At 51.6% G+C, this 461,373-nt stretch carries 365 protein-coding genes, 3 tRNA genes, 1 other RNA gene and 3 pseudogenes (2 of these 372 cut by a window edge); 178 read left to right on the top strand and 194 right to left on the bottom strand.

The window, feature by feature from the left end; all coding sequences use genetic code 11:
* Window positions 1-214 carry the 5' portion of a YiiX family permuted papain-like enzyme gene (locus tag HF324_RS17005; protein ID WP_168860324.1) on the bottom strand. Its footprint begins 446 nt before the window's first position, so only the first 214 of its 660 coding nucleotides appear in the window; its start codon is at window positions 212-214; its stop codon lies beyond the left edge, outside the window.
* A gap of 79 nt (window positions 215-293) precedes the next feature.
* On the opposite strand from HF324_RS17005, the gene HF324_RS17000 reads away from it, so the two are divergent.
* Window positions 294-683 (top strand): ribosomal maturation YjgA family protein, encoded by a 390-nt coding sequence (locus tag HF324_RS17000; RefSeq protein ID WP_168803611.1) that lies wholly within the window; start codon window positions 294-296, stop codon window positions 681-683.
* A 90-nt stretch (window positions 684-773) separates the two neighbouring features.
* On the opposite strand, the gene HF324_RS16995 is transcribed toward HF324_RS17000, so the two are convergent.
* Together HF324_RS16995 and HF324_RS16990 are read right to left on the bottom strand one after the other, a co-directional pair.
* Complete coding sequence (locus tag HF324_RS16995) at window positions 774-1,226, bottom strand: NanQ anomerase/TabA/YiaL family protein (protein ID WP_168803610.1); 453 nt, start codon at window positions 1,224-1,226, stop codon at window positions 774-776.
* A 58-nt stretch (window positions 1,227-1,284) separates the two neighbouring features.
* Window positions 1,285-2,055: a DeoR/GlpR family DNA-binding transcription regulator gene (locus HF324_RS16990; protein ID WP_309475679.1), complete on the bottom strand. Its 771-nt coding sequence runs from the start codon at window positions 2,053-2,055 to the stop codon at window positions 1,285-1,287.
* Between the two features lie 456 nt (window positions 2,056-2,511).
* Here HF324_RS16990 and HF324_RS16985 point away from each other — a divergent pair, with 456 nt between their 5' ends.
* From HF324_RS16985 to pafA, 7 genes are all read left to right on the top strand, one after another.
* Window positions 2,512-4,077 carry a glycerol-3-phosphate dehydrogenase/oxidase gene (locus tag HF324_RS16985; RefSeq protein ID WP_258539543.1) on the top strand — a complete coding sequence of 522 codons (1,566 nt, stop codon included), beginning with the start codon at window positions 2,512-2,514 and terminating at the stop codon, window positions 4,075-4,077.
* A 63-nt stretch (window positions 4,078-4,140) separates the two neighbouring features.
* Window positions 4,141-5,634, top strand: coding sequence for a glycerol kinase GlpK (gene glpK, locus HF324_RS16980; protein ID WP_168860322.1), 1,494 nt, complete (start codon window positions 4,141-4,143; stop codon window positions 5,632-5,634).
* Window positions 5,635-5,672: 38 nt separating this feature from the next.
* Window positions 5,673-6,401 carry an MIP/aquaporin family protein gene (locus HF324_RS16975; RefSeq protein WP_168803607.1) on the top strand — a complete coding sequence of 243 codons (729 nt, stop codon included), beginning with the start codon at window positions 5,673-5,675 and terminating at the stop codon, window positions 6,399-6,401.
* Window positions 6,402-6,484: 83 nt separating this feature from the next.
* A complete protein-coding gene (locus tag HF324_RS16970) occupies window positions 6,485-7,423 on the top strand; it encodes a glycerophosphodiester phosphodiesterase family protein (RefSeq protein WP_220100767.1) in 939 nt (312 codons plus the stop codon).
* Window positions 7,424-7,450: 27 nt separating this feature from the next.
* Entirely contained in the window at window positions 7,451-10,519 is a 3,069-nt protein-coding gene (locus HF324_RS16965; protein ID WP_168860321.1) for a SusC/RagA family TonB-linked outer membrane protein, read from the top strand.
* Between the two features lie 21 nt (window positions 10,520-10,540).
* The gene (locus tag HF324_RS16960) at window positions 10,541-12,118 is read left to right on the top strand and encodes a RagB/SusD family nutrient uptake outer membrane protein (protein WP_220100766.1); all 1,578 of its coding nucleotides are present in this window, start codon (window positions 10,541-10,543) and stop codon (window positions 12,116-12,118) included.
* Between the two features lie 133 nt (window positions 12,119-12,251).
* Window positions 12,252-13,895: an alkaline phosphatase PafA gene (gene pafA / locus HF324_RS16955; protein ID WP_168860320.1), complete on the top strand. Its 1,644-nt coding sequence runs from the start codon at window positions 12,252-12,254 to the stop codon at window positions 13,893-13,895.
* Window positions 13,896-13,989: 94 nt separating this feature from the next.
* Here pafA and HF324_RS16950 read toward each other — a convergent pair whose 3' ends face one another.
* Both HF324_RS16950 and HF324_RS16945 read right to left on the bottom strand, forming a co-directional pair.
* Window positions 13,990-16,173: an ATP-binding response regulator gene (locus tag HF324_RS16950; RefSeq protein WP_168803604.1), complete on the bottom strand. Its 2,184-nt coding sequence runs from the start codon at window positions 16,171-16,173 to the stop codon at window positions 13,990-13,992.
* Between the two features lie 244 nt (window positions 16,174-16,417).
* Entirely contained in the window at window positions 16,418-17,398 is a 981-nt protein-coding gene (locus HF324_RS16945; RefSeq protein WP_168860319.1) for an ABC transporter ATP-binding protein, read from the bottom strand.
* 210 nt (window positions 17,399-17,608) lie between these two features.
* Here HF324_RS16945 and HF324_RS16940 point away from each other — a divergent pair, with 210 nt between their 5' ends.
* Window positions 17,609-18,589, top strand: coding sequence for a GlxA family transcriptional regulator (locus tag HF324_RS16940; RefSeq protein ID WP_168860318.1), 981 nt, complete (start codon window positions 17,609-17,611; stop codon window positions 18,587-18,589).
* Window positions 18,590-18,685: 96 nt separating this feature from the next.
* Here HF324_RS16940 and HF324_RS16935 read toward each other — a convergent pair whose 3' ends face one another.
* Complete coding sequence (locus tag HF324_RS16935) at window positions 18,686-19,087, bottom strand: VOC family protein (RefSeq protein WP_168803601.1); 402 nt, start codon at window positions 19,085-19,087, stop codon at window positions 18,686-18,688.
* 151 nt (window positions 19,088-19,238) lie between these two features.
* On the opposite strand from HF324_RS16935, the gene HF324_RS16930 reads away from it, so the two are divergent.
* The 5 genes from HF324_RS16930 to HF324_RS16910 all read left to right on the top strand — a co-directional run bounded on the left by HF324_RS16930 (window position 19,239) and on the right by HF324_RS16910 (window position 23,710).
* A complete protein-coding gene (locus HF324_RS16930) occupies window positions 19,239-20,648 on the top strand; it encodes an aminotransferase-like domain-containing protein (RefSeq protein ID WP_258539542.1) in 1,410 nt (469 codons plus the stop codon).
* A 94-nt stretch (window positions 20,649-20,742) separates the two neighbouring features.
* The gene (locus HF324_RS16925; RefSeq protein ID WP_168860317.1) at window positions 20,743-21,264 is read left to right on the top strand and encodes an N-acetyltransferase; all 522 of its coding nucleotides are present in this window, start codon (window positions 20,743-20,745) and stop codon (window positions 21,262-21,264) included.
* A gap of 88 nt (window positions 21,265-21,352) precedes the next feature.
* On the top strand, window positions 21,353-22,618 hold the full coding sequence (locus tag HF324_RS16920; protein WP_168860316.1) for an erythromycin esterase family protein: 1,266 nt from the start codon (window positions 21,353-21,355) through the stop codon (window positions 22,616-22,618).
* Window positions 22,619-22,768: 150 nt separating this feature from the next.
* Window positions 22,769-23,086, top strand: a complete 318-nt coding sequence (locus tag HF324_RS16915; RefSeq protein ID WP_168803598.1) for a hypothetical protein — start codon at window positions 22,769-22,771, stop codon at window positions 23,084-23,086.
* Window positions 23,087-23,320: 234 nt separating this feature from the next.
* The gene (locus tag HF324_RS16910; RefSeq protein ID WP_168803597.1) at window positions 23,321-23,710 is read left to right on the top strand and encodes a DoxX family protein; all 390 of its coding nucleotides are present in this window, start codon (window positions 23,321-23,323) and stop codon (window positions 23,708-23,710) included.
* A gap of 61 nt (window positions 23,711-23,771) precedes the next feature.
* Here the strand turns inward: HF324_RS16910 and HF324_RS16905 are convergent, their stop codons facing one another.
* Window positions 23,772-24,239: a GNAT family N-acetyltransferase gene (locus HF324_RS16905; protein ID WP_168803596.1), complete on the bottom strand. Its 468-nt coding sequence runs from the start codon at window positions 24,237-24,239 to the stop codon at window positions 23,772-23,774.
* An 87-nt stretch (window positions 24,240-24,326) separates the two neighbouring features.
* Between HF324_RS16905 and HF324_RS16900 the strand changes: the two genes are divergently transcribed.
* Window positions 24,327-25,739 (top strand): aminotransferase-like domain-containing protein, encoded by a 1,413-nt coding sequence (locus HF324_RS16900; protein WP_168860315.1) that lies wholly within the window; start codon window positions 24,327-24,329, stop codon window positions 25,737-25,739.
* Here HF324_RS16900 and HF324_RS16895 read toward each other — a convergent pair.
* Window positions 25,734-26,387 carry a hypothetical protein gene (locus HF324_RS16895; protein ID WP_168803594.1) on the bottom strand — a complete coding sequence of 218 codons (654 nt, stop codon included), beginning with the start codon at window positions 26,385-26,387 and terminating at the stop codon, window positions 25,734-25,736. The two genes, HF324_RS16900 and HF324_RS16895, sit on opposite strands and share 6 nt — an antisense overlap.
* Window positions 26,388-26,518: 131 nt before the next feature.
* Between HF324_RS16895 and HF324_RS16890 the strand changes: the two genes are divergently transcribed.
* From HF324_RS16890 to HF324_RS16830, 14 genes are all read left to right on the top strand, one after another.
* Window positions 26,519-27,202 (top strand): NAD-dependent epimerase/dehydratase family protein, encoded by a 684-nt coding sequence (locus tag HF324_RS16890; RefSeq protein ID WP_168803593.1) that lies wholly within the window; start codon window positions 26,519-26,521, stop codon window positions 27,200-27,202.
* Window positions 27,203-27,232: 30 nt separating this feature from the next.
* Window positions 27,233-27,844, top strand: a complete 612-nt coding sequence (locus tag HF324_RS16885; protein WP_168803592.1) for a Crp/Fnr family transcriptional regulator — start codon at window positions 27,233-27,235, stop codon at window positions 27,842-27,844.
* Between the two features lie 62 nt (window positions 27,845-27,906).
* The gene (locus HF324_RS16880) at window positions 27,907-28,593 is read left to right on the top strand and encodes an alpha/beta fold hydrolase (RefSeq protein WP_246269567.1); all 687 of its coding nucleotides are present in this window, start codon (window positions 27,907-27,909) and stop codon (window positions 28,591-28,593) included.
* An 88-nt stretch (window positions 28,594-28,681) separates the two neighbouring features.
* Window positions 28,682-29,257, top strand: a complete 576-nt coding sequence (locus HF324_RS16875; protein ID WP_168803590.1) for an RNA polymerase sigma factor — start codon at window positions 28,682-28,684, stop codon at window positions 29,255-29,257.
* A 42-nt stretch (window positions 29,258-29,299) separates the two neighbouring features.
* Complete coding sequence (locus HF324_RS16870) at window positions 29,300-30,283, top strand: FecR family protein (RefSeq protein ID WP_168803589.1); 984 nt, start codon at window positions 29,300-29,302, stop codon at window positions 30,281-30,283.
* Between the two features lie 190 nt (window positions 30,284-30,473).
* A complete protein-coding gene (locus HF324_RS16865) occupies window positions 30,474-33,983 on the top strand; it encodes a SusC/RagA family TonB-linked outer membrane protein (RefSeq protein ID WP_258539541.1) in 3,510 nt (1,169 codons plus the stop codon).
* 20 nt (window positions 33,984-34,003) lie between these two features.
* Window positions 34,004-35,638, top strand: coding sequence for a RagB/SusD family nutrient uptake outer membrane protein (locus tag HF324_RS16860; protein WP_168860314.1), 1,635 nt, complete (start codon window positions 34,004-34,006; stop codon window positions 35,636-35,638).
* 3 nt (window positions 35,639-35,641) lie between these two features.
* Window positions 35,642-37,171 (top strand): heparinase II/III family protein, encoded by a 1,530-nt coding sequence (locus HF324_RS16855; RefSeq protein ID WP_220101326.1) that lies wholly within the window; start codon window positions 35,642-35,644, stop codon window positions 37,169-37,171.
* Window positions 37,084-37,593 carry a heparinase II/III domain-containing protein gene (locus HF324_RS33415; protein ID WP_220101325.1) on the top strand — a complete coding sequence of 170 codons (510 nt, stop codon included), beginning with the start codon at window positions 37,084-37,086 and terminating at the stop codon, window positions 37,591-37,593. The genes HF324_RS16855 and HF324_RS33415 overlap by 88 nt, the downstream gene beginning before the upstream one ends.
* A 9-nt stretch (window positions 37,594-37,602) precedes the next feature.
* Window positions 37,603-39,234: a sulfatase family protein gene (locus HF324_RS16850; RefSeq protein WP_168860313.1), complete on the top strand. Its 1,632-nt coding sequence runs from the start codon at window positions 37,603-37,605 to the stop codon at window positions 39,232-39,234.
* Complete coding sequence (locus HF324_RS16845; RefSeq protein WP_168803585.1) at window positions 39,231-40,613, top strand: sulfatase family protein; 1,383 nt, start codon at window positions 39,231-39,233, stop codon at window positions 40,611-40,613. Before HF324_RS16850 ends, HF324_RS16845 begins: the two co-directional genes overlap by 4 nt.
* A 1-nt stretch (window position 40,614) precedes the next feature.
* Complete coding sequence (locus tag HF324_RS16840) at window positions 40,615-43,170, top strand: DUF4962 domain-containing protein (protein ID WP_168860312.1); 2,556 nt, start codon at window positions 40,615-40,617, stop codon at window positions 43,168-43,170.
* Window position 43,171: 1 nt separating this feature from the next.
* Window positions 43,172-44,659, top strand: coding sequence for a sulfatase family protein (locus HF324_RS16835; RefSeq protein WP_168803583.1), 1,488 nt, complete (start codon window positions 43,172-43,174; stop codon window positions 44,657-44,659).
* 7 nt (window positions 44,660-44,666) lie between these two features.
* Entirely contained in the window at window positions 44,667-45,875 is a 1,209-nt protein-coding gene (locus HF324_RS16830) for a glycoside hydrolase family 88 protein (RefSeq protein WP_168803582.1), read from the top strand.
* Window positions 45,876-45,931: 56 nt separating this feature from the next.
* On the opposite strand, the gene HF324_RS16825 is transcribed toward HF324_RS16830, so the two are convergent.
* Window positions 45,932-46,306, bottom strand: coding sequence for a VOC family protein (locus HF324_RS16825; RefSeq protein WP_168803581.1), 375 nt, complete (start codon window positions 46,304-46,306; stop codon window positions 45,932-45,934).
* A gap of 18 nt (window positions 46,307-46,324) precedes the next feature.
* Window positions 46,325-46,672, bottom strand: a complete 348-nt coding sequence (locus HF324_RS16820; RefSeq protein ID WP_168803580.1) for a winged helix-turn-helix transcriptional regulator — start codon at window positions 46,670-46,672, stop codon at window positions 46,325-46,327.
* Window positions 46,673-46,810: 138 nt separating this feature from the next.
* Here HF324_RS16820 and HF324_RS16815 point away from each other — a divergent pair, with 138 nt between their 5' ends.
* The 6 genes from HF324_RS16815 to HF324_RS16790 all read left to right on the top strand — a co-directional run bounded on the left by HF324_RS16815 (window position 46,811) and on the right by HF324_RS16790 (window position 52,400).
* A complete protein-coding gene (locus HF324_RS16815; protein WP_168803579.1) occupies window positions 46,811-47,413 on the top strand; it encodes an FMN-dependent NADH-azoreductase in 603 nt (200 codons plus the stop codon).
* 87 nt (window positions 47,414-47,500) lie between these two features.
* Window positions 47,501-47,965 carry a GbsR/MarR family transcriptional regulator gene (locus tag HF324_RS16810; RefSeq protein WP_168803578.1) on the top strand — a complete coding sequence of 155 codons (465 nt, stop codon included), beginning with the start codon at window positions 47,501-47,503 and terminating at the stop codon, window positions 47,963-47,965.
* A gap of 64 nt (window positions 47,966-48,029) precedes the next feature.
* Window positions 48,030-49,361: a TolC family protein gene (locus HF324_RS16805; protein ID WP_168860311.1), complete on the top strand. Its 1,332-nt coding sequence runs from the start codon at window positions 48,030-48,032 to the stop codon at window positions 49,359-49,361.
* Between the two features lie 8 nt (window positions 49,362-49,369).
* Entirely contained in the window at window positions 49,370-50,467 is a 1,098-nt protein-coding gene (locus HF324_RS16800) for an efflux RND transporter periplasmic adaptor subunit (RefSeq protein ID WP_168803576.1), read from the top strand.
* On the top strand, window positions 50,464-51,726 hold the full coding sequence (locus HF324_RS16795; protein WP_220100765.1) for an ABC transporter permease: 1,263 nt from the start codon (window positions 50,464-50,466) through the stop codon (window positions 51,724-51,726). Before HF324_RS16800 ends, HF324_RS16795 begins: the two co-directional genes overlap by 4 nt.
* Before the next feature lie 2 nt (window positions 51,727-51,728).
* Window positions 51,729-52,400: an ABC transporter ATP-binding protein gene (locus HF324_RS16790; protein ID WP_246269565.1), complete on the top strand. Its 672-nt coding sequence runs from the start codon at window positions 51,729-51,731 to the stop codon at window positions 52,398-52,400.
* A gap of 6 nt (window positions 52,401-52,406) precedes the next feature.
* Here the strand turns inward: HF324_RS16790 and HF324_RS16785 are convergent, their stop codons facing one another.
* On the bottom strand, window positions 52,407-53,582 hold the full coding sequence (locus tag HF324_RS16785; RefSeq protein ID WP_168860310.1) for an acyltransferase family protein: 1,176 nt from the start codon (window positions 53,580-53,582) through the stop codon (window positions 52,407-52,409).
* A 144-nt stretch (window positions 53,583-53,726) separates the two neighbouring features.
* On the opposite strand from HF324_RS16785, the gene HF324_RS16780 reads away from it, so the two are divergent.
* Together HF324_RS16780 and HF324_RS16775 are read left to right on the top strand one after the other, a co-directional pair.
* Window positions 53,727-54,626, top strand: coding sequence for a LysR substrate-binding domain-containing protein (locus HF324_RS16780; RefSeq protein ID WP_168803573.1), 900 nt, complete (start codon window positions 53,727-53,729; stop codon window positions 54,624-54,626).
* 61 nt (window positions 54,627-54,687) lie between these two features.
* Complete coding sequence (locus HF324_RS16775; protein ID WP_168860309.1) at window positions 54,688-55,845, top strand: threonine synthase; 1,158 nt, start codon at window positions 54,688-54,690, stop codon at window positions 55,843-55,845.
* A 32-nt stretch (window positions 55,846-55,877) separates the two neighbouring features.
* Here the strand turns inward: HF324_RS16775 and HF324_RS16770 are convergent, their stop codons facing one another.
* Window positions 55,878-56,405 carry a hypothetical protein gene (locus HF324_RS16770; protein ID WP_168803571.1) on the bottom strand — a complete coding sequence of 176 codons (528 nt, stop codon included), beginning with the start codon at window positions 56,403-56,405 and terminating at the stop codon, window positions 55,878-55,880.
* 165 nt (window positions 56,406-56,570) lie between these two features.
* Between HF324_RS16770 and HF324_RS16765 the strand changes: the two genes are divergently transcribed.
* Together HF324_RS16765 and HF324_RS16760 are read left to right on the top strand one after the other, a co-directional pair.
* The gene (locus tag HF324_RS16765) at window positions 56,571-57,092 is read left to right on the top strand and encodes a VOC family protein (RefSeq protein ID WP_168803570.1); all 522 of its coding nucleotides are present in this window, start codon (window positions 56,571-56,573) and stop codon (window positions 57,090-57,092) included.
* A 105-nt stretch (window positions 57,093-57,197) separates the two neighbouring features.
* On the top strand, window positions 57,198-58,019 hold the full coding sequence (locus HF324_RS16760; protein WP_168860308.1) for a tetratricopeptide repeat protein: 822 nt from the start codon (window positions 57,198-57,200) through the stop codon (window positions 58,017-58,019).
* On the opposite strand, the gene HF324_RS16755 is transcribed toward HF324_RS16760, so the two are convergent.
* The 5 genes from HF324_RS16755 to HF324_RS16735 form a co-directional block, all read right to left on the bottom strand.
* Window positions 58,020-58,712 (bottom strand): GNAT family N-acetyltransferase, encoded by a 693-nt coding sequence (locus tag HF324_RS16755; RefSeq protein ID WP_168803568.1) that lies wholly within the window; start codon window positions 58,710-58,712, stop codon window positions 58,020-58,022.
* 90 nt (window positions 58,713-58,802) lie between these two features.
* Window positions 58,803-60,383 (bottom strand): S41 family peptidase, encoded by a 1,581-nt coding sequence (locus HF324_RS16750; protein ID WP_168860307.1) that lies wholly within the window; start codon window positions 60,381-60,383, stop codon window positions 58,803-58,805.
* A gap of 10 nt (window positions 60,384-60,393) precedes the next feature.
* Window positions 60,394-62,013 (bottom strand): thiol-activated cytolysin family protein, encoded by a 1,620-nt coding sequence (locus HF324_RS16745; RefSeq protein WP_168803566.1) that lies wholly within the window; start codon window positions 62,011-62,013, stop codon window positions 60,394-60,396.
* 5 nt (window positions 62,014-62,018) lie between these two features.
* The gene (locus tag HF324_RS16740) at window positions 62,019-63,146 is read right to left on the bottom strand and encodes a thiol-activated cytolysin family protein (protein ID WP_168803565.1); all 1,128 of its coding nucleotides are present in this window, start codon (window positions 63,144-63,146) and stop codon (window positions 62,019-62,021) included.
* A gap of 316 nt (window positions 63,147-63,462) precedes the next feature.
* Entirely contained in the window at window positions 63,463-66,624 is a 3,162-nt protein-coding gene (locus tag HF324_RS16735; protein WP_168860306.1) for a TonB-dependent receptor, read from the bottom strand.
* Window positions 66,625-67,031: 407 nt separating this feature from the next.
* Between HF324_RS16735 and HF324_RS16730 the strand changes: the two genes are divergently transcribed.
* The 3 genes from HF324_RS16730 to HF324_RS16720 all read left to right on the top strand — a co-directional run bounded on the left by HF324_RS16730 (window position 67,032) and on the right by HF324_RS16720 (window position 70,667).
* Window positions 67,032-68,792 carry an ATP-binding response regulator gene (locus HF324_RS16730; protein WP_168803563.1) on the top strand — a complete coding sequence of 587 codons (1,761 nt, stop codon included), beginning with the start codon at window positions 67,032-67,034 and terminating at the stop codon, window positions 68,790-68,792.
* 153 nt (window positions 68,793-68,945) lie between these two features.
* Window positions 68,946-70,274: a PQQ-dependent sugar dehydrogenase gene (locus tag HF324_RS16725; RefSeq protein WP_258539540.1), complete on the top strand. Its 1,329-nt coding sequence runs from the start codon at window positions 68,946-68,948 to the stop codon at window positions 70,272-70,274.
* Window positions 70,275-70,409: 135 nt separating this feature from the next.
* Window positions 70,410-70,667, top strand: coding sequence for a transglutaminase-like domain-containing protein (locus tag HF324_RS16720; protein ID WP_168803562.1), 258 nt, complete (start codon window positions 70,410-70,412; stop codon window positions 70,665-70,667).
* A 23-nt stretch (window positions 70,668-70,690) separates the two neighbouring features.
* Here the strand turns inward: HF324_RS16720 and HF324_RS16715 are convergent, their stop codons facing one another.
* The 3 genes from HF324_RS16715 to HF324_RS16705 all read right to left on the bottom strand — a co-directional run bounded on the left by HF324_RS16715 (window position 70,691) and on the right by HF324_RS16705 (window position 73,231).
* Window positions 70,691-71,671, bottom strand: a complete 981-nt coding sequence (locus HF324_RS16715; protein ID WP_168803561.1) for a hypothetical protein — start codon at window positions 71,669-71,671, stop codon at window positions 70,691-70,693.
* 52 nt (window positions 71,672-71,723) lie between these two features.
* Window positions 71,724-72,290, bottom strand: a complete 567-nt coding sequence (locus tag HF324_RS16710) for a DUF417 family protein (protein ID WP_168860305.1) — start codon at window positions 72,288-72,290, stop codon at window positions 71,724-71,726.
* Between the two features lie 80 nt (window positions 72,291-72,370).
* On the bottom strand, window positions 72,371-73,231 hold the full coding sequence (locus HF324_RS16705; RefSeq protein ID WP_168860304.1) for a helix-turn-helix domain-containing protein: 861 nt from the start codon (window positions 73,229-73,231) through the stop codon (window positions 72,371-72,373).
* 152 nt (window positions 73,232-73,383) lie between these two features.
* Here HF324_RS16705 and HF324_RS16700 point away from each other — a divergent pair, with 152 nt between their 5' ends.
* A complete protein-coding gene (locus tag HF324_RS16700) occupies window positions 73,384-73,833 on the top strand; it encodes a carboxymuconolactone decarboxylase family protein (protein WP_168803558.1) in 450 nt (149 codons plus the stop codon).
* 73 nt (window positions 73,834-73,906) lie between these two features.
* Here HF324_RS16700 and HF324_RS16695 read toward each other — a convergent pair whose 3' ends face one another.
* Together HF324_RS16695 and HF324_RS16690 are read right to left on the bottom strand one after the other, a co-directional pair.
* Entirely contained in the window at window positions 73,907-74,263 is a 357-nt protein-coding gene (locus tag HF324_RS16695) for a hypothetical protein (protein WP_168860303.1), read from the bottom strand.
* Between the two features lie 11 nt (window positions 74,264-74,274).
* On the bottom strand, window positions 74,275-74,475 hold the full coding sequence (locus HF324_RS16690; RefSeq protein WP_168860302.1) for a hypothetical protein: 201 nt from the start codon (window positions 74,473-74,475) through the stop codon (window positions 74,275-74,277).
* A gap of 205 nt (window positions 74,476-74,680) precedes the next feature.
* On the opposite strand from HF324_RS16690, the gene HF324_RS16685 reads away from it, so the two are divergent.
* Genes HF324_RS16685 through HF324_RS16675 form a run of 3 tightly spaced genes read left to right on the top strand, consistent with a single transcriptional unit; the run spans window position 74,681 to window position 78,583 of the window.
* A complete protein-coding gene (locus tag HF324_RS16685) occupies window positions 74,681-76,981 on the top strand; it encodes a hypothetical protein (RefSeq protein ID WP_168860301.1) in 2,301 nt (766 codons plus the stop codon).
* Between the two features lie 22 nt (window positions 76,982-77,003).
* Window positions 77,004-77,714, top strand: coding sequence for a GNAT family N-acetyltransferase (locus tag HF324_RS16680; RefSeq protein ID WP_168860300.1), 711 nt, complete (start codon window positions 77,004-77,006; stop codon window positions 77,712-77,714).
* Between the two features lie 38 nt (window positions 77,715-77,752).
* Complete coding sequence (locus tag HF324_RS16675; protein ID WP_168803552.1) at window positions 77,753-78,583, top strand: ion transporter; 831 nt, start codon at window positions 77,753-77,755, stop codon at window positions 78,581-78,583.
* A gap of 1 nt (window position 78,584) precedes the next feature.
* Here the strand turns inward: HF324_RS16675 and HF324_RS16670 are convergent, their stop codons facing one another.
* A complete protein-coding gene (locus tag HF324_RS16670) occupies window positions 78,585-78,980 on the bottom strand; it encodes a PH domain-containing protein (protein WP_168803551.1) in 396 nt (131 codons plus the stop codon).
* A gap of 65 nt (window positions 78,981-79,045) precedes the next feature.
* Here HF324_RS16670 and pncB point away from each other — a divergent pair, with 65 nt between their 5' ends.
* Window positions 79,046-80,212 (top strand): nicotinate phosphoribosyltransferase, encoded by a 1,167-nt coding sequence (gene pncB, locus HF324_RS16665; protein ID WP_168803550.1) that lies wholly within the window; start codon window positions 79,046-79,048, stop codon window positions 80,210-80,212.
* A 111-nt stretch (window positions 80,213-80,323) separates the two neighbouring features.
* On the opposite strand, the gene ypfJ is transcribed toward pncB, so the two are convergent.
* The gene (ypfJ, locus tag HF324_RS16660; RefSeq protein ID WP_168803549.1) at window positions 80,324-81,187 is read right to left on the bottom strand and encodes a KPN_02809 family neutral zinc metallopeptidase; all 864 of its coding nucleotides are present in this window, start codon (window positions 81,185-81,187) and stop codon (window positions 80,324-80,326) included.
* 140 nt (window positions 81,188-81,327) lie between these two features.
* Between ypfJ and HF324_RS16655 the strand changes: the two genes are divergently transcribed.
* The 4 genes from HF324_RS16655 to HF324_RS16640 all read left to right on the top strand — a co-directional run bounded on the left by HF324_RS16655 (window position 81,328) and on the right by HF324_RS16640 (window position 86,152).
* Window positions 81,328-82,338, top strand: coding sequence for an NADP-dependent oxidoreductase (locus HF324_RS16655; RefSeq protein WP_168803548.1), 1,011 nt, complete (start codon window positions 81,328-81,330; stop codon window positions 82,336-82,338).
* Window positions 82,339-82,346: 8 nt separating this feature from the next.
* Window positions 82,347-83,147, top strand: a complete 801-nt coding sequence (gene fdhD, locus HF324_RS16650) for a formate dehydrogenase accessory sulfurtransferase FdhD (RefSeq protein WP_168860299.1) — start codon at window positions 82,347-82,349, stop codon at window positions 83,145-83,147.
* A 143-nt stretch (window positions 83,148-83,290) separates the two neighbouring features.
* Complete coding sequence (locus HF324_RS16645) at window positions 83,291-85,600, top strand: FdhF/YdeP family oxidoreductase (RefSeq protein WP_168860298.1); 2,310 nt, start codon at window positions 83,291-83,293, stop codon at window positions 85,598-85,600.
* A 3-nt stretch (window positions 85,601-85,603) separates the two neighbouring features.
* Complete coding sequence (locus HF324_RS16640) at window positions 85,604-86,152, top strand: putative glycolipid-binding domain-containing protein (RefSeq protein ID WP_168803545.1); 549 nt, start codon at window positions 85,604-85,606, stop codon at window positions 86,150-86,152.
* Here HF324_RS16640 and HF324_RS16635 read toward each other — a convergent pair.
* Together HF324_RS16635 and HF324_RS16630 are read right to left on the bottom strand one after the other, a co-directional pair.
* Window positions 86,149-87,222: an NAD(P)H-dependent flavin oxidoreductase gene (locus HF324_RS16635; protein ID WP_168803544.1), complete on the bottom strand. Its 1,074-nt coding sequence runs from the start codon at window positions 87,220-87,222 to the stop codon at window positions 86,149-86,151. The genes HF324_RS16640 and HF324_RS16635 overlap by 4 nt on opposite strands.
* Before the next feature lie 29 nt (window positions 87,223-87,251).
* On the bottom strand, window positions 87,252-89,165 hold the full coding sequence (locus tag HF324_RS16630; protein WP_168860297.1) for a BamA/TamA family outer membrane protein: 1,914 nt from the start codon (window positions 89,163-89,165) through the stop codon (window positions 87,252-87,254).
* 155 nt (window positions 89,166-89,320) lie between these two features.
* Here HF324_RS16630 and HF324_RS16625 point away from each other — a divergent pair, with 155 nt between their 5' ends.
* Window positions 89,321-89,482 (top strand): DUF1328 family protein, encoded by a 162-nt coding sequence (locus HF324_RS16625; RefSeq protein ID WP_078672524.1) that lies wholly within the window; start codon window positions 89,321-89,323, stop codon window positions 89,480-89,482.
* A 35-nt stretch (window positions 89,483-89,517) separates the two neighbouring features.
* On the opposite strand, the gene HF324_RS16620 is transcribed toward HF324_RS16625, so the two are convergent.
* Entirely contained in the window at window positions 89,518-90,276 is a 759-nt protein-coding gene (locus tag HF324_RS16620; protein WP_168803542.1) for a DUF695 domain-containing protein, read from the bottom strand.
* 473 nt (window positions 90,277-90,749) lie between these two features.
* Here HF324_RS16620 and HF324_RS16615 point away from each other — a divergent pair, with 473 nt between their 5' ends.
* Complete coding sequence (locus tag HF324_RS16615; RefSeq protein WP_168803541.1) at window positions 90,750-93,245, top strand: TonB-dependent receptor; 2,496 nt, start codon at window positions 90,750-90,752, stop codon at window positions 93,243-93,245.
* A gap of 190 nt (window positions 93,246-93,435) precedes the next feature.
* Window positions 93,436-93,909, top strand: coding sequence for an acyl-CoA thioesterase (locus tag HF324_RS16610; protein ID WP_078672521.1), 474 nt, complete (start codon window positions 93,436-93,438; stop codon window positions 93,907-93,909).
* A gap of 57 nt (window positions 93,910-93,966) precedes the next feature.
* On the opposite strand, the gene HF324_RS16605 is transcribed toward HF324_RS16610, so the two are convergent.
* The 3 genes from HF324_RS16605 to HF324_RS16595 form a co-directional block, all read right to left on the bottom strand.
* A complete protein-coding gene (locus tag HF324_RS16605) occupies window positions 93,967-95,748 on the bottom strand; it encodes an ABC transporter ATP-binding protein (RefSeq protein WP_168803540.1) in 1,782 nt (593 codons plus the stop codon).
* Between the two features lie 119 nt (window positions 95,749-95,867).
* Window positions 95,868-96,125, bottom strand: a complete 258-nt coding sequence (locus tag HF324_RS16600; protein WP_168803539.1) for a hypothetical protein — start codon at window positions 96,123-96,125, stop codon at window positions 95,868-95,870.
* Window positions 96,126-96,195: 70 nt separating this feature from the next.
* A complete protein-coding gene (locus HF324_RS16595; RefSeq protein ID WP_168803538.1) occupies window positions 96,196-96,393 on the bottom strand; it encodes a hypothetical protein in 198 nt (65 codons plus the stop codon).
* A gap of 91 nt (window positions 96,394-96,484) precedes the next feature.
* Between HF324_RS16595 and HF324_RS16590 the strand changes: the two genes are divergently transcribed.
* The 4 genes and pseudogenes from HF324_RS16590 (at window position 96,485) to HF324_RS33870 (ending at window position 99,069) form a co-directional block, all read left to right on the top strand.
* On the top strand, window positions 96,485-97,150 hold the full coding sequence (locus tag HF324_RS16590) for an MgtC/SapB family protein (protein WP_168803537.1): 666 nt from the start codon (window positions 96,485-96,487) through the stop codon (window positions 97,148-97,150).
* 7 nt (window positions 97,151-97,157) lie between these two features.
* Window positions 97,158-98,357 (top strand): DUF763 domain-containing protein, encoded by a 1,200-nt coding sequence (locus tag HF324_RS16585; protein ID WP_168860296.1) that lies wholly within the window; start codon window positions 97,158-97,160, stop codon window positions 98,355-98,357.
* A gap of 17 nt (window positions 98,358-98,374) precedes the next feature.
* Window positions 98,375-98,926, top strand: a pseudogene (locus tag HF324_RS16580) (endonuclease V); the annotation flags it as partial.
* A gap of 5 nt (window positions 98,927-98,931) precedes the next feature.
* The gene (locus HF324_RS33870; RefSeq protein ID WP_373997305.1) at window positions 98,932-99,069 is read left to right on the top strand and encodes an endonuclease V; all 138 of its coding nucleotides are present in this window, start codon (window positions 98,932-98,934) and stop codon (window positions 99,067-99,069) included.
* Here HF324_RS33870 and HF324_RS16575 read toward each other — a convergent pair.
* Entirely contained in the window at window positions 99,066-100,694 is a 1,629-nt protein-coding gene (locus HF324_RS16575) for a hypothetical protein (protein ID WP_168860295.1), read from the bottom strand. The two genes, HF324_RS33870 and HF324_RS16575, sit on opposite strands and share 4 nt — an antisense overlap.
* 106 nt (window positions 100,695-100,800) lie before the next feature.
* On the opposite strand from HF324_RS16575, the gene HF324_RS16570 reads away from it, so the two are divergent.
* The gene (locus HF324_RS16570) at window positions 100,801-101,784 is read left to right on the top strand and encodes a phosphotransferase enzyme family protein (protein WP_168803533.1); all 984 of its coding nucleotides are present in this window, start codon (window positions 100,801-100,803) and stop codon (window positions 101,782-101,784) included.
* On the opposite strand, the gene HF324_RS16565 is transcribed toward HF324_RS16570, so the two are convergent.
* Complete coding sequence (locus HF324_RS16565; protein ID WP_168803532.1) at window positions 101,785-102,246, bottom strand: DUF6265 family protein; 462 nt, start codon at window positions 102,244-102,246, stop codon at window positions 101,785-101,787.
* 110 nt (window positions 102,247-102,356) lie between these two features.
* On the opposite strand from HF324_RS16565, the gene HF324_RS16560 reads away from it, so the two are divergent.
* From HF324_RS16560 to HF324_RS16550, 3 genes are all read left to right on the top strand, one after another.
* Window positions 102,357-103,052, top strand: a complete 696-nt coding sequence (locus HF324_RS16560; RefSeq protein WP_168803531.1) for a LytR/AlgR family response regulator transcription factor — start codon at window positions 102,357-102,359, stop codon at window positions 103,050-103,052.
* Window positions 103,053-103,174: 122 nt separating this feature from the next.
* Window positions 103,175-105,373 carry a response regulator gene (locus HF324_RS16555; protein WP_168860294.1) on the top strand — a complete coding sequence of 733 codons (2,199 nt, stop codon included), beginning with the start codon at window positions 103,175-103,177 and terminating at the stop codon, window positions 105,371-105,373.
* Window positions 105,374-105,528: 155 nt separating this feature from the next.
* Window positions 105,529-105,732 (top strand): acid-shock protein, encoded by a 204-nt coding sequence (locus HF324_RS16550; RefSeq protein WP_168803529.1) that lies wholly within the window; start codon window positions 105,529-105,531, stop codon window positions 105,730-105,732.
* A 161-nt stretch (window positions 105,733-105,893) separates the two neighbouring features.
* Here the strand turns inward: HF324_RS16550 and HF324_RS16545 are convergent, their stop codons facing one another.
* Both HF324_RS16545 and gyrA read right to left on the bottom strand, forming a co-directional pair.
* Window positions 105,894-107,147 (bottom strand): tetratricopeptide repeat protein, encoded by a 1,254-nt coding sequence (locus tag HF324_RS16545; RefSeq protein ID WP_168803528.1) that lies wholly within the window; start codon window positions 107,145-107,147, stop codon window positions 105,894-105,896.
* A gap of 180 nt (window positions 107,148-107,327) precedes the next feature.
* Window positions 107,328-109,916, bottom strand: a complete 2,589-nt coding sequence (gene gyrA, locus HF324_RS16540) for a DNA gyrase subunit A (protein WP_168803527.1) — start codon at window positions 109,914-109,916, stop codon at window positions 107,328-107,330.
* Between the two features lie 421 nt (window positions 109,917-110,337).
* Between gyrA and HF324_RS16535 the strand changes: the two genes are divergently transcribed.
* Window positions 110,338-111,666: a saccharopine dehydrogenase C-terminal domain-containing protein gene (locus HF324_RS16535; RefSeq protein WP_168860293.1), complete on the top strand. Its 1,329-nt coding sequence runs from the start codon at window positions 110,338-110,340 to the stop codon at window positions 111,664-111,666.
* An 87-nt stretch (window positions 111,667-111,753) separates the two neighbouring features.
* Here the strand turns inward: HF324_RS16535 and HF324_RS16530 are convergent, their stop codons facing one another.
* The 7 genes from HF324_RS16530 to pdhA form a co-directional block, all read right to left on the bottom strand.
* Complete coding sequence (locus HF324_RS16530) at window positions 111,754-112,431, bottom strand: SIR2 family NAD-dependent protein deacylase (RefSeq protein WP_168803525.1); 678 nt, start codon at window positions 112,429-112,431, stop codon at window positions 111,754-111,756.
* A gap of 22 nt (window positions 112,432-112,453) precedes the next feature.
* Window positions 112,454-113,362, bottom strand: coding sequence for a DUF4349 domain-containing protein (locus HF324_RS16525; protein ID WP_168860292.1), 909 nt, complete (start codon window positions 113,360-113,362; stop codon window positions 112,454-112,456).
* Between the two features lie 106 nt (window positions 113,363-113,468).
* Window positions 113,469-113,879, bottom strand: a complete 411-nt coding sequence (locus HF324_RS16520) for an EVE domain-containing protein (protein ID WP_078672504.1) — start codon at window positions 113,877-113,879, stop codon at window positions 113,469-113,471.
* Window positions 113,880-113,895: 16 nt separating this feature from the next.
* Window positions 113,896-114,615 carry a (Fe-S)-binding protein gene (locus HF324_RS16515; RefSeq protein ID WP_168803523.1) on the bottom strand — a complete coding sequence of 240 codons (720 nt, stop codon included), beginning with the start codon at window positions 114,613-114,615 and terminating at the stop codon, window positions 113,896-113,898.
* Window positions 114,616-114,701: 86 nt separating this feature from the next.
* Window positions 114,702-115,205: a 6,7-dimethyl-8-ribityllumazine synthase gene (gene ribH / locus HF324_RS16510; protein ID WP_168803522.1), complete on the bottom strand. Its 504-nt coding sequence runs from the start codon at window positions 115,203-115,205 to the stop codon at window positions 114,702-114,704.
* Window positions 115,206-115,337: 132 nt separating this feature from the next.
* A complete protein-coding gene (locus HF324_RS16505) occupies window positions 115,338-116,036 on the bottom strand; it encodes a tetratricopeptide repeat protein (protein WP_168803521.1) in 699 nt (232 codons plus the stop codon).
* Between the two features lie 116 nt (window positions 116,037-116,152).
* Window positions 116,153-117,163 (bottom strand): pyruvate dehydrogenase (acetyl-transferring) E1 component subunit alpha, encoded by a 1,011-nt coding sequence (pdhA, locus tag HF324_RS16500; protein ID WP_235021656.1) that lies wholly within the window; start codon window positions 117,161-117,163, stop codon window positions 116,153-116,155.
* A gap of 210 nt (window positions 117,164-117,373) precedes the next feature.
* On the opposite strand from pdhA, the gene recF reads away from it, so the two are divergent.
* Complete coding sequence (gene recF, locus HF324_RS16495) at window positions 117,374-118,453, top strand: DNA replication/repair protein RecF (protein ID WP_168803520.1); 1,080 nt, start codon at window positions 117,374-117,376, stop codon at window positions 118,451-118,453.
* Window positions 118,454-118,593: 140 nt separating this feature from the next.
* On the top strand, window positions 118,594-118,881 hold the full coding sequence (locus HF324_RS16490; RefSeq protein ID WP_168803519.1) for a DciA family protein: 288 nt from the start codon (window positions 118,594-118,596) through the stop codon (window positions 118,879-118,881).
* A 7-nt stretch (window positions 118,882-118,888) separates the two neighbouring features.
* Here HF324_RS16490 and HF324_RS16485 read toward each other — a convergent pair whose 3' ends face one another.
* From HF324_RS16485 to HF324_RS16455, 7 genes are all read right to left on the bottom strand, one after another.
* A complete protein-coding gene (locus HF324_RS16485) occupies window positions 118,889-119,398 on the bottom strand; it encodes a DUF4252 domain-containing protein (RefSeq protein WP_168803518.1) in 510 nt (169 codons plus the stop codon).
* 17 nt (window positions 119,399-119,415) lie between these two features.
* On the bottom strand, window positions 119,416-119,931 hold the full coding sequence (locus HF324_RS16480; RefSeq protein WP_168803517.1) for a DUF4252 domain-containing protein: 516 nt from the start codon (window positions 119,929-119,931) through the stop codon (window positions 119,416-119,418).
* Window positions 119,932-119,971: 40 nt separating this feature from the next.
* Complete coding sequence (locus tag HF324_RS16475) at window positions 119,972-120,481, bottom strand: PG0215 family putative anti-sigma factor (protein WP_168803516.1); 510 nt, start codon at window positions 120,479-120,481, stop codon at window positions 119,972-119,974.
* On the bottom strand, window positions 120,471-120,983 hold the full coding sequence (locus HF324_RS16470) for a GFO_1088 family ECF-type sigma factor (RefSeq protein ID WP_168803515.1): 513 nt from the start codon (window positions 120,981-120,983) through the stop codon (window positions 120,471-120,473). The genes HF324_RS16475 and HF324_RS16470 overlap by 11 nt, the downstream gene beginning before the upstream one ends.
* Before the next feature lie 129 nt (window positions 120,984-121,112).
* Window positions 121,113-122,165 (bottom strand): ABC transporter permease, encoded by a 1,053-nt coding sequence (locus HF324_RS16465; RefSeq protein WP_168803514.1) that lies wholly within the window; start codon window positions 122,163-122,165, stop codon window positions 121,113-121,115.
* Window positions 122,166-122,171: 6 nt separating this feature from the next.
* A complete protein-coding gene (locus tag HF324_RS16460) occupies window positions 122,172-123,254 on the bottom strand; it encodes a BT_3928 family protein (protein ID WP_168803513.1) in 1,083 nt (360 codons plus the stop codon).
* A 42-nt stretch (window positions 123,255-123,296) separates the two neighbouring features.
* On the bottom strand, window positions 123,297-123,866 hold the full coding sequence (locus HF324_RS16455; RefSeq protein WP_168803512.1) for a DUF1599 domain-containing protein: 570 nt from the start codon (window positions 123,864-123,866) through the stop codon (window positions 123,297-123,299).
* Between the two features lie 188 nt (window positions 123,867-124,054).
* Between HF324_RS16455 and folP the strand changes: the two genes are divergently transcribed.
* From folP to HF324_RS16440, 3 genes are read left to right on the top strand one after another with little or no spacing between them, the layout of a single operon-like run.
* Window positions 124,055-124,918 carry a dihydropteroate synthase gene (gene folP / locus HF324_RS16450; protein WP_220101323.1) on the top strand — a complete coding sequence of 288 codons (864 nt, stop codon included), beginning with the start codon at window positions 124,055-124,057 and terminating at the stop codon, window positions 124,916-124,918.
* Between the two features lie 20 nt (window positions 124,919-124,938).
* A complete protein-coding gene (locus HF324_RS16445; RefSeq protein ID WP_168803511.1) occupies window positions 124,939-125,751 on the top strand; it encodes a diadenylate cyclase in 813 nt (270 codons plus the stop codon).
* A 34-nt stretch (window positions 125,752-125,785) separates the two neighbouring features.
* A complete protein-coding gene (locus HF324_RS16440; RefSeq protein ID WP_168803510.1) occupies window positions 125,786-126,178 on the top strand; it encodes a thiol-disulfide oxidoreductase DCC family protein in 393 nt (130 codons plus the stop codon).
* A 78-nt stretch (window positions 126,179-126,256) separates the two neighbouring features.
* On the opposite strand, the gene HF324_RS16435 is transcribed toward HF324_RS16440, so the two are convergent.
* Window positions 126,257-127,135 (bottom strand): FKBP-type peptidyl-prolyl cis-trans isomerase, encoded by an 879-nt coding sequence (locus tag HF324_RS16435; RefSeq protein ID WP_168803509.1) that lies wholly within the window; start codon window positions 127,133-127,135, stop codon window positions 126,257-126,259.
* A gap of 43 nt (window positions 127,136-127,178) precedes the next feature.
* Window positions 127,179-128,183, bottom strand: coding sequence for a DHH family phosphoesterase (locus HF324_RS16430; RefSeq protein WP_168860291.1), 1,005 nt, complete (start codon window positions 128,181-128,183; stop codon window positions 127,179-127,181).
* Between the two features lie 165 nt (window positions 128,184-128,348).
* Here HF324_RS16430 and HF324_RS16425 point away from each other — a divergent pair, with 165 nt between their 5' ends.
* The gene (locus tag HF324_RS16425; protein WP_078672485.1) at window positions 128,349-128,765 is read left to right on the top strand and encodes a nucleoside-diphosphate kinase; all 417 of its coding nucleotides are present in this window, start codon (window positions 128,349-128,351) and stop codon (window positions 128,763-128,765) included.
* 315 nt (window positions 128,766-129,080) lie between these two features.
* Here HF324_RS16425 and HF324_RS16420 read toward each other — a convergent pair whose 3' ends face one another.
* On the bottom strand, window positions 129,081-132,536 hold the full coding sequence (locus HF324_RS16420; RefSeq protein WP_168860290.1) for a pyruvate carboxylase: 3,456 nt from the start codon (window positions 132,534-132,536) through the stop codon (window positions 129,081-129,083).
* A gap of 87 nt (window positions 132,537-132,623) precedes the next feature.
* On the opposite strand from HF324_RS16420, the gene xerD reads away from it, so the two are divergent.
* Complete coding sequence (xerD, locus tag HF324_RS16415) at window positions 132,624-133,523, top strand: site-specific tyrosine recombinase XerD (RefSeq protein ID WP_168860289.1); 900 nt, start codon at window positions 132,624-132,626, stop codon at window positions 133,521-133,523.
* Between the two features lie 70 nt (window positions 133,524-133,593).
* Here the strand turns inward: xerD and HF324_RS16410 are convergent, their stop codons facing one another.
* Window positions 133,594-134,487 (bottom strand): hypothetical protein, encoded by an 894-nt coding sequence (locus tag HF324_RS16410; protein ID WP_168803505.1) that lies wholly within the window; start codon window positions 134,485-134,487, stop codon window positions 133,594-133,596.
* A gap of 395 nt (window positions 134,488-134,882) precedes the next feature.
* Between HF324_RS16410 and HF324_RS16405 the strand changes: the two genes are divergently transcribed.
* The 5 genes from HF324_RS16405 (at window position 134,883) to HF324_RS16385 (ending at window position 138,469) form a co-directional block, all read left to right on the top strand.
* On the top strand, window positions 134,883-135,302 hold the full coding sequence (locus tag HF324_RS16405; protein WP_168860288.1) for a hypothetical protein: 420 nt from the start codon (window positions 134,883-134,885) through the stop codon (window positions 135,300-135,302).
* Between the two features lie 45 nt (window positions 135,303-135,347).
* A complete protein-coding gene (locus tag HF324_RS16400; RefSeq protein WP_143313191.1) occupies window positions 135,348-136,004 on the top strand; it encodes a hypothetical protein in 657 nt (218 codons plus the stop codon).
* Window positions 135,991-136,785: a sensor histidine kinase gene (locus HF324_RS16395; protein ID WP_078672479.1), complete on the top strand. Its 795-nt coding sequence runs from the start codon at window positions 135,991-135,993 to the stop codon at window positions 136,783-136,785. Before HF324_RS16400 ends, HF324_RS16395 begins: the two co-directional genes overlap by 14 nt.
* A 133-nt stretch (window positions 136,786-136,918) precedes the next feature.
* Window positions 136,919-137,575 (top strand): response regulator transcription factor, encoded by a 657-nt coding sequence (locus HF324_RS16390; RefSeq protein WP_078672478.1) that lies wholly within the window; start codon window positions 136,919-136,921, stop codon window positions 137,573-137,575.
* Window positions 137,576-137,614: 39 nt separating this feature from the next.
* On the top strand, window positions 137,615-138,469 hold the full coding sequence (locus HF324_RS16385; RefSeq protein WP_168803502.1) for a DUF2911 domain-containing protein: 855 nt from the start codon (window positions 137,615-137,617) through the stop codon (window positions 138,467-138,469).
* 96 nt (window positions 138,470-138,565) lie between these two features.
* On the opposite strand, the gene HF324_RS16380 is transcribed toward HF324_RS16385, so the two are convergent.
* From HF324_RS16380 to HF324_RS16325, 14 genes and pseudogenes are all read right to left on the bottom strand, one after another.
* On the bottom strand, window positions 138,566-140,263 hold the full coding sequence (locus HF324_RS16380) for a sodium:solute symporter family protein (protein ID WP_168860287.1): 1,698 nt from the start codon (window positions 140,261-140,263) through the stop codon (window positions 138,566-138,568).
* Complete coding sequence (locus HF324_RS33630) at window positions 140,260-140,388, bottom strand: hypothetical protein (protein WP_258539539.1); 129 nt, start codon at window positions 140,386-140,388, stop codon at window positions 140,260-140,262. The genes HF324_RS16380 and HF324_RS33630 overlap by 4 nt, the downstream gene beginning before the upstream one ends.
* 35 nt (window positions 140,389-140,423) lie before the next feature.
* Window positions 140,424-140,597 carry a hypothetical protein gene (locus HF324_RS16375; RefSeq protein WP_168803500.1) on the bottom strand — a complete coding sequence of 58 codons (174 nt, stop codon included), beginning with the start codon at window positions 140,595-140,597 and terminating at the stop codon, window positions 140,424-140,426.
* 4 nt (window positions 140,598-140,601) lie between these two features.
* Window positions 140,602-143,085 (bottom strand): PIG-L family deacetylase, encoded by a 2,484-nt coding sequence (locus HF324_RS16370; RefSeq protein WP_168860286.1) that lies wholly within the window; start codon window positions 143,083-143,085, stop codon window positions 140,602-140,604.
* A 190-nt stretch (window positions 143,086-143,275) separates the two neighbouring features.
* Window positions 143,276-144,688 carry a RagB/SusD family nutrient uptake outer membrane protein gene (locus tag HF324_RS16365; protein WP_168803498.1) on the bottom strand — a complete coding sequence of 471 codons (1,413 nt, stop codon included), beginning with the start codon at window positions 144,686-144,688 and terminating at the stop codon, window positions 143,276-143,278.
* Between the two features lie 38 nt (window positions 144,689-144,726).
* Window positions 144,727-147,843: a SusC/RagA family TonB-linked outer membrane protein gene (locus HF324_RS16360; RefSeq protein ID WP_168860285.1), complete on the bottom strand. Its 3,117-nt coding sequence runs from the start codon at window positions 147,841-147,843 to the stop codon at window positions 144,727-144,729.
* A gap of 343 nt (window positions 147,844-148,186) precedes the next feature.
* Window positions 148,187-148,357, bottom strand: coding sequence for a DUF4974 domain-containing protein (locus HF324_RS33865; protein ID WP_258539552.1), 171 nt, complete (start codon window positions 148,355-148,357; stop codon window positions 148,187-148,189).
* Window positions 148,358-148,633: 276 nt separating this feature from the next.
* Window positions 148,634-148,869: pseudogene (locus HF324_RS33860) on the bottom strand (FecR family protein); the annotation flags it as partial.
* Window positions 148,870-149,330: 461 nt separating this feature from the next.
* Window positions 149,331-149,891 (bottom strand): RNA polymerase sigma-70 factor, encoded by a 561-nt coding sequence (locus HF324_RS16350; protein ID WP_246269563.1) that lies wholly within the window; start codon window positions 149,889-149,891, stop codon window positions 149,331-149,333.
* Between the two features lie 73 nt (window positions 149,892-149,964).
* Window positions 149,965-150,294 carry a DMT family protein gene (locus HF324_RS16345; RefSeq protein ID WP_168803494.1) on the bottom strand — a complete coding sequence of 110 codons (330 nt, stop codon included), beginning with the start codon at window positions 150,292-150,294 and terminating at the stop codon, window positions 149,965-149,967.
* Window positions 150,295-150,297: 3 nt separating this feature from the next.
* Window positions 150,298-150,753: a hypothetical protein gene (locus tag HF324_RS16340; protein WP_168803493.1), complete on the bottom strand. Its 456-nt coding sequence runs from the start codon at window positions 150,751-150,753 to the stop codon at window positions 150,298-150,300.
* A gap of 104 nt (window positions 150,754-150,857) precedes the next feature.
* Window positions 150,858-151,250, bottom strand: coding sequence for a helix-turn-helix domain-containing protein (locus HF324_RS16335; protein ID WP_220100763.1), 393 nt, complete (start codon window positions 151,248-151,250; stop codon window positions 150,858-150,860).
* A 138-nt stretch (window positions 151,251-151,388) separates the two neighbouring features.
* Window positions 151,389-151,871 carry a hypothetical protein gene (locus tag HF324_RS16330; protein WP_168803492.1) on the bottom strand — a complete coding sequence of 161 codons (483 nt, stop codon included), beginning with the start codon at window positions 151,869-151,871 and terminating at the stop codon, window positions 151,389-151,391.
* 441 nt (window positions 151,872-152,312) lie between these two features.
* Window positions 152,313-152,981 (bottom strand): carboxypeptidase-like regulatory domain-containing protein, encoded by a 669-nt coding sequence (locus tag HF324_RS16325; RefSeq protein ID WP_168803491.1) that lies wholly within the window; start codon window positions 152,979-152,981, stop codon window positions 152,313-152,315.
* Between the two features lie 231 nt (window positions 152,982-153,212).
* On the opposite strand from HF324_RS16325, the gene HF324_RS16320 reads away from it, so the two are divergent.
* The 3 genes from HF324_RS16320 to HF324_RS16310 all read left to right on the top strand — a co-directional run bounded on the left by HF324_RS16320 (window position 153,213) and on the right by HF324_RS16310 (window position 158,239).
* Complete coding sequence (locus HF324_RS16320; RefSeq protein ID WP_168803490.1) at window positions 153,213-153,755, top strand: RNA polymerase sigma-70 factor; 543 nt, start codon at window positions 153,213-153,215, stop codon at window positions 153,753-153,755.
* 70 nt (window positions 153,756-153,825) lie between these two features.
* Window positions 153,826-154,827 (top strand): FecR family protein, encoded by a 1,002-nt coding sequence (locus HF324_RS16315; RefSeq protein WP_168803489.1) that lies wholly within the window; start codon window positions 153,826-153,828, stop codon window positions 154,825-154,827.
* Between the two features lie 73 nt (window positions 154,828-154,900).
* The gene (locus HF324_RS16310; RefSeq protein ID WP_168860283.1) at window positions 154,901-158,239 is read left to right on the top strand and encodes a SusC/RagA family TonB-linked outer membrane protein; all 3,339 of its coding nucleotides are present in this window, start codon (window positions 154,901-154,903) and stop codon (window positions 158,237-158,239) included.
* 63 nt (window positions 158,240-158,302) lie between these two features.
* On the opposite strand, the gene HF324_RS16305 is transcribed toward HF324_RS16310, so the two are convergent.
* Both HF324_RS16305 and pyrR read right to left on the bottom strand, forming a co-directional pair.
* Window positions 158,303-159,238 (bottom strand): aspartate carbamoyltransferase catalytic subunit, encoded by a 936-nt coding sequence (locus HF324_RS16305; RefSeq protein WP_168803487.1) that lies wholly within the window; start codon window positions 159,236-159,238, stop codon window positions 158,303-158,305.
* A 50-nt stretch (window positions 159,239-159,288) separates the two neighbouring features.
* Window positions 159,289-159,819, bottom strand: a complete 531-nt coding sequence (pyrR, locus tag HF324_RS16300; RefSeq protein WP_078672462.1) for a bifunctional pyr operon transcriptional regulator/uracil phosphoribosyltransferase PyrR — start codon at window positions 159,817-159,819, stop codon at window positions 159,289-159,291.
* 155 nt (window positions 159,820-159,974) lie between these two features.
* Here pyrR and HF324_RS16295 point away from each other — a divergent pair, with 155 nt between their 5' ends.
* The gene (locus HF324_RS16295) at window positions 159,975-160,610 is read left to right on the top strand and encodes an outer membrane protein (RefSeq protein WP_168803486.1); all 636 of its coding nucleotides are present in this window, start codon (window positions 159,975-159,977) and stop codon (window positions 160,608-160,610) included.
* A 74-nt stretch (window positions 160,611-160,684) separates the two neighbouring features.
* The gene (locus HF324_RS16290; RefSeq protein ID WP_246269562.1) at window positions 160,685-161,200 is read left to right on the top strand and encodes a peroxiredoxin; all 516 of its coding nucleotides are present in this window, start codon (window positions 160,685-160,687) and stop codon (window positions 161,198-161,200) included.
* Between the two features lie 3 nt (window positions 161,201-161,203).
* Here HF324_RS16290 and HF324_RS16285 read toward each other — a convergent pair whose 3' ends face one another.
* The 3 genes from HF324_RS16285 to prfB form a co-directional block, all read right to left on the bottom strand.
* Window positions 161,204-161,593: a hypothetical protein gene (locus tag HF324_RS16285; RefSeq protein WP_168803485.1), complete on the bottom strand. Its 390-nt coding sequence runs from the start codon at window positions 161,591-161,593 to the stop codon at window positions 161,204-161,206.
* Window positions 161,594-161,680: 87 nt separating this feature from the next.
* Window positions 161,681-163,312: an L-glutamate gamma-semialdehyde dehydrogenase gene (gene pruA / locus HF324_RS16280; protein ID WP_168803484.1), complete on the bottom strand. Its 1,632-nt coding sequence runs from the start codon at window positions 163,310-163,312 to the stop codon at window positions 161,681-161,683.
* A 102-nt stretch (window positions 163,313-163,414) separates the two neighbouring features.
* Window positions 163,415-164,510 (bottom strand): peptide chain release factor 2 gene (gene prfB, locus HF324_RS16275; protein ID WP_168803483.1). Its coding sequence is split into 2 segments (ribosomal slippage): window positions 163,415-164,449 and window positions 164,451-164,510, totalling 1,095 coding nucleotides; the frame shifts between segments, so codons are not numbered across the junction.
* 164 nt (window positions 164,511-164,674) lie between these two features.
* On the opposite strand from prfB, the gene HF324_RS16270 reads away from it, so the two are divergent.
* Both HF324_RS16270 and pgi read left to right on the top strand, forming a co-directional pair.
* Window positions 164,675-165,481, top strand: coding sequence for a TspO-related membrane protein (locus HF324_RS16270; protein ID WP_168860282.1), 807 nt, complete (start codon window positions 164,675-164,677; stop codon window positions 165,479-165,481).
* Window positions 165,482-165,526: 45 nt separating this feature from the next.
* Window positions 165,527-167,182 carry a glucose-6-phosphate isomerase gene (pgi, locus tag HF324_RS16265; protein ID WP_168803481.1) on the top strand — a complete coding sequence of 552 codons (1,656 nt, stop codon included), beginning with the start codon at window positions 165,527-165,529 and terminating at the stop codon, window positions 167,180-167,182.
* Between the two features lie 120 nt (window positions 167,183-167,302).
* On the opposite strand, the gene HF324_RS16260 is transcribed toward pgi, so the two are convergent.
* The 8 genes from HF324_RS16260 to HF324_RS16225 all read right to left on the bottom strand — a co-directional run bounded on the left by HF324_RS16260 (window position 167,303) and on the right by HF324_RS16225 (window position 177,003).
* Window positions 167,303-167,734: a DUF3276 family protein gene (locus tag HF324_RS16260; protein WP_168803480.1), complete on the bottom strand. Its 432-nt coding sequence runs from the start codon at window positions 167,732-167,734 to the stop codon at window positions 167,303-167,305.
* Between the two features lie 157 nt (window positions 167,735-167,891).
* Complete coding sequence (locus HF324_RS16255) at window positions 167,892-169,688, bottom strand: ABC transporter ATP-binding protein (RefSeq protein ID WP_168803479.1); 1,797 nt, start codon at window positions 169,686-169,688, stop codon at window positions 167,892-167,894.
* A 138-nt stretch (window positions 169,689-169,826) separates the two neighbouring features.
* The gene (locus tag HF324_RS16250; RefSeq protein ID WP_168860281.1) at window positions 169,827-170,756 is read right to left on the bottom strand and encodes a phosphoribosylaminoimidazolesuccinocarboxamide synthase; all 930 of its coding nucleotides are present in this window, start codon (window positions 170,754-170,756) and stop codon (window positions 169,827-169,829) included.
* Window positions 170,757-170,841: 85 nt separating this feature from the next.
* On the bottom strand, window positions 170,842-172,212 hold the full coding sequence (locus HF324_RS16245) for an exonuclease domain-containing protein (RefSeq protein ID WP_168860280.1): 1,371 nt from the start codon (window positions 172,210-172,212) through the stop codon (window positions 170,842-170,844).
* Between the two features lies 1 nt (window position 172,213).
* Complete coding sequence (locus tag HF324_RS16240; protein ID WP_168860279.1) at window positions 172,214-173,386, bottom strand: ABC transporter permease; 1,173 nt, start codon at window positions 173,384-173,386, stop codon at window positions 172,214-172,216.
* Window positions 173,379-174,548, bottom strand: a complete 1,170-nt coding sequence (locus tag HF324_RS16235) for an ABC transporter permease (RefSeq protein ID WP_168860278.1) — start codon at window positions 174,546-174,548, stop codon at window positions 173,379-173,381. The genes HF324_RS16240 and HF324_RS16235 overlap by 8 nt, the downstream gene beginning before the upstream one ends.
* Window positions 174,545-175,534 (bottom strand): HlyD family secretion protein, encoded by a 990-nt coding sequence (locus tag HF324_RS16230; RefSeq protein ID WP_168860277.1) that lies wholly within the window; start codon window positions 175,532-175,534, stop codon window positions 174,545-174,547. The genes HF324_RS16235 and HF324_RS16230 overlap by 4 nt, the downstream gene beginning before the upstream one ends.
* Before the next feature lie 14 nt (window positions 175,535-175,548).
* Window positions 175,549-177,003, bottom strand: coding sequence for a TolC family protein (locus HF324_RS16225; protein ID WP_220100761.1), 1,455 nt, complete (start codon window positions 177,001-177,003; stop codon window positions 175,549-175,551).
* A gap of 255 nt (window positions 177,004-177,258) precedes the next feature.
* On the opposite strand from HF324_RS16225, the gene HF324_RS16220 reads away from it, so the two are divergent.
* The 6 genes from HF324_RS16220 (at window position 177,259) to HF324_RS16195 (ending at window position 180,589) form a co-directional block, all read left to right on the top strand.
* Window positions 177,259-177,795, top strand: coding sequence for a YceI family protein (locus HF324_RS16220; RefSeq protein ID WP_168803473.1), 537 nt, complete (start codon window positions 177,259-177,261; stop codon window positions 177,793-177,795).
* Window positions 177,796-177,911: 116 nt separating this feature from the next.
* Window positions 177,912-178,838: a ring-cleaving dioxygenase gene (locus tag HF324_RS16215; RefSeq protein WP_168803472.1), complete on the top strand. Its 927-nt coding sequence runs from the start codon at window positions 177,912-177,914 to the stop codon at window positions 178,836-178,838.
* Window position 178,839: 1 nt separating this feature from the next.
* Window positions 178,840-179,469 carry an alpha/beta hydrolase gene (locus tag HF324_RS16210; protein WP_220101322.1) on the top strand — a complete coding sequence of 210 codons (630 nt, stop codon included), beginning with the start codon at window positions 178,840-178,842 and terminating at the stop codon, window positions 179,467-179,469.
* A gap of 10 nt (window positions 179,470-179,479) precedes the next feature.
* On the top strand, window positions 179,480-179,881 hold the full coding sequence (locus HF324_RS16205; protein WP_168803471.1) for an OsmC family protein: 402 nt from the start codon (window positions 179,480-179,482) through the stop codon (window positions 179,879-179,881).
* Window position 179,882: 1 nt separating this feature from the next.
* On the top strand, window positions 179,883-180,314 hold the full coding sequence (locus HF324_RS16200) for a (4Fe-4S)-binding protein (RefSeq protein WP_168803470.1): 432 nt from the start codon (window positions 179,883-179,885) through the stop codon (window positions 180,312-180,314).
* Window positions 180,315-180,316: 2 nt separating this feature from the next.
* Window positions 180,317-180,589, top strand: a complete 273-nt coding sequence (locus HF324_RS16195; RefSeq protein ID WP_168803469.1) for a GNAT family N-acetyltransferase — start codon at window positions 180,317-180,319, stop codon at window positions 180,587-180,589.
* 65 nt (window positions 180,590-180,654) lie between these two features.
* Here HF324_RS16195 and HF324_RS16190 read toward each other — a convergent pair whose 3' ends face one another.
* The 11 genes from HF324_RS16190 to HF324_RS16140 all read right to left on the bottom strand — a co-directional run bounded on the left by HF324_RS16190 (window position 180,655) and on the right by HF324_RS16140 (window position 193,784).
* Window positions 180,655-181,224, bottom strand: coding sequence for a DUF4142 domain-containing protein (locus HF324_RS16190; RefSeq protein ID WP_168803468.1), 570 nt, complete (start codon window positions 181,222-181,224; stop codon window positions 180,655-180,657).
* Between the two features lie 269 nt (window positions 181,225-181,493).
* Window positions 181,494-182,066, bottom strand: a complete 573-nt coding sequence (locus HF324_RS16185; protein WP_168803467.1) for a DUF4142 domain-containing protein — start codon at window positions 182,064-182,066, stop codon at window positions 181,494-181,496.
* 213 nt (window positions 182,067-182,279) lie between these two features.
* Window positions 182,280-183,407 carry a TFIIB-type zinc ribbon-containing protein gene (locus HF324_RS16180; protein WP_168803466.1) on the bottom strand — a complete coding sequence of 376 codons (1,128 nt, stop codon included), beginning with the start codon at window positions 183,405-183,407 and terminating at the stop codon, window positions 182,280-182,282.
* Window positions 183,408-183,585: 178 nt separating this feature from the next.
* On the bottom strand, window positions 183,586-184,704 hold the full coding sequence (locus HF324_RS16175; RefSeq protein ID WP_168803465.1) for an SPFH domain-containing protein: 1,119 nt from the start codon (window positions 184,702-184,704) through the stop codon (window positions 183,586-183,588).
* A gap of 71 nt (window positions 184,705-184,775) precedes the next feature.
* Window positions 184,776-186,872, bottom strand: coding sequence for a copper-translocating P-type ATPase (locus HF324_RS16170; protein WP_168860276.1), 2,097 nt, complete (start codon window positions 186,870-186,872; stop codon window positions 184,776-184,778).
* Between the two features lie 104 nt (window positions 186,873-186,976).
* The gene (locus HF324_RS16165; RefSeq protein WP_168803463.1) at window positions 186,977-187,828 is read right to left on the bottom strand and encodes an alpha/beta hydrolase; all 852 of its coding nucleotides are present in this window, start codon (window positions 187,826-187,828) and stop codon (window positions 186,977-186,979) included.
* 122 nt (window positions 187,829-187,950) lie between these two features.
* Window positions 187,951-188,448, bottom strand: coding sequence for a hypothetical protein (locus HF324_RS16160; RefSeq protein WP_168803462.1), 498 nt, complete (start codon window positions 188,446-188,448; stop codon window positions 187,951-187,953).
* A 132-nt stretch (window positions 188,449-188,580) separates the two neighbouring features.
* Window positions 188,581-189,336 (bottom strand): SGNH/GDSL hydrolase family protein, encoded by a 756-nt coding sequence (locus HF324_RS16155; protein ID WP_168860275.1) that lies wholly within the window; start codon window positions 189,334-189,336, stop codon window positions 188,581-188,583.
* A 75-nt stretch (window positions 189,337-189,411) separates the two neighbouring features.
* Window positions 189,412-190,770 (bottom strand): acyl-CoA dehydrogenase family protein, encoded by a 1,359-nt coding sequence (locus HF324_RS16150; protein ID WP_168803460.1) that lies wholly within the window; start codon window positions 190,768-190,770, stop codon window positions 189,412-189,414.
* 100 nt (window positions 190,771-190,870) lie between these two features.
* Window positions 190,871-192,295, bottom strand: a complete 1,425-nt coding sequence (locus HF324_RS16145) for a hypothetical protein (protein WP_168803459.1) — start codon at window positions 192,293-192,295, stop codon at window positions 190,871-190,873.
* 7 nt (window positions 192,296-192,302) lie between these two features.
* Window positions 192,303-193,784 (bottom strand): hypothetical protein, encoded by a 1,482-nt coding sequence (locus tag HF324_RS16140; protein ID WP_168860274.1) that lies wholly within the window; start codon window positions 193,782-193,784, stop codon window positions 192,303-192,305.
* Between the two features lie 495 nt (window positions 193,785-194,279).
* Between HF324_RS16140 and HF324_RS16135 the strand changes: the two genes are divergently transcribed.
* The 7 genes from HF324_RS16135 (at window position 194,280) to HF324_RS16105 (ending at window position 201,528) form a co-directional block, all read left to right on the top strand.
* Window positions 194,280-194,840, top strand: a complete 561-nt coding sequence (locus HF324_RS16135; protein ID WP_168803457.1) for an RNA polymerase sigma-70 factor — start codon at window positions 194,280-194,282, stop codon at window positions 194,838-194,840.
* A 54-nt stretch (window positions 194,841-194,894) separates the two neighbouring features.
* Window positions 194,895-195,869, top strand: coding sequence for a FecR family protein (locus HF324_RS16130; RefSeq protein WP_168860273.1), 975 nt, complete (start codon window positions 194,895-194,897; stop codon window positions 195,867-195,869).
* A 37-nt stretch (window positions 195,870-195,906) separates the two neighbouring features.
* A complete protein-coding gene (locus HF324_RS16125) occupies window positions 195,907-197,691 on the top strand; it encodes a TonB-dependent receptor (protein ID WP_168860272.1) in 1,785 nt (594 codons plus the stop codon).
* The gene (locus tag HF324_RS16120) at window positions 197,688-198,509 is read left to right on the top strand and encodes a TonB-dependent receptor (RefSeq protein WP_168860271.1); all 822 of its coding nucleotides are present in this window, start codon (window positions 197,688-197,690) and stop codon (window positions 198,507-198,509) included. Before HF324_RS16125 ends, HF324_RS16120 begins: the two co-directional genes overlap by 4 nt.
* A 2-nt stretch (window positions 198,510-198,511) precedes the next feature.
* Window positions 198,512-199,543, top strand: a complete 1,032-nt coding sequence (locus tag HF324_RS16115; protein ID WP_168803454.1) for a DUF4249 domain-containing protein — start codon at window positions 198,512-198,514, stop codon at window positions 199,541-199,543.
* 95 nt (window positions 199,544-199,638) lie between these two features.
* Window positions 199,639-200,877 carry an ornithine--oxo-acid transaminase gene (rocD, locus tag HF324_RS16110; RefSeq protein ID WP_168803453.1) on the top strand — a complete coding sequence of 413 codons (1,239 nt, stop codon included), beginning with the start codon at window positions 199,639-199,641 and terminating at the stop codon, window positions 200,875-200,877.
* A 9-nt stretch (window positions 200,878-200,886) separates the two neighbouring features.
* Complete coding sequence (locus HF324_RS16105; RefSeq protein ID WP_168803452.1) at window positions 200,887-201,528, top strand: VIT1/CCC1 transporter family protein; 642 nt, start codon at window positions 200,887-200,889, stop codon at window positions 201,526-201,528.
* Between the two features lie 15 nt (window positions 201,529-201,543).
* Here HF324_RS16105 and HF324_RS16100 read toward each other — a convergent pair whose 3' ends face one another.
* Both HF324_RS16100 and HF324_RS16095 read right to left on the bottom strand, forming a co-directional pair.
* Entirely contained in the window at window positions 201,544-201,933 is a 390-nt protein-coding gene (locus HF324_RS16100; RefSeq protein ID WP_168803451.1) for a hypothetical protein, read from the bottom strand.
* 135 nt (window positions 201,934-202,068) lie between these two features.
* Window positions 202,069-204,246 carry a S9 family peptidase gene (locus HF324_RS16095; protein WP_168803450.1) on the bottom strand — a complete coding sequence of 726 codons (2,178 nt, stop codon included), beginning with the start codon at window positions 204,244-204,246 and terminating at the stop codon, window positions 202,069-202,071.
* A gap of 281 nt (window positions 204,247-204,527) precedes the next feature.
* Here HF324_RS16095 and HF324_RS16090 point away from each other — a divergent pair, with 281 nt between their 5' ends.
* From HF324_RS16090 to HF324_RS16080, 3 genes are all read left to right on the top strand, one after another.
* Window positions 204,528-204,785, top strand: coding sequence for a hypothetical protein (locus HF324_RS16090; RefSeq protein WP_168803449.1), 258 nt, complete (start codon window positions 204,528-204,530; stop codon window positions 204,783-204,785).
* A gap of 68 nt (window positions 204,786-204,853) precedes the next feature.
* A complete protein-coding gene (locus HF324_RS16085) occupies window positions 204,854-205,468 on the top strand; it encodes a trimeric intracellular cation channel family protein (protein WP_168803448.1) in 615 nt (204 codons plus the stop codon).
* Between the two features lie 65 nt (window positions 205,469-205,533).
* A complete protein-coding gene (locus tag HF324_RS16080) occupies window positions 205,534-206,178 on the top strand; it encodes a MarC family protein (RefSeq protein WP_220100759.1) in 645 nt (214 codons plus the stop codon).
* A 426-nt stretch (window positions 206,179-206,604) separates the two neighbouring features.
* Here the strand turns inward: HF324_RS16080 and HF324_RS16075 are convergent, their stop codons facing one another.
* From HF324_RS16075 to HF324_RS16055, 5 genes are all read right to left on the bottom strand, one after another.
* A complete protein-coding gene (locus HF324_RS16075; RefSeq protein WP_168860270.1) occupies window positions 206,605-207,693 on the bottom strand; it encodes an efflux RND transporter periplasmic adaptor subunit in 1,089 nt (362 codons plus the stop codon).
* A 21-nt stretch (window positions 207,694-207,714) separates the two neighbouring features.
* Window positions 207,715-210,918, bottom strand: coding sequence for an efflux RND transporter permease subunit (locus HF324_RS16070; RefSeq protein ID WP_168860269.1), 3,204 nt, complete (start codon window positions 210,916-210,918; stop codon window positions 207,715-207,717).
* Window positions 210,919-210,952: 34 nt separating this feature from the next.
* Entirely contained in the window at window positions 210,953-212,335 is a 1,383-nt protein-coding gene (locus HF324_RS16065; RefSeq protein ID WP_168860268.1) for a TolC family protein, read from the bottom strand.
* Window positions 212,336-212,478: 143 nt separating this feature from the next.
* Window positions 212,479-212,841: a hypothetical protein gene (locus HF324_RS16060; protein ID WP_168860267.1), complete on the bottom strand. Its 363-nt coding sequence runs from the start codon at window positions 212,839-212,841 to the stop codon at window positions 212,479-212,481.
* 94 nt (window positions 212,842-212,935) lie between these two features.
* Window positions 212,936-213,751 carry a DUF6630 family protein gene (locus HF324_RS16055; protein ID WP_168803443.1) on the bottom strand — a complete coding sequence of 272 codons (816 nt, stop codon included), beginning with the start codon at window positions 213,749-213,751 and terminating at the stop codon, window positions 212,936-212,938.
* Window positions 213,752-213,861: 110 nt separating this feature from the next.
* On the opposite strand from HF324_RS16055, the gene HF324_RS16050 reads away from it, so the two are divergent.
* Window positions 213,862-214,815, top strand: coding sequence for an aldo/keto reductase (locus HF324_RS16050; protein WP_168860266.1), 954 nt, complete (start codon window positions 213,862-213,864; stop codon window positions 214,813-214,815).
* Between the two features lie 344 nt (window positions 214,816-215,159).
* On the opposite strand, the gene HF324_RS16045 is transcribed toward HF324_RS16050, so the two are convergent.
* The 3 genes from HF324_RS16045 to HF324_RS16035 all read right to left on the bottom strand — a co-directional run bounded on the left by HF324_RS16045 (window position 215,160) and on the right by HF324_RS16035 (window position 217,848).
* A complete protein-coding gene (locus HF324_RS16045) occupies window positions 215,160-216,185 on the bottom strand; it encodes an outer membrane beta-barrel protein (protein ID WP_168803441.1) in 1,026 nt (341 codons plus the stop codon).
* 84 nt (window positions 216,186-216,269) lie between these two features.
* Window positions 216,270-217,448, bottom strand: coding sequence for a BamA/TamA family outer membrane protein (locus HF324_RS16040; RefSeq protein WP_168860265.1), 1,179 nt, complete (start codon window positions 217,446-217,448; stop codon window positions 216,270-216,272).
* 124 nt (window positions 217,449-217,572) lie between these two features.
* The gene (locus tag HF324_RS16035; protein WP_168803439.1) at window positions 217,573-217,848 is read right to left on the bottom strand and encodes an Rdx family protein; all 276 of its coding nucleotides are present in this window, start codon (window positions 217,846-217,848) and stop codon (window positions 217,573-217,575) included.
* A gap of 275 nt (window positions 217,849-218,123) precedes the next feature.
* Between HF324_RS16035 and HF324_RS16030 the strand changes: the two genes are divergently transcribed.
* A complete protein-coding gene (locus HF324_RS16030; RefSeq protein ID WP_168803438.1) occupies window positions 218,124-220,127 on the top strand; it encodes a tetratricopeptide repeat-containing sensor histidine kinase in 2,004 nt (667 codons plus the stop codon).
* On the opposite strand, the gene HF324_RS16025 is transcribed toward HF324_RS16030, so the two are convergent.
* Window positions 220,128-220,592 carry an Lrp/AsnC family transcriptional regulator gene (locus HF324_RS16025; RefSeq protein WP_168803437.1) on the bottom strand — a complete coding sequence of 155 codons (465 nt, stop codon included), beginning with the start codon at window positions 220,590-220,592 and terminating at the stop codon, window positions 220,128-220,130. It lies immediately after the preceding gene.
* A 166-nt stretch (window positions 220,593-220,758) separates the two neighbouring features.
* Between HF324_RS16025 and HF324_RS16020 the strand changes: the two genes are divergently transcribed.
* Entirely contained in the window at window positions 220,759-221,889 is a 1,131-nt protein-coding gene (locus HF324_RS16020; protein ID WP_220101321.1) for a histidine decarboxylase, read from the top strand.
* On the opposite strand, the gene HF324_RS16015 is transcribed toward HF324_RS16020, so the two are convergent.
* The 3 genes from HF324_RS16015 to HF324_RS16005 all read right to left on the bottom strand — a co-directional run bounded on the left by HF324_RS16015 (window position 221,886) and on the right by HF324_RS16005 (window position 223,661).
* Window positions 221,886-222,773 carry a mechanosensitive ion channel family protein gene (locus HF324_RS16015; protein ID WP_168803436.1) on the bottom strand — a complete coding sequence of 296 codons (888 nt, stop codon included), beginning with the start codon at window positions 222,771-222,773 and terminating at the stop codon, window positions 221,886-221,888. The two genes, HF324_RS16020 and HF324_RS16015, sit on opposite strands and share 4 nt — an antisense overlap.
* A gap of 72 nt (window positions 222,774-222,845) precedes the next feature.
* On the bottom strand, window positions 222,846-223,106 hold the full coding sequence (locus HF324_RS16010; protein ID WP_168803435.1) for a hypothetical protein: 261 nt from the start codon (window positions 223,104-223,106) through the stop codon (window positions 222,846-222,848).
* Window positions 223,107-223,223: 117 nt separating this feature from the next.
* Window positions 223,224-223,661, bottom strand: a complete 438-nt coding sequence (locus tag HF324_RS16005; protein WP_168860264.1) for a DUF6496 domain-containing protein — start codon at window positions 223,659-223,661, stop codon at window positions 223,224-223,226.
* A gap of 268 nt (window positions 223,662-223,929) precedes the next feature.
* Between HF324_RS16005 and HF324_RS16000 the strand changes: the two genes are divergently transcribed.
* The 3 genes from HF324_RS16000 (at window position 223,930) to HF324_RS15990 (ending at window position 225,149) form a co-directional block, all read left to right on the top strand.
* Entirely contained in the window at window positions 223,930-224,253 is a 324-nt protein-coding gene (locus tag HF324_RS16000; RefSeq protein ID WP_078672819.1) for a KGG domain-containing protein, read from the top strand.
* 113 nt (window positions 224,254-224,366) lie between these two features.
* The gene (locus HF324_RS15995; protein ID WP_168803434.1) at window positions 224,367-224,729 is read left to right on the top strand and encodes a DUF1304 domain-containing protein; all 363 of its coding nucleotides are present in this window, start codon (window positions 224,367-224,369) and stop codon (window positions 224,727-224,729) included.
* Between the two features lie 12 nt (window positions 224,730-224,741).
* The gene (locus HF324_RS15990) at window positions 224,742-225,149 is read left to right on the top strand and encodes a hypothetical protein (protein ID WP_168860263.1); all 408 of its coding nucleotides are present in this window, start codon (window positions 224,742-224,744) and stop codon (window positions 225,147-225,149) included.
* Here HF324_RS15990 and HF324_RS15985 read toward each other — a convergent pair.
* The gene (locus tag HF324_RS15985) at window positions 225,138-226,040 is read right to left on the bottom strand and encodes a diacylglycerol/lipid kinase family protein (RefSeq protein WP_168860262.1); all 903 of its coding nucleotides are present in this window, start codon (window positions 226,038-226,040) and stop codon (window positions 225,138-225,140) included. The genes HF324_RS15990 and HF324_RS15985 overlap by 12 nt on opposite strands.
* Before the next feature lie 14 nt (window positions 226,041-226,054).
* Between HF324_RS15985 and HF324_RS15980 the strand changes: the two genes are divergently transcribed.
* On the top strand, window positions 226,055-227,119 hold the full coding sequence (locus tag HF324_RS15980) for an App1 family protein phosphatidate phosphatase (protein WP_168803431.1): 1,065 nt from the start codon (window positions 226,055-226,057) through the stop codon (window positions 227,117-227,119).
* Window positions 227,120-227,278: 159 nt separating this feature from the next.
* On the opposite strand, the gene HF324_RS15975 is transcribed toward HF324_RS15980, so the two are convergent.
* The 10 genes from HF324_RS15975 to HF324_RS15930 all read right to left on the bottom strand — a co-directional run bounded on the left by HF324_RS15975 (window position 227,279) and on the right by HF324_RS15930 (window position 244,275).
* Window positions 227,279-229,033 (bottom strand): ABC transporter ATP-binding protein, encoded by a 1,755-nt coding sequence (locus HF324_RS15975; RefSeq protein WP_168860261.1) that lies wholly within the window; start codon window positions 229,031-229,033, stop codon window positions 227,279-227,281.
* A complete protein-coding gene (locus HF324_RS15970; RefSeq protein WP_168860260.1) occupies window positions 229,017-230,759 on the bottom strand; it encodes an ABC transporter ATP-binding protein in 1,743 nt (580 codons plus the stop codon). Before HF324_RS15970 ends, HF324_RS15975 begins: the two co-directional genes overlap by 17 nt.
* A 194-nt stretch (window positions 230,760-230,953) precedes the next feature.
* Window positions 230,954-233,638, bottom strand: coding sequence for a malto-oligosyltrehalose synthase (gene treY / locus HF324_RS15965; protein WP_168860259.1), 2,685 nt, complete (start codon window positions 233,636-233,638; stop codon window positions 230,954-230,956).
* On the bottom strand, window positions 233,628-235,388 hold the full coding sequence (locus tag HF324_RS15960) for an alpha-amylase family glycosyl hydrolase (RefSeq protein WP_168860258.1): 1,761 nt from the start codon (window positions 235,386-235,388) through the stop codon (window positions 233,628-233,630). The genes treY and HF324_RS15960 overlap by 11 nt, the downstream gene beginning before the upstream one ends.
* Window positions 235,389-235,455: 67 nt before the next feature.
* Window positions 235,456-235,899: a response regulator gene (locus HF324_RS15955; RefSeq protein ID WP_168860257.1), complete on the bottom strand. Its 444-nt coding sequence runs from the start codon at window positions 235,897-235,899 to the stop codon at window positions 235,456-235,458.
* Between the two features lie 250 nt (window positions 235,900-236,149).
* Window positions 236,150-236,353 carry a hypothetical protein gene (locus tag HF324_RS15950; protein WP_168803425.1) on the bottom strand — a complete coding sequence of 68 codons (204 nt, stop codon included), beginning with the start codon at window positions 236,351-236,353 and terminating at the stop codon, window positions 236,150-236,152.
* Window positions 236,354-236,454: 101 nt separating this feature from the next.
* On the bottom strand, window positions 236,455-238,263 hold the full coding sequence (locus HF324_RS15945; protein WP_168860256.1) for an alpha-L-fucosidase: 1,809 nt from the start codon (window positions 238,261-238,263) through the stop codon (window positions 236,455-236,457).
* A 29-nt stretch (window positions 238,264-238,292) separates the two neighbouring features.
* On the bottom strand, window positions 238,293-239,897 hold the full coding sequence (locus HF324_RS15940; protein WP_168803423.1) for a RagB/SusD family nutrient uptake outer membrane protein: 1,605 nt from the start codon (window positions 239,895-239,897) through the stop codon (window positions 238,293-238,295).
* A gap of 16 nt (window positions 239,898-239,913) precedes the next feature.
* A complete protein-coding gene (locus HF324_RS15935) occupies window positions 239,914-243,105 on the bottom strand; it encodes a TonB-dependent receptor (protein WP_168860255.1) in 3,192 nt (1,063 codons plus the stop codon).
* 225 nt (window positions 243,106-243,330) lie between these two features.
* Complete coding sequence (locus tag HF324_RS15930) at window positions 243,331-244,275, bottom strand: FecR family protein (RefSeq protein ID WP_168860254.1); 945 nt, start codon at window positions 244,273-244,275, stop codon at window positions 243,331-243,333.
* Window positions 244,276-244,395: 120 nt separating this feature from the next.
* Here HF324_RS15930 and HF324_RS15925 point away from each other — a divergent pair, with 120 nt between their 5' ends.
* The 3 genes from HF324_RS15925 (at window position 244,396) to HF324_RS15915 (ending at window position 246,092) form a co-directional block, all read left to right on the top strand.
* Window positions 244,396-245,016, top strand: coding sequence for an RNA polymerase sigma-70 factor (locus tag HF324_RS15925; RefSeq protein ID WP_168803420.1), 621 nt, complete (start codon window positions 244,396-244,398; stop codon window positions 245,014-245,016).
* Between the two features lie 207 nt (window positions 245,017-245,223).
* Window positions 245,224-245,631 carry a hypothetical protein gene (locus HF324_RS15920; RefSeq protein ID WP_168803419.1) on the top strand — a complete coding sequence of 136 codons (408 nt, stop codon included), beginning with the start codon at window positions 245,224-245,226 and terminating at the stop codon, window positions 245,629-245,631.
* A 62-nt stretch (window positions 245,632-245,693) separates the two neighbouring features.
* Complete coding sequence (locus tag HF324_RS15915) at window positions 245,694-246,092, top strand: tetratricopeptide repeat protein (protein ID WP_168803418.1); 399 nt, start codon at window positions 245,694-245,696, stop codon at window positions 246,090-246,092.
* Between the two features lie 7 nt (window positions 246,093-246,099).
* Here HF324_RS15915 and HF324_RS15910 read toward each other — a convergent pair whose 3' ends face one another.
* The 3 genes from HF324_RS15910 to HF324_RS15900 are packed head-to-tail and all read right to left on the bottom strand — an operon-like array spanning window position 246,100 to window position 249,102.
* The gene (locus tag HF324_RS15910; protein WP_168860253.1) at window positions 246,100-246,852 is read right to left on the bottom strand and encodes a LytR/AlgR family response regulator transcription factor; all 753 of its coding nucleotides are present in this window, start codon (window positions 246,850-246,852) and stop codon (window positions 246,100-246,102) included.
* Window positions 246,849-248,672, bottom strand: coding sequence for a tetratricopeptide repeat-containing sensor histidine kinase (locus tag HF324_RS15905; protein ID WP_168803416.1), 1,824 nt, complete (start codon window positions 248,670-248,672; stop codon window positions 246,849-246,851). The genes HF324_RS15910 and HF324_RS15905 overlap by 4 nt, the downstream gene beginning before the upstream one ends.
* 7 nt (window positions 248,673-248,679) lie before the next feature.
* Window positions 248,680-249,102 (bottom strand): hypothetical protein, encoded by a 423-nt coding sequence (locus tag HF324_RS15900; RefSeq protein WP_168803415.1) that lies wholly within the window; start codon window positions 249,100-249,102, stop codon window positions 248,680-248,682.
* Between the two features lie 248 nt (window positions 249,103-249,350).
* On the opposite strand from HF324_RS15900, the gene HF324_RS15895 reads away from it, so the two are divergent.
* From HF324_RS15895 to HF324_RS15880, 4 genes are all read left to right on the top strand, one after another.
* The gene (locus tag HF324_RS15895; RefSeq protein ID WP_168803414.1) at window positions 249,351-249,971 is read left to right on the top strand and encodes a hypothetical protein; all 621 of its coding nucleotides are present in this window, start codon (window positions 249,351-249,353) and stop codon (window positions 249,969-249,971) included.
* A gap of 83 nt (window positions 249,972-250,054) precedes the next feature.
* Window positions 250,055-252,781: a hypothetical protein gene (locus HF324_RS15890; RefSeq protein ID WP_168860252.1), complete on the top strand. Its 2,727-nt coding sequence runs from the start codon at window positions 250,055-250,057 to the stop codon at window positions 252,779-252,781.
* 5 nt (window positions 252,782-252,786) lie between these two features.
* Window positions 252,787-253,371, top strand: a complete 585-nt coding sequence (locus HF324_RS15885) for a phage tail protein (protein WP_168860251.1) — start codon at window positions 252,787-252,789, stop codon at window positions 253,369-253,371.
* Window positions 253,372-253,389: 18 nt separating this feature from the next.
* Complete coding sequence (locus HF324_RS15880) at window positions 253,390-254,088, top strand: T3SS effector IpaJ family cysteine protease (RefSeq protein ID WP_168860250.1); 699 nt, start codon at window positions 253,390-253,392, stop codon at window positions 254,086-254,088.
* A gap of 63 nt (window positions 254,089-254,151) precedes the next feature.
* Here HF324_RS15880 and HF324_RS15875 read toward each other — a convergent pair whose 3' ends face one another.
* The 8 genes from HF324_RS15875 to HF324_RS15840 all read right to left on the bottom strand — a co-directional run bounded on the left by HF324_RS15875 (window position 254,152) and on the right by HF324_RS15840 (window position 268,387).
* On the bottom strand, window positions 254,152-255,957 hold the full coding sequence (locus tag HF324_RS15875) for a glycoside hydrolase family 35 protein (RefSeq protein WP_168860249.1): 1,806 nt from the start codon (window positions 255,955-255,957) through the stop codon (window positions 254,152-254,154).
* A gap of 3 nt (window positions 255,958-255,960) precedes the next feature.
* Window positions 255,961-257,484 carry a glycoside hydrolase family 30 protein gene (locus HF324_RS15870; protein ID WP_168860248.1) on the bottom strand — a complete coding sequence of 508 codons (1,524 nt, stop codon included), beginning with the start codon at window positions 257,482-257,484 and terminating at the stop codon, window positions 255,961-255,963.
* Window positions 257,485-257,658: 174 nt separating this feature from the next.
* Window positions 257,659-259,335, bottom strand: coding sequence for a RagB/SusD family nutrient uptake outer membrane protein (locus tag HF324_RS15865; RefSeq protein WP_168803408.1), 1,677 nt, complete (start codon window positions 259,333-259,335; stop codon window positions 257,659-257,661).
* Window positions 259,336-259,352: 17 nt separating this feature from the next.
* The gene (locus tag HF324_RS15860; RefSeq protein ID WP_168860247.1) at window positions 259,353-262,472 is read right to left on the bottom strand and encodes a SusC/RagA family TonB-linked outer membrane protein; all 3,120 of its coding nucleotides are present in this window, start codon (window positions 262,470-262,472) and stop codon (window positions 259,353-259,355) included.
* A 221-nt stretch (window positions 262,473-262,693) separates the two neighbouring features.
* The gene (locus HF324_RS15855) at window positions 262,694-266,755 is read right to left on the bottom strand and encodes a hybrid sensor histidine kinase/response regulator (protein WP_168860246.1); all 4,062 of its coding nucleotides are present in this window, start codon (window positions 266,753-266,755) and stop codon (window positions 262,694-262,696) included.
* Between the two features lie 201 nt (window positions 266,756-266,956).
* Window positions 266,957-267,030, bottom strand: a tRNA-Arg gene (locus tag HF324_RS15850).
* A 146-nt stretch (window positions 267,031-267,176) separates the two neighbouring features.
* Window positions 267,177-267,250, bottom strand: a tRNA-Arg gene (locus tag HF324_RS15845).
* Between the two features lie 150 nt (window positions 267,251-267,400).
* A complete protein-coding gene (locus tag HF324_RS15840; protein ID WP_168803405.1) occupies window positions 267,401-268,387 on the bottom strand; it encodes an NAD-dependent epimerase/dehydratase family protein in 987 nt (328 codons plus the stop codon).
* 122 nt (window positions 268,388-268,509) lie between these two features.
* Between HF324_RS15840 and HF324_RS15835 the strand changes: the two genes are divergently transcribed.
* Both HF324_RS15835 and HF324_RS15830 read left to right on the top strand, forming a co-directional pair.
* Window positions 268,510-269,460, top strand: coding sequence for a helix-turn-helix transcriptional regulator (locus tag HF324_RS15835; protein ID WP_168803404.1), 951 nt, complete (start codon window positions 268,510-268,512; stop codon window positions 269,458-269,460).
* A 23-nt stretch (window positions 269,461-269,483) separates the two neighbouring features.
* Entirely contained in the window at window positions 269,484-269,648 is a 165-nt protein-coding gene (locus HF324_RS15830) for a hypothetical protein (protein WP_168803403.1), read from the top strand.
* Here the strand turns inward: HF324_RS15830 and HF324_RS15825 are convergent.
* The 4 genes from HF324_RS15825 to HF324_RS15810 are packed head-to-tail and all read right to left on the bottom strand — an operon-like array spanning window position 269,645 to window position 275,737.
* Window positions 269,645-270,277 carry an alpha-ketoglutarate-dependent dioxygenase AlkB family protein gene (locus tag HF324_RS15825; RefSeq protein ID WP_168860245.1) on the bottom strand — a complete coding sequence of 211 codons (633 nt, stop codon included), beginning with the start codon at window positions 270,275-270,277 and terminating at the stop codon, window positions 269,645-269,647. The two genes, HF324_RS15830 and HF324_RS15825, sit on opposite strands and share 4 nt — an antisense overlap.
* A gap of 6 nt (window positions 270,278-270,283) precedes the next feature.
* Entirely contained in the window at window positions 270,284-273,493 is a 3,210-nt protein-coding gene (locus tag HF324_RS15820; protein WP_168860244.1) for an error-prone DNA polymerase, read from the bottom strand.
* A gap of 11 nt (window positions 273,494-273,504) precedes the next feature.
* Window positions 273,505-274,998 carry a Y-family DNA polymerase gene (locus HF324_RS15815; RefSeq protein WP_168860243.1) on the bottom strand — a complete coding sequence of 498 codons (1,494 nt, stop codon included), beginning with the start codon at window positions 274,996-274,998 and terminating at the stop codon, window positions 273,505-273,507.
* 4 nt (window positions 274,999-275,002) lie between these two features.
* Complete coding sequence (locus HF324_RS15810; protein WP_168860242.1) at window positions 275,003-275,737, bottom strand: ImuA family protein; 735 nt, start codon at window positions 275,735-275,737, stop codon at window positions 275,003-275,005.
* Between the two features lie 70 nt (window positions 275,738-275,807).
* Between HF324_RS15810 and HF324_RS15805 the strand changes: the two genes are divergently transcribed.
* Window positions 275,808-276,620 carry an XRE family transcriptional regulator gene (locus HF324_RS15805; RefSeq protein ID WP_168860241.1) on the top strand — a complete coding sequence of 271 codons (813 nt, stop codon included), beginning with the start codon at window positions 275,808-275,810 and terminating at the stop codon, window positions 276,618-276,620.
* 16 nt (window positions 276,621-276,636) lie between these two features.
* Here HF324_RS15805 and HF324_RS15800 read toward each other — a convergent pair whose 3' ends face one another.
* Window positions 276,637-279,300 (bottom strand): hybrid sensor histidine kinase/response regulator transcription factor, encoded by a 2,664-nt coding sequence (locus HF324_RS15800; RefSeq protein WP_168860240.1) that lies wholly within the window; start codon window positions 279,298-279,300, stop codon window positions 276,637-276,639.
* Between the two features lie 38 nt (window positions 279,301-279,338).
* Window positions 279,339-280,721 (bottom strand): ligand-binding sensor domain-containing protein, encoded by a 1,383-nt coding sequence (locus tag HF324_RS15795; protein ID WP_168860239.1) that lies wholly within the window; start codon window positions 280,719-280,721, stop codon window positions 279,339-279,341.
* Between the two features lie 215 nt (window positions 280,722-280,936).
* Here HF324_RS15795 and HF324_RS15790 point away from each other — a divergent pair, with 215 nt between their 5' ends.
* From HF324_RS15790 to HF324_RS15770, 5 genes are all read left to right on the top strand, one after another.
* Window positions 280,937-283,945 carry a SusC/RagA family TonB-linked outer membrane protein gene (locus tag HF324_RS15790; protein ID WP_168860238.1) on the top strand — a complete coding sequence of 1,003 codons (3,009 nt, stop codon included), beginning with the start codon at window positions 280,937-280,939 and terminating at the stop codon, window positions 283,943-283,945.
* A gap of 16 nt (window positions 283,946-283,961) precedes the next feature.
* Window positions 283,962-285,422: a RagB/SusD family nutrient uptake outer membrane protein gene (locus HF324_RS15785; protein ID WP_168803395.1), complete on the top strand. Its 1,461-nt coding sequence runs from the start codon at window positions 283,962-283,964 to the stop codon at window positions 285,420-285,422.
* 45 nt (window positions 285,423-285,467) lie between these two features.
* A complete protein-coding gene (locus HF324_RS15780) occupies window positions 285,468-287,534 on the top strand; it encodes a CBM96 family carbohydrate-binding protein (RefSeq protein ID WP_168860237.1) in 2,067 nt (688 codons plus the stop codon).
* Between the two features lie 80 nt (window positions 287,535-287,614).
* A complete protein-coding gene (locus tag HF324_RS15775) occupies window positions 287,615-289,696 on the top strand; it encodes a glycoside hydrolase family 2 protein (protein ID WP_168860236.1) in 2,082 nt (693 codons plus the stop codon).
* Window positions 289,697-289,715: 19 nt separating this feature from the next.
* A complete protein-coding gene (locus HF324_RS15770; protein ID WP_168860235.1) occupies window positions 289,716-290,555 on the top strand; it encodes a glycoside hydrolase family 16 protein in 840 nt (279 codons plus the stop codon).
* A 147-nt stretch (window positions 290,556-290,702) separates the two neighbouring features.
* Here HF324_RS15770 and HF324_RS33615 read toward each other — a convergent pair whose 3' ends face one another.
* On the bottom strand, window positions 290,703-290,816 hold the full coding sequence (locus HF324_RS33615; protein WP_168803391.1) for an iron ABC transporter permease: 114 nt from the start codon (window positions 290,814-290,816) through the stop codon (window positions 290,703-290,705).
* Between the two features lie 408 nt (window positions 290,817-291,224).
* On the opposite strand from HF324_RS33615, the gene HF324_RS15765 reads away from it, so the two are divergent.
* From HF324_RS15765 to HF324_RS15745, 5 genes are all read left to right on the top strand, one after another.
* Window positions 291,225-292,103: an AraC family transcriptional regulator gene (locus tag HF324_RS15765; RefSeq protein ID WP_168860234.1), complete on the top strand. Its 879-nt coding sequence runs from the start codon at window positions 291,225-291,227 to the stop codon at window positions 292,101-292,103.
* A gap of 494 nt (window positions 292,104-292,597) precedes the next feature.
* A complete protein-coding gene (locus HF324_RS15760; protein ID WP_258539538.1) occupies window positions 292,598-295,876 on the top strand; it encodes a SusC/RagA family TonB-linked outer membrane protein in 3,279 nt (1,092 codons plus the stop codon).
* Window positions 295,877-295,888: 12 nt separating this feature from the next.
* On the top strand, window positions 295,889-297,814 hold the full coding sequence (locus HF324_RS15755; RefSeq protein WP_168860233.1) for a RagB/SusD family nutrient uptake outer membrane protein: 1,926 nt from the start codon (window positions 295,889-295,891) through the stop codon (window positions 297,812-297,814).
* Between the two features lie 20 nt (window positions 297,815-297,834).
* Window positions 297,835-299,070, top strand: coding sequence for a DUF5000 domain-containing lipoprotein (locus HF324_RS15750; RefSeq protein WP_168860232.1), 1,236 nt, complete (start codon window positions 297,835-297,837; stop codon window positions 299,068-299,070).
* A gap of 6 nt (window positions 299,071-299,076) precedes the next feature.
* On the top strand, window positions 299,077-299,769 hold the full coding sequence (locus tag HF324_RS15745; protein ID WP_168803387.1) for a DUF4998 domain-containing protein: 693 nt from the start codon (window positions 299,077-299,079) through the stop codon (window positions 299,767-299,769).
* Between the two features lie 60 nt (window positions 299,770-299,829).
* Here the strand turns inward: HF324_RS15745 and HF324_RS15740 are convergent, their stop codons facing one another.
* Window positions 299,830-302,961 carry a non-ribosomal peptide synthetase family protein gene (locus HF324_RS15740; protein ID WP_168860231.1) on the bottom strand — a complete coding sequence of 1,044 codons (3,132 nt, stop codon included), beginning with the start codon at window positions 302,959-302,961 and terminating at the stop codon, window positions 299,830-299,832.
* 27 nt (window positions 302,962-302,988) lie between these two features.
* Window positions 302,989-304,290 (bottom strand): aminotransferase class I/II-fold pyridoxal phosphate-dependent enzyme, encoded by a 1,302-nt coding sequence (locus HF324_RS15735; RefSeq protein WP_168860230.1) that lies wholly within the window; start codon window positions 304,288-304,290, stop codon window positions 302,989-302,991.
* A gap of 283 nt (window positions 304,291-304,573) precedes the next feature.
* Between HF324_RS15735 and HF324_RS15730 the strand changes: the two genes are divergently transcribed.
* Complete coding sequence (locus HF324_RS15730; RefSeq protein WP_168803384.1) at window positions 304,574-306,829, top strand: ATP-binding cassette domain-containing protein; 2,256 nt, start codon at window positions 304,574-304,576, stop codon at window positions 306,827-306,829.
* Between the two features lie 83 nt (window positions 306,830-306,912).
* Here HF324_RS15730 and HF324_RS15725 read toward each other — a convergent pair whose 3' ends face one another.
* Window positions 306,913-307,119 (bottom strand): class I lanthipeptide, encoded by a 207-nt coding sequence (locus tag HF324_RS15725; protein ID WP_168803383.1) that lies wholly within the window; start codon window positions 307,117-307,119, stop codon window positions 306,913-306,915.
* 40 nt (window positions 307,120-307,159) lie between these two features.
* Entirely contained in the window at window positions 307,160-307,378 is a 219-nt protein-coding gene (locus HF324_RS15720; protein ID WP_168803382.1) for a class I lanthipeptide, read from the bottom strand.
* Window positions 307,379-307,685: 307 nt separating this feature from the next.
* On the opposite strand from HF324_RS15720, the gene HF324_RS15715 reads away from it, so the two are divergent.
* Window positions 307,686-307,868 (top strand): class I lanthipeptide, encoded by a 183-nt coding sequence (locus HF324_RS15715; RefSeq protein ID WP_168860229.1) that lies wholly within the window; start codon window positions 307,686-307,688, stop codon window positions 307,866-307,868.
* Window positions 307,869-307,894: 26 nt separating this feature from the next.
* Here HF324_RS15715 and HF324_RS15710 read toward each other — a convergent pair whose 3' ends face one another.
* The 3 genes from HF324_RS15710 to HF324_RS15700 form a co-directional block, all read right to left on the bottom strand.
* Window positions 307,895-308,647 (bottom strand): SDR family NAD(P)-dependent oxidoreductase, encoded by a 753-nt coding sequence (locus HF324_RS15710; RefSeq protein WP_168860228.1) that lies wholly within the window; start codon window positions 308,645-308,647, stop codon window positions 307,895-307,897.
* Window positions 308,648-308,655: 8 nt separating this feature from the next.
* A complete protein-coding gene (locus HF324_RS15705) occupies window positions 308,656-309,855 on the bottom strand; it encodes a beta-ketoacyl-[acyl-carrier-protein] synthase family protein (RefSeq protein ID WP_168860227.1) in 1,200 nt (399 codons plus the stop codon).
* Between the two features lie 191 nt (window positions 309,856-310,046).
* A tRNA-Arg gene (locus HF324_RS15700) sits at window positions 310,047-310,120 on the bottom strand.
* A 122-nt stretch (window positions 310,121-310,242) separates the two neighbouring features.
* Here HF324_RS15700 and HF324_RS15695 point away from each other — a divergent pair.
* Both HF324_RS15695 and HF324_RS15690 read left to right on the top strand, forming a co-directional pair.
* Window positions 310,243-310,716, top strand: a complete 474-nt coding sequence (locus HF324_RS15695; RefSeq protein WP_168803378.1) for a 23S rRNA (pseudouridine(1915)-N(3))-methyltransferase RlmH — start codon at window positions 310,243-310,245, stop codon at window positions 310,714-310,716.
* Window positions 310,717-310,745: 29 nt separating this feature from the next.
* Entirely contained in the window at window positions 310,746-311,354 is a 609-nt protein-coding gene (locus HF324_RS15690) for a rhomboid family intramembrane serine protease (protein WP_168803377.1), read from the top strand.
* Between the two features lie 56 nt (window positions 311,355-311,410).
* Here HF324_RS15690 and tilS read toward each other — a convergent pair whose 3' ends face one another.
* Together tilS and HF324_RS15680 are read right to left on the bottom strand one after the other, a co-directional pair.
* A complete protein-coding gene (gene tilS, locus HF324_RS15685) occupies window positions 311,411-312,754 on the bottom strand; it encodes a tRNA lysidine(34) synthetase TilS (protein WP_168803376.1) in 1,344 nt (447 codons plus the stop codon).
* Between the two features lie 18 nt (window positions 312,755-312,772).
* On the bottom strand, window positions 312,773-313,084 hold the full coding sequence (locus tag HF324_RS15680; protein ID WP_078673345.1) for a hypothetical protein: 312 nt from the start codon (window positions 313,082-313,084) through the stop codon (window positions 312,773-312,775).
* A 158-nt stretch (window positions 313,085-313,242) separates the two neighbouring features.
* Here HF324_RS15680 and HF324_RS15675 point away from each other — a divergent pair, with 158 nt between their 5' ends.
* The 4 genes from HF324_RS15675 to ispE all read left to right on the top strand — a co-directional run bounded on the left by HF324_RS15675 (window position 313,243) and on the right by ispE (window position 316,726).
* Entirely contained in the window at window positions 313,243-313,983 is a 741-nt protein-coding gene (locus HF324_RS15675; RefSeq protein WP_168860226.1) for an electron transfer flavoprotein subunit beta/FixA family protein, read from the top strand.
* Window positions 313,984-314,028: 45 nt separating this feature from the next.
* Window positions 314,029-315,000: an electron transfer flavoprotein subunit alpha/FixB family protein gene (locus HF324_RS15670; protein ID WP_168803374.1), complete on the top strand. Its 972-nt coding sequence runs from the start codon at window positions 314,029-314,031 to the stop codon at window positions 314,998-315,000.
* Window positions 315,001-315,241: 241 nt separating this feature from the next.
* The gene (locus tag HF324_RS15665; protein WP_168803373.1) at window positions 315,242-315,841 is read left to right on the top strand and encodes a bifunctional nuclease family protein; all 600 of its coding nucleotides are present in this window, start codon (window positions 315,242-315,244) and stop codon (window positions 315,839-315,841) included.
* Between the two features lie 75 nt (window positions 315,842-315,916).
* Complete coding sequence (gene ispE, locus HF324_RS15660; protein ID WP_168860225.1) at window positions 315,917-316,726, top strand: 4-(cytidine 5'-diphospho)-2-C-methyl-D-erythritol kinase; 810 nt, start codon at window positions 315,917-315,919, stop codon at window positions 316,724-316,726.
* Window positions 316,727-316,729: 3 nt separating this feature from the next.
* Here the strand turns inward: ispE and rplT are convergent, their stop codons facing one another.
* Both rplT and rpmI read right to left on the bottom strand, forming a co-directional pair.
* Entirely contained in the window at window positions 316,730-317,074 is a 345-nt protein-coding gene (rplT, locus tag HF324_RS15655) for a 50S ribosomal protein L20 (RefSeq protein WP_078673350.1), read from the bottom strand.
* Window positions 317,075-317,122: 48 nt separating this feature from the next.
* Complete coding sequence (gene rpmI / locus HF324_RS15650; protein WP_078673351.1) at window positions 317,123-317,320, bottom strand: 50S ribosomal protein L35; 198 nt, start codon at window positions 317,318-317,320, stop codon at window positions 317,123-317,125.
* 431 nt (window positions 317,321-317,751) lie between these two features.
* Between rpmI and HF324_RS15645 the strand changes: the two genes are divergently transcribed.
* On the top strand, window positions 317,752-333,312 hold the full coding sequence (locus tag HF324_RS15645; protein ID WP_168860224.1) for a T9SS type B sorting domain-containing protein: 15,561 nt from the start codon (window positions 317,752-317,754) through the stop codon (window positions 333,310-333,312).
* Window positions 333,313-333,444: 132 nt separating this feature from the next.
* Window positions 333,445-335,676 (top strand): glycoside hydrolase family 20 protein, encoded by a 2,232-nt coding sequence (locus HF324_RS15640; protein ID WP_168860223.1) that lies wholly within the window; start codon window positions 333,445-333,447, stop codon window positions 335,674-335,676.
* Between the two features lie 69 nt (window positions 335,677-335,745).
* On the opposite strand, the gene HF324_RS15635 is transcribed toward HF324_RS15640, so the two are convergent.
* From HF324_RS15635 to serA, 3 genes are all read right to left on the bottom strand, one after another.
* Window positions 335,746-337,320, bottom strand: coding sequence for a S41 family peptidase (locus HF324_RS15635; protein ID WP_168803369.1), 1,575 nt, complete (start codon window positions 337,318-337,320; stop codon window positions 335,746-335,748).
* A gap of 26 nt (window positions 337,321-337,346) precedes the next feature.
* Window positions 337,347-338,135 (bottom strand): hypothetical protein, encoded by a 789-nt coding sequence (locus tag HF324_RS15630; protein WP_168803368.1) that lies wholly within the window; start codon window positions 338,133-338,135, stop codon window positions 337,347-337,349.
* 254 nt (window positions 338,136-338,389) lie between these two features.
* Window positions 338,390-339,625, bottom strand: coding sequence for a phosphoglycerate dehydrogenase (gene serA / locus HF324_RS15625; RefSeq protein WP_168803367.1), 1,236 nt, complete (start codon window positions 339,623-339,625; stop codon window positions 338,390-338,392).
* Between the two features lie 320 nt (window positions 339,626-339,945).
* Here serA and HF324_RS15620 point away from each other — a divergent pair, with 320 nt between their 5' ends.
* Window positions 339,946-341,157: a serine hydrolase domain-containing protein gene (locus HF324_RS15620; RefSeq protein WP_246269555.1), complete on the top strand. Its 1,212-nt coding sequence runs from the start codon at window positions 339,946-339,948 to the stop codon at window positions 341,155-341,157.
* 175 nt (window positions 341,158-341,332) lie between these two features.
* On the opposite strand, the gene HF324_RS15615 is transcribed toward HF324_RS15620, so the two are convergent.
* Window positions 341,333-342,310, bottom strand: a complete 978-nt coding sequence (locus HF324_RS15615; RefSeq protein ID WP_168860222.1) for a cation diffusion facilitator family transporter — start codon at window positions 342,308-342,310, stop codon at window positions 341,333-341,335.
* A 165-nt stretch (window positions 342,311-342,475) separates the two neighbouring features.
* Between HF324_RS15615 and HF324_RS15610 the strand changes: the two genes are divergently transcribed.
* The gene (locus tag HF324_RS15610; RefSeq protein WP_168803365.1) at window positions 342,476-343,063 is read left to right on the top strand and encodes an HD domain-containing protein; all 588 of its coding nucleotides are present in this window, start codon (window positions 342,476-342,478) and stop codon (window positions 343,061-343,063) included.
* 18 nt (window positions 343,064-343,081) lie between these two features.
* Entirely contained in the window at window positions 343,082-343,597 is a 516-nt protein-coding gene (locus tag HF324_RS15605; protein WP_168860221.1) for a HEAT-like fold family protein, read from the top strand.
* Window positions 343,598-343,754: 157 nt separating this feature from the next.
* On the opposite strand, the gene infC is transcribed toward HF324_RS15605, so the two are convergent.
* On the bottom strand, window positions 343,755-344,327 hold the full coding sequence (gene infC / locus HF324_RS15600; protein WP_235021686.1) for a translation initiation factor IF-3: 573 nt from the start codon (window positions 344,325-344,327) through the stop codon (window positions 343,755-343,757).
* A 264-nt stretch (window positions 344,328-344,591) separates the two neighbouring features.
* On the bottom strand, window positions 344,592-346,532 hold the full coding sequence (gene thrS, locus HF324_RS15595; RefSeq protein ID WP_168860220.1) for a threonine--tRNA ligase: 1,941 nt from the start codon (window positions 346,530-346,532) through the stop codon (window positions 344,592-344,594).
* A gap of 841 nt (window positions 346,533-347,373) precedes the next feature.
* Between thrS and HF324_RS15590 the strand changes: the two genes are divergently transcribed.
* Together HF324_RS15590 and HF324_RS15585 are read left to right on the top strand one after the other, a co-directional pair.
* A complete protein-coding gene (locus HF324_RS15590; RefSeq protein WP_168803362.1) occupies window positions 347,374-347,718 on the top strand; it encodes a hypothetical protein in 345 nt (114 codons plus the stop codon).
* 86 nt (window positions 347,719-347,804) lie between these two features.
* Window positions 347,805-348,176 carry a hypothetical protein gene (locus tag HF324_RS15585; RefSeq protein ID WP_168803361.1) on the top strand — a complete coding sequence of 124 codons (372 nt, stop codon included), beginning with the start codon at window positions 347,805-347,807 and terminating at the stop codon, window positions 348,174-348,176.
* A 3-nt stretch (window positions 348,177-348,179) separates the two neighbouring features.
* Here the strand turns inward: HF324_RS15585 and HF324_RS15580 are convergent, their stop codons facing one another.
* Both HF324_RS15580 and HF324_RS15575 read right to left on the bottom strand, forming a co-directional pair.
* Window positions 348,180-350,543: a TonB-dependent receptor gene (locus HF324_RS15580; protein WP_258539536.1), complete on the bottom strand. Its 2,364-nt coding sequence runs from the start codon at window positions 350,541-350,543 to the stop codon at window positions 348,180-348,182.
* A 43-nt stretch (window positions 350,544-350,586) separates the two neighbouring features.
* On the bottom strand, window positions 350,587-351,174 hold the full coding sequence (locus HF324_RS15575) for a DUF3347 domain-containing protein (protein WP_168860219.1): 588 nt from the start codon (window positions 351,172-351,174) through the stop codon (window positions 350,587-350,589).
* A 198-nt stretch (window positions 351,175-351,372) separates the two neighbouring features.
* Between HF324_RS15575 and HF324_RS15570 the strand changes: the two genes are divergently transcribed.
* The 6 genes from HF324_RS15570 (at window position 351,373) to HF324_RS15545 (ending at window position 361,151) form a co-directional block, all read left to right on the top strand.
* Window positions 351,373-353,337, top strand: a complete 1,965-nt coding sequence (locus HF324_RS15570) for an ABC-F family ATP-binding cassette domain-containing protein (protein WP_168803359.1) — start codon at window positions 351,373-351,375, stop codon at window positions 353,335-353,337.
* Between the two features lie 123 nt (window positions 353,338-353,460).
* Window positions 353,461-354,147 (top strand): response regulator transcription factor, encoded by a 687-nt coding sequence (locus HF324_RS15565; RefSeq protein WP_168803358.1) that lies wholly within the window; start codon window positions 353,461-353,463, stop codon window positions 354,145-354,147.
* 6 nt (window positions 354,148-354,153) lie between these two features.
* Window positions 354,154-355,524: a sensor histidine kinase gene (locus HF324_RS15560; protein WP_168803357.1), complete on the top strand. Its 1,371-nt coding sequence runs from the start codon at window positions 354,154-354,156 to the stop codon at window positions 355,522-355,524.
* A 115-nt stretch (window positions 355,525-355,639) separates the two neighbouring features.
* Window positions 355,640-356,917 carry a TolC family protein gene (locus HF324_RS15555; RefSeq protein WP_168860218.1) on the top strand — a complete coding sequence of 426 codons (1,278 nt, stop codon included), beginning with the start codon at window positions 355,640-355,642 and terminating at the stop codon, window positions 356,915-356,917.
* Between the two features lie 4 nt (window positions 356,918-356,921).
* On the top strand, window positions 356,922-358,013 hold the full coding sequence (locus HF324_RS15550) for an efflux RND transporter periplasmic adaptor subunit (protein WP_168860217.1): 1,092 nt from the start codon (window positions 356,922-356,924) through the stop codon (window positions 358,011-358,013).
* Window positions 358,014-358,052: 39 nt separating this feature from the next.
* Window positions 358,053-361,151, top strand: coding sequence for an efflux RND transporter permease subunit (locus HF324_RS15545; RefSeq protein ID WP_168803354.1), 3,099 nt, complete (start codon window positions 358,053-358,055; stop codon window positions 361,149-361,151).
* Between the two features lie 172 nt (window positions 361,152-361,323).
* Here HF324_RS15545 and trhO read toward each other — a convergent pair whose 3' ends face one another.
* Both trhO and HF324_RS15535 read right to left on the bottom strand, forming a co-directional pair.
* Window positions 361,324-362,340 carry an oxygen-dependent tRNA uridine(34) hydroxylase TrhO gene (gene trhO / locus HF324_RS15540; RefSeq protein WP_168803353.1) on the bottom strand — a complete coding sequence of 339 codons (1,017 nt, stop codon included), beginning with the start codon at window positions 362,338-362,340 and terminating at the stop codon, window positions 361,324-361,326.
* 210 nt (window positions 362,341-362,550) lie between these two features.
* Window positions 362,551-362,802, bottom strand: a complete 252-nt coding sequence (locus HF324_RS15535; RefSeq protein WP_168803352.1) for a helix-turn-helix domain-containing protein — start codon at window positions 362,800-362,802, stop codon at window positions 362,551-362,553.
* A 261-nt stretch (window positions 362,803-363,063) separates the two neighbouring features.
* On the opposite strand from HF324_RS15535, the gene HF324_RS15530 reads away from it, so the two are divergent.
* Window positions 363,064-363,447, top strand: a complete 384-nt coding sequence (locus HF324_RS15530; protein ID WP_168803351.1) for a response regulator — start codon at window positions 363,064-363,066, stop codon at window positions 363,445-363,447.
* Window positions 363,448-363,561: 114 nt separating this feature from the next.
* Here HF324_RS15530 and HF324_RS15525 read toward each other — a convergent pair whose 3' ends face one another.
* The 5 genes from HF324_RS15525 to HF324_RS15505 form a co-directional block, all read right to left on the bottom strand.
* A complete protein-coding gene (locus HF324_RS15525; RefSeq protein WP_168803350.1) occupies window positions 363,562-363,768 on the bottom strand; it encodes a hypothetical protein in 207 nt (68 codons plus the stop codon).
* A gap of 475 nt (window positions 363,769-364,243) precedes the next feature.
* Complete coding sequence (locus HF324_RS15520) at window positions 364,244-366,757, bottom strand: DUF5686 and carboxypeptidase regulatory-like domain-containing protein (RefSeq protein ID WP_168860216.1); 2,514 nt, start codon at window positions 366,755-366,757, stop codon at window positions 364,244-364,246.
* 80 nt (window positions 366,758-366,837) lie between these two features.
* A complete protein-coding gene (locus tag HF324_RS15515; protein WP_168803348.1) occupies window positions 366,838-367,194 on the bottom strand; it encodes a hypothetical protein in 357 nt (118 codons plus the stop codon).
* Between the two features lie 115 nt (window positions 367,195-367,309).
* A complete protein-coding gene (locus tag HF324_RS15510) occupies window positions 367,310-368,497 on the bottom strand; it encodes an O-succinylhomoserine sulfhydrylase (protein WP_168803347.1) in 1,188 nt (395 codons plus the stop codon).
* A 21-nt stretch (window positions 368,498-368,518) separates the two neighbouring features.
* Complete coding sequence (locus tag HF324_RS15505) at window positions 368,519-368,938, bottom strand: OsmC family protein (protein WP_168803346.1); 420 nt, start codon at window positions 368,936-368,938, stop codon at window positions 368,519-368,521.
* A 184-nt stretch (window positions 368,939-369,122) separates the two neighbouring features.
* On the opposite strand from HF324_RS15505, the gene metX reads away from it, so the two are divergent.
* Window positions 369,123-370,136: a homoserine O-acetyltransferase MetX gene (metX, locus tag HF324_RS15500; protein ID WP_168860215.1), complete on the top strand. Its 1,014-nt coding sequence runs from the start codon at window positions 369,123-369,125 to the stop codon at window positions 370,134-370,136.
* 96 nt (window positions 370,137-370,232) lie between these two features.
* Complete coding sequence (locus HF324_RS15495) at window positions 370,233-373,103, top strand: TonB-dependent receptor (RefSeq protein WP_168860214.1); 2,871 nt, start codon at window positions 370,233-370,235, stop codon at window positions 373,101-373,103.
* A 157-nt stretch (window positions 373,104-373,260) separates the two neighbouring features.
* Here HF324_RS15495 and HF324_RS15490 read toward each other — a convergent pair whose 3' ends face one another.
* The 4 genes from HF324_RS15490 to ychF form a co-directional block, all read right to left on the bottom strand.
* Entirely contained in the window at window positions 373,261-374,841 is a 1,581-nt protein-coding gene (locus tag HF324_RS15490; RefSeq protein WP_168860213.1) for a reverse transcriptase family protein, read from the bottom strand.
* A gap of 405 nt (window positions 374,842-375,246) precedes the next feature.
* Window positions 375,247-376,899, bottom strand: coding sequence for an SWIM zinc finger family protein (locus HF324_RS15485; protein WP_168803342.1), 1,653 nt, complete (start codon window positions 376,897-376,899; stop codon window positions 375,247-375,249).
* Between the two features lie 85 nt (window positions 376,900-376,984).
* Complete coding sequence (locus HF324_RS15480; RefSeq protein WP_168860212.1) at window positions 376,985-380,320, bottom strand: HEAT repeat domain-containing protein; 3,336 nt, start codon at window positions 380,318-380,320, stop codon at window positions 376,985-376,987.
* 292 nt (window positions 380,321-380,612) lie between these two features.
* Window positions 380,613-381,716: a redox-regulated ATPase YchF gene (gene ychF / locus HF324_RS15475; protein ID WP_168803340.1), complete on the bottom strand. Its 1,104-nt coding sequence runs from the start codon at window positions 381,714-381,716 to the stop codon at window positions 380,613-380,615.
* 67 nt (window positions 381,717-381,783) lie between these two features.
* On the opposite strand from ychF, the gene HF324_RS15470 reads away from it, so the two are divergent.
* Together HF324_RS15470 and HF324_RS15465 are read left to right on the top strand one after the other, a co-directional pair.
* Window positions 381,784-383,016 (top strand): spore maturation protein, encoded by a 1,233-nt coding sequence (locus HF324_RS15470; protein ID WP_168803339.1) that lies wholly within the window; start codon window positions 381,784-381,786, stop codon window positions 383,014-383,016.
* Window positions 383,017-383,046: 30 nt separating this feature from the next.
* Window positions 383,047-384,291 carry a YeiH family protein gene (locus HF324_RS15465; RefSeq protein ID WP_168860211.1) on the top strand — a complete coding sequence of 415 codons (1,245 nt, stop codon included), beginning with the start codon at window positions 383,047-383,049 and terminating at the stop codon, window positions 384,289-384,291.
* A 27-nt stretch (window positions 384,292-384,318) separates the two neighbouring features.
* On the opposite strand, the gene HF324_RS15460 is transcribed toward HF324_RS15465, so the two are convergent.
* The 7 genes from HF324_RS15460 to HF324_RS15430 form a co-directional block, all read right to left on the bottom strand.
* On the bottom strand, window positions 384,319-384,849 hold the full coding sequence (locus HF324_RS15460; RefSeq protein ID WP_168860210.1) for a hypothetical protein: 531 nt from the start codon (window positions 384,847-384,849) through the stop codon (window positions 384,319-384,321).
* 108 nt (window positions 384,850-384,957) lie between these two features.
* On the bottom strand, window positions 384,958-386,361 hold the full coding sequence (locus tag HF324_RS15455) for a SusD/RagB family nutrient-binding outer membrane lipoprotein (protein WP_168860209.1): 1,404 nt from the start codon (window positions 386,359-386,361) through the stop codon (window positions 384,958-384,960).
* 12 nt (window positions 386,362-386,373) lie between these two features.
* Window positions 386,374-389,517, bottom strand: a complete 3,144-nt coding sequence (locus HF324_RS15450) for a SusC/RagA family TonB-linked outer membrane protein (protein WP_168803335.1) — start codon at window positions 389,515-389,517, stop codon at window positions 386,374-386,376.
* 403 nt (window positions 389,518-389,920) lie between these two features.
* The gene (locus HF324_RS15445) at window positions 389,921-390,241 is read right to left on the bottom strand and encodes a putative quinol monooxygenase (protein ID WP_168803334.1); all 321 of its coding nucleotides are present in this window, start codon (window positions 390,239-390,241) and stop codon (window positions 389,921-389,923) included.
* Window positions 390,242-390,326: 85 nt separating this feature from the next.
* Complete coding sequence (locus HF324_RS15440; protein ID WP_168803333.1) at window positions 390,327-390,824, bottom strand: PH domain-containing protein; 498 nt, start codon at window positions 390,822-390,824, stop codon at window positions 390,327-390,329.
* A gap of 47 nt (window positions 390,825-390,871) precedes the next feature.
* Window positions 390,872-391,168: a thiamine-binding protein gene (locus HF324_RS15435; protein WP_078673005.1), complete on the bottom strand. Its 297-nt coding sequence runs from the start codon at window positions 391,166-391,168 to the stop codon at window positions 390,872-390,874.
* Window positions 391,169-391,410: 242 nt separating this feature from the next.
* Window positions 391,411-392,925, bottom strand: coding sequence for a GNAT family N-acetyltransferase (locus HF324_RS15430; RefSeq protein WP_168803332.1), 1,515 nt, complete (start codon window positions 392,923-392,925; stop codon window positions 391,411-391,413).
* Between the two features lie 152 nt (window positions 392,926-393,077).
* Here HF324_RS15430 and HF324_RS15425 point away from each other — a divergent pair, with 152 nt between their 5' ends.
* A complete protein-coding gene (locus HF324_RS15425) occupies window positions 393,078-394,283 on the top strand; it encodes a glycosyltransferase (RefSeq protein ID WP_168860208.1) in 1,206 nt (401 codons plus the stop codon).
* On the opposite strand, the gene HF324_RS15420 is transcribed toward HF324_RS15425, so the two are convergent.
* Window positions 394,278-398,138 (bottom strand): PKD domain-containing protein, encoded by a 3,861-nt coding sequence (locus tag HF324_RS15420; RefSeq protein WP_168860207.1) that lies wholly within the window; start codon window positions 398,136-398,138, stop codon window positions 394,278-394,280. The genes HF324_RS15425 and HF324_RS15420 overlap by 6 nt on opposite strands.
* Before the next feature lie 364 nt (window positions 398,139-398,502).
* On the opposite strand from HF324_RS15420, the gene HF324_RS15415 reads away from it, so the two are divergent.
* Window positions 398,503-399,840 carry a lipopolysaccharide biosynthesis protein gene (locus HF324_RS15415; protein WP_168803329.1) on the top strand — a complete coding sequence of 446 codons (1,338 nt, stop codon included), beginning with the start codon at window positions 398,503-398,505 and terminating at the stop codon, window positions 399,838-399,840.
* Window positions 399,841-399,846: 6 nt separating this feature from the next.
* On the top strand, window positions 399,847-400,701 hold the full coding sequence (locus HF324_RS15410; RefSeq protein ID WP_168803328.1) for a beta-1,6-N-acetylglucosaminyltransferase: 855 nt from the start codon (window positions 399,847-399,849) through the stop codon (window positions 400,699-400,701).
* Between the two features lie 69 nt (window positions 400,702-400,770).
* On the opposite strand, the gene HF324_RS15405 is transcribed toward HF324_RS15410, so the two are convergent.
* The 7 genes and pseudogenes from HF324_RS15405 to HF324_RS15375 all read right to left on the bottom strand — a co-directional run bounded on the left by HF324_RS15405 (window position 400,771) and on the right by HF324_RS15375 (window position 408,303).
* On the bottom strand, window positions 400,771-401,544 hold the full coding sequence (locus HF324_RS15405) for a class I SAM-dependent methyltransferase (RefSeq protein WP_168803327.1): 774 nt from the start codon (window positions 401,542-401,544) through the stop codon (window positions 400,771-400,773).
* Window positions 401,545-401,551: 7 nt separating this feature from the next.
* Window positions 401,552-402,679 carry a glycosyltransferase family 4 protein gene (locus HF324_RS15400; protein WP_168803326.1) on the bottom strand — a complete coding sequence of 376 codons (1,128 nt, stop codon included), beginning with the start codon at window positions 402,677-402,679 and terminating at the stop codon, window positions 401,552-401,554.
* A gap of 18 nt (window positions 402,680-402,697) precedes the next feature.
* The gene (gene asnB / locus HF324_RS15395) at window positions 402,698-404,599 is read right to left on the bottom strand and encodes an asparagine synthase (glutamine-hydrolyzing) (protein ID WP_168860206.1); all 1,902 of its coding nucleotides are present in this window, start codon (window positions 404,597-404,599) and stop codon (window positions 402,698-402,700) included.
* On the bottom strand, window positions 404,587-405,513 hold the full coding sequence (locus HF324_RS15390) for a glycosyltransferase family 2 protein (RefSeq protein ID WP_168803324.1): 927 nt from the start codon (window positions 405,511-405,513) through the stop codon (window positions 404,587-404,589). The genes asnB and HF324_RS15390 overlap by 13 nt, the downstream gene beginning before the upstream one ends.
* Window positions 405,497-406,711: a glycosyltransferase family 2 protein gene (locus HF324_RS15385; RefSeq protein WP_168803323.1), complete on the bottom strand. Its 1,215-nt coding sequence runs from the start codon at window positions 406,709-406,711 to the stop codon at window positions 405,497-405,499. Before HF324_RS15385 ends, HF324_RS15390 begins: the two co-directional genes overlap by 17 nt.
* Window positions 406,711-407,396, bottom strand: a pseudogene (locus HF324_RS33610) (sugar transferase). The gene HF324_RS15385 and the pseudogene HF324_RS33610 overlap by 1 nt, the downstream one beginning before the upstream one ends.
* 511 nt (window positions 407,397-407,907) lie before the next feature.
* Window positions 407,908-408,303, bottom strand: a complete 396-nt coding sequence (locus HF324_RS15375; RefSeq protein ID WP_078672994.1) for a response regulator — start codon at window positions 408,301-408,303, stop codon at window positions 407,908-407,910.
* Window positions 408,304-409,117: 814 nt separating this feature from the next.
* Between HF324_RS15375 and HF324_RS15370 the strand changes: the two genes are divergently transcribed.
* The 11 genes from HF324_RS15370 (at window position 409,118) to HF324_RS15320 (ending at window position 427,355) form a co-directional block, all read left to right on the top strand.
* The gene (locus HF324_RS15370) at window positions 409,118-411,304 is read left to right on the top strand and encodes an exopolysaccharide transport family protein (RefSeq protein ID WP_168860205.1); all 2,187 of its coding nucleotides are present in this window, start codon (window positions 409,118-409,120) and stop codon (window positions 411,302-411,304) included.
* Between the two features lie 24 nt (window positions 411,305-411,328).
* Window positions 411,329-412,405 carry an acyltransferase family protein gene (locus HF324_RS15365; RefSeq protein WP_168860204.1) on the top strand — a complete coding sequence of 359 codons (1,077 nt, stop codon included), beginning with the start codon at window positions 411,329-411,331 and terminating at the stop codon, window positions 412,403-412,405.
* Window positions 412,406-412,523: 118 nt separating this feature from the next.
* Window positions 412,524-413,966, top strand: a complete 1,443-nt coding sequence (locus HF324_RS15360) for an O-antigen ligase family protein (protein WP_168803320.1) — start codon at window positions 412,524-412,526, stop codon at window positions 413,964-413,966.
* Entirely contained in the window at window positions 413,963-414,688 is a 726-nt protein-coding gene (locus HF324_RS15355) for a TolC family protein (RefSeq protein ID WP_168803319.1), read from the top strand. Before HF324_RS15360 ends, HF324_RS15355 begins: the two co-directional genes overlap by 4 nt.
* Window positions 414,689-414,715: 27 nt before the next feature.
* On the top strand, window positions 414,716-415,075 hold the full coding sequence (locus tag HF324_RS15350; RefSeq protein ID WP_168860203.1) for an alpha/beta hydrolase: 360 nt from the start codon (window positions 414,716-414,718) through the stop codon (window positions 415,073-415,075).
* The gene (locus tag HF324_RS15345) at window positions 415,072-415,518 is read left to right on the top strand and encodes a hypothetical protein (protein WP_168860202.1); all 447 of its coding nucleotides are present in this window, start codon (window positions 415,072-415,074) and stop codon (window positions 415,516-415,518) included. Before HF324_RS15350 ends, HF324_RS15345 begins: the two co-directional genes overlap by 4 nt.
* 7 nt (window positions 415,519-415,525) lie before the next feature.
* Window positions 415,526-416,101 (top strand): gluconate 2-dehydrogenase subunit 3 family protein, encoded by a 576-nt coding sequence (locus tag HF324_RS15340; RefSeq protein WP_168803317.1) that lies wholly within the window; start codon window positions 415,526-415,528, stop codon window positions 416,099-416,101.
* A 20-nt stretch (window positions 416,102-416,121) separates the two neighbouring features.
* The gene (locus HF324_RS15335; RefSeq protein ID WP_168860201.1) at window positions 416,122-417,303 is read left to right on the top strand and encodes a glycosyltransferase family 2 protein; all 1,182 of its coding nucleotides are present in this window, start codon (window positions 416,122-416,124) and stop codon (window positions 417,301-417,303) included.
* Between the two features lie 16 nt (window positions 417,304-417,319).
* Window positions 417,320-418,369: an acyltransferase family protein gene (locus HF324_RS15330; protein WP_168803315.1), complete on the top strand. Its 1,050-nt coding sequence runs from the start codon at window positions 417,320-417,322 to the stop codon at window positions 418,367-418,369.
* 395 nt (window positions 418,370-418,764) lie between these two features.
* Window positions 418,765-425,514 (top strand): fibronectin type III domain-containing protein, encoded by a 6,750-nt coding sequence (locus tag HF324_RS15325; RefSeq protein WP_168860200.1) that lies wholly within the window; start codon window positions 418,765-418,767, stop codon window positions 425,512-425,514.
* 140 nt (window positions 425,515-425,654) lie between these two features.
* On the top strand, window positions 425,655-427,355 hold the full coding sequence (locus tag HF324_RS15320) for a GMC oxidoreductase (RefSeq protein WP_168860199.1): 1,701 nt from the start codon (window positions 425,655-425,657) through the stop codon (window positions 427,353-427,355).
* 71 nt (window positions 427,356-427,426) lie between these two features.
* On the opposite strand, the gene HF324_RS15315 is transcribed toward HF324_RS15320, so the two are convergent.
* The 4 genes from HF324_RS15315 to HF324_RS15300 form a co-directional block, all read right to left on the bottom strand.
* Complete coding sequence (locus tag HF324_RS15315) at window positions 427,427-428,848, bottom strand: right-handed parallel beta-helix repeat-containing protein (RefSeq protein ID WP_258539535.1); 1,422 nt, start codon at window positions 428,846-428,848, stop codon at window positions 427,427-427,429.
* Window positions 428,849-429,430: 582 nt separating this feature from the next.
* Window positions 429,431-430,687: a methionine adenosyltransferase gene (metK, locus tag HF324_RS15310; RefSeq protein ID WP_168803311.1), complete on the bottom strand. Its 1,257-nt coding sequence runs from the start codon at window positions 430,685-430,687 to the stop codon at window positions 429,431-429,433.
* A gap of 20 nt (window positions 430,688-430,707) precedes the next feature.
* The gene (locus HF324_RS15305; protein WP_168803310.1) at window positions 430,708-432,069 is read right to left on the bottom strand and encodes a DUF4270 family protein; all 1,362 of its coding nucleotides are present in this window, start codon (window positions 432,067-432,069) and stop codon (window positions 430,708-430,710) included.
* Window positions 432,070-432,136: 67 nt separating this feature from the next.
* The gene (locus HF324_RS15300) at window positions 432,137-432,955 is read right to left on the bottom strand and encodes a glycogen/starch synthase (protein ID WP_168803309.1); all 819 of its coding nucleotides are present in this window, start codon (window positions 432,953-432,955) and stop codon (window positions 432,137-432,139) included.
* Window positions 432,956-433,065: 110 nt separating this feature from the next.
* Between HF324_RS15300 and panC the strand changes: the two genes are divergently transcribed.
* From panC to amaB, 9 genes are all read left to right on the top strand, one after another.
* Window positions 433,066-433,929, top strand: a complete 864-nt coding sequence (gene panC, locus HF324_RS15295; protein WP_168860198.1) for a pantoate--beta-alanine ligase — start codon at window positions 433,066-433,068, stop codon at window positions 433,927-433,929.
* Window positions 433,930-434,162: 233 nt separating this feature from the next.
* Window positions 434,163-434,507, top strand: a complete 345-nt coding sequence (panD, locus tag HF324_RS15290) for an aspartate 1-decarboxylase (RefSeq protein WP_078672978.1) — start codon at window positions 434,163-434,165, stop codon at window positions 434,505-434,507.
* A gap of 44 nt (window positions 434,508-434,551) precedes the next feature.
* Window positions 434,552-435,574 carry a lysylphosphatidylglycerol synthase transmembrane domain-containing protein gene (locus tag HF324_RS15285; RefSeq protein ID WP_168803307.1) on the top strand — a complete coding sequence of 341 codons (1,023 nt, stop codon included), beginning with the start codon at window positions 434,552-434,554 and terminating at the stop codon, window positions 435,572-435,574.
* Between the two features lie 280 nt (window positions 435,575-435,854).
* Window positions 435,855-438,011 carry a polyphosphate kinase 1 gene (gene ppk1 / locus HF324_RS15280; protein ID WP_246269549.1) on the top strand — a complete coding sequence of 719 codons (2,157 nt, stop codon included), beginning with the start codon at window positions 435,855-435,857 and terminating at the stop codon, window positions 438,009-438,011.
* 146 nt (window positions 438,012-438,157) lie between these two features.
* Window positions 438,158-439,057 (top strand): Ppx/GppA phosphatase family protein, encoded by a 900-nt coding sequence (locus tag HF324_RS15275; RefSeq protein WP_168803305.1) that lies wholly within the window; start codon window positions 438,158-438,160, stop codon window positions 439,055-439,057.
* 77 nt (window positions 439,058-439,134) lie between these two features.
* Window positions 439,135-439,950 carry a 3-methyl-2-oxobutanoate hydroxymethyltransferase gene (panB, locus tag HF324_RS15270; protein WP_078672974.1) on the top strand — a complete coding sequence of 272 codons (816 nt, stop codon included), beginning with the start codon at window positions 439,135-439,137 and terminating at the stop codon, window positions 439,948-439,950.
* 536 nt (window positions 439,951-440,486) lie between these two features.
* Entirely contained in the window at window positions 440,487-441,557 is a 1,071-nt protein-coding gene (locus tag HF324_RS15265; protein WP_168803304.1) for a saccharopine dehydrogenase family protein, read from the top strand.
* Window positions 441,558-441,599: 42 nt separating this feature from the next.
* Window positions 441,600-442,490 carry a DUF1338 domain-containing protein gene (locus HF324_RS15260; RefSeq protein ID WP_168803303.1) on the top strand — a complete coding sequence of 297 codons (891 nt, stop codon included), beginning with the start codon at window positions 441,600-441,602 and terminating at the stop codon, window positions 442,488-442,490.
* A gap of 23 nt (window positions 442,491-442,513) precedes the next feature.
* Entirely contained in the window at window positions 442,514-444,043 is a 1,530-nt protein-coding gene (gene amaB, locus HF324_RS15255; protein WP_168860197.1) for an L-piperidine-6-carboxylate dehydrogenase, read from the top strand.
* An 871-nt stretch (window positions 444,044-444,914) separates the two neighbouring features.
* On the opposite strand, the gene HF324_RS15250 is transcribed toward amaB, so the two are convergent.
* Window positions 444,915-445,058, bottom strand: coding sequence for a hypothetical protein (locus HF324_RS15250; protein ID WP_168860196.1), 144 nt, complete (start codon window positions 445,056-445,058; stop codon window positions 444,915-444,917).
* Window positions 445,059-445,159: 101 nt separating this feature from the next.
* Window positions 445,160-445,372: a histidine phosphatase family protein gene (locus HF324_RS15245; RefSeq protein ID WP_168860195.1), complete on the bottom strand. Its 213-nt coding sequence runs from the start codon at window positions 445,370-445,372 to the stop codon at window positions 445,160-445,162.
* A gap of 398 nt (window positions 445,373-445,770) precedes the next feature.
* On the opposite strand from HF324_RS15245, the gene HF324_RS15240 reads away from it, so the two are divergent.
* On the top strand, window positions 445,771-447,468 hold the full coding sequence (locus HF324_RS15240; RefSeq protein WP_168860194.1) for a S8 family peptidase: 1,698 nt from the start codon (window positions 445,771-445,773) through the stop codon (window positions 447,466-447,468).
* A gap of 182 nt (window positions 447,469-447,650) precedes the next feature.
* On the opposite strand, the gene HF324_RS15235 is transcribed toward HF324_RS15240, so the two are convergent.
* The 10 genes from HF324_RS15235 to bioD all read right to left on the bottom strand — a co-directional run bounded on the left by HF324_RS15235 (window position 447,651) and on the right by bioD (window position 458,373).
* Window positions 447,651-448,064 carry a DUF4870 domain-containing protein gene (locus HF324_RS15235; protein WP_168803299.1) on the bottom strand — a complete coding sequence of 138 codons (414 nt, stop codon included), beginning with the start codon at window positions 448,062-448,064 and terminating at the stop codon, window positions 447,651-447,653.
* Window positions 448,065-448,140: 76 nt separating this feature from the next.
* An RNA gene (gene rnpB / locus HF324_RS15230) (RNase P RNA component class A) lies at window positions 448,141-448,508 on the bottom strand.
* 106 nt (window positions 448,509-448,614) lie between these two features.
* Entirely contained in the window at window positions 448,615-449,670 is a 1,056-nt protein-coding gene (locus HF324_RS15225) for a Smr/MutS family protein (RefSeq protein ID WP_168803298.1), read from the bottom strand.
* Window positions 449,671-449,816: 146 nt separating this feature from the next.
* A complete protein-coding gene (locus tag HF324_RS15220) occupies window positions 449,817-450,284 on the bottom strand; it encodes a DoxX family protein (RefSeq protein WP_168803297.1) in 468 nt (155 codons plus the stop codon).
* A 49-nt stretch (window positions 450,285-450,333) separates the two neighbouring features.
* On the bottom strand, window positions 450,334-451,965 hold the full coding sequence (locus HF324_RS15215; RefSeq protein WP_168860193.1) for an amino acid permease: 1,632 nt from the start codon (window positions 451,963-451,965) through the stop codon (window positions 450,334-450,336).
* 176 nt (window positions 451,966-452,141) lie between these two features.
* A complete protein-coding gene (locus tag HF324_RS15210) occupies window positions 452,142-453,113 on the bottom strand; it encodes a polyprenyl synthetase family protein (RefSeq protein ID WP_168803295.1) in 972 nt (323 codons plus the stop codon).
* A gap of 25 nt (window positions 453,114-453,138) precedes the next feature.
* Entirely contained in the window at window positions 453,139-456,054 is a 2,916-nt protein-coding gene (gene rnr / locus HF324_RS15205; RefSeq protein WP_220101320.1) for a ribonuclease R, read from the bottom strand.
* A gap of 11 nt (window positions 456,055-456,065) precedes the next feature.
* Window positions 456,066-457,145 carry a tetraacyldisaccharide 4'-kinase gene (gene lpxK, locus HF324_RS15200; RefSeq protein WP_246269547.1) on the bottom strand — a complete coding sequence of 360 codons (1,080 nt, stop codon included), beginning with the start codon at window positions 457,143-457,145 and terminating at the stop codon, window positions 456,066-456,068.
* A gap of 2 nt (window positions 457,146-457,147) precedes the next feature.
* A complete protein-coding gene (locus HF324_RS15195; protein ID WP_168803294.1) occupies window positions 457,148-457,735 on the bottom strand; it encodes a 5-formyltetrahydrofolate cyclo-ligase in 588 nt (195 codons plus the stop codon).
* Window positions 457,732-458,373, bottom strand: a complete 642-nt coding sequence (gene bioD, locus HF324_RS15190; RefSeq protein WP_168860192.1) for a dethiobiotin synthase — start codon at window positions 458,371-458,373, stop codon at window positions 457,732-457,734. The genes HF324_RS15195 and bioD overlap by 4 nt, the downstream gene beginning before the upstream one ends.
* Window positions 458,374-458,678: 305 nt before the next feature.
* On the opposite strand from bioD, the gene HF324_RS15185 reads away from it, so the two are divergent.
* From HF324_RS15185 to HF324_RS15175, 3 genes are all read left to right on the top strand, one after another.
* Window positions 458,679-460,037 (top strand): pyridoxal-phosphate dependent enzyme, encoded by a 1,359-nt coding sequence (locus HF324_RS15185; protein WP_168803292.1) that lies wholly within the window; start codon window positions 458,679-458,681, stop codon window positions 460,035-460,037.
* Window positions 460,038-460,041: 4 nt separating this feature from the next.
* The gene (locus HF324_RS15180) at window positions 460,042-460,827 is read left to right on the top strand and encodes a helical backbone metal receptor (RefSeq protein ID WP_168860191.1); all 786 of its coding nucleotides are present in this window, start codon (window positions 460,042-460,044) and stop codon (window positions 460,825-460,827) included.
* Between the two features lie 257 nt (window positions 460,828-461,084).
* Window positions 461,085-461,373 carry the 5' portion of a QcrA and Rieske domain-containing protein gene (locus tag HF324_RS15175; RefSeq protein WP_168803290.1) on the top strand. Its footprint extends 155 nt past the window's final position, so the window shows 289 of its 444 coding nt (coding positions 1-289); its start codon is at window positions 461,085-461,087; its stop codon lies off the right edge, out of view.

Raw genomic sequence — 461,373 nt, 5'->3', positions numbered from 1 at the left:
TACCGCAATGGCTGTACTTTGAGTGCGTGGCCTCTTTAATGGCCGTACTGAGGTCTGACATAGATTCCTGAAAGATCACGTCGCCGGCGCGTGCAGCAACCGGGGGGTGTTGCGGTGCTTTTTTTACCGGTGTGCCGGTGAGGCACAAAGCCCCGCCAATAAGCGCCGTCAGCGGCAGGGCGGTAAACAATGTTATTTTTTTCCAGCTGGCCATACATTTGGGATTAGAAATGAGCGTATTATTTTGTAATGATAAAACTTTTATACAATATTTGTCCCTCTATTTTTAGCCCATGAAAGCAAAGAAACGCTGGCTGTATTTTGTACTGATCATGTTGAACATACCCCTTGGACTAGCCACCAGATGGGCCCCGCAGTACTTCCCTTCCCTTGTCCGTATCTATGGAGGCGACGTTTTTTCGGCCACCTGTATTTTTTTCGGCTTCCGTTTTTTATATCCGGTGAAGTCTATCGTTAAAGTTTCCCTGATCAGTTACCTGGTGTGTATCGCCATTGAACTGCAACAGCTATACCAGGCGGAATGGGCAGTGAAGCTGCGGAACACGCCGCTGGGCATATTACTGGGACATGGATTTCTCTGGAGTGATTGTGTATGCTATCTTGTGGGGACGGTGATCGCCGCAGCACTGGGGTTTGTACTAGAGCGCCTCTTCCATTTGTAGATTTTTTGATTTACGATTTTTTGATTTGGCTGACAAGGCCTGTTATTTTCCCAAAATCAAAAAATCGTAAATCAAAAAATCACGAAATAATTAAACTGCCAGTTTGATCACCACTTTCTTTACCGCTGCTGGCTGGTCAATCCGGAGATTAGGCATGTGCAGGTCTGTCGGAAAAAAGATGGCGAAGTGATGCTGATCGAGGCGGGTGAAGAAAGCAGGTTTTTCAGCGAACAGCATGTAATCTTCTGTTTCGCTGTATGCTTTGGAAGGTGTTTGTTGCTGCAGAAAATCATGACCGATCAGCTCTGCTCCTTTCACGATATATTGTATATCGATGTATTTTTTATGTGATTCCATTTGTTCACCGGAAGGATCTACGGTATCGTATTCATTGACGATGGCGAAGAGGTTGTCGCCATCTATTGCATACTTCCCTTTTTCCAGTGCATGGAAATCTGTAGTGGCGAGGTACTCAAAAGCCTTTACAAAACGGGGGCCCAGGCCGTAATAAAGATGGGCGTTGCTGATCGTATCGAGAACCATGTGATAGATTAGAATAAGACAGATGAAGCTGTAAAGATATTTAAAAACGGGAAAGTGTTTATACAATTGTCACTTTGATACCCATATCTTCCATGGCTTTCACCAGGTGGGGAGAAATGCCGGTGTCGGTGATCACTTCATCCACGTCTTCCAGGCCACAGATGCGTCCGAAGCCTCTTTTACCAAATTTAGTGGAGTCTGCCAGCACGATGATTTTCTGTACGGTGGCAATCATTTTCTGGTTCAGGTGCGCTTCCATAATATTGGAAGTAGTGAGTCCGAACCCGAGGTCGATGCCGTCCACGCCGAGGAATAATTTACTGCAGGAGAAGTCTTCCAGTATTTTTTCCGCATAGGGTCCGGTGACGGACGACGAGCTGGTGCGGAGCTGACCGCCGAGTTGTATTACTTCCACGTCGGGGATGCGGATCAGTTCCAGCGCCACGTTGAGCGCGCCGGTAATCACCGTCAGATGCCCCTTGGGATGAATATTTTTAGCCAGCGCCAGTACAGATGTGCCGGACGCGATGATAATGGCATCGTTGGGCGCAATGAGCGCGGCCGCCGCCTGACCGATACTGTTCTTTTCCTCGCTGCGCAGCTTCTCCTTTTCGTTCACCGGTTTATCGTTGGTGTAAGGATTGTTGACAGAAGCGCCGCCATGCGAGCGGAACAGCAGGGCTTTATCTTCCAGCAGTTTCAGGTCCTTTCGTATAGTCACGCCGGACACATCAAGCTCTTTACAGAGCTCCACAACGTTTACGTATCCTTTTTCAGCCAGCTTATCCAGTATATACTTGTGGCGTTCAGCAATATTGATCATAGACATATCACATAAAAATAACGTATTAAAACCTATCGGCAAGTTTTTTCACTCGCAAAGGAGCTAAGGTGCAAAGAGCGCAAAGAAACAATTTTCGCTCGCAAAGCAGCAAAGAGAGCAAAGAGAGCAAAGAAACAGTTTTCGCTCGCAAAGCAGGTTCTCCGCTCTCTTTGCGCTCTTTGCTCCTTTGCTCCTTTGCGAGTTTATTTCAAACTGTTTTGTATTATTATATTTTTATCGAGTATTTTCTTTCATTTGGAAGAGCCCGAAATGTCCCGCCATTGCTCACCGTCAATTTCCTTTCATCCAAAAAATATTTCACTTTCTCGTTTATTTTTCTATTTTGGTTTCGAATTGTTTTATTTTCTTTTATTTTACACTCAAATATAACAATTTGAAAGTAATTAAAAGGAATACCGTAATAATATGAATCGACCGGAATCAATCAAAAGTCTGCGATCCATGCCAGCCCGTACCTGGGACATGATCATTATAGGAGGAGGCGCCACAGGCCTGGGGATAGCGATGGATGCTGCTACCAGAGGATACAAGACACTGTTGCTGGAACAGGCCGACTTTGCCAAAGGCACGTCCAGCCGCGCCACCAAACTGGTGCACGGCGGCGTGAGATACCTGGCACAGGGCGACGTGGCGCTGGTGAAAGAAGCACTGTATGAAAGAGGGTTGTTACTGAACAACGCCCCCCACCTGGCGCACAACCAGCAGTTTATCATTCCTCACTACTCCTGGTGGCAGGGCCCTTTTTATACGATCGGTCTGAAAATATATGACCTGCTTTCCGGCCGCCTTAGCCTGGGCAAGTCCAAACATATCAGTAAAAATGAAGTCACCCACCGTCTGCCCAACATACAGGCAGATGGCCTCAAAGGGGGTATCGTTTATCACGACGGCCAGTTTGACGATGCCCGCCTGGCGGTCAACATAGCTCAGACAGCCGCAGAAAGCGGCGCCGTGCTGCTCAACTACTGCAAAGTAGACGGGCTGCTGAAAGAAAACGGGAAAGTCAGCGGCGTCACCGCCACCGACCTGGAAAGCGGCGAATCCTTCCGTCTGGCTGCCCGCACGGTCATCAACGCCACCGGCGTATTTGTGGATGAGATCCTGCAGCTGGACAATCCCGGCGCGCGGCCGATGGTACGCCCCAGCCAGGGCGTGCACCTCGTGCTCGACGCTTCCTTCCTGCAAAGCAGCAGCGCCATCATGATCCCGAAAACATCCGACGGCCGCGTGCTCTTCGCCGTACCCTGGCACAACAAAGTACTGCTGGGCACTACCGACACACCGCTGGAAGCACACAGCATGGAGCCGGTAGCGCTGGAACAGGAAATTGACTTTATCCTCGCCACCGCCGCCCAGTATCTCACGCGCACGCCTACACGCGCAGATGTCCTCAGCGTATTCGCAGGCCTGCGGCCGCTGGCAGCACCGCAGAAAGATACCGGCAGCACCAAGGAAATATCCCGCAGCCATAAGATCATGGTCGCCCCTTCCGGCCTGATCACCATCACCGGCGGCAAATGGACCACCTTCCGTAAAATGGCGGAAGACACGGTGGACGAAGCGATCCGCCAGGGTACCATCACCCCGGCCAAATGCAACACGAAAGGACTGCGTATCCACGGTTATCAGAAGCAGCCTATGGCGCAGGCGCCGCTGGACGTATACGGCAGCGACGCAGCACAGGTGCAGGCCCTCGCCTCCAAACAACCGGAACTGGCTAAACCGCTGCACCCGAGACTGCCTTATATCAAAGCACAGGTGATCTGGGCGGTAAGACAGGAGATGGCGCGCACGGTGGAAGACACCCTCGCCAGAAGAACAAGGGCACTCTTCCTCGATGCACAGGCAGCCATCGACATGGCGCCGGAAGTAGCCGCGCTGATGGCCGCCGAACTGGGCAAAGACGAAGCCTGGCAACAACAACAGGTTAAAGCGTTCAACGCGGTGGCAGCGAACTACCTGCTGAAAAACGTCCGCACACGGGAACAGTTACCTGTAGGCGCTTAACAACCATCGTAATTCCACTGTCAACTATAGCGAATTAAATTATCCACGCAGAAAAAGAAAAACATGACCAAATACGTAATGGCGCTGGATCAGGGCACTACCAGCTCAAGAGCCATCATCTTTGACAAAACAGGAGCCATTATTTCTGTAGCGCAAAAGGAATTCACACAGCTGTTTCCCGCACCGGGATGGGTAGAACATGACCCGGCGGAAATATGGAGCAGCCAGATAGGCGTAGCCACCGAAGCTATGGCCAAAGTAGGTCTTGAAGGCGGCAACATCGCCGCCATCGGTATCACCAACCAGCGGGAAACCACCATCGTATGGGACCGGGAAACCGGCAAGCCGGTGCACAACGCCATTGTATGGCAGGACCGCCGTACAGCTGCTTTCTGTGACACGCTCAAAGCCAGCGGCAAGGAGGAACTGATCCGGGCCAAAACCGGTCTCGTGATAGACGCCTATTTCTCCGGTACCAAAGTAAAATGGATACTGGACAACGTCAGCGGCGCCCGTGAAAGAGCTGCCGCAGGCAAACTCGCTTTCGGCACCGTAGACGCCTGGCTGGTATGGAACCTTACCCATGGCGCCGTTCACGCTACCGATATCACCAACGCCTCGCGCACCATGCTGTTCAACATCCACACACAACAGTGGGACGAAGAACTGCTGGCACTGCTGGACATTCCCGTTTCCATGCTGCCGGAAGTGAAAGAGTCCAGCGAAGTATGCGGTCATACCGCTCCCGGCGTTTTCGCAGAACAAATACCCATCTCCGGTATGGCCGGCGACCAGCATGCCGCCTTGTTCGGGCAGATGTGCACCGAACCGGGCATGGTAAAAAACACCTATGGCACCGGCTGTTTTATGCTGATGAACATCGGGCCCAAACCCATCCTCAGCAAAAACAACCTGCTGACCACCGTGGCCTGGAAAGTGAATGGCCAGACACATTATGCCCTCGAAGGCAGCATCTTCATTGCCGGCGCCATCGTGCAGTGGCTGCGTGACGGCCTGGGCATCATCCGCTCTTCTTCTGAAGTGGAAGCGCTGGCTGCCAGAGCTGCGCAGAACGACGGCGTATACCTGGTGCCTGCCTTCGCCGGACTGGGCGCTCCTTACTGGGACCAGCACGCCCGTGGCACGCTCGTAGGCATGACCCGCGGCACCAACGCCTCCCACATTGCCCGCGCTGCACTGGAAAGCATCGCTTACCAGACCATGGACGTACTCAAAGCCATGGAAGCCGACGCAGGTATCAGCATCCAGGAGCTGCGCGTAGACGGCGGCGCCACCGGCAACAACCTTCTTATGCAGTTCCAGGCAGATATCCTGCAGGCCAGGGTAGTACGGCCAGGCATCACCGAAACCACCGCGCTCGGCGCCGCCTACCTCGCAGGACTGGCCACCGGTTACTGGCGGAATATCGAAGAGATCCGCAGCCAGTGGCAGATGGAAAAAACATTCGTTCCCAACCTGGAGCAACAACATCGTGAAACATGGATCAGTGGCTGGCATAAGGCCGTCGACGCCGCCAGGCACTGGGCTCAGCAATAATTATCAACCAACAGCCATCAACAAAATCATCAATCTCTATGTCTCCGATTTTAGCTGAATTTATAGGCACCGCATTACTGCTCCTCCTGGGCAATGGCGTAGTCGCCAATGTAGTGCTGAACAAAACAAAGGGCAACAGCGGCGGATGGATCGTTATTACCACCGGATGGGCGCTCGGCGTGTATGTAGGCGTGGTAGTAGCAGGTCCTTACAGCGGCGCGCATCTCAACCCCGCTGTGAGTGTGGCGCTGGCCGCTGCCGGCAAGTTCAACTGGGCAGACGTGCCCATGTTTGCACTCGCCCAGTTCGCAGGCGCCATGCTGGGCACGTCCCTCGTATGGTACAATTACAAAGACCACCTGGACGCTACGCCCGACAACGGACTGCAACGCGCCTGCTTCTGCACGGAGCCGGCTATCCGTAAACCGCTGCGCAATTTTATCTGCGAAGTGACCGGAACGTTCGTGCTGTTGTTTACCATCTTCTACTTTACCGGCGCTGAAATCGGCACCGATAAAACGCCCGTGGGACTCGGTTCGCTCGGAGCTGTACCGGTAGCGTTCCTCGTGTGGGCCATCGGCCTCTCCCTTGGCGGCACCACCGGTTACGCCATCAACCCGGCCAGGGACCTGGGCCCACGTATTATGCACGCCATCCTGCCGATGAACGGCAAAGGACACAGCGACTGGAGCTACGCCTGGATACCGGTAGCCGGCCCGCTGGCTGGCGGCGTACTGGCTGCAGCGTTATACCTGCTGTTGAAATAAAAAGACTTTAGTAACCATAAGGGATATACGTATATAGCCCACGTTTGATCAGAATGCTTACACCTGTAACAATTTACCAAACAATGAAAAAACAAATGAATGTCCGGCTGATGGCCTGTGCCATGGCAGCTGCCGCCACTGTTTTTACAGCCTGTAAAACATCGAAGTCCACTACCGCTGCACAGCACAAGGACCTGCCTTCTTTCTTTAAAGTGGGGCACCGCGGCACACGGGGACTGATGCCGGAAAACACCATTCCGGCCATGTACAAAGGTTTGGAGACCGGCTCCAACACCATCGAGTTTGATGTACATATCACCAAAGACGGACAGGTGGTCGTATATCACGACGCCTCCTTTACACCGTCCTATACCACCATGCCGGATGGAAAAGACATCCCTGCCGCGGAACGCAGCAAGTATACCTTCTACCAGATGAACTACGCCGACATCCGCCGTTTTATCATCGGAGAAAAACCGTACGCCGCTTTCCCGGAACAGGAAAGGCTCCGCTCCTATGCGCCGCTGCTGGGAGAAATGATCGACTCCGTGGAGCACTATACGAAAAAACACCACCTGCCGCCGGCATATTACCTGCTGGAAGTGAAATCTTCCGAAAAAACAGACGGCACCGAACAACCGTCACCGGAAGAATACATGAAGATCATGATGGCGGTGAAACAACTGAAACCACTGGGCCATCGCCTGCTGATCCAGTCGTTTGACATGCGTCCGCTGCAGGTGCTGCATAAAACGCATCCGCACATCAGACTCGGCTTCCTCACCGGCGACAAAAACGTCACCTTCGAACAGAACATGCAGCAGCTGGGCTTCACACCCACCTTCTACAATCCGCACTATCAGCTGGTGACACCGGAGCTGATCAAAAAATGTCATGATAAAAATATGCTGATTGTGCCCTGGACAGTACAGGAACCACAGGAAATGAAACAATTAAAAGCCATGGGCGTAGACGGTATCATTACAGATTATCCCAACAGGCTGGAACAAGCGATCAAATAATATCAACCAAAAAAAACAACACAAACTATGAAATTGCGAACACGATTCCGGGCATTACGTCCGGCTGGTATGCTTATGCTATGCCTCGGAATCATCCTTACCTCCTTTACATCGCTGTATGCGCAGGATGTAAACATCACCGGTAAAATTACCGGGACCGGCGGAACGCCACTCCCCGGTGTCAGCATCCAGGTGGCAGGCACCAGCAAAGGCGCCAGTACCGGCGCAGACGGACAGTTCAAACTGAGCGCTCCCACAGGTTCTACGTTAAAAATTTCTTTCATTGGTTATCTCACGAAAGAGATCAAGGTAACCAATGCCAACCCGCTGACCATCACCCTCGAAGAAGACGTCCAAAAACTCAACGACGTAGTGGTGGTAGGTTATGGCACTCAGAAAAAAGCCACGCTGACCGGCGCCATCACTACCGTATCTATGGCACAACAGGAAGGCCGTCCGCTGACCAACGCCAGTAATGCATTACAGGGCGTTCCCGGCGTATTCACCAACCTCGGCAGCAGCCAGCCCGGCGTTGACCGCAGCACCATCCGCATCCGCGGCGTCGGTACGCTGAGCAGCAACGACCCGCTGGTACTGGTAGACGGGATTGAATACTCCATGGACGAACTGAACCCGAACGACATCGAGTCCATTACCGTGCTGAAAGACGCTGCCGCCGCCATCTACGGCTCCCGTGCAGCCAGCGGCGTTATCCTTGTGACCACCAAAAAAGGCAAAGGCGCGTCCAAAATCAACTACAGCTACTATCGTGGCGTGCAGAAAGCGACCTACCTGCCGGACATCATCGATGATCCTATCGCGTACATGAAACTGAAGAACCAGGCCAACCGCAATGAAGGGACCACCAAAGTCGACTATTCAGATGCACAGATCGCCGAATACGAAAAAGGGATGCTGACCGATCCGATCACCTACCCTTCCAACAACTGGTATAAAATCGCGCTTAAAAACGGAGTTATTCAGAAGCATGATCTGAGCGTGGCAGGTAGCACCGATAAATACCAATACCGACTGTCACTGGGTTACCTCGACAGGGATGGTATCCTCTTCGGCCCCGGCAACCATGAGAAAAAATATTCCGTAGGCCTTAACGCCTCCATGCAGGTAACCCAAAAGCTGAAAGCCGGTATAACCCTCGACGGCTACTACCGTAACTATACACAGCCTTTCTACGCCTCTACCTGGGAATACCTGGCCCGTGCCCTGCCGATCCTGACCGATACCCTGGCAGACGGCCGCTATGGCAATTCCTGGATGAGAACTTCCGGCCGCAACAACTGGGAAAACCCACGCATGCTGGCTTACAACGGTCTGCAAACGAAAGTGGTGCAACGTTTCCTTGCGACCGTTTTCGCAGAATACAAACTGCCTTTTGATATCAACTACAATATCAAATTCGGCGTAGACAAATATGATGGTATACTGAGCCAGTTCACTCCCCGGATGCAGACATTCGATCCTAAAACCAACGCCCCCATCAACTGGAACAATCCTAATACAGCGCCGCGTGCGGTGAAAACGGACTACAATGACATGAACATCCACTTTTACAATACGCTGGACTGGAAAAAAACCTTTGCCACCAAACATAACCTTGGTGTAATGCTGGGCGCCAGCTACGACAACTTTGAAAAAGATTTCTTCGAGGCCAGCATGTACGGGTACCTGGACGCCACGCTGGATGCACTTAACGCCGGCGTATACTGGAACGCCACGTCCGGCACTCCCAACCGCGACGTATTGGAGTCTTACTTTGGCCGCGCCAACTACGACTACGACGGCAAGTACCTGTTTGAAGCCGCGTTCCGTTATGACGGTTCTTCCCGCTTTGCGCCCGGAAAACGCTGGGGCTTCTACCCTTCCGCTTCTGCCGGATGGCGCATCGATAAAGAATCGTTCTTTGAGTCCAGCCTGATCGACGTACTGAAACTCCGTGCCTCCGCAGGCCAGCTGGGTACCCAGGCCGTAGCGCTGTACAGCTACACCCCCTCTGTGAGCATGGGTGAAGACTACAGCTTCGGCGGTTCCAGTCCTGTACTCGGATCCGGCGCTGCAGTGACAGCCGCTGTTGACCCCGATATTAAATGGGAGGTCACCACCACCTATAACGCCGGGGTGGACATGAACCTGTTCAAAAGCCGTTTAGCCGTTACCGTTGATGTTTATAAGAAAATCACCGACGGCATCCTTCGGCCGGTAGCCATTCCATCACAGGTAGGTAACCTCGCCGGTCCTAAAAGAAACATAGGCCGGGTAGACAATACCGGTATAGAGCTGGTGCTGCAATACAAAAACAACATCGGCAACTTCGACTACAATGTATACGGCAATGCTTCCTACAATAAAAACGAAGTGGTAGACCTGAGAGGAGAAAGAGTCATCAGCGGTAACACTATTACACAGGCAGGTCATCCGATAGATGCTTACTATGTGTTGTTATCAGACGGTATTTTCCAGTCCGACGAAGAGGTGAGCAAAAGTGCTTACCAGAGCGGAAAGACCAAGGCAGGATACATCAAATACAAGGATATCAACGGCGATGGCATCATCAACGGCGACGACCGTGTGATACTGGATGCCTCTTCCTCCGTTCCCAAATGGACGTTTGGTTTCGGATTCAATCTCGGTTACAAAGGCATTACGCTGAATGCCTCTTTCCAGGGTATTGCCGGCGTAAAAGCTTACCCACAGGGCAACCTGGCCCTGCCTTTCGTGAATGGCGCCAATGCTACGAAAGAATGGCTGACCGACGCCTGGACGCCTACCAACACCAACGCACGCCTGCCGATTGTGACCACCGGTGTCGCTAACGTGGACAACTTCCGGGGTTCCGATTTCTGGCTGCGTAACAACTCTTATGTAAGAATGCGCAACCTGCAGCTGGGTTATTCCCTGCCTGACAGATGGTTGTCTAAAGTAAAAATCAGCAAAGTGAACCTGTTTGTGAACGGCGAAAACCTGCTGACGTTCTCCCGTTACAAAGACTTTGATCCGGAAGCTGTCCTGGACCAGAGCAACCTGTATCGTTATCCGATGCTGAAGACTTTTAACGGCGGCCTGAACGTCACTTTTTAATCTTATTCAATCATGATCCAAATGAACAAAATACATATAGCGATCGTAGCCATGGGCCTGCTGGCATCTGCCTGCAACAAAAGCCTGCTGGACACACAACCGCACGACAAATACACAGAAGAGACCTTCTGGAAAACACCGGAAGCTGCCAACGCTGCGCTCACGGGCTGTTATTCTGTATTGCGTAATGACGGCATTTACGGTGGTAAAGGGTCCAACAACGCCACCGCGCTCTGGGAAGAAACGATGTCTCCCAATGCTTACTACAAAACCAACGGGATGGCCTATAATTCCATCGCTTCCGGTCAGCAGATGCCCAGCAGCGGTGGTATTATCAGCTCCCGCTATGCCGACTGTTACGGCGGTATCGGGCGTTGCAATACGTTCCTGAAAAAGGTGGACGAAGTGCCCGGCATGGACGAAAAGCAGAAGAAAATCATGAAAGGACAAGCGTTGTTCCTGCGTGGTCTTTACTATTTCACCATTCAAAACTATTATGGTGGCGTCCCCCTGATCCTGGACCCGCCGGATATGAACACCCAGAGCAAACTGCCGCGCAACAAACGCGAAGAAGTGGTGGCACAGGTGATCAAAGACCTGGACGAAGCAGCAGCAGCGTTGCCGCTGAGCTACGGCGCTGCCGACAGAGGCAGGGCTACCAAGGGCGCTGCCATGGCGCTAAAAGCAAGAGTACTGCTGTATGAAGCCAGCCCGCTGCTGAACCCTGGCAACAATACCGCAAAATGGGCAGCTGCCGCTGCCGCTGCCAAAGCAGTAATGGACCTGGGCGGCACCGGCTACGGACTGTTTGCCAACTACCGTAACCTGTTCCTCAAAGTAAATGAAAACAATAAGGAAGTTATATTTGACGTGCAGTACATGTTCCCCAACCAGGGCAATTCTTTCGACCTGATCTGCGCTCAGTATAACTCCAATGCTCCGTTGCTGGGCCTTGCGCAGGCGTATTACATGAAGAATGGATTGCCTGTCACCGATCCGGCTTCCGGTTACGATCCGCGGCACCCTTATCTGAACCGCGATCCCCGCTTACAAGGTACCATTACATTTCCTACTGATACCTTCCAGGGAAAATTTGTGGATTCCAGCCGCTTTGCCATCACCGGTTACGGTGTGAAAAAATTCAGTGTGTATGATACCCTGGCGCCATCACAAGCCGAGAAAGACCTGAAAGGCGGACAGTCTGAAATCAACTTCATCGTGCTGCGTTATGCAGACATCCTGATGATGTATGCAGAAGCACAGAATGAAGCCGTTGGCCCGGACGCCACTGTATACGCAGCGCTCAACCAGATCCGCGACCGTATAGGCATGCCGCATTTTGCGCCCGGCCTGTCCAAAGAAGACATGCGTAAAGAGATACGCCACGAAAGACGCGTGGAGTTCGCCGGTGAAGGCTTGTATTACAGTGATATCCGTCGCTGGAAAACGGCGGAGACCGAACTGAACACCGAGATCTACGACTTCGCCGGCAATGTGCTGGAAAAACGGACCTTCAATCCCAAACGCGATTACTGGTGGCCTATCCCACAGACAGAGAAGGACCTCAATCCTAATCTGGAACAGAATCCTGGGTACTAGTATTCATCCAGCTATTTGTCCGTTCATACAAAAAAAAGCAGCATTATTGCTGAAACGGAATAAACTTAGCGGTTCTGGCCGGAGGGACCAGGACCGCTAAGTATTTACAGCTATATAGAAATCTAAAAAAAACATGACCAGACTAAAACTCTCCGCCCTGCTGATAGTGGGCGCCTTTGCCTTAGGGCAGGCACCGTCGGCAATGGCTCAAGCTCCGGAAAGACCCAAACTAGTAGTGGGCATTGTAGTTGACCAGATGCGCTGGGATTACCTGTACCGTTATGCCGACCGTTACGAATCCGGCGGCCTCAGAAGAATGCTGAACGAAGGTTTCTCCTGCGAGAACACTACCATCAGCCATCTCCCGTCCTTTACCGCTGTAGGACACAGCACCGTATATACCGGGTCAGTGCCTGCCATCCACGGCATTACGGGCAATGACTGGACCGATCAGCTGACAGGCAGAAAATGGTATTGCACCGAAGATACCGTGGCAAAGGCAGTCGGCAGCACTTCCAAAGCCGGACAGATGTCGCCACGCAACCTGCTGGCGTCTACCATCACGGATGAACTGCGTTTCGCCACGAATTTCCGCTCTAAAGTAGTAGGCGTTTCCCTGAAAGACCGCGCCTCTATCCTGCCCGCAGGCCATACGCCCAACGGCGCCTTCTGGCTCGATGACGCCAACGGCAGCTTTATCACCAGCACCTACTACATGAAAGACCTCCCTGAATGGGTAAAACGTTTCAACGCCCGCAAACTGCCGGAGCAGCTGATGTCCAAACCATGGGAGCCACTGTATCCGCTCAGCAGCTACGTCCAAAGCACCGCTGACGACGTGGCCTGGGAAGGCACCTTTGGCGGCGAAAAAGCCCCCGTGTTCCCGCATAACATGAAAGAGATTTACAAAAAAGATCCTGGCAGCCTGCGCACCACACCTTCCGGCAACACCCTCACCCTGGAATTCGCCATGGCAGCCGTAGAAGGTTACAACCTCGGCAACGGCGAAGCCACCGACTTCCTCACCATCAACTGCGCCTCTACCGACTACGTAGGCCACAAATACGGTCCTAATTCCATTGAAGTGGAAGATACCTATCTCCGCCTCGATAAGGACCTGGCCGGCTTCTTCAGCTACCTCGACAAAAAAGTAGGTAAAGGCAACTACCTGGTATTCCTCACCGCAGACCATGGCGCCGCCCACTCTGTAGGTTTCATGAACGAATACAACGTGCCGGCCGGCTTCGTAAAAGACAAGCCTATGATGGCCAGCCTCGACAGCCTGCTGGCTGCGCGCTTCGGTGTGAAAGGCCTCGTACGCTCCGGCATGAACTATCACGTGAACTACGACGTGGCTAAAATAGAAGCCAACAAACTGGACTATGACGCCATCAAAAAAGAAACCGTGAAGTTCCTCCAGCGCCAGCCGGGTATCCAGTTCGCCGCCGATATCGACAATCTCGGTAACAGCCCGATACCCCAACCCATCAAAAACATGATCGCCAACGGCTACAATCCCAAACGCACCGGCTCCGTAATGATCATCCCTGAACCGGGTTGGTACCAGGGCTTCGAAAAAGGCACTACCCACGGTAACTGGAACCTGTACGACATCCACATCCCGCTCGTATTTATGGGATGGCACGTACAACATGGCGCCACCAATGAAATTACCCATATGACAGACATCGCCGCTACCCTCGCTGCCATGCTGCATGTGCAAATGCCGAACGGCTGCGTAGGCCGTCCGATCGAAAGCGTTATCAAGGGAAAATAAATCCCGGAGAAGATATTTGTATCCCGTGTTGTTCCCGGCGGAAAAACGTCTCATGGTTTTTCACCGGCCCTGCAACACGGGATTGCTATTATGATCAATTTTGTTCCGGCACCACTTTTTCACCAAGGCGCAGGTTTTTACGGATTACCCGGTAAATGTCCATTTCCTTGAAAGGCTTCATCAGCCAGTCGTTGAAACCCGCCCGCCGGAAATCGCGTACATCCTGCTCCGTGATATCCGCCGTGAGCGCCAGCACCACCACGCCTGCTTTCTGCGGGTCCGCATTTTTCCGGATGCGCTCCACCACTTCCAGTCCGCTGAATTTAGGCATATGCAGGTCCAGCAGCACCAGGTCGTAACGATGCTGGTCCAGCAGCCGCAGCGCCGTTTCCCCGTCCCGCGCCATATCGAAACGGCATTTCCAGCGGGTAAGCATCATCTTCATCAGCAGGAGGTTCATCTCCTGGTCTTCCGCCACCAGGACATAACGGCCTTCCATAAACGCACCCACCGGTTGTTCTGTCTCCGGCATGGCTACCGCTGTGTGCCTTTCGCCGCTGGCCAGTTCATAGGGTATCCGGCAAACAAATTCACTGCCCTGCCCTGGCTCGCTGGTAAAGGAAATATTACCGCCGTGCATCTCCACCAGTTTTTTGGTGATGGCCAGGCCCAGACCGGTGCCTTTGACGGTTACGCGGGCGGGGGCCGCCTGGTAGAAGCGTTCGAACAGGTTGGCCTGCGCCTCTTTGCTGATACCTTCCCCGGTATCTTTTACCCTGAAAGTAAACAGTCCCCGTGTGTCTGATTGTATTTCCAGTATGCCCGTTACCGTTACACTGCCGCTGGGCGTGTATTTAACAGCGTTACTGATCAGGTTGAGCAGGATCTGTTTCAGGCGGAAGGCGTCTCCGTTGACTTCGCGATGGTCCCCGTCAAAATCGGCCTTAAACTCCAGGTTCTTCTGTACAGCAAGAATACGGGTCGTATTAATCACGTCTTCAAATGTATCATACAGGGAGAAAGGTTCGTGCAGAATAGAAATGTACTCTTTTTCCAGCTTGGAGAAGTCCAGTACATCGTTGACCACCTGCATCAGCATATCCGCCGATGTTTCAACGGAACGCAGCAGGTCCCGCTGACCGGACGTCAGGTTGGAATACGACAGTTGTTCACTGAAGCCTACCACGGCATTGAGCGGTGTCCGTATCTCGTGGCTCATGTTGGCCAGGAATTCCGTCCGCACCCTTGCCTGTTCCCGCGCTGCTGTTTCACTGGCTTTCAGCTGCATTTCCTTTTTATGTAACAGCCAGTATGTGCCCAACGCCATGGCGATGGCCAGCACCAGTGAAATGAATCCCCATACCGCGATGTTGCGCATGGTGCTGGTATCTGCGTATACCGTACGTTTGGCCTGCTGTTTCTGCTGCGCCAATGCTACAGTGGCACTCTCCCTCAGCGCCACGATCAGCGTGTCCAGTTCTCCTAACATGGAGATGTTGGTGCCTGCCAGGGACTGTTCATCCGCATCGATCTTCATCCGGTTGGACAACTGTGTACGCAACACTTTTTTATAATATCCGTTGACGTCCGTGATGATATCTTTCATCCGCTGGGCATCGTACGTTTCCTTGTCAATCACTTTCCCGCTCCTGGTTTTCACCATCACGGCCATCTGGGCCTTTACCGTATCACCTTTGTTTTTATTGGAGATAGCATTTCCCAGCCGCTTAAAGAAACCTTTCTTTTTCTCCGGCGCCGCCTGCACGTTGCTGACGGTATCCATAGTCACCTCGTCTTTTTTGATCTGGCTAACCTTGTAACCGGGAATACTGCTCAGCAGTTTGTCAATACGATCATCAGTAAGGGAAGTCGACAACATGGAGTCTGTTGCTTTTTTCATCTGGGCGATCCGTTCCGAGACTTCGGTCTTTTTGTTGACAAGTCCTTCGAACTGCTGGTGATCAGCGGCTTTCGCGAGCATGCCCGCCACCAGGTCAACCGACGACAGCACTTCTCCCAATTGCACCGAGAACTGCTGCAAATAGTTGCGCTTGTAAGTAATGGTGAACATGCGGAAATTATTTTCTGCGCGGCTGAGGGTCAACAACGCGTTGTCCATGATGCGTATACCAGGATGTTCGCGGGCCAGCGTATCTGCCGATGCGAGCAGTTTTCCCGCACTACGCTGGTGCACATCATATCCGAAGATGAACAGCACGCCGATAGAAAAGGCGGCCAGGGCTAAAACAAAAAAGAAGACGGTAAGTGAGCGACGCATGTTAACGTATAGTTGGTTGTGTGAATAAACAAACAGGGGTACGGTAAAAGAGGTCTTTACGTACAAATGGTTACTGATACGATTAAAACGATACGATTAAACTGATACGATTATTAAGGACGACGATGGATATGGCCAGCGCTTTCAGCGGCCTCGGGATGGGAAGTTAAAGAAAAAACGGGAATTAACAGCCGGGACCGTCAGATTTAACACCTGGCGGCCCCGGTATATCGATTTACCAGAATCAGAAATACCAGACTTCGTCCGGATGGGTGGAGAGAAACACCGTATCGCCCTTTTTAACCCGGGATTTGGCCGTTCTTACCAGGACAGTGTCCTTTGCGAGGCTGACCGCCGTCTCATAAAAGCTGCCATAGAAATGCACATGTTTCACTTTTCCTTTCACGGGCGTTTCGTCTTCAGACAGCAGCAGGCTCTCGGGGCGCAGGAACAGGTTTTTGCTGCTGGCTTCTATACCCGGCAGGCCGGCCAGCTTCTTCGCTTTGGCGGGGCTGAAAAGGTTATAGGCGCCCATTAAACCCGCCACATACTCGTTGACCGGCTGACCGTACACCTGCTGCGGCGTACCTTTCTGGACAATTTCGCCGTCTTTCATGATCAGCACCTCGTCGGCCCAGGAGAGGATGTCCAGCGGGTCGTGGGATATCAGCATACAGGTGATATCGAGGTTCTCTGAAATATCGTGGATGACTTCCTTGAGTTTATCTTTGTGGATCAGGTCCAGGTTGGAATAAGGCTCGTCCAGCAGCAACAGGCGGGGCGCGGTAACCAGCAGCCGTGCCAGCGCGATCCTTTGTTTTTCCCCGCCGGACAGCTGGTCTGTTTTTCTCTTCAGCAGGTGGGAGATCTGGCACAGCTCATACAGCTCGGTGGCTGATTCTTCCGTGAGCTTATTGTTATAAGAGAGGATTTCCTCCACACGATAGTTGTTGCGCAGCTCAAAATGCTGTGACAGGTAGGCGATGCCGGGTTGCCCGGGGATCAGCACCTCCAGCGGTCCTTCCACCCGTACATCCTCAAAAGACACCTTACCTGCATCGGGCTGCGCGAAACCGCCGATGATCTTCAGCAGCGTGCTTTTACCGGAACCTGTTTCCCCGGCGATGGCCACTTTTTGAAATTTTTCCACCGTGAAGCTGATGTCCTTCACAACCGGTGCGCCCAGTTGGTTTTTGCTGATGTTGGAGACCGTTAAAAAGCTCATAATTCCTGTTTATAGTGATAGCCGGAGGCGCGCAAATATAGCAGAAAAAGGGCAAAGGGCAACCCCGGGAGGGGCATATTCCTCACCTGTTCGTTGCTGGCAGCGACTTGCGCCCACGTAAAAAAAATAGTTAATACATCATCCCCAGGGGGTGTATTTACGCCAAACGGAGGGGTTGATCCCGACAAATACCCCGTTTACCTTTACTTTATGAAACACATATCTATCCTGGTTCCCAGAGGAGCCGTACTAGGCAGTATTGAAGGACCTCGTCAGGTGTTTACGGAAGTAAACAAGATGTTGAAAAACAATGGCGACGCCCCAATGTTTAAGGTGCAGCTGGTAGGGCTGACCCAAGAAGTTCCCGCTTGCGGGGGTATGTACACGGTATACGCGGACGCCACCATCCAGGAGGTCCCCAAAACCGACCTTATCATTATCCCGGCGCTGGACGGAGATATGCCCAAAATCGTTGAACAGAACCGGGAGTTTCTTCCCTGGATCGTGCAGCAGTACAAAGCCGGTGCGGAAGTGGGCAGCCTCTGTGTAGGCGCTTTCCTGCTGGCCGCCACCGGTCTTGTGAACGGGCGTAAATGCGCCACCCACTGGATGGCTGCCAACGAGTTCCGGAAAATGTATCCGCAGGTGGACCTGGTGGAAGATAAAATCCTCACCGACGAACATGGGATTTACTCCAGCGGCGGCGCCTTCTCCTACCTCAATCTCATTCTTTATCTGATCGAAAAATATTGCGACCGCCAGATCGCTGTCTTCTGCTCCAAAGCGTTCCAGATAGACATTCAGCGTGACAGCCAGTCGCCCTTTATGGTGTTCCGCGGACAGAAAGACCACGAAGACGAGCCTATCCGCAAAGCGCAGGAGTTCATCGAAAAAAATTTCACCGAAAAGATCACGGTCGACCAGCTGGCAGGCATGTTCACCCTCGGCCGCAGGAACCTGGAGCGGCGGTTTAAGAAAGCTACTTCCAATACCGTGGTCGAATATATTCAACGGGTAAAAATAGAGGCTGCCAAAAAGAGCCTTGAATCATCCCGCGAAAATGTGAATGAGGTGATGTACAATGTAGGTTACACCGACCCCAAAGCATTCCGGATCACCTTCAAGAAAATTACCGGCATGTCACCGGTGCAATACCGGAACCGGTATAATAAAGAAATAGAAGTCGAGTAGACAATTACGAATTACGAATTGAGGGCTTTCTTATAGAGTGGTTCATTAATAACCTTTCCATAAGAAAGCCCTCAATTCGTAATTCGTAATTCGTAATTAATTCCCGGCGTTAGGCTCCATATATACGTACTCCCAGTGATGCCCATCGAGGTCCAGGAACGAGTGACCATACATAAAGCCGTGGTCCTGCGGCGGTTTGGGCGTAGTGGCGCCGGCCGCTACCGCTTTGGCCACGATGCTGTTTACCTCGTCCCTGCTGTTGGCAGAAAGACAGTTGATACATTCGGTATGTTTGCCGGTATCACAGATGCCATTGTTGGTAAAGGTCTTGAAGAAGGGTTCAGTGAGCAGCATCACATAGATGGTATCGGAGATCACCATGCACCCCGCTTTATCATCGGTGAACTGGGGGTTAAAGGTGTATCCCAGTTGCGTAAAAAACTCGATGCTTTTCTGAAGGTCCTTTACCGGCAGGTTGACAAAGATAGCTGTAGCCATAGTTAGAATTTTTTTGTTTGATGTTGATGCAAATTTATACCGAATTCCCCGTTCCTATAGCGTGTAAAAACGACAATATAGATGGTAAAATACGACCGTGTGGCACATTCCGGTACAGATTGTATATTTATGAAAAATAAACAGTACAGATTTGGCCATCAAAACATACCGCCACGAAATATTCACCCGTGACATAGAGAAAAATATCCGGGAGGGCCTTTGGCTGCCGGGCTACAAACTGCCATCCGTAAGGGCGCTGAAAGAAAAATATGGCGCCAGTGTAAGCACCATTCAGCGGGGTTATGAAGACCTGCTGATGCGAGGCCTGGTGGAGAGCCTGCCGCGCTCCGGCTACTTTGTGAGCCGGCAGCCGGAGATGGAGAAACCGGAAAAAATAAACCGGCAGCCCGTGGTGAGAGACGCCGTTTTCCAGACGGGGCTGACGCATACCACTGCTCAGCCGGGCAACCGCCACTCGCTGTCCTCATTCCACGTGGCGGCGCCCGGCGATCTGATGATACCGCAGAAACTATTGCTGCGTACCCTTCAACAGGTGGTACGTGCAGAGGGAGCCGGTTTACTGCGCTACTACCCTGCCAGCGGTTCACCGGCATTGAAACAGCAAATCATACAACGTGCGGCAGCTTACGGCGCCCGGTTCCGGGAAGAGGAACTGCTGGTAACCGATGGCGCATTACAGTCGTTATACATCGCATTATCGGCGGTATGCGTGCCGGGCGACGTAGTGGCGGTGGAAAGCCCGTGTGTGTTCTCCGTGCTGGAAGTGCTGGCCGTACTGCGGCTGCGGGTAGTGGAAATTCCCGTGGCCCGTGACGGCTTTGATGTGGACGTGCTCCGCAAAGTGGCCGTCCGTACCAAAGTGCGCGCCATTGTGGTAACACCGCATTTTCATAATCCAACAGGCAGCAGCATGCCGCCGGACCAGCAGCGTGCTTTGGTGGCAGTGGCGCAGCGATATGATATTCCCATCATAGAAAACGATATCTACGGTGATCTCTACTTCAGCGGCGCCCGGCCCGCCCCGCTGAAAGCGCTGGACGACAGCGGCCTGGTGATGACCTGCTCCTCCTATGCCAAAACACTGGCGCCGGGCATCCGGCTGGGATGGCTGTCGACCGGCCGCTACCTGCCAAAAGCAGAACAGGTAAGGTTTGCCCTTGGCAGTACGGTATCCCCCGTTTTCCAGGAAACGGTGACACAGTTGCTGCGCACCAACAGCTATGACCGGCATCTGCGTTCGTTCCGTACCCAGCTGGCTAAAAATGCATGGTTGACCCTTCATCTTGTCAGCAGCTCCTTTCCGGAAGGTACCTCTATGGCCCGCCCCGCCGGCGGGTATAACTGCTGGGTGCAACTGCCTGTCCAAACAGACATGGACGCCTTTTACCAGGCTTGCGAGCGGATCGGGGCACGGTTTACCCCCGGCAGCGTTTTTTCCTTTTCCGGTTCCTTCCGGCATTGTTTCCGCCTTGTTTTTGCCGATACGTATACCGCTGCCAGAAAAAGGGCCATCAAAAAAGCCGGCGCTGTGTTGCTCTAACCGCAGACAACTGTACCGCTTCTTTTTACAGGATGTGTATCGCAGGGCCCAGCCGCTGCAGGGCTACCTTTACGGCTTAACAACGATGAAAGCAATGGAAACTGCACAGACTATTACCACCCGCTTTGTAGTGGTGAACGAAGCCAATATACAGGCCCTGTTCTCCCTGATCACCGCGCTGGGCAACGAGCAATACGGACACCTGCTGACCGGCAAACAGCTGGATGCTTATCTTGCAACGTTTACACCACAGCAACTGGCATCCGACATCAACAATTTCTCCAACCAATGGCTGATGGTTTATGCCGGCAACGAGCCGGCAGGTTATGCCCTGATCACTTCTGCCGGTAGACGGCCCGATGATCTCACCGATAAAAAAATAAAACGGCTGGCAGGCTTCGGCGTATTGCAACAATATGCCGCCACCGGCTGTAAAGAAGCACTGATAAAAAAATGCCTGCAGATCAGTCAATCCTACGACGCTTTGTGGATGCACGAATATGCAGGCAATCCGCTACTGCCCTTCTTCAGGGAAAACAATTTCCTGCCGACAGGCCAGCAGGCAACACTGGATAATCTTCCGTTACCTGGCGTATACCTGATCAGGCGAAAATGACTAAATTACCGGGAGGTTGGTCAGATTCATAGTACCTTCAGGCAGACAGACCGACTTCCCTGTGTCATCATATTTCGCACTAACAGCTATGCTTACACGCAAATCCTTCATGCCCTTACTACTGGCCCTTGCCCTAGGCAGCCAGACAGCCGCCGCACAGGCGCCCAATATTCCCAACGCTAAAGAGATCCGCTCCATCGATCCGTCGGACGACCGTTATGCCGACCTGGAGCCTTTACGCGCCGCTATCGGCCGCTCCAGGATTGTTATGCTCGGGGAACAGACACATGGAGAAGGGACCACGTTCCTCGCCAAAACGCGGCTCATTAAATTCCTCCATGAAAAGATGGGATTTGAAGTACTGGCTTTTGAAAGCGGCCTCTATGACTGCGCCCGTATCTGGGATAATACTGTCAAAGGGGGCGACTATTCCAAAGAAGTCATTGGCAGCCTGTTTTTTATGTGGGCGACCGGTAAACAGATGCAGCCACTGCATGACTATGTGCAGGCGAATGTAAAAAGCGCCAGGCCGCTGGTGATCACCGGTTTTGAAAGTCAGCATTCCGGGGAGTTTGCTAAAAAACAACTGTTCACCGACTTCGGGCTGTTCCTCCGGCAAAAACATCTTTCCCTGCCCGACAGCAGCTGGGAGCTGTTCCACCGCGTATCGGTTGCCACCTTTGCATCCAACGCTTACCGGCCCACCGCTGCAGAACAGGAGACCTTCTTTAAGGTGCTGCACCAGCTGAAAACCGTATTGTCCAAACAGCCTGACAAGCCCGCCCATTTCGCCGCCTCTCCCGGTTTCTGGCTGAAGGTTACGGAAAGCATAGAATCACAAACGCTGCGCTACTGGGGACTGGTCAGCGGCAATGAACTGAGTGTTAGAGATAAACAGATGGCAGAAAACCTGATCTGGCTGGCAGAGAAAATGTTTCCCGGTAAAAAAATTATCGTGTGGGCGCATAACATCCACATTGCGAAAAATACCAGCCGGCTGAACGATGTCAATGACAAACCCGTACCATTTCTGCAGACGTATGTACCCATGGGCACCACCATCAGTAAACGTTTTGGCAAGGCTGCTTACGCCATCGGCTTCTCTGGCTCAACCGGTACCTATACCGACTTTACAAATAATCAGACAGCCGACGTACCGCCGGTAGTACCGGGCAGCGTGGAGGGGCAACTCGATGCCACCGGCTATGCGCAGGCCTTTACCGACTACCGCACCGCCAAAGGCTGGCTGCTGCAAAAGCAACAAGCCACCCTGTTTGACTTCGTCCCGCAGAAAGGGATCTGGCCGAATGTTTTTGACGGTCTGTTTTATATACACACCTCCAGGAACATTTAGAAATTTGAAAATTTTGGAATTTTGGGATTTTGGGATTTTAAGCAACCTGAACATCCCCAAAATCAAAAAATCCGTAAATCCCTAAATCCCCAAATTATTATTATCTTAGTATAATTCCGCGTCGCAGCAACCAATAATCAATTTAACCATATGACCACGTCCATACAGTTCGAGAACGTATCCGCCATCCTTGCAGAAAATCCTGGTATATTCAGCAAACCCGCCGCAGAAGAACTGTCTCGTCTTACTTTCGGAGACACGGTTTGCCTGTTTTTTGTTTATGGTTTCAGCAGTACTTCCGGCCGCAAAGCGGAGCGGCTGATGGCCAGGGTCACGGCCGTGGAAGCCCACCAGTATAAAGGAGTTTTGCTCTCTCCCACCCGGCATATACAAAACATACAGCCGGGCGATGAAATCACTTTCTCCGGAGAGCATATCGCCGCGGTACTGGCAGCCAGCCACTGTTAAACGTTTTTCCCCTTTATCTTTTGTGTGATGCAGCAGCAGACAGCCTGCTGCTGCATGTTTTTGAAACTTCGCCGCAAACACCCCCTCAGAATGTCGGATTCACACAACATCCGTTATTGCAATTGACAGTACTTTTGTATCAGTCAATCAGCGCAGCGTTTTCCGGAAGCATTGCGATGACACAGACAAAAAATGATTCACTATCTATAAAACCTAAACCAAAAACTTACACACATGGCAACGATAACTGCACCTTCCAAATCTGTTCGCATTACCGGCAAAGTCATCAGCATCCTGGTGATCCTGTTCGCCCTGTTCGATGCAATCATGAAAATCATCGGCAACAAATATTCCAACGAAGGTTCTGAAGCCCTCGGGTGGCCTATCTCCCAGGTACCCTTCATTGGTTATGTGCTGCTGATCGGTACCATACTTTACGCCATTCCGCGCACCGCCGTGCTGGGCGCTATTCTGATCACCGCTTACCTTGGCGGCGCCGTAGCCGTCATGCTGCGCGTGGGAGAACCTTTCTGGTTTCCCGTGCTCTTTGGCATCCTCACCTGGGCAGGACTGTATCTGCAGGACAACAGTGTCCGCAACCTGATACCGCTGCGTAAAGACTAATCACACACTGATTATATGCTATCCGGGGAAGCAGACCAATGGTCTGCTTCCCCGGCTTTTTTCAGGATGCCGTGTATTCTTCGCCGGTAAAAAACTGTGCAGATTTAAGATGCACGTCCGGCCGGTATACCTCCATGAGCAACGCTGCGTTATTGGGCGCTGTAAAACCATAGCTCCTGTACAACTCGTGTGCGTCCAGCGTATTCAGCATCAGGCGGCGCAACCTGCCTACCCATTGCTGATCTGTCAGGAACCGCATCATACTTTTGGAAACGCCCTGACCGCGGTAAGCCGGTAGTACAAATACGTCGGCCAGCCAGCCAAACGTGTTGTAGTCAGTGATAACGCGGGCAAACCCTATCTGTTTGTTATCCAGAAACGCCCCCATGCAATAAGAATTTTCCAGCGACGCTTTCACTAATTCATAAGAGATCCCTTTTGCCCAGTAGGAATCGTTCTTCAGGAACTGGTGGATGGCGGTAAGGTCCATATTCTCCAAACCTGTCTTAATCTCCAATTGATTGATCATCTGAAAAAATTTTCAGCAAAAATGGAGAAAATCAGCACATGGATACAGTTACAATATTTGTATTTTTGATGGATACAGTTTAGATCCATGAAGAAGGATTTCCTATATAGCCAGATAGCACAGAATATTGCAGCGTTAATCCGCAGCGGTGTATTAAAACCGGGCGACAAGCTGCCATCTATCCGGACCATCTGCCAGGAACAGGGTATCAGTATGAATACGGCCAAACGTGTTTATCTTGAACTGGAAAGCAAAGCGCTGGTCATCTCGCGGCCGCAATCCGGTTATTTCGTCACCGAAGGCGCCTACCGGCAGCTTCCTCTCCCTGCGGCCAGCAAACCTTCCGAAAAAGACAGCCGTTCCATACCGGACCAGCTGATCAGCAAAATATACGGAGGCCCGGCACGCAAAGGCATCACCTTGCTTTCTATTGGCGTGCCTGCGCCCGGACTGTTGCCGGTAGCCAAACTCAATAAGTGCCTCCTGAAAGCTTCACGCGAATTAAAAGACAGCAGCATCGGCTATGAACCGCTGGCAGGCAGTGAGCGGCTGCGGCAGGCGATAGCAAAACGCAGCTTTATGTGGGGAGGCAGGCTGTCGTCCGACGACATCGTTACCACCAATGGCGGCCTGAATGCCATCAGCCTGTGCATGCAGGCGCTCACCAAAAGCGGCGATACCATCGCCACGGAAAGCCCGCTGTTTTCCGGTATCCTCCAACTGGCGCAAAGCTTGGGGCTCCGGGTGCTGGAGCTTCCCACGCACCCGCAAACGGGCGTGGACATTAAAGCCCTGAAGTCCGTCGTTAAAAACATTAACCTGTGTTTGCTGGTGTCCAATTTCAGCACACCGCTGGGCTGCTGCATGCCGGATGAACATAAAAAGGAAGTGGTAACATTGCTGGAACAGCACCATGTTCCGCTGATAGAAGATGACCTGTACAGCGATTTGTACTTTGGCCCTTCACGGCCGGTTTCCTGTAAGACGTTCGACAAAACCGGCAACGTATTATGGTGCGGCTCCGTTTCCAAAACACTGGCGCCGGGGTACCGTGTGGGATGGGTGGCGCCGGGCCGCTACAAAGAACAGGTGCTCCGGCTGAAATATGTACATATGCTGGCCAATCCCACGCTGACGCAGGAAGCTACCGCCCTGTTCCTGGAGAGCGGCGGTTATGATCTCCATCTGCGCAAACTAAGGGACACGCTTTATACTAACTACCTTCACTATACGAATACCATTGCGGCCCATTTCCCGGAAGGCACGCGGATATCAAGGCCGCAGGGCGGGCTGTCGCTCTGGGTGGAACTGCGCAAGGGTATTGATACGGTGGAGCTGTACGAACAGGCCATTCGGCAAAAGATCAGTATTGCACCGGGACGGATGTTTACCCTGCAGCCACAGTTTGACAACTGTCTGCGGTTATCGTTTGGCCTGCCCTGGTCGGAACAGCTGCAACGGAAGTTGCAACAGCTGGGCAGGATCGCGTGTAACTTATAGTTCTTTAAACAGGTAACGGTCCTCCATGTCGGCGAAGGCTTCTTCCGTGCGGCTGCTGGCAAACAAGGTTTCGCTGACGCCTCCGTCCTTATCGGGGAAGTACCATATCAGCGTATCCTGGTGCCAGTAGATGATCAGGTTGCCCGGTTGATCGACCACCTTCTCCCACTGCTCCGCGTCTTTCAATACCGCGGCGATGTCTTCATCATCCATGCCCGGATAAAGAGCGCCCAGCCACTCGTAACCGCCCTGTGCAAACTGGTAGTACAGTGCCATTTCGAGGAAATCGGCCAGGGGGTAATCTTCCGCATACCATTGATCATCCGGGTACGGGCACTGGTACACCGCAGCCCGATCGTTGTCCGTTTCATTCAATGCAAGCCCCCATACACAAGCGCCCTGGTTTTCTTCCAGGAAAACCAGTTTATCATGTTCTACGGAGAGGTCTTCCACCGGGGTAAAATGCTGGAAGACATCCATTACTGTTTCTTCTTTTCCGGCGCACTGGTAAAGTGATTTCAATACCGGCGCCAGCCGGATGCCCAGTCTTTCTTCCGCTGCCGTTACTTCCGCTGCACTGAGGCCGTCTTCCGGCTGAAGGTTTCTGCCCAGCAATCGTTCTATAATAAACCTGATCTTGTTTTCCATGCCCGCAAAAAAGAAAGAAAAACGGACAGTAAAAAATGTTTTTTTGACGGACAGCCTCACCGGGTATGGGTTACGGTCTGATTTGGGCAACTGGTCAAAAGCAGTTAACTTACCATGTATAAAACATCACCATGAACGAACTCCGGCAACTGAAAGTGATTGTTACCGGTGCCAGCGGTATGGTGGGTGAAGGAGTGCTTCATGAATGCCTGCATCACCCGCAGGTAGGGCGCGTGCTGATCATCAGCCGCAAGCCATGCGGCATCAGCCATCCCAAACTGACAGAACTGATCCATCAGGACTTCCTGGAGCTGTCTCCCATTGCAGCGCAGCTGCGGGGTTACGATGCCTGTTATTTCTGTCTCGGCGTATCTTCTCTGGGCGTCAGCCACGAGGCTTATTACCATCTTACCTACACCCTCACCATGCGGGTGGCCGGCGTGCTGAGCGAGCAGAACAGCGATATGATTTTCTGTTATGTATCCGGCGCGGGTACAGACAACACTGAAAAAGGACCACGTGCCTGGGCCCGCGTAAAAGGCAAAACCGAAAACGATCTGATGAAGCTGCCGTTCGCGAAGGTGTATGCTTTCCGGCCGGGATTTATCAGGCCAACCAAAGGATTAAAAAATACCCATACTTTTTACCGGTTCATCAACTGGTTGTACCCCATCGGCCGCATGGTGCGGCCTAATTACTTCTGCACGCTGCGCGAGCTGGGACGGGCCATGGTGCATGTCACCCTGCAGGGCTATCCCCGGCAGATCATCGATGGCAAAGACATCATCCGGCTGGCCCGAAGCGGGGGTGAATAATTCCCGCAATTTTCCATTAATTTTGCGCGCATGACAACTCATGAGCTTCCTTCTATATATCAGCGGCTGATGAAAAAATATCCGGTAGTCACCCCGGAAGAATGGCAGCTGCTGGACAGTATCGCCGTAGTAAAACATATCCGTAAAGGAGAGTCTTTTCTGCGGTATGGTAAAGTGGCCCGCTATTCCGCTTTTGTGCTCTCGGGCATGTTCAAATTCTCTATCCTCGACGATGAAGGCAACGAAAAAATTGTCCGCTTTGGTTTTGCCGACGATTTCCTGGCCAACTGCGAAAGCTATAATAAAAAGGCGCCGTCGGCCGTCAGCATTACCGCCATCGAAGACGCCGTGATCTTACGGATCAATATTAAGAAGTTACAGCCATTGTACGACCTCCATATGAACCTGCTGCATGTGAACCTTCAGCTCTTCCAGGAGATGACAGAACAACAGTCGGAGCATCAGTATATCCTGTCCCTTAAAACACCGCTGCAACGGTACCGGTTCCTGCTGGAAAGGCGCCCCGCCATTATCCAGAAAATATCGCTGACCAACATCGCCCGTTACCTCTACACCAGCCGGGAAGCCTTGAGCAGAGCGCGTTTATACCTGCTGGACCAGTCCCGCAACTTTTGTGATTGAGATCACAGACGTAAAAAGAACGAACCGCTAGTTTTGCTTTAAAAAAATATATGAAGCAAAGCATGATTTTATTACACGGACTTTTCGGCGGGCTTAGCAACTGGGAAGGTGTTACACAGCATTTTGAATCACGCTATGACATTCACATTCCGTTACTTCCTATTTTCGATTACCATCTCCAGGACAATCTTGAATACCTCGTTCGCTTCCTGGAACAATACGTGCAGCAGCATGGGCTGGAAAATTCCGTTGTCATCGGCAATTCCCTCGGCGGCCATGTAGCCATCCTTTTTACACACCGTCATCCGGATAAAGTCTCCCGGCTTGTGCTGACCGGCAGCTCCGGCCTGTATGAAAATAATAACCTGGGCAGTTATCCCAAACGGGGCAACTATGAATACATCCGGGAGCGGGTGGCCTATACCTTCTACGATCCGGCTATTGCCACCGACGCTTTGGTCAACGAAGTATTCCAGACCACACAGAACAGGATAAAATGCCTGCGCATTGTGCAAACCGCCAAATCAGCGCAACGTAATTATGTGGCTCCCATTTTACCGGAGATACAGACCCCCACCCTGTTGATCTGGGGAGAGGAAGACCGTATCGCTCCGCCCGACGTGGCCCGTGAATTTCATCAATTGCTCCCCCATGCCACGCTGGTGATGCTGCCGGCCTGCGGTCATGCCCCTATGATGGAGCGCCCGCAGGAATTCAACCACATACTGGAAGACTTTCTGGGAAAGTAATTCAAACGTTTGCATAATGAACCGGTTTTTCTTACATTAGAGCATTCATCAACCAATCTTGCTTCTATAGGGGAGATGTTCAACGCGTATGAAAGAGCTGGGGGATTCCGTATTACTCGACAAACTAAAACAGAACGATGAAGCTGCCTTTACCGAGTTATATAACCGGTACTGGGACAAGATGTACGTCATTGCGCTCAACCGGCTGAACAATCCGGCGGAAGCGGAAGAAGCCGTGCAGGAAGTCTTTTATAATATCTGGAAGCGAAGGGCGGAGATCTCCGTCACCCTTTCGCTTCCGGCTTACCTGGCCACTGCGGTGAAGTACGAAGTCCTGAACACGCTGGCGCGCCAGAAGCGTTTCCTCCGGTATGAAAAATACACGGTCTACACCGGGACTGCTGCCGATGAATCGGCCGGGGAACAGTTGCAGGTGGCCGACCTGCAGCGGCAGCTGCAACAGACTATCAGGGCCCTGCCGGAACAATGCCGCCTGGTGTACCGGCTGAGCCGCGAAGGCGGTTATTCCCGTAAAGAAATTGCCACTACGCTCGCTATCTCAGAAAAAACCGTCGCCAACCATCTCACCCGGGCGTTAAAAAGCCTCAGAGGCACCTTCACAGAGATTTTCAGAATAATTATATTTTTTTTGCTGACCCGCTAGGACATCTTTCTTTCTTATTTGTCATTATAGATAAATCCACCAATGCAACATCCACCACCAAGGATCCGTGAGTTGGCGCAGAAATGGCTGCAAGGCAATATTTCTGCAGCGGAACTCGCCGAATTCAACGACTGGTACAACCAGTTCGATGATGAAAAACTGATACTACCGGCAGACAGCGATACGCCGGCCGTTATACGGGAACGCATCCTGCAGCAGCTTACAGCGCGGATACAGGAGGAGCAGCCTCAGGCAACGGCTGCGCCTAAACGCAACAGATGGTATGCCGTGGCCGCAGCAGCCTGCCTCGGCGGCCTTGTAATACTGGCAGGGCAACATTATCACTGGTGGTCATCCGCACCCGTTATTCACCAGGTGAACAGCGGCATGGCCACACAGAAAGTCATCCTGCCCGACAGCAGCATCGTATGGCTGAAACCCGGCAGTCAACTGCAGTACCCGGACCATTTCGGGCAGGACATCCGGCAGGTACAGCTCACCGGCGAAGCACTGTTTGAAGTCACCCAGAGGCCGCAACAACCTTTCGTAGTGGAAGCCGGCAGCTACACCGCCAAAGTACTGGGCACAAGCTTTAACCTGCGGGTGCTCCCGGCCACCAATGGGATGGAACTGAGTGTGCTCACGGGTAAAGTTGCTGTAGCCGGTGGCAGGGAAGGTCAACCAAAACAAACCGCTGTACTGGCGGCAAGACAAAAACTGGTGGCAGACAGCAGCCAGTTTACCGTGAAAGCTGTTGTGCCCCGGGAGCAGTCGCTCCTCGAAGCTGGCACCCAGTACAACATGAATTTTCACCGTATGGCCTTTGCGGAAGTCATTCAGCGGCTGGAAAAGAAATTTAATGTCCACTGTCAGATAGAAGGTGAAGGACTGCAACACTGCAGCCTCACTGTAGACCTGACAGACCAGTCCCTCCAGCAGTCACTGGAACTCATTGCAGCCACCAGCAATGGCAGATACCAGCTGCAGGACGGCAACATTACCTGGAGCGGAGAAGGCTGCCGGTAAAAAACCAATCATCAACCTGACATATAAAACCGATCATCAACCTAACATATAATCAGCGTCAGCATGTAACAAACAAAAACAGGGATGCGCCAACATCCCTGCAAATGGCTTAGTCACTACATTTTATTAACCAAACCACTACGAAGTTATGCAATTAAATGATTGTATAAGTAAGCTATTGCTTATAATTATGCGAACTACCATTCTACCTTTACTTATCGTGATGCTGGGGGCGGGCCTGTTGTATGGCAGGGACGCCCGCGCGCAGAAATCGCTGAATGCACGTATCACCATCTCGCTTCATCATGAGCCGGTAGAACAGGCGCTGGAGCATATCACCGACCTTACGGGCCTTCGTTTTTCCTATACGACCAATCTTTTTCTATCTTACCCGGAGCTGAACGGCACTTTCGTCAACGAGAAACTCAGTACCGTGCTGGAGAAAGTCCTCGCCCCTGCCGGCGTGATCTTTGAACCCCTCGGTAAACAATACATCATTCTGAAAGCCAAACCCAGGAGCAGCGGGCTCGAATACCTGGCTGCCGGTGAACTGGAAGCGCTTTCCAAAGACATCCCGCTGGCGATAGATACCGGTATCACCGTTACCGGCAAAATCACTGATGCCGCCGGCAACCCGCTTCCGGGCGTGGCGGTGCACATACAGGGTACCTCCAAAGGCGTTTCCTCCGCCGCCAGCGGCCAGTTTAAAATAGTAGCTCCCAAAGGGGAAGTCCTGGTGTTTTCGTTGATGGGTTACCGTAAGATGCACCTTACCGTGAGCGACAATGCCCCGGTGAAGATGACACTGCAGGAAGATGTAAAAGGGCTGGATGAAGTAGTAGTGGTAGGCTACGGCACTGTTAAACGCCGCGACCTTACCGGCTCCATCGCCTCCGTTAAAGGCAGCGACCTGGCCAAAGTGCCGGTACAGAACGTGGCGCAGGCCCTCGCAGGCCGCGCCGCAGGTGTGCAGGTATCCGCGGCAGAAGGTTCCCCGGGCGCAGGCATCTCCATTAAAATAAGAGGTGGCGGCTCCATCACCCAAAGTAATGAGCCCCTTTATGTGATCGACGGATTCCCGCAAACAGACGGCCTCAGCTTCCTCGATCCCACCGACATCGAAAATATTGAAGTCCTGAAAGACGCCTCCGCTACTGCCATCTACGGCGCCCGCGGCGCCAACGGCGTAGTGCTGGTGACCACCAAAAAAGGCGTCAGCGGCCGCACACAGGTATCCTACGATATGTACTACGGCGGCAAACAGGTGACCAGCAAGATCGATATGATGACGCCCTACGATTACGTGCTGATGGACTATGAAAGAAGCATGGGCGACCCCGACCTCCTGCAGAAATTCACCACCCGCTACGGCGCCTTCAGCGAGCTGAAAACACTGTACGAAGGCAGACCGGGCATCGACTGGCAGCAACAGATGTATGGCGGCAATGCCACCACACAGTACCATAAAATCGGCGCCAGCGGCGGCAATAAAAACACCCGCTTCAACCTGTTCTACTCCTTCAATAATGAACAGGGCATCATGGTCAACAGCGGCGCCAAAAAGAACGTTGCCAAACTGAGCATCGACCACAGCGACAACAACCGGCTGAAAGTATCCGCCAGCGTGACTTATACCACCCAGAACATCTATGGCAGCGGCACCTCCGAAGGCGAAAACCGGTTCAACAAACTGATGAACATCCTGCAATACCGTCCCACTATCGGTAAAAGCGGCAATGACATCGATCTCGTAAATGTTGACGAAGATCCCGCTCTCCAGGACGACAACGGCAACGTGATGCAAAATCCGCGTACCAACGCCTTCGCAGAATACCGCAGCACCGACCTGAAAGCCCTGTACCTCAACGGCGCGCTGGAATACAAGCTGCTCAAAAATCTGACTTATAAAGGCGTCGTGGGACTGAAAGCCAACAACCGCGATGCGAATTTATTCAACGGCGACCGGTCCGTTAACGCCCGCCGCACCGGTGGCCCCAACGGCTCCATCGGCCTTACACAGGGCAGCAGCTGGAACTACTCCAATACACTGACTTTCGACAAAACCTTCCATAAAAAACATAAACTGAACCTACTGATCGGCCAGGAGCAGCTTTATGCCACCTCCCGCTTCGTGGAAGCCAGCGCCGCTAAATTTCCAAATGGCGACATTGGCCTCGACGATCTCTCACAGGGCGCACTGGCAGGCATCCCCCGCTCCTTCCGTGACGACGAGAAACTGATCTCTTTCTTCGGCAGGGCCAACTACAGCTACAAAGACCGCTACCTTGTAACGGCCAGTATGCGCGCCGACGGCTCTTCCAAATTCGGCTCGGGCAACAAATTCGGCTACTTCCCCTCTGTAGCGCTGGCATGGCGTGCTATTGAGGAGAACTTCATGAAACAGCAACACCTGCTGTCCGACCTGAAGTTCCGCCTGAGCTATGGCCAGTCGGGTAACAACCGTATCAATAACTATCTATCCCTGTCCCTCCTGGGCACCAACTATTACCCGCTGAACGATCAACCGGTCATCGGCGTAGGCTCCACTACCCTGCCCAATCCCAACCTGAAATGGGAAACCACCGTCTCCCAGAACATCGGTGCAGACATCGGTTTCCTCGACCAGCGGATACAACTGACAGCGGACTATTACCGCAATAATACCCGCGACCTCCTCCTGAATGCACAGGTGCCCTATCTCTCCGGTTACACCGCTGTGTTGAAAAATATCGGCGAAACCAGTAACCAGGGGTTAGAGCTGACCCTGAACACTGTCAACATCAGCAAAAAACAGTTTGAGTGGCGGACAATCTTCAACATCTCCTTTAACAAAAACAAAGTGAAAGCGCTGGCCGGCCCCAGTTTCTTCTACGGCGAATCCGGCTACGGCGCGCTGAAAGAAGGCGATTACCTGGTGCAGGTAGGCTCGCCTGTAGGGCTCATGTACGGTTATAAATCCGACGGCGTGTACCAGGTCAGCGATTTCGATTATGACCCGGCTACTCAGAAATATACTTTAAAGCCCGGCATCCCTTATAACCCCAACGACTATCCCAAACCCGGCTACCTGAAACTGCAGGACGTTTCCGGTCCGGGTGGCAAAACAGACGGCCTGATTACCTCAGACGACCGCACGGTGATTGGCGACGCCACCCCCAAACATTATGGCGGCATCACCAATACTTTCTCCTATAAAGGTTTTGACCTGAGCGTCTTCATCAACTGGATGTACGGCAATAAAATTTACAACGCCAACAAACTGGTGAACAGCCAGACTTACCTGGCCTACCGTAACGCCTACGCCTATATCAAAGACCGCTGGAGTACTATTGACGGGAACGGCAATAAGATCACCGATCCGGCGCAGCTGGCGGAGGTCAATAATGGAAAGACCATTCCGTCGCTCGAAGGCAGCGGCCGCGATCTCAAGTTCTACGACCAGATGGTGGAAGACGGTTCCTTCCTGCGGATCAACAATATCAGCCTGGGATACAATCTTCCCAAAAGCCTGCTGGGCCGCGTGAAGGTTAACAGCTGCCGGCTTTACTTCACTGCGTACAACATTCATACGTTCACATCTTACAGCGGTTATGATCCGGAAGTAAGCACCCGCAACCAGGGCGGCATCACGCCGGGCGTAGATTTCGGGGCCTACCCCAGAAGCCGCTCCTACACTGTGGGCGCTAATGTTGCATTTTAAAACTATTAAACACTCCTCCGATGACTTACCATAAACTGACTGCCTTTGGTAGTGCCATATGCCGGAAGCTAACGCCGTTTGCGGCCGCCGGGCTGATGATGATGTCCGTTGCCTCCTGTGAGAAGCAACTGGAAGAAGATCCATACTCCTATTATGCTTCCAATACCTTCTTCAAAAACGTAAACCAGGCCACCATGGCCACCATGGGCGTGTATGACGTTTTAGGGGAACAAAGCACCTACGGTTTTTACCTGTCGCTGGCCTACGCCATCGATACCGACATCGCACAGGTACAGGGCAACGTGCTGAATGATGAAAAACGGATCCTGGCCCACTATGGCGTGTCTCCCACCCATCCGTGGCTGCGGGAAACATGGCGCATGTTGTATATCGGCATCGACCGTGCCAACCTGGTGATCCAGCGAATCCCGGAGATGGAACTCTATAAAAACGGAACGGAAGACCAGAAAAAAACACTGGCCCGCCTGCTGGGCGAAGCCCAATTTCTGCGCGCATTGTACTACTTCGACCTGGTAAGATTATGGGGAGACGTACCCCTGAAAACCACCCCCACCCAGTCACCCACCGAGCAATTACAGCTGCCCCGGACAGACCGGGAAAAGGTATACGACCAGATCATTACCGATCTGAAAGCCGCTGCTGCCACCGTGCCCTGGAATTCGGCCAAAGGACAGGACGAACGGGTAAGCAAAGGCGCAGTAAAAGGTATCCTGGCACGCGTGTACCTCTATCGTGGCGGTTACTCCCTCCGCCAGGACGGTACCATGAAACGTCCCGACAACTACCGCCAGTATTACGACAGCGCGCTCACACAGACCAAAGCTGTTATCGCCTCCGGCGAACATTCCCTGAACACCAGCTATGAGCAGGTGTTCCGTAACTATTGTTCGCTGAAGCTGGAACCCAAAGAGAGCATGTTCGAAGCAGCGCTTTTCAACCCGCTGGGACAAGCCTCCAACAGCGGCGTGATCGGCACCTGGAACAGCCCGTTGTGCGACGCTGCCAGCCCCTACGGCCGCGCCAATTCCTTCTACGTCACTCATCCGCTGTTTCAGAAAACCTTTGAAAAAGACGATCTCCGTAGAGACGTAGCCGTGGCGACCTTCCAGATCGACAAAAACGGCAATACCGTACCGCTGACCGGTACCGCCGATGCCAAATGGGCTCCCGGGAAGTGGCGGCGCAACTGGCAGGGTACTTCTCCCAAAGATCCCAACAACACAGATATTAACTGGGTGCTGCTGCGTTATGCCGATGTGCTGCTGATGCAGGCCGAAGCAGAAAATGAAGTGAACGGCCCCACACAGTTGGCCTACAGCGCCGTCAATGAAGTACGCCACAGGGCCGGCCTGCCGGATTTAACGCCCGGCCTGGCACAAGCGGCTTTCTTTAACGCACTCGTGGATGAAAGAGCGCATGAGCTGTGCTTCGAAGGTTTCCGCAAATGGGACCTGATCCGCTGGAACATGCTGGGCGCTAAAATCCGTGCTACGCAGACCGCCCTGAAAGCCTACCGCGCCAATTTCCCCTACGTGGCAGGCGACAACTTCCAGGATGGTAAACACGAACTTTTCCCCATCCCGCAACGCGAGCGCGACGAAAACCCAACCCTCACCCAAAACCCAAAATACTGATCCATGGCACGTTTCATAAAGGCTCTCCTTCCGCTGCTGTCTGTCCTGCTCCTGGCAGGGCAGCAGCGTCTGACGGCCCAGTCAGACACCAGCGTATTCTCCCGGCTGGACCTTGACCGGAAAGGACTGGAAAAAGTAAAAGCCAGCTGGCTGAAAAAAGACTACCGCAACGCAGCGGTACAGCTGTTAGCGTACTACCGTCAACGTAAGGACGTACATCATCCGGAAGTGGAAGCCACCGGGCCCGTACCGATGCCCAATGCCGAAGAACGGAAGAAAGCGGAAGACGGGCTGAAACATATCTTCTTTGCCCATAAAGGTTATAAACCCTATTTCTACGGCGATGACATCAACTGGCAGCTGTGGCCGGTGAAAGACAATGAACTGCGCTGGCAGTTACACCGGATGTACTGGTGGGAACCTATGGGCCAAATGTACCGCGCCACCGGCGACGAGCAATATGCCAAAGCATGGGCCAGTCAGTATCTTGACTGGATGGCTAAAAACCCTCAGGGGCTCTCTCCTGAAAATGACCGCTTTGCATGGCGTCCCCTGGAGATCAGTCACCGGGTGGCAAGCCAAACGGCCCAGTTCCAGTACTTCCTGCACTCGCCGGCGTTCACGCCTGAATTCCTGCTGGCTTTCCTGCATAACTACTATGTCCATGCCGACTACATCGTGCATCACTATTCAGAAAAGGGCAACCACCTGCTGTTTGAAGCGCAGCGTATCATCACCGCCGGCACTTTCTTCCCGGAATACCGCGACGCCGCCGCATGGCGGGCTTCCGGCACCGGCATCCTCAATAAGGAAATAGGCGTGCAGGTATATCCTGACGGACTGCAGTTTGAGCTGTCATTCAACTATCACATTGCCGCCATACAGATTTTCTGCCGGGCGCTGGAAATATTGCAGATCAATGGCATTGCGGACCAGTTCCCCGCCTCCTACAAGGCTACCGTGGAGAATATGATCATGGCCGTAGCGGAATTCACCTTTCCCGACTATACCTATCCCATGTTCAGCGATGCCAAGCTGGAAAAGAAATCGGGCCTGCTGAGAGATTTTAAAGGCTGGGCAAAAGTATTTCCTGACAATGAAGTGATCCGTTATTTCGCCACCGACTTCAAAAAAGGAACACCGCCCGCGCACCTGTCAAATGCCTTAAAAGACGGCGGCATCTATATCTTCCGCAACGGCTGGACGCCGGATGCCACCATGATGGTGCTCAAAGCCAGTCCGCCGGCTTTCTGGCACAGCCAGCCGGACAACGGTACTTTTGAACTGTACATCCATGGCCGCAATTTCTTCCCGGACGCAGGTTGTTATGTTTATGGCGGCGACGAAGCCGTGATGAAGGAACGCAACTGGTTCCGCCAGACGAGGGTACACAATACCCTGACCCTGGACAACGCCGATATGGAAGTCAACGCAAAGCGCCTACAATGGAACACTTCCCCCGGCTGGACCAGCTGGTATATGAAAACCCAAGCTACAAAGGGCTCACCCATCGCCGTTCCGTTTACTTTGTAGAGAAACGTTTTTTTGTGATCATCGATGAAGCCATCGGAGACGCCACCGGGGAGGTAGCCCTGCACTATGGTTTCAAAGAAGGCCCAACGACCGCAGACCATAAAGCGTTAACAGTAACGACCAACTTCAATGACCATAACAATGTGCTGTTGCAGTGTTTTCCCGCGCAGCCAGCTACTATGGCCAAAGAAGACAGCTATGTATCGTATGCCTACCGGCAGAAAGAACAGCGGGACGCGTATGCTTTTCAGTCCGCCAAACAGGACGGGAAGACACAGCGTTTCATTACCGTCATATACCCGGTGAGCGGAAAGACGCCCGTTATCCGGGCTGCTGTGAAGGCGGCTGACGAAAACCGTGTAAGCGCCACCGTTACTATTGACCAACAATCCTACGAACTCGGATATAACCTGAAACCATAAACGAAACATATGCGATCAACGCTCCTTCGCAACGCCCTTGGCTGTTGTGCCGGGCTTGCCATGCTATGCAGTTGTCAGCCCAAAAAGCCGGAGAAACGGCCCAACATCATTTTCATCATGACAGACGACCATACCACAAGGGCGATGAGCTGTTATGATACCTCGCTGGTCCGGACGCCCCACCTGGACCGGCTGGCCAGTGAGGGAATGCTGTTCCGGAACTGCTTCGTGACCAATGCCGTTTGCGGTCCTTCCCGTGCCACTATCCTCACCGGAAAGTACAACCATATCAACGGGCTGACTGACAACGCCAAAACCTTCGATAGCAGCCAGGTAATCTATCCGCAGCTGCTGCACCAGGCAGGTTACCAGACAGCAATGATCGGCAAATGGCACCTGGGCTCCCTTCCGGTAGGATTTGACTACTACAGCATCCTGCCGAACCAGGGAGAGTACTATCAACCTGATTTTATAGAGAACGGCGATACCATCCGGGAGCAGGGTTATGTGACAGATGTGATCACCGACAAGGCGATACGTTTCCTGGAACATCGTGATAAAAGCAAGCCCTATCTGCTCATCTACCAGCATAAAGCACCGCATCGAAACTGGATGCCGGCTGTTCGCGACCTGGGCACCTTCGACAGTATCACGTTTCCCGAGCCACCCAATCTGCTGGACGATTTCCGCGACCGTGGAAGGGCCGCCAGAGAGCAGCTGATGAACATCAGCACCGATATGTGGGATGCCTGGGACCTCAAAGTGGCCGCAGCAGACACGTTGCGCGCCATGGAGCAACGCCCTGCACGCCGCGCCTTCAAAGACTCCAAAGGCGACGACTACAAACAGGCCAACAACAAGGCCGAAGACCTGCATCGTTTTTTCCAGGTGTACAACCGCCTGACGCCGGCAGAGAAAGTACAGTGGAATAAAGCCTATGCCGGCCGTGTAGCCGAATACAACCGGCTGAAGCCCCGGGGCGCGGACCTCGTGCGCTGGAAATACCAGCAATACATGCGGGATTACCTTTCCTGTGTAAAAGCAGTAGACGACAATGTAGGTCGCCTGTTGAAGCATCTTGAAGCCACCGGGGAACTGGACAACACTATCATCGTGTATACGTCTGACCAGGGTTTCTTTCTGGGCGAACATGGCTTCTTCGATAAGCGGATGATGTATGAAGAATGTTACCGTATGCCACTGCTGATACGTTACCCGCCGGGCATCCGTCCGGGCAGCAGCAGCGACGCCTTCGCCATGAACGTGGACTTTGCACCTACCCTGCTGGACTATGCAGGCGCGCATATCCCGGCAGACATGCAGGGGAAGTCATTAAAACCTGTACTGGCCAACAACGGCCGGGCGCCCGCCGGCTGGCGTACCGCCACTTACTATCACTATTACGAATACCCGTCGTGGCATATGGTCAAACGGCACTACGGCATCCGTACGGCGCGTTACAAGCTGATTCATTTCTACAACGACATCGACGAATGGGAACTGTATGACTTACAACAGGACCCGCACGAAATGAAAAACCAGTACGGCAACCCGGCCTATGCCCCGGTGACCGACAGCCTGAAACAACAACTGCTGGCCTTACAGCGGCAATACAAAGACACTAATCCCTCAGAAAAATGAACAGGATCTTTCAACAATGGTTATGGTGCGTGGGAGTCTTCTGGAGCCTGCATGCCACCGCACAAACGGTCACGCCTGCACGGCCCAATATCCTGTGGATCATCACCGACCAGCAAACCGCGCAAGCCATGAGTATTGCGGGCAACAGGGAGCTGCATACGCCGGCGATGGACCGCCTTGCCGCCAGAGGCGTGCGTTTCACCCGCGCTTATTGTGCGCAGCCGCTTTGCACACCTTCGCGCATTAGTATGTTCAGCGGCCGTATGCCACACCAGATGCGGATCACCACCAACGCTTCCGACAAAGAAAACCGTTGGCCCGACACCGTGATGATGGCCGGCCGCCTGATGAAAGCTGCCGGTTACCGCACCGGTTACGTCGGCAAGTGGCATATCCCGCTACTGACGGCCGACAGCGCGCGGCACGGTTTTCAGTACATGAAAAACACCCGGATGCGCGACTGGATGGATGCCTCCACGCCTGCCGACTGCGCCGCCTTTATCAGGCAGGACAGCCGCCAGCCTTTCTTTCTTGTAGCCTCTTTCGTGAATCCGCATGACATCTGTGAATGGGCGCGGGGCGACGATATGAAAATGGACCTGTTGCCTCCCCTGCCTGACAGCAGCCACTGGCCGGCATTGCCAGCCAACTTCGGCATCCCGGCGCAGGAGCCGCCTGTTGTACGGGAACAGCAGCATTCCAACTACCGCACCTATCCCACCCTGCAATGGCAGCCGGAACAATGGCGGGCGTACCGCTGGGCTTACAACCGATTGACGGAGCAGGTAGACCAGTACGTGGGCATGGTGCTGGAAACCCTCCGTAAGTACAAGCTGGAAGACAATACCATCGTGATTTTCACCAGCGACCACGGGGACGGCTATGCGGCGCACCGCTGGAACCAGAAGCAGGTGCTGTACGAAGAATCTGCCAGCGTGCCGCTGATCATCGCCGGCCCGGGTATCCGTGGCGGCACCACCAGCGATCAGCTGGTATGCAACGGAACCGATATCATCCCGACCCTTTGCGATTATGCCGGCGCGGTCCCGCCCGCCTACCTGGCAGGCCGCAGCCTGCAGCCACTGCTCAGCGGCCGGCAGCAGTCGCTCCGCGATACGCTGGTCATCGCCACCACCTTCGCCGATAACGAGAAGTCGCTCGATATAGACGGCAGAGCCGTTATCACCGCCCGTTACAAATACATCGTGTATGACAAAGGCCCTGTCAGGGAACAGCTGTTTGACTTACGGCAGGACCCCGGAGAGATGCACAGTCTTTCTGCGGACAAACGTTTCCTGCAGATGCAGGAACGGTTCCGCCGTTACCTCCGCCAGTGGTGCCTGGCTACCGATGATCCTTTCACTCCTTTAAAACCATAAGATGCCTCCTTCTTTTCGCTGGCCGGCCTGTCTCGCAGTGATGCTCTCCCTGGGCGCCACCGCGCAGCAGTTGCCCGATGCCAATCAACATATTACCGCGCCTTTCCTGCATAAACGGGAGCGCAGCTGGCCGTTTCCGGCTAACGGCGCCACCGATCCGCAGGCGTTACTATGGCCTGCCGTAGCCGGCAAAAACACCCGCTATGTGGTCCGTTACAGCCAGGACAGCCTTTTTCCTGCCGCGCGCACCCTGCAAAGCGATACCCTTCCCTGGGCCATGTACGCGTTGCATACGCCACTGCCTACCGGCAAATGGTACTGGCAATATGCCTCCCGTGCGCAGGAAAAAGAGGAATGGCGCTGGTCACCGCGACAGTACTTTTATGTGTCGGCTCCCACGGCAACGCCTACACTACCGCAGATGATGGAGAAAGCCCGCAAGCCGCATCCCCGTTTGTGGAACATGCAGGCGCAGCTGACCGGTTTCCGGGAAGCCAACCGCAACGACGCGGAAGCTATCGCCCTGCTGCGCTCCGCAGATAAGCTGCTCAACGCTCCGCTCCCGGAGGAAAAGCCCACGCGGCCACGCGACACCACCGGCATGACCGCCCAACAGCAGGAGAAAATGACAGAGTTTATGTATCACGGCTTCGGCGAAAAAGTGGCGCACCCCATCCGCCAGCTCTGCATAGCCTACTGGCTCAGCGGCGATGCCCGCTACGCCACAGAGGCCGTTCGCCGCGCCATGCACCTGGCCAGTCTCGATCCTGCCGGCTACGGTACCCGCGACGATTTCAACAACGGCAACGTCATGGAAGGCATGGCGTGGGCCTACGACATGGCATACGACCGCCTCACCGCCGCACAGCGGGCTACGCTGCAACAAGCGATCCTCCGTCGCGGCAGCGGCATCTGCCGCAACATGATCAATCGTTTCGAGTTACAGCTGTGCGATAACCATATATGGCAACATATCCTGCGTAACTTCACGATCTCGGCCATCGCGCTGGCACATGACGCGCCCCCGGCTGATCAGTGGCTGCAATACGCCTACGAGGTATGGAGCGCCCGCTTTCCCGTGCTGGGCACCACAGATGGCGGATGGCACGAAGGCAACGGCTACTTCCGGGTTAATTTCGTATCGCTCGCCTACCTGTCCCTCCTGTTCGGCGACCTGAGCGGGGTGGATTATTTCACCGCCCCCTGGATGCAGAACCTGCCCTATTACCTGCTGTATTCCTATCCGCCGGCATCAGCTTCCGTAGCCATGGGCGACATGCACGAGAACCTGTCGACCACCGCCCGCACACCGGCGGTATTTGCTGAAGCACTGGCCCGCAAAGTACATAACCCCTATTTTAACTGGTACGTACATACGATACAGCAACAGTTCCCCGACTATTTCCGCAGGGACAAAGACTTTGTGCTCTTCCGCCTGCTGGTGAAAAACACACCGCGCCCGGAAATCATCTCTCCTGCCGCATTACCGGCCTCCCGTACTTTCCCGGACATTGGGCTGACCATGATGCACTCCCATATAGACGACACCCGTAAAGACCTGATGGCCTCCCTGAGCGCCAATCCGTTCGGGTCTTCCGGCCATGGCCATGCCAGCCAGAATGCTTTCAACGTCAACTACGGCGGTAAACTGGTCTTTGGCGGCAGCGGCTTTTACAGCAACTTCAGCGACGCACATAACCTGCTGCACTACCGCAATACCCGCGCTTATTGTACCATACTGGCCGACAGCCTCGGCCAACGTATCGGGGAAAACGGCTATGGCTGGATGCCCCGGCACATCGCCGGCAAACGGATACAATACACGCTGGGCGATGCCTCCAACGCGTACGGCCCGGTGACGGCACCGTTCTGGCTGGGGCATTTCGAACTCAATCACCTGCAACCCACCCGGGAGAACGGATTCGGCGATGCCGGCGTAACCCGCTACCGCCGCCATATGCTGATGCTCGACAGCAACATTATCGTACTGTATGATGAACTGGCGGCCAGAGCACCCGTTAAATGGACCTGGCAGGCCCATAGCCCTTACACCATCCGGCAGGGCGACGGTAACACCTTCTCTGTCAACGAACCAAATGTAAAAGCCGGCGTACACGTTTACGCCCATACGAAAACCAATACGGTCGTGCATCAGCGTTTTAACGCACCAGCCATCAACTGGAAAGGCAAAACAGACGACGAAGGCAACATCGTTCCCTTTACCGAACAATGGCATTGCGGCGTTACAACAGCGCCGGGCCGGCAGGCCCGCCTGCTGACGGTCATGCAGGTAGGCGCTCCCAACGCAGCTACTCTTCCCGTCACACAACAAAACGGCGAATGGCGCATCGGAACATGGCATATCGTAGCGGAACTGGACGACAACAAAGCGCCGCTGCTCTACATTTTCAGCGACGATCAAACCACCGCCCTGCATTATGGCAGAGGGCATTTCCAACAGGGACAGCACCGGTACCAGCACAGTACCGTGCTCACCGAAAACGGGCAGTCTACCGAAGCCATCGACGTACTGCCGGCCATCATTAAAACCCGATAACATGACGATAAAAACAATCCGCAACCTGGCTGCCTGCCTGCTGTTATGTTTGCTTGGCGCCGCCTGCGCACCAAAGAAAAAGAGGCCCAACATTCTCATGATCATGTCTGACAACCAGTCATGGAACCATGCCGGTTGTTATGGCGACAAAACCGTAAGAACACCCAACATGGACCTGATAGCCCGCCAGGGCGTGAGGTTCACCAACGCCTTCTGCAGCTCCCCTTCCTGTTCACCGGCCAGGGCAGCTATGCTCACGGGCCAGGACATCTGGCGCATCGAAGAAGGCGCTAACCTGTGGGGCATTCTTCCCGCAAAACTGAAACTCTACACAGATCTGCTGGAAGCATCCGGCTATGAACTCGGCTTTCAGGGCAAAGGCTGGGGGCCGGGCAGTTTTACCGCCAACCAGCGCAAACGGAATCCCGCCGGCAACGAGTTCAAAAACTTCGGCGACTTCCTCTCCGCCCGTAAAGGCGCCCCCTGGTGTTATTGGGTGAGCAGCCACGAACCGCACCGTCCCTACGAAGTAGGCAGCGGTGAACGGGCAGGCATACACGCTGACAGCGTACAGGTGCCCGGTTATCTCCCGGACCGCAAAGACGTACGTACGGATATTGCGGACTACTATGCCGCCGTGGAAACCTTCGACCGAGAACTGGGCACCATCCTGCAACAGCTCCGGGAAAGCGGCGACCTGGAAAATACCGTTATCATCGTGTGCAGTGACAACGGCTGGCAGATGCCACGCGGACTGGCCAACCTGTATGACTTTGGCACACACGTGCCGCTGATCATTTCCTGGCCCGGAAAATTCAGGGAGAACGAAACTACCGACCACCTGGTGACGCTGAACGACCTCGCGCCTACCTTCCTGGAGCTGGGACAGGTGGCCGTTCCCAAAGAGATGACCGGCAAAAGCCTGTTGCCCATAGTTGCCAAAGGACAGACAGCTCCCGCGCGGGACTTTGTGGTGCTTGGCAGGGAACGTCATGCCTTCGTGCGCCAGCATGGGCTGGGCTATCCCGGCAGGGCTATCCGTACGCCCGACTACCTCTACATCCGCAACTACGAACCGGACAGGTGGCCCGCCGGCGATCCGCCGCTGTATGGAGACATCGATCCTTACATGCTGCACTACCCCGGACTGGCCAAATGTTATATCATGGCCCATAAAGACAGCGCAGCCATCAAACCTTTCTTTGAACTGGGTTTCGCTAAACGACCGGCAGAAGAATTATTCGACATTAAGAACGATCCGGATGAGCTGCACAACCTCGCAGCCGACCAACGGTATGCAAAACTGAAAGATTCACTCTCCGCTAAGATGCAGGCGCATCTTGTTGCCACCGGCGATCCGCGCGTTACCGGCGGACGGCTGATCTGGGACGGCACCGATTATTTCTCGGAGATTGACAAAACACCGCGCCCCAGCCAGGAATCACAACGACAATTTAAACTGGATTCTGTCTACAACTACCTGAAATAACAACGATATGAAAATAGGAAAATGGAGTTGGTGCATAGTGATTTGTTGCCTCACCATGACTTATAACGGCAAGGCCCAAACGAAAACGCGGAACATGTCGCCCGCGATGAAGCAAACCGTGGAATCGGCATTGTCCTTCTCAGTGCGACAGTACAAACACATGATGGCGGCGCTGCCGGATGGCAGGCTTCCCCGCACCACCGCTAAAGACGGCACGCTGATGACCGCCGAATCCCGCTGGTGGACCAGCGGCTTCTACCCCGGCACGCTGTGGTATCTCTATGAATACAGCAAAGATCCGCAGATACTGGCTGAGGCCAACAAACGCCTGCAGTTGCTGGAAAAAGAGCAACACAACCGGCAGACCCACGACCTCGGGTTCATGATGTTCAACAGCTATGGCAACGCCCTGCGCATTGCGCCGCAGGCGGCCTACCGGGACATCCTGCTGAACAGCGCCCGATCGCTGGCATCCCGCTTTAATAACAACGTGAATTGTATCCGGTCATGGGACCATGGCAACTGGCAGTTTCCCGTAATCATCGATAACATGATGAACCTGGAATTGCTGACCTGGGCCACCCGTGAGACCGGCGACTCTACATATTACAACATCGCTGTAAAGCACGCCAATACCACGCTGCTGCATCATTTCCGTAAGGATTTCAGTACCTGGCACGTCATCGACTACGACACCCTCACAGGGAAGCCTGTGGCCAAAAAGACTTTCCAGGGCGCGGCGGATTCATCGGCCTGGGCCAGGGGACAAACCTGGGCACTGTACGGTTATACGATGATGTACCGCGAAACCCGCAACCCGCGGTATCTACAGCAGGCAGTGGCCGTAGCGTCTTTTCTGTTGCACCATCCGGCGCTGCCGAAAGACAAAATCCCTTACTGGGATTTTGACGCGGCGGATATCCCGCACGCTTACCGCGACGCTTCCGCAGCCGCCGTCATGGCTTCCGCCCTGCTGGAACTGAGCACGCTGGTCAAGGGCAAACAATCAGACACCTATTGGAAAACAGCAGAGCAGATCATCGCCGGCCTCTCGTCCGGTACCTACCGTGCTAAAGAAGGAGGGAACAATAATTTTATCCTGATGAAAAGCGTCGGTTCATTACCACATGGCGTGGAAATCAACGTACCCTTGTCGTACGCCGACTATTACTACGTAGAGGCGTTAATGAGATACCGCAAATATAGCGGCAGTTAAAATATAGTGGTGAGAAAAAGGCCCGGAACGTTTGTTCCGGGCCTTTCAGTAAGTTATCAGTCCGTTACAGACACATAATATCCGTCCGGGTCCCTGAGGGAGAACTCATTTCTGTGGGAGTTGGCATTGATATGCGGCGGCTCTTCCACGATGGCTTTCAGTTGCTGCGCTTTTTTCCAGGCCGCATCAAGGTCCGTCACCCGGAAAAAGAGGATCAATCCGTTGCCTGCTGCCGGCGCCGGGTCCAGCATTGTAGGATGTTCATGGGCGCCCCATCTGTGCAGGCATAACACCACGGTGTCGTCTTCCGGATCGGCCAGTATTTCGAAAGTACCGCCGCCATGGCGGCTTTCACAGCCCAACAGCTGCTGATACCAGGCAGAGCTTTTTTCCACGTCCTTTACCGCGATAATAATTTCGGGTCTGATCATTTGTATCGTTTTAGCCGGTCAGATTTCCCTGTTCCGTATTTTTTCCTTGTGTCCTATTCCCCACTGCACCAGTTCGTGCATCACATTGCGCAGCGAGTCCGCATAGTCGTTACGGACATACAGGATCGTGCCATTGTCCAGCACTTTCCGGCTGACAAGGCCATTCAGTTCCAGGTCTTTCAATTCATTGGACAACACCCTGGCCGAGATGCCTGGCAATGCCCGTTGCAGTTCGTTAAAACGTTTGTCACCCGTGGCCAGCGTAATGATGATCCGTACTTTCCATTTACCGGCAATGATATATAAGGCGTCTTCCGCCGCCGGCATCACCTGATTACATTTTTCTGTACATGTTACTGTTTCCATATCTCTGAATTACTAACCCATAGGTTAGTGCTAACCTGTAGGTTACATTGATAGTATAGCGCTTAAAGGCAGGTACATTTGTACCGTCAAAAAAATTCTTTCTACAGAATTAAACAAAAATATTCAAAAAAACAGATCATGGGAAACATCTTGCATATCATATCGAGTGCGCGCGGGGAATCATCCAATAGTATACTGCTGGGCAACCGGATTGTAGAAAGACTGCAGCAACGGTATCCGGATAAGGAAGTGGTTGTTAACGACGTAGCCGGCCAGTCATGGGAATGGTTACATACCGACCTGGTAAACGCCTACAGAACGCCGCCCGATGCGCTCACCGGCGAACAGCTGGCCCTGCTGGAGACTTCTGACGCAGCAGTAGCACAGATACAGGAAGCCGACATGATCGTCATCGGGGTGCCGCTTTATAACTTTAACATTCCTGCCCCGCTCAAAGCATGGATAGATCATGTGGTAAGACCAGCCAAAACCGTCACCTATAAAGACGGGCGGCCTGCGGGAATGCTTTCGGGGAAAAAAGCCTATCTCGCCATCGCCTCCAACGGTATTTATTCCGAAGGGCCTATGGCTGCTTTTGATTTTGCGGAGCCTTACCTGCGGTATATGCTGGAGTTTTTAGGCATCACGGACGTTACCACCTACCGGATAGAGGGCGCCGGTATGACCGCCACCAAAGAAACCGCCGTGGAGAAAGGACTAGCCAGCGTGGAAAGCCTTTGATTTCATCTTCCAAAAAAATAAAGTTGGTTCTTTATTTGGAGAACCAACTTTATTTTTTCAATTTTGTGATGACAAAAGACGTCGGCATTGGAAAATTACAGAGACAGGATAGAGAAACTGAGCACGGCTATGGAAGGCCTTGGCCTTACGCCGGTAGCTGCACGGGTATATATATACCTGCTGCTGTGTGAGGGCCATCAAGCAACGTTTGAACAGATCGTGGAATACTTCGGGGTGAGCAAAAGCGCAGTATCCAATGGCATTAAGATGCTGGAATCAGCAAAAATGATTTCTGCCAAAACCATGGGTGGGCAACGGAAACGTTATTTCTCCGCGAATGTCACCAGTATGTTCAACGAAGACACCCTCACGGCGAAGATTAAAATGTTTTTTCACATACTGGACGAAATCAGGTCCATCCGTCAAACGAATGATGAGCTTAACCAGGAACTGGAAGAGGTATCCATGCTTTATAAAATGATGCTGGTGGAAATGCCGCTGATACTGGAAAGGTGGAGGCGGACCATCGCGCTTAACAAGGCCCACTCCTAGCGGCTTTTTTTTGCCGCGTCTGGTTCTTTAAGTTCAGAACTAAAAGAATTATAATCAATTAATAATGAAAACAGGTATCCTTTTACTGTTGCTGGCCACTCATATCCGGGTGGCAGACGGACAGACCATGCCTGAAAAAGACACCGGTCAACCTACGACTACCCTGAGTCTGCAACAGTGCCTCGACTATGCCGGCACCCATCATCAGGAACTTCTGGCCAAAGCTCAATCCGCCGCGGCCGCAGTGCAGGACCGCAAAGCCGCCGCGGCCAAACTGCTCCCCGACATTACCGTCACCGCTGCGGTGAACAACTACTGGAAGATCCCCGTGCAGATATTTCCCGGGGAACTGGCAGGTCAGCCGGCCGGCACTTTCGTACCGGTACGCATGGGTACCCCATGGATGGGCAACTATGGCGCAGAAGCTACGCTCCCGCTGGTAGACGTAAAAACATGGCAGCAGATCAAACTGGCGAGGCTGCAGCAGCAGTCCGGCGCCAGCGAATATCAGTCCCTGCAACGGTCGCTGCGGAAAAACGTACGCATGGCTTATTACAGCGCGCAGCTGCAGCAGGACTATCTCACCGTAGCCCAACAGCTGTACCGCAATTACCAGCAGATCCATGACCTCATCAAACTACAGTTTGAAAAAGGCCTGACAGACAAAATCGCATTTAATCAGTCCGCCACCCTGCTAAAAAACAGGCAGCAGGCTGTACAACAGGCCGGTGTATCCTTACAGGAGGCATATCTCGATCTTAAGTTCTGGATGGGTTTTCCGCTGGACAGCCAGCTGGCCACACAGGCTGCCGACCCGTTGCCTCCGCTGGAAATCAGCCAGTACAACAGTTCACAGCTGCCGGACTATGAAACGGAGCAACTGAAAGTGGCCGTCGCTGCGCAACAATACCAGCATACAAAAGCAGCTTACTATCCCAGCCTGCATCTTAAAGGTTCTTACCAGCAACTGGGCTTTGGCGACCAGCTGAATTTTATCACCCGCTCTCCGTGGTTTACAGTCGGCTACGCCGGTGTGGAATTGCGTTTCCCGCTGTCCTGGTCTAACTTTTCCGCTAAGCCACGCAGCGCAAAAGCGCAGTGGCAGGCAGCTTCCAGCCGGTTCAAACAATACGAGTCCGAACAGGAAAGAAAATACCGCCAGGAAAAACTGCTGCTGGAAAAAGCGTCCGCCGACATACAGTTGCAAAAGGAAAACATCCTGCTGGCGCAGGAGAATGAAACCCTGAGCACGCAAAAGATCAACAAAGGCATCATTGATATGGTCCAGCTGAAAGAGATACAACAGGACCTTTACGACGCGCAGGTCAAACTCAACGATGCCCGCACTGACTTTTACAAACACTACACTGAACTCAACTATCTGCAACATCAATAAAGATCTGCATGAAAACATTGCTCTCCATCGCAGGAATGACGCTGCTGCTCATTGCCTGCAAATCCAAAACCGCTACCTACACGGTGCAGTCGCGCACACTGAACGAAGCAGTATATGCTTCCGGAGAAATCATGCCTGAAGCTTATTACTTCCTGAAAGCCAATTCCGCCGACCTGCTGCTGAACGTTCTGGTGAAAGAAGGCGACACTGTCCGCCAAAATGAAGTCCTGGCCGTGCTGGGCACGCCCGGCCAGCTGGAACAGGCAAACATCCTGCAACAGCAGGTAGCACTGGCCGGCAGCAATGCACAGGAACACTCCGCCGCGCTCACTGAACTGCAAAGCCGCATCGCACTGGCTAAAACAAAAAAGGAGCAGGACGCCCTTAACGCCGACAGATATACGGAGCTGGCACAAAGCAAAGCCGTGTCCGAAAAGGACGCGGAACAGGCCCGCGTGCAGGCCGCTACCAGCGCCACGGAATACAAAACGTTGCAGGACCGGTACCAGACCCTGCAAAAAGACCTGTCCGGCAAACTGCTGGAAGCCAAACAGCAGCTGGCAGCCAACACACAAGGCCGCGAAGGGAAAGTACTGAAAAGCCCTGTCAACGGGCTGGTGTATAAAGTATACCTGAAAACCGGCGAGCTGGCGCAGCTCAATGACCCGGTAGTGATGGTCGGGCTGCCCGGACAGTTCAAACTGGAGCTGCTGGTAGACGAACGCGATATCAGTAAGATAAAAACCGGGCAGAAAGTATATTTCGAAACCGATGTTTACAAAGGCAAACAATTTTCCGCTACCATCAATAAAATCATTCCGCTGCTGCAAAAGGAAAGCCGCAGTTTCCAGGTAGAAGCGGCCGTGCAGGACACTGCCCGCTTTTATCCGCAATCATCGGTAGAAGCGAATATCCTCATACGGGAACGTATCAACGCATTGGTAGTGCCCTCCGATTACCTGATGAAAGGTGACAGCGTATACCTGCAACAAGGCAGTGACCTTCGCAAAAGCGCTGTTGTTACCGGTATCCGCAGTGGCGACTGGGTAGAAATAAAATCCGGTCTGAAAGCAGGCGATGTGATCGCCATAAAAGAAGGACGATGAAAATATTCACCAATATCAAACTGGCAGCTACCATAGCCTTCACGCATATGCGTGCCCGGTTGAAACAAACGGTGATCGCCACCGCAGGCGTCACCTTTGGTATCACGGTGTTCATCTTCATGGTCAGCTTTATACAGGGCTCCAACGATTTCGTACAGGCGGTAGCGTTTGAACAGTCGCCGCACCTGCGCCTGTACAACGAGATACAGACAGCCTCTTCCAATATCCTGGACAGGGCTGAACCCGGCGCCGTTAATGTGGTCAGTCACGTAAAGCCCAAAGATATCCTGCTCAGCCTGAAGGACGGCCCGCAGATTGTACAGGCCCTGCAAAAAGACCCGCGGGTGGCCGCTATCTCCGGCTCCGTCAGCTCGCAGGTATTTTACCGGCTTGGCTCCAGCAGTATCAACGGCACCATCAACGGTATCCGTTTTGAGCAGGAGAATGCGCTGTTCAACTTACAGGCTAAACTGGTGGACGGCAGCTTCAGAGAGCTTTCCACGCTGCCCAACAGCATCGTGGTAGGCGTAGGCCTGGCCAGACGGCTCAACGTCAAAACCGGCGACCGGCTGGAGGTGACTACCGAAAAAGGCAACAATTTCTCCGTAAAGGTGGTCGGTATCTTCAAAACCGGCCTTACCGATATCGACAAACAGCAGAGTTACGCCAGCCTCAATACCGTGCAGCGCTTTCTGGAAGTGCCGGCATCCTATATCACCGACATCAAAATAAAACTGCACGATATGGAACAGGCGCCGGCCATGTCCAGGGAACTGCAGGCCAAATACGGCTTTCACGGCTCCGACTGGAAGCAGGACAACTCCGCCCTGCTGGAGGGCGACGCGCTCCGTAAAATGATCGTGTATGGCGTTGCCGTTACCATCCTGCTGGTAGCCGGGTTCGGTATCTTCAACATCCTCACCATGATGATCTACGAAAAGATGAAAGACATCGCCATCCTGAAAGCGATGGGCTTTTCCGATACCGATATCCGCTGGATATTTTTGGTGCAGGCGCTGATCATCGGGCTGACCGGCGCGCTGATGGGACTGGTGTTCGGTTTCCTGGCAGCATATGGCATTTCCAAAATGCCCTATAAAAGCGATGTAATGATCACACTGGACCATTTACCCGTGAGCTTCAGCGCCGTGTACTACGTGACCGGTTTCACCTTCGGTATTCTCACCACTACGCTGGCCGGCTACCTGCCATCCCGCAAAGCCGCCCGTGTAGATCCTATTACGATTTTAAGAGGATGACCATGAACCTGATAGAAGTAAGGAATATCAACAAATATTTTGACCAGCCCACCCGGATGCAGGTGCTGACAGACGTGAGCCTCGACATAGAAAAAGGCCATTTCGTTTCCATTACCGGTAAATCCGGCAGTGGCAAATCCACGCTGCTGTACCTGTTATCTACTATGGACACGGCTTTTGAGGGCAGCATCCGCATCAACGGCGAAGAGATGCAGGGCAAGCGTAACCGGTGGCTGGCGGACTTCCGCAATCATCACATCGGCTTCGTGTTCCAGTTTCACTACCTGTTGCCCGAATTCAGTGTGCTCCGCAATGTGATGCTGCCGGCGCTGAAACTGGCACGCTATTCTCCCGCCGAGATCGAACAGAAAGCCATAGACCTTTTAAAACTATTAGGGGTAGATGCGCAAGCCACCAAACGGGCGTCCCTCCTCTCCGGCGGACAGCAGCAGCGGGTGGCCATTGCCCGCGCATTGATCAACGAACCGCTGATCATTATGGGCGATGAGCCTACCGGCAACCTGGACAGCCAGAATGCCGCCATTGTGTTCGATCTTTTCCGTCAGCTCTCTTCAGAGCGGGGACAAACCATCCTGACCGTCACGCATGATGATGATTTCGCCCGCCGTTCCGATAAGGTGATCCACCTGGTAGATGGCAGGATTGCCGGGTAATATACGTCATGCTGCCTGCTGCTGAGAAACGGGCGGGCGTACAGCTCCGCCACTGCGGGATAACACACGGTCCCGTATTCTCAGCGCCGGCTTTTCTACCAGCAGTCGGATCAGCCACGCTGCCAGGATGCAGGTCAACGTGCAGCAAAGCATCATCCAGCCGCTGTTTTTAGCCAGGCCAAGGCCTCCCAGCAGGTCCTGCGTTACATGTATCACGCCTTTATGGCTCAGATAAATAGCATAGGAAAGCGCTGCAATCAGCGCTGTGACACGGGAGTGAACACGGTACAGCCAGCAGCGGGGACATACCGCCGCTGCCACGATCGCGCCGTAGCCGGCGGACACTAACGGGAAACCATATACGGTGGACACCGGGGAAAAACTGTTTTCCGTTACAAACCACGCTGCCGTGAGCAAAGCCAATCCCACAGCAAATAAACCATTGGCGTATCTGTTGACCCACTCTTTCGCCAACGGCCTGAACTGAAACAGCGCGGCGATCGCTACGCCGGCAAGCAGCCCATCCAGCCGGTTGTATACCGGGTAATAGATGGCGCGGTACCAGATCACCCAGAAGTTAGGGTCGTCGCCCGCGGGCGCCACCAGCACGTTATATATCCACCAGCGGCAGGCAAGCCCGCCGGCGAAAAGCACCGGTATCAGCCAGAAAGCTTTACGACCGGCCTTTACATACAGCAGCAGGGCCAGCAGGCAGGGAAACAGGAGGTAAAACTGCTCCTCCACACAAAGCGACCACGCGTGAGAGAACGTACCATGTGTTTTGAGGTTTAGTCCGAAGTTCTGTGTGAAGGTGAGAAATTTCCACAAGGGCGGCAGCATTTCTTTCTCCCGGAAAACCGGTAGAAAAAAGTATAAAGCCAGCACCAGCAGGTACGGCGGGACAATGCGGAAAAAGCGTTTGATATAAAACGGTTTCAGTTTAACCGTTCCCGTATCTGCCACTTCTTTGAACAGCTGGCCTGCAATAAGGTAACCGCTAAGGACAAAAAACAGGTCTACCCCTGTCCACCCGAAACGCGCAGGCGTGTCCAGCCATTCCGGGTGCGGGAAAATGCGATAGTGGTAATAGAAGACAAAGAAAATAGCGAATGCACGCAGATGATCGAGCGCGGCGATCTTCTGTGGCAACGCGTGAACAGCGTTCCTGGAGCGGGTGGACATAAAGAATGTTGGGAAATTTTTTTGTGTATCTCAAATGTAACAAACGTTTTATTTCTTTTTATTTTTTTTCTGCGGCAACTAATCCTGTAAATTACATAGACGCGCCTCCGGTCGTAATTCGTAATTCGTAATTCGTAATTTATCATGCTTTCTACCCACCATCAGGTTTTTATTGAAGTGGCCCGGGAGAAAAGTTTCTCCAAGGCCAGCCAGACCCTGTTTATCTCGCAGCCGGCCATCAGCAAACATGTGAAGTACCTGGAAGAATATTACAGAACGCGTTTGTTTGAGCGCAAGGGCATCCAGATATCACTGACAGATGCCGGCAGTTTTTTACTGAAGCGTTTATTGCAGGTAGCGAACATACAGGCTGACACGGAGTTTGAGATGGCCGCTTTCAGCGACAAGCACCAGGCCAAGGGGTTGCTGAAGCTGGGCGCCAGTACTACCGTGGCGCTGTATATATTGCCGAAGGTGCTGTCTGCCTTTCAGCAAGAGTATCCGCAGGTAGAGATCAACCTGCTGAACCGCAACGCTGAAATTGTGCTGGAGGCGTTGTTAAACCAGGAGATCAACCTGGGTATTATAGAAGGCCGCGGCAAGCTGACCAACGTGGTGTATCACCCTTTTATCAACGACCAGGTGATTGCCGTTTGCGGCAGGAAGAGCGGGTTCTCCAAAACGAGGCACTATCCATTGAAAGAGGTATTGCGAATGCCCGTTGCACTGCGGGAACGTGGCAGCGGCACCCTGGAAGCGCTGAAAGATGCGTTGCAGAAACACAAGACCGGCATCGATGAGTTACAGATCAAAGCGCGGTTAGGCGGCACTGAGGCGCTGAAGAACTTCCTGATAGAGTCGGGCTGTATTGGCTTTCTGCCCAAACGCTCTGTGTTCAAGGAACTGAAGCAGGGTGACCTGACGGAGATTTCCTTTGAGGGACTTCATATAGAAAGAAGTTTTTACTTCATTCAGCGGAAAGGCGAAACCAGTGAGCTGAATAAAAAACTGATCCGCTACGCCAGAAGCATATATAACCAATAGTTATAGGTTATAACAAAATAGACCATCTGTTTGTTATAGGTCATTCCTACATTTACAAGGAATGACACTTACAAAAAAGAACATATCGCGCCTCACCGCTTTGCAGTGCCCCCGCTGCGGAAAGCTATACGATGCCACCGTATTGCAGTCGTACGCCACCTGCTGCCAGCAACCGCTGACAGCCGTCTATACCTGCGACCTGCCTGCACCTGATTTTCTCAAAGAACGGGACCACAGTATCTGGCGGTACCGTGAAATGTTGCCGGTAGCGGATCCCCGTCATATAGTGAGCCTGGGAGAAGGCGGCACGCCGCTGACCACCCTGCACACGCTCAGTGCGCGCACGGGCGTACAGATATTACTGAAAGATGAAAGTGTAAATCCCACCGGTTCCTTCAAAGCCCGGGGTATCAGCGTGGCGGTATCCAAAGCGCAGGAACTGGGCGTCACACATTGCATCATCCCCTCTGCCGGTAACGCAGGCGGCGCCTTAAGCGCCTATTGCGCCAAAGCAGGGATGAAAGCGACAGTGATCATGCCACGGCATACGCCGGCGACGCTGCAGGAAGAATGCCGCCTGTACGGGGCGGAACTGCTGCTCACCGACGGGCTGATAGACAGCTGCGGCCGCAGGGCGCGTCAGCTGGTGCAGGAAACCGGCGGTTTGGACATGTCCACCTTAAAAGAACCATACCGCCTGGAAGGCAAAAAAACGATGGGCTATGAAATCGCCGAACAGCTGCACTGGCAGTTGCCCGATGTGATTATTTACCCCACCGGCGGCGGCACCGGCCTGATAGGCATGTGGAAAGCCTTCCGCGAAATGCAGCAGCTGGGCTGGGTCACCGGCAAGCTGCCCAGAATGATTATTATTCAATCTCAAAATTGTGCTCCCATGGTACAGTACATCGAAAACGGAAATCTACCTGATGACTTCAGCGGTTATCCGTCCATCGCTTATGGACTGGCTGTTCCACAGCCTTTTGCAAAAGACATGATGCAGGAAGTAATCCGGCAAAGCGACGGTAAAGCGCTGACCGTCACCGAAGAAGAAATGGAAGCCGGTATCTCCGAAATTGCCGAAGCAGAGGGTATCCTGCTATCGCCTGAAGGAAGCGCCACCTATATGGGGCTGAAAAAGCTGATTGAAAAGGATTGGGTACAGGAAGATGAACAGGCTTTGCTGTTCAACACCGGCTCCTGGTACAAATACCGTTGATCATGGAAGCCTTAGGGCTTTCCTGATCAACCTCAGGCCTTGCCTTCTTCCCACCCCTGAAGGAGGTCGCGCAGGAACTTTTTGGATTTGTTGACTTCATATTGGAAACTCAGCCTCACCAACAGGTAACCAAATATCAACATCGGGAAAGGCACCAGCAAAAAGGGATCGAATTTATCTCCCGCACGGGACCCGTTGATGATCGCTCCTACGCACAGCACCAGGCCCGCCACCACAGCCCCAAACCAGAACAACATAAATACCCGCACAAACCACGACACCTGCATGTCGATCTTAACAGCAGTATGCACTATCTCATGGCTGACTTCTCCCCTGATCTCCGGCAGAAAGGAGTTACGGTAATTGATAATACGGCTGATGTAAAAACCATTTGTGCTGACCGCCCCCTGATAAGGCTTGGTGGTCCTGGGTTTAGACCATCCGATCCGGACCTGCAGCCTGGTGCTTTTGGGCTCTACGTTCGCCTCCAGGCGCGCTTTTATTTCTTCCCGGGAAAGTTTGGTTAACAACGTATAACGTTCTATCGGTAAAAATTTCATGGATGATTACTTCAGGTTCATCCGTCTAAAATAAGATATTCATACCGATGTCGCAAATACCCCTTTACAAAGTCGCCTCCTCCCCCCAGTAGAACGGCAGGTCCGTTTTACCTTTGGGATGTCATCAAACCTCTTCATTCCTTAGTTGTTAAAAAAATAAACACTATGGCAAGCAGCATCATTTCCCAGCGAATTTCACCACATCTGTGGTTTGAGAACCAGGCCGAAGAAGCGGCCAGGTTCTATACTTCCATCTTTAAAAATTCTTCTGTCGGCAACATTACCCATTACACCGAGGCCGGTCACGATATACACGGGATGCCGGCCGGTTCTGTGCTGACCGTTGACTTTACACTCGATGGTCAACACTTTGTGGCGCTCAATGGCGGCCCGTACTTTAAGTTCAACGAGGCTGTTTCTTTCATGGTGAACTGTGCATCACAGGAAGAAATAGACTACTACTGGGAAAAACTGCGTGCCGGTGGCGATCCCAAAGCCGACCAATGCGGCTGGCTGAAAGATAAATTCGGTCTGTCCTGGCAGGTGGTGCCGGTACAACTGGGCGAAATGCTCATGGATAAAGACAAAGAACGCCTCAGCCGTGTGATGAACGCTATCTTCAAAATGAAAAAGCTGGACCTGAAAACGATCGAAGAAGCCTATGGCGCACCGGTTAGCGCCCGGTAACGATCTACTTCGATATATCAAAAGCCTGCCGGCGTAAAAGCCCCCGGCAGGCTTTTTTAAATGGCGGTAATGCGATAACTTCCCTGTCACTATTGAAGTAACCTCATGAAATACACCGTTTGCCTCTTTATCGCCCTATGGCTCCTTCCACACGGTAGCCATGCACAACCACCGGTATTTACCGCGAAGCAGCAGGACTCCATCTCGCAGCACTATGTTGAAGCCGCCGCCCGGTACCATTATTTTGCGCCGGAATGGGGCCGGTGCCTGGACAGCGGGCTGGCACTGCTACCGCGCAATGCACAGTTATGGCAGCTGAAAGCCATGCCGCTGTTTAAACAGCGTAAGTATGAAGCCGGCATGGCCTATCTGGACAAGGCGGTGGCCTATGATCCGTCCGAATACCTCGACTACCGTGCTTTCATCAAATGTATTTTCCAGAAATCATATGTGTCGGCGATCGCCGATTTCAGAGAGGCGAAGCGGATAAGCGGTCACTACGGCGTAATGGACCATCCTTATGATTTTTACCTGGGCCTTTGCTACCTTCAGCTGAACCAATATGACAGCGCCCGGACTTACTTCCGGCAGTGTGTGGAGCGCTGGGAGCAATCCGGTACCGAAGCGCCCTTGCACAGCCTCTATCCTTTTTACCTGGGTATTGTAGATTTCGAGCAGGGAAAATACGCCGAAGCGCTGGACCGCTTTACCTACAGCCTGTTGCTATACGGGCAATTTTCCGATGCGGGCTATTACAAAGCGCAATGCCTGATGCGTCTGCAACGCGACGCAGAAGCCCGGGAGGTTATGCAGAAAGCTTATGATGATTTCAAACAGGGTTACACGTTTACAGAAGACAATAAAATGTACGAGCCCTATCCGTACCAGGTCAGTGCGTGGATGTACCCTGCAAGGTTTAAAAAGTGATTACCCCGTGACGATTTTTCTGAAAACGATTTCGCGGCGGGTCACAAAGCCCATATGCTCATACAGCCGGATGGCCCGCTCATTGGCCACGGACACATGCAGCATGGAGGTGGCGCCGTCAGCTGCATGCTGCTGGCACAAACGGGTGATCAACTGTTGCGCAAACCCTCTGCCGGTAAAGGCCGGATCGGTGACGATGGCGCTCAGCTCCGTAAACCCCTGCATACGCATCCTTTCGCCCGCCATGGCTACCAGGCGGCCTTCCTGCCGGATACCGTAATAGGTGCCCAGCAACGGTGTGCCAGGATTGTAATAACCCGGCTGCACCCGGTTGACCAGGTCATACATGTCGCCTCCATCCGCAGCGGTCATTACAGCGATCTCCACCGGCGTCTTTGCTGGTATTTCATTCATGCGCTGCAGGACCATCTGCGCACACGGCAATTCGTGCACCACCTGCCAGTTGGCCGGCAGCGGCGGCAACGTCCCTATCAGGTAAAACGATTCCCCTTCGTGTATCCATGGCTGTAATTCTTCCAGCGAATGGCCTGCCGCATGATCGCAGGCGACAAAAGAGAGAACTTCTCTCCTGTATCTCTTGCAGTGAGCGGTACCTTCCGCCAATGGAGCCTGCACCGTTGTGAGCGCGCTCCAGGCAGGGTTGTCCAGTAATTGTTCGTCTGTCGTTTCCAAAGCTGTATGTATTGATTCATTGTAAATTTAAACATTTAGCCCGGACAGCCGGCAACAATACTTCATCCATTTTTACAGCCTTTGGTGCCCCTATCGGTCAACACGAATACTGGTACCATCTTTCAGCATGATCGTCGACTTTTGCATGCCGGGTGGATGTTCCTGCACGTTCAAATCCCTCCAGGAAGCTGCGGCGCCACGTATCAGCTCCGTTGCAGGATGTTGCGCGCGTTGGCCGGAGATCAGGGCCAGTGCGGCTTCCAGGCCAGCTTCTCCCCTGCTGCCAAAATCAAACTGCGGATCATCATACACGCTGATATCGGCTTGCAGCCCGTCATAATAGTCACCCTTTCCGTTGGCATTCACGTTCCTGAACAAGGAATAATAAACGCTCATGTTGCCGATCACCAGCGGAAAGAAGCCAACGGGTTTCCCGTACGTTCTGACAGCCGTAAGGTTCCCGGCAGCTGCGCTCACTCCTATGATTTTTATCTTCAGGTAAGGCTGGAGGCAGCTGACCAACAACTCGGCAGCCGAAGCGGTATGCTCGCTTACGATGACGTACAGGTCTTTGAGCGTGCCTATTCCTGCCGTTTTGTTAAAGTAGACCGTATTTTTTTCTTCCGTGTAATCGACATCCCCATAGGTGATTACCCTCCCGTTGTAATAAATCGGTAAGCCGTCAGCGCCGAAAATTGGTTGTTTTGAAAGCAGCGTGGCCTTTCCGGACTTCACCAGGTCATTGTATTGTTCTCTTCGCATTACCTTTCCATCGGCGGCAAATGGCGCCAGCAGGTTCGCCAGGCGGTCCAGTTCCGTAAGATTGCCGCCGCCGTTGTAACGAAGGTCAATGATCACGTCAGATACGTCGCTGGCGGCAAAGCCGCCGGTAACACGATCGAGGTCTTTATAGACATGCCGGACATCGGTAAACCGGAGATAAGCCAGATAACCGGCCTTGCGGCCATCCGGCAGCGACAGGACCGTATCTTTCAGGATAGGCTCAAAGTAGTTGTTTCTTTTGTAGGCGAGGCTATACCGGCGGTCCACGTTGTGGTCCCTGCAAAGAAGGTCCAGTTGTGTCCCTTCATTGAAAATCTTCATGATCGTCGCAATGTAGGCAGCCGTTATCTCAACGGGGCGCCCGTTGATGCTGACGATCCGCATCCCTCTTCTGATACCGGCCCTCTCCGCATCGCTTCCCTTTACAACGTATTTAACATATAACGCCTGCTCCTGGACCACTACGATGCTGACGCCGAACCTGTCTGACACCTCTGCCGTTACCATCTCAGGGCCATTGTCGGACGCGCCGAAAATAGCGCTGTATTTCGGTATGGAAGGTATCAACCGGTTAAACTCGTAGGGGTTGCCGGTCTGGCTATTAATGGCCATCTGGCTGATATCGAACAACTCCTTTTTGTAGTGTAGCTGGCCTTCGGACGAAACATATCTGCGCGGGTTAAAATCTTTTATGGCCGGCAGCTGCTCATTCCACAGGTAAACCTGGCTCGCGTACAGAAAGACAGAATCCGCCCAAAGTGGCTCCTTTGCAGTAACATCGGGCACCTTAGGAACGTCATCATTCTTTTTACACGCCGCTAAAACGCTGTAAATAAGGAATACGGGAAGAAGAAATTTCTTCCCGTATTGATGGTTTATCAAAATCATTATCACTTATTTATCGTCTGACAGGTGTCAGCACCTTATAAAAATCACCCGGCAACAACACATACGTATACTCATCCGAGGTGGAGGTGGTCTCAGTAAGGGTCATCGTGTCCTCCTGGTAAGTCCTGTTACGTTCCGTTCGATCTTCCAGCAGTGCAGGATCTGCCAGCGGATACTGCGTGATCCGGAACACATTGTAACAAAAACCTTTTTCCTCCGTGGTCTTTTCTTCATATGGGAAGCTGCCCCCCGGCATTCCATATACAGCAAAGACATTTCTCTTTACTACCTTGTAGTTAAATCTCACGAACAACGGCGGATTGGTGGGCTTCGTAGCCTGTACATCCGAATAAAAACGGACAAATACGCGTCCTTTCGTTTTCGTCAGATCTTCCCACTGATCACCATACCAGTTCCGGGCCGTTTCAGTCTTTACGCCTTCCGTTTCCATCCTGGCATACACCGGATCAGTGTACACGCTTACCCTGAACGTTTGTTTCACCAGGCTGTGGTCTGACAGGTTGCTCAGTGAGAAATAGATAGGAACGCCCGGCTTGTCGGCGGAAAACTGCTGTCCTTCCTGCGCCACCTTCAGAAACGCATCAAATCCGAGCACGGATTTAACGGTAGCCTCCCCATCGGTACCTACGAGGAACAAACGCATGTCCGCGTGATCAATGATTCTCTTCTCGCTTTCAGTAAGATAGCTCGAACCGCTCACAAACAGTGCTTTGTAAGCTTTGTTGAACGCCTCATACGTGGCTTCATAAGAAGAGTCCGATTCAATCGACATGATGCCCATTCTGCCATAGGTGATAGAGCTAACGTAGGTAGGGCTCATCCCGGCCAGGTCGGCCGGATTGACAGAAGGGTCCATCAGGTTGCCGCCATCCGGCAGGTCCACGTCGATGGTGAAGTTCCGTTGCACGAAACGCACATAAATACCGGATCTTTTGGTAATACGGTGTTCCTCACCGGAAGAAGAGCTGGAGCTTTTGTAGAACAGCGCTCTGGTATTAACGTTGGAACCAAAGGCAGTTTTAATCTCGTCATATGATGTAAACCGCTCCATGCTGTAGCCATAGGAAGCGTACTGGTTGCCCAGCTGGTTGTTGTACATGATATCGGAGATGAATGACCTGGTGCCGGACAGGCTCACATTGCTGATCACGCCGCTCACACGTTTTGCGGGGAACGAAACAGATACTTTCAACGGCTTCACCTTGCTTTGATAGGTCGCTATGGGCTTAAGGGTCAGGTCATTGATCGAATTACCCTGTATCAGCGATCCGGCAAAAGCGCGCTGTAAATGTGTGGTTTGCGAAATACTGATCTCATCTGAAACGCCGATCACGGTCTTGCCAAAACCATCGGTCCAGATACTATCGCGTAGCTCCACCGTATTGGTCTTTACTTCATTGGCTGCAGTATTAGGGTCCATTTCGCCGAACTTCACCACACCGATTCCACCGGGGAGATAGTTATGGGCTTTCAGCTCAATAGTGGGCAGGGATACTTTGGATAGCCCCTGCATGCTGTTAGTGCCTGCGACGTCGTTATGTTTTTTGCATCCCGACAGAATGAGCAAAAGTAACGCGGCAGCGCCGGTTATCCTTTTAATATAGGTCATAGGAATTATTGATTGGGGATGTTTACATTGAAGATGGTGCTGAACACAGAATGGTCGCTAACGTGGCTCAATGTGAAATACAGCGGGAAACCAGGCGCCTGTGCGGTATAATTTCCGCCGGATTCAATATATTTTCTGAATTCGTCGTAACCAACAATGGTCTTGGTCACTTCGCTGCCTTCGCCGCCAATGGTCCTTACCATGATGCTTGATTCGTCGATGATCTTTTTCGTCTGGGCGTCAACGGTAACACCACCGCCAACAGTGGACACTTTAAACGCCAGGTTGAAAGCGACTTTCAGCACATCATAGGAATAATTGGACTCTACCTTGATAATACCCATTCTTCCATAGGTGATGGAGCTTACATACACCGGAGAATACGGCGCCAGCATCGCAGGAGTAACAGTGGAATCGAACAGATTGCCTTCTGACGGCAGGTCCATGTCCAGGGTGAAGTTCTTCTGGATAAATTTAGCAATGAGGCCGGTGGTTTTTTCCACTTTTTCTTTGCCGAAAGAAGCGCCTACAGAGAACATGGAGCCGATGTTTACATTGGCGCCGATAGCCAGCTTCAGCTCTTCATAATAGGTAAACTGGCTCATGTCAAACTGAAAGCCTACCAGCTCATTACCCACCTGGCTGCCAAAAACATTGCTGATGAAGGACCTTGTGGCGGAAAGGCTGGGCTTTGGAATATCGGCAGTAATGTACTTGCCTGGCGCTGAAACAGAAACAGTGATCGGCTTCACTTTACCCTGGAGCTGTGCAAGCGGCACATACTGCAGGTTGGCGATGCCGGAAGATTGCAGTACTGATCCGGGATACACGAGCCTTAACTGGTTCTCGGGAGCGATCTGCTCATCAGAAGAAAAGATCATGGTCTTCCCGGTCCCATTGGCCCACGCGCTGTCCCGGAGAAATGACAGAATGCTCTGTTTGTTGTTGTTCAATACATCCTGCAGGCTGATGTTTCCTGCCTTAACGTTGACTACGGCATTGGGAACTTTTTGCAGGTCTTTAAAACTTTTAACGGTCTGTGGGCTTTCAACGTCGGGTTGAACATCTTTTTTACAGGAACTAACAATAAAGGTCAGGATAGCTGCTGCTAACAGTAATTGATTTTTTTTCATAATGTATATGTTAGGTTAATAAACGCGCGGGTCACAGAATTTTGGTCATTTTGAAATAAAAACAGGGCTACTTCTCAGGGGGCTACAGCACGGTATTGATCATGGGTTCAGGGCTCTCGCTGGCATAAATCAACGGGAATAAAGATAAGCCATAAGTAAATTCACCGCGTTCGTCCAATATTAATTTAAGGTTAAGGTCCTGGTTAAACAGTCTGATTGCATCAAAAATGCCGATCAGGACAATTTAACCAGGACCCTGGCGGGATGTCGGTAAGGCTTCCGAACAGCCCTTTCATTCAACAATATTTGGAGCAGGCTAGAAACTGTATCTGCAGCCGATCTGGAACTGGAAGGGGTTACCGGTAGGTTCCACGGAGCCATCCGTGTTTACGCCGTAGTTGAATCGTTGGTTAACCACGTCAAAGCCTTCTCTTTTATAAAGGCCCTGGTTGCCCAGGTTTTTATACGTTCCCCATTTTTTATTGAAGACGTTGGCTACGTTAAACAGGTCAGCGGAAACTTCAAAGCCCTGCGTTTTAGTTTTTCCGAAAGAGAACTTCTTACTTACGCGCAGATCGAACGTACCATAGAAACCATTGATACCGCCGTTTCTTTCAGCCATTCTGCCGGCATATCTGCGGATATAATCCTTGATACTGGGACTGGCTTTGGGGTTATTCAATACCGCCTGCAGGCCGTCACGCACGTTCTTGGGCACGGCGCTGTTATTGGGGTCGAAGATATAGGCGAGGTCATTGGTACCGTTAACAAAGTCCCCGTTGCTGTTCACGCCGGACAACAGGCTGTAACGTGTACCGCCTATACCGGAATAACGGATGCCCAGGTTAAACCCTTTCCAGGTGGGAGACACGGCGTAGAACACTACTTTGTGCCTGAACTGATTATCAGAATAGGTGACATTGCTCAGGTTCCGCGGGTCGTCTTTCACCGGCAGGGAAAGCGTTGCGGAGTTGGCCACGTTGCCATTAAATGAAGTATTGTCTTTCGTATCATTCCAGGTGTAACTGAGAGATAACTCACCGTCTTTATGATAGTTATAGGACACGTCTACCACCACCGCCATCTGGTTTACTTTTCCATCGCTGTTCAGCTCCAGCACGCGGCCCAGGTTCTTGCTGATACGGCCGTCTTTCCAGTTAGGAATGCCGTCTTTCGTCATCGTATTAAGCGGAACGAACACCCCGCGGTTATCTTCGTCCTTCAGCGTGAAGAAAGGTGTTTGCGCCATATTGCGGTCGACATAGAAGTAGTTGTTCCTGGCCAGCGTGAGATACCCGGTAATGCCGGCTCTCAGCCTTTCGGTAATAAAGCGGGTATAGGATATGTTGGCTTTATATACTACCGGCACTTTTGCATCGGGGCCGTTCGTATTGATGGTAGGCAGCTGGAATTGCGCCAGTGTGGGTTTGGATGAAGGGTTGTTGCGGAAGCCGATGAAATCCGCCGCCGGAACGTCTGCGCCTCTTACATCCACGGTGCCGAAATGTTTGCCGTCGAAGGTGAGATTGTTGATCACCACATAGTTGTTAATGTCTGAAGCGAATACGCCGGCGCCCACACGAATATAGTCGCGGTGTTTTTCCTGCACATCCCAGGTCAGCTGGAAGCGTGGCTGGATAATAAACGAGCGGAGCTTATGGTCTGTGCGCACGCCCAGCTCATCAAACACCAGCTGGTTGAACGGCGAGGTGGGATAATGTGCGTAATCTCCACGGAGACCGGCTGTAATTTCCATGCCAGTAGCGATTTTCGTCTGCAGTTGTCCGTAAAAGCCGATGTTGAAGATATTGGACACTACGCTGGGATCGTCCATCAGCGGCACTTCGCGGTAGAAGTTGTAGGGTTTGTTGGCCAGTAACCCGGAGATGGTATTATAATGAAAACGGCCGTTCACTTCGCTGCCGTAGAGGGACCTGGCGTGGGTGTACATGAAGTCAACTCCAAACGTGTAGCGGATGTTGTTGGTATTATAATAGAGGTTATTCACCAGCTGAAAAACGTTGTTTCTGAAGAACTCCTGCGCGAAGCGGTGGCCTCCGAATTCAACATTCGTGGAGCGGTTACCGGTAGCGGTAACGGAAGGAATATTTTCAACGATGGCCCTGGGAATGTTGGACGCAGGCAGTTGGTTGCCTGGCTCGCTGCTCTGGTAGGTATACAGGTGCTGTACCTTCAGTTCGTTCGTTATTTTAGGATTAATGGAAGAACGAAGCGTTACCAGGAAACTGTTGTCGAAGTTGAAATCGTTCCCTGTCGACTCATAAAGGTTGATGGGGGTGTTATCCACGAGCCCCAGCTTGTTATTATCGTTGGTGAGGTTGTTGCGGATCGTCAGCAGGTTGTTTTTGTTGATCTGCCAGTCGAGACGCAGAAATACTGCATCGGATATACGTTTTTTATCGAAAGAGCCGTATTGTGCCTGTGTGGGTGATATGCCATACTTTTCGCGTCCTATCTGTACCACTGAATCGAGTTTCGCCCGGGTGATCTTGAAAAAGTCCTCGTCAGCCGCGGTCTGTATGTCGGCTATTACCAGGGAGCGCTTGTCTACCTGGCGGTCCCAGGTAACGAAGAAGTGCAGCTTATCTTTAATGAGCGGGCCGCCCAGCGAGAAGCCAAACTGATAGGTGGAGTAGTCGTTGGCGCGTTTGTTGCCTTTGATGTCGTATTTACTGGTAAGCCAGTTAGCCCTGCCAAAGCCAAAAACGGAACCGGTGAGCGTATTGGTACCGGACTTGGTCACGGCACTTACCGTACCGCCGCCGCTGCGGCCGTAGGTCACGTCGTACTGGTTGGTCACTACTTTGAACTCGCGCACCGCCTCGATGGAAATGGAATAAGGCGCGCCGCTGCGGCTCGTCGTGGCGCCGGCGGACGTGGGGTTCTTGGCCGTCATACCATCGATGGAGAAGTTGGTGGAAGAACCCAGCTGACCGGAAATATTGCCGCCCCTGCTCAACGGGGAAAGGTCCATCAGGTTGGCGAAATTCCGGCCGTTAACCGGCATCTTGTTCATCAGCTTGGGAGACACGGCCGTGGCGGCGCCGAGGTTTTCTACTTTTCCTTTTGCATTGGCATTGCCGGTCACTGTAATGCCTGCTATTTGCTGTACGCTGGAGCCGAGCGCAAAATTAACGCCGACCACATCGCCCTGGTTAAGGTTATAACCGGTCTTTTTCTGCTCTTCAAAACCCATGTACCGTGCCACAATTGAATAAGGGCCACCCAGCGGAAGTTCCTTGAACACAAAATAACCTTTGGCATTGGAGACGGTCCGGCTGGTAAACCCGGTTGACTCGTTACGAATCATCACCGAAGCGCCGGGCACCGGCTGCTTACCATCGTCCGTAATCGTGCCTTGTATAGACGCCTGCGTGGTTTGGGCCGCTGACGGCTGCAGGAAAAGGCAACATGTCAATAAAGACAATAGAAAAAGAAAGTGACAGATAGGTTTCATATGGTTTTAAACTTTTTCAGGTGGACGAAAATATAGCTGGTATAATGAAAATCATATGCTTACGCTGATTCATAACGTAAAGTTCACATTGCGCCCCTGTCTTCGGCTTTTCAATTTTGGTTGAATACGGTCAGAAAAATAAGAAATAAAAACCTAAAAAGAAAACAAATAAAACAAATCGAAACAAACTGATCATTATTTTTTTTTACAAAAATGATAGCTGCCTGCTGTTTTACCTCTCTCCTGCTTTCCTAATTTTAAGTGGATTTGTAGTTTACCTGAAGCTTATGACAAGAGATTTTTAAACCAAAGCCTTGCTAAAACATGCTTACAGGCGTAATAGCGCTGTTACAACAAACACAGAACACCCTCAAAAAACTATTGAAAATCTTATTTAATGCTGTCACATGTACACGCCCACCCAACCCCGCATTACTACCCTTTTAAAGGCGCCCCTGCTGGCCGGTACCGCCGGCCTCGCCAGCGATGAGGAAAAACGCCCTGTGGTCCTCTCCAATTCCCTGGCACTTATTGTTACCCTGATGGTACTGAGCATCGGCTCTTACTTTTATGTATTGCATCCCACGCCGTTTATCCTCGTACCGGTGGTAACAGAAGCCGCCGGCTTTATGATAGTCGTCCTGCTGAATCACTACCGTCAGTATTTCAGGGCCAGCCTGATCATGTTACTGATACACGGCATCTTTGCCGTGTACTGGAGCTGCCTGCTGGAAGACGCCATTCCCAACGACCTGGTGATCGCCTTCCTGGCCGTCATCGTCTTCCATCTTTGCAGTACCTTTTTCCTGAACAGGGAGCGCAAGGTACTGCTGTCCACATTGGTGATCACCCTGTTCCTGATAGCGCTGGTGCACGTCAACCGCCGGCATCCGGTGATTGTGCCGCTGCAGCTGAACGACAACGCCGTCTATATGATGCACCTGCTGACATCGGCAGGCTTCGTGACCATGATGGTGCTGGTCATGTCGTTTTATATCGGTAAAATCCACGCCCTGCTGCAGTCAGAGAGAAAGGCCAAGGAAGCTTCCATCGCCAAAAGCACGTTCCTGCGGGAAACTTACCACGAACTGCGTACACCCCTCAACGCTATTTATGGTATCGCCCAGTTGCTGCAGCTGCGTAAAAGCGATCAGCAGAATACCGAAGAGCGGCGCGAGATAGATGATCTGTATTCCGCCTGTTATATCGCACGCAACATCATCAACAATGTGCTGGACATGTCGCGCATCGACGCAGGAAGGTTTAACACTGTTACCCGGGAATCACTGGATCTGAAAGAGTGTGTGGGACATTGTGCGGCTATCAGCCGTTACATAGCGCACTCGCGGGGTATTGTCATTCGCGAAAGCTTCGACCGGCAACTACCGGCCATTATCAGCAGCGATAAAATTATCCTAACCAAAATCATCAACAACCTCCTGTCCAACGCGGTGAAGTTCGCCACCGGCAACAGCATTGTATCTGTTACCTGCGAACGCCACCAACAGGAGATCCTCTTCCGGGTCATCAACGAGGGCATCATTCATCCTGAAAAAGCCCGGCATATCTTCGAGGCATTTGTGTCGGAGCGTAACCAGATCACCGAGGCTACCGGGCTGGGACTGTCCATCACCAAGCACCTCGTCACACTGCTGGGTGGCCGGATTTACCTGGAACCGGATGAGATGGGCACCCATACCATCATCGCTTTCACGCTGCCACTGGAAGCAGCGCGGGAAAACAGCCATACGCCCATCAAGCAGCATTACCGCCGGAATGTATTTCCGGGTGCAACAGCGCTGGTGATAGAAGACGATCCTGTCAGCAGCGCACTGCTCACCAGGATACTAGCTCACATGGGCATCATTCCCTCCCTTTGTGATGATGGCGAAGACGCGCTGCACCGGATACAGCTGGAGCGGCCGGACATTGTTATCACCGACCTGCACATGTCCGGCATGAATGGCCGGGAATTGCTGCGGCACCTGCAACGCGACAGTTTCCTGAAAGACATACCGGTGCTGATGGTGTCGGGAGACGCTTTTGTTTCAGTAAAGGAAGAGCTGCTGCTGGCCGGCGCCAGTGCCTATATTTCGAAGCCGGTGCATTTCAACGAACTCTATCAGGCTTTGTCCGCGCACCTGCCCCGTTTTCAGACCCCTGCCTGACGATACCGTTGTACACATCTCCATCTGCTGCTTACGGAGCCTGCTCCGTGTGTCATATTTTTTTCTGCATCTTCTATTAATTTCGTACTTTTTATGGTCGTCAACGGTTACGGACATAGGAAAATGAAATTTTTTAGCACTAAACACAATACTATGAAAACAGGATTATGGCCCATGCGGTCAGACAAGCGGGTTTTCAGGACGGTAGCCCTGGGCCTTTTATTACCGTCTGCCATGCTGGTGCTGCACAGCTGTAACAACAACCCTGTCAAAGAAACGCCCAAAGAGCCGGCCGCCGATACCGGCAATGCAGGACTGGAACTGCCGCAAGGCTTTGGCGCGCTTCGTTTTGCCGATAGTACCGGCAACGCCCGGCACCTGACCGTCAGCCAGAACGGGGTCGTATATGTAAAACTGGAAAACCCGGTCAACGGCAACGCCATCGTGGTGCTGAAAGATAAAAACGGTGACGGCCGCGCAGATGAACGCTCCGCATTTGCGCCTTTCGGCGGTACCGGCATAGCCATCAAAGACGGCTACCTGTACGCCTCTTCCAACACCAGCGTGTTCCGCTACAAACTGAACGATCAGCAGGAAGTGGCCGACCCGCAGCATCCGGACACGCTTGTCAGCGGCCTGATAGACCGCGGCCAGCACAATTCAAAATCCATTGCCCTGGATAATAACGGTAACCTCTATGTGAATATAGGGGCGCCGTCCAACGCCTGCCAGGAGAAAGACCGCACTAAAGGCTCTCCGGGCATGCAGCCCTGTCCCCTGCTGGATTCCGCTGGCGGCATCTGGATATTCAAAGCCAATGAACTGAACCAGGGATACCATAACGGTAAACGGTATGCCACCGGTCTGCGTAACGTAGTAGGCCTCGACTGGAACAACCAGGCCAACGCCCTGTTTGTCATGCAGCACGGCCGCGATAACCTGCACGATTTCTTCCCGGAACTGTATGACGCCAAACAATCCGCCGAACTGCCTGCCGAAACCATGTACAAACTGCATGAAGGCTTCAACGGAGGCTGGCCTTATATCTACTACGACCAGGTGCAGCAGAAAAAAATCGTTTGCCCTGAATATGGCGGCGATGGCAAGAAAGCAGTCACTGACAAATATGACGACCCGGTAGCCACCTTCCCCGGCCACCTGGCGCCGAATGCCCTCCTGTTCTATACCGGCAGCATGTTCCCCGAACGTTACAAAAACGGCGCGTTCATTGCTTTCCACGGATCCTGGAACAGGGCGCCCGAACCGCAACAGGGCTTCTTCGTGGCCTTTGTGCCGTTTAAAGACGGCGCTCCCTCCGGCAAATGGGAAGTATTTGCCAAAGGTTTCGCCGGCAAAGAGAACATCGCCGCCCCCGGCGATGCCGCACACCGCCCCTGTGGCCTCGCACAGGGCCCCGATGGTTCCCTGTACGTATCGGATGATAAGATGGGCACCATCTACCGCATCGTTTACAAACCATAACCATCCGCGTAGTGATTATATAAAAGAGCAGCTTCAAAAGAAGCTGCTCTTTTTATTGTCTCTACCGCTATCCAAATCCATATCTTGCAGGGGTTATCAAAAGGCTACTTCGTGTAACCGATAAACGTTATACCTATGTTCGGTCGATCGCTGTTTCCCTTGCTGCTGTTACCCTGCCTCTCCATTGCGCAGGCCACCTTACCCGTAAAAGACTTTACCACTACCGACAGTGTGGCCCGGACCGTCTCCTGCCATGGAGACCTTCGCCGGCTTACCCATGAACTGACGGACCGGTATCAGGACCCTCTGTCAAAAACAAGGGCCCTTTTTGTATGGGTGGCACACAACATTGCCTATGATTATAAGGGGTACAACCGGACTGGCATAAGATAGTCATTGACCGGTCGCTACGTCCGTCAGCGGGTCAATAGCCCTACTTTCCGGTCTTTCGTTACTACCGCGATCATGTTCCGTGCGTGGTGACAGGCGATCTGCGGCGCCTCGATGTGGTGGATAATGGACGACACCTGTGCGCTCACCGGGAATTCTGGCAGCTGGTCCACTATTTCACCGGTGCGGTAGTTGATGATACGGGGAAATCCCGCGAGGTCCCAGGTATAGGTATCATCTATCGGAAAAATATTGCCAAAAATACCTTTGATAGTTACGGAGGCTGACAACTGATCTGTTTCCAGGTCCCAGATGGCCAGTTGACCCGGCCGCAGGGCTTCCGCGTTTTCCGCTTCATCATCCATCAGTTCTCCCTCGCCGATGGCTCCCACCAATACTTCATGATTGCTGATAAAGCCAGCCACACCTACTTCCGCGTTTACGTCGGGATTTTTCCGGGCGTTGTCCAGCAGTAAAGGGTTTTGTATACAGGCTTCGATATTGAATGCTGCCACCATGTCCCAGGGATGCCATACCCAGCCTTTGCTGATCAGCCATTGGTTGTCGGCGCTGACTTCCAGGCGGGAGTAAAAATAATCGTCCGGATGGCGGCCTTCCACACGCGTGATCACCTCCCCTGTTTCCACATCCTCAAAATCCAGCTGGCAGTAAGCTTCCGGGCAATGGGCAAGGTACGTCCTGCCGTTGGACGCGACAAAGAAGACAGCGGGATATTCGTATACCCCTGCCTGATAGTAAGAGCGGTTCACTTCGCGAAGCATCCGGCCGTTCTTCAGCAACAGGCCCTTGGTGCCCTGCTTTGCAAAAATCAAGGCGTATTGTCCATCAGCGGAAGTGATGGCGGCGTCGAAGTCGTAGGCATAATGTAGCCGCTGCAGCGGCCATTCACCGTCGCCATAAATCTTTTCTCCCGAAGCCCAGTCCACCAGGTCGTTCCGGCGCCAGGATATCGTTTCCGCATATACGTCAATTATCTGGAGTTGCATAGCTGGCTGCTTTAGGGCAGCCAGCAAAGATATCAAAAAACCGTACGAGAAACTACCGTAAGCCTTTACGCTTCAGGTAAATGCCCGCAGATTCGCTCATGGTGATCAACGCGCCTCCCATGATCACCGCATCTTTCAGCACCATTCTGCCGCGGCCGGACAGGTAGGGGAATCCCCAGTGATGGTCGGTGAGATGTGGCACCCATGTTTCCGGCGTGGTGATCAAAAATGATAACGTGCCCAACGACATGATGAATACCAGCGCGCTGCCAATAATACCGGCCAGCGGCGATACGCGGTATATGGCCAGCAGAACGCCCAGGAAGATCAGGAAGATCCCGAGGCCGTACGAAAATCCATAAGTGTTGTTGTTTTCATGCCAGGTATGATTGGCTTCAATCAGTTCGCCTTCCTTGTTCATATGGTTCCTGTAGTCACCGGGCGTGCTGTAAAAGAAAGACATAAAAGGGCTGTTGGCTACAAAAGGAACGATACCATCCGCTTCATAGGTCACAAATTTTAAGGCGCCTATCCAGATAAAGACGATCACAATACCCCAGCGTACTATTTTTTTCCCCGCCTGATCGAGACGGGCGATGGCAAGCAACATTTTGTCCATGGTTTTCATTTGTTCGTTGAAAAATATATAACGACGCAAATGTAAACCGGGCGCTGGCGGCAGACCATGGAAGGAAAACGCTATTGCATGGACAAATCTGCCACAATGGAAATGCCCGTCCGGCGACGGAAAGTCTGAGGCGATACGCCGGTATGTTTTTTAAAGAAGCGGCTGAAATAAAACTCATCGTCAAACCGCAGCGCATAGGCGATTTCCTTGACGCTTTTACGGGTGAGGTGCAATTGTTTTTTAGCTTCCAGCACCAACCGGTCCTGGATCAGGCGGGAAGGTGATTTCCCGAAATAGCGGTTACATTTTTTAGTGAAGTGGTTAGGAGATACAGCCAGCAGTTCAGCATAATCTGCCGGTTTATGTAAGGTAAGATAGTGCTGGTCCAGCAATTGCCGGAACTGCTCCATCTGCTCATCCGCCGGCGGGCCATCCTCGCCGGCTGCCAGTGTTTTCAGCTTGATAGCGCTGGATTTGGCCAGTAGTAACTGCAGGTAGGCTTTGAGGACAATACCTGAAGGCTCCGGTTGTTTAAATTCCGTCTGTAACTGGGCTATCAGCTGCGAGAAGTCAGCCGCTTCTCCTGGCGCAAGCTGTACGAAGGGCTGCTGATAAATGTTGTTAAACAGCAGTCCGTTACAGGCTACTTCCGCACGGTGATGCTCTATGCAATAAAAATCGCCGTGAAAGCGCAGCAATGATAAAGGCACTTCGGCTTTAGTCTCGAGGCGCAACAACTGGAACGGTGTAGCAAACAACAGCACAGGCCCACTGAAGGCAAAGGTGGTAAAGTCCGCATGATATACCCCTTTTCCTGCGGGAATAAACATTACTACATACTCCGCCAACTGCAACGGTTGCGAAAAAGCAGCCGACGGCGCTTCCGTTACGCTGAAAAGCAACTCCCTTGTATCTGCATGTACCGCTTTCATTCTCCTTTTTTTGATGATCAACATTATCTAAATAACACAAAATCAATCTATTTAAAATAAAATAAAAAAATATCTAAAATTCATGTCCTAAATGAAAATACCAGGTTGTCATCTTATCAAAACAATATTATTCAAAATTAAAACGATAAAAAATGGAAGCAAGAATTTCTTTCGAAGACGTAAATAAAGGATTTATGGACGGGCTGTTTAAAACCGGCGCCTATCTCCGTCAGGGAGTTGACGCGAAGTTGCACGAACTGATCAATACCCGCATGTCCCAGATCAACGGCTGTGCTTATTGCCTGGACATGCATTATAAAGATGCCGTTCATCACGGAGAAGACCCACAAAGGCTGTATTCTCTGCCGGCATGGCGCGAATGCCCTTATTATACTGAGGCAGAAAGAGCGGCATTAGCTTTTGCAGAAGCACTGAATGCCAATCATATGAATGAGAAGATTTATAACGACCTGGCGCAGCATTTCAGCAAATCACAGATTGCCGATATCGCGCTGTCAGTAGCCATGATCGGCACGTGGAACAAACTGAACATCGCTTTCCACACGGTACCGGGCGGTTACACCGTGGGCCAGCATGGTTGATCCAAAGATCGCGCTGTTCCTTGTTCAACGGGCCGGACAAGGAACAGCGTTGATTTACATATATCCCACACCGTTATCCTGCCGGCATTGTGGCCGGCCAGCGCTGCCAGCCGTAATAACCCGCAGCGCCCGCGAAATAAGCGGCTACATCCAGCCAGTCGCCGGTGTAGCGGGGAGAAAAACGGGGCATCACCCCTTCGAATACCACCGATACATACACTGCAATAAACAGTACATATCCTAACGGCAGGTGATAGTTATCCTGCTGCACCATCCAACGCTGCACTACTACCAGGCACACCTGCGCTATTAAAGGCACCACGATCAGGTCCGTCAGATGCCCGTTGAGGTAAGGCAGCGGTTGCCCGTACCATCGCGCCAGGTGCACCAGCAACCACAAAAAAGCGCTGATACCGGATATGTACAACAACCGTTTCATTTTTACAGGGCAAATGATACCGCTATCGCCAGCAGGGCTGTTACCACGCCTGCTACGCCCAAAAAAAACCCAAAGCCGATCTGTTTCATCACTTTCGTCAAACCGGAATCTTCCGGTTTAATCGGCAACACACTGTCTCTCAGGCGTTGAATAAAGGACTTCTTATCATCTTCCTCTTCGTTCATAGTAGTGTAGTCGTTCATCGTTCCAAAATTTAGGTCAAATGTACTATTTTTTATAATAACTACCATAAACGGGGGATGATATTTCCGGCCGGCACCGGGATTTTTCCCATAGTTTGTAATCTCCGGCTGTTTTCCATTGTCATCCACTCAAAATACCTTTACTTTAAGTATCGTCCCTTTAACTGTCTCTTCAAACAACTATCTGTGAACTACAACCCAAATTATGAAGGGACTATTCATTATTGCCATTACATTTACCATTTTTACCGGACGCTTATTTGCCTACAACTACGGAGAGCATAAACTGATCGGCGACGCAGCCTTCCTGCGCTTTCTCCGGTCACTGCCCGAAAGCGGCAAAGCTCAGTTGCTACGTTACCTGGACATCCGTACAGACGACAAGGGCCGCAGTTACTTCGGCGCTTTTTCCGGGCCGGGCCAGAGCAACATCTCCTACGGCGTACTGAACGGCCTCAGCGGCGATCACGAACGCAACCCTTTGTTACTCGAAGAACAGCTGCATTACCAGCATTCGGTAATGGAGCAGATCATCCGGCTGCACGATCAATACATTGAAATGGGTTATACAGCCGCGCCCGACGCCAAACTCTCCAAACTGGACTTCAGCTACGCCTTGAAAGCTGCCGTTAACCTTTCTCATTTTTATGAATACCGTAAAAGTTTTCCTGAACAGTTGCGGCATTTCAGCAAAGCATCTATCCGCCTCTGCGAAAAGCCGGCACTGGTAGACAGCATCTTTAAACGACTGGGGCGCACCAATGCGATCAACATGTACGTTACCTTACACGTACTGGCCATCGACCTGGCGGAACAAAGCGGGCTCCTGTCCCGGCAAAACGAGGCCGCCGCCCGGCAACTGCTGTTTTATGCCATGCTCTTCAACGCCTTCGCCGACCACTTCCTGGAAGACGCTTTCTCCGCAGGGCATCTGGTCGTAAACCGCACCGTCTTCGAGTCCATCACCAACAACAAATCACTGCACGATTTCTACAGCGCCAACGGCGCCACGGTCGTAAACCGCAAAGGAGAAATCTGGCATGCCTATGGTGATGGCCAGTTCAACAATCCTCATCACAGCTGGCAGAAAGATACTACGCTGACGGATATACGTTATGCCACCTTTACCCCTGAAGCGGAACGCATCATTCATGCGGTATCATTATCCCTGCAAGACCTCAGCGAAGCTTTTCAGCGGGGCGCAGCGGGAACGGCCTTTATCCCTTTCCTGGAGAAAATCCCTGACAACCACGCCAATCAGCCCTTGTACCTGATCCACCATATTCCCAGCCTCATGTGGGTACCCATTCCCTACCGTTCCCATATGGACCCGCTGTTCGATGATCCCGGCACCATCACATCCGCCATGCGACAGGCGAACGCACCGCTGCGCTACCGCGATTTCGTTCGCAGCAGGGTGGGCAACTCCTTTGTGATAGGCCTTACCAGCGGCCCTGCCTTCGTTGGCCATTATATACAGGGCCCGGAGATAAGGATCAACGCCGGCAACTTCCTCAAACACTTTGACTATAACAGTGACGGTGGTAAAAAAGGACTGATGGACTACTGGCTCGGCTATACGGTGTCCGGCAGCTTCGCCAGCCTCAAAGACAGAAACGCGGAAAAGTCCACGACAACGGCGCAGCAGGTAAGAGCAGGCATTAAAGGCAACTTCGACTATTGGGTGAGCAACAAACGGTTCATCGGCTTGTACAGCTATGTGGAGGCCGGCGCACAGTTCACCTCCAGCCGCACCACCTTTGTTTTTGTGCCCTCTCTCGGCATACAATTATCATCGCTGTTAAACATTAACGTGGAAAATATGAAAAGCTGGGCCCGTATTCCGCTGCAATTTATCCTCCCGTTGAAACTACGGTACGGCGTAGTAATTTCCGGGCATGAAGTCCCCGGTATTTCACTTCAGCAGACATCGACATCCTGCTGTAAACTACCGCGCCACCTTGCGGGCCAGCAAACGCCTGCAGGTGGCTGCTTCCTGCGGCCATATCTTCGCTGCGTCCAGGGAATCGTTTTCAAAACGGTTATGCCCCAACGTGGTATAATCAATCATCTTTTTACCGGAAAAATAATAGCGCCCTTCGAAGTTCCGCACAAGGGAGTCCGTCCGGAGCATTCCTTTCCTTTCGTCATAGAAGAAAAGGTCAGATTGCTCATAGACAAACAGCAGTTTATTGTCTTTAAAATAGAACTCCACGATTTCCACACCGCTGGAGTAGCCTATCCAGCGGACTGCTTTCACCAGTGTTTTGTTTTTATAATAGCCGGTCAGGCTGCCACCCCCGTCCGACATCTCCGTCATCCACTCTTCATTATTAAGCGTCACCTGCTTCAGCGTGGAATCGCGGTTGATCTGTTGCACCGTCCGTCTGATCTCCGGATGACCGGTTGGCCTGCTTTGGGCCGTTATAACATCAGCTGCGAGCAATATGCCCGCCAGGAGGCTCTTTATTCTATGCATAGCCCGACACAATTTTCCGGAAGATAAATAATTAGGATAACTTGCGGTGATGAATTCCCTGCATAACCCGACAACGGAAACGCTGATGCAGCTACATGCCGATGTGCTGTTCACCTATAACGCCGCCGGCCGGATGTTACAGGCCAATGAGCCCTGGGCCGACCGTGGGCCTGCTCCCCGGTTCTTTTTGGGTCTTCCTGTAACCGGCACGCCTGTCCGCAGATACCGGGACGATGTGCCGGAAGCGCTGGTACAGGCCCTGGAAGCTGTGGTAGTCCCGGAAGCAGCTGCGGAAGTCCCTAACGGCGCGCCGCCACAGGTTATGCAGTACCGGCAGTTACTGCAAAGTGCCCGGTGGGAAGCCGGACCTTCTTTTCTTGTCCCCGAAACACTCATCGCTACCGCACCTGCCATTCACCTGACAACGGAACAGATAGCGATGATAGGCCCTGAATTTCCGTGGCTGGCGCAGGAACTGGATATTGTCCAACCCTGTGCCGCCGTCGTGCAAAACGGACAGGTAGTCTCCGTATGCCGCAGCGTGCGTATTACCGCAACCGCTCACGAAGCCGGCATCGACACGCTGGCGCCTTTCCGGGGTAAAGGCTACGCTGCCGCTGCACTGGCCCTTTGGGCTGCCAGGGTACGTGATATGGGAGCGCTACCACTCTATAGCACTTCATGGAACAACTATGCCTCACGCAGCCTGGCCCGTAAAGCCGGCCTTATTTGTTACGGCAGCACCCTGTCCGTCAGCTGAGGAGGAACTTTCGTATTTTAGCAATACAATATCACCGCATGGCAAAACAAGACAGGAGAACACTCTCCCCTTTTCAGCAGCGCTGGCATAACATCATCTTTGAAGCGGACACGCCTGCCGGCCGGGCGTTTGACGTAGCGCTGCTGGCGATGATCCTGCTGAGCGTAGCCGTGGTGATGCTGGAAAGTGTGGTCAGCGTACAACAACGGTTCGAACGGCTGTTTACGGTGCTGGAATGGGTGTTCACTATTCTCTTCACCCTGGAATACCTGTTCAGGATATGGTGCAGCTACCGCCCCAAAGCCTATATCACCAGCTTTTACGGGCTGATAGACCTGCTTTGTATTTTGCCTACTTACGTGGAGTTTCTTTTCGGCGGCGCCCATTTCCTGCTCACCATCCGGATATTGCGGCTGATGCGGATCTTCCGGATCTTCAAGCTGGTACCTTTCCTCAATGAAAGCAGGCAGCTGGCGCTGGCGCTGGAACACAGCCGCCGCAAGATTGCCGTCTTCCTTTTCTTCATCCTCCTGCTGACAGTCGTACTCGGCTCCCTGATGTATGTCATTGAATCGGGGCATAACTCGGGTTTCACCAGTATCCCCGTCAGCGTTTACTGGGCAGTGGTGACCCTCACTACGGTGGGTTATGGCGATATAGCGCCCATTACCCCTATGGGGCAGGCATTTTCGGCCCTGATCATGATCATGGGCTATGCAATCATTGCGGTACCTACGGGAATTGTAACGGTGGAAATGAGCCGGCTGCGGGATAAGAATGAGGTGGACCAACGCATATGTCCGCACTGCATGCGTGAAGGCCACGATGCGAATGCGGACTACTGTAAATTTTGTGGGACTAAATTGTAAATCAGTTTATGGAGAACAGTGGCTTTACATCCAGCATCGCTTTGTGGTAGGCCGCTTCAAAAACTTCCCATTTACCGGTGATGGCCATACGTACCGTAGAACCATCCAGCAGTTCAAACACCGCTACCTTTTTGTTGAAGCCTTGTTTACCTCTGCTGAAGTTGGTAATATCTGTCAGCGGAAATTCTTTAAGAATTTTTTTCCGGGTCAACAACCATCCGATGACGCCAAACAATAAAAATGCGGTCATCGATTTGCCTTCTACAACAATCCTTTCGTTGGTTAGGCACAGGGCTCCTGGTTTTGCCTGCCATTTGTTTTTGAGGAACGAGCCGTTTACTTTGAACAAAACGGTTTCTTGCGGGTTAAGTGCAAACTTTACTTTAATCTGTTTCATTATTATTAATTGGATATGATGATGAGTGCAAAAATATGGTATAATTGTCAATTAAACGGCAGACTATGAAGCTGAATTCCATCCTGGACAATGATTTCTACAAGTTCACCATGCAGCACTGCGTGATCAAATTGTTTCCGAAGGCGCGTGCCCGTTATAAATTCATCAACCGGGGCCAACATGCTTACCCGCCGGGCTTCGACAAGCTGCTGCGGCGGGCAGTGGACGAGATGCAGTACCTGCAACTCAGCCAGGAGGAAAAAGACTTCCTCGCTGTTACCTGCCCCTACCTCGACCCTACCTACCTCGATTTTCTGCAGGGCTACCGCTACAATCCTTCTGAAATACATATCACCCAGCACGGCGACCAGCTGGAGGTACATGCCGACGGTTACTGGTACCGTACCATTCTCTGGGAGGTGCCGCTGATGTCGCTCATCTGTGAGCTTTACTACGAAGCTACCGGGCAACAGCGGGTACCGGACGAAGAAGTCATCGCTATCACCCGCGCCAAAATAGAGCGATATAAAGAGCTGAACATTACCATCGCCGATTTCGGCACCCGGCGCAGGCATTCCCTGGCCGTGCAGAAACTGGTGGTGCAGACGCTCCGCGAGTACGGCGGCCATACCTTTATCGGTACCAGCAACGTCCATCTGGCCATGCGCAACGGGGTAAAACCGGTAGGTACCCACGCCCATGAGTGGTTTATGTTCCATGCCGCCAAATACGGCTTTAAAATGGCCAATATGCTGGGGCTGGAGCACTGGGTACATGTATACCGCGGCGATCTGGGCATCGCCCTGTCCGACACCTATACCACCCCTGTTTTCTTCGAGCAGTTCGATAAAAAATTCGCCAAACTGTTTGACGGCGTTCGCCACGACAGTGGCGACCCGCTCCGGTTTGCCGATGAAACCATTCTCCACTACCAGGGAAAAGGCATCAACCCGCTCTCCAAAACCATTATCTTCTCCGATGGCCTCAACTACGAAAAAGTAGCCGCCATAGCAGCTCACTGCCGGGGAAAGATAGGAATGTCGTTTGGTATCGGCACCAACTTTACCAATGATGTGGGACTGACGCCGCTGAATATTGTGGTGAAGATGTATGAGGCCCGGCCGGAGGATGCTCCCCGCTGGACGCCGGTGGTCAAGCTGTCAGATGAGAAAGGCAAATATACCGGCGATGAACACATGATCGCGCTGGCGAAGGAGATGCTGGAACTGTAAGATTTGGTTATTTAGCTATTTGGTTATTGGGGTATTGAGTTATTTGGATATTTTGACATCAAACGGCTTCATTAAATATCAAAATACCCAAATAACAAAATATCTAAATCATCATCGTCCTGCCTGTCCTAATCCGATACCGGTATCTCCCTGGGACAGGTCGCCCGAATCGAATCCTTTTTTAAACCAGAACATCCTTTGCTGGGAAGTGCCATGCGTAAAGGCATCGGGCACTACGCGGCCGGTGGAGGCCTCCTGCAGTTTGTCGTCGCCTACGGCGCTGGCTGCGTTCAGACCGGATTCAATATCGCCGGCCTCCAGGATGTTACGCATCTGCTGCGCATGGTTGGCCCATAATCCTGCCAGAAAATCGGCCTGCAGCTCCAGCTTTACGGACAGTTTGTTGTATTCCGTTTCGCTCAGCCTGCTACGCATTGCCTGTACCTGGCGGCTGATGCCCAACAGGTTCTGCACATGGTGGCCTACCTCATGTGCGATCACATAAGCTTTGGCGAAATCGCCTTTTACGCCGAAGCGGTCTTCCAGTTCTTTAAAGAAGGTGGCGTCGAGGTATACCATCCGGTCAGCCGGGCAATAGAATGGGCCCATGGCTGATTCGGCAGCTCCGCAACCGGAGGTGGTGGCATCTTCGAACAGCACCATTTTAGGACGCTCATATTCCATATTGAGCCGTCTGAATTCAGCGGCCCACACGTCTTCTGTGCTGGCCAGAACTTTGGAGGAAAACAATTCAATGGCAGATGCATTCTCTTTGCTGAGCTGTTCCACCTTTTCAGTGCCGCCCGGGCCCTGCACCTGTTGCAGTACCTGGTTTACCTGGTTGGGGTCCTGTTTAAACAACAGTGCGAGCACAATGACGATGACGCCGCCGATACCGCCGCCAATCAATGTACGCTTTCCGCCTCCGGAACGCTTCTCGACATTGTCACTTAATCTTTCATCATCCAAACGCATAGACAGTTAGGGTTTAGTGGTTAATTACGGCCCTAAAATACATTATTACCCGATAATTCCCATCAGAAGGGCTATATTGAAAATAGCTTAAACAAAAGTTGTTTTTGCCCGTTAAGAAAGATATACCGTCAATCCATTTTATGAAAATACAACAGATCCTTTTGAATGAGCGGCCCGAAGGCTTACCCGCTGCCGATACCTTTAAAACCGTTGATGTGGAACTTCCCGGCCTGAATGACGGCGAGGTGCTGCTCCAGCCACTTTATTTTTCGGTAGATCCCTACATGCGCGGCCGTATGAGCGACGCCCGCTCCTATATCCCTCCTTTTAAGGTACAGGAACCGATAGAAAGCGGCGGCGTGGCCACCGTGACGGAAAGCAAAGACGCACGGTTCGCCCCCGGCGACCTGGTCATGCCCGGCGGCGGTAAAAATTTCTTCCCCTGGGCCACCGGGTTCGTTTTCTCCGGCGACCACCTCCGTAAAATAGACGCCAGCATCCCGCCAAGCTACTACCTGGGCGTGCTCGGCATGCCCGGCCTCACCGCTTACTTCGGCCTGATGGACATCGGTAAACCCAAAGCCGGCGAAACCGTGGTGATTTCAGGGGCTGCCGGCGCTGTAGGACTGGTAGCCGGACAGATCGCTAAAATACAGGGATGCCGGGTGGTGGGCATCGCCGGCGGCGAAGAAAAAGTGAAACTGCTGACCAGCGACTTTAACTTCGACGCCGCCATCAACTACAAGGGCAATACACACCTGGGAGCTGCCGTGGCCGCCGCCTGTCCCAATGGCGTCGATATCTACTTCGACAACGTAGGCGGCGAAATTTCCGACGCCGTCATGGAGCACCTGAATTTTTTCGCCCGGATACCCGTATGCGGACAAATAGCCCTGTACAACAGCACCGAAGTCCCCATCGGGCCACGGGTGCAGCCCACACTTATCAAATTCAGCGTCCTGATGCAGGGCTTCACCATCGGTAACTATGCCCATCGCTACCTCGAAGGCATTCAACAGCTGGGAGAATGGATACGCGCCGGCAAAATAAAGTACACCGAAACCATTATCGAAGGATTTGATCAGCTGCCCGCCGCACTGCTGGGATTATTTTCCGGGCAAAACAGCGGTAAGATGATCGTGAAAGTGTAATTTTAACTATGACAAATGCTGTTGTTCATACCCGTATTAAAAAAATCACTGCCACAGGAGTAACCGATACCGAAGATGTCCTGGCAGCAGAAGAACCATTGGAAATAAGACTGGAGCATGGGCCCACCCACAACCGCCGCCAGCAAAATATAGCGGTGACCATGCGCACCCCGGGTCAGGACGAAGAACTGGCCGCCGGCTTCCTGTTTACCGAAGGTATTATTCCCGGTACGGCCGCTATCAGGCAGGTGACGCTGGCGGAAACACCAGGCGGCAGCATCGCTACCGTTGCCCTGAAAGAACAGGTGGTGCCTTTTCTTGACAAAAGCCAGCGCCATTTTCAGGCCACTGCCGCCTGTGGTATGTGCGGAAAATCTTCTATCGAAAATATTCATACAGGCGTTAACGTTAGTCATTCCGACCGGCGCGCTCCCGGACAGTGGCTCTCACAGTTACCCGAACAGCTGCGGGCCCGGCAGGCGCTCTTTGCGCACACCGGCGGCCTCCATGCCGCAGCGCTGGTGGATGAACAAGGCCGGATACAACTGCTGCGGGAAGACATCGGCCGGCATAATGCCGTCGACAAAGTCATCGGTGCTGCACTTGCGCAACAGTTCCCCCTGCCACAAAGCCTGCTGCTGCTCAGCGGCAGAGCAGGATTTGAACTGATACAAAAAGCCGCTATGGCAGGTATTCCGGTCATCGCCGCTATCGGCGCCCCTTCCAGTATGGCCGTTAAAATGGCGGCGGCGTGGAATATCACGCTGATCGGGTTCCTGAAAGAAGACAGGTATAATCAGTACACTTAACGGTGATTACATGATTACTGCTGATTTTTTCGATGCCGGGAGAAATACGTAGCTTGCCAGGAAAACAAAACAATAATTGACATTCCAACTAACTGATTGCTTTACAAACACAAAAATCCAAATCAGAGAAATCAGCAATAATCATGTCTATCAAGGGGTTACATACGGAGTTCACACCGGTGAAGTTCACCGGCCTTAAACTCACCAAACCGGCTACGGTAGCTGCCGGCATCCCGGCGGTCGTTTCCAGTATGAAACATATGCTGGAAGCCATGAATGCCTTCAGGGCCATGAAAGCCCTGCTGGAACTGAACCAGAAAGACGGCTTTGATTGCCCCGGTTGCGCATGGCCTGACCCTGACGATGAAAGGTCCCCCATTGCGGAATACTGTGAAAACGGCGCCAAAGCCATCGCCGAGGAAGCCACTACCCGTAAGCTGGACCCCGCCTTTTTTGCGGCCAACAGCATCGATTCCCTCGGAGCACTTTCCGACTACGAGATCGGCAAAAAAGGAAGGATCGCGCAGCCCATGTACCTCGCTCCCGGCGCCACGCATTATACGCCCATATCCTGGAACGACGCTTACCATAAAATTGCAGCACACCTGCAGCAGCTGGATACACCCGACGAGGCTGTATTTTATACCTCCGGCCGGACCAGCAACGAAGCCGCTTTCCTTTACCAGCTGATGGTCAGGGAATATGGCACCAACAACCTGCCGGACTGCTCCAATATGTGCCACGAGTCCAGCGGCGTTGCCCTCGGCGAAGCAGTAGGCATTGGTAAAGGGTCGGTCACCCTGGAAGATGTACATCAGGCGGAAGTGATCATCATCCTCGGCCAGAACCCGGGCACCAATCACCCGCGTATGCTCACGGCGCTGCAGAAAGCCAAAGCCAACGGCGCTGTTATCATCGCCGTCAACCCCCTGAAGGAAACGGGACTGCTCAATTTTCTCAACCCGCAAACCGTGAAAGGTATCCTCCAGGTGCAAACACATCTCACCGATATCTTCCTGCAAATTAAAATCAATGGCGACATGGCTCTGCTGAAAGCACTGGCGCTGTTGCTGCTGGAAGAAGAAGATAAACATCCGGGCACCGTATTCGATCAGTCATTTATCAGCAACAACACCAGCGGGTATAATGAATACATAGCCCACCTGCGGCAACAGCGTCTGCCCGATCTTGCCGCCGCCTGCGGTATCAGCGAAGCGCAACTGCGGGAAGCCGCTGCGGCGCTGATGCACAAACAAAAGATCGTTGCCTGCTGGGCCATGGGACTTACCCAGCATAAAAACTCCGTGGATACCATCCGGGAGGTCGTTAACCTGCTGCTGCTCAAAGGCAGCATCGGCAAACCCGGCGCAGGTACCTGCCCGGTGCGCGGCCACAGTAACGTACAGGGCGACAGGACCATGGGCATCTATGAAAAACCGGCCGACGCCCTCCTCCAAAAACTGGAGGCGGTATATGGCTTTAAACCACCGTATAAACACGGCCATGATGTAGTGCATGCCATCCATGCCATGCACCGCGGTGATGCCAAAGTGTTCATCGCCATGGGCGGCAACTTCCTCTCTGCCACGCCCGACACGGCCTACACGGCAAAAGCCCTGCGCAATTGCCGCCTTACCGTACACGTATCTACGAAACTGAACAGAAGCCATCTCGTACATGGCAGGGAAGCCATCATACTCCCCTGCCTCGGCCGCAGCGATAAAGACATACAACAACAGCAGGCGCAGTTCGTCACCTGCGAAAATTCCATGGGCGTAGTGCAGATGTCTAAAGGCAACCTGCATCCCATATCCGCAGAACTCAAAAGCGAACCGGTGATCGTCTGCGAAATGGCCAGGGCCATACTCGGACCACAGAGCAAAGTGCCCTGGGAACAATACACACAGCATTATGATCATATCCGGGATGCGATAGAAAAAGTGATCCCCGGATTTGACGATTATAACAAACGGGTACGCCACCCCGGCGGCTTTTACCTGCCCAACGGCTCCAGGACCGGCCAGTTCAATACCGGCACCGGCAAAGCCAATTTTAACGTGGCCCCCGTCACTACCACGCCGCTGAGCCGGGAAGAATACCTGATGATGACCATCCGCAGCCACGACCAGTTCAACACCACTATCTACGGGCTGGATGACCGCTATCGTGGCGTGCACCATGAGCGGCGCGTTATCTTCATGAACCCGCAGGACATTGCCAGCGGCGGCTTTACAGCAGGCCAGGTAGTAGACCTGTATAACTATCACGGGCAAACGGAGAGAATAGCTCCCGGCTTTATCATCGTGGAATACGATATCCCGGCGGGATGCACCGCTACCTATTTCCCGGAAACCAATGTGCTGGTGCCGGTGAACACGGTCGCAGACAAAAGCAATACGCCCGCCTCCAAAAGCGTAATCATCCAAATTAAATCATCCACCATAAAAAGATAAATCATGGGACCAGTAGTATGGCAGGCCACCCTGTGGCCGGCGACGGAATTTTTGACAGTGACCAAACAGGAACACAACAACCTCGTCAAAGGAATTATCAACGGTTGCACGGACGCAGACCCGTTTTCCATTCAATACGAAATTGAAGTGACACCGGAATGGAAAGTGTCTTCCTTCCACATCCGGCGGGACGGCCTTCAGCCCACGGCGCTGAAACTGACCTCCGATCTGAACGGCCACTGGTTTGACAAAGACGGTAACCATATCGAGGCGTTTGACGATTGTACTGACATCGATATTTCACTGACCCCTTTTACCAATACCTTACCGATACGCCGGCTGACGTTTGAACAGGGAGAGAGAAAACTATTGCAGATGCTGTATATCAAACTACCGGAGTTTGAACTGCAGAAATTGTCACAATATTACACCAAAATGGAGGACCGGCTGTACCTCTATGAAAACGGCGACAGCGGCTTCAGGGCAGAATTACCGATTGACGAAAACGGTATTGTGAAAGATTACCCGGGCCTTTTCACGCGTATTTATTAAGGTTGCCCGGACAATATTTTTTCAGCGCTTGTTCTGATCTCTTCCATAAGCGTTGCAGCCGGAAGCGGCTTTGCCAGCTGCGCCGCCTGTCCGGCATACATAACGATGAAATCCGGGTTGTCCAGTTCCTTCGCCACCTTACGGACGGCCTGCGTCAGTGCATCCTGCACCGGATAGACATTCAGCGGCAGTCCTGACGCTTCTATCCCGTCCATCAGCACATTAGCGATTCCTCTCGCCCACCGGCCGGAAAAGGCCCGTGTAATCCGTGTGCCCGTATCCGTGACCGCTCCCACCTTATCTTTATGATGCGGCGTTGCTGCGCTCTCCGGGCTCCTTAGCAGTACGCTGCCGCATTGTACGCCACTGGCGCCCAGGCAGAAAGCCGCCGCCGCACCGCGCCCGTCGGCGATACCGCCGGCGGCGATAACGGGGACGGCTACCCGGTCAGTTATCTGCGGCACCAGCGCCATGGTAGCTACCTGTGGCAGCGGTCCCGGTAAAAACGAACCCCGGTGGCCACCGGCCTCTATCCCCTGCGCCACAATAGCATCGCAGCCCGCTGCCTGCAGCGCCACAGCCTCTTTCACCGATGTGGCGGTACCCAGCAGCACACATCCGCCGGCTTTCAGCAGGGCTATGCTGGCCTCGTCCGGTATGCCGAAAGTAAAACTCACCAGGGAAATACCGGCCTCCAGTAATACAGGCAACTGCTCCTGGTAAGCATGCGTTTTCACGGTGTCAAAAGCGACTGCCGGTACTGTCAGCCCGTTTGTTTTATACAGTTGCTGCAGGTACTGCTGCATCTGCTCAAATTGTTCCGGCTGGTCTGCCTGCGGTACTTCATAAGTAAACAGGTTCACCGCAAAAGGCCTCCGGGTGAGCGCCTTCACTTCTGCTATCAGCGCAGCCACCCGCGCAGGCGGCAGCCCGCCCACCGGCAACGATCCCAGCCCGCCGCCGTTACTCACGGCCGCTACCATCGCCGGGGTGGTGATGCCCAGCATGGGCGCCTGTATAAAAGGATAATCAATACCCAGCAATGACGTCAGCCTGTTTTGCCATTCCATATATCTTCCTTTTTTCAGTTAAACATTCATCAGAAAAAACTCAGGAAAGCGGGAGCTTTCAAAGCGGAGATATCAAACCTGAAATCCACAATGGTGGTGATCTCCAACAAACTCTTCGGCTGCAGCGGAGGTGCATTCGGGAAATAATAGCCCGACACCTTGATGGTGTTGAGTGAAAGGTTTTCGTTCTTCACCCGGAAACCGCCGCCAATACCCATGTAGATAGGGTTGCTGAACAGGTTGTCATTTTTGGCGGTGACCATAGAAGCCTGCAGGGAAGCAAAGAAGTTGAACTTAAAACCGAGGAACCGGAGCGGACTGTAATAAACGGTTTCAGAACCGAAATTCAGGCGCTGGTAACCATTCAGCCTGGTATATCTGTATCCCCAGATACCGTTGTCGTTGTTGATATTAAGCGGTTTGTAGAAAAATGGGTTGGGGCTTTCCAGGTAGTCTAAATTGAGGAACTGGCGGAACCGGGCTTTTCTGATAGAGAACAGCCGGCTGTAATATTCCGCCCGGGCATGAATAACGGCATCTTCCAGTTTACCTTCCTGCCAGAAAGTACTGACACCGGCCGAGGTATTGAACAGTCCTTGTCTTCTGGTAGTCCAGTATTTCTGGGCTTCCAGGCCGGTATAGAGCCGGCGGCGGTCTTTCCAGGTCTCCCAGCCCGTAGCCGCCTTCAGGTTATATCCCAGCGGAATATCCTCTGTCCGGCCAAAACCAAAGAACTGGCGCGTCTTAAAATAGTCCAGCCGGTATACCTGGAATTCCAGCAGGTAATAACGATGGTCGTTGTATACCGGGTCCTCTTTAAACTGCATCTGGTCAGGCGTCCTGGAGAAGTTAAGGTTAAAATGCCGGAACAGCACTGCGAAATTGGGCTTATGGCCGATGGTGCCGTTATGTTCGTAATTGTTGATGAAGTTGTAGCCTGCCCACCCGTCGATAACGGTATAGCGGTAATCGCGGTACAGCAGACTGTCAATCGTCTGCTTCTCCCTGCCGAGGATGTTGATTGACCAGTTGTTGGCCAGTGTCAGCCCTCCTACCCATTTAGCCGCATTACGGTACAGCGGCCGGTTAAAGGTAACGTAGATCGTGCCTTCATACACATTGGTATCCAGCGGCGTGGTATTGTTCAGGGTGGAATAACCGACGCCTACGTCCACGAAAGAACCGAAGACGTTGTATTTAGTGTAACGGGCTTCGGTATTCCAGGTAGGCGTGTAGTCGCTGCGCCACTGAAAACCCACCTGCAGTCCCTGCCCGGCACCCAGCAGGTTATTGTTCGACACCCGGGTTTTGATGTTGGTAGCACTGAACTGCGACAGGTCCACACCGTATTCAAATACATCCTTGGTAATCACCTCCACGTCTACCGAATCGGAATCCGGGTTGGCATTCCGCACGTGAATACGGGCATCGGAGAAAAAGGGCCGGTTACGCAGGTAACGTTCGTTATCGGCCAGTTCGAAGGGGTCCAGGCGGGATCCCTCCCGGAAAAACAGCGACTGGCGGATGACCCATTCCCGGGAATCGAAATGCAGCCGGTTAGCCAGGTGAATCAGCTTCATGCTGGTGGTGAACGTGGTATCGTTAATATTGCGGGGACCGAACACCTTCACCTTCCGGTAATAGATATTCCTGATGACTTTTCCCACAAAGGGGGTAAAATATGCCTCACTTTTGGTGATGACACTGTCCAGATTCTCGTCGGGCGTCTCCACATCCTGCCTGGTAATACGGCGGATAAAAGACTGACGGTACTCTTTATTCCGCAGCGAATCCCGGTATTCCCCGATCTTTTTCATCAGGCCGTTTCCCCGCTTCGGGACCGTGTCAGCCACAGGCTTATCCTGGGCAAACGTCAGCTGGCACCAGCAAAGGAGCCAGCAGGTAACAGAAATAGCAGCTAATATTTTTAATTCCGTCCTCAAAGGTTACTCGAAGGTGACAAGTATATTAAAAAAAAATGGGATTGCGTGTAATGCAATTATTGTACTGGACCGGAATAATAATTGAATGAAGCAGAACAGATAAGAAAGCTTATTGCAACCAGTATTATATATTGTTCACCTTAAAACCTTCTGCTATGTTACGTTGGGCATTAATATTCTTCATTGTCGCTATTGTGGCAGCCATCTTCGGCTTTGGCGGCATCGCCGCAGGCGCGGCCTCTATAGCCAAAATACTGTTTTTTATTTTCCTGGTGCTGTTCCTCATTTCCCTGTTGTCAGGGTTGCTCAGGAAATAAACAAAAAAGCAGGGATCTTGTGATCCCTGCTTTGGCTATTTTACGATGCTGGTCTCCCAGCCGTCATATTCTGCGTTGACCTGTTGGGCCAGTTCCCAAAGGGTCATGACCACACTGTCTATAGTGGCTTCGCTGGCTTTGTCTGACCGCGACACACACAGTTTAAACGGAAATTCAGGATTGTCATTCTTCATGTCATGTGCAATCTCGAAACCGTTCTCACGGATATGCTCCCAATAGGCCGTCTTGTCTTCCTCCGTCCGGAAATGGATCCAGTGCTCAATAGGGCGCTCCCGTTCAGACATGTCACCATGCTGCCGCAACATCCGCAGCACTTTCCTGTTCTGGATACGCTGAAACTCATATACGTCGGGAAACAGGAAGTCGAAGTAAAGCTCCCAGTTATTATCTTCCTTCACACCGTAATCATAACGGTAGTCCGGGAACTTAATCATTGCATCCGCAATGAATTTATCATGCAGCAACAGGTTGCCTGTATAAAAATAAAAGTCTCGTACACCATTGGAAAAAGTACGGCCCACAAAATGTGCGTCCAGATTGGTTGTTAGCTGTTCTACCAGGCTGTCCTCTATCTCGCCCATGATGGCGAATTCATCGTTCTGCGGAAATCCGTCTTCCCGTGGATTGTTCAGGTATACCGTAATATATATCGCATTCGGCTTCTCCTTCAATGGTGCAAATCGTCTCAGGTCAAGGTCAAGGCCTATTACTGCTGGACTTTCTTCAATATGACACGTGTAAATATCCCAGTCCGGTCGGTAATCCTTATGCATATAAAAAAATTAAAATAACGCAACAGCTGGCTGTAAAGATACGTAGCTATCTGTTACCATTGAAATCATTTTCTCGCAAAGATGAATATAAGGCCTGTGTTTTTTTGGCAAGAACGCAAAGAACCGAAGGTTACCATTGAGATCATTTTCCCGCAAAGAGGAATATAAGACCTGTGTTTTTTGGTAAGAACGCAAAGAACCGGAGACCGCTTGTTATATTCTTTGCTTTCTTACCAAAAAAACACTGGCCTTATGCTTCTTTGCGAGAGCTTAACACTATTTAACACTCGTGGATTTTCAGGCACACCCTTTGTAAAACCATTACCTGTAAAGTATTCTGTAAGATTCCGAAGTTGGAACATGTTACTGTGAAGGGTTCTGACACACCTTTCATCCTAAAAAAACGATTTTCTTCCGCCATTACAACTAAATTTACCGCCGCTATAAATTGTTGGACGCTAGTAAAAGAAATTATGAGAAAAGTTGTATTGCTATTGACAGGATGGATGTTCTTGTTTAACCTGGCATTAACGGCACAACAGCACGGTAACAAACCACCTGCTGGCAATGCCGGAAATATCTACGGAAAACTGCTCGACGCACAGACGGGGAAACCGGTAGAATATGCTTCTGTGGCCGTGCTGCGCCCGGATTCTTCCGTACTCACCGGCATGCTTTCCAAACCCAACGGTGATTTTAACTTCGAAAACCTCACACCCGGAAAATATATCCTTAAAGTAAACTTCATCGGCTATGAAGCTGTCTTCAAGCCGGTACAGCTTACCGCCAAAAGCACCAGTCTCGATGCCGGCAATATTAAACTTCGCGCTAATGTAAAGTCACTGGCCGCTGTTAACGTAGTCGGTGAGAAACCAGCCTTTACCATGGCTATCGACAAACGGGTGTTCAACGTGGAAAAGAACCTCGCCAGCATAGGCGGCACGGCTACGGACGTACTGAAACAGGTGCCTTCTGTGAGTGTAGACATAGACGGTAACGTGAGCGTACGCAACGGCGCCCCCACCATTTTCGTGGACGGACGACCCACCACCCTCACGCTCGACCAGATCCCCGCAGACGCCATCGCCAACATCGAAGTGGTCACCAACCCTTCCGCTAAATACGATGCAGAAGGAATGAGCGGTATCTTAAACATCGTCCTGAAAAAAAATAAAAAAGCAGGGATCAACGGGCAGCTTAGCGCGGGCGTATCCTCCCTGGGAAGCACCAATACCGGCATCGATTTTAACCTGCGCCAGGAGAAGTTCAACTTCTTCATCAACTATGGCACGCGTAACCGTAAATCACCCATGACCAGCCGCATCTCCCGGAAAAATATCCTGTCAGACACCACCACCTACACCGATCAGCTGCAGGACGGAGATTTCTACCGCAATTTCCAGAACGGCCGCATCGGCGTGGACTGGTTCATGGACAACCGGAACACCCTCACCATCTCCCAGGGCATCACCGGCGGTAATTTCAACCGCTACAACGATCAGATCCAGAACGAATTTGACATTCACCGGGAACTGGTCCGCTACGGCACCGGTATCAACAACAGCAAAAACGGGTTCCGCAACTACTCCACCCAGCTGGGCTATAAACATACATTCGCACGCGAAGGCGAAGAACTGACGGCTGATTTTACCTATAACTACGCCACCGGCGACAACAGCTCCGAGTATTCACTGCAATACTATAACCTGAAAGGCGATACCATCAACAGCCCGGTAAAACCGCAATACCGCTATGGCAGCGGGGAAGGAAAAACGACTTATATCACCGGGCAGGTAGACTATGTACGCCCGTTTTCTGATAAATCGAAGATCGAAATGGGCCTCCGTACCAACACCCGTAAGTTCGACAACTTCACCAACACCTTCGGACAGAACTACCCCAGCGGTACGTTCACCCTCGACTCGGCGCTGTCCAACAACTACCACTACCAGGAACAGATCAACGCAGGATATGTCAGCTATAGCGGCGCCCATGGCAACTTCGGCTACCAGGCCGGCCTGAGAGCGGAGCAGTCCAACTACACCGGCGAAACCCGTTTCGGCGAGAAGGCTTCCTATAAGATCAACTACCCGATCAGCCTTTTTCCCAGCGTGTTCCTGTCCCAGAAATTCAAAGGCGATCATGAGCTGCAGCTCAACTACAGCCGCCGTATACGCCGCCCCTGGTTCCGGGACCTGCTGCCCACCATCGAGTACAGCGGGCAGAATGCCAGCCGCGGCAACCCGGACCTGCGCCCGGAATTCACCAATTCCTTTGAGCTGTCTTACCTGAAAGACATCGCACATAAACACAATGTACTGGTATCATTGTACTACCGCAACACCGATAACGCCATCACTGATTTTTATGTAGACACCACCCTTAACCTGAACGGACAAACGCAAAGGGTACTGCTATCCTACCCGATCAACGCCAGCACCCGCAACTCCTTTGGTGCGGAGTTCACCGTAAGAAGCCAGATCACCAAAGACTGGGACCTTACCGCTAACGTGAACCTGGCGCAGACAAAAATCAGTGCCGCCAACCAGGGAGATAACCTCAGCAACTCAGGCTTTACCTGGTTCGGTAAGCTCAACAGCAATACCAAACTGCCCTGGAACCTTACCCTGCAGATCACCGGCGAATACGAATCCCGCCAGATCCTGCCGCAGGGCGAGAGAAAGCCGGTGTACTCCATCGATGCCGGTCTCAAAAAGGACATGCTGAAAAATAAAGCACTGTCCATTTCCCTGACGCTGAACGACATCTTTAATTCAGACCGTAACCTCAGCTATACCAGCACGGCCTTCTCTGAAACGGAAAACTACCGTAAACGCCTCACCCGCGAGCTTCGTCTCAACGCAACCTGGCGCTTCGGAAAGATGGATTACAACCTGTTCAAACGGAAAAACAATAAGTCCGGCAAAGACAATAACAACGAGATGGGCGGCGGCGATAAGGGCGAGTAGCTCACGCAAAGAAACACTTAAGGCCTGCGTTATTTTGTAAGAACGCAAAGAGCGAAGATTACATTTGAGAATATTGTATTATTGTACCCGGTATAATATATTGTATAATCAAATCGCGATCTTCGCTCTTTGCGTTCTTACAAAATAACGCAGGCCTTAAGTGTTTCTTTGCGTGAAAAAAATCAACTACATGGACTCTATTTATCATACTATTACCCTGCGCTTTCTCGCCGAACCTTCTGACGTCAACTTTGGCGGCAAAGTACACGGCGGCTCCGTGATGAAATGGATAGACCAGGCGGGTTATACCTGCGCGGCCAACTGGAGCGGGCAATATGCGGTCACCGTATATGTAGGCGGCATCCGCTTTTTCAAACCGATTGCCATCGGCGACCTGGTGGAAATTACCGCTACCATCATCTACACCGGTAATACCAGTATGCATATCTCCATTGATGTTTTTGCCGGCAATCCGCGGCAGCAGCACAAACAGAAAACCACGCACTGCGTGATGGTGTTTGCGGCGGTAGACGACAACGGTAAAACCATACCGGTGCCCAAATGGACACCGCGTACGGCTAATGAGATCAGTATGGAGAGTTATGCCAAAAAGCTGATGGACCTCCGGAAAGATATCGACGAAGAGATGAAGCCCTATATGTAGTTTAAATCTTCAGACTCCTGTTTTCCTCTGTGTCCCGGGCTTCAGCCCGGGAACATATTAGTGGCTGAACTGCATTTCGCTCAGCATGCGGTACAGTCCTCCGTCTACGCCAATCAGTTCCGCATGCGTGCCTTGTTCCACGATGTGGCCTTTGTCGAGCACAATAATTTTATCTGCCTGGCGGATGGTGGACAGGCGATGCGCAATCACGATGGAGGTACGGCCTTCCATCAGTTTATCCAGCGCGTCCTGCACCAGTCTTTCTGATTCGGAGTCCAGTGCGGATGTCGCTTCGTCGAGGATCAGGATACGCGGATTTTTAAGTACCGCCCTTGCGATGGCGATGCGCTGACGCTGGCCGCCGGACAGCTGAATGCCGCGCTCCCCCACGATGGTCTCCAGGCCGAGCGGGAAATGTTTGATAAATTCCCATGCGTTGGCCTGACGGGCGGCCGATTCAATTTCCGCTTCTGTCGCATCCGGCTTGCCATAAGCGATATTCTCACGGATCGTGCCTCCGAACAAAAACACGTCCTGCGGCACTACCGCCATCTGGGAACGAAGCACCGACAGCGGGATGGAAGTACCCGGCTTACCGTCATATAATATGCGGCCTTCTACGGGATCGTAAAGACGCAGCAACAGCGATACGATGGTGCTCTTTCCTGCACCGCTGGGCCCCACCAGGGCCACTTTCTGGTCTTCCTCCGCTTCAAAGGAAATGTTTTCAAGAATGGTGAGGTCCGGCCGGGAAGGATAATGGAAAGAGATGTTGCGGAAAGAAATCTGTCCGCCCAATTGTTCTCCCGGCGCTATCTGCGCCACCTCCGTAATGGCTTCTTCCGGCTCGTCCAGTATTTCGAGAAGATTTTCCGTGGCGCCGATGCTTTTCTGCAGGCTGGTGTATATCTCCGCCAACCCGGCGATAGAACCGCCGATAAATACGGAATACAGGATGAATGACAGCAGTTGGGGCGTGCTCATGCCCATAGACACCCCTCTCCAGATCACCGCCACCAGGGCGCCGAAAATACCGAGGATGATAAAAGAAGAAAAAGCCCCGCGGTACTTACCGCTTTTCATGCCGATACGGGCCGCTTCATTGGTACGCTGCCGGTAGCGGGCTATTTCAAAAAATTCATTGGCAAAAGCCTTCACGTTTACGATCCCCTGCAGCGTTTCTTCCACCACCGTGTTGGCCGCGGCCACCTGCGTCTGTACCTGTTTGGAGAACTGGCGGATGAACTTACCGAAGAAAACGGCTGCCACCATCATGACCGGAAGAATGGCCAGCATGAAGGCGGTCAGCTGCCAGGAGGTGACCAGCAGGATGATCACGCCGCCGATGATGATCACCATCTGACGGATGAACTCAGCCAGCGTGGTGGTAAAAGTGTCCTGCAACAGGGTGATATCGGAAGAAATACGGCTGCTCAGCTCTCCCACCCTTCTTTCGAGGAAAAACCGCATGGGCAGCCGGATCATATGGCTGTACACATGCTGCCGCAGCGCGGCCAGCGTTTTTTCAGTGACGTTTACAAACAGGATGGTACGGAAAAAAGAGAAGATGGCCTGTCCTATCAGAACAGCCACCAACAACAGTCCCGCTTTGTTGAAACCATGAAGGAGGTCATTGACGCTTTTGGGGTCGACCAGGTCGCCCAGCAGACGGGGAAATGCCAGGCCGGCAAGGCTGGATATCAGCAGAAAAACGAACCCGAGGGCAAATTCGACCCAATAAGGTTTTACATAACGGAATAAACGAAAGGTCTTTTTAAGGGACGTCCATTTCAAGCCAGGTTTGGGAGCCGGGACGGCGGCAGTGGTTTCATTTTGCATGTAGGATTTATACTTTGTTAATGGGGACGATATACCAGCAAATATATTGTATAAAGGAATGCCTTACTTCGGATAAAAACAATTTTTATTCCGTAGTAAGGCATCGTTAGGGCTACAAGCTATTGCGATTTGTGCCCCGGATTTCTGGAGGAATCTCCGGCGCCGGTACCGAAGCGGGCTGAATCTTCGCCCGGATTAATAGCTCCCGGAGGTGTTTGTGCGGCTGGCGCAGTGTCCGGAAGGATAGCGGCTGTGTCTGTAGTACCGCTGTTGTTCAGGTTCATCGAATCCTGGTTGTTGTTTTGTGCGCCGTTGCCGCAGGCCGTCAACATAGCAGCTGAAATGCCGGCAGCTAACAGCAGGTGAGATACTTTCATGATCCAGTGTTTAAAGGGTGAAATAAACAGTTACATGGTATAAACAAACTTCATCCCCTTTAAAATGTTTTTACTGGCGCGTAGTATCTGGTTTGGTCGCGGTGGTGTCCACCGGTATTACACTGGTACTGTCGACCCGGGGAACGGTCGCCGCAGCTGAATCTGCTTCGCGGGACGCTTCCCTGCTGCTGTTACAGGCAAACAAAAGGATACAGAGAATTCCTGTAACGCAGGCTACCATAAAAAATTTATATACGAAAGGCTTCATATGGCAGGTATTTATTGTTCTTAATTAAGTAGATGCAGGAAAGAATTGTGCCAACCCTTACATTTGTAAGCGTACATTTCCACCTTTCGATATGAAACATCTGCTACAAACAATAGAGGAAGACCAGATCCTGAAAGTATGCATCGCCCTGCTGATAGGCGCTATCCTGGGGCTGGAGCGGGAATACAAAAGGAAGGCGGCAGGGATGCGTACTATGACGCTTATCTGCCTCAGCAGTACCATCTTCACGATCCTGTCTGCTGAACTGGGGTATCCCAACAGCTCTGACCGCGTAGCTTCCAACATCCTCACCGGCGTGGGTTTCATTGGCGCAGGCGTGATTTTCAAAAATGATTTTACCATCGACGGTATTACCACGGCGGCCTCCATCTGGATCGCCGCGGCCCTGGGCATGGCGATCGGCATGAGCCAGTACGTACTGGCCATAGGCGGACTGGCAGGCGCTTTGATCGTGCTTATCCTGATGGAGTTCACGGAAAAAAGTATTGCTGAAATCAATGACAAACGTTACTATACCATCTATTTTCATGAGGATAAGTTCCCGCAGGTAGATGTGGAGCATATTCTCAATACTTTCGGGTTAAAATTCAAGCGGATGCAAACCGTTCGCAAAGAAGACCTGATCGAGGTCAATTACACAGTCCGTGGAAAACGTAGCAAAATGGAACGATTAGATGAATTTTTGCTACAGAACAAACACATATCACAATTTCAGGTACAACTAAATCCACTGTAACCATACCATGCCCTCTTATGCAGACATGCCGCTACACTATGGTCACGTACCACCCTGGCTGGCCAAACGGATGGCCCTTCTGGGTGGCGCTATTGTAGAGGCTATTGTGACGGATTACGGAAAAAGCGAAGTGATAAGGCGGCTCAGCGATCCCTGCTGGTTTCAGGCGCTGGGATGTGTGCTGGGAATGGACTGGCACTCTTCCGGCATCACCACCAGCGTGATGGGCGCGCTGAAAAAGGCTGTCAACCCGCGTTCCCAGGAACTCGGCATCTATATCTGCGGCGGCAAAGGCCGGCACAGCCGTGAAACACCGGCCGAACTGATGCGCATTGCCGATAAAACCGGCCTCCCGGGCGATCAGCTCGTACACAGCAGCAAACTCACCGCTAAGGTGGATAATACTGCCATCCAGGACGGCTTCCAGCTGTACCTGCATTCTTTTGTTTTGTCGACCGAAGGCGACTGGGCCGTAGTGCAGCAGGGCATGAACGACGCCAGCAGCATGGCACGCCGTTACCATTGGCATTCCTCTGCCTTTACGTCTTATACCGAAGCGCCGCACACTTTCATTTATGGCCGCAACCAGGGCATGATCCTCAATCTCACCGATACGCAGGCCGCTGCTACCAAAACCGGTATCCTGCAGTTGCTGGAGGAAAAACCTGCACACCTGTTGCCCGAAATACGCAACCTGGTGATGCCCTCCCATCATGAGGTGCGCGCGGAAAACGTCAACCTGAAACGCCTCGGCAGCGTGCTGGCACTGGCGCACGACATACATCCCGCCAACTTCGAATCCCTGCTGATGCTGGAAGGCGTGGGCCCCCGCACCCTGCAGTCCCTCACCCTGGTCAGTGAAGTAATACACGGTACCCCCTCCCGCTTTGAAGACCCGGCACGGTTTTCTTTTGCGCATGGCGGAAAAGACGGACACCCGTTTCCCGTCCCCACCCGGATCTACGATGAAACGATCGAAACGCTGCGGGACGCGCTGAACAAAGCGAAAATAGGCCATACCGATAAACAGGAGGCCATCCGCAAGCTATCAACGTTAGCGCAGCGCATGGAGCAGGATTTTGAGCCTAACGCCAATTTCGAAAAGGTGATAGAACGGGAAAAGCAGGACTCGTGGAAGTATGGCGGCCGTACCGTGTTCGGGAAAGCTGCCCCGCCGAAAGACGGCGAACAATTATCATTATTCTGAAGCAACAGCGGATATCCATGAAAGACTACAACACCCTCTCCGTACCCGAAGCTACCCTGCTGCAGCAGGAGCTGCGCCACCAGGTGGTCACGGCGCCCTTTAAAGGGAAAATACAACTGATTGCCGGGGCAGACATCTCTTTTAATAAGTTCAGCACCACCGTATATGCGGGTATTGTACTGATGCGGTTCCCCAGCCTGGAACCGGTGGGCTACAGCCTCGTCGTTAAAGAAGTTACTTTCCCGTATGTGCCCGGCTTCCTGGCTTTCCGCGAAGTACCGGCACTGCTGGACGCCTGGCAGCAACTGCCGCAGAAACCGGACGTGCTGGTGGTGGACGGCCATGGAATTGCTCATCCCCGGCGCATGGGCATCGCCTCCCATTTCGGGGTACTGGCCGGCCAGGTGACCGTAGGCAGCGCCAAGAAAAAGCTGTACGGCACCTATAAAGAACCCGGGGAAGAGAAAGGCGCCCACACACCGCTGACCGATAAACAAGGCGTCGTTATCGGCACTGTGCTGCGCAGCAAACAAAAAGTAAAGCCCATCTTCGTCTCCCCGGCCATCTCATCGATGTGGAAGGCAGCCTGTCACTGGTGGAACAATGTGTGCGGAAATACCGGCTGCCCGAACCTACCCGGCTGGCGCATAATGCGGTCAACCAGTTCCGGCTGGGCGCCCTGCCTGCAGGATATAGACCGGCAGACCTTTAAAACTGTATCCACGCTACAGCCGCTTTTTTCTCTGTGCCTTTGCGGCTGATCATCACGGTAGCGTATACACGCTGCACGGCATCGTAGCTGGAAGCGCCCATCATACAGTAATACCCTTTCGTTACCTCCGGCGCGCCGAACAGGAAAAGCCGCTCCATCTTACCGTTATAAAAACGGTAACATACAACGTTGGCATCTGCAGCATACTTCAACGGTTTCTTCACTTTATCCTGTCCGCCGGTTTCCAGGTATTGCAGGTAATCGTTGAACAAAATAAAAGTGGCGTTAGGAATATTGACATAGTCGTAAGACAGGTAGGTGTTGGTATTCAGCGCGGCGATCTTATTACGGAACACCCATTCGCTCTTCATCCTGCGATGCAGTGAAAAAGGCTCACAGACGCCGGTGATGGACTGGTATTTGGAAACCGCCAGCGTTTCATTCTCGCGACCGCTGCTGTCCAGCAAGGCCACGCCGATGTCCCCCATGTTGGTATGCAGCTTGTTGATCTGTGTGTTGCCCTGTTTGTAGCGGGTAAGCGCTTCCAGCAATAACGTCCCGCTGCCGTCAGCATGCCAGTATACCCGCTGTGGCACGCCTTTATAATCTTCCTTATAGCCAAGGTTGATCTGAACGTTTTTGCCCAGCTCGGGGAAAGACAACTGCTGATGTTTTCTCAGTTTGCCTGAAGCCAGCAGCGTATTCAGGAAGATGCCGCTGCTGCCTTCCGCACGTTGTCCGGGCGCATACAACATCAGCTTCACTTCGTTCCGTGCCGGCAGGAACTGCTGATATCCGCTCACATCGCGAAAGTTGGCCGTATAGTCGAGAACGTGATGCGCAAATGTCGCGGAGTCGGGCGACAGCGCTGAAAACAACACCTTCGACCAGGGCTCGTTCCCCTTTCTTTTGGCATTGAACCCTACGGTGCTCATATACACCTTTTCTTTGCCGTGCACCGAGAGGCTGATATAACTGAAATAGTTATACGCCGTATCCGGCAGGTAATAGAGCCCGGTATTGATCAGCTCATGGGCGGGCGAGAAATGCATCACGCGGATACGTTCCCGCATGCTGTCATTACGCTGTATTTCAGCGCCGTTGAAAAAGGCGACGGCATAGTAGTCGCTGTCAGGATCTTTTTCCACGTAACAGTCATGCGATGCCAGGTTTTCCTGTACATATACGCTGCGGTGCTGTACAGTGGGCAGTTCGCCCAGTTTGTCCTCCCGCAGCAGTTTACCCGTCTGCGGGTCCAGTACCAACCTGAAAAAAACGGGGACGTATTTCACCAGCTGTTGCAGGAAGATCACCGGTTGACCGTTGATTTCGTAAATGCCGTCGATTTCGGTCGATTCCAGGTCTGCCGCGTTCCACAGGCTGCCGGCCACGGAATCAGTTGCAACCTGCTCCCGCCGGGCATTGTATACCGTTACCCGCAGCCCTTCCTTTTTGGAAAAATGCAACCAGAAGGTATGCCCGTTTTTTAGCTGCATCAGTTTGTCCCATCCGTCCAATGGCTCCTCTACAGCGGGACCCAGCGTCACCACAGGCACCTGCGCCCACAAACCGGCAGGGATAAAAAATAAGCATAAACAAACAACTGATCTGATATAGGACATCATCTTATTAATTATATATTTCAAATATATGTAATTATATATAATTATTTATTTATCAAATATGTTATCTGTTAAAAAAACACTCGGGGAAGATGAATATCTTTACGGGATGAAAACTGTTTTTCCCGCCACTTATTCCACCCTCTGCCCCTCCGCTTTATCCGCCTTCCTCTCCGAAAAATACGCGCTGGAAGATGTACAGTGCCAGCTGCTGGTCCGCGGCGTCGGCGATACTTACCTGGCCCGGACATCCGCAGACCGCTTTATACTCCGGGTGTACCGCTCCACGCACCGCAGCCTGCCGCAGATACAGGAAGAAGTAGCCCTGCTGCAGGCGCTGAAAGCCGCGGAGGTATCGGTATCCTACCCACTGCAGGACATAGCCGGAGAAACCATTCAGCAGCTGAACGCCGTGGAGGGCGAAAGATGCGCGGTGTTGTTCAGCTATGCACCCGGGCACCCGGTGAGATTACTGAACGATCAGCAGTGCCAGCTGCTGGGCAGGGAAATGGCACGTTTTCACCAGGTTTCCGCCGCTTTCAGTCCCGTAAAAGCCAGGTGGGAATTTAATGAAGAGAGTATGTTCGTCCGGCCGCTTACCCTGCTGCAGCCCTTCTTCGCCAATAACGCTGAAGATTACACGTGGCTGCAACAGGCTGCCGCCACGGCCGCGGCGAGACTGTCAGCCATGAAAGAATTGCCGATGGGATATTGCCACTTCGACTTCCTTCCGAAAAACATGCACTTCGATGCAAACAGTATCACGCTGTTTGACTTCGACTTTATGGGATATGGCTGGCTGGTGAATGATATTGCTTCCTTCTGGCAGTACCTCTCGCTGGAGGTATACACCAAAAGGATGACACAGGACGAAGCCGACCGGCAGTATCAGCTGCTGCTGGATGCTTACCGCGAACATCGGCCCCTTGATGAAGCAGCACTGGAAGCAATACCCTTCATCTCGCTCGGATGGTGGCTGTTTTATATGGGTTTTCATACCACCCACGACCAGTTTCATGCCTTCGTACAACCGGGACACCTAAAGCTGTTCACCGGGCTGCTACGGCACCTGGCCAATACATACTGGAAATAGTCACGGCTTCTTCTCAAAGAAAAAATCGATAGACTTGCCATCGCCGGAAATCGTCACTTTCAGTTGATCGTCCGTCTTTTGATACACGATCTTTTGGGGAAAATCGTGCGCGGGGTTTTCGCAGGTAAAGCCATCAGCAGTGATGGCCGTGATTTTAAACCAGACCAGCCCTTTGTTTTCAGCTACGTCGGCCACATAATACAATGCATGCGCTTTCGCCTGCAATTGCAGCCCTTCTTTAAAGAGGGTATCCTTCTCCTTCATCGTGACACCGATGCCCTTCATCGCAGTACCGGATAACCGCTCCCACTGCTCAAACCCCGTCCTGCCGGGCCTGGACGCCTTCTTTGTCCACGTGCCTTCCAGCCAGTGCAACTTCGGAAAATCTGCCGCTGTGGGGGTTTGTGCATTCCCGGCAGTCACGAGCAACATCAGCAGACCGGATAAGAGAAAAGCTTTCATGATAACAGGGGAATTTGTTCCGGAATATACAACAAAAGCCGGCGAAAAAAACTGCGCTCCCGTAGCGGTGCAGATGATTTTATATTATCATTTGTTCCTAAATTAGCCGCATGAACTGCCTGATAGTAGACGATAACAAACTCGCACGCACAGCCATGAAGCAACTGGCCAGCCATGTGGAACAACTGCATGTGACCGGCGAATGCAGCAGCGCCATGGAAGCCTATAACCTGATCCGGAAGGAAAAGATAGACCTGCTGCTGCTCGATATCGAAATGCCGGGCATGAGCGGCCTCGAACTGACCCGCAACCTGGGTAAGCAAAGGCCTCTCATCATTTTTACGACGGTCAACAAAGACTATGCTGTAGAGGCTTTCGAGCTGAATGTAGCAGATTACCTCATCAAACCGGTCAGCCCGGCACGCTTTATCCAGGCCATTGAAAAAGCCCGCGAAATCATTGACAGCAACCACCGCGAAATACAGGTGTCCGATACGGAGTTTGTCTTTATCCGCGACAACGGCGTCCTCAAAAAAATAAGGACGGAAGACATCCTCTTCCTCGAAGCCATGGGCGATTATGTAAAGCTATTCACCGCACAGAAATTCCACGCCATCCATACCACCCTCAAAGCGCTGGAAGAAAAATTACCGGCCAGTAAGTTCATGCGCGTACATCGCTCCTACATGGTGGCGCTGGACAAAATAGAAAGCATCGAAGACGGTAATATCATCATTCAAAAAAATGTCATTCCGGTGGCAGACACCTACAAAGCGGCCCTCAACAATAAATTAAACTTTCTTTAACAGTTGAACGACCATTTCCCCGTTTTGACCGATACCTATCGCCCGTTGAACAATAAATTAAATACGCCGACCTTTATTATCGTATTTTGAACCGCCTTTCCTTCATTAGCGTTAATAATGTCATGCAGCCGAAAAGAATAAAATATTACCTGCTGGGCCTGTTCATCACAGGGATGATTTTGTTCGTGGTATTGCAGTTCAATTCGGCCAAAAACATCCGGAAGCTTATTTCCGGTAATGAACAGCTGCTGCAGGAACTCAACGTCAAAAACGAAATCCAGAAGCTGCAAACCTCTCTTGCCAAAACAGACAGCAAAGTGCGCGGCGCCGTTATCTCCCGCGACACTACGCATATCACCGGCATTGAGGTGGAAATCGCCGTCATCAAATCCGACCTGAAAGAAATCAATAAAATCGTTAAAAACGACAGCACCGAAAAACTGCTCACCCAGCTCAATTACCTCGTGGACGAGAAAAACAGTTTCAACCTGCTGATACTGGATACCTTCTACAGCAGCGGGAAAAGCGCCGCTGAAAAAATGATCAACAACCAGCGGGGCAAAAGACTGGGAGAAGCCATCACCAATATCCTCCACCAGCTGGACACCACGCGGCAAACAGAAGTGAACCGCACCACCCGCCTCATTGATACCAGCGGACAGAAAGCACAGAGCTGGGGCACCGTGCTGGTGCTTTTTGCCTGCCTCACCAGCCTGCTGGCCTTTCTTTATATCACCAGCCGCATCCACCGGCAGGAGCAACTTATAGAAGCGCTGGATGAATCGCAGCGCCAGGAGAAAAACCTGGCCGCCGTGAAGGACCAGTTCCTGGCCAATATGAGCCATGAGATCCGTACCCCCATGAATGCCGTGCTCGGCTTCACACACCTGCTGCAGGCCCAGCCCCTGAACGACAAATCAAGAGAATACGTCAACGCTATCTCCGGCGCCGGCCGTAACCTCCTCGAAATCATCAACGACATCCTGGACATCTCCAAAATAGAGTCCGGCATGATGCGTATTGAAGCCACTTCTTTCAGCCTCCGCGGCGTACTGCACTCCATCGACACCCTCTTCCGCGCCAAAGCGGAAGAAAAAGCGCTGCAGCTCAATATCAGCATAGCGGACGAGGTGCCCGACATTCTCTATGGCGATGTGATGCGCCTCACCCAGGTGCTGGTCAACCTGACCAGCAACGCCATCAAATTCACCGCTGAAGGGGAAGTGGACATCCATGTGACAAGGACATGGTCGGAAGACAAAAATGTTCGTATACTCTTCACCGTGAGAGACACCGGCATTGGCATCGAGGCAGCGCAGCTGGACAGTATCTTCGACCGGTTTAACCAGGCCGAAGCCTCTACCACCCGCAAGTACGGCGGAACAGGCCTCGGGCTTACCATCGTCAAACAACTGATAGAACTGCAGAACGGTTTCATCTCTGTAGAAAGTACGCCCGGCAGCGGCACGGCCTTCAAAGTGGAACTGCCTTACATGCTGGGGGAAATGATGCCGGAGAATACCGATACCTTATATACAGAAAAAGACCCGCTGCCTATACACCCTAACGTATGGTTACTGGTGGCGGAAGACAACCGTATGAACCAGAACCTGCTGCGGCATTTGCTCGGCAACTGGCAACTGCAGTACCGGATCGTCAACAATGGCAGGGAAGCGCTTCAGGCGCTGGAAAAACAGGCCTTCGACCTGGTGCTGATGGATATACAAATGCCGGAGATGGATGGCTATTCCGCCATTGCCCACATCCGCAAAGAGATGCATTCCAACATTCCCGTCATCGCCATGACGGCGCATGCTATGGAAGGAGAAAGGGAGAAATGTTTGCAGATGGGCATGAACGATTATATCTCCAAGCCGATCGATGAGAATACGCTGTATCGCATGGTCCAGGTGTATACCGGCAAGTTCTCTTCCCGCGAAATGCCGCCCGCCGGCGCCTATGTGCCGGAAAACGGACATACCCGCCTGCTGAATATGCAATACCTGCGGGACCTTTCCAAAGGCGATAAGTCCTTTGAAAAAAACATGCTGCAGCAGTTTATCACACAGCTGCCGGAAGACCTGGCCATGCTGAAAAATGCGATCGCTATCAGCGACCCGGTGAGCATCCGCGCTACTGCGCACAACCTGAAAACGACCGTGTCTTTTACGGGGCTGGAAACGCACCTCTACCCTATCCTGGAGCAGCTGGAGCAGACCGATGAAAATAACTACAACGCCGATACGGCCAACGAACTGTTCTATACCCTGAAACAGCTGTGTTTACAGGCCATACAGGAAGCGATAGACATCACGATTTAAGGCGGTCATCTCCCGGTACGACCGTTCATTTTTCCTTTTTCAACGACAGTAATACCCGGTTCACCGAAACGCGCCCTTCCTGCGTCGTTACCGGCATTATTTTTACATCACAATACTGAACAAAACATCATTAATCATTTAAAAAGACAATCATCATGAAAAAAATTATCGCTGCCGCACTGGTACTGAGCATTTCTGCTGCTGCTTTTGCACAGGCTCCTGCTGCTAAACCTGCAAAGAAAGAAAAAGCTAAAACTGAAGCGAAAGCTGAAGCTAAACCAGCTGCTGACTCTACCAAGAAAGCACATCACGAGCACAAAAAAGCAGAAGCTAAGCCTGCTGCTAAGAAAGCCGCTTAATTTACCATTATACAGCGTTTGAGTTAAAGAATAGCTCCGGGGCTACCCGGAGCTATTCTTTTTTTGCACGGGCTTCAGCGCCGGTATTCCGGTATGTACGGACAAAAAAAATCCGCCGTTGCCGGCGGACTTTTTCTCAATTATAATGTATATGCTATTTACTATTTCAGTGCGTCCAGTTTCTTTTTCACTTCTTCCACTTTCGCAGTCTGGTTTTTGATAGCGTAGATTTTCTGCAGCGCGTACAGGCAGCTTTCGTAAGTCTGTTTGTCACCTGCATCGAGGCTGCTGGCTTTAGCAGTGAAGCTGGCGTCAGCTTTCTCGAAGAAAGGCAATGCCTGGTTCATCAGACCTTCTACTTTACCCTGCAGTTCTTTAGCTTTAGGAGAAGTCTGTTGTTTGCTGTCCAGTTCATTCAGCTGTTTGTTGAACACAACGGCTTTGTTGAAGTACAGTGCGCCCAGCTGGAAATTGGCAGTGGCGTCGTTAGCGTTCAGCTCCAGTACTTTTTTATAGGCAGCTTCTGCTTTACCGATCAGCTCTTCGTAGTTAGCCGGTTTCGGAGCGTCGTTACCTTTTTCGTCGCGGGGATTGGCGAGGTTGTCTACACGGATAGCGTAGTCCAGTACAGCTGCTTCGTCGTTAGGATTATCGGCCATTTTCTTTTCCAGCATGGACAGTAATTCGTTGGTTTTACCGGTTTTGCTGTAGAAAGCCATTTCCATATCGTTGAAGCGTTTATCCTTAGGGAATAAAGCTTTACCCTGTTCGATGGTTTTGAGCCAGTTGGCCTGGTCGCCTTTTTCTTCATACAGCTGGCCCAGTACTACGTACAGTGCAGGTTCGCCTTTGAACTGCAGGTCAGCGGCTTTTTTCAGGTAAGTGAAGGCATCATCTTTCTTGTTAGCCTGGTTAGCAGCGTAACCGGTGTAGAAAGTCAGTGCGGTATCGGTAGGGATAGTGGTGCCCAGGTTTTTGCTGTTGTAGAATTCAGCGATTTCAAAGGCGTGTTTGAAATCCACCAGGGAGGAATCCCATTTCTGTTCGTTGAGGAAACCGTAACCGGCGTTGGCTACAGTAGCGTATACGTTGAACATTGGTCCGCTCATCTCCAGGATGGCTTCTTTCATTTTAGGATCAATTTCCAGTGCTTTTTTGAAAGAAGCATAGGCTTCGAGGGCGAGGTTTGCGCTTTTTTGTTTGGTGCCCATTGCTTCCAGGATCTTGCCGTTTACCAGCCATGTCTTTGCATCGTTTTTGGTTTTTTCATGCTGTAACGCTGCATCGATATCTGCTTTGGCTTTCTCCAGGTCTTGTTTCTTCAGGTTCTCATCTGCGCTGCTTACTTTTGCTCTCTGGGCCATCACCGATACGCCGGCCGTACAAAAGAGAAGAGATACCAATAATTTTTTCATGTCTCTAGTTTTTAGTTGCTGATTACAATAAGAGTATGGTGCTCCCAATAATCCAATACAATCGGACTCATCGTTACCACTAAAGCCGGCCGTACTTTTTTTATCAGTTTAGGCAGGAGACACCTTTTGAGGGGCACCTCCTGCCATGAGCGGGTTAAATTTTTCCGTCTGTTGTGAATACTATTCCTGCGGAGTTTCAGGTTCTTCCGCTACAGTATCCTGTTCGGTGCCAGTGTCGGTGGCGGAAGTGCTGTCGTTGGCTACAGTGCTTTCTTCTCCTTCCACTCCTTCTGTAGGTTCTTCTTCCTGTTCGTCCAGACGGGCTACTGCTGCAATTTCATCAGCGTCGTCCAGGCGGATCAGGCGAACACCCTGTGTGGCGCGTCCTGCTTCGCGGATATCGGCCACGGCCATGCGGATGGTGATGCCGGACTTACAGGTGATCATCAGGTCGTGCTTCTCCGTTACGTCGAGGATGGCGATCAGGTTACCGGTTTTTTCGGTGATATTGATGGTTTTCACGCCTTTACCGCCCCTGTTGGTGATACGGTATTCTTCAATATTGGTCCGTTTACCGAAGCCTTTTTCAGAAACCACGAGCACTGTCCGAGATTCGTCGTCTTTGTTAACACAAATCATACCAACTACCTCGTCTTTCTCGCTGTCCACTTCAATACCTCTTACGCCGATGGCGCCGCGACCGGTGTCACGCACGGTATTTTCGGGGAAGCGGATGGCGCGGCCGCTCTGGATGGCCATCATGATCTGGCTGTCGCCGGTGGTCAGTTTGGCTTCCAGGAGCTGGTCCCCTTCGTTGATGGTGATAGCGTTTACACCGTTCTGGCGTGGACGGGAGAATTCTTCCAGCAGCGTTTTTTTGATGATACCTTTTTTGGTACAGAGAACGATATAGTGGTTGTTGATAAAGTCTTTGTCACCCAGGTCCTTGATGTCGATGATGGCGCGGATCTTATCGTCGCCGGGCAGCTGGATCATGTTCTGGATAGCGCGTCCTTTGCCGCTCTTCTCGCCTTCCGGTATTTCATATACTTTCAGCCAGTAGCAGCGTCCTTTTTCGGTGAAGAACAGCATGGTGTGGTGCGTAGAGGCCACGAACAGGTGTTCGATATAGTCCTCGTCACGGGTCCTGCCGCCGATGGCGCCGCGGCCGCCGCGTTTCTGCTGACGGTAGTCATAGGCAGAAGTGCGTTTGATATAGCCGAGGTGGGAGATGGTGATCACCACGTCTTCTTCCGCGATGATATCTTCGATCCTCATTTCGCTGGCCAGGTACTGTATTTCGGTTTTACGTTCGTCACCGAATTTCTTTTTCACCTCTTCCAGTTCTTCCTTGATGATCTTCATACGGAGACCTTCGTCATTGAGAACGTCTTTCAACCAGGCGATGAGTTTCATCACCTCGTCGTATTCCGCGCGGATCTTATCGCGTTCCATGCCGGTCAACCGCTGGAGGCGGAGTTCCAGGATGGCTTTGGCCTGTATCTCGGAAAGGCCGAACTGGCTCATCAGGCCGTCTCTCGCTACGTCCGGCGTATTGGAGGCGCGGATCAGGGCGATGACTTCGTCCAGGTGGTCCAGTGCGATCAGGTAGCCGGCGAGGATGTGCGCTTTCTCTTCTGCTTTGCGGAGGTCGAAGCGGGTCCTTCTTACCACCACTTCGTGGCGGAAGTCGATAAATTCGGCCAGCATCTCCTTCAGGTTGAGGATACGCGGACGGCCTTTCACCAGGGCCACGTTGTTGATACCGTAGGAAGTCTGGAGTTCGGAATATTTATACAGCTGGTTGATGATCACGTTGGAAATAGCTTCCTTCTTCAGATCGATCACCAGGCGCATCCCTTCGCGGTCACTTTCGTCCCTTACGTCGGTAATGCCTTCAATGATTTTATCGTTGACCAGCTGTGCGATTTTCTGGTGCAATACCGCTTTGTTGATCTGGTAGGGCAGTTCATAGATCACCAGTCTTTCGCGGCCGTTTTTAGCCGTTTCCGCGGTGATTTTACCTCTCACCACTACTCTGCCCCTTCCGGTCTCGAAGCCCTGTTTAACGCCTTCAAAACCATATATAGTGCCACCGGTGGGGAAGTCGGGGGCTTTCACATGTTTAATCAGTTCTTCAATGGTGATTTCCCGGTTGTCGATGTAGGCAACGGCGCCGTCCACCACCTCGGCGAGGTTATGGGGCATAATGTTGGTAGCCATCCCTACCGCGATACCGGAAGCGCCGTTTACCAGCAGGTTCGGAATGCGGGTAGGCAACACCGTGGGTTCTTCCAGGGTGTCGTCGAAGTTGTTGGTAAAATCCACCGTTTCCTTTTCGATGTCTTCCAGCATTGCTTCCGCAATACGCTGAAGACGGATCTCGGTGTAACGCATCGCAGCGGGCATGTCACCGTCTACGGAACCGAAGTTACCCTGACCGTCCACCATGGGATAACGCATGCTCCAGGGCTGGGCCAGACGTACAATGGTGTCATAGATAGAGGCGTCACCATGCGGGTGGTACTTACCCATTACCTCACCCACCACACGCGCTGACTTCTTGTAGGGCTTGTTGCTGTGGTTGCCCAACTCGTTCATTCCAAATAAAACGCGGCGGTGTACAGGCTTTAAACCATCTCTCACATCGGGCAAGGCACGACCCACGATTACAGACATCGAGTAATCGATGTAGGCCGTCTTCATTTGTTCCTCGATATTAATCTGGACAATTCTCCCTTCCTGCTGATTTTCCGTGTGCTCTGTCATTTTGTGTGTTGATTTACAGTTTTTTCTGCTGAAAACAGATAAGGGCAAATATAGCCATTTCGGCCCTTATTATGGCCTAAAATCGAAGAAATGTGAATAAAAACATCATTGCGTTAATCAATTATATAGCGTATTGCATATATGACTGATTTTTTCCATAAAGAACAACCATTTTTTGCTTTTCTGCGTTAGTATGTGTAATGGTTTAATTTTACTTTATCTAAAATATGTATAAATAGGGAAATATATCGAAATTTAAATATTGGCAAAGTATTTGTTTTTAATCGACTGATAATCAATAGATCGAATCACCCAAAGTTATCTATTGGGCGGAATATGCACCGAAATTTACTGTCTGTTCGAACATAAACATCAAAAATGCTGTTATTCCCCTGATTCTTAACCTTTTCTTAAAGAAACTATGAAGAATATTCTGTTGTTTGGGGCCGGAAAATCGGCGACCAGCCTGATAGATTATCTGCTGGCGAACGCTCCTAGACAAAAATGGCATATCACGGTAGCAGACCATGACCTGATGCTTATTAAATCAAAAACCGGCAAATCATATTACGCCACACCGGCCGCCATCGACATCAAAGACCAGACTGCCCGGCAGCAGCTGATACAGGAAACAGACCTGGTCATCTCCCTGCTCCCTCCCCACCTGCATATCACCGTGGCTAAAGACTGCCTCCAGTTTCGAAAAAATCTCCTCACCGCTTCCTATATAGACCCCGAAGTACGCAAGCTCGAAAAAGACATTGAAAAAGCCGGCCTCCTGTTCATGTATGAAATGGGCCTCGATCCCGGCATCGATCATATGTCTGCCATGAAACTGATCCACTCCATCGAGAAAAAAGGCGGACAGATTTTTTCGTTTAAATCCTACTGCGGCGGACTGATATCCCCGGAAAGCCTGGACAACCCATGGCAGTACAAGATATCCTGGAACGCCCGCAATGTAGTGATGGCCGGGGCTTCCGGCGCCGTCTACCGCGATAAGGGCAAAACCCGCGAGGTTAACTACGAACAGCTCTTTGATCACAATAAAACCATCCAGGTGCCCGGGCTGGGCAAACTGGCCTACTACCCCAACCGCGATTCCCTCGGCTACATGGAATCTTACCGGCTGGAAAACATCGCCACCTTCATGCGCGCCACCCTGCGCTATCCCGACTTCTGTGAAGGATGGAACGCTCTGATCAAACTCGGCCTCACCGGCGAAGACGGTAAAATACAGACCGACCACCTCTCCTGCTTCGACTGGGCCACCCGGCATATTGAAGGGGCCGACAAACAGGCCGGCCACGAAGAAGTGATGGCGCGCTTCCTCGGCGTCAGCACCAAGTCAAAAGTCATCCGGCAACTGAAGTTCCTCGGCCTCCTCAACGGCGATCAGCTCAATCTCGGCGAGAAAACGGACGCTGAAGTGCTGCAGCACCTGGTGGAAGATAAACTGAAGATGGAACCGTCCGATAAAGACATGATCGTGATGATGCATGAAATAGAATTCGAGCGCCGTAATATGGCTACCCGTATACACAGCTACATGATCACACAGGGCGAAGACAATGTCCGCACCGCTATGGCCAAAACCGTAGGCCTGCCGCTGGGCATCCTCGCCAAACTGCTGTTACAGGAAAAAATAACGCTTACCGGCCTGCGTATCCCGGTAATGCCGGAAGTATATAATCCGGTGTTAAAAGAACTGGAAGAATTTGATATCCGTTTTGAAGAAAGCTTTGAGTAGTACGATATGGTTATCCTGTGATAAACACTAACGGAGAAGAAAGGACTGGTGAGAGCTCCCCGGCAAATGCGGGGAGCTTTTATTTTTTTACAACAGCGTCAGTAATTCCGCCACACCGGCCGTAGCCGGTTTTTCGATACAGATCAGGTTCTCATACCCTTCTACCGGCGGCAGCTTTTTATCGATCACGTAAACGCTGGCCTGCGGCCGGATGTAGTTCAGCAGACTGGCTGCCGGATATACCTGCAACGAGGTGCCGATCACCACGAAAATATCGGCCCACATCACCTCCCGTACGGCCTGTTCGATCATCGGCACCGCCTCGCCAAACCACACGATGTGCGGGCGCAGCTGGCCGCCGTCTTCCGCCAGGTCGCCCAGGCGGATATCGTCCTGTATATCGAAGATGCTCTCTTCGTTTTTCACACTGCGCATCTTGAATATTTCACCATGCAGGTGCAGCACCCGGGAAGAGCCGCCGCGTTCATGCAGGTCGTCGATATTTTGCGTAATGACGCGCACATCGTACTTTTCTTCCAGTTGCGCCAGCCCGGTGTGGGCGGCATTCGGCCGTGCATTCTTTACATCACGGCGACGGCTGTTATAAAAGTCCAGCACCAGCCCGGGGTTCTTCTGCCAGCCTTGGGGCGACGCCACTTCGTAGACATCATAACCTTCCCACAACCCGTCGGTGTCACGGAAAGTCCGGAGGCCACTTTCAGCGCTGATGCCGGCTCCGGTCAGCACCACTAATCTTGGTTTCATATATTTGTAGTATTTAAATGAATCAGGCTGTTGCGAGAGACCGATTCCTTTTTCTCCAACGCCTTCTGATAAATATAAAAAGAAAAACGCCAACCGCCATCAGCGGCCACCAGCCCATCAGGTTTATCAGGAGCCCCAGTACATTGTTCCAGCCGTTACGCAGCGCCAGCCAGGCCCGGGGGAAGAACCCCGGCGCTTCCGGCATGGAAAGGGCCAGCACCTGGTAGTATTCGAGATGAATGGTGCTGTAGCTCACCTGGCGGTCCATGTACAGCAACCGGCCTTTGGCCGCCTCTATTTCCTCCCGGATAGATTTCAGCTGCGCTTCCACTTCCAGCACGTCTTTCACCGTACGCGCCTGTTTCAGGATCTCCAGGTAACGCTGTTCCGTGGCCACCCGTGTGGTCATGCGGGCGTTCAGGTCCACATATTCGGCGGTGACGTCCTGTGCGTTAATGCTTTTTTCATCGAGCCGCGCTACGCCGCCGGTAAGCCTGTCCACACAACTGTCGAAAGCGGCTGCAGGTACTTTGATATCCAGCTGGTTGCGCTTTTCCGTACCATCACCATGTTGTGATTCCGCTAAAATGTACCCGCCGGACTTACTAACAATGCCGGCTACACGTTTTTTGGCTGCCGCAAAATCATCTACGGAATAAATAATACGGGCGGTTTTAATGATCTTCTGTTCGGGGGACAGCAGGCCGGAGGAGGTGGCGTCTGTATACAGCGCTGCCTTTTCGTCGGCGGGCGCATCCGGTGCGGCGGGAGCGGGTTCGGTGGCAGCAACGGCGGGGGGCGCATAGGCCGCGGCGGCTTCGGGCTCAGGTTGATGGCTGCAGGCTGTCAGTAGCCAGAAAGCGGAGACAAGGGTAACATGCTTCATGGTGATGAAATTTCCGGTATGATGCGGACATTTTGGAAACTCCATAACCATTTTGGGATTTTTTGATTTTGAGATTTTTTGATTTTGGGATTTGTGACCAGGTTAGGAAATACCAAAATCAAAAAATCTCAAAATCAAAAAATCCCAAAATCTATTTCATCCCGCCCATTTCCAGGATCACGTTGAATTGATCTTTGGTGACATCGCATACCGACAGGCGGCCCTGGCGGATCAGCGAGAGGTCGGCGAGCCTTTTTTCAGCTTTCATTTCTGCGAGGGTAACGGGCACCTTCAGGGCTTTGACGGGTTTCAGGTCTACCACCACCCAGTTAGGGTCGGGCGTGGTGGGGTCCTGGTAGTGTTCTTTGGCTACTTCGGCAATGCCTACCACGGCGAGGCCTTCATTGCTGTGATAGAACAGTACCTGGTCTCCTTTTTTCATGGCTTTCAGGTTGTTGCGGGCCTGGTAGTTGCGAACGCCGTCCCAGAAAGTCTTTTTATCTTTTACGAACTGTTCCCATGAATATTTGAAAGGTTCCGATTTAACAAGCCAGTAGTTCATGTGTAACGTTTTTAGTTTACCATCCACTCGCCAGTACATCGGCGATGTGCATCACTTTAATAGGAGTACCGTGTTTACGGATATAGCCATCGAGGTGCATGAGGCAGGACAGGTCGGTGGAAATGAGGTAATCCGCGCCGCTGTTGACAGCGTTATGTACTTTCTGCTCGCCCATTCCCACGGAGATGGGTTCAAACTTCACCGAGAAGGTGCCGCCGAATCCGCAGCAAACTTCGCAGTCGTTCATTTCCTTCAGCTCAAGGCCTTTTACTTTCTCCAGCAGTTTGCGTGGTCCTTCCTTGATACCACATTCACGCAGGGCGCCGCAGGCGTCGTGGTAGGTGCCTACCCCGTTGAGGGTGGCGCCGAGATCTGTCACATGCAATACCTCCGTCAGGAATTCGGTGAATTCGTAGAGGTTTTTGCGCAGCAGTTTCACGTCGTTATGGGCAGCGGAATTATCAAACAGTTTGCTGTAGTAGTTGCGGACAAATCCTGTACAGGAGCCGCTGGGGGCCACAATGTAATCGAAAGTCTTAAAATCTTTGACAAATTTGGTGGCGACTGTTCTGCATTCATCCTGATAACCGGCATTATAGGCAGGCTGGCCACAGCAGGTCTGCTCCGGGTTATACATCACGTTACATCCAAGCTTCTCCAGTACTTTCACCATATTGAAAGCGGTTTCGGGGAACAGCTGGTCTACGAAACATGGTATAAATAACTGTACATTCATCTTAAAATCTTTTAGCGGTGGACCGTTGGTTGTGCAGAGGGCCGGTTACGCCGGGGCCTGGATAAATGACAACCATTGGTATGGTGCTAAATTCCTCTCGCCAGGTCTCTTTGTAACGCGATCATCTTCAAAGCGGTGATAGCGGCTTCTTCTCCTTTATGCCCATGTGCGCCGCCGAGCCTGTCGAGCGCCTGCTGTTCGTTGTCTACCGTCAGTATACCGAATATAACGGGAACGGGTAACTGAAGGTTCAGCTGCAGGATACCTTCCGTCACAGCTTTACACACATAGTCAAAATGCGGGGTTTCGCCACGGATCACGCAACCGAAAGCAATAATAGCGCCAGGCTGCTGACCGGTGCCTTTGGTGTTCTCCCAATACTGTTTACAGGCGTAGGGCAGTTCAAACGCGCCCGGCACGATGATTTTATTGGTTTTGGACACTTTATACTGTTGCAGTGACTTTTCGCAACCGGCTACCAGTTCATTCACAATGGCATCATTCCATTCGGTATATACCATAACAACACTGGCATCCTCCAGGTTGAGAATGCCAGCATCATTTAACAAGCTTTTATTGTGCTCAGACATACGTTCAATTTGGAATTACGAATTACGAATTACGAATTACGAATTGAGGGTTCTTTTACAGAAGGTTACTAAGTACACGTTCGATAATAGAACCCTCAATTCGTAATTCGTAATTCGTAATTCGTAATTGATTTAGTTCTTTACATCTCCCAGTCTCGCCAGGTATTTGTCCATTTCGCGGCCTTCGTTGGTGAGGGGGAATTTCTCTTTAATTTCTTTATAGATGGAAACGGCTTCCTGGGGTTTGCCTGCTTTTTCCAGGGCCATACCGGCACGGAACAGGTAAACGGGGGAAGTCAGTTCATTATCATTGTAGTGACCTGCTTTTTTATAAGCTTCGATACCTTCAGCGGTTTTGTTGAGTTCCATGTAAGCGTCGCCGATCAGGCCGAGTGCAGTAGGCTGCAGCAGCAGATCGTCTGAGCTGAAGGATTTCAGCATATCGATACCTTTCTGATATTCGCCCAGGCGGATATAGCATACGCCGGCGCTGTATTTTGCCAGGTTACCGGCCTTGGTGCCGCCGTATTTGTTCACCACCTGTAAGAAACCGTAGTTGTTACCATCGCCGTTGAGCGCCAGTTTGAAGGAATCCACCGCAAAGTAGTTCTGGGCATGGAAAACCATTTCCTGGGCTTTGTTTTCGTTGGGTTGTTTAACGAAACGGTTATAGGCGAAGAAACCGCCTACCCCTACTACTACTGCCAGAACGGCGATAGTAATGACATTTTTATTTTTAACGAAAAAGTCTTCCGCTCTGTGCATGGACTGTTCCAGGTCAAAATTAGTTGCAGGTTGCGGCGTGGTGGCTTTATCTTTAGTTTCTGCCATTTTAAAAGGTAATTGTGATTGCTTGGTTATTTAATAGGTATCAATGAGCAACAGTTAGCTTTCAGCCTTTCATTCAGATAAAAGGTCAAAAGCTAACTGCTGCGTACTATTAAGCTTTAGTCAACGATGAACGGATAATCCTGCTGCACATAAACGTCTTTCAGCAGCTCATCGTCAGACGGCCAGGGAGATTCTTCAGCGAACTGAACACATTCTTCCACTTCCGCTTTTACGCGGTCGTTGATAGCTTCAATCTCAGCTTCCGTAGCCCATTTGTTTTTCTGAATAACAGCCAACACCTGGTTGATCGGATCTTTCTGTTTGTACTCTTCCAGCTCCTCTTTGGTACGGTATTTAGCCGGATCACTCATGGAGTGGCCGCGGTAGCGGTAAGTTTTGATTTCCAGCAGGGTCGGCCCACCGTTTTCACGGGCGCGTTTTACTGCTCTTTCCACCCCTTCGTGCACTGCTTCGCAGCTCATACCGTCAATCGAGTCGGCCGGCATTTCGTAAGCGTCAGCGAGCTTATAGATATCCAGTACGTTGGAGGTACGTTCTACAGAAGTACCCATCGCGTACATATTGTTTTCACAAATAAAGATTACCGGCAGCTTCCAGGTCATCGCCATGTTAAAGGTTTCATGGAGCATACCCTGACGGGCAGCGCCATCACCGAAGAAACACAGCACCACGTTGTCAGTGCCCTGGTACTGCTCCGCCAGCGCCAGGCCCGCACCGGTACCAATCTGGGCACCTACGATACCATGGCCGCCAAAGAAGTTGTGCTCTTTGGAGAAGAAGTGCATACTACCTCCCTTGCCTTTTGAACATCCGGTTGCTTTACCATACATCTCAGCCATACAAGCCTTGGCAGAAATCCCTTTGGCGATAGCCAATGCGTGGTCACGGTACGCAGTGATGAATTTATCTTCCGGTTTCGTCGCAGTCATCGCACCAGCAGCAATTGCCTCCTGTCCGATGTACAGGTGACAAAAGCCACGGATTTTTTGCATTCCGTACAATTGGCCTGTCTTCTCTTCAAAGCGGCGCAGCAAAAGCATCAATTCATACCAGTACAGATATGTCTCTTTGGTGAATTTCGTCTTCACGTCTGTTTTAGTTTGCACTCTTTCTAAATTTGTTGGCAAATATAACAGGAAAATCCTAAAATGTAAATATCAAATCCAATTAGTATTAAATTATGCAAATTCATCAATTTCAAACAGTTTTGCATTTAATTGCAGTTTATTGGCAGATAAAGGCCCACTGACACGGATCTTTATCAGTTATAAATATTGCAGAATTTGCATATTTTTTTATACACATAATTATTTTCTTTGCTACATATCAGGAAAATATCGCTCACACAGTTTAAAAATTATACCCGGCAGGACTTCCGGTTCGACCACCGGGTGATAGGCATCACCGGCAGAAACGGCTCCGGCAAGACCAATCTGCTCGACGCCATCTACTACCTCTGCTTCACCCGCAGCTATTTTACCAGCAATGAAAGCCAGAACACCCGGTACCTGACCAACGGCTTCCGGCTGGAAGGCTATTTTGAGAAACAGGGACAGCCGGCTAAAATCGTGTGCACGGTCAAAGACGGCAAAAAGGAAGTGGCCCTCAACGACGAGAAATACGACCGCTTCTCCCGGCATATCGGGCAGTTCCCCGCGGTGATCATCGCCCCGGACGATGCCGAAATCATCCTTGGCGGCAGCGAAGAACGCCGCAAATGGCTGGACACCCTCCTGTCGCAGCTCTACCCCGACTATCTCGAGCACCTGATCGCCTACCAGAAAATACTCGTGCAGCGCAATACACTGCTGAAAAACATTACCGGCACCGGCCAGGAACAACATAGCCTGCTGGATGTGTTTGACGAACAACTGGTCCGCCACGGCATCCCCGTCTTCGAACAACGCAAAGCCTTTCTCACTGATTTCATTCCGCAGGTACAACAACGGTACGATTACCTCTCCGGCACCCATGAAGTGGTCAATATCCGCTATCAGTGCACGCTGCAGGAGGAAGACTATGCGGCTCAGCTGCATGCGGCCCGCTTTAAGGACCTCCAGCTGCAACGGACCTCCACCGGCATCCACCGCGACGATCTCCAGTTCCTCCTCAATGACTATCCCATGAAAAGCAGCGCATCGCAGGGACAGCGCAAAAGCTTTCTCTTCGCCCTGAAGCTGGCACAGTTTGAAGTGATCAAACAGTTCAAACAATTTGCACCACTGCTGCTGCTCGACGATGTGTTTGAAAAACTGGACCAGGAACGCGTCACCCGCCTGATTGCGCTGGTGGCCGGTCCCTCCTACGGCCAGGTGTTTATCACCGATACACATGCCGAACGGCTGCAGCACAGCTTCGAAGGAACAGGTCAGACCATACAGCTTATAAATATTTAGGGATTTTTTGATTTACGGATTTTTTGATTTCCGGGACAGGAAAAAATGTGGTTTTAAAATTTGGACTACGCTCATTTATATTCCCGAAATCAAAAAATCCGTAAATCAAAAAATCCCTAAATATTCGTAGCTTTGGCCCCATGCGCCACGGAACTACCAGTATCGGAGATGCTCTCCGGGAATTTATGAACAAAAGCCGCCTCAAACCCCGTCTTACTGAAGTCCGTATTCAGGAGAACTGGGAGAAAATTATGGGCAAAACCATTGCGCGTTACACACAGGGCATCCAGCTGATTGAGCATAAGCTCATCATTACAACTTCTGTAGCACCGTTAAAACAGGAATTAACTTATTCCAAAGACAAGATCATCAAACTGGTGAATGAAATGCTGGGGGAAAATGTGGTAAAGGAAGTGATGATCCGTTAGTAAAGTATCAGTTGGAGGCAAACTGATTGATCAGCCGGTTGATATCAGCAATTTTAAGATTCGTTTCCAGGTTCACCATGGTAAACTCATTGGTATCCTGTATCAGCATCACCACATGGCCCAATTCGTCGTCTTTCCCTTTATTCAGAATATGTACCAGGCTGCCTTTGTCCCGTACTTCCATCAGGGTTTCAAAATGATCTTTGTCCTGTAGCCTGCGCATGAGCGTAGCCACGTCATCGTTGCTGATGCTGGCGCCATGCAGGTTTTCAATAGTATGCACCTTTACTTTCCGGATATCCTTCAGCAAAGCGCGCACATTTTTGACGTCTTCATCTTCTTTGTCAAAAGACATAACCCATCCGGCCAGGCGCAAAGACATACCGCCTAACTTAATACTGGCTGTTTCAGCACATCCTTTGTATTTCTGCCGGAATTCCCGCAGTGATTTTTCCTGTGCGACAACGGTGGAAACACTGGCCAGCAGTAAACAACCACCTAACAATAGTTTTTTCATGTGTGCAGATTTTCGGGTTACTTCTTTTTAAGGTTTTTGAGCTTATCCATCCCCTGGATGTTGACGGAACTGGCAATCTGTGAGATTTCATTCAGATCGATGTCCCCCACCAGGCTCATGGCCATAAAGTCATTGGTGCCGCCAACGAGCATGATCAGCTCATTGATGTTTCCCCTCGCATTTTCTTTTACCATAAACTTCAGGTCGCTGTCCTTGTCCCTGACGGTCATCAGCTCTTCGAAGTCTGAAGTCAGGAGCACGGCGGCTTCCTTGTACAGCCTTTGACCGTCTTTCGTGTTGTCTTTGGCCAGGATACGCAATCCTTTCAGCTTCTGTACCACCCTCATCAGGTTTTTGGCATCGGGATCGTTCATATCCAGTTTGGAAAACATGGAAAACATCTTGGGCGTAATACTGACCAGGGTAAAATTCCGGTCATTTTCGTACTTCTGGAAAAAGCGGTCAATGCTACTCTGCGCAAAGAGGTGCATACTGGCAAAAACCGCGACCAGCAATAAAAGTGAACGTTTCATCTTCTCTCGATTTTTATATCAGGTTTTAAAATGGGCCTTATTAATTGGTGCCGGCAATGATACCGGTCGCTTCGTTGAAATAAGAAAGCTTCTGCATTTTCTCTGTGCCCTTGTTCAGGTTCTTAGCCAGCAGCTGCAATGCTTTCTTCGTTTCCAGGTAAGCCATCCTTGTCTCCTCTTCCATTTTCTTCTGCTGCACCTCGGCTATACGGGCTTTGGTTGCTGTTTGCCGGAATTGTTTCATGGCATACCCCATGCCCACGGCCATCAGCAGCACTGCAGCATATTTCATCCAGTGGCGGAACGGCGACAGCGGCACTACTTTGGTAACAGGACCGGCTTCCGCCGGTACCGGCAGCTTTTCTCCCAGCGCCTCTTCTCTTTCCATTTCTTCCCGGAAGAAGCCAAACAAAGGGGCTGCTTCCTGCAAGGGCTCCGGCATATCAGGATGGGACTCGCTGAAAAACCGGCGTAACAACGCCTCTTCCTCCAGGGTGGTTTCCCCTTCCCAATACCGGTCCAGTAACGCGATGATGTGATTATAATCCATATACCTGTATATTTTGAAGTTTCTCCCGCACTGCTTTACGTGCCCTGTGCAGGTTGACTTTTACATCGTTCATCTCCAGTTCGAGGATGTCGGCAATTTCCTGGTAGGAATAGCCGTCCATGTCTCTCAGCTGAATGATCGTCCGGTATTTCTCCGGCAGTTCGTTGATAATGCGCCTTACTTTTACCATTACATCGTTCTTCTCTGCCATGGCGTGCGGGTTCTGCTGCGTCGCCGGTACTTCCCCTGCCCTGTCCAGCTCATCGGCGAGGCGGTACTTCCGCGACTTGATTTTGTCCAGCGCCAGGTTGCGGGTGATCCGCATACACCAGGCCTCCATATTCTGCAGCTCCGGCATTTTCTCCTGCTGGCTCCACACTTTCATCAGGGCATCCTGCGTAATATCCTGCGCGTCTTCCTCGTTGCCCAGCAGACGGTATGCAAAGCGGAACAGCTTTTGCCTGACGGGAACGACCTGGTTGAGAAATAAGTCCAATGACATGCGGGATATTGCGTTTTTATAATGAGAAGACGACTCACTAAAGACGATGTTACAACATTTCTAAAAAAAAATTCCCAGGGCGACGGCCCTGGGGGAAGATATTATTACAGATACCTGGTTTTAAGCGGATTACAGCTTTATTCGCGGGTCTACCACCGCATACAACATATCGGCCAGGATGTTGACCAGTACAAAGATGCCCGCGGTAAACAGGATGGCGCCCATTACTACCGGGAAATCAAATTTGTCCAGCGCATCTACCGTGACCTTCCCGATGCCTTTCCAGCCGAAGATATATTCCACAAAGAAAGCGCCGGCGAGCAGTTCGGCGAACCAGCCGGTGATGGCGGTGATCACCGGGTTAAGCGCATTCCGCAACGCATGGCGCCAGATCACTACACGGCGGGACAGGCCTTTCGCATAGGCGGTGCGGATAAAGTCCTGGTGCAGCACATCCAGCATGGCGCTGCGGGTAAGCTGCACGATAATGGCCAGGGGCCGTATGCCCAGCGTCAGTGCCGGCAGCACCAGGTTACGCAGGTTCAGCACCCTTCCGCGGAACGGGTCTATGTCAAACAGGCTGCCGGTCATGTGCAGCCCTGTGTAACTGCTGAATACAAATCCCAGTAAATAAGCCAGCACGATACCCGCAAAAAAGGAAGGCGCCGAAATACCGACCACACTGGCGAATACCGCACTGGTATCCATCCAGGTGTTTTGTTTCACGGCAGACAGTACGCCCAGCGCGATGCCGGCCACGGTAGCGAAGAGCATGGCGGCAACCGCCAGCAGCAAGGTACCGGGCAGCGCTTCCGTCAGTATCTCCCATACCGGCTTCTTGCCCTGGTAGGAACGGCGCAGATAGGGCGTTTTAAGCACCAGCACTTTTTCTCCCGACAGCGGGGCCAGGGTCACATAGTGCAGGTTCTCCCGCGCTTCAGACAGCGGGTGTATGCCAACAGGCGAGAGATCGTTGACATAAAGCAGGAACTGCACCCCTACCGGCTGGTCAAGGTGCAGTTCTTTACGGACGTTTTCCAGGGAAGACACATCTGCCCGCTGGCCGAGCGTCAGCCGGGCCGGATCGCCGGGCAGCACGTTGAACAGGAAAAACACCAGTACTACCACGCCCAGCAGTACCAGCAACCCATATCCTGTTTTCCTGAAAAGAAAGCGCAACATAGTGTCTTACGGAATATCGTTATAATGCCATTTACCTTTGATGGTACCCTGTTTCAGTTCTATCAGGCATGGATTGCTTCTGCCGGCGGTTTTAATCGCCACGCCATCCATCTGCACGAAAGGAAATTCCAGTCCATGCTGCTGCTTGAATGCAGCGATCTGGTCTTTAGTGGAAGCAGAAACACCATATATTAATATTTCCTGGTTCTTCCATTTCTGCTGCAGGGCTTTCATTTTGTTGTCCCAGCCCTCGCCGGCCTTCTCCACGTTCTGTACCAGGAAAAGGAACACTGGTTTGGTTTCACTGAGGATCGCCTCCGTTTGGTTCACCCCATCCAGATCTGTAAGGATGAAGTCTTTGATAGCCGGTTCAGCATTTCCTTTTTTGACCAGTTTATCCTTGCGGTCTACAAACACCCAGGTACTGTCTGACCAGGGGTAGTTATCGGCGGTGAACTCTTTTTTCTCCCCGTTTTTCTCATAGATGAAGATCATCTCGTATACGTCCGGCGTAGCGCCGGGAGGCAGCTTCATTTTCTCCGGTATATTATTACCCACTTTGTAAGGCAGGCAATCGATAAACGGCAGATGGCGGAGCGTATACCATTGCACGCCAAACGAAGCGATGGCCGCAACGAGCAGTACCAGTCCCGCTCCTTTAAACAGGGGCTGTACCCGGTTACGGTAAACATATATCACGAGGATCATCACCAGCAGGGCCACATCTTTCCAGAAGGTCTGTTCCGCGGTGAGTTTGATGCAATCGCCGAAGCAGCCGCATTCCCGGATGGTGCCACTGAAAAGGGCGTAACCGGTAAGGAAGGTAAAGAACAGGATCAGCAGCAGCAACAGTACGGAGAAGATACGCATCCGGTACCCGATCAGCACGGCCACGCCGGCAATGATCTCAAAAGCGTTCATGATCACCGAGAAGGCAAGGGAATATGGCGACAGAAAAGTGAGGTGGAGCACCTCAAAGAACTCTTCCATCTTATAACTAAGGCCCAGTGGATCATTGGCTTTGATCAGGCCTGAAAAAATAAACAGTACGCCAACAATAATCCGCAATAGGTTCAGGACAACTTTCATAAAATAGTTTAATGGTTAAGCAATGAATTCGGGATTCTCCATTCAGATGCCGGGCCCGCGGTCCAAAGGCCCGGAGCTGCCTTCACCGATCCTGATCAGCGCAAACAGTGCATAGTTAATGATATCAGTATAGTTAGCATCGATCCCTTCCGAGATAAGGGTTTTACCCTGATTGCGGAGGATCTGTTTGATACGCAGCAATTTTGTCAGGATGAGGTCTACAAAAGACTCCTGGCTCATATCCCTCCAGGCTTCGCCATAATCGTGGTTTTTGGCCTCCATGACAGATTTCACCTGCCCGATGTAATGTTCATAAAGCCGTTCCACTTCTTCCACCGGCAAATCCGTATAGGGGTTGCCGTGCTGTTCCATCTGTATAAGCCCGATCACGCCATAGTTAACGATCCCTTTGAACTCCCCTTCTATATTGTCTTCCACTTTCTGTACGCCTATCTCCTGCAGGTTGCGGATACGCTGCGCTTTGATAAAGATCTGATCTACCACTGAAATGGGACGTAATACCCTCCAGGAAGTGCCGTAATCTTTCGTTTTTTTGATGAAAATGTCTCTGCAGCCTGCCAGCGCGGCATCGTATTGTGCTAATGTATTCATGGTCCTATAACGTAACAGTTCATTACACCCGAAGGAGCAATCCGATAAAGATCGTAAACAAAACGTATAAATCAAAGTCTGCGATCTTTAGCCATTTTGCTGCTTTACATGTGTAATTCCTTTATTTTGCATTACTTAAATTTGTGAAGAGCGATTCAGGAGGCAAAATAAAGAATAAAAACCATTAAATGAGATCACACCATATCGATACCACAGGGGGACCATCCATCAATTGCCGGGGACAGCTGTTATCGCTGGCCACACCGGTGGTGATGGGTATTATCAATGTGACGGATGATTCTTTCTATGAAGGCAGCCGGATGCACGGGCTGCACCAGGTCGTGGAGAAGGCCGGGCAGCACCTGCAGGAAGGCGCCGCCATACTGGACCTGGGGGCGCAAAGCAGCCGTCCGGGGGCTACCATGCTGGGCCCGGAAGAAGAACTGAACCGGCTGCTGCCGGCGGTCCATGCTATTCTGAACCACTATCCTGAAGCCATCATTTCGGTTGACACCTGGTACGCCGCCGTGGCGGAAAAAACAGTCCACGCCGGCGCCGCCATTATTAATGATATCAGTGCCGGGGAGCTCGACCAGGAGATGATCCCCGTAGCGGGGCGGCTGCAGGTGCCCTACATTGCCATGCATATGCAGGGGAAGCCGGCCACCATGCAGCATAAACCGCAGTATGAAGACGTGGTGCGGGAAGTCCTTGATTATATGGTAGCTAAACTGGCCGCCTGCCGCGCCGCCGGTATCCGTGATTTCATTGCAGATCCCGGATTCGGTTTCGGAAAAACGCTGGAACATAACTATGCGCTGATGAAAGACCTGTCGCTTTTCCGCGACATACTGGGGGCTCCGTTGCTGACAGGCATCTCCCGCAAGAGCATGATTTATAAACTATTGGACATCACCCCGGCGGAGGCGCTGAATGGCACCACCGTCCTCAATACCATAGCGCTGCTGCATGGCACCCACATCCTGCGGGTACATGATGTAAAAGCAGCCGTGGAAGCAGTCAGGATCACAGAGAAAATGAAAGGCAATTAAATCTTAGTATTTTTACAACTATGAAGGAAGTAATACAATTTTATGGATATGAGTTTCGCTGGCTGAATGTTTTGGATCTGCTGATCGTCGTTTTTCTGATTATACAGCTATACCGGTTGCTGAAGGGCAGCCTGGCCTTCAATATTTTCGTGGGCCTGCTGATGGTATATGCTGCCTACTTCCTGGTACGCGCCCTGCAAATGCCCATCCTTACCAGTATCCTGCAAAACTTTATCAATGTCGGCATCATCGCTATCATTATTATCTTCCAGCCGGAGATAAGAAAGTTCCTGCTGGTGCTGGGGAAAAAAACACCGCTAAGCAAAGACAGCTTTCTTTCCAAGCTGTTCCTGCCCGATAAATTCAAAAGCTATAAGGACGAAGAAAACATTATCAATGAAGTGATTGTGGCAGTGAGTCACATGCAGGCCACCTTTACCGGTGCACTGATTGTGATTGCCACCACCTACCGCCTGAAGTTCGATACCGCTTCCAGCATCACCATCGACGGGAACGTGAGCGCCAAACTGATTGAGAGTATTTTCGACAAACACAGCCCGCTGCACGATGGTGCGCTGATCATTGTGGGAAATAAGATACTGGCGGCCAAAGTGATCCTGCCGGTTTCCGAGAACCCCAACCTGCCCACCCGGGTGGGACTGCGGCACCGTTCAGCCGTGGGCATCACCGAGCATAGCGACAACCTTGCCATCATTGTTTCGGAGGAAAGGGGCACCATTTCCTATGCACAGGACGGCAACCTGGTGACCGACGTGTCGCTGGAAGACCTTAAAGTTAAAATGTATGAGGTGCTGATCGATGGTTATGCGTGAGGCAGTTAACGTAAACGGCACAACGATTTGACTGATGGATATTATACTATTTGATGGGGTCTGTAACTTCTGCAATGCCAGCATCAACTTTGTGATACGGCATGACCGGCAGGGCCATTTCCGCTTTGCCCCGCTGCAGTCGGCCACTGCCGCCTCCCTGGGGGCGGCGCATCAGATAGATACCAGCCGGCTTTCATCCTTTATCCTGGTACAGCACGGAAAAGCGTATACGAAAAGTACCGCCGCGCTGAAGGTGGCCCGGCAGCTGCCCTTTCCCTGGAGACTGCTGTATGCCGGCATCATTCTTCCCCGTTTTATCCGGGACGGCGTTTATGACATCATTGCGCGTAACCGTTACCGCTGGTTCGGCAGAAAAGACAGTTGTATGATTCCCACACCGGACATCCGGAGCAGGTTTCTTGAATAATATATTACAGGCAACCATTGCCATAAAAAAAGCCTCCCGAAACGGGAGGCTTTATAATTTACTGCCGGGGCAGGATGATTATTTAGCAGGAGCCGGGGTTGCAGGAGCTGCAGGAGCCGGAACACCGGATTTAATGTCTACCAACTGTACATCAAAAACCAGGATAGAGTTACCAGGAATTGCCGGAGGGCTGCCCTGTAAACCGTAAGCAAGTGTGGACGGAATCAGCAGTGTAGCTTTGGTGCCTTTTTTCAGGTCTTTCAGACCGGAATCCCATCCTTTAATGACGAAGCCCATACCGATCGGGAATTTGATAGGATCTAAAGGCATACCCGGACGCAGGGTGGAATCCTGGCTGGAATCAAATACTTTACCGGAAGTCAGTTTACCGGTGTAGTGAACCACTACAGTATCGCCGGCGTTAGGAGTCGGACCGGTACCTTCCTGCTGGATGGCGATGTAAACACCGTCAGCATTTTTGGTAGCCTTGATTTTGTTTTTGTCCATGTATTCCTTGATAGCTTTCTCATCTTTTTCTTTCTGGGAAGAAGTTGAGAATTTGTTTTCTACTGCGAAGGTGATTTTCAGCTTATCGCCTTTTTTACCGAAAGGAGGACGTTCGTTAGCAGGTAATGAATCCCAGGGAATTACGAAAGTAGCACTGTCACCTTCGTGCAGCAGCGCAAGCCCTTCCATCAGGTCGAACTTATTCTGTGGTTTGGAAATCAGAACAGGGAGAGCAGCACCAACGATTTTGCGGGATTCACCCAGAATGGAATCATTGATACGCTGCGTCACATTCATCAGGGCAGTATCTCCCAGCTTCAGTTGTGCTCCGCTGCCGGATTTGTGAACGATATATTCAATACCGCCTGGTGTCTTTTTAACGCCACCCGTTCCGCAGCTGGCTATCAATAAGCCGAACGCTGCAACTAATAACTGATTGTTTCTTTTCATTTGATTGTATTAGTAGTTGATATACTTCTTGGTAACAGTTGTCCTATTGTAAAAGTGTCTCGTTTTCTTCCATGGCTTTGATGAACCGGTTCACGGTTTTCTCCAGGGAGTCTGTGCTTCTGCCGCCGGATGCGTTGAAGTGTCCTCCTCCCTCGAAATACCTGCGGGCGAAGGTGTTAACGTCGAAGTTGCCTTTGGAGCGGAACGACAGTTTCACCTCGGAGTTCCGGTCTATGATCAGTGCGGCCATCTTGATCCCCTGGATAGACAACAGGAAATTGACCAGCCCTTCCGTGTCGCCGGTCTGCAGGTCGAAGCGCTTCAGATCGGAGTATGGAATGGCAAGCATGGCCGTATTATATTCATAGAATACTTCCATCCGGTTCAGCAGGCTATGCCCGAGGAAGCGGAGGCGGTTTTCGAGGAAATTGTCATAGATCTCCTGGTGGATGATCTCATGGCGCAGTCCCCTGTCCATCAGGTCGGCCACCATCCGGTGTACCCGGGCGGTAGTAGACGCGAAACGGAATGAACCGGTATCGGTTACCGTACCGGCATATATACACTGGGCAATGTCCAGGTTAATGAGTTGCTCGTCGCCCAGCTTATAGATGGTTTCATACACCAGTTGCGCTGTAGAGCTGGCAGATGTATCACTCACCCCGTAATCGAAACTGGGTTGTGGCTCCAGGTGGTGATCAATCAATATTTTAGTGCAATCGAGGGCTTCCAGATACGGCGCCATGTTCTTGGTGCGGTATAATGCGTTGAAATCGAGGCAGAAAAGCAGTTCGATACCTTTCAGCGCTTCCAGCGCTTTGTCTGTAGAAGATTCAAAATCAATCACGCCCTCCGCTCCTGGCATCCACTTTAAAAAGTCCGGGAAATTAGTAGGAGAAATGACCGTCACCAGATGACCTTTCTGAATCAGATAGTGATATAATGCCAGTGAGGATCCCATCGCATCTGCATCGGGTTTCTGATGCATCGTAATGACTGCTCTCTTAGGCGTGTCCAGTAAAGGTTTAATTTCCTCGATCGGCTTCATTCAAAAACTGTAATGTTAAAACTAGCATTCTGGTCGCAACCAATAAATTGCGGCAGAAAATGAAGTGCGAAGATCTTTATTTGAGCCAGAATTTCAAAATTTTTTACCACTAAAGAAAATGTAATTATTTTTGCGGCCTAATCTGTAATTCGGAATAAAACAAATATGAGCAACAGAACATTTACAATGATCAAGCCTGATGCGGTAGCAAACGGGCATATTGGAGGCATCCTGAACATGATCAATGCCGCAGGTTTCCGCATCGTAGCCATGAAAATGACGCAGCTGTCTGCAGCCAAAGCAGGCGAATTTTATGCGGTGCATAAAGAAAGGCCTTTCTACGGCGAACTGGTAGAATTCATGAGCAGCGGCCACATTGTAGCAGCTATCCTGGAAAAAGAGAATGCAGTGGAAGATTTCCGTAAACTGATCGGTGCTACCAACCCTGCCAACGCAGAAGAAGGTACCATCCGGAAAAAATACGCAGAGTCTATCGGCCGTAACGCCGTTCACGGTTCCGACTCTGATGAGAATGCTGTTATCGAAGGCGACTTCTTCTTCAGCGGCCTCGAAAAATTCTAGTCTCCGTTCATCGGAAAGCAGAAAATAGCCTGGCAAATGCCAGGCTATTTTTTTGTCCCGGAAATTCGATATTTTTTAAATACAATTTATTGATATTCATTAAATTAAATCATTTCACTTAAATCCTATATTTAGATAATCGGACTTTTGACGCCACCTACACGACAAAACGGAAAAACAGCTTGATTTTCAAGCCCCGAAATGCCGTATACCAGGCACGGAAAGTATACTTTGATTCGAAAAAACACAAATTACAATTAATTGATTTTAAAATATTTGTACAAACTAACTTAAACCAAGTCAGTAAACAGAAGCCTATTTTTCCATTTCTACCACCACATCATCCTGCTGGACCATATTTCCCTCCCCTAACAATACCGCCTTTACCTTTCCGTTTCGGGTAGCCGTTACCGTGGTCTCCATCTTCATTGCCTCGATAATAAACAACGGCATGTTCGGCGTTACCGTCATCCCTGCGCTCACCAACACCCGGGACAAACGACCAGGCAAAGGCGCCCCGATCTCCACCGCCGGGTCCACCACCTTCCGGTTCACCACCGCCACACTCTTCACCGCATAGTCCCGCACCTGCACCCGCCGTGCATACCCGTTCAGTTCAAACACCACCGTCCGCATCCCGTGCTCATCAGGCGGTAATACATACAACAGCTTCACAATGATGGTCTTCCCCTTGCTCAGGGTGATCAGTATCTCTTCTCCCTGCTTCAACCCATAGAAAAAGGCCGGCGTCGGAATAGCCTCTACGTTGCCAAACACCATGGCATGCTGATAGTACTCGTCAAACACCTTCGGGAACATCTGGAAGCTCAGGTAGTCGAGGAACTCCGCATGAGGGTACTTCTGCCGGAACGCCGCAAAGTCCGCCTCAAAATCCACCGGCGGCAGTTGTGCGTTGGGACTCCCTTCTATCTGCTTGTCTCCTTTCAGCACAATCCGTTGCAGCTCAGCAGGAAAGCCGCCGTAAGGCACTCCCAGCTCTCCCCGGAAAAAACCTTTCACCGAAGCGGGGAACGCCAGGTTGCGCGACCCGTCCAGCACATCTTCCGCAGTCAGCTGGTTGCTGGTCATGAACAATGCCATGTCGCCCACCACCTTGGAGCTTGGCGTCACCTTCACAATATCGCCGAAGAGCTGGTTGACCACGGCATAGTTCCGTTTGATCTGCTCCAGCTTATCTCCCAGCCCCAGCGATTCTGCCTGCTGCCGCAGGTTGGAATACTGTCCGCCGGGAATCTCGTTCTCATAGATCTGTGCGGTGCCCGCCTTCATATCCGACTCAAAAGGATAATAATATTCCCGAACATCCTCCCAATAGTTGCTGTGCTGGTTCAGCGACGCGAGGTTCATCTGCTGGCCACGCGGGTGCCCGTCCATAATGGCAATCAGCGAGTTAAGGTTGGGCTGCGACGTAAGTCCGCTCAGCGAGGCGATGGCCGTGTCCACCACGTTCACCCCGGCCTCGATGGCTTTGAGGTAGGTGGCCGACTGCACCCCTGCCGTATCGTGCGTATGCAACACCACCGGCAGCCGCACCGCTTCCCGGAGCGCCCCGATCAATACCGCCGCGGCTTCCGGCTTCAGCAGCCCCGCCATATCCTTCACGGCCAGCATATGGGCGCCGGCATCTTCAAGGCGACGGGCCAGGTCCGTATAATATTGCAGCGTATATTTATTATTGCCCGGCCGCAGTACATCGCCGGTATAGCTGATGGCCGCCTGGGCAATAGCGTTGGTACGTTCCCGTACGAAACGGATACTCGGCGCCATAGCCTCCACCCAGTTGAGCGAATCAAAAATGCGGAACACATCGATGCCGTTCTCAGCAGCCTTTTCTATAAAGATGGCTATCAGGTTTTCGGGATAGGCCGAGTAGCCGACCGCGTTAGACCCGCGGAAAAGCATCTGCAGCAGCATGTTAGGCATGGCTTTGCGCAGCAACTGCAGCCGCCGCCACGGGCATTCATGCAAAAAGCGCATGGCCACGTCAAAGGTAGCCCCGCCCCATACCTCCATGGAAAATATCTCCGGGTTGGTTTTGGCGTACGCTTCGGCTACGGCCAGCAGGTCCTTCGTACGGACCCGGGTGGCCAGCAGGCTCTGATGTGCATCCCGGAAAGTAGTATCTGTAAAATAGACGGGCTTCTCATCGCGCAACCACTGCACAAACTGTTCCCTTCCCATTTGCTGCAGCCGGTCTTTCATACCGGCAGGATACGGCTGCAGCGGTTCGCTGACCGGGACCACCGGCGTACGGAACACCTTGTTCTCCGCTTTGTCTTTTATATCAGGGTGACCGTTCACCGTTACATCCGCCAGGTACATGAGCGTCTTGGTGCCGCGGTCCCGTATCTGCGACAGTTTAAACAGCTCCGGATGATGGTCAATAAAACCGACGGTACAATTCCCCCTCCTGAACACATCATTGGTGATCACATTCTCCAGGAAACGGATATTGGTCTTCACCCCTCTGATGCGAAACTCCCGCAGCGTACGGTGCAATCGGCTGGAGGCGCCTGACAGCGTGCGGCCCCAGGCTGTCACCTTTACCAGCATGGAGTCAAAGAACGGAGAAATCTTTACCCCGGAATAAGTGCTGCCTTCATCCAGCCGTATGCCGAAACCACCGGCATTGCGGTAGGCGATCACCGTTCCGTAATCAGGCTTGAAATTGTTCTCCGGATCTTCTGTGGTAATACGGCACTGGATAGCGAAGCCATTGAGCCTTACATCGTTCTGCCCTTTGAGGAATATCTCCGGGTCGGACAGCCGGTGTCCCTGCGCTATCAATATCTGTGAACGCACGATGTCGATACCGGTTACCTCTTCGGTAACGGTATGCTCTACCTGGATGCGTGGGTTGACTTCTATAAAATAAATACGGTGCGCTTTATCTACCAGGAACTCTACGGTACCGACATTGTTAAACCCAACCTTATGGGCGAGGCGTAAGGCGTACTCATACAGTTTGTCGCGCGTATGTTGCGGCAGATTGGGCGAGGGCGCTATCTCCACCACTTTCTGGAACCGCCGCTGCACGGAGCAGTCCCTTTCGTAGAGGTGTATAATATTGCCGTGCTGGTCACCCATCAGCTGTACTTCAATATGTTTGGGATCTTCGATGAATTTCTCGATGAAGATGGTGTCGTCGCCGAAAGCTTTGGCGGCTTCGCTGCGCGCTTCCAGGAAAGCTCTTTCCAGCGCCGGTTCTTCCGTCACCATACGCATCCCGCGGCCGCCACCGCCGGCGGCTGCCTTCAGCATCACCGGAAAGCCTATACGCCGTGCCTCCTGTAAAACAACGGCCACGTCTGTTAGCGGCACCTGGCTGTCAGCGATCAGGGGCACCTCCGCTTCGCGGGCAATGACCTTGGCCGCTACTTTATCTCCCAGCTGCGCCATTATTTCCGGCGAAGGGCCGACGAAGATGATCCCTTCCTCCCGGCAGCGGCGGGCGAACTGCACATTTTCACTGAGGAAGCCGTAGCCGGGATGGATAGCGTCCACCTGTTGCGTTTTTGCCAGGTTGATGATCGCCTCAATATCGAGATAAGGCTTCAGCGGCTCATCATCGCGACCAATCTGGTAGGCCTCGTCTGCCTTGTAACGATGCAGCGAATAACGGTCTTCATACGTGAACACGGCGATCGTCCTGATACGCAGTTCAGCCGCGGCCCTGAGCACCCGCACGGCAATTTCGCCACGGTTGGCCACAAGCAGTTTGTTTATTTTTCTGAAAGCGGGGGCAGACATAACAAGATTTGGTTGTGATAAATGACTGGGTGTGAATAAAGACTGGTATCATTAAAAATAGGATAAAACTTTTAACTTGCCTCAATTATGTGGGAATCATTCCGGAAACTATTTAAAGGATATATGAAGCTGGAGCGGTCACTGTCGGATAATTCCATAGAGGCCTATCTGCGCGACGTAGAGAAACTGGAGCAATACCTCCAGGCGCATGGCGGGGAGAAACTCCGCCCGCAGGACATCACCCTGGCAGACTTACAGGGCTGTGTACAATGGGTGTCCAAACTGGGTATGACCCCTGCCTCCCAGGCGAGGACCATCTCCGGTATCAAGGCCTTTTATAAGTTTTTGCTGCTGGAAGACATGACCAATGAAGATCCCACCCAGTTGCTGGAAGCCCCTAAACTGCAGCGTAAGCTGCCCGACGTACTGAGCTTTGAGGAGATCGAAAAAATTATCGCGCAGGTAGACCTCAGCACCCCCGAAGGGCACCGTAACAAGGCCATCCTGGAAACCATGTACAGCTGCGGCTTGCGTGTCAGCGAAGTCATTAACCTGCAGATCACCCAGCTGCATATGGACGTAGGCTTTATCCGTGTGGTGGGCAAAGGCAACAAGGAAAGGATGGTGCCCATCGGCCGCGATGCAATGCGGCATATCGAGACCTACCGCCGGCATGTTCGTATACTCCTGCCCGTTAAATACGGGGAAGAAGATACGCTGTTCCTCAACCGCCGCGGCGGCCCCCTTAGCCGTGTGATGATCTTCCTGGTCATCAAGGAGCTGACCAGGCTGGCAGGTATTGAGAAGAACGTGTCTCCCCATACGTTCCGCCACTCTTTTGCCACCCACCTGGTGGAAGGCGGTGCTGACCTGCGGGCGGTGCAACAGATGCTGGGGCACGAAAGCATTTCTACCACAGAGATCTATACCCATCTCGACAGGGAGTACCTGCGTGACACCCTTTCCCGCTATCACCCCCGGTTTTAAAACAAACAGCCGCCCGAAGGCGGCTGGTACACGATAAAAAAGGGGTCAAACAAAATATGTTGAAGGAGCATCAAACCAATGCGTTGCTCAGATGCCACTGTTCGCGTTTCTTCCGGCTTTTACCGGAAAGCATTTTCATATCCTGGAGCCATCCCTGTATCTGGCCGGACGCCCATTTCATCATGGAAGACCGGTAAACCAGGTTGACACAGCTACAGGGTGGAAGGTCCTGCCTGTCCGGCGCCGTAGCATGCGTTTCGTTTTCTGCCAGCACTATCCTGTCATGATGATATATGCGGAAATAGACGTCTGGCCCCATATGCCGGCGGCCTTGCCTGACAGGCTGCAGTGCGCCGTGGTACAGGTCTTTCCGCGAAAAGCGCAAAGTATAACGACCATACTCATTGGTAAAGGCGGTCCCTATCATTTTGCCGGAGAGGGCATTATACGCTTCCACCCGGAGGCTGGGCGACGGCTCCTGCCCTGTTTCCCGGTGTTGTTTGACAGTACCCGTAATCACCCAGGCGCCGGCTTCGCCACGGATAACGTTCCATATGTCGGATGGCACCACGTAAGCGTATGCGCCGATGTAACCGGTTGTGCTGCGTTTCCAGTGCAATACCGCTTTACAAAGGTGAAAATTGCGGGGCAACCGGATGCCGGTTTTGCCAGGGAGCGTATCGAGGCAGAGGTCCAGCTCGAGGGGTTCTGTAAAAAGATGTTCCTGTTTCCAGGACAGGGTGAAATTACCCTGGTCGTCCAGCGCAGCTTCCGCCAGCAGGCGGTCTGCTTTCATCAGTACTTCTTTGGCAGACAATGGTTGCAGGTCACTGAAAATTCCTTGGGAGTTGGCGACCGGGTAACGGGGGTCCGGCAGGTAAACACGTATCCGTGCATTTGCGAGGGGCTCAATGCAATCGTCACAGATAAGTGCAGAGATGTTTCCAATTAACAGGTAACTCATGTTTTTTTGTTTTAATGGGGTGGTGACAGAAACCCGCTGCATACTATACTTAAAAACAAACATGGTAGAAAGGCCCTATAGTGCTGACAGATCCGGGGCGTATAACGCCCGTGCTGATTGTTCGATCCGGTTGCTGGTGCAAAGATTAACAACATCAGGATGGTAGTCAAGCGTTGTAAACCTGAAAAAACGGAATGCGTATTTATACGCATTTTTTAGTGGCTGTTACGTTATTTCAGTGTTAGCCGTTAACCTCTGTTCAGCCTCAGTCCACGCCCCTGCTGCTTTTTGTATTCCGGCCCCGTTTGAGGGGTGAAAACCCTGTTGCTCAAACGATCTTGCAAACGTGTAATATTGTAATAATTTTACCCCAAAACCTTAAACTACCCACAATTATGAGCGATTCTACAAAGAGACCAGTTCCTGCCGATGCAGGAGGCTTCATTTCCAGGGCGGAGATGGAGGAATTATGTAAGAACCATGACGACGAGCATGCCCAGCAGAAATCGATGGGCACTCACGTAAAGGCCATGTGTTTTGGTAAAGACAAAGTACTGGAACTGCTGAATCAGCCGGACTGCACTGCACTGAGAATTTACTACGGTCTGAAGATCGACACTGACGGTGACGGTATCAAAGAAAAGAAAATGGTGCTGGTGGCCGTTGACAGTGAAGGTAACGACATCCTTCCGCCGGCACGAGATCCTGCCACCGGTTCCGTTGCCAAAAGCATGTCCAGCGCCCTCATTCTTGACCAGGGCCTTCCCTGCCCTAACTACTGCTCCGGCGGCGGTACTAAACCACCCACTCAATAAAGGAACATCGTGAATCTGAATATATTCCTTGGTATATTTTACACTATGATGGGGATCGAAGCATTAATTTTGATCCCCTTCCTGTTAAAATTCAAGACGTTGGACGCTCCCGGCAGATGGATGTGCTACTATATCATCAGTAGCGTGTTTTTCGCCCTGGCCTCGTCCATAATGGCAAACCTCAAGATAAACAACATGTGGTTGTTCAGTGTGATGAACTTCGTACAGTTCGTCATTCTGTCCTTCTTTTACTGGACGATCATTAAACACCCTACCGTCAAACTAATCATTACCTGGCTCCCTATTCTGGTACTGGGACTTTGTATCGCCGATATCCTGAAATTTGAAGGCTTCAAGTCCTACAACTCTATCAGCGCCGGACTGAAATCCGGTATCATCATCGCCTACGGCGTTATCTTCTTTCTGCAGCTGCTGACAGACAAGGAAATCATGGAGAATGCAGTGTATATCAATACCCTGTCGGTATTCTGGTATAATTCCGGCATCTTCATTTATTTCTGCAGTTCCTTCCTCTTCTCCATCAGCTATAACCTCATCCAGGCACAGGAGGCGGAAGCAGCTATCAAACAGAGCATGGTACTTACGCTGATCAGTATCAATTATGTTGTTGCTATAATTAACATGTTTCTGCTGTATATTGGCCTCACAAAAACTAAAAGGTTAGGGTATGCAGACAATTGATATTATTGTAATCGGTACTACAGTAATGTTAATCCTTGGGGTGATCGTGATATTGCTCGTGATGTTTCAGCAAAAACAGGTCATACAACATAAACTGCTGATCAGGGACAAGGACCTCCAACTGCAACGGGAACGGCTGGTGGCCGTATTACAGGGCCAGGAGCAGGAACGCAAAAGAATTGCAGAAGACCTGCATGATGAAGTAGGCGCGCAGTTGTCTGTGCTGAAACTGAGCATCGGCGGTCTGATGCCCCTGCTGAAAACCGGCAACGGCGAAGCGGAAAGGCTGAAGGAAACCAAAGACTTCACTGACATTATCATACAACAGCTCCGGTTCATCTCCCAAAGCCTGCACCCCCAGGCGCTGGAAAACCTCGGTCTGGCCCATGCGCTGGATTCGTTCTGCAGCCTGATGAACAAAAACAAAGCGGTAAAAATCCATTTCCGGGTAGCCGAAAACCATCACCCCGTGGAAATGGAAAAAGCGCTCAACGTATACCGCGTGGTACAGGAACTGATCAACAATATCCTCAAACATGCGGCAGCGACAGAGGTCACCATCACTTACCAGACCACCCCTTCCCTGCTGACCATCACTGTAGCAGACAACGGCAACGGCCTGCTGCTGCCATCTCTGGACGCCAACAAAAAGAAAACCGGAAGCCTCGGCCTTAAAAACATCGAAAGCCGCCTTAATATAATCGGCGGAAAGATTAACTTCGCCGCGGGCGATCCTAAAGGTACGCTCGCCACTATTACCGTAGAAAATTATCAGGCTTAAGTACAGAATAGTGAATGGATATGTTGTTTTATTACTAAATTGCCATCCGGTTTTGTTGTACCCATATGTAACAACATGACTTACAGTAATTTATTAACAAAAAAATAATTTATTTCTCTATAAACTGTTCACTATGGCACACATTAAGGTGGCTATTGCTGACGATCACAAGATCTTCCGCAGTGGGGTGATCAACACACTGGTACCGTATGACAATATCCGTTTCGTATTTGAGGCGGACGATGGCCTGCATCTGCTGCAGCATATGGAACAACATCAACCGGATGTGATACTGATGGACCTGAAGATGCCTAACATGGACGGCATTGAGGCCACCATTAAAGTAAAAGAGAAGTATCCCGACGTGAAAGTGATCATCCTCACCATGTACGAAGATGACAATTTCATCGTTCACCTTGTGGAGAACGGCGCCAATGCCTATTTGCTGAAAAATGCAGATCCGGAAGAAATCTATGAAGCCATTTGCACCACTTATGAGAAAGGCTTCTATTTTAATGAAAATGTAAACCTGGCTTTATTAAAGAAAGTCCTGCACAAGAATAAGCAACAGTTTAAACCGACACTCAAAAACGAAATACAGCTCAACGACCGCGAACAGGAGGTGCTGAAGCTGATCTGCCAGGAACTCACCACACAGGAGATATCCGAACAGATATTCCTCAGCCCTCGCACGGTAGAAGGCATCCGCCAGAAACTGCTGGAAAAGCTGAACGTAAAAAACAGTGTGGGCCTTGTGTTATACGCATTCCGCAGCGGATTAATCGAATAATGCCATCCCTTTTCCTTTGCCACCAATTATACACTACATATGAAAACTGTCAGAAACCTTACGGCATCAGCCGCTGTCATGCTGCTGTTATATGCCGGCACCTCTGTAGCGCAAGGTATTAAAATGCCTGCACCCAGCCCGGGCCAGACTGTAAAACAAGACTTCGCCCTCTCCAGCGTGGAACTGAACTATTCCCGCCCGGTAAAAAAAGGCAGGGTGATCATGGGCGATATCGTTCCCTACAACAAAGTATGGAGAACCGGCGCTAACTCCCCCACCATTATCACTTTCGGGGAAGACGTAAACTTCGGCGGCAAACCGGTAAAAGCCGGCAAATACGGCCTGCTGACCATTCCCGGTGCACAGCAGTGGACAGTTATCCTGACCAGCAGCCTCGATGTAAGCAGCCCCGCCGCCTACAAACCAGAAAACGACATTGCCCGCGTACAGGTAAAACCCGTAACACTGGCGGCGCCACAGGAAAGCTTCACCATCGGCTTTGAAGATGTGAAAGAATCCGCCATGAACCTGGTGATCAGCTGGGATAAAGTAAAAGTACCGGTGGCGATCACCGCCGACATCCAGGATAAAATCCTCGGCCAGATCGACGCTGCCATGGCTGCTCCCGGCGAGAAAAAACCATACTTCCAGTCTGCCGTTTATTATCTCGAGCACAATCTCGACATCAACAAAGCCAAAACATGGATAGACGCTGCTGCAGCACAAAGCCCCGAAGCATTCTGGGTTTGGCATCAGAAAGCAAAAATCTATGCGAAAGCCAAAGACAAAAGCGGCGCTAAAGAAGCTGCCCTGAAGTCCATCGAACTGGCAAAAGCTGCGAAGAATGACGACTACGTAGCACTGAACAACAAACTGCTGGCCACACTCAAATAATTTTGACTCCGGCTAACAATATGCGACTTATAAAAAATGCCCCGGGTATCTTACCCGGGGCATTTTTTATCGTCTGATAACAGGAATGGTCCGCGCCTATCCGGCGATAGTTTTTTGTTTCACGAACGGTTGTATCATCAAAGCGAATATCACTACCAGCACACAGCCGATGGCATTGAGCCAGAGGAAGGACACCTGCTCGGTCCCGTACATCGCCAGCACTACCGCTTCTGCTGCAATAGCCGCCCAGAAAGTGGCGGTACCGCCCACCCGCTTCAGGTAGAAGGCCACCATAAAGATACCGAGCGTAACGCCATAAAACCAGGAGCCCAGCACGTTCACCACTTCTATCAGGCTCCCCAGCCCGCTGGCAAACTGCGCTACCACAATACAGAACACGCCCCATATCAGCGTCCATAATTTGGACACCCGCAGATAGTGCTCCGGAGAGGCGTGACCGTTATACAGCCGCTGATAAATATCGATCACCGTTGTAGAGGCGAGTGAGTTGAGGGCCGCGGCAATACTTCCCCACGCCGCCAGGAAGATAATCGCGATCAGCAGGCCCACCAAACCTTTGGGCAGATTATTCACCACGAAATGCAGGAAGATGTAATTGGTATCGTTGGTATCTGCTGCCGGATCGGCTTTTTTCATTAACGACAGCGCGGCTGATCTCACAGACTGCGCCTGTTCATCCGTCTGTTGCAATACTTTTTTGGCTGTCGCCGCCGCTGCGGCGTCTTCCTGTTCCAGCGCCGCTGCCAGCTGTTTTACCTGCTGCTGTTTCTGTGTGGCCAGCTGGTTGTACCTGCTTTCCAGCTGCTCCAGCGCCGGCCCATGCGCCGTGCCCCTTACCCGCGCCAGTTGCGCTTCATTAAAGAATATCGGCGCACGGAAATACAGGTAAAATACAAACACCATGGCGCCGATCAGCAGGATGAGAAACTGCATCGGCACTTTCACCAGCCCGTTCATCAGCAGGCCCATACGGCTTTCCTTTACGGACCGTGCGGTAAGATAACGTCCTACCTGCGACTGGTCCGTTCCGAAGTACGACAGCGCCAGGAAAAAGCCGCCTATCACCCCGCTCCAGATATTGTATTTGTCGTTCCAGTCAAATTTGGTAACGATGACATTCAGCTTTTCCATTTTACCGGACACCTGTAACGCCTGTTTAAAGCCGATGTCCGCAGGCAGCAGGTGAACCACCATCCAGCCGGCGAGGAACATACCGCCGAAGATAATGGCCAGCTGCAGTGTTTGCGTATAGGCTACCGCACGGGTGCCGCCCGCTACGGTATAGATGATCAGCAACCCGCCCATGATCATATTGGTCCAGTACAGGTTCCAGCCCAACAGCGAAGACAGGATAATAGAGGGCGCACAGATACTGATACCGGTAGACAGCCCCCTTTGTATCAGGAAAAGGGAGGATGTCAGCGTCCTGGTCTTGAGATCAAAACGTTTCTCCAGGAACTCGTAGGCCGTATATACTTTCAGCTTGTGAAAAATCGGGACAAAGGTGATACAAAGCACCACCATGGCCAGAGGCAGCCCGAAGTAGTACTGTACAAAGCGCATCCCGTCAGTATAAGCCTGACCGGGCGCGGAAATAAAAGTAATGGCACTGGCCTGCGTGCCAATGATAGACAACAGTACGATGTACCAGGGCATGGACTGGTTGCCGAGAAAGTAGCTTTCCATATTCTGCTGTCCCCGGCTCTTCCAGACCCCGTATAATATAATGATGGCGAGTGTGGCAATCAATACCACCCAGTCTAATGAACTCATGAATATGTTTTGGTGAATAGATAGAAGAGGATGATCAGTAAAGCCAGCCAGGCGATCACCAATGCGTACCAATATCCCCAGGTGGGAAACAGTGGCGGTTTCTCTTCTTCCGGACCTGTAGCCATTTAAGAATTTTAAAGGTTTAAAATTTTAAAAAGAATCACTTGTCTGAGCTCCTGGACCACAGGCTGCCGGTCAGCAATCCCAGGCCGATGCCAATCAACAGTCCAACGTGGACCCTTTTTATTCCAAATCCAATGAACAGCCCCAGCAGGATACAGAGGATCGCTGCTATTCTCATCCGGGGGCGGTTCTGTTCGTGTTTACCAGCCATTAGTTTAGTGTTTCACAGAAATGAGGTTCACGAACAAACGATAAGCGCCCGGCACGCCGGCAGGCAGCTCGCGGAAAAACGCCAGCCCGGTGTATACATACCTGCCTTTGCCATACTGCGCCACAATTGTGGAGCCGTCCATCGGCGATTCGCCTTTATCGTTCATCGCAAATAATTTCTCGTATGCTTTGTCAATGTTTGTGGGGAAATATAAACCTCTCTCCTGTACCCAGCCGCTGAAATCCTCGCTGGTGATCTTATTGGGATAATGCATCACCGCGTTGTCAGGACGCAGAAAGGTCACCGCCGCGTTTTCGTCTGTCACGCGGTCACGGGAAAGGCTAAACGGAAATGGTCCCAGGTTTGTCGTCACCAGCGGATTGTTCACATTATACTGTACCAGCAGGGTGCCTCCCTGGTGAACATAGTCCATCAGCTGGCTTTGCCAGTACTTCATGCGGGGGTTGGTGTTGTACGCTCTCACACCTACGATAATAGCGTCGTATTGCGACAGCTGGTTGCCCATAATTTCCTTTTCGCCCAGTTCTGTTACATCATAGCCCACCTGACGGAGCGAAGCTGCCACCAGATCGCCGGCGCCGGGAATGTACCCCAGTTTGTTGCCGTTGTGCTTCAGGTCTACTGTCACCAGTCTCGCGGAAGCCTCGGGGAACAGGGTGATCAGTGGAATATGATCGTAGCGGATATGCTGGATGCTTTGCGTGTATTCCTTACCGTTACAGCTAACCACTACCGTGAATGTATCTACGTGGTTGGTGGTAGCTGCTGCCACCGGGTGAATGGTAAAACGCAGTTCCTGCTCGTCGCCTTTCCTTTCCAGCCGGAACGTCTGGTTGCCTTCTTTCACGGCAAAGCCGGAGGGCAGCCGCAGGCGCACATTACCGGTAACGCCGTCGGCGGAAGCGGCGAGTTTCACCGGTACAGTTTGCGGCTGGTTGTTGGTGAAGATGTACACCTGGTTGTTCAGGTTGGCTACCACCGGCGGCGTTATCACCAGCGGTTCATACAGCTCCCCTTTTACGGGATCGGTGTATTTATATTGCAGGGGACGTTCTATCAGGAATTCCTGTCCGCCTATTTGCAGGTAAATACGTGCTGTTAGCGGCTGCGTATTTTCCGGGTTGCCTACCTGCTGCGGGTCGGGGATGGCATAAGTGCCCAGCGGATGGTTTTCTGCCAGCCAGTAGGGCTGTGAGATTTTTGCGTCAGCAGGAACGGTCAGTGACTGGGAAATGCTGTTGAATTTGTTGTAAGAAAGCTCCCTGGCGCCGGCGGCATCCGGTTTACCGGGCAGGTCTATTTTACGGAGCTGTACCGGGAAATGTCCGCGGTTGATCAGCTGTACCGTGGCTTCCATATTGTATCCCGGCACTACGGTGGGCGTGGCGCTGTAAGCTTCCGCCCATAATCCGGCACAGGCGTAAATCAGTTGTTCTGTTTCTTTCAGCTTCAGGTTGCGCCAGTAGCCTTCCGGCAGCGCCTGGATGGCTTTGCGGATACTGAGCAGCACCGGCACGGAGGCGGCGGGATCTTCCAGGTTATAATCACGGATGGCCTTATCTACCATAGCGCCGATGGCTTCGCCCCCGGCAACGCGCGACCAGGAGGTATTAACGCAGTCAAGCAACTGTTGACGGGGGGCATCTCCCTTGATGGTCATGAAATATTCCATGCTGGAGCCTCTGCCGGCGGGTACGCCGAAGCCCTGGCTCTTATGCTGGGAGCGGCTTTCTGCTGCTATTTCGCCATAACCTTTACCCAGCAGGTAGTTATAGGCGCCAACGTCTATTTTGAACTGGTCTTCCGAAATGGTGTTAGCGGAACCGAAATTAAAGGTGTTCCACAACAGGCGTGTCGTTTTCCAGGGTTTTACGTATGGCAGTTGTTCAGGGTATTGTTTAGGGTCCGCGGCGGCGGCGAAGGCTTCCGCGGCCAGCATGGCGGAGGCGGTGTGATGCCCGTGCCCGGCGCGGCTGTCGGCCGGAAAGCGGCAGATGATCACATCCGGCTGGAATTTGCGGATCATCCATACCACGTCGCCAAGGATTTTTTTCTTGTCCCAGATGGTGAAAGTTTCAGCGGGATTTTTGGAGAAGCCGAAATCCTGCGCCCGGGTGAAGAACTGTTCGGCGCCGTCGGTACGGCGGGCAGCCAGCAGCTCCTGAGTGCGGATAAGGCCCAGCAGTTCGGACTGCTCATTACCGACGAGGTTCTGGCCGCCATCACCGCGGGTGAGTGACAGGTAACCGGTACGGTACAGTTTTTCCTTGGCCAGGTAGGCCAGCAAACGGGTGTTTTCATCATCAGGATGAGCTGCGAGGTACAACACGCTGCCCAGCGTGTCCAGCTTTTTGAGTTGAAGCTTAATGTCGGCGGCATTCCAGACGGGCGACGGCTGCGCCATGGCAGGGACGCCGGCTGTCAGTGCGATCAGTAAAGCCAGTGCGGTGCGGATTTTTAGAAACATGTAGTCAAACGTGATTTACAGGTCGCCAAAAATAGCAATAAATTCACGCGAAGGAAGATATTAATGGTTGAACGGCGAATAATACACCAAACAAATAAACAAATAAAAAAGGTCCCGGTGTGTAACCGGGACCCTACAAGCAAAAACCAACCAGCTTGCAAAAACCAATTGTCAACAAAGGCGGTTTAGATTAGTTGTATCCTTCGTTTTGCTGGTGGCGTATATTCGGATTGGCATCCAGCTCCCTTTGAGGGATGGGTAAGATTATTTTTGGTCCGGGCAAAGCCACGGAGATGGTTCTGTCACTAGCCAGGTATTTTACAAAGGGTGTCCCGGTGCGGGCAAGGTCAAAAAGCCGGTGTCCTTCAAAGGCAAGCTCCTTGCGCCGTTCCAGTGCGATGGCATCCTGCAGCGCTTTTCCGCTGGCGGTTACCGGTGCTGTTCCCGGATTGGCCCGCAAAACAATATCGTTGAGCGCCTGCCGCGCCTCTGCATCCCTGCCGAGGCGGCCGAGGGCTTCTGCCCGGATCAGGTACAACTCCGCCAGCCGCATCACCTTAATGCTTTCCGCAAAAGTGGTGACGTCTTTATACTTGGTGATGATATTGGCGGGATTTTCTCCCCCATTGCCTGCCCGTTTATCGCGTTTGATAAATCCGAGCCGGACATCTTTCTCGTTGTATACGTTCCGCAAGTTATCGGTCGCCAGCACGTCTCCGTAGGCCGACTGGTTGAACATCGCACTCAGCGCGTCTGTGCTGCGGTTGTCTACGGATGTGTTGATCACTTCAAAGATCGTTTCGCTGTTGCCCGCCTGGTTAAAATCGCTCACCGCTTTGTCTGTCGGCAGCAACTCGTATTTGCGGCTGCTGACTACCTGGCCGGCGGCGGCTTCGGCCCCTTCCCAGTCGCCCTTATAGAGCAGCACCCTGGCCAGCAGGGCTTTGGCGCTGTAACTGTTGATCCGTCCCGAACTGAAAGCGGTGCTTCTGCTGTCATTAAACAGGCGGATGGACTGATGGAGGTCCCGGATGATCTGCGCATAAGTATCTTTTACACTGCTGCGGGACGGGGACTGTACCACTTCCACGTCCGTGAAGGTGGCCAGCGGTATGCCCATATGCGATGCATCGGGCGTATAATTGTACGCCTGGGCATACAGCCGGGCGATATCGAAGAACACCAGTCCGCGCAGTGCGTAAGCTTCCGCTACGATCTGCATGGCTTCTGTACTGTCGGCTGCAGAAGGCGCCAGCGCTACGGCCGGTCCTTTCTGTATGATCATGTTGGCGTTAGCTACTACGGCGTAGAGCTGGTTCCAGGTATCCGTGATGTACGTATCGTTCGCCGTCACAATGTACTGGTCCAGATTACGGTACCTGTTACTGTTGAGAACACTGATGTATTCATTGTCTCCCCGCAGGTCGGGCAACAGTAACATGGTGCGTCCGTAATAGTTTTCATTTTGCATCAGTGAATACACCCCGTTGATGGCGGCGCGAAGGCCTGCCAGGTCTTTGATAGCATGGCGTGTTTCCGTTGCTGCCGCAGGGTCCTGGTGAAGGAAGTCCTTACTGCAACCGGTAACCAGTGCAGTGACCAAAACCCAGGCAATATGTTTATATCGTTGCAACATGCGTGTTAAAAGTTAACGTCTACTCCAACGAGGAAGGTTTTAAAAATCGGTGGCCGCTGGTCGTAGTCCCCGGTGACGGGCACTTCCGGGTCCATCGTCAGCTGTCCGTCTTTTACGAAAGTCCATAGATTATTACCTCTGAAGTATACGCGTGCTTCGCTGAGCCTGGCTTTGGACAGCCATCCTTTCGGCAGGTTGTAAGCCAGCAGCAGGTCTCTCAGGCGGACAAAGCTGCCATCGTAAAGGAAGCGGGAAGAAGCCTGGTTGCTGAGGCCTGTCTGTGTGCCGCCATATACGACTTTCGGGATGCTGGTCACGTCTCCCGGTTGCTGCCAGCGGTGTTCATATATCCGCCGCGAGAGTTTGGAGGTAGCGCCAAAACCGCCGCTGCCGTCCGATTCTGTAAAAGAGCCCCAGTTGTCGTACACCAGGTTGCCCCAGTTATAAAAGAACTGAAAGCTGAGTTCAAACCCTTTGTAGGCGAAGTAGTTGGTAACGCCTCCGTAGAATTTAGGGAGGGCGCTTCCCTGGTTAAAGCGCTGCGCTTCGCCGTATACTTTTGTGGTGGCGGTTTTGCTGGCGTTGGTATACCATAGCGCCTCTCCTGTTTGCGGATCGGCGCCGGCATAACCTACCAGGAAAAACTGGTAGAAATCGCCGCCGACTTCCCGTTTATAGATGCTGGTCATCGGGTTGTCCAGCCGGGTGATAGTGTTCTTTAAGGTAGAGAAGTTAAAGTCCGTGCGCCATGAAAATGATTCCGGGTTGTCCGGCAGTATGTTGCGCGTACTGAGCGACACTTCCCATCCGCTGTTACGCATCTCGCCGTTATTACGGAATACCGTGGTGATCCCGTTGGTGGACGACACCGGTACGTTCAGCAGCAGCCGGGAAGTAACCCGGTTATAATATTCAACGGTGCCGGATATACGATTTTTCAGTACCGCAAAATCGACGCCTGCGTTGAAGGGTTTGTTCTGCTCCCATGTAAGATAGGGATTGGGGTATTGTCCTAACACATACCCCGGTTTCCCTTCATAATCATTAGCCGGATTGTACAGCGACAAAGAGGCGTAATTATCAATAGCCTGGTTCCCGTTGCTGCCGTAGCTAGCACGTAACTTTAATTCGTTGATACCGGGAACATCATGCAGGAAGCTTTCCTTATAGATATTCCAGGCGATGCCGACGGACCAGAAATTGGCGCCGCGTTTCTGCGCGCCAAAGCGGGAGGATGCATCCCTTCTGATGGAGCCGGAGAGGTAATATTTTTGCTGATAGTCGTATCCTGCGTTGAGGAATACGCCTGTCAGGGAATTGGCGACGTTGACCGAACTAATGGATTCGGGCTTGGAGGCATCGGCGAGTTCGCTTTTGCCGGGCAGGAAGTTGGTGGCGGAAGCGCTGTTGCCGGTATTACCGGTGCGTTGCGCCTCAAATCCTGCAAAAGTGTTCAGGCCATGCTGGCCCCAGCGGTGCTGGTACCGCAGGATACTGGTGGATACCCAGTTGTTCCACAGGCTATTGTTGACATAAGCCCTGCCATTGGTATTTCTGCCGTCGCCAAAGGCGGGCGGATAGAAGGAATTGCTGCGGGCATAATTCAGATCGAGGCTGATCTTGGACTCGAGCGACAGGTCGCCGGTGATATTGTATTTGGCGCCTGCACCGGCCAGCAGTCCGTAAATGGAGCCGGTCCGGGTTACTTCCGTGAGTACCGCGATCGGGTTGAAACTATTGTTGTAACTGAAGTCGTACGAGCCGTCCGGGTTATATACTTTCAGCCAGGGTTGCATGCGGGCGAGGGAACGGACCGGGTTGGCCAGTAGTCCCACATCCCCTACTGCATTGGCTTTCTGGTATACCAGCGACAGGTTGACATTAAAAGAGAGCCTGTCGGTAGCCTGGTTGCTCAGATTAAGTTTGCCGGTCATCCGCTGGTAGTCGACCCCGCGGAGGGCGGATTTGGAGTCATAGAAGCCGCCGGACACATAAAAGCGGGTTTTGTCTGTTCCGCCGGCGGCGGAAAGATTCGCCTGCGTATAGCCGCCGGAGCGTGTCAATAACTTTGTCCAGTCGGTATTGACGGTGCTGTCGATGCCACGGGCCTGTAGTTCCCGTATAAAACCGGCTTCCCCGGTGCCATCGTTTTTGTTGTACCATCCTTCCCGCAGTAGTTCCATCATCTCGCGGTTGTTGAGCGGATAATTGCTTTTGGGGATGGTAAGGGTGTTTACCCCCTGTTGTGCGCTGAGGCTGATCCGCGTGCGTCCGGGACTGCCTGTTTTGGTGGTGATGAGGATCACCCCGTTGGCAGCGCGGGAGCCGTATATAGAGGCTGCCGCGGCGTCTTTGAGCACGGAGATGGAAGCGATATCAGCGCTGTTGATACCGGCTAATGAATTCACATTAAAGTCGGTGAGGTCGTCTGTCACTACCGGTACACCGTCCACTACGTATAGCGGAGTGCTGCCGGCAGTGATAGAGCCTATGCCACGGATACGGATGCTGGGCACCGATCCGGGCTGACCGGAACCATTCAAGGATTGAAGTCCCGGGACATTTCCCTGTAAACTTTCCTGGAAGCTGCTACGGGGGGCTTTGTCATACAAGGCCGAACTAACCATAACAGCTGAACCTGTCAAAGAACCTTTTGTTTGAACGCCATAAGCCACTACTACTACTTCATTCAGTCCTCTGGCGTCGTCCTTCAGGACGATATTCAACATCGATCTGTGACCGATCGCTATTTTCTGTTCTTCATAACCGATAAAAGAGCAAACCAGTGTTCCCGTTGGAGGGGCCATCATCCGGAACTGCCCGTCAGTGCCGGTGGTTGCGCCTTTATTGACGCCGGCAATCCGGATGCTTACCCCTGGCAGCGGGTGGCCGGTATTGTCGGTCACCTGACCGCTGACGACGATATCCGGGATAGCTGCCTGCGCACCGGGTACGATGGCTATAAGGCCATCGGTCAGCGGTTTGTAAGTGAGCCCTGTTCCCTGCAATATGCGCCGGAGGGCTTCCTCTGCTGGTTCCTCTTTCAAGTCGATAGTAACCCGTACATGTGCGGGTATCAGATCGTTACGATATACGAAACGATAACTACTTTTTTTCTCCATCAATTTTAACAGGCGTGTCAGCGGCATTTGATCTGCTTTCACCGATATCCGCTCACTTTGACCAAACACGCGGCCTGTTATATGCAAAGAGGTAATCAGAATAATAAAGGACACCAGTTTCATTAGCAGTACAACATTTTCCTTATGTATGTGCAAAAGGATGACAAAATGTATGTTTTTTTTGCATACATTTAGGTTGTTAAAGGTCAATAAAACGACGACAGTACTACATTGCCAAGTGAAGCTACCTGCCGTTGGATCTGAACAAAAGGGTAAATGTTTGCAGCATTTGCCCTTTTTTTATGCCAATGGTACCTTTTCTCTTTTGTCAGACATAATTGTGCTACTGGTTGATAAATACCTCGTTGCCTTTTATCTCGCAACGGAAAGATGATGTAACCTTCAGCGCCTCCAGAATCTGAGGCAACGATTCATTTTTAAAGGTACCGGTAAACCGGTATGCCTTCAGTTTTTTATCCGCCAGATAAACTTTCACTCCGAACCAGCGTTCCATTTTCAGTGCCACGGACGCGAAGCTTTCGTTGTCAAAGACCAGGACGTTGTCACACCAGGCGGTTTCGTTGATCAGGTCGTTCTGCCCGTTCATTTTCACCTGTTCCACGCTGTAACCCAGTGTGGGTTGAGCATTGCCATCCTGTGTATGTCTGATAATAAATTTCTGATTGGGTTGTAGCTGTATGCGGCGTTCCTGGTCGTTGGCCGGCACTACTTCCACCGATCCGGAGATCAGGGATGTTTCCGTCTGTTCCTCATTGGGATACGCTTTGACATTAAAAGCGGTGCCCAGCACGTTGACCGCCATGCGGTCGGTTTTTACCACGAACGGGTTTTCAGCATCTTTAGCGACGTTGAAGTAAGCTTCCCCGAGAGGTACACTTCCCTTTTCTGCTGCGTGTTCATATCGCGCTGATAGGTGATGCGGCTGCCGCCGTTGAGCCATACTTCCGTGCCGTCCGGCAGGGTAGCGCGGGACCGGGAACCGTTCCGGGTCTGAATCTCCGCCATTTCCGCCGGCGCTTTAGGCGTTGTCTTGCTGTTGAGCAGAAAAAGACAATACCCGCCCAACAATACCACCAGTGACGACAAGGCTACCAGTATTCCTGCCCTGCCTTTACGGTGACGTACGTTGCTCTCTGCCGGCTGTTCCGCCGCGGCCAGGTCGTTACCGAGCCGGAGCAGGTGTTTTTCCAGCGCCAGTTCCGTTTTTTCTGCCCATGCCGGTGTTGTTTCCGGTACAGGCATGTTGCTGAGCACCGACACCTGGTACCGTAACTCCGGATATTGCACCAACAGCTCCTCCAGCTCGCGCAATTCAGCCATAGAGGCTTCGCCCGATACCTTTCTTCCCAGCAATAACCAAATTCTTTCCTGTTCCATGTCGTTGATGCAAAAGCATGATTGTAATAGAAGGACATGCAGATTTTCAAAATCTACTATTCCCTCCTGAAATTTTTTTTAACTTTTTTTTAGCGGGAGAAATGAAGGTGGACGACTTCACTGATTTTTTTCAGCGCCTGCGCCATATGCACATCGATGGTGTTCACTGAAATGTCCAGTATCTGCGCCACTTCCTTGTACCTGAGGCCGTCCTCCCGGATCAGTTTAAAGATCATTTTCCGTTTGGGGGGAAGCTGATTGATGGCTGCCTCTATCTTTTTGACCATTTCCCCGGAGATAAATATCTGTTCCGGCGTGGCGTAACCGCCGCTGATATCCACTTCCAGTTCGTCGAGACTGAAATGCTGGGTCCTGGAAGCGCGGGAGAGGTAATTCAGGGAGATGTTTTTGGCCGAGACGTACAGGTAGACTTTAATATTCTGGACCTGCAGCAGCCGTTCCCGGTTTCTCCATATGTTCATGAATACGTCGGAGGCTACTTCTTCGGCCGATTCCCATGACTTGACGATGGAGAAGGCAAACTGGCTGAGTGGTTTATAGAACAAGCGGAACAGGGCCTTGTAGGCCTGTTCGTCGCCCAGCGACGCAATGCGTTCCACCAGCAATTGTATATTCGCTTCCTCCCTCAATTTGGATGGCCGGTTATTTTCAGGTTGATTGAGATACAATGGCTAAAGATAATCAGGAATCGTCAAAATCCCGCTACTTTTTAAACATAAAATACACGGCTCCGATAAGAAAGGCAAAAGAAACCAGGTAATTCCAGCGGAGCGGTTCCTTCAGAAAGAACACGGCAAAAACGCTGAAAACAGTGAGGGTGACCACTTCCTGAATGGTTTTAAGCTGGAAGCCGCTGAAACCTTCCTGGGCGCCCAACCGGTTGGCCGGCACCATAAAACAATATTCAAAGAAAGCGATGCCCCAGCTGATCAGTATCACCTTCCACAGGGCCGTATCCTGATGTTTGAGATGTCCATACCAGGCGAAAGTCATAAAGGTGTTGGAAATAAGAAGCAGGATGACCGTGCGCATAAACTAGCTGTTAATTTTTTTTTCTTCTGTAAGGGAGCCCGGTGTGATCAGTGGTAACACCGCATGATGCAGGAAAGTACCTCTGAAAGTGGCGAACATGACGCCTCTCGCGGTGGAGAGTGCTGTACTATGAAGTGTTTCTACGAGATCATCCGGCATGTCCGGCTGACCGGCCGCATTGAGCCTGACCACCTCCGCAAAGTTACTCATGGTAAAAGTGCAGTTGATGGTGATGCTGCCCAGCGGACTGGCAATATTTTCATGGTGCACACCGATGGTCACTGTTACCAGTACCTGGCTTTTTTCATCGTCTGCCTTACTGGTGATGTGCACATCGAAATGAAAGCTTTCGAACGGCGGGTGGTCTCCCGGATAATGCAGGGAGCTGTCCAGCAGGTCTATCGATAGCAGGACCAGGTGCTGCGGTCCTGTTTTTGCCGGTGAAGATCGTTTAGTCATGAGCGTAAATTGGCAATAAATTCGGATAATGCCATTCTTCCGTTTCAGGTGGTTCCGTTAAAATGGTACTGCATGGCAGCAAACATCAGCAACGATCGGCCTTATCAGCGAATGTTTGTCACCGGTGAAAATGAAATACTGTCTGCCGGGATATTCCCGGAGCGGACGGTCAGCCGCACATCCCTGACAACGCGGGGTTGTGCCGGCGAAAAGAAAGTAGCCACCGGTACTTCCAGCGCTATGGCTATTTCAGACAGTGTATCGATGGTAAAATTATGGGTGCCGCTCAGCCAGCGCGAGATCTCAGACGGGTTTTTGCCCATCCGGGCGGCCAGCTCCTTATTGGACATATGCCGGCTGTCCATGATACCGGCTATACGGCCCGCCAGCACAAAGCGGGTTTCCACCTGCAGACTTTCCAGCGGTGTGATGCTGGCCATCACATCGGCAATAATTTTACTGCTGTATTTCCTGGCGCCCTGATGATTGTTTTCCATTTGTTCTAATTATTTTCCATCTGTTCCAAATGATGAAGATGTAGCCGGACAGCGGCTGCCTGCTTTTGCTCCTGTCGTTTTCCGCTGTCCGCAACGATGATGAAGTTTCCCGCGGGTAGCGGCTGCTTACCACGGCGCCTATCCTTTCTCCTCTGCCCTGAACACCAGGTTTCCCTGTAGCCGGGCTTCCTGCGCCGACCAGTAGATATCTCCCGTGCGGATTTTACGGCGGATATCCTGTGATATACGGGCCAGCATTTTTTCCGGCACTCCCTCCCCGCCTCTTCTGCCTGGCCTGGGCATGCCGCCGCCTACGATCAGGGCCGCAGTGCCCACCCGGTAACAATACAGCCGGAGCTTTTTCTCCGGGTGATCAAACAACACACAAACCCCGTCCCGGGGCATACCCCGGTCCACTTTAAAGAACCTGTTCTGCATCCCGTACCTGTTTCCAATATAAGAAAGATACTGGGTAATGCTCCTTATTTCCATGGCATGGTCCCTTACATGCGCCTTCACAAAATGTTCAAACAACGTCAGATTGTCGTCCGCAATCATAACAGAATAAATACCAGCGCGCTTCCCGGAGAATTGCTGCATCTCGATGATTTCGTAATTCACTTAGATCAGTTGGGTTTAACGATGTCAGATAATGGTTGATTGATGTGACAGCTATTATATATGACAGCTATGATGTAACCTTTTTAGATAACGTTTATGTGTCTTTTTCCCATTCCGTCAAAACCAGGGCTTTGGAAGAAAGAGCCGTTTCCGGCTCTTTTTCTGGGGCTTTAACAAACGGACATGGATAAAATAAAAAATTCACTCAGATGCGAATACAGTAACAAATGTAGGGAACTTTTTCAAACTGAAAAAATATTTATTGCCTTATAACTCATTTTTTCAATAAAATATTTTCATTTAAATATTGAAAATATACTTATAAAGCAACTTCATTCACATACAGGCATAAAAAAAGGGGGGCCGAAAAAGCTCCCCTGAGATCAAACCAAAATGGGTTTCCATTTTAGGATGCTATTGAATTGTTGGATGCTATACAGATTATTGTTCCAGCTTGATTTCGCCAAGATCGGTAGCTTTACCATCCTCTACTTTAACATCCTTGATAACGGCGCTTTTATAAGGCGCTTTACCTACGATGGTGATGGTATAAGTACCAGCTTTGGCAGCCGGAATAGCGAAAGCGCCCTGTGCAACGGCACCTTTCAGTTTTTCAGTACCGTTGTCCGCTTCTACTTCAGCAGCGCCGTCGGCAGGTGTAACTTTACCGCTGATGGAACCGCCTTCAACAGTACGGAGAGAATCCATACCTTTTACGGAGTCCATACGCAGGGAATCGTTACGGAAAAGAGAGTCCATCCTGGACACAGAATCAACACGGGAGAAGGAATCTACGCGGGTGAAAGAATCGATGCGGGCAACAGAATCAATACCGGCGATGGAATCGATGCCGGAGATAGAGTCAATGCCAGCGATGGAGTCGATACCAGCGATGGAGTCGATACCAGCGATGGAATCCAGACCCATCAGCGAATCTATCCCGGTGGAGAGAGAATCAAAACGTGCCACTGAGTCAACAGACATCAGCGAGTCCATTTTAACTGAAGCGCTATCCAAAGACCTTACAGTCGTTGCATCAGCACTTTTAAACGAAGACATCCCTACTACCATAGCGGCTAAAGCGAGCATTCCTGTGATTGTTTTTTTCATGGCATTCAATTTTTTGTATGGTTAAAATAATGATGACAACTGTGCAACCGGCTGGTTGTGCATGATTTTTGCGATACTGCACCAATTCATTAACCGGCTGTATACTAACAATACATTCGACAATGCGCTTACCATTAGTGAAAGAAATGTTAAAGACAAAAAATTCCGGAAATACTGAATGCGAAGTGATTAAAATTTATCTTCGCACTGGCGGAAACAAAAGATCAAAGCATGTTGCAACTAAGTAACGACGAAATAGTAAAAGGCATCAGAAGCAGGAATAAAGCGGTGTTTGAAGCAGTCTTCAAGCAGTTCGCTCCTTCCATGTATAATATTGCCTTTCGCTATGTAAAAGATGAAGATGATGCCAACGACATGGTGCAGGATGTATTCCTCAATTTGTGGAAAGGTGCGGAAAACCTGGATGAAAGGGCCCCCATCAATCATTACCTGGCCCGTGCTACTGTCAACACCTGTCTGAACCGCATCAAAAAAGAACAACGGAAAGAAGTATACGCAAAGGAACAGTTACTCACAGCCGCTCCTGCGGAGACCTCTCATTCCATGCTGGAACACAAGGAACTGGAAGCCCAGTACCGGTCGGCCCTCGATAAGCTGCCGGACCAATGCCGCCGCGTCTTTGAAATGAGCCGCCTCAAAGGCCTGTCCCCTGCGGAAATCGCAGAACAGCTGAACATCTCTATTAATACGGTATATGCCCACCTTACTACCGCACTGAAAAAATTGCGGGTGGTACTGATCAACAAAGAATAAAACAACCAGGATTTTTTTTGGGTTCCACTAATGGTAACACATTTTCCGATTGTATAGTTAATAAGTAGCCATGAATAAGAAAACTGATATAGATATAGTGATCCGTTACCTGGAAGATCCGGACAACGAGCAGCATAAACAGCAGCTCAATGACTGGATACAGCAGGACACCGCTAATCTGGATATTTTTCTGGATATGAAAGCGATGTGGCAGGGAGATCCGCTCCCGGCAGCATCTGCCTTCGACACCCAGGGCCAGTGGCTACAACTGAATGCAACCCTCGACGCCCTGCCATCCACCACTACCGACAACACCGCTGCACCTGCCGCCCCCCGCAGTACCCGCGTCTTTCAGATGAAAGGCCGTTACTGGTGGGCCGCCGCTGCCGTACTCGCCGTCGGCCTTACCTGGACCTGGTTCGGCCCCGGCAGCTATAAAACCATCACCACCGCACAGAACCTTGACAGCCTCCACTTGCCGGACGGCTCTATGGTATATATCAATGCACACAGTACTGTACGCTACTCCCGCACCTTTGGCAAAAACAACCGCCACATCAAAATAGACAAGGGAGAAGCTTTCTTTGACGTCGTGAAAAACGATGCCCTCCCCTTCACCGTAGACGCGCCTGACGTAGAAGTAGAGGTACTGGGCACCGCCTTCAACGTAAAAGCAGCCGGCTCCGGCGTGAAAGTGTTCGTACAGTCCGGGAAAGTAAGCGCCGCCTATAAAGGCAAGGGCACCGATAAAAAAGTGATCCTGACACCCGGTCAGGAAGCGTCTCTCGCCCGCCATGGCAGCACCATCGACACCCGGTTTTATAAGAAAAACAATAACATCCTGGCCTGGAGAACAAGGACCCTCACCTTCGATGACGCTCCGCTCACCGAAGTAGCTGCTGCCTTGTCCGACTTCTACCATGTACAGGTAGACATCAGCAACCAGCAGCTGAATGACAAAAAACTGCTGGCCACCTTCCCCAATATGCCGCTGGAGGAAGTGCTGGACATTATGCGGAAAACACTTCAAATCAATATCACCCGTAAAGACAACCTGGTAGAAATCTACTAACCGGCGCCCGACCCTCTTGCTTATGCAGCATGCTATGCTACAGGCGCCGCGCTCTTATACCAGGTCTAGGTGCGTGCCTGTCTTCCTTTTATATTTTGTTATCCTGGTTTTTACCGGCTCCCCCGCAGCCGCTCAAACCCCTGATGCCCAACCGAAAAGAATTTCCCTGCAATATGCCAATGCCAGCCTGAAGACAGTTATCCGTGACATCGAAAAACAAACCCGCTACACCTTCGCCATCTCCACCGATGAACTGGAAACCCGCAAAGGCGTCAGCATTCATGTACACCATGCACTCCTCCAGGATGTGCTGCGTCAGCTCTTCCCCACTGCCCGCTATAAAGTGGAAATCAGAGACGGACAAATCATCGTCATCCCACAGAATGCAGTACACGCCGAAGTGCCCGTTACCAGCGAGCGGCCGGCCAACAGCAACCGCTGGCTCGTGACAGGCGTCGTGACGGACGGACTGGAACCGCTCAGCGGCGTATCCCTGCGGGAAAAAGGCACCTCCAACGGTACCGCTACCAGTGAAAACGGCAGCTTCAAAGTGGAACTCGCTTCCGGGCAAGCCGTCCTCTCCGTGTCGCTGATCGGCTTCGAAACCAAAGAAATCGCCGTGCGCGACCGGCATAATATCTCCGTCACCCTGCAACCCGATCTTAAAAAACTCAACGAACTCGTCGTACTCGGATATGGCCTGCAAAAACGCGCCAACATCACCGGCGCCATTGCACAGGTAGACGGTGCCCGGCTCAAAAGCAGGCCGGTACCCAATGTAATGGCTGCCCTGCAAGGCACCGCCACCGGCCTGGTGGTGACCCGCAGCAACGGCCAGCCCGGTAAAGAAGGTTTTAACCTACAGGTTCGCGGCGTCAACTCCGGCAGCAATAATACCCCCGTCATCATCGATGGCGTCCCCGGCTCGCTGGCCGTCCTGAACCCCGATGATATTGAATCCGTTTCCATCCTCAAAGACGCTTCCGCCGCCTCCATCTATGGCGCGCGCGGCGCCGGCGGCGTAGTGCTGGTGACCACCCGCACCGGCAAACCCGGTAAACTGGCTGTCGACTTCAATACCCTGGCTGGCTTTGAAACTCCCATCCGCATCCCCCACCGCCTCTCCTCCGCCCAACAGGCGCGCATGGAGAATGAAGCCACCGTCAACGCCGGCGGATTTGCGCCATGGCAACCCGGTGAAATAGCGCTGATGGAAAAAGGGAACTATTACGCAGAAGACTATACGAAACCCGGCTATTATCGTTACTACTATAACTTCGACCAGCTGTCACTGCTTTCCAAAAAGAAAACCAGCGTACAGAACTATAACCTCTCCGTTAAAGGCGGCGATTCGCTGAACCAGTTTTCCGCCTCCTTCGGCTATTTCGGCCGGCAGGGACTCTTCGTGGAAGGCCCCGACAGGACCCGCCGTTTGAATGCCCGTTTCAATCTCAACAACCGCTTCAGCAAACATATCAGTCTCGAAACACGCCTGTCCTACGCGCAAACCAATACCTTCTCCCCATCTCAACCGGTGGAAGGGCCACAAGGCTTGCTGGCAGGACTTTACCGCGGACCAGGCAACGTCCCTGTTTTTGTGCCCGGCACAGCGCACTTCGCTTTCGGCGGCGCACCCATCTATGCTATGCTGCACGACGGCGGTATCCGCGAGGAAAAAAACAACTACATCGACGCTGTTTTCACCCTGCGGGCCGACAGCCTGCTGGCCAAAGGTCTCACCCTGCGGCTGGTATACAGTCCCCAACAACACACCCTCCACGACAACCTCGGGCGCAACAGTATCCCACTATGGAACCAGCTGGCCCCGGTGGCAGCGCTCCAGGAGCACAGCCTGCTGCAGAAAAGCAAACTGCAGGGCAAAGGCGGCAACCTCCAGTTGCTGGCTGATTATGACACCAGGCTTGACAAGCACAACATTCATATACTTGGCGGCTATACGCAGGAGACCTATAACACCGACCAATATACGGCGGCCTCTTACGACCTTCCTCCGGATAACGTCAACGCCTATAATTTTAACGGGGCGCCGCAATACAGCATGACCCGCTTTACCAACGGCACACTGCTGTCATTGTTCGGCAAATTCAACTACAACTACGACAACCGCTACCTGCTGGAGGCCAACCTGATCGGCGGCCGCCTGTCACAGCGCAGCAGCGCCTTCCCGGCGATGGAACAATGGCAGGCCTTCCCCTCCTTCTCTGCCGGATGGCGGCTCAACAATGAGGAGTGGTTTTACCGCACCTTCCATTTTTTCAATGAATTCAAACTTCGCTGGTCCTGGGGAAGACTGGGTAATGTCAACAGCTGGAACAACATTGACAACGACGAACGGCTGAGCACTTTCACCTTTGGGTACAACCGTCCCTTTACGCCTTTTGTCTATAAAAACCCTGTTCCGCAGGCATCCGGCTGGGAAAATATCTCGACTTACAACTACGGCTGGGACGCCACCCTGTTCCGCGGCAGGCTCACCCTCTCCGCAGATTATTTTGTGAAACACAACCGCGATATGCGCATACCGGTGCAACTGTCCTCCACGGAGGGCGCATGGCCGCTGCGTTTCAACTCCGGGGAAATGAGGGCGTGGGGCTGGGAAGTGAATGCAGGCTGGCGGAGCAGTCACGGGCCTTTCACCTGGTACCTGAACGCCAACCTGTTTAACAATCAGACGAAAGTACTGGCCAACGACGGCGTAACACCACAAGCCGGCTGGAATGTGGGCATCCCCGGTTATCCTTACGCTTCGCTGTTTGGTTACATGGCAGACGGCTATTTCCAGACGCCCGGCGATGTACAGCAGCACGCTTTCCAAAGCGCCCGCACAGCACCCGGCGATATCAAATACCGGGATATCAATGGCGACCACCAGATCGATAACCGCGACCTGGTGTACCTCGGCAGCACCGACCCCCAGCTGGCCTACGGCATCGATGCCGGTTTCTCCTGGAAAGGCCTGGAGTTCTCTATCTTTTTCCAGGGCGTCAGCAACCGCAAGGTCATGCCTGATCCCCGTTACAGTATTCCGTTTACCGATGGCTGGCAGCAGCCCTGGGACATCAACCAGGACTACTGGACGCCGGAGCGCCCGTATGCGTTGTTTCCACGCCTCTATCTGCATGATGAACAAAACACGGTCCCCTCCAGTCACTGGGTGATGAACGGCGCTTATATCCGGCTGAAGAACCTGCAGTTGGGTTACAATTTGCCGGCGGCATGGCTGAAACGCGTCCCCGTCAAGAACCTCCGCTTTTATTTCTCCGGGCAGGACCTATGGGAAAGTACCAGGATGAAGATCCGTTACTATGATCCGGAACAGGCCGGTGGCTATAACGGTAACGTATATCCGTTCTTCCGTTCTTATACTATCGGGCTGAATGCCTCCTTCTGATAACGAAACAGGCCGTCTCAAATGAGACGGCCTGTTTCGTTCAGTCAGTATCGTTTGTGCGCTTTATTGAAGGTCTTGTTTTTTACCTGCCAGCAGGTATAAAGCAGCCATTCTCACTGCTACGCCGTTTTCTACCTGGTCCAGGATGATGGACTGACCGGAGTCAGCCACATCAGAGTTCAGTTCCACGCCACGGTTGATAGGTCCGGGGTGCATGATCAGGATCTCTTTATTGAGGCTGTCCAGCAGCTGGCGATTGACGCCATACGCCAGTGAGTATTCCCGCAGGGAAGAAAACAGCGGCGTATTTTGTCTTTCCAGCTGGATACGCAGCACGTTGGCCACGTCGCACCATTGCAACGCTTCCCGGATATTGTAGCTGACATTGACGCCCAGGGCGGCGGCGATGTGTTTGGGAATAAGCGTAGGCGGACCTACCACAGTTACTTCTGCGCCCAGTTTCTTCAGGCAGTAGATATTGGAAAGGGCCACACGGGAGTGCATGATATCACCACAGATGGCGACTTTCTTTCCTTCCACGCTGCCGAGTTTTTCCCGGATAGAGAAAGCATCAAGCAACGCTTGTGTGGGATGTTCGTTGATACCGTCGCCTGCATTCAGAATGGGCACCTGTATATGGCGCGACAGGAAATGCGGCGCACCGCTGGCTGAGTGACGCATCACCACCACGTCCACTTTCATGGACAGGATGTTGTTGACCGTATCGATCAGCGTCTCTCCTTTTGACACGGAGGAACCGGAAGCAGAGAAATTGATGGTATCTGCGCCCAGCCTTTTTTCCGCCAGTTCAAAAGAAATGCGGGTACGGGTAGAGTTCTCAAAAAATAAATTAACGATGGTAGTATCGCGCAGCGTGGGAACTTTTTTAATCGGCCTTTGTAAAACCTCCTTAAACTGGTCGGCTGTTTGAAAAATAAGTTCTATATCCTGGCGCTGCAGATCGCGAATTCCGAGTAAGTGTTTTACAGAAAGTGACATTAATGTGCAAATATAAAGGGTGAAATCTGAATTGAAAAATCCGGTTTATGTTAATCAACCAGAATGACTTCATCTTTCCCATCCCTTTGCTCCCATAATACCCTTACTTTCTGGGAAATAAGAGCATCGATGGTGCGCCCGGTATAATCGGGCTGAATGGGCAGCTGGCGGCTGAACCGGCGGTCTATCAACGCCAGCAGTTCCACCGAGGCCGGCCTGCCGAAGTCGAGCATGGCATCCAGCGCCGAACGGATCGTTCGTCCTGTGTACAATACGTCGTCTATCAGCACCACCTTTTTATTTTCTATGGAGAAATTAATGTTGGTTTCACTGGGCACATGGAGTGTTTTGCCCTTATTGTAATCGTCTCTGTAAAATGTGATGTCCAGTTTGCCATAATGGATAGCAGTACCCGGCAGCAGTTTTTTCAATGTTTCATAAATCCTGTCTCCCAGGTAGATGCCACGTGGCTGCAAGCCTATCAGCACCGTATTCTCAAACTGCAAATGATTCTCGATCAGCTGATGGCAAAGCCTGTCTATCGTAATAGCCAGTTGTTTGCCGTTTAGTATGGTCTTCAAAACTATACGCTTTTAGTCGCCAAAAATACGGATTAATGCTACACTTAAAAAGATGAATATCAGAAAGCCGCAAGATAAATATCAGGATCTTTCATTTTTCTGCGTGAAAGATTTCGATTATATAGCAACAAATTTATATTCAATCATCCCGTTTTATGAAAAAAATTGTCATTCCCGTACTGGCAGCTGCCGCTTTCCTTGGCAGCGGTCAGTTGTTTGCCCAACAAAAGAAGAATTTTATCAGTGTCGGCGCCGGATATGCCGACCGTAATGATATTTACGAAACAGGCACCGGTGCTATCGGCAAAAATTCGTCCCACTACGTAAATATTTCGCTGGCCTACGGTTATTACTTTAAAGAGCGCTGGGCCATCGGCATTCTGGGAGGATACAGCTCCAATACAAGCGACAACACTATTCCGTCTAAAAACAGCGGCTGGAATGTGGGCCCATTTGTCCGGTACGAGCAGCCTATCTGGAACAGCCGCCTGTCTGTATACGCAGACGGTGCTGCCCTCGCAAATTTCGGCAGGGTTGACGCCGATACAGAGCCGGTTACAGGTCTTCACTACAGAGAACAAAAGACCTCCGGTTACAATCTCTCGATAACCCCCGGCCTGCTGTTTCATTTAACGCCGTCCTTTTCGCTGACGGCGAACATGGGATCTGTCTTTGCCGCAGGGGTACGTACGACCAAAGTGGGCAGCACAAAATCCACCTCTTCAGAGGCCGGGCTGTTTAAAGACTTCAGGTTAAACAATGTTATGCTCGGGATCAACTTCCACTTCTAAAAAACAACAGCGGGAAATTAGTTACACTGATTTCCCGCTATCTGTCGTACTTTAGGCGTACCAAATAATTTGGTATGAAAACACTCAAGCTAATCATTGCCATGGCCGCTTTTTTGCAATTCTGGGGTCCATCTGCCGAAGGACAGATCAAAACCGGGGATAAAGTCCCGGTATTCAGTCTGCAGGACCAAAACGGGAAAACATTTGATATCAGCACCGTATTGGGCAAGCAGCCCCTCGTCATCTATTTCTATCCGAAAGATGAAACCAGCGTATGTACGAAAGAAGCGTGTTCTTTCCGGGACTCCTACCAGGATTTTCAGCGTTATGGCGCCATGGTGATCGGTATCAGCGCAGATAATGTGGCTTCTCACAGAAGCTTTGCCACCCACCATAACCTCCCCTTCACTTTACTCAGTGATACCAAAAACGAAGTCCGCAAACTGTTTGGCGTGCCCAAAACATTTGTGATCCCCGGACGCGTCACCTATATCGTCGATAAAAACGGTACGGTAGTGCATACGTTCAATAGTCTCCGCGACGGCGAAAAACATGTGGAAGAAGCGCTGGCAGCGTTAAAAAAGATGTGAGGATCAGAGCTTGCGCAGGTCCCTGAAAGAAGAGATTTCTTCTTTGAGCTGGAACAGGTGTATGCTCCAGATAAGTCCCTGTACAAGGGTATAGGCGGTGAGTGCGAGGAAGACGGAAAGCTCTTTCACGTTCCCCATTTTATCTGCCATCATGAGTATTCTTACCAGGAAAACCGCCGCTAATACCAGGAATATCAGCACCTTGGTGCCTTTTTTCTTCAGCTGCTGACGGAAATAGGCGTCATAAGCCAGGCCTGCTTGTTGCGCCGCTTCCTGCGGGGCATAACCGCCTGCGATGATGCGTTGTTCCAGGTCGGCCACCCGCCACTGTTTATGCGGTTCTCCGAAGTATTGTTGTGCGATCGTGCTGACGGCTTCTTTTCCTGTCTCCATGTCCGGGCGTTTGTTTCATTTACAAAATAAGTAAAAGGCGATGAATAAACATTCATCGCCTTTGTTTATCATGAACATTTGAAGTTTTTATGCTTCTTTCAGGAACGGGTACCGGTAGTCGGTAGCCGGAACGAAAGTTTCTTTGATGCTTCTGGCGCTCAGCCAACGGTACAGGTTCAGCATGGAACCGGCTTTGTCGTTGGTGCCGGAAGCGCGGGCGCCGCCGAAGGGCTGCTGGCCTACTACTGCGCCGGTAGGTTTGTCATTGATATAGAAGTTGCCTGCGCTGTTCACCAGTTTCCGGGTGGCCAGTTCCACGGCGTAGCGGTCCTGCGCGATGATAGCGCCGGTGAGGGCGTATTCGGAGGTGCTGTCTACCGTCTGCAGGACGTCTTCAAATTTTTCACCGTCATAAACATAGATCGTTAATACGGGGCCGAAGATCTCTTCGCACATGGTCACGTAGTTAGGATCGGTGGTTTCGATGACAGTAGGTTCAACGAAGTAACCTTCAGATTTGTTGTAGTTGCCGCCGGCGATGATTTTCGCTTTGGGATCATTTTTAGCGTTGTCGATGTACTGAGCGATCTTATCGAAAGAGCGTTCATCGATGACGGCGTTGATGAAGTTGCTGAAGTCTTCTGTGGTGCCCATTTTCATGGTTTTCAGTTCAGCAACCAGTTTGGATTTTATCTGGTCGGCAAGATTGCTTGGTATGTATGCACGGGAGGCGGCAGAGCATTTCTGGCCCTGGTATTCGAAGGCGCCGCGGGCGAGTGCGGTCACGGAGGTGTCCACATCGGCAGATTTGTGTATCACCACGAAGTCTTTACCGCCTGTTTCACCCACGATGCGCGGATAGGTTTTGTACTTGTGGATGTTTTCGCCGATGGTTTTCCACATGGTCTGGAACACGCCGGTGGAACCGGTGAAGTGGATGCCGGCAAAGTGAGGATCGGCAAAGCAGATATCGCCGATCAGCGGGCCGCCGGCGTAAACGAGGTTGATCACGCCTTCAGGCAGACCGGCCTCGATCATGATTTTCATGAACATATTCGCTGCAAACACCTGTGTATTGGCAGGTTTCCATACCACTACGTTACCGCACATGGCAGCGGAGGTAGGCAGGTTGCCGGCGATGGCGCTGAAGTTGAAAGGCGTTACTGCCAGTACGAAACCTTCGAGCGGACGGTACTCCACACGGTTGTGGGTCAGCGGGGCGCTCACCGGCTGTTGACGGTATATTTCGCTCAGGAAGTGTACATTGTAACGGAGGAAATCGATCAGTTCGCAGGCGCTGTCGATCTCAGCCTGGTAGGCGTTCTTACTCTGACCGAGCATGGTGGCCGCGTTCATGTGGAAACGGTATTTGGTAGCGATCAGGTCGGCAGCGCGCAGGAAGATGCCGGCACGTGTTTCCCAGTCCATATTCGCCCATTTCTCACGTGCTTCCAGTGCGGCAGCGATGGCTGCTTTCACGTGGGAAGCGTCTCCCTGATGAAAATGACCCAACTTGTGCTTGATTTCATGCGGCGGGCGCAGGTCTACCGTGTTGCCGGTACGGACTTCCTTACCACCGATATACATCGGGATATCTGCCACTTCAGCTTTAAATGCTGCCAATTGCTTTTTCAGCGCAGCTCTTTCCGGGGAACCGGGTGCATAACTCAACACGGGCTCATTAGCAGGTGCAGCGTATTGAAAATATCCTGTATTCATTTCCTCAGATTTTGTTGGTGTATCTATTAACAAAAAAAGTTTCCGCTGCAAATTTACGGTCAAATTTGCAGCAGAAACCTATTAATTATTTACCTATCATTATCAATTATTGTCCTCTTCCTTCTGCATCATCAGGTAAGCCTTGATAAAACCGTTCAGCTCACCGTCCATGACCGGTCCCACGTTACCCACTTCAAAGTCGGTACGGTGGTCTTTGATCATTTTGTAAGGATGGAACACATAAGACCTTATCTGGGAGCCCCATTCGATCTTACGTTTGTTGGCATTGGCGGCGTTTTTCAGCTCTTCGCGTTTCCTGAGTTCCTCTTCGTACAGGCGTGATTTCAGCATGGTGAGCGCTTTTTCGCGGTTCTCTCCCTGCGTACGTGCCTGCTGGCATTCGATGATAATGCCGGAAGGGATGTGTTTCAGGCGCACGGCTGTTTCCACCTTGTTCACGTTCTGTCCGCCTTTACCGCCCGACCGGTAGAATTCCCATTCCAGGTCGGCAGGGTTAACGGCGATCTCGATCGTGTCGTTCACTAACGGGTACACATACACGGAAGCGAAAGAGGTGTGCCTGCGGGCGTTTGAGTCGAAGGGCGAAATACGTACCAGCCGGTGTACACCGCTTTCCGCTTTCAGGTGTCCGTAGGCAAAATCGCCGTCGAACTCCAGGGTGGCGGATTTGATGCCGGCGCCATCGCCGTATTGCGTGTCGATTTCTGATACTTTCCATCCCTGTTTTTCACCGTACATGCGGTACATGCGCAGCAGCATTTCAGCCCAGTCCTGGCTTTCAGTACCACCGGCGCCCGAGTTGATGGTCAATACCGCCGGCATCTCGTCTTCCGGCTGGTTCAGGGTGGATTTGAACTCAAGGTCTTCCAAAGCGGTCAACGCAGTGCTGTAGGCCTGCTCTACCTCTTCTTCCGTTGCCTCTCCTTCTTTAAAGAAATCATTGAGCACGCTGCTGTCTTCAATGGCGGTATGCACATTGTCGTACAGGTCTACCCAATATTTGTTTACCTTAATTTCCTTCAGGATAGAAGTCGCCCTGGCGTTATCATCCCAGAATCCGGGGGCCAGGCTCAGTTGTTTGTCGTTTTCGATTTTAGCTATGCGGTCAGGGACGTTAAAGAAAACCTCCCAGGACATAAAGACGGTCCCTCATAGCTTTAAGTTGCTCTGCTGTCATAGCGGGCAAATGTATGTAAAAATGTGCAATTCTGCTAATGTATTCACAATTCTACGGAACGCTGCTGCGATCCTTTAACATACCTTTAGCATAATTTTTGCAGCAGGAGCGGGAAACCACATCGGTAATATTTTCAAATAATATTAAAAAAAGTTCCTATTACAATGATGGTAGCCCATGAAACCCTTCACTATAAAAACAAATCGGTATTCAACACCCTCGCTTTTGTGCTTATGATAGCCACCAATGCGCTGTCATGGTTGCTGCCCATCAACGGTAAAAATACCGGGGAAATATCCGATGAATACCCCAATCTCTTTGCACCGGCGGGTTTCACCTTTTCTATCTGGAGCCTTATTTACCTTTCATTGTCGTGCTTTGTGATTTATCAGCTATGGCTGGCTTTCTCAGGCAAACGTCCCGCCACGCTGGCACGCCTGATGGGCGCCATGAAGGAATGGTTCCTGATCAGCTGCGTGGTAAACGCTACCTGGCTTTTCGCCTGGCATTACGAACTGATACCGGTCACCGTAGGGCTCATCCTGATTCTGCTTGCAGCGCTTTTTATCATTCATGTGAACTTCGGCATTGGCCGCAGTAATCCCGGCATGGCGGAGAAGTTGTTTATCCATGTGCCCTTCAGTATTTATCTCGGATGGATCAGCATCGCCACGCTTGCCAACATCACTACCCTGCTGGTGTATGCGGGGTGGACCGGCAGCGTCACCTTCCAGGTATGGTGGACCATCAGCATGATCGCGCTGGGCACGCTGATCAGCATAGGGATGATATTCCGGCGTAACAATATCCTGCATGCGCTGGTAGCGGTATGGGCGTTCTACGGTATCGTTGTGAAAAGACGGGAAGCCGGTATCCCCGAACAACAACCCATCATCCACAGTTGCATCATAGCTATAGGTATTATCGCCATCGCAATTTCCTGGCATTTATACAGGAAACCCAGATCTTAAAAAGTAAAAGATTATTTTTGATGCGCAATTAACTAAAGCTATTATATGTTTCCATCTACCAGTCCAGTAGCCACCAAAGCGTGGCAGGCATTGTTGAAACATGCCGACGAAATGAAAAAGGTACAGATGCGTGCCTTGTTTATGGAAGACCAGGAACGTTTCAAAACGTTTTCGCTTCAACTGGAAGACACCCTGTTCGACTATTCCAAAAACCTGATCACAGAAGATACGCGCGCCCTGCTCTTGTCGCTGGCCGATGAATGCGGCGTAAATAGCGCCATCCAGGCGATGTTCGGTGCGGAGAAGATCAACTTCACGGAAAACCGCGCCGTGCTGCATACCGCGCTGCGCAACTTCTCCGGCAAACCGGTAATGCTCGACGGCCGCGACGTAATGCCGGACGTACTGGGCGTGCTCAACAAGATGGACCATATCTGCCGGCAGGTACACTCCGGAGAATGGAAAGGTTATACGGGCAAGCCTATACGTTATATTGTCAACATCGGCATCGGTGGCTCCGACCTGGGCCCGGTGATGGTGACCGAAGCGCTGAAGCCCTACTGGAAGCCGGGCATACAGCCCCACTTCGTGTCCAATGTGGACGGTACGCATATCGTGGAAACACTGAAGCAGGTAACACCTGACGAAACCCTCTTCCTCATCGCGTCCAAAACATTCACCACGCAGGAAACCATGACCAACGCACATACCGCGCGTAACTGGTTCCTCGAACATGCCAAAGACGAAAAATTTGTCGCCAAACATTTTGTGGCGTTGTCCACCAATGAAAAAGCCGTGACGGCTTTCGGCATCGATCCCAATAACATGTTTGAATTCTGGGATTGGGTTGGCGGCCGCTACTCCCTGTGGTCCGCTATCGGCCTGTCTATTGCGCTGACCATCGGTTATGAAAACTTCACGGAACTGCTCAACGGTGCACATGCGGCAGACAACCACTTCACCCGGACGCCGCTGGACCGCAACATCCCCGCCATCATGGCGCTGGTAGGCCTCTGGAACGGCAACTTCCTCGGCGCCGCCACAGAAGCCATCCTGCCTTATGATCAGTACATGCACCGCTTCGCGGCTTACTTCCAGCAAGGCAATATGGAAAGCAACGGTAAACATGTGGACCGCAACGGCACCCCCGTACAGTACGAAACCGGTCCGATCGTATGGGGCGAGCCCGGTACCAACGGCCAGCATGCGTTCTACCAGCTGATCCACCAGGGCACCCGGCTCATTCCATGCGATTTTATCGCACCGGCCATCAGCCACAACCCTATCGGTGACCATCATGTAAAGCTGCTGTCTAACTTCTTCGCACAAACGGAGGCGCTCATGAACGGCAAAACCGAAGCAGAAGTGTTAGCGGAACTGCAGAAAGCCAACACTTCCGAAGAAGAGATCAAACGGGTGCTGCCATATAAAGTGTTTACCGGCAACCGTCCGTCCAACTCTTTCCTGCTGAAACAGATCACGCCGCGTTCCCTGGGTATGCTGATCGCATTCTATGAGCACAAAATTTTTGTACAGGGTGTTATCTGGAATATCTACAGCTTCGATCAATGGGGCGTGGAACTGGGCAAACAACTGGCCGGCAAAATTCTTCCGGAGCTGCAGAATGAGGATTACATCGCTAACCACGACGCCAGCACGAATGGCCTGATCAATGCCTACAAGGCGCTGAGAAAACAATAGTGCAAGGCCATACATAAAAGAGCATCGCCCACTGAAAGTTCAGTGGGCGATGCTCTTTTATAACTTAATACGACGGTGACTCCTTCATCATGTAATCAGCGGAAATCAGGGGAATCACAGTTACCATTTGTCTACCTCGTCAGCGCTATGTGAAGCCTGGGCGGACGCCGCAATCGGAGCTGCAGCGGCAACTACTTCAGCGGTACGGGTTACCTCGCTGTCGCCTTCTGTTTCGTCCTGGTCTTCCTGCACATAATCGTGATTGTAGGCATCAAAATCAAAATCGGGCATCAACTCAGTTTTAACGTAGTTGATGGTTTCGGTCAGCGCGTTCAGGAACTTGTTAAAGTCTTCCTTGTACAGGAATACTTTGTGCCTGTCATAACCGTTGTCATTAAAACGTTTTTTACTTTCTGTGATGGTCAGAAAGTAATCGTTTCCCCGAGTGGTCTTTACATCAAAGAAGTATGTCCTTCTTTTGCCCGCTTTCAATCGTTTAGAAAAGATGCTATCATTGTTTCTTTCCTGTTGATTGGTGTTTTCGTACGCCACAGTTGATAGATTTAAGTGTTAACGAATCAAATCCTGTTACAATAAGGAACAAATATACTATTGTTTTACAAATATCAAAATATTTTTAAATGATTTTGAAAAATCATAAAACCGGGCTGTAACAGGCCGTGGCAGAGACTATACAAGAGTGTGATTGTTATTCAGTTACACTTTCTTCGTCACCGGATTGCTGTCTTGCGTACAGTTCAGCATAGTAACCATTCAATGATAATAATTCTTCATGTGTTCCTTCTTCCACGATGCTGCCTTCATCCAGTACGATGATCTTATCAAACTCAAACAGGGAGAAGATCCTGTGGGTAATGATGACCGCTGTTTTATTTTTCAGATAGGCATAAAGGTTGCCGATGATCTCTTTCTCCGTACGGGCGTCCACGGCAGAGAGACAGTCATCAAAGATCATGATGTCCGGGTCCTTGACCAGCGCCCGGGCGATGGAAATACGTTGTTTCTGGCCACCGCTGAGGGTTACGCCCCGCTCTCCTATCGCAGTATCAAACCCTTCGCTGAAGCCGAGAATATCCTTCTCCACCGAAGCCTGCCGGGCCGCCTGTTGCACTGCCTGCAAATTGGCCGCAGGATCACCGAAGCGGATATTATTGGCAACGGAGTCTGAGAAAAGGAACACATCCTGGGGCACATAACTGATCTGGTTGCGCAGCTGCTCCAGGTGCATATACCGGATATCGTGCGTATCCAGCATTACCCGGCCCTGCTGCGGGTCGTACATGCGTATCAGCAGCTGTGCCAGCGTACTCTTACCGGACCCGGTACGGCCAATCACAGCCACCTTCTGGCCCGGCGCTATCTGCAGATGGATGTTTTTTAACGCGGTAATACCGGTATGCGGATAAGTGAACGTAACATTCTCCAGCCGCACCGCTCCCTCCAGCTGCACTGTACGGGCTGTGGGCTCGTCTTTGATATCCGGCTCGATTTTTAAAAATTCGTTTATCCGTTGTTGTGAGGCGGCGGCACGCTGTGTCATCGTTGCCACCAGCCCGATAGACAGGAAAGGGAACATGAGCATGTTCACATAGATCACAAACTCAGCAAGGTTGCCAACGGTGATATTCCCCTCGATAACCTGGTAGCCCCCGATAAAAATAGTAAGTATCACGCTCAGACCTATCATCAGGGCCATGATAGGCTGAAACAACGCGTCCGTTTTGGCAAGGCTGATAGAACTGAGCTTATAGGCTTCGCTGGCACTTTCAAAATGCCGGCCGCTGGCCTCCTCCTGCACATAGGATTTGATTACCCGGATACCGGAATACGACTCCTGTGCGATGGATGTAATGTTCGACAACTCCGCCTGTATTCTCTCGCTTTTACGATGAACGATTTTATTCACATAGTAGATCGTCAGCGCCAGGAAAGGCAGCGGCGACAAGGTATACAGCGTGAGGAGCGGATTTACTTCCAGCATCAGGTAAACGATGATGACAATCAAAAACAGGGTGCGGGAGGCATACATAATCGCCGGGCCAACGTACATGCGTACACGGGAAACATCCTCCGTGATACGGCTCATCAGGTCCCCCGTACGGTGCATCTTGAAAAAGTTGAGGTCCAGCTTCTGGTAGTGCTGATAGATTTCGTTCTTCAGGTCGTATTCGATATGCCGGCTCATCACAATGAGCGTTTGCCGCTGGAGAAACAGGAAAAAGCCGCTCAGCAGGGCGAAGATCAATATGCTCACCCCGTAAAAAGCAAGGATGTGGGAGAAATTGGACCTGAAAGCGCTCTTCAGACCGGTATCGCTGAGCAGCCGGTACTCGTCCAGGTTGTGCGACAGCAGGTCAAAGATCTGGCGCACCATGATAGGCTGAAAAACGCTGAAGACAATGGATATCGCCGTAAACAGCAACCCAAGGATCAGGCGCCATTTGTTGGCCAGGAAATATTTATTAAGCGCAGCTAGATGTTTCAATCGGAAAGTTTTGCCACAAAAATAGCATTCAATTACGAATTACGGATTACGAATTACGAATTGAGGGCTCCCCCATAGCTCGGTTATTAACTAACCTGACTACAAGAAAGCCCTCAATTCGTAATTCGTAATTCGTAATTACAACTGTTTCAGCGCTTCGATGATTTTCGCTTCTGCTGCTTCCGGCGTTACATCTTCTTTCACGAATTTGCGGCCGGTAATGTTTTCAAACAGCTCGATATAACGTTCGCTCACGCTGTTGATGAACTCGTCGGTCATTTCAGGCACCTGTTGGCCGTCTTTGCCCTGGAATCCGTTTTCCATCAGCCATTCGCGCACAAACTCCTTGCTCAGTTGTTTCTGCTGCTTGCCGGCTTTCTGGTTTTCTTCGTACCCTTCTGCATAGAAATAGCGGGAAGAGTCCGGTGTATGGATTTCGTCGATCACGTAGATAGTATCGCCGATTTTTCCGAATTCGTATTTGGTATCTACCAGGATCAGGCCGCGTTCTGCCGCCATCTCTTTACCTCTCGCAAACAGGGCGAGGGTGTACTTTTCCAGTTGCTCGTAGTCTTCTTTGCTCACCAGGCCCTGCGCGATGATTTCCTCACGGGAAATGTCCTCGTCATGACCTTCGTGCGCTTTGGTGGTAGGTGTAATGATCGGCTGGGGGAAGAAATCATTTTCTTTCATCCCTTCCGGCATGGTAACGCCGCAGAGTACACGCTGACCGGTTTTATAGGTCCTCCAGGCATGGCCGGTAAGGTTGCCACGTACCACCATCTCCACGGGGAACGTTTCGCATTTCAAACCTATTGTTACATTCGGCAGCGGGGTGGACTTCACCCAGTTAGGCACGATATCTTTGGTAGCTTCCAGCATGATAGCGGCTACCTGGTTCAGTACCTGCCCCTTGTAAGGAATAGGGCGGGGCAGAACGACGTCGAACGCAGAGATGCGGTCGCTTACGGCCATTACCATCAGTCTGTCTTCGATGGTGTATACATCACGTACTTTCCCTTTGTAGAAGGCGGTCTGACCCGGAAATTTGAAATTTGAATCTAACATGAATTATGAAATTAAAAATGAGTTATCACTGATTTGCGTGCAAAAGTAAACCATGGATCGCATGATTTCAATTTTTTTCCGTCCTTCATTTTTGGGAAGATGCCAACTGTTGCCCCGCACCGGCATACGGTCTCAATAAACTGATGATGATTTCATTTTCGGGGTACTGTGTCAGGTGCGGCCTTAATAGTTCGGCATCCGTTGTTTGCAGGTGAACAGGCACGTAACCCATGCCATAGAACCGGCCTTTCTCCATGAGGATACAACTTTGTTCGCCGGTGTTGCGGCCTTTGTCCAGTATCACCACGGAAGGCTGTTGTTCCTGCAGGAAGGCTATCGCCGCTTTTACCCGTTCATTATAAGCCTCCGGCGCTTCCAGCTTCTCGCAGGCGCCATGGCAGGTGGCAGCTGCTTTTCCGGCGCAGGTGCCCCCTCCTTTCTGCAGAAAACAGAGCCTGGGGCACAGCTCAAACTGCCGGATCAACGCCCGCAGGAGCCGGTGACCGTCTATCAGCAGGTTAAAGGCATGCACCGGGTGGCTGAACTTGCGCTTCTTCTCGATGACGAGGCGCAGATATCCTTCCTGGTCTTCAAAAAGATAAAAACCATAACGGAACTCCACCCGCTTCTGTGCCGCATTAAAAGCCGGCCACAGTCGCTTGATCTCCACCGATTCGAGGATACAGGCCATCAGGTCTGTACCGGTTTCCTGGTAAGTGATATTACAGACGGTACGCAGGAAATTCTGCCGCTGACGGCTGGCGCTATGCCCTGTAAAGTGGCTGTTGACGCGCTTTTTCAGATCTTTGGCTTTCCCCACGTACACCACCTTTCCTTTGAGGTCATGGAAATAATAGACGCCCGGCACTTCGGGCAACTGCTTCACCACTTCCGGCTGCAGGTTGGGCGGCAGGAACTGTTCTTTCGAGCCCGCTTTCAGCGCGCCGGCGATAGCTTTTTCCTTGTCATGCTGCAACAACAGGGAGAAAAGCTTTGTCGTAGCCTCCGCATCCCCGCCCGCGCGGTGACGGCCGTTGATCGGTATCTCCAGATGGCGGCAGAGATTGCCAAGACTATAGGACGGTAGTCCCGGGAAGATCTTCCTCCCCAGCCTGACGGTACACAGCTTTTTACACTGAAGGTCCAGCCCGGCGGCCGCCAGGTGGTGCTTCACAAACGAATAATCAAAGTTGACGTTGTGCGCCACGAAAATTTTATCGTGCAGCAGTTCATGGATCAGCGGCGCCACTGCTTCAAACGGTGGTGCTTCGGCCACCATGCTGTTGGTGATACCCGTCAGCGACTCTATGTAATAAGGAATGGGCACTCCAGGATTAACCAGCGTCTGGTAATGCTGTGTGACTTCCCGGCCATCAAACAGGTAGATGGCGATTTCGGTGATGCCGTTGGCGCTGGCATGGCCCCCGGTAGTTTCTATATCGACAATTGCGTACACCTTACAAAGATATAGGTTGTTGCTTTTTATTCAATCGTTTTAATCCCCATAATGCCATTAAAAGGTAAAACACCCACAGCAGCACCAGGTGTATCACCGATCCGGTGTGGTCCTGCAGCGTGCCCCCGGTCTGAACGACCGACGTGTATACTTTCACAAAAGGCGTCAGCGGCAGCAGGGACGCCAGCCCCTGCAACAGCGGCGGCATCGATTCAAAAGGCCAGGCATAGCCGCATATAAGAAAAAATGGATATGTAGAAAAGGCCATCAACTGGGCAGCCAGCAGCTGACTCTTAAACAGCGTCCCTATCCATACGGCCATAGGAATGAGGGTCACGATAAACAGGAACAGCAGCACCGCGAGGTCCCGGTAACTGCCCCGGAAAGGCAGATGCAGCACCTGGTAGTTGACCGTCATAAAAAACGCAGCGTAAGCCAGGTACAGCAGCAGGTAGAAAGCAGCTTTGCCGTACAGCATGCCCGACAATCCCCCGCCCATCTTCACCAGCCGGCCGATCTCCCCGTTCTCCCGCTCCAGGGCCATACTACCGGAGAGGCCCAACAGCAGCGTCTGCTGGAGGATCAGCACGAGTAACACCGGCAGCAGGAAACCACCGTAGCTGGCCTGGGGATTGTAGAGCGGACGGTAGTCTATGTTGACCGGCATCGCTTCCTGCAAGGCCATAGCGGAGTTCAGGCCCATCTTCTCCTGGTACTGCAACCGCACCCCTGCGCCGATCGTGAGGCCCAGCTGGGTAATGGCGCCTGTCAGTTCGCTCGACGGCAGGAAACGTGCACCGTTCACGGCCAGCACCACATCCGCCTGTTGCAGGGAGAGCACCTTGCTTTGCATGCCTTTGGGAATGTAAAAATACCCCTGCGCTTCCCCCCTGTACATCCGCTCCTGTGCGGCTTCCAGCGAAGAAGCCCGCAGCACGGACACCACCTGCATATTGTTCATCTGCTCCACAAACATACGCGACATCTCGCTACGGTCGTCATCGGCAACGGCCAGTATCACTTTCTCTTCTACTTTGTAACTGTAGATAGTGCCGTAGAAAAACACGTAGAACAGCGGTGCCAGCAGCAGTGTAAGCAGGAGGCTGTGATTGCCGGCCACCAGTTTTATTTCCCGGAGGAACAGCTGTCCTATGTTGTTGTTCCTGTCAGGCATGTTGTACAGTTGAAGGTTGAAGGGTACGCTGGAAAAGCAGGATGGCCACCGGCAGCCCTACCACGGTGAACAGCAGCATATGTGCCATTTCCGGCCTGACATAACGCAACGGCAGGTCCATAAAATATACTTTGAAGAACGCATCTACAAAAGGTGTCAGCGGCATGATCATCGCGTAATACTGATCGTACCAGGGCATGCCCCAGCGCGGAAACGTAAAACCACTGAACACAAAAGCCGGCGAAGTATAGAAGATGCCTACATCGCAGGCCAGCAACAGGTCCTTGAAGATGGCAGACACCATCATGCCTACGCTGATACAGGCCAGCATCAGCAGGGTAAAGATGGTAAACAGCGCCCAGCTGAACAACTGCGCACCCGAGGCGAACAAAGGATAAATGATCAGCGTGATGATGATATAATCCAACCACGCTACGCCGAGATAAGCAAGCGCTTTCCCGATAACGGCATTCGAAGCCGATCCGTTGCTGGCTTCGTATAATGTTCCCAGTGACCCGGTTTTATGTTCATAATTCAGCGCCAGCGCTACCACCATGATCATCATCATCTGCATGGCCACCGCTATCACGCCCGGCACGAGGTACTGCTGATAATCGTATCGCGGGTTGTATAAAGTAAACGACTGCAGCTGCACGGGCATCACCAATGCCATGGCTTTTCCTGCAGGCATACCCGTCTTCATCAGCTTCTGCAGCTGTACGCCGGCGGCGGCGGTGAGCAGCACCTGCGCTGCATCTTTATATAACAGTTTCGCCGGCACCAGGTAGGATACATTGGTATAGATGGTGATATACACCGGCTGCCGGCTTTTGATATGCTCGTCCATCCGGCGGGGAAAATGAACAGCGCCCATCACGGTACCGTTGTGCAGCATTGCCTGCAGCTCCCCTTCGCTCTGTACCTGCTGCGTGATGTGAATGCTCTCCGTTTGTTCCAGCATAAAGGTGAACTGCCGTGACAGCGGCGAGTTAGCTTCATCCCAGATGGCCACCGGCAGGTCTTCCGCGAAATGTTTATTATAGATGCCGGCATACAGCAAACACAACACCGGCGGCAGCGCCAGCATGGCGATGTAATACACCGGGAACGTGACGATGCGTTTCCATTCCCTTATCATAACCTTGACGATGGCCTGTATCATGGCATTTGCAGGGAGGCCGTCATGCCGGGGCGCAATCCCTGCACGTCGGACGGGTTAACAGGTTTAAGGTCAACAGTAAAGGTGCGCAGTTCGAATTTGCCTTTTTCCTTTACCGGTATCCAGTTTGCGAAAGTCAGCGACGGCGCCGTTTTATAGACGACCGCCTCAAATTTTTCCGGGCTGCAGCCCGGCACCTCCAAGCGCGCTTTGGCGCCTACCGGCAGCCTGTTCATCTCATCCTGCCGGATATTGAACCGTACATGGTACGTATTGGGCTTCTGCAGGGTCATCAGCGGGTAGCCGATAGACACGATCTCTCCTTCTTCGATGACCATAGAAGAGATAATGCCGTCGGAGGGTGCGTGGAGGTAGGTATTATCAGATAAGGCTTTGGTAAGGTTGTAACCTTCCTGTGCCTGTTTGAGGATGGCCGATGCCGCCTGCAGCATCTCGGGGCGGGTGCCTTGTTTCAGCATGTCCATGTTCAGTTTGGCCGTTTCCATTTCCTTTTTGGCCGCCTGCAGTTTAAAGTACACCAGGTCTTTTTCCTGCCCGGATATCACTTCATCGTTGAAGAGATTTTCCATGCGCTGATAGGTTTTCTGCATCAGCCTATACTGTTCCTGTGTGATGTTATAAAGGTTGTCGGCCGCTTTGATGGCTTCCGGGCGGGCGCCTTTTTCCAGCAGCTGCAGCTGGCTTTGCGCCGCTTCGATGGCTGCCAGCGCCTGGTTGCGGATGGCATTGATTTCGGTAGACCGCAGCACGCCCAATAGCTGCCCTTTCTTCACCGTATCTCCCTGTTGCACCAGCAGGCTGTCCAGCCGGCCGGGGAATTCCGCGGCCACGTCCACATAATCTGCGTCCACCATGCCGATCACCGTGCTATCCGCTGCGGCCGGCTTCTTCAGGAAAAAAATCAGTGCAATGATCAGTACTACCAGGGGTATCAGCAGTGCCCAGTAATTTTTTAGTACGGCTTTCATGTATATGACCGGTTTTAGTTGTTAACGTATGTAGCGAAATACTCCGGTGTGCCCACGATGTTCCAGTATTCGGCCAGTGCCAGATAGTAGCCCAGTACGGCCGTGTAGTATATTTTATGCATCTCCTCCTCCAGCAGCAATGCATCGTTTACATCCTTCACGGACGAGAGCTGGTTTTCCATGCGGTCGGTCACCAGCGTGGTGGTAAGGCGCGCCTGTTGCCGGGCGCTGTCCAGCGAAGCCACGTCATGCTGCAGCGCCTTTACCTTGTTGGAGGCCACACGCAGCTGCAGCTCCAGGGACGTCCTGGTATTTTCAGCGGCCATCATTGCCTCCTCTACCAGCAGTTTACTGGCTTTGGTACGTTTGTTACGCTGGAAGCCGTCGAACAGGGTCCATTGCAGCTCCACGCCTATCAGCCACGGCGGCACCGTCACCGGCAGGTCTTTCTGGTAGAGCGACACATTGCCGATGGCGAACAGGTTGGGAAGCGACAGGGAGCGTGTAGCCTTCACCGCTACTCTGGCCAGGTCTGTCTTGCTTTCCAGCAGGCGGTACGACGGATTGTTGTGCCAGAAGGCGTTCTCTTCCCCTGTAGTGACGTTGGCCTGCTCGTACCGCAGCGTATCGCTGATGACGATGGCGGTATCTATAGGCCTGCCCAGCAGCTGGTTCATTTCCAACAGGGCATTTTCTTTCTCCAGCTCCAGGTTGCTGTATCGGTTCGTTGCCTGTGTATAGGACACCTTCGCCCAGTTGAGCAGGTAAGGCGGCAGTATCTGATTGTCTTTCAGCGACGCGGCGTAATCCCTGTTTTTCCGGAAAGCCTCCACCACTACCGCTTCGTGGGCCAGGATGGTATTGAGGTACATGATACGCAGGTACTGGGCGCTGATCAGGAAATACAGGTTTTTCTCCACCACCTGTTTATTGAACTGGCCGGCTGTTACCTGTGAGCGGGCGAGGTCCTGGGCAGCGGATATTTTTCCGCCCAGAAAGATCGGCTGGCGTACCCCGACGCCTGCCACGAAATACGATTGTTTCGCCAGCTGCGGGTTATAGTTGGGATAAAATGCGTTGATCAGTCCTTTTGTGGCATTGGAGATGGCGTCCTGCACATTTTGTGGCAAAGGTTGCCCGGTGATCTGCTGGAAGACGGTGTTGGCCGTATTGACGCTTTGCGCCGCCGATCCGTTCACCACCCCGTCCTTTACCTGTTGCAGATTGATTTCAAGCGGTTTTCCGAGGTAGTTGTAACCGGCCAGCAGGTCTACTTTGGGGAACCAGGCACGATTCTCGGCCTGCAGGGAATATTCTCTCGCCTGCAGCGAGCGTTCCGCCTGTTTTACCAGCGCATTACGTTGCCGGGCGAGTTCATAACAATCTTTTAAAGTCAGCTGTTGTCCTTTCTCCTGCGCCGGGGCAAACATCGGCGGCAGGATGAGCGTTAATAACAGGAGATGTCTCATAAGATATCTTTTCGTCCGGGTTTCCTTAATACCAACACACCTAAACAATTTTTCATGCATAATGTTTATATTATTCAAAAAAAATCGTACATAATCTGAAAATGAGTAAATCCCGGGGGCAATCGTTATCTTCAGAGAGAATAAAAAAAGTACATCGTTATATTTATTTAATCCATTTTTGCCCCCTGTTCTTTAACGGACATTTGCACCAGCAAACAACATTACCAATTCATAAAAAATAAAACATCTTTATTTATGGCAAAACAAAAATGGGTCTCCGACGCCGCGCACAGCGAACTTACTTTTAAGATCAGACACCTGATGATCACCAATGTTACCGGGCGGTTCAACACCTTCCAGGTAGAAGCGGAAACAGACGGGGATAACTTCCTCAACGCCAGCGCCACAGCTACCGTAGACGTAGACTCCATCTCTACTGCCAACAGCCAGCGCGACGAGCACCTGCGCTCTCCGGATTTCTTCGACGTGAACAAATTCCGCAACATCACCTTCAAAGCCACTAAAACGGAAAACGTGGACAACGATGGCTCCTATACGCTGTATGGCGATCTGACCATCCGCGACGTGACTAAAAACATCAAACTGGATGTGGAGTTCGGCGGCGTGGTAGCAGATCCATGGGGCAATACCAAAGCGGGCTTCACCATCCATGGTAAAATCAACCGTAAGGATTTTGGCCTGAACTGGAACGCTGTAACCGAAGCTGGCGGTGTAATGGTGAGTGACGAAGTAAAAATTCAGTGTGAAGTACAACTGCTGAAACAACAATAAACATTTGGGGATTTTCGATTTTTTGATGTTGGAATTTAAAATGCAGCGGAGATCATATATTCTTCGCTCATCTTCATCCCAAAAAATCGAAAATCCCTCAATCAAAAAATCTAAAAATGATAACAGGGCTGCATCATGTTACCGCTATTTCCGGTAACGCTAAGAAGAATTTTGACTTTTACACGAAGACGATGGGATTACGGTTTGTAAAAAAGACTGTAAACTTTGACGATCCGCATACCTATCATTTTTATTACGGCGACCAAACCGGTACACCCGGAACGATCCTCACGTTCTTTCCGTGGCAGGATATTATGGCCGGCCGCAGGGGCACGCATATGGCTACGGAAGTGGGCTATTCCGTTCCGGAAGGCAGCCTGGATTTCTGGCTCAAGCGACTGGATGCCGCCAATATGATTTACAATAAACCGTCCGCCAAGTTCGGGGAGATCTACCTCACCTTCCTGGACCCTGACGGCATGAAAGTGGAACTGACCGTTCCCGAGACGCCGGACAACAGGACACCCTGGGAAACGGCCGAAGTGAGTGCAGCCAATGCCCTGCGGGGATTTCACCACGTAACGCTGACCCTGGAAGATATTCAGCCTACTGCTGATCTGCTGGTATCCGTTTTTGGTTACCAGCTTGAAAAAAACCTCGCCAACCGTTACCGCTTCAAGGCGCCTGCCGGCGATACCGCCAATTACATCGACCTGGTGGAAGCCAAAGGAGAACAGCGAGGGCATGTTGCCGGCGGCAGTATTCACCACATCGCCTTTCGCATGAAAGACGATGCGGAGCAGGAATACTACCGCGGGAAAATCGAAGCGTTAGGCCTGCATGCCACACAGCAGCTGGACCGCAAGTATTTCCGCTCCGTCTATTTCAGGGAGCCCGGCGGCGTACTGTTTGAACTGGCCACAGACACTCCCGGCTTTACCGTGGATGAACCGGTGGACCAGCTGGGCACGCACCTGATGCTGCCCTCCCAGTTTGAGCCGCAACGGGCAGAGATAGAACAGAAACTGATAAAACTGGATTAAAATGGATTTTAAGCCCCTGAAATATGTCTACCAGCCGGCAGCTAACAAGGACGCCTACACGTTGTTGTTGCTGCATGGCACCGGTGGCGACGAACAGGACATGCTGCCGCTGGCGCCTGCGCTGACGAGGAATTTTCATGTCCTCAGCCTTCGCGGCAATGTGCTGGAACACGGTATGCCCCGCTTCTTCCGCCGCCTGGGCATGGGCGTATTTGACGAGCCGGACGTGCATTTCAGGACGCATGAAATGGTGCACTTCCTGAAGGAACTGTCCGCACAGGAGGGCTTCGACCTGCAGAAGCTGGTCGCCGCCGGTTATTCCAACGGCGCCAATATTGCCGGCGCGGTACTGATGCTGTACCCTGAGCTGCTGGCCGGCGCCATGCTCTTCCGGCCGATGCAGCCGTTGCATGGCATTGAGGACCCATTCGAAACCAACCGCCAGCAGCCTGTTTTCATGAGCTCCGGCAAAATGGACAGCACCGTAGACCCGGCCGCAACAGCCGCCTATGCTACCCTGCTGAGCGCTAATGGTTTTAACGTCAGCAGCCACAACATCAACACAGGACATAATTTAACACAACAGGATATCGACCTGGCCGCAGGCTGGGTGAAAGAAAATTTCAGGTAATCACCGCATCATGGACGAAGAAGTAAAAGTAAGTATCGAAGGAATACCGTACCAGGTTTCTATTTCCGCAAGAGATCACCGCTGGCTGGCAGACGAACCGACCGACATTAACGGCGGGGATACCGGACCTAATCCCGGAGAACTGCTGCTGAGCAGCCTCGGCTCCTGTACCGCCATCACCCTGACGATGTATGCCGCACGAAAAAAATGGGCGGTGGAGAAAATAGATATCGACCTGCGGTTCGACAGTGCCGCCAAGCCGGACCCGGCTACCACCGTGATCGAATGCCTCGTACGCATCAGCGGCAACCTGGACGAAGCACAACGGAAAAGGCTCATGGAAATAGCCCATGCATGCCCCATTCATAAGCTGCTTACCAACCCCGTTATTATCAATACCAAAGAAGATTGATATGAAAGACATTACTAAAAAATACAGCAACGGAGAAGTCACCATCGTATGGAAGCCGGAAGTGTGCAAACACTCCGAAATATGTTTCCATGGCCTTCCCGAAGTATTCGATCCTAAGGCCAAGCCCTGGATCAACGCTGACGGCAGTACGACCGACCGGATTATCCGGCAGGTAAAGAAATGTCCTTCCGGCGCACTCACTTTTTACCTGAACAATGAAGCGGATAAAGCGGCAGAAATAACCGCCAGCAGCCTCTCGGAAACAGTGCCCAACGGCCCGCGCCTCATATATGGCAACGTGCTGATCAAAAATACCGCCGGCGAAGAAACGCCCTTTCACATGGTAACCGCCATGTGCAGATGCGGCAGTTCTTCCAACATGCCGTACTGCGACGGCACCCACATCACTAACGGTTATAAAGACAATGAATAATTATGGAACTTACCATTCAGCAAAACACCGAAAAACACCAGTTTGAAACCACTGTCGACGGGCACACCGCTTTTATCGTGTACAAGCTGTTTCCCGGCGGCATCGCTTACATTCACACGGAAGTGCCGCCTGAACTGGAAGGCAAAGGCATCGCCTCCCAAATGGCCAAATACGTGCTGGAATACGCCAGGGAAAACCAATTAAAGGTAAAACCGCTGTGCCCATACGTACACGCTTATATGAAAAGGCATCCGGAATACAACGACCTTCTCTGAAAGGATAAATGACGAATCCGAGCGCCATAACAGACACTCAGATTCGTCATTCATTATCACTTGATTTATTTAAGGGCGGATTTGATCGCTTTCGCAGAATCCTGGTGGGTCCTGAGCGTGGGCAAGGTCTTGCTGGCCCATGTTTTTAAATCCGCATCTTCCAGGTTGTTGGCTGCCTTATCGAATTCGTTCACGTCTTTGTCATGGTCGTCTACCATCATGTCCATATAATCTTTGTCGAAGTCCTTCCCTGTTTTCTTCGCCAGTTTGTCCATGTGTTCTTTCGATTCAGTGGAGAGCTCCGCAGGCAGTGCGATATTCTTTTTGCCGGCTAACTCTTTCAGTTCGTCATTTGCTTTAGTGTGATCGCTGACCATCATTGCAGCAAAAGCTTTCACCCTCGGGTTCTGTGCTTTCTCCTGTGCCAGTTTGCCCATTTCCACCTCCATCATACCACCGTTGGCCGCCTTTACAGCGAATTCAGAGGAATTGTTGTCAACAGGCTTTACCGCCTCGTTTACATCCTGTGCAGAATCTACTGGTTTTTCACTTTGCGGATTGTTTGCATTGTTGTTGCACGAAGACAGCATCCATGCGCCCAGCACGGCCGTAGCCAATAAGATTGTTTTCTTCATAGTTGATGAGATTTATTGGGTTTAATGTTTGATTTCAGCTAATCATCCGGCAAAAAAAATACCATGCGGACGCATGGTATGGATAAAGCAACAGGACAGCCGGTTTACACGGAAGAGATCACCTTAACGGATAAACGGCCGCGAATGCTTTGCCGTAGAGGCTTTTCCCCATAATGTAAAAAAACAAACCGGGTGTCGTTTCATACGTAAACGTATATACGAAAAGACACCCGGAACCGGTGGGTTTCCTGTAGGATGAAGACGGTGCACTATTGTGCGTTCTTGATAGCCCTTGCTGAATCCAGGTGTACCATCAATACCGGCAGCGCTTTCCTGGCCCATTCCCGCAGGCTCACATTGCCCAGGTTGTTTGCTGCATAGTTGAAATCTTTCAGGTCCTGGTCGTGGCTGTCCACCATTTCACCGATGTATTCTTTTTCAAAACGTTTTCCGCTTTTTTTAGAGAGCCGCTCAAGATGTTTCTGCGAGGCTGTGGCCAGCGTTGAAGGCAGTGCGATCTTCCATTTTTCCGCAATTAATTTAAGCCGTTCGTTTCCCCTGGTACGATCGTTTACCGACATTGCGGCAAAGGCTTTCACCCGCGGGTCTATGGCCTTCTCCATCGCCAGTTTTCCCAGCGCTACCTCCATCATGCCGTCATCGGCTGCGTTTACCGCAAAGGAAGCAGACAATGAGTCCACCGTTTTTTCCGCGTTATTAATGGCTTCCGCCGAATCTGCCGGAGTCGCCTGCCGGGCATTACTTCGCATGTTGTTATTACCACAGGACAGGAGCAACCACATGCCAGGCAGCACCACAGCAAAAAAGGTTGTTTTTTTCATAACCCTAGAAGTTTAACGGGTTTAAATACAGATTAGCCACAAATGAACTGACAAAAATTTTCAGGCAGGCACATGCGTTTTAACACCGCCCTGTGGCCGGGCAAAAAGGAAGAGCTCTTTAAGAAGGGAATAACGGAGCAGCTTTGGTGTAGAGGGTTTTCCCCAGTATGTAAAAGATGACTGCCGGAAGTTTTTCCCGGCAGTTTTCATCATTTATTCAGGTTGAGCGAAGCACACATACAAAACCCATACAATGGCGATGATCAGCACAATCAGCCCGACGATCTTGGTCCAGCTATAGGGCCTGTCCCCGGTGACTTCCCCGGTATTGGCATTTACGACAAAATGATAGAGTTTGTTGTTATAGCGGTAGGCGCTCAGCCAGACCGGCAACAGGATATACTTTAGCCCGAGCTGGTTGTAGGCCACCTTGTAGCTGTCGATCGACTGTTCATCGCCGCCGATATCGCTGCATATTTCGTCCCGGATGATGGGGTCCATCCGCTTTTTGGCGATGGCCAGTCCCTGTTCTGCGTCCGTCTGGTACAGTTCTGCCCGGAAGCCGCTCAGATAGCGGCCATCGTAGGCTTTGAGCTGGTCCAGGTGCCAGGGTTCGAGAATTTCGGCCATCTTGCGGGGCAAGGAAGGGCTGGCGGAAACCAGTACGTCCCGGAAGGTATTGTCTACCACCCCGGAAGTGTCGTACCAGGCCGTATGACGCACCTGGCGGGTACGCGTTTCTGTTCTGCCATTAACTTCTTCCGTATAGGTTTCAGTAGTATAATAGTATTCACCGCGTTGCCCGCTGTAGGAAGTCACGGTGTCCGTATCATAGCTCCAATGCGGAATGTAAATGCCTTTCAGCTGATGATAGGACCTGTCTTTCACTTTCTTTACCAGGTCGGACGGAGCAAACCACAATTTACTCATCCACTGCTGGAAGAACTTACCGGCTTGTTTATCATCCACTGCAAAGGGCAGCACATAATGCGGCTGGAGGATGGCCGTAGCGGCGCCCTGCTGCACCACCAGCGGCGATGCACAGAACGGGCAGGCATCTGCCGTCACGTTGGGCAACATGGTCGTAGAAGCGCCGCAACTGGTACATTTCACCACGACTGCCTGTTCGGTATGTTCTGTATGGCGCTGCAGGTCTGCGATGAAAGCATCATAATCGAAAGCCCGGATGCCTTGCGGAGAGGCTTCTGCTTCAATGGTGTTAACGGTACCGCAGTACTCACATTTCAGGCTGTTGGTGCCGGGCGCATAATGCAGGATGGCGCCACAGTTCTGACATTTCAGCGAGGATACCGTCTCTTTGGTTTTTTCCTCAAAAGACATAGGAATATTTGTGAAAAATTACGAATTACGAATTACGAATTACGAATTACGAATTACGAATTGGGAGTTCTTTAGCAGCATGGAGCTGTTAGTAAGCTATAAATTCGTAATTCGTAATTCGTAATTCGTAATTCGTAATTCGTAATTCGTAATTCGTAATTCGTAATTCGTAATTAATTTACGGTAATGGTGGCGGTACAGTGGCCAGTACGGGCGCCAGTTCAGGCACTGCGGAAGCGGCGGTCCAGGCGGCCATGCCTGTTTTCCAGACCAGGGTCTGGTGCTGGAGACTACCGGAAGCGGCCAGCTGACGCAGCTGGTCCATGTTGTAAGGGCCGGACTGTTTACCTTCCACAGCCACGAAGAAAGGCTCTGTGCCCGGCAGCGGCGGCGGAACACCCGGGCCACCGGCGGCAGGCTGTTGATTAGCCTGGTTATTCTGGAATACGTTACCTACCTGGCCCATCATGGCAGCCCCCATACCGGCGCCGAGACCGGCAGCAGCCAGTCCCCCGCCGGAGGGGTTTTCTGCAGCTTTTTCCATGGCATTGGCGGCCTGGAACTGTGCATAGGCGCCGAGGTTGCCTACGATACCCATGCTGCTGCGTTTGTCCAGCGCTTCTTCCACCTCGGGCGGCAGGGAAATATTTTCAATCAGGAATTTCGTCAGGTCGAGGCCCAGCTCATTAAACTCAGGCCGTATTTTTTCGGTGATCAGCTGGGATACCTCATCGTACCTGGCAGCCAGGTCGAGCACCGGGATTTTTGCTTCGGCAATGGCATCCATACCGCGGGAAACGGCCAGGTTGCGCAGTTGTTCGTTGATACCGTCAACCGTATATTCAGGATTGGTAGCGGCGATTTCTTTCAGGAACTGCGCAGCGTCTTTCACGCGGAAAGCGTAGCTGCCGAAAGCGCGCAGCCGCAGCGGGCCGAATTCGGCATCGCGCAGCATGACAGGGTTTTTGGTGCCCCATTTCTGGTTGGTGAACTGCCGCATGCTGATGAAAAACACATCTGCCTTAAAGGGGCTGTTAAAACCATATTTCCATCCCTGTAACGTAGTCAGAATAGGCATGTTCTGCGTTGTCAGCGTATACATGCCGGGCTGAAAAACATCCGCTATCTTACCTTCGTTCATAAAAACTGCCACCTGCGATTCTCTTACCGTCAGCTTGGCGTTCATTTTTATTTCATTCTGGTAGCGGGGAAACTTCCACACAATGGTGTCGGCGGACGGGTCTGTCCACTCAATAATGTCAATAAATTCATTCCGGAGTTTATCAAATATTCCCATAGTAACAGGTTTTAAGAAACATCTGCACCAAATGTATAGAAATATTTACTGGAAATGCTAATAATGAAAAGTTATAATTTCAGCAATCTGGCGTTGATAGCTACTATGACGGTGCTCACTGTCATCAGTACCGCACCGGCGGCGGGACTTAACAGTACGCCCCAGTGATACAGCACGCCTGCTGCCAGCGGCATGGTGATGACGTTGTAACCGGTGGCCCAGGCCAGGTTCTGGATCATTTTCCGGTAGGTGGCCTTGCCGAAACGTACCAGGCTGACGATGTCCTGCGGGTTGCTGTTGACCAGCACGATGCCCGCTGTTTCTGCAGCGATGTCAGAACCGGAGCCGATGGCGATGCCGATATCCGCCTGGGCTAATGCCGGCGCGTCGTTGATGCCGTCGCCAGTCATCGCTACGTACTGGCCTGCTTCCTGCAATCTTTTGATTTCTTCCAGTTTCTGGTGCGGCAGCACTTCCGCGATATAGTTATCTAGCTGCAGTTGTTGCGCCACAGCGGCCGCCACTTTTTTGTTATCGCCGGTGAGCAGTACGCTGGCGATGTGTTCTTTTTTCAACGCCTGGATAGCAGGCAGTGATTCCGGCCTGATTTCATCCGCCAATACGATATAGCCTGCCGGCAGACCATCCACGATCACAAAAGACAGGGTGCCGGTATCTGTTTGCCCTATTGCCGCCTGTTGCGGGAACTGTTCTTTCATATAAGCGGGACTTACCACCTGTACTTTTTTCCCGTTGACAGTAGCGCTGATACCTTTGCCGGTCATGGCCTGCATATCGCTGGCGGCAGGTATCTGTACTCCTTCGTTACGGGCCTTGTCCACAATGCCGGTGGCGATGGGATGCTCCGACTGTTGTTCCACGGCGGCTGCCAGCATCAGTATTTCCTGTTGACTGTAGCGGTTGTCCAGCGTTTCCAGCTGCACCACCTGGAACTTGCCTACCGTAAGCGTACCGGTTTTATCGAATACCAGCGTGGTGATTTTACGGGCGTTTTCGAAGGCGGTCCTGTTTTTGATCAGCAGGCCGTTTTTGGCGGCCACGGTGGTGGAGCGGGCTACCACCAGCGGTACCGCGAGGCCCAAGGCGTGCGGGCAGCAGATAACGATGACCGTTACCATCCGTTCCATGGCGAAAGAGATGGACTGGCCGTCGATGCGCCAGTAGGCGAAAGTGGCGATACCTGCCACAATGGCGATGATCGTCAGCCAGCGGGCAGCCTTGTCGGCCAGCAGTTGCGTATTCGATTTGGCCTGCTGCGCATCGTTGACCAGCCTGATCACCTGTGACAGGTAGGAAGAGGCCGCGTTGTGGGACACCTTGATATGCAGCGCCTGATTGCCATTGATAGATCCGGCGATCACCCTGTCGCCTTTGCTTTTTTTCACCGGTTTGGACTCTCCCGTCAGCATGGATTCATTGAGATAGCTGCTGCCTTCCGTTACAACGCCGTCTGCCGCTACTTTTTCCCCGGGTTTTATCAGCACCATGTTGCCGGGCTGCAGGCTGTCGGTTTTTACTTCGCGGATATTGCCGCCTTCCACCAGGTGAGCTTCCGCCGGCATGAGTTGTACCAGCAGTTCCAGTTCACGCGAAGCGCCCGCCACCGACTTCATTTCAATCCAGTGTCCCAGCAGCATAATCAGGATCAGCGTTGCCAGTTCCCAGAAAAAGTCCATGCCCTGCAGTCCGAACAGCGTGGCCACGCTATATACAAAAGCTACGCTGATGGCGAAGCCGATCAGCGTCATCATGCCGGGATTGCGCGTCCGCATTTCAGACCACCAGCCGGAAAGGAAAGGCCAGCCGCCATAGAAGAAAATGACGGCAGACAGCGCACACAGGAGGTAGTTATCGCCCGGGAAACTAATGTCCAGCCCCAGCCAGTGCTGGATCATTTTCGACAACAGCATGACCGGTATGGTGAGTATCAGCACTACGTAAAACCGTTGCCGGAAATCGCGGATCATGGCCTGGTGGTCATGTCCGGCGTGACCTCCATGGCCGGCATGCGCGGCATGGCCAGGCTGAGGGGAATGTTGGGAATGGTCCGTATGGTCATGCACGTGACCGGCGTTTGCGTCGGCCTCCGGCTCCCGATCGTGATGATCGTGGTCCATGTGCATATGCATGTGCTGATGTTTGTCCATAGCGATATCCGGTTTTTAATATTACAACTGTGTGTTTTAATTGTTGTAAAGTTGCCGAATATATCGCCGGAAGATTTATATAATCCGGAAAGAGATTTACAGGATTATCGGGCGCCCAGGTGCTCCATCCATTTGGCGGCCAGCGCCGGCCATACTTCAGCGGCGCTGTTGCCCGGGCGAAGGCCGTAACCATGGCCGCCTTTGGCGTAAAAATGCAGCTCTGCCGGTATGCCGGCATCACGCAGGGCGCCGGCCATCACGAGCGCGCTGTTGCCATAGGTATCATCGGCGGTAGCAAAAAGGAACATAGGAGGCGTTTGTTTGTCAATCCGCAGTTCCGGCGTCAGCGTACGCCCTTCTCCCCTGTCGAGATAAGCAGGATATATCAGCATACCAAAAGCCGGGCGGGCAGACAGAGAATCGGCCTTATCCACCGGCGTATATGCTTTTACGTTATACTGCGTTGCTAATCTGGCGGTAAGGCTTCCACCGGCTGAAAAGCCCATCATGCCTATTCTTTCGGGGTCCAGCTTCCATTCTTTGGCGCGGCTGCGTACGATACGCATAGCGCGCTGGGCGTCCTGCAAGGCGCCGGCTTCTTTTTTGGGCACCCTGTATTGCAGCACAAAGGCGGTATAGCCCAACTGATTGAGCCACTGTGCGATTTCATAGCCCTCCAGGTTGATGGCGAGGATATTGTAGCCGCCGCCGGGACATATGACCACGCCCACATTTTTAGCGTGTGCCGGGTTCGCCGGATATACCTCCAGTATGGGATCGGTCACATCGGTGAGGCGTACCACGCCGCGACTGGTATCGGACGCAGTCACGGCCGCATGGCGCGCAGCGGTTTCACCTGGCACGGCGTCCGGCCATAAATGGATGGTTTCCTTGTGTTGCGCGTGTGTTGAAGCGTATGGTGCAAGCATCAGCATGAAGATAATAAATGGTTTCATAACGGGAATTTCGGGTGTCGGCAAATGTAATAAACGTTTCCCGCAAATAAAAGGGACAGTCTTCCTTCGAAGACTGTCCCGCCATCTGATCACCGCTGGACCTCTTTCTTTATCCGGTCTGTTTAAACAGCTTTAAACGTAAGCACTACGGTACGCGGCGTCGGATCATCGTTAAAATGCCCGGTGCCGGTGATCCTGTAACTGGTGTTGCTGATTTTTTCGGCACGGTAGGTACCGGTAAAATCATCGTCGTCCCCGCGGCCTTCCAGCGTCCCGTCTGCCTTGAGGTCCCAGTTGAAGGTGTGCCGTTGCGGGCTGGCAGGGGAACATTTTGCAGGGCCTTCATCTTCAGCAGCTGTTCCATCTGCGAAATACTCCGTGAAATCGTCTTTGACGCAGGCGGGGAGTACAGCATAGATGTCTGTGACCACCTGCCCTTCACCATCGTCTATACCCGGATTGGCGGTATAGGCGGTCAGCTGCCATTTTTTACCGATCAGGAATTCTTTGAAGGAAGGATCTTTGGGGCTATCCTTTTTGTCTTTTTTGCATTGGGTAAACATGAGCATCCCGGAAACGGCACATAACGCCATCACTGATTGGGGGAACCATTTTTTCATGACTAAGTGTTTGTTTTATTCTGATGCAAACCTACGACGGACGGGCTGCCGGGGTTTCAGTAGAAACACTTAATTGAAAAAACAGGGAGTTTATGCAGGCAGCGTACCACTACCCTGCCTGCCGTATTTTTTTTATTTAACGCACCGGAGCCAGGCTTCCGCCATGAGTTGTGCACCGGCCACGCTGGGATGTACGCCATCGGGCGTCCAGTAGGCCGCCGGCGCCGCCTGCAATGCTTTGTCATAGATGGCCTGGTAAGGAATGAAGACCGCCTTGTATTTGTCCGCCAGCTCCCGGGCGGCGGCGCGATATTCGTTGAACGTCGGATACCACCTGTCGTCCACTGCTTTCACGCCTTTAACGGCGTAGGGTTCCCCGATGATCAGCTGAACGTCCGGCAAAGCCTGTTTAGTGCGGTCCAGCAGCTTGTCATAGTCGTCGTGGTATACTTTGGAAGTGCCGTTATAATTGCCATTGAGCGTATGCCAGAAGTCATTCACTCCCACAAGAATGCTCAGCACATCAGGCTTCAGTTGCAGGCAGTCCGCCTCCCAGCGGTCGGCCAGCTGGAACACTTTATTGCCGCTGATGCCTTTATTATAAAACTTCAGGTTGTCGGCCGGCCGTTTCAGTAACAGATGAGCGGCGGCGAGATGCGGATAACCGCCACCCAGGGCGGAGCCGTTATTGGCGTCCATGGCATCGCGCTTGCGGCCCACATCAGTGATGGAGTCGCCCTGGAAGAGGATGACGCCTTCTTTTTTCAGTGTCACCTTTTTGCCTTTGTCAGCAGACACGGCGGCGGACACGATATTGGGAATACTAATGGCAGCGAGGCTTCCCAGTGATACGTTTTTCAGGAAATTTCGACGGTTCGATGAATTCATAACGGATTTTTAAAATAGTAAAGGGCTCCGCCCATAACGGGGGAGCCCTTAAATCTATAAAAAGATTCTGATTTTTTATACAAAGGCGCTGGACCCGGTAATGGCCCTGCCTACGATCAGCGAATTGATTTCTTTGGTGCCTTCGTAGGAATAAATAGCTTCCGCATCGGCGACAAAGCGGGCTACGTTGTATTCCAGCAGGATACCGTTGCCGCCCATCACTTCACGGGCGCCGCGTACCACGTCCCGCGTGCGCAGGGTACAAAATACTTTGGCCAGCGAGGCGTGTTCGTCTTTCAACCCTCCCTCGTCCTGTATCTCCGACAGCCGGTAGACCATGGTCTGCATAGCGGTGAGATTGGACAGCATTTCCACCAGGTGGCCCTGTATCAGCTGGAAGGAAGCGATAGGTTTTCCGAACTGCTCACGGGTACGGGTATACGCCAGTGCATTTTCGTAGGCGCCGCGCGCGCATCCTACTGCTTCCCAGGCTACACCGGCACGTGTCATGCGGAGCACCCGGCTGGTATCGCGGAAGTTGTTGGCCCGCTGCAACCTGTCGGATTCCGCCACGCGGCAGTCTTTCAGGGTGATCAGCCCGTTCTGCACGATACGCAGCGCCATCTTATCATGCATCTTTTCTACGGACAGGCCCGGAGTGCCTTTCCGTACCAGGAAACCTTTTACCTGATTATCGTCCACATCCCTCGCCCAGATGACCGTCACGTCCGCAAAAGTGGCGTTGCCGATCCATTTTTTCCGGCCGTTCAGCACCCAGGTATCTCCTTCGCGTTTAGCCGTGGTCGTAAGACCGCCGGCAGCGCCGGAGCCCACTTCCGGTTCGGTCAGGCCGAAAGCGCCTATAATATTGAGCTGCTGCATGCCCGGCAGCCATTCATCTTTCTGCGATTCAGATCCCAGCATGTAGATAGATCCCATGGCAAGACCGCTCTGCACGCCGAAAAAAGTGGCGATGGAAGCGTCTACGCGCGCCATCTCCATGGCGATGATGCCTTCCATGAGGTAACTGCGGTTCGGGCAACCGTAACCATCGTACGTAACGCCGCAGATATTCAGCTCCCTGAATTTGGGGATGATCTCGAACGGGAACTCCGCTTTAAGCCAGTATTCGTTGACAATAGGTTGTATCTCTTTTTCCATAAAGGCCCGCACCTTCAGCTGCAGCGCCCGGTCTTCCGCATTTAACCGGCTGCTGATATCATAAAAATCACCATCTATCGGCGGCAGCTTCTTTTTGGAGCCTCTGCTGGTCAGCATTTTCATCAGTCCATTCAGCTGGTTGTCATCCATTTTGGCTACCGAGGCCATCACCTGCGACAGGTCTACCTTCTCCGACAGTTTGGCCAGCATTTTAAAATCGATGCTCTTCAACAGATGATAGGCGTTCTTCAGTTTTGTGAAAGTTCCGGACATACTACATGGTTTTATGTGAAAATACGAATTGCGGGGCAAAGCAGGAACGATACAAGTATCATTCCCGCTTTGCCCCGCTGCCGAATGGTGTTATATCATTTTATGGCTTGACGAACTTTCCTTCCGGTGTAAGCTGTAAGGTAGTTTCTGCCAGCTGGATTGTAACCGGCCCGGTTAAGTTGGTAACGGGATATGCCTTGTTTTGCGATGCATCCATCGGAATTGCTACTCCACGGTAGTCAGCAGTTTCCGGATAATTGTATAATACATAGCGGTCCAGTATCCCACCTGCATCGTTCATCGCAACCAGTTCCGCCAATTGATGCTCACCGTGCTGGTAAAAGTGCACCCACACCAAAATACCGAACGGCATCCTGTCCTGTATACCGAATAACATTTCTTTATGATGTCCTCCTTCCGGTGTACCAAAACGATCTTTGTTTTGTTCAAATACTTCCTTAAGGGTATTTACAGTATAAGCAGGAACGGTATAGGTGATACGACGGACTTCCGACAGGAACTTCCCGGCAGCATCCAAGCGATAAGTCATGTGCCTGGCCTCCGTGCTGCCTAATTGCCATAACGCCATATCTGCGTCATTTACAATGGATTCCTCCAGCGTAACGCTGCCGTCTTCATGAATAACGGCATTTCTCCAACGATGCTCCACTCCTTCTCCGAAAAGTTTTCCGTACAGATCTTTCTGATCAGTAACAGTTCCGTCAGGTTTGCAGGCCACCAGCTGCACCGCACTGTCGAGTACGGCGCCCTCATCGTTGGCAGGGCCGTAGGCGTATAATAGTAACAGTGGTTTTCCCGGAAGTATAATTTTACCATAGTGATAGATGTCCAGCTTATCATACCCTATTATATCCTGGTAAGAAAACCAGGGGGTGAGCGGAGACACCCGTTTTAGTTTCGGGATAGCCGCACTGCTGATGGCCAATGGTAGCTGCAAACCAGGGAAACGGGAGGCGTACTCATCAAACGGGCTTTTTTCCGGCGGGACCGGGCGGATGGCGCCATCCGCAGCCAGCACCATGCGCCGTATCTGCGATTTACCCTGTGGCCGTTCCTCTCTGACTTCAATAGTGGTATCATTAATATACACAGGCCAGCTGCGCAACTCCTGCGTCCCTTCAACTGTCAGGCGAAGCGTACCGATTTCCTGCCGGGCTATTTCATTTCCATCAGGCGTATACGTTACCAGGAGCTGTGATGATGACACCGGTGTATTTAGCTCAAACTCACAGGCAGCCAGTACCGCAACATACTTTCTTTTGCCGGGCAGCTTTGCGGCGGAGAAACGATGATAGCCGCGGTCGCCGAAAGGACCGGGGTCCACGTCTTCGCTTACATTGAGGAAGTGTTTACTGGTGTCTGCCTCCGGCAACTTCTCCAACCATAATTTAACCGCTTCGTTATTGGTGTGGCTACTGTCAGTTCCTGCTTGCCGGTTCGCAGCTTCGGGGCTGGCGCAGGCAAACAGGAACAACGGTGCTAACCAAAATGGTAAATATCTCATAGATGGATTATTGCGCCTGGAACTTTCCTTCCGGCGTAATCTGCAATACTTTATCTTTCAGGGTAACGGTAACAGGCCCGTTCACAGGCAGTTTACGAACGGTATCGTCTTTTTCGATTTCACCGTCCACGGAAACATTATCCCGCGCCGACACTTTCTCGTAAGGCGTCTTCTTCAGATTGTTGTACACCACGTAACGGTCCAGTACCCGCAGATCAGTGCCTACAGTATAAATTTCTACCAGCTGTTCGCTGCCGTTGTCATAAACGTGCATCCGCACATATATGGTTTCATCCCGCAGCACGCTGAAGAGCGCCTGTTCAAATTCAGTATCCAGCGAAGCAGCATCATAACTACTTCTCCTGGTGGCCAGCAGTTCTTTCATGTCGGCCGGATTAAATTCAGCGCTGTAAAAGTTTTTCCCTACCAGCTGGCGCTTGAATTTTGCACCATTTTCCGGTGTGTATACCACCAGCTCTTCTGATTTGAAGAGGAAACCGACTTCACCGCCAACACCGTCTTCATCATTGGACTCTTCCGTCACCCGGATAGTACCGTCCGCAGCTACGGTAGCGTTTTTAGAGGCGCTGTAATATCCTTCAGAGCCGATATATCCGTTCAGCCGGATACTGCTGCTTTCCTTTCCGTCCGGGGTGTGGTATACCAGCTGTATAGTGGAATCCATCATGGATTCCCCCCCCTCCAGGGCGCCGACGGCATACAACAGATAAGTTCCTTTGCCCGGAACCGGGATTTTACCATAATGGAACAATTTGATCTGCTCGAAATAAATCAGGTCACTGAAATCAAAGTAGGGTGTCAGCAGCGATACCGGCTGCAGGCCGGCCAATGTATAATTAACGGTAAAGGGCGTTGTGAGTGTTTTAAAACGTCCTGCATAGGTGTCGAAAGGGACTGTTTCCTGGGGAACAGCGCTGATCTGCCCCTGGTAGTTAATACGGTATTGTTTGATGCGCGCCTTGCTTTCCCCGTTAGCTACGCCTTTTTTGTAAGTGTACCAGGTTTCCTTTACCCAAAACGTACTGTCATTAATAAATTCCGGCCATTTGTGAATGGAGTTGCTTTCATCTCCTTTTGATTCTTCTTTGCTCATTCCTACTTCCTGCCGGCCGATTTCTTTTCCATCGGGGCTATAGACCAGCAGCAGCATTACGGAGGAGTCGCTGTCTTTTTTATAAAAACCCTGTGCGGCAATGGCCAGGTAATTTTTCTGCCGGGCCACAATACCTGCTGACACGCTGGCAAAACCACTTTGGGCAAAAGGGCCCAGCGCGCTGTCGATGTTTTCCAGGTCATAGCCATGTACCGGGTGCGGGATCGTTTTCAGGTGTTTCAACCAGCCCTGAAAATCAAAAGCTACGGTTTTTACGCTGTCTGCAGCGGGCTCTTTGGCGGCGCTGCTGTTATTGTTACATGAAAAGAAGGCCATCGCTGGCAACAGGATTAACAAGCTCGCTAATCTTCTCATAGGGAGTTTTTTTGGGGGGCCAAGATAGTAAAATATGTGATATGTCCGCCTAACGGAAAACCATGGTCGAAAGATGACCGTTTACGGGGACCGCCGGCCGATCGGGATGGGCAGGTAAATGTTCGTATATGCCGGCCGGCGGTATGACCGGCGGGAATCACCAGCGCTTTATTTCAGGCGACAGCGCACAAATGGGCCGAAAGAATGCAGAGCCCGGTTGCGAATAATACCGAAGATTGCACAGTACCAGGATGATGGAAAACTCAAAAAAAACGGTTGCATAGAGAATATGCAACCGGTGGTAACTAAAAAACACAAACTAAAAACTAAAAAGGACATTACAGCATATAGATTAAAGGACGATAACGCATATAGGCTTAGGCGTTATATAAGGATATGACGCAATTTTTCTCATATCCCCCTATTGACAGGAAAATAAAAAATTGCCTTACATTAGCGGCGATCATTTCATTACTTAAACGCTATGAAGGCTAAATGATAACATCACCTTCTTATCAAGCCTATAATGAGCTTTTCCATTCTCTGTACAGTGAGCTGTGTAACTATGCCAGCAGTTTCCTGAATGATGATGCGGCCGCCGAAGATGTGGTACAGGAAACTTTTATACGCTTATGGCAGAAGCACCGGGAGCTGATTGAGATACCCAATATTAAAGCCTATTTGTACAGGGCAGTGCGTAATAATTCTATTTCAGCGCTGCGCAGGCGTACCGCCGAGGAAGCGGGCAACAAGGGTTTTGAATGGGTAGCCGACGTCAGTGAAGATCCCGATGCACGGGAAATATCGGAGGCCAAACCTTTTTACGAGCAGCTGATTTACGAAGCTATTGCCAACCTTCCGCCGCAATGCCGGGAAGTGTTTACCTGTTGCCGGCTCCAGGGAATGACCCACCAGCAGACCGCCGAAAAGCTGGGCCTGTCAGCCAAAACCGTGGAAAACTACATGGGGAGGGCACTCAAGCTGCTACGGAAGTACCTGGGCCAATACGGTTTGCCGGTATTTTTATTTTTTCTGTTAAATTTTTTTAACAATTAATAGAGGGCACAAGCGATTCTTTACGTTTTAATATCAGAGCACACACTGTACAACATGGACACCTACATATATGAAATAATTGCGAAGCAACTGTCATCTGTCTCTACGCCCGAGGAGGACACCATCCTCCGGGAATGGCGGGAAGCTTCTCCTGACAACGAAGCCGCTTACATTAAGGCCAGGCAGGTATGGCAGGACGCTCCCCGGAGCCTTCCCCTCTCCCGGCAAAAACAGTTCAATGCCGCTGCAGCCTGGAGCAAGGTGGACCAGGTACTGCAACAAGAAGCGCCTCCCGCCAAAACGGTGCGGATGCCTGTTTTCAAAATCGCTGCAGCGGCGGTATTGCTCATTACGCTCAGCGCCGGCGCCTGGTGGCTGGCCAGCCGCCCGTCCCTGAAAGTACAGGAACTGGCTGCCAACGAGGGCAAAATCAAAAGCCTCGAATTATCCGATAAATCAGTGATCACACTGCGCCCCGGCGCCAAAATCAAATATTCCGAAGGCGCAGAACGGGTGGTCACCCTGGAAGGTGAAGCTTTCTTTGAAGTGGCTGCAGACCCGCGCCATCCTTTCCTGGTAAAAACGCCTAACCAGTCAGTGGTGGAAGTGCTGGGCACTTCTTTTACCGTAAAAACGGCCGATGCCCATACCACCGTCGTCGTTTCCACCGGTAAGGTGAGACTGGGCAGAGCCAACGACACCACCTCCGTTATCCTTACCAGTGGCCAGAAAGGCGTCTGGGGAAATGGCCAGCTGAGCGCCGACGACAACGACGATCCTAACTTCATGGCATGGAAAACAGGAATTTTCCAATTTAATGATCAATCACTTCTTGAAATATTGCCACAATTAGCCGATTTTTACGGCAAAGTCATCAGGATTGAGGATGGCTATCAGGCTACTGCAGCACAGCAAAAAGCTACGATCAGCTTCCAGGACCAGTCTTGCGACGAGGTTTTGCATGAATTACAACTTTTGCTTGGTTTCCATTACAAACAAGAGGGCGATACGATCGTCATCGGCAGGTAGACGGGTAAACTACTTTTTTACAGGCTTATTTTTCTGCTTGCTGGCGCTCGCGCCGGCAACGGTTTTATATGCACAGTCCAAAGAGGATACTATTCTCCAGGCTTCTTATGCCCCTCCCTCCCGGGGAGGCTCTATCCTCTTCTTTATCCAGGATATCCAGCGGCAGACCGGCATCTCTGTTTCCTATAGTTCCAGCTTCCTGCATCTCAACAAAAAGGTGCAGCTGACCGGCAGCGAGCGCAGTACCGGCCAGGTATTGAACACCATCCTGCAGGGCACGGGCATACAGGCGGCAGCCATCAACGGGAAAATATTCCTGCTGCGGGAATCCTCCCAGACCCAGTATTACACCATCAGTGGATTTATCAAGGAAGAAAACAGCAAGGAAGTCATCATCGGCGCCTCCGTATATGACCCTGTCACCCGGCGCGGCGCCATCAGCAACCCATACGGTTTCTTTAGCGTACAGGTGCCGGACAGCTGCACCAGCCTGGTATTTTCGCATGTGGGTTATGAAACGGTCGTCCAGCCGCTTCCTCTGCCGGACGACCGTCAGCTTGAAATCCACATGCAGCCGCGTAACCCGTTGCAAACCGTAGTGGTGACCGGCGACCAGGACTCTGTCACCCTCCAGGCCGGCTATGTTAAAATGCCGGTAGGTTATTTGTCAAACTTCCCTGCCCTGCTGGGAGAAAAAGATGTGCTTAAATCGCTGCAGCTGTACCCGGGCACCGGCAGCTCGCTGGAAAGCAGCAGCAACCTGCTGATCCGCGGCGGCGGCGCCGACCAGAACCTCTACCTGCTGGACGGGGTCCCCCTCTATCATACCGGCCATCTTTTCGGCCTGTTCTCTGTTTTTAACGGAGACGCCGTCAAAGATGTATCGCTGTATAAAGACGCCTTCCCCGCCCGCTATGGCGGCCGGCTTTCCTCTGTAGTAGATATCCGCACGCGCGACGGCAATATGAAAGCATGGCATGGCAAGGTCACTCTCAGCCCCGTATCTGCCAGCACTGAGCTGGAAGGACCACTCGTGAAAGATAAAAGCGCCATGTTCCTCTCCTTCCGGCGGTCGCTGATCGACGGTATCTATGGTAAACGGTTCAACCAGCAATACGGTAAATATGCGCTCTACGATGTAAATTTCAAGCTCAACCAGATCATCGACAATAAAAACAGGGTCTACATCAGCTTCTACAAAGGGCAGGACAACATGTTCATTCCCAAAGACAACTCCCCCTTCCCGCTGTTGGACGATTATAAGTTCGCCTGGAGCAATATCACCGCAGCGCTGAAATGGACCCGTGTCATCTCTCCTAAAGTTTTTACCAATACTACCGCCACCTACAGCCGGTTCTATAATTTCTTTTCCCAGAGTTCCGATTTCAAACTGTCGGCTATCGCGCCCGTTTCGCTCAATGGCAAAGGCGTATCCCGTGTCAGGGATATCGCCCTGCATAACGAAACGGAGTTCACCATCAGCAACGTCCAAAAGCTCTCTTTCGGCGGCGGCTATACCTATCACAACTTCGCCCCTACCGCCTACAGCAGCAATGTGGACGGCGGCGACGCTATAAAGCGGCCCGCCCCCAAATATTACATGTCAGAGTTCACCCTCTATGGCGAAGATGAACTGCGCCTGTTCGACAACCGTTTGACACTGCGCCCCGGCGCACATTTCGGTGCACTGGCCCAGCGCGGCTCCTTTTATGCCAGCCTTCAGCCCAGGCTTATGGTCCGCTGGGACCTGCCCAACCAGCAATATGTACAGGCTTCCTTTGCGCAGATGACGCAGTTCATGCACCAGCTGACCACCCCGTGATCAATCTTCCCACGGACCTCTGGGTGCCCAGTACAGAAAATATCAAACCGGAAAAAGCCTTCTCCTATAGCCTGTCTTATCAAAAACAATGGGAGAGCGACTGGCGGTTTAATATCAACCTGTATTATAAATTGCTGAAAGATATTGTGACCACCAATACGGTCCTTAACATTTTCGATAACTCCGATCTTTGGGAGAAAAAAGTGATCAACGGCAAGGGATATAACTATGGGAGCGAATTGCTGCTGGAAAAAAACACCGGCAGGCTCACCGGTGTTTTGAGTTATACGCTGGCATGGGCCTGGCGGGAGTTTGGGGGGATCAATGGCAGTAAAATGTTTCCTTATAAAGAAGACCGCCGGCATAATATATCCCTGGCGCTTAAATACCGCATGAAACCGGGCTGGAGCCTTTCTGCTTCCTGGAAGTTCTCCAGTGGCGCGCCTTTCACGCTGCCTACGCAGATCTTCCCCGACTATGACTGGGGCCGTAACATCAACGGTAAGCTGGACGAACGCTATTCTCCGTTCGCCAATAACCAGATCAACTATCTGCCTTTTATTACAAGGCTCAATAACTTCCGGCTCAAACCTGTACACCATCTCGATCTCGGCACCACTGTTTACCTGGGCGCCACGCGGTCTATCCATCATGTACTGACAGCCGGCATCTATAACGTATATTCCCGCAGCAATCCCTTCATTGTCAGCTATGACCAGTTTGTGACCATGTCTTACGATGAAATTTATCCGCTGCAGTTATATCAGTACAGCCTGTTCCGAACGTTACCTTATATCAGTTATACGCTTAAATTTTAGTGATGAAGTATTTGTTTCATATAGGATGTATTTTCTGCGTGGCTGCATTGACAGGATGTATACACGAGCTCCCGGTGCCTCCTTCCAGCGGTAAACCCAGGGCAGTCGTATACAGTGAACTGGTTGCCGGCAAAAAGGTGGAGATGCGGGTAGGCAAAAGCAAACCGGTAGGTCCGGACATCAACAACTTCTTTGAACCGGTGACCAATGCGACGGCGCAGCTGCTGAGCGCCGACAGCCAGCTGCTGGAACAGCTGCATTACGTGAAAGACACTTCTTCCAATATGGCCTTCTATAGAGGCAATACCCGGATCGAGTCCAACAAAAGCTATATTATACAGGTGAAAGTGCCTGATACCAAGGACGTGACGGCCAAAACCACCATTCCGCTTCCCATTAAAGTAGACCTGCTGGACACGGTGCGCACCACGCTGAACGGGCGGCCGGTATTGCGGTTTCACTTCAATGTTCAACCACCGCCTGCCAACGCGCGGCAGTTTGTGGTGATGGAAGCGCTGAAACAACTGATACAACTGGATACTATCTTCATCTACCGGAACGTGCGCTACCGGGTGCGAAATAACCGCGAGTTGTATGAGCAGGTAAAAAACAACCCCGACATCAAAACGTATAAAGACACGGTGTACCTCAACAGCTATCTGCGTATTCCGGTGTACACGCAGGATGAGGATGCCGACAACAACCAGGTAGGGGGACTGAATGAAAACTACAACAGTATTCTTTTCACGCAGCGTGCCAACAAACCGCTGAACACCCGGTTGTATATCAACGCCACCGCGCTGACCGCCGGCAGCATCGAAGTAGAAGTACCTATCGGCCGCGTGCTGGTGTTTGTGAAATCTGTCACGCCGGAATACTATGCTTTCCTGCTTACCTATGAAAAGGTGCGGCGTAACCCCGGCCTGAACAGCCTGATACAGGCCATCCAGATACGCAGTAACGCTTTCGGCGGGCTGGGCGTGGTAGGCGGCTGCAGTCAGGTTGCATACTACCTGTATTACGACGAATTATAATCACGCAAAGGAGCAAAGCAGCCAGAATTCCTTGTATTCTTCGCGTTCTTTGCTCACTTTGCTCCTTTGCGAGAACAATTTCGTATTTTTGGGCTATGATACCAGCATTTACGATAAGCGAAAGAACGCAGCATTTTCTCGGATTGGAAGAACAGTATGGTGCTCACAACTATCATCCGTTACCGGTGGTGTTGGAGCGTGGCGAAGGTGTTTTTTTATGGGATGTAGATGGTAAACGTTATTACGATTTTCTTTCCGGATACTCCGCCGTTAACCAGGGGCACTGCCATCCCCGGATTATTGCGTCACTGATAGAACAGGCGCAGAAGCTCACGCTGACCTCCCGGGCATTTCACAGTGACCTGCTGGGAGAATACACGCAGTATATCACCGGTTATTTCGGTTACGATAAAGTATTGCCCATGAATACCGGCGTGGAAGCGGTGGAAACAGCGCTGAAGCTTTGCCGGCACTGGGCATATATGGTAAAAGGCATTCCGGAAAACAAGGCGAAGATCATTGTCTGCGCCAACAACTTCCACGGCCGTACCCTTAATGTTATATCCTTCAGCACCGACCCGGTGGCCCGGAATAATTTCGGACCGTTTATGGCGGGCTATGAAGTGATCCCCTATAACGATCTCGCTGCGCTGGAGCAGGCGTTGCAAGATAAGACCGTGGCAGGCTTCCTGGTAGAACCCATCCAGGGCGAAGCCGGCGTGGTAGTACCGGACGACGGCTACCTGTCTAAAGCGCGCGCCTACTGCCAGGATGCCAACGTACTGTTTATTGCAGATGAAATCCAGACAGGACTGGCCCGTACCGGCCGCATGCTGGCCTGCGACCACGAAAATGTGCGGCCCGACATCCTGATACTGGGCAAAGCCCTCTCCGGCGGTGTACTGCCGGTGAGCGCCGTTCTTGCCGACGACGAGATCATGCTGACCATCAAACCCGGAGAACACGGCTCTACCTACGGCGGCAACCCCCTGGCCTGTAAAGTGGCTATCACCGCGCTGGAGGTACTGAAGGACGAGAAAATGACGGAAAATGCAGCCGCTATGGGACAGCTGCTGCGCAAGGGACTGCAGGACCTGCAATCGCCTTATATCAAAACCGTGCGCGGAAAAGGCCTGCTGAATGCCATCGTGATCAGCCATCCAGATCCGGAAGCAGCCTGGGACCTCTGCCTGACTTTAAAAGAAAACGGACTGCTCGCCAAGCCCACTCATGGCGACAAGATCCGGTTCGCACCACCACTGATCATGAACGCCACCCAGGTTTCTGAGTGCGTACAGATCATCCGCAAAAGCATCGAAAAAGCGTTTAGCTAACAGCAACGTATGACAGCACCACATAAGGCCATCCGCAGTTCCGGATGGAAAACCGACTTCCTGATCGGCTTTCCGGACGGATTATTCCTGTTGTTTTTTGCCACTCAGGTCATGCAGACCTTCCCGCTGGAAGTGCAGACCTTCTACAATATCCAGCTCTGCATCCTGCTGGCAGGCAGCCTGCTGGTGATGTACAGCGCTTACCAGGCCAATAAGGGCGATGCCCAGCATGACAGCGCCCTGCTCTCTGACGACGAACGCCGGAAGCTGGAACACCTCGACATTAACGACCATACCATCGCCCATATCGCCGATGAAATGCAGAAAGATGCCGCGATGTGGGAAACAACACTGCAACAGGAACAGGTAATGGAAACAACGTTTAGCCGTTCCCGTGCTATCCGCAGTGCGCTGTTCACCGCCTTCTTTTTCTTATTGGGAGGTATATTGTCGGTAGGTCCTTATTTATCGAATGAGAATTTTACAGCGGCTTCTCAAACCAGCATGCTGCTGGTCTTCCTGGGGTTGACCGTATTCAGTTTTATAAAAGCGAGAGTAACCAACCAGCGCCCATTACCCATTGTCATCCGGTATTGGCTGATGGGCGCCGGTGTATGGTGCGGGGCCTGGGTACTACATAGAGTATTTTGAAATTTTAGAATTTAGTTATTTTTTTACGACCGGGTTACGGGTAAGCAATACACAGACGAAAACCACCACAGCCGCCGCCACAGAAATATACAGTGCGATACCTGTCTGCGGGCAGATGCCTGCTTCACAACGGGAAAACAGCAGCATATTGCGGAAAGACCATGCCAGCAGGAAACCTGATACAAAAAGGTTCATCCGCATGACCCATTTATTCTTCACCAGGAAAATAATTATGGCCAGTGCCGCCAGGAAAATATTCAGTTTGCCCGGTTCTCCGAAACGGGAGCCCGTTGTATTCAATCCCGTAAATACCAGCTGCCGGCTTTCGATCACCGCCCACGGAAAAAATGTACAAACAATCGCTACCACCGCGGCAATAATTCCGATAACAGAAGTCTTAGACATGTAATTCAGTTTATTAAGAAAGCGCAAGTTAGAGATTTTTTGATTTTCGATTTTTTGATTTTGGAATTTGGGAGATGATCGAAGTACCGTCCCTATCCCCCAAATCAAAAAATCGAAAATCAAAAAATTCCGAAATTATTTTCCTCCCGGTTCGCAATGCTCCCGCAGGTATTTAGTATACAGGGTAGACAGATGGGTGAAAGTACCGTCTCCTTCTGAAATGCTGTGGGTGCGGTTGGGATAGGCCATAAACTGGATTTGTTTATTATACCTGATCAGTTCATTGAGCAGCATCTCTGCGTTCTGGTAATGCACGTTATCATCCCCGGTCCCGTGAATATACAGCAGGTTGCCCTGCAGATTTTGAGCATAGGTCACAGGGGAACCTTTTATGAAATCTTCCCTGTTTTCTTCCGGCAGTCCCATGTAACGTTCCTGATAGATATTGTCGTAGGTCAGCTGATTGCCCACGGCAGCAATGGCGATACCTGTTTTGTAGATCTCCGGGTACTGGAACATCAGGTTGAGCGTCATGGAGCCGCCGCCGCTCCAGCCCCATACGGCGGTACGGGCGGGATCGATGAATGCATACTTTTTCATGAGCGCCTGTGCAGCCTGCGCCTGGTCGCGGGCGTTGAGCACCCCTACTTTGCGGTAGATGCTTTTGCGCCAGTAGCGGCCTTTGGGCAGCGGTGTGCCCCTGTTGTCGAGGGAAGCATAAATATAACCGTCTGCCGCCATGTCGCCGTCGTAGAGGTAGTTACGGCCGGCGCCGGCTACATCGCGGGTGGTAGCGCCGGCAGGTTCGCCATATACATAAAATACGATCGGGTACTTTTTGTTGGGGTCGAAGTTTTTAGGCTTGCGCATCCAGCCGCCGATGCTGATCCCGTCGGCCGTTTGCACTTCGAAATAGTCGAGGCATTTTCCGCCGTCAACGGATTGTCTGAGCGCCTGTGCCACTTCCGCGCTGCTTTTATGGGCCGGCAGCTCCACGTTTTCGCTCACGGGGTACATGCAGGCATTGCTGAAAGAATGAACGGCCCAGTTGCTATACGGGGAAATGCTGTACTCATGCGACCCTGGCTGGTCTGCCGGTGTGATGCGGGTAGCTTTGCCGCCGGTCAGCGGCACCCTGTAAAGGTACTCCTGTACCGGGTTATCGGGCGAAGCGGTGAACCAGATCTGGCCGCCGGCTTCATCTATTTTGGAGATGGTGATCACGTCATAGTCGCCGGGCGTCAGCAGGGTGGCTTTGCCGGTTTCCATGGAGATGCTGTACAGGTGGCGCCATCCGTCCTGTTCGCTCACCCAGATAAACTCTTTACCGTTGCGAAGGAAATCCCACCCGGCGATATTGTCGTCATCCCAGCGGGATTTTACATCTATCCAGGCGCTGTCTTTTTCTTCGTACAGCGTGTGTACTTTACCGTTAGTAGCGTCGCAGAGCATGATTTTACTTTGGTTCTGCTTACGGTTGAGCTGCTGGATAATCAGTTGTTTTTTCCCGGGCACCCATTCCATGCGGGGGATGTAGTGCTGTTGCTGATCACCGGGGACGTCCATCCAGCGGGTATTGCCGGTGGCGATGTCCACCACGCCGATGCGGCAGGCGGAAGGGCTCTCCCCTGCTACCGGGTATTCTACCGGCACGTTGAAGGAATAGATGGAGTCGGTATTATTGATCATGAGGAAGTCGCGGATTTTGGTGGCGTCTATCTGCCAGTACGCGATGCTTTTGCCATCGGGGCTCCAGCGGAAACCGTCGCGGCAGCCGAATTCTTCCTCATAGGCCCAGTCAAAGGTACCGTTGATAAAACGGCGGGTACCGTTGGTGGTCAGTGCTTTGGCGGCGCCGGTGGCCAAGTCTTCCACGTAGAGGTTGTGGTCGCTCACGTAAGCCACTTTACTGCCGTCCGGCGACAGTTTGGCGAACATGAGGGAAGAAGCGGCACGCGCTTTGCCTATCTCCTGCAGTTTACCGGTGGTAAGGTCCAGCAGCCAGTAGTTGCCGCGGGTTTCATAGCGCCATACTTTCTTTGCGTCGGTGTAGAGCAGCAGTTTTTTTTCATCTGCCGAGAAAGAGAAATCCCGGATTTCCAGTGCTTTGCCGGCGCCGCGGAGCGTATATTTTTCCGAAGGCACGATCACGGCAGGCTCGGCGCCGGATAGCGGAACAGCGGTAATGCCCATCGGCTCCGCCTTTAATATGGCCCGACCATCGCGCGACCATTTGATTTTTTTGCCTGGTTGTGCGAATACGGTGAAGCAACTCACCGCCAACAAGGCGACCAATAGTGTTATTTTCTTCATTGTGGATATATAAAACACAATGGTAACCAAATTTTTAAAAGTAGAAAGGAAGATTATGGCCAGCGGAGCAGGGGAAATATCGGGTGGTCAACTTTTGAAGATATAACCTTTTTTAATCTTTTTTGACCAATGTGGATAAAAAACATCACATATAGGGAAAAAACTATTTCTTTTTTTCTATTTTTATGCAAATATTAATAATTAATTAATGATTATCAGTTGGTTAGTACGCTTATCAACAACATTAAAAACTATCACAAATCCTGGAAAAACCATTTGTTATGATTGAAGTTACCTTATCTTATAAAAACCGTGAATTTTTTCATTTTGAGGATACTTTTCTGGCCCAGATAGCAGAGAATACCCGGAAACTGCTTTACGCCCTGCTGGAAGACATATACGACCTCCTGGCGCTTGAAAAAGGTCGGTTCCGTATCAACCTTGATCATCAGCCCAAAATCGAGGTAGAAGGCTTCAGCAACGATCTCCGTAACCAGATAGAGCGTACGCTGCGCGGCGAATACGACTACGATTACTGATTGCCGCCTGACGGCAGCACGGATATTCCTGCAGACTGATTATCTTAGCGCGAAAATCAGACAGGGGCATGTCATTGACCTTTATACAGGGGCTGGAACTATCCGGCACTTTTGCTTTTGCCGTCTCCGGCGCAACGGCAGCCATCAATAAATCCTATGATGTCATCGGCCTCCTGGCCCTGGCTTTCATTACCGCTATCGGCGGCGGTACCATCCGTGATCTGCTGATTGGTGCTACCCCGGTAGCCTGGATGACGGATGAACTCAGCAACACCGCCATCATTGTAGCAGCTGTTATTGCAGCCCTCTTCTTCTCCTACGTAAAAATACTCCAACGCTGGCTGAACATCTTTGATGCTATCGGCCTCGGCATGTTTACCATCACCGGTATCAACAAAGGTATCGCTGCGGGGCTGCCCATTCCCGTATGCGTGGCGCTCGGCGTTATTACCGGCGCTTTCGGCGGCCTGCTCCGCGATGTGATCACTGGCGAACAACCCGTGCTCTTCACCCGGGAAATATACGCGGTGGCTTCCATTGCCGGCGGCTCCCTATTTGTACTGGCCGGCTTCTTCACCCATCTGCCGGCAGATCTCATCCAGAGTATATCCGTTACCGTTATAGTAGGCATACGGTTGTTAAGCCTGCGTTACAACTGGCAGCTACCCCGCATCCGGCAGTAAAAAATAATCTTCCGGGAAACTGTACTTTGGGAAATTACGAATTAATAAATTTCCTATATTGAGGTATGATGTCTCTGTTCGATAACTACTTTGCATTTGCCACCACCGTGTTCATGGGATTGCTGGCGATCGTGAACCCCATTTCCGCGATACCGGTTTTCATGGAGCTGACTTCCTACATGGACAAAAAAGCCAAACGCAACATCGCCACCAAATCGGTGCTGGTAGCCTTTTGTATTATTCTTGTCTTCAGTGTGGCCGGCAAACTGATCTTCCACGTATTCGGCATTACGCTGGCGGCGCTGCGGGTTACCGGCGGCATACTGGTATTTGTTATCGGTTATGAAATGGTCAGAAGCAAGGAAGAAAGCGCACAGGCGCAGAAACTGGGCGATCAGCCGGTGAAGGCGGACCAGGGCATCAGCGTGGCTATCACGCCGCTGGCCATGCCCCTGCTGGCAGGACCCGGCGCCATCACCACTTCCATGAGCTACTCCGCCGCCAAAGACCTGACCCATCTCGCCATTGTTATGGGCGTATACGCCATTATATGTTACATCACCTATCTGCTCTTCATCGCCGGCGAGCGTATTGTCCGGGTCATCGGCACCAACGTCATGATGGTGGTGACCAAAATGATGGGGCTCATCCTCGCGGTGATCGGCGTTCAAATGCTGGCCCTCGGCATCAAAGAACTGTTCAATCTGTAATTTTTATTTCTTGTCAACAATTTCAAAACGTTTCGTGTTATTTAAACAATGACGCAGGTGAGACAGTTTTGTAGTTATTCTGTGATTTGATAAACAGCTATTGGCGTTGACCACTTTGAGTTCATCCATACTTATCATCCAGGGGATTGTTGACCCGGTGTGAAAAAATTTTAGTTATTGCAGGGCAGTCTGACTTAACCACTCCTCCATTATTTCAGTTATACAACGATTCCATGCTGAAAGGCATGTCAGGATATTCATGTACATTTTTTAGTTGAACAACAGGTAAATATCCGTTATTGATTACTAGGTGGATGTTACCGTTCCCTTTTTTCAATAGGAACAGAAGAAATCAATATAGACGGAACAGTTAGCAAAAAGCCGTCCCGAATCATCGGGACGGCATGTTTTTTAAACGGAGCACCATCAGTGAATGGCAATACCCTCCCTGATTTCATCGGTTGCCTGTACCACTACTTCATCCCCCGCCTTCAGATTACCGAATACTTCTGTAGAATCGTTATGATGATTCCCTTCCTGTACATCTACCCACTGCGTGCGGTGATCTTTCACGACGATGACATATTTTCTTTCCGTAGACATTACCACCGCAGATGCGGGGACCACCAGCGCCGATGCGGAGCCGTTGACCGGCATCGTAATCTCCGCATACATACCCGGCTTCAGTTCACGGGACGTATTCTGCACGTCTACCTCCACTGCTTCGGAGCGGTACCGGGCATTCAGTGTGCCTGCCTCACGGGACACAGCGCCTTTGAACACCTTGCCCGGCATGGCGTTAACATTGAAGTCTACCACTGACTGCCCCATCAGCTGACCGCTGTAAATTTCCGGTACCTGCAGCACCAGCCTCAGTTTATCTTCCTGCTCCAGCATCAGCATGGGCTTGTCTCCCACTTTGGTATCAGGCCCTACCAGGGCGCCGGGATGAATATTACGTTCCGTGATCACGCCATCGAAAGGGGCCGTTACGGTGAGATAGTCCCGCATTACTCCGCGGGCGCGGAAGTTGGCCTGTTCACTGTTCATCAGTGCGCTATCGCCCAGCATACGGGCTTTGGACAGCTCGAGGTCATGCGCCGAAATAGTGCCCGGCGTTTCGGCGGCGGTCGCCACCGTCCGCTCATAGTTGTCTTTACTGGCAGCATACATGGCTGCCGCCTGTATATATTTGGACTGCGCCGCATAAAACTGTTGGGTGATCTCCGGTGCTTCCAGCACCAGCAGCACCTGTCCTTTTTTTACACGGGAACCACGGTCAACCATTATACGGCTTACAAAACCGTTTATCCGCGGGTAGATGCTCACTTTTTGAAACGCTTCCAGTGTGCCCGGCAGGCGGATACTGCCTGACAGCGGTTGTTGTACCACTTTGGCCAACTGATACTGCCGCTCATGCGCCGTCGCTTTATATTCGGGTGCAGCCGCCGAATGACAGGCTGCCAGCCCTGCCAGCAGTCCCAACATCATCCAATTAGCAGTCATATTTTTCATATATATCGTTTTTATTTTGAATTAAAGATCTTCAGGCATTAAAGAAGGAGATACAAGCGTCGCTTTCTTTTGCATTCGCGCGTATACCAGCGGCAATATCAACAGGGCCGCCAATGTGGAAGCGATGAGCCCTCCTATCACGGCGCGGCCCAATGGCGCTGTCTGATCGCCGGCTTCACCGAGACCGGTAGCCATCGGTATCATCCCGGCTATCATGGCGAGGCTAGTCATCAGGATAGGCCGTAAACGGATGCCTGCGCTTACCACCGCCGCTTTACCGGCATCGTTGTAAGACAACCGCAGCTTCTCCGCATTGGTGACAATCAGGATGGCGTTAGCCACCGATACGCCGGTAGACATGATCATGCCCATATAAGACTGCAGGTTGAGCGTAGCGCCTGTCATCAGTAAAGCCAGCAGCGCGCCGGCGATCACCGCGGGCACCGTCACCAGCACCACGAGCGACAGTTTGAAGGACTGGTAATTGGCCGCCAGCAGCAGGAAAATAACGACTACCGCCATAGCCAGCCCGCGTTCAAGGCTTTCCAGCGTATCTACCAGCAGGCTCGATGCTCCTTTCAGCTCCACCACCAGTCCTTTGGGCGGCGTACCCGCTTCGCGTACCACTTGCTGCACTGCGGCGGTAGCTGCGCCCAGATCTTTACCGGTGATATTGGCACTAACGGTAACGAACCTACGCGGACCGGCGCGGTCATATTCTCCCGGCATTTCCGTGGTCCGGAAAGATGCCACATCGGCCAGCACCGGCCGCGGCTGACCAGGCACCAGCGGGATCTCTTTCAGGTCGTTGATGGCCGTCATGCTGTATTCCGGCACCTGCACCTGCACCTGGTAGGTATAGGCGACCTTCTCATCCAGCCACTGGTTTTTTTCCGTAAAACGGCTGGAAGATGTGGAAGCTGTCACCGAGCGCGCCACCTGGTAGATGTTCAGCCCCATCTGCGCCAGCTTGAGCCGGTCTATCTCAATACTGATCACCGGAAAATGCAGCGGCTGCGCAATCTGCACGTCGCGCAGAAAAGAAATCTGCTTCAACCGCGACACCAGCCCTTCGGCATATCCCGCAATCTGCTTCATGTCCTTACCCGCCACCCGCAGCTCTATCGGCGTGGAAGCCCCCTGCGCCATGATCTTCTCCGTGAGGTCTATCGGTTCAAAAGACAGGCGCATCTCCGGTATCTTCGCCATAATATTGGACCGCAGCTGGTCCTTCAGTTTTTCTATATCTGTTTTGTAATCTTCGTCGAGGTTCACCTGCAGCACCGCTTCGTGCGTGCCGCTGTTGAAAATGTAGAGGTTACTGGTACCGTAGCTGCTGGGGATCAGGCCTACATAAGCGGAACTGATGGCCACATGGCCGCCGACGGTACTGTCAATGATATTCAGCACCTCATGCAGGCCCGCCTCGGTACGTTCCAGCCGGGTGCCGTCGGGCATGCGCAGGCGCAACTGAAACTGCCCCGCATTCACATGCGGCATCAGGTCCTTCCCTATCCACCAATAGCAGCCGCCTGCCAGCAGTAACGACCCTATGACGTACACTCCGACGATCAGGCCGGAACGTTTCATGGCATTTTCCAGCACGCGGACAAAGCCACCCTTGAAGCGTTCGAAGCCTTCTTTCCTGGCCTCCGGCACCGAGGTCTCCTGCTGCAGATGTTCATTGACCTCCTTCACCTCCGCATTATCGAGCGCCAGTCCCACATGGCTATGGCCATGGCTGAATTTCTCCGCTTTCAGCCACCAGTTGGCCACCACGGGCACCAGCGATTGTGCGGCAAAGAAAGAAGCGATCATCGCGAAACCGATGGACAATGACAGCGGCAGGAACATGGCCCTGGGCACGCCGGTCATAATAAAAGACGGTGCAAAAACAGCAAGGATACACAACAGGATCAGCACCAGCGGAAAGGCTATCTCCTCGCAGGCATCGTAAATAGCGCGCCTGACAGGTTTGCCCATTTCGAGGTGCTGGTGTATGTTCTCTATCGTTACGGTGGCCTGGTCCACCAGGATACCGATGGCCAGCGCCAGGCCGCTCAGCGTCATCAGGTTGATCGTCTGCCCTGCCAGTCGCAGCCCCAGCACAGCACACAGCACAGCGATCGGAATGGTGATCACCACTACCAGGCAGCTGCGCAGGTCGCGCAGGAACAGCAGCACCATCAGACCGGTGAGCAGCGCGCCGAGCAACCCTTCTGTGATAAGGCTTTTCACAGCATTGATCACAAATACCGACTGATCAAATTCGTAAGAGACTTTTACGTCGTCGGGCAGGAGGCTTTGCATCTCCGGAAGTTTGGACTTCAGCGTTTTCACTACGTCCCAGGTGGAGGCGTCTGCGGTTTTTACCACAGGAATGTATACGGACCGTTTGCCGTTGATCAGCGCATAGTCCACAGTCACGTCTGTAGCATCTGCCACGCGGGCCACGTCTTTGACAAATACGGTAGCGTTGCCGTTAGTCACAATCGGGATCTCCCCGAAATCGGTCACTTCTTTTTCGAGGGAGTTAATGGTTGTGACATACATGGTATTATTGATACGGATGTTGCCGGACGGCGTCATCACGTTGTTTTTCGCGATCGCCTCCACCACCTGGTCGGCCGACAGGTTGAAGGCGCGCAGGCGCTGCGGGTCCACATTCACCACGACCGAACGGGAATTGGCGCCAAAAGGCGGTGGTGCGGACAGCCCGGGCACCGAAGCAAACATGGGCCGGATACGGGTGGCCGCCAGGTCATAGATCTCTTTGAGCGATTTATTGGGGCTGCTGAAAACCAGTTCCCCTACCGGCAGCGACGATGCGTCGAAGCGCAGCACCTGTGGCGGCAGCGCGCCCGGCGGGAAAAACTTCATGGCCCTGTTCACCTGCAAAGCCACCTGGGCAGAGGCTTCCGCCATATCGGTATTTTCGTAAAAAGTGAGTTTCAACAACGTCAACCCCTGTATGTTTTTGGTGGAGATATTTTTTACGCCGTTCACATACAGGAACTGGTCCTGCAGACGCGTGGCGAAAAAGCCTTCCATCTGTTTGGGCGACATGCCGCCGTAAGGCTCTATCACGTAAATGGTCGGCAGGTTTAGTTTGGGAAAGATATCGATGGGTATGCTGAACATAGCCAGTAATGAAAACAGCAGCAGACCGGCAGTGAGCACCACTACCGTGACCGGCTTTTTCAGGGCTGAAGAGACTAAAGACATAAGCGTTACTTTAAAATGAAAACCGGTATCCTGCTCAGAGGCTGCTGATCAGCTGTCCGAGGTTATTGTCGGCATAGGCTGCACGAAACAATGCTTTCCAGGCTTCGTCGTGGGCCTGTACCAGGTCTGTTTCCGCCCTGTTGAGCACAAACAACGCGTTGGTGACTTCGATGATGCTGGTGAGGCCATGTTTATACAGGGCCATTTTCTGTTTGGCTGCAGCCTGCGCGGCCATCAGCTGCAGGGGCAGCTCTTTTAGTTTGGCCTGCGCCGTTAGTATATCGGCCTGCGCCTGCTGATACAGGCTTTGCAGGTTGGTCCGCGAGGTTTCCAGTTCCTGCGCCGCGGCGGCAGATTTCTGCTTTTGTACCGCCATCCTGTCGCGCGTGTGTTTCAGGTCGGCCACATTCCAGGTGATGCCCAGTCCGAGCAGGTAATTGTAGCGGCTGTAGCCGAGACCACTGAAAAGGTTTTTATCATACACGTCGTTGAAGGTGCCGCTGGAGCCGCGCATCCATCCGGCTGCCATCAGGTTTACCTTCGGCAGTTGTTGTTTGCGGACCACCTGTTCCTGCGCCTGCTGGCGCTGGTACAGCGCGTGATAGTATTCCAGCAGCGGGTGGCTGTCTGCCGGCCGCAACGAATCCGGCTCCAGCAGTTGCGGCAGCGTGGCGCCGCTGCCGAATACGGGCAGCACCTGCGCGGTGTCCAGGCCAGTAAAAGCCGCCAGTTGTATACGGACCTGGTTGTACCGGTTAGCTACCTCGAGAAGACCGAGGCGTGCTTTGGACAGTTCTGCGGCCGCGATGGCGCTGTCCACTCCGGGTTTCAGGCCATGCAACACAATGGCTGTCACGGCGCGGGCCATTTCGGCGTTACGCCGGATATTGTCCGTTTGTATTTGCCGTAGTTCGTTTAGCCGCAACAGTTCCAGGTAGTCCCGGATGACCGATACGGTGAGCTGGTTGGTGGTATTGTTAAGATCCGCCTCGTTCACATGCAAATCCTGGCGGGCGGCCTCTTTTTGCGTGCCGTAGGCGCCGAAGTTGTAGATCTCCCACTGCATGGAGGCCATGGCGATATTACCGCTCATGAGGGCGGCGTTATTGTCTGCCCGGATACCGCCGGAGGTAGACGGGATCATGCCCATAGTGAAATAGGAACCATAGATACTGTTATCGGTACCTGCATCCACCTGTTCATGTAAACGGAGCGCAGGGTACCAGTTGTGTTTGACATCGGTGATGTTGGCCTGTCCTGCTTTCACAAGCGCCTGTTTCGCCTTCACGGCAGGATAATGGGTCAGGGCCAGGTCTACGGCCTGCCTGAGTGAAAGGCTGTCCGCGACCGGGCCGGCGAACAAAGAGGTGCAAGGCAGCAGACATAGCAATAGCCCATACCTCTTTTTCGCGGTCATATGATTACGCATAACTCGCTGAAAAGATTAGTAAAAAGATTTATGAATTTTGTGATTTACGGATTTTGTGATTTCGGGAAGACGAGCAAGAAGATCCTTTATTAATCTTCGTTTGCTAATCCACGACATCAAAAAATCGAAAATCAACAAATCCCAAAATAAAAGTTACGTGTGGTTGGCGGGCCTCGCCAGCTACGAAGGGGGACGGGAACACTGAGATAGGGATTGCAGTGATATCCTGTGCGGGTATCATCTACATAAATAAAATAAGGGGGAAGGGAAGCGCAGTAGATGGAACATACCTGGCTATGACTATCGTTAATGCCTACCGGCCGGCGCTTCAACTTTTTGATGGTCGTTTTGTACCGGGGGGTATGTTTCAGCACATACTGCGTGATGTTGAAAGTATGCTGTTGTTGGGAGCGCACATAACTATCGTGCTGCTCCACTTGGGGGAGCACGCAGACAGTAATGAGTACAAGGAATAGCAGCCTTAATATTTTCACATCCAACCAACTTAGTGCCCACTAAGATATTGAATGCGACCGGCTTTTGCCAGACCACTCGTCATATTTTAATCACTTTTTAATTCCTGTAAAATCAGAAAAAGCAGACCAGGCATAATTCTTCCATCTTCAGCATTGCGTTGGCAAGCCGGAAGTCCTGCATGGGGAAACAGGAAAAAGACTGGTATTCATCCAGCGCAGGCCCGATGGCGACAATCTTCAGGTCGAAGGCTTCGAGCTGCTCGTTAAAATAGTCCAGCAGCGCTTTGGCAAAATCTTCTGCGGCCAGCATCGCTTCATAGTCTTCCGGCGAGGGCGCTTCCAGGATGGCGCCGGTACGTACCAGGGGAGACAGTTCATTGAGGGCAAACACCCCTTCATCAGACAAAGACCTCCATTCAAAATCCGTGAGATTGCCCGTTTGCTGTAACGCCACCTGCAGTTCTTCCCAGATGGCCATTACGTTGGCAGGTACATTTTCCGGCAGGTTGTTGATCTGTTCTTCCGCTTCGTCTTCTTCAAAAATATCGAGGTAAAGCTGGGATAACAACTCGCGCGCGTTACCCTGCGCCTGTAGTTTATCAAACATTTTCAGTTCGCGCAGCATGGCGTTCCAACGCAATGTCAGCTCTTCCACATCTTCTGCGTCCAGTTCATCCGCTATCATGTGCGCAGCATCTCCCAGTTTATAATTGTCCAGCCGGCTTTTCTTCACCGTCAGCGCCGCTCCTTCGAAAGACAGCTCATAGGTGGCGCAGTTCAGAAAGCGCGTACCGATGACTACTTTGTCCGGAAATATTTCGTGTATAACATCTTCTTCCGTGTCGATATGGGAGTTACCGCCCTGTTGGCCGAACTTATTGGTCAGCCAGTTAAAATCCGCCTGTGATATACCTGTTGGCATCATCATATAATGAAATTGATCACCAAATGTAGTGAAATTAGCTGAGGACACGCAGGTCGATAAAAGTCGTTAAATTTAGAGAAGGAATTATTACAAGCGCTTCAAAATTAATCATCATGGAAAAACGGAAACTTGGAAAATCCGGGCTGGAAGCAGCCCCCTTCGCTTTTGGCGGCAACGTGTTTGGCTGGTCCGCCGACGAAAAAACTTCCTTTCAACTGCTGGATGCCTTTACGGGCAACGGGTTCAACCTTATTGACACCGCCGATGTTTATTCCCGCTGGGTCCCCGGCAACAAGGGTGGAGAATCCGAAACCATTATCGGGAAATGGCTGAAACAAAGCGGCAGGCGCGCCAACGTGCTGATCGCCACCAAAGTGGGCGCTGATATGGGCCAGGGTGTTAATACCAGCAAAGCATACATCATCCGGTCGGTGGAAGATTCCCTTCAGCGGCTGCAGACCGACTATATCGATCTTTACCAGACCCACTATGACAACACCGACACGCCGGTGGAAGAAACGCTGGAGGCCTATGCCACGCTGATTAAAGCCGGCAAGGTACGAGCTGTTGGCGCCTCCAACATGAGCGCAGCAAGGCTGGAAGAAAGCCTGAAAGCCGGCGGCCACAACGGGATGGCACGATACGATACCTTCCAGCCGGAATACAATCTCTACGACCGCGCCGGTTTCGAAAAAACGTATATGCCTCTCTGTGAGCAGTACGGATTAGGTGTTATCAGCTATTACTCGCTGGCCAGCGGCTTTCTCAGCGGCAAATACCGCAGCGAGGCTGACATCGCCAAAAGCAGCGCCCGCGGCCAGACAGCACTCGGCTACCTGAATGACAGGGGTCGGCGTATCCTTGCCGCTCTCGACGCCGTGGCCGTGCGGTATAACAGTACACCCGCAGGTATTTCGCTCGCCTGGCTCCTCACCCGCCCTACCATCGCAGCACCTATCGCCAGCGCCACCAGCGTGGCACAACTGCAGGATATTATCAACGGAATACAACTGCAGCTGGACGCCGATGCGGTGAAGACGCTGAATGAGGCTTCTGCGGAGGGATAGGCATCTTCCAGGGGAATCAAATTAAAATTCCAGATAATTCAAAATATCAGAATATCAAAATATCTCAATATTTCAATATCAAAATATCAAAATATCCCAATATCCCAGGGCTCACGCCCTGGGCGACGATGTTATTCAGGCCCTTTAAATGAGGAGGCCGGCTATGTAAGCCGGCTTCTATGTTTATGATTGGGATGTCGGAGCGTTATATTGATCTTAGTGTAAATGGTGTACCTGGTGTACCTGGTGTGCCACCAGGATGACAAAGATGACCAAAGGTCACAAGGACCAAACGAATCAGGCGAATCGCGTATCAGGCGAATCAGCAACAATCAGGCTGGCCATCATAGTTTTATTTTGATGCCGGCGTTGGCGCCTAATCCGCCGATATTGATATATGATTTGAGATCGTTGGACGGTTCGTTGTCGTTGCGGTAAAACACTTTACTGCCGATCTGGTTGACCGGTGTGTTGGAGTTTTTATCCAGCGTGGTCACATATTTGGTGTTTTTTTCCGCCACGCTCAGGTCGCCGAGGCTGCGGGTAGGCTGTGTGGGCAGTGGCGCCACTACCGCGCCGGTGGAGGCGTTGACGATATTATTGGTTTGCTCGAAGGCAGTGACTTCTTTTTCTTTACTTCTTACCGGTACGTTGCGGTATTCCCCTTCCACGAAGATGTCTATACGCGGACTCACGTAGAAGGATACACCGATCGCGCCCTGAAAGCCGATGGTGATATTGGGCTTGACTTCCTCCTTGCGGTGGATAACGGTGTGCACCATGGTACCGGGCGGAATGCCGGCAGGGCTGGTCAGCTGGTCCACATCGGTATCAATGTACAGGCGGCCCCATAGCGGCAGTACCATTCCTACACGAACATAGGGGTTCACCTTTTCAAAACCGGGATTCAGCACGAGGGCCGGCGCGAAGTCCACCGCGTTTACATATCCGCGTGACTCCACACTGGTCAGCTGTTTGCCACTGCCCGCCATCGTGGTGAGATTTTTTGTCATCAGGTTTTTACGGCTGCGGTAGTAATTAAACGAAGCTTCCACGGCCATGTATTTATTGATATTATACCCTACTGCGATCCCGCCCCTCGCACCTTCACCGTATGAGCCTGTAAGCACTTTACGGCTGATGGTGTCCAGCGGATTGGGACGCGTGGGATTGTATTCGGTATGCAGGTCCTGCGGTGGAAATGGGCCAACATTCGGGAACTGTCCCGGGAAAACGCTAAAGAAGTAACCACCCGTTACTTTGAGATAAAATTTTGATGGAGAAGCAGCACTGGAATGGTCCTGGGCCCGGACGTTTCCTGCGAGTGCCAACGCCAGCATAGTGGCTGAAAACAGGTGCACTTTTTTCATAAACAGTGGTTTTGGTGAGATGGTTTCGTCGTTACCGGAAGTTAACGATTTGTTATCAAATAACAATCAGCTCACCCACTTGTTTTAGAAAGCTTCTGCCAGCGACAGGTACAATCCCTTTTGCCTGCTTTCACCGCTGCGTTGCTCGCCAACGGCATAGTCTATACGAATTGTCAGCCTGGCATTTTCGTCGTAGAAGTAACGGATACCACCGCCAAAGCTGGGTTTAAAACCATTGAGTGCAAAATTATGGTTGTTGAACACGGAGCCTGCGCCGGCAAAGGCAGCGAGTGCAAATTTAGGCCGGATGTCCACAAACCATATTTTGATATGCATTTTGGGATCGATGAGGTAACGGTATTCCGCCTGTCCCGCCAGGTAGTTCTGATCACGGTAGCGGCCGGTGTAGTAGCCGCGCATGATGTTGTCATTTCCCATTTCGGGCAACAGGTAAAATGGCAGCCGGTCGCCCTGCAGGCTGTTAAACACGCCATTCAGGCCTATAGTGCTTTTGGGTGACAGGGAAATAAAGTGGGAGCCCTGCGCTTCCAGCTTAAATAACGGCTCCGAGCTGAGGAAACCCGGCGCATAGGCTGCATTTAACCGCAGCCACCAGCCTTTGCGGGTATAGTTCTGGTTGTCGCGGTTGTCGAAAATGCCGGTGAGGCCGATAAACGTGACATGACCACCCTCCTTGCCTACCAAAGACATGGTGTTGTAAATACCTTTATCATCCTTGCTGCTGTATGAATCATTCTGGTACAACAGGGAAGCGCCGGCGTAGAAATGGCCGCTAATGCGGCGCTCCGCTTCCAGCTGCGCCTTATAGCGGGTATTGTTTAACAGGGAGCGGTCGTCGTGACGGGTTTCATTACCGATACCGAAGAAATACAGCGGGAAATTGTGATAACGCAGATTGCCTTTATAATGCCAGGTATTGCTACGGGTCCATATATTGGCCTTCAGATCAATTTTAAACTGGCTTTCGGTGGTAACGGCCGGTATCAGGTTGAGCGTAGAATTACGCGTGGTGATGTCCGGATTCTTATTGTCTGTATAAAAAGAATACAACATGGCGGCGCCTATCTCCAGTCCTTTTTCCTGGGAATATCCCAGTACCGGCAGCGGGAAAAAGCTGCGCTTCCGGAAGGCAAGGCTGTCTTCCTGTGGAGGGGTATTACCGTTAGCAAGTGTGTCCTGCTGCGCCTGGGTACCTATGGCCAATGAAATGAACAACGCCGTGATAGTAAGTGCTTTATACATGGGCGCAAAGGTACTAATCAATTACGAATTACGAATTACGAATTACGAATTGAGGGCTCCCGGGCAGCGCGGTTACTTGAGTAACCTGCTGTAAGTGGGTCTTCAATTCGTAATTCGTAATTGATTACCGGTCGGAATGTCCGAGTTGTTTACCAGGAGCTACCAGGTCCCGCACCAGTTGCTTCAGCCATTTTATTTCAGGGAAATGACCTGCTTCTTTCCGGTCAAAGACCTGTTGTTCGTTCAGAAAGATGGTATAGGTGCCGGCCGTTTCGCTGGGCCTCAATGTTACCCCTCCCAGTTCAGCCGTAAAGGTGGTCAGCAACTCCTGGGCCATATAAGCTGCGCGGAGGAGCCAGCCGCACTTCGGGCAATATTCGATAGTGATGACAGGTTTCATGCTAATTAGCTGATGTTTAAGATTTTAAGCGGCGTAACCGACTCGACAAGTTTATCCGTCGCCGGTAGTTGCCCTTCTCCCCGGAAAGATACAACTGTATTCGGATTTCAGGGAACATAACACAAAAATCACACGTCCGCCACCACAATTTATTGCCGGTTCTTTTGAATCGTCCGGCTTTATCTTTATTTTTATGGCATAATTAAAGCGTACGTCCCCGAATCGCTCTACTATGTCACAGCCAACAACAATACCTTATGCTGCCGGCCATACCTTTGAAAAAATGTATTTTTATTCCGCTATGTTTATTGCTGCTGTCTCCTTCCACCAGAGCGCAACAAAGCGGAATAGACAGCCTGCAGCTCAACCTTAATGCGCACCCGCAGCAGGACACTGTGCGGGTGGACCTGTTAAACCAACTGTCACGCCTATACTTTACCAAAGACGCGGGCGTAGCGGAACGTATGGGTGAAGAAGCCCTCAACATCAGCAACAAGCTGGGTTATGTAAAAGGGAAGATATGGGCTACCCGCAACCTCGCCCTCGTGGAAAATACCAAAGGCAACCTGGACAAACAACTGCAACTTACGCTGAACGCACTGAAACTGGCAGAAGCACAGGGAGAACCGCGTACCCTCGGCATCCTGAACAATGATGTGGGCAACATCTTCACGGAGCAGAACAGCCCGCGGGACGCATTGATCTATCTGCAGAAATCCCTCCAGATAAAAGAACAGCTCAACGAAATCCCCGAAATCAGCAAAACCCTTAATAATATAGGCTCTGCCTACATAGCCCTGAAACAAACCGATTCCGCCTTACTATATTTAACCAGGTCCGAGAAGCTTAAATTATCACTGCGCGATGAGCGCGGTCTGGCCTATACCTATGAGAACATGGGCATCGTGGCCATGCTGGAGAACCGGTATAAGACAGCGCTGCGCTATCACCAGCTGTCGGCCCAATACTACAAGAACACCGACAACCTGCCTGGTATCACCAAAGCCAGCCTGAACCTGGCAGAGGTGCAGACGATGCTGGGAGATCTGAAAAGCGCGGAGAAGAACCTGGACACCGCCAGGGCCATTAACGAAAAGCTGGGCAACGTCAAAAACGAGATGATCTACTATAAGATCCGCTCCAAGCTGGACTCCGCGCGGCACGACTATGCTTCCGCGCTGAAACATTACCAGGCTTTCAGCGAACGTAACATCGACTACTTCAACCTCGAGAAGAGCCGGCAGATCAACCGCTCCGCCACCAAATACGAAGCAGAGAAAAAACAGCGGGAAAATGTAATGCTCAAAAAGGAGCAACAGCTGCATCTGGCCACCATCCAGCAACAGCGGGTACTGGTATTGTCCGGCGCCGCCCTCTTCCTAGCCCTGCTGCTGATCACCGCCATGGTGTACCGGCTGTACAAACATCAGCAGGAGCTGTACCAGCAGCTGAACGCCAAAAACCAGGAAGTATCCCTGCAAAACCGCATCATCCTTGAACAGAACGCCACCCTGGAAAATCTCAACCAGGTAAAAGATAAAATATTCTCCGTGATATCCCATGACCTGCGGTCGCCGCTGGCCATCCTCGAAGGGCTGCTGTTTTTGCTGAAAGATGATAAGATAGACGCCCGGCAGTTCAGCTTCTATACCGATGAACTGTGGCGCGATGTGAAAAACACCGCCTATATGATGGACAACATGCTGCAGTGGGCCAGCAACCAGATGAAGGGCATCAGTGTCAAAGCAGATGATTTTGATCTCACGCTGCTGCTCAACCAGGAGTTTGAGCTGTTGCAGACCATGGCCCGGCAGAAGGATGTGAAGCTCTCCCATGAACTGAAAAGCGCTATCCTGGTATATGCCGATCCCGACATGATCCGGCTGGTATTGCGCAACCTGATCAACAACGCCATCAAATTTACGCCCGGCGGCGGGGAAATTGTACTCCTGGCGCAGCTGGAAAAGGGAGAAGCGCGGGTGTCCGTAAAAGACAACGGCACCGGCATCCCCACAGAAGACCAGCATCGTATTTTCTCCAACATCTATTATTCCACCACCGGCACCCGGAACGAAAAGGGCTGCGGGCTTGGGCTGCACCTGTCCAAGGACTTTGTAGAGCGCAACCATGGCCACATCTGGTTCGAAAGCACCCCCGGAGAAGGCAGCTGCTTTAGTTTTACCGTTCCCCTTTCCGACGAGCAGGATGTTAACGCCCGCGGCTATACGGTCGTATTGCAGGACAACCCTGTCAGCGGCATGAGCGTGCTGCGGCGGTAATTACACCAGTCCGAAAGCCGTTGTGTGCTTGATCTCCGTCATAACGAAGGAACTGTGCACCTGCGCAATGTTTTCGATGGCCGCCAGTTTGTTGGTCAGAAACTGCTGGTAGCTGCGCATATCGTCCACCACTACTTTCAGCATATAATCGAATGTGCCCGCCACGTGGTAACATTCCATCACCTCTTCCATCCTGCTGATGGCCACCTCGAATTTTTTCAGCAGCGGCTGCGAATGCAGCTGCAGTGTAACGCTACAGAATGCCACCAGCGTTTTGCCGATTTTCTCCGGGTGCAGCAGGGTGACATAATTCCTGATGACGCCCATTTTCTCTATCTTCTTCAGCCGCTCGTAGGTTGGAGTAACGCTCAGGCCTATACGGTGCGCAATTTCCTTGGTATTGAGACGGGCGTTTTCCTGGAGTACTTCCAGGATGCGGCGGTCTGTTTTATCGAGTGTATCCATGGCAGACAATTTTATCTGAAAAAGCGGGCGCTGGCGACCGTTTTCAGTTCAATTAAACTATAAACAAGTCTAAAATAGTATATATTTTCTGGCTTTACAGTATTTACGGTTCAATTCAATTGCATTTCCATAGCTTCGCAGCATCATACACCTGTAATTGCCGATTATGAAAGATCACCCGTTACCTGCCGCCGATGCGGCCATGCTGGAGCGTTTGCTGACCGAAGTAGACGACCACACCCGGCATTTCCTGGGATACCCGGTATCCAAAGATTTTGACTACAGTCCGCTTTTCCCTTTTTTACAATATCCGCTTAACAATCTGGGGGATCCTTTTGTGGATTCCACCTACACCGTTGGTTCCCGGGAGATGGAAAAATATGTGGTGGAGTTTTTTGCCCGGCTGTTCCGTGCCCCGGCCAACGACTGGTGGGGGTACGTGACCAACGGCGGCTCGGAGGGCAACCTCTACGGGCTGTACCTCGCACGGGAGCTGTACCCCAAGGCAATGGTCTATTATTCCGAGGCCACCCATTACAGCGTACAGAAGAACCTGCACCTGCTGAACATGCCCAGCATAATGATAAGAACGTTGCCCAACGGGGAAATTGATTATGATGACCTGGAGCAGACGATGGGAATGAACAGGCATATGCCCGTGATCATGCTGGCCAACATCGGTACTACCATGACCGAAGCGCGGGACGACATACGACGTATCAAAGACATCCTGAAGCGGCTGGCTATCCGGCATCATTATATACATGCCGACGGCGCACTGTCGGGCAGCTATTGCGCCTTTTTAGACCCAAGGCCCGCTTTCGATTTCGCTGACGGGGCAGACAGCATCGCTATCAGCGGACATAAGTTTATAGGTTCGCCTATCCCCTGTGGCGTAGTGGTAGCCAAAAAATCTTACCGTGACAGGATTGCCCGTTCTGTCGCCTATATCGGCAGTATGGACACCACCATCACCGGTTCAAGAAACGGCCACAGTCCGTTGTTTTTATGGTACGCGCTGAAAAGCCTCGGCCTTGCCGGCCTTGAGCAAAGGGCCCGGCACAGCCTGTCCGTAGCCGCATATGCAGTTGACCGTTTCAGGGAAAACGGTATCAATGCCTGGCGCAACCCCGATTCCATCACGGTGGTATTTCCGGAGCCGCCCGGAAATATCCGCCGGAAGTGGCAGCTGGCCTCCGAAAACGGATGGTCGCATATTATCTGTATGCCGAATGTGGAGACCTCCCAGGTAGACGCATTGCTGGCGGAGATGACTGCTGCTTCCGTGTTGGTTTAACTTTTACCGCCTTCTGCAATAGCGATGATTTCCGTATTGAGCGCCCGTTTGATGAGGCGCTCTTTTTCTTTGTCGGGATGCGGCACCAGCAGCTGCAGTTTAAACTGCACAAAGTCCTTTTTGATTTCGAGGGTTTTGAGCGAGAAACTCTCTTCGCGGTAGTAGCGCTGGTAAGCCTCTATTGACCTGCGCAGGCGCGCATCCAGCTCTTCCACGGTGAACTTGTGTTTATGGTCCAGTTCAAACTCAAGCGTCAGTTTTTTGATGTTCTGTTTGGACTGGTTGACAATAATACTGGTAAACACCACAGAGTTAGGAATGATGACGATATCGTCGTCATCGTTCTGCAGTACAAGATTGATCAGGGTGATATCCATGATTTTGCCCCTGAACTCTCCTATCCTTACCTGGTCGCCCAGGGAGAGCTGATCGGAAAACATGACGATCAACCCGTTGATCATATTGGAGATATAATCTTTGGTCAACAGGGCGATGGCAGCCGCCACGATGGTGATGCTGGTAATGAGCTGCATCAGGTCTTTCCCGAAAAAGATGGGGATTGCCAGCAGGAAAAAGAGGGTATTTAACACAGAAGTGATGCGGTTAATCCCCAATATGAAGTTATCTTTCTCCAGTGGTTTTGTACGGTGGCGGCGGGTATACCAGGAGAGTATCACGAGCCAGGCAACGGAAATGAGAATATTGGCGCCCAGGAAAAAAGACAGGGCGTTGGTGATTTTAAACAACCAGGGGAAGTTGTCATAAAATGCCGGATGTTCGAGGTTAAAGTATACGATGCCGGAGTATATCAGCAGTTTAACAACAAATATGATCCGCTCCCGGCGGTTAGTGTTTTTATAGGTTTTATCGGTTACCATCATCATAGTTATCCCACACGCTTTTCCGCAAAAGTACAAAAGGCGTGCGGCTAAAAAAAGGGGCTCACGGGAGGAGGCTTACAGATCTTCCATTTTATTGAGTATTTCTGTCCAGATGATGCGGGCAATTTGTTCACTTTCCACAATACGCAGATTTCCTTCAGGGGTATCTGTATGATCGATCATAAAGGTTTGGGAATGGGGTTGAAAATCGTCCAGCACATGTTCGCGGACATCGGGGACCACTTCATAAATCGTTTCATAAGCGACCCTGTTGATGCTAATGGTCAGGCCGTATGGTTTTCCTTTAATCATCACCGTTATACTATGCTTTTCCATACAAACTGGTTTTGATCCATTATTAAAACTGCAAGGCCTGTGCCACATAAAAAAGACCGGTGACACGTGGTTACCGGTCTTTTTTTATATATAAATGGAAGGATAAAACGGCCAGTATCAGGCAGTAGCCATGGCGCGGCGTCTGGTAGTTTTCTTACGGGCGGCAGCGCCTTTTTTAGCGGTAGATTTTTTAACAGATGTTTTACGTTGCGTCGTCTTTTTTGCCGCGGTTGCTCTTTTGGCAGTTGTCTTTTTGGCAGTTGACTTCTTAGCCGTAGCGCGTTTTGCCGTCGTTTTTTTCGCTGTTGATTTTTTGGCGGCTGCTTTTTTCGGCGCTGATTTTTTAGCGGTTGTTTTTTTGGAAGATGATTTTTTAGCCGCCGCTTTTTTGGGGACTTTCGCCCCTTCTTTCCTGGCTTCAGACAATCCGATGGCGATGGCTTGTTTGGGGTTCGTTACTTTTTTACCGCTACGGCCACTTTTAAGTTTGCCTTCGTGCATCTCATGCATGGATTTTTCCACTTTCTCCTGAGACTTCCTGGAATACTTTGCCATGATTTGAAGATTTAAATGGGTTAAAAAAAGAAGTAACAGGTGTAAGAAAAACAAATTACACGCCAGCTGACAACAGGCAAAATCGGTCTGAAATATGGGGAAACAGGGCTGGAACTGTGTTAAAAATTCTATGTATTGTGGAACGAATTGCCCCATCAACAGGTGGGGACAAAGCACAAAACGCCTGTACACGGCAATTCGGGCGGTGGCATGTATATTGATCGACTTCTACACAATATTGTTCACTAAACTATTAAAATCCAGGATTATGGAACACATCAGGTATCAACAACTCGCACCGAGTGCCGAGAACCACGAGAAGAGTCCTACAGACAAACCCAAACACAGTAAACGGGGCTTTGCATCCATGGACCCTGAACAACAACGTGCTATTTCGAGGGAAGGCGGCAGGGCTGCCCATCAGCAGGGCGTTGCCCACAAATTCACCTCCGAAGAAGCCCGCGCGGCCGGTAAAAAAGGTGGCGAGGCTGTTAGCCGCAACCGCGAACACATGGCGGCAATAGGCAGAAAAGGTGGCACCAACCGCGGTAAAAAGAAGAATAATGCGACCACTGAAGAAAATAACTTCTAAGGAATTGGGGGATGGCGGAAGGTGAATGAGATTCTCAGCTCAAAATTCGCTTTCGTCATCCGCAATTCGTCATAATTCTTCTTATATTTAGCATATCCATCAAATTCAAGGTTATGCTAGTACTGGCCAAGTTCCTGATCGCATTCGTCATGCTGGAACACCTCTACATTATGTGGTTCGAAATGTTTGCCTGGACCACCAAAGGGCCTAAGATTTTTCAGAAATTCCCCAAAGCACTATTCCCTGCCACCAAACCACTTGCTGCCAACCAGGGGCTATACAACGGCTTTCTGGCGGCAGGATTGTTTTGGTCATTGCTCATTTCAGACGCGGAATGGGCACGGCACACAGCGGTCTTTTTTCTCGGCTGCGTGGCGGTAGCCGGTACCTACGGTGCACTGACAGCCGAGAAAAAGATCTTCCTGGTACAGGCATTGCCTGCACTGGTTGCCCTGTTATTGCTTTACCTGGCGTAAATTGTGACCCAAATGATCGACGAAGCAGATATCAGGATTGGCAATTATGTGTCTTATTTTGACTACAACATGGAAGAATCAGTCTTCGTAGTGGAAGGTATCCTGGATGGCTACATCTATAACTCCGGGCTTCCCCGGAGCAAAATTCCCTGTGAAAAAGCCAATCCCGTCCTCCTTGACCTCTATCAACTGGTCAGATTTGACTTTATCAGGGGCGTACCTGAAGAAGGAGAAGATGAAAATATCTACTCCCTGAAGTACAACCGGCTTAACAGCCTGCATATCCGCTATGAAAAAGGCTGTTTCCAGCCGGTCACCGAATCACCGGCCGGATTTGTCCCCTACGGGCGCCCGCTGGTGCATGTCCATCAACTGCAAAACCTGTTTCATGCCCTCAGCCGCGACGAACTAACCCTCTGACCGCTGCGCCGGCACAAATACCGCCAGGGCGCGGGGCATTACTTCTGCCACCACTTCATTTACCTTGCCCATATACTCCCCGTCGATCTGAAATTCGGCCTTTTTGGGGGTGTAGATATGTACCTTCCGCGCCCGGATGATCTCCGTCTTATGCGGGTTAAAAGGGCGGCGGATAAACAACATCTTCAGCGTTTCCAGCAGGGAAAGCTCTTTTATCAGCACCACCTCAAAAATACCGTCACTCAGGTCGCTGACAGGGTTGATACAAGCTCCTGTTCCGTATTTGCCGGCATTGGCCAGCACAATCATAAACGCCTCCCGCGACAATTGGTCAGCTCCATTGTCTATCTCCACTGCAAACCGCTGCCGGTACCAGAAAGTCTTCAGCACCATCCGGGCATACCCGGTCATACCCCTTACTCCCGACCGCTGGAAATACTTTACCAGCAAAGCATTCAGCCCAATATCACTCAGGTGGATGGAAATATCCCGGCCATTGATGCGTATCACATCTATCTTACGGACATGCGCCTGCATCACCAGCTCCAGGGCATCCTCCCAGGACTCGGGAATACACAGGTCGCGCGCCATGCCGTTGGCCGATCCTGCCGGCAAAATGCCCAGCGGGACCTCCTTATTTAATAAACAGGTGGCCACCATTTTTACCGTACCGTCACCACCGGCGGCGACTACCCCGCTCCACCCTCCTTCCTGCAGCAGCTCCTGCAAACGGGCTTCATTGCCGGCAAAATCGCCGGTCAGCAGCAGCAACTCCCCATTGACATCCGGATGACGGGCGAGAAAACGTTGGACTGCTTCTTGCGGAGCAACTTTCCGGGCAGCACCCGAAGCAGGGTTGATGACAAATAATAATCTTAATTTCTTATCCATTTCAGTAATATGATATGCATCCTTCCGGCAAACGCAAATATGACGCCGCAAAAGAAAGCCGCTCCCGACGATGGTGGGCGCGCATCGGCATCAATACCGGCACTGTTGTAAAAGTCTATCACGGATACGGGCATACCGGCGAGTTACAGGTATTCGGACATGTGCTCGTACGAAGCCCCGTACCCGAAGTACGTTTCCGTTACCGCCTACCGGGCAATATCTGGTCCATGCTTCGTCGCTTTCTGGTACAACCCAAACCGCTGGCGCCCGTCCAATTACAGTGGCAGGGGCAGACGATCCATACGAAAACAACAGATGACGGTTTTTTCCACTTTCAATGGAAACCGCAATATCCCAGCCCCGCAGGCTGGCATCCGGTAACGGTAACGCATATACAAAACGATAACACGATGGCGGAGGGAAATGGTGTGATATATATCCCGCACCATACACAATTTGGCTGTATTTCAGATATTGACGACACTTTTCTGATCTCCCACTCTGAACGCTTGTTAAAAAAACTGGTGGTAATGCTTACCAATAATCCCCGCAACAGAAAGCCATTCGAAGGAGCTGTGCATCATTACCAATTGCTCAGTCACGGCCATACCCCGCCGGCTATCCCCAATCCATTCTTCTACGTGTCCAGCAGCGAATGGAACCTGTATGACTACATCCGCGAATTTGCGGATGAATGGCAGCTGCCACAAGGCGTATACCTGCTCAGTCAGCTGAAGCGATTTTCCCAACTATTAAAGACCGGAGGCGGAAAACATCACACCAAATTCACCCGCATCGCCCGTATCCTGGAAAGCTATCCCCATATGCCTTTTGTGCTGCTGGGAGATGACACCCAGCAAGACCCCTATATCTACGAAGCTATCGCCCGCCATTTTCCCCAACGGATCATCAGCGTGTACCTGCGGCATCTCTCCGATGAAAAGAAACCGGCCGTGCTGGCGGTCGTCCGTAAACTGGAAGCATTGGGCATCGCCTGTTGTTATTTCAGGCACAGTGAAGAAGCGATTGCCCATTCGCGGCGGCTGGGGCTTATCGCCCGCCTGCCGGCATCTTCCTGACCACGGTGCAGGAGAAGTGCGCAGTCGCAGGGATGCCGGAGATTATAAACTTATCAGGAGACGGATAAGGGCGAAAATCATATTACAAACATATCACAAAAAAAGCAGTCAGGCCCCTGGCCTGACTGCTGAAACGATAAACGGTAAAGTATATACGAATCAATGTTTGCTGCCGTGCATCAGCTGATCTACCACCTGGTGGAAAGACCCTGCGCTGGTAACGGCGCCGTCATTTACGAAAAAGATCTCATCGGCGTTTTCGATGGTGTTCAACCGGTGCGCAATGATCACGCGGGTAGTGGTGACGGGCAGCTTGTCGAGTATTTCGCCCAGCAGCTTTTCCGTCACGGTGTCGATATTGGCCGTGGCCTCGTCCAGTATCAGCAGGTCGGGCTTACGCAGTACTGCCCGCATAAAGGCGATCAGCTGTTTCTGTCCCAGGCTGACGCCCTCTCCGGCTGACTGCACCGGGGTTTCCAGTCCTTTTTCAAACAGGTCCAGAAGCTTTTCCAGGCTGGCAGCACGGAGCACTTCCTCCAGCTGTTCGTTGGTGTAATTTTCGTATTCCTCGTTGCCATACAGGATATTTTCCCTGACCGTGCCGGTGAACAGGATGGGGTCCTGCAGGATGAAACCGATGCGGCGCGTACGTTCCGCGGCGTTATAGGAGCGGATATCTTTTCCGTCCAGCAGTACGCTGCCTTTCACCGGATCGTAAAGGCGGGCGATGAGCGACGCGGTAGTGGTTTTACCGCCGCCGGTAGGCCCTACCAGTGCATAGGTTTTACCCTGTTCCAGGCGAAGGTTGATGTTATGAAGGATTTCGCGGTCTTCGGTGTACCCGAAATGCACCTGCTTCATTTCCAGCAGCGGTGCGCCTTCCTGTCTTGCGTGCGCTTCGATGGTGCCCATATTGCTTTCCAGCACCAGTATTTCCGAAATACGCTCCCACCCTGCCATTGCCGTCTGGAAGTTGGCCCATAACGCCGCCAGCTGGCGCAGGGGGCTATAGAAGTAATTCGCATAAGCGATGTAGCTGACCAGCAGTCCTATCGTGAATGAACCGGTGCTGATCAGGTATACGCCATAGGCCAGTATCATCAGTTGCGCGAGGCTGGCCATCAGGCTGTAAAACGGCATGAATACGTTGTTGGCGATGCCCATGGCCGTTGCCGATGTATAGTTTTTCTGATTGGCTTCATTGAAACGCTGCATGAAATAATCCCGTCTGCCGAAAGCCACTACTACTTTGAAGTTGCTGAGGCTTTCCTGGATTTCCGCACTCAGTCCGCCGACCGTTTTCAGGTTCGCTGCATTTTTCTTTTTTACCCACGGCGACAACAACCGCGTGAATATCAACGACAGCAAAGCGGGTATCAGCGCCACCGCTCCCAGTTTTACGTTCAGGGAGAACAGGAAAATGCCGGCGCCGGTCATGGAGATGATGCTTCCGACAAACTGCATCAGCGATTGGGAGAAGAACTGGTTGAGTTTGTCCGTGTCGTTGTTAACGCGGGATATCAGATCTCCGGCTTTGTTCTGGTTAAAGAAAGCCACCGGCAGCTGTTGCAGTTTGTGGAAGACAGCATTGCGCAGGGTATAAAGCGTCCGTTGCCCTACCGTGCCCATGAGCTTTGTCTGCAGGTAGTTAATGCCAAAGGACGCCAGGTACACGGCCAGCAGGATGCCGGAGTATACCAGCACGCCGTGATACTGTTTGTGCATCACATAAGTATCGATCGCATAGGCCGTGAGCAGGGGCCCCAGCAGGTTCAGGCCCGAGGTGCCGATGGTTGCCAGTAAAGCTACCGCAAGCCTGCTTTTTTCGTGCGAAATGAGCCGCAACAAGCCTTTGAAAGCCACGTAGTTGGACACGCCTTTGGCCGTAGCGGGTTTATTAAGATTGTAATTCATAATTGCTGGTGCTTTGCTGGGAGTTAAAAATCTGTACATAGTCCGGGCTCTTTTCCATGAGTTCTTCATGGGTGCCCGCCGCAATCATTTCGCCCTGCATCAGCAGGATGATCTGATCATAATGGGTAACGGCGCCTATTTTCTGGGTTACAGACACCAGCGTCAGGTCCGGGTAATTGCGGTGCACATTGGCCAGGATTTTTCGTTCCGTGCGGGTGTCCACACGGGCGGTGAAATCGTCCAGCAGCAATATTTTAGGGTTCAGCGCCAGGGCGCGGGCCAGCATAAGGCGCTGTTTCTGGCCACCAGAGAGGCTGGTGCCCCGTTCGGAAACGGTAGTGCTGAGTTTTTCCGGCAGCTGGTCGGTGAACTCTTTCACCTCCGCGGTGGTAATAGCTTTTTCCAGTGAGGCATCAGTAACGACGTCGCTGAATGCGATATTTTCGCGGACGCTCATGTTGAAGACTACGCTGTCCTGGAATACGAAGCCTACCTGCTGGTGAAAGGATTCGCTTTCATAGGCGGCTATGTCTTCTCCGTCTATCCTGATGGCGCCTTCATCGGGTTTGATCAGGCGCATCAGCAGGTAGAGCAGCTGTGTTTTGCCGGCGGCCGTAGGACCGATGATCGCTGTTTTGGACCCTGCTTTCACGGAGAAGGAAATATCTTTCAGGACAGGTTTTTCGCCGTAGCTGAGCGATACATGCTCGCAGGTGATGTCGCCTTCCAGATTTTTAACGAGGGTACCTGTTTCCAGCATGTCCGGGGAATGCAGCACGCCGCTGATACGCTGGTAGGAAGCCGTTGCCTGCGCAATAACGTTGCTCATAAACCCGATGACGAGGATAGGAAATATCAGCAGCGTCAGGTAGCTGTTGAACGCCGCGAAGTCACCGATGGTCATGCTGCCGTCGATCACGAAACGGCCGCCCAGGGCGAGTATCGCCAGCCCGGTCATATTGGCCGTAAAAACGATCACCGGGATCAGGCCGGCGAACAGCTTCAGGATAGACAGGCCAAAATCCAGCGCTTTCCCGTTGGCATCGAGGAATTTTTCGTACTCCCGTTGCTGTGCGTTCACTACATTGATGAGTGCTGCGCCCAGGATGCTTTCGTTGATCACTTTATTGAGACGGTCCATGATTTCACGGCTTTTCATGAACAACGTTCTTACTTTCTTCAGCACGAAGAAAAATGCGGTGCCCATGATGGGGATGGCAGCGATCACCACCAATGCCAGCTTCCAGTCGATAGTCAGCAGCAGGATACTGGCGCCGATAATGATGAAGACAGACGAGACCAGCGATACGATTGCCTGCGACACGAACAGTTTAATGGAGTCCACATCTGCCGTGAGGTTGGTCAACAGGCGGGATGGGTTGGACTGTTCCATCCAGGCATAACTCTGGCGGGATATTTTTTCCGCCAGTTGTTCGCGCAGGTTTTTAGCCACCTTTTCAGACGCGTACGTCTGAATGATGTTTTGCAGATAGGTGAAGATGAAGATCAGTAAGGCGGCCAGCCCAAACTTAACGATCAGGGGCTCATAGACGAAGTGGCCGTGGGAGAAATCGTCGATCCCCTGCCCTATAATTTTAGGCAGCCACAGATTCAGGCTGTTGCCCATGAGGGCAAACAACACCAGCAGGGTTATCAAACCTTTGTATGGCCGTAACAATCCAAAGATACCTGAGGGTTTTTTCTCCTTTCCGGAAGGTTGTTTCATATAATTGGGCGGTGATTAAAGTATGAGGTGCATGGTCAGCGATCATACAAACTTAAAAACTTAAACATATAAAGTCAATACTAAAGTAAGACGAACTGCCTCCCGAAATATTGCAGCCGTCCGTTAATTTTTTGATGGCACAAAAATATTGAACACTGTTCAAATTTTAAAACAATATTAAAAAAATATTCCCTTCAGCGGTGAAACTTATGATCGGGCGCCGGGGAAAGCAGTACCACCGGGCAATGTTGTGTATTTGGCAAGGGCAATTGTCCGTTTTGCGCGGTCAGGAGTTCACCGGTAAAAACATTTTTCCATTTGAGGGGCGCACCGGCCGGCAGCGTCAACGGTGTCAGATCGTGTTTGCCGGATTGAGCGGACAGCAAAGGCGCCACTACAATGCACCAGTCCTGCCGGTATTTACGGGCATAAGCGATCTGGTTGTTCCGTTCGCCACTGGTCAATGGAATATATTCCCCGTGGATAAAGAGGGAGGCGTGGGCATTCCGGAGTTGTAACGCCTTACTGACCAGGTACAGTTTTTCTTTTCCTATGCCTGCTTTGCCGCCGGTATGTTCTTTCGGCCATCCGGGGGCATGGCCGTCTTCCTGCCAGGCAGCCAGCAGCTTCCGGCGCAGCGCGTAGTTAACAAGGTGCTGCCCGTCGTTGTTACCCGCGCTGAAATCCCACAGTTCGCATCCCTGATAAATATCCGGTATACCGGGGGCTGTTATCTTAATCAGCGTTTGCGCCAGGGAAAAGATATGAGCCTGTGCTCCCTGTTTTTCCGCCAGGTGATGCATCCCCTCGAGAAAAGTGCTGCCGGACTCCAGTATTTTTTCGATGAACTGCAGGCAGGCCAGCTCATAGGCCGTATCCGGCAGTTGCCACGAGCTGTGGACTTTGGCTTCCCGCACCGTCTTCAGGAAAGTGGCGGTCATTTGGTTGGAAAAACCGCTGCCAGCTTCCCAGGCGGCGGGCAGGCAGGCGAAAACCGCCTGGTAAATAAAATATTCGTCGTTAAGGTCGGGCGCCGGTTTTTCATCGATCAGCGTGATGAGGTGGTGGTTGGCGGTATGCCAGGCCTGCACCTGTTGTATCCACAGGTCCGGAATAATGGTCAGTGTATTGAGCCGGATACGGGCGTCTTCTCCCCAGCGGGTATCGTGGGTGGCGGTGGTATTAAGCGAGAAAGGCGACAGGTACTGCCGTACTGCCATGCGTTCGTGGAAACCGTCAGGCGTGCATTTATTTTGCACAGGCGAATCGCCGGCCTCGTTGTGCGACAGCAATGCATTATATACGTAGAAAAGGGTCTCTGCTACCCCTTCCCGGTACAGTTGCCCTGCGAACTGAGTAATTTTTTTCAGCAACAGCAGCGCAGCCGTGCCCTGCTGCTGTTTTTTATCGGGGTCCCAGAAAGACCGGATCAGCTCCAGTGCGGTACCGGTAGCGGGATTGCGCAATATGGCGTCTTCTATGGCCTGGTCCAGCTGCCGCGTATCTGTTACCGGCAGGGGCCATCCGTCCGGATAGATACGGTTGGCCGGCAGGCATACCATAAAATCACCCAGGGCCATTTTCAGCCGGATCTTATCTGTCTCCGGCAGCACCAGCTTCAGGCGAAAGGCTTCTCTCACCAGGTTGTCCCATTCGCCGTTCATATGTTTTTCCAGCACCAGTTGTTTTTTGCTGCGGGCCAGTTCCGGATATTGCGCCAGGCCCGGAAAATGCGTGCGGTAAAAGCGGCCCAGCTTCTCCATACCTTCTCCGTCTGTCAGCAACTGGCTTACGCCGGCCAGGAAATCATAGCCGGTACTCCCCTGCAGCGCCCACCGTTCCGGCAGTGTTTCATGGCCGGCCAGTATCTTTTCGGCGATGATGTAGCAATTATTGCCAAACAGTTCCCGCAGATGGTAAATGTATTGGGCCGGGTCCAGCAGTCCGTCTATCTGGTCAATGCGCAACCCCTGGATAATACCTTCCTGGTACAGGCGATGCAGGAAACCATGGTATTCTTCGAACACCGCTTTGTCTTCCATGCGCAGCGCGATGTGCTCGTTGACGCCAAGAAAGCGGCGGTAGTTGATCCGAAAGTCGGCTTCACTCCTCGCCGCAAAAGTATAATGCTGTATGTCCAGCAGTTCCTGCAGGAGTGCCGTATCGCTGTTTACCAGGTCCAGCAGTGGCAGGAAAGCGTGCTTACGGGGCGGTTTCAGCAGGCTCCTCATGGCTTCCCAATCTGACAGTGAGCGGCGCTGTAAGATATTCCCCTTCATCTCTGTGAGCCAGTCTTTCACCGGGCCCATGCCCGGCGGCAGCACGTTCAGCAGCCATTTATAACTTTTGGCGGACAGCGGGTAGGACTGTCCGCCGGTGACGATGCTCAGTCCCAGGGTACTGTAGCTGAGACGGATACCGCCATCTGCGATGGTTTCCCGGAGATTTTTTTTCAGGAAAGGCGCCATCAGTTTTCCGTGGAGATCAGGATCAGGGTGATGCCAGTCGATATCGAAATAGTTGTAATACGGCGAAGCCGTGCCTCTCTCCAGGGCGTCCATCAGCCGTGCATTGCGGCAATGGAACGCCATGTAGTTGGGCACGATGTCCTGCACCCAGCTCATGCCCAGGGAGCGGAGTTTCACATGCAGCTGTCGCATATGGGCCAGGGAACCGATGGTATTGTTGATTTCGCGCGGATTGGTGACGTCGTAACCGTGGCGGCTTCCGGGCATAGTCTCAAAAACCGGCGAGGCATAGATGGTAGTGATACCCAGCTGGTGCAGGTAATCAAGCTGTTTTTCGAGGTCCGTAAAGGTAAAATCCCTGTTAAACTGAATACGGTAGGTGGCTACCGGCGTAAAGAACTCATTCCTCATGATGCGCCATTTCATATACGACAGCCGAGAGGGGCTGCAGCAAAATCGGTTCATTTTCCAGTATCTCATCAGCGGCTTTTACACCCGGACCGTTCCACATTTCATGCGCGGAGTCAAATATTTTTTTTAATGGTGTTGGGGCCACATGATGATAAGTTTGTATTCCCTTATCAAAATTCAATAGTATCAACACCGTATCCTGCCCGCTGGTTCGTTTTATGGCGAGTAATGGCAGTTGACCGACAGGATGTATCTCTAACGCGTCTTTCGCAGTAACGCGCATAGCGGGCCTGTGTTTACGGAAAGCGATCAGAAAACGGTAGCAGGCGAGCAAAGCAGCATTAGGCGCTGTTGTGATGTCCCATCGCAGGCGGCTGCGCCGGAAAGCGCCGGCGTCGCTCATCGCGGTAAAGGACAAAAAAGGGGATGTCTCCCCGTATTCTTCTCCCATAAACAACAACGGGATAAAAGGGGAAAGCATAACTGTAGAGGCTGCCAGCTTCAGCGCCTCAAAAGACACCAATGTGCCCAGCCGCTCGCCTTTTTTCCGGCGCCCTGTCTGTTCATGGTTCTGGGCGAAGACGACAAAATGCCGGGCATCGCTGTCGACTAACTGGCGGCCGAACTTCCGCCTGCGGAACGGGGAGTATTGTCCTGTATAAACAAACGCGTTGGTGAAGGCGCGCACCAGGTGGGACAGCTCGCCGAAGTCTCCGTAACACCCTTCCGTTTCACCGGTCAGCAGGCTATGCAGCGCATGATGAAATTCATCCGCCCATTGGGCGGTACATCCATAACCACCGATGGACACCGGGTTGGTGTAACGGGGATCGTTCAAATCTGTGGAAGCGATGAGCAGTTTACGGTTACCTGTCTGCTGTTCCAGCTCCCCTACTGCTTCCGACAGTTCCCATACAAAGTGCTGCGCGCTGTTATCCTGGCAGCCGTGCAGCGTATCCATCCGCAACCCATCGATATGGAACTCGTCGAGCCACATAAGCGCATTCTGTATATAAAAATCCCGTACGGGATCGCACCAGGCATCGTCTAAATTGACGCCCGGCGCTCCTTTGGCAGTATATTTCTGTGTAAAATAGGGGCCGAAGTCGGACTGATAGTTTCCTTCCGTATTACTGCCGCAGAAAGCCACATCGAGGATGACGGCCATTCCCAGGTGATGCGCGGTATTTATCAGCGCCTTAAAATCATCCGCCGTGCCGTAGCGGTTGTGTAACGCGAACGGGTATACGCCATCGTATCCCCAGTTCATGTCGCCGGCGAACTGGCAGACGGGCATCAGTTCGATGGCGGTAATACCGAGGGCTTCCAGGGCAGGCAGCCGCTCCCGGGCAGCCCGGAAAGTGCCTTCCGGTGTAAAGGTGCCGATATGTATTTCATAAATGATCAGGTCTTCCGGGGAGATGCCCTTCCACTGCTGATCTGTAAAAGTAAAGCTGGCGGGGTCTGTTATGCAGGAAGCATGGTGTACCGTACTTTCCTGGCGGCGGGAAGCGGGGTCCGGCCGTTGCAGGTGTTCATCCAGCAGGTAATAATAATGCATGCCATCGGTAACGCCCTGCAGGGTAGTGCTCCAGTAGCCGCTGTCTTTTTCCGCCGTCAGCGGATAGGCCACCTCTTCCCCACCCAGCAGGAGCAGCGTAACACTTTTCCTGAACGGCGCCCATACGCGGAAAACACATTCCCCGTTTGCTTTCAGCAATGCTCCTTGTTGTTGATAACGTGTCATCATCTCGCTGGTATTTAAGACAAGGAAATTGTTTCACGCCAACCCCGTAGGAAGCACGGCTACCGATACGTTATACCAACACCGCAGCAGGTTGCGCTTCCCGAAGCGACACAGGCAGTTTTCCGCTGACCGTTTCAAAAATCAGCTTCAGCCCGTCGCGCAGCGCATGCAGGTTGGATGGTTTTACCATCCAGTCGGTAGCGCCCATAAATTTCATCCGGGTCATATCTTCCGGGTTAAAGGAGGCCGCGTAGAAGATCACCGGAACATCCGCCAGCAGCGGAGACTGCAGGAGCTCTTCCAGTTGGCGGACACCATCTATGCCCGGCTGACGGGTATGCAGGAAAATATAGTCCGGTTTGTATGCCTGTTGGGCAGCGTAGGATAAAGCATGGGGGGCATTATCAAAACAAATACAGGCCCGGGTCGCCTGTAACAGATCGAGTGCAAGGAAAAACTGGTTTCTGTTGTCACGGACCTCATCAATCAAAAAGCAGGAAAACTTCTGTTTCATTGTAACGGATAGTTTATTCACATGGTAAACAAAAATGGTTAACAACCGGCAGGTCTCAAAAGAAATGCCGGCGCAAAATTACGGCATAATCACTATGTTATTTTCTTTCCTGTAGATAAAAATCCCGTTTCGTGTAACGTGCGTGTAAAATCATCGCGACGGGCTTCCGGCCGGAGGCCGCCAGCACAGGAAAATAAAAAACCGGCAGTCATTTTTTGATGACCCCGGTCATGTGCTGCAATCAAATCCGTTAACCCATTGCGCTGCTGTAGATATCTTCCTGCTGCACGGGATGGTGGTTCTGCCCGAATAACTTTTCTTTCGTATGTGTATCATCTTCCATAACACCGGCAGAGCGGTCAATCATCTTTGTCTTTCCTTTTCTGACCAGATAGAGGATTAAACCTGCCGCAGCAGTTCCTACAATGGTGGACGCTAACAATATCTTTTTCATGGTGATGAGTTTTAATGCTGTTAGTGTTCCGCCAAGAGTTGTGCCATGAAACCGCGGTGCGGCAGATTTAACATTTTGCTGGCAAACGGGAGCGTTGCTGCTTATTTTCCTGCCGGTATCAGCCGGATGCGTTGCAGGTTCATGACACCCAGCCCCGGTTTCGTCAGCGCTTTCACCAGTACTTGGTCCACGCCTTTTTTCGACAAAGTGACGGTGCCCAGGTCCCAATCCCGGTAAGCGCTCCAGCTATTGTCCGTGCCTTTCACCACGCCGGTCAGCGTTGTTTTCCCGGCGCTTACGGCCACCTTCGAGCCGGCCGAGGCATCCGTACAGGCAAAACGCAATATCATCCTGTACCGGCCCGGCTGTTTCACCTGGATGTTCCAGGCAGCCGTACCGTCTACAGACATCCAGTTGTAGATGGCCGCCTGCTCGCCTACCGACAGCCCTACCCCATTGGTAAGGACCGCATCGCCCGCCATCAGCTGGTAGCTGCCATCTGCTTCCGGGAAAACGCCCTGTGACACCAGCGACGTGCCGGTAACATCCAGCTCCACCACCGTAGCGGCGCTATTTTTAAACGCCCTGTTGCTGACATCGATAAACAGTCCGCGTTCATCTGCCGCTATTGTCAGCGGCGCATGCGTCGTGTCAGCCAGGAAAAAGGCCCCGGGCGTTACGCCGGCGTCGGGCAACAGCGGCACATGCAGACGGTTATCTTCCGGCCAGTTGAAAATATGCAGGAAAAATTTCCCCGGCGCAGTGGTGATACGTCCCCAGTTGACCTTTCCGATGGTATTGGCGCGCGTACCATAGATGGATTCGCCATTGGCCCGCATCCAGTCGCCGATACCCTTCATCAGCGCCACGCTCTTTTCCGGAACGGTGCCGTCTCCCATGGGGCCTACGTTCAGCAGGTAGTTCCCTCCCTTGGAAACAATATCGATCATATTGCGGACCAGCTCTTCCCTGGTGTGCCATTTCTGATTGCTCCTGCTATAGCCCCAGGTGCCGTTCATCGTCATACAGGATTCCCAGTCCATACCCTTGAAACCGGTCTCCGGGATGAACTGTTCCGGTGTCACCAGGTCGCCATGCGCACGGGTGTATTCGCTGTTATGATCAAACGCGTACAACCGGTTGTTCATGATAATATTGGGATGATGCTTTTTCACCATCGCCACCAGCGCATTAGCCCCCCATTTTTCGCCCTGTATCTCTTTGGAGCTGTAATCCCACCATACCACGTCGATAGGCCCGTAATTGGAAAACATTTCTTCCGCCTGCTGATGCATATAGGCAACATACTTCGCATTGTCGCGGCCCTCGTTTTTCACGCCGCCGGGCGTAGGCATGCCGTGTTCCACATAAGCGTCCGGATGATGCCAGTCCAGCAGCGAAAAGTAGACTCCTATCCGCAACCCCTGCTCATGAAGGGCGTTGACGATCTCGCGGAACAGGTCCCGGCCGGTCACGTCCATCCCGTCGAAGGTGGTGGTTTTACTGTCGTGCAGCGCAAACCCTTCGTGATGCCTGCTGGTGAAGATCACGTAGCGGCAGCCGGCGTCTTTGGCCATTTTAGCCCATTCACGGGCGAAGCCTTTTTTGGGTTTAAACAGCGGCGTCAGTTTGGCGGCATATTCCGCTGACGGCACGTTGGCCATGTTCTGTATCCATTCGACACAGCCATCATAGTCTTTCCCGTTCCATTCTCCGGCGGCGGCGCTGTACAATCCCCAGTGGACAAACATGCCAAAATGTGCATCGCGGAACCAGCGCATGCGTGCGTCGCGCAGGGCTTCGGGCTCACTGGCGTTGGCTACCAGTCCGGCATCTTGTTGTGCGCAGGCGGTGGCGGCTGAAAACAGTAACGCGCCGGAAAAACATATCTCTAAAAATCTTCTTTTCATTTGTTCAAACGATTAATGTTGCTATCGGTTTACCAGTTCGGATTTTGTACCATGTTGGGATTGGTGTTCATTTCAATCAGCGGGATAGGCCATACGTAGTCGCGGCGGGGGTTGAACTTCCGTTGTTCCACGATAACCGCTTTGCCGGTGGCGGGGTCCACGGCGCCTTTCGCGGCCTGGTTCAGCAACACTTCCGCGGTTTTCCATCTCCGGATATCAAACAACCGCTGTCCTTCGAATGCCAGTTCCACCTGCCGCTCCCGGCGTATCAACGCACGGAGCGCCGCCTGCGAATTGTACCGGCTTACGTCCACGTCCGGCATGCCTGCACGGCGCCGCACCTGGTTGAGATAGCGGACCACATCGGGGTGCTGCCATTCATTTTTTTCCACCAGCGCCTCCACGTAATCCAGCAATATTTCCGCATAGCGGATGATCATAAAATGAAGGGAGCCGCTCCATGGCGCGCCGGCGTCCTGGACGTCCACGTATTTCCTGGTCCAGAAACCTGTCTGGGTGGACTGCGTAAGCCCTATCTGGTCGGCATTGCCGGCGGTGAACGGCTCCAGCTTGCGGTTGACGAACGTTTCGCCCGGAACGATCACGCTGGCCGCTAAACGAGGATCGCGGTTATTGTTATACCGCGGGTTGGCCTGGTAAATGGCCATACTGTCCGGCCCCAGCTCTTCCAGCGTTTTTCCCTGCAGCGTTTCATAAGTGTTGACCATTGCAGCGGTAGGATTGGTGGTAGCTTGTCCGCCGAGGCTTTTAGGCGCATTGCGGAAAAAACCTTCGTTTTGTCCGCCCCTGCGGAACAGGATACGTTCTTTATTGATCATACCGCTGTAGGAGAACAGCGAAGCGTAGCTGGACACACCGGGTTGTGCGCTGTGATAGAGTTCATATACATTGAGGTCAATTACTTTTTTGGCTGCTTCCGCGCATTTGGCATAGTCGCCCACATTCAGGTAAAGCACCGTTTGCATGGCGTAACAGGCGCCCTTGCTCATACGGTATACGTCGCTTTCCGGATAAGTGGCTGGTAATTCTGCTGCGGCAGAATCCAGCTGAGCGGCAATGAAACTGACCACTTCTTCTTTGGTATTGCGCTTCACGAATTGTTCTTCCGGCGATAGCGAGTGGTTGACAATGGGAACCGGTCCATATAACAGGAAAAGGTCCAGGTGGTACCAGGCGCGCAGGGCGCGCGCTTCACCGGCATACCGTGCTTTACGGGCGGCGTCTTCCACATAAGCGCGGTGGTAATTTTCCAGGAAACGGCTGGCGCTGCGGATATAGGAATAATGTTTTCTGTATATCTCTGTAACGGAATTCGTCTGGCTGGTGGCCAGTCCTACGGGAAAAGTCTGCCAGTCGCCATAGTTCCCGCGGAATACTGCCTCGTCGGTGGTACCGGCCAGGTGCATCCTGCAATTGGACATAAAGCCGTAATCACTCAGGGTACCGGACGGCAGTCCGCCGTATATGTCCCCTAATGCACTTTGCAGATCGGATTCTAGGTTCCACCATTTTTCATCGGTGGTGGCGGTGGGATTATCCCGTACCAGGAAATTTTTCTTGCAGGCCGTAAAGCCCAGCAGCAGGCCGGCCGCAATGATACAATATTTCTTCATCGTCATGTTTTTAGGATCAGAAACTGATATTTAAGCCGGCGGTATACATTTTCATGATGGGGTATTTTGTTTCATCTCCCCGGGTTTCCGGATCACTGACTTCCATCTCCGTGATGGTCAGCGGGTTCTGCGCATTGAGGTATACCCGTATGCCTTTCAGCCTGAGACGTCCGGTTGGCGATACCGGTAACTGATAACCGATCTGGATATATTTTACACGCGCATAAGCCCCGTTCACGCTCCAGAAATCAGACACTTTTTCGTTCGGCCCCGGTGATGGCAGCAGCCGCGGGAAGCGGGCGCCCGGGTTTTCCGGCGTCCAGTAATCCATGTGCCAGGTAAGCGGCGTCCCTCCTTCGCTGGCGGCGTTGAATGGAATCGCTATGCGTCCGTTGTAGAAATTAACCACCTGCCCGATGCCGGTGACCATCGTTTCGAAATCGAAACGTTTCCATTTGACAGAGATACTGCCGAAGTAAGTGCTGTAGGGTTCCGTGGCGCCTAACTTTACCTTATCGTTGTCATCGATTACTCCATTGTTGTCGGTATCGGCGTAACGGATATCACCCGCCGCCTGCCCGGGGATGATGGCAATTCCTTTTTCTATGTCACCCTGCTGTATCAGTCCCAGGCTCTTATATCCGTAGTATTCAGCAAAGGCGCCGTTTACTTCACGGATAGTATTGCCCTCGATCAGCGGCAGGGTTTGCGCCAGTTTCAGTAATGTGGACTTGTTGCGGGAATAGCCTGCATTGAAAGCGATATTTACATCCTTACCCACATTGGTATTGTAGGATAGTTTCACCTCCCAGCCTACGTTTTTCATGGTACCGATGTTAACAGGCGTAAGCCCGATAGCGGAAGTAAGACTGGGTTGCGGCCGGAGTATCAGGTCGCTGGTCTTTTTGTTGTACCAGTCAAACGTAACATCCACTTTGTTTTTAAAGAAGCTCAGGTCGGCTCCGATATCGAGGATCGCTACTTTTTCCCAGGTGATATTGGGGTTACCGAAAGTATTTTCTTTACCATTGCCCGGGTCTACGGTCGACTGGTACATGTAAGGGTCGATCGCATTGTTGCCCAGCCGTCCGTAAGAGCCGCGCAGCTTGAACTGATCGAGGAAAGTCAGTGGCTTCATAAAGGCTTCGTTGCCCAGGTTCCAGCCTACGGCGACGGAAGGGAAATTGCCCCACTTTTTGCCGGGGGCGAAAATGGAGGAGCCGTCGCGCCGCATCCCTGCTTCCAGCAGGTACCTGTCGGCATAGCTGTAGTACACTTTTCCGAAAACCGATGCGAGCGTGATTTTCTTCCATGGGTCGGGGTTGTTCATTTCTTTTGAATAGCCCAGTACTGCGTTTACACGATGTTTACCGAATGATTTGTTATAATCGAGATTGCCGCCTGTATAGTAATAACTGGAACGGTTGCTGGGGCCGGCTGATTTTATATCCGTGAAATCGCGGCCTGTTTTCTGGTTGGTGAAGTAATCGAAAAAGATATAGGCGTCGCGGTTAATTTTGTCTGCGCCGGAAGATACGCGATAGCTGAACTGTCCTTTCAGGGTGAGGCCGGGAATGATTTCCCATTTAGGGCGCAGGTTGATCAGTATTTCATCCCTGACCCTGTTGGAAACGCCTCCTCTTTCCGTATTGGCCACAGGGTTCCAGCTTTCGCCGTAGGTGCCGTAATAGGTATATCCCGGCCGTTCCGGTTTATCCGGGTACTTCGCGGCGATGTTGGGGGGAGCGGCATAGGCCCATCCCAATATACCGGCCGCCCCTCTTCCGAGTGCGTAGGGCTGGTTTTGTTCCTCGCGGGAGGCGAAAAGGTCCATAAACACCACGATATTTTTACTGAGGTCTACGCTGGTATTCGCCCTTACATTTCCTTTGTTGAAAGATGAGTTTTTCACCATCCCCTGCTGGCTCAGGTAACTGGCGGTCAGGGCGAACCTTGCGGCGCTGTTACCACCGGATACCGACATGGAGTGTTGCTGTATCCGGGACTGCTGGTGTATCACCTCGTCTTTCCAGTTGGTGGAAGGGTATTTTACGGGATCGGATTTGTCGGCCGTTTGCCGGATCACTTCTTCCGGATACAACGGATCACCGCCGTTGTTCCGGATGGCTTCATTGGTCATCCGCATATAGGTGGCCGCGTCTACGAACTCCGGCGAGTACACAGGTGTCTGCGTACCGGCGTAACCGTTATATTGCACGTTGACCACTCCCGGCACCCCTCTTTTGGTGGTGATGATGATGACACCGTTGCCGGCACGGGCGCCGTACAGGGAGGCAGCCGCTGCGTCTTTTAACACGGAAATGCTCTCGATGGTATTGGGGTCCAGTTTATTCATATCAAAGGGCACGCCGTCTACCAGCACCAGCGGGTCTGAACTGAGAAAAGTGCCCACGCCCCTGATCTTGATGGCCGCGGCATCGCCGCCGGGCAGCCCTGATCCCTGGTTGACGTTGATTCCCGTGACGCCGCCCTGCAGCGCCTGTGACAGTTGCGTGATGGGTTTATTGTTCACATTCGACAGGTTCACCGTGGCGACGGAACTGGCCATGTGCTTAACCTTTTGCTCGGAGAAGCCGGTCACCACCAGTTCATTCAGGCCGCTGACATTTTCCTGCAGGGATATCACGAGGTTCCGCTGATTCCGCTGCACCGTGTATTCTTTCGGTTTATAGCCGATGACGCTGAACACCAGCACTTCATTGGCTTCGGCTTTCACTTCGAAAAAGCCGTCAGGGTCGGTGATCACCCCTTTAGTGGTACCTTTTACGGCCACGGTAGTACCGGGTATAGGCTGCGGCGGCTCTCCCTGTGTGAGGACCCTGCCTCTGAGCACAAAGGAATCGACAGCCGTTTTTGGGGCCGTTCCGGTACTCACCGAGATCATGATGTTATTCCCTCTTTCTTTCCAGGCATAACTACGCGGCGCCAGCAGTGTATTGAGCACGTCTTCCATCGGCGTGTCGTTAAAGGCGGCGTTCACCAGCTGGTTGCCATTGACCTGCGTGGCATTGTAGGCAAAACGTAAGGGCGTGGCCTGTTCTATTTTGCGCAGTACCTGTATCAGGGGTTCGTTCCTCGCCAGCATGGTGAGTTTTAACGCCTTTAGTCGCTGGGCGGCAGCCTCCTCTGCCTTCAACGCAGATACGGCGACGGTCAGTAACGCCAGTAATAGAGATGAGATTCGCATGACGACAACTAGATTTTGGCTGATAGCACGGTGCGGCAGGGCATTCCGGCCATAGGGCGGCCGTGCTATTTCATTTACGTGAAATTGCATTAGATTTGTGGTGGGTTTTATGTTACGCAAATAGAACTCCGTACAAGCCGCCCTGTCTGATCACAGGACGGCTTTTTTTGTTGTTTGTTTTCTCTTCTGTTGTTCGCTGTTTATTTAGAATTTGATTGATATCGTTTACTTCCTGGTTAATACAATCCGTTTGTTCTTCTTATCTACCTCATAGTTGATATGGTTCACTTCACACAGTATGGTCAGCATTTCCTCCATTGTTTCGTTGCGGTTTAGACTGCCGGTATAGCGCTCCTGCAGGATGGTGGTGTCATTGGCCTGAATAGTATAACCGTACCATTGCTCCAGCAGGGCCATGATTTCCTGCAGGGTTTGGTTGTTGCATTGTATTTCCTGGTTTTGGATATGATATTGCGCCACAGCGCCGGTGGGGATGTTATACACCAGCCGGTCGTCCGCTCCCAGTGTCCCTATGATATGCCGTTGTTTGCTCACCTGTACCTTCCCCTCCAGCACCGTGATGCTGATACTGTCTGTGCCCGGGTAAGCCAGGATGGTAAAGACGGTACCCAGCACACGGGTGGAGAGCTGCGCGCTGGTAACGACAAACGGATGGGTATGTGTGGTAACGTCAAACTGTGCACCACCCTCGAGGAACACCTCCCGTTGATTGCCCCTGAATTTCTTCTCATAGCGGATACTGCTGCCCTCCTGTAACCGCGCTACAGAGCCGTCCGGTAAAGTCACCGTTCTGGGGACGGCCCCGGCAACAATGATTTCCATCACGCCGGCCGGCATCAGTAGCCGGTACAGCAGCGCGCTGCTTCCCAGCAGCATCACGATGGCCGCTGCCCATAACAGGCGCCGTTTCCGCCGCAGCAAAAACACCTGTTTATTCACCGCCCTTAGCTGTGCCGCACCCGCCAGCCTGCCGTGTAACGATTGTTTCAGTTCCGCTGTTATTTCCGCCGCCGCTGCGGTGCCTTCCCGGAGCCAGTCGGCGCTGTTGTCAAAGGAAGCATACCAGTTCTCCAACCACTTTTTTTCCGCCGCCGTAGCTTCGCCGTTTAAATATTTTTCGATGAGGATCAACAGGTGATCATTATCCATATAGCAGCCCTTTCTCTGATTAACGAACAACTTGCCTGTTACCGCCATCCTGTTTTAAAATTGTTAATATTCACCCATTCCGGGTGAATATAATATTATCCGGCAGCGCTTTAAATGGTTATGTTTGAGTACTTTAAAACCTTCACTATCAGCAAACAACCACTACACGACCAGGACACGCTCTTCCGCTTACTGCTGGAAGGCCGGGAAGAAGCTTTCGATGCTATCTACGATGAATATGCCATCCCGCTGCTGAATGCCGCTTACAAACGGCTGAGGTCAAAGGAGGAAGCAAAAGAGGTGGTGCAGGAAGTATTTATCAGCCTGTACCTGAAAAAAAACGACATCAGGCATGCAGGCAATCTCGCAGGGTATCTTTTTACGGCGTTGAGAAACCGTATACTGGATATTATCCGGGCAGACCTTCTTCATACCACTCACCACCATCAAATGGGGTTATTACAGGAGAAGCACGCAGACATAGAAAACCAGTTGGAACAAAAAGAGCTGGAAACCATGCTTCACAAAGCGATCGGGCTACTGCCGGATAAGTGCCGGGAAGCATTTTTGCTTAGTCGTTACGAAGGGCTGTCTCATAAAGAAGTGGCGCAACAGCTCAACATTTCAGTCAATACTGTTGAAAAGCACATCGGGAAAGCATTACGGCTGTTAAGGTTACAGCTGGGAGGAAACGGGATGCTGCTGTTACTGCTGTTGCTGGGGCTCAGACAAGGATTTTAATGTTATTGAACAATGATAAAACTGAGGCCGTCTCCATTTATTGAGGCGGCCTCTTGCCATCCGCCATGCGTGAATTCATCGGGCTGTATTTCGATTTTTTTCCAGGAAGATGAGCAGGCGGGGTACCGGCTGCGGGCTTTGCATTCATGATAAAATGATGCTTGTTTGGTAAATATAGGGTAAATTGACAGGGATATATAACCCAACATGATGGAATACACAGACCTCACCTCCTCCTTACAGGCGGCCGCTACAAAAGCAGAGAACATTGCCATTGAACAGATTCAATCGCAGCGCGATTTTGAGCCATTCATTCTTTCGGGGGATTCTCTCGATGTTATGCAACGGATAAAGACCCGGGACATGGACGAAATACTGGACATAGCGGAAGAACTGCTGTCTGCATCCGACGACAGTGAAACCGCCGTACTGGCCTATAAAGACAGCATTACCCTCAACGATGGCACTTTCGACGCCATCGTCTGCCAGATTTATAACGTGGAAGAAGACAACGGGTATAGTTTTGGACTGTTGTACCAGATTGTCAACGATAATATCCGCTTTTTGAACAAACATGTGTTTCTCGGGAAAGTCCGCAACCTGCTGATTTTTTGATTTCCGGAGAAGATTATGGTTGCATTTTTGTGGTTGATTTTTTACACCAAACCGTTACTGCCATGGTACGAGAATCCCATAAAAGCCTGATTGAAAAAGGCCACCAGCTGGAAAAGGAAGGTGCGTTGGACAAGGCCATACAGCTTTACCTGACGGCGGTAAAGAAAGACCCTTTAAACGCCGCACCTTATAACCGGCTGATGATCCTTTACCGCAGGAAAAAGGAACCACGCAAAGAAATGGCAATCATCAATGAGGCTATCAGGGCTTATGAAGACAACGTAAAAGCGGAACAGTCGTCCTGGGCAAAAAAGAACAGGAAAGCAGCGGGCATCAGCCGGGAACTCGTGAAAGCGCTTGGGCTGACAGATAAAAAGGGGATTCCTGTTAACCAGCCCGCGCAGATTGTCACCTGGAAAAAACGAAAAGAAAATCTGAGCCACAAGTTATCCCATCGATAAACAATTTTTACCGCAGCACATCAAACGCCCGCATGAAGTCGTCGAAGTAACGGCGGCTGAAAAGCAGCGATCGTCCATCTTCCAGCACAATTTCATTGTCTGTCAGGTTTACTTTTGCCACTTCGCGGATATTGACGATATAATTGCGGTGTATCCTGACGAAACGAATACCCGGCAGCCTGTCGAGGATGAGTTTCAGCGGCTGTTGTACCAGGTATTTGTCTTTGCTGCAAACTATCTTACTGTACTTCCCTTCTACTTCGATATACTGTATATCATCCAGTGATATTTTGGCCAGCACGTTTCCTCTTTTGACAAAAAAGATATCCTTCAGCATGACGGTGCTCTTTTCCTCCATGGCGAACATGCCGGCGGGCGCGCCGGTAAACTTCTCCACTGCCAGTTCAATGGCGTACTGGAGTTCCAGTTCATTGAAGGGCTTCAGCAGATAGCTGAACGGAGCGGTGAGCTTGGCCGCCTCAAAGGTGTTGCGGTCAGCCGCGCTGGTGAGGAAAATAAAGGGCTTACGGCTATCTTCGTCGCCGCTGATCTGTTCCGCGAAGGCGATCCCGTCTTTTCTGCCATGCAAAAAAATATCGATGATCACCAGGTCGGGCTGCAGCATGTGAAAGAGCTGCAATGCTTCCGGCAGCGAGGTAGCGATGCCGCCCACCTCGTAGCCATGGTCCAGCAACATCCCTTTCAGCAGGCCGGCATCCTGCCGGTCGTCTTCGATGATCAGTATTTTCACTCCTTTCATGATGCTTCCGTTTGAAGAAAAATCGTTACGGTGGTGCCTATCCCCTGTTGGGCAGCCATCAGCAATTGTGCGCCGTTTCTTTCTGCCAGTGTTTTACAGAGCCAGAGGCCCAGCCCGGTGCTTTGTCTTCCGTCGGTATCCGTTTGGTTTCTTACGTGGTTGTCTGTCATGATTGCGTGCAGCAGCTGCTGGTCCATCCCGATGCCGGTATCGCTGATCACCAGCTGGCAGCCGTTGTTTTGCATTGCTGCGGAGATAGTGACAGCACCTCCTGCCGGCGTGTATTTGATAGCGTTATCCAGGATATTACGTACCATTATCCGGAAAGTGTTCAGATCGGCGATGAAAAAAGCCTGCTCCGGAACAGACAGGTGGACCATGATATTTTTATCTTCCGCTACCGGCAGCAGATCATAGCAGACCTGGTTGATCACGGTCAGTAGATGCAGTTTCTCTTTACGGAAGAACAGCTGGCCGGTCTGGCTGAGCGCCCAGTGCAACAGGTTGTCGAGCAGCGCATAGGTACTGCCGGCGATCTTTTCATTGCCGGAGGCCAGTATCTCTGCTTCTTCGCTCCGGGACTGCCGTATGGCTTTTCTCAGTCTTCCGAGGCTGATTTTCATCCTGTATACCGGCGACCGCAGATCGTGCGCCACAATGGAAAACAGGCGGTCTTTTGTTTCATTCAGCACATGCAGTGTTTGCCGCTGTTCTGCCACGATGCGTGTATTTTTTTTCTGTTGCCGGTAGGCGTATCCCGCCAGCGCAGACAGGCACATCAGCGCTGCCACCGCTACCAGCAGGGTATTCCGTTGCCAGCGCTGGGCAGATAATGCCGCCGACTGCAGGCCTGCCTGTTGTTCCAGCACCCGGATCGCCAGCTCTCTTTTTTCCACGGCCAGCTTTTTCTCCAGTTTGGCCATCTCCCAGATATGGTCGCGGTTCCAGATACTGTCCTGCAATGTTTCATAGTGCTTGCGGTACTGCAATGCTTCGTAGTGCCTTTTCCTGTTTTCCTCCACCACCGCCATGTTGCGATAGGCATTTCGGCGCACGGCCAGGTCGCCCGACTGCTGGGCAAAGCGCAGCCCCGCTTCAAAATAGGGGATCGCCTTGCTGTCGAGATACTGTTCATAATACAAATTGCCGATGTCCATACTGGAAATAGCCAGGCCGGTAGTGTCTTTCAGCTGCCTCTCCATCTCCTGGCTTTGCAACAGGTATTTTTCCGCTTCCCTGAACATCCCCATATGGAAAAAACAAAGCCCTTTATTATGGCAGACGCTTTTCCTTACCTGCAGGTCTGCCAGCGGCATAAAGCGGCTTTCCCATTTGTTGAAATACTGCAGCGCCGTGTTGAAGTGCCGCAATTCGAGGCTGATCTCTGCTATATTGATATAGCAGGCTGCCAGCAGCCGCGGGTCCAGTCCTTTGGTGCCGCTGAGCCGGAGAAAATCCTGCAAAGCTTCTTTGTATAGTTGTCTGTTATACTGTATGCCGGCACGTAGAAAAAAAGCGTAAGGGTAAAGAGGATGTGTTGGCGCGTTGTCAATGTCTTCCAGTGTTTTCAGGATATACCGGTAGGCATTGTCCGGGTCTCTGTTCCGCAACGATACGTGGCTGTTGTGAAAGTGGACCAGGTAAGGCGCCGGGTACTGGCTATATAAAATCAGGCTGGCGGAATCGGCGGGCTTATGCGAGCAAATACTGCATCGCTGTCGCAGCAGGCTATATATCGGACCCGGTACAGGGCCGGGCGATGCCAGCAACTGTGTCGCCCAGAGAAGGGCAACAACAGGAACAGCAAAGAACCGTTTCATGTAACACCTATGCGGGTCTCTTGACGGTAGTAACGGTCCCCCTGGAAGTTTCCGGGTCCCCGATCCGGTACATCACGCGGATAGCCTGGGCCTGATCACCTTTTACCGCGTAGTTGATAATGACCTTCCATAGTGACCAGGTATGGTCTGCCGCCTCGCTTTTCTGATAATCTATAATAATCTGCCGTACCAGCAACCGTCCGGCTTCCGTCTCCTCATCTCTCATATCATCGAAATTTTCATTGATCACCGGCTCCTGCCCGTCCGGGATATACAGGCTCATTACCAGGCGGTACATATTGGGAAATTCCGCATCCGGATAAACCGCCACCAACGGTTCCACAGACAGCCTTTCGGCCAGCCCGGTCCCAAACAGCTTCTTTTCCTGGCTTTTAATGGTAACGAAAGAGAGAGGAGCAATCTGGCTCATAGAGGATAGTTTGAAAAAGATGAATGGTAATTGAGTTTCGTAAAGATTATGGCAATTGAGTTGAACAAATATAAGACTAATCTTCATTCCTTTTTTCGCTTATACCTTAAATCCCGCCACTTATTCCCTTCAACATCACGCTTATGCCATGCGCGCCAAACCGGGGCCATGACCGTCCTACCTTTACTTCACATCACCGGTGATACACTTCAGACAACCCTTTTCAATTATCCTTAAAACGCTTATTTATGGCAGACATCAGGTTAAATCTTATCAACCGGTCTAATGACCGCAACAACTCCAGCATCGTTATTTTCCAGCGCAACGAAGCCACTTCTTTCAACGAGCTGTGTGTTGCCTGGCAGGTAGTTAAAAACCTCGGACAGGGCTGGAACCATCCGTTCTCTTATCCTATGGCCATGTCAGTTTCCGCCAGTGACAGCTGGGGCAACTACAGCCCGCTGAAGACAGCGGAAAACGGTCAGCAGTTCCAGGTGGTAAGAGATCCTTCCGGCGACATCCTGAAATACGCCGGCCAGTCCAGCAGCCAGAATGAGGTGGAAGTGCTGAACGCGCTGGACCAGGGCGCCGTGAATGCCAACGTATACCGCGATGGTAAACTGCTGGCCACCAAAACATCGATTGCACCCGGCCAGAAAGCGACCTTCCAGTTCAGGCCTACTATCTGGATAGGCGTGGTTTCACAGGTAGTGGAAGGTCAGCTGATCAACAGCGCCATCCTCCAGCAGATCAACACGGAACTGTCGCTGTTTGGCATCGCCAGCGCAGACATCGTGATGAGCGGCGGCGGGCCCGGCCCCACCTCCACTCCTTTTGAGTTCACCCTGCAGAATATCCTGTATGCATAACCGTTACGCCCCATTCCCGTTTCCAAAGCCAACGGCCGGGTGAAACGGGGTGGGGCTTCCTTTCACCTTTCAATCTGTAAGCGATGGTTGAGACAACTATTATCAACAACACGTTCAAGGTGGTGTCTGAGCTGCTTGCTTCAGATAGCGAGCTTTCCCTCAAAGGAGTACCGGTGGTAAAATACGATTTTCACTACCCCGTGGATGCGCCTGTACCGGTGATCACCGGATATATCGGCGCCCGGCAACAGCGGGACGTGCAGTACTCCGCACCAGACGCGTTCCGGATAAAAGGCCAGCTGATGCTGACAGTGAAAGAAAAGGAAGTCATTCTCAACGGCAACCTGTACTACGGATACAATGAAAATCCGGCACTGCAACATCATTTCGACGGCACCCTTGCCTTGTTCCGGCATCTGCCGCCGGTGCCTCCCCCGCCGCCCCCGGACAACGACGACGACACGAACGATTTGCCGCCACAGACCGCTATAGACGCTCCGCTTTTCCCTTATATCAACATACAACCATGGCCGGACGAGGCCCCGGCAAACAGCTGGCTGCATTTCTTTTCCTACAATCCGGCGCATACCGGCGCCGATTCGCTCTACAGCCAGCTGGTGGCCACAACGCCGCAGAAAGACCGTAAAGCCATGGAACAGCTGTGCATACAGTTCCTCCAGAACGACGCCCCTTTTGCCGGTCAGTATTACGGCAGCCTGCAACAGGTACCCGCGCCGTTCAACAGCTTTCCGGACCTGTATGACGAATGGGTAAAAATGGCAGACTACTGCGAAGGCGACGACGATATCAGCGCAGGCATGGACACCACCTCCTGGCTGCCCATCATTGACCAGCTATGGCAGAATTATTTTGCGCTCGCCATCATCACGGGCTTCAACGAATCTTTCGCCGTGGCGGTCAATAAAATACTGCTGATCTGTAACCTGCTGGAAACGCAATACAGCACACAACCGGCGCGGGAACTCAGCAGGGCGGACATCAGCCGCCTGCTGCACGCCACCGTGGTACTGCCAGCGGACATATTTCCGCTGCCGCCCTATCCCACCGCTGTACCGCTTAAAGACGACAGCTGGATAGCGCCTTATGCCATCGGGCAACTTAAAATGTCCCGCTACCGTTTGCTGCGCTACCAGCCAGGAGAAATTGCCGGTATCCGGAATGTGATGAAGGGCGAACAGAAAAAAATCATGCAGCGGCAGCTGAGCAGCGACCAGGAAAAAGTCAGCGAACGTTCTTCAGAGAACACCAGCAATATCAGCAGATACCAGCAGGTAAGCAACGATCTGCTGCTGGAGGCGAAGAAAACACTGGCCGGCTTCACCCAGAGCACCAGCTACGACAATTTCACGACCACCTATGGCCCACCTACGCAGGCGGTGCTCAACGGCAAATGGTCGTCCACCCTGAAGCCCGACAGCGACAGCATACAGTCGGACAGCGGGTTTGTGAGCCGGATCCTGAACAGCACCCTAAACCGTATCAGCGAAAGCGTCAGCAGGACCAGGTCGTTCAGCAAGTACAACGAGCAGGAATCCGTGACCAGCAGCCTGTTTGATAACCGCCACGGCGACGGGCATTTCAGGGGTATTTACCGGTGGCTGAATAAAATATACCGTGTATCAGTAGAAAACTACGGGCATCGTTTTTTGCTGGAGCTCAGCATAGCACAACCGGCGCGGGACTATATCCGGTCGCAGCAGTCGCTGAACGCGACAGACCTGCAGAAGCCGTTGTCGCCGGCGGAAATGGGCATCACTACCTACACGGACATCACTACCGCCAATTATGCGCAGTTGCTCAGCTATTACCAGGTAGACATTATCCGGCAGCCGCCGGAACCCTATACCTATGCTGCCGTCATACTGAGCCCGGGAGAAACGGAGAAATACGCCGCCATACCCGACAACTATTTTGCGGTACAGGCTACTGTGACCGGCATCATCGCCGGCGGAGCGCCGGTAAGGTCTATCAGCGGTATTGCCGGCAGCGCCCTTTTTGAACTGACCGACAGCACCCGCACGCAGACGCTGGACATGGACGGCGAGAAAGGCCAGCTGCCGGTGTCCGTTATCGGGCCGAATACGCCGGACACCCCGCCTTACAAGCCCAACGACTTTACGCTTAACGTCCGCATCAAATGCAGCGTTACCGAAGAGAAAATGAATGAATGGAAAGCTCAGGTGTACCGCCAGATCAGCGAAGCGTGGCAAAAACGTATATCCGTTTACATTAGTACGCTGAGCAGGCTTGCCGGCGAAGGCGAACAGGGTAACCCGGAGCTGTTGCGCAATACCGAAAGGTCTGCGCTTCAACGCCGCTGTGCCGCCCTGCTGATGCAGGTGTTCGACGCCAAAGTGGGTGACCCCGCTACCTTTCAGATCAACGAACCCCGTTATTACCAGTTTCTTCGCGAAGCGCTGGAATGGGATGAGATGACGTGGTTCTTTGACGACAGCCCTTCCGTTTTCAGTTACGCACTGCAGGGCCGCGACGATTCACTGAGGCCCTTCCTGCAGGCGCAGCGGGCGCGGGTACTGCTGCCGGTGCGGCCATCCTTCAATTTCCAGCTGCTGTACTACCTGTCGTCCGGCATTATATGGCCTGCGCCTTATCCTTTTGTGCCGGTCAACTCCGCAGACACCCGCATAGCCGCACACCTGAAATCGGTCTATAACGATAACGATTATACGGAGATAGAACATACCTGGGAGATATCCTTGCCTACTGCGATGCAGGTGGTACAGGAAAGCAGCGAGCTCCCCGAATTCACTTCACAGCCTCATCCTTAACAGTTATGATACCAGCGCCTTTGTATGCCGGCCATTTGCCGGTAATGCCTTCCTGTGTCCCACCCGGAGCCGTCATGGCCTTTGCGGGAAAGATAACGGAACAATATTCCCGGCCGGCAGATTTCGAGAGCATGGTCAATACCTGCGGCTGGATGCTTTGCGACGGGAGGACCTTATCCCAACTGGAATATCCCATCCTGTATCATGTGTTGGGCAAACAGTACAACACCGGTAAAGAAAAAGACGATGAGTTTTCCGTTCCGGACTACCGGGGATATTTCTTTCGTATGACAGACATGGGCAGCGGCCGCGATCCTGACGCCGGCAGCAGGAAGCTGGCCAACGGCGACACCAGCAGTGAAGTAGGTTCCCTACAGGAAGATGCCCTGCAGTTACATCAGCATATCTACAAAGAACCAGGGCAACCATCCGGGCCTGTCGGCAGCAGCGGTACGGGAAGTCCCATCACCGCCGGCGATAACCTCACAGGCAACCCTTCCGACAGCATGGCCCCTCCCGGGAATGTACGCACCAGCACGGAAACAAGAGCTAAAAATGTCTACGTGTACTATATCATCAAATTTCTCTAACAACTAAAACCTTATCTTATGGCTTTTAATGCTTACCAGGGCGTACAGCAAACCACTACCAACAGCTGTGGCGCCTTCGCACTCGCTGCTGCCTTAACCCATCTGGGCAGCGCTACGCTCCCCGACATTCTGAACACCGGTAACGTCGCGCAGCGTTATACCGCGCCCGGGCCTGCCGCTTTTGCCCAGCGTATTTACCAGATAACCGGTAATCTGCTGCTCAACCTGCTGGCTCCCACGCCCACTGCCACCTATCGGTACCAGGCGCCGGTAAATGACTACAACCCGCCGTCAGCGCTGGCTTTTGTGGCCAGGCAGTTCGGACTGGCAGTTCAGAACATTATTGTCTACTACAATAACAGCGCCGCCGGTATCCTGCAACACATCCAGGTGACCAACGTGGGCGCAGGCACAGACCTGCTGGCGACAGAGATCGACCTGATCACCACACAACCGGCGTACGGGCTTGTCAACGGGCCTGTCAACTACACTCAAAAGCCTGGTCCCAAAGAAGCGCACCTGGTAGTGGTGGAAAATCTGAACCATACCATTGCGCTTAATGAGACGGAACTGTATGACTCTGCCTACGGCTATGTGGGGCCTTATACCCTTAACAACAACGGCCCTCTTCCCCTGACGCAGATCAGTTTCACGCTCCCGAGCGGACCGACTGTCAACTACCAGTTCAGCGGTGTATGGATCAAATTAAGTGTATAAAAACGAAAGAGGTTGATTCGCTCATCGAACCAACCTCTTTATGTTGCTATCGTTATGAATGTTCTATTGTAACACGTCCAGTATCGGATGGTCCAGCCCCTGTACCTGGTTTTCGCCAGGTTTGATCAGTTCCAGCACGGTAATTTTATTGCCGCCCGTTTTCAGCCATTCCGCCGGCACATACAGCGTTTGCTGCGGGCCTACCTGCCAGTAACGCCCCAGGTGATGGCCATTGATCCACACCACGCCTTTCCCCCATTTGCTCATGTCCAGGTAGGTATCTCCTTTGGCGCTCAGCGTAAAATGGCCCTCCTTCAATACCGGCGCGTCTGCTCCCACCGCTGCCGGTTTGATGGCCGGTTGCTGTTCATACGGCAGCCTGAACTGCTGCCACTGCTGAATAGCCTGTCCGTTAAACAGCACCTCTCCGTCTATTCCTTTCCTGTTTTTCAGGAGGTAAGGACCGAAGTTGATGCGTCCGAGGTTTTCAACCAGGATCTCCAGCGTCACCTTGCCCGCAGGGAGTGTGATGGCAGTGCTGTCCTGCTTCAGGCGCCTGTCGAGAACAGCCACTCTTTTGCCGTTGACGAACACCAGTCCGTAATCGCGGAGGTCTTTGATTTTCAATGTGCCGCTGACACCGCCTTTAATCGTGGTACGGTATAACACAAAACCATAAGCCTGTTTCAGGTCTTCAAACGTTAACGGATGTACGCTTTTTACCGCGGCAGGCAGTTGGCTGAACATCGGGCAGCTGCGCTCAAAAGTAATGACAGGTGTTGTTATCGCCGGTTTTTTAGCCGGCACTTCCGACAAGGTCGCTCCCGTCGCCAGATGCCGGGCGATTATTTTTCTGAACTCCATGAATTTAGGCGTGGCGTTGCCGGCTTCGTCCAGCGGAGCATCGTAGTCGTAACTGCTGATCTGTGGCGAGTAAGGGGCAGCCTCGCTGTAGTTGGCGCCATTCATATAACCACGGGTGGTACCGCCATGAAACATGTACATGTTGATGGAAATGCCCGCTGCCAATACACGGTCCAAACGGGTAAGGAAGTCTTTGTAGGGAACGGTATGGTGCTTCTCACCCCAGGAGTCGAACCAGGCGGGATACCATTCTGCGATATAGAAAGGGCCTTTGCCGTTGTGATTTTCTCTGACCAGTTGTTTCACTTTTTCGGGGTCGTCTACACCGTTCACTGCCGGCAGTAAGCCTGGCAAATGGCCTTTGGCTACGTCCGCCGCGGGATCGCAGGTATACAGCAGGCCGTCGAAGCCTGCATCCACGAACATTTTGCGATTGATCTCAAGATAAGACTTGTCGTTGGAATAGGAGCCATATTCGTTTTCCACCTGCACCATCAGGATGTTGCCTCCATGATTAATCTGCAGGGGCGCGAGTTGTTTCCCTACCGCTTTAATATAGTTATTATAAGCCTTCAGGTACTGCGGCTCTTTGCTTCTTACTTCCAGCCCTTTTATTTCCTGCAGCCAATAGGGGTAACCGCCAAATTCCCATTCAGCGCAGGCATAGGGGCTGGGACGTAAAATCACCCACATCCCTTCTTCCTGGCATATTTTCACAAAGGCGGCCACATCGTTGTTACCGGAGAAATTATACTGCCCCTGTTCCGGCTCATGCATATTCCAGAAGACGTAGGTGCCGATGGTATTCAATCCCATGGCTTTGGCCATCCTCACCCTGTCCCGCCATGATTCACGGGGCACACGCAGGTAATGGATTTCCCCTGAGATCATCTGAAACGGTTTCCCGTCCAGCAAAAAGGTGGAGTCCCCTAACTGAAACGAGTGTTGTGCACTGAGCTGTACGCAGTATAATATCATACATATGATAACGCTGATTTTCTTCATTGGTTACTGTTTATGGATATTTAATTGTTGCGTTATTGTTACGACAGACCGTGCCGGCGCCACCAGCGTACGGCCGTTTACGTTAGCCGGCAGCAGGTTACCTTTGTCGCTGGTGGTATAGCTGCGTCTGTTGCCGCGGGGTATCCCTTTGCCATCCACCTCAATGGTAACATCGGCGGCGCTGCTGTTGACGATCACCACGGCGAGCGTATTGTCTTTATTCCGGTAGGCCGACACGAGGATGTCGCGGGTAGTGTTTTCCTCTTTCCACTGCACGGCTACCCGTTGCGCTCCGGGCCGTATAAAGCGGCTGTAGTTACCCAATACCCATAACATTTTAGTATCGTGTATTTGCCCGTCGGTCTTGTTTTTATCGATATAGATCAGTCCATCTTTATAGTCATAAGGCGATATCGCCAGCCACCATTGCCAGGACGCAGCGTTGGCAACGGTAAGGTCTGTATGGACCACCCTTGCTACGTACAGCGCGGCATCCATGCCCAGGTCCACCTTACTGCCGTTCATTTCCCCCGCATTATCGCCCAGTATGCAATATTCCGACTGCCAGAAGGGAATGCCCTTCAGTGCGGTATGTAACCGTTTGCGTATAGCCACTGCCGTGTCCTGCGGGGAGGTGGTAAAGTAGCTATGCCCGGCAACAGCTTTGTATATGTGAGCACAATCGCCCAGGTAGGCAGGGCTGTGCGGATCAAAGAAAGCGGCCACCTGTGTTCCTTTGGCAGGCTTATCTTCCCCGGCGTAGAGGTAATTGAGTTTACCCGCTTCGGGTATTAAAATCCGCGTGGGCAGCTGATGCCGGCCAAAGGTTTGGTCGATCGCTTTTACAAGGCCGTAAATCTGTTCGTTGTTATAAGGGCATCCTTCCTGGCCGCCGTCGCTCCAGTCCCATTGAGGCTCGTTTACAGGACTCACAAAACCGAAGGTAATCCCGGTCAACCGCTTCACTCCCAGCACTACATCTTTCAGGAAACCGGCAACAGCCGGATATTGCTCAGGCGACAGGTTACATTGTCCTTTATCGGCAAATGCTTTACCGTTGCGTGTAAACGCCACGGGCGGGCTGTTCAGGAAGCCGAGGAACTGCTGTACGCCCCTTGCTTTGGCGGCATTCAGGAACCATATCTGCCCGGCAGCCTTTTGCCAGTCGTAGTGGTTGTCGGCACCCAGGAAACAGTCAGCACGGCGCCATTCGTCGCGGATACCGCTGCTATCGCCTTGCCCGGCGCTGCCGGCGCCGATATTAAACCGCCACATGGACAATCCAATGCCTTTGGGCTGGCCATCTGCCGTAGTATCGCGGCTGAACAGCCAGTCGGCCAGCTGGTTTCTTTTATTATCCGGCCAGGTACCGGTAAACTGGCAGGACCACGCATCCGATGCTGCGAAATTGTGAATGGTCTGCGCTTTCGCGGCCAGGTCTATATTTACCCGTATCGGCGGTTGATGCTGGGACATGCCCTGCTGCAGGACCATACAGCCCAGCAGGGCGCCTGTTATTTTTTTCATGTTCATCATAGGCGGTTGCACGCAAAGCCGCATGGTATGCAAGGCTTCTTTTGATTAAGAAGGAAGGTTGCAAGCCTGTAAAGTAGTAAAATAGTGGCTGATTATTTTCCAAATCCCGCGCAACGATCTTACTACCTTACAACAGGCTTGTCCCCGTTGGATATATGCCGGAGCTTAATAACCCGGGTTCTGTTTCAGGGTAGCATTGGATGCCAGGATATCTGCTCTCGGAACAGGCAACCAGTAATTGGCTTCCTTAAACAGGCGGTTATCCAGTGCTACTTTGCGGGCATAAGTGAAGCTGCCGTTGTTGTTACGTGTAATATCGATGCCGTAGGCCGGTATATTTTCGGTAACATTGGCCACTTTCCATCTGCGGACATCATAGAATCGATGCTCTTCAAATGCCAGCTCCACCTGTCTTTCTCTTCTGATGGCGTCGCGCATCTGGTCTTTGGTCAGGCCGGGTGTTAATGCCGGCTGATGAACGCTGGCGCGCTGCCGTACCTGGTTAACAGCATTGTACACGCTCGCGTCCGGGCCTGCTGCTTCGTTTTGCGCTTCGGCATAGTTCAGCAGTACTTCGGCGTAGCGGATATAGATCCATGGCTGCAAGCCGGCCACATCCCAGGGATTATCGATCGGGTTTTTATCGTCCATGAATTTGCGCAGGTAATACCCTGTTTTGGAAGCGTTCCAGTTGGAAGGTCCGTCCTTACTGTCCTTACCACCGGGGGTAAAGGTTTGTATCACCGATCCCCTGTAGGAGGCGCCGTTATAGAGAATAGTCGCATAGAAACGGGGATCCCTGTTCACATACGGATTTTGCGGATCGTAGCCTGAAGCGGGGTCTGTGATAGGTTTGCCGTTGTTCATTTCATAGGCATCCACCATATTCTGCAGCGGTGTATTACCGGCCCATCCGCCGTACCCGTTGGGACCGTTGGAAATTTCGAGGCATACATGGCGGGCGCCGATGGTGAACTGCCGTGCGAAAATGATTTCGTTGTTGTTACTGTTCAGGAACAGCTGCGTATAGTCGGGCGCGATATTGTATTTAGAGAGTGACATCACCGCTTTCGCAGCATCCGCCGCCGCCTGCCAGGTGCCAGCATTGTAGAGCGGACTGGCAGCATATAACAGCAGGCGGGCTTTCAGCGCCAGCGCAGCTCCCTGGGTAGCCCTGCCGGGCAGCCAGTCGGTGCTGTTGTTGTCAGCCGGAAGGTCTGCCGCAGCTGCTGTCAGCTCGGAGACAGCATAATCCATCGACTGCTGCAAAGTAGCCCTGTTGAATAAAGCAGGGTCGTTGAGATTGTCCTGTAAACTGTATTCCCGGTCACCCATCATGATAACGCCGCCATAGTTGCGGATCAGGTCATGATAGCGGTAGGCGCGGATAAAACGCAGCTCTGCCTTCAACCGCTTGCGATGCGCGGTACTCATGGCTACGCTGTCGATATTGTTGAGCCCATAGTTGCATTCCCGGATGCTGCGGTAACTTCTTCCCCAGATGGTACCGGTGATGCCCATATTTTCAGGCGCCAGCTGTCCCTGTTGCACTACCCACGTATTATCATCATTGTTGTAGATAGACTCGTCTGTGATGGAGCTCCACAAGCCATATTCAAATCCTCTTCCGAATCCCGGATTACTGCCCTCTCCTTCTTTATCCTGCAGCCGGATGCTCAGGTAACGGTTAATGACGTAGTTTTCAAACAAAGCCGAATCCGCCAGTATAGCGTCTCCCAGTATCTTGTCAGTAGGCGTTACATTGAGAAAATCTTTCTGGCAGGCGGAAAACAATCCCGCCGCCACCAACGCCGCTCCGTATAATATCTTTTTCGTTTTCATGATTTGATTTTTGTGTTTTAGAACTTAACATTTACACCCAGGTTCACAATGCGCTGTTGCGGGTAAAACTGTCCGCTGTTGCTGAATCCTTCCGGATCGTAGTCTTTTACTTTGGTGATGGTGAAAAGGTTAAAGGCGTTGGCATATACGCGAAGTCCCGCTATCCTGGCGCGTGACAGGACAGCCGACTGAATGGTATAACCGAGGGAGATGTTTTTCAAACGGAGGAAAGCGGCATTGTTCAACCAGAAGGTATTGGGCCGGAGACCACCGTTAACAGAAGAAGAGGCACGTTCATCTACCCGTGGGTAAGAACCATCAGGGTTGGAAGGGCTCCAGCGGTTATCTGCCCAGCTGCTGTAGAAGTTGCCGATAGTACCTGATTCAGGAAGTACGTACTGGCTGACATGTGTTTGCCCCGCAAACAGCACTGACAGGTCAAATCCTTTGTAGTCGGCTGCCAGGTTAATACCGTAAGTGATTTCAGGAATGTTGCCATATTTTGTTCTCACCATATCATCAGCGGTGATCTGCTTATCCCCGTTATAGTCTTCATAAATCAGGTCGCCGGGCTTGGCATTGGGCAGATGCGGATATTTGGCCAGGTCGTCTGCGTTTCTGAAAATACCGATCGCGTTATACAGCAGGTAAGTGTTCATAGGGCCGCCTGTTTCCCGCTGGTAGGGCAAAGTACCCACTGCTTCGTCTTTGAAGATGATTTTATTTTTGGCATAGGTTACGTTACCGGACACATTATAATGGAAACCGCCGCCGGTGGTATTATCGTACCCCAGCGTAGCTTCAATACCCTGGCTGTTGACCTTCCCGATGTTTTCCGCGGGCACCAGCGGATTGTTTTTGTCAAAGGGATTCACGATACCGGAGGTCTGTGTCAGGGAAGTGCGCGGGGTTAATATTTTCGTACGGTGCTGCTGGAAATAGATAAACTCCAGGGAAAAGTGCTCAAAGAGGGTGGCATTTAGTCCCAGGTCCATTTTCCGGGCCACTTCCCAGGTGATATTGGGATTGGCCAGTTTTACCAGGTCGATGCCGCTCTGCATTTGTCCGTTGAACACATACTGGTTATAAAAAGAATAGTTGTCGAAATACTGGAACAATCCCACGTTATCGTTACCCAGCGTACCATAGGAGCCGCGGAGCTTCAGGTTATTGATGAAGGTCACCGGCTCAAACCAGGACTCTTTGGATACGACCCATCCTGCAGACACCGAAGGGAAGAAACCATATTGTTTGCCTTCCGGGAAAGTGGAGGACCCATCTACCCGGGCCTGTACTTCCAGCAGGTATTTTTCCAGGTAGTTATACGCGATCCTTCCGAAATAGCTTTTACGGGTGAAGTTGTAGCTGCTGCCGAAGTTGGTCCTGTCGGTCGCCGCGGCGCCGCCCTGGGACAATTCCGGGGTGAGCGGCGAAGGGAAATTGATACGGCCGGCGCTGAACGTGTCTACCATGTTCCGGCTTTGCTCATATCCGACCATTGCATTGATATCGTGAGCGCCAAAACGGCGGGCGTAATTCAGCCTGATGTTGGTCGTAAGCAGGGACATATTCCGCTGTTGCTGCACCAGCGACGCTTTCCCGTTGGAGCCGCCTACTATCTTCGGCGTATAGGTATTGGTAGCGGCGTCAAAGGTATATTCTTTATAAGGGGTGGCGAAGGTCTTGGCAAAGTTCCACGCTTTATCGGCAGAGAGGAAACCGTCCAGTGACAGCCCTTCTATGCCGGGGACCGCGTAGGACCCTTTCAGGATGCCGTTAAACACCTGGACGGGGTTGCGGGAGAGACCACCGGCGTCGGTGACCTGCATCACCGGGTTGTTGTTTTCGATACCGGTGGTAGGCAGGCCGTTGGGGTACCTGTCCAGCACTGTGGGGTAAGCCCTGTAAATGCCGCGGAAGATATCTCCTGCAGAGGTGGTGGGATACTGACGGTCTTCCTGGCGGCCGGACAGGTACAGGCTTACTTTCAGCCGTTTGGTCACGTCGGCGTCGATGTTTGACCTGAAGTTGTACTGGTGGTACTGGGTAGCGCCGTTTTTATACAGGCCGTTTTGCCCGATCATCCCCAGGGAGACATAATACCTTACGTTTTCCCCTCCGCCATTCACAGACAGGCTGTGTTGCTGCTGGGTGGTTGTTTTTCTCAGGGTAGCTTTCTGCCAGTCGGTGTTAGGGTAATTGACAGGGTCGGAGCCATCCCTGAACTTCTGTAATTGTTCTTCGGTGTAGAACTGGTTCATGCCCCCGGCACTATTATTATAATACCGTATTTCATTCATGATCTGACCATAGGTATAGGCATCTGCCATTTCAGGCAGCCTGGTGGGGGAAGAAAACCCCTGGTTGAAGCCGTAGTTGATAACCGGCTTCCCTGTTTTGCCCCGCTTGGTGGTGATGAGCATCACACCATTGGCCGCCCTGCTGCCATAGACCGCAGCGGAGGCGTCTTTCAGGACGGAGATGCTTTCGATGTCGTTCGGGTCGAGGCGTTCAAGCCCGCCGATCTGTCCGGGCACCCCGTCTACCACGATCAATACGTCGTTGTTGCCGGTGGTGGCCAGGCCACGGATGGTAACGGTGGAGCCGTCGTAGCCGGGCTCGCCGGAGCGGTTGTTGGCGATAACGCCCGAGAAACGGCCGGTCAGCGCATTGGACACGTTGGGCTGCGGGCTTTGCACAATGTCAGCGCCCTTCACTACGGAAATGGAGCCGGTGAGGGTAGCTTTCTTCTGGGTGCCGTATCCTACCACCACCACTTCGTTCACCGTTTTACTCAGGGCAGTCAGTACGATCCGCAGGGGCGATGCTCCTTTTACGGCTATACGCTGCTCGTTATAAGACATATGATTAAATAACAGGGTATCTCCGACGGCAGCGCTGATGCTGAATTTCCCGTCGCCGTCGGTCAATGCTCCCCCTGTTCTGTTCTTTACGCGGATGGTGACCCCGGGAACGGGGGTGTTATCGGCCGATACTGTGCCCGTTACCACGGCCTGCTGCGCCTGAGCGGCTCCGGCCAGTAACAGCAGCGGGAGAAAAAGTAAACAGATAAAAACTGGTTGGCTCCGTAAAGGGACAAATAATCCACGGTCCGTTCCGGATGGAAGTTTTTTCATAACGTAGCATTTAAATGAGTAAATCGGAATGCCGGCGAAACAATTTTGGTTGAATGGACTGTTTCATTTCCAGCCCCTTATGATGACCGCAATGTAAGATGAGGCACACAGATGCCAGAGGGGGTAAATCATTTAAAAAGAGGGGTAAAATCGTAAATTATCACAGGGGGCAATAATTACCCCCTGTGATCAAAGTGAGTATGGTGGCGGATAAAGGGGCATTACACCTCTTCCTGGCCTTCCGTGATGTTAAAGTCGCTGTTAAACGAGTGCCGGTATTTTTTGACATAGCTGGAGGGGTTCATGCCAAACAATTTCACGAACTGTTCACGAAAATATTTAATATCTCCTATGCCTACCTGCATGGCCGCCTGGGTAATGGAGTAGTTTTCTTTGAGCAGGAGCACTGCCGCTTTCCGGAGCCGGATAGACCGGATAAAGGAGTTGATGGTTTGTCCGGAGATGGATTTTACTTTCTTGTATAAACTGGAGTGGCTCATCCCTATTTCCAGGGTGAACTTTTTAATGGAAAAGGTCTCGTCTTCCAGGTTGGCTTCTATGATCTCGTTACAGCGTTTCAGGAAGTCCTGGTATTCCGCCGGCACCCGGATATTGGTGTTTTTGAGGGTAATCCGGTCAAAAAAGTACTGCTGCAGCAGGTTCCTGTTCCTGATAATGTTATTGACCTTCGCCATCAGGATATCATTGTCAAACGGCTTGGTGATGTAATCATCGGCCCCGCTTTCCAGTCCCCGGAGGCGGGTATCTGCTGCGGAAGAACCGGTCAGCAGGATCACGGGGATATGGCTGATGGTGTCTGTCTGTTTGATCTTCACGCATAATGCCACCCCGTCCATGCCCTCCATCTGGATGTCGCTGATCACGAGGTCGGGCATATAGCGTTCCACTGCGGAAAAGCCACTGACGCCGTTATCGGCTTCATACACCACAAACTTGTCTTTGAACAGCTGCCGGAGGTACTGCCTGATTTCAGCATGATCATCGATCAACAGGATGGATTTCTTTTCAGTGATAGTAGTGGCTGGAAGCTCTGCATCCATGGCGGGAGCATCCTGAGGCCCAAGGTCCACCTCCGCACTGAGTTCTTTCAGGAAGGCCGATTTATGTCCGCTGTTTTCCAGTAACGGGGTCCCGGCAAAATGGGCGCTTCCTTTTTTCAGCGAAAGCCGGAAAGCGGTACCTTCCTTTACCCTGCTTTCGTAGCGGATACTTCCATGATGTTTTTCAACAAAGTGTTTTACGAGGTAGAGGCCGATCCCAAATCCCGTTTGTAATGATTCTTTACGGTCCTGTGCCTGCCGGAACTTTTCAAAGATCCGGTCGCCTGCTTCGCTTTCAATGCCGCAGCCGCTGTCTTTGATCACGATGGTCACCGTGTCTGCGTCTTCGTTTACCTCAAATATAATGGTGCCATTGTCGGGGGTAAATTTAAAAGCGTTTGACAGCAGGTTGAAAATGGCAATTTCCAGTTTCTCGCTGTCTCCGTATATCCCGATCGCCGGTGAAGTAGCCCGGAAGTCATATTGAATATTTTTAGTTTTTGCCTGCTGGGAGAAACAGAGATATACCTCCTGGCACAGGTTTACTATGTCCAGGGGGGCGATCTTCAGCTGGTCGCCTCCCTGGTCGGCCTTGCGGAACAGCAGGAGCTGATCGACCAGGCTAAGCAGCCGTCTGGCGTTGCGGTACACGATTCCCAGGTCCCGGTCGTTTTTATGCAGCAACTCCTTCAGCGGATTGATGATGAGCGTGAGGGGCGTGCGGAACTCATGGGAGATATTGGTAAAGAAAGACAGTTTCTTCTCATTGAGTTCTTTTTCTTTCTCCTTTTCCAGGTGTGCCAGTTTGATGTCATATTTCAGCCGCTCTTCGCGGGCTTTGTACCGGGTATACAGGTAAATAGCCGCCAGCGTAACGCTGATGTACAACAGCCAGGCCCACCGTGTGCGGTACCAGGGAGGCAATACGATCAGGGAGACCGTGCGTATTTCCGGGCTCCAGAACCCGTCGGCATTGCTGGCCTTTATCTCGAACGTGTAATGTCCTTCCTGCAGGTGCGTATAGTTGGCCGTCCTGGTTTGACCTACATAGTTCCAGTTGTTGTCCCATCCCCGCAGCCTGTAGGCATAACTGATTTTATCGGGCAGCGTATATTCCAGCGCCACAAAATCGAAAGCGATAGTGGCTTTATCGTAGGGCACGGTCATTTCCTGCACCTCTCCTTCCGGTGTTCTGCCGGATACGTAGTTGTCCAGCTCCGTCACCGGCGTATTGTTGATGTTGATGCTGGTTAACCATACCGGCGGGATGCCGGTGGTCGCATACACGCTATCGGGATAAAAGATATTAAAGCCTTTGATACCGCCGAAGGCAAACTCGCCGGAACGCAATGCCAGTGCCGCATTAAAGCCAAACTGATTGCTTTGTAAACCGTCGGATGCGGAGAAATTGCGAAACGTTTTCTTCTGCGGGTCAAATTTGGAAAGGCCGTTGAAAGTGCTGATCCAGATATTGCCGCTGTTGTCTTCCAGCATCCGGAGAATGGAATTGCTGGGCAGGCCTTCTGTCATCGTATACCGGGTATAGGCGCCGGTTTGCCGGTTAAAATGAAGTAAGCCGCCTCCGTCGGTGCCCACCCAGAAATTACCTTTTTTATCATGGTAGACAGATCGCACGGTATAACCGATATCAAAACGGCGGTGACGCCGGTGATCTTTATCTATCCGGATGAGCGCCGTATAACTGCCTCCCCATAGCTGGCCTTCGCGGTCTTCCGCCAGGCACTGTATGTTGACCAGGCTGCTGTCGAAAAGGCCGAAGCGGTTTTCGCGGGGATCAAAACGATACAGGGTGCCATTATTCGTGGTGCTGGCCCAAAGTTGTTGTTGCCGGTCTTCATACACCAGCCATACATTGTTTTCTGCCGTACGGGTATATGGATTAAAACACACGTAGTGCTCAAATTTCCCGGTGGCGGTACGGTAACGGTTAACGCCGCCAAACCAGGTAGAGATCCATAAGTCACGGTGCACATCATGAATAATGGACGTAATAAAGTTACTGCTGATGCCCTCCGGCCGATGTGCATCATAATGAAAAGAAGTAAGGACGCCGGTTTCCCGGTTCCAGCGTTTCAGTCCTCCTCCATCGGTGCCGATCCAGATATTTTTTTCATCTTCTTCACAAAAAGAAAAAATAAAATTATCGATGGCCCTGGCGTCGGGGCTGCGGTTCAGTACATTCAGCTCAAACGGGTTACGCCTGGGTTCCAGGATATTAATACCGCCGCGCAAGGTACCTATCCATTTGCGGCCTTCCCGGTCTTCATAAATGGAATAAACGGCATTACTGCTTAGCTGCGTCCTGCTGCCCGGAGCAGTAAACGAACGTGCCGGAACATCCGTACCTGTCACCAGGTAAAGGCCGTTTCCATCGGAAGCGCACCAGGTGGTCCCTGCTTTGTCGGTGTATATATGAACGATCTTGCTGTTTTCGGGCAAGACGTTACCGGAAAATTTGTTGGTGGCGGCGATATACCGGAACACGCCGGTATCCGTTCCCAGCAACAGGTTGCCTGCCTTATCGAGGTTAAGGCAGTTGGCCTGCGGGATCTCCGCAGAAATAACCGATAAAGTTTGCTGACCGCTTTCATATCTGCACAGGCCAATATCCTGCACAAATATCCAGGCGGATGTTCCGGTAAACCGGATACCGGTCACCTCGTAGTCGGTGATGGTTTTTCCTTTTTGATGTATAGCCATCTGCCGGCCATTGTAAAGGCTGTTGTCGAAGACAAGCAGGCCGTTCTTTTCCGTACCCACCAGGACGAGTCCCTTTTCATCCGTCTTGATAATATGTATATTTTCATTGACCTTTCGAAGCGCACGGCTATTCACCGGCCTGTATACCGGCATAGCGAATTTTTCGCTGGCAGGATTAAACACGCTCACCCCCCGCCGGCCGCCTACCCACAGCTGGTGATGGCTGTCATCCGCTATGGTGTAAACGCCATTATCCGCCAGGGAGGTGCTGTCACCTATTTTGTTTCTGTAAATTTTAAACCTGTAACCATCATACCGGTTCAGGCCATCGTAGGTACCTATCCACATAAAGCCTTTGTGGTCCTGATATACCGAGGTAACGGCATTGTTGGATAATCCGTCTTCTATACCGAGATAGCGTATAGGATAACCGAGAGCAAACGTGGTGGTAGCGATCACCGTCAGCCAGAAAATAAAACAACATATCCTCACAACGTGCATAGGCTTGTATTAGCAGCCATAAATCTATTGAAAAAGATAAAACGTTGATGTTGTTTATTTTTCTGCCGGTCATTTATTTTTTCAGGCATTCCGCTATTCATGAAAGCTGTGGGAGTAACAGGCTGAGTAAGCTTGTTGAACGGAGAGGAAAATAAAAAAGGTCGCATTTAACATGCGACCTTTTCATTCATTGATAATCTGTGACCGCGTCAGGATTCAAACCTGAAACCTTCTGATCCGTAGTCAGATGCTCTATTCAGTTGAGCTACGCAGCCATTTCCCGTTTCGGGATTGCAAAGATAAACATTTTATTTTATCTTAACAAATTATTTTTCAACCCTTTACATCTGCTACTTTTTAACAGTATGTTTCTATTGAGCTAAAAAAAACTGCAAAACATGCTGCAGCTTTTTTCATTTTGTGACCGCGTCAGGATTCAAACCTGAAACCTTCTGATTCGTAGTCAGATGCTCTATTCAGTTGAGCTACGCAGCCATTTCCCCGTTTGGGATTGCAAATGTAGGATTAGTTTTTATTTAAACAAATTTTTTTAAAAATATTTTTTGAGACACTACCGTCAACCACTATACGCAGTCGATGCATGGCCTGCTAAAACATGCTCCCACAAAGCAATTACCGCGACGGCTATTTATCAACCGGATAAGGTCCATCCGTAAAAACAGTGCTATGATAACCTTTAGAGCCGACCACCTGCGCCAGCGGACTGAAGACATCGCGCTCTTCTTTCAGCGCCGCCAGCGCCTGTCCGAAATCGTATGCCGGCCGCCAGCCCAGCGCCTTTCGCGCTTTTGAATTATCATAGACACGGTCCATCACCGGCTGCATCTTCCAATGCAGGCGGTCGTACACTTCCTCGAAACCGGGAAAATAACGGCGCACCACCGCCGTCGCATCCTGTTGCAGCGCCTGCATATCCGCTGTAACAAATGGTGTGGTGGCACTGATCACATAACGGTCGAACCCGATGATGGCCGCTTTCTCCGCGGCCGCCAGATGCGCAGACACCACGTCTGCCAGGTCTACCCTGCCAAACAACAGTTCATTTACTTTCAGGTTCAGGTCTGCATACGCCGCCCGTTTTTCGCGGTCATCGTCTATCTCCGGAAAGAACCGTGAAGTGCGCAGCACCACACAGGGCAGCCCGCGCTTGCGGTAAAACAGCCGGCAGAGATCTTCCGCAGCCACCTTGGTGATACCATAAATATTTTTTGGCGCCGGCGGCAGCTCCGGTGTCACCCATACCGCCGGTCCGCCCGGCGCCGGTTCCATCGCCTCCCCGAACACACTGGTGGTGCTGGTAAACACAAAACGCTCTACGCCGGCCGCCACAGCCGCTTCCAGCAACGTCAGCGTTCCTGTGATATTTGTGTCAACGAACTGCTGCACGGAATGAGTGACCACATGCGGCTTGTGTAAAGTAGCTGCGTGGAACACCACCGCTACGTCCTTCATACATTCCCTGATAAAATCTGCATCGGTAATGGAACCGACAGCCGACGTAAAAGCACCGGCCACCCTGTCCACACCGATCACTTCATAATGCAACTCCTGCAGCCTGCGCACCAACGCTTCGCCCAGATGCCCGGAACTACCGGTAACTAAAACACGCATATCATTTTGAAATTTTATTATTTTGAAATTTTGTTATTGCTCTATGCTTTATCCGTTAAAGGTAGTAATGATAGCCGGCAACGGGTATTGATTTACGACGTAAAAATGGTGATCTTTGCGGTATGGCTTATACGATCAGCGGAGACGCCTATAAAGAGATTGCAGCCCGGAGGTTTTCCGGCGACCGTCGCTTCGATCAGTTCGAGCACAACACCACCGCCATACCACACGTACGGCACCAGGTGTCGCATGCCTTTAACCAGGACTTCGGGATCATACAGTTCAAAGCTGATTTCGGACAGGACATCAAAGTGCAAAAAGTAAAAGATGTTCCGCATGTCAGCCTTCACTTCCAGCTGAAAGGCAGCTCCTGCGCCGATTTTAAAGGCCTTGTTCCACAACCGCTGCAGGCCGGGGAATTTAACCTGTACGCGTCCGACAATTTCCAGTCGGACCTGCACTTCAAAGCACAACAGGGATTCGAATATCTTGCCATCACTTTCCGGCAGTCTTTTCTGCAGAACGTGCTGGCGCAGTTTTCCACCCCGACGCCGGAAGTCGCCCGGAAGCTGTCTGCCGGCGCCACCTTCACACTCTCCCCTTCCGCCATGCGGATTTCACCGGAAATACAGCTCGCTTTACGTTCGTTGTTACACCCGCCGGTATCCGATAACTTATTGCCGGTATACCGTCACAGCAAAATAACAGAAATCATCACCCTGCTGTTTTCCGAGGTTTACCCGGAGCCCCGCCCGGTATGGCAGCAGGAGATGCAGGACATCTATCACTATATCCTGGAGCACTTCCTTCAGCTTCAATCCCTGGCTGATGTGGCCCGGCATTTTCCCCTGACGGAACACCAGATCAAACAGCAACTGCGCCTGCAGTACAACACCTCCTTTTATGAACTGGTACAGGAACGCAAAATGGCCCATGCCATGCAGCTGTTTCAGCAGACAGACATGCACGTCAACGAGGTAGCCTGGCTGACCGGCTACGGCAACGCCAGCAATTTTATCCATGCTTTCAAGCGGAGGTTTGGCATCACGCCGGGACAAGTCCGGAACCGCTAGTAGAACCGCGGTTTTCCGGCGTCATGATCTTACAAAAAAACAAAGATGGATTTTCCGGCATCCGGATACACCCCAATGGTGTGACGCAGAAAAAAGTCATTCTGAAGAAAAAACATCTTCCCAAAGCGGATGCAGAACAATACGAAGAAGCTATGGACAAAACATTCTACGACTATAACGGTTGTTAGCGGGGAACCGCTTCCCCCTGGTACGGGAGCGCCGCAGTTCCGCCTACTTTCCTGAAAGTTAGATTGATCCGCGCTTTCATGGGTTTGGCAGATTTGGCGATGCGGTGCTCCCAGTATTTTTGCAGGTCGCCTTTCATTAATAACAGCGATCCATGTTCCAGTTTGATGGTATAACGACGGCGGTGATTGTCTTTGCTGCGGAAATCGAAATTACGCTCCTCTCCCAGGCTCACAGAAGCAATTTCTGTTTTTAATCCCGGTACAGTGTCCTTGTCCGAATGCCAGGCCACCGAATCATTGTTATCCCGGTAGTAGTTCAATAAAACACCATCGAACGATATGCCTGTATGCGCTTCTACTTTCGCTTTTAAAGCCAGCAGTTCCGGTGGCCAGGGCAATACCGCGCGCTGGTCCCCGCTCCGGATAGGCTCACTTCCAAACCAGGCCGACAGCCGCGGCGTCAGCACTTCCTTCTCATACATGATCACTTTGCTTTGCTGCCAGGGAACGGCACTCAGCAGTTGCTGCAGTAACTGATCACTTTCTTCCCTGCCCAGAAAAGACGGGTAGTACTCTAACAGGTCTTCCGGCAGCATCAGCGGGCTATCTTCAAATAATTTCAGTTGCATGATTCTCTATTTAAAATTTCTGCCTTTCGGGAATAGTTCCGCCTGTATCATTTTAGGCGCGGTCTTTTTAGCGACAGGCGGCGTACTGTCGCTGTAAGGCACATTCATCAGGTGCTCTTCATCGGTGGGCAATGACAGCTGGTTCAGCAGCGCATTGCAGTTATAACACTTCTGAATGATGACATGCGTCACACTCCCTTCCCGCTGCAATTTTCCTTCCACCATCAGCAAGCGGGACGAAACGATTTCCTTCCGGAAACGATCAAATATTTTCTCAAAAGCGACCAGGTTGGCGCTGCCTGTTTCATCTTCTATCGTGATAAAACAGATACCGCTGGCCGTTCCCGGCCGCTGCCGCACCAGTACCAGTCCGGCTACTCTCAGCAGGGTGCCATCAGGCCACTGATCCAGCTCCCGGACGGACAAGACACTGCGTTTAAACAGTTGCTGCCGTACAAAGCTCACCGGGTGGGCTTTGAGCGACAAAGCCATGGTGGCATAGTCCTGCACCACATGTTCGGAAGGCGTCATCAAAGGCAGCGTTACCGGCGCTTCGCTGGCGCTCTCTGACGCCTGCCCTTCAAAAAGCGCATGTGGCCGGTCTGCCAGGGCCGACACTTCCCATAATGCCCGGCGACGGTCCATACCCATAGACCGGAAAGCGTCTGCATCTGCCAGCCGCTCCAAAGCGCTCAGGCCGACACCGGCATCCATCATGGAATGGATATTTTTATATGGCGCTGTACGCCCTGTTATCAGCCGCTCCATCTCTTCCTGCCCCAGCCCTTTTATCTGGCGGAAGCCCAGCCGCAACGCACGGTACTTACCGGCATGTTCTTCCAGCGTATTGTCCCAGTTGGAATGGTTCACATCCACCGGACGAACGATGACCCCATGTTTGCGGGCATCGGACACCAGCTGCGACGGGGCATAAAAACCCATGGGCTGACTGTTAAGCAATGCACAGGCGAATACGTCCGGGTAATAACATTTGATCCAGCAGGAAACATACACCAGCAACGCGAAGCTGGCGGCGTGGCTTTCAGGGAAACCATAGGAGCCGAAGCCTTCCAGCTGCTTGAAGATGCGCTCGGCAAAGGCACGGTCATAGCCCTTCTTCACCATACCCGTCACCAGTTTCTCATGCCACTTCGAAATCTGTCCGTGTGCCTTGAAGGTGGCCATACTGCGACGAAGACCATCTGCCTCCGCAGCGGTAAAATTCGCTGCCACCATGGCTATCTCCATAGCCTGCTCCTGGAACAAAGGCACGCCTTTGGTACGTTTAAGAATCGCTCTTAGTTCCTCTGAAGGATAATCTTCCGGCTCTTCGCCATTGCGCCTGCGCAAATACGGATGCACCATGTCGCCCTGGATAGGGCCGGGCCTTACAATAGCGACTTCGATTACCAAGTCATAAAAGTTGCGGGGCTTTAACCTGGGCAGCATCGACATCTGCGCCCGGCTCTCGATCTGGAACACGCCGATGGTATCTGCTTTACAGATCATATCATAAACAGCATCATCTTCTTCAGGAATAGTTGCCAGCGTGTAATGCTCGTCATAATGTTGCCGCAGCAGATCAAATGCTTTACGGATGCAGGTCAGCATCCCCAGCGCCAGCACATCCACTTTGAGGAACCCCAGCGCTTCGATGTCGTCCTTGTTCCATTCAATATTGGTCCGCCCTTCCATCCTGGCATTGAGGATAGGGCAAAGATCGGACAACTGATGCTGTGTGATCACGAAACCACCTGTATGCTGACCGAGTTGCCGCGGAAAGCCGATGTACTGTTCCGTGAGTTCCAGCACTTTTATCAACAACGGATCTTTCGCGCTAAACCCTTCACTGGAAACGGTTTCGCCCGCCTTCCATTCTTCCCTGAATTCATACCCTGATTTCGCCAGGTGATCTACCGCATCCATCGACAAGCCCATGGCTTTCCCTACGTCACGCACTGCGCCTTTCCAATGCACCTGTGTCACCGTAGCCACGATGCCGGCCCTGTCACGCCCGTATTTTGAATAGACATACTGGATCACTTCTTCCCGGCGTTCGTGCTCAAAGTCCACGTCAATATCAGGCGCTTCATCCCTGGCGTCTGACATGAAACGGGCAAACAGGAGATTCACCGTTTGCGGATTAATGGAAGTAATCCCCAAACAATAACATACCACGGAATTGGCCGCAGAGCCGCGTCCCTGGCATAATATCTCCTGGCTCCGGGCGAAGCGCACCAGGTCGTATACCGTCAGGAAATAAGCCGCGTAATTTTTCCGGGCCATAAAAGAAAGTTCTTCCCGGATGGTGTTCTCCACTTTTTCCGGGATACCATCGGGGAACCGCTCATGAGCGCCCCGCCAGGTCAGCATTTCCAGCTCTTCCTGTGGCGTACGGCCTTCTGTGGTGATCTCTTCCGGGTATACATACTCCAGGCTGTCCAGCGAAAACCGGCAGGCATCCGCTATTTCCTGTGCACGCGCCAGGGCGGCAGGATAACGCCGGAACAAACGCTGCATTTCCGCGACCGGTTTCAGGTAACGTTCCGCGTTCTGGTATAACCGAAAGCCTGCGTTGTGGATCGTGCATTTCTCCCGCACGCAGGTCACAATGTCCTGCAGCTCCCGCCGTTCCGGGTGATGGTAATACACGTCATTCGTGGCCACCATCCCGATATGCAGCTCTTCGCATAACTGTGCAATGCGGTACAGTTTTTTACCATCATCACCGCGGTAAGACCAGCATGCCGCCATGTATAGCTCCGATCTGAAATACCGGCGGTACTCCCTCGCTGCTTTTTTAAAATCCGTATCGAAGTCAAACTCCCCGTTCAGCGCCGCCGGCGGTATCATCACGAATTTGATACCGGCCGCATATTGATAGACATCTCTTTTATACAGTTCACATTTACCTTTCTCCGTACGGAGGTTACCGGTAGAAAGCAGGGCCGACAGGCGGCCATACGCGGCCCTGTCCGTCGGATAAGCCAGTAATGGCGGACCATCCTGCAGGTCCAGCCGGCAGGCGGGGATAATACGGATATCTTTTCCTCTCGCCGCGGCATGCGCCCGCACGATACCGGCCAGCGTATTATGGTCAGTAACAGCAATAGCCTTGTAGCCCAGGCTGGCCGCCTGTTCCACCAGTTCCTCCGGGTGCGATGCGCCCCGTAAAAAGCTGAAGTTCGTTGTGATTTGCAATTCCGTATATCCCATACCGTTACTGTTCACGCAAAGTATCCGTGAATAAACCATTCCGGCTTATGTTCCCCATAATGCCCGGAGCGAAACAACCAATACCTGCCTCCTTCCTCATCTTCCACCTGGTAATAATCTCTTTGTAAGCCTTTCTCGATCCACCATTCCCGTTCAATCCTTTCCGGCCCGTCGGCCCTGACCACCTTATGTATTTTCCCTTTATGGATAAAGAGCATGGGCGGATAATCCGGGATCGGGGCAGACACCTCGATGCGCACCGGCGCGCCCAGCAGGCTTACCGGTCTTACCAGGTGTTCGGGCCAGGGTGTTGCCGCCGCTTCCTGTATATCGCTGGCAGTGCGCACCGAACGCTCCGGCCAGTGGTGCTCTTCCGGCAGGTACCGGTGGATGGCCGCAGCACCGATACGGCTCTCCAGGCGGTCCAGCAATTTGGTCACCGCATCCTTTTTGCCGCAGGTGTCCAGGTCCCACAACCGTTCCTGTTGGGTCGTCAAGCCCTCTACTACCGGCGCTTCCAGCACGAACAGTTCAATGCCCAGGTCCGGTTCGATGGTATCGATCTTTAATTCAAAAAGCCGGAACAGGTGCTCCAGGTTACGCACGGGACTGTTGGTGCCGATCTCCACCAGCTGTTGCCCGCCATCGGTGCGATAGCAGACGAGCCTTGCTTTGCGGAGTCCTTTCTCTTCCTGTTGCAACCGCTGACAAATGGTTTCCAGCAGCCTGCGGATGGCCAGTTCAATACCGGGCGCCGTCCGGATCGGATCGAGGCAGGGAAGCCGCTCCACATAAGGTTCCGGCGGCTGTACCGGTACCAGCAGTTCGGGTAAGGTGCCCAGCACTTTGCCGATCCGCTCCAGCACCTGCTGACCGAAGCGCCGCCGCAGTACTGCTGGCGGCATGTCCATAAACATCCCTGTTTGTGTAAACCCCAGCTTGCGCAAACGCTCTGTCACCAATGGTTCCAGCCGGAGGGCTTCCGGCGGCAGGTCACGCATCGCCGCAGCCTGGCCTCCCGGAGCAATCACCGGATGGGTGGTCCCGTAACGGGCCACCGCCCACGCGGCGGCCATAGTATCGGCAATCGCTGCACGCACATGATAGCCGCCCGCCTGCAGGCGGGTGACAATATTTTCAAAGTAACCTTCTTCCCCGCCCCATAAGTGCGTACAGCCGCTGATGTCCAGCACCAGCCCATCCGGCCCGTCCACGCCGGCAACCGGCGTAAAGCGGTAACACCATATGGCCAGGGATTCCAGCAGCTTATCCTGCGAAGGGTCCTCATCATAAAATAACAGGTCCGGATATACGGCCCTGGCATCCGCCAGCACCGTACCCGGCAGTATGCCCAGCGCGCCGGCTTCCCGGCTGACGGCACGGATGATGACCCGCCCCCTTTCCGGCGCCACCAGCACAAAAGGCTGCTGACGGAGCCCCGGGAAACGAAGCGCCAGCCGGTCAGCCGCCAGATGGCGAAACCACACTGCCATATAACGTTTCATACGATTAACCCGCTTTGATATAAACATTTTCTTCCCCGGTCTTTTCTGTATAGCCATGCTGAAACTGCTGCCCATCCCATGTTATCTGCCAGCTGCCCGGCTTGCCGTTGCGGACTTTCAGCAACGCTACCTGCCATTGCGGGTAACCTACGCCCGGTAAATCATCTTCCATCAAACTGGCCATGGGCGAGATCATCCAGCGGGTGGTACACACGGTGTTCTCCACACTCCGCGGCCGGTGCCGGTGCAACAGGCAGGGCACCCCGCTTTTTTCTATCGCCAGTTGCAGCCGGCGCAGCGCAATGGGATGAATATCCGGGACCTCTCCCACCACCGCCGCCAGCGCATTACATTTCAGACACTCTTCCACCACCCAGAGCAACTCTTTCTCCGATACCAGGTCAATAAAAATGATCCTGTCCGGCACCACGCAAAAAGCCTTCAGGCCGGGCGGAAACAGCGTCCGGTGGGCGCCCACCCATACAGCCATCTCCGGCCCTTTCATTAAACGGCTCAGCAGTCCGGCCATAAATCCCAGCGTGGCTGCCGCCGTTTCACTGGTATGACTGATAAATTCATGGGTGCCCCTGAAAGGAAAACAATCCCCCGGAAATGCCCTGTTCAACGGGCCGAGGTCGGGATGCTCATTGGAATGGGATGAATACACAGTACTCCCTGAAGAAAGAATTTCCCCTCTCAGCCTGGCGATCACCTCATTTCTTTCAGCTGACTGTTTCATATTTCAAAAAGTTGACTTATATTTGGCATTAATAATGCCAATACCACGGCAGTAATAATGCCAAAAAAATATGAAAGAACAAAATAATTTTTGGGCGCATAACCTGAAATTTCTCCGCAACCGGAAAAAAATGACACAGGACGACCTCGCCGCCGCCCTGCAGTTTACCCGCACCAAGCTGAAAGCGCTGGAAACCGGCGCCACCCGCAATCCGCCGCTGGAAGACCAGGTGCTGATCTCTGATTTTTTTAAGGTAGACATTGACACGTTCGTACGGCTCGACCTGTCCCAGCTGGGAGAACTGCACCTGCGGGAACTGGAAGCCGGCGACATGAGTTACGTAACCGGGAAAAAAATGCGGGTATTGGCCACCACCATCACCCCGGACAATAAAGAACAGGTGGAGATGGTTTCCCACAGCGTACAGGCCGGGTATACCGCCGGTTATGCGGACCCTGATTATATTTCCAGCCTGCCGGTATTTCATATGCCGCAGCTGCCGGCCGACCGTAAATTCAGAATGTTCCCCGTGAAGGGCGAGTCCATGCTGCCTGTGCCGGAAGGGGCTTATGTGATCGTGGAATATATACAGGACTGGTCCACCCTCAAAGACGGCACGCCCTGCGTGGTGATCACCAAAAATGAAGGCATCGTTTTTAAAATAGTATATAACCGGATCCAACAGCACGGGCAACTGCATCTTGTTTCCCTGAACCCCTTATTCAAACCTTATGATCTTCCGGTAAGCGAAGTGCTGGAAATGTGGAAATACAACAGCTACTGGACAAACACGGAGTTGTCGCCACAGGCTGATATGGAAGCCATTTTACAGGCGCTGGGAAAACTGGACACAAAAGTAGACCTGTTACTCCGCGAAGAATAATTGACTTAAAGGCAGCCTAGCTGCCTTTCTGCTTCCAGTCCCTCGGCGATTTTCCGAAATGTTTTTTAAACTCGCGGCTGAAATATTTAGGATCACTGTACCCTACCTTATAGGCGACCTCACTGATATTGTATTCGGCACTATCCAGGTACAGGGTCGCTTTTTTCATGCGTATGGCCCTGATAAAATCATTTACGGTAAGCCCTGTCAGCATATGCAGTTTTTTATACAAAACCGGACGGCTGATCGCCAGCTTCCGCGAAATGGTATCTACATTAAAAGCCGGTTCATCCATGTTCTCTTCAATCACCGCTATCACCTTTAACAGGAACGGATCTTCGATGACGGCGGCCGCTTCGTCCGGCTCCTGACCATCGCCATCCGGCTGCCCCGCTGATGGGAAAGCCAGTTGCTTCACCAGGCGTTGGTGGATTTTTTCACGCAGGCTCAACAGGTTACTGATATGTAATGTCAATACCTGTATACTGAAAGGTTTGGTAAGATATACATCGGCTCCCTTCTGCAACCCGCTTAACTGCTGGGAAGACGACGACATTGCCGTCAGCAGGATGACCGGTATATGATTGGTCCGTTCGTCACTTTTGAGCTGGCTGCATAATGTATAACCATCCATACCGGGCATCATTACATCGCTGACAATGATATCAGGGATCAGTTCCACCGCTGTCTTCCACCCTTCCGAACCATTTGTGCCGGTAACAACATGATAATCTCTCTCCAGCACTTCACGATTAAACGCCAGAATTTCTTCATTGTCTTCTATCAGCAGAATCGTATATTTTTTCTGAGCAGTGCCCGGCTTTGTATTATCCGGCATCATCAACAAATCTTCCTGCTGCCGGGCAGCAGGCGGTGTATTAGCCTTGTTCCCGCCGCCAGCGGCCGGTTTGGCCATCCTTACCGTAGCATTGAAATGGACGTTACCCTTTCGCAAAGTAACTGTAAAGACCGTTGTATTTCCCTCGTCAGTGCGGGTACTGTCTACCGCAATAGTTCCTCCGTGCAACTCAATAATGCTTTTGGCCAGCGCCAGGCCTATACCATATCCTTTATTGTCGCTGCCATCATCATCTTCCTGGAAATAGTTTGTAAATAATTTAGGCAGATTTTCAGGAGCTACTCCCCTGCCATTGTCTTTTATGGTAATGACAACCGCCCGCTCCTCCTCCTCAACGGCGGTCTCTATCCTGCCGCCTGATGGCGTAAACTTACAGGCATTATAAAACAGGTTATAGAACACTTTCTCCAGTTGGATCCTGTCGAAATATAACCAGACCGGGACATCCGGGCTATTAAACCCATACTGGATGTTCATCGACAGAATCTGGTCTTCAAAGGCATAGAAGACCTCTCGCAGAAAAGAGACAATATCTTGTTCTGCCACCTGCAATGGCAGGTTGCCTGATTCAGCTTTTCTGAAATCCATCAGTTCCGTCAGCAGGTGCAACAGGCTTTCCGAGTTTTTCCTGATGATCTTTAATTGCCTGGAGTTTTCATAATCTTCCCGGTTGATTAACAACAATCTTTCTGCAGGCCCGATGATCAACGAGAGCCTTGACCGCATTTCATGGGAGATATTCGTAAAAAAATCCAGCTTTAACTGCGTGAGCTCATGGTCCCGCCGGATCAATGACCGCAACACAAAAAAGCGTACAACAAAAAACACAACGGCTGCCGCAAAAAGAACATATAACCCGTAAGCCCAGATCGTTTTCCAGATGGGCGGCAACACGGTGATGCGTAATTGCGCCGGCTTCCCCCAAACACCATCATTATTGGTACCCTTCGCAAAAAAAGTATAGCTGCCCGGCGGCAGGTTCATATAGGTGGCGGCAGGATTGGATGTATAGTTCCAGTCGCTGTCAAATCCTTCCAGCTTAAAGGCATAGTTGTTCTTTTCCGGTTGTACATAATTCAGAGAAGCAAATTCCAGTGTAAACACATTTTGCAGATGGGTGAAACGAATAGCGCTGGTAAGACTTATCTCCTTTTCCAACAGCCCGTCCGACTGCCCGATCGTTACCGGATGATCAAACAGTTTCACGCCTGTCAGGAAAGTAACCGGGGCAAACGGGTTTTCCCTGATGTCGTCCGGCCGGAAAAAGGTAAGTCCTTTATATCCTCCGAATAACATCTCTCCTGAACTGCTATTATAACAGGAATTGATATTAAAAATATTACCGGCCAGCCCATCGCTTTTATTGTAGTTTTTAAAGCTCCTGTTCTTTACGTCCAGCTTGGACAACCCGTTGCCGGTACTAATCCACAGGTTGTTATGTTTATCTTCCAGGATGGCGGTGACGTTATCGTCCGGCAGTCCGTTTTCCTTCGTATAAATGGTAAACTTCTTTGTTCCCCCGGGTGTATACAGCGCCAGTCCGCCAAAGGCACAGCCAATCCATATGTTTCCGTTCCTGTCTTCATGAATACAATTGATATTATTCTTCGGCAGGTCTTCCTTCGTCGAAAACCGGTATACAGTGTCGCTGTTATGCCGCATCAGCAAAAGGTCTCCGGAGGTGCCTACCCAGAGATCCCCATTGGCTGACTGCAGGACCGACTTTACGGACCTGGCGCTCACTGCCCGCACAAGCCGGTTATCAGGCAACAGGTGTAAGGCCGTACCCGTTCTTTTAAACGCCCGTAAACCGGTTTGCATGCCTACCCAGAATATGCCCTCGCGGCTTTCCAGCATCGTCAGTATCTCAGCGGTGCGGACGGTGGGATCGTTTTCCCTGTAAAAATAACGCGTGAAATTTCCGGCTGCAGGATTGTACAGGTTAAGCCCCCGCCATGCGTTCCGATCCAGATATGCCCATCCCTGTCCCGGTAAATCACTTTCACCAGGTCAGAGCCGAGTGACGCTTCCTCTTGCGGATGATGCCGAAACCAGGTGATCCTGCCGGTGGCCCTGTTAATATAATTCAGTCCACTTCCCTCCGTGCCTGCCCACAGGTTCCCCGCTGCGTCTTCCGAGAGCGCACTTACCACACTATTGTTGATCCCCTCGCCGTAAGTACTGCTTTTATAAACGTGAAAAGGGGTATTGTCTGCCGAAACGCTGTTCACCCCGCCCCAATAAGTACCAATCCATACAGTGGCGCAGCTGTCCATAAAAATGCTGTATACCGAATTATGGCTCAGGGTCTGGATATTATCGGGGTAGGACTGGTAATTATCAAACCGGCCGCTTGCCGGATCATAAACACTGATGCCTCCCTGCGTGCCTATCCACAACATTCCGCGGGCATCCATCTTAATGTCGCGGATATTATTGTTCACCAGCCCATTGGGCCCGCCGGCCCGGTAATGTTTAAAACTATCTGACCGGCGATCATAAAGATTGACCCCGCCCTGCTGGGTGCCTACCCACAGGCGGCCGGCTTTGTCTTCAAAGATCACGGTAACGTAGTTATCGCTTAACCCGGATTCGTTGCGGCCATCATGCCGGAAACAGCGGAAACGCCACTTCCCGTTTTCGGGCGTCATCTGTGTAAGTCCACAGGAAGACCCGATCCAGTAGGTGCCCTGATGGTCCTGAAAAATAGTGCGGATATTGTTATTGACCGACAGCCCTGCGACAGAATCAGGGATGCTGACCGGGTTAAAACGACCACTTTCCCTATCGTCCAGCCGGAACAACCCTTCCGAAGACCACACCCAAAGCGTATGCTGCCTGTCTTCATAAATACAGCTGATGCTCAGGAAGCCTTCTCCCTGCTTTTTTCCAAGCGGCACCGGATCGAGGCGGTCCATCACCGGATCATACCTGTTCAGGCCATTACGGGTGCCCACCCACAGCACCTTGTGCGAGTCTACCAGTAAACGGGTGATATAGTTTTCCGGGACATCGTTGCCGGGAGCGTCCTGGCTTTTATAAATTTTAAACCGGCGCGTATCAAACCGGTCCAGCCCATTTTGTGTCCCGAACCACAGGAACCCATTCCCATCCTGTGCAATACTCAATACCGCTCCGGGCGCCAACCCCTCTTCCGAAGTTAGCCTGTTGAACAACAGGCCCTGACTACACAGGCGCAGGGAACAAAATAATAAGAGTGCCAGGAAACCGTTTTTCAGCATAGCCGAAACAAATGTGCTTTATTAAAATAGTTCGCTCAACATTATTTGCAGGATGGGGATGTCATCATATCAATTGCAGGATAGCAAAAAAATACTGATTTTCATCCCTTTCTTCACAGAATTTACAATTTTACCCCATCTTTTTTCTGATTTTACCCCATACCCGGACATAACAGAAGATACCTTGCTGTCAGTAAATTCCAAACACATACGTTATGTTTCCACGATTAATGATGCTGAGTATCCTGTTACTCCCGCTATGGGTATGGGCACAAAACAGGAAGGTGACCGGAACGGTCCTTGACGAAAACGGCCAGCCGATCCAGAGTATCAGTGTCCAGGTAAAGGGAAGGCCCGGGGGCACCCTCACCGGTAAGTCCGGCAGCTTCGAAGTAGAAGCCGGCGACCATGAAACGCTTGTCTTTACTGCCGTCAATTATGTTACAAAGGAAGTACCCCTTGCCGGCGCTGGTCTGCCGTTAAAAGTAGTATTGGCTTCCAAAGTAACCGCTATCACCGACGTGGTGGTAGTGGGATACGGCACCCAGAAAAAGCGGGACCTGACCGGCTCCATTGCTTCTGTCTCCACCAGGGATTTTAAAGAGCAGCCCGTAGTAAATGTGCAACAGATCCTCCAGGGCAGGGCTGCCGGCGTTCAGGTGATGTCCAATGCAGGCGCTCCGGGAGGAGCAGTATCGGTACGGATACGGGGAAACAATTCCATCAAAGGCGATAACAACCCATTGTATGTGATTGATGGCTTCGTTGGCGCCGACCCTTCCACGGTGAATCCCGGGGATATAGAAACAATGGACGTGCTGAAAGACGCCTCCTCTACCGCTATCTATGGCAGCCGGGGCGCCAACGGCGTCATTGTCATCACCACCAGGAAAGGGAAGCCCGGTAAAACCAGTATCGAACTGATGGGACAGTTTTCCAGCGCCCGCGTATTAAAGAAAATGGACCTGCTGAACGCCGCTGATTTTGCCGCCACCGCCAATGAAAACGCTATCGCTAACGGTGGATCGCCCATCTTTACGCCGCAGCAGCTCGAGCGTTTCAAAAGCCAGGGGGGCACCGACTGGCAGGACGAAATCTTCAGAACGGCCCCTACTCAGGAGTATCAACTGAGTATTTCCGGCGGGAGTGACAAAACCAGGTATTATACCAGCGGAAACTTTCTGAACCAGCAGGGAATCATCCTTAATTCAGGCCTGAAACGATATTCCGTAAGGGCGGGCCTTAATGCACAGCTGTACAAAAAACTGTCGCTTCACGTAAACGCCTACGCAGTAAGAAATGAAACGCGCAACACCGGCATCGTGGGCAGGGACGCGCCGGTCACCCAGGCTATCGCGTGGGCGCCCACCGTACCAGTACGCGACAGTACAGGGAAATTCACGCTCAACGACCCCATTGGCTCCATTTCCAATAACCCGGTAGCCATTGCTACCGATCAGAACAGTATTACGCATAATTCAACATTTGCCACCATCGCAGGGCTGAAATACGAATTTGTTCCGGGCCTTACCTTCGATGTGTCCGGCGCCGTCAACTACAGCAATATTCAGACGCTGAACTATACAGGGCCTACGGTGACATCCTCCAGACTGGCGAACGCCGGACGCGGCTCAGGTGAAAATATCGGCATCCAAAATACCAATAACCTTACCTACAGTCATTTATTCAACAACACCCATCAACTCACCATAACAGGTGTGTTGGAATATCAGTCGTTCAGCACCAGCGGTTTTAACGCCAATGCCAACAGCCTGACCTTTCCCAACCTCGGCTTCTATAACCTGTCACTGGCGCAGACCTACGGTATCGGTACCAACTATTCCGACTATAAGCTGCTTTCCTACCTCGGAAGAGTCAACTACGATTATAAAGGCCGTTATTACATCACTGCCGGCGTAAGACGGGACGGCTCCTCCAAATTCCAGGGAGGGCACCAGTACAGTACCTTCCCTTCCGTAGGGGTGGCCTGGAAGCTCTCTGAAATGGATTTTATGAAGAATGCCTCCTTTGTTAACAACCTTAAAATCAGGGCAGGGTATGGCGTTACCGGCAACCAGGCCATCAATCCCTACCAGACACTGACTGCCTATCAGAACGTCAACACCACTTTGATCCCCGGCAGCATCACCCCTGGTATCATCCTTGGCAACCCGGGGAACCCGGACCTGAAGTGGGAAACCACCAAGCAGTGGGATATCGGGCTGGACGCAGACCTGTTTGACAACCGCTTGTCGCTCACTGCGGATTATTATAATAAAAACACCAGCAACCTGCTGCTTTCCGTTCCTATCCCCAACTACCTGGGCGGCGGCAGCGTACTGTCCAATGTCGGCAAAGTAAACAACAAAGGAATTGAGCTCTCTTTGTCAGGCGATATTATCCGTCGCAACGCCCTCACTTGGAACAGCGCTTTCAACATCTCCTTTCTCCGTAACAGGGTGGAGTCGCTTTACTCCGACAAAAACATCCCTTCCGGCACCAACGTGGGCGCGGGCCTTTCACCCCAGCCGGAGTTCATGATCATTCCCGGGCAACCGCTTGGCACCTATTGGGGACTTACCTATGAAGGAACCTGGAAACCCGGAGAAAAAGCAGCTGCCGCAGCCTATGGCAATGTGCCCGGAGATGCTAAATACCGGGACCTCGACGGTAACGGGGTTATCGACGGCGGTGATTACCACATTATCGGGCACGGGCTGCCACGGTATTCGTGGGGCTGGAACAATACCTTTACCTGGAAAGGTTTCACGCTGAATGTTTTCGTACAGTCGTTGGGGGGATATGATAAACTGAATTACACCTATGCCGCCGGCATTACCGCCAACTCCGATATGCGGCAGGCCACCATTGCTGACATCAAAAACAGGTATATCCCCGGGGTCAACGAAACTTCAGATATTCCCGCATTCAGCAAAACCAATAAGAACTATATGGTCAGCACCCGGTTCCTGGAAGACGGCACCTTCATCCGGTTTAAGAACATCAGCCTTAGCTATCAGTTACCCGGGTCGATGGTGAAGCAGGCGAAGATCACGCTGTATGTACGGGCGGTCAATCTCTTTACGATCACGCAGTATAAAGGGCTGGACCCGGAAACCAACAGCGTTGCCACCGGCGCCGGCAGCGACGTTAATCAAAGCATTGACTATGGCTCGTATCCCAATGCAAAAACCATCACAGGAGGCGTAAAAATCGGTTTCTAACTTCAAACTCCGGCACATGAAAAAGATAATATACTGTTTACTGCTTGTATCCGCCATATCAGCCTGTAACAAAGAATTGAATGAAACGCCCAACGGACAGCTTGTTGGCGATGACGCCCTGCGCACCATCGAAGGCCTGCAGACCGCCCTGGCCGGCGCATACCAGCCTTTAAAAAACGGCTATACGTCGGGCTTTGCCACAGCAGCGGTAGATGCCGTACTAATGGGCTCCGACGATCTCACCACCCATTCCGCCAGTAACAAACAGGAACTAAGGGAGATGGACCAGTTTGCCGTTAACTCCACCAACGGCCGTATTAACGTTATCTGGCTCGGATGTTACAAGACCATCCAGAATGCCAATAACATCATCGCCAATTACGAAAAGGCGGGTACTTCCGCCAACATCCGGCAGATTGGCGGTGAAGCTTATTTTTTAAGGGCCTTCTCCTATTTCTGGCTGGTACGGTTATGGGGCAACATCCCGCTGATCACCACATCGAAATACAGCCCGGACCTGCTCTCCATACAAAAGAGCAGCCCCGCGCAGGTGTACGCGCTGATCGAAGCAGACCTGAAAAAAGCAGAAACCCTGATGGGCAATACCAAGCCCGTCGCAGGCAGAGCCAGCGCAGGCACCGCCAAAGCATTGCTTGCGGAAGTATACCTTACCGAAGGAGGATACCCGCTGAAAGATGCCTCCAAATACGCGCTCGCCGCCGCTAAAGCCAAAGAGGTGATCGACGGCAAAGCGGTCTATGGCTTTGACCTGGTACCGGACTTCGGCAGCTTATGGACCGGAACACCTTCCAGCAACAATACCCCGGAAGATGTGTTTGCATTGCAGTTCTGCAACAGCTGCGGCAATCCCAGTACCCTGTATGGAAAATCAAGCATGCCGGGAGATGAAGCAGGATGGGACGATTACTTCTGCGAAGTCACTTTCTTCAACAATTTTCCCGAAGGCAAAAGAAAAGACGTAACGTTTCACACGACATTCAAAACCAGCGCGGGCGACGTCAGCTGGCAAAACGGTCAGACCAAACATCCTTATTACAACAAGTTCAGGGTAAACACCCCCACCCCCGGCTTCCTGACGTCCGGTAGTGATCTTTCCGTGAAACTGTTGCGTTATGCGCAGGTGCTGCTCACCTATGCAGAAGCGCAGGCACGTTCCACCGGGGCGCCGTCTGCAGAAGCCTACAATGCCGTCAACCTCATCCGGAAGCGCGCCGGCCTCGACGATCTGCCGCAGGGCCTTTCCGGCGCAGCATTCGCCAATGCCGTAGCCGACGAACGGGCCTGGGAATTTGCCGGGGAATATACCCGCTGGTTCGATCTGCAGCGTCTCGAACTGGTGGAAACCGCCAACTCCCGTAAAGCGGCAGACGATCTGAAACCACTGAATACAATCACCAAAGCCAGATACTGGTTACCCATTCCTTACAACGACCAGCAGATCAACAATGGCTTGTAATAAATACGACGGCCCTACATCCATTTTCACCTTAAAACCCACAATATGAAAAAGCATACCGCTCTTTTTTTTGCTGCCAGCCTGTGTTTCCTCGCCTGCTCCAAATCGCAGGAACTACAGAAACTGGACGGCCTGAAATCTTCACTGGCCACTGCAACAGCCACCGGCACAGTATATTATGTAGACCCCGATGGTAACGACAGCAACGCCGGCACCAGCGACAGCAACGCATGGAAAACAATCGCTAAGGTCAACACCATGACATTCTCCCCAGGTGATCAGATCCTATTTAAAAGCGGCGGCGTATGGAACGACACCCTGCGTCCCAAAGGCTCAGGAAGCGCGGGCCAGCCCATCATCATCGACAAGTACGGCGGCGAAGCCCGACCGGTTATCAATGGCGGCGGAAAAGTGAACAACTCCAAAACGCTGTTGCTGAACAGGGTATCCTTTTGGGAGGTGAATAACCTCGAAATAACCAACACGGTACCTGCCGGCACTACCTATGCAGCCACCGGAATAATGGTCGATGGCGGAAATGAAGCCACCCCTTCCAGCAACATCACCATAAAAAACTGTTATGTGCACGATGTTAATGCAGCCAAAGATTTCCAGACCAACTTCGTGAAAGGGACCGGCGGCATTATCATTGCCGGCAAAACAGACGACGTGCTGGTTCAAAGCTGCCATATAAAAAACTGTGCTGTAGAAGGTATGCGGACCGTAGGCACGGGGAAAAACATTGTGTTTGACAATAACCTGCTGGAATACATATACGGAGATGGTATCGTGATGGCAGGAGCTACCGGCGGGTGTAAAGTCACGCACAACACCGTGTACAAAGCCTGTATGAACACCAACAGCTACAACTATGCAGGTATATGGACAGTAAAAAGCAAGAATACACTTGTGGCTTACAACGAAGTGTATGGAATGACAGGCGGTGGCGGCAATGACGGGATGGCGTTTGATGCAGACGGATACGACGCCAATTCCCCCACTGATGGTGATATTTTTGAGTACAATTACTCACACGACAACAATGGCGGGTTCATGCTGTTCATGTATAACTCCCACAACATCACTGTACGCTACAACGTAAGCGTAAATGACATAGGCACCACCGGGAAGAAAAAACTTTTTCTTTTTAACGGGAGCACCAATAACAATCACCAGATTTATAACAATGTTTTCTACATCATAAATCCGGGAGGCACTATTTTCCACAGCGCTCCATATGGTACCTATTCCAACAATATCATTTATGCCGCCTCCACCGCCACAGGCCTGACCCTGTGCAGAGGAGACAATGGCCAGTCTATTCCGCTGACAACCCAGTCCAGGTTCTACAACAACGATTTATACCCGGGCAGTGTATTTACCGCATTCAACTGGGGCACTGCTACCCGCAGCAATAATTTTTATGACGATCCCCGTTTTGTAAACCCGGGCACCGGTATTGGTTTCCCCGTAGCCAACGGCTATAATATCGGCGATACTTCCCGTTGCCGTAACGCCGGCATTTTCATCGCCAATAACGGTGGTATAGACTTCGCCGGCAATTCCCTGCCCACCTCCGGCAATCCCGACGTCGGCGCTTTTCAGCACGCCGTAATATCCCAGGCGGGCAGCTCGCTGGCCGATGCCTATGTACGCGACGGCAGTTATGCCGGTACTAACTATGGCGCCGACTCCCTGTTGGTGGTGAAATCGGATGCCACCTCCTATGCACGCAGGTCTTATCTGAAATTCAATTTTAACCAGGTGGGCACAGCCAGCGTAAATGCAGCCAATCTCAGCATCTATTGTGCAGGCACCGGCATGACCAATACCGTGAAGATTTACAGTACTGCCGGTAAAACCTGGGCTGAAAATGCCATCACCTGGAACAATGCGCCGAAAGACACCACCCTCGTGGGCCAGGTAACCGTCAACGCCGCAGGCTGGTATAACATGGACGTTACCAGCGCCGTCAACAGGGAACTGCAGGCCGGCAGTAAAACCGTTTCACTGCTGCTCATGAACACCGGACCGTTTAACTCCAACGGCTATATGACGTTCTACAGCAAAGAAGCGCCTGGCAACAAACCCGTTCTGCAACTGACCTATTAATCTTCCCGGCAGCACAGTAGCAATATGCACCGGAATAGCCAATAGCCACAATCAACGACTTTTGATCTGTAATACTCACCATGAAAAGAACATACATTATCACCATCGCCGCCTGCTTTATAACGCTACTGAGCTATGCCGGCGGGGGCGCTCCAAGGACCTGCCTGAATCTGAACAACGACTGGAATTTCCACTTTTCGTACGACGTCCGCAGGAACGCCCCTCTCCAACAGGTTACCCTGCCGCATACCTGGAATGACAAAGATGTTTTCAACGGCCAGCTCCACTACTACCGGGGCACTGGCATTTATACCCGGCAACTTGCCTTCCGGCCTGAATGGAAAGACAAAAGAATATTCCTTTATTTTGAAGGCGCCAACTCGGTAGCCGATGTACTGGTGAACAATAAATTCGTCACAGAACATAAAGGCGGTTATACCGCCTTTTGCGCAGAGGTTACGGCCTTCCTGCAGGCTGGGACCAGCAATACCATCACCGTGCAGGTCAGCAATGCCGAACGGATGGACGTACTGCCCCTCTCCGGTGATTTTAATGTATTCGGCGGCCTGCATCGCCCGGTATGGCTGATCGTCACAGATAAGAACTGTATCACCCCGCTGGATTACGCGTCGCCGGGCGTGTATATCCGCCAGGATAAAATCACCCCGGCCGAAGCCATGGTAAACGTATTGACGAAATTGTCACTGGCCGGCGCCACCCGGAACCTGGAAGCACGTACCGTTATCAAAGACGCCCGGCAGCAGGAAGTGGCGAGCAAACAGGCGAGCATCGGTACCGGTGATTCGCTCCTCCTGCAATCCCTCGCCATTCCCCGCCCTCATCTGTGGAATGGCAGAACAGACCCATATCTTTACGAGGTAACGGTGCAGTTGTTCCAGGACCATCAACTGATCGATGAAGTGACCCAGCCGTTGGGACTGCGTTCTTTTAAAGTAGATGCAGGCTCAGGGTTTATGCTCAACGGTCGTCATTACGATCTCTATGGCTTCGGGCTGCATGAAGATGTGGCCGGACGCGGTTCCGCCCTGAACAACAACGATCATGCAAAAGACATGTCACTGATCGTGGAATCCGGCGCCACCGCCATGCGGCTCACACATTATCCGCATCTGGATTATTTCTATCATCTCGCGGACAAGAACGGTATCGTTCTGTGGACAGAAATACCGCTCGTGGGCCCTGGCGGCTATACAGGCACCGGCTTCACTGACAACCCGGCATTAAAAGCACACGCCAGGCAACTGCTGACTGAAATGATCCGTCAGCGGTACAATCATCCCGCTGTTGTTTTCTGGGGTTTGTTCAACGAATTAAAACTGGATTACGACGATCCTGTGCCTTTTCTTCACGAGCTTCAGCAACTGGCCCAAAAAGAAGATCCGTCGAGGATCATCACCTGCGCCACCTTCCTGGACTCCGGTCATTTCAACACCGTCAGCGACGTCATTGCCTGGAATAAATACTATGGATGGTATGGCGGTGACTTTAAAGACATGGGCGCCTGGGCAGACAACATGCATCAGCAATTTCCGGACAAACCCATTGGCGTCAGCGAATTCGGGGCCGGCGCCAATATCCTTCACCATCAGGAAGAACTGAAAAAGCCCGTGGCGGATGGCAACTTTCACCCGGAAGAATGGCAAACAGCCTATCATGAGGCTTCCTGGGCCACACTGGCAGCGCGGCCCTTTATCTGGGGGAAGTTCGTCTGGGCACTGGCCGATTTCAGTTCTGCCATCCGGAGCGAAGGCGGCGTCAACGGCCTCAATGATAAAGGCCTGGTTACCTACGACCGCAAAGTAAAAAAGGATGCGTTCTATTTCTACCAGGCCAACTGGAGCCGCGAACCCATGCTGCACCTGGCAGAGAAACGTGCCGTCAGCCGGAAAAACAAAACAACTACCGTTAAAGCCTATACGAACCAGAATAACGCAACGCTGTATGTCAACGGAAAAAACATGGGGACTGGCAAACGCGATACCCTTGGGCGGGTCATCTGGGAGCAGGTGGTTTTGCAATCCGGCAAAAATGCGATTGTGATAAAAGCTGCGCACCAATTACAGGACAGTTGCGTGTGGAACCTGGAGAACACAGTATCCAACCGGTTTAAACAGAGAGAATCAACATCACCAATTTTCTAACTATCTAAAATCAAACGTTATGAAAAAAGCGAAACTGTTATGGCTTTCTGCCGGTATCGTTATACTGGCTGCCGCATGCCAGAAAAACACGCCGCCGTCCGAATTGCAGGGCATACCTGCAAACACTATTTCAGCCGCCGGTAAAAAAGGCGGGATAACAGACGTCGAGAAACTGCTGGCCAATTATCACCTGGTATGGAATGACGAATTTAACGGCACACAAATGGACACCAGCAAATGGAGCTACAGGGCCAACGGGACCGTCCGGCAGTATGCTACCGTAGACGGGGCCAGGACCATTTCCCTGGACGGGAACGGCAATATGGTTATCCGGGTGGTAAAAGACAGCAGCACGTACTATGTAGGGCAGACCGCTACCGACGGGCATTTCAACCCTAAATACGGGTATTACGAATGCCGTGCTAAAATGAATAAAAGCATTGGTCCGCATGTGGCCTTCTGGCTGCAATCTCCCACCATGGGCAACACGCCCTATAATAATCCTGCGGTGAACGGCGCGGAAGTAGACATATTCGAATACCACCGCAAAAGCCCCGGGCAAGTGTGGCAGACCATTCATATCAACGGCTATGGCACCGCCCATCAATCACAGGGAATACAGGTGCCCTACCCCGCTGTAGACACAGGCTATCATACCTTTGGATTGTTATGGACCGACTCAACTTATAAATTCTATATTGATGGCAGGAAAACATGGGAAACCACTTTCGGGCTGTCTCAACGCACCCAGTATATGATTTTAAGCACGGAACTCACGGGCTTTGGCGGCACTCCTTCCTTAGGGACTTATCCCGATAGCGTGGTTTTCGATTATGTGCGCGTATACCAGCCTAACTAACGAAATACGTCGGGCTCTCCGATGGCCGGCTTTCCGGGCCGGCCATTTCTTCCCCGTTGTCAGTACTATTTTCAATCCATCACCATTTGCTGCTCTCCTCCGACAGCCCCAGCCGGACGAGCACCTGTTCCTCCATAGCGCGATCTTTCACCGTAGGTCCACACCGGCCGCTTTGGCCGCATCGTCGCCCGGCGACAATACGTTCAGCCGCCACCGGTAGATAAAAACCACTATCAGGCCGGGTATCACAGGAACGAACACACGCTTCAGCTCCTGTCATGAGGCAGCATGCAAGTTGCCCATTGTACAATCGCCTGCAGTTTATTGGGATTGCTGATATGCCCTTCATACCCTTCACGTTTAATATTTTGATTACTGTTATCGCCCTCGTTTATTAAAAAAGACACTCAAAATTGGCAACAGGTGCAGCCGAAAGAAAAAAATTTTTTTAAATTTTTTCTTTGTCATCAATCAACTAGTCAGTATATAAATAGTGTATTTTTATCGGATGAAGACATTGCCCAACTATCATCCCGCATGATTCCCCAGGCGCAGGTAATATATATTGCCTGTCTAATACCCTCAAAATATGTTTACTGCTAAACACCCGGCATTCCGGCATTTACATGGGAGGCGACATTTTTCACTTTTACTTTATTAGAAATCAAAATGAAACCAATTTTAGCGACACTAAGTCCCCATCTGATATCAGACCAGCTCTTTCTGATAAAAGAGATCAGTCTTCCTGCGTTTTCGACAGAATTTCATTTTCACAAGGAGTGTCAGCTGGTACATGTGGTGGAGAGCACCGGCCGGCGGATTATAGGAGACAATGTGGAATACTTTGAAAGCGGAGAGCTCATCTTTGTTGGTTCAAATGTACCGCATGTGTGGTACAATGAGGCCAGTTATTTCGGAAACGAAAATCAGCTGCAGGCGCACTCTATGGTAATTAATATAGAACCGTCCCTGCTGAAAGAATGTGTAGCATTGTTCGGAAGCACCTCACAGCTGGAATCATGGATGCATACGGCACAGCGGGGTATCCAGTTTTATGGCGCCTGTAAAGACAATATTGTCGCACTAATGAAGCGTATGCTTACCGAATATGGGCTGCGGCAGATCAGCTCCTTTATGGAGCTGATCGTCTGTTTAACAGAAGCAAAAGAATACCGGTTATTAACCAGCGTTGATTATGAGAATCCGTTTAGGGATAAGGAGCAAACAAGGATGGAAGCTATTTTTAAACATATATTCAGCAACTTTCGCCGGGAAATCCCCCTCACGGAAATTGCAGCGGTCGCTTCCATGAACACCTACTCATTTTGCCGCTTTTTTAAAAGCAGGACCCAACAGTCTTTCGTTGACTTTGTAAATGACCTCCGTATCAGCTATGCCTGCCGCCTCATGCAAGAGAAAGAAATGAACATGGCCGAACTGGCATCCAGGGCAGGTTTCAATCACACGACCCACTTTAACAGGTTATTCAAAAGAAAAAAAGGATTAACACCTAAAGAATACCGAAAGAGCTTGCAACTCCGTTTCTGATTAACAACATTCCCGGCAGCACACCCAAAAAAAAGGCAATATTGTGCCGAAATAAGTCAAATTTACCTGTAAATCAATTCTGCCTTATTGATAATTTTGATGACGGCATATTGCTATTGAGACAAATTTATACTGATAGGACGAACACCCCCATCAACACTTGACGATAAAGACCACGAAAGCGAAAAACAGTAGTGCCGGGGCACTACCAGGCAGTTCTTTTCTGCAGAAATACGGTGAGCAATGACAGTGCACGAACGCACGCGCAGCACAGGGTTATTTCCGGAAAACTCATATAAAAACAGTAACGACCAAAATCATTCAGAAAAAATTCAAAAGACAGTAGCGATTCTTTAACACATTATTAAGTATTAAACAGCATTCACGTTGTAACGCAACGCAGGACCAGCGTATGCGCTATTATTAACCAAAATATTTGTTTGTCATAAAGACGGACAGGGAACGTCTTTTTCTTACCCATAACTTCAAATTACATGAGGAAATTCCACACACCATTCCGGAGATGGTATTGCCACCCCATGCTCCTCCTTTTCCTGCTGCTGTCGCAGCAAGTCTTTGCACAGCAAAAGCTCCCCGCCACGGGTACCGTCACCGATACCAGCGGAAGGCCGCTTCCCGGCGTCACCATTATGGCGGCGAATAATAAATCACTCGGCACTGCGACAGACAACAACGGCAGATTTACTATCAGCGTCCCCCCCGGCACCGCGCTCCTGTTCAAGTTTGTAGGCTTCAAAGGAGACACCATTGTTGTAACGGAGAAAACACACACCTTCTCCATTCAGCTCAAGCCGCTGGAGACGGTGCTGACAGACGTTGTGGTAACAGCCTTCGGCAGGAAGCAGATAAAGGAATCTGTTGTTGGCTCCGTATCTACCATTACGGCCGACAATCTCCGGACCTCGGGGAGTAACCTCACGAACGCACTGGCAGGCCAGGTAGCCGGCATCATCGGCTTCCAGCAAAGCGGGCAGCCCGGCCTTGACAACTCCAACTTTTTCATCCGCGGCGTTACTACATTCGGGTACCGGCAGAACCCACTGATATTAATAGATAACGTTGAACTGACCACCAACGACCTGGCACGCCTCCAGGTAAACGATATTGCCAGCTTCTCCATACTGAAAGACGCCAGCGCCACCGCGCTATACGGCGCCAGGGGCGCCAACGGCGTTATTCTCGTTACCACCAAGGAAGGCAAGGAAGGGAAGACCAGGCTCAATCTCATCCTGGAAAATGCGATCTCCACCCCTACCCAGCGTATCAAACTGGCCGATCCCATCACCTACATGAAGCTGTACAATGAGGCCGGCACCACCCGCGATCCGCTGCAGCCCATCGTTTTTGATGCGGATAAAATATATAATACACAACAGACCATCGACAAAGCGCCCGGCCACAATCCCTATGTATACCCGGCAGTAGACTGGCTGGACCTGATGTTTAAAAAATATGCCAGCACCCAGCGGGCCAATCTGAATGTGAGCGGTGGCGGAGATATCGCCCGTTTCCTGGTATCCGGCTCTTTCAGCAACGACAATGGCATGCTGAAAAGAAGTTCTGCCAACAACTTCAACAACAACGTAAATTACAAGAACTACCAGTTACGCTCCAACGTTAATGTGAAGCTTACTAAAACCACGGAGATGGTACTGAGGCTGTGGGGCAACTTTAACGACTATAACGGTCCGCTCACCAACGACGCGTCGTTTTCCTCCGATCTCTACAGCGCTGCTGTACATACAAGCCCCGTCCTGTTTCCTGCATATTATGCCCCCGATTCAGCCAACAGGCTTGTCCAGCATATCCTGTTCGGCAACTCCAGCCAGAGCGGCGGGACCTCCAGTACAGGCACCGGCGTAGGATATTCCAATCCTTATGCTCAGATGCTGAGAGGATACAAACGTTTCTCTGAATCGCGGATGTCGGCCACCCTGGAATTACATCAGGACTTCAGCTTTATCACCCCGGGCCTGAAGTTTCATGGATTCTTCAACACCAACCGCTATTCCTATTTCGACAATACCATGGCCTATAACCCGTTCTACTATACGGTACAGCCACAGGATTACAACAAAGCCACCGGCGAATACCGGCTCACATGGCTCAATTCACTTCCCGGCGGCACTTTCCTCGGCAGCCTCGGCTCCGGCAACAACGGCGCCGCCACCGAATACCTGGTCTACTCACCAGGGAATAAGGATGCCAATACTTTCCTGCAGTTCCAGGGACAGCTTGAATATCATAAACAGTTGGGCGAACACGATATTTCCACGTCATTGATCGGCGTGCGGCAACAACGGCTGGTGGCCAACGGCACCGACCCTGTTACCAAACAGCCCAGCCTGCAATACTCCCTGCCCTACAGGAACCTTAACCTGGCGGGCCGCCTCAGCTACAACTATGCTACCCGTTATTTCCTGGAATTCAACTTCGGATACAACGGATCAGAAAGGTTTTCAAAGAACAACCGCTTTGGCTTCTTTCCCACCGTTGGCGCATCATGGATGGTGTCAAGGGAAAAATTCTGGAGCGAGGGCCTGACAAACGTGATCACTTCACTGAAGCTCAGGGCCAGCTATGGCTTGAGCGGCAACGACGATATCGGGCAGCAACGTTTCTTCTACCTCTCCGACGTAAACCTCAATGCCAGTAATGGCGCCTACTTCGGCTTACAGAACATCTATAACCGCAACGGCGTAAAGATCAACAACTACGAGAACACCAACGTCACCTGGGAAACCGCTGAAATCCTCAATACGGGCATGGAGTTCTCCCTCTTTAAAAATTTCGACTTCATCGCGGAATACTGGAAGCAAGACCGCCGCAATATCCTGATGTCTCGTAATATCCCCTCCAGCATGGGGCTGGAAGCGGGTATCCTGACCAATGTAGGCACCGTTAAAGTGAGTGGCCTCGACCTTACCGCCAACTACAACCAGGTGTTCTCCAAAAACCTCAGGATCCAATACATGTCCAACTTCACTTATTCGAAAGGGACTTACGGCACTTATGAAGAGCCACAGTATGCAGAGCCCTGGCGTTACGTGTCCGGCACGATGCTGAACCAGAAGTTCGGCTATATCGCCGAAAGGCTTTTTGTGGACGACAAAGAGGCGATGGCATCTCCCTCCCAGACATTTGGCGGTAATCCTCCCCGTGGCGGCGACATCAAATACCGCGACCTGAATGGAGACGGTCGCCTTACCGTGGCCGACATGGTCCCGCTGGGATTTCCTACCGTACCGCAGATCATGTACGGCTTCGGCTTTTCGATCAACTACAAAGGCTTTGAACTGAATGCCCGTTTCCAGGGGCAAGCCAGGGTAAGCTTCTTTATGGACCCCAGGTCGGTGAGCCCCTTTGTTATCCCTCCTTCTCCGCAGATCCAAAGCCAGTCACAGGTGCTGCAGGCGTTTGCTGACGACCACTGGTCGGAGGAAAACCAAAACCTGTATGCCCTCTATCCCCGGCTGGGCACCAGCGCGCAGGCCATCGAAAACAACCTGCAGCAAAGCTCCTGGTGGATGCGCGACGGCAGCTTCCTGCGGCTGAAAACAGCAGAAATAGGATATGTGCTGCCGGCTTCCCTAATGGAGCGGATCGGCGTAAGGTACTGCCGCATCTATGTCAACGGCCTGAATCTCTTCAATATTACAAAGTTCAAACTGTGGGACCCCGAGCTGGGAAACAATGGTTTCAACTACCCGATACAGAGAGCCTACAACATCGGCCTTAATGTTAACTTATAAACACACCGCAACATGAAATATATAGTTGACCGGATATTGTTCGCAGTCACCTGCTGCTTTACCCTGGGCTTCCTGCAGGGATGCAAAAAATATCTCGATGTAACGCCGGAGAACGTAGGAACAATCGATTATGCCTTCCGCAACAGGAATGAAGCGGAGAACTACCTTTTCACCTGCTACGGTACCCTTCAGAACATGAGCGATGTAGTGACCGATCCAGGGTTTACCACATCCGGCGAGATCGTTTACCCTGACGACCTTTCAGAGAGGCCGATCTCCGATGCCGGCTTTCAGCTGATACGGGGCACCGTGCAAAATATTTCCAACCCGGTGCTGAACTACTGGGACGGCAACAACGGCGCAGGCTCCATCTTCCAGGCCATCCGCCGCTGCAATATCATGCTGGAAAACATCGACAAACCCATCGATCTCAGTCCGGAAGAGAAAGCCCGCTGGATAGCGGAAACAAAATTCCTGAAAGCTTACTATCATTATTTCCTTACCAGGATGTACGGCCCTATTCCCATTTACCGGGTTAACCAGAGCATTACCGCTCCCATTGAAGAGATCCGCGTAAAACGGCAACCGGTGGATACCGTGTTCAACTATGTTGTGCAGCTGCTGGATGAAGCCATCCCTGATCTGCCGCAGCAGATCGGCAACCTGCAACAGGAACTGGGAAGGATCACCAGGGTGACAGCATTGGCAGTGAAAGCAGAAGTACTGGCCATGCAGGCCAGCCCGTTGTTCAATGGCAACGCAGATTATGCACAGTTTAAAAACAGGGACGGCCAGGCGCTTTTCCCGGCTTCCGCAGATCCCGCCAAATGGAAACGGGCCGCAGACGCCTGCAAAGCAGCCATCGACGAGGCCACCACGCTGAATATGCGGCTTTACACGTTTATACAGCCGGCCAATCTGCCTACCCTCAATGATTCCCTCCGTAAAGTGCTGACCATACAAAATGCCGTTACAGAAAAATGGGACCTTAATGCAGAAGTGATATGGGCGCTGAACCCCAATTTCGGATACCAGTCCTTCTGTATACCGAGGCTTACCAGCAAAGCCGTGGAAAATTCCACCTCAGCGGCAGGCAGCTTCACCGTGCCGATGTTCACCACAGATCTTTTTTACACCAGCAACGGTGTTCCCATTAACGAGGACAAGAACTGGGACTACCCCCACCGCTTTGATTTGCAAACCGGCGACGATGCCAACAAATACTATATCAAAAGCGGCTATGTAACAGTAAAAAATAACTTCGGCAGAGAATCCAGGTATTATGCCAATATCGGTTTCGATGGCGGCATCTGGTTTGGCAACGGTGTTACAGATCCCAATAACGCCCTCTATATCGAAGCAAAAGGCCCCGCATCAAAAGCCGGCCCAAAAGACAGGGTAAGGATCAATGTACTGGCTGCATGGCCTAAAAAGCTCGTTAATTATCTTACTGTATTTAACGAAGGCGTGCAGCAAACTTCGTACAGGCTGCCCCGTATCAGGCTGGCAGATCTTTATCTGCTGTATGCAGAGTGCCTGAATGAAGTTTCCGGCCCCAATGCGGAGAGCTACCGGTACATTGACATGGTACGCGAACGTGCGGGCCTCAAAGGCGTGGTCGCATCCTGGTCGCAATACAGCAAGCTCCCCTCCAAACCGGCCAGCAAAGAAGGCCTGCGGGAAATCATTCACCAGGAACGGCGGATTGAATTGTGCTTCGAAGGCAAAAGCGGATGGGACCTCCGGCGCTGGAAGAAAATGCTGACCGTGCTGTCCAACCCCATTCAGGGCTGGAGCATCTTCCAAAGCAGCAACAGCGGCTTCTATACATTACAGACACTATTCATTCCCGGCGTTACCGTGAAGGACTACTTCTGGCCGCTGTCAGACGGGGCCATGTCCAACAATCCCAATCTTGTTCAGACGCTTTACTGGTAACCACAAAAACTCAAGACGTTATGCATCAGACATCCCGTTTTCTGAAAATCACACTACCGGCATTGATTGCCTTCGTATATCTTCATTTCTCGTGCAGTAAAGAAGTGGATTATAACACCCCTGTTTCTTCCGATAAAACGAAGCCCGGCGTTGTGTCCAATGTCAAAGTGACCAACTTCAAAGGAGGCGCCTTTATTACGTACCAGCTGCCCAAAACAGGAAATGTACTCTATGTAAAAGCATCTTACATCATCAATGATGCGACAGGGAAATCAAGGGAGACAAAATCCAGCTACTACAGTGACACCATTACTGTTGAAGGGTTTGCCCAAAAGAAAGAATATGAAGTAAAACTCACCGCTGTTTCCCGCGCCGACGTGTCATCAGATGTGGTGACCGTAAAGGTGAACCCTGATACGCCCGTTTATCAGCTCGTGGCAAAAACCATTAAAATGCAGGCCGATTTTGGTGGCGTAAATGTGCAAACGGCCAATCCCTACAAAAAACCTGTTGGCGCTATTTTGCTCTACAAAGCCGCAGGTGATCCCAAATACGGGATCTACCAGCAAAACTTCAGTGACTTTACGCTCATCAATTTTTCGGCGAGGGGATTTGACACGCTGCCCAAAGCATTTGCCACCTACGTCACCGACCAATGGGGCAACAATTCAGACACTGTTTATCAAACGATCCGGCCACTGTTCGAAAAGGAACTCGACAAAAGCAAATTCTTTGAAAACCGGTTGTCCAGTGATACTAAAATAGGGTTTGGCTGGTCGCTAAGTAATCTCTGGAATGGCAACAGCGGCGGAACAGGCTGGCATACCGTGCAGGAAAATGTCCCCTTGCCCATCATAGCTACTTTTGGCTTGGGCGTTTCCGCGAAGCTGAGCCGGTTTATCCTTTACGGAAGGTCCGGGTATGAATACGGCCACGGCAATCCCAAAGTGTTCTCCATCTGGGGCTCCGATAATCCCGCGCCGGCAGATGCGGTATTACCGGTATTTGCAGAAGTCGGCACCGTCCTCGGCGACTGGGTCAACATGGGAAATTTTGCATGGCCCGGCCCTCCCTCCGGCGCTCCTCCTACCGCCGCCACTGCCGCCGACAAAGCTTTTTTTAACAAAGGGAGCGAGTTTACCTTTCCTTTCACGGCCCCCAGGGCCCGCTTCCTGAGACTGGCTGTTGCTGAATCCTGGTCGGGCGCCACCTTTGCCCATGCCATGGAGATAACCGTTTTTGGAAATACAAAATAAACGAACATGAAAGCATTTGCATTTTTAATGTCAGCCTTATGCCTTTGTACAGTAGCCTGTACCAAAGAGGCGACGAAATATAAAGACCTGCTGAACGATGCCGAAATTATCTATCCCGGGCCGGTCAGCAGCCTGAACGCCAGGCCGGGCCACCTCCGGGCAATGCTGCAGTGGCAGCCAAGCCCGGACCCCAGTATCACGGAATACATCATATACTGGAACAACAATACCGATTCCATGAAACTGCCGGCTAAAGGCACCACAAAAGATACCATCCGGACGCTGATTACCGGCATGGACGAATATGTACAGAATTTTGTTTTGTACACAACCGACGGTAAGGGAAACAAATCTGTAGGACAGTCGCTTTCCGGTGTAAGGATATACGGTCCCTTGTATATTTCCTCGCTTGTTAATCGTCAGCTCAACAGTTCAAAGCCCCCGGAGGCCCTGCCAGGAAATGCGTACAAACTTTTTTTCTCGGCAACAGACACCGCGCTGAATACCAACACACGCCTCACCTTCTATAATGCCAACAACCAACTGCAGACAGTTGATCTTCCGTCCCGCAGTGATTCGGTGGTTTTAAATGCGGTCAACGCAGGTACAAAGGTGGCCGTTCTCTCTTCGTACATCCCGGAGCTGAAAGCACTGGATACTTTCCATGTGGCCTATAGCGACACCATAACGGTACAATAACCGGCCTTTATAAAAAAGAGGGTGTCTTATGACACCCTCTTTTTATTTTAATGCCCGGGGCTATACAGCAGCCTTTCCGGGAACAGGAATGCCCAGGAAACGCAGATAGGCCTCCATCACTTCATTCGTTATTTTAGACGGCGCAATACCGCTGCCTTTTAAAAATGCCAGGGTGTTATCACAATGAAAATGATAGCTGTTCTGATATACTTCCACCAGCGAGCGTCCGCCGTGTACTTCATCGGTAAACAGGCTCAGGTAAGGATAGAATATATCGTCCTCATTGTTTTCCCACAACTCCATCCATTCCCGGTAACGCAACGCTTTTAGATCAAAGCCGAAGTTTTCTTTCAGGCGGGTAAAAAATTCGATCCAATCCACATCGTCTTCCACGCGCGGGGTAAGATGGAACTTTTTACCAATGGCGTTGGGTTGTTTGGTGATGTGGACCATAGCCCTGCAAACATAATCGACCGTCACCAGCTCTTCTTTTATGCCAACGATCAGCGGGTAGGCTTTATTCGCAATACAGTTACGGACCAGCATGGACCACATCTGATCCAGCCCGTTGGCGCCCGTCTGGCTGTGGCTCATCACGAAGCCAAGCCTGAAAAGCACAGTTGGCAAGCCCTTGGCCGCAGCCAGCGCCAGTATTTGTTCCATCACCCATTTGGTTTTGGCATAACCGATGTCTTTCTTTAAATATTTTAATCCCTGCATCGTGTTGTCATCTTCCGCTTTGAAATACTGTTGCGTATCGTAGGATTCCCACGCAAATACGGCTACGGTAGACAACAGCGCAAGGCATTTTAGTTTCCGGGCGGAAGCCAGCCGGATAATTTCATTCAGCCCGCCTATGTTTGATCCTTTCATGTAATTATACGGCTCAATATAGCTGACCGAACTACCCGAATGGTAAACTACATCGATAATATCACAGAGCATGTCAAACTGTTCATCGGCGATACCCAGCTGGTATTGTGTCAGGTCTCCGGTGACGGGTTTGATCCTGCTTTCCGAAAACTGTTCATCCGGAATGCGGTTGTCTTTAAAAACACGCCGTATCCTTTCCAGCGCAGCGTCTTCATCAGCAGCGCGGACAAGACAATAAATATCGGCAGTCGTGGAAGTCAGCAGCTCTGCCAGCAGGTGGCATCCCACAAAGCCGGTAGCGCCGGTGAGGAAAATATTTTTGGGATTGCTGACCGATTCCGGATCTATCGTGCCTTCGATCTCTATATCAGGAGAAAGATAAACGTCTTTCAGCAGGTAATTTTCATCCGCTTCGCTCCTCATCAGCTCCTGGTCGCCGGTCAAACCAGCCCTGATCTTTGCCGCCAGCGCCTCTATGGTCACATAGTCAAAAAGGTCAGGCAGCGTAACTTTAGCCCTGAAAATAGCGGGCAGCCTTTTATACACCTGTGTGATCAGGATAGAGTGCCCGCCGAGGTCAAAAAAGTTATCCGTGACGTTGATATCCTTCTGCTGAAGCACCTCGCTCCAGATGGCTTTAATCACCTGTTCACATTCATGAAAACCCACCCCATCGGGAAAAACAGCCTCTATCACCTCCCGCGAGCCAAGATGTAGCGCCTGTTTATTAATTTTCCCGTGCGCGTTTACCGGCAATTTTTCCAGGAAAAGAAAAGCGGAAGGTATCATCTGAGCAGGCAATTCCAGCTGAAGGGCTTTTCTAACTTCCTGGGTCACTTGTTGCAACCGCTCTCCCCTCAGTTTGCCTTCTTCATGTACAACACAGGCCAGCAGCGTCCGTTCGTCATATCTGTCTTCATGAACGATCACCACCGCCTGTACGATCCCCGGAAGGCCGCACAGTACATTTTCCACTTCACCCAGTTCTATCCGGACGCCCCTGATCTTTACCTGCGTATCGTTTCTGCCGATGAACTCCACATTACCGTCGGGCAGATAGCGGGCCAGGTCGCCCGATTGATACATCCGTTTCCAGTTGTTTTTTACCTCCTCTTCAGTCGCAAAGGGATTGGCCATAAATTTTTGCTGCGTCAGTTCCGGTTGCCCCCAATAGCCACGTGCCACCTGCGCGCCGCCAATATAGAGTTCACCTGTTTCCCCAATGGGCACCACCTGCATATTGGCATCAAGGATATAAAAACTGCAGTTCGCATTAGGACGACCGATAGTGGCGGCGGGATGCGCGTCGTCATAAACAAAACAGCTTACCAGGATGGTGGCTTCGGTGGGACCATAACCATTCACCAGCCGCACCCTGTCTTTCCATTTTTTCACCAGCGGCTCCGGACAGGCTTCTCCTCCCACGCAAATAGTCTGCAGCTTGCCGGTGTTCTCCGTTGCCGGCAGCGTCGCTAATACAGACGGTGATATGAACGGAAGCGCTGTTATTTCATGTTCTTTGATAAACCGCCATAACTCCTCTCCCGTGATGCGGCTGTCCGGATAGAGGAACAATGCCGCACCTGCTACCAGCGGCAGCCACAGGTCGGCAGCCGATGCATCGAAGCCGGTCGACGTATACTGCAATGCCTTTGTGGTAGCATCTATTTGCAGGTAATCGCCATAGCACTGCATGAAGTTGGTCACCTGCTCATGCTCTACCATCACACCTTTGGGCTTGCCGGTAGTACCCGAGGTATAAATCACGTACATCAGGCTGCCGGGCGTAATGGGCGGCAGGGTGAAATCCCGTGGCAGGCCGCGCAGGGCGGCTACTGTTGCATCGTCATCCACCAGCAGTATTCGTCCGTTATAGGCGGCAAAAGTGGTTTTCAACCGGACGGAAGTGATCAGTACCGGCGCTTGCGCGTCTTTCAACATATATTCCAGCCGGGCCTGGGGCAAATTTGTATCCAGTGGCACATAGGCGGCGCCGGCTTTAAGAATAGCCAGCATACAAACAATTTTCTCCATAGATGGCGGCAGACAGAAAGCCACCAGGCTGTCCGTTCCTACACCGGCCTGTTGCAGCAAACACGCCCACTGGTTGCTCTGCTCATCGAGCTGCCGGTAGGTAAGGCTTTCCTGCTGAAAGACAAGCGCGACGCTCTCCGGCGCCATCCGGACGCGCTGTTGTATAAGATGCACCAGTGAAAGATCTTTGTCGAAAGGCGTTAAAGTGTTGTTGAAATCACGGAGAATTTTTTTACGCTCCGCACTGGTGAGCATAAAGGAAGTACCTTCATTGGAGGGTTTCATACGTTTGGGTTTAAAAGGGTATAACAATTATTTTTTCCGGACCTCATCGAGCACTTCACAGATGTGGTCCACTGCATGGTTTATCTGCCCGATGGTATGGGTAGACATCAGCTGCAACCGGATTCTCGCTTCAGATAAGGGAACCACGGGATACTCCACGATCATGGCCGCAATGTTCTTTTTCATGAGCAGGCTATGGGACAGCCTGGCATGGCGTTCACCGCCTACAGGCACCAACACAATGGGGGCCGCTATACCCAGGCACGGCTGGTTGTTGGAAGCAAAACGCGCTCTCATATGAAGCGTATTCCCCAACGACAATTTTCTCAGGCCAGCTCCTTCCGGAGCGGTGATAATACGGCTGGCCTGCAGCGCCGCAGCGGTTTGCACGGGAGAAACGGCATTGGAAAACAAGTAGGGCCCCGCATACATTTTCAGGTATTCCTTCACCGCCGCCGAATGCGTAGCAATGAAACCTCCATTGGCCGCAAACGTTTTGGAGAAGCTTCCCATGACCAGGTCCACCCTCCCTTTCATGCCCTGTATGCCCAACTGGCCGCTGCCTTCAGGACCTGTGGCCCCCAGATCATGCGCCACGTCCATCAGCAACCGGGCACCAAATTCATGGCAGATCTCCTGTAACCGCCTGATATCCGGCGTGTCGGCATTCATGGAGAATAAGCCTTCGGATACAACCAGTATGCCATTTGCGGCGTCCTTCGCCCTGATGGACGCCAGTATTTTGCGGGCGTCTTCATGATCAAGATGATCGAACTTAAATACGTTGGCCGTTGCTGCATAAGCGCCCTGCCGGAGACAGGCATGGGCCAGCCGGTCCATGACGATGTAGTCGTTTTTACGTACCAGCCCTGTCAGGCTGCTGAATCCTGCCGCCCAGCCGGTAGGAAAAATCAGCACATGTTCCATACCGGTTAGCTCCTGTAGTTTTTCTTCCAGCTGCGGCACCAGGTCTGTCTGCCCCATAAACATCGGAGAACCGGCGCTATGCGGGCCGTAGCGGAGCAGCGCTTCCTGTGCGGCTTTCAGCACGTCTGGATGGGCACTCAATCCAAGATAATCCTGCGAAGCAAAATTAACGCCTTCCATTTGCCTGCCGCCGGCGTCCGTCGCCGTTATCACCGGGCCCGGCCTGCTTGTCTGGGTCCTGGAATACTGCCAGGTGTTGGTCCGCACCCTGCTTTTCACCCAGGAATAGTAGGCGTCCATCCGGGACAGTACATCACGCCCGTCCGGTACGTAAAAATCCGCCGTTGATTTCGACAGCGCATTTTCAAGCGCAGGGTTTTTCTCTCCATAAGACTCACTCATAGATTTGAATTTTTAGGTCAACAAATAAAAATGCATTAGTACGCCGGGCAACAGCTACCGGCCAGGCAAACAAGTATGGGTCAGATGCGGGTATTTATGGCACTATGGCCTTCGGAGAATAAAGGGTTTTACAGGTTTAGTATTCTTTCTAAAAATGGTTAACAGTAACAATGGCAAACCTAAACCAACTGACTGTAAATTGTCATCAGGCAGCAACTGCAAAAAGCAGCTGTTAATCCGGTTATTTTTTTTACTTTACATCTCCTCAAAATTTTATGCCTGCATGATACCAGAATTTATTGAAATCCGCGGGGCCAGGGAGAACAACCTGAAAAATGTTGACCTGCGCCTTCCTAAACGAAAGATCACCATCTTTACAGGTGTATCGGGGTCCGGTAAATCTTCGATAGTGTTTGACACTATTGCCACGGAAGCCCAACGCCAGCTGTACGAGAATTTCAGTATGTTCATCCGTTCGCTGTTGCCTAAATTCCCCCAGCCGGACGCTGATTCTATTGACAGGCTGAGCATGGCCATTGTGGTAGATCAGAAGCGCCTGGGCGGAGGATCTCATTCTACCATGGGTACCATCACGGATATATCTCCTGTATTGCGGGTACTTTTCTCCCGCATCGGCAAACCGTATGTTGGTTATGCCAACGCTTTTTCTTTCAACGATCCCCAGGGCATGTGTCCGCAATGCGGTGGCAGGGGACGCAAACTCGGATTCGATGCTTCGAAATTCATAGATCGCAGCAAATCACTGAAAGAAGGCGCCATACAGGCACCCGGACTGGCAACCTGGGAGAAAGACATGTACGCGCACAGCGGCTTTTTCGATGTGGACAAAAAGCTGGCGGACTATTCCGAAGAAGAAATGGAGCTGCTGCTGTACAGCCAGCCCCGGAAGTTCAAACTCCGTCTCGGCGAAGGGAACATGAATGCCACCTATATGGGGGTGATAGAAAAGTTCGAAAGGGCCTATATCCGCCGTGACATTAAAACACTGTCCGACCGGACACAGAAAATGATCCGGCCTTATCTGCAGGAAGGCCCCTGCCCTTCCTGCAAAGGCGCCCGCCTCAATGAGGCCGCATTGTCGTGCAGGATCAAAGGATATAATATCGCTGAACTTTCTGCGATGGAGGCAGGTGAACTGATTACCTTTCTAAAGGAAATTGACGACGCGGTGGCAGCACCGATGGTCCGGACGCTGACAGAACGGTTACAACACCTGGTGGACATGGGATTGGAATACCTGACGCTGAACAGGGAGACAGATACGCTCTCCGGCGGAGAATCGCAAAGGGTGAAGATGGTAAAACATCTCAGCAGCAGTCTCACTGACGTGCTGTATATCTTTGATGAGCCCAGCGTAGGACTGCATCCGAGAGATGTATACCGGCTGAATGGACTGCTCCAAAAGCTCCGTGATAAAGGTAATACCGTGATTGTGGTGGAACATGATCCCGATGTGATCCGCATCGCTGATCATATTGTAGACGTGGGTCCCCATGCAGGCACCCAGGGCGGGCGGATCATGTACGAAGGCGAACTGGAGGGGTTACTGCATTCCGATACGCTGACCGGAAAATATCTGAAGCACAGCCTCCCGCTGAAAACGGCATGCCGGTCGCCAAGAGGCCAGTTTCCAATTACTAACGCCAACGCCAACAATCTTCATAACGTCAGCGTCAATATACCCGAAGGCGTATTGACAGTAGTGACAGGCGTTGCCGGCTCAGGCAAAAGCTCGCTTATCCATCATGCGTTTCTGAGTACTTATCCGCAGGCGGTAGTGATTGACCAATCGCCCGTAGGTACGTCTACCAGGTCCAATCCGGCTACCTATACCGGTACCATGGATTTGATCCGGAAAGCATTTGCCACCGCCAACAAGGTCGATGCCTCCCTGTTCTCCTTTAATTCCAAAGGAGCCTGCGAAAACTGCCAGGGAAGCGGCGTAATCTATACAGACCTGGCTTTCCTGGAAGGTGTGAAAACACCGTGCGAGGTCTGTGAAGGCAAACGTTACAAAGAAGAAGTACTGGCCTACCATTTCAATGGAAAATCCATCTCCGACGTACTGGCCATGACGGTCAGTGAAGCCCGGAGCTTTTTTACTGCCAAAGACATTTGCCGCAAACTGGATAGTATGATCGAAGTAGGCCTGGAATACCTGACGCTCGGCCAGCCGCTAAGTACTTTGTCCGGCGGAGAATGCCAGCGGATCAAACTCGCCAGCGAACTGCATAAAAAAGGCAGTATATATGTAATGGATGAACCTACCACCGGTCTGCATCTTTCGGATGTGGGAAGGCTGGTGCAGCTGATAGACGGACTGGTAGAAAAAGGCAATACCGTTGTGGTGATAGAACACAACCTGGAGGTGATCAAACAGGCCGACTGGATCATCGACATGGGCCCTGAAGGCGGGCATAAAGGCGGGAAAGTTTTATTTGAAGGCACGCCGGAAGCCCTGACAGCACGGCCGGATTCCTACACAGGTGTGCATTTGCGCGGATCAGTGCTGTCGTAACAAGAAGAGGGTGTCTCAAAATAACTGTTGAGACACCCGCTTTAAGCTCACGCTACTGATCAGATTTCGCAGACATGCAGTTTTTATTTGCAGGCTGTTACCGGGCAGGAAACGTCCAGCGTCACGCAGTTAAGACAGGTGACAAAACAGGTGATGCAGGATTGAAAGCACGACCGGCGACAGGTGTTCTCCAATACCGTTGCTCCGCCCATTATTTTATCCTGGGACAACTGGCCGATGACTTCTTTGTTCAATGAAAGTTTGGGAAGGTTCAGTTTTTTCTTTTTCATAGTGTAAGATTTGGGTTAATCATTGAGGTTGTACTTCATATCAGGGGCATATCACCGTAGTGTTGCAGCCTGTCTCACAGGAATTCTGAAACTGGGAAATCTCAGTGCAAAAGCAACTGTCCAGGCAGGTTTGCAGACAAGTACGCAGACAGGTAAGCCGCGGAGAAGAGATACCGCCGGTTATCTTTTCCTGGGATAAATTACCGATTACTTCTTTGTTCAGGGTGAGTTTGGAAAGATTCACTTTTTTCTTTTTCATAACGAAGGGTTTTAGGTGAGATATTATCAACATACTGTTTGTCATACAGGTAAGAACACAGGTAATACCATAGGGCCGCGGAAAGCTTTCAGGTGAAATATAAATATCGCCTTTGTACCTGCAGGAGGTATGCAGTAGTCCCGCGCTTCCATACATTATTCTAAATATCTTTCTGTTTTTCGCAGCAGAAATATTTATCCCTGTCGCCGCTGCAACATTCCGTAATTATCCTGTGTACGCCTCCTTTCACACTGAAGGAAACCCGCAGCAACAGCTTTTACCTTAGCGGTTCATCAACTCATGCGTTATGAAAAAAGTAAAAGCCGGCTCCGTAAAAAAATTGTTGCTGGGAAAAATCAGTATCGCTGCTTTAAGCAATGAAAAGCAGGCAGGGATAGTTGGCGGCGCTACACTGCCGAGCGACTGTATGTGTGCCACGCAGGCTATCATCTGTAATACCAGGACCACCTGTCAGACTGCCAGATGTTAAACGGCCTTCCGGACATTGAACCTGATCTATTGCGCCGTGTAGCCACCGTCCACCGGGATAAACGCCCCTGTAACAAAGGATGCATAGTCCGAGGCTAACCACAATGCCAGCCCCGCAACTTCTTCGGGCAGTCCATACCGTTTCACCGGATAGACTTTCCGGAACTGCGCATATTTGTCCGGGCTCGTATAGGACCGCGCCATAGGCGTATCAATGGTGCCCGGTCCTATAGCGTTGATGCGGATACCATTTTCGGCGTACTCTAATGCAGCAGTTTTGGTGAGTCCCAGCAGGCCGTGTTTCGCTGCCGCATAGGCGCCCAGGTTTTTAAACCCTACCTGGGAAGCGATAGAGCCAATATTGATAATCACCCCGCTGTTATGAGGCAACATGCTGTTGATTTCGTAATGCATACAGTAAAACACGCCGTGCAGGTTAACATCCATAACATGCCTCCAATCATCAGCAGATAAACGGCCCACGGGTTTTGCAGGTCCCATAGTACCGGCGTTGTTACAGGCGATATCCAGTCGCCCGTAAAGACGAACGGTTTCTTTGATCAGCCTTTCGCAGTCTCTTTCGTTGCTTACATCTGTTTTTATAAATACGGCGTCCCCGCCCGCCGCAAGGATCTCACCGGCTACTACCCTCCCGTTGTCTTCATTCCTTGATGCCAGCACCACCGTAGCGCCTTCGCCGGCGTATAAAACAGCGATGGCCCTTCCGATTCCGCTGCTGGCGCCTGTTACAACGGCTACTTTTCCGGTAAGTAATGGCATAGAGATCATTATAAAGCAGTGAGACAAACATAACCTGAAAGCATTTTACTATAACCTTCGCCGACAGACGCCATCACCACTTTATCGTCCACCTCCTTTCCTTCAGCACGCAGCCTCAGGAATTCCCTGTTCACTATATCCAGCAACAGGAAGGAAGACACCCCCGCTAACGTGCCGATTTCCGCGCAGGTAGAGGGTATCATCTCATGAGGGATGCCCGCTCCGTCGGCGACCCTGATCAGTAAGCCGGGGTTGGACTCATGCAGGCATATCCGGAATATATGGTCGAGGCCTCCGCTCAGCTGAACGGCAGCTGCCAGCGCTTTTGTTATGCCCAGATAGTAGGTATCCGGTACTTCACGGGCGCGCACATGCATATAGGTGTCTGCGCGTTCCGCGCTGTAAACATATTTCAACCGCCAGTCTTCCAGCAACACGTTTTCCCGGAGGGCGGTCACTTCCCAGCCTGACGGCCCGCTGCATTCCGGAACATCATCGCCTGCCTGCTGATCGCTCACCAGGCAGGCAGCCACAGCTTCCCCGAAAATAGATGAGTAGATCCATTCGTTGATGTTTTCCCGTTTAGCTTTTCCCGGCGCCAATGTATGTGTATTAGAGATCATATTGTTCTCAGCGGTTATCAATATGTGCGCTCCCGGTACAATGTTTCCCTTTAATAAGGTTTCACTCAGGCGCAATGCAGTGAGGAGTGAAGTACAACCCTGCTGTATCACAATAGTGTTACAGGTCTGCGTAAGCCTGATGCCCGACTTTTCCCGCACGCGGAAGAGCGCATCTTCAATAAAGGGATGCATGATGCCTGTCAAGTGAATATGATGCGAAATATGCATTGTACCGTCAGGCGTGTGCTTTTGCTTCATCTGGTCAAGGCAGTCGTCTATGGCCACAGCCAGCATATCGTAGAGCACCCTGTTAAACTGGTGCTGGCTAAAGGCGAAGGCTTGTGCCGGTGTCCAGTCTGACCGGTGGTCCCACAATACCTTCATACATTCAATAGTGTCGCTGGTCAGCGCCACATGATGAATACCAATTTTTTCCCTGATAAATGCAGTATCAAAAATATCCAGCGCCTGCTCATCTGCGTTGCCAATGTGTTTAAGGATGGTATCAGTGGCGACCAGTGCGCCAAACGGTTTCCCGTTCCCGCGATATCCGGGCACTATGGAGGAAATGGTCTTGATTATCATAGGTTGTAAAGGTTAACATCTGCGTTTAATACGAAAATAAGTGACCGCGCTGAAATATGGCTGCCGGTCGCCTGTCGGCAACCTGGTAAAGAGATGCCGGATAACCGGGCAGAAAAAGCAATTGATCTTCGTTTTGTTTATTTCGGGGGGGAAATAAAAAAGGTCACTTCGATGAAGTGACCTTTTCTCTGTGACCGCGTCAGGATTCAAACCTGAAACCTTCTGATCCGTAGTCAGATGCTCTATTCAGTTGAGCTACGCAGCCATTTGTGTGATGGGATTGCAAAGGTATGCCTTTTTTCGAAAATACCAAATTCTTCCTATTTTTTTTCTGCAATTTTCTGATTTACACTTACTTTTACAACTGTTGTTTAATGATTATTACAAGTGAAAATTCAACTCTGGAGCATCGGAAAGGAGCATGACCCCTACATTCGGGAGGGCATGGCCGTCTTCCAAAAAAGGTTACAGCATTACGTGGATTTTGAGGTGAAGCTGATCCCTACGGTCAAACAGGCCGCCAGTTTATCGGTACCTGAACTGAAAAAGCAGGAGGCTAAAATCATCCTCGACCTGTTGCAACCGACCGACTATCTGCTGGCGCTGGATGAACGCGGGAAAATGATGACGACCGTACAGTTTTCAGAATTCCTGCAGCAGCGCACCAATGCCGGCACGCGGCAACTGATCATCCTGATAGGCGGCGCCTTCGGCATCGACCAGTCCGTGCTGCAACGGTCGCAGCTGCAGCTGTCCCTGTCGCCGCTCACCTTTCCGCATCAGCTGGTGCGGCTCATTTTTACCGAACAACTGTATCGTGCCTATACGGTATTAAACAGGGAAAAATATCATCATCAATAGTTACATTTATAGTCTAACATTCTGAGCTTATGTCCGTCAGTATTATTATTATCATTGTTACCTGCCTGATTTCCTACACCGCATTGAACAATTATGACCAGCTGGATAAGCTGACGATGCAACCATACATGGTAAAAAACCGTAACGAGTATTACCGGTTTATTACCTCCGGGTTCGTACATGCCGATTATACGCACCTGATTTTCAATATGCTGACCCTCTTTTTCTTTGGGCCTTATGTGGAAGATGTTTTCAGGGCTTTGTTTGGCTTTAAGCTGATGTATCCGTTGTATTATTTGTTGGGCATTATCGTATCCGATATTCCTTCTTTTCTCAAACACCGCAACAACTCCTACTATGCTTCGCTGGGCGCTTCAGGAGCTATTTCCGCGGTGCTTTTCACCTTTATCATGGTAGAGCCGTGGGCGCAGATCGGCGTATTCTTTTTCATTAAGATGCCGGCTGTTCTTTACGGGGTGCTGTTCCTGGCCCTTTCCGCATACCTTTCCAGGAAAGGGGGCGGCAACATCAACCATGACGCGCACTTCTGGGGAGCTGTTTTCGGCCTTGTGTTTCCGCTGATTTTCCACCCGGAGCTGGGCGCCCGCTTCATAGACCTCCTGCTGCACCGGCCGTAATGATATTTCAGTTGCGGGAAATGATCTCCCGCGCCATAGAATTAAAAACCCGGGCGCTAGTCCCGGGTTTTTAATTCTATGGCAATGATGTTTTCCGTTCCTGTGGTGATCTTGACGCGATCGTCGATACGCATGCCTACCACCCAGATGATTCTTTTGGCAGACTCTATCACCCACACTTTTTCCTTGTCAGGCAGCGACAGTTTCTGATCTATCAGGAAGCGGCTGATCTTTTTCTTTTTAGGCATTCCGAGCGGATAAAAATAATCCCCCTGTTTCCATTTACGCAAAATCAGCGGGAAGCTTACTTTGGCAGCGTCCAGCCAGGCTGTTTCCGGCGCCGTAGGAATGCTTGCCTGTCCCCGCTCCTGCTGACGGACGTGCAGTTGTCCGTTATCGTAGGTGACGTGGGCGGGAGTGCCGTCCAGCACATGAATGGAAGCATCCGTTTGTGCTACCGGCGTAATGAGCAACCAGCTGCGGTTGCGGATGATGCGGTGCGTGGACGTTTCCACATACCGTCCGGATTCACTGTGGAGCAGTTGCAGCACCTGTTGCAGTTGCGCTACAGAACAACCGAAGTCTTTCAGCAGTTCCCAGGCTACCGTCTGCAGCGGTACTGTCTTTAGCAGCTTCAGCACAGGGATCATAAAGGTGTTGTCTTTCTGAAAAAGCAGGCGCTTACGGTGACGCGCTACGGATTCCTGGTAAAGTATTTCCGCCTCGCGCATCCGCTGGATGGAATTGTCCATGTTCTTCACCGCAGCGGGATACACTTCCTGCATACGGGGAATAACCTGGTGGCGGAAAAAATTACGTGTATACTTATCCGTTATATTGGAACTGTCTTCCACAAAATCGATGCGGTGCAGGGCGGCATAAGCAATCAGGATGTCTTTATCGGCAAACAGCAGCGGGCGGATAATCCGTTCCTGTTTGGGCAGGATACCGTGCAGGCCGGCAATACCGGTGCCCTTGCAGAAATTCATGAGTGCGGTTTCCACGCTGTCCTGCATATGGTGGGCCGTGGCGATGTAACTGTAGCCTTCCCGTTGGCGGACCTCCTCCAGCCACTGGTAGCGCAGGTCCCGGGCGGCGACCTGTATGCTGACGTTATGTCTTGCAGTGTAAGCGTTGGTATCAAAACGGGTGGTGTACAGGGGAAGGTCCAGGGCAGCAGCCAGTTGCTGCACAAACTGCTCGTCGCGCACCGACTCTTCTCCCCTCAGCTGGAAGTTACAATGGGCCATACCCGCTTGCAGTCCCGCCTGCCTGAACAGATGGGCCATCACTACGGAGTCTACCCCGCCGCTTACCGCCAGCAGGATGCGCTGGGCGGGGTCAAACAAACGTTGCCCGGCGATGTGGGCCAAAAAATTAGTCAGTAAATGTTGCGGCATGGATGTGTGTTGAATGAATTAATAGACCAGCTCTTCGTAGGCCGACTGCAGTTCGTTATAGGTATGCCTTTCGTTGGCAGCTTTGGCCATCGCCATCCCTTTTTCGTATACCGCAATGGCGGCTTCCTTCTCCTCCTGCCTTTCCAGCAGTTTACCAAGGTGGTAGTAAGAGCCGGTGTATCCCGGTTCATATGCCAGCAGTTCTTCAAACAGCTGCCGGGCCGCAGTGTCATTGTTTAATTTAATATATTCCAGTGCCAGGGCGTGTTTGAGGAAACTGTCATTCGGGCTTGTTTCCAGCATTTGTTTGATCTGTGCGATTCTGTCCATGTCTTTGCTGTGCTTTTTACCGGTATCAACAAATTATAATTTTCATTCATACTTCTGTTGTTTATACTGATTAAAATCATAATATAGCCTTGCGGTTGGCTTACATAAATAAGATATATTTGCTCTTACCGCATTTTTAAACCAAACAGTTTAAGGCCATGAAGATTTTAGTTTGTATCAGTAAAACTCCGGACACGACTGCAAAAATAGCTTTCACGGACAATAACACGAAATTCAATGAGGCTGGTGTCCAGTTTATTATTAACCCCTATGATGAATGGTACGCACTGGTAAGAGCGCTGGAGCTGAAGGAAACGATTGGTGCCGATGTTCATCTGATCACCGTAGGCGGAGCTGACTGCGATGCTATCATCCGGAAAGCGCTGGCACTGGGCGGTGACGAGGCGTTCCGTATCAATGCTGACAGTGCGGACAGTTATTACATCGCTGCACAGATTGCGGCACATGCAAAAGAAAAACAATATGACATTATATTCACCGGTAAAGAGACCATCGACTATAACGGTTCCGGTATAGGCGGTATGGTAGCCGAACTGCTGGACCTGCCCTACGTGTCTATCGCAGCTAAGTTTGAGCTGAACGGCACGGTGGCTACTATCAACCGGGAGATCGAAGGCGGCGAAGAGATCTGTGAAGTATCCCTGCCGGTAGTCGTTTCCTGTCAGAAAGGAATGGCAGAAGCCCGTATCCCGAATATGCGCGGTATTATGGCGGCACGTACCAAGCCGTTGGCCGTAGTAGAGCCTGTTGCCACCGATACGCTGACCAGCGTGGTGAGCTTTGAGCTGCCGCCGGCCAAAGCGGGCGTGAAGCTGATCAACCCCGACAATGTAGGGGAACTGGTAAAATTGCTGCATGAAGAAGCCAAAGTGATCTAACCAGGGCAGCGGGTATCTATTGTTTCATTTCTAATTAACGTATTCATGTCTATTTTAATATTTGCCGATCAGGCACACGGAAAAATCAAGAAAGCAGCACTGGAAGCAGTTCAATACGGATCAAAGGTAGCCGCCCAGCTGGGCACCACCGCTACGGCGCTGGTACTCGGTCCTGCGGACAACGCGGAACTGGCCGCCCTGGGCAACTATGGCGCTGCCAAAGTGTTGCATGTGGCCGATGCGCGGCTGCAGGAAGTGGAGAGCACCGTTTATACTAAAATCATTGCGGAAGCAGCCGATAAAGAAGGCGCAGCCGTGATCGTATTCCCGCACAACTTCGATGGCAAAGCGGTAGCACCCCGTGTGGCTGCCCGCCTGAAAGCCGGCCTGGTGGCTGGCGCCGTATCCTACCCGGACACAGCCAACGGCTTTGTGGTGAAAAAAACCGTATTCTCCGGTAAGGCTTTCGCCAACGTAAATATCACCTCCGAACGCAAAGTGATCGCACTGACGCCCAACACCTTCCCTGCCGTGGCCGGCTCCGGCACTGCTGCTGTGGAAGCTTTCGCGCCTGCCATCAATGATGCGGATTTTAAAGTAAAAGTCATTAAAACGGAAACCGTCAGCGGCGATATTCCGCTCACAGAAGCTGAGATCATCGTCAGCGGCGGCCGGGGCCTGAAAGGACCCGAAAACTGGGGTATCCTGGAAGACCTTGCCAAAGCGCTGGGTGCAGCCACGGCCAGCTCCCGCCCGGTAGCCGACGCCGGCTGGCGCCCGCATCATGAACACGTGGGCCAGACCGGTTTGACCGTACGCCCGAACCTGTACGTAGCGATCGGTATTTCCGGCGCCATACAGCACCTGGCAGGTGTGAACGGCAGCAAGGTGATCGTGGTGATCAACAAAGACCCTGAGGCACCTTTTTTCAAGGCCGCAGATTATGGCATAGTTGGTGATGCATTTGAAGTGGTACCGAAACTGACAGCCGCAGTCAAAGAATTCAAAGGTCAATAAATCAATTACGAATTACGAATTACGAATTACGAAACAGGAGCTGTTTCGTTGAAGGTTCGTAAATAACCGCCCGGCAAAAGGCTCTTTTGTTAAGCGGTTCATAAATGAATGTTCAACATAAAGATTCTCAACTCGTAATTCGTAATTCGTAATTCGTAATTGATTAAGATTTTTTTTAGATAAGGAATATTTTTCTAACTTCACGGTCTTACAAAATATTCAGCGACAACGCAAGACAGATATGAGAAAAATAGAACTGGAAATAGTTGCTTTATCGCACAGCATTACGCAGACTCATTCATATGCCGTGGTATTGGGAGAGGTAAATGGGTTACGCCGTTTACCCATCGTGATCGGGGGCTTTGAGGCGCAAGCGATCGCCGTAGCGTTAGAAAAAATGCAACCCAGCCGCCCCCTCACACATGACCTGATGAAAAACTTCATGACCGCTTTTAACATAGAGCTCCATGAGGTGGTCATCAGTAATCTCCAGGAGGGCATCTTTTACTCCAAACTTATCTGTTCCAGCAACGACGAAACCATTGAGATAGACTCCCGCACTTCCGATGCCCTTGCATTGGCCGTTCGTTTCGGTTGTCCGATCTACACTTTCGAAAATATCCTCAACAGCGCCGGTATCCTGCTGGATGATCCGGCAGGTAAAAAAAGCGCCAAGCCTGTTACGCCCACGATTTCCGAACACGAGAGAGGCGCCGAGGACGATCTCAAGGCCTTGAGCCTGGACGAGCTTACACAACTCCTACAGGAAGTGCTGGAACAGGAAGATTATATCCGCGCCATCGCTATTCGCGATGAAATCAACAGCAGAAAAAGTAAATAATTGTTTTTCAGAAAGGACAGCTGCTGCCGGTAGGAATCCCCTGCCGCTGCGGTTTTGCTGTGTAATGCCATAACCATGATCGTCTTTCCCAACTGTAAAATAAACCTGGGCCTTCATATCATCGGCAAGCGGTCAGACGGCTTCCATGACCTGGAGACCGTTTTCTTTCCCCTGCCCGTGACAGATGCGCTGGAAGTAATTGCCCCCGGCAGCCTGCAGTTCACCAGCAGCGGCATTCCCGTCCCCGGCGATGCGGCGGACAACCTGTGCCTCCGGGCTTTTCACCTGTTGCAACAGGACTTTCCCCAATTACAGCCGGTCAACATCCACCTGCATAAACATATTCCTATTGGCGCCGGCCTTGGTGGCGGCTCCGCTGATGCTGCCTTTATGCTGCAGTTGCTCAATAAGAAATTTCAGCTGGAACTCACGCAGGCGCAGCTGATCAACTATGCAGCTGTGCTGGGCAGCGATTGCCCTTTCTTTATACTGAATCAGCCTTGTTACGCTACCGGCCGCGGAGAGATCATGGAACCGCTGTCACTGGACCTTTCGGGCTACTCTTTTTTACTGGTGCACCCGGGCATTCATGTCAATACCGGTTGGGCTTTCCGTCAAATCACGCCACAGGCGCCGGCCCGGGCGTTAAAAGAAATGATACAGTCGCCGGTGACCGCCTGGCGGCAGGTCATCAGCAACGATTTTGAAGCGCCGGTATTTGCAGCGCATCCGGAACTGGCAGCGATAAAAGCGGCGATGTATGAAGGCGGGGCGGTATATGCCACGATGAGCGGCAGCGGGTCGGCCGTGGTGGGCCTCTTCCCTAAAAATAAAATAGCTGACATCCGGTGGGATGCCAGCTACCTGGTATTTAAAGTTAATTAGCGCTTACTTTACGGAAGCAACCAGTGCTTTAAAGGTTTCTGGTTCGTTCATGGCCAGGTCAGCAAGCACCTTTCTGTTCAGATCGATGTTCTTACCAGCTAATTTGTTCATGAACACAGAGTAGGTCAGACCTTCTGCTCTTACCGCAGCGTTGATACGGGCGATCCACAGCTGACGATAGTTTCTTTTCTTTAATTTACGACCTACGTAGCTATAGGTGAGTCCTTTCTCGAGGACGTTCTTCGCTACGGTGTAAACATTTTTCCTTTTACCGTAAAAGCCTTTGGCTTGCTTTAAGATCCTTTTTCTCCGGGCTCTTGAAGCTACGGCGTTAACTGAACGAGGCATTGTCTTTGTTTTTTCTCAGGTTATAAAATTCGATTGTTTGGACGGATACTAGCGGAGGCCGAGCATTCTCTTAACCAGGTTAAGATTCGCTTCGTGAACCAGTGTACTTCCTCTCAGGCTACGTTTTCTTTTAGTAGCTTTCTTAGTCAGTAAGTGGCTTTTGAAGGCTTTAAACCGCTTAATCTGTCCGTTCCCGCCAACCTTGAAGGTCTTCTTGGCCCGGGAATGTGTTCTTACTTTGGGCATCTTACATCAAATTTGGTCTGCAAAGGTAGGGAAATAACTTCATAAAACACAGCACCAGATAAATAAATCCCAATAGCCGCCGGATGTGGATAACTTTTTCAATGCTTTTTTAACCTCCTTTAACCGATTGAGAATCAATTTTCGTTAACCCTCCCCTTCTTCCTATCTAGTGTGTATTTCATATTATGAAAATCATTACTTTTTTTATTTCTCTATATTATTTTTAATTTTAATTTTAAAATAGTCGCATATTTTAGCCATATAACGTTTAAACACCTGACGCCTATGAAAACATTCTACACCTTCCCTCACCCGGACCGGAACCGGTTTTCCGGGTCCACACACCCTTGTAAGCGGTTGGAAAACAACAGTTACTGAACAGGCGAAAGCCCTCAGAACTGATACTTTTTTCACTTAACTGTTTTACACCTATGAAACGACTTTTAACCTTTTTACTACTGTTAACGGGTTTTGTGCTACCGTCTGCAAAGACGATGGCACAAAGGGCGTTTATCAACGCACCCGACAGTATCTGCGCAGGTAGTTTTGCCACCCTGAACGGCCTGTTGTGGAACTCCGACTTTACGGTAGATCACATGGACTGGAGCGTCTCTCCTGCCCTGGCCGCCGATGAGTACGAGTTCCTCTTCACCGAAAACGGGCTGCCATCGGCCGCCGACAAATGGGTAGGCCGGACACCCGGCTCCTATGCAGGCGTCACAGCGATGACCATCCGGCTTAACAAGGTAGGCGAGTATACCTTTACCGTTAAGATCTATGAAAAGAACGGCAGCAGAACAGCTACCATCTCCAGAAAGATCAAAGTAAAGGACTGTACCATTACCCAGTGCGCCGGAACCATCAGTACCATGGCCGGCTTCAAAGAAGACTTCGGCATTTTTAACGCCGGAGACCGGCCCCGCAAAAACCGGGTCATCGACTCCCTCTATACTAACCTGGGAGCTGCTTCTACCTATAGGTTCCCTACCAATATTACCAGTCTTAACATTGCAGACAATGAATACGTAGAATATTACCATACACAGGCAAAACCGGAATGGGTAAAAGCCTACGATCGTACCGGCAACGGCGATAATGTTAACACATTCGGTGGCATGCTGGTGATCAACTCAGCGATCGAAAAAAAATCCTTCTATCAACGAACAATTAAAAACCTATGCCCGGGTTCCATCTATAACTTCTCCGCCTGGTTCATGAACGTGAACGGCATGGAAGTATTTGATCAGACCTGCGCCCGCGCGTCCGATACCAAACCGGACGGTTATCACTATGCGGGTGTGACATTTATCCTTACCGACCCTACCACCGGCGCTGTTTTGCAAAGGTTCAATACGAATGACGTATCCATGAACCTCAGAAAACCTGAATGGCAACAATATGGCGGCAGTTTCAAAATACCGCCTAACTTAACATCGGTAAAACTCACCATTCTCAACAATAACTTCGGTGGTTGCGGTAACGACATCGCTATTGACGATATCCAGTTTACCTATTGCAGCCCCGATCTTTTCGCGTATGTAGACGGTCTGAAAGATGAAAAAAGAATAAAAGACCAGATCTGCGGTGGCGCTCCGTTAAGCCTCACAGCCTACCTGGAGCCCATTACTTATTTCCAGGACCCGGTATACCAATGGCAGATCAGTACCGATGGCGTTACCTACACCGATATGGTGGACGGTCCCATGAACGCCGGTACTGTAACCGGCAGTAAAACACCCATCCTGAACTTCACCGCCGGCGCCCTGAAGGGAGATCCATCCGTCGCCAAACTCTATTATTTCAGGGTAGGCATCACTGAAAAAGACAACGTCAAACTCGGGAACTGCGCCGCTCCTTCCCGACCGGTAGAAATCACCATCTTACCACAACCACAGATTTCGGTTACCGGTAATGAAATATGTAACGGCCAGAACGCCCACCTGGAAGTAACCGGCGGCTACACCTCTTATACATGGAAGGTAAACCCGCTCGTTACCGGCACCACGCTGGACGTCAGCCCGAACGTTACCACCACCTATGAAGTGGTGGGTGAAAAATCCTACGGGGATAATAAAGTCTGCCGCGATAGTAACCGCGCAGAAATTCTCGTTTATCAGAAACCCATCGTTAATGTTAAACTGCTGACGCCTCCGAGCATCTGCGAAGGAGAAATCGCCAAGCTGGAGATCCAGCCGGAAAACAGCGTGTATGATATTACCTGGGATTACAATGGCACCGTGATAGCCGGCGCCAAAGGCACGTCTATCACCCACACTCCCACCAAAGTCACCAATCCCGCGGCTGTACCGCCCGCGAAAAATATCTATACCGTTACGGTGACCAACGGTAAGTGTATCATATCGGACCAGGCGGAAGTCATTGTGAACTCAATGCCTAAACCCAATGCCGGCACCGATATTAAACTGTGTAACACCACCTCCTTCACACTCGCCGGCAGCCAGCCATTGGCCGACCAGACCGGTATGTGGAGCTTCAAGGGCGGTATCAACGAAGGCGCAACGCTGAACAATCCTACCAGTTACAACGCCACTGTCACGAACCTGGCAGCCGGTAAATCAGTAACCCTGGTATGGACCATCACCAATAAAAACCTGTCTAAATGCGCGGCCAGCGACGAAGTGGTGCTGATCAACATGCCCCTCCCCGTTTCTGCTGCCACCATAGACATCACGCAGTGCGCCAACAAAGTGTTTAACATTTCCGGAACAGCACCTGCTGCCTGGGAAACCGGTCAATGGAGCGGAACCGGCGTTACTTTCGGTGACCCGAATTCACCGTTGACCACCGCTACACTGACAGGCACTGCTACCACACAGGACATCACTGTTACCTGGACACTTCGCAACGGCAAATGTGCGGACGGCCTGTCAAAGGTCAACCTGCACCTGCGCCCCGCTCCGGCAGTAACCGTTACAGTCCCTGCTGTTTGCCAGACTGCCAAACAGTTTACCATTAATTTCTCTGCGCTGAGCGGCACTGTTACCAAATACACCGTAAAACAGGGCATCGGCACACCGCTGGCTGCCTTCACGAATGTAACCGGCACCTGGCCCGCTACCGGCAGTGCGATTAGTGTAAACCTGCCAGCGAACACTCCTGCGGGTACCTATGATTTTATCCTGACCATCCAGGACGGTAACAACCAGGGATGTACCTACGACGCTCCTTTTAAATTAAGGGTAGACGCCCAGCCGGATGCCACCATCAGCGGCCCGACAGATATCTGTCTGGGCACCAGCGTTACGCTGAGCGTTGCAGCTTCCAACAGCGGCTATACCAAATTATGGACCATCGATGGTGTCACCCAGACAGGCAGCACCCAAAGCATTACCCACACGCCCACATCAGCCGGTACACATAACTACAGTGTCAAAGTAACCAACCTGACCTGTTCCGATACCAAAACACTGGCGGTGGAAGTAAGGGCCGTGCCGGTAGCCGATCCGGGTACAGCCAGCCCTCAATGTAATGTGGGCAACTTTACCATGAACGCTCCTGCCCTGCCTGTTGATCAGGAAGGTGTGTGGACTATCAGCGGCTCCGCCAACGGCGCTGTTATTACCGACCCGACCAATCCGAAAACAACAGTCACCGGATTACAGGCCGGAAAATCAGTTGTACTGACCTGGACAGTTAATAATAAATATAATAAGACTTGTAAGGCCAGCTCCAACATCACCTTAACGAATACCGAACCGCTTACCGTCAGCAAAGCTGGTGTTGATATCACCCAATGCGGTAACAATCAGTTCAAGCTCAGCGCCAACGCGCCGAAACCTACTGAAACAGGTACATGGTCCGGCACCGGCGTGACCTTCAGCAACCCTAACGATCCTGCAGCTGTCGCTACGCTGACCTCTACCAGCACACCGCAGACCGTTACCGTTACCTGGACCATCAGCAACGGCGTATGTACCAACAGTACTTCTTCCGTGAAGCTGACACTGAATGCCGCACCGACCGTAACGGTAGCAACTGTACCTGCTGTATGTAACGCCGATGCGTTCTTCAACCTGGTACTGTCCAACCCGACCGGTATCATTACCAAATATTCCATCAAACCAGCGGCTACCAACGCGCTGCCTTCCTTCACGCCAATCGTGGATGCTGCGTGGACAGGCGCCGGCACCATCAAGGTGAACTACCCTGCCGCTACCCCGGCCGGCACTTACAATTTTGTGCTGACCATCCAGGATGGCACCAACGCCGGTTGCGCCGCCAACTATCCGTTCTCCGTCACCATCGACGCCAAACCAACGGTAAATGTTGTAGCCAGCCCGACAGAGATCTGCGAAGGTGAAACCACCACCCTCAGCATCGCTGCCGGCAATGCCGGCTACACCATCCGCTGGACGCTGAATGGTACTGCCATCGCAGGTACCGATAACAAAACAACCTTTACCCACACGCCAACAGGCACCGGCAATAAAGTATATGCCGTATCCGTGAAAAACGGTGCTTGTACCGTTACTGATGATGCTACCGTAATTGTGAGGTCCATGCCGACTGCTGATGCAGGCAAGCCTGAAATCAAACAGTGCGACACCAAAGACTTCACCGTAACCGGTAACCAGCCTGCTGCCGACCAGAAAGGTGTGTGGAGCTTCGTAGGCGCCAACCTCGGAGCACAGATCACCAATCCGAACAATTACACCACTACCGTAACAGGCGTACCTGCCGGTAGCTCCGTAACACTGCAGTGGACGGTGACCAACAACTTCAAGGCTTCCTGCGTAGCTTCCGATCAGATCACCCTGACCAATACACTGGCGCTCACTGTCAGCAAAGCCGGTATTGATATCACCCAGTGCGGTAACAATCAGTTCAAGCTCAGCGCCAACGCGCCGAAACCTACTGAAACAGGTACATGGTCCGGCACCGGCGTGACCTTCAGCAACCCTAACGATCCTGCAGCTGTCGCTACGCTGACCTCTACCAGCACACCGCAGACCGTTACCGTTACCTGGACCATCAGCAACGGCGTATGTACCAACAGTACTTCTTCCGTGAAGCTGACACTGAATGCCGCACCGACCGTAACGGTAGCAACTGTACCTGCTGTATGTAACGCCGATGCGTTCTTCAACCTGGTACTGTCCAACCCAACCGGTATCATTACCAAATATTCCATCAAACCAGCGGCTACCAACGCGCTGCCTTCCTTCACGCCAATCGTGGACGCTGCGTGGACAGGCGCCGGCACCATTAAGGTGAACTACCCTGCCGCTACCCCGGCCGGCACTTACAATTTTGTGCTGACCATCCAGGACGGCACCAACGCCGGTTGCGTAGCCAACTATCCGTTCTCCGTCACCATCGACGCCAAACCAACGGTAAATGTTGTAGCCAGCCCGACAGAGATCTGCGAAGGTGAAACCACCACCCTCAGCATCGCCGCCGGCAATGCCGGTTACACCATCCGCTGGACACTAAACAACGCTCCTATCGCCGGTACCGACAACAAAACAACCTTTACCCACACGCCAACAGGCACCGGTAATAAAGTATATGCGGTATCCGTGAAAAACGGCGCTTGTACCGTTACTGATGATGCTACCGTAATTGTGAGGTCCATGCCGACTGCAGATGCAGGTAACCCTGAAATCAAACAGTGCGACACCAAAGACTTCACCGTAACCGGCAACAAGCCGGCCGCTGACCAGAAAGGTGTGTGGAGCTTCGTAGGCGCCAACCTGGGAGCACAGATCACCAATCCGAACAATTACACCACTACCGTAACAGGCGTACCTGCCGGTAGCTCCGTAACACTGCAGTGGACGGTGACCAACACCTTCAAGGCTTCCTGCGTAGCTTCCGATCAGATCACCCTGACCAATACACTGGCGCTCACTGTCAGCAAAGCCGGTATTGATATCACCCAATGCGGTAACAATCAGTTCAAGCTCAGCGCCAATGCGCCGAAACCTACAGAAACAGGTACCTGGTCCGGCACCGGCGTGACCTTCAGCAACCCTAACGATCCTGCAGCTGTCGCTACGCTGACCTCCGCCAGCGCACCGCAGACCGTTACCGTTACCTGGACCATCAGCAACGGCGGCGTATGTACCAACAGCTCCTCCAGCATCAAGCTGACACTCAATGCCGCACCGACTGTGGCTGTAGCAACGGTACCTACCGTATGTAGCGCTGATGCGTTCTTCAACCTGGTACTGTCCAACCCGACAGGCAACATCACCAAATACTCCATCAAACCAGCGGCTACCAATGCGCTGCCGTCCTTCACGCCAATCGTGGATGCTCCATGGACCGGCGCAGGTACTATCAAGGTAAACTATCCGGCCACTACTCCGGGCGGTACATACGACTTTGTACTGACCGTTCAGGACGACAACAACGCAGGTTGTGTGTTTACCAGGACCTTCTCCGTGAAGATCGACCAAAACCCGGCCGTGAAGATCACTGCACTGCCTTATGTAGTATGTGAAGGTACCGCTGCCACACTCAGCATCGATAACAGCAACGCCGGCTACACGATCCGCTGGACACTGAATGGCACTCCTATCCCGGAAGGCGACAACAAAGTGTCTATCGTTCACACACCTACTAAAATTGGTGACAACGTATATGCGGTAACCGTGACCAACGGTGTTTGTACCGCTACCGACAACGTGACCATCAAGGTGAGGTCCATGCCGAACGCCAATATCGACAGGCATGAGATCAAACAATGTAACAACCCTGATTTCTCTGTTGAAGGCAGAGAGCCTCTGGGTGATCAGAAAGGGATGTGGAGCTTTGCCAGCGCCGACCTGGGTGCGAAAATCACCGATCCTACCAACTACAAAACAACTGTTACCGGCGTACCGGTTGGCCAGTCCGTAACACTGAGATGGACGGTGTCCAACATCTATCACGCCGCCTGCGTTGCTTCTGCTTACGTAGTACTCACCAATGTGGAAGCACTGACAGAAAGCAATGCCGGTACCGATATTACCCAGTGCGGTGACAACAAGTTCCAGCTCAATGCCAATGCGCCGAAACCTACTGAAACAGGTACATGGTCCGGCACAGGCGTAACTTTCAGCAACCCTAACGATCCGAAAGCGATCGCTACGCTGAACACCAGTACGCCACAAACCGTTACCGTTACCTGGACCATCAGCAACGGCGTATGTACCAATAGTACATCCAGCATTAAGCTGATCCTCAATGCCGCACCGACAGTAGCTGTCGCTGCTATCCCTGCGGTATGTAACGCCGACGGCGCTTTCAACCTCGTGTTGTCTAACCCGACTGGCGCTATTACCCTCTATTCCGTGAAAGCTGTCACTCCTAATAAGATGGCCGGCTTCACAGATATCATCAACCAGAAATGGAACGGCGCCGGTACTTATAAAGTAACCTACCCCGCCGCCACTCCTGCCGGCACTTATAACTTCGTGCTGACAATCCAGGATGGCGCCAACGCCGGTTGTGTTACCAATTATCCGTTCACCGTCACCGTAGACGCTAAACCAACCGTAGACGTAGTCGCTACTCCGGCTGAGATCTGTAAAGGTGAAACCACCACCCTCAGCATCGGAAGCAGCAACGCTGGCAACACCATCCGCTGGACACTCGACGGTGTTGCTATCCCTGCCGCCAACGATAAAGTATCGTTCACACAAACACCCGGTAAAATCGGCAACAACGTATATGCTGTAACCGTTACCAACGGCGCTTGTACCGTTACCGACAATGTAACCGTGGTGGTGCGGTCTATGCCGACTGCTGATGCAGGTGTTCCTGAAATCAAACAGTGCGACACCAAAGACTTCACCGTGACCGGTAACCAGCCACTGGCCGACCAGAAAGGCGTATGGAGCTTTGTGGGCAACAGCCTCGGTGCACAGATCACCAATCCGAACAATTACACCACTACCGTTACAGGCGTGCCTGCAGGTAGCTCCGTGACATTGCTCTGGACTGTGACCAATAACTTCAAGGCTTCCTGTACCGCTTCCGATCAGATTATCCTGACCAACACACTGGCGCTCACTGTCAGCAAAGCCGGTACCGATATTACCCAATGCGGTGACAACAAGTTCCAGCTCAATGCCAATACACCGAAACCTACTGAAAAAGGTACATGGTCCGGCACCGGCGTGACCTTCAGCAACCCTAACGATCCGAAAGCGATCGCTACGCTGAACACCAGCACGCCACAAACCGTTACCGTTACCTGGACCATCAGCAACGGCGTATGTACCAATAGCACTTCCAGCATTAAGCTGATCCTCAATGCCGCACCGACGGTAGCTGTCGCTGCTATCCCTGCGGTATGTAACGCCGACGGCGCTTTCAACCTCGTGTTGTCTAACCCGACTGGCGCTATTACCCTCTATTCTGTGAAAGCTGTCACCCCTAATAAGATGGCCGGCTTCACAGATATCATCAACCAGAAATGGAACGGCGCCGGTACCTATAAAGTAACCTACCCCGCTGCCACTCCTGCCGGCACTTATAACTTCGTGCTGACAATCCAGGATGGCGCCAACGCCGGTTGTGTTACCAATTATCCGTTCACCGTCACCGTAGACGCTAAACCAACCGTAGATGTAGTCGCTACTCCGGCTGAGATCTGTAAAGGTGAAACCACCACCCTCAGCATCGGCAGCAGCAACGCTGGCTATACCATCCGCTGGACACTCGACGGTGTTGCTATCCCTGCCGCCAACGATAAAGTATCGTTCACACAGACACCCGGTAAAATCGGCAACAACGTATATGCTGTAACCGTTACCAACGGCGCTTGTACCGTTACCGACAATGTAACCGTGGTGGTGCGGTCTATGCCGGCTGCTGATGCAGGTGTTCCTGAAATCAAACAGTGCGACACCAAAGACTTCACCGTGACCGGTAACCAGCCACTGGCCGACCAGAAAGGCGTATGGAGCTTTGTGGGCAACAGCCTCGGTGCACAGATCACCAATCCGAACAATTACACCACTACCGTTACAGGCGTGCCTGCAGGTAGCTCCGTGACATTGCTCTGGACTGTGACCAATAACTTCAAGGCTTCCTGTACCGCTTCCGATCAGATTATCCTGACCAACACACTGGCGCTCACTGTCAGCAAAGCCGGTACCGATATTACCCAATGCGGTGACAACAAGTTCCAGCTCAATGCCAATACACCGAAACCTACTGAAAAAGGTACATGGTCCGGCACCGGCGTGACCTTCAGCAACCCTAACGATCCGAAAGCGATCGCTACGCTGAACACCAGCACGCCACAAACCGTTACCGTTACCTGGACCATCAGCAACGGCGTATGTACCAATAGCACTTCCAGCATTAAGCTGATCCTCAATGCCGCACCGACGGTAGCTGTCGCTGCTATCCCTGCGGTATGTAACGCCGACGGCGCTTTCAACCTCGTGTTGTCTAACCCGACTGGCGCTATTACCCTCTATTCTGTGAAAGCTGTCACCCCTAATAAGATGGCCGGCTTCACAGATATCATCAACCAGAAATGGAACGGCGCCGGTACTTATAAAGTAACCTACCCCGCCGCCACTCCTGCCGGCACTTATAACTTCGTGCTGACAATCCAGGATGGCGCCAACGCCGGTTGTGTTACCAATTATCCGTTCACCGTCACCGTAGACGCTAAACCAACCGTAGATGTAGTCGCTACTCCGGCTGAGATCTGTAAAGGTGAAACCACCACCCTCAGCATCGGCAGCAGCAACGCTGGCTACACCATCCGCTGGACGCTCGACGGTATTGCTATTCCCGGCACAGACAACAAAGTATCTTTCTCCCACACACCGATCAAAATTGGGGATAACGTGTACGCTGTGTCCGTGAAAAACGGCGCTTGTACCGTCACCGATAACGTGATCGTGCAAGTGAGATCTATGCCAACCGCCGACGCAGGTGTTGCTGAAATCAAACAATGTAACAACAGCAGCTTCACCGTTACCGGCAATCAGCCACTGGCCGACCAGAAAGGTGTATGGAGCTTTGTGGGCAACAGCCTTGGGGCAAAAATCACCACTCCGAACAATTACACCACTACCATTACAGGCGTGCCTGCAGGTAGCTCCGTGACATTGCTCTGGACCGTTACCAATAACTTCAAAGCTTCCTGTACCGCTTCTGATCAGATTATCCTGACCAATACAGAAGCACTCACAGAAAGCAAAGCTGGTTTTGATATTACCCAGTGCGGTGACAACAAGTTCCAGCTCAATGCCAATACACCGAAACCTACTGAAACAGGTACATGGTCCGGCACAGGCGTAACCTTCAGCAACCCTAACGATCCGAAAGCGATCGCTACGCTGAACACCAGCACGCCACAAACCGTTACCGTTACCTGGACCATCAGCAACGGCGTATGTACCAATAGCACTTCCAGCATTAAGCTGATCCTCAATGCAGCACCGACGGTAGGTGTAGCTGCCGTAACTCCTGTGTGCAACACAGACGGCTCTTTCAACATGGTAGTGTCTAACCCGACAGGCATCATCACCCTCTATTCTGTGAAAGCCACCACACCTAATAAAATGGCCGGCTTTACAGATATCATCAACCAGAAATGGAATGGCGCAGGCACTTACAAAGTGACCTTCCCCACCTCCGCTCCTGCCGGTACTTACGACTTCGTGCTGACTGTCCAGGATGGAACCAACGCTGGTTGTACGAGAGATGTACACTTCACCGTGAAAATCATGAAGCCTTCCACACCGGCCACCGGCCTGACTGTGAATGCCGCTGAAATCTGCGACAAAGGCGACGTGGTACTCACTATCCAGGGCGGCAGCCTGGGCACAGATGAAAACGGCGCTACCAACGCCACCTGGAAATGGTATATCAACGGTTGCCCCGGAACTACCGGCAGCACCGCGGTAACACCAGACGTCATCAGTGCCGACGGCAGGACCGCCACCTTTAAAAATGTATCTAAAACCACTACCTGGTTCGTACGCGCTGAAAGCACAGGCCCTTGCGGTAACGCCGCCACCTGCGCTTCCGCTAAAGTAACCGTGTACGAGCTCCCTGCCAAAGCCGATGCAGGACAAAACAAATCGTTCTGTAACGTTAAAACGGACCTGAAGCTGGAAGGTAACGATCCGAAAGCTGCCGGCGCTACCGGTAAATGGACGACCAACAACCCGAAAGCCATCATCCGCAACCCGGACCAGCCGGTAACCGGCGTATACCTGCCGGTGGGAGAAACCGCCACCTTTACCTGGACGATCACCAACGGCGTGTGCGCAGTAACCAGCGACGATGTGGTGCTGACCAACTACGAAACACCTGTTGTGGCCAATGCCGGTGAAGACCAGGAACAATGCGACAACGAAAACTTCACCCTGAACGGTAACGCACCTACGCAGTTTGGCGCCGCCGGCAAATGGACTGCCTCTACTATGACCGGCGTGACCATTGCCGACCCTGCCAATGCTAAAACCAGGGTGACCGTGAAAGCCGGTACGACCGTTACCTTCACCTGGACCATCACCAACGGTACCTGCGCCGCTACTTCAGACAACGTAGTCATCACCAACTACGCCGTGGCAGCAGCCGCCAATGCCGGTCCTGACCAGGAAGCGTGCAACCAGGCCAGCGACTTCATGATGAAAGCCAACGTACCCAGCGTTCCGACCGCAACCGGAAAATGGAAAGACGTTAGCCGTATACCAGGAAGAGCGGTGATTAAACAACCTACCAACCCGCTGACCGCTGTCACCGTTCCTGTGGGTGATACCGTCGTACTGGAATGGACCATCACCAACGGTGCATGTAAAGCCACCTCCAGCAGGGTAACCATTATCAACTACAAAGCAGCAGCTGTTGCCAATGCCGGCCCTGACCAGGAAAAATGTAACACCACCGGCGACTTTGTGATGGACGCCAACCAACCTGGCGCCTCCAGCGCCACCGGTACCTGGACAGACATCAGCCGCGTGCCTGGCAGAGCCACTATTTATGAGCCTAACAATCCGGCCACGAAAGTGAAAGTACCTGTTGGCGATACCGTTGTTCTCAAATGGACCATCACCAACGGCAAATGCGCCAGCACTTCCAGCCAGGTGACCCTGATCAACTATGCGAAAGCACTCGACGCCAACGCCGGTCCTGACCAGGAAGCCTGTAACCAGCTGACCGACTTCACCCTTGCCGCCGATAAACCAAGCGTGTCCAGCGCGACAGGCTTCTGGTCTATCATCAAAGGCACTGCCGTGATCCGGTCTATCAACAGCCCTGTCTCCAAAGTGAAGGTGAACCCGGGCGATACCGTTACTCTGCGCTGGACCATCACCAACGGTGTATGTAGCTCCACCTGGGACGATGTCACCCTGATCAACTACCTGACACCGGTAGCCGCCAATGCTGGCCCTAACCAGGAACATTGCGACAACGCTACCTTTAATATGAACGCCAGCGATCCGGGCGTACCAGGTGCTAAAGGTGTATGGGTAGTTACCAGCAACAATGCGGCCCTGATCACCATCAGCAACGCTACCGACAGGAAAGCAACGATTACCGTGCCCGCCGGTGAAACAGCACAGCTGACATGGGTGGTAAGCAACGGTAAATGTGCCGCTACCAGCTCCAGCGTAACGCTGATCAACCGCAAACCGATTCTGGGCAACAGCATCCAGGCCGACCAGACCGTATGTACCACTGAAACGCCAACGGCTATACGTGGCAACGTACTCTCCGGTGGTAACGGTACCTACACCTATGTATGGCAGCAAAGCACTGCCGGTGCAGCCGGACCGTTCACCAACATCCCCGGCGCCACCACCGATACCTATCAGCCAGGCCTGCTGACCGCAGATATCTGGTACAGAAGAATAGTAGCTTCCGGTGCATGTATCAATAACATCAGCAACGTAGTGAAAATCACAGTGGTCAACAAAGCGCCGATCGTAGTGTCACAACCGGCGGCCATCACCACCGAATGCGTACAGGGTAAAGACTACACTACCCTCTTCGGTAAACCGGTATTCAGCCACGCGCCTTATGATGACGTGTCCCTGAATGTGACCTATAATGACGTAACCACCGTCACTTCACCATGTCTCACTACCATCACCCGTACATGGACCGCTACCGACAGATGCGGCCTGTTCGTCACCGCTTCCCAGACGATCACCGTGGTAGATACCAAAGCACCGGTGTTCACCACCCCTGCTCCAGCCAACATCACTGTTGACTGTGACAAGGTGCCTGCCAGAGTAGATCTGATCGCGAAAGACGACTGCGCCGGCGACATCACCATTCCGGTGGTGGAAGTGCGGAAAGATATACCGGGCGCCTGCGGCAACAACTATCAGCTGATCCGCACCTGGACAGCCAAAGATGCCTGCAACACCGGTGTAACACTGACACAGATCATCACCGTGAAAGACATGACCGCTCCTGTCTTCACGCTGCAGCCACCTGCTGACACCACCGTGAACTGCGACAAAGTACCGGCGGGCATCAACCTGACCGCTACCGACAACTGTACTCCGGGTATCATCACCGTTACCTCCAGAGACTCCATTGTCCGCAAATCCGGTATATGTGCCAGCAACTATACCATCTACCGCAAATGGACAGCGCTGGATGAATGTGGCAACGGCAAAACCGTACAGCAGATACTCCGCGTACAGGATACCACCAGACCGGTATTCTCTCTGCCAACGCCGAAAGACACACTGGTAGACTGCGATAAAGTACCCGCATGGCCGGTGATTACCGCTACCGACAACTGTTCCGGTAACATCCAGGTATTCACCAGCTCCAAAACACAGAAAATACCAGGCGCTTGTGCCGGCAATTATCTGGAAATCCGTACCTGGACAGCCACAGACGATTGCGGTAACAAAGCCACCATGCAGCAGACCATCCGCGTACAGGATACCACCAAACCGGTATTCACCGTAGTACCTCCAGGAGACACCACGGTGAACTGCGACGCCATCCCGGCCCCTGCTACCAATGTAACCGCTACAGACAACTGCAGCACCACCGGCAACGGTCTGACAGTGACCCGTCAAACCATCACCGAAACCATTCCTGGCGCCTGCGGCAACAACTACCGCATCATCAGGACCTGGACTGCAAAAGATGCATGCGGCAACATCGCTACCATGAAACAGATCGTTACCGTACAGGACACCACCAGACCAGTGATCATGCCTGCTCCGGCAGACGTGACCGTATACTGCCAGGACCCGATCCCGGCGCCGGTGACACTGACCGCCACAGACAACTGTGATCCTTCCTTCCCGAAAAAAGCGGTGTACAGCGAAGATCCGTTTGTGAAAGACATCTGTAAAGGCTATACCATCGTAAGAAGATGGAGCATCACAGACGCCTGCGGCAACAAAGCCAACGATGTGATCCAACGCATCATTATCCAACCTTGTCCGAAACCGCAGCTCAGCGCTACCCTGCCGGCCAACTGCTCCGATAACCCGAGAGTAGCCCTGCAACCGGTAGGTGACGTGAACCTGCCCACCTTTACCCTTGTGGCGGTAACACCTGCCAACGCTGTAACAGGCCTGCCATTAACACAACGCAGCAACCAGTTCAACCTGAACGGCGCTACTTCAGCCTCCTTCATCATGACAGATGGTAAAACAGGCTGCTCTTCCGATACCATGACTTACCAGCTGAACTACATTCAGAAACCGGTAGTCAACCTCGGACAGGACACCACCATCTGCGGCGGCAACAGCCTCGTACTGGATGCAGGCGCTTCCAACTTCGCCTACACCATCAAATGGTCTACCGGCGAAACCACACAGCGGATCAAGATCACACAGGCCGGCATCTACTGGGTGAACATCAGCAACGGCCAGTGCGAAACCAGCGACACCATTAAAGTAGGGCTCATCCCCACTCCGCTGGTAAGCATCCCGGACACTACCATCTGCCGTGGTCAGTCCGTGAAACTGGATGCCTATGTGGACGGCGCTACCTATCTCTGGAGCACTGGTGCCACTACCGCCTCTATCCTCGTCAGCACACAGGAACAATTCTGGGTGAAAGTGATGAAGAGCGCTTGTATCACCATCGACACCGTGAAAGTAAGCGTGAATCCTCCACCGGATATTACCCTGAGCCGCGACACAGCCATCTGCCCTGATCAGTCTATCATGCTCACCGTTAATTCCAACGGCGGCCGCATCAGATGGCAGACAGGCGAAACCAGCAACTCCATTATCGTCAACAAACCGGGCGGTTACTGGGTGGCTGTCAGCAGAGACAACTGCGTGGTAAGAGATACCGTTAACGTAAGAATGAAACCGGGCATACAGGTAGACCTCGGCCCGGACAGGAACATCTGCCCTGATGGCACCGTTACTTTCAACGGCACCAATACAGACGCAATATCCTACCTCTGGAACGATGGCGACACCAACCCGATCAAACAGGTAAGCCAGGCCGGCAAATACAAACTGGCCGTGATGGACAGGTTCTGCCAGAGAGTATACCTCGACAGCGTGAACGTTAACATCACCGGTGTACCGAAAATCAACCTGGGCAATGATACCGTGATGTGTATAGGCGAAACCCTGACACTCCGCGCTGAGGGCAACGGCATCACCAGCGTACGCTGGGATAACGGCAGCACCTCGCCCACCCTGCAGGTTACCAACGGTGGCACTTACACAGTGACCGTGTTCAATGATTGCGGCAGCGCAACAGACGACATCCGGGTCAACTTCACCCAGTGCGAACCGAAACCGCAGTTCCCGAACGCCTTCTCACCAAACGGCGACGGACGGAACGATGTGTTCAGACCAATTGTACGCGGACCTATGTTCGACTACGAACTGCGGATCTTCAACCGTTGGGGCGAACTGATCTTCATCTCCTCCGATAGTCACAAAGGATGGGACGGTAAGTTCAAGGGCAGCCCGGTAGATATCGGCACCTACGTATGGTGGCTCACCTACAAGAAAGTAGCCGGCGGCGCTTCCAATGTTATCAAAGGCGAAGTGACCGTGGTTAGATAAAAGTGAGAAACGAATACTCCTGTTGCAGAAAGCATAAAGCCTCCGGGCTTTATGCTTTCTGCTTTTTCAGCACTCCCTGTTCCCTTTTTTGTAATTCTTTCCCTATCATTGTCCTTTAATTTTACCAGGCTTATGTTTAAGTATTGTGTTGGTATGCTGTTGCTGACAGCATGCTGTGTGCTGCCAGGAAAAGCGCAGTATACCGGTAACCTCGACCTGATCCCGCGTCCTTCGCAGATCACCGCCGGAACCGGTTATTTTCATCTCAATGGCCAGGGACTCCTTTTCCCCGGAAAAGATTTTCGCCAGGCCACCGGGCTGCTGAAAGAAATGGGCCACTTTCCGGCCACCGGAAAAAACCGCTCCACGATTATCTTCAGAAAGGCGAATGCCTCCACTATACCACACCCCGACGGATACCGCATCCGCATTACGCCGGCGGCGGTGACCATCGACGCCCGCAGCGATGCCGGCGCCATCAACGCCGCACTGGCCATCGTGCAGCTCAGCTGGCTGCAACCTGACCGCTCGCTGCTCCCCTGCGCAGACATCGCCGATCAGCCACGCTTCAATTACCGCGGCGTACACCTCGACGTGTCCCGCAACTTCTTTCCGGCGTCCTACATCAAACGGTTTATCGACCTGATGGCGCTGTACCGCATGAACACCTTCCACTGGCACCTGACCGACGGCGCCGGCTGGAGACTGGAAATCAAAAAATATCCGGCACTCACGCAACAGGCCGCATGGCGCACTACCGCCAACTGGAAAGAATGGTGGAAGAGCGGACGCCGTTATTCGCACGAGGGCGACCCGAACGCCTACGGCGGATACTATACCCGGCAGGAAGCCAAAGAAATTGTGGCCTATGCAGCCACCAGAGGCATCACCGTAATACCCGAAATAGAAATGCCAGGCCACTCGGAAGAAGTGCTGGCCATGTACCCGGCGCTCTCCTGCTCCGGTATACCTTACAAAAATTCAGAGTTCTGCCTCGGCAACGACTCCACTTTTTATTTCCTCGAAAACGTGCTCGACGAAGTGATGGCCATCTTCCCTTCCCGGTACATTCATATCGGCGGCGATGAGGCTTCCACCAAAGCATGGAAACAATGTCCCAAATGCCAGCAGCGCATCCGCACCGAAAAGCTCAACGATGAAAAAGAGTTGCAGAGCTACGCCATCCGCCGCATGGAAAAATTCCTGATCTCCCGCCACCGCAAACTGCTGGGATGGGACGAAATACTGGAAGGCGGCCTGGCGCCGGAAGCTACCGTGATGTCCTGGCGCGGTGAAAGCGGCGGCATCGCTGCAGCCAAAGCCGGTCACGATGTGGTGATGACGCCCGGCGCCTACTGTTACTTCGACAGCTACCAGGCAGACCCTGTCACCCAGCCGGAAGCCATCGGCGGTTACCTTCCGCTGGAAAAAGTGTACAGCTACGAACCGGTCCCCCGCGAACTGGACAGCACCGCAGCTAAACATGTGCTGGGCGCTCAGGCCAATATATGGACGGAGTACATCCCTAACTCCTACCACCTGGAATACATGACCTACCCGCGGGTGATAGCGCTGTCAGAGGTAGTATGGTCGGACACGCTGCGCAAAAAATGGGATGACTTCCATCAGCGGATGCAGTCGCACTATCGATTACTGCAACGCCTAAACGTAAATTATTACCGTCCTTCCTATGCGGTGAGCATCCATCCGGAAATTAATACCACACAGCATGAAGCGGCTATTACGTTTACCTCGGAACAGTATCGCCCACAGATTCGTTACACCACAGACGGCTCCGCTCCCACGCCGCAGTCGATGTTATACAACGGACGTTTTACGGTGAAAGGATCGGCGGTTGTTACGGCAGCTATCTTCCGGGACACTGTGCTGGAGGGCAAACCGGCGGTGCTGGCAGTGGACGATCATATGGCCCTCGGGAAAAAAGTAATTTACAACAGACCTTATAATGAGAAGTATGCAGCGCAGCGCGAAGCAACGCTGGTGAACGGATACCGTGGATCGCTGACATACGGGGACGGCCAGTGGCAGGGATTTCTGGGAGATATGGATATTACGGTAGACCTGGAAAAGGTGACGGAGCTGCAGCGTTTGTCCATCAATTTTATGCAGCTGACCGGTCCAGGTGTCTACATCCCGGCAGCAGTGGAAGTACAGTTATCAGATGACGGACAACACTTCCGCACCGTGCAAACCGTCAGCAACGATGTGCCGGTTAGCCTGTCCACGCTGGCTTTCAAGGATTTTAAATTTGATCTGCGTCAGCAAAAGGCGCGTTATGTGCGTGTCATTGCGAAGAACGGGCAACGTGGGTTTATGTTTACCGACGAGGTGATTATTTACTGATGAAAAATCCCCGCAAAGCGTCGCAGACGGCTTTGCGGGGATCAATATTGTTTGTAAGCTTCTTAGTAACTAGTGACCGGCGCTGATAATGCGGCTGCGTTCATAGTCCACCATGCCGTTAAAACCGTTCACCGGCTTCAGTGACGGGATCGCCTGCCGCAGATTACTCATTTCGGTCGATGCGGCCCGGGCGTTGCCGGTGTATTTTCCGGTGGTAAGATAATTGACAATCGCTTTCAGGTTGTCATCATTCCGGGTATCTCCCCAGGGTACGTTTACATAATCATATGCAGTTGCGTCCACATCAATCCCTGTAAAATACCCGCCCACGCCATTGGCGTTCTTCGTCTCAAAGTTAATGGCATACAGGTCTGCCAGATATTTCCGGTTGTGGTTCTGATCGAAAACAGCGATGTTGAAATCGATGAAACCGACTGGTTTACCATAGGTCTTAGCGCCCACCAGTTTCACGGTCATATACGGTTTCAGGTTATTCAGCGTCAGTTCGCTGGCAGATGCCGTATTGCCGGTAGTGATGAAAAACACATCGTCGAGGCGAAGTTTGCTGGTGGCTGCCGCAAATTTGGTGGTGGTCGTCAGTCCCACCTGGGAGGCATGCGCCATCAGCTTATCGTTGAAGACGGTGCTGTACATCAGTTTACCTGCTGCCCCGGCCGGAGCAATGGCATTGTCCAGGTATTCGGCCGTAGACACCGCGCCGCCGCCGTTGTAGCGGAAATCCACGATCAGGCTGGTGATCCCCTGTGCGGCAAACTTATTGAACAGCTGGTCCAGCGCGGTTTTGGTATAGGTGTCCTGACCGCTGCTATTGATGATGCTGGAGAAGGTGTACATGGAGAAATAGCCTACCTTTTTGCCGCTTCCAGCCAGTGTAAACACGGTATCAAAAACAACCGGGTTGATGTTATAGCTGGCGGTGGTCAGGGTTTGGGTGATGGTGGTGCCATCCGGCCTTCTGAAGCCCAGCGTTACCGAAGGGCTGTTGAAGATGGCGTTGTACACCGACGTCAGGAAGGCCTGGCTGGTGGAGATGTTGCTGTTACCATTGACCGAGATGATCTCCCATCCGCGGGTAACGCCGATTTTGCCGGCGGGACCGTTTTTATCCGCATACAACACAAAAATGTGGGCGTTGCCGCCGCCGTCCTGCGCTATGCCGTAGTCCAGTCCCAGGTCGCCATTGGTGGCGGCAAAAGCCTGGGAGGAAATGCCGTTCATCAGTTTGTTGGTCAGTACCCCGTTGCGGTCCAGGAAACTGTAATGGTCATACGGCCGGGTGGTGGTCTGATTAATGGCGTATGTCTTCATTACAGACAGCAGGCTGTCGGCGTTGGCGTATTTTGCGTCAAACGGGTTGAGGGCCGGCACCTGGGAATACCAGTAGTAGGTTGGTAGTCCGCTGGCCGGGGTACGGCCGCCATCGGCGTAGGTGACTTGCATGATCTGGTACATCAGGTATTTCAGGGAGTCCTCGTCCGACGAGGCCGTTACCTTGGTGGTATCTGTGCGGGGCGCCGGGTCCGGCGACGTTTTGTTGTCTTTGCGGCAGGCCGTCCATAAAAGTACACAGGTGATGCCGGCGAGGGCAATCCTGGCTCCTGAGGTAAACAGATTTGTATGCATAATAACGGTTAAGACTATTTGAAAAATTACGGGTGCGCCGCCAACGTCTGTCTCGTCCAGAATTCCGTTGAAAAGAACAGCATCATTTTCATCCGGGTCTCTTCATCCGGCATGGCGGGTGCTCCCCCGTCCTTGCTGGCCTTGGCTTGTTTTTCCCGCAGGATTTTCTCCTGTTCCCGGCGTTCTGCCGCGCTCAGGGAGTTTACCTTAAAACGGTAAGCGACCGGCTTATCGTATGCGGCAGGGATGCCTGCCACTGCAATGGGTACGGCCAATTCGCAAACCAGGTTGCCTGCTGCGTCAAAAGCGGCGGCGGTGCGGATGCCATTGGGATTACTAACGGGTATATTCCCGTCCGTTACGCCGGTCAATCCTTCCACTTTGATCTCCTTCACGTTGGCGAGGGCCTGTCTTCTCCATTCGTCGGCCAGTTTCTGGCGGGACTCCTGCGGTACGTCCGGGGCTGCATTGATTTCCCCTACCAGCGGAAAGGTGATCATCGCGCCGCCTTTCTTTTTTCCGGTGGGGTTGATGGATATGCTCAACCCGGAACGCATGATACGCTGCTGGCTGATTTTATCAGGCACGCTGGCAATCACGAACAGGGTATCCTTATTATTGGCGATCGTATAAAAGAGTTTGGTATCGTTGTTATAAAACTGCAGTGGCTTTGGCCATTCTGTTGCCTGGCCGTCGATGTTGATCTGTTCAGGGGCCCATTTATTAGGCTCGCTGTCCTGCGCGTTTACATTTACCTGCCCTAGCAGTGCGGTCATTAATGCTACCCCTGCTATGCGTACGTTGATACTGTTCATGCTTCTGTTTTGATGGCTGTTTACGCTTGCAAGGATAACAAACAAATCTGAAACAATTTACAAATTGATGGGGGATTTTCGAATTTACGGATTTTTCAATTTACGGATTTTGGGATTTTGGGATTGGAGGATTTCGGGGAACCGGATTTTTGATCTGAGATTTTGAGATGTTGAGATTTTGTTATTTATAGATTGCTTTAAAACACCCTATAAACCCCAAAATCCCCAAATCCCAAAATCTCTAAATCTCTAAATTAATAAAGCAGTCGTGCCTTGATAGTATGTTTCACCTCTTTCAGCAGGGCCAGGGCTTCCTGGGACAGCTGGCGGTCCACGTCGAGCACCACATAACCAATCTGGTCGTTGGTTTTCAGGTACTGTCCGAGGATATTGATTTTATTTTCAGACAGGGCGGTGTTGATAGCGGACAATACGCCCGGCACGTTCTGGTGTACGTGCAGGATACGGTGTGTATTTTCGATAGGCGGCACGCTGATGGCCGGTACGGTATGGGAACCGAAGCTGGCGCCTTTTTCGAGGTAGTTGAGCAGTTTGGCGCTCACGTCGAGGCCGATGTTATGCTGCGCCTCTTCGGTGCTGCCACCGATATGCGGCGTCAGGATCACGTTGGACAGCTTCTGCAGCGGTGTGCTGAAAGCGGCGCCGTTCTTTTCCGGTTCTACCGGGAACACGTCTACCGCGGCACCAGACAACTGACCGCTTTCCAGGGCCTCTTTCAGCGCTTCCAGGTCAACCACCTCTCCCCTGGCATAGTTCAGGAAGATGGCTCCTTTCTTCACGTAGGACAGGGTTTCCCGGTTGATCATCATTTCCGTGGACCTGTTGGAAGGCACATGCAGGGAGATGATGTCCGCCTGTTCAAACAGTTCTTTGAGGGACCTTTGCTGTACGGCGTTGCCCAGCGGCAGTTTGGTTTCGGCATCGTAATACATCACGTTCATGCCCATGTTTTCCGCCAGCACGCTCACCTGGCTGCCGATATTGCCGTAACCGACGATACCCAGTGTTTTACCGCGCAGCTCATAGCTGCCTTTGGCTTCTTTCATCCAGACACCGTTGTGGGCGGCCGCGTTCTTGTCCACGATACGGCGAATCAGAACAATAGACAGTCCGATCACCAGCTCCGCTACAGAACGGGTGTTGGAATAAGGCGCGTTGAAAACAGCCACACCATGTTCGGTGGCCGCTTTCAGGTCCACCTGGTTGGTGCCGATACAGAAACAACCGATGGCCTGCAGTTTTTTGGCAGCCTCCAGCACTTTACGGGTGACCTGTGTTTTGGAACGGATACCTAATAAATGAACATCCTTGATCTCGCTGATCAGATCTGCTTCGCTGAGCGCACCAGTCAGTTTGCGAACCGAATAGCCTGCCGTGGTGAATTCTGCCACAGCGGCGTCACTGATATTCTCCAACAATAAAATGCTGATCTTTTCCTTCGGATAACTTGTAGACTTTACCTGTTCCATAATATTATAAAGAATTATATGTAATTTTTTCGGTCGCAATTGGCTTAATAATTGCGGTTACGCGGGGCAAAAACAAGGCACAAACCTACTTTATGTTGGGGAATAATCAAATACTATCATAGTCAAATTCGATTTTTATCAAAAAACAGGCTTTCTACCCTGTTTTTTTTGATATTTTAATAATCAATGGGCTTAAAAATGCATTAAAAGCGGGTTGGATGCCTGAGAATATTTGGTATGCATTGTCAATGAGTATAATTTTAACGCCTTGAAAATTTACAGAGAGAATCAGCATTAAGTAAGTCAGTGAATCACCTCTAATGAAGCGATTGAAAGCAGTAAGCATCATCTTATCTATCACGGGAATTGCCATCATCTCCAGCTGCCAGGGCAATGCAGCACGCAGGGAAGCAAAAAGGAAAAAGGCCATATCAGACAGTAGCCTGTATACGCTCAACTTAACGGAGGCACAACGCGAAGCCATTCTCAAAGCACCGCGCACAGTGCAGCTGCAACGGGAACTGAATGCATTTTATACCGGGAAACTATTGCGCAGCGGCTTTAACGGCGCTATCCTGGTAGCTAAAAAAGGCGTTATCATCTTCGAACAATATCATGGTTTGGAAAACTACCGGACTAAAATACCGTTGGTGGACAGCTCCGCCTTTCAGCTGGCTTCCGTCTCCAAAACCTTCACCGGCACGGCTGTGCTGTGGCTGGCAGAAAAAAAACAGCTGAGCCTGGAAGACTCCGTACAGAAATTCTTCCCGGAGTTTCCCTACAAAGGCATCAGTGTTCGCATGCTGCTCAATCACCGCAGCGGCCTGCCCAACTACCTCTATTTCTGCGACAGTCTCTGGAAAGACAGGGCAGCGTTCATCACCAATGAACAGGTGATCCGCCTGATGGAGCAACATAAACCGCGCATCCAGCATCTCCCCGATACCCACTTCCAATACTGCAACACCAACTATCTCCTGCTGGCCTCCATCATTGAAAAGGCCACCGGGCAGAAATACGCCGACTTCATGCAGCAAACGTTCTTCAAACCGCTGCATATGGTCAACACCTTTGTATACGATCCCGCTTCCACGCCCCGGCCACACCAGACGCAGAGCCATAAATACAACGGCCAGGCAGAACCGGACACCTATTTCGACGGCGTGATGGGCGACAAAGGCATCTACAGTACCGCCCGCGATATGCTCAAATGGGACCAGGCGCTGTATTCCGGCCAACTGCTGGACTCAGCCACACTGAAAGCCGCCTATACGCCTTACAGCCATGAAAAACCCGGTATCCGCAATTACGGGCTGGGATGGCGTTTGATGGTGTATCCCGACAGCACCAAAAATATTGTGTACCACAATGGCTGGTGGCATGGCAACAACACCGTGTTTTACCGTTTTGTGCAGGACTCCACCACCCTGATCATCCTGGGCAATAAATACAACCGCGGCATCTATCAGGCAGTGAAGCCTATCCGCGAGATAATGGGCCATGGAGATGGCGAAGAGGCAGGCGCGGAGTAGTCTCGCAAAGCAGCAAAGCAGCAAAGCACGCAAAGATCATATAAGCGGGCAGAGAAAGCAAAGGAGCGAAGATCAAAATCTGATCTTCGCTCCTTTGCTTTCTTATTAAAACTCAAAAAATCTTTGCGTGCTTTGCTGCTTTGCTGCTTTGCGTGAACCCGCGAGCCTGCGAGCGCTATCCGTGCTTTCTGTTCGGCAACACATTCTCCCTCGTCCACATGATCTCCCCCGTGAGAGCCTCTTTTCTCACCGGGCAGGCATCTTTCAGGCAGTAGTGGCAACAGGAAGGGATGCACGGGTCCATATGAATAAAAAATTCTACTTCGCTCCCCTCAAACCCTTTATTGACCAGCACTTCCACCCTTTTCATTTCATCGTGCGCTTCTGTGAGCGACAGGTAATAAGGCATGGTGATGTGGCAATCGATATGATAGTTGTTACCGTATTGCTGCACCCGCATGTTGTGAATGTCTATCCAGTTGGGCACGCGCTCGGCGGAAAGCAGCGCTATCACTTTGTCTACCACCTGCATGTCTGTTTCATCCATCAGGCCTGAAATAGAGCGGCGCATGAGCTGATATCCCTTCGTAAGGATGAGGATGCCCATGAGCAGGGAAACGGCCGGGTCCAGCCAGTTCCAGCCGGTAAAATGAATGACGCCCAGCGCGATGATCAGGCCCACGCTGCTGTATACGTCGGTCATGATATGCTGACCGTTGCCGCTCAGCGTGATAGAACCCAGCGTACGGCCGGAGCGGATCAGGTAAAGGCCCAGCAGCAGGTTGGCCAGCGTGGTGGAGCCCAGCAGCCACAAGCCGCTGCTCATTTCATGCAGTTCCCTCGGTGATATAAAATACTGTACGGCTTTAAAAAGGATAAGCATACCGGCGAAAAAGATCATGGCACCTTCGAAGCCGATGGAGAAAAATTCTACTTTGCCATGCCCGTAAGGGTGGTTGGCGTCTTTCGGCTTGCCCGACAGGTAGATGCTGTAACTTGCAAAGCCGCCCGCCACCACGTTGATAATAGACTCCATCGCGTCAGAAAGGATCGCCACGGAATGGGTCAGATAGTAGGCCACAAATTTGGCCACGGTGAGGATAAAACTAACAGCAAGCGACACCAGGATGACGCGTAATTCTCTTCTTAGCAAGTAGATCAGATTGTATGGGTGCGAAAGTACAAAGGTACGGTTATTACCGTATTGCTCCCACTGCAGCGGCCGTGAAAATTAATATTCCCGTAACACCCGCACGGTAAAATTGTGCGATATTAAGAGGCTGAATAAACGCTATCTAACGTAAACCTATAAACGAAAATGAACAGTAGAGAAATCCGGGCCAACGCTGTAGTAGACGAACTTTTCGGTTTGTATGAGCAATATGGCCATCATGCCTATGGTGAACAGGTGACCATGCTGATGCACATGATGCAGTCCGCCCTCATCGCCGAACAAACGGGTTTCGACGATGAAATGATACTGGCGGCCTTCCTGCACGACATCGGCCATTTCTTTGAAGGCCGCGGACAGATGGACATCTACGGCGCCCAGGCCCACGACACCATCGGCTACCGTTACCTCACCTCCTGCGGATTTCCGGCCAGGATGGGGCAACTGGTGGCCAGCCACGTAGCCGCCAAAAGATACCTCACGTGGACAGACAGCGCCTATTACGATACCCTTTCGGAAGCCAGTAAGGAAACTTTGCGTTACCAGGGCGGCCCCATGACAGCGGCGGAAGCCAAAATATTCCGCGCCGATCCGCTGTTTGAACAGTACATCCAGCTGAGGATCTGGGACGATATGGGGAAAGATCCGCACACGCCGGTGCGTCACGCCGACCTGGAAAGGATGCGGGAACGTATGTTCCGTTACCTGCTCGCATATGGTCAACTGGGAGATTAAGTTTAAATTGCCGGTAGTATGGAACTAAGAAAAGAAATACTGGCGGCCAGTTACAAGGAACAGATCCTTTCCGTCGTCGGCTGGATAGGCAGCGACCCCAAACGTTTCGCCCGGCTGATGCAGCTTTTCCTGGAAGATGAATACCGGGTGGTGCAGCGCAGCGCCTGGATCATCAGCCTGGTGGCCGAGAAGCATCCGGAACTGATGACCCCTCACCTGCCGGAAATGGTGGCCCGTATGGAAACCGGTGGACTTCCCTCTGCGGTGAAAAGAAATGTGCTGCGTGTGCTACAGGATATGACGCTGCCACCGGACCTGCACGGCCCTGTGATGAACGCCTGCTTTCAATACCTGGAAGACCCCAGGGAGATGATTGCCATCAAGGCCTTTGCCATGACCATATTATCCAACCTGGCCGTCGCTTATCCCGACATTAAAAATGAAATCCGGATCCTGCTGGAAGACCTGCTGGAGCATGATCCTTCGCCGGGCATCCGCTCGCGGGCCCAAAAGGTGATGAAAAGCATCGGGTAATACAAGAACAACGACGCCCGTATAATGCCTGCCATCGCTGTCAGCCATAACTTACCGGTGGCGGCTGCCTTTCAGCCGCAGTATGATCTGCTGAACAAAAAAGCGGCACAGCAGGTGATGTGATACCTGCTGGTGCCGCTGTATAAGCTGGAGCCAATTAAGCCTGGTCTTCCGGTTTGCTTTCAGCAACGCGGGGTTCTTTCGGCTCTTTTGGTTCTTTAGGTTCTTTGGGTTCCTTTTCTTTTTTCTTGGCAGCTTTCGGTGCGAAGATGGCGATCATGCGCTTACCTTCCATGGTAGGCATGCTTTCCAGGCCGCCCACTTCCGCCAGCCTCTCGGCGAACTTCAGCAGGATCAGCTCTCCGCGCTCCTTAAACATGATAGCACGTCCCTTGAACTGTACGTAGGTTTTCACCTTGTTACCTTCTTTCAGGAAGTTCTCCGCATGTTTCGCTTTGAAGTCAAAGTCATGATCGTCGGTGTTAGGCGTAAAGCGGATTTCTTTCACCTCGCTTTTGTGCGCCTTTGCCTTCATTTCCTTTTCCTTCTTCTTCTTTTCGTAAAGGAATTTATTGTAGTCGATGATACGGCATACAGGGGGTGCGGCATTAGGGGATATTTCCACGAGGTCGAGGCCTTGCTCTTCAGCCATACGCAGGGCTTCCTCGGTCCGGTATACGCCCACTTCCACGTTTTCACCTACCAGTCTTACCTCAGGGACACGGATCATTCTGTTGGTCCGGTGTTCTTGTTGTTGTTCCCTGCGGAAATTCGGGTTTCTTCCCCGATTATTACCACCAAAATTTGGTCTGGGTTTTTGTTGCATTAAAAAAATTAAGATTTATTAATTATTGTTCATAGTCCATGGTCCATATCCCACACATGGACCAAAAACAACTTATACAAAAATAAGGGGAAAATTCCGTGCAATTAACATACCTGTTTTCCGGAATGTTCATTGTTTTATATACTTCTTTTCCACATTTAAGTATGTTTACTCGATTGGCCTGCGGTTGGCCACCTCTTCATTGACCAGCGTGGTAAACTGTTCCAGGGTCATGGTTCCGAGGTCGCCTTTGGCTTGCCGGCGTACTGCCACGATATTGTCGGCCGCTTCTTTTTCGCCGAGCACCAGCATATATGGCACTTTGGCGAGTTCCGTATCGCGGATTTTCTTACCGATTTTCTCGCTTCTGTCGTCGATCTCAGCGCGAATTTCCGCTTTTTTCAGCAATTCTGCCACTTTTTCTGCATAGGCCTGGGTTTTCTCACTGATTGGCAGGATTTTCACCTGGGTAGGTGCCAGCCACAGCGGGAATTTACCGGCGCAGTGCTCGATCAGTACGGCGATGAAACGTTCCAGGGAGCCAAACGGCGCACGGTGGATCATTACCGGGCGGTGACGTTGGTTGTCGGCCCCGATGTACTCCAGCTCAAAACGTTCCGGCAGGTTGTAGTCCACCTGGATGGTGCCCAGCTGCCATTTACGGCCGAGGGCGTCTTTCACCATGAAGTCCAGTTTAGGGCCGTAGAAGGCGGCTTCACCGTATTCGATCACGGTATTGAGGCCTTTCTCGGCGGCAGACTCAATGATGGCCTGTTCGGCGAGGTTCCAGTTCTCTTCTGTACCAATATACTTGCTGCGGTCTTCCTTGTCGCGCAAAGAGATCTGGGCCGTATATTCAGTAAAGCTGAGGCTGTTAAACACATACATCACCAGGTCGATCACTTTCTGAAACTCTTCTTTTACCTGGTCAGGGCGGCAGAACAGGTGGGCGTCATCCTGGGTAAATCCTCTTACGCGGGTGAGGCCGTGCAGTTCACCATGCTGCTCGTAGCGGTATACGGTACCGAATTCCGCGAAACGCACCGGCAGGTCTTTGTACGACTTGGGAGAGCCTTTGTACAGTTCACAGTGGTGCGGACAGTTCATCGGTTTCAGCATGAATTCCTCTCCTTCTTCCGGCGTATGGATCGGCTGGAAGCTGTCTTTACCATATTTTTCGTAGTGGCCGGAAGTCACGTACAGGTTTTTGTTACCGATATGCGGCGTTACTACCGGCAGGTAGCCGCTGGCCAGCTGGGCTTCCTGGAGGAAGCGTTGCAGGCGTTCGCGCAGCATGGCGCCTTTGGGCAGCCACATCGGAAGGCCCAGTCCTACTTTTTCAGAGAACATGAACAGTTCCAGTTCCTTGCCCAGTTTGCGGTGGTCGCGTTTTTTCGCTTCTTCGATCAGCGTCAGGTATTCATCCAGCTCTTTCTGGTTGGGGAAAGTGATACCATAGATGCGGGTAAGCATCTTGTTTTTCTCGTTACCCCGCCAGTAAGCGCCGGCGATGCTGGTCAGCTTAATGGATTTGATGAAGCTGGTGTTCGGAATGTGCGGGCCACGGCACAGGTCTGTAAAACCGCCCTGTGTATAGAAGGTAATGCTTCCGTCAGGCAGCTCATTGATGGTTTCCACTTTGTAGGGGTCGCCTTTCTCCGTGAAATAAGCCAGTGCGTCGGCTTTGCTCACGTCTTTGCGAATGTATTCGCTGTTCTTTTTGGACAGCTCTACCATCTTCGCCTCAATCGCCTTCAGGTCCTCTTCGGAGATGGTGCGGTCGCCCAGGTCTATATCGTAATAAAAACCGGCTTCAATAGCGGGACCGTAACCCAGTTTCACACCGGGATACAGGGCTTCCAGGGCTTCGGCCATCAGGTGCGCGGAAGAGTGCCACATGGTGGATTTACCATCTGTATCCGTCCACGTCAGGAGCTGCAGCGTAGCATCCGTTGTAACCGGGCGTGTAGCGTCCACTACCTGCCCATTAACTTTTGCAGCCAATACTTTACGTGCCAATCCTTCGCTGATGGATTTGGCAATGTCCAATGCAGTTACTCCTGGTTCATACTGACGAACTGCGCCATCCGGAAAAGTGATATTTATCATACGTTTTACTGTTAGCGTCATACTTTTTCATATGCGCTATATTTCCTTTATAAAATGTTTGCGAAGTTAAGAAATAGTTTGTTAGCTTTTTGCTTAGTCCGCCAGCGAAATTCCAGGGAATTTAAAAATAATGGATCACGCGGCGGTGGGTATCAGTCCGGAAAGTCAACAAAGCCTGTAAATATAAGAAAATAACGCCACTTTACAAAGTTGTTGATCCGCCGGGAATCAGAAAGTTGACAAAATCGTTATTGCGGATAAGGGGACCATGAGAATGGTGGTATCAACGGGCGCTCCTGCCCTGCCCACGGACAAAATGCTTTAAAGATAGCCACTATGGCTCCATACACATACCCAACCAACCCCGGCACGTACCTTTCCCTCCCCGTTTTTCATCTCCCGAAAGAAGATTTTTTAAAAATTGTTGTGCAAAAAATTGGGAGGACAGACGAGGGAAAGTAATTTTGATTTTATAATTCAAAAACATTCATTTTGAGTAATTAATCAATAAATTATGGGGTATATTTCAAAACCGGGACGCAGGCCCACTTTCAGTGACGAACATCGTATTTCTTCCATTTTAAGGGATGAACTGAAAATGCAACCATCCAACTGTTATTGACAATGGACAACATACTAAACGACCGATTACAGGAAATAATACAATATGGCGATACAATACGCGAAAATAACGATCGTCTTGAACGCCGGATAGACCAAATGGATCGTATCCTCTTCTGGGTTGTTTGTTTAGGCATCCCTGGCCTTGTAGTGCTGTTTGCAGTCGTAGCAAGGCAGTAACAATGGAACATATTTTTCTCTTATTTAACACAACATCACTATGATTGCAACCAATAACGTTATCTATAACATTTTGAGAAAAGATCTACACCTTAGTGAAGAACAAACCAGAAAGTTGGTTTCTTCTATGGATTTCGCCATTAGCGAGGCTCAGGCGGACAAATTCGCTACAAAAACTGAAATAGGAAAAATTTCTACCCAATTAGAACATGTTGAAACAGGCCTCAAAGAAGTAAAGGCAGAGGTTACTGAAATACGAAATGATCTGAAAGGACTTATTGGAACGGTTTGTCTAAGGATAGGGTACTTTATAGCTGGCGCTGTTGGCATTTTGACAATTTTGAACATCACTTTGGGATTTGTTGTAGCTGCATTCAAAAAATGACTCCGAACGGGAATGTAAATACAACGGCAGGTATCACTCTGTATTAAACCCAGGCCCCTTTATTCTATCACCAAACTACTTGAATTATGTCTGCAAACCATATCAAAATCTACGATATTTTCAGAAAGGACCTCCACCTGGAAGATGCCAAAGCACAAGAACTTCTCTCCGAAATGGATGCAGCCTATAGCAAAGACCTGCTTAAAACGGATATACAACAACTTTCCACCAAACTCGTGGCGGTAGATACCAAGCTGGATAAAATTAAAGAAGATCTCGATGAATTCAAAGAAGACCTTAACACCTGTCATACAAAATTGGACAAAGTGCAGCTTCAAATACAAACGGACTTTAAAGAGATTTGTTCAAAAATGAGCAATACAGGGCTGTTACAATACGTGACCATTACAGGCACTATCCTGGGTATTATCTGGACCTACTTTAAGTTCTTTAAATGATCGCTAAAACCTAAAATTATACGTCACCGCGGGAATAATCGGAAACAACGACACCTGCCTGGCCGTGACTTTCAGTGACCCATCCACCGCCTTTCCCTCCTGGTCAAAATAAATGAAATAGGGATTTTTCCTGCTGTACACGTTATAAATCGAGAATGCCCAGCTTCCCTGGAACCGCTTGTTCTCTCTTTTCGGCCTGGGTGTATAAATAGCAGATAAATCCAGCCGGTTGTACGGCGCCATGCGATATGAATTGATCTTACCATATCCCTGTACCAGCGCGCCTTCCATGAAATAGAACTGTTCAGGCATCGTAGTGGTGTTGCCCGTGCCATAGATAAACACACCCGAAAAAGTCCACCGTTTATTTAATTCATACGTAGCCACCGCCACGAAATCGTGCCGCCGGTCGTACTTTGCCGGGTACCACTCCCCGTTGTTCAGCTGGGGAAACTTCCGCCACGTCCACGCCAGCGTATATCCCAGCCAGCCTGTCAGCGCACCTTTTTTCTTGTTCACAAACACTTCCACCCCGTAAGCTTTCCCCTTTCCGAAAACAAAATCCAGCTCGGGATCAGACAACGAGGGCGTGTATCCTTCGCGGTATTCTATCTGGTGGTACATCTCCTTATAATAGGCTTCTACAGAGGCTTCGTAGGTATTGTTTTTAAAATTGCGGAAGTAGCCGGCGGAATATTGCCACGACTGCTGCGGCTGCACCCGGTAGGTGCTGGGCACCCACACATCGGTCGGCAAAGTGGTGCCTGCATTGGACACCAGGTGAATGAACTGGTAATTACGCGTAAAAGCAGCCTTGATGGCATTATCATTATTCCAGGAGTACCGCAGGATCAGGCGCGGCTCAAAGCCTCCATAGCTCACCACCGGCCGCCAGCGGCCATATCGCACACTGTCGGTTTTCTGGCCGGCATCATTGCGGATATAACGGGTATAAGGCCCTATCTGCATAAAACCGCTGAAACGCACGCCCGCATTGAGCTGCAAATGCGGCGATATCTCCCAGTCGTCCATCAGATAGGCCCCTACTTCATGCGCATACTTCTTGTAGGCGTTTTCCGGAGGAGAAAATACGGTGGAATCCTGCCCCCCGCTGACGGTGCTGGGCGTGAACACATGGTAAATATAATTACCGCCAAACTTAATATGATGGCGGGGATTGGGGTAAAAATCAAAATCCAGTTTCCCGTTGGCGTCGCTGATACCGGAAGACAGGCGGAGGTTAAAACTGTTCTGCAGCGCGCTGAACTGGAACTTGTAGTCATTGTAAATCAGCGACAGGTTGGCGAACAGCTTACTGCTGAAAACGTGGTTCCAGCGCAGGGTAGCCGTACTGTTGCCCCAGGGGATCTTCACCAGGAACTTCCGGTTGTTGCTGGAAAAACTGAACACATCCCTGCCGAGATAACCACTGAGGTACAGCCGGTCCTTGTCAGACAGGATATAGTTCACCTTCATGTTCAGGTCATAAAAGTAATAGCCGGTACCTTTGTACTCCGAGTTGTTGACAAAAGGTTTGGAGAGCAGATCGATGTAAGTGCGCCTCCCTGAAACGATGAAGGAAGCTTTGTCTTTTTTCAGCGGCCCCTGCAGGGAAAGCCGGGACGCGATCAGTCCTATGCCGCCCTCGCCCTGGAACGTTTTGTTGTTGCCTTCTTTCATATTCACGTCCACCACGGAAGACAGGCGCCCGCCGTAATTGGCCGGCATGCCTCCTTTAATAAGAGTAGTGTTTTTAATGGCATCGGCATTAAAAACGGAAAAGAAGCCGAACAGGTGGCCGGTATTGTATACCGGCGCTTCGTCCAGCAGGATCAGGTTCTGATCGGGACCGCCGCCCCGCACATAAAAACCGGCATTGCCTTCTCCCGCGGCCTGTACGCCAGGCATGAGCTGCAGCGCCTTCAGCACGTCCGTCTCCCCCATCAGCGCCGGCAACTTCTTCACCTGCTGGGAAGAGAGCTCCACGCGGCCCATGTCTGTGCTCTTCACATGCGCATGCTGCTGCCGGGCCGTTACCACGACTTCCTTCGCCTGGTAAGACCGGGGCAACAGTTCCATATAACGTATAGTATTACCTGTTAGGTTTAATTCCAGCGATTTGCTTTCATAACCTACAAAAGAATAAATGATGGTGTAAGTGCCGGGAGACAGGGTGAGGGAATAAAATCCATAGGTGTTGGTCTGGATGCCGGTGCCGGTGCCCTGCACCTGTACCGTGGCGCCCGGGAGAGACTCGCCGTTGGTACTGTCGCGTACATACCCGCTAACGGTGTAACGCTGTGCCTTTGCAGCCACACACAGGGTCAGGATCATCAGGAAAGTAACTACATATCTAAAGCTTTGCATATTACTGTCTATTGTGCTCCGGCAATAGACAGTAATTTACAATTTACTGGTAACTTAAAGTATCTTTTGTTTCTCCGCAATGCAACATTTTATCTCCGAAGTAAGGATTCAGGATCTCCGGTTTTTCGCTCAGCCAGTAAGCGCCTTTGTCATCGAAGGCCATCGGGCAATATTGATGATAAAGGGTTTTACCTTTGAGGCCGGTATTCTTGACGAGATCGAATAACATGTCAGACACCATCTGGAAAGACGACCGTTTGCCTTCGAGGTCTTTTTCGCCTTCAAAACCCGCCAGTTCAGCGCTGATGCTGCCGGTGGTGCCGGTGATGATATTAAGATGGCTGCTGTCCATCTGAAGGGAGCTTACCGGCAGGCTGTCCATGTGCAGTTTCAGGGAAGCCGCCGCCACGTTGGCCGCTGCGCTGTCGGCTTTTACCAGGGCGTCTGACAGCTGATAGTAAGCCTGCATGACCGTTTGCAGGGAATCGTAATATACCTGGCTGTAGGGCGCCTGTAACGCCGCTGCCGGCGCCGCCGCTTCTTCACCGGATCTGGTGGAGGATGACTGACAGCCAAACAGGGCAACCGCTATGCATAATGTTCCCACGGGAACGCCTAATCTGAAATTCATGGGTGGATGTTTTCTTCGTTCGCAAAAGTAATAATAATCAGCGGGGACTGGAAATATTTGATTATCTGTATATTTTAATATTTAATTATTTGTTTAATAATTATTAATATATTATGAAAATACAAAAGTATCGGAATCATTAAAATGACATAAGTTCTGGTTACCTTTGCACGTTTTTTATCCAATTTTTGATCAATTATGTTAATCGCATTACAGGACATTACTTTTGAGTTTGGGTCCAGGGTTATCCTGGAAGATTCTTCCTGGCATATAGAGCCGGGAGACCGCGTTGGCCTTATCGGATTGAATGGAACCGGAAAATCCACCCTGCTGCGTATTATCAATGGCGAATACTCCGTTTCCAAAGGAAGCGTTAATAAAAGCAAAAACCTGACGATCGGCTTCTTCAACCAGGACCTGCTCAGCTTTGAGACGGACGAGTCTATCCTCACCGTAGGGATGATGGCCTTCGGCAAAGCGCTGGAACTGGAAAAGGAAATCGACCGGCTCACCAAAGAACTGGAACACGACCAGACAGAAGAGCTGTTGCACCAGTTCAGCGACGCCCTCCACGAATTCGAAGCGCTGGACGGCTACAACATGAAACACAAAACGGCACAGGTACTGGAAGGCCTCGGCTTCACCACCGCCGACCTGGACCGCCCCTATAGCGAATTCTCCGGCGGATGGCGGATGCGCGTGCTCCTCGCCCGCCTCATTCTCCAGCAGCCGGACGTACTCATGCTCGACGAACCGACGAACCACCTCGACCTTCCGTCCATCGAATGGCTGGAACGGTACCTCGTTGGCTACAACGGCGCTGTGATCATCGTATCGCACGACCGTTTCTTCCTGGACCGTATGGTCAACAAAATCGTGGAAGTATACCAGCAGCAACTACACCACTACGCCGGCTCCTACGCCGACTATGAAGTGGAGAAAGAACTGCGCCGCGAAATGCAGCAACGCGCCTACGAAAACCAGCAGGACTATATCCGCCAGCAGGAAAGGTTTATCGAACGCTTTAAAGCCAAAGCCTCTAAAGCCGCCCAGGCACAGAGCATCGCCAAAAGGCTGGATAAACTGGAGCGGGTGGAACAGGTAGACAACGGTCCGTCTAAAATCAAGATCAACTTCTCCATCGATAAAACACCAGGCAAAATCCTGTGTACGCTGAACAACATCAGCAAAGCCTATGGCGCTAACCAGATCCTGAAAAATACCAGCGCAGAAATCAACCGCGGCGATAAAATCGCCCTGATCGGCGCCAACGGTAAGGGTAAATCCACCCTGCTGCGTATTATCTTCGGCATGGAACCCATGGAAGGCGAAAGAGTGCCGGGACACAACGTGGTGACCAGCTTCTACGCCCAGCACCAGCTCGAATCCCTGGACCTCAACAGCGAGATCCTCGACGAACTGAAAAATTTCGGTTCCGGCCGCACTGAGCTGGAACTGCGCCAGCTGCTCGGCTGCTTCCTCTTTACCGGCGACGACGTATTCAAAAAAATACGTATCCTCTCCGGGGGTGAGAAAGCCAGGGTGGCACTGGCCAAAACCATCATCAGCCAGGCCAACTTCCTCATGCTCGATGAGCCCACCAACCACCTCGACATGAACTCCGTGCAGATGCTGATCGACGCCCTCGATAAATACGAAGGCAGCTTCGTGCTCGTATCGCACGACCGTTACTTCGTGAGCCAGACGGCCAACAAGATCTGGGAAATCGTGGACGGCGAAATCAAAGAGTTTAAAGGCACCTACACCGAATACGAAGAATGGAAAAAACGGATGGCCGCACAAGCTGCTGCTGCACCGGTAAAAGCCGCGCCCGCCGAAACCAAAAAAGAAACCAAACAGGCGCCAGCCGCCACCAGCAATAACACCGCCACCAAAGGCGCCATCAATAAAGACGTGCAACGCGAACTGCAGAAACAACAAAAACAGTTTGCACAGGTAGAAGGACAGCTGGCCAGCCTGAAAGAACGTAAAGCCAGCCTGGAAGCCAACTTAGGCGACCCGGCCACCTATAACGACCGGACTAAGTTTGCACAGGTAGAAAGCGAATACCAGGACGTACTGAAATTCATCGACAGGGCCAACGAACAATACGAACAGCTCTTCGAGAAAATCATGCAACTGGAAGCAAACCTCGTTAGCTAATTACGAATTACAAATTACGAATTACGAATGGAGGGCTTCCTGGTTGAGCGGTTATTTAATGACTTTGTCAAAAAGTAGGCCCTCCATTCGTAATTCGTAATTCGTAATTTTAAAAAGTTTTATATGCAGAAAATACTGGTGGTAGAAGATGAAGTCAAAGTAGCCAATGCCGTGAAAAAAGGCCTTGAAGAAAACGGCTTCGAGGTAGACGTGGCCTACGACGGCCGCATGGGCAAAAGCCTGGCTGCCAGCAACAACTACGACCTTGTCATTCTGGACCTCAACCTCCCCCATCACAACGGCTACGAACTGTGTGAAGTGATCCGCCGCAAAAACAACCGCGTGCCCGTGATCATGCTCACCGCACTGGGCGGCGTGGAAGATAAAATGCAGGCCTTTGAACTGGGTGCAGACGATTACCTGGTAAAACCATTCGACTTCCGCGAACTGCTGGCACGTATCCGCGTATTCCTTAAACGGGCCGGCTCCGAGACCCCGCACGGCACACAGTACAAAATCACCATCGCCGACCTGGAAATAGACCGGGAAAAGAAAGAAGTCACCCGCGGCGGCAAAAAAATAGCCCTCACCGCCAAAGAATACCAGCTGCTCGACTTCCTGGCGCTGCACAAAGGCAAAGTGATCTCCAAACTCACCATCGCTGAAAAAGTATGGGACATCGACTTCGATACCGGCACCAACGTCATCGAAGTATATATGAACTTCCTGCGTAAAAAAATCGATAAAGACTTTGAGCAGAAACTGCTCCATACCAAAACCGGCATGGGATATTACCTCTCCGAAGAGTAATCCTGCATGAAGATCAAATATAAAATAGCACTGTATTACACCCTCTCAGCCTCGCTGATGCTGATTGCCTTTGCCGTGCTGGCCTATTATTTCTCTTCCAAATCCAGGCGCGCCGAATACATGGAGCGGTTGGAATACCGCGCCCGCTCCATTGCCAACGTGATCATCGAAGACGGCCACGTAAAAGTAGACCTGCTGCGGAAACTGGACCGTACCACTTTCCAGGACCTCTACAAAGAAACCATCCTCGTATACAATCCCGAATACGACCTGCTTTACAGCAACCTCAAAGACACGACCATCCGGACACACCGCAGCCTGCTGGACTATATCAAACAAAACAAATTATACAGCAACATCAAAAACAGCGGCGAGCAGGTAGGCGTCTTCTATACCGAGGGAGACGTGTCAGTCATCGTCATTGTGTCCTCCTTCGATAAATACGGCTTCCAGAACCTCCAGAACCTCCGCCAGATACTGCTGATAGAGCTGATTACCGCAGTGGCGATACTGGTGGGCGTGGGTTATTTCTTCGCCCGCAAAATGATGCAGCCGATCGACAAACTGGTGCAGCAGGTAGATAAAATTAACGCCAGCAACATGCTGGACACACAGGTAGCCGTAAAAGGCAAAGACGAAATTGCTACGCTGGGCGCCAACTTCAACACCATGCTGCAGCGCCTCGGCAACTCGTTCGATCTCCAGAAAAGTTTCGTCAGCAACGCCTCCCATGAGCTGCGTACCCCGCTGGCCGCCATTATCAGCCAGTTGCAGGTCACCCTCTCCAAGGAACGCACCAAAGAAGAATACCAGGCGCTCCTCACCTCCGTGCTGGAAGACGCAGAAAACCTGTCCGACCTGTCAAACGGACTGCTGCAGCTGGCACAGTCGGAACTGAACCAGGAACAATTCGTATTCGACAACGTACGTATCGACGAGCTGCTGATGGACATGGCCAACCTGATCCGGCTGAAACAAAAAACACCCGGCAAGATAGACATCCAGTTTATCAAAGTACCGGAAAACGAGCTGCTGGTCACCTGTTTCGGCAATGAAAGCCTGCTGAAAGTACTTTTCCTGAACCTGATCGACAACGCCTGCAAATTCTCCCCCGACAGCAGCGCCCATGTGTCTATCGATTTCTTTACCCAATATATTACGGTACAAATCAAAAACCAGGGACCCGTGATCCCTTCCGGCGAAATCAATAAAGTTTTTGAACCTTTTTACCGTGGCGAGAACGCCCACCAAACCCGCGGCCACGGCCTCGGTTTATCGATCTGCAAAAAGATCGTGCAGATACACAACGGTCATATCACTGTTACCTCTACGGTGGAAGAAGGCACCACCTTTACCGTCCTGCTCCCCCACCTGTAACCCTTTCTTCTTTCTAATACCGTTTTAATCTCCGCTCATTTTAATGCGTTTTTAATACATCTTAAAGCCGCCTTTAATGTCACTTGAGGAGCTTTGTGTCATGAAAATTGGCATTATGCGAACCAAGACGAGACTGATATTGTCAGTATGCGTTGCCAGCCTGGGCTTTTTCCGACCTGTAGCGGCCCAGACTCCCACCCGGACGGTCACTTTACAAGCCGTTGAAGATTCCTTCCTGGTGAGAAACTATGTACTGTTAGCACAACGTTATCAGATTGACGCCTCCAAAGCACTGGTGCGCCAGGCTAAAATGTGGAACAATCCCTCCTTCAGCACGGTGCTGGGCTTCGGCAGCACCGACAAATTCCAGCCATTTAAAGTAGGCTCCGGAGGAGAAACACAGTACACCATCGATCAGCTGGTACAGCTGGCCGGCAAACGCAACAAAAATGTACAGCTGGCGGCGACCGCCACTAAAATGAACGAGGCTACCTTCGATGAGTTGGTACGCACGCTCCGCCTGCAACTGCGCGAGAACTTCTACACCCTGTATTATCGCCGGCAAACCGGTAAAGTGCTCAAAGAACAACTGGAAAACCTGCAACGTATCGTAGACGCCTATGTCACTGCCGACAAAAAAGGCAGCGTGGCCCATTCCGACCTGATACGCCTGCAGGCCTTGCAGGTAGGCATAGAAAACGATTATGCAGACCTGAAACAGGAGGAACTGGAAGCACAGAAAAACCTCCAGCAACTGCTGCATAGCCAGGATTTCTACGAAGCCGTGGTAACACCCGCAGACCTTGCCCCCTACCGGCTCGATGACATAGAATTACCGGCGTTGCTGGACAGCGTGACCACAAACCGCCCGGATGTACGCATCGCCGCTACCCAATACCAGACCGCTGAACTGAACTACCGCCTGCAGAAAGCCATGGCCGTACCAGACCTGCACGTAGGCGCTACCTACGATAAAAAAGGCAGCTACATCGACAACTTCGTCGGCCTCACGCTGGGCATAGACCTGCCGCTGTGGAACCGCAACCAGGGCAATATCCGCGCAGCGCAATTGCAGATCGGCGCCGGTCAGCAGCAACTGCAGCAACAACAGTCAGTAGCGCAGACAGAAGTGATCAACGCCTATCAGCGCATCGTAGCACTGGAAAAGCGTTACAAAAGCTTCGACCTCCACCAGTTCCAGAACGAGTTTGACACCCTGATCGCCGAAGTCGCTAAAAACTTCAGCAAGGGCAATATCTCCCTGCTGCAATTCATCGATTATTTCAACAGCTATAGCGACAACGCCAAAAACATCAACAAGTTTCTATCCAACCGGGTAAACGCATATGAAGAACTTAATTACGCCACAGGACAAGAATTATTTAAACACTAAGCGCATGAAACAGCCTATATTGATCGTTGGCTTTTTGCTGCTGGCAGCAGTTACCTGGAGTGGATGCAAACACACGCAGGCAGAAGATTCCGAGAAAAGCACCTTTGTACTCAGCGATACCATGTTAAAAAATATCCGCATCGATACCGCACAGATGGTGCCGGTGATGAACGAAGTACGGCTATCCGGTAAAGTGGCCCCTAACGGCGGAAAAGTATTGAAAGTGTATCCGCTGGTGAGCGGCTATGTGGAAGATATCAAAGTTCAGCTGGGCGACTATGTGCAGAAAGGCCAGGTGCTCGCCGTCATACACAGCGCCGAAATCGCCGACTACGAAAAGCAGCTGGCACAGGCCCGCTCCGACCGCGGCGTAGCCGAAAAGAACCTGAAAGTGGCGCAGGACCTGTACGACAGCCGCCTGAGCACCGAAAAAGATGTGGTGAACGCAAGAGGAGAAGTACAAAAAAACGATGCAGAGATCAACCGCCTCAACGATCTCTTTAAAATATACCGTAAAGGGAAAGGCGCTACCTATCTCGTTACCGCCCCTATCTCCGGATATATTATTGAAAAGAACATCAACAACAACATGGAGATCCGGACAGACAACAGCGCCAATATCTTCACCATCTCCGAGCTGGACGACGTATGGGTGATGGCCAACGTGTTTGAAACCGATATCGCCAAAATAAAGGAAGGCTATGAAGCAGAGATTGTGACCGTGAGCTACCCCGATCAGCCTTTCCATGGCAAGATAGACAAGATCTATAATTTCCTCGACCCTGCTACCAAAACCATGCAGGTGCGTATCAGGATAGACAACAAAAACATGTTGCTCAAACCCGAAATGTTTGCCACCGTGTATGTGAAATATACCGACCAGGAAGAAAAAATCGCCGTGCCCTCCGCCGCTGTCATCTTCGACAACAGCAAGAACTATGTGCTGGTGTTTAAAGACAAATTCAACATTGCCGTACGGCAGGTGGAAGTAGCCAAAACCTCCGGTGACCAGACTTACCTGAACGCTGGTCTGCAGGCCAACGAAAAAGTGATTTCCAAAAACCAGCTGCTGATTTACGACGCGCTGAAAGACTAAGACGCAGTAGCAGTCCGGCTATTCTAAAGAAGAGGAATTATGAATAAATTCATTAAAAATATTGTCGCTTTTTCGCTCAAAAACAAACTTTTTGTTTTTATCGGCGTGGTGGTGCTGATAGTGGCAGGCGTCTTTTCCTTCCTGCATACGCCCATCGAAGCGTTTCCCGATGTTACCAATACACAGATCGTCATTGTTACCAAATGGAACGGCCGCAGCGCCCAGGAAGTGGAGCGTTTTGTGACCCTGCCGATAGAAGTGTCGATGAACGCCGTACAACGCAAAACCAGCGTCCGTTCTGTTACCATGTTCGGGCTTTCCGTTGTAAAAATCATTTTTGAAGATGATGTGGAAGATTTCTTTGCGCGACAGCAGGTTAATAATATGCTGGCAGGCATTAACCTGCCCGAAGGCGCAGAACCGGAAGTACAGCCACCCTACGGCCCTACCGGGGAAATCTTCCGCTATTATCTCAAAAGCGACAAACGCGACTCCCGCGACCTGCTCACCTGGCAGAACTGGGTCATTGACCGGCAGATCCGCAGCGTGCCGGGCGTAGCAGACGTAGTGGCTTTCGGCGGACAGGAAAAGATCTACGAGATCTCCGCCGACCCCGTGCGCCTCGCCAAATACGACATTACACCGCTGGAACTGTACCAGGTCGTCACCAAAAGCAACGTCAACGTAGGCGGCGACGTCATCGAGAAAAACGGACAGGCCTATGTGGTGCGCGGCATTGGTCTGCTCAACAGCGTCTCCGATATTGAGAATATCATCGTACAGAACATCAACGGCGTACCTCTGCTGGTGAAAGACCTGGCCAACGTACATGAGTCGTCCGCCCCGCGCGTGGGGCAGGTGGGCCTCGATAAAGCCGACGACCTGGTGGAAGGTATCGTGGTGATGCGTAAGGGCGAGAACCCTTCCGAAGTGCTGCACCGCCTGAAAGATAAGCTGAAGGAGCTGAACGAAACCGTGCTGCCCGATGACATTAAAATGGAGACCTTCTACGACCGTGACAACCTGATGGCATTCTGCACCCATACCGTAATGCACAACCTCGCGGAAGGGATCATTTTTGTGACCGTGATCGTGTTCATCTTTATGGCCGACTGGCGCACCACGGTGATTGTGTCCATCATCATCCCGCTGGCATTGCTGTTTGCCTTTATGTGCCTGCGTATCAAAGGTATGAGCGCCAACCTGCTCTCCATGGGCGCCATCGACTTCGGCATTATCATAGACGGCGCCGTGGTGATGGTGGAAGGCATCTTTGTAATGCTGGACCACAAAGCGCATAAGTACGGCATGGAGCGGTTCAACAAGATGGCCAAGCTGGGATGGATCAAACAAACCGGCGGCGACCTGGCCAAAGCCATCTTCTTTTCCAAACTGATCATCATTATCTCGCTGATACCTATCTTCTCCTTCCAGAAGGTAGAAGGGAAAATGTTCTCACCCCTTGCATGGACACTGGGCTTCGCACTGATGGGCGCACTGTTGTTCACCCTCACGCTGGTGCCGGTGCTCTGTTCCATCCTGCTCAACAAAAACGTAAAGGAGAAAAACAACTTTGTGGTCAACTTCTTCGACCGCATCGTGACCCGCGGATTTAACTGGACCTACCGTAATAAACGCCTGAGTCTTATCTGCGCTTTCGCCTTTATGGCACTGACTTTCCTGTCAGCCAAGTTCCTGGGTACGGAGTTCCTGCCGCAGCTCAACGAAGGTTCGCTCTGGGTAACCACCGAGCTGCCCATGAGTATGTCGCTCACAGAAAGCACCCGTATGGCGCACAGCATCCGGGAAGACCTTGGCGGCTTTCCCGAAGTGAAACGGGTATTGTCGCAGGTAGGCCGCTCCAATGACGGTACAGACCCCAACGGATTTTATTTTATACAATACCAGGTAGACCTGCTGCCTAAAGATGAATGGAAACGCGGGATCACACAGGACGAACTGATATCGCAGATGGAAGGCCGGCTGAAAAAATATCCGGGCATTATTCTCAACTTTTCCCAGCCTATCAGCGATAACGTATCAGAAGCCGTAGCCGGCTTTAAAGCCGCCAATGGCGTAAAGATATATGGCTCCGATCTGGCCGAACTGGAATCGTTGTCACAGAAAGTGATCACCCAGCTGAAGACGGTGCAGGGCATCAAAGACCTTGGTGTGATCCGCAATATCGGTCAGCCTGAAATGAGCATCAACCTCGATGATAACAAAATGGCGCAATACGGCGTCTCTACCGGCGATGCACAGGCGGTGATAGAAATGGCCATTGGCGGTAAGACCGCTACGCAGTTGTATGAAGGCGAGAAAAAGTTCGACATCCGTATCCGTTACGACGCCAACTACCGTAAAAATGAGGAAGACCTGGCCAACCTGATGGTGCCTACCATCAACAACAACAAAGTGCCGCTGAAGGAAATTGCGGAGATCACCACTATCACCGGTCCTGCGTTTATTTACCGCGATCTCAACAAACGTTTCATTGGCGTGAAATTTTCCGTGCGTGACCGCGACCTGGGTTCCACCATCAGCGAAGCGCAGCAGAAAGTAAATAAAACCATCAAACTGCCCAAGGGCTATAGTGTAGGCTGGACCGGCGAGTTCGAGAACCAGGTACGTGCTACGCAACGGCTGGGACAGGTGGTGCCCATCAGCCTCGTCGCTATTTTCCTCGTGTTGTTCATAATGCTGGGCAATGTGAAGGATGCAGGTCTGGTTTTAATGAATGTTCCTTTTGCACTAATAGGGGGTATTCTCGCTTTGCACGTTACAGGTATGAACTTCGGTATTTCTGCCGGTGTGGGTTTCATTGCCCTGTTTGGTATTTGTATACAGAATGGGGTGATACTGATTTCAGTATTTCATAAAAACCTGCAGGCAAAACTTCATCTGAATGAGGCAATCAGGCTGGGAGTACAGAGCCGTATCCGGCCGGTGGTCATGACCGCGCTGATGGCGGCGATAGGTCTTGTACCCGCGGCGCTTTCACACGGTATTGGCTCAGAGACGCAGAAGCCGCTGGCGATTGTCGTAATTGGCGGCTTGACCACCGCAACCGTGCTGACATTACTGGTATTCCCGATCATATTTTACCGGGCATACCGAAACAGAACTGCTGACATGTAAACTTATGATATCGCTTTCCGGCGGATGCCGGGAGAAGATCAATTTTTAGTTCGCATATAGGTTGATAGAATGGTTATGAAAAAGGAAAGGCCGGACGACGGTCCGGCCTGCACTGATTTTATAATTATATCTACTCCGCCCTGCCGAGAAGAAACCACGCGGGGCGGTTTTTTTATTTTATTCTTTTCCTGCGGGATTTGTTGAACATGAGTCCTTTGTCCACTCCTTTGCGCAGGGCTGCTTTTTCTTCTTCCGGCAGCGCATGCACCTCTTTACAGGCTTCGCTGCAGCAGCCGTTGTATTTTTGGGCGCAGGATTCGCACTGGATGAACAAAAGGTGACAGCCGTCATTTAAACAGTTGGTATGGGTATCACAGGGTTCCCCACATTGATGACACTGGCTAATAATATCCTCACTTATTCTTTCTCCCAGCCGCTCGTCGAACACGAAGTTTTTGCCTTTGAACTTGATGGGAAGGTTTTGCTCCCGGGCTTTATTGGTGTATTCGATAATGCCGCCTTCGAGGTGGAAAACATTTTTGAACCCGTGGTGCAACATGTAAGCAGATGCTTTCTCACAGCGGATTCCGCCGGTGCAGTACATGATGATGTTTTTGTCTTTCTGGTCTTTCAGCATGTCTACTGCCATGGGCAGCTGATCGCGGAAAGTATCCGAAGGCACTTCGATGGCGCCTTCGAAGTGTCCGACTTCATATTCATAGTGGTTGCGCATGTCCACGATCACCGTTTCAGGATCGTTGGTCAGTTCATTAAATCCTTTGGCGTCCACGTATTTGCCACGGTTGGCCATGTCAAAGGTGGGATCGTCGATACCGTCGGCCACGATTTTTTCCCGCACTTTGATCTTCAGCACGAAGAAAGATTTGCCGTCGTCGTCTACGGCCACGTTCAGGCGGATGCCGTTCAGGAAGCTAATGGCATAGAGGGTGCTGCGGAAAGCTTCAAAATGATGTTCCGGCACGCTGATCTGTGCGTTGATACCTTCATGGGCTACGTAGATACGTCCGAAAACGTCCAGTTTGAAGAGGGACTCGTAGAGTTGATCGCGGAAAGCCTGCGGGTCTTCGATTTTCGCGTACTGGTAAAAGGAAATAGTAACGCGCTTAAATGTTTCCAGCTCCAGCCGCTTCCTGAGCTCGGCGGCAGAGACTCTGTTGTGTAATACCATTTGTTTGAAATTTTACGGACACTTGCCTTGTGAACAAAATTTCAATCAATACCCTGGTCCTTCCAGGTGGTTGATCGATTCGTCTTAAAAGTAGGTCAATGAAGCCTGTTTTTTGTCAGGCAGCGCAAAGATAGGCAAATCCGGCGGAAAACCGCGCGGAAAGGGAGAGAAAACAACAGGCGGGCATCACACATCAGTGAAATACCCTGTCTATAAACCTAACAGTAGTTTGGAAATATCGGTACCGAGCGCTTTGGCGATGGCTTCCATGGTACTCAAAGTTGGATTGCCTTTCCCCGACTCTATGGTCCATACCTGGGAATAGGCAATGCCGGCGGTATCAGCAAATTCCCGTGTGCTGAGGCCTGTCGCCTCGCGTAGTTCCCGGAATCTTTCGCCAAATCTTTTGGACAGTTCTTCGTTGCGGACACCATTCATTCGCACAAATTGGAAAAAAGGCATAAAATTATTGACTTGATATATCAAGTCAATTGAAAAAAATATTATATTCGGCTATCTTTGCCTCCCCAAAAAAATATTACGAGGCATCGCTTTTTAGCCTGTTCTAACCGCCAAACACCAGAACACAGGTATAGAAGGTGAGGCCCGCGACGTCTGTGCGCGGGCTCTTCTTTGCTGTGTTCGGCTTGGCGGTTAGAGCAGCACTGTAAGAGTTCCGCGCATTTTGTTTCCCGCGCGTATCTTAACCCAAATCGATATCCCATGATGACCTGGCAGCGTAAACCCTATAACATTCTCTGGGTGGATGACGATCCCTTTTTTCTGAATTGGATAACCCCGCAGATAACAGCTACCTGCTTCATCATACAGACTTTTGAAGATGCTCAAACAGCCCTGGCGTACCTGGAAAGGGTGCAGCCCGACATCGTGCTCACCAACCTGGTGATGCCACATATGTCCGGACTGGAGATGATTGCGGCTATACGGCGCCAGGACCCGCATATTCCGATTGTGGTGGTGTCCAACAGGTTTCAGGACGGAGAGCGGCAGGCGGCCTTTAAAGCGGGCGCCAATTCGTTTCTTTCCAAGGCAGGGATCAACGGAGAGGCGGTCATGACCAGCATTCGGCCTTACCTCGAACAATGAGATCAGTTTTTTTCGCAGTAAGCTGTCCCTCGTTTGTCTAAACAGGGATTTTTCATAATCCTTATAAATATCAGAACGGAAAACGCCGGATATCTATCCGGCGTTCTGTATTTTTTAAGCCCGGGGCGCCTCCGCCTTTTTGTCCCACTCGTACAGGCGACGCAGTAAAAACCAGGCTACGGCACTGATAATCAGCATGTAACCAATAAAGCCGACCGTTCGCAGCTCCGCTGCTCCCGGCAGGTCATTGGTCTCCGTGATGTAAGCGGCAGCAGCCAGCAAAATGCCCGCCCCCAGCGCTATCCAGGCAATTTTTCTCATAATATCGGTTTTCAGTCAGTAATGGTTAAAATCCCACTTCAGTGTGATAAATTCCACAAAAAGTGTATCTGGTTGAGTATCAATTTTACAACAGATGGCTACTGTCAAATGTTCACAAAGTGTGAAAAAGTTATTTATGGATTTATAACTATTTGATATTTATTGTATATATCTTTGTTTCCAAGTTACGAACCCCGAGTTGGCACCCTTTTTGAAAATATCGTTCTGACAAAAAATTGATTAACCCGAAAATGTTATGTTATGAGTATTTACCTTACTTACTTTTTGTACGCTATCGTTGGCATCTGGGTCTACAGACTGTTGGCTTACTTCTTCGATGAACGCAAAGAAATGAGAAGCAAAAAAAGATAAGCCATGAAGAAGACATCGGAAATTTGGTTATTTGGATACAAGGTTATTTGTTCTCCCCAATAAAAGCCGGTCCAAATAACCAAATATGTTGTCGGCGCCCCTGCTAATCCAGCTTAATTAAATTACCGAATATTCCCCCCAGCCCCACTCTCACGCCGATGCGCGTATCATCCTGGCTCTGATAACCTGCCACCACGTCTACCCTGACTACTTTCAGAATATTCTCCAACCCGAGGAATGCTTCCACATAGTTGTTTTTATCATTCACATAGAACGCGTTGGAACCAGCTACCAGGTTCCACTTCAGCCGGTTGAGCAGCGGTATCTTGTTCGTCAGCAACCCGTTGAAATGATGCTCCACATTGGCCGTAATGAAAAACGGCGCTGTAGTGCTGTAGCGGTAATAAGGCGCCAGCTGGAAACTGTTCAGGTATTTGGTGTTATAGAAAGTCTGGTTACCATTGAAATGCTGGAAATCCGGTATCTGCACATTACGGTCGTTTAAGAAACCACCGGCAGTTAGGCGGTAGCGGAACTCGCCGAATAATTTAAAGTTCATATTATCAAATACGGACAGCTTCCACTTGTCGAAGTCCACCACACTGTTGCCCACATCCGGAATCCCTTTGCTATAGGCCACTTCAAACGTCGGGTACCTGGAACCCAGCGGCATTTTACGGTCCGGCAGCTCCACAAACTGCTGCCCCGGCTGATAACGGAAACTCATGTCTACGATAAAAGCCCGATGCCGCTCAAACGGTATCTGCGCCAGGTCTTCGGGGTGGTTGGGAGAAAACTGCTTACCGCTCTTAAAGATCACAAAATCAGTGGTGTTCTCCAGCGGTATCCGGCTTTCATAACGGGCGCCGACAGTTAAGCGGTCGTTCGTCTGAAAAGTACGGCTATAGCGTAACTGCGCGAACCAGTTTTCATACAGCTTCATGTGATTCTCTTTCAGCAACAGCGTATAAAATTCATTCGCGAGATTGTTGATCGGGTTATCCTGGTTAAACTGGCTGACCCGCTTACCGCCGCCCAATGTCCAGTCGTTGCGCCCATAACGGGTACGGATACGGCTTTCCGAACTATAGGTCAAAAACGTATAAGCGTTCAGGTGAGTATTGCTCAAACCGTAACGCACATACGGAGAAATTTTCAGTTGTTGTTCTTTCCCGGTATTGAAGTTCACCTGCGGCTCCAGTGCCAGCACCAGGCCTTCCACTGTATTGTATTTCAGGGATTTCGCCAGGCCGTTCAGATGGAAACCGTGTGATTCAATGGCGCTGTCGCGGCGGAAATACATTTTACGATTCACGCCGTTCCACAGTACATCCATCACCTTGACCGGCTTCTGCTTTTTACGCAGCGAATCGAGGGTATTCCCTTTCATAGCAGCCAGCCTGTTGGCGCGGGCCGTGCTGTCTTTCTCATGATAGTCGCGGGATTCGGCATCCTCCAGCGGCACCGGCCGGATGCTGTCCCAGTAGATCGCTTCCTTTTTATCAAAAGCAGAATCGTACTTCAGGAAGGTGTTATCGAAATACTTCGGCGGGAAGTTGGGATGCAGGTTATAATCGGAATATACATTCACAAAGTTGCCCACCATGCCGAAACCAAATTTATCTACAGACATATGCAGCACCTGGTCTTTGACGCGCCACACCTCCCCTGATACCGGCACATGCGTTTGCCGGATACGCAGGGAATCCATCAGTTCCAGCTGGTATTCGCTGGTGAGTATCAGGTCGGTGCTGTGAATACGCCAGTCCCCGTCGGAGATGAAGATATAACCGGAAAACAGGGGCTCCTGCTTCCTTCTGGGGATCACCCGTATCTTATTGACCGTACGGCCGTCTTCCCGGAACTCTCCTTCCAGGCGGTATTTATAATAAGACAATGCATTCTGTGCTATCGGGGAGATATAGCCTCTCGGTCCCATCTGTGTGATCACAGCAGATACATTGTTATCGTAGAAGCTGATGAAAGCCGGGAAACTCATGCCGAATCCTCCCCCGCTTTTACGGTCGGAGATCACTTCCAGCTTCAGCTTTTCCGGCGCGCGGAAAGAGATCTTTGTAACAGATTCCGACAGGAACACCATCCCTTTGCCGGTGCTGTCCACCCCCATGTCTTCTTTATCTATCTTTTTACCCAGGAACCGGTTGGGTGTGCCCGTCATGTTGATCGTGCCCTTGATATAAGACATGCAGGTGTACTCCTGTACCTGTTGCTGGTAGAAAGCTCTTTTTTTGATGGCCTGCCGGATGATGGCATAAGCGGGGTCTTCTCCTCCTGCTTTTACTACTACTTCTTTAATTTGCAGGTTGACCGGCAGCAGGGTAAAATTGATGATCTGCGGGGAGCCGTCCACCTGGATCGCTTTTTCAGTCTTACGGTAACCGATATACTGGCATACGAGCGTATACTGGCCGGAAGGTACTTCCAGCTGGTACTGGCCGGCAGCGTTGGTGGTGGTGCCGGTGGTAGTGCCTTTTATGAGGACGGTAGCAAAAGGTAGCGGATTATTTTTGTCGTCGGTCACGAGCCCTTTGACAATAGCGGCTTCACAGTACGTTGTTAACAGGAGTAAAAACAGGGTCGGTAAGTACTTCATCATAGCTCAAAAATAACTGCCAGGTATGTACGCGTCAATAAGGTACTTACCGTTTTACCACAAATTTAACAGCACATGATAACCTAGGACACGATTTTTTTCGGGGCACGGACAAAAGCCGCGCTGCTGGCCGCGAAACCAGCCACCAGTCCGCCAATCAAAGCGCTGATCACGCCCAGCAACGGCGCGCTGCGTACTTTTAGGATCATTTCGCTCATACGGTTGGCCAGCAGGTGATCGTTGCGAACATCCATATAAAAAGCCAGCACGAGCCATAATATAAAGATGGAAAGAAAAGCGCTGAAGAAAGATTTGCCGGGAGTCAGCGGCAATACTAACGTAACAACAAAAGCCACCAGGGCTACGCTCCACCAGGGAAGCAGGGTACCGGCCAGGTATGCCAGGACAAGGATCAGCAGAAAATGGGAAAAGGATTTCATAATTCTAATATAACAAAATATATTAAATAATATATTAAATACAGGACCGCGTTTCCTTTAAACAACATTGCCCGAAGCTGAAGCCCCGGGCAATGTTGTTTATATACATTGATGATTACAATGCGCTTTTGGCCAGTGCCTGCTCGATATCAGCGAGGAGATCGCCCACATTCTCGAGGCCAACGGAGATGCGGATCAGGCCGGGCGTAATGCCGACGTTGGCTCTTTCTTCGTCGCTCAGTTTGGCGTGGGTAGTGCTGGCCGGGTGTGACGCGATGCTGCGGCTGTCGCCCAGGTTAGCGGTGAGGGACAGCAGTTCCAGCGCGTCGAGGAAACGTACGCCGCTTTCGAGGCCGCCTTTCAGTTCGAAGCATACGATACCGCCACCGCCGCTCATTTGTTTGCGGGCGATGTCGTGCTGCGGATGGCTGGCCAGGAAAGGGTATTTCACGCTGCTCAGGTGCGGATTGCCTTCCAGGGCCTGCGCCAGCTTCAGCGCGCTGGAGGTGTGGCGTTCCATGCGCACGTGTAACGTTTCCAGGCTTTTGCTCAGCACCCAGGCGTTGAACGGCGACATGGCCGGACCAGTGCTGCGGCAGAAAGTATGTACTTCTTTGATCAGTTCTTTTTTACCGAGGACAGCGCCGCCCAGTACGCGCCCCTGCCCGTCGATCCACTTGGTGGCCGAATGGGTAACGATGTGTGCGCCTGCCTCGATGGGCCGTTGCAGCACCGGGGTGGCGAAGCAATTGTCAACGTTGAGGATGATATTATGCTTGTTGGCGATACCGGCGAGATAGGCAATATCGATGATTTCCAGCCCGGGGTTGGAGGGCGTTTCTACGAAGATCATCCGGGTATTGGGTTTGACCATCGCTTCAATGCCGGCGGGATCGTTCAGGTCGAAATAAGACCATTCTATCCCCCATTTGGGCAGGAATTTGGTAATGACAGTATGGGTGGAACCGAAGATAGAGCGGGCGCTCAGTATATGGTCGCCTGCTTTCAGCAGGGCCATGAAGCTGGCAAAAATAGCGCTCATGCCGGACGCGGTAGCATAACCGGCTTCCGCGCCTTCGAGGGCGCACATCTTCTGCACAAACTCGTCCACATTAGGATTGCTAAAGCGGCTATAGATATTAAAATCCGTTTCATCCGCAAAGGTGGCCCTCATTTCCTCCGCATTGTCAAAGCAGAAGCTCGAGGTCAGGAACATCGGCGTGGAGTGTTCCATTTCGTTGGTCCGTGCTGTCTGAATCCTGACCGCATTGGTTTCCGGTTGGTATTGCTTGTTATTGCTCATGGACATGGTGGTTTCTCCGTGTTAGGCGTTCAGTTTCACTTCCCAGGTCAGTTTGGTCCTGGCCTGGCGCAACGTTTCCGCTACGGAGCAATATTTATTCATAGACAGTTCCACCGCGCGGGCAGCCTTGTCAGCGTCGATGTTGCCGGTAAAATGAAATACGATGTGGGCGGTTTCCCATAAAGACGGCTCTTTGCCCTGTTCTCTCTCCGCTTCGATCTCTATGCGGAAATCCTTCACTTCCTGCCGTTGTTTTTTCAGGATCATCAGCACATCAATGGCAGAACAACCGCCGAGGCCCATAATGATCATCTGCATAGGTCTTACCCCGTTGTTCTTCCCCCCGTTTTCCAGGGATGAGTCCATCAACACTTTGTGGCCGCCTTCATCTACGGCTTCCATGTTGAATCCGTCGTCTACTCTTTGTAATGCTATTTTCATGATAAGGTGGATTTCTTCCAACAAAGATATAATTCAATTACGAATTACGAATTACGAATTACGAATTGAGGAGCCTTTCCCCGGAAAGGTTATTTAGTAACCTTGCCATCAGGGAGCCCTCAATTCGTAATTCGTAATTCGTAATTCGTAATTGTCTTTGTAGATTTGCAAAAATTTTGAATTATTGTCTGCACAGGTTTTTCACAGCAAAGCACCATTCCGGCTGGAGTCCGGCCAGGTATTACCTGAATTACAGATCGCCTATCATACATACGGTACCATGAATGCTGACGGCAGCAACGTGGTATGGGTGTGTCATGCACTGACCGCCAACAGCGACGCGGCTGACTGGTGGAGCGGCCTTATCGGCCATGGGCGGGTGATAGACCCGGCTCAGCACTTTATCGTATGTGCCAATATCATCGGCTCCTGTTACGGCAGCTCCGGCCCTCATACAGTGAATCCTGCTACCGGCCAGCCCTGGTACACCTCCTTCCCCGCGGTCACCATCCGCGATATGGTACAGGCACACCGCCTGTTGCGTGAACACCTGCAGATACAACAGATAAGCCTGCTCGTAGGCGGTTCCATGGGCGGTTACCAGGTACTGGAATGGGCATTGACAGAACCGGAGCGCATTAAGCGCTTGTTCCTGCTCTGCACCGGCGCCGCTGAAAGCGCCTGGGGCATCGCCATCCATACCGCACAACGCCTGGCCATCGAAGCAGATGCCAGCTGGCAGGACCCCGCGCCCCATGCCGGCGCCCGCGGCCTCAAAGCCGCCCGGGCAATCGGCATGGTCACCTACCGGAACTACCAGACCTTTATGCGCACCCAGTCTGATCCCGACAAGGAAAAGACTGACCACTTCCGCGCTTCTTCCTATATCGAATACCAGGGCGAAAAACTGGTAAAACGCTTCAACGCCCAATCCTACTGGCTGCTCACCAAAGCTATGGACAGTCACAACATCGCCCGTGGCCGCCATGAAGACATCACCACTTCCCTCTCCCACATACAGCAACCGGTATTACTGATCGGTATCAGCAGCGACCTGCTCTGCCCCCCGGAAGAACAACGCCTGCTGGCCACCTATCTGCCCGATACCAGTTACCATGAAATCGACTCCTCCTATGGCCATGACGGCTTCCTGATTGAGTTTGAAAAGATCGGCAAGATCCTGAAGGACTGGCAATAACCGGCGCCTGCAGGAAATATTTTCAGTTTCGCAGTTGTATTTGTTTTTTACTTATATTTAGATAAACCGAGTCTAAATCACAAACGTCCACTGCGTATGAAAAACATTCTAAAAGTATGTTTGGGCTCCCTGTTGCTATTGATGTCCTTTTCCCTGGTACTCACAGCACAAACGCCTGCAACTATTACCGGTACTGTAACAGACAAAACTTCCGGAAACGGCATGCAGGGAGTTACTGTCTCCGTGAAAGGCGCCACAGCCGGCACCATTACGGGCAACGGCGGCAACTTCCAGCTCAAAACGAACCATGCACTTCCGTTGACCCTTGTTTTTACCTATGTAGGTTATCAAACCACAGAACAGGTAGTTAACAATGCCAATGAAAAAGTAATCATTGCCCTCAGCACCACCGAAATACTCGGGCAGGAGGTGGTGGTAGCCGCCAGCCGCGTACAGGAAAGTATCCTGCAATCGCCGGTGTCTATCGAAAAGCTGGACAGCCGCGCCCTGAAAGCGTCTCCGGCAGCCTCCTTTTATGACGCTCTCGCCAACCTGAAAGGCGTGGAAATGAGCACCCAGAGCCTTACCTTCAAGTCTGTCAACACCCGCGGTTTCAACAGCAACGGTAACACCCGCGTGCTGCAGCTGAACGACGGTATGGACAACCAGGCCCCCGGCCTCAATTTCTCCGTCGGTAACATGGTAGGCATCCCCGAACTGGACCTCGACAACGTGGAACTGATACCCGGCGCCGCCTCCGCCTTGTACGGCCCCAATGCGCTCAACGGCATCGTGCTGATGACCAGCAAAAACCCCTTCCAGTACCAGGGCCTCAGCGCGCAGGTGAAAACCGGCATCCTCAACGATGGCGGCCGCACTTCCGCTACGACCGGTTTCTACGACGTGTCTGTACGCTACGCACATGCCTTCAACAACAAATGGGCGTTTAAACTGAACGTAGGCTACATCAAAGCAGACGATTGGCAGGCGCACGACTACCGCGACCAGAGCCTGGCCAACGGCCATACGCTGCAGGACGGCACCCGCGCCAACAACGAAGGATACAACGGCGTAAACATCTACGGCGATGAAAACTCCGTTAACATGTACAACTCCTTCAAAACCGGCGGTCAGCTGACCCAGCAACTGGCAGGCATCTCCGCTATGTTTGGCGGCAGAGTCTCCCCCGATCAGATCTTCAACGCCGCCATGCCCGCTCCCAATAAAGCCACCATCACCCGCACCGGCTACAACGAAGCGGACGTAGTAGACTACGGCACCAAAAACCTGAAACTGAACGGCGCCCTGCACTATAAAATCACTGAAAACCTCGAAGCCCTCATCCAGGGCAGCTACGGCTCCGGTACCACCGTTTACACCGGCGCCGACCGCTACTCCCTGAAAGACTTCAACATGGGCCAGTACAAAGTGGAACTGCGGCACCCCGACTTTTATGTGAGGGCCTACACCACACAGGAAAGGTCCGGCGACAGCTATGCCAGCGGCACCCTGGCCGCCGGTATCAACGAAGCCTGGAAACCCAGCACTCAATGGTATGCCCAGTACTTCGGCACCTATGCCACCCAGGCGTTGGGCACCTTTGCACAGGCATACGGCGCAGCACTCCAGGGAGGCGCCAATGACGCCGCCGCCTATGCCGCCGCGCAGAACGCCGTCTCCTCCCGCATGCCGCTGTTCTTCCAGAACGCGCGTGCCAAAGCTGATTCCGGCCGGTTCATGCCAGGCACCGCTGATTTCAACAATGCCGCCGCCAAAGTGCGCGAAAAACCGATCCCCGGCGACGCTAAAGGCGTAGGCGCCAAATTCACGGATAAAACCAATCTCTATCAGCTGGAGTTCATGTACAACTTCCATAACCTGATCAAGTTCGCCGAGATACTGGTAGGTGGTAACTACCGCCTGTACACACTCAACTCTGAAAAAACGCTGTTCGCCGTTGACGACAACGGTAAAGAGTTCCGCATCAACGAATATGGCGGTTACGTTCAGATCATGAAGAAGCTGATCGACGATCACCTGAAGCTTACCGGATCGCTGCGCTATGATAAAAACATGAACTTCAAAGGCCAGTTCAGTCCGCGTTTGTCCGCAGTATATACCTTCCTGCAAACCCATAACCTGCGTGTATCCTATCAGACCGGCTTCCGCATACCCAACAACCAGGACCAGTACATTGACCTGACCACGCCACAGGCACACCTGATCGGCGGTTTGCCGTTCCTGCGTGAACGCTATGGTCTCAGGTCCGGAGAAGTATTTACATTACAGTCAGTGCTGGCTGGCGCACCTAAAGCCTATACCTTCCGTGAGTTCAAACCGGAACGCATACAGGCCTACGAACTCGGCTATAAAGCGCTGATCGCAAAACGACTGCTGGTAGATGCCTACATCTATAAAAATGATTTTAAAAACATGAATGGCAGCCAGGTGCTCGTTAAACCTGCCAGCGGCACCACTCCGCAACAGATATTCTCAGTACCGGTAAGCGCGGAAGAAACCGTAAAATCATGGGGCTGGGCAGTGGGACTGGATTACAGCCTGCCGCTGAATTTCACCGCCGGCGGTAATATCTCTTACAATGAATTGAGCAACGCGAAAGAACTGGGCAGCTTCCTGGCCATGTTCAACACGCCCAAAGTCAGGTACAGCCTTAACCTCGGTAACCGCAATATCGCTAATTCCAATATAGCCGCTAACGTTGTCTGGAAATGGCAACAGTCCTACATCTGGCAGTCTTCCTTTGTAGGCCCGAACGTGAATGCGCTGGCACTGAGCGAGATCCCTGCTTTTGGCACACTGGATGCCATGGTCAGCAAGTTCTTCCCCAAAGCCAAGACCACAGTTAAACTGGGAGGCGTGAATATCCTGAACAAATCTTACGTACAATCCTGGGGCAACCCTACCATTGGATCACAATGGTATATTTCACTGGGATACAACCTCTGATTCAATTACGAATTACGAATTACGAATTTAAAATGCGAAGACCTGAGCGGGTATATAGCTCAGGTCTTCGCATTTATTGTATGTCTTTAGGTTTAAATTCGTAATTCGTAATTCGTAATTCGTAATTCGTAATTCGTAATTCGTAATTCGTAATTAATTACAAAACATCCCACCAGGGCTTATCCGGTTTGTTGGTAGCCGTTGGTGTGTCTTTTGCGATGTGAACGCCTTCCGGGTGTTGTGGTGCAGATGACTGCGGTGCAGAAGGCGTCTCTGTAGTCGTTTCAGCGGCGGTGCCGTCTGTAGTGCCGGTCGTCCAGAGGTTGTGCGCTTCCGCTTTGATATCCTCCCGCTGCAACAGGGCAGCCAGTGTTTCTTTTAATTTGGCGCCTTGTTCCGGTTTTACCATATAGACGTAGTTGGCAAAACCTTCCATGCTGCTGATAATATTCCTGCCTTTGCCCCAGCGTTTACCGGCAAGACCGGTTTTGGAGATCTGGTGCAGCAATGCGCGGAACTTGCGCAGGGTTTCGCGGTCAAGGCTGATTTTCTCGTTCACCACGATACCGGTTACTTCGCGCTTATCGCCGCGGCGCATCACTTTCAGTTTATCCGGATGGATGGTAAAGCCTTCTTCTTTTACCACCTGTTTAACGGCCCACAATACTTGTCCTGCTTTATCAGCGGCATCACCTTTCGCGGAGAATGTCATATCGTCGGCATATCGCGTATAGGCGTAACCGTATTTAGCCGCCAGACCTTCGAAGCGGCGGTCCAGTTTAAAGCAGATCAGGTTCGTCAGCGCCGGGCTGGTGGGAGCTCCCTGTGGCAGATGCCTTTCTGTTTTGGCCACATAGTATTTGCGGTTATCCAGCAGGATCTCATCTACTTCCGGTTCTGTACAGAGAAGGCCAAGGATGGTAGCCACCTGTTCAGCATATCCCAGTTTACAGAAAAGACCTTTTACTCTTTTGTAGGGAACGGAAGGGAAAAAGTCGCGCAGGTCTATATTGATCACGATGTCCTGCCCTACGTGCGGTGCGGCGTTGGTGACAATAGATTTGCCTGGTACGAAGCCATGAGCGACGGCGCTGTTATTGATTTTATAGAGGATGTTTTCCAGTATCCAGTGTTGTGCCGCTTTCAATTGCGGCATGGGTGCGGAGATAACACGGGTGCCGCCTGATTTCTTCGGTATCTCAAAGCGCTGATAGTGGGAAGTATTGGCCACCTGGCGGTTAAAAGCCAGGAAGCGCAGCTTGCCGAGGGTAACACCCATGGCGGCAGCCAATGCAGTAGCGTCTTTGAATACCGGCAGGCCGAATTTCGCCAGCTGCGCTTCGTCGGGCGTTACTTTATTCAGCCCGGCGGACACTTCCTCACCGAGGTAGGTGATATCGAGATTCTTTTTCTCAGCCCAGGCAGCCGCGCGGGCTTTCCTTTTCTCTTCGTTGCGTTTTTTTGTTTCCGCGCGTTTCAGTTTGGCTTTGGCCATGCGTTCTTTACGCATGTCTGCCAGCATCCTTTCTTTATTGCGGTATTTTTGTTTTTCGGCCAGCAGTTCATTCAACTCGCGGCGCAGTTCTCCTTCCCTGCGTATCAGTGTTTCCGGTAAGGATGGCTGGGAGGTGTTTTTTGCCCAGAAACCCAGACGGGTCATTTCTTCCAGTATAAATTCCTCTTTGGAGGATGCACGGATTCTGTCGTACAGCTGTTGACGGGTTAAGCCTTCGGCCATAGTGTTGGCGTTTACTTTTTTAATGAATGTTAAGCAGCGAAACTGAAGCGGAGTAAAAAGGTCCGGCTTTGAAGTGGCTGCGAAAGCCATGCCTGACGCGGGAGAAACAGGATTCTGTAAAGAGGAAAAGGCCTTCGTGCAAGCCATTGACTAAATCAATCAACTCCAGGGAGGGGCGTACCTAGTGTGAATTTCAGCCCCCGGGGCTCGTACCGTAAATTCGCACTAGGTACGCCCCTCCCAAAGTAAAGATTGCATTTAGTGAAGCATGTATAGTCATAATTCCTGAATGACGAAACATCATTCGTCCCTTTTACGGGCGCAAGTGCAATCAATTCCTCTTTACAAAGATCTGTGTTTGTTAACGAGCAGGCAAGTTAGAAAATAATTCTGAAAAATAAAATTTTATTGTGCAGAATTATTTTCAGCATGCGTCATACGCAGTGCCAGCATGTGTTCGCACGGCCCTTTGTACAACTTGTTGGTATTATAAAAATTGCAATCACAGTGTGCATCGCTCAATCTTTCGTCATTGTCGATCATAATAACGGGATGGTATACACGATGTGTGCCTTTTACGTTGCCTTTCAGCTGAACGCCTTTGCCGGGAATTTCCTGGGCGGTAAAAGTCACTTTCTTTTCCTGTACCAGTTCAGCTGCTTCTGCTTCCAGCGGATTTGCAAAACGCAGCGATTCCAGCGGCAGCGGATCGCGGCTCAGTTCACGCAACCGGTACATGCCACTGTGCAGGTCAAAGATCACTTTGCCGGCTTGTGTATAGATACCCAGCGCGCCCAGCACCGTAGCTTTGTCCAGTCCGGTGGCAACGGCAATGGCTTCAGGTTTGGCCATCCAGCGGGATTGCAGCTCGGCAAACACTTTCAGTTTGGCGCTGTCGTCCACGATGGCGCGGGGAGCCATCAGGTCGAACTGGCCGGCGCGGGACCAGTCATTGGCGGTCCAGCCGGAAAGGCCGAGCGTGAATTGCATATCCCCGAGGTCTGCCACATAAAACGATGGCAGGCCGTTACCGGTAAGATGCACGGTGAATTTTCTGGCGATGGGGATCAGCCGTTCCAGGATCAGCAGTCTTCTTCTGCCCCATATCCTGATTTCACGGCTCTGGCCACCTTTATATAACGATCTCGCACAAACGATTTCGTGATTCCAGGGTTCAAATACCGCGCGGACCGGCTTGCCCGGTTCCAGCTTAAAACGGATGGAACGCGGACCGCTTTTCTCCTTGAAACGGCGCAGCCACAGGCAGAAATTATATACGTCCATCGGATGCAGGTCGAACGTAGCGGCGGGCAGCGTCATCGCGGAGCTTACCTGTAAGAAGCCTCTCACCCAGCTGTCCGGCAGATCGATCTTTACTTCATGATACATTTCTTCCTGAGAAGTCTGTATCTGGAAGCCTCCCGGATCTACTTTAAAGTCTGTTTCCTTATAGTCGCGGATCTTCTGGAACTCGTCGTATAATGCAGCGGAATAGTCGATATTGGTGGTACCGCATTCGAACTCATTCACTTCTTTAAAGACGTTGTAACTGGCGCTCAGTTTACCATAGGTAGATTCATCCTGGCTGAAACATTCGAAGAACATTTCATCCGGATGTACGGTAATGACGGGGTCCAGTACAAACCAGGCATCCCTGTCTTTCTGGTAGAGAAAATCAAAATATTGTTTACGGGCCTTATAGAATGGCGCCATTACTTTATCCTTCTGCTCTCCTACCTCCTTCAGCTCCGCTGAAAGGGTGGCGATGCGCTGGTTGGCAGCTTCCATATCGTAGGCGTTCATGTGTTCCGCCAGCCATATGGATTCCTGCTGGGCAGCCCATTCCTTGTAGGCTGTTTTGTCTTTGGGTTTAAAACGCAGGTCCGACACCACTACATCATGCAGGGCAGATATGGCTTCGCGGAAAGCGATTTTTTTATGGAGTTTTCCAACAAAAAAGGTCGGGTCACGGCGGGTGTCCGGTGCAAAGGAAATACCGGCGGATGTAGCATTGCTGTACACCTGGGAGTTACCGCTATATCTGTAATTGAATAACATAAATCTATTTTCAGATTTTGTTATTTGGTTATTTCATTATTGATAAGAAGAACAAGCTGCTTCCAATATTGAAACAACTAAATAATCAAATAACTAAATTGCTTCGTACGGGCATTAACGTTATTGGCAAAGGAATATCGAACTGTTGTTGGATATTACGCATGATCTGTATGCAGCGGGCTTTGTCGGCGATGGACACGGTCGCGGATATATGTGCGATGATCTCTCCGATGTAAGCGGCTGCCTCGGCAGACTTCAGCGCTTCTTTCTCCAGCAGGCCGAAGATACGCTCCTTGGCTACCCTGGCTTTGTTGACGCGGCTCAGGACAGAACGGAAATAGTGTTCCATGCTGCGGAGGTATTCGAGGTTGCCGGCGGCATAGGTTTCCAGGTAGTTGGTGGCAAAGGCCTGCATGGCCACGCTTGGGTGCTGGCTGAGCTTCAGCAGGTAAGCGGCGCCGTCGGCGTCTTTGAAGAAGCGCATCAGCATCTCACGGCCAAACGCCTGGATATCCGGGCGTACGCTGTCGGCAATGGCTACCAGTGTTTCCGGCGTCCAGTCGTTTTCGGTGAACTGTGTCCGGAAAAACTCCTGCGCAAAGCGACGGGTATCGTCCCATTTGGCGTCCAGCAGCCCGATGGCCGCATCGCGTTCATAACGCATACGGGCGGCATGTTGCTGATAGAAGCCCCAGCTCCATTCTCTCACGGCAAGCAGCTCGTGGCTGCCGGCGGCAATCACCTGTTTCACCGTGAGGGCTTCCGCCGGAATGTATTTATTCAATACCACGATGCCGAATTCCTGCGCAGCGCGGTAGTTGGCATACAGCAAGCGTAAAGCGGTGGCGGTATCCACATCCTGTAAATGTTCTACCAGTTCATTGCTCAGGATAGCAGCGATATCTTCATGGATACCTTCTGCTGTCTCTTTGCGCATGAGGCGGGGCACCAGTTCGTTCACCAGGTAAACCGCCAGGCGGCTGTCTTTCGCTACCAGTGAAGCTACCACCGGCCGTACTGCTTTACGTACGTCCGCATACGGCGCCAGCACGATATCGAGCAGCACTTCTGCCCTTCTCAGCAGCTCTGCTTCCGGCATGGCTTTCAGCACCGCTATACCGGCCATCCTTACAGATTCGTGGCTGCTGGCTGCCAGGTTACGCAGCAGCTGATCGGACAATTCCGCGAAGTTCAGCGCACCTTTCTTCATCACCATCAACCGCACACCAAACGCCTGGCAAGCGGGGGTTGGGGAGTTCATAAGCTCCACAATCACTTTCATATCCACTTCACCAAGCGCATCGGCGCAGAAGTGTTCGAGTATGCTGCAACCGTCATTGAGGTTGTGATTAACGTCATCGGCCAGGTTGTTGGATGCCAGCAACGCAGCAATGGCTTTACCCACCAGCGCACGGGCTTTATCGACGGGCAGATGCTCAGGAGTAAGCTGATGGCGAACGTAGTCACGAACATCCTTATACGGATTAAACATCAGCCGCATGAGGAAATCCGCATCGGCGAAGCAGGCTGCCTTGTTTTGGTCTACCCACTCAAGTCCCTGTACCCTGGCCACTTCCAGAGGGCTCATAGTAACAGCGTACAGCAGGAAGAAGGAGAGGCTTGCCGGATTATATTTTTCTTTCGCCAGTTCCAGACCGAAGAGGGATGGCACATTAAAATGGCTGATCAGCAGATAGTAGATCGTTCTCTCATCCATTTTGGCTTTCAGGTCCGCGTATTCAGGATGCGACTTCAGTTGCTCCATGGCGAACAGGTGTACCGCTTCCATTTTGCCGGCTATCATCAGTTGCACGAAAGCCTGCGGCATCTGACGCCACAACTCCAGGAACGGCACATCGCTGACCGGCGCGGCAGGCGCGGCTTCCGGCTTATGGGCAGGCGGCACCACACCGGCAGAAGGCGCCGGCTTTTCGCCGCCCAGCCAGTTGAACAGCTTTTTTAACAGCGTTCCTTTCTGCTGTGCCTTTACGGTGTCGGGATGTTCCCGCAGCGTAGTGGCTTCACGGGTGAGTTCACCCTTCTCATTCTTCGGCTCTTCATAGAACCATTCCGTGCCGTTGGAGTCCAGCCGCAGATTGGGCGTGTTACCGCGCAGGATATAGTTCAGGAACACGGCGCGGGAATGAGCCGGGAACTGCCGGTACCAGGTGGTATACCGTCCGTTGACCCAGCTGTAGTGGCGGGTTTGGTATTCCTGCGTCGCATCGCGCTGCTCTTCGTATTGCAGCAGCAAGGCGGTAGCAAGGCGTACATACTCCAGGTCCGCTCTTTTTCCCATAGCGCGCAGGTTGCGCAGCACCCTGCGTCTCAGGTAGTTCCTTGTTTTATTGGAGTAAGCGAGGCGTGAGCCGGGCTTTTTCAGTTCTTTAGCTACTTTGAAATGTTCCTGCAGTTCCGGTACGAATACATTGGGATGGTATTCGTTGCCGTCATAGTCCAGCCTTTTGCCGGCATGATTAAACATCGGCATTTCTCTTTCAAACCTGGCGGCCAGTGTACCAACGACTCCCTGATCGTCGCGCAGCTCGGCCTGTTTGAAAATGTGGCGTATATGCTGGAAATAACTGGGGCGCAAAGGCATGTTAACGAGGAAGCCGATGACGGCATCTCTCACAGGCTTATTACTATATGCCACGATGTACAGGTCTTCCAGCATCGGGTAATTAAGTTCGGCTTTTACCATCACCAGGTTTTGCACTTCGTCGAAGATGGCCTGTGCGTTGTTGCCGGTAATCACTTCCTGCAGGGATTCGGGCAACCGGTGAAGATGACTTTGGATGTGGGCATTGCGTTCTTCCTCGGGAAGCACCATCAGCAGGCCGTTGGCGGCCAGCATCCGGATGTTCTGGGCGTAGGAACCGTTGTCGGCATAGGAGCGCAGTACCGGCGCAGCAGCGGGATCGGCGCATCTGCCGAGCGCCCAGAGCGCGGTATAACGCTGCATGGCGTCTCCCCTCTCCATCAGTTTGATGAGATAAGGGACCGCTTCTTTGATTTTGCGTTCACCTGCCTTCCAGATCACACGCGATGTTTTCCAGACGGTTTTATACGCGGGCTTGTTTTCAAGCACGCCCTGCAACCTTTTGAGAATAGCGGCGTTTTGCGGGTCTGCCACCGCGGAAGTATCTACTGGTACAAAAGAGAGGTCCTGCACAGCTTCCTGCTCACCGAGATAACCTTTGCTGCGTTTTTCTTTTTCGAGCGCATCAAAGATAGTGGTGGCTGCTGCGAGGGCTACGGGGTTTACCGTCTTGGTGCCTTCTTTCAGGGTTCCGAAGCGTTTGCCGTATCTAAAGTTAACAGTATATTGTTCCGGGCCAACTTCACAAAGGTCTATTTCATATGTTTTATCCGAGTTTCCTTCCCGGAAAAACAATTTTACATTCCTGACTAATCGCATGAGCTAACATTAAAATAGTAGGCTAAACTAATAAATAAGTCCAATTTGCCAAGTATATTTTTTTTAGGGAGATACTGTTACGCGATCGCTCCTACACGTCCAACACCAATACAGACAGGCATTAGCGGGCAGCACCGCAGCAATAGGACAGAATGTAACTTGATAAGAAATTTTTTATTTTTCAGATTTCCTTCGGCAAAAAAAAGAGCGTCTCATTACTGAGACGCTCCCGGTTTTGTTGTAACCTTCATGCGTTTGAGTATCATGAAAGTAGTTATTGTAACGGAAATGATTACACGTTAAAGCGGAAGTGCATGACGTCGCCGTCGGCCACGATGTATTCCTTGCCTTCGATCCGCAGACGGCCGTTGTCACGGGCGCCGGATTCAGAGCCATATTTCACATAATCATCATAGGCGATCACTTCGGCCTTGATGAAACCTTTTTCAAAGTCGGTGTGGATCACGCTGGCGGCCTGCGGCGCTTTCCATCCTTTGTGGATCGTCCAGGCGCGTACTTCCTGTACACCTGCGGTAAAGTAGGTGATCAGGTCGAGCAGGTTGTAAGCGGAGCGGATCAGGCGGTTGAGGCCTGGTTCGGTGAGACCATATTCGGAGAGGAACATTTCCTTATCGGCCGGATCTTCCATTTCGGAGATCTGTGCTTCGATGGTGTTGTTCATCACGATCACTTCGGCATTTTCGGCCTTCACTCCTTCTTTCAGGGCTTCGGAGTATTTATTGCCCGTATGCAGAGAAGCTTCGTCTACGTTGGCTACGTACAGTACCGGTTTTTCCGTGAGCAGGAACAGGTCGGCGATGGCTACGCGTTCTTCCTTGCTCAGTCCCAGTTCGCGGATATTGCGGCCTTTTTCCAGGTGTTCCTGGCATCTTTTCAGCACTTCAAATTCCGCTTTGGCTTTAGGATCGCCGCCGGTTTTCGCCATTTTCTCGGTGCGGGCCACTTTACGTTCCACGCTTTCGAGGTCTTTCAGCTGTAATTCGGTGTCGATGATTTCCTTGTCGCCTACCGGGTTGATGGCGCCTTCATCGCGGAGGATGTTGTCGTCTTCGAAGCAGCGGATCACGTGCACGATGGCGTCTACCTCGCGGATATTGGCCAGGAATTTATTACCCAGACCTTCGCCTTTGCTGGCTCCTTTCACCAGGCCGGCGATGTCCACAAACTCGATGGTAGTAGGCACGATGCGCTGGGGCTGCACCAGTTCAGCCAGTTTGTCCATACGGGTGTCAGGCACGTCCACCTGTCCTACGTTAGGTTCTATGGTACAGAAGCGGTAGTTGCTGGCCTGCGCCTTAGCGCTGTTACTCACCGCGTTAAATAATGTCGATTTCCCTACATTCGGCAATCCTACAATTCCAACTTGCAAAGCCATTTTTTAAAATTTGCGCAAAGATAAGTTTATTTTAGTTTATTTGTTGCTTGAATAAACCAATAATCTAATGGCATTAAACTACGTTTGGCTGGGCTTTTTCCTGATAGCTTTTGTAGTGGCAGTTTTCAAGTCGGTGTTTTTACAGGATACGGCTATTTTCGGCGATATTATGAACGGTATGCTCGCCAGCGCCAAAACAGGGGCGGAAATCTCCCTGGGACTGGCCGGCGTCATGACGCTCTGGCTGGGTATCATGAAGGTGGGCGAGGCTGCCGGGATGATCAACCGCTTCTCCAAACTGGTATATCCCTTTTTCTCCAAGCTGTTTCCCGAAGTCCCCAAGGGCCATCCGGCCATGGGGTCCATGATGATGAATTTCTCCGCCAGTATGCTGGGGCTCGATAATGCCGCCACCCCTATGGGACTCAAGGGCATGAAGGAGTTACAGGAGCTGAACCCTAAACCGGACACAGCCAGCAACCCGCAGATCATGTTCCTGGTATTGAACACGGCCGGCGTGGTGCTCATCCCCACCTCCGTGATCGCACTCCGCAAGGCTGCCGGGGCTGCCAACCCGGCTGATATTTTCGTTCCCACACTGATTTCTACTTTCGTTGCGTTCATTATAGGTATGTTCACCGTGTCTGCCTACCAGCGGATCAACCTGTTCAAACTGCCGGTACTGGTGTTCCTGGGTGGTTTTGCGGCGGTGGTGACCGGCCTCTACTACTGGGTAAGCACGATGCCGGCAGAAAAGATCGGTCCTACCATGAGCAACCTGGGGGGCGCCATCATCTTCTCGATCGTGATCCTCTTCCTGGGAGCAGGTATCGTCAAAAAACTGAATGTGTATGATCATTTTATAGAGGGAGCCAAGGAAGGGTTCCATGTGTCGGTGAGGATCATCCCCTACCTGGTGGGTATCCTGGTAGCTATCAGTGTGTTTCGCACTACCGGCTGTATGGACTATATTATTAACGCTATCGCCAGCCTGTTTTCATGGATGGGCTTCAATACTGATTTCGTACCTGCCTTGCCGGTAGCGCTCATGAAACCGTTGAGCGGCGGCGGCGCCAGGGGCCTGATGATCGAGGTGATGACCCGCTACGGCGCCGATTCGTTCCAGGGTAAACTGGCCAGCGTGATACAGGGCACTACGGAAACCACTTTTTATGTACTGGCCGTGTATTTCGGCTCCGTGAATATCAAAAATACCCGCTACGCTTTGACAGCAGGACTGATTGCCGACTTCTTCGGACTGCTGTCCGCTATCCTCCTCGGGTACCTCTTTTTTCACTAGCAATCAAACGCGTGTATAAGTTATAAGCCTATGTTACAACCTAAAAAACTTCATGAAGACTGGATTGCGGTGATCATCGCTTTTCTGACCGTCACACTGGTGGTGGCCGGGCTAAAGCCGGCATTACCGAAATACAGCTGGTCTTCCGGCACCGAATTATGGACACAGCTGACCAACACTTCCAACCTGATACATATCGGCGTACTGTTCCTTTGGGTATTGGGAAGCCTGCTACTGGCGCGATTTCTGGCGGGCGATTTTAAACCCGCCGCATTGGCGACCGGGCTGCTGGCCATTGTGCTTATTTCACTGCTGGCGCAGATCATCACCGCCAACAAAGCCATCAAAGACCTGGGCATTGAAGTTGTGCTTTTCAGTCTGCTCCTGGGGCTGTTCATCAGCAATGTGATCGGGCTGCCCGAATGGGTAAAACCCGCGCTGCAAACAGAGCTATACATCAAGATCGGCTTAGTGCTGCTGGGCACCAATATCATTTTTGGCGACATTATGCAGGCGGGGATGCTGGGCATCCTTCAGTCGGTGGTAGTGGTATTCACCGTCTGGTATTTCACCTTCTGGCTATGTAAGATGCTGGGGCTGGACGATGAATTCCGTATGATGATCTCCAGCGCGGTGTCTATCTGTGGTGTATCTGCCGCTATCGCCACCTCCGGCGCTATTGAGGGAGATAATAAAAAACTCTCGCATGTTATTTCGCTGGTGATGATCGTTGCCATCCCGATGATGCTGATCATGCCCGGGATTGCGGTGTGGGCCGGTATGTCTCCCGCTGTGGCGGGCGCCTGGCTGGGCGGCACTATCGATACTTCCGGCGCTGTAGTGGCTGCCGGCACCAAACTGGGGGATGAAGCCCTGAAATATGCCACCATCGTGAAGTTCTCGCAGAACGTACTGCTGGGGCTGGCCGCTTTCATCATCTCCCTTTACTGGTCTTACACCAAAAAAGAAGGCAACGTGGAGAAACCGACGCTCCGCACCATCTGGGACCGGTTTCCCAAGTTTGTGCTGGGTTTTATTGTGGCCTCCCTCCTGTTCTCTTTCGTATTACCGGCACCGGTAGTAGCTGCTGCCAAAGGCTCCCTGAAAGAACTGCAGACCTACTGGTTTGCCCTCGCCTTCACCTGCATCGGCCTTGAAACCAAATTCACCGATATCTTCAGGGTAGAAAACGGCAGACCGGCCATGGCATTCATTATTGCGCAGCTGTTTAATGTCTTCTTTACACTGATCGTAGCATATCTCGTTTTCAGATAAACAAATAAAGCAGGAATAACGGATGCGTTATTCCTGCTTTACTTTAATTGCCGTAGCTTTATCATTATAAAAATCTGTTTTCATTGTTTTCGCTCCGACATATTTCTTTTGATAGAAATAACTATCGTGGAACCTGGAGCCACCCTCTACCCCCGTTCCTATCGTATCATCTTTCTTTAATTTGTTTTTGATCGCATTAAAAATTTTAGTGGTATTCTTATCAGGTGTCTTCGAAAGCACCCTTAAGGCTATCCGTTCGATGCTGTCCGCTGTTTCACGCCCTCCCTGTCCAACAATGACGAATGGCGCTGTTTCATCATCGTACGGCCGGTGTTTGGTTAAGTTGTAAGCCGGGTTTGACAAAATAAAGAAGTCCAGGTTTTTGCCCCGGTTATCTTCCCCGTTGATATGCCCCGTTTCCACGGCTACTTTTTCTACCAAAATAGTCCCGCTGTTATCCCGCTTTTCTATAAAAAACTCACCTCCGTTTTTCTGCAGTATATCCGCCACATAAGGCAGGAGTTCTCTGAGAGACATGACTACATTGATATAAGACATACGATTATTTTATTTAACGTGTTATGCTGATGGAATGCAAATAAATGCCCGTTCGGCGTAACTACCAAACGGGCATTTGTTTATTTTATTGGTGATGAAAGATAGTTGTTATTTGTCCCACCAGACTTTATCCGTCAGCGTTACAGACGGCACGTTAGCGCCGTTGCGGCTTTTCTCCGAATCGGGATAGGCGACGCGGCGGATGAAGGTCGGCAGTTGCGCATTGACTGGCATACTAAAGTCCTTGTACTGGTAGTCGTAGCGACGGGCATCGTTCCAGGTGTCGGGATGCAGGAACTGCGCCACATATTTTTCCTTCAGAATAAGCGCCAGGGTAAGGCCAGCCTCTCCTACGGCCACGGCAGGATTGGTAAGATAAGCGTCCCGCTTTGCAGTCTCCACGCCCAGTTTGTTCATGTTCACGGTGATTCCCTGGATATAAGCCTGGTACGCCAGTGGTTTGTTGCCGCTGCGAAAAGCCGCTTCTGCCTGTATAAAGCGGGCCTCCGCATTGGTGGCCAGCAGCAGCGGAGCGCCGGGTTTGGAATAAAACCCTTTCTGCGACAGGTAACACTCTTCCTTGTTGGTGCCCGAGCCTACCCTGCCGGCGCCGTTGACGGTGCCCCTGTAATCCCCGAAGCGGGTAGTATCGGTAATGAGCGGCAGCCGCGGATCAAAGACGCCGAAAGTTTTACCGCTGAGGGCATCTACGAAATGAGCGCTCAGCCAGCCGTCAAGCAGGTTGTTGACGTTATTTACTGCCGCCTGGTTCCACGGACTGAGGGACTGGAACCGCACCAGCTGCGCATCGTCGGCATTGTCCGTATAGCCGTTGGCGAGGGCAGCCAGCACGGCAGCCGGATCGTAATTCCCCTTCCGGGTGATATGGTTCAGGAGCCGGGCCTTGACGGTGTAGGCCGTTTTAATCCACGCAGCCGGTTTACCGCTGTGGATCAGGTCCTTGGTAGCATCCAGCTCATATTTGGAGCTGGTGCTTTTCAACCGGGCGATGCCGTCGTCCAGCAGGGCGATGCATTGCAGGTATACGCTGTCGTCCGGTGTATAGGCCGGTTGCAGGAAGCTGGTATTAAACGCCTGCGTATAAGGAACGGCGCCCCACATGTCGTTCAGCATTTCCAGGTTGATGGCCATCATCACTTCGGCCGCTCCTACGTGGTAGTCGGCGCCGGCGGTGCGGGCCTGCGCGATCAGGTCATGCAGGTCGGTCATGTTATCGTACAGCGCTTTCCAGGTGGTGGTGTAATCTGTTACTTCGTAGGTATCGCTGGCGCCGTTGGCATTGGGCGAGGCGAGGTACTGCACAAAGTAGGAAGTGATGTTACTCACACGGTATACGTTGTACGAAGTAAAATAGGTGGTGGACGCCAGCAGCCCGTTCATAGGCGGTATCACCGCCTGGTTGGGGTTATCGTTGATATCCAGTTGTTTTTTACAACCGGCGATGAGAACGGCGAACAAGACTATATATAATATGGTATGTATCCTTTTCATGATCGAAGCAATTTAGAAGGTGACGTTCAGGGAGGCCATGTAACTACGTGTAGTCGGGTACGTGAAGCCGGCGAAGGCGTCTATATTGCTGCCGGCGTTCAGGGAGCTGGACTCCGGATCGAAGCCGGTGTATTTGGTATGCAACCAGATGTTATTACCGGTAAGCGTCAGGTTGGCCGCTGAAATCAGGTGGGTGCGGGACAGGAATTCAGATGGCAGCTGCCAGGAGAGGCTGACGTTGCGCAACCTTATCCAGGAGGCATTTTCCACGAAGTTTTCCGTCACGCCGCGATATACGTTACGATAAAAGCCACCGCCATAGTTACGGCCATCCGGTCCTTTGGCCTGTTGCAGGTATACTACCTGCGTATTGGGCGTACCGTCGGGCAATACGCCTTCGAACACTTTGCTGGAGAAGCGGTCTGCCGTGATCGCCGATTCACCGAAGGCCGACATGAAGTTGGCCAGCTGGTTGTATTTTTTGGCGCCCTGGCGGGTGTCTATCAGCACAGAGAGGCTGAGCGGGCCGTAGGTAAAGGTGTTCGTAATGGCGCCGATCCATTTGGGCTGTGAATTGCCCAGGTATTTCTGGCTGGAGTTGATCATCGGGAAACCGGCCTGGCTGCCGCTGGCCGCTATCTGTAGCGGGCGGCTGTAGTCGATCAGGATGCTGTTGTCCGGCTGCCCGCCGGTATACCGCAGGTAGCTGGTGCCGAAGATGGCGCCTACGGGGTAACCGGGGATGTATTTCATGGTAGCGGTGGAGCCGGCATATCCGAACTGGTTGCCCACCACCACTTCGGAGAGTCCCTGACCGAGGCTCAGCACCTCGTTGCGGTTGGCGGAGAAATTAATGCGCATGTCCCACTGAAACTTTGTTTTTTTGATCGGGGTGGCATTAAAAGCTATTTCCACGCCGCGGTTGCGGATGGAGCCGGCGTTAGTATAAAAGTCTTCATAACCGGTAGCGCTGGACAGTTTCACCGGGATCAGCAGGTCGGTGCTTTTGGAGGTGTACCAGGCAAAGTCGATGCCTATGCGGTCCTGCAGGAAGCGCAGTTCGGCGCCCACCTCGAAGGTATTGGTGAACTCCGGTTTCAGCCGGGCATCGCCATAGCGGTCGGCGCGGGTCCATCCGATCACGTTATTGTCGATAGGGCCGTTGATGAGCGGGATGTAGCCGGAGCCGGTGTTATAAGGCAGCGCGTCTTTACCTACCCGCGCCCAGGATGTACGCACTTTGCCGTAAGAGAGTACGCTCTCCGGTATCTTCAGGTGGTCGGTGAAGAGGTACGACAGGCTCACGGAGGGATAGAAGAACGCACGTTTGCCAACAGGCAATGAGGAGCTGATATCCGTACGACCGGACAGCGTGAGGTAGAGCCAGCGGTCCCATGACAGGGTCCAGTCCCCGAATACGCCAATGAGATAGTAGTTTTCAATATACTGGGAGGAGACGATTTTTTTAGCGTTCTGCATGATCAGCAGGTCCGGGATGTCGAGGGTGTCGCCTTCGGTAGAGAGCCGTTTGAGCCGCCGGTCAAACAGGTCATGTCCCAGCTTGAGGTCGGACGTCAGTTTGGAGGTGATATTATTTTTGAAGTTCAGGATGAGGGTGGAACTGAGAGATCGTTGATTCAGCGTGTATTCGTTCACGAAGCCGAAGCCGTTGTCAGTGTTGACCACCTCACCTGCGATGCCTTTGGGACCCGGTCCGGTATGGCGGCGGTTGTCCGTATAAAAATCGGTGCCTGCGCGATAGAGGATGTCCAGCCATTTGAACGGAGAGTAGGTGAAATTGATATTACCGATCAGGCGGTTGACGTTATCCCCGAACCGGTTGCTGTACAGGGTATAGATCGGGTTGTCTGTAGTGCCGTAGGTCTGCTGGGTGCCGTCCGGTTTCAGGTAGTCGCGCATGTTCCAGCGGGGCGACCAGTAGATGATCTGTTCGCCGTAGCGGTCTGCGTTGGCGCGGTTACCACCGGAGTTGATATAGTTGAGGGCCACGCCCATTTTTACTTTTTCGCTGAAGCGGATATCGCCGTTAACGCGGGCGGAGTAGTTCTGATAGTTGCTGAACGGGATAATACCGTTCTGGTTGAACTGGGATAACGATGCCGCATACACGACTTTCTCCGTACCGCCGCTGATCGCCAGTGTGTTGCGGTATTGGGAGCCGGTGTTATAGGCTTGTTTGTAGTTGTTGTACAGGGAAGCCGGGTGGTCGGGGTCCAGTTTACGGGCTTCTTCCACAGAGGGGCCCCATGCCGGCCAGAAGCTCTGGTTGTCATACTGACCGTTGTTACCCTGGCTGTATTGCGTTTGCACGTCCGGTGTTTTACCCACTTTATCGAATCCGGCGGTGGTGGTGAAGCTGACGCGGGTGCGTCCTGCCTTTCCGGATTTGGTGGTGATGATCACGGCGCCGCTGGCGGCACGCAGGCCGTACAATGCAGTGGCTGCCCCGCCTTTGAGGACGGAGATACTTTCAATGTCATCCGGGTTGATGTCGGCGGCGCGGTTACTCATGCCGCGGGTGTCCGCATTGCCCGTTGTGTAGGTGTTGTTGTCCATGGTGATGCCATCGATTACAAAAAGTGGCTGGTTATCACGGGTGGGGTCCAGTGAGTTGATACCGCGGATAAGGATGCGGGAGCCCTGGCCGGGAGCGCCGCCGCCGCTGGAGATCTGTACGCCGGCGACTTTGCCCTGCAGCGCGTTGACCACGTTGGATTGTTTGGACTGCATGAGGTCAGCGCCTGACACGTCCTGGATGGCGTAGCCGATGGCCCGCTTTTCCTTTTTGATGCCCATAGCGGTGACCACTACCTGTTCCAGGCTGCGGGTATCCGGCTGCAGCGTCACGTCGACAGTGGACTGGCTGCCGATGGGCACTTCCTGTGTGAGGTATCCCACAAAGCTGAAGATGAGGCTGCCCGGGCCGCCGGGCACTTCGATACGGAAACTTCCGTCGGGATCCGTGGTGGTGCCGCGGCTGGCACCTTTTACCTGGACTGTTACACCGGGTAAGGCGGTGTTGGTACCGGCGGCTACGACATGGCCTTTTAACATGCGGGGTTGGGCGTGCAAGTAAGAGAAGGGAATAAACAGGAAAGCGCCCACCACCAACATCAATGTGCAGATTGATTTCATGGTGTTTTAGATTTAGACTTTGGTTTTGAGATTATATTATAAAAGATACATCAAGGAAAGACGAAAGTCAAATGCGCTCTGTCCGCATTTAAGTATTTTCGTAACATAAAATTTAATATTAATTATAGTTTATTGATAATTAATATTGTAGTATTTATAAATGGTTGCTTCCAATTAAAAGAAAAGTACCGTTAAAGCCTATACGAAAATGTACAGGGAGGTGCAGGCCGAGCGTCCGGGATGTTCTCCAACCTGGCCACGTCCTATTCTCAATCCTGCATATACTGATGGAAGGGTAATTGAATTCTTTAGCCAATGCCCGGATAGCATTACAGGCGGGCTGTCTGGCTGCCGGGGCTTTTATCACAACAGCGGGGGCGTGTTTGACGATACTATACGATGATCACCACCATGGCTTCCCGTTGGGCGGAATATACCGTTCATTGTTCCCCTGCCATGCTTTATACTCCACGCCAACACCCAGTGCCGGCAGGTCTCTGAAAAAATTCAGAAAAGCGGCACGTTCAAAGTGAGCTTTCAGGTCTGCTTCGCTTTCCCATACTTCAAATAAAATAAACTGTGTATCTGTGTACATGCTACGGGCAAAACGGTATACAAGGCATCCTTTTTCCGGTAAGGTGTCAGCAACGGTGCGCTGACAGAGAGCAAGCATGGCGTCAGCTTTTCCTTCAAAGGCTTCAAAGATGGCTTCAATAACGATCATCCTTAAAGGTAAGACTTCACGCCGTTTTTTGGAGAACAGCAAACATCTTTCAGCCGGAAGCGAATGCTTCCGGCTGAAAGATTATTTATTTAGCAGTATTGATAATACCGTTCATGGTCTTAACAAAATCTTCCGCGGCAGACGGGCTGATCACCCATTTACGGGAGCGCGATTCTATCAGGACAAGATTTTCGCGGTTGGTGCACCAGCGCTGGTACTTGCCTATTTCGGCTGACCGGTACGTGCCCAGGTAACCGAAAATTCCACCGATGCCCAGCATACGGCTGCTGGTGCCCAGCTCTTCTTCGGTGATGCTGCGCAGCCGCACAATGTCGTCAAAGAGGATGGTGATGGGAAACAACGGCCTTTTGATCACTACGCCTTCCGCCGTTATCTTATAGTACCGGGGACTCAGACAGGCCGCCACCAGGATGGCAGGTATCAGCAGGAACAACAATACGCTCGTTTTCACCGCCTCCTGGTTAACATCGGTGATCTGCCGGCATAAGATGATCAACGTGATAATGATGGTCAGATTAGTAATGATTTTGGAGTTGCCATCCAATGTTGCGGCATACCTCATAAGTCCTGTCCTTTGGTTTGTCGAGAAAGATAGTGAAATTTAATATATCAGGAATCGTACTTCCCTGTTTTTTCTTCAATGGTCACATCCTGGTCTTTTTTTATCTGCATTTTTATATACACGAGCAGTTGAGATGCACCAGCTTTAAAACATACTTCCTGCGTCTTACGGACTACCTCCATCAACTCATCATAGGTTCCTTCCATCACTGTTTCAAAAGGACACACCCTGTACTTTACACCCGAATCACGGATTACGGCAATGGCTTCATCGACGACGGCGTATACCTGCTCGGAAGGCACGGAAGGCAGGATCTGGAGGGCTAAGTTGATCTTGTTATTCATCTTTTAGTCTTTAATTTATATATTGATTATCAAAGTTTTACATTCAATTAATTAGGATATAGCTTGAAGAAAAACCGACACTAAACTAATCAATTATTTCCGGTAGTGCGGAAAAATATCCCTCAATCACTTAAACCATTACATCAAATTATAAATCCAAGACACTATATCTCAATTAGTTATAAAAATTGAGATAAAGTATTGCTCTAATTTAAACCCCTGTAAAACAACTCCCTGCTACCCTACTTCTTCACGACCTTATACAGATCATGCCGTATATCCCTCATCGTTTGTACACTGCCAAAAGCATGTAATTCCTTCAGCAATACCAGGTCAACATCTGCCACCACCACCATCTCGGTATTGGGGGTTGACTCGGCCTTGATGCCTGTCACCGGGAAGTTAAAATCGGATGGTGTAAATACACAGGATTGTGCATACTGCAGGTCCATATTATTAACTTTAGGCAGATTACCCACACACCCCGCAATGGCCACATAACATTCATTTTCGATGGCCCGCGCCTGCGCACAGAACCTCACACGGTTATAGGCATGCTGGGTGTCGGTCATAAAAGGCACAAACAAGATCTGCATCCCCTGCTCGGCCAGAATGCGGGACGGCTCGGGAAACTCCACATCATAACAGATCTGGATACCAATCTTTCCGCAATCGGTATCAAATACCTTGATCTCCGAACCACCCTTCATCCCCCAGGCATACACTTCCCCCGGCGTCGGATGAATTTTGATGTACTGCTCCCAGGTACCGTCCCGGCGGCACAGGTAAGAGATGTTGTGCAGTACCTCGTCAATCACAATCGGCATACTGCCGGAAATGATATTGACATTATACGACACGGCAAGTTCGAGGAACCGGTCGCGGATCGTTTCGGTATACTTGGCCATCCCCCGGATCGCGCCCGCAGGGTCCAGCTGGTTAAACTCCGCCATCAACGGCGCATTAAATAATTCCGGAAACACCACGAAGTCGGACCCGTAGTCGCTCACCGCGTCTATGAAAAACTCCACCTGTTGCATAAACGCCTCCAGTCCGCCATAATCGCGCATCTGCCACTGCACCAGGCCAATCCTCACGGTGGACTTGTTATACCGGATCGTATCGCTGTCCTTCTCGTAATAAATATTGAACCACTGCAACAACGTCGCAAAGCCTTTCGATGCTTCGTCATTAGGCAGGTAGTTTTTTAATATCTTCTTGACGGTAAAGTCGTTGGAAAACTGGAAAGTCAGCGTAGGATCGTAAATCTCCTTGTCCTGCACCTTCTCGATGTACTCCCTCGGCGACATCTTCTCTGCATACTTTTCATAATTGGGAATACGGCCGCCGGCCACAATCCCCTCCAGGTTCAGCTGCTCGCAAAGCGTTTTGCGGGCGTCGTACAACCGCCGCGCCAGCCGCCGGCCCCGGAAATCGGGGTGAACAAACACCTCGATACCATAGAGGATGTCCCCCTTCGGGTTATGCGTGTTAAAGGTATAATAACCTGTGATCTGCTCATACGTGTGATTGTCACCGAACTTGTCATAATCCACGATGATGGACAACGCGCAACCTACCACCCGGCCGTTAACGGTAACGGCTATCTGTCCTTCGGGAAACAACCTGATCAACCGCTGAATGGTAGCCTCTCCCCAGTAGCTTCCCGCCATATCGGGATAAGCAGACACCATGGATTCCCGCAGGTCCAGGTAATCTGCGGCAGTAATATTCCTGATTTCAACTGTTTCTGACATATATAAATGATTCTGATCTTAATTTAACCTTTTAGGGCCGGATAAAGTTTATTTGTATGAACCGGCGGATTTTATTTACTTTGCATTCCATCTGATTTTACCCATCCCTCCTCTGGACAACCTCCCTTTTTTATTACCCTACTGATATTGTTATGATGTCTGTTTCTAACCGGGATATTGTTATTGTGGGCCTCCAACCCTGGTACACCAAAATTGGCAGTAACTGCAAAAGCCTTGCAGCCGAGTTTTCCAAACAAAACAGGGTACTGTATGTTAACGCCCCCATCGACCGCCGTACCTCCTTCAATCGCCATGCCGGCGAAGAAATTGATCACCATAAGGCGGTCATCAACGGGAAAGCGCCTTCGCTGGTGCAGATCAGTGACAATATGTGGAACCTTTATCCCACTTCGGTCATCGAGTCGATCAACTGGCTGCCGTCTACCGCCCTGTTTTCCGTTTTCAACCGCATCAACAACCGCCGCTTCGCCCGCAATATCCGCAAGGCTATCCGGCAGCTGGGCTTCAAAGATGTGATCCTTTTTAATGACAACGATATTTTCAGGAGCTTCTACCTGAAAGAGCTGTTACAGCCGTCGGTATATATCTACTACAGCCGGGACAACATCCTGGCGGTGGACTACTGGCGTAAACACGGGGAAAAACTGGAGCCGGCGCACATCGCCAAGGCGGATATCGGTGTGGCCAACTCGCTGTACCTTGCCGAACGGCTGAAAAAATATAATCCCGAAAGCCACTATATCGGTCAGGGCTGCAACCTGGAGCTGTTCAATCCCGACCGCCCCATGGACGTGCCGGCGGATACGGTCCATCTGAAAGGACCGGTGATCGGTTACGTAGGCGCGCTCACCAGTTTAAGGCTGGACATCCCCCTGCTGGTGAACCTCGCATCGGAACAAAAAGACTGGAACTTTGTACTGGTGGGGCATGAAGACGAGGATTTCAAAAAGTCGCCCCTGCACGGACTGCCCAACGTACACTTTACCGGCGGCAAGCCGATGGCGGACCTTCCGGCCTATGTGAAATCCTTCGATGTATGTATTAATCCGCAGGTAGTCAACGATCTGACGATCGGCAACTACCCGCTCAAAGTAGATGAATACCTGGCGATGGGTAAACCGGTAGTGGCCACCCGTACCCCTACCATGAAGATGTTTGAGGATTATGTATACCTGGCGGATGACCTGACTTCCTATCTCCTGCAGCTGAAAGCTGCCCTCGACGGCCGTCAGCCGGAACTGGCAGCAGCCCGCAGGGCATTTGCGCTCACCCATACCTGGGAGAATTCCGCGGCTGCTTTATACGAGGCTATCTGCGCTTATGAATCCCGCTTATAGTTTCATGAACCGCCCTACCCATCTATAATCCGTACCTATCCCTCTGACTTCAATGAAATAGATTCCGGTGCCCAGCGCACTGAAATCAATGCCGGTGGTGAAGACGTCGTTCATCTGGAAGGTGAACTGCTTCACTGCCATGCCATTGCTTTTATAGATGGTGATCCTGCCGGACCGGAGGTCGCTGTGTTTGATTTTCAGTAAAGCGCTGCCATTTCCGACAATTCTGTTAGGATAAAGGTTTACAATGCCGGAGTCATTGTCCGGGATATCCGGATCTACCACCGTCACTGTTTTGACAGCGGCAGAAGTTAGTCCCTCGTTGTCGGTCACCGTTAACCGGAACGTATATACGCCTTTAATCAGCCCGGTGGCAGTAGCTTTTGCCGCGCTGGCGCCGGCGATGTTTGCCCCGGCAGGTCCTGTTACCTGCTCCCAGCTGTATTTTACAATAGCGCCGTCCGGATCATAAGAAGCAGTGCCATCGAGGATTACCAGCGATACTACTTTTTCGTTCTGACCGGCATTGGCTACCGGTGGACGGTTCTCGCCCGGCGGTGGCAGCACGGTCACGGTTACACGTGCAGTGGCGCTGGCGCCTTCATTATCAGTTACAGTCAGCTGGAACACATAGGTCCCGGCGGCCAGGCTGGTGACAGCAGTAACAGCAGTATTCGGGCTGCCAATATTGCCTGCATCCGGCCCGCTCACCTTTTCCCATTTCCAGGAAACGATAGAGCCGTCTGTATCCCTGGACGCGCTGCCGTCGAGCGTGACGCTGCTGACAGGCAGTGTGATTACCTGATTGACGCCGGCATGGGCAACAGGCGGCTGGTTGTTGCCGGGCTCCGGTAAAACGGTCACGGTTACCCGTGCGGTGGCAGTCGCACCGGCGTTGTCCGTTACGGTCAGCTGGAACACATAGGTACCTGCGGTCAGGCCGGTCACCCTGGTGGACGCTGTGGTGGCGCTGCCGATAGTACCGCTGGCAGGGCCGCTTATCTTCTCCCATTTCCAGGAGGCGATAGAGCCGTCCGGATCTTTGGAAGCGCTGCCGTCGAGCGTAACGCTGCTGACAGGCAGCGTGATCGTCTGGTCATTACCGGCATTGGCGGCAGGCGGTTGATTGGTGCCGGGAGCGCCGTTCACCGTTACCGTTACATTCGTGGTAACTTTAGAGCCGGCATTGTTGGTAACAGTTAACTGGAACGTATATACGCCCTGCTTCAGCGAACCAGCGGCAGTGTTGCTCGAGGTATTATCTGCCAGCACACTGGCAGAGGGTCCGCTGATTTGTTTCCATTCATACCCGGTGATGATACCGTCCGGATCATAGGAACTGCTGGCGTCCAGCTGTACGCTATTCGCGGGCAGTGTAATCGTGATGTTCGTCGTGGTGATGATCACCGGCGGCTTGGCCGCTGCGGCCAGCACCGTGACCGTCACCAGGTCGGCAGCGCTGATCCCTCTGTTGTCCGTCACTGTCAGCTGAAAGATATAAGTGCCGGCTGCGAGTCCTGTCACATTCGTCACTGCCTGGGCCGGGCTGGCGATCGTTCCTGCATTGGGACCGCTGATTTTTTTCCAGCTATAGCCGGTGAGGGTGCCGTCTGCATCGGTAGACGCAGAGCCGTCGAGCTGTACGGAGTTCACCGGCAGGGAGATAAACAGGTCTTTGCCTGCATTGGCAGCGGGAACAATATTATTGGTACCGGTCCTGAACTCGTAGGCGCCTGCATCATATTTGGCATCCTGTGGCCGGGGAGTATTTTCCAGGTCGGTGGTCAGCGCCAGGTCCGTCATATCGCGGCCCGCGTTGATGGCTTTGGAGCCGGTCAACAGCCGGAAGTTGCCGTTGGGCGCATCGCCTATTCCTGCATCGGCAGGGGTCTTAAAATTCAGGTTATTCGTAAAATCAAACTTTATGGGATTGGAGCCTTTAATATAATAGCCCGTCTGCGGGTAATCCCATTGCGTACCGTTGGCGATCACCAGGTTATTATACACCTTGTGCCCGATAGTGGTTTTGTCTGCATAGATCTTAATGCCGTTTACGCCGGTGTTGTAAACGGTATTATTATAGATATAGGCAGTGGCAGGCTCAAATACAATTTTGTCGATGGCATTGATCCCCTCAAAAGTAATATTGGAGATCACGTTGTTGTACACCGTATTGATACCGGAGCCAAAGATCTGGATAGCGGGATTGTAGCCTTTATCAATGCGGTTGTTGTAGATCTGCAGCGTACTGCCCCCGCCGCTCATAATACCGTATCCGTGGGCGCTGTTGCGGGCCACGGCATAATTAACCACCCGGTTGTTATGTATTTTGTTATTCCCGAGGTCGGCCATGGAAATCTGGATACCGTCGCTGCCCATGTTCTCGAGGTCGTTGTTATAGACTTCAAGATTCCGGATGTGATGGGATTTCATGTTCTGGCAGTTGCCGCTGGAATAGAGATAATGGGTATTACCGATATAGAAGCCCTCCCAGGTAGAGTTGCGGCAGAGCAGGTCATGGATTTTGATGTCTTTCATCAGGAAAGATCCTTCCAGCCATTCGGGGTGATCGCAGCTTTGTAACGTTTTCGCCTGTACGAACATACTGGCGTCATGTATATACAAATGATGCACGTCAAAGTCGGTAGAGCCGTCGCCGAGATAAAGGCCAAACATCTTTTCGCCGCGCTGGTTGGTGCCGTTGATATCGAAGCCGTATTGCAGCGAGGGTTCGCCGTTACCTTCCAGTTTGAAATAACTGCAGGTGGATAATACGAAAGATGCAGCCGTAGCGGTGCTGTTGACGCCTACCCGAACCAGGCCACCGCAGTTGGTGATGATGATCGGCTTGGTGGCAGTACCTGTCAGTTTACTGAACTGTATATAGTCATAGTCGCCGGCGGGGATACAAAGCGTGTCACCCGGCGTGATATTTAACTGGTTCATGGCATCCGTATAGTAGATGCCGCTGCCGCGGTTGGGTTTTACCACAATGCGCTTGTTGGCTGGCGCCGGGGGCGTAACGTTGAGCGAATAAGACAACATCCACTCATATACGTTAAGGCCGGTGGCGGGGTCCTTATAGTTAGGATCGTAGGCTTGCGTCCAGGAGTCGTGGCCGCTGGCATCGAAGATGGTCATTTTGGCCGGTGGTACCGGCGCGGGCACGGAGCTGTTGATTTTGCTGACCCAGTCGATGGTCCATTGCGGGTTGACGGTCGGATCTATTTTGTTATGAAAAGCCCATACCGGCGTGTGGTTTGCCGCGATCACGGCTGGCAGCTCCGGGCGGTCGTTGACGTTATAGGAACCGCAGACTACAGCTGCCGCAGCGTATTGTTTGGCTTTGGTACTGTTTTCCGAGATTACGCCCCAGGTGACGCCGCCGCCCATGCTCAAACCCGTCACGTATATCCTGTTGGGGTCGATGCGGTATTTCGTCTGCAGGTAAGCCAGCAGTTTATGCACGTCGTCAGCGCCCGGCCATCTGATGAAAAAAGGAGAAATCACGATGAAGGAAAAACGCTGACCGTTGACACTGAAGGAAGCAGGAAACTTTCCGTCACGGATCAACCTGGGAATACCATTGTTCGCCACCCCGGAAATAGCGCGTGGCGTATTGGGATTGTTGGCGTCGTATTGCAACTCTCCCACTCCATGACAAAAGATGATCAGCGGGTATTTATCGGTGTTACTGTTATATCCTTGCGGCAGCGCTTCCAGATAGCCGGCAACGTTATTGACAGTTTGAGCAGGCAGCATTACCTCCGCCTGTTGAGCGGTGGCTGGTAACACAAGGGATAAGAAGAGCAGGCACACAATGGCCCTGCTGAACAATGCGTAGCGTTTTTTCACCAGATCATGGCTTTTCGTAAAAAATGGTTAGCTATTGCGTTTTCAACGGGGCGACGATTCCATAATTATCTCGAGCGGAGACTTTGCAATAGTATGGGCGCAAGATAACAGAATTTGCACAACAAATATAAAAAATAATGTATATCTATTAATTTTAAAATTAAATTATTAATAAACAGCGCTTGTACGAAATTGATTTTCAAAGAAAACATTGTTTTTTAGGGGGATGACTACCATTTTATTTAACAAAAAATGTATCTTGCATACGAATTACACCATACCCTCGTCGGGCGTTCGCTCCTGGCATCTTCACTTTATCTGTATCCTGTTAAGAACCAACATAAAATGATTTAATTGTTGATTCATGGGATTTAGTCTATTGGCCACTTTACGCAACCGGCATTTTCACTCTTTGCTTGGCAACCTCGTCACCGCATTCTTTAATGTATTGTCATTTGCCATCCTGGTCAGGGTATTGTCCCTGAATGCTTTCGGCGAGTGGGTACTGTTTATTGCTACTTACAACATCATGGACCAGGTCCGTACCGGTCTGCTGCAATCCGGTATCATCAAGTTTTACGCCGGCGTGGAGGAAAACACCGCACGGGGCGTAGCAGGTGCAGCATGGTATATCTCCCTGGCGCTGACGCTGGGTTATGTATTGTTGTCAGCGATCGTGTACTTCGTTGCCTATGACCGGTTCAACGATACCTGGCACCTGTTTATCGGCTGGATCGGCATCCTTACCCTGCTCTCTCTCCCGTGGAACTTTGCCTCCTGGATACTGCAGGCGGAACACCGGTTTGACAAGATCGTGCAGATACGGCTCATACAAAACGGTTCTTTCCTCGTACTGCTGGGCGTCCTCTTTGGCCTCCAACGGATTTCCCTTCCCAACGTATTATACGCCTACTGCCTCAGCATGGCGCTGGCCAGCGCCTACTGTTTCCTCTTCAGGTGGACCCGCGTCCGGGCTATGGTATTCCGTACCCGCGAACATAAAGTAGCGCTGTTCCGCTTCGGCCGCATGGTAGTAGGCAGCATGGTATCTTCTTCCCTGATCAGCTATTCCGACAACCTCGTGATCCGCACCATGCTCAACCCGGCTGCAGTAGCTATTTACAGCATCCCGCAGAAATTTATGGAGGTGATAGAGATCATCCTGCGCAGCTTTGTGGCCACCTCACAACCGACACTGTCTGCCGCCGCCAACCGGAAAGACTATGCGGGCGTGGCCCGCGCCTTCTGCCGGTATACCGGCACCGTCAGCATCCTGATCATCCCCTTTATCATTGTACTGATCGTCCTCACCCAGCCGCTCATTATCATCCTGGCCGACAAAGCCTATCTCGGCGCAACGGACATCGTACGCATCTTCCTGCTCTCCGCCATCCTCTGGCCGATAGACCGTTTCATCGGCGTGACCCTCGACATGATCAATCTGCCGGACATCAATTTCTATAAGAACTTTCTGAAACTGCTGCTCAACATCATCTGCGATGTAGCGTTTGTTTACTTCTTTGCCGACGTGAGGTCCGTAGCCCTCTCTTCCCTGCTCAACGTAGTGTTTGCAGCAGCTTTCGGGTATTACTTCGTTAAAAAACACCTGGATGTCAGCATCCGGGACATCTGGACCTACGGCTGGCAGGAATGTATGGCCATGCTCAACAAATTGCGGAACAAAAGCGCCGTTACCAAATAATTATCCATGAGAATTGCATTTATCATACAGGTACATAAACAACCGGCACAGCTGGAGCGACTGCTGAAAAGCCTGGCCCATCCCCAGGTGGACTGCTACGTGCATATCGACGCCAAATGCGCGCTGCCCGAATGGGAACAGGTACTGGCACTGCCGCAGGTATACCTCATAAAAGAACGCGCCAACGTTACCTGGGCCGGATGGGGCATCATTCAGGCATCGCTCAACGGCATGAATACCGTGCTGCGCTCCGGCATCAACTACGCATGGGTGACGCTGCTCAGCGGGCAGGATTATCCGCTGCAGCCCATCGGCGACATCCTTCGTTTTTTAGAAAAACAAACCGGCAGGCAGTTTATGAACGTCATCAGCGAAGAAGCCCTCCGGCCGATGATGAGCAAAATGGAACACTATCATTTCGTGGAATACAATTTTCCCGGGAAATACAAATTGGGACAACTGCTCACCGCCCTGCTGCCCCGCCGCAAAGCGCCGCTGGGACTGAAACTCTGCTGCGGCTCCGCCTGGTGGACGCTCACGCTGGACTGTGTGCGGTTCTGTGTGGAGTATGAACAACAACATCCTGCACTGCGCCGGTACTTCAAACTTACCTGGGGCGCCGACGAGTTTATTTTCCAGACCATCCTGATGAACAGCGACGTATATCGGCCACAGTTAACGGACTATCTGCACTATATCGACTGGTCTGCCGGAAAGGAACACCCCAAAGTGCTGGGGGTGGAAGACATGGAGGCATTGATGTCGTCCGGTAAGTGTTTCGCCCGCAAGTTTGACCACGGGGCGCCGGTACTGGACCGGATAGATGAGATCATAAAAAAACCTGTTGGCAGTCATGACTGACGAGCCAACAGGCACATTCATTTTGAGATTTTGAAATTTGGGTATTTTGAAATTTGGGTATTTGGGTATTTAGTGACCGGTATTTTTCTTCCACAGCGTATTAAAACCGCCGGTAAAACCCACCGGCAATAACTCCGCAATGCTGCAATCCAGCGATTGCAACGCTTTTACCCGTTTGGTTACAATCGAGAACGGGAACACGTCTTCCACAAAATTGGTTTTGGCGAACCGGACGATATGAAAATCATTGGCAGAAGCCAGTGCTGTCAGGTCTTTCCGGGTGAAAAACTGTACGTGGTCCAGGTTATCGGCCTGCGATTGTACGGTCGTTCCCCTGAAGCCCAGGGCGCTTTTCACCTTGTTGATAAATGACCACAGGCCCGGATTATTGCGTGCTTTCAGCATCGGCTTGGTGACGCATACTTCACGGGGTCCCATGCCATTGGGGACTGTCACCACCAGGATACCGTTATCTTTCAGGGATGCGTAGATGGTACGCAGCAGTACTTCCGGATGATGCAGATGTTCCAGCACTTCACTGCAGATCACAGCATCGTACTGCTGCCCTTTGGCTGTCAGTTCTTCTGCGCTGATCGCTTCAAAGGCTACGTTCGGCAGTTTATTTTTACTACGGGCCACGTCGATGGTCTTCTGGCTGATATCGATACCCAGCACGTTGTAGCCAAACTGTCCGAGGTGCCGGCTGATAACGCCGTTACCGCAGCCAACGTCCAATACATGCGCGTTGGCAGGGATTTCCTTCTGCAGGCTTTCCGTAATGAAATTCAGACGTTTGATATCTGCAATCCGTTCGTATTCGTAGGTGATCACTGGCTGTGTCATGATGATTTTATGATTTAAAAAGCTGGTGATAAACCGCTTCAATTTTTTTGGTAACGGCCGCTACGTTGTACCGGGTGCGTACAGCCGTAACAGCGCTGAATTGTAACCGCTTCCGCAGCGTCGGGTCTTTTACCAGCCTGACGATGGCCGCTGCCAGCGCATCGGGATTGGATGCCGGTATCAGCAGACCGTTTTCTTCATGGGTCAAAGCTTCACGGGTGCCGTCCACATCGGAGGCGATCACCGCTTTGCCCATCGCCATCGCTTCCAGTACGCCAATCGGGAACCCTTCCCACAGTGAAGGCAGACAATAAATGTCTGCTGCGTTCAGTACGGCAGGGACATCCTGGCGGAACCGGTCAAAGATCACATGGTCTGTAATGCCCAACGCACCGGCGGTGTCTTCTGCCGCCTGCTTCAACTCTCCTTCGCCTACCATCAGCAGGGTGACCTTCGGCACCTGTGTCAGCACCTGCGCAAAAGCCTGCAGCATATTTACCGGGTCTTTCTGTAAGGTCATGCGGGCGATATAAGCAATCACCACATGGTCTGCCGGAATACCGTAGGCCGTTTTCACATCCGGGTAAATGCCGTCGGCATTGAATTTTTCCAGGTTTACACCATTGCGGATCACCGTGGCCCTGAAAGCGCCGAAGGCTTTCTGACCGGTGTTGCGGTTAGAGTCGGACACACAGATATTGTGCTGCACCATGCGGGTGATGAACTTCTCTGCGGCTACCCTGGCCCTTTTGGCCAGCGGGTGCAGCCCTTCATGGAAAGACCATCCATGGATGGTATATACTACCGGTATCCCAAGGCTTCGGGCCGCCCACAAAATATTTGTGTTGGCCCTTGTGCCATGGGCATGTACGATGTCGATTTGATGCGACCGGATGAATTTTTTCACCTTCATCCAGACAGACAGATCAAAGGCTTTGTGGCTGCTGATCACCGTCACCGGGATATCCATGGCCTGCAGGGCAGCTACCATCGGTCCGTCGGTGAAGGACAGCACCACCACTTCAAACTGCGTTTTATCCAGCGACGCCACCAGGTCCAGCACATGGCTCTCCCCTCCTCCAATCTTACCCTGGCGGATCGTTTCCAATACCCTTATCTTTCTTTGTTGCGCCATTGATGCTTCGTTTGTTCCTTACAGTTTTGCTATCCACCGGTTGTACCATAGCTGGAAAACCAGGATGTTCCATAATTTCTGATGGCTCACTTTACCACCCGACAGGTACTGCTGCAGCAGCCGCTGTATCTGCCCGGCGTCGAACAGGCCGGTTTTGTTCAGTCTTTCCGGCGACAGGTAATACTGCATCTGCTCTTTCAGATCATCGCGGAACCATTCCTGCAAAGGCGCGATGAAAGGACGTTTGGGCCTGTCCATCAATGCCGGCGGAATGTATTTGTGCACGATCTGTTTGAGAATGTATTTATTGGTATTGTTTTTTACTTTCAGCGATGCGGGCACCTGCGCCAGGAATTCCACCAGGCGGTGGTCCAGCATTGGCTCACGGCCTTCGATACTCACGGACATGGTGGCACGGTCTACCTTTACGAGGTTGTTGTCTGCCAGGAAGGTCTTGTAATCCACGGCCAGCAGGCGGTTCAGCGGGTCGTTTACGGCAGACAGTTCTCCGTTGAGGTCGAAGTTGGTTTTGTAGTTCTCCAGGTGCTTACCGGTATAACGGGCCACTTCGCTTTCGGTGAGATATTGTGCGATGTATTTCATGGCCTCCTGCGGTTTGCCGGAAGCCCATATCAGCTTCATTTTTTCATAGCGGGAGGCGAAGTTGTACTTTTTATTAAAGTACGGGATCACTTCCGGGTTCACCCATCCCATCATGGTGCTCAGCGCTGTCTGTACGCCCCTGGGCAGTTGACTCGTATAAGAAAGAGACTGGCCGAACTTGTGGTAACCGGCGAAAATTTCGTCGCCGCCATCGGCAGACAGGGCCACTTTCACATGCTGGCTGGCGAGTTTGCTGACCAGCGTAGTAGGCACGGTGGAATTGTCGGCAAATGGTTCGTCATAAATTTCCGGCAGGTGTTCCAGCACGCTCCTTGCGTCTTCCGGGCCGATGATCCACTCATGGTGGTCCGTTCCCAGGTGTTCGGCGATCTTGCGTGCTTCCGCTGATTCGTCCCATTGTTTTTCTTTATAGCCAATGGTAAACGTCTTGATCCGGCTGGAGGTGCCGGATTGCAGCATAGCCGCCACACTGGCGCTGTCATAACCACCACTGAGGAACACGCCCACCGGCACGTCGGCCACCATGCGGTACTGGTAAGCGCTTTGCATCAGCTCCTCGGTATGCTGTAACACGTCCTGTTCGCTCAGGCCGGTCAACGGCTGACGGTAGGCGTTTAACACGTTCCAGTATTCCCGTTCTTCCGGTACGGCCGTATTGAGCGGCAGTTCCAGCAGATGACCGGGCCGCAGCTTGCGGGTATCGGCGTAGATAGTGTAAGGTCCGGGGATATAACTGTACTGCAGGAAAAGCGACATGCTTTTCACATCGATCTGTTTCGGGAAAAACGGGCATTCACAGAGGCTCTTCAGTTCAGAGCCGAACAGCAGCGTGCTGCCGTCCCAGTAGTAATACAAAGGTTTCACGCCAGCGCGGTCCCGGCAGAGGATTACTTTTTCTTCCCGGCGGTCAAACAGCACAAAAGCAAACATACCGATACAATGGTCCAGCACTTTTTCCTTCCAGGCATGATAACCCTTAATGAGCACCTCGGTGTCCGATGAGGACCGGAAAGCGTACCCGAGCTTTTCGAGGTCGGCCCTGATCTCTTTGAAGTTATATATCTCCCCGTTAAAAATCAGAGAAAGGTGTTCAAAGTGCATGGGCTGATGGCCCAGGGCGCTCAGGTCCTGTATGGACAAACGGCGCTGTCCCAGGCCGACACTGGCTTTGGGATGCTCCAGCACCTCATATCCTTTATCATTTGGTCCGCGGTGTGCCAGCACATCTGTCATCCGGCCCAGCATGTCCGCGTCCGCTCTTTTTTTGAAGTCTATAAATCCTGCTATGCCGCACATGGGTCAGTATTACGTTTTAGGTGTGTAAGGTTCCACATGATTCCTTTCCAGAAAGCTTTGAGATGGGCCGATTCCCTTTTCAGCGCGAACTGCAGGGTATTTTTGGGCACCGTCATCAAAGTGAAATAAGCCATAAATACCAGTCTGGCCGGCAGCTTCACGTTCCTTCTCATAAACAGCAACCGGTTACGGGTGATGTAATATGTTTTCAACGGGCTGTTTTTACCCGTTGTCATGGACTCTTTATGGTAAATCAGTGATTTGTACTGGTAGTAGATCTTATAGCCGTGGCGTTTGAATTGTTCGCACCAGTCGAACTCCTCATAATAGAGGAAATAAAGCTCCGGCATCAGCCCTACTTTTTCGAGGGCAGTGCGGGATATCATCATGGCGCCGCCGTGCGCGTAGTTGGTTTCAGATATCGTATCGTACTGTCCGTTATCTTCCTCCTTACAGCCGATCATACTGTTACGGCCTGTAAAGATGTCCACCGCGCGGTAGCCGGCGTATTCGAGCGTCCCCTTGTGGAAGTAGTAGTGAAACTTAGGGCTCACCACACCGGCATCGGGGTATTGTTCAAATATTTCCAGCAGGCCTTCAATCAGGCCATTGGTAAACTCTGTATCGTTATTGACCAGGAAAAGATATTCTCCCCGGGCAGCTTTCACGCCAAGGTTGTTGCCTCCGGCAAACCCTTTGTTCTCCGGGCTGCAAATCACCTGCACATCGGGGTAAGCCGCTTTCAGCAGGTCTGTGGGGTCTTCCTTCGAAGCGTTGTCCACCACGATCACCTCTATATTGCGGTAACTGTTTTTCGCCAGCGAATGCAGCAGGTCACAGGTCACCGCACTGTTATTGTAGTTGACCGTAACAATAGACACCAGCGGGGATGGTATGTTATTTTCTGGCTGCATCTAACAAAGGATTATCGATTTCCGTTTTGGTATGTTTGGTATGAATAAAGGTATTATTGGCCCCTTTCAACCGGAACATCAGCGAAACCATGATCCACACGGCTTTCGGCAGTCCTGCCAGCGCCGTGAGGAAATAACGGGTGAAAAATAAACGCGGTACCGGCAATAACAGGCTGAGGATATTGAGCAGGAAAACTACCGCCCATCCCCAGGCCGGTATCCACAGGAAACGCTGCAGCAGGAAAGCCAGTGCCGTACAGCAGGTAATGCCCGCCAGCAGGATCATTCTCGGCAACAGGATATTCTGGCAGATGGCCAGGTTAAAATAATTGAGGTTGCCTTTGAAGAGCTGCCGCCAGCCTTTGCCCCAGAAGGTGCGCAGGTAAACGAACTGGCTCGACACCCAGCGCTTCCGCTGGTTTTGAAAAGCTTCCGGGTTCTCCACTTTTTCGTCGAAGATGCAGGCATCTTCCAGGTAGTGAATGGGGTACCCTTTTTCTATCAGCAGCAGCTGCAGGACTTTATCGAACCCGCCGGTAGCCTGAATTTCTTTCAGGATGCTTTTGGCCAGCGGATAGTGAAAAGCCATGCCGGAGCCTATTACAGAAGAAGAAAGTCCCAGGGCGTTGGCGCCTTTACGGTACAGGTGGTTGGCCACAATCTCGTTGACCGCGTCCAGCACGGCAAACGGGCTGTCCATGTTTTTAGCGACCCTGCGGCCCTGTATGGCGTAGTACCCCTGCTGATAAGCCTCGTTGATCTTCAGCAGGAAGGACTCTTCCAGCACATTGTCCGCATCGCAGATCAGCGCCAGGTCGTATTCCTCATCCAGCTGTTCAAATGCTGCGTTCAGCGATTTGGCTTTCGTGCTTTTATCAAATGATACTTCCACCACCCTGATACCGTCCTGCCTTAACTGGCGGACGGTAGCCGGTTGCAGGGAATCGGCCACCACGATTGTTTCAAAGCGGGTGACCGGGTATAACTGCCGCGCGTAACTCCGGGCAGTAGACAATATGATCGAATCTTCCTTGTAAGCCGGCACCAGTATTGCGATACGTGCATGGGCGGTATCAGCATGCAGTGGTGCCGGTTTCTTTTTCCGGGCCAGCCGGCCGGCCACAGACAGTACGAGGTTGTACAGTACACAGGCGGCCAGGTAGGCAAACAGTATTATTTCTATCAGGTGTAACAACATTACACGTTATCTTTTTGAATCAGCGCTTTCGGTGTATTCATGATCAGCCACATATCATAAGCGAATGAGTTGCGGTGAGCATAGTTGATATCCAGTTCTATCCTTTCTTCAGCAGACATTTCTTTTTTGCCGCGTTTGCTGATCTGCCACAAACCAGTGATACCGGCAGGCGCGATAAAGCGTTCCGCCCACTCATCGGTGGTGAGCGTGGCTGCTTCATACAGCGGCAGCGGCCTGTTGCCTACGAGCGACATGTCGCCTTTCAGCACGTTGAACAGCTGTGGGATCTCATCCAGGCTGGTGTTGCGGAGGAAGTTGCCGAGGCGGGTGATGCGCGGGTCGTTGGACACTTTATAAAACACCGCTCCTTTCGCATTGTCGCCATACTGGTTCAGGTGTTTCAGTTTGGCCAGCTGCTTGTCGGCGTCTGCCACCATGGTACGGAACTTATAGAACTTGAAAATTTTATAGTTTTTGCCGGCGCGGGGGAAGCATAGAAGACACTGCCTTTGGATTCCAGTTTGATGGCGATGGCAATCAGCAGCATCAGCGGGCTGGCGAGCACCAGGGCGGTGGAGGCGGCCGTGATATCGAACGTACGTTTCAGCACGTAACCCAGGCGTTTGCCTTTGCGGGCGGATACCGGCAGTGCCGCAGGTTCCGGTTCCGGAGGCAGCAGCTGCATATTTTTGAACTTGGTCACGAACTCAATTTTACCGGAGAGGTCCTGTAAAGACTCGCGGGTAATGATATCGTCCACAAAGGGAAAATCTCTTTTCAGCGAACGTGCTCGGTCGGTGACTTTATCTGCCAGCAGGAAAAAAGGTACTGCGGTCATAGCCGGCTGGAGCGCAAAAAACTCCTGCCATTGGGACAACCCTGTTTCAAAGCCACTGCCCACCCGAAATACGATCGCAGCGGGCAAGCGGCGGTACAGCCGTTTCAGTTCAGCGATCACTTTCTCCGCTCCTGCCACGTTGGCGACCAGCAGGCATTTTAAATAAGGCATGTCATCCGGTAACCGGTGCTGGAACTGTCCGACCATGAGCACTATTTTTTCATTTACCAGATCGCGGATAACAGCGCCGGTATTCATTTCCACATTCGGGACATTCTCACAGACAACGGGTTGCAAAGTAGGTGTAGTAATTTTATCCATGTTTTCGGGATTATATAACAGCAACATGATTTGGTAATCAGGCGATAGCTACCAGCTGGCGGTTAATGGCCTGTCCCACTGTTTCCATCAACCGCATGGGGTCAAATGGTTTCTGTACAAAAGCATGTACATTATGATATTTATGCCCGGCCTCCTCATTATGCACTTCCACGTCCGGCTGACTGGACAACACCACTACCGGAATATTCTGATATAAACCGCTGCCGGAAAGATATTCGAGCAATTCCCATCCATTGATGTTGGGCATCTGCAGATCGGTGACAATGCAATCCACCGAGTTCCCCTTGGCAAGCCAGGTAAGTGCTACAAACCCATCAGAAGCTGATACCACGTTATATTCCTTACTTAACATTGCCTCCAGCAGAAATCTGATTGGTGCGCTATCGTCGATTATCAAAACTGTCTTTTTCATGACCTTATATTAAGAGACTACTTATCAAATTTTACACTGCACAAGTGCAGCATGGTAAATAAAAACACAATGGCTTTAAATGGGATAAGGTCAGGTGTCAGGTTAATCAGGTTAATCGGTTTCTCTGGAGGACAATAGTGTGAATTATTACTGCGATTCTGGTCGCTGGCTATGGTTTACGTCGATTACGATGTTCGACGGGTGTAAAATTAGAATAATCCTTTTATCTCTAATCTATAATTTGGTAAACGGTAGTTTTTTCCCTGTAAAAGACAGAAATTTTGCTGTAAACGAAATTACCCTGTGAACAAAACTACTTTATGCCGGAGCAACGGAACTACACTCCATTATTACCGCAATTGACTGTTATAAAGTATATCCACAATTTAAGGATCGCCGGCAACCTTAACTGATTCAGTTTCTCCACACTATGAAATATTTTCAACCGGGATTTTTAATCGTTCACCAACAAAAAACTGCATTTCGCCCAAAAAAAAGACTTCTTAAAAAATTGCCCCGTAATTTAGCGCCGTAAACCGGATATGCCACAGGCCATTTATTACATGTCGGAACATATACCCCGTAATGTTTCCGGTTTCTTACCTACACCTCCGCAGACCACATCCTTCGACAAAACCAACTAGACGCTGGTTGGATTAATATCTTACCCGTTTTATTAAAAACAAAACGCTGAAAAAATGCCCATGCATTTTCGCAGCTGCCGGATACGGTTATTGTGCCCTCACACGGCGTGGTAATTCACTGGTACACGTGACATGATTAAATGGTTAAATGATAAAATTTCATAATTAATATGGATGTAATATATTTTATAAAGGCATTATTGAAAAAGAAATGGTGGATCATCCTCAGTACCCTCGCTGCGGTCGTACTTGCCTTTGTGTTTACCATGGGAAGACAACGCCTGTACGTGTCCAACGCACAGATGTCCACCGGCTTCACCATTAAAGACCAGATCACCCTCCGGGAAGAAAACACCAATATATATGAAGCGGACGTGAAGTTCGAAAACGTGGTGCAGACCATCAACTCCCCACTGGTGATCGGCCTGCTGCAATACCAGCTGCTGATCCACGACCTCACCAGCAACAAACCCTTTGTACAGCTTACTGAAAAGGATATCAAATCCCCCGAATACAAAGCATTCAACAAAACAGAAGCGCTGCAGCTCTGCCGCAACCACCTGGACTCCCTCCAGATGCTGACTTCCTACCACCCGGATGAACGTCGTATCCTGGAATACATGAAACTCTGTAAATACGACTACGAGTCCATCCGCAAGATGCTGAACGTAGGCCGCCTGTCCAGGACAGACTATATCGACATCTCTTTCCGCTCCCCCAACCCGGAACAATCAGCTTTCGTGGTAAACACGCTGTACAGCGAATTTATCCGCTACTACCGCAGCCTGCGCTCTGAGCGCACCGTGGAAAACGTGTCCACCTTCGAAGAGCTGGTCAACAAAAAGAAACAGGAACTCGACGCCAAAGTGGAAGCCCTGCGTATGTACAAATCTTCCGCCGGCCTGCTGAACGTGGAAGCTGCCAGCACCAACGAACTGTCGCTCATCAGTCAGCTTGAAAAAGGGCTGCTCGACGAACAGGCGACCTACAATACCTTACAGGCTTCCCTGCAAAATGTGAACACGCAGATTGCCGCCGCCAACCAGGGCAGAACCGCCTACAGCAACAACAACGATATCGTGTCATTACGCCGCCAGATCAATGACCTGAACGACGAATACCTGCGCACCGGCAGCAACAATGACGCACTCGCCGAAAGGATCAAGGCTTTGCGCAAACAATTGCAGAATGCGTCCTCTATCGGCGCCACCCCTACCGGTGCCGTTGTCAGCAAAGAAGAACTCATACAGAAAAAAGCTGGCCTGGAATCAGACCTGAAGGCCTCCTCCCAGAACATTGCCAACCTCCAGGCCAAAATCAGGATGCTGAAAGGCTCCGTAGGTTCCTATGCCAACAAGGAAGCCACTGTGAGCACCCTGCAGCAGGAAGTGACCCTGGCACAGGATGAATACAATAAACTGAAAGAAAAGCTCAACTCCGCCATAGACAACCGCACCGCACCGATGGACAACTTCCGCCAGACACTGAAAGGACAGCCGGCCTTCAAACCGGAATCCTCCAAACGGATCATCATCATGGGCGTGTCCGGACTGGCCATCTTCATGCTGACCACCATCGGTATCCTTTTCCGCGAGTTCTTTGACTCGTCCATCAAATCACCTTCTATTTTTGAGAAAAACGTAGACCTCAAACTGATCAGCACGATCAACCATGCGGACCTGAAAAAATACAGCATCCTGGAAGTACTGCAACAGAAAGAAGAGAACTACGACGCCGTACGCAAGCGCCAGAACAGCTTCCGCGAATTCCTGCGCAAGCTGCGCTTCGAAATAGAAAACAGCGGCAAGTCCATCTTCCTTTTCACCAGCACCGAACCGCAACAAGGTAAAACCACCCTGGTGCAGGCCGTGTCGTACAGCCTCAGTCTCAGCAATAAAAAGGTATTGATCATCGATACCAACTTCTGTAACAACGACCTCACCCTGCAACTGAAAGCCAGACCCACGCTGGAAACGTTTTCCGTTGCCCCTGAAGATTTCAGCATCGAAAAGGTAAAAGAAATTGTCACCACCTACTCTGTTGAAAATATTGAGGTGATCGGTTGTAAAGGTGGCGACTATACGCCGACTGAAATACTGCCTAAAAATCATCTGCTCAATTATTTGCCGCAGCTGAAACAATATTATGATTTCATTATCATGGAAGGCGCCCCGCTGAATGACTATACAGACAGCAAAGAGCTGGAACATTATGCAGAAGGCGTGGTAGCGGTGTTCTCTTCCAAAATTTCCCTCAAACAAAATGACAGGGAGTCAATTCAGTTCCTCGAAGGGCTTAATGGTAAACTGCTGGGCGCTGTGCTTAACAACATCAAAGAGGATTACCTCGACCTGTAGCATTCTGCCCAAAAAAGACAACTAATGAAACTGAAAGCAGCCATCAATTATATTTTTTCATTCCGCCCCCAAACTTCCCGGCGATATGCCTGGGTTGACTATGCGAAAGGTATTGCCATTATTTTCGTACTGTATCGTCATGTAATTTATGGTTTGCTTTATACCGGTGCCAATATTAACCAGCTGATGATGGAAGCCAACGAGATGCTCTATGGCTTCCGTATGCCGCTGTTTTTCTTCCTGTCCGGCCTGTTCTTTGCTTCCAGCGTAAAAAAGCGCGGACCGCGAAACTTCCTGATCTCGAAGATCAACACTTTGTTGTACCCGTACCTGTTGTGGTGCATCATCCAGGTCACCCTGCAGATTTTATTTACAGACTACACCAATCACAAGCTGACAGCCGATAATTACATCGATATCCTCATTCATCCCAGGAGCATGCTCCAGCTTTGGTACCTGGCCGCGCTGTTCAATGTTTCAGCCCTGTACCTTTTCACCTCCGTGGTGTTGAAGCTGCACCCGGCGATACAGGTAGCGCTGGGCCTGGTAATGCTGGGCATGAAATCCTACGCCGGAGATATCAGCACCATCTCCGATGTGATGATCTACTACGTCTACTTTGCGTTAGGACATCTGTCGGCCCCTTATTTCTTTTCTGAGAACGTACAGCAGCAGCTCACCTCTCCCTGGAAAGCACTGGCGCTGGTGCCGGTATTCCTGCTGGTGCAGTACTACTGTATGTCGCACCAGGACATGAGCATCTACCTGTTTTCTCTGCTCGCCACGCTGGGCGGATTGCTGGTGATCATGATCGCTTTTATTCTCGCCAAATATGAGAAGCTGAAATTACTGCAGGTGATCGGGCATTATTCATTATACATCTACCTGCTGCATCTGGGTATCATCTTCCTGTTACGGGTAGCTATCCTGAAAACAGGCATACTGACCAACATTCCGGTGATCACCGTCATCCTGGTATTAGCGGGGCTCTTCGGTTCCATTATCCTGTACCGCTTTTGTATGCTGGTACGGTTGAATTTTCTGTTCACCGGTCCCTTTAAAGAAAGGGACACCGCCAAAAACGCCATAGGTATATCATGAAGAAAGAAAAAAGATTCATCAGCGAAGGACTGCATCAGTCACTGATCATCCTCTTTGCAGGCGTGATCATCCTCCTGTTGCTGATCAAAACAATATTCCTGTAAATCAGTCAGACCGAATGTTTGCGATTAAAAAAAATATCATCCGCCTGTTGACGATCGTACTCTGGATAGTACTGGTACCGATACTCACCTACGTTGCTTCGCTGGACCTGAAAATCGGCGTTGCGATGGTGGTAGGCATTATCGGCATGGCTATCTGCCTTGTATGCGTCATCAACTACAAGCTGGGATACTATATTTTTATTACCATCACCCTGATACTACCTTTACTGGAGAGGATTTCGGGCTCCTCACAAAGTGTGGGCGTGGTGATGGACGGGCTGCTGATCAGCACTTTGCTGGGTTGTATTCTCCGCCGGGGAGACAAGAGCGTCAAAAAAGTGCAGTTCATGAAAGACGCGCTGCTCATCTCCTTTTATCTCTATACCGTCCTGCTTATTATCCAGATCGCCAACCCGGCAGGCCACAGGTTGCTCGCCTGGTCCATTTTCTTCCGGGTTTTTGCGCGGAACATGATTTTCCTCGGCATCGGGCTGCATGTGTTCAACAGCATGAAAGACGTGCGTACGTTCTTTAAGTTCTGGATAGCCATTTGTACGGCGGCGGCCTTTTACGCCTGCCTGCAGCAATGGTTCGGGCTGATGCCCTACGAGAAGGCGTTTATCGCCAAATACCCCAAGATGTTCAACACCACGATCATCATCTCCGGCATACGCATCTTCTCTTTTATGTCAGACGCGGCTTCCTTCGGTATTATCATGGCCTGCAACATCATCATCTGTCTGATACTGCTGACCGCCAAACTGTCGAACCTGGGCCTGAAAAAGAAGATACTGCTGATCATCTCCACCGTTTTACAGGGGCTGGCGCTGGCTTATTCCGGCACCCGCACCGGATATGTGATGCTGCCGGTAGGATTGATGCTGTTTTTGCTCGCCACCCTGCGCAACCGCAATACGATACTGATCGCCATCGCCTTTGGATTTACCGGCCTGGTCATCCTTTTTGGGCCTTTCCACAGCAATGGTACGGTGATCCGTATACGGACCGCTTTCCTCGGGAAGCAGGACGCGTCTATGGACGTGCGGGATGAAAACCGCCACCGTATACAGCCGTATATCTACGACCACCCACTGGGCGGCGGTTTGATGACGACCGGCGGTAACGGACAGCTGTTCTACCCGGGGCATCCGGTAGCCAACCTGCAGACAGACAACGGCTACCTGCGCGCCGTGCTGGAAACCGGCTGGCTGGGCGTACTGCTGGTAGCGGCCAACTTCTTCCTGCTGATCAGTATGGCCGTCCGCAACTATTTCCGGATAGATGGGGAAGTCAACAAACTGCTGATGCTGGGCATCGCCGCATCTATGCTGGAAATGGCGCTGGCCCAATACGCGCAGGACGCCTCCACCCTCGTGGAATCATCGATCATGCTGAACGCACTCACTGCTATTGCTATAAAAGTCAAATATCTATACGCTTTAAATACACAATCATGAAAAAAATGCTATCTACCGTTCTGGTAATGTGTTTGAGCATCTTCGCTTTCGCGCAGCTGCAGAAAAAAGATACTGCTGTGTTGTTAAAACTGCCGGCGGACCCCGTGACGGTAGCCCGTTTTAAAGAAAAGCTGGTAGAACTGGCCCTGCAAAACCCCGACATCAGCCAGTATGCTATCAAAAAAGAAATCAACAAATACGAAAAGAACATGGCGGGATCAGCCTGGCTGAGCCATTTTACCGCTGCGGGCAACCTCAATGAGTTTACCATCAAGGGTAACAGTAACAACAACGTCAACGCCAACTACTACCCCCGCTACAACTTCGGGGTAATGTTACCGCTGGGCAATCTCATTAAAATTCCTAACGACGTAAAAAGAGTGAAGGCGGAAGGCCGCTTGCTCGACAAACAGCGCGAAGCGGAATCCATCGCCCTGAAAGGCAAAGTACTGGAGGCTTACGAAGAATATGCCGCCAACAAAAAACTGTTTGAGCTGCATATGCCGCTGATGGAAGATGCCCTGCAGAACTTCAACCAGACAGAAGAAAAATTCCGCGCCGGCGACCCCGCTGTACCCCTGGAAATTTACAAATCCACTTACAGCGCCTACAACGGCGAAATGGTGAAACACATACAACTGGAAAAAGTACTCCGTCAGTCCAAACTGATACTGGAGGCCCTGGTAGGCACTACGCTGGAAAATGTAATGGCGCAGTTGTAATTGTTGTTTTCACCTAAAAGAAACTGTATGTATCGGAAATTGATGACCCTGATTGGCTGTTTGCTGACAGGGATCATAGCCGCGGGTCAACAGCAGTACAGCCCGATGCGCAATATAGAAGTAAAGATCGGGCCCTGGCAAAAAAGACAGGCGCTGATTTATACGCCCGAAGAAAACGTGCCCGGTAAAAAATACCCGCTGCTGGTTTGTTTCCATGGGCGCAGTATTGCGGGGAAAGACCTCAGCAAGATCTTCCGGGAAGGCGTTACCCGTCAACTGAAAGAAGGGAAAAAAATTGAGGCCGTCAACAAAAAAGACGGACAGCTGTATAAATTCATCGTGGTGGCGCCCCTGGCCGAGAGCTGGTCCATGGCCCCCAGGACGTGAGCAACATGCTGGACGATGTGATCAAAAACTACCCGGTAGACACTACGAGAATGTACCTCACCGGCTACAGCGCCGGCGGATGGTCAGTGGAATCTGCCAAAACGCATGAACGGGAATTGTCTAACCGTATCGCCGGCTGCATCACCATGTCGGCCGCGAGGATAGACCCTCCCTATCTGAAACGGTATAAACTGGCGGCAGACGCAGACATCCATACCTGGTACTTTGCGGGCGACAAGGATGACTATTTCCTGAACAACGCCAAGGAAGCCATCGACAGCATCGGCAAGTACAAACCCAGGCTCAACAGGCTGACGGTGTATCCGGGCGCCCACTGCTGCTGGCATTCATTTTATGATCCGCATTACCGCGAAAACGGTATGAACATTTACGAATGGCTCCTGCAATACCAGAGCTATAACGCCACAAAGCGAAAAAAATAGGAACCTGATGAACAGACGGAAAGCCATTGCCAGAATACTGTTGTTTGGAGGCGCAGGAGCCGCCATCGCCGGCGGCGCCAGCTACTACCATTTCAACAAAAAGCCCGACCTCCTGGACCTCGACCAGTACCTGCCGCTTATTGCGGAACTGGCGGAGGTGATCATCCCGGAGACCGATACGCCCGGCGCCAAAAGCGCCGGCGTACACGACTTCATCGTGACGATGATACGCGACTGTTCATCCAGGAAGGTACAGAACCGTTTTTTATACGGCCTGGAAGACGTGGCTTCCTATGCCCGGACGCAGTACAACAAATCATTTGTGCATTGCAGCAAGGAAGATAAAGCCACTATCGTAGCGCATTTTGAGAAAAAGAGCAGACCCTGGGAAGGCCTGATGGGCAAAATATCTTCCCGGCTGTTCGGGGACTCGTTTTTTATGACCCTGAAAAAATATACCGTTATTGGCTATTGCACCTCGATGCAGGGCGCTACCAAAGCGATGGCATACGAATACATTCCGGGCCGCTACCAGGGCTGCATTCCCCTGCAACCCGGGCAACGGTGCTGGGCAACTGAATAGGTATCTATTAGCGAACGATCATGACCACTGTCTACCTTATATTCTTTACCGCGTTTTTTATCCTGTTTTACAACTACATAGGATACGGCATCCTGTTGTACGGCCTGATTAAAATCAAACGCCTGTTCCGCCGCGAAAAAGCGCCGGCAACGCCGTTTGAGCCCCCGGTGACCCTGGTGGTGGCCGCTTATAATGAAGCCGGCTTTATAGAGCAGAAGATCCTTAATACCCTGCAACTGGACTACCCTTCCGGGAAGCTGGAGATTATTTTCGTAACCGACGGGTCCTCCGACCAGACGCCCGCCATCGTTGCCCGCTACCCTTCCGTTAAACTGCTGCACCAGCCGCAACGCCACGGCAAAACAGCAGCCATCAACCGGGCCATGAAACAGGTGCGGTATCCTTTTGTGATCTTTTGCGACGCCAACACCCTGCTCAATCGGGATGCCGTAAAGAATATCGTAAAACACTATGCCGACGGGCATACAGGCGGTGTAGCCGGCGAGAAGAAAGTGATCGCTTCCGCCGCTGCCGGGGCCGCCGCCACGGAAGGGATCTACTGGAAGTACGAGTCCTTCCTGAAAAAGATGGACGCGGAACTGTACAGCGTGGTAGGCGCCGCCGGGGAACTGTTCTCCATCCGGACCTCCCTGTACACGCCTGTGGAAGAAGAAGTGATCCTGGATGACTTTATCATCTCCCTGCGTATTAACATGGCCGGCTACCGGATCGCCTATGCGCCCGATGCCTATGCCATGGAAACACCCTCTTCTTCCATGGAGGAGGAACACAAACGAAAAGTAAGGATCAGTGCCGGCGGCTTCCAATCCATCGTGATGCTCCGCGCGCTCCTCAATATATTCCGCTACCCCCTGTTGTCGTTCCAGTACATCTCCCACCGCGTGTTACGCTGGACGCTCAGCCCCCTGAGCCTTCCGTTGCTGCTGATCAGCAACATTATACTGGTATGGGCAGGCGCCGGCCTGTTTTACCAGCTGGTGCTGGCCGGGCAGGTCTGCTTTTACCTGGCGGCGCTCACTGGCTACCAGCAAGCCAAAGCACATCACAAATCAAAACTTTTTTATATCCCGTTTTATTTTCTGTTTATGAACATCGCGGTATACCAGGGCTTTTTCCGGTATCTCGCCAAAAAGCAGTCGGCCGTATGGGATAAGGCCCAAAGGAGCACACAAACGTTTTAAACACCTGAAAAGATATATGGAAACACCCGCTATCAGCCATACGACTACACCTGGCAAACCGCCTGCGAAATTCATCGGCTATGTCCATAATTTCAGAGGGATTGCCATGATGTATATTGTAGCGGCACATGTGCTGGTGCAATGGCCGGAGCATTCGACAGTACATAAAATCCTGGTCCTCCTTTTCCAGAACTCCACTATTTTTTTCATGTTTATCTCCGGGTTTCTTTTTCAGCATCTCGGTCATAAATTTGAATACCGGGATTACCTCAAGCGGAAATTCCAGTATGTGATATGCCCGTATCTTGTTCTGTCCGTTCCCCTGATATTATACCGGGTGTATAGTGCGGATGTACCAGGCTTTACCACCGATGAACATCCGGATTTTCTCTCCTGGCCCCGATGGGAGCAAGCCGGTTATTACCTCCTGCATGGGGCGCACCTCCAGCAGCTATGGTTCATCCCGGTCATCACGCTCTATTACCTGATCTCTCCCCTGTTACTTCAGATTGATAAACATCCGCGGTTATACTACCTGTTGATACCATTGATGGCCATATCGCTGATATGGCAAAGAAGCGTGCTCAGTGATACGCTGGTGATGGCCGTTCACTTTCTTTCCGTATACGTAGCCGGCATGTTTACAGGCCGTTACCGGGACAAGGTGCTTGCATTTGCCGACAGCCACCGTACGCTCATTACCCTGTTGCCGTTTGTTTTCATGGTCATCACCTATTTCTCCCCTGCATGGTTGTATGATCGGGCGGACTTTCTTCAGAAAATACTGTTCTGCATCTTTTTCCTCTATTGGCTATACCGCTTTGATACCAGGGTCCCCCAATGGATCGGGACCATTGCCGTATTAAGCTTCGGTATCTATTACATTCACTACTTTTTTGTACTGTTTCTCCGGGGTGTAAGCCTCAAACTGTATCACCAGGAAATACCGGGCAACCTGCTGACCTGGACGCTGAGTTATGTCTTTATCATGGTGGCATCTGTTGTTACGCTCAAGGTTATCAAACGAATATTGGGCAAATACAGCAGGTATATAGTAGGTTATTAGTTAAATTATTTTATTCTGGAATATTTCAGCATTTTTCGGGGTTTTCATTCAAGGCCGATTTTCTGCTTTTCACCGGGTCTTTTATGGTATTCACGAACTTATTCACTATCAAGTGCGCATTATTTTTTAATTTGCGGCGTAATGAAACATCTACTGGGATGAGCTACTCGGTTCTTATGTCAATGTGTGAATGCCCAGGCTTTTTTACCATAATTTGCCATCTCCTCTGCAGAAACCATAAAGGTTTATTTACTGTCGCAACACTTAAACCAGCAGTTGCCTTGTAATTACTCCGTTAATTTTTTTGACCATTCCCCTGCGACCAACCAACATTATGCATATCCGTTTCCGGATGCGCATAACCATCTAACGTTCCTAATACTTAATGGGTATATATGAGAAAAATCTACTCTCTGGTCACACTGTTCATGCTGATAAGCACGCAGTTCCTGATGGCGCAAACCGGCGTCCTCAACCCCAATGATCCCGTGGTGGACTATAACTCCTCCGCCCCGCCCACACAGCCAGCCTGGAACCAGGTAGGCAAATGGGTGAGGACCAAACGGGTGAGTTTCAATACCACGTCCTACAAGGCGTACATTTACAACGGGATGCAGTTTCGCCTGAAGTGGCCGAAAAACTATGATTCCACCAAAACTTATCCTATCATCATTTTCTTCCATGGACTTGGTGAAAAAGGCACCATCTATGATAACGAATACTCTTTGTATCATGGTGGAGAATTGTTCATGAACGCAGTAGACAACGGCACCACCAACGCCTTCCTGTTTTATCCCCAGAATCTTTCCGGATACTTTGGTCCCAGCTACTATGATTACATCGTGGACCTGCTGAACAAATATTTCATCCCCCAATTGCACGTTGACCCATACCGTATTTTCGTACATGGTCTTTCCGGCGGCGGTACTGCCACTTGGGACTTTATCCAGCGCAATCCTAAACTGGTAGCCGGATCTACACCAATCAGCGCCGCTACCAGCGACCTCGCCAATACCATCAACAGCTGGAAATACACCCCCATCTGGTGGTTCCAGGGAGGTGTTGACAACAATCCACCACCATCCGTAACACAATCTGTCTACAATCAGGCCATCGCCGCCGGCGCTAATATCAAGCTGAAGATCTTCGATGGCATGGGACATGGTGTATGGTACAATGCGTGGCAGTCACCGGGCTACTTCGACTTTATTAATGCGCTTTATAAATCCAATCCCTGGCCGCTCTTTGGCAGGACGGAGTTTTGCGTGAATGACCCCATTAACGTAACGCTTGGTCTTACCGCCGGTTTCAATAACTATGAGTGGCGTAAGGATGGTACTGTTATCCCCGGCGCTACCTCCAATACCCTGAATGTGACAGCCATCGGTACCTATGACGCCAGGGTATACAACGGCACCAGCTGGTCAGACTGGTCGCACACCCCTGTGGTGATCAAGATCAAGACCGCCACGGTGAGCCCTGCCATCCAAACCGCGGGCCTGATGAGCAACGTGATTCCGACCCCGGAAGGTAAAGACAGCGTAGTGCTGCAGGTACCTGCCGGTTACGCCAGCTATCTCTGGAAAAAATCAACCGACAATACTACCCTCGGTACCAACAATACCTATGCGGCAAAACAAGCCGGTGATTACCTGGTGAAAGTAACAGAGCAATACGGCTGTTCCAGCGACTTCTCAGATCCGTTCCACGTAGTAGCCGCCAACGGCGCCAATGGCCCGGATGCTATTTTTGCCCTCCAGGCAGCCGCCGTCTCCAGAACACAGATCACCCTGAACTGGAGCAATAAAACGAACCCGGCTTACAACGAAACAGCTTTTGAAGTATACCGCACCATTACCCCCGGCACAGGTTATGCACTGGTCGCTAAAGTGGATGCCGACGTGCTGACCTATACCGATAATAACTTAGTGCCGAACACGAAGTACTATTATATCATCCGGCCTGTTAACAACAACGGCGCCGCCCCGGTGAGCAGCGAGGTAAACGCTACCACCATGGTAGACAGCCAGCCTCCTACCGCTCCCACCAATCTTACCGTTACCGGTACCACCCGCAGCTCTGTGGCGCTTTCCTGGACACAGTCCACAGACGATGTAGGCGTTGACAAATACGACATCTATATCAATGGCGCCAAGTCTTATACCGTTAACAGCGATCAGAACACCTTCCTCGTAGGCGGACTGACTGCCAGAACAGTATATGCCTTCACCGTAAAAGCCCGTGATATCACCGGCAACGTGTCCAATGCCAGCAACCAGGTAAGTGCAGCCACCCTGTCCAAAGGATTGAACTACCAGTATTATACCGGCACCTTCAGCACGCTGCCGAACTTTAATACACTGACGCCCGTTAAGACAGGCAACTCCGCCACTGTGGACCTTTCCGTAAGAACCCAGGATGTCAACTACGCGATCCTCTGGCAAGGCTACATCAATATCCCTGCTACCGGCAGCTATAAGTTCGAAACCAACTCCGATGACGGCAGCAAGCTGTATATCGGCACCTATAGCCCAACCGCTACAGCGCTGGTCAATAATGATGGCCTGCACGGTTCCCAGTATGCCAGCGGCACCATTAACCTGACCAAAGGCTCCTACCCTATCACCATCAGCTACTTCCAGCAGGGTGGCGGCGCCAGCATGCAGATATACTGGACCAGTACCGCAGCCAATATCAACAGCAGAACGGTCATCCCCGCATCTGCCTTTATTGATACCATGACTATTGGCAGCACCCCGGCACCAACGACCAACGTAAAAGCGACCGCCTTATCTTTCAATAAGATCAAAGTAACCTGGACCGACAACAGCACCAATGAAACCGGGTTTGAAATATATCGTTCCGAAAGCCAGGTAGGTCCGTTCGACATCGTAGCAACAACCGCTGCTAACGCTACCGCCTATACGGATAGCCTGCTTGCACCGGAAACCACCTATTACTACCAGGTACGGGCCATCAACCGCAACGGTAATGCCGGTTCCAGCCTTTCTGACATCAGCGGCCTGAAATACGACTACTACGAAGCCGCCAGCTACACTACGCTGCCTGCCTTTACTGAAACACCCGTAAAATCAGGCATTACCTCCGCAGTAACGCTGGACATGCGTAACCGTGATGCCAACTATGCCATCAAATACTCCGGCTACATCAATATCCCTACCACAGGCCTGTATACTTTCTATACCGCCTCCGACGATGGCAGCCGCTTGTATATTGACGGTTTCGGCACCACCTACATGCTGGTCAATAACAACTACGTACAAAGCACTACCGAACGCGCGTCTGTGCCGAAAACACTTTCGGCCGGCAAACACCAGTTCTATGTGACCTACTTCCAGGGCAGCGGCGGACAGGAACTGCACGCCCGCTGGTCCGGACCAGGCATCGCTAAACAGGAGATCCCTGCCAGCGCGTTTGAAGACAATGATATCAAAGCTACTACACTGGCATTACCGCCGGTGCCCACAGCACCGTCCGGCCTGAACGCTACCGCTGTATCACCTAATGTCATTAAACTGAAGTGGAACGACAACTCCGCTGCTGAAACCGGCTTTGACATCTACCGCTCCGTCAATAACAACAACAATTATGTGTTGCTGACCACCATCGGCCGCAGCGACAGCGCATATGCAGTCTACAGCGACACTGCGCTCACTGCCAACACATCGTTCTATTACAAGATAAAAGCGAAAAACGAAGGCGGCATCAGTGGATTCTCAAATGAGGCCACTGCGACCACCCTCAACTCTGTACCTGTCTTCGCAGCGCTGACCGACAAGAAAATGCGTTTCGACGGTCAGCTGAATGTGCCCATTAGCGCTACCGATGCCGATGGCGATGCACTGACCATCACCACCGCCAATCTGCCGGCCTTCGGCGCACTGGCGGTCGCCGGCAACGGTACTGGCAATATTACCTTCACCCCATCCATCAGTGACGTAGGTACCTATAACAACATACAGGTAACCGTGGCCGATGGACACGGCGGCAACGTTACCCGGTCATTCAACCTGGTGGTAGACAACAACTACCCACCGGTGTTGAGCAACATCTCCAATGTGGCCCTCGCGGAAAAAGGCACTAACACCGTTACCATTACGGCTACCGATGCCAATACCACCGATGCGCTTACCTGGGATGTGACCAACCTGCCCGCTTTCGCCACACTCACTACCAACGGCGGCAGCGCCACCATCGCATTGGCCCCGGGCTACGGCGACAACGGCAACTACCCTGTTACCGTGACCGTATCTGACGGCAACGGCGGATCAGACACTAAAACATTTACCATCAGCGTGACTGCTGTAAACCCGAACTACAGCGTATATGTCAACTTCAACGACGGCACCTACAAAGCGCCCGCACCATGGAACAACACCAATAAAGCGCAACCGGCGCTGAACGATGTGTTCGCCAACCTGCTGGACCAGACCGGACGCAATACCGGTATCTCCATGAAGGTGATGACCAACTGGCAAACCGTGAACGGCGGCGCCAATACCAACAACTTCGGCTATACCACCAACAACAACTCCGGTATCTATCCTGATGCCGCGATGGTTAGCGCATGGTTCACCATGGCAGATAAACAAACCCTCAAGCTGAGCGGAATGGATACTGCCTACACTTACTCCTTCACCTTCTTCGGAAGCCGTGCCGGCGTAACAGATCCGCGTGTGGCTGGCTATACCGTCAACGGTACTACTGTAAGTCTCAATGCTTCCAGCAATACCGGCACTACTGTTACCGCCAGCGGTATCAGGGCCAACAGTGACAGCACCATTACAGTGGATCTTACTGCACTCAATGGTTCCGCCTACGCTTACCTCAACACGATGGTGATACAGGCCAACTACGACAACGGTAAACCGCCGGCCAAACCCGGCAATCTTACCGCCCGCAGCCTGCCCGCCGGCGTGAGACTGAACTGGACAGACAGGGCCTATAATGAAACAGGTTATGAAGTATACCGCGCCAATGCGCAAAGCGGCCCTTATCAGCTGCTGAGCCCAGTGGCCAATGTGAACGATACCGCCTATACAGACCCGAATGTATCCGGTAATCACACCTATTATTACGTGGTACGTGCCATCAACGCCAATGGCGGCAATCCTTCCGATACCGTCAGCATCAACCTGCCCAACATGCCGCCTGCTATCGACAGCATCGGCAACGTGGCCATGAAGACAGATGCCATCGTGAACGTGAACATTCGCGCTACCGATGATCCGGCAGACGTGATCACCATTACTGCAACCGGCATGCCTTCCTTCGCCACCCTGCAGAATACCGGCAACGGTACCGCTACGCTGAGACTGGCGCCCACCAGCACCAACATCGGCACATTCAGCATCGTGATCAATGCTAAAGATGATAAAGGCGCCCAAAGCAGCCGTACCTTCAAGGTACAGGTCACCGATAAAAACATGACGTCCGTATACGTGAACTATAACCGTATAGAACCCGCACCGGCGCCATGGAACAACTTCAACAGCCCGGCAAACGCCAACACCACCATCTCCAACATCCCCGATGAAACCGGTACTGCCAGCGGTATCAGCGTTACCCTGCTGGACGCGCTCACCGGCGACAATAATATTGGCGCAGTGACCGGCAACAACACCGGCGTATTCCCGGACGTGGTGATGCATACCTTCTATTACGACCAGAGCGGTCAGGCAAAACGCATCAGGATCAGCGGCCTGTCTGCAACGCTTAAATACAACCTGGTATTCTTCGGCAGCCGTGAAGCTGTCAGCGATAACCGCAATACCATCTATAGCGCCGGCGGACAGTCAGTCACCCTGAATGCTGCCAGCAATACACAGAATACCGTACAGATCAACGGCCTCAGCGCGGACGCCAGCGGAAACATCGACTTCACCCTGCAACAGGCTTCCGGCTCCTTCGCCGGCTACCTCGGCGCCATGGTAATACAGTCTTATGTTGACAACGGCATACCACTGGCTCCGGCCAACCTGGTGACCAGCAACCAAACCTCCAGCAGCATCCAGCTCAACTGGGCCGACAAGTCCAGCAACGAAACCGGGTTCGAGGTATGGCGTTCTACTGAACGCGAGGGTACTTATACCAAGCTGACCACCACCGCAGCCAACGTAACGACCTACACCAACACCGGTCTGGCGGCCAACAGCCTCTACTTCTATAAAGTACGGGCCATCACCGCCACCAAACAGTCTGATTACAGCAATATCGCCGCCGGCGGTACACTCGCCTACGGCGTCAACATCAACTTCAACACCGTCAACCCGGCGCCGGCGCCATGGAACAACACCAACGCGCTGCCATACCTGAACCAGACGATGGTCAACCCGAAAGACGGCAACGGTAACGCTACCAGCTTCAGCTGGACCATCATAGACAACTTTACCGGCACCAACCCGGCAGGGTACCAAACCGGCAACAACAGTGGCGTATACCCCGACCTGGTGATCGCAGAATCCTACTACGTTGAGCCTGGCGATACCGCCAAAATGCGGTTCGACAACCTCGATCAGTCCAAGGAATACTCCTTCACCTTCTTCGGAAGCCGCGCCAGCGGTGGCACCAGGATCACCGCCTACAGCATGAACGGCAGAACAGTAACGCTGGATGCTTATGATAACAGCACCAATACCGTTACACTCGACCACCTGTCACCCGACCAGAACGGTCAGATGCAGCTGGTGATCTATACCGCCAATAACACTTACGGCTACCTGAACGCCCTCGTGATCAAAGCTTACCCGAAAGAGGCAACACTGGCCCAGCTCGGCGGTACCGGCACCATGACAACGGCGCCAAAAACCGGCGCAACGACCGGCGCTACCACCACCGGTAACGCAGCAACCGACGTAACACTGTCCCAGGTATATCCGAGCCCCTTCACCAGCTTCGTGAACGTAGCGCTCACCCAGCACGGTAAAGGCAGCATGCGGATGGCACTGAAACTGCTGGACCTCAACGGACGCACCATCAACGTAAAAGACCTCGGCCTGGTAGCCCCCGGCTCCTATCAGTTCAGAATGGACATCACCGGACGTGAACTGCCACAGGGCGTCTACCTCCTGCAGGTACTGGCGGACAACCAAATGGTGAAAACAGTCAAACTGGTGAAACAATAGCGCATCCACCAACAATAACTTTGAAAAAAATCCGGCGTAAAAAGCCGGATTTTTTTCAATATGACTGATCGAAAAAAATCATACTTTATAGGACTTTTACATACCTGATTCATTTTTTTGTTAACACATAGCAGATAACCGTGGCAAACCTGAATATCAAAGCAACTGACGGCAATACTTACGACGCGATCGTTATCGGCTCCGGCATCAGCGGAGGCTGGGCGGCGAAGGAACTATGCGAAAAAGGACTAAAAACGCTGCTGCTGGAAAGAGGCAGAAATGTAGAACACGTAAAGGATTATACCACCGCCACCCTGCACCCGTGGGAGTTTAAACACCGCCTCAGTAACCCTGAACAGGATAAACAGGAAGACCCCATTCAGAGCGGGGCATATGACGAAAGCAGCAAACACTTCTTTGTACGTGACAAAGAACACCCCTACATCCAGGAAAAACCCTTCAGCTGGATCAGGGGATACCAGGTAGGCGGACGCTCCCTCACCTGGGGACGGCAATGCTACCGCCTGAGCGACCTGGATTTCGAAGCCAATGCAAAAGACGGTCACGGGCCGGACTGGCCTATCCGTTACCAGGACATCGCGTCGTGGTACGATTACGTGGAACAGTTTGCCGGTATCAGCGGACAGGCGGAAGGTCTGCCCCATCTGCCCGACGGACAGTTTTTGCCGCCGATGGAGCTCAACTGCCTCGAACAACATATACGCGAACAGCTGAAACAAAAATACGACGACCGCCTGCTCACGATCGCGCGCGTGGCCAACCTGTCCAAAGGCCACAACAACCGCGGCCCCTGCCAGTACCGCAACCTCTGTCACCGCGGCTGTCCTTTCGGAGGCTACTTCAGCAGCAACGGGGCTACCCTGCCGGCCGCCATGGCCACCGGTAACCTGACGCTCCGCCCCTTCAGTATCGTCACCGAAATTCTCTACGATAAAAATACGCGTAAAGCCAGCGGCGTAAGGATCATGGACACCGAAACCAAAGCCGTCACGGAATACTATGCCCGGATCATCTTCCTCAACGCGTCGACCATCGCTTCAGCAGCCATCCTGCTGAAATCCGTGTCAGACGCCTTTCCTAACGGGTTGGGCAACAACAACGACCTGGTAGGCCGCCACCTCATGGACCACCATTTTAAAGTGGGCGCCATGGGAGAATACAACGGGTTCAAAGACCAGTATTACGCAGGCCGCAGACCTGCCGGCATCTATATCCCCCGCTTCCGCAACCTCAACGACGCCACGCAGCGGACCGACTATGTGCGTGGCTTCGGGTACCAGGGTTATGCAGAAAGAGAAGCCTGGATGGACCACTACAAGATACCGGGCTATGGAGAGCAGTTTAAAAAAGACATCACCAATCCCGGCAAATGGGTCATGTGGCTGGGCGCCTGGGGCGAAATGCTGCCTTATGCCGACAACCGTGTCACCCTCGACCCTTCCGCTACCGATAAATGGGGACAGCCGCTGGTGCGCATCAGCTTCGAGATCAAAGACAATGAAAAAGCCATGCGCAAAGACATGCGCAGCAGCGCCGAAGAAATGCTGGAGAAAAGTGGGCTCACCAATATCTCCGGGTTTGACTATAACTATGTGGGGGGCGAGTGCGTGCACGAAATGGGCACCGCCCGCATGGGACACGATCCCAAAACATCGGTGCTCAATAAATGGAACCAGCTGCATGAAGTGCCCAACGTGTTTATCACCGACGGCAGCTGTATGACTTCTTCCGCCACCCAGAACCCGTCATTGACCTATATGGCGCTGACGGCAAGGGCTTGCGACCATGCGGTGCAGCTCCTGAAAAAAAATGAATTGTAACTATCGTCTCCGGATAAAAAAGGCCAAAGCGGATGTCCGCTTTGGCCTTTTTTTATGAATTATAAACTGGATTATCTCCGGTAACCGGTAGCACCCATTGCAGAACCAGCCTTCGGTGCAAAGTAGTTGCTGATATCCACGTTGGCCGCGTCCAGTGTGGGGAAGCGGGTATTGGCTTTGTCTCCCGTACCTTCGATAGCGCCACCGCCATTTTCCGTATATACGTAAGCGTTATAGGTGATGCTGCCGCCGCTCATACGGGGTTGTATAAACGCATTGTCATTAACGATCAGGGCGACGGTCATTCCTTTTTCGCCGTTGATACGCAGCGAAACGCCGCCGGTGAGGGCTACGGTATTGTTACTGATCGTTACCGGCGCACGGTCGGTACCCCTGAAACTGATGCCGTCATTGGCGCCCTGGCTGTTGTTCACAAAAAGGTTATTGCTGATGACATGTTTGGAGCCGTTTTCGCCGGAACCATAGAACTGCAGCAGTTCTCCCCAGCCGTCGTGCACATAGTTGTCATGCACGTAAGTATTGGTAGTACGGCCGCCGATCAGGATGCCGCCGTTGTGGGAACTGTTGTGTTTCATCCCCCAGTTGGTAACGGTGTTGTTGTATACTTCCAGCTGGTCGATAGCCGCTGTCTGAATACCGTCAGCGCCGCCATCCTGTACGGAGTTGTTGTAGATTTTTACATTGTGCCATTTAATAGGCTGCACGTACTGACTGCCGGGGTTAAAGCCGGAAGAACTGCCGTAATAGGAGGTGTTGGCCGTCAGGTCCCAGTAAGTGGCCGTATGGCCGATGTACATTGCTTCGTTGTTGGTGCCGCTGATAGCCACATCATGGATCAGCAGGTTCTCCATCTGGGAGTTGGGATAATAAGTAGAGGGATCGTCTTTCACCGGGTCTGTTTTGGCCCAGATACCAGTACCGCCGTTGCGGATGGTCAGGTTTCTGATTTCAATATTGTCGGTGTGTTTGCTCAATACCAGGTTAAAGTAAGCGTCTCTGGCCGGGTGGACAGAGCCATCGATGATGAAGTTAGCCCGGGAAGACTCGCTTCCTACTTTCAGATAGTGGCAGTTGATCAGGCTCAGTGCTTCGGCCCAGGAGCCGCCATTCCAGTCGGGGTTCCCTATTTTTACGGCGGTACCGTCAAAATTACGGATGATGATCGGGTTGCCGGAAGAACCACTCAGGTTCATGATATTGATGGATAAAAAACGACCTTTCAGGTTCAGTGCATCACCGCCTTTATACGGGCTTTTAGCGCCGTCAATCACGAGACGTCCGCTCGCGTCCGGGACCAGCGTATATTCCTTCCCTTTTACAGGCGGATTAGGCTTGGCTGGCTGTTCCGGTGTTTCTTCCGCAGGGGTCTTCTCCGGCGTAACAACGGTTTTGCTACAACTTCCGAAATAGATGATCACAATAAATGCAAGCTTCAACATAAGCAGTTTGGAAGTAAGGTGGTGCTTCTTCATGGTTCTTCAAAAAAATAATGGTATAAAATATCCCCGCTAACGCGGTTGGTTTGCCGGATACGGATGGTCATGCAATGGAGAAAGATAGCCAGTGTGGCTGTGTTCAGGCAATATGGAACCTGATTTTTTTTATTTTTCAGCCGTGAAGATCAAAAATTTTTTGATAGAAAAACACTTGCCGGACTGCGGCAGATATGCGGCTGAACGATTAGGTAATTTTTCAGGGATAAACACACCCGCAAAACGGCATGCTAAAAAATACATACTGCTTCCCGAGATCCTTTCCTGCGCTGAAACACAGGCCCACAAACCATATTAGGGTATTTTATATATATTTATACTATAAATATATAATTTTTTTTGAAGATTTTGAAGATTTTTTTTGCACCCGGTCAAAGAACTGTTTATCAAATGTAGTACCTGGGCGACAGCCGCTTAAAGAGCAGCAGTTTCAGGTCCCGGTGTTTCCCGGCGCCGAACAATCCGGCGTCGGCCCCGGCTTAAAAAGCAGGAGGCGATTGATATCATTTATCAATCGCCTCCCCGTTATTTTATACTGAAAGCAGAAAGCCGGCGGTCTTTTTACAGACCGAAAGCAGCTTTTACTTTGTCTACATAGTCGAGTTTCTCCCAGGTGAACAGCTCTACCTGTACAGATTTCTCATTTTTCTTGCCTTTGTTGAACACTTTGGTGATTACCTGCGGTTCGCGGCCCATGTGACCGTAAGCGGCTGTTTCGCTATAGATCGGGTTACGCAGTTTCAGGCGTTGTTCGATGGCGTAAGGACGCAGGTCGAAGATTTCTTCTACTTTCTTCGCGATAGCGCCATCGTTCAGGTTCACTTTGGAAGTACCGTAGGTATTTACGTAGATGCCGCAGGGTTTGGCCACGCCGATAGCGTAGGACACCTGTACCAGCACTTCGTCGCAAACACCGGCAGCTACCAGGTTTTTAGCGATATGACGGGTAGCATAAGCAGCAGAACGGTCTACTTTGGAAGGATCTTTACCGGAGAAAGCGCCACCGCCGTGCGCACCTTTACCACCGTAGGTGTCTACGATGATTTTACGGCCTGTCAGACCGGTATCACCGTGCGGTCCGCCGATCACGAATTTACCGGTCGGATTGATGTGGTGCTGGATATCGAAACCATCGAACAGCTGCTGCAGTTCAGGTTTCAGTTTAGCTTTTACGCGGGGGATCAGGATGTTGATCATGTCTTCCTTGATCTTGGCCAGCATTTCGGTATCGTTCGCGAAATCATCGTGCTGGGTAGAGATCACAATGGTATCGATGCGAACCGGTTTGTTATCATCGGAGTATTCGATGGTTACCTGGGATTTGGCATCCGGACGAAGATAAGTGATGTCTTTGTTCTCGCGGCGCAGTGCAGCCAGTTCCAGCAGGAGTTTATGGGCCAGGTCGAGTGCCAGCGGCATGTAGTTTTCTGTTTCGCGGGTAGCGTAACCAAACATCATCCCCTGGTCACCGGCACCCTGTTCTTCCGGAGAAGAACGGTCCACCCCCTGGTTGATATCCGGAGACTGCTCATGGATAGCCGAAAAGATGCCACAGGAATTGGCCTCAAACATATATTCACTCTTGGTGTATCCGATTTTACGGATTACTTCGCGGGCAATGTCCTGCACGTCCAGGTAAGCTTCTGACTTAACCTCTCCTGCCAGTACTACCTGCCCGGTAGTCACCAATGTTTCACAAGCTACTTTGGAAGACGCATCATATGCCAGAAAATGATCTATCAGCGCATCAGAAATCTGATCTGCTACTTTGTCAGGATGTCCTTCTGAAACTGATTCAGACGTAAATAAATAAGGCATAAAAGTATGGATTAGCGATTTTAAGGTTTTGTATAAATGATTCGCAATTTAATGTTGTACTGGGACAATTTACTGCCTCCGGCTTTCAGGCGGTCAATATCCGGATAACCAGTGCGTACCACCTGCAGTCTGAAACCAGTATTGGTTTCCTGCTTTTTAAGCAGCATCTGGAGGAATCGTCCGACGTTGAAAGTATACTGCGCTACCTGTACGCCGCCGAAGTTGGTGATGACCTGTTTGGTGCCGCCAAAATAGGTATCACCGCCGGTGGTAAAGTCAATCACGTTTTTGGTGGAGTCGTTGACGCCGGTATACTGTGTGAGGCTCAGTTTAGCTGGTTCCGTAAAGATATTGTTCATATCGCCGGGACCGACCGTGATCTGGGTGATCACCAGTTCTGCTTTGTTGATCACAGCGTTGGGGAAATTCTCCAGGTTGGGGATCAGCAGGTTGGTATACAGTCCCGGTGTGCTTTGCAGGAACAGGATGCTATCCCCGTTGGCGTTGCCGGTGTTGATGTATTTGCTGACTTCCGCACCGTTGTAATTACGGGCCAGGAAGTTGGCATGTGCGCTGCTGCTGCTGTTAAACGCAAAGGTGGCACGGAGCGAATCGTCTGTAGTGTTCTTATAAAAAACAGTCAGCTTGGTGTTGGCATTGTCCATGTCGAAGAACAACATGTTGCGGTTGGTGCCGGAGGTGGTATCAGGTACCAGCGCGAATCCTTTCAGGTACGCCCGGAAAGTGGAGTCGTTCTTGAAATTGACGTCCGATTTCTGTTGCAGCAGGTCGTTACCGAAGGCATTGGACAGCTTAATACGCAGCTGTGCGGTTTCCTTGGTGCCGTAAACGCTCACAGAATCGCGGACAGTCCGCGGCGTGACGGTCGCAGTACCCAGCAGTTCGCCCGGGTTGTACTGCAACGGTTTGTTATAAGCGTAATTGGAATCTATTTTAAATCCCGTTTCCGCCATTCTGTAAACACGGAAGGTCTGTGGAGTGGTGGAATCTCCTTTGTAGCCCAGGTAAGCGAGCGACAGTACTACAGAATCGAGGGTTTGTCCGGAACCGGCGAAGGTGAAGGCGCTGGTAGGGAGGCCTACCTGCATGAACACAAAAGCATGGGTTTTGCCAAAAACAGGGTCGGTGGTAATGGAGCCAAGCGCCTTCTCATAGCGGCCGTAACCGTTTATAAAAGAAGAGTCGTACTTGTATATGTTATTGGCGATAACGCCGTTGATCGTAGTGTCCTGTCCATTCACAAAATCGCCCGGCGGAATAAGCCCCTTTCCGAGAATAGTGGACTCGTTGCAACCGGAAACACCGTACAACAACGCAAAAGAAGCGGCTACAAAGCTAAGGTTCCTGAAATTAATCTTCACGCGTTAAGATTGTTAGTTTAAATGAAGTTGGCGAAAATTCTCCAAATATAGATGATTTACCAAGAGATTATTTACCCAGCAATTGATTGTAAAGCGCCAGGTAATCAGCAAGATCATCATTGTCTTTTTTATAAGGTACGATGATTTTGCCTTTTTCAGCCTTCAGTTCATCCACGACTTTTTTCTCCACCTTCTCTCCGGCCAGTATTACCGCGTCGGCATACTTGCCGGCCCCTTTGTTCAACGCGCTGTTGGTGCCCTCTTTAAAGAGCTCCAGATCTTTTTCCTTGATCTGGTTGCTGATCGTCGCCTTCTTGATAAAGGAAGCGCCCAGCTTTTCCTTGAAGCTATTGGGGGACAAAGAATAAACAATTTTGGAATGGGCGAAAACCGGTTCCTTCTTGTAAGCTGTTTTCAGATACATGGGGATCAGGGAAGTCATCCATCCGCTGCAATGAATAATGTCCGGAGGCCATCCGAACTTCTTCACGGTTTCCAGGGCTCCTTTACAGAAGAATACAGACCTGGCCGCATTGTCATCGAAAAACTCGTCGTTTTCGTCCGCAAATACGGTTTTCCGCTTGAAATAATCCTCGTTATCCAGGAAATACACCTGCAAACGGGCATTCGGCAGGGAGGCCACCTTGATGATAAGCGGGTAATCATCCCCGTCTATCACAATGTTGATTCCAGACAATCTGACCACCTCGTGCAAGCGGTGTCTTCTCTCATTAATAATTCCAAATCTTGGCATGATCACTCTCACTTCCAGGCCAGCCTCATTGGACTTAATTGCCATTTTATTGACCATTGCCGCATAATCACTCAGTTCCAGGTATGGCGACATTTCTTGGGCAATAAAAAGAATTCTTTTCTTTGTGGACATTTAACGCTGATTATTAATGCAGTAATTTTTAATTTGGCTTGCAAAATTACGGATTTTTTACGGAATATTGGCCAATCTGTCAGTTTTAACATCCTTTTAAGCAATGTTTTATGTATCTATTTAAGCGCAGCAATGACCTGAAGAAGCACCTGGACCTGGTAAGAAAAAGCAACAAAAGCATTGGTTTTGTGCCTACTATGGGAGCCCTCCATAACGGACACCTGTCACTTATTCAGGAGGCCAAAAAAGAAAATGATGTGGCCATTTGCAGCATTTTTGTCAATCCGACACAGTTCAATGATCCGAAAGATTTTGAAAAATATCCCGTAACAATCGAAGAGGATATCAAGAAGTTAAATAATGCATCTACAGATATACTTTTTCTGCCATCTGTTGAGGAAATGTACCCGGAAGGATTGGCAGGTGGTGAACACTATGACTTCGGCGACCTGGAAAACATTCTCGAAGGCAAATTCCGTCCCGGCCACTTCCAGGGGGTAGGTCGTATCGTACACAAATTACTGGATATTGTGCAGCCTCACAAGCTTTTTATGGGACAAAAAGACCTGCAACAATGTTTAATAATACGTAAACTGTTACAGCTCACTAACTCCAGCGTCGAATTGGTAGTTTGCCCTACCTTACGCGAACCTTCCGGCCTCGCCATGAGCAGCCGCAATGAACGCCTCTCCCCCGCCGCACGCAAAAAAGCCGCTGCCATCTACCAGGCGCTGACCAGGCTCCGCGACGAATTCGGCAAAGGCCTCTTCCTCCTCGAAGCTGCCCGCGAAGCCTTCGACGACCTGAAAACACAAGGCTTCGAACCGGAATATGTCGACATCCTGCTGCTGAAAGACGGTCACCTTACCCATATGGACGAACCACCGGGCGACCATACCGTAATCGCCGCTGTGGCCGCCTGGATAGACGGTGTCCGTTTGATCGATAATATGATCCTGCAGGGCGCGATCTAGTTCACGCAGAGGCGCAAAGCAGCAAAGCCTGCAAAGATTTTTAAAGTTTTTAAATAGGAAAGCAAAGAAGGGAGAGAGGAATATTTGCTCTCCCCCTTCTTTGCTTTCTTTGTTTTCTTGTTAATTTCTTAGCGTCTTTGCTGCTTAGCGCCTTTGCGTGACCTCTTTGCCGGAATACTTTTTTTCCCTAGCTTTGCGGACTGCTGATTTAGCAATTATAGTTCAGAATAATCATGCAAATAGAAATATTAAAGTGTAAGATCCACCGCGCGGTAGTCACAGAAGCGAACCTGCAGTATGTCGGAAGTATTACGATAGATGAAGACCTGATGGATGCCGCCGGCCTGATCGAATACGAAAAAGTACAGGTCCTGAACGTTAACAACGGTGAAAGACTGGAAACGTATGTGATCAAAGGCAAAAGAGGCTCCGGCGTAATCTGCATGAATGGCCCCGCCGCCCGTCTCGTAGCTCCCGGTGATGTTGTGATTATTATTTCCTATGCCACCATGGACTTTGAAGAAGCGAAGAAATATACGCCTATTGCCATCTTCCCCAAAGAAGGGAACAAATTGTAAACCCTTCGCCTTAACATATCGCTAACACCCTAAAACCACTTTGGATGATGCCCAAAACGCTTAAGAACGTCATTAAGTTTATATGCTTTTTCGGCATCGGGGTACTCCTGATATGGCTGGTCACCAAAGACCTCACACCGGAACAATGGGACCAGATCAACGCCGCCCTGCGGAAGGCCAACTACTGGCTGGCCATCCCTGCCGTGATCATGGGCCTCGTCAGCCACTGGCTGCGCGCCACCCGCTGGAAGCTGCTCATGAAGCCGCTGGGGCACCAGCCCTCCACCCTCAACACCTTCTTTGCCGTTATGGTCGGATACCTCGCCAACCTGGCCGTTCCCCGGCTGGGAGAAGTAACCCGCTGCGGCATCCTGGCACAATACGAAAAAATACCGGCCGACAAACTCGTCGGCACCATGATCGCGGAAAGAGCCGTCGACATGCTGTGCCTCCTGCTGCTCATCGCCGTCACCATCCTTACACAGATAGATGTACTGGGCGCCTACGTCCATCATGACATCTACCTGCCCATCGCCCGTAAAATCGCCAATGCCAACGGCACACAGCTCCTGCTGCTGGTGGCAGCGCTGATTGCCGCCATCCTCGCCCTCCTCTGGCTCCTGCGCCGGTTTGCCCGCTCCAAAGCGGCCATCACCATCAAAGCGCTGGCCAAAGGCGTAATGGAAGGCATCTTATCAATCGGCAAAATGGAGAATAAATGGTCGTTTATCCTCCAGAGCATTCTGATATGGGGCTGCTACCTCTCCCAGGTGTACATCGGCTTCTACTGCCTGCAGGAAACGTCCCACCTGGGCATCAGCGCCGCCCTCGCCGTACTCATGATCGGCAGCATCGGCATGATCGTCACCCCCGGCGGCATCGGCGCCTACCAGGCGCTGGTACAGAAAGCCCTCGAACTCTATGGCATCGCCTATGTGATCGGCTACGCCTTCGGCTGGATCATCTGGGTAGTACAAACACTGCTCGTGGTCCTGGTGGGATTCCTCAGCCTCGTGGCCCTGCCCATCCTCAACAAAAAACAATCCGCCGCGCCGGCCCGGTCCTGATCCACGCTTTTAGCAATACTTTAACACCTGCGCGTATAAGCATAGGCGTTATCCCCTTCCTACGGTTCACAGGGCTTTAGCCCCCGGGGCGCCCCCGTTGAATGCCGGCCAGACGAATGATTAACTTTTGCCCCGCCGCGCCGGATTGCCCGGTTTTTCTTAACTTTAATTTAATGGCATCAGATCCGCGAAAGCTGTATTATCGTGGATTAAACAACGTGAATTTTTTGAATGTAAACTTGTTTGTATGACGATGCCACATACGGAGAATCTGGAATTTATGACACCAACTATAGTATCAAAGAAAAATACCGCCAAAAAAAATACGGCTAAAAAAGCACCCGCCAAAAAGACCCCGGCCCCCAAAGCACCGGCGCTCCCCGCCAAAAAACTGATCCCCCGGGATGTCAGCTGGCTCGCCTTCAACGCAAGAGTATTGCAGGAAGCAGCAGATACCAGCGTGCCCCTGAGAGAACGTATCCGCTTCCTCGGCATCTTCTCCAATAACCTCGACGAATTTTTCCGCGTCAGGGTAGCCACGCTCAAACGCATGATGTCTATCAACAAAGTCCATAAAATGCACCTGGAAGAAAACCCGGGTAAAATACTGGACGATATACAGGCCATCGTGATAGACCAGCAACGGGAGTTCGACCGCATCTGGAAAGACATCGCGAATGAACTGGAAACAATGCATATTTTCCTGCGGACGGAAAAACATCTGAACCGGGAACAACAGAAATTTGTGCTCAACTATTTCAATGAACAGGTGCGCACCAATATCATCCCGCTGATGATTGAAAGCATCCAGCAGTTTCCTATCCTGCGGGACAAGTCCATCTACCTGGGCGTGGTACTGGCCAGGCAGGACAACTCCGTCAGACAGAAATTCGCGCTGATAGAAATACCTTCCAACGTGCTGCCCCGCTTTATCATCCTCCCCTCCAAACCAGGCGAGCATGACATCATCCTGCTGGAAGACCTGATCCGCTTCTGTCTCCCGCACATCTTCTCCTACTTCGGTTACGATAAGTTCTCTTCGCATATCATCAAGGTGACCCGCGATGCGGAACTGGACATCGACAACGACATATCGGACAGCCTGATCCACCAGATCGAGAAAGGCCTGAAAGACCGCCGCAAAGGCAAACCCGTACGCTTTGTGTACGACAAGGACATCGACCCCCTGCTGCTCGAATACCTGATCCGCAGGATGGGCCTCTCCGGTAAAGACAACCTCATTCCCGGCGCCCGCATCCATAATTTCAAAGACTTTATGGATTTCCCCGAATCTATCTTCCCGCCGCATACCCATCGCAAAACCTTTATCCATCCACTGTTCGCCGATGCCCCCAGCGTGATGCACGTGATTCAACGGCAGGATGTGATGCTGCACTTCCCCTATCACTCTTTCGATACCATTATCGACCTGCTGCGGGAAGCAGCCATCGATCCGAATGTGTCTTCCATCAAGATCACTGCGTACAGGCTTGCCCGTAATTCCAAAATTGTGAATGCCCTGGTAAACGCCGCCCGCAACGGCAAACATGTGACCGTGGTACTGGAACTGCGCGCCCGCTTCGATGAAGCGGCCAACCTCGACTGGAAAGCACGCCTCGAAGATGAAGGAGTAAAAGTGTTCCTCGGTATTCCGGATATGAAAGTACACGCCAAACTGTGCGTGATCAAAAAACGCATCGGCACCAAAACCGTACAGTGCGGCTTTGTCAGTACCGGTAACCTCAACGAAAGGACCGCACAGGTATACGGCGACCATTGCCTGCTCACGGCCAACCGCTCCGTGATCGCAGACATCAACCGGGTATTCTCCTACCTGGAGAGCCCCCGTCACGATATTAAAATACTCGAAGGCTGCAAAACACTGCCGGTAAGTCCGCTGAATATGCGCGACACCTACATGCGCCTGATCGACCGTGAAATCAAGAACGCCAAAAACAAAAAGAAAGCCGGCATCGTGCTGAAGATGAACTCCCTCTCCGATTCCATCCTCATCGGTAAACTCTACGAAGCGGCCAAAGCCGGCGTAGACATCAAGATGGTGATACGCGGCATCTGCTGCGCCTACACGGAAAATAAAAAGTGGAAAAAAGATATTACCGCCGTCAGCATTGTAGACGAATACCTTGAACACGCCCGCGTGTTTATCTTCCATCACGGCGGCAGCGAAAAAGTATACATCGCCTCCTGTGACTGGATGGTGCGTAACCTCGACCACCGCGTGGAAGCAGCCGTGCCTATAACGGACCCGCATATACGTAAAGAGCTGGCGGATATCATGGACATCCAGCTCAGCGGCAACGTAAAAGCCCGTATACTGGACAACGACCAGACCAACCAGTATAAAAAAGAAGGCGATAAAAAAATCCGCACCCAGATAGAGATCTATAAATACCTGCACGAAAAGCAGTACAAATAAAATTTAGGAATTTTCTGATTTTCGATTTAGGGATTTATGACCTGGCTAAACAGCTATTTCGTCGAATCTCAAATTTGTAAATCGAAAATCAGGAAATCCCTAAATGAAAAGTGTTATTTTTGTACCTCAAAACAGAGGAATAATTAATGAAGTTAGCTGCGATTGATATTGGTTCCAATGCCGCCCGGTTGCTGATCTCCGAAGCATCCCCCAACAGTGCGGGAACGATGGACTTTACCAAAGTGAACCTGGTAAGAGTACCGCTGCGGCTCGGTTTCGATGTCTTTGACCATGGCTCTATCTCAGAAAAAAGGACGTCTCACCTGATAGACACTATCAAGGCCTACAAACTGCTGCTGGATGTTTATGAAGTGAAATACCTGAAAGCATGCGCTACCTCTGCCATGCGCGACGCCGCCAACGGCGCTGAGATCCTGCAGGAGGTCAGAACGCAGACCGGTATTGACATACATATTATCTCCGGGCAGGAAGAGGCTTCTTATATTTACGAAAACCATATCGCCGAACACCTCGACAAAACAAAATCATATCTCTACATCGACGTGGGCGGCGGCAGTACCGAGCTCACGCTCTTCAGCGGCACACGCCTCATTTTCAAGGAATCATTCAATATCGGTACCATTCGCCTGCTGCACCAGCAGGTACCGGACAGCGCCTGGCAACAACTGAAGGATTTTCTCAAACAACAGCTCAGGACCATCGGGCCGGTAACAGCTATCGGGTCCGGCGGCAACATCAATAAAATATTTTCGCTCTCCAAACGCAAGGAAGGCAAACCGCTCTCACTCGACACCCTGAAAGACTATTACAAGGAATTCAGCGCTTTCTCCGTGGAAGAGCGCATCCACCTGTACAACCTGCGGGAAGACCGTGCTGACGTGATCGTACCGGCGCTTCAGATATACATCAACGTGATGCGCTGGGCCGGCGCCGAAGAGATCTATGTCCCTAAGATCGGGCTGGCCGACGGGCTGATACAGGCGCTCTACCGGGAAATTGCCATCCCGGCGAACGGTTTTCAGTGACCACACATAAAATAATTTTCCTTTTTTCTTTTTATATCATAACCTTTGAGGAATTATTGATATAAAACAACACTGCTATGTCTGTGCATAAGGAAGCAAAGCGCATTACCACGCATGTTTTACAGAAGATGAAAGTCGACGGAGAGAAGATCTCCATGCTTACAGCCTATGATTTCTCCATGGCCAAAATATTTGACGATGCCGGAATAGACATCATCCTGGTAGGCGACTCCGCCTCCAACGTGATGGCTGGCCATGAAACAACGCTGCCTATTACGCTCGATCAGATGATCTACCACGCATCATCCGTGATACGCGCCATCAAACGCTGCTTTGTGGTGGTAGACCTGCCTTTTGGCTCCTACCAGGGCAATTCCAAAGAGGCCCTGAGCTCCGCCATCCGCATCATGAAGGAAACCGGCGCCCATGGCATCAAAATAGAAGGCGGCGAAGAGATCATCGAGTCCGTGAAAAGAATTATTTCTGCCGGCGTGCCAGTGATGGGCCACCTGGGCCTCACACCGCAGTCCATCTATAAATTCGGAACCTACGCCGTACGCGCTACAGAAGAAGCCGAAGCGAAAAAACTCATCGCCGACGCCAAACTGCTGCAGGAAGCCGGTTGCTTTGCCATCGTACTGGAGAAGATTCCCGCCACCCTTGCCAAAGAAGTGGCCGAAGCGGTACACATACCCATTATCGGTATCGGCGCCGGTAAATACGTGGACGGCCAGGTGCTGGTAATGCACGACATGCTGGGCATCAACAAAGAATTTAAGCCCCGTTTCCTCCGCCGCTACCTGGACCTCTATACCGAGATCTATGGCGCCACGCAGGCTTACATCAAAGATGTGAAAACAAAGGATTTTCCGAACGACAACGAACAATATTAGCGCTTGCCAAGGAGTTTCTCGCAAAGCACGCAAAGGAGCAAAGAACGCAAAGAATATAATATAAGCGAGCAGAGAAAGCAAAGGAGCGGAGATCAAATCGAATTGATCTTCGCTCCTTTGCTTTCTTATTTAAACTTAAAAAAATCTTTGCGTTCTTTGCTCCTTTGCGTGCTTTGCGAGAACTTCCCTTTGCGGGAAAGAAAATTTTCCCTATATTAGCTCTTTCATTATCATCAATGAATTACCTGTTAAACATACAACTCTCTCTTCTCTCCTATCTGCGGAGCACCTGCTCCCATGTGCCATGAGTTGGAAAGGCAGGTAATATTTTTCCCTGAACATATTTTTTAGGCATCTCCCTGTCGGGAGTTTCTGTTGTGCTGTAACGGCCGTACCGGTATTTATTTTATATAATGCCGGATTATGCCCTGCAAACTTGGTAAATTTTACCAGGTGTTGTCCTCTTGTATAAGAGCGGGCATACTGTGCGTACGTTTCAGCCAGTATCTGCGTATAATTAATAATTCCAATAGATTATGAAACGTGTAATGATCATCGGCGCCGGCAAGATCGGCGAAACAGCAGCATTCCTGTTACAACAGTCAGGCGACTACCAGGTGACCCTGGCCGACGCCAACCAGGCATTGCTGGACAAATGTACTGACGGCAACATCCGTAAAGCAAAGCTGGACGTTAACGATGCCGCTGCCCTGGAAACCGCCCTCACGGAGCAGGACATGGTACTGAGCGCCTGCCCTTTCTTTTTGAACGTAAAAATCGCTGCGGCTGCCGCCAAAGCTAAAACCCACTACTTCGACCTGACCGAAGACGTGGCCACCACCAACGCTATCCGCGAAATTGCACAGAACGCGGAAGTGAGCTTTATGCCGCAATGCGGACTGGCGCCGGGCTTCATCAGCATCGCCGCTTATGACATCGCCAAACAGTTCGATACGCTCGACTCCGTGAAGCTGCGTGTAGGCGCCCTGCCTCAGTTCCCGACCAACAGCCTGATGTACAACCTCACCTGGAGCACCGATGGTCTGATCAATGAATACTGCAACCCCTGCGACGCCATCTACGAAGGCGAACGCAAGGAAGTAATGCCGCTCGAAGGCTACGAACGCTTTGCGCTCGACGGCATAGAATACGAAGCCTTCAACACTTCCGGCGGCCTCTCTGCCCTCGCGGAAATACTGGATGGCAAAGTATACAACCTCGACTATAAAACAGTAAGGTATCCTGGACACTGCCAGCTGATGAAGATATTACTCAATGAGCTGAAACTCAATAAAAAACGCGACGTACTGAAGGATATTATGGAAGATAGCATACCTTTCACCCCGCAGGACGTGGTACTGGTATTCGTTTCCGTGTCCGGTACCGTCAACGGCCGATCCGTACAACGCTCCTACTCCCGTAAGATTTACAACCAGGAAGTAGGCGGCAAAGATTTCACTGCCATCCAGCTGACCACCGCCGGTGCAGCCTGCGCAGTGATAGACCTCCACGCCAAAGGCCTGCTGCCGGGCAATGGATTTGTTAAACAGGAAGACGTGATTTTCAAAGACCTGATCAGCAACAGGTTTGCTCAGTATTATAATTAGCAGTCAGCCACAGGCTGGCCGCAGGAAGCTCAAACAAAAGCCATGTTACAAGAAGTATTAAACGGCCTGATGAGCCGTTACCAGGAGCGGGTCCCGGACGTGTCAGCAGTCATCGCTGCCATGGTCCGTAATGGATTAATCGGGAAAGCGGAAGATATCGAAAACGATCATATCGCCTTCCGTACCATGGGGGTGCCGCAACTCGGCGTACAGTCGCTGGAGAAAATTTTTCTCCACTACGGCTATACGAAAATGGACCATTACTATTTCGCGTCCAAGAAGCTGGACGCATGGTGGTATGCCCCGCCATTACCGAAGTATCCGCGCATCTTTATCAGTGAGCTGCGGGTGAAAGACCTGAGCCGGCAGGCACAGGACATCATCACCAGTTACACCAATGAAGTGAAGACAGACCCGGTAACTCTCCTCGACCTGGACGACAGCAAGGCAGTGGACACCTTCCTGCACAGTGGACTCTGGCGCACGCCTACCCTGGCGGATTTTCAGACGCTGGCTGCTGAAAGCGAATACGCTGCCTGGGTGATTTACAACCGCTATTACCTGAACCATTTTACGGTGAGCGTGCACAACCTGCCCGCAGGATACAATACCATCGCGGAGTTCAACCAGTTCCTCGAACAAAACGGTTTTATCCTCAACGATGCCGGCGGCAAAATCAAAACCAGTCCGGATGGCAACCTGCTGCAAAGCTCTACCGTAGCAGGCATGATACCGGCTTCTTTTGCCGGCGGCGAGACCACCAAAATCGCCGGTTCCTATGTGGAATTTGCAGAAAGGAAAGTGCTGCCGGCATTTGCAGACCTTCCGGCAGGCGAAATCCGTCGTGAGCACCGCCGGGAAGGCTTCGAAGCTGGTAATGCCGACAAGATCTTTGAAAGCACGTACTCCACCCAAACGAAAAAAAGTTCCTAATTTTAGTTGATAATATATCCACCATGGCAGATGATATTTTAAAAGCTTTTGGCATCAGCGCGCGGCAGAGCGGCGTCAGCACCGGTAAACACTGGCTGGAAGCCGGCGGAGAAGACATTGTGTCCGTATCGCCGGTAGACAACAAGACGATTGCCACCGTGAGGAGTGCCGACCGTAGCAACTATGACACTGTGATTGCCGTAGCACAGGAAGCCTTCAAAGCGTGGCGCCAGTGGCCTGCTCCCAGAAGAGGAGAGATCGTGCGCCAGATCGGCGAAGCCCTGCGTGCCCATAAAGAACAGCTGGGCCGCCTCGTTTCCTATGAAATGGGTAAAAGCCTGCAGGAAGGTTATGGCGAAGTACAGGAAATGATCGATATCTGTGATTTCGCCGTAGGTCTCTCCCGCCAGCTCTATGGCCTGAGCATGCACTCAGAACGCCCCGGCCACCGTATGTATGAACAATGGCACCCGCTGGGCATTACCGCTATTATTTCCGCCTTTAACTTCCCGGTGGCCGTATGGAGCTGGAACTCCATGCTGGCATGGGTTTGCGGCAACGTGTGTATTTGGAAGCCTTCTGAAAAAACACCCGTGACCGCCCTGGCATGTCAACGTATAGTCGAGACCGTATTCGCGGCCAATAATGTACCGGAGGGCGTTTGCTGCCTGGTGACCGGCGGCCGCGAAACAGGCGAATGGATGGCTAACGATCATCGTATTCCGCTGGTATCCGCGACCGGCTCCACCCGCATGGGCAAAAGCGTAGGCGCCGCCGTAGGAGCGCGCCTGGGCCGCTCCCTGCTGGAACTGGGCGGTAACAATGCCATCATCGTATCCAAAGACGCCGACCTGGACATGACCCTCATCGGCGCCGTATTTGGCGCGGTAGGCACCGCCGGCCAGCGCTGCACCTCCACCCGCCGTCTCATCATCCACGAAAGCGTGTACGATGCCTTTACCGCTAAACTGGTAAAAGCCTATGCACAGCTCCGCATCGGTAACCCGCTGGATGAGAAAAACCACGTAGGCCCGCTGATCGATAAAGACGCTGTCAACGCCTACCTGAGCACTATTGCACAGATAAAAGAACAAGGCGGCACCTTCCTCGTGGAAGGCGGCGTCCTGGAAGGCGCAGGATACGAATCCGGCTGTTATGTGAAACCCTGTATCGCTGCCGTAGAAAACACCTACGCCATCGTACAGCACGAAACCTTCGCCCCCATCCTCTATGTGATGAAATACCAGACCCTCACCGAAGCCATCGCCATGCAGAACGACGTGCCCCAGGGCCTCTCCTCTGCTATCATGACGCTGAACCTCCGCGAAGCAGAACAGTTTCTGTCTGCCGCCGGCTCAGACTGCGGCATCGCCAATGTCAACATCGGTACTTCCGGTGCAGAAATAGGCGGCGCCTTCGGCGGTGAAAAAGAAACCGGTGGCGGCAGGGAAAGCGGCTCCGATGCCTGGAAAGCATACATGCGCCGCCAGACCAACACCATCAACTACTCCGATAAACTGCCGCTGGCCCAGGGCATTAAATTCGACCTGTAACCAACAGCGACAAATAACAAAAGGGCGCACCGGAACGGATGCGCCCTTTTTGTTTGCATATGGTGTCCCCGGGCTCACGCCCGGGGCTACAATGTTGTTCAATTTCTTTTAAAGAATGGATTTGTTATGGATGTACGCAGACCTGCCATGCATAAATAACAGGTTGGATGAGAAAAAACCTGAATAACCTACCCCCGGGCTCACACCCGGGGCAACAATGTTGTTCAATTTCTTCTAAAGAATGGATTTGTTATGGATGTACGCAGACCTGCCATGCATAAATAACAGGTTGGATGAGAAAAAACCTGAATAACCTACCCCCGGGCTCACACCCGGGGCAACAATGTTGTTCAATTTCTTCTAAAGAATGGATTTGTTATGGATGTACGCAGACCTGCCATGCATAAATAACAGGTTGGATGAGAAAAAACCTGAACAACATCGTAACCCAGGGCGTAAGCCCTGGGGATGTAAGCCCTGAGGGTGTATGCCCTGAGAGTGTATGCCCTGAAGGCGTAAGCCCTGGGGAAAAAAAGAGGCGCCTGTTAAAGCGCCTCTGCTATAATAAAATACTTACTTGCAAATTGGTGGTTAATCTTTCGCCTTTTGCAGCTCCGAGGCTGTGCCCCGGAGCTTTTAACTTTCATGTCAGGATGTGCTCCTCCCTGATCAGATTTTAAAAGCGGTTGATAAAATACAGCCTGTCTTACAGGTCTTCCTCTACATACATCGACGTTTACAGCCGCTGGTTTCAAAGTTTTAAAAATAGTAGCGAGGTTAGAGAACCCCGCTTTTCGTTAAACGGAAACCATGCTTATGAGAAAAATATCCGATAGCGGGAAGCCATCAAATATTCTTCCGACTATAAATATTAGACTTTTTTTTGAATATTCATATTCAACTTTTGTGCTACGGCATTATTATTTCCGTGGACCTCCACGATCAAAAACCGGCCAGATCCTTTGTCATAGAGCGCTTTGACCGATTTTGCCTTCACGCCAAGTGTTCTTGCCATGGCCGGAATATTTTCCGGATTACCGCAAATAACAATGGTTTTGCCCTTGTTTTGCTTTACAATGCAGTCCAGCACACAGTCCCGGGTCTCTTCATCTTTCGTTACCCAGTATAAACCGGGTGCAATTGCCGCAGCTCCGATAAAGGTGCAGCGGTCTGCATGGCCTTGTTCATGTAAAGGATATAAATAGCCGTCACATCAATATGCCGGAGTACCTTGGTAAACAACCGGGTCTGGTCCTGCCCCTCCTCACTCAGGCCAGCCGATGGGGTCGCTTCTTCCTCCGCTGCATTCACAAAAATAACGGTCGTCACTTTTCCAGGGCCGGTAGCATAAACCGCTGCAGCGGTAGCCTACAGGGTGGCTGGAATAGCAGTTTTCAACGTAACAATCGGTTTTAATGATGAGGCAATACAAAACGAAAGCAATACAGGGAATTTCCCTGAAAGGTGCATCTGTTGGGGAAGAGAACGTTATAGAGGAAAAGAAAGGAACCAGCGTAAAGGTAGGCTTTCCCCGCAATATAACAGCAGTATTGTGATGGGTGGATAACAGGACTGTTCAGCTATCAAAACCAGATAAGAATGGCTATCTATATGATTTTCTCCCAATTAACCAACAAATGGTGCGTTTATCATTAAAATCTGCTCGTTCTTACTCATTTTCCATACCTTTATTCCCATCATGATATTTTAATTATTAATTATAGAACATGAAATTGTTTAGTCGAGAGGTTGCAGTCCTGGCATGTGTTGCATTGACGACGGCTGCTTTTACAACGAAATCCAGTGCCCAGAGTAAAACCCCGGTGCCCAAAAACTGGCAGTTGCTGAACTACGAGACCGACAGTGTTTACGGCACTAATACCGAAAAAGCCTACAAAGAAATCCTGAAAGGGAAAAAAAGCACCCCGGTGATCGTAGCTGTGATTGATTCCGGTATTGACACCCTTCATGAAGACCTGAAAGGCATCCTGTGGACCAATCCGCGTGAAATCCCCGGCAACGGCAAAGACGACGACGGAAACGGCTATATCGACGATATTCATGGCTGGAACTTCCTCGGCGCCAAAGACGGCGGCAGCCTGAAAGAAGACTCCGACGAAGCCACCCGCGAATATTACCGCTACAAAAACAAATACGGCGACCCGGATTCCACACTGGGCAAAGATTCCAAAGAATACACCACCTGGCAGAGCCTGAAACAAAAGATAGAAAAGCCCAGCTCCCAGACCAAGCTTCAGTATAAAACAATGGCCAAACTACAGGAGAACGTCAACAAATGTGAAAACATCCTGAAGACGTACCTGAATAAGGACGATTTTACCGTTGCCCAGCTCGACAGTATCCAGACGACCAACCAGGACGTACTGCTGGCACGTAACTTCATGACCCGCCTGCTGAAAAGCACCGGCGACGAACCCCTGCCCTTCGGTGAATTCAAAATGGAATTCGAAGGCTATATGGGTGAACTGAAAAGGAAAGCGGAGTCTACCGAAGTACCGCCGAATCAAAACCGCGAACAAATCGTAGGCGATAAATACGACGATATCACCGACACCAACTACGGCAACAATGACGTGATGGGCAAATTCGGCTTCCACGGCACGCACGTAAGTGGTATCATCGGCGCTATGCGCAACAACGGCGTAGGTATCAACGGCGTGGCCGACAATGTCCGCATCATGGCGGTAAAAGCGGTACCGGACGGCGACGAAAGAGATAAAGACGTGGCCCTCGCTATCCGCTATGCGGTAGACAACGGCGCCCAGATCATCAATATGAGCTTCGGCAAACCCTACTCCCCGCACAAAGAATGGGTGGACGAAGCGGTTAAATACGCACAGAAGAAAGGCGTACTGCTGGTACATGCGGCCGGCAACGACGGCGCCAACAACGATTCCGTGCCCAACTACCCGAACCCTGACTTTGCTGACGGCAGCCCCCGTGCTGACAACTACATCACCGTAGGCGCCTCCAGTCACGGAATGGCACCCGATAAAGTGGCCAGCTTCTCCAACTACGGCAAAAAAAATGTAGACCTCTTCGCCCCCGGCGTACAGATCTATTCTACCATCCCCGGCGGCAATAAATATGGCAGCGCCAGCGGCACCAGCATGGCAGCACCCGTAGTAACCGGCGTTGCAGCCCTCGTGCTCTCCTACTACCCTGAGCTGAGCGCACGCCAGCTGAAATACATCCTCGAAAAGAGCGCTACGCCGCTCCCCGATGGCAACAAAGAAGTCAACAAACCCGGCTCACAGGACGAAAAAATTGACTTCACCGACCTCTCTATCAGCGGCGGTGTCGTGAATACCTACGAAGCCTTGAAACTGGCAGCTACCATCAAAGGCGAAAACGTGAAGAAAAAACAACATAAAGCGAAGATGAGACCGGTGAAGAAAAACTAGTCTCGCAAAGTTGATAAGTGAGCAAAGTGCGCAAAGAAAACATATAAGAAAAACAAAGGGGCGAAGATTAATGTTAATCTTCGCCCCTTTGTTTTTCTTAGCTCATTCAATATGGTTCTTTATTTTCTTCGCTCGCTTAAGTGATTCTTTGCGCACTTTGCTCACTTATCAACTTTGCGAGATCATTTAACCAGTCTCAGCGACAGCGGGTATTTGTAGGACACCCCTTCATTGGCCTTTACGGCGGCAATAATGCTGAAAATCAGGTTTACCACCCATAGCAGGCCATGCAGTCCGCCCCAGCTCCAGCTCCAGCTGCCGTAGAACATGTTGCCGCCGGCTACCCAGTTGCCAAATGACCACAGGCCGTTGAAAATACCGCCCAGTATGGATATCAGCACACTGACAAGGCTGATGGTGATCTGGAAATTAATGGCTTCCTTGCCCTGGTCATCCACAAAACGGGATTCGTTGCGCTTGATCAACCATAATACCAGCACCAGAATGATATTGCCGGCAGGCCTGAATATCGCAGAGCCCACGATGCCACCGAGGTGAATGAAAGTGCCCCAGTTACGTTCGTCTCTTAAGGTCATAAAAAACAGGATTAAATAAGGGTGAGAAGATAGGAGGTTTTATCGTAATATCAAAGCAGGGGAAAAAGAAAAAGAAAAAAACTACAAACCTGTAAGCCGGATTCTGTCCCCTGGCAAGCCAGGGTTGCTATCATTTATCTGCGGTGACGCTCGCGCGCCCCCTGTATCTGCCTACCCTCGGACAATCGGACGAGCAGCCCTCAAGCGTCCGTATACATGGCATTTCAGCACACAAGGTTTACCCGCACAAACAGTTACCTGCCTGTACCGTGGGCTCTTACCCCACATTTTCACCCTTACCCCGCCGAAGCAGGGTGGTTATTTTCTGTGGCACTCTCTGTCTCCGGCAAGCCGGAGCCCACCCGTTAGGTGGTGTGTTGCTCTGCGCTGTCCGGACTTTCCTTCCCTGCAGACAAGCTGAGGAACGATAGCACGGTTTGTAGTTGGAGCGCAAAGGTAAATTATTTACCTATAACTATTTTTGTCTATAAAAAATTTGCCTGTAAACATTTTTACAGGCAAATAGCGATCATCTTATTTTTAGCCGGCATTACCGGAACGTAATCTCTGTAGCCCCGTAGCCGTATTTGGCGTGGTACTGGTTGACGAAATTGGCTACCTCCGGCGTCTGGCGCAGGATCTGGTGGATCTCGTCTTTCAGCTTGCCCTTCCCTACCCCATGGATCACCACCAGGCTGTGCTGGTGATGGCTGATGGCCAGGTCCAGGTAACGCTGAAAAGCATTGAGCTGCACGGCCAGGATAGCAATATTGCTCATCCCCTTCCAGTTTTTTTCCAGTGCCTCAATATGCAGGTCCACCTCATGCTTCGGCTCCAGCGTAGTCTCCGGCTGCAGCTGGATCTTGCTCAGCAGGCTGGCAAAATTGCCCGACCCGATGGCGGTCACCGGTTTGGCTTTCTTCGGATTGGCCGATTCGGCCGGCGCCGGCGGTTCAGGCTCTTTATCCGGGAACCTGTCAAACAGCGGATACGTCAGCGTAGCTTCTGCTTTGGTACGCAGCTCCTCCAGCTGGGTGAACATCTGTTTGGGCTTTATCTTCCATGTTTTCTTTACAGACGTGGCCAGCTTGGGCTGCGGTTCCTTCAGGAAAAAAGTGAACTCAAAACGGGGATTGTCGTTCAGCGATTCAAACATCAGGTCTGCCAGGTAAAAATGGTTGTACGGCTGTATCTCGTTCTTTATCTCCAGGTCCATCTGGTTGTTGAGCCATATCTGGAAATAAAAGCGCATGGCATGCGGCGTATCGTTGAACAGATGGAACTTCATCAGCTTCACCGTTTCATCATAGCCGTCAAATTGATATACAGGCAGTACGGACAGGAACATGCCCTTGTCTGTCTTAAAGACTTCGTATTTTTTTCTGTCTACCCTGATCTCATCGCCCGGAATCTGTTTAGGCTTCTCCTTCACCAGTTTCTGCTGGGTAAAACGATGGAAATAGGGAAAGTCTATCTGATCAAGGTATACCGGGAAAGTAGTGCCTTTCACCTCTATCATCACCATATTGTCATTGACAATGTCTACTACTGTACCTTCTTCTTTAGAGCTCAACAGTAATATCTTGTCTCCAGTTTGATATTTCATATTTGCATTCTTCTGGACACAAAAATAGAGTTTTGGCGGGGAAAAAGAGAGGAAGAAGCGGGAAGATTTGATTTGGGGAGGGCCGTAGCTCTCCTGCGCCATTAAAATGGTGATACTCACAGGTACGCCTGTATGGAGAAGCCGGCTCAGAAATCGATGTAGGTATGCTTGCGCTTCTTCTCAGGATGCCTCCGCATAAACTCGTCTACCGAGATGCGTCCGCTGCCGGTTATCGCAAAAACGATCAGCAGCACCAGCACCAGCGCAGACAGGCTCAGCACCGGATACACCTGGAACAATCCTGTCCGTGAATGCACGAACAACAACGCCCCCAGCAGAATCGGGATATTGAGCAGCGCGGCAAACCTGGTTTCCAGGCCCATGGCTATGAACAATCCGCCTACGATATGCACAAATACAATGTAGTGTGCAATGAAGAAGGCGGCGGTAACCAGCGCAGGGCTTTCAGCGATCATCGTGTTCAGCGCATCCCTGTTCATCACAAACAGTACGCCCACCGACATCAGGAAAAGGCCCAGCGCCATCCGTACAACGCTCAACCATACCGGGTGATGTGCATCACCCCATCGTACAACTCTTTGTAGCGTGTTCATAAAATAAATTTTAAAGAACTCACTATTAAGTTACGAAAAATAACCCGTATCAGGCCTGACGGAGCTTACTGTGGCGATAACTGTAAAGGAAATAAATGCTGAGGCCAATGACCAGCCAGATGCTGAATACGATCCAGTTTTTCAGTGCGATCTCGGTCATCAGGTAAAAACAGCTGAGCAGCCCCAGGACAGGGATGAGCGACAACTTACGCATCACCGAAAAGAAGGTGATCACTATGGTCACGATAACAAAAAAGAAGAAGGGAATATTGTGCTTCCATACCTCCCAGCCCCCTTCTAATGACATCCTGCGGCCAATTTCGCCGCGGAAAAGCACCAGCAGCAGTATCACCAGTGCCGGCACGATGTACTGCCCGTTGATATAGGGCAACCGGAAACGTTTATCGTTGGTTTTCTCCTGTGGCGGCAGCATCAGCACCCCGCCGCATACCAGGATAAAGGCAAACAGCGTCCCAATACTGGTGAGGTCCGTTACGATGGTCAGGTTCAGGAACAATGCGGGTACGCCTACAATAACGCCCGTGATGATAGTGGCAAAGGAAGGCGTTTTAAACCGGGGATGGATTTTGGCGAATTTTTTAGGCAGCAGCCCGTCGCGGCTCATGCTCATCCAGATACGGGGCTGGCCGATCTGGAACACCAGCAATACGCTGGTGGTAGCCACCACGGCGCTCACAGAAATAATATAACTGATGCCCGGCAGGTTCACTTCGTTGAACACAAAAGCCAGCGGGTCGTCTACCTTCAGCTTGTAAAAAGGCACCATGCCGGTCAGCACGAAGGAAATCAGCACGTACAGCACGGTACAGATAATAAGCGAATAAATCATGCCCTTCGGCAGGTCCCGCTGTGGATTGGCACATTCTTCCGCCGTAGTGCTCACCGCATCAAAACCGATATAGGCGAAAAACACGGCAGACACCCCCTTTAACACACCGGAAAAACCATTCGGCATAAAAGGACTCCAGTTGGACGGGTTTACATAAAAGAAGCCCAGGACTATCACAAACAGGATCACCAGTATCTTCAGCCCCACCATGAAATTAGCGCTGCGCTTACTTTCCCGGATACCCACATAGGCCAGGTAGGTGATCAGCACAACAATAATAAAAGCAGGGAGGTTCACAATAAAAGGGATACCGAAAATATGCGGCGCCGCTTCTATGGTAGCCTGAGAAGCGCTGTCATAGTTACTCGAAAGCCAGTCGGGCAACGAGATACCAAGTCCGCTCAGGAGATTGTTAAAATACCCGCTCCAGGAAATAGCCACGGCGATGTTGCCGATCGCATACTCCAGGATCAGCGCCCAGCCTATTACCCAGGCTGCCAGTTCACCGAAAGTTACATAGGAGTAAGTATAAGCGCTACCGGATACCGGTACGCGGGAAGCAAATTCTGCATAACAGAGGGCGGAAAAGCCGCAGGTGATGGCGGTGATCACAAACAGCAGGGACACGCCCGGGCCGCCGTGAAAAGACGCTTCACCAATCGTAGAAAAGATCCCCGCACCAATGACCGCTGCAATCCCCATCGCTGTCAGGTCTTTCACCTTCAACACTTTATGCATGCCCACTCCTGTTTCAAGGCTGTCAGTCATTCCTTCATTGGCATCTTTCATGATTGTGGACAGGGACTTCTTTCTAAACAGCGAGTTAGACATTGGCGACGGAATTACGTTTTAAGGTAGTCTTTTAATAAAAAAATCTTGCCCAGGACCGGTGGCCGGGAAAAATGAATATATGAAAAATAATCATTTAACTATTTAATTATTTATTCATTTTTCCTCCCTCCGGTCCTGAGAAAGACGCGAATATAATGCGATTTTAAATACAAAAATTATTGCTGGCGGTTTAAGAGGAAGTCTGCCAGCTCCATCAGCGGTTTTTTACGGGCCGACAGCACCGCGATGTCTTCGAGGTGCGCAAAGGCCTGTTGCTGAAAACGTTCTTTTTCTTTTTCAGCCCATGCATCCACTTTACAGCTGCGGAACAGATCGAGCACCCTGGCCACCTTATCGTCGGGATGGGTGTCCATCAGTTTTTTCAGTTCGGCTTTCTGTGCGGCGTTGCAAAGCTCAAAAGCTTTCAGCAGGAGGAATGTCTTTTTGTTGACCAGGATATCGCCGCCCTGTTGTTTGCCGAATTTGTCGGGGTCTCCGAAGGCGTCGAGGAAGTCGTCCTGTATCTGGAAAGCGATGCCGATATTTTTTCCGAAAGCGTACATATGTTCCTGGTTACCTTCGCTGCCGCCGCCGATGATAGCGCCCAGCTGCAGGCTGGCTGCCAGCAATACGGAGGTTTTGAGGCCGATCATTCGCACATAGTCGTCGTACTGCACCTGCTCAGGCTCCATCTGTTCAAAATCCATGTCTATCTGCTGCCCTTCGCATACTTCGATGGCCGCCTTATTAAACACGGTGATGATACGTTGTTTGTATCTGGACTGCACCTTATTGAGCATTTCGTACACGTTGATCAGCATTACATCGCCGGCCAGGATAGCGGCCGGATCGCCGTAAACGGTATGTACTGTCTGGTGTCCGCGCCGGATGGGCGCTTTGTCCATGATATCGTCATGGATGAGTGTAAAGTTATGGAACAATTCTACCGCATTGCCTACCTGAAAGGCATCCTGATGCAGCTCGTCAAACAGTTCGTTGCCCATCAGGCAAAGCACGGGGCGGATACGTTTTCCGCCGATCTGCAAAATATGGGACGCTGCATTGTACAAACGTTTGGGTTCTTCCGGAAAATGCCATTGATCAAACTGCTGGCTGAACTGCGCTATTAACTCTTTAAATGAATGCATGTCAAATAGACCGTGATTTTAGTATTTACTTCTTTGTTTTCTTTTTAGCGGCAGCGGCTTTTTTCGGCGTTGCCTTTTTGGCGGCGGCTTTCTTCGCCGGCGTTTTAGCGGTAGCAGCAGCTTTCTTTGCAGGCGTCCTGGTCACCGCAGCTTTTTTGGCCGGGGCTTTGGTCGTTGCTTTTTTTGCCGGGGCTTTCACAGCCGCTTTTTTTGCAGGGGCCACCGTCGCCTTTTTAGCAGCCGCTTTTTTCGCAGTCGTCGCAGCCTTTTTAGCGGCAGCCTTAGGTGCAGCGGCCTTTTTGGCGGCCGGTGCTTTAGATACTGCAGCCTTTTTAGCAGCGGCTTCGGCAGTCTTCGTTTTCACTGCCGGCGCTGGTTTCGCGGCTTCTTTCTTCACCGCCTTCTTAGCGGCAGCTTTGGGCGCCGCTGCTTTGGCAGCGGGCTTTTTAGCGGCTGTTTTAGCAGAAGATTTCGCGGCCGCCGTTTTCACCGCGGCTGTTTTCTTCTCAGCTACCGGCGCAGGTTGCGCTGCGGGCTGCACAGGGGCTTCTTTCGTTTTTTTGCCCTTGCTTGTTTTGATTTTTTCGGGAGACGCAGGAGCTGTTTCCGGAGCTGCGGCCGCTGGTGCCGGCGCCGGGCTTGCAGCCGCCGGGGCGGCTTTTCCGGTTGTCTCTTTTTTCGCTGTTTTCTTTTTCTTCACAGGCGCTTCCGTCGGCGCCGGCGAAGTGGAAGTGGAAGTTACAGAGGATGACGGCAGTGGGGTGACATCGACCACATGTGTTTCCGGAATAACCTGGTCGACCACCGGTTCCGGCGGTATTTCCAGGGAAACGGCCGGTGCTGCCGGAGCAACAGGCTGCGGCTTAAACGGTTGTTTTTCCCGTGGCTGCCATGGTTGCTGACCGTGTTTTTGTTTTTTCTTTTTGCGGTCGCGGCGGCCTTCCCTGCGCTCGTCACGCTGGCCCGGCCGGAATGTGCGGCCGGCATCGGTAGCCAGCTCGCTGTCCAGCTCATAATCCAGCTGGCGTTTGGCGAGGTTGGCAGCCACCACACGGATGCTTACTTTCTCACCGATGCGGAAACGGCGGCCACTGGCCTGTCCTACCAAAGCATATTCCGCTTCGTTGAACACAAACTCTTCCTTGCGGTTGAGGTTATGGATGCTAACCAGCCCTTCGCACTTGGTATCCACGGTTTCTACCCAGAAACCAAAATGCGCCACGCCGCTGATCACACCTTCGAAAGTGTGACCGATGTACTGCTGCATGTATTCTACCTGCTTGTATTTGTTGGCCGCTCTTTCCGCTTCCATGGCTTTACGCTCCATTTCGGAATCATGCTTGCACTTCTTCTCCATCTGTTTGTCCGGGTGGATATCGCCTGCCAGGCATTCGGCTACTACGCGATGCACGAGCACGTCGGGGTAACGGCGTATCGGGGAGGTAAAGTGACAGTAGTCTTCAAAACCGAGGCCATAGTGGCCTACGTTTTCTACGGTATAGATGGCTTTGGCCATGGTACGGATGCCCAGCGTTTCCAGTACATGCTGTTCAGGTTTACCCTGTACGAGCTGCAGCATTTTGTTAAAAGAACGGGCGATGCTCTCCGGTGTGCTGACATCGAACTTATAACCGAATTTGCCTGCGAAAGCCGCAAACACCTTGAGTTTATCGGGGTCCGGCGTATCATGCACCCGGTAAGGGAAAGGCACGGGTTGTTTGTTGACTTTTATTTTAGACACGTAGGTCGCCACGGTCCTGTTGGCCAGCAGCATAAACTCTTCGATCAGCTGGTGCGCTTCCTTGCTTTCCTTGATCACAATGCCGATAGGCTTGCCTTTTTCATCCAGCCTGAAGCGGACCTCCTGGGAGGAGAAGTTAATAGCGCCATGTGCAAACCTTTCCTGGCGCAGCGTCTGGGCAATTTTATTGAGCAGGAGGATTTCCTCCTGGTAAGGCCCTTCTTTGGTCTCGATCACTTCCTGGGCGTCCTCATAGGTAAAGCGGTGGTCGGAATGGATGATGGTCCGTCCGATCCAATGGTGCTTCACCTCCCCTTTTTCGTTCATCTGGAAGATGGCGGAGAAGGTCAGTTTATCTTCATGCGGGCGCAGGGAGCACAGTTCGTTGGAGATTTTCTCCGGGAGCATGGGCAGCACGCGGTCGGGCAGGTACACGGAGGTGGCGCGCCTGTCGGCTTCCTTGTCCAGTTCGGTGCCCGGCACTACGTAGTGGCTCACATCGGCGATGTGCACCCCGATCTCATAGAGGCCGTTTTTCAGCGGCCGGATGGAGATGGCGTCGTCAAAGTCTTTGGCATCGACGGGGTCTATGGTGAAGGTGAGGATATTGCGGCAGTCTTTACGTTTCCGTACTTCCGTTTCCGTTATCTCCTCTTTCAGTTCCGCCAGTTCGGTCATCACCTCGGCAGGGAAGCTGAGCGGGAAGCCAGCTTCAATGAGGATTTCCTTCATGGCCAGGTCGTTGGTATCGCTGGCATCGAGTATCTCGATGACTTCGCCGACCGGTTTGCGGGTTTTCTCGCCCCAGGCCACTACTTTCACCACGGCCTTGTCGCCGGATTTACCGCCGTTCAGCGAGTTGGCGGGGATATAGATATCCGGCATGAACATCCCTTTTTCCGTGATCAGGAAGCCGAAGCTTTTGCTCACCTGCAGGGTGCCGGTAAATTCTGTTTTATTTCGTTTAAGGATATCCGTGATAATGCCTTCCTGGCGGCCGTCGCCTCTGGCGTGTTTGATCACGTCTACCAGGACTTCATCCTTATCGAGGGCGGTATGCAGGTTTTTCTGTTTTACCATGATGTCTCTGGCGAGACCCGGTACGATCACGAAGGCCATTCCTGACCTTGTCAGTTCCACGACACCTCTGAAGGTTTTCTTCTGGCCGGGGTTTTTCTTATCTTTCTTTTTCTTACTCATGTTTGGTTGTCTTATTGACCAAAGGCGGGCAATTGCCGGGCCACGTAGTCAAAAATAAAGTTATTAAATGATTCCGCTTCTCCGAAGAGGAACGAAATTTCCACTGGCATAACAGCTATTTGCAGGTTTTGTTCTGCCAGTTCTTTTTGCAGGAGATGCAGCCTTACGGCATCTTTCTCCGTGGTGATGACCATCTTTTGGGTTCCTGGCAGGTCATCTCTTTCCTTTTTTATTTTAGCAATATCTTTTTCCGAATAGTAGTAATGATCAGGAAACGCCAGCAGGTAAACCTGTTGAAACTGCTGCTGCAGCTTCTCCAGCAGCGGTTCCGGGCGGGCAATGCCGCAGGCGAGCAATACCGATGCTGATGCAGGAACATTCACGGGCTGACGGGTTGTCATATCAAATAATGCGCCGTATTGCAAGGTAGTAAAAAACAATCGCTGGCCGGGCAGCGGATTGATTTCTTTTTCCAGCGCGGCCTTTTCAGCCAGGCTCATGTCCGGCGGACATTTGGACACGATGATGCAATTGGCGCGCTGGTAGCCGCTTCTGCCCTCCCGGAGGCGGCCGAAGGGGACGACGTGATCGCGGGTGAACAGCCGGTTGTATTCGGTGATCAGGATGTTCATGCCGGGTTTCACAGACCGGTGCTGGAAAGCATCGTCCAGCAGGATCACCTGTGTGTCCGGTTCTTCGCCCAGCAGCTGCGGGATGGCCAGCATCCGCTCTTCCCCTACGCATACTTTGATGTCCGGGTATTTCGTGTGGAACTGCATGGGCTCATCGCCGATGTCGGCGGCGGTGCTGTGTTCGTCGGCCAGCAGGTAGCCGCTGGTACGGCGGTTGTAGCCCCGGCTCAGGGTGGCTGTCCGGAACTGGTCTTTCAGCAGGCGGATCAGGTATTCCACATGCGGCGTTTTTCCTGTACCCCCTACCGACAGGTTGCCGCAGGCAATTACCGGGAGATCGAACTCCACGGCGGTGAGCACACCCTTATCATAGAAGCGGTTGCGGACCCACATCACAAGGCCATAGAGCAGGGAGAAAGGATATAACAGTATTTTAAGATAACTCAGTAGTTTCAGCACTGTCAGGGTTGTTTAAAATTAAACTGATAAATAACGTCGGGCGTTACCACGGTCTGCAGGGGCACATCCCAGCTGTCCGCGTCGCTGATGCCGTCGATAGGGCCAAACAGCGACAGGCCAACCGTACGCACGTCCGGGCGGCATTGCTGCAGAAAGCGGTCATACATCCCTTTGCCGTAGCCTACCCGCTGGCCCTGCCGGTCGAAAGCCAGCAACGGCACCAGTACCAGGTCTATGGTTTCCGGCTGCACGGGTTCACCGTTTTCCGGCTCCGGGATGCCGAAGCGGTTCTTCACCAGTACCGTATGGGTATGCCAGGCGTAGTGGTACATGTCGCCGGTTTTCATATCGGCCTTTGACAGCACCAGCTGGATGTCCGGATGTTGTAGCCGCAGCCATCGGGCCAATGGCCAGGTATCGACTTCTTTTTTTTCCGAGATGGGAAGGAAAAGATGCAGATAGCGCACTCCCTGAAAATCGAGCTGGCGGGCGTTGGCCAGCAGCCGTTCGTTCAGGTCTGCCGCCGTGGCGTCCGGGAGGTTCAGGCGCTGTTCGAGGAAGTGTTTTCGTATATCCTTTTTGGTGATCATGCCAGTAACGCCTTTAGGGGAGCTGACAAAAGTTGTGCCTGTTGCTGTACGAATGCCATATTGACTTCCGTCGCCTGCGGAATACGGCCAATGCGGGGATAGCCGCTCAGTCGCACCACATTGTCTTCATTGGTATGGTAATCGCCTCCGAAGATCCAGCCCATAACGGGCACGCCTGCATGTTGCAGCACGCGGGCGGTGAGCAGGCTGTGGTTGATGCTGCCGAGATAGTTCTGCGCCGCGATGATCACGCCGGCGCCCAGGTCGCGGACCAGGTCCAGCGTCAGAACGTCGTCTGTCAGCGGTACCAGCAATCCGCCGGCGCCTTCTATCACCAGTGCCCGGTGGGCCGGCTGCAGTGCTGCGGCCTGTCTTACAATCTCAGCGGTGTTGATGGTGACCTGCTCCATGCGGGCGGCCAGGTGAGGCGAGGCCGGCTCCTTCAATACATAAGCTTCCGGATGGCAGATAGTGACGCCTTCCGGCACCAGGGCCCTGACCGTCTGCGTGTCAGTACCCTCTTCAGACCCGGACTGTACAGGCTTCCAGTAGTCAGCTTCCAGGGCCGTGGTCACACAGGCGGATACGATGGTTTTCCCTACACCGGTACCGATACCGGTTATAAATATTCGATTCATCTACGGCAAATATAACAGAGGAATTACGATTTACGAATTACGAATTATGAAGGAGGGCTGCTGGCGGCAGCAGGACGGCAGTAAAGCGCCGGATTTTAACATTTTTTAAATCTTGGACATTTTCCATCATTTTACGGTTATTATTAAATAAAATTCATCTACCTAAATCATTATCAGAAAAACAAAAAGAAATCGGGGTGTTCTGGCCGCTGCCGGTTAAACCCCGTTACGGCAAATTAACGGCGGTAACCTGTTTGTTTAGGCTTAATTCGTAATTTACAACTGTACACAACCTCGTTATTTTTATGAAATATGCAGCAAACATTCTCGAAACGATAGGACATACCCCGCTGGTAAAACTGAACCGAGTAACCGCTTCCCTCCCTTGTCCCGTGTTCGCCAAAGTGGAATTTTTCAATCCGGGCAACTCCATTAAAGACCGCATGGCCATCAAAATGGTGGAAGTGGCCGAACAGAAAGGCCTGCTTAAACCCGGCGGCACCATCATCGAAGGCACCTCCGGCAATACCGGTATGGGCCTTGCCCTCGCCGCCGTTATCAAAGGCTACAAATGCATCTTCACCACTACCGATAAACAGTCCAAGGAAAAAGTAGATATCCTCAAAGCCGTAGGCGCAGAAGTGATCGTATGCCCGACCAACGTGGAACCCGAAGATCCGCGCTCCTACTACTCCGTATCCAAAAGACTGGCTACCGAAATACCAAACTCGTTTTACGTCAACCAATATGACAACCTCGCTAACCGCGACGCCCACTACGAGCAGACCGGCCCTGAAATATGGGAACAGACAGACGGCAAGGTGACCCACCTGATCGTAGCCACCGGCACCGGCGGCACCATCACAGGCACCGGCAAGTTCCTGAAAGAGAAAAATCCCAATATCAAAGTGTGGGCGATCGACAGCTACGGCTCCCTGCTCAAAAAATATTTCGAGACGGGAGAAATCGATATGAGTGAAGTATATCCTTATATCACCGAAGGTATCGGCGAAGACTTTGTACCGCAGAACTACGATATGAGCGTGATCGACGCCTTCACCAAGGTGACCGACAAAGACGGCGCCGTGATGGCCCGCCGCATCACCAAAGAAGAAGGCATCTTCGTGGGTTATTCCGCCGGATCTGCCGTAGCGGGACTGATGCAGCTCAAAGACACGCTGAAGCCGGACGATGTGGTGGTAGTGATTTTCCACGACCACGGCAGCCGGTATGTAGGCAAAGTATACAATGACCAATGGATGATGGAACGCGGTTTCCTCGACGTAAAAACCGTTAAGGACATCGTAGGCGCCCGCCGCAACATGCCGCTGGTCACCATTGACGCAGATGAGAAAGTAAGCGAAGCCATTGCCAAAATGCGCAAATTCGATATCGAACATATCCCTGTCACCAAAGGCAGCGACATCATCGGCGCCGTTTCAGAAAGTGGCCTGTTCAACAAACTGATTGACAACCCGCACCTGAAAGACGCCACTGTACAGGAAGTGATGCACGCTCCTTTCCCGATGGTGAGCCAGGAAACGCCGATAGAAAAACTGTCTGTTTACATCAACCGCGAAAACGGCGCCGTGATGACCAAAGACGAAAGCGGCGATCATCATATTGTGACCAAATACGACATTATCCAGGCATTAGGCCGCTAGTACTATGTTCCGCGACCAATTGAACCGTACCATTCATCTGCCGGAGGCGCCCAAGCGGATTGTTTCGCTGGTGCCTTCGCAGACTGAACTTTTATATACCCTCGGGCTTCACGAGGAAGTGGTAGGCATCACCAAATTCTGTATACATCCGGAAGCGTGGTTCCGCAGCAAAACACGTGTTGGCGGCACCAAGAACGTACGTATGGACGTGATCCGGGAGCTGGCGCCGGACCTGATTATCGCCAACAAAGAAGAAAATACTGCGGAAGATGTGAAAGCACTGATGGAACATTATCCGGTGTGGGTCAGTAATATCCGCACACTGGAAGATGCCTGCGAAATGATCACCGGCGTTGGCGCCATTACGCGGAAAACGGCGGAGGCAGCGCAACTGGCCGGTACGATCCAGCAACGTTTCGCGGCCTTACAGCCCCTCTCCGCCCCTGTTCCCACCGCCTATTTTATCTGGCGCGATCCGTGGATGGCAGCCGGCGGTGATACGTTTATCCACCAGATGCTGCTGCGTTGTGGTTTACAGAATGTGTTCGCAGACATTCCGCGTTATCCGGCGATTGACGAAGAGCAGCTGGCAGCCAGCGGTTGCAGGCTGGTACTGTTGTCTTCGGAGCCCTACCCTTTTAAAGAAAAACATATGCATGAAATACAGGCTATTCTCCCGGAAGCGCAGGTGCTGCTGGTAGACGGCGAGTTGTTTTCCTGGTATGGCAGCCGGCTGCTGGAGTCGCCGGCGTATATTGAAGCGTTGCTGCCCCGTATCTCCCAGGGATGATGGCCCGTATCTCCCAGGGCTGACGCCCTGGGTTACGCTGTTCTCCTCCCAGGGATGACGCCCTGGGTTACGTTGTTCTCCTCCCAGGGATGACACCCCGGGTTACGTTGTTCTGCGGGTTCTTTTGATGCTATGTTTTTTGGGCGGAATAGCTGCTGTATAGTGGCTTTTTTTCGTCCTTCTTTTTTTATGAGCAACCCTTCCTGTTTCTTTTCCGTAACAAGTGTATCTGTCACTTTATTCACAAAACACTTTTTATGGAAAGAAGGGATTTTGTATCCAACATCGGGATGACGCTCGCGCTGGCCTGCGTAGGCGGACTAGCGGCCTGCAGCAAGGGCGGGGGCGGTTATGACTCCTCACCGGACCCGACGCCGGGCGGCCCGAATGCGAAGCTGTCGGTCAACCTGGGCAGTGATTTGCCCAATCCCGGCGACTTTAAAATCGCCAACGGGGTTATCCTTATCCGTACCGGCACAGGCAAAACGGCAGCGGATTTTGCCGCGCTGTCCAGCACCTGCACCCACCAGGGGTGTACTGTCGCCA

This window comes from Chitinophaga oryzae (genome assembly GCF_012516375.2).
Lineage (GTDB): Bacteria > Bacteroidota > Bacteroidia > Chitinophagales > Chitinophagaceae > Chitinophaga > Chitinophaga oryzae.
This window is presented reverse-complemented; position numbering and strand designations above follow the sequence as displayed.

Excerpts from the sequence above, each read along its gene's own strand:
- HF324_RS17000 (WP_168803611.1), top strand. The coding sequence starts at position 294 with ATGAAAGCAAAGAAACGCTGGCTGTATTTTGTACTGATCATGTTGAAC.
- HF324_RS16995 (WP_168803610.1), bottom strand. The coding sequence starts at position 1,226 with ATGGTTCTCGATACGATCAGCAACGCCCATCTTTATTACGGCCTGGGC.
- HF324_RS16990 (WP_309475679.1), bottom strand. The coding sequence starts at position 2,055 with ATGTCTATGATCAATATTGCTGAACGCCACAAGTATATACTGGATAAG.
- HF324_RS16985 (WP_258539543.1), top strand. The coding sequence starts at position 2,512 with ATGCCAGCCCGTACCTGGGACATGATCATTATAGGAGGAGGCGCCACA.
- glpK (WP_168860322.1), top strand. The coding sequence starts at position 4,141 with ATGACCAAATACGTAATGGCGCTGGATCAGGGCACTACCAGCTCAAGA.
- HF324_RS16975 (WP_168803607.1), top strand. The coding sequence starts at position 5,673 with ATGTCTCCGATTTTAGCTGAATTTATAGGCACCGCATTACTGCTCCTC.
- HF324_RS16970 (WP_220100767.1), top strand. The coding sequence starts at position 6,485 with ATGAAAAAACAAATGAATGTCCGGCTGATGGCCTGTGCCATGGCAGCT.
- HF324_RS16965 (WP_168860321.1), top strand. The coding sequence starts at position 7,451 with ATGAAATTGCGAACACGATTCCGGGCATTACGTCCGGCTGGTATGCTT.
- HF324_RS16960 (WP_220100766.1), top strand. The coding sequence starts at position 10,541 with ATGAACAAAATACATATAGCGATCGTAGCCATGGGCCTGCTGGCATCT.
- pafA (WP_168860320.1), top strand. The coding sequence starts at position 12,252 with ATGACCAGACTAAAACTCTCCGCCCTGCTGATAGTGGGCGCCTTTGCC.
- HF324_RS16950 (WP_168803604.1), bottom strand. The coding sequence starts at position 16,173 with ATGCGTCGCTCACTTACCGTCTTCTTTTTTGTTTTAGCCCTGGCCGCC.
- HF324_RS16945 (WP_168860319.1), bottom strand. The coding sequence starts at position 17,398 with ATGAGCTTTTTAACGGTCTCCAACATCAGCAAAAACCAACTGGGCGCA.
- HF324_RS16940 (WP_168860318.1), top strand. The coding sequence starts at position 17,609 with ATGAAACACATATCTATCCTGGTTCCCAGAGGAGCCGTACTAGGCAGT.
- HF324_RS16935 (WP_168803601.1), bottom strand. The coding sequence starts at position 19,087 with ATGGCTACAGCTATCTTTGTCAACCTGCCGGTAAAGGACCTTCAGAAA.
- HF324_RS16925 (WP_168860317.1), top strand. The coding sequence starts at position 20,743 with ATGGAAACTGCACAGACTATTACCACCCGCTTTGTAGTGGTGAACGAA.
- HF324_RS16920 (WP_168860316.1), top strand. The coding sequence starts at position 21,353 with ATGCTTACACGCAAATCCTTCATGCCCTTACTACTGGCCCTTGCCCTA.
- HF324_RS16915 (WP_168803598.1), top strand. The coding sequence starts at position 22,769 with ATGACCACGTCCATACAGTTCGAGAACGTATCCGCCATCCTTGCAGAA.
- HF324_RS16910 (WP_168803597.1), top strand. The coding sequence starts at position 23,321 with ATGGCAACGATAACTGCACCTTCCAAATCTGTTCGCATTACCGGCAAA.
- HF324_RS16905 (WP_168803596.1), bottom strand. The coding sequence starts at position 24,239 with ATGATCAATCAATTGGAGATTAAGACAGGTTTGGAGAATATGGACCTT.
- HF324_RS16900 (WP_168860315.1), top strand. The coding sequence starts at position 24,327 with ATGAAGAAGGATTTCCTATATAGCCAGATAGCACAGAATATTGCAGCG.
- HF324_RS16895 (WP_168803594.1), bottom strand. The coding sequence starts at position 26,387 with ATGGAAAACAAGATCAGGTTTATTATAGAACGATTGCTGGGCAGAAAC.
- HF324_RS16890 (WP_168803593.1), top strand. The coding sequence starts at position 26,519 with ATGAACGAACTCCGGCAACTGAAAGTGATTGTTACCGGTGCCAGCGGT.
- HF324_RS16885 (WP_168803592.1), top strand. The coding sequence starts at position 27,233 with ATGACAACTCATGAGCTTCCTTCTATATATCAGCGGCTGATGAAAAAA.
- HF324_RS16880 (WP_246269567.1), top strand. The coding sequence starts at position 27,907 with ATGATTTTATTACACGGACTTTTCGGCGGGCTTAGCAACTGGGAAGGT.
- HF324_RS16875 (WP_168803590.1), top strand. The coding sequence starts at position 28,682 with ATGAAAGAGCTGGGGGATTCCGTATTACTCGACAAACTAAAACAGAAC.
- HF324_RS16870 (WP_168803589.1), top strand. The coding sequence starts at position 29,300 with ATGCAACATCCACCACCAAGGATCCGTGAGTTGGCGCAGAAATGGCTG.
- HF324_RS16865 (WP_258539541.1), top strand. The coding sequence starts at position 30,474 with ATGCGAACTACCATTCTACCTTTACTTATCGTGATGCTGGGGGCGGGC.
- HF324_RS16860 (WP_168860314.1), top strand. The coding sequence starts at position 34,004 with ATGACTTACCATAAACTGACTGCCTTTGGTAGTGCCATATGCCGGAAG.
- HF324_RS16855 (WP_220101326.1), top strand. The coding sequence starts at position 35,642 with ATGGCACGTTTCATAAAGGCTCTCCTTCCGCTGCTGTCTGTCCTGCTC.
- HF324_RS33415 (WP_220101325.1), top strand. The coding sequence starts at position 37,084 with ATGGAACACTTCCCCCGGCTGGACCAGCTGGTATATGAAAACCCAAGC.
- HF324_RS16850 (WP_168860313.1), top strand. The coding sequence starts at position 37,603 with ATGCGATCAACGCTCCTTCGCAACGCCCTTGGCTGTTGTGCCGGGCTT.
- HF324_RS16845 (WP_168803585.1), top strand. The coding sequence starts at position 39,231 with ATGAACAGGATCTTTCAACAATGGTTATGGTGCGTGGGAGTCTTCTGG.
- HF324_RS16840 (WP_168860312.1), top strand. The coding sequence starts at position 40,615 with ATGCCTCCTTCTTTTCGCTGGCCGGCCTGTCTCGCAGTGATGCTCTCC.
- HF324_RS16835 (WP_168803583.1), top strand. The coding sequence starts at position 43,172 with ATGACGATAAAAACAATCCGCAACCTGGCTGCCTGCCTGCTGTTATGT.
- HF324_RS16830 (WP_168803582.1), top strand. The coding sequence starts at position 44,667 with ATGAAAATAGGAAAATGGAGTTGGTGCATAGTGATTTGTTGCCTCACC.
- HF324_RS16825 (WP_168803581.1), bottom strand. The coding sequence starts at position 46,306 with ATGATCAGACCCGAAATTATTATCGCGGTAAAGGACGTGGAAAAAAGC.
- HF324_RS16820 (WP_168803580.1), bottom strand. The coding sequence starts at position 46,672 with ATGGAAACAGTAACATGTACAGAAAAATGTAATCAGGTGATGCCGGCG.
- HF324_RS16815 (WP_168803579.1), top strand. The coding sequence starts at position 46,811 with ATGGGAAACATCTTGCATATCATATCGAGTGCGCGCGGGGAATCATCC.
- HF324_RS16805 (WP_168860311.1), top strand. The coding sequence starts at position 48,030 with ATGAAAACAGGTATCCTTTTACTGTTGCTGGCCACTCATATCCGGGTG.
- HF324_RS16800 (WP_168803576.1), top strand. The coding sequence starts at position 49,370 with ATGAAAACATTGCTCTCCATCGCAGGAATGACGCTGCTGCTCATTGCC.
- HF324_RS16795 (WP_220100765.1), top strand. The coding sequence starts at position 50,464 with ATGAAAATATTCACCAATATCAAACTGGCAGCTACCATAGCCTTCACG.
- HF324_RS16790 (WP_246269565.1), top strand. The coding sequence starts at position 51,729 with ATGAACCTGATAGAAGTAAGGAATATCAACAAATATTTTGACCAGCCC.
- HF324_RS16785 (WP_168860310.1), bottom strand. The coding sequence starts at position 53,582 with ATGTCCACCCGCTCCAGGAACGCTGTTCACGCGTTGCCACAGAAGATC.
- HF324_RS16780 (WP_168803573.1), top strand. The coding sequence starts at position 53,727 with ATGCTTTCTACCCACCATCAGGTTTTTATTGAAGTGGCCCGGGAGAAA.
- HF324_RS16775 (WP_168860309.1), top strand. The coding sequence starts at position 54,688 with ATGACACTTACAAAAAAGAACATATCGCGCCTCACCGCTTTGCAGTGC.
- HF324_RS16770 (WP_168803571.1), bottom strand. The coding sequence starts at position 56,405 with ATGAAATTTTTACCGATAGAACGTTATACGTTGTTAACCAAACTTTCC.
- HF324_RS16765 (WP_168803570.1), top strand. The coding sequence starts at position 56,571 with ATGGCAAGCAGCATCATTTCCCAGCGAATTTCACCACATCTGTGGTTT.
- HF324_RS16760 (WP_168860308.1), top strand. The coding sequence starts at position 57,198 with ATGAAATACACCGTTTGCCTCTTTATCGCCCTATGGCTCCTTCCACAC.
- HF324_RS16750 (WP_168860307.1), bottom strand. The coding sequence starts at position 60,383 with ATGATTTTGATAAACCATCAATACGGGAAGAAATTTCTTCTTCCCGTA.
- HF324_RS16745 (WP_168803566.1), bottom strand. The coding sequence starts at position 62,013 with ATGACCTATATTAAAAGGATAACCGGCGCTGCCGCGTTACTTTTGCTC.
- HF324_RS16740 (WP_168803565.1), bottom strand. The coding sequence starts at position 63,146 with ATGAAAAAAAATCAATTACTGTTAGCAGCAGCTATCCTGACCTTTATT.
- HF324_RS16735 (WP_168860306.1), bottom strand. The coding sequence starts at position 66,624 with ATGAAACCTATCTGTCACTTTCTTTTTCTATTGTCTTTATTGACATGT.
- HF324_RS16730 (WP_168803563.1), top strand. The coding sequence starts at position 67,032 with ATGTACACGCCCACCCAACCCCGCATTACTACCCTTTTAAAGGCGCCC.
- HF324_RS16725 (WP_258539540.1), top strand. The coding sequence starts at position 68,946 with ATGAAAACAGGATTATGGCCCATGCGGTCAGACAAGCGGGTTTTCAGG.
- HF324_RS16720 (WP_168803562.1), top strand. The coding sequence starts at position 70,410 with ATGTTCGGTCGATCGCTGTTTCCCTTGCTGCTGTTACCCTGCCTCTCC.
- HF324_RS16715 (WP_168803561.1), bottom strand. The coding sequence starts at position 71,671 with ATGCAACTCCAGATAATTGACGTATATGCGGAAACGATATCCTGGCGC.
- HF324_RS16710 (WP_168860305.1), bottom strand. The coding sequence starts at position 72,290 with ATGGACAAAATGTTGCTTGCCATCGCCCGTCTCGATCAGGCGGGGAAA.
- HF324_RS16705 (WP_168860304.1), bottom strand. The coding sequence starts at position 73,231 with ATGAAAGCGGTACATGCAGATACAAGGGAGTTGCTTTTCAGCGTAACG.
- HF324_RS16700 (WP_168803558.1), top strand. The coding sequence starts at position 73,384 with ATGGAAGCAAGAATTTCTTTCGAAGACGTAAATAAAGGATTTATGGAC.
- HF324_RS16690 (WP_168860302.1), bottom strand. The coding sequence starts at position 74,475 with ATGAACGACTACACTACTATGAACGAAGAGGAAGATGATAAGAAGTCC.
- HF324_RS16685 (WP_168860301.1), top strand. The coding sequence starts at position 74,681 with ATGAAGGGACTATTCATTATTGCCATTACATTTACCATTTTTACCGGA.
- HF324_RS16680 (WP_168860300.1), top strand. The coding sequence starts at position 77,004 with ATGAATTCCCTGCATAACCCGACAACGGAAACGCTGATGCAGCTACAT.
- HF324_RS16675 (WP_168803552.1), top strand. The coding sequence starts at position 77,753 with ATGGCAAAACAAGACAGGAGAACACTCTCCCCTTTTCAGCAGCGCTGG.
- HF324_RS16670 (WP_168803551.1), bottom strand. The coding sequence starts at position 78,980 with ATGAAACAGATTAAAGTAAAGTTTGCACTTAACCCGCAAGAAACCGTT.
- pncB (WP_168803550.1), top strand. The coding sequence starts at position 79,046 with ATGAAGCTGAATTCCATCCTGGACAATGATTTCTACAAGTTCACCATG.
- ypfJ (WP_168803549.1), bottom strand. The coding sequence starts at position 81,187 with ATGCGTTTGGATGATGAAAGATTAAGTGACAATGTCGAGAAGCGTTCC.
- HF324_RS16655 (WP_168803548.1), top strand. The coding sequence starts at position 81,328 with ATGAAAATACAACAGATCCTTTTGAATGAGCGGCCCGAAGGCTTACCC.
- fdhD (WP_168860299.1), top strand. The coding sequence starts at position 82,347 with ATGACAAATGCTGTTGTTCATACCCGTATTAAAAAAATCACTGCCACA.
- HF324_RS16645 (WP_168860298.1), top strand. The coding sequence starts at position 83,291 with ATGTCTATCAAGGGGTTACATACGGAGTTCACACCGGTGAAGTTCACC.
- HF324_RS16640 (WP_168803545.1), top strand. The coding sequence starts at position 85,604 with ATGGGACCAGTAGTATGGCAGGCCACCCTGTGGCCGGCGACGGAATTT.
- HF324_RS16635 (WP_168803544.1), bottom strand. The coding sequence starts at position 87,222 with ATGGAATGGCAAAACAGGCTGACGTCATTGCTGGGTATTGATTATCCT.
- HF324_RS16625 (WP_078672524.1), top strand. The coding sequence starts at position 89,321 with ATGTTACGTTGGGCATTAATATTCTTCATTGTCGCTATTGTGGCAGCC.
- HF324_RS16620 (WP_168803542.1), bottom strand. The coding sequence starts at position 90,276 with ATGCATAAGGATTACCGACCGGACTGGGATATTTACACGTGTCATATT.
- HF324_RS16615 (WP_168803541.1), top strand. The coding sequence starts at position 90,750 with ATGAGAAAAGTTGTATTGCTATTGACAGGATGGATGTTCTTGTTTAAC.
- HF324_RS16610 (WP_078672521.1), top strand. The coding sequence starts at position 93,436 with ATGGACTCTATTTATCATACTATTACCCTGCGCTTTCTCGCCGAACCT.
- HF324_RS16605 (WP_168803540.1), bottom strand. The coding sequence starts at position 95,748 with ATGCAAAATGAAACCACTGCCGCCGTCCCGGCTCCCAAACCTGGCTTG.
- HF324_RS16600 (WP_168803539.1), bottom strand. The coding sequence starts at position 96,125 with ATGAAAGTATCTCACCTGCTGTTAGCTGCCGGCATTTCAGCTGCTATG.
- HF324_RS16595 (WP_168803538.1), bottom strand. The coding sequence starts at position 96,393 with ATGAAGCCTTTCGTATATAAATTTTTTATGGTAGCCTGCGTTACAGGA.
- HF324_RS16590 (WP_168803537.1), top strand. The coding sequence starts at position 96,485 with ATGAAACATCTGCTACAAACAATAGAGGAAGACCAGATCCTGAAAGTA.
- HF324_RS16585 (WP_168860296.1), top strand. The coding sequence starts at position 97,158 with ATGCCCTCTTATGCAGACATGCCGCTACACTATGGTCACGTACCACCC.
- HF324_RS16575 (WP_168860295.1), bottom strand. The coding sequence starts at position 100,694 with ATGATGTCCTATATCAGATCAGTTGTTTGTTTATGCTTATTTTTTATC.
- HF324_RS16570 (WP_168803533.1), top strand. The coding sequence starts at position 100,801 with ATGAAAACTGTTTTTCCCGCCACTTATTCCACCCTCTGCCCCTCCGCT.
- HF324_RS16565 (WP_168803532.1), bottom strand. The coding sequence starts at position 102,246 with ATGAAAGCTTTTCTCTTATCCGGTCTGCTGATGTTGCTCGTGACTGCC.
- HF324_RS16560 (WP_168803531.1), top strand. The coding sequence starts at position 102,357 with ATGAACTGCCTGATAGTAGACGATAACAAACTCGCACGCACAGCCATG.
- HF324_RS16555 (WP_168860294.1), top strand. The coding sequence starts at position 103,175 with ATGCAGCCGAAAAGAATAAAATATTACCTGCTGGGCCTGTTCATCACA.
- HF324_RS16550 (WP_168803529.1), top strand. The coding sequence starts at position 105,529 with ATGAAAAAAATTATCGCTGCCGCACTGGTACTGAGCATTTCTGCTGCT.
- HF324_RS16545 (WP_168803528.1), bottom strand. The coding sequence starts at position 107,147 with ATGAAAAAATTATTGGTATCTCTTCTCTTTTGTACGGCCGGCGTATCG.
- gyrA (WP_168803527.1), bottom strand. The coding sequence starts at position 109,916 with ATGACAGAGCACACGGAAAATCAGCAGGAAGGGAGAATTGTCCAGATT.
- HF324_RS16535 (WP_168860293.1), top strand. The coding sequence starts at position 110,338 with ATGAAGAATATTCTGTTGTTTGGGGCCGGAAAATCGGCGACCAGCCTG.
- HF324_RS16530 (WP_168803525.1), bottom strand. The coding sequence starts at position 112,431 with ATGAAACCAAGATTAGTGGTGCTGACCGGAGCCGGCATCAGCGCTGAA.
- HF324_RS16525 (WP_168860292.1), bottom strand. The coding sequence starts at position 113,362 with ATGGAGTTTCCAAAATGTCCGCATCATACCGGAAATTTCATCACCATG.
- HF324_RS16520 (WP_078672504.1), bottom strand. The coding sequence starts at position 113,879 with ATGAACTACTGGCTTGTTAAATCGGAACCTTTCAAATATTCATGGGAA.
- HF324_RS16515 (WP_168803523.1), bottom strand. The coding sequence starts at position 114,615 with ATGAATGTACAGTTATTTATACCATGTTTCGTAGACCAGCTGTTCCCC.
- ribH (WP_168803522.1), bottom strand. The coding sequence starts at position 115,205 with ATGTCTGAGCACAATAAAAGCTTGTTAAATGATGCTGGCATTCTCAAC.
- HF324_RS16505 (WP_168803521.1), bottom strand. The coding sequence starts at position 116,036 with ATGGCAGAAACTAAAGATAAAGCCACCACGCCGCAACCTGCAACTAAT.
- HF324_RS16490 (WP_168803519.1), top strand. The coding sequence starts at position 118,594 with ATGCGCCACGGAACTACCAGTATCGGAGATGCTCTCCGGGAATTTATG.
- HF324_RS16485 (WP_168803518.1), bottom strand. The coding sequence starts at position 119,398 with ATGAAAAAACTATTGTTAGGTGGTTGTTTACTGCTGGCCAGTGTTTCC.
- HF324_RS16480 (WP_168803517.1), bottom strand. The coding sequence starts at position 119,931 with ATGAAACGTTCACTTTTATTGCTGGTCGCGGTTTTTGCCAGTATGCAC.
- HF324_RS16475 (WP_168803516.1), bottom strand. The coding sequence starts at position 120,481 with ATGGATTATAATCACATCATCGCGTTACTGGACCGGTATTGGGAAGGG.
- HF324_RS16470 (WP_168803515.1), bottom strand. The coding sequence starts at position 120,983 with ATGTCATTGGACTTATTTCTCAACCAGGTCGTTCCCGTCAGGCAAAAG.
- HF324_RS16465 (WP_168803514.1), bottom strand. The coding sequence starts at position 122,165 with ATGTTGCGCTTTCTTTTCAGGAAAACAGGATATGGGTTGCTGGTACTG.
- HF324_RS16460 (WP_168803513.1), bottom strand. The coding sequence starts at position 123,254 with ATGAAAGTTGTCCTGAACCTATTGCGGATTATTGTTGGCGTACTGTTT.
- HF324_RS16455 (WP_168803512.1), bottom strand. The coding sequence starts at position 123,866 with ATGAATACATTAGCACAATACGATGCCGCGCTGGCAGGCTGCAGAGAC.
- folP (WP_220101323.1), top strand. The coding sequence starts at position 124,055 with ATGAGATCACACCATATCGATACCACAGGGGGACCATCCATCAATTGC.
- HF324_RS16445 (WP_168803511.1), top strand. The coding sequence starts at position 124,939 with ATGAAGGAAGTAATACAATTTTATGGATATGAGTTTCGCTGGCTGAAT.
- HF324_RS16440 (WP_168803510.1), top strand. The coding sequence starts at position 125,786 with ATGGATATTATACTATTTGATGGGGTCTGTAACTTCTGCAATGCCAGC.
- HF324_RS16435 (WP_168803509.1), bottom strand. The coding sequence starts at position 127,135 with ATGAAAAGAAACAATCAGTTATTAGTTGCAGCGTTCGGCTTATTGATA.
- HF324_RS16430 (WP_168860291.1), bottom strand. The coding sequence starts at position 128,183 with ATGAAGCCGATCGAGGAAATTAAACCTTTACTGGACACGCCTAAGAGA.
- HF324_RS16425 (WP_078672485.1), top strand. The coding sequence starts at position 128,349 with ATGAGCAACAGAACATTTACAATGATCAAGCCTGATGCGGTAGCAAAC.
- HF324_RS16420 (WP_168860290.1), bottom strand. The coding sequence starts at position 132,536 with ATGTCTGCCCCCGCTTTCAGAAAAATAAACAAACTGCTTGTGGCCAAC.
- xerD (WP_168860289.1), top strand. The coding sequence starts at position 132,624 with ATGTGGGAATCATTCCGGAAACTATTTAAAGGATATATGAAGCTGGAG.
- HF324_RS16410 (WP_168803505.1), bottom strand. The coding sequence starts at position 134,487 with ATGAGTTACCTGTTAATTGGAAACATCTCTGCACTTATCTGTGACGAT.
- HF324_RS16405 (WP_168860288.1), top strand. The coding sequence starts at position 134,883 with ATGAGCGATTCTACAAAGAGACCAGTTCCTGCCGATGCAGGAGGCTTC.
- HF324_RS16400 (WP_143313191.1), top strand. The coding sequence starts at position 135,348 with ATGATGGGGATCGAAGCATTAATTTTGATCCCCTTCCTGTTAAAATTC.
- HF324_RS16395 (WP_078672479.1), top strand. The coding sequence starts at position 135,991 with ATGCAGACAATTGATATTATTGTAATCGGTACTACAGTAATGTTAATC.
- HF324_RS16390 (WP_078672478.1), top strand. The coding sequence starts at position 136,919 with ATGGCACACATTAAGGTGGCTATTGCTGACGATCACAAGATCTTCCGC.
- HF324_RS16385 (WP_168803502.1), top strand. The coding sequence starts at position 137,615 with ATGAAAACTGTCAGAAACCTTACGGCATCAGCCGCTGTCATGCTGCTG.
- HF324_RS16380 (WP_168860287.1), bottom strand. The coding sequence starts at position 140,263 with ATGAGTTCATTAGACTGGGTGGTATTGATTGCCACACTCGCCATCATT.
- HF324_RS33630 (WP_258539539.1), bottom strand. The coding sequence starts at position 140,388 with ATGGCTACAGGTCCGGAAGAAGAGAAACCGCCACTGTTTCCCACCTGG.
- HF324_RS16375 (WP_168803500.1), bottom strand. The coding sequence starts at position 140,597 with ATGGCTGGTAAACACGAACAGAACCGCCCCCGGATGAGAATAGCAGCG.
- HF324_RS16370 (WP_168860286.1), bottom strand. The coding sequence starts at position 143,085 with ATGTTTCTAAAAATCCGCACCGCACTGGCTTTACTGATCGCACTGACA.
- HF324_RS16360 (WP_168860285.1), bottom strand. The coding sequence starts at position 147,843 with ATGGAGAAAAAAAGTAGTTATCGTTTCGTATATCGTAACGATCTGATA.
- HF324_RS33865 (WP_258539552.1), bottom strand. The coding sequence starts at position 148,357 with ATGGAACGCTGGTTCGGAGTGAAAGTTTATCTGGCGGATAAAAAACTG.
- HF324_RS16345 (WP_168803494.1), bottom strand. The coding sequence starts at position 150,294 with ATGCGCACGGTCATCCTGCTTCTTATTTCCAACACCTTTATGACTTTC.
- HF324_RS16340 (WP_168803493.1), bottom strand. The coding sequence starts at position 150,753 with ATGACTAAACGATCTTCACCGGCAAAAACAGGACCGCAGCACCTGGTC.
- HF324_RS16335 (WP_220100763.1), bottom strand. The coding sequence starts at position 151,250 with ATGGAAAACAATCATCAGGGCGCCAGGAAATACAGCAGTAAAATTATT.
- HF324_RS16325 (WP_168803491.1), bottom strand. The coding sequence starts at position 152,981 with ATGAAAAAAACAATCACAGGAATGCTCGCTTTAGCCGCTATGGTAGTA.
- HF324_RS16320 (WP_168803490.1), top strand. The coding sequence starts at position 153,213 with ATGTTGCAACTAAGTAACGACGAAATAGTAAAAGGCATCAGAAGCAGG.
- HF324_RS16315 (WP_168803489.1), top strand. The coding sequence starts at position 153,826 with ATGAATAAGAAAACTGATATAGATATAGTGATCCGTTACCTGGAAGAT.
- HF324_RS16305 (WP_168803487.1), bottom strand. The coding sequence starts at position 159,238 with ATGTCACTTTCTGTAAAACACTTACTCGGAATTCGCGATCTGCAGCGC.
- HF324_RS16295 (WP_168803486.1), top strand. The coding sequence starts at position 159,975 with ATGAAAAAAATTGTCATTCCCGTACTGGCAGCTGCCGCTTTCCTTGGC.
- HF324_RS16290 (WP_246269562.1), top strand. The coding sequence starts at position 160,685 with ATGAAAACACTCAAGCTAATCATTGCCATGGCCGCTTTTTTGCAATTC.
- HF324_RS16285 (WP_168803485.1), bottom strand. The coding sequence starts at position 161,593 with ATGGAGACAGGAAAAGAAGCCGTCAGCACGATCGCACAACAATACTTC.
- pruA (WP_168803484.1), bottom strand. The coding sequence starts at position 163,312 with ATGAATACAGGATATTTTCAATACGCTGCACCTGCTAATGAGCCCGTG.
- HF324_RS16270 (WP_168860282.1), top strand. The coding sequence starts at position 164,675 with ATGATGGTAGCCCATGAAACCCTTCACTATAAAAACAAATCGGTATTC.
- pgi (WP_168803481.1), top strand. The coding sequence starts at position 165,527 with ATGTTTCCATCTACCAGTCCAGTAGCCACCAAAGCGTGGCAGGCATTG.
- HF324_RS16250 (WP_168860281.1), bottom strand. The coding sequence starts at position 170,756 with ATGTTAGATTCAAATTTCAAATTTCCGGGTCAGACCGCCTTCTACAAA.
- HF324_RS16240 (WP_168860279.1), bottom strand. The coding sequence starts at position 173,386 with ATGCCTGACAGGAACAACAACATAGGACAGCTGTTCCTCCGGGAAATA.
- HF324_RS16235 (WP_168860278.1), bottom strand. The coding sequence starts at position 174,548 with ATGATACAGGCCATCGTCAAGGTTATGATAAGGGAATGGAAACGCATC.
- HF324_RS16230 (WP_168860277.1), bottom strand. The coding sequence starts at position 175,534 with ATGAAAGCCGTACTAAAAAATTACTGGGCACTGCTGATACCCCTGGTA.
- HF324_RS16225 (WP_220100761.1), bottom strand. The coding sequence starts at position 177,003 with ATGAGACATCTCCTGTTATTAACGCTCATCCTGCCGCCGATGTTTGCC.
- HF324_RS16220 (WP_168803473.1), top strand. The coding sequence starts at position 177,259 with ATGGCAAAACAAAAATGGGTCTCCGACGCCGCGCACAGCGAACTTACT.
- HF324_RS16215 (WP_168803472.1), top strand. The coding sequence starts at position 177,912 with ATGATAACAGGGCTGCATCATGTTACCGCTATTTCCGGTAACGCTAAG.
- HF324_RS16210 (WP_220101322.1), top strand. The coding sequence starts at position 178,840 with ATGGATTTTAAGCCCCTGAAATATGTCTACCAGCCGGCAGCTAACAAG.
- HF324_RS16205 (WP_168803471.1), top strand. The coding sequence starts at position 179,480 with ATGGACGAAGAAGTAAAAGTAAGTATCGAAGGAATACCGTACCAGGTT.
- HF324_RS16200 (WP_168803470.1), top strand. The coding sequence starts at position 179,883 with ATGAAAGACATTACTAAAAAATACAGCAACGGAGAAGTCACCATCGTA.
- HF324_RS16195 (WP_168803469.1), top strand. The coding sequence starts at position 180,317 with ATGGAACTTACCATTCAGCAAAACACCGAAAAACACCAGTTTGAAACC.
- HF324_RS16190 (WP_168803468.1), bottom strand. The coding sequence starts at position 181,224 with ATGAAGAAAACAATCTTATTGGCTACGGCCGTGCTGGGCGCATGGATG.
- HF324_RS16185 (WP_168803467.1), bottom strand. The coding sequence starts at position 182,066 with ATGAAAAAAACAACCTTTTTTGCTGTGGTGCTGCCTGGCATGTGGTTG.
- HF324_RS16180 (WP_168803466.1), bottom strand. The coding sequence starts at position 183,407 with ATGTCTTTTGAGGAAAAAACCAAAGAGACGGTATCCTCGCTGAAATGT.
- HF324_RS16175 (WP_168803465.1), bottom strand. The coding sequence starts at position 184,704 with ATGGGAATATTTGATAAACTCCGGAATGAATTTATTGACATTATTGAG.
- HF324_RS16170 (WP_168860276.1), bottom strand. The coding sequence starts at position 186,872 with ATGGACAAACATCAGCACATGCATATGCACATGGACCACGATCATCAC.
- HF324_RS16165 (WP_168803463.1), bottom strand. The coding sequence starts at position 187,828 with ATGAAACCATTTATTATCTTCATGCTGATGCTTGCACCATACGCTTCA.
- HF324_RS16160 (WP_168803462.1), bottom strand. The coding sequence starts at position 188,448 with ATGAAAAAATGGTTCCCCCAATCAGTGATGGCGTTATGTGCCGTTTCC.
- HF324_RS16155 (WP_168860275.1), bottom strand. The coding sequence starts at position 189,336 with ATGAATTCATCGAACCGTCGAAATTTCCTGAAAAACGTATCACTGGGA.
- HF324_RS16150 (WP_168803460.1), bottom strand. The coding sequence starts at position 190,770 with ATGTCCGGAACTTTCACAAAACTGAAGAACGCCTATCATCTGTTGAAG.
- HF324_RS16145 (WP_168803459.1), bottom strand. The coding sequence starts at position 192,295 with ATGAGATATTTACCATTTTGGTTAGCACCGTTGTTCCTGTTTGCCTGC.
- HF324_RS16140 (WP_168860274.1), bottom strand. The coding sequence starts at position 193,784 with ATGAGAAGATTAGCGAGCTTGTTAATCCTGTTGCCAGCGATGGCCTTC.
- HF324_RS16135 (WP_168803457.1), top strand. The coding sequence starts at position 194,280 with ATGATAACATCACCTTCTTATCAAGCCTATAATGAGCTTTTCCATTCT.
- HF324_RS16130 (WP_168860273.1), top strand. The coding sequence starts at position 194,895 with ATGGACACCTACATATATGAAATAATTGCGAAGCAACTGTCATCTGTC.
- HF324_RS16115 (WP_168803454.1), top strand. The coding sequence starts at position 198,512 with ATGAAGTATTTGTTTCATATAGGATGTATTTTCTGCGTGGCTGCATTG.
- rocD (WP_168803453.1), top strand. The coding sequence starts at position 199,639 with ATGATACCAGCATTTACGATAAGCGAAAGAACGCAGCATTTTCTCGGA.
- HF324_RS16105 (WP_168803452.1), top strand. The coding sequence starts at position 200,887 with ATGACAGCACCACATAAGGCCATCCGCAGTTCCGGATGGAAAACCGAC.
- HF324_RS16100 (WP_168803451.1), bottom strand. The coding sequence starts at position 201,933 with ATGTCTAAGACTTCTGTTATCGGAATTATTGCCGCGGTGGTAGCGATT.
- HF324_RS16095 (WP_168803450.1), bottom strand. The coding sequence starts at position 204,246 with ATGAAGAAAATAACACTATTGGTCGCCTTGTTGGCGGTGAGTTGCTTC.
- HF324_RS16090 (WP_168803449.1), top strand. The coding sequence starts at position 204,528 with ATGATTGAAGTTACCTTATCTTATAAAAACCGTGAATTTTTTCATTTT.
- HF324_RS16085 (WP_168803448.1), top strand. The coding sequence starts at position 204,854 with ATGTCATTGACCTTTATACAGGGGCTGGAACTATCCGGCACTTTTGCT.
- HF324_RS16080 (WP_220100759.1), top strand. The coding sequence starts at position 205,534 with ATGATGTCTCTGTTCGATAACTACTTTGCATTTGCCACCACCGTGTTC.
- HF324_RS16075 (WP_168860270.1), bottom strand. The coding sequence starts at position 207,693 with ATGAAAAATATGACTGCTAATTGGATGATGTTGGGACTGCTGGCAGGG.
- HF324_RS16070 (WP_168860269.1), bottom strand. The coding sequence starts at position 210,918 with ATGTCTTTAGTCTCTTCAGCCCTGAAAAAGCCGGTCACGGTAGTGGTG.
- HF324_RS16065 (WP_168860268.1), bottom strand. The coding sequence starts at position 212,335 with ATGACCGCGAAAAAGAGGTATGGGCTATTGCTATGTCTGCTGCCTTGC.
- HF324_RS16055 (WP_168803443.1), bottom strand. The coding sequence starts at position 213,751 with ATGATGATGCCAACAGGTATATCACAGGCGGATTTTAACTGGCTGACC.
- HF324_RS16050 (WP_168860266.1), top strand. The coding sequence starts at position 213,862 with ATGGAAAAACGGAAACTTGGAAAATCCGGGCTGGAAGCAGCCCCCTTC.
- HF324_RS16045 (WP_168803441.1), bottom strand. The coding sequence starts at position 216,185 with ATGAAAAAAGTGCACCTGTTTTCAGCCACTATGCTGGCGTTGGCACTC.
- HF324_RS16040 (WP_168860265.1), bottom strand. The coding sequence starts at position 217,448 with ATGTATAAAGCACTTACTATCACGGCGTTGTTCATTTCATTGGCCATA.
- HF324_RS16035 (WP_168803439.1), bottom strand. The coding sequence starts at position 217,848 with ATGAAACCTGTCATCACTATCGAATATTGCCCGAAGTGCGGCTGGCTC.
- HF324_RS16025 (WP_168803437.1), bottom strand. The coding sequence starts at position 220,592 with ATGGATACACTCGATAAAACAGACCGCCGCATCCTGGAAGTACTCCAG.
- HF324_RS16020 (WP_220101321.1), top strand. The coding sequence starts at position 220,759 with ATGAAAGATCACCCGTTACCTGCCGCCGATGCGGCCATGCTGGAGCGT.
- HF324_RS16015 (WP_168803436.1), bottom strand. The coding sequence starts at position 222,773 with ATGATGATGGTAACCGATAAAACCTATAAAAACACTAACCGCCGGGAG.
- HF324_RS16010 (WP_168803435.1), bottom strand. The coding sequence starts at position 223,106 with ATGGAAAAGCATAGTATAACGGTGATGATTAAAGGAAAACCATACGGC.
- HF324_RS16005 (WP_168860264.1), bottom strand. The coding sequence starts at position 223,661 with ATGGCAAAGTATTCCAGGAAGTCTCAGGAGAAAGTGGAAAAATCCATG.
- HF324_RS16000 (WP_078672819.1), top strand. The coding sequence starts at position 223,930 with ATGGAACACATCAGGTATCAACAACTCGCACCGAGTGCCGAGAACCAC.
- HF324_RS15995 (WP_168803434.1), top strand. The coding sequence starts at position 224,367 with ATGCTAGTACTGGCCAAGTTCCTGATCGCATTCGTCATGCTGGAACAC.
- HF324_RS15990 (WP_168860263.1), top strand. The coding sequence starts at position 224,742 with ATGATCGACGAAGCAGATATCAGGATTGGCAATTATGTGTCTTATTTT.
- HF324_RS15985 (WP_168860262.1), bottom strand. The coding sequence starts at position 226,040 with ATGGATAAGAAATTAAGATTATTATTTGTCATCAACCCTGCTTCGGGT.
- HF324_RS15980 (WP_168803431.1), top strand. The coding sequence starts at position 226,055 with ATGCATCCTTCCGGCAAACGCAAATATGACGCCGCAAAAGAAAGCCGC.
- HF324_RS15975 (WP_168860261.1), bottom strand. The coding sequence starts at position 229,033 with ATGAATTACAATCTTAATAAACCCGCTACGGCCAAAGGCGTGTCCAAC.
- HF324_RS15970 (WP_168860260.1), bottom strand. The coding sequence starts at position 230,759 with ATGAAACAACCTTCCGGAAAGGAGAAAAAACCCTCAGGTATCTTTGGA.
- treY (WP_168860259.1), bottom strand. The coding sequence starts at position 233,638 with ATGAGGAATGAGTTCTTTACGCCGGTAGCCACCTACCGTATTCAGTTT.
- HF324_RS15960 (WP_168860258.1), bottom strand. The coding sequence starts at position 235,388 with ATGATGACACGTTATCAACAACAAGGAGCATTGCTGAAAGCAAACGGG.
- HF324_RS15955 (WP_168860257.1), bottom strand. The coding sequence starts at position 235,899 with ATGAAACAGAAGTTTTCCTGCTTTTTGATTGATGAGGTCCGTGACAAC.
- HF324_RS15950 (WP_168803425.1), bottom strand. The coding sequence starts at position 236,353 with ATGAAAAAGATATTGTTAGCGTCCACCATTGTAGGAACTGCTGCGGCA.
- HF324_RS15945 (WP_168860256.1), bottom strand. The coding sequence starts at position 238,263 with ATGAAAAGAAGATTTTTAGAGATATGTTTTTCCGGCGCGTTACTGTTT.
- HF324_RS15940 (WP_168803423.1), bottom strand. The coding sequence starts at position 239,897 with ATGAAGAAATATTGTATCATTGCGGCCGGCCTGCTGCTGGGCTTTACG.
- HF324_RS15935 (WP_168860255.1), bottom strand. The coding sequence starts at position 243,105 with ATGCGAATCTCATCTCTATTACTGGCGTTACTGACCGTCGCCGTATCT.
- HF324_RS15930 (WP_168860254.1), bottom strand. The coding sequence starts at position 244,275 with ATGGATAATGATCACCTGTTGATCCTCATCGAAAAATATTTAAACGGC.
- HF324_RS15925 (WP_168803420.1), top strand. The coding sequence starts at position 244,396 with ATGTTTGAGTACTTTAAAACCTTCACTATCAGCAAACAACCACTACAC.
- HF324_RS15920 (WP_168803419.1), top strand. The coding sequence starts at position 245,224 with ATGATGGAATACACAGACCTCACCTCCTCCTTACAGGCGGCCGCTACA.
- HF324_RS15915 (WP_168803418.1), top strand. The coding sequence starts at position 245,694 with ATGGTACGAGAATCCCATAAAAGCCTGATTGAAAAAGGCCACCAGCTG.
- HF324_RS15910 (WP_168860253.1), bottom strand. The coding sequence starts at position 246,852 with ATGAAAGGAGTGAAAATACTGATCATCGAAGACGACCGGCAGGATGCC.
- HF324_RS15905 (WP_168803416.1), bottom strand. The coding sequence starts at position 248,672 with ATGAAACGGTTCTTTGCTGTTCCTGTTGTTGCCCTTCTCTGGGCGACA.
- HF324_RS15900 (WP_168803415.1), bottom strand. The coding sequence starts at position 249,102 with ATGAGCCAGATTGCTCCTCTCTCTTTCGTTACCATTAAAAGCCAGGAA.
- HF324_RS15895 (WP_168803414.1), top strand. The coding sequence starts at position 249,351 with ATGGCAGACATCAGGTTAAATCTTATCAACCGGTCTAATGACCGCAAC.
- HF324_RS15890 (WP_168860252.1), top strand. The coding sequence starts at position 250,055 with ATGGTTGAGACAACTATTATCAACAACACGTTCAAGGTGGTGTCTGAG.
- HF324_RS15885 (WP_168860251.1), top strand. The coding sequence starts at position 252,787 with ATGATACCAGCGCCTTTGTATGCCGGCCATTTGCCGGTAATGCCTTCC.
- HF324_RS15880 (WP_168860250.1), top strand. The coding sequence starts at position 253,390 with ATGGCTTTTAATGCTTACCAGGGCGTACAGCAAACCACTACCAACAGC.
- HF324_RS15875 (WP_168860249.1), bottom strand. The coding sequence starts at position 255,957 with ATGAAGAAAATCAGCGTTATCATATGTATGATATTATACTGCGTACAG.
- HF324_RS15870 (WP_168860248.1), bottom strand. The coding sequence starts at position 257,484 with ATGAAAAAAATAACAGGCGCCCTGCTGGGCTGTATGGTCCTGCAGCAG.
- HF324_RS15865 (WP_168803408.1), bottom strand. The coding sequence starts at position 259,335 with ATGAAAACGAAAAAGATATTATACGGAGCGGCGTTGGTGGCGGCGGGA.
- HF324_RS15860 (WP_168860247.1), bottom strand. The coding sequence starts at position 262,472 with ATGAAAAAACTTCCATCCGGAACGGACCGTGGATTATTTGTCCCTTTA.
- HF324_RS15855 (WP_168860246.1), bottom strand. The coding sequence starts at position 266,755 with ATGCACGTTGTGAGGATATGTTGTTTTATTTTCTGGCTGACGGTGATC.
- HF324_RS15840 (WP_168803405.1), bottom strand. The coding sequence starts at position 268,387 with ATGCGTGTTTTAGTTACCGGTAGTTCCGGGCATCTGGGCGAAGCGTTG.
- HF324_RS15835 (WP_168803404.1), top strand. The coding sequence starts at position 268,510 with ATGGCTTATACGATCAGCGGAGACGCCTATAAAGAGATTGCAGCCCGG.
- HF324_RS15830 (WP_168803403.1), top strand. The coding sequence starts at position 269,484 with ATGATCTTACAAAAAAACAAAGATGGATTTTCCGGCATCCGGATACAC.
- HF324_RS15825 (WP_168860245.1), bottom strand. The coding sequence starts at position 270,277 with ATGCAACTGAAATTATTTGAAGATAGCCCGCTGATGCTGCCGGAAGAC.
- HF324_RS15820 (WP_168860244.1), bottom strand. The coding sequence starts at position 273,493 with ATGGGATATACGGAATTGCAAATCACAACGAACTTCAGCTTTTTACGG.
- HF324_RS15815 (WP_168860243.1), bottom strand. The coding sequence starts at position 274,998 with ATGAAACGTTATATGGCAGTGTGGTTTCGCCATCTGGCGGCTGACCGG.
- HF324_RS15810 (WP_168860242.1), bottom strand. The coding sequence starts at position 275,737 with ATGAAACAGTCAGCTGAAAGAAATGAGGTGATCGCCAGGCTGAGAGGG.
- HF324_RS15805 (WP_168860241.1), top strand. The coding sequence starts at position 275,808 with ATGAAAGAACAAAATAATTTTTGGGCGCATAACCTGAAATTTCTCCGC.
- HF324_RS15800 (WP_168860240.1), bottom strand. The coding sequence starts at position 279,300 with ATGCAAACCGGTTTACGGGCGTTTAAAAGAACGGGTACGGCCTTACAC.
- HF324_RS15795 (WP_168860239.1), bottom strand. The coding sequence starts at position 280,721 with ATGCTGAAAAACGGTTTCCTGGCACTCTTATTATTTTGTTCCCTGCGC.
- HF324_RS15790 (WP_168860238.1), top strand. The coding sequence starts at position 280,937 with ATGTTTCCACGATTAATGATGCTGAGTATCCTGTTACTCCCGCTATGG.
- HF324_RS15785 (WP_168803395.1), top strand. The coding sequence starts at position 283,962 with ATGAAAAAGATAATATACTGTTTACTGCTTGTATCCGCCATATCAGCC.
- HF324_RS15780 (WP_168860237.1), top strand. The coding sequence starts at position 285,468 with ATGAAAAAGCATACCGCTCTTTTTTTTGCTGCCAGCCTGTGTTTCCTC.
- HF324_RS15775 (WP_168860236.1), top strand. The coding sequence starts at position 287,615 with ATGAAAAGAACATACATTATCACCATCGCCGCCTGCTTTATAACGCTA.
- HF324_RS15770 (WP_168860235.1), top strand. The coding sequence starts at position 289,716 with ATGAAAAAAGCGAAACTGTTATGGCTTTCTGCCGGTATCGTTATACTG.
- HF324_RS15765 (WP_168860234.1), top strand. The coding sequence starts at position 291,225 with ATGAAACCAATTTTAGCGACACTAAGTCCCCATCTGATATCAGACCAG.
- HF324_RS15760 (WP_258539538.1), top strand. The coding sequence starts at position 292,598 with ATGAGGAAATTCCACACACCATTCCGGAGATGGTATTGCCACCCCATG.
- HF324_RS15755 (WP_168860233.1), top strand. The coding sequence starts at position 295,889 with ATGAAATATATAGTTGACCGGATATTGTTCGCAGTCACCTGCTGCTTT.
- HF324_RS15750 (WP_168860232.1), top strand. The coding sequence starts at position 297,835 with ATGCATCAGACATCCCGTTTTCTGAAAATCACACTACCGGCATTGATT.
- HF324_RS15745 (WP_168803387.1), top strand. The coding sequence starts at position 299,077 with ATGAAAGCATTTGCATTTTTAATGTCAGCCTTATGCCTTTGTACAGTA.
- HF324_RS15740 (WP_168860231.1), bottom strand. The coding sequence starts at position 302,961 with ATGAAACCCTCCAATGAAGGTACTTCCTTTATGCTCACCAGTGCGGAG.
- HF324_RS15735 (WP_168860230.1), bottom strand. The coding sequence starts at position 304,290 with ATGAGTGAGTCTTATGGAGAGAAAAACCCTGCGCTTGAAAATGCGCTG.
- HF324_RS15730 (WP_168803384.1), top strand. The coding sequence starts at position 304,574 with ATGATACCAGAATTTATTGAAATCCGCGGGGCCAGGGAGAACAACCTG.
- HF324_RS15725 (WP_168803383.1), bottom strand. The coding sequence starts at position 307,119 with ATGAAAAAGAAAAAACTGAACCTTCCCAAACTTTCATTGAACAAAGAA.
- HF324_RS15720 (WP_168803382.1), bottom strand. The coding sequence starts at position 307,378 with ATGAAAAAGAAAAAAGTGAATCTTTCCAAACTCACCCTGAACAAAGAA.
- HF324_RS15715 (WP_168860229.1), top strand. The coding sequence starts at position 307,686 with ATGAAAAAAGTAAAAGCCGGCTCCGTAAAAAAATTGTTGCTGGGAAAA.
- HF324_RS15710 (WP_168860228.1), bottom strand. The coding sequence starts at position 308,647 with ATGCCATTACTTACCGGAAAAGTAGCCGTTGTAACAGGCGCCAGCAGC.
- HF324_RS15705 (WP_168860227.1), bottom strand. The coding sequence starts at position 309,855 with ATGATAATCAAGACCATTTCCTCCATAGTGCCCGGATATCGCGGGAAC.
- HF324_RS15690 (WP_168803377.1), top strand. The coding sequence starts at position 310,746 with ATGTCCGTCAGTATTATTATTATCATTGTTACCTGCCTGATTTCCTAC.
- tilS (WP_168803376.1), bottom strand. The coding sequence starts at position 312,754 with ATGCCGCAACATTTACTGACTAATTTTTTGGCCCACATCGCCGGGCAA.
- HF324_RS15680 (WP_078673345.1), bottom strand. The coding sequence starts at position 313,084 with ATGGACAGAATCGCACAGATCAAACAAATGCTGGAAACAAGCCCGAAT.
- HF324_RS15675 (WP_168860226.1), top strand. The coding sequence starts at position 313,243 with ATGAAGATTTTAGTTTGTATCAGTAAAACTCCGGACACGACTGCAAAA.
- HF324_RS15670 (WP_168803374.1), top strand. The coding sequence starts at position 314,029 with ATGTCTATTTTAATATTTGCCGATCAGGCACACGGAAAAATCAAGAAA.
- HF324_RS15665 (WP_168803373.1), top strand. The coding sequence starts at position 315,242 with ATGAGAAAAATAGAACTGGAAATAGTTGCTTTATCGCACAGCATTACG.
- ispE (WP_168860225.1), top strand. The coding sequence starts at position 315,917 with ATGATCGTCTTTCCCAACTGTAAAATAAACCTGGGCCTTCATATCATC.
- rplT (WP_078673350.1), bottom strand. The coding sequence starts at position 317,074 with ATGCCTCGTTCAGTTAACGCCGTAGCTTCAAGAGCCCGGAGAAAAAGG.
- rpmI (WP_078673351.1), bottom strand. The coding sequence starts at position 317,320 with ATGCCCAAAGTAAGAACACATTCCCGGGCCAAGAAGACCTTCAAGGTT.
- HF324_RS15645 (WP_168860224.1), top strand. The coding sequence starts at position 317,752 with ATGAAACGACTTTTAACCTTTTTACTACTGTTAACGGGTTTTGTGCTA.
- HF324_RS15640 (WP_168860223.1), top strand. The coding sequence starts at position 333,445 with ATGTTTAAGTATTGTGTTGGTATGCTGTTGCTGACAGCATGCTGTGTG.
- HF324_RS15635 (WP_168803369.1), bottom strand. The coding sequence starts at position 337,320 with ATGCATACAAATCTGTTTACCTCAGGAGCCAGGATTGCCCTCGCCGGC.
- HF324_RS15630 (WP_168803368.1), bottom strand. The coding sequence starts at position 338,135 with ATGAACAGTATCAACGTACGCATAGCAGGGGTAGCATTAATGACCGCA.
- serA (WP_168803367.1), bottom strand. The coding sequence starts at position 339,625 with ATGGAACAGGTAAAGTCTACAAGTTATCCGAAGGAAAAGATCAGCATT.
- HF324_RS15620 (WP_246269555.1), top strand. The coding sequence starts at position 339,946 with ATGAAGCGATTGAAAGCAGTAAGCATCATCTTATCTATCACGGGAATT.
- HF324_RS15610 (WP_168803365.1), top strand. The coding sequence starts at position 342,476 with ATGAACAGTAGAGAAATCCGGGCCAACGCTGTAGTAGACGAACTTTTC.
- HF324_RS15605 (WP_168860221.1), top strand. The coding sequence starts at position 343,082 with ATGGAACTAAGAAAAGAAATACTGGCGGCCAGTTACAAGGAACAGATC.
- infC (WP_235021686.1), bottom strand. The coding sequence starts at position 344,327 with ATGATCCGTGTCCCTGAGGTAAGACTGGTAGGTGAAAACGTGGAAGTG.
- thrS (WP_168860220.1), bottom strand. The coding sequence starts at position 346,532 with ATGATAAATATCACTTTTCCGGATGGCGCAGTTCGTCAGTATGAACCA.
- HF324_RS15590 (WP_168803362.1), top strand. The coding sequence starts at position 347,374 with ATGATTGCAACCAATAACGTTATCTATAACATTTTGAGAAAAGATCTA.
- HF324_RS15585 (WP_168803361.1), top strand. The coding sequence starts at position 347,805 with ATGTCTGCAAACCATATCAAAATCTACGATATTTTCAGAAAGGACCTC.
- HF324_RS15580 (WP_258539536.1), bottom strand. The coding sequence starts at position 350,543 with ATGCAAAGCTTTAGATATGTAGTTACTTTCCTGATGATCCTGACCCTG.
- HF324_RS15575 (WP_168860219.1), bottom strand. The coding sequence starts at position 351,174 with ATGAATTTCAGATTAGGCGTTCCCGTGGGAACATTATGCATAGCGGTT.
- HF324_RS15570 (WP_168803359.1), top strand. The coding sequence starts at position 351,373 with ATGTTAATCGCATTACAGGACATTACTTTTGAGTTTGGGTCCAGGGTT.
- HF324_RS15565 (WP_168803358.1), top strand. The coding sequence starts at position 353,461 with ATGCAGAAAATACTGGTGGTAGAAGATGAAGTCAAAGTAGCCAATGCC.
- HF324_RS15560 (WP_168803357.1), top strand. The coding sequence starts at position 354,154 with ATGAAGATCAAATATAAAATAGCACTGTATTACACCCTCTCAGCCTCG.
- HF324_RS15555 (WP_168860218.1), top strand. The coding sequence starts at position 355,640 with ATGCGAACCAAGACGAGACTGATATTGTCAGTATGCGTTGCCAGCCTG.
- HF324_RS15550 (WP_168860217.1), top strand. The coding sequence starts at position 356,922 with ATGAAACAGCCTATATTGATCGTTGGCTTTTTGCTGCTGGCAGCAGTT.
- HF324_RS15545 (WP_168803354.1), top strand. The coding sequence starts at position 358,053 with ATGAATAAATTCATTAAAAATATTGTCGCTTTTTCGCTCAAAAACAAA.
- trhO (WP_168803353.1), bottom strand. The coding sequence starts at position 362,340 with ATGGTATTACACAACAGAGTCTCTGCCGCCGAGCTCAGGAAGCGGCTG.
- HF324_RS15535 (WP_168803352.1), bottom strand. The coding sequence starts at position 362,802 with ATGCCTTTTTTCCAATTTGTGCGAATGAATGGTGTCCGCAACGAAGAA.
- HF324_RS15530 (WP_168803351.1), top strand. The coding sequence starts at position 363,064 with ATGATGACCTGGCAGCGTAAACCCTATAACATTCTCTGGGTGGATGAC.
- HF324_RS15525 (WP_168803350.1), bottom strand. The coding sequence starts at position 363,768 with ATGAGAAAAATTGCCTGGATAGCGCTGGGGGCGGGCATTTTGCTGGCT.
- HF324_RS15520 (WP_168860216.1), bottom strand. The coding sequence starts at position 366,757 with ATGATGAAGTACTTACCGACCCTGTTTTTACTCCTGTTAACAACGTAC.
- HF324_RS15515 (WP_168803348.1), bottom strand. The coding sequence starts at position 367,194 with ATGAAATCCTTTTCCCATTTTCTGCTGATCCTTGTCCTGGCATACCTG.
- HF324_RS15510 (WP_168803347.1), bottom strand. The coding sequence starts at position 368,497 with ATGAGCAATAACAAGCAATACCAACCGGAAACCAATGCGGTCAGGATT.
- HF324_RS15505 (WP_168803346.1), bottom strand. The coding sequence starts at position 368,938 with ATGAAAATAGCATTACAAAGAGTAGACGACGGATTCAACATGGAAGCC.
- HF324_RS15495 (WP_168860214.1), top strand. The coding sequence starts at position 370,233 with ATGAAAAACATTCTAAAAGTATGTTTGGGCTCCCTGTTGCTATTGATG.
- HF324_RS15490 (WP_168860213.1), bottom strand. The coding sequence starts at position 374,841 with ATGGCCGAAGGCTTAACCCGTCAACAGCTGTACGACAGAATCCGTGCA.
- HF324_RS15485 (WP_168803342.1), bottom strand. The coding sequence starts at position 376,899 with ATGTTATTCAATTACAGATATAGCGGTAACTCCCAGGTGTACAGCAAT.
- HF324_RS15480 (WP_168860212.1), bottom strand. The coding sequence starts at position 380,320 with ATGCGATTAGTCAGGAATGTAAAATTGTTTTTCCGGGAAGGAAACTCG.
- ychF (WP_168803340.1), bottom strand. The coding sequence starts at position 381,716 with ATGGCTTTGCAAGTTGGAATTGTAGGATTGCCGAATGTAGGGAAATCG.
- HF324_RS15470 (WP_168803339.1), top strand. The coding sequence starts at position 381,784 with ATGGCATTAAACTACGTTTGGCTGGGCTTTTTCCTGATAGCTTTTGTA.
- HF324_RS15465 (WP_168860211.1), top strand. The coding sequence starts at position 383,047 with ATGTTACAACCTAAAAAACTTCATGAAGACTGGATTGCGGTGATCATC.
- HF324_RS15460 (WP_168860210.1), bottom strand. The coding sequence starts at position 384,849 with ATGTCTTATATCAATGTAGTCATGTCTCTCAGAGAACTCCTGCCTTAT.
- HF324_RS15455 (WP_168860209.1), bottom strand. The coding sequence starts at position 386,361 with ATGAAAAGGATACATACCATATTATATATAGTCTTGTTCGCCGTTCTC.
- HF324_RS15450 (WP_168803335.1), bottom strand. The coding sequence starts at position 389,517 with ATGAAATCAATCTGCACATTGATGTTGGTGGTGGGCGCTTTCCTGTTT.
- HF324_RS15445 (WP_168803334.1), bottom strand. The coding sequence starts at position 390,241 with ATGATCGTTATTGAAGCCATCTTTGAAGCCTTTGAAGGAAAAGCTGAC.
- HF324_RS15440 (WP_168803333.1), bottom strand. The coding sequence starts at position 390,824 with ATGAGGTATGCCGCAACATTGGATGGCAACTCCAAAATCATTACTAAT.
- HF324_RS15435 (WP_078673005.1), bottom strand. The coding sequence starts at position 391,168 with ATGAATAACAAGATCAACTTAGCCCTCCAGATCCTGCCTTCCGTGCCT.
- HF324_RS15430 (WP_168803332.1), bottom strand. The coding sequence starts at position 392,925 with ATGTCAGAAACAGTTGAAATCAGGAATATTACTGCCGCAGATTACCTG.
- HF324_RS15425 (WP_168860208.1), top strand. The coding sequence starts at position 393,078 with ATGATGTCTGTTTCTAACCGGGATATTGTTATTGTGGGCCTCCAACCC.
- HF324_RS15415 (WP_168803329.1), top strand. The coding sequence starts at position 398,503 with ATGGGATTTAGTCTATTGGCCACTTTACGCAACCGGCATTTTCACTCT.
- HF324_RS15410 (WP_168803328.1), top strand. The coding sequence starts at position 399,847 with ATGAGAATTGCATTTATCATACAGGTACATAAACAACCGGCACAGCTG.
- HF324_RS15405 (WP_168803327.1), bottom strand. The coding sequence starts at position 401,544 with ATGACACAGCCAGTGATCACCTACGAATACGAACGGATTGCAGATATC.
- HF324_RS15400 (WP_168803326.1), bottom strand. The coding sequence starts at position 402,679 with ATGGCGCAACAAAGAAAGATAAGGGTATTGGAAACGATCCGCCAGGGT.
- asnB (WP_168860206.1), bottom strand. The coding sequence starts at position 404,599 with ATGTGCGGCATAGCAGGATTTATAGACTTCAAAAAAAGAGCGGACGCG.
- HF324_RS15390 (WP_168803324.1), bottom strand. The coding sequence starts at position 405,513 with ATGCAGCCAGAAAATAACATACCATCCCCGCTGGTGTCTATTGTTACG.
- HF324_RS15385 (WP_168803323.1), bottom strand. The coding sequence starts at position 406,711 with ATGTTGTTACACCTGATAGAAATAATACTGTTTGCCTACCTGGCCGCC.
- HF324_RS15375 (WP_078672994.1), bottom strand. The coding sequence starts at position 408,303 with ATGAAAAAGACAGTTTTGATAATCGACGATAGCGCACCAATCAGATTT.
- HF324_RS15370 (WP_168860205.1), top strand. The coding sequence starts at position 409,118 with ATGGATGTAATATATTTTATAAAGGCATTATTGAAAAAGAAATGGTGG.
- HF324_RS15365 (WP_168860204.1), top strand. The coding sequence starts at position 411,329 with ATGAAACTGAAAGCAGCCATCAATTATATTTTTTCATTCCGCCCCCAA.
- HF324_RS15360 (WP_168803320.1), top strand. The coding sequence starts at position 412,524 with ATGTTTGCGATTAAAAAAAATATCATCCGCCTGTTGACGATCGTACTC.
- HF324_RS15355 (WP_168803319.1), top strand. The coding sequence starts at position 413,963 with ATGAAAAAAATGCTATCTACCGTTCTGGTAATGTGTTTGAGCATCTTC.
- HF324_RS15350 (WP_168860203.1), top strand. The coding sequence starts at position 414,716 with ATGTATCGGAAATTGATGACCCTGATTGGCTGTTTGCTGACAGGGATC.
- HF324_RS15340 (WP_168803317.1), top strand. The coding sequence starts at position 415,526 with ATGAACAGACGGAAAGCCATTGCCAGAATACTGTTGTTTGGAGGCGCA.
- HF324_RS15335 (WP_168860201.1), top strand. The coding sequence starts at position 416,122 with ATGACCACTGTCTACCTTATATTCTTTACCGCGTTTTTTATCCTGTTT.
- HF324_RS15330 (WP_168803315.1), top strand. The coding sequence starts at position 417,320 with ATGGAAACACCCGCTATCAGCCATACGACTACACCTGGCAAACCGCCT.
- HF324_RS15325 (WP_168860200.1), top strand. The coding sequence starts at position 418,765 with ATGAGAAAAATCTACTCTCTGGTCACACTGTTCATGCTGATAAGCACG.
- HF324_RS15315 (WP_258539535.1), bottom strand. The coding sequence starts at position 428,848 with ATGAAGAAGCACCACCTTACTTCCAAACTGCTTATGTTGAAGCTTGCA.
- metK (WP_168803311.1), bottom strand. The coding sequence starts at position 430,687 with ATGCCTTATTTATTTACGTCTGAATCAGTTTCAGAAGGACATCCTGAC.
- HF324_RS15300 (WP_168803309.1), bottom strand. The coding sequence starts at position 432,955 with ATGTCCACAAAGAAAAGAATTCTTTTTATTGCCCAAGAAATGTCGCCA.
- panC (WP_168860198.1), top strand. The coding sequence starts at position 433,066 with ATGTATCTATTTAAGCGCAGCAATGACCTGAAGAAGCACCTGGACCTG.
- panD (WP_078672978.1), top strand. The coding sequence starts at position 434,163 with ATGCAAATAGAAATATTAAAGTGTAAGATCCACCGCGCGGTAGTCACA.
- HF324_RS15285 (WP_168803307.1), top strand. The coding sequence starts at position 434,552 with ATGATGCCCAAAACGCTTAAGAACGTCATTAAGTTTATATGCTTTTTC.
- ppk1 (WP_246269549.1), top strand. The coding sequence starts at position 435,855 with ATGACACCAACTATAGTATCAAAGAAAAATACCGCCAAAAAAAATACG.
- HF324_RS15275 (WP_168803305.1), top strand. The coding sequence starts at position 438,158 with ATGAAGTTAGCTGCGATTGATATTGGTTCCAATGCCGCCCGGTTGCTG.
- panB (WP_078672974.1), top strand. The coding sequence starts at position 439,135 with ATGTCTGTGCATAAGGAAGCAAAGCGCATTACCACGCATGTTTTACAG.
- HF324_RS15265 (WP_168803304.1), top strand. The coding sequence starts at position 440,487 with ATGAAACGTGTAATGATCATCGGCGCCGGCAAGATCGGCGAAACAGCA.
- HF324_RS15260 (WP_168803303.1), top strand. The coding sequence starts at position 441,600 with ATGTTACAAGAAGTATTAAACGGCCTGATGAGCCGTTACCAGGAGCGG.
- amaB (WP_168860197.1), top strand. The coding sequence starts at position 442,514 with ATGGCAGATGATATTTTAAAAGCTTTTGGCATCAGCGCGCGGCAGAGC.
- HF324_RS15250 (WP_168860196.1), bottom strand. The coding sequence starts at position 445,058 with ATGGCAAGAACACTTGGCGTGAAGGCAAAATCGGTCAAAGCGCTCTAT.
- HF324_RS15240 (WP_168860194.1), top strand. The coding sequence starts at position 445,771 with ATGAAATTGTTTAGTCGAGAGGTTGCAGTCCTGGCATGTGTTGCATTG.
- HF324_RS15235 (WP_168803299.1), bottom strand. The coding sequence starts at position 448,064 with ATGACCTTAAGAGACGAACGTAACTGGGGCACTTTCATTCACCTCGGT.
- HF324_RS15225 (WP_168803298.1), bottom strand. The coding sequence starts at position 449,670 with ATGAAATATCAAACTGGAGACAAGATATTACTGTTGAGCTCTAAAGAA.
- HF324_RS15220 (WP_168803297.1), bottom strand. The coding sequence starts at position 450,284 with ATGAACACGCTACAAAGAGTTGTACGATGGGGTGATGCACATCACCCG.
- HF324_RS15215 (WP_168860193.1), bottom strand. The coding sequence starts at position 451,965 with ATGTCTAACTCGCTGTTTAGAAAGAAGTCCCTGTCCACAATCATGAAA.
- HF324_RS15210 (WP_168803295.1), bottom strand. The coding sequence starts at position 453,113 with ATGCATTCATTTAAAGAGTTAATAGCGCAGTTCAGCCAGCAGTTTGAT.
- rnr (WP_220101320.1), bottom strand. The coding sequence starts at position 456,054 with ATGAGTAAGAAAAAGAAAGATAAGAAAAACCCCGGCCAGAAGAAAACC.
- HF324_RS15195 (WP_168803294.1), bottom strand. The coding sequence starts at position 457,735 with ATGATCACCAAAAAGGATATACGAAAACACTTCCTCGAACAGCGCCTG.
- bioD (WP_168860192.1), bottom strand. The coding sequence starts at position 458,373 with ATGAATCGAATATTTATAACCGGTATCGGTACCGGTGTAGGGAAAACC.
- HF324_RS15185 (WP_168803292.1), top strand. The coding sequence starts at position 458,679 with ATGAAATATGCAGCAAACATTCTCGAAACGATAGGACATACCCCGCTG.
- HF324_RS15180 (WP_168860191.1), top strand. The coding sequence starts at position 460,042 with ATGTTCCGCGACCAATTGAACCGTACCATTCATCTGCCGGAGGCGCCC.